This window comes from Noviherbaspirillum autotrophicum, assembly GCF_000818395.1.
GTDB classification, from domain to species: Bacteria; Pseudomonadota; Gammaproteobacteria; order Burkholderiales; family Burkholderiaceae_D; genus Noviherbaspirillum; species Noviherbaspirillum autotrophicum.
Genome location: NZ_JWJG01000028.1, coordinates 4648923 through 5102700 on the forward strand (window position 1 = coordinate 4648923; position 453778 = coordinate 5102700).

433 protein-coding genes, 3 tRNA genes, 2 other RNA genes and 2 pseudogenes (2 of these 440 only partly in view) are annotated in these 453778 nt (G+C 61.5%); 217 read left to right on the forward strand and 223 right to left on the reverse strand.

Annotated features, from left to right (window positions below; genetic code table 11):
* Positions 1-1673 carry the 5' portion of a hypothetical protein gene (locus TSA66_RS22895; protein WP_040041675.1) on the reverse strand. It extends 676 nt beyond the left edge of the window, so only the first 1673 of its 2349 coding nucleotides appear in the window; the start codon lies at positions 1671-1673; the stop codon falls past the left edge of the window.
* Positions 1674-2371: 698 nt separating this feature from the next.
* Here TSA66_RS22895 and TSA66_RS22900 point away from each other — a divergent pair.
* Entirely contained in the window at positions 2372-2572 is a 201-nt protein-coding gene (locus TSA66_RS22900) for a DUF7706 family protein (protein WP_040041676.1), read from the forward strand.
* Positions 2573-2663: 91 nt separating this feature from the next.
* Here the strand turns inward: TSA66_RS22900 and TSA66_RS22905 are convergent, their stop codons facing one another.
* The 4 genes from TSA66_RS22905 to TSA66_RS22920 all read right to left on the reverse strand — a co-directional run bounded on the left by TSA66_RS22905 (position 2664) and on the right by TSA66_RS22920 (position 11144).
* The gene (locus TSA66_RS22905) at positions 2664-2996 is read right to left on the reverse strand and encodes a hypothetical protein (RefSeq protein ID WP_040041677.1); all 333 of its coding nucleotides are present in this window, start codon (positions 2994-2996) and stop codon (positions 2664-2666) included.
* 359 nt (positions 2997-3355) lie between these two features.
* Positions 3356-3901, reverse strand: a complete 546-nt coding sequence (locus TSA66_RS22910) for a GNAT family N-acetyltransferase (protein WP_040041678.1) — start codon at positions 3899-3901, stop codon at positions 3356-3358.
* A gap of 269 nt (positions 3902-4170) precedes the next feature.
* Complete coding sequence (locus TSA66_RS22915) at positions 4171-8022, reverse strand: hypothetical protein (protein ID WP_040041679.1); 3852 nt, start codon at positions 8020-8022, stop codon at positions 4171-4173.
* The gene (locus tag TSA66_RS22920) at positions 8022-11144 is read right to left on the reverse strand and encodes a hypothetical protein (RefSeq protein ID WP_157691757.1); all 3123 of its coding nucleotides are present in this window, start codon (positions 11142-11144) and stop codon (positions 8022-8024) included. The genes TSA66_RS22915 and TSA66_RS22920 overlap by 1 nt, the downstream gene beginning before the upstream one ends.
* A gap of 188 nt (positions 11145-11332) precedes the next feature.
* On the opposite strand from TSA66_RS22920, the gene TSA66_RS22925 reads away from it, so the two are divergent.
* Positions 11333-11650 (forward strand): helix-turn-helix domain-containing protein, encoded by a 318-nt coding sequence (locus TSA66_RS22925; RefSeq protein WP_040041681.1) that lies wholly within the window; start codon positions 11333-11335, stop codon positions 11648-11650.
* 47 nt (positions 11651-11697) lie between these two features.
* Here TSA66_RS22925 and TSA66_RS22930 read toward each other — a convergent pair whose 3' ends face one another.
* Genes TSA66_RS22930 through TSA66_RS22940 form a run of 3 tightly spaced genes read right to left on the reverse strand, consistent with a single transcriptional unit; the run spans position 11698 to position 15069 of the window.
* A complete protein-coding gene (locus TSA66_RS22930; protein ID WP_040041682.1) occupies positions 11698-13641 on the reverse strand; it encodes a hypothetical protein in 1944 nt (647 codons plus the stop codon).
* A 13-nt stretch (positions 13642-13654) separates the two neighbouring features.
* Entirely contained in the window at positions 13655-14425 is a 771-nt protein-coding gene (locus tag TSA66_RS22935) for a PP2C family serine/threonine-protein phosphatase (protein WP_232429592.1), read from the reverse strand.
* Positions 14410-15069, reverse strand: coding sequence for a vWA domain-containing protein (locus TSA66_RS22940; protein WP_040041683.1), 660 nt, complete (start codon positions 15067-15069; stop codon positions 14410-14412). The genes TSA66_RS22935 and TSA66_RS22940 overlap by 16 nt, the downstream gene beginning before the upstream one ends.
* 196 nt (positions 15070-15265) lie before the next feature.
* Between TSA66_RS22940 and TSA66_RS22945 the strand changes: the two genes are divergently transcribed.
* Positions 15266-16348 carry a DUF4236 domain-containing protein gene (locus TSA66_RS22945; RefSeq protein WP_040041684.1) on the forward strand — a complete coding sequence of 361 codons (1083 nt, stop codon included), beginning with the start codon at positions 15266-15268 and terminating at the stop codon, positions 16346-16348.
* Positions 16349-16496: 148 nt separating this feature from the next.
* Here the strand turns inward: TSA66_RS22945 and TSA66_RS22950 are convergent, their stop codons facing one another.
* Entirely contained in the window at positions 16497-16682 is a 186-nt protein-coding gene (locus TSA66_RS22950) for a hypothetical protein (RefSeq protein WP_040041685.1), read from the reverse strand.
* Positions 16683-17418: 736 nt separating this feature from the next.
* Here TSA66_RS22950 and hxsB point away from each other — a divergent pair.
* The 4 genes from hxsB (at position 17419) to TSA66_RS22965 (ending at position 21452) form a co-directional block, all read left to right on the forward strand.
* Positions 17419-18855 carry a His-Xaa-Ser system radical SAM maturase HxsB gene (gene hxsB / locus TSA66_RS22955; RefSeq protein ID WP_040041686.1) on the forward strand — a complete coding sequence of 479 codons (1437 nt, stop codon included), beginning with the start codon at positions 17419-17421 and terminating at the stop codon, positions 18853-18855.
* Between the two features lie 5 nt (positions 18856-18860).
* Positions 18861-19982, forward strand: a complete 1122-nt coding sequence (gene hxsC / locus TSA66_RS22960) for a His-Xaa-Ser system radical SAM maturase HxsC (RefSeq protein WP_232429521.1) — start codon at positions 18861-18863, stop codon at positions 19980-19982.
* On the forward strand, positions 19979-20695 hold the full coding sequence (gene hxsA / locus TSA66_RS26435; RefSeq protein ID WP_157691758.1) for a His-Xaa-Ser repeat protein HxsA: 717 nt from the start codon (positions 19979-19981) through the stop codon (positions 20693-20695). Before hxsC ends, hxsA begins: the two co-directional genes overlap by 4 nt.
* A gap of 166 nt (positions 20696-20861) precedes the next feature.
* Entirely contained in the window at positions 20862-21452 is a 591-nt protein-coding gene (locus tag TSA66_RS22965; RefSeq protein WP_040041688.1) for a phospholipase D family nuclease, read from the forward strand.
* A gap of 41 nt (positions 21453-21493) precedes the next feature.
* Here TSA66_RS22965 and TSA66_RS22970 read toward each other — a convergent pair whose 3' ends face one another.
* The 3 genes from TSA66_RS22970 to TSA66_RS22980 form a co-directional block, all read right to left on the reverse strand.
* On the reverse strand, positions 21494-22618 hold the full coding sequence (locus tag TSA66_RS22970; protein ID WP_040041689.1) for a DUF3883 domain-containing protein: 1125 nt from the start codon (positions 22616-22618) through the stop codon (positions 21494-21496).
* Between the two features lie 187 nt (positions 22619-22805).
* The gene (locus TSA66_RS22975; protein ID WP_052452538.1) at positions 22806-23849 is read right to left on the reverse strand and encodes an HNH endonuclease; all 1044 of its coding nucleotides are present in this window, start codon (positions 23847-23849) and stop codon (positions 22806-22808) included.
* Positions 23846-24226, reverse strand: a complete 381-nt coding sequence (locus TSA66_RS22980; protein WP_040041690.1) for an HIT family protein — start codon at positions 24224-24226, stop codon at positions 23846-23848. Before TSA66_RS22980 ends, TSA66_RS22975 begins: the two co-directional genes overlap by 4 nt.
* A 167-nt stretch (positions 24227-24393) precedes the next feature.
* Here TSA66_RS22980 and TSA66_RS26440 point away from each other — a divergent pair, with 167 nt between their 5' ends.
* Positions 24394-24639, forward strand: a complete 246-nt coding sequence (locus TSA66_RS26440) for a hypothetical protein (RefSeq protein ID WP_084200063.1) — start codon at positions 24394-24396, stop codon at positions 24637-24639.
* A 593-nt stretch (positions 24640-25232) separates the two neighbouring features.
* Here TSA66_RS26440 and TSA66_RS26600 read toward each other — a convergent pair.
* The 3 genes from TSA66_RS26600 to TSA66_RS22990 are packed head-to-tail and all read right to left on the reverse strand — an operon-like array spanning position 25233 to position 26628.
* On the reverse strand, positions 25233-25556 hold the full coding sequence (locus TSA66_RS26600) for a hypothetical protein (RefSeq protein ID WP_094299022.1): 324 nt from the start codon (positions 25554-25556) through the stop codon (positions 25233-25235).
* 5 nt (positions 25557-25561) lie between these two features.
* Complete coding sequence (locus TSA66_RS22985; RefSeq protein WP_232429522.1) at positions 25562-26110, reverse strand: RNA 2'-phosphotransferase; 549 nt, start codon at positions 26108-26110, stop codon at positions 25562-25564.
* A 17-nt stretch (positions 26111-26127) separates the two neighbouring features.
* A complete protein-coding gene (locus TSA66_RS22990) occupies positions 26128-26628 on the reverse strand; it encodes an HAD domain-containing protein (RefSeq protein WP_040041692.1) in 501 nt (166 codons plus the stop codon).
* Between the two features lie 638 nt (positions 26629-27266).
* Here TSA66_RS22990 and TSA66_RS26445 point away from each other — a divergent pair.
* Positions 27267-27566 carry a helix-turn-helix domain-containing protein gene (locus TSA66_RS26445; RefSeq protein WP_084199835.1) on the forward strand — a complete coding sequence of 100 codons (300 nt, stop codon included), beginning with the start codon at positions 27267-27269 and terminating at the stop codon, positions 27564-27566.
* A 369-nt stretch (positions 27567-27935) separates the two neighbouring features.
* Here TSA66_RS26445 and TSA66_RS23005 read toward each other — a convergent pair whose 3' ends face one another.
* Positions 27936-28172, reverse strand: coding sequence for a hypothetical protein (locus tag TSA66_RS23005; protein WP_040042906.1), 237 nt, complete (start codon positions 28170-28172; stop codon positions 27936-27938).
* A 208-nt stretch (positions 28173-28380) separates the two neighbouring features.
* On the opposite strand from TSA66_RS23005, the pseudogene TSA66_RS23010 reads away from it, so the two are divergent.
* Positions 28381-28998: pseudogene (locus TSA66_RS23010) on the forward strand (ATP-binding protein); the annotation flags it as partial.
* Between the two features lie 9 nt (positions 28999-29007).
* On the opposite strand, the gene TSA66_RS23015 reads toward TSA66_RS23010, so the two are convergent.
* Positions 29008-30465: an aminotransferase-like domain-containing protein gene (locus TSA66_RS23015; protein WP_040041695.1), complete on the reverse strand. Its 1458-nt coding sequence runs from the start codon at positions 30463-30465 to the stop codon at positions 29008-29010.
* Between the two features lie 178 nt (positions 30466-30643).
* On the opposite strand from TSA66_RS23015, the gene TSA66_RS23020 reads away from it, so the two are divergent.
* From TSA66_RS23020 to TSA66_RS23080, 14 genes are all read left to right on the forward strand, one after another.
* Positions 30644-30997, forward strand: a complete 354-nt coding sequence (locus TSA66_RS23020; RefSeq protein WP_157691759.1) for a hypothetical protein — start codon at positions 30644-30646, stop codon at positions 30995-30997.
* Between the two features lie 78 nt (positions 30998-31075).
* Entirely contained in the window at positions 31076-31918 is an 843-nt protein-coding gene (locus TSA66_RS23025; RefSeq protein ID WP_040041697.1) for an AraC family transcriptional regulator, read from the forward strand.
* A gap of 48 nt (positions 31919-31966) precedes the next feature.
* Positions 31967-32935, forward strand: a complete 969-nt coding sequence (locus TSA66_RS23030; protein WP_040041698.1) for a DMT family transporter — start codon at positions 31967-31969, stop codon at positions 32933-32935.
* Positions 32936-33021: 86 nt separating this feature from the next.
* Complete coding sequence (locus TSA66_RS23035; RefSeq protein WP_040041699.1) at positions 33022-33501, forward strand: hypothetical protein; 480 nt, start codon at positions 33022-33024, stop codon at positions 33499-33501.
* Between the two features lie 145 nt (positions 33502-33646).
* Entirely contained in the window at positions 33647-33991 is a 345-nt protein-coding gene (locus TSA66_RS23040; protein ID WP_040041700.1) for a DUF1840 domain-containing protein, read from the forward strand.
* 318 nt (positions 33992-34309) lie between these two features.
* Entirely contained in the window at positions 34310-35626 is a 1317-nt protein-coding gene (rsmB, locus tag TSA66_RS23045; RefSeq protein ID WP_040041701.1) for a 16S rRNA (cytosine(967)-C(5))-methyltransferase RsmB, read from the forward strand.
* Positions 35627-35869: 243 nt separating this feature from the next.
* Positions 35870-36412, forward strand: a complete 543-nt coding sequence (locus TSA66_RS23050) for a DUF4390 domain-containing protein (protein WP_040041702.1) — start codon at positions 35870-35872, stop codon at positions 36410-36412.
* Positions 36412-38730 carry a sensor histidine kinase gene (locus tag TSA66_RS23055; protein ID WP_040041703.1) on the forward strand — a complete coding sequence of 773 codons (2319 nt, stop codon included), beginning with the start codon at positions 36412-36414 and terminating at the stop codon, positions 38728-38730. Before TSA66_RS23050 ends, TSA66_RS23055 begins: the two co-directional genes overlap by 1 nt.
* Positions 38731-38854: 124 nt before the next feature.
* Positions 38855-39577 (forward strand): response regulator, encoded by a 723-nt coding sequence (locus tag TSA66_RS23060; RefSeq protein WP_040041704.1) that lies wholly within the window; start codon positions 38855-38857, stop codon positions 39575-39577.
* Entirely contained in the window at positions 39574-39924 is a 351-nt protein-coding gene (locus tag TSA66_RS26450) for a GTPase (RefSeq protein ID WP_084199841.1), read from the forward strand. Before TSA66_RS23060 ends, TSA66_RS26450 begins: the two co-directional genes overlap by 4 nt.
* 141 nt (positions 39925-40065) lie before the next feature.
* The gene (locus TSA66_RS23065; protein WP_040041705.1) at positions 40066-40323 is read left to right on the forward strand and encodes a BTH_I0359 family protein; all 258 of its coding nucleotides are present in this window, start codon (positions 40066-40068) and stop codon (positions 40321-40323) included.
* Between the two features lie 365 nt (positions 40324-40688).
* A complete protein-coding gene (gene trmB, locus TSA66_RS23070; protein ID WP_040041706.1) occupies positions 40689-41357 on the forward strand; it encodes a tRNA (guanine(46)-N(7))-methyltransferase TrmB in 669 nt (222 codons plus the stop codon).
* Positions 41358-41763: 406 nt separating this feature from the next.
* A complete protein-coding gene (locus TSA66_RS23075; protein WP_232429523.1) occupies positions 41764-43164 on the forward strand; it encodes a sigma-54 interaction domain-containing protein in 1401 nt (466 codons plus the stop codon).
* Positions 43165-43783: 619 nt separating this feature from the next.
* The gene (locus TSA66_RS23080; protein WP_052452541.1) at positions 43784-44980 is read left to right on the forward strand and encodes a hypothetical protein; all 1197 of its coding nucleotides are present in this window, start codon (positions 43784-43786) and stop codon (positions 44978-44980) included.
* A gap of 77 nt (positions 44981-45057) precedes the next feature.
* Here TSA66_RS23080 and TSA66_RS23085 read toward each other — a convergent pair whose 3' ends face one another.
* The 6 genes from TSA66_RS23085 to TSA66_RS23110 all read right to left on the reverse strand — a co-directional run bounded on the left by TSA66_RS23085 (position 45058) and on the right by TSA66_RS23110 (position 49198).
* Positions 45058-45321, reverse strand: coding sequence for a hypothetical protein (locus TSA66_RS23085; protein ID WP_040041707.1), 264 nt, complete (start codon positions 45319-45321; stop codon positions 45058-45060).
* A gap of 262 nt (positions 45322-45583) precedes the next feature.
* Positions 45584-46051, reverse strand: coding sequence for a hypothetical protein (locus tag TSA66_RS23090; RefSeq protein WP_040041708.1), 468 nt, complete (start codon positions 46049-46051; stop codon positions 45584-45586).
* Positions 46052-46203: 152 nt separating this feature from the next.
* Positions 46204-46455, reverse strand: a complete 252-nt coding sequence (locus TSA66_RS23095) for a hypothetical protein (RefSeq protein WP_040041709.1) — start codon at positions 46453-46455, stop codon at positions 46204-46206.
* 484 nt (positions 46456-46939) lie between these two features.
* Positions 46940-47257 (reverse strand): hypothetical protein, encoded by a 318-nt coding sequence (locus tag TSA66_RS23100; RefSeq protein WP_040041710.1) that lies wholly within the window; start codon positions 47255-47257, stop codon positions 46940-46942.
* 196 nt (positions 47258-47453) lie between these two features.
* Positions 47454-48140 (reverse strand): C39 family peptidase, encoded by a 687-nt coding sequence (locus TSA66_RS23105; protein ID WP_198358871.1) that lies wholly within the window; start codon positions 48138-48140, stop codon positions 47454-47456.
* Between the two features lie 71 nt (positions 48141-48211).
* The gene (locus TSA66_RS23110) at positions 48212-49198 is read right to left on the reverse strand and encodes a LysR family transcriptional regulator (RefSeq protein ID WP_052452542.1); all 987 of its coding nucleotides are present in this window, start codon (positions 49196-49198) and stop codon (positions 48212-48214) included.
* 840 nt (positions 49199-50038) lie between these two features.
* Here TSA66_RS23110 and TSA66_RS23115 point away from each other — a divergent pair.
* From TSA66_RS23115 to TSA66_RS23125, 3 genes are all read left to right on the forward strand, one after another.
* Positions 50039-50962, forward strand: a complete 924-nt coding sequence (locus TSA66_RS23115; RefSeq protein ID WP_040041711.1) for a LysR family transcriptional regulator — start codon at positions 50039-50041, stop codon at positions 50960-50962.
* Positions 50963-51055: 93 nt separating this feature from the next.
* Complete coding sequence (locus TSA66_RS23120) at positions 51056-51823, forward strand: class II glutamine amidotransferase (RefSeq protein ID WP_040041712.1); 768 nt, start codon at positions 51056-51058, stop codon at positions 51821-51823.
* Positions 51824-52120: 297 nt separating this feature from the next.
* Positions 52121-53404, forward strand: coding sequence for an EAL and HDOD domain-containing protein (locus tag TSA66_RS23125; RefSeq protein WP_040041713.1), 1284 nt, complete (start codon positions 52121-52123; stop codon positions 53402-53404).
* Positions 53405-53440: 36 nt separating this feature from the next.
* On the opposite strand, the gene metH is transcribed toward TSA66_RS23125, so the two are convergent.
* The 3 genes from metH to def all read right to left on the reverse strand — a co-directional run bounded on the left by metH (position 53441) and on the right by def (position 59070).
* Positions 53441-57211, reverse strand: a complete 3771-nt coding sequence (gene metH, locus TSA66_RS23130; protein WP_040041714.1) for a methionine synthase — start codon at positions 57209-57211, stop codon at positions 53441-53443.
* A 317-nt stretch (positions 57212-57528) separates the two neighbouring features.
* Complete coding sequence (gene fmt, locus TSA66_RS23135) at positions 57529-58482, reverse strand: methionyl-tRNA formyltransferase (protein ID WP_040041715.1); 954 nt, start codon at positions 58480-58482, stop codon at positions 57529-57531.
* A 45-nt stretch (positions 58483-58527) separates the two neighbouring features.
* Positions 58528-59070, reverse strand: coding sequence for a peptide deformylase (gene def, locus TSA66_RS23140; protein WP_040041716.1), 543 nt, complete (start codon positions 59068-59070; stop codon positions 58528-58530).
* Positions 59071-59249: 179 nt separating this feature from the next.
* Here def and TSA66_RS23145 point away from each other — a divergent pair, with 179 nt between their 5' ends.
* The 5 genes from TSA66_RS23145 (at position 59250) to TSA66_RS23165 (ending at position 65605) form a co-directional block, all read left to right on the forward strand.
* Entirely contained in the window at positions 59250-60380 is a 1131-nt protein-coding gene (locus tag TSA66_RS23145; protein ID WP_040042912.1) for a LysM peptidoglycan-binding domain-containing protein, read from the forward strand.
* A gap of 8 nt (positions 60381-60388) precedes the next feature.
* On the forward strand, positions 60389-61501 hold the full coding sequence (gene dprA, locus TSA66_RS23150) for a DNA-processing protein DprA (protein ID WP_040041717.1): 1113 nt from the start codon (positions 60389-60391) through the stop codon (positions 61499-61501).
* Positions 61502-61711: 210 nt separating this feature from the next.
* Positions 61712-62188 carry a DUF494 family protein gene (locus TSA66_RS23155; RefSeq protein WP_040041718.1) on the forward strand — a complete coding sequence of 159 codons (477 nt, stop codon included), beginning with the start codon at positions 61712-61714 and terminating at the stop codon, positions 62186-62188.
* A 324-nt stretch (positions 62189-62512) separates the two neighbouring features.
* Positions 62513-65125, forward strand: coding sequence for a DNA topoisomerase III (locus TSA66_RS23160; protein WP_040041719.1), 2613 nt, complete (start codon positions 62513-62515; stop codon positions 65123-65125).
* Positions 65126-65389: 264 nt separating this feature from the next.
* Complete coding sequence (locus tag TSA66_RS23165; protein WP_040041720.1) at positions 65390-65605, forward strand: glycine zipper 2TM domain-containing protein; 216 nt, start codon at positions 65390-65392, stop codon at positions 65603-65605.
* A gap of 26 nt (positions 65606-65631) precedes the next feature.
* Here TSA66_RS23165 and TSA66_RS23170 read toward each other — a convergent pair whose 3' ends face one another.
* Positions 65632-66552, reverse strand: coding sequence for a cation diffusion facilitator family transporter (locus TSA66_RS23170; RefSeq protein ID WP_040041721.1), 921 nt, complete (start codon positions 66550-66552; stop codon positions 65632-65634).
* Positions 66553-66837: 285 nt separating this feature from the next.
* Here TSA66_RS23170 and TSA66_RS25840 point away from each other — a divergent pair, with 285 nt between their 5' ends.
* Positions 66838-67287, forward strand: coding sequence for a hypothetical protein (locus TSA66_RS25840; protein WP_157691760.1), 450 nt, complete (start codon positions 66838-66840; stop codon positions 67285-67287).
* 250 nt (positions 67288-67537) lie between these two features.
* Here TSA66_RS25840 and TSA66_RS23185 read toward each other — a convergent pair whose 3' ends face one another.
* From TSA66_RS23185 to TSA66_RS23195, 3 genes are all read right to left on the reverse strand, one after another.
* Complete coding sequence (locus TSA66_RS23185) at positions 67538-68014, reverse strand: methylated-DNA--[protein]-cysteine S-methyltransferase (RefSeq protein ID WP_040042913.1); 477 nt, start codon at positions 68012-68014, stop codon at positions 67538-67540.
* Between the two features lie 2 nt (positions 68015-68016).
* The gene (locus TSA66_RS23190) at positions 68017-69501 is read right to left on the reverse strand and encodes an AlkA N-terminal domain-containing protein (protein WP_052452544.1); all 1485 of its coding nucleotides are present in this window, start codon (positions 69499-69501) and stop codon (positions 68017-68019) included.
* Between the two features lie 91 nt (positions 69502-69592).
* On the reverse strand, positions 69593-69952 hold the full coding sequence (locus TSA66_RS23195; protein ID WP_040041724.1) for a DUF1304 domain-containing protein: 360 nt from the start codon (positions 69950-69952) through the stop codon (positions 69593-69595).
* A gap of 47 nt (positions 69953-69999) precedes the next feature.
* On the opposite strand from TSA66_RS23195, the gene TSA66_RS25845 reads away from it, so the two are divergent.
* From TSA66_RS25845 to TSA66_RS23230, 8 genes are all read left to right on the forward strand, one after another.
* Entirely contained in the window at positions 70000-70680 is a 681-nt protein-coding gene (locus tag TSA66_RS25845; protein WP_084199843.1) for a TetR/AcrR family transcriptional regulator, read from the forward strand.
* 127 nt (positions 70681-70807) lie between these two features.
* A complete protein-coding gene (locus TSA66_RS23205) occupies positions 70808-72028 on the forward strand; it encodes an MFS transporter (RefSeq protein ID WP_040041725.1) in 1221 nt (406 codons plus the stop codon).
* Between the two features lies 1 nt (position 72029).
* Complete coding sequence (locus tag TSA66_RS28090; RefSeq protein ID WP_269748408.1) at positions 72030-72158, forward strand: hypothetical protein; 129 nt, start codon at positions 72030-72032, stop codon at positions 72156-72158.
* Positions 72159-72351: 193 nt separating this feature from the next.
* Positions 72352-73542 carry an acetyl-CoA C-acyltransferase family protein gene (locus TSA66_RS23210; protein WP_040042916.1) on the forward strand — a complete coding sequence of 397 codons (1191 nt, stop codon included), beginning with the start codon at positions 72352-72354 and terminating at the stop codon, positions 73540-73542.
* A gap of 297 nt (positions 73543-73839) precedes the next feature.
* Positions 73840-74055 (forward strand): DUF3717 domain-containing protein, encoded by a 216-nt coding sequence (locus TSA66_RS23215; protein ID WP_040041726.1) that lies wholly within the window; start codon positions 73840-73842, stop codon positions 74053-74055.
* A gap of 109 nt (positions 74056-74164) precedes the next feature.
* Positions 74165-74599 (forward strand): hypothetical protein, encoded by a 435-nt coding sequence (locus TSA66_RS27190; RefSeq protein ID WP_157691761.1) that lies wholly within the window; start codon positions 74165-74167, stop codon positions 74597-74599.
* Positions 74559-75110 (forward strand): hypothetical protein, encoded by a 552-nt coding sequence (locus tag TSA66_RS23225; protein WP_040041727.1) that lies wholly within the window; start codon positions 74559-74561, stop codon positions 75108-75110. The genes TSA66_RS27190 and TSA66_RS23225 overlap by 41 nt, the downstream gene beginning before the upstream one ends.
* A 13-nt stretch (positions 75111-75123) precedes the next feature.
* Complete coding sequence (locus TSA66_RS23230) at positions 75124-76017, forward strand: sigma-70 family RNA polymerase sigma factor (RefSeq protein ID WP_040041728.1); 894 nt, start codon at positions 75124-75126, stop codon at positions 76015-76017.
* Positions 76018-76125: 108 nt separating this feature from the next.
* Here TSA66_RS23230 and TSA66_RS23235 read toward each other — a convergent pair whose 3' ends face one another.
* From TSA66_RS23235 to TSA66_RS23255, 5 genes are all read right to left on the reverse strand, one after another.
* On the reverse strand, positions 76126-76878 hold the full coding sequence (locus tag TSA66_RS23235) for a substrate-binding periplasmic protein (protein ID WP_157691762.1): 753 nt from the start codon (positions 76876-76878) through the stop codon (positions 76126-76128).
* A gap of 358 nt (positions 76879-77236) precedes the next feature.
* Positions 77237-78058, reverse strand: coding sequence for a pseudouridine synthase (locus tag TSA66_RS23240; RefSeq protein WP_084199845.1), 822 nt, complete (start codon positions 78056-78058; stop codon positions 77237-77239).
* A 6-nt stretch (positions 78059-78064) separates the two neighbouring features.
* The gene (locus tag TSA66_RS23245) at positions 78065-79567 is read right to left on the reverse strand and encodes a B12-binding domain-containing radical SAM protein (RefSeq protein ID WP_040041729.1); all 1503 of its coding nucleotides are present in this window, start codon (positions 79565-79567) and stop codon (positions 78065-78067) included.
* 118 nt (positions 79568-79685) lie between these two features.
* Positions 79686-81374 carry a methyl-accepting chemotaxis protein gene (locus TSA66_RS28095; RefSeq protein ID WP_040041730.1) on the reverse strand — a complete coding sequence of 563 codons (1689 nt, stop codon included), beginning with the start codon at positions 81372-81374 and terminating at the stop codon, positions 79686-79688.
* 241 nt (positions 81375-81615) lie between these two features.
* Complete coding sequence (locus TSA66_RS23255; protein ID WP_157691763.1) at positions 81616-82668, reverse strand: AraC family transcriptional regulator; 1053 nt, start codon at positions 82666-82668, stop codon at positions 81616-81618.
* 152 nt (positions 82669-82820) lie between these two features.
* Between TSA66_RS23255 and TSA66_RS23260 the strand changes: the two genes are divergently transcribed.
* From TSA66_RS23260 to TSA66_RS23270, 3 genes are all read left to right on the forward strand, one after another.
* Positions 82821-84011: an alkane 1-monooxygenase gene (locus tag TSA66_RS23260; RefSeq protein WP_040041731.1), complete on the forward strand. Its 1191-nt coding sequence runs from the start codon at positions 82821-82823 to the stop codon at positions 84009-84011.
* Positions 84008-84208: a rubredoxin gene (locus tag TSA66_RS23265; RefSeq protein ID WP_040041732.1), complete on the forward strand. Its 201-nt coding sequence runs from the start codon at positions 84008-84010 to the stop codon at positions 84206-84208. Before TSA66_RS23260 ends, TSA66_RS23265 begins: the two co-directional genes overlap by 4 nt.
* A 336-nt stretch (positions 84209-84544) precedes the next feature.
* Positions 84545-86533 (forward strand): sigma-54-dependent Fis family transcriptional regulator, encoded by a 1989-nt coding sequence (locus TSA66_RS23270; RefSeq protein WP_052452695.1) that lies wholly within the window; start codon positions 84545-84547, stop codon positions 86531-86533.
* Between the two features lie 234 nt (positions 86534-86767).
* Here the strand turns inward: TSA66_RS23270 and TSA66_RS25850 are convergent, their stop codons facing one another.
* Positions 86768-87487: an alpha/beta hydrolase family protein gene (locus tag TSA66_RS25850; RefSeq protein ID WP_052452548.1), complete on the reverse strand. Its 720-nt coding sequence runs from the start codon at positions 87485-87487 to the stop codon at positions 86768-86770.
* 172 nt (positions 87488-87659) lie between these two features.
* Here TSA66_RS25850 and TSA66_RS25855 point away from each other — a divergent pair, with 172 nt between their 5' ends.
* On the forward strand, positions 87660-90497 hold the full coding sequence (locus tag TSA66_RS25855) for a bifunctional diguanylate cyclase/phosphodiesterase (RefSeq protein ID WP_157691764.1): 2838 nt from the start codon (positions 87660-87662) through the stop codon (positions 90495-90497).
* Between the two features lie 90 nt (positions 90498-90587).
* On the opposite strand, the gene TSA66_RS23285 is transcribed toward TSA66_RS25855, so the two are convergent.
* Together TSA66_RS23285 and TSA66_RS23290 are read right to left on the reverse strand one after the other, a co-directional pair.
* Positions 90588-91589 (reverse strand): FAD:protein FMN transferase, encoded by a 1002-nt coding sequence (locus tag TSA66_RS23285; protein WP_040041733.1) that lies wholly within the window; start codon positions 91587-91589, stop codon positions 90588-90590.
* A gap of 18 nt (positions 91590-91607) precedes the next feature.
* Complete coding sequence (locus TSA66_RS23290) at positions 91608-93719, reverse strand: 4Fe-4S binding protein (protein WP_040041734.1); 2112 nt, start codon at positions 93717-93719, stop codon at positions 91608-91610.
* A gap of 126 nt (positions 93720-93845) precedes the next feature.
* On the opposite strand from TSA66_RS23290, the gene TSA66_RS27195 reads away from it, so the two are divergent.
* The 3 genes from TSA66_RS27195 to TSA66_RS23305 all read left to right on the forward strand — a co-directional run bounded on the left by TSA66_RS27195 (position 93846) and on the right by TSA66_RS23305 (position 97693).
* A complete protein-coding gene (locus TSA66_RS27195) occupies positions 93846-94358 on the forward strand; it encodes a hypothetical protein (protein ID WP_157691765.1) in 513 nt (170 codons plus the stop codon).
* An 8-nt stretch (positions 94359-94366) separates the two neighbouring features.
* Entirely contained in the window at positions 94367-95359 is a 993-nt protein-coding gene (locus tag TSA66_RS23300) for a DUF6976 family protein (RefSeq protein ID WP_198358873.1), read from the forward strand.
* Between the two features lie 504 nt (positions 95360-95863).
* A complete protein-coding gene (locus TSA66_RS23305) occupies positions 95864-97693 on the forward strand; it encodes a sigma-54-dependent Fis family transcriptional regulator (RefSeq protein WP_232429524.1) in 1830 nt (609 codons plus the stop codon).
* A 55-nt stretch (positions 97694-97748) separates the two neighbouring features.
* Here the strand turns inward: TSA66_RS23305 and TSA66_RS23310 are convergent, their stop codons facing one another.
* The 3 genes from TSA66_RS23310 to TSA66_RS23320 are packed head-to-tail and all read right to left on the reverse strand — an operon-like array spanning position 97749 to position 101384.
* Positions 97749-98327 (reverse strand): cytochrome b, encoded by a 579-nt coding sequence (locus tag TSA66_RS23310; protein WP_157691766.1) that lies wholly within the window; start codon positions 98325-98327, stop codon positions 97749-97751.
* Entirely contained in the window at positions 98324-99280 is a 957-nt protein-coding gene (locus tag TSA66_RS23315; RefSeq protein ID WP_040041737.1) for a beta-propeller fold lactonase family protein, read from the reverse strand. Before TSA66_RS23315 ends, TSA66_RS23310 begins: the two co-directional genes overlap by 4 nt.
* Before the next feature lie 25 nt (positions 99281-99305).
* Positions 99306-101384, reverse strand: a complete 2079-nt coding sequence (locus TSA66_RS23320; protein WP_084199851.1) for a TonB-dependent receptor family protein — start codon at positions 101382-101384, stop codon at positions 99306-99308.
* A 144-nt stretch (positions 101385-101528) separates the two neighbouring features.
* Here TSA66_RS23320 and TSA66_RS23325 point away from each other — a divergent pair, with 144 nt between their 5' ends.
* From TSA66_RS23325 to TSA66_RS23340, 4 genes are all read left to right on the forward strand, one after another.
* Positions 101529-103868: a TonB-dependent receptor gene (locus TSA66_RS23325; protein WP_052452550.1), complete on the forward strand. Its 2340-nt coding sequence runs from the start codon at positions 101529-101531 to the stop codon at positions 103866-103868.
* Positions 103869-104414: 546 nt separating this feature from the next.
* Positions 104415-104933, forward strand: coding sequence for a DUF4142 domain-containing protein (locus tag TSA66_RS23330; protein WP_040041739.1), 519 nt, complete (start codon positions 104415-104417; stop codon positions 104931-104933).
* A gap of 13 nt (positions 104934-104946) precedes the next feature.
* The gene (locus TSA66_RS23335) at positions 104947-105345 is read left to right on the forward strand and encodes a cupredoxin domain-containing protein (protein ID WP_232429525.1); all 399 of its coding nucleotides are present in this window, start codon (positions 104947-104949) and stop codon (positions 105343-105345) included.
* Positions 105346-105482: 137 nt separating this feature from the next.
* Positions 105483-106484: a catalase family peroxidase gene (locus TSA66_RS23340; protein ID WP_040041741.1), complete on the forward strand. Its 1002-nt coding sequence runs from the start codon at positions 105483-105485 to the stop codon at positions 106482-106484.
* A gap of 345 nt (positions 106485-106829) precedes the next feature.
* Here TSA66_RS23340 and TSA66_RS28265 read toward each other — a convergent pair whose 3' ends face one another.
* Positions 106830-107045, reverse strand: a complete 216-nt coding sequence (locus TSA66_RS28265; RefSeq protein WP_052452551.1) for a phage integrase N-terminal SAM-like domain-containing protein — start codon at positions 107043-107045, stop codon at positions 106830-106832.
* Between the two features lie 666 nt (positions 107046-107711).
* On the opposite strand from TSA66_RS28265, the gene TSA66_RS23350 reads away from it, so the two are divergent.
* The 5 genes from TSA66_RS23350 to TSA66_RS23365 all read left to right on the forward strand — a co-directional run bounded on the left by TSA66_RS23350 (position 107712) and on the right by TSA66_RS23365 (position 110755).
* Positions 107712-108284 (forward strand): dihydrofolate reductase family protein, encoded by a 573-nt coding sequence (locus TSA66_RS23350; RefSeq protein WP_040041742.1) that lies wholly within the window; start codon positions 107712-107714, stop codon positions 108282-108284.
* 31 nt (positions 108285-108315) lie between these two features.
* Positions 108316-108885: a YdeI/OmpD-associated family protein gene (locus TSA66_RS23355; RefSeq protein ID WP_040041743.1), complete on the forward strand. Its 570-nt coding sequence runs from the start codon at positions 108316-108318 to the stop codon at positions 108883-108885.
* A gap of 214 nt (positions 108886-109099) precedes the next feature.
* Positions 109100-109789, forward strand: a complete 690-nt coding sequence (locus tag TSA66_RS23360) for a VIT1/CCC1 transporter family protein (protein ID WP_040041744.1) — start codon at positions 109100-109102, stop codon at positions 109787-109789.
* Positions 109790-109847: 58 nt separating this feature from the next.
* Entirely contained in the window at positions 109848-110228 is a 381-nt protein-coding gene (locus TSA66_RS26455) for a VOC family protein (RefSeq protein WP_084199853.1), read from the forward strand.
* Positions 110229-110320: 92 nt separating this feature from the next.
* Positions 110321-110755 carry a hypothetical protein gene (locus TSA66_RS23365; protein WP_040041745.1) on the forward strand — a complete coding sequence of 145 codons (435 nt, stop codon included), beginning with the start codon at positions 110321-110323 and terminating at the stop codon, positions 110753-110755.
* A gap of 273 nt (positions 110756-111028) precedes the next feature.
* Here the strand turns inward: TSA66_RS23365 and TSA66_RS23370 are convergent, their stop codons facing one another.
* From TSA66_RS23370 to TSA66_RS23390, 5 genes are all read right to left on the reverse strand, one after another.
* Positions 111029-112786 (reverse strand): PQQ-dependent methanol/ethanol family dehydrogenase, encoded by a 1758-nt coding sequence (locus TSA66_RS23370; RefSeq protein WP_040041746.1) that lies wholly within the window; start codon positions 112784-112786, stop codon positions 111029-111031.
* Positions 112787-112817: 31 nt separating this feature from the next.
* Positions 112818-113213, reverse strand: a complete 396-nt coding sequence (locus tag TSA66_RS23375; RefSeq protein WP_040041747.1) for a DUF779 domain-containing protein — start codon at positions 113211-113213, stop codon at positions 112818-112820.
* 383 nt (positions 113214-113596) lie between these two features.
* Complete coding sequence (locus tag TSA66_RS23380) at positions 113597-114424, reverse strand: substrate-binding periplasmic protein (RefSeq protein WP_040041748.1); 828 nt, start codon at positions 114422-114424, stop codon at positions 113597-113599.
* 191 nt (positions 114425-114615) lie between these two features.
* Complete coding sequence (pedF, locus tag TSA66_RS23385; protein ID WP_040041749.1) at positions 114616-115089, reverse strand: cytochrome c-550 PedF; 474 nt, start codon at positions 115087-115089, stop codon at positions 114616-114618.
* Positions 115090-115312: 223 nt separating this feature from the next.
* Positions 115313-116971 (reverse strand): long-chain fatty acid--CoA ligase, encoded by a 1659-nt coding sequence (locus TSA66_RS23390; RefSeq protein ID WP_040041750.1) that lies wholly within the window; start codon positions 116969-116971, stop codon positions 115313-115315.
* Positions 116972-117196: 225 nt separating this feature from the next.
* On the opposite strand from TSA66_RS23390, the gene TSA66_RS23395 reads away from it, so the two are divergent.
* Positions 117197-118351 carry a patatin-like phospholipase family protein gene (locus TSA66_RS23395; RefSeq protein ID WP_040041751.1) on the forward strand — a complete coding sequence of 385 codons (1155 nt, stop codon included), beginning with the start codon at positions 117197-117199 and terminating at the stop codon, positions 118349-118351.
* Between the two features lie 10 nt (positions 118352-118361).
* Here TSA66_RS23395 and TSA66_RS23400 read toward each other — a convergent pair whose 3' ends face one another.
* Positions 118362-119354 carry a DUF6976 family protein gene (locus TSA66_RS23400; RefSeq protein WP_052452552.1) on the reverse strand — a complete coding sequence of 331 codons (993 nt, stop codon included), beginning with the start codon at positions 119352-119354 and terminating at the stop codon, positions 118362-118364.
* Entirely contained in the window at positions 119351-119713 is a 363-nt protein-coding gene (locus TSA66_RS23405; protein WP_040041752.1) for a hypothetical protein, read from the reverse strand. Before TSA66_RS23405 ends, TSA66_RS23400 begins: the two co-directional genes overlap by 4 nt.
* 292 nt (positions 119714-120005) lie before the next feature.
* Between TSA66_RS23405 and TSA66_RS23410 the strand changes: the two genes are divergently transcribed.
* Positions 120006-120458 carry a septal ring lytic transglycosylase RlpA family protein gene (locus tag TSA66_RS23410; RefSeq protein WP_232429526.1) on the forward strand — a complete coding sequence of 151 codons (453 nt, stop codon included), beginning with the start codon at positions 120006-120008 and terminating at the stop codon, positions 120456-120458.
* Positions 120459-120496: 38 nt separating this feature from the next.
* On the opposite strand, the gene TSA66_RS23415 is transcribed toward TSA66_RS23410, so the two are convergent.
* The 5 genes from TSA66_RS23415 to TSA66_RS23435 all read right to left on the reverse strand — a co-directional run bounded on the left by TSA66_RS23415 (position 120497) and on the right by TSA66_RS23435 (position 124080).
* A complete protein-coding gene (locus TSA66_RS23415) occupies positions 120497-121000 on the reverse strand; it encodes a hypothetical protein (RefSeq protein ID WP_040041753.1) in 504 nt (167 codons plus the stop codon).
* Positions 121001-121042: 42 nt separating this feature from the next.
* Positions 121043-121621, reverse strand: a complete 579-nt coding sequence (locus TSA66_RS23420; RefSeq protein ID WP_040041754.1) for a transglutaminase-like domain-containing protein — start codon at positions 121619-121621, stop codon at positions 121043-121045.
* Between the two features lie 56 nt (positions 121622-121677).
* Positions 121678-122070 carry a hypothetical protein gene (locus TSA66_RS23425; protein ID WP_040041755.1) on the reverse strand — a complete coding sequence of 131 codons (393 nt, stop codon included), beginning with the start codon at positions 122068-122070 and terminating at the stop codon, positions 121678-121680.
* A gap of 291 nt (positions 122071-122361) precedes the next feature.
* Complete coding sequence (locus TSA66_RS23430; protein ID WP_052452553.1) at positions 122362-123465, reverse strand: NAD(P)-dependent alcohol dehydrogenase; 1104 nt, start codon at positions 123463-123465, stop codon at positions 122362-122364.
* Positions 123466-123714: 249 nt separating this feature from the next.
* Complete coding sequence (locus TSA66_RS23435) at positions 123715-124080, reverse strand: DUF488 domain-containing protein (protein ID WP_040041756.1); 366 nt, start codon at positions 124078-124080, stop codon at positions 123715-123717.
* 380 nt (positions 124081-124460) lie between these two features.
* On the opposite strand from TSA66_RS23435, the gene TSA66_RS23440 reads away from it, so the two are divergent.
* On the forward strand, positions 124461-124991 hold the full coding sequence (locus TSA66_RS23440) for a hypothetical protein (RefSeq protein ID WP_040041757.1): 531 nt from the start codon (positions 124461-124463) through the stop codon (positions 124989-124991).
* Positions 124992-125045: 54 nt separating this feature from the next.
* On the opposite strand, the gene TSA66_RS23445 is transcribed toward TSA66_RS23440, so the two are convergent.
* Complete coding sequence (locus TSA66_RS23445) at positions 125046-125849, reverse strand: shikimate dehydrogenase family protein (RefSeq protein WP_040042929.1); 804 nt, start codon at positions 125847-125849, stop codon at positions 125046-125048.
* Between the two features lie 77 nt (positions 125850-125926).
* On the reverse strand, positions 125927-128146 hold the full coding sequence (locus TSA66_RS23450) for a molybdopterin-dependent oxidoreductase (RefSeq protein WP_040041758.1): 2220 nt from the start codon (positions 128144-128146) through the stop codon (positions 125927-125929).
* A gap of 155 nt (positions 128147-128301) precedes the next feature.
* On the opposite strand from TSA66_RS23450, the gene TSA66_RS23455 reads away from it, so the two are divergent.
* Positions 128302-128490, forward strand: coding sequence for a hypothetical protein (locus TSA66_RS23455; protein ID WP_040041759.1), 189 nt, complete (start codon positions 128302-128304; stop codon positions 128488-128490).
* Positions 128491-128628: 138 nt separating this feature from the next.
* Positions 128629-128919, forward strand: a complete 291-nt coding sequence (locus tag TSA66_RS23460) for a GNAT family N-acetyltransferase (RefSeq protein ID WP_040042930.1) — start codon at positions 128629-128631, stop codon at positions 128917-128919.
* A gap of 77 nt (positions 128920-128996) precedes the next feature.
* On the opposite strand, the gene TSA66_RS23465 is transcribed toward TSA66_RS23460, so the two are convergent.
* Together TSA66_RS23465 and TSA66_RS23470 are read right to left on the reverse strand one after the other, a co-directional pair.
* A complete protein-coding gene (locus tag TSA66_RS23465) occupies positions 128997-129422 on the reverse strand; it encodes an OsmC family protein (protein WP_040041760.1) in 426 nt (141 codons plus the stop codon).
* Positions 129423-129444: 22 nt separating this feature from the next.
* Positions 129445-129645 carry a hypothetical protein gene (locus TSA66_RS23470; protein ID WP_040041761.1) on the reverse strand — a complete coding sequence of 67 codons (201 nt, stop codon included), beginning with the start codon at positions 129643-129645 and terminating at the stop codon, positions 129445-129447.
* A 274-nt stretch (positions 129646-129919) separates the two neighbouring features.
* On the opposite strand from TSA66_RS23470, the gene TSA66_RS23475 reads away from it, so the two are divergent.
* Positions 129920-131950: an NADPH-dependent 2,4-dienoyl-CoA reductase gene (locus tag TSA66_RS23475; protein WP_040041762.1), complete on the forward strand. Its 2031-nt coding sequence runs from the start codon at positions 129920-129922 to the stop codon at positions 131948-131950.
* Between the two features lie 44 nt (positions 131951-131994).
* Here TSA66_RS23475 and TSA66_RS23480 read toward each other — a convergent pair whose 3' ends face one another.
* Positions 131995-132189 carry an oxidoreductase-like domain-containing protein gene (locus TSA66_RS23480; protein WP_232429527.1) on the reverse strand — a complete coding sequence of 65 codons (195 nt, stop codon included), beginning with the start codon at positions 132187-132189 and terminating at the stop codon, positions 131995-131997.
* Positions 132190-132304: 115 nt separating this feature from the next.
* On the opposite strand from TSA66_RS23480, the gene otnI reads away from it, so the two are divergent.
* The 3 genes from otnI (at position 132305) to TSA66_RS23495 (ending at position 134137) form a co-directional block, all read left to right on the forward strand.
* On the forward strand, positions 132305-133078 hold the full coding sequence (otnI, locus tag TSA66_RS23485) for a 2-oxo-tetronate isomerase (protein ID WP_040042932.1): 774 nt from the start codon (positions 132305-132307) through the stop codon (positions 133076-133078).
* Between the two features lie 68 nt (positions 133079-133146).
* Positions 133147-133452: a YciI-like protein gene (locus TSA66_RS23490; protein WP_040042933.1), complete on the forward strand. Its 306-nt coding sequence runs from the start codon at positions 133147-133149 to the stop codon at positions 133450-133452.
* Positions 133453-133483: 31 nt separating this feature from the next.
* Entirely contained in the window at positions 133484-134137 is a 654-nt protein-coding gene (locus TSA66_RS23495; RefSeq protein WP_040041763.1) for a glutathione S-transferase family protein, read from the forward strand.
* A gap of 37 nt (positions 134138-134174) precedes the next feature.
* On the opposite strand, the gene TSA66_RS23500 is transcribed toward TSA66_RS23495, so the two are convergent.
* On the reverse strand, positions 134175-135110 hold the full coding sequence (locus tag TSA66_RS23500) for a MerR family transcriptional regulator (RefSeq protein ID WP_040041764.1): 936 nt from the start codon (positions 135108-135110) through the stop codon (positions 134175-134177).
* Between the two features lie 224 nt (positions 135111-135334).
* Here TSA66_RS23500 and TSA66_RS23505 point away from each other — a divergent pair, with 224 nt between their 5' ends.
* From TSA66_RS23505 to TSA66_RS23515, 3 genes are all read left to right on the forward strand, one after another.
* On the forward strand, positions 135335-135613 hold the full coding sequence (locus tag TSA66_RS23505; RefSeq protein WP_198358875.1) for a DUF378 domain-containing protein: 279 nt from the start codon (positions 135335-135337) through the stop codon (positions 135611-135613).
* A 221-nt stretch (positions 135614-135834) separates the two neighbouring features.
* Positions 135835-136812: a fasciclin domain-containing protein gene (locus tag TSA66_RS23510; RefSeq protein ID WP_040041766.1), complete on the forward strand. Its 978-nt coding sequence runs from the start codon at positions 135835-135837 to the stop codon at positions 136810-136812.
* Between the two features lie 353 nt (positions 136813-137165).
* On the forward strand, positions 137166-138446 hold the full coding sequence (locus TSA66_RS23515) for an HD-GYP domain-containing protein (protein ID WP_232429528.1): 1281 nt from the start codon (positions 137166-137168) through the stop codon (positions 138444-138446).
* Positions 138447-138546: 100 nt separating this feature from the next.
* On the opposite strand, the gene TSA66_RS23520 is transcribed toward TSA66_RS23515, so the two are convergent.
* On the reverse strand, positions 138547-138834 hold the full coding sequence (locus tag TSA66_RS23520) for an HU family DNA-binding protein (protein ID WP_040041768.1): 288 nt from the start codon (positions 138832-138834) through the stop codon (positions 138547-138549).
* Between the two features lie 233 nt (positions 138835-139067).
* On the opposite strand from TSA66_RS23520, the gene TSA66_RS23525 reads away from it, so the two are divergent.
* Together TSA66_RS23525 and TSA66_RS23530 are read left to right on the forward strand one after the other, a co-directional pair.
* Positions 139068-139796, forward strand: a complete 729-nt coding sequence (locus TSA66_RS23525) for an SDR family oxidoreductase (protein WP_040041769.1) — start codon at positions 139068-139070, stop codon at positions 139794-139796.
* Positions 139797-139804: 8 nt separating this feature from the next.
* Positions 139805-140017, forward strand: coding sequence for a DUF3820 family protein (locus TSA66_RS23530; RefSeq protein ID WP_040041770.1), 213 nt, complete (start codon positions 139805-139807; stop codon positions 140015-140017).
* Between the two features lie 15 nt (positions 140018-140032).
* Here the strand turns inward: TSA66_RS23530 and TSA66_RS23535 are convergent, their stop codons facing one another.
* Complete coding sequence (locus tag TSA66_RS23535) at positions 140033-141253, reverse strand: MFS transporter (RefSeq protein WP_084199855.1); 1221 nt, start codon at positions 141251-141253, stop codon at positions 140033-140035.
* A gap of 105 nt (positions 141254-141358) precedes the next feature.
* Here TSA66_RS23535 and TSA66_RS23540 point away from each other — a divergent pair, with 105 nt between their 5' ends.
* The 3 genes from TSA66_RS23540 (at position 141359) to TSA66_RS23550 (ending at position 143115) form a co-directional block, all read left to right on the forward strand.
* Positions 141359-142252: a LysR substrate-binding domain-containing protein gene (locus TSA66_RS23540; RefSeq protein ID WP_040041771.1), complete on the forward strand. Its 894-nt coding sequence runs from the start codon at positions 141359-141361 to the stop codon at positions 142250-142252.
* Positions 142253-142394: 142 nt separating this feature from the next.
* A complete protein-coding gene (locus TSA66_RS23545; protein ID WP_040041772.1) occupies positions 142395-142676 on the forward strand; it encodes a hypothetical protein in 282 nt (93 codons plus the stop codon).
* Positions 142677-142695: 19 nt separating this feature from the next.
* On the forward strand, positions 142696-143115 hold the full coding sequence (locus TSA66_RS23550) for a DUF1810 domain-containing protein (RefSeq protein ID WP_040041773.1): 420 nt from the start codon (positions 142696-142698) through the stop codon (positions 143113-143115).
* Here TSA66_RS23550 and TSA66_RS23555 read toward each other — a convergent pair whose 3' ends face one another.
* Entirely contained in the window at positions 143116-143544 is a 429-nt protein-coding gene (locus TSA66_RS23555) for a hotdog fold thioesterase (RefSeq protein ID WP_040041774.1), read from the reverse strand. It lies immediately after the preceding gene.
* A gap of 108 nt (positions 143545-143652) precedes the next feature.
* Between TSA66_RS23555 and TSA66_RS27200 the strand changes: the two genes are divergently transcribed.
* Positions 143653-143901 carry a hypothetical protein gene (locus tag TSA66_RS27200; protein ID WP_157691768.1) on the forward strand — a complete coding sequence of 83 codons (249 nt, stop codon included), beginning with the start codon at positions 143653-143655 and terminating at the stop codon, positions 143899-143901.
* A 244-nt stretch (positions 143902-144145) separates the two neighbouring features.
* Here the strand turns inward: TSA66_RS27200 and TSA66_RS23560 are convergent, their stop codons facing one another.
* The 10 genes from TSA66_RS23560 to TSA66_RS23605 all read right to left on the reverse strand — a co-directional run bounded on the left by TSA66_RS23560 (position 144146) and on the right by TSA66_RS23605 (position 153222).
* On the reverse strand, positions 144146-144370 hold the full coding sequence (locus tag TSA66_RS23560; RefSeq protein WP_040041775.1) for a hypothetical protein: 225 nt from the start codon (positions 144368-144370) through the stop codon (positions 144146-144148).
* A 94-nt stretch (positions 144371-144464) separates the two neighbouring features.
* Positions 144465-145478 carry a TonB family protein gene (locus TSA66_RS27470; protein ID WP_198358877.1) on the reverse strand — a complete coding sequence of 338 codons (1014 nt, stop codon included), beginning with the start codon at positions 145476-145478 and terminating at the stop codon, positions 144465-144467.
* Between the two features lie 145 nt (positions 145479-145623).
* Positions 145624-147753 carry an Ig-like domain-containing protein gene (locus TSA66_RS23570; RefSeq protein WP_040041776.1) on the reverse strand — a complete coding sequence of 710 codons (2130 nt, stop codon included), beginning with the start codon at positions 147751-147753 and terminating at the stop codon, positions 145624-145626.
* A 208-nt stretch (positions 147754-147961) separates the two neighbouring features.
* The gene (locus TSA66_RS23575; RefSeq protein WP_040041777.1) at positions 147962-148294 is read right to left on the reverse strand and encodes a thioredoxin family protein; all 333 of its coding nucleotides are present in this window, start codon (positions 148292-148294) and stop codon (positions 147962-147964) included.
* 42 nt (positions 148295-148336) lie between these two features.
* On the reverse strand, positions 148337-149011 hold the full coding sequence (locus tag TSA66_RS23580; RefSeq protein ID WP_040041778.1) for a tRNA-uridine aminocarboxypropyltransferase: 675 nt from the start codon (positions 149009-149011) through the stop codon (positions 148337-148339).
* A complete protein-coding gene (locus TSA66_RS23585) occupies positions 149008-149865 on the reverse strand; it encodes a DMT family transporter (protein WP_198358879.1) in 858 nt (285 codons plus the stop codon). The genes TSA66_RS23580 and TSA66_RS23585 overlap by 4 nt, the downstream gene beginning before the upstream one ends.
* Entirely contained in the window at positions 149847-150269 is a 423-nt protein-coding gene (locus TSA66_RS23590) for a VOC family protein (RefSeq protein ID WP_040042936.1), read from the reverse strand. The genes TSA66_RS23585 and TSA66_RS23590 overlap by 19 nt, the downstream gene beginning before the upstream one ends.
* Before the next feature lie 206 nt (positions 150270-150475).
* A complete protein-coding gene (locus tag TSA66_RS23595) occupies positions 150476-151255 on the reverse strand; it encodes a class I SAM-dependent methyltransferase (RefSeq protein WP_157691770.1) in 780 nt (259 codons plus the stop codon).
* A 210-nt stretch (positions 151256-151465) separates the two neighbouring features.
* A complete protein-coding gene (locus tag TSA66_RS23600) occupies positions 151466-152578 on the reverse strand; it encodes an alkene reductase (RefSeq protein ID WP_052452555.1) in 1113 nt (370 codons plus the stop codon).
* 44 nt (positions 152579-152622) lie between these two features.
* Positions 152623-153222 (reverse strand): TetR/AcrR family transcriptional regulator, encoded by a 600-nt coding sequence (locus tag TSA66_RS23605; protein WP_040041781.1) that lies wholly within the window; start codon positions 153220-153222, stop codon positions 152623-152625.
* 69 nt (positions 153223-153291) lie between these two features.
* On the opposite strand from TSA66_RS23605, the gene TSA66_RS23610 reads away from it, so the two are divergent.
* From TSA66_RS23610 to TSA66_RS23620, 3 genes are all read left to right on the forward strand, one after another.
* The gene (locus tag TSA66_RS23610; protein ID WP_157691771.1) at positions 153292-153783 is read left to right on the forward strand and encodes a chemotaxis protein; all 492 of its coding nucleotides are present in this window, start codon (positions 153292-153294) and stop codon (positions 153781-153783) included.
* Positions 153784-153902: 119 nt separating this feature from the next.
* Complete coding sequence (locus tag TSA66_RS23615) at positions 153903-154358, forward strand: thioesterase family protein (RefSeq protein WP_040041783.1); 456 nt, start codon at positions 153903-153905, stop codon at positions 154356-154358.
* Positions 154359-154418: 60 nt separating this feature from the next.
* Positions 154419-155888: a cryptochrome/photolyase family protein gene (locus TSA66_RS23620; protein ID WP_040041784.1), complete on the forward strand. Its 1470-nt coding sequence runs from the start codon at positions 154419-154421 to the stop codon at positions 155886-155888.
* 102 nt (positions 155889-155990) lie between these two features.
* On the opposite strand, the gene TSA66_RS23625 is transcribed toward TSA66_RS23620, so the two are convergent.
* Both TSA66_RS23625 and TSA66_RS23630 read right to left on the reverse strand, forming a co-directional pair.
* Complete coding sequence (locus TSA66_RS23625) at positions 155991-156782, reverse strand: PEP-CTERM sorting domain-containing protein (RefSeq protein WP_040041785.1); 792 nt, start codon at positions 156780-156782, stop codon at positions 155991-155993.
* A gap of 202 nt (positions 156783-156984) precedes the next feature.
* A complete protein-coding gene (locus TSA66_RS23630) occupies positions 156985-158121 on the reverse strand; it encodes a type IV pilus twitching motility protein PilT (RefSeq protein WP_040041786.1) in 1137 nt (378 codons plus the stop codon).
* A gap of 209 nt (positions 158122-158330) precedes the next feature.
* Between TSA66_RS23630 and TSA66_RS23635 the strand changes: the two genes are divergently transcribed.
* Positions 158331-158903 carry an SRPBCC family protein gene (locus tag TSA66_RS23635; protein ID WP_084199857.1) on the forward strand — a complete coding sequence of 191 codons (573 nt, stop codon included), beginning with the start codon at positions 158331-158333 and terminating at the stop codon, positions 158901-158903.
* 10 nt (positions 158904-158913) lie between these two features.
* Here TSA66_RS23635 and TSA66_RS23640 read toward each other — a convergent pair whose 3' ends face one another.
* The 4 genes from TSA66_RS23640 to TSA66_RS23655 all read right to left on the reverse strand — a co-directional run bounded on the left by TSA66_RS23640 (position 158914) and on the right by TSA66_RS23655 (position 161572).
* Entirely contained in the window at positions 158914-159828 is a 915-nt protein-coding gene (locus TSA66_RS23640; protein WP_040041787.1) for a pirin family protein, read from the reverse strand.
* A 6-nt stretch (positions 159829-159834) separates the two neighbouring features.
* The gene (gene wrbA, locus TSA66_RS23645) at positions 159835-160461 is read right to left on the reverse strand and encodes an NAD(P)H:quinone oxidoreductase (RefSeq protein WP_040041788.1); all 627 of its coding nucleotides are present in this window, start codon (positions 160459-160461) and stop codon (positions 159835-159837) included.
* Between the two features lie 125 nt (positions 160462-160586).
* Complete coding sequence (gene gstA / locus TSA66_RS23650; protein ID WP_040041789.1) at positions 160587-161195, reverse strand: glutathione transferase GstA; 609 nt, start codon at positions 161193-161195, stop codon at positions 160587-160589.
* A gap of 125 nt (positions 161196-161320) precedes the next feature.
* Complete coding sequence (locus TSA66_RS23655) at positions 161321-161572, reverse strand: MbcA/ParS/Xre antitoxin family protein (RefSeq protein ID WP_232429530.1); 252 nt, start codon at positions 161570-161572, stop codon at positions 161321-161323.
* Between the two features lie 231 nt (positions 161573-161803).
* On the opposite strand from TSA66_RS23655, the gene TSA66_RS23660 reads away from it, so the two are divergent.
* Positions 161804-162058 (forward strand): GlsB/YeaQ/YmgE family stress response membrane protein, encoded by a 255-nt coding sequence (locus TSA66_RS23660; RefSeq protein ID WP_040041790.1) that lies wholly within the window; start codon positions 161804-161806, stop codon positions 162056-162058.
* 65 nt (positions 162059-162123) lie between these two features.
* Here the strand turns inward: TSA66_RS23660 and TSA66_RS23665 are convergent, their stop codons facing one another.
* Positions 162124-163491, reverse strand: coding sequence for a sodium-dependent transporter (locus tag TSA66_RS23665; protein ID WP_040041791.1), 1368 nt, complete (start codon positions 163489-163491; stop codon positions 162124-162126).
* Between the two features lie 289 nt (positions 163492-163780).
* Positions 163781-164224, reverse strand: coding sequence for a PaaI family thioesterase (locus TSA66_RS23670; RefSeq protein ID WP_040041792.1), 444 nt, complete (start codon positions 164222-164224; stop codon positions 163781-163783).
* A gap of 194 nt (positions 164225-164418) precedes the next feature.
* On the opposite strand from TSA66_RS23670, the gene TSA66_RS23675 reads away from it, so the two are divergent.
* From TSA66_RS23675 to TSA66_RS23685, 3 genes are read left to right on the forward strand one after another with little or no spacing between them, the layout of a single operon-like run.
* On the forward strand, positions 164419-165321 hold the full coding sequence (locus tag TSA66_RS23675; protein WP_040041793.1) for a DMT family transporter: 903 nt from the start codon (positions 164419-164421) through the stop codon (positions 165319-165321).
* Positions 165322-165375: 54 nt separating this feature from the next.
* On the forward strand, positions 165376-165990 hold the full coding sequence (locus tag TSA66_RS23680; protein ID WP_040041794.1) for a hypothetical protein: 615 nt from the start codon (positions 165376-165378) through the stop codon (positions 165988-165990).
* On the forward strand, positions 165983-167110 hold the full coding sequence (locus TSA66_RS23685; RefSeq protein WP_052452556.1) for a DUF2817 domain-containing protein: 1128 nt from the start codon (positions 165983-165985) through the stop codon (positions 167108-167110). Before TSA66_RS23680 ends, TSA66_RS23685 begins: the two co-directional genes overlap by 8 nt.
* Before the next feature lie 11 nt (positions 167111-167121).
* Here TSA66_RS23685 and fabI read toward each other — a convergent pair whose 3' ends face one another.
* From fabI to TSA66_RS23700, 3 genes are all read right to left on the reverse strand, one after another.
* Positions 167122-167886: an enoyl-ACP reductase FabI gene (gene fabI / locus TSA66_RS23690; protein WP_040041795.1), complete on the reverse strand. Its 765-nt coding sequence runs from the start codon at positions 167884-167886 to the stop codon at positions 167122-167124.
* 164 nt (positions 167887-168050) lie between these two features.
* Complete coding sequence (locus TSA66_RS23695) at positions 168051-168992, reverse strand: MYG1 family protein (RefSeq protein ID WP_040041796.1); 942 nt, start codon at positions 168990-168992, stop codon at positions 168051-168053.
* Between the two features lie 33 nt (positions 168993-169025).
* On the reverse strand, positions 169026-169421 hold the full coding sequence (locus TSA66_RS23700; RefSeq protein ID WP_040041797.1) for a DUF2237 family protein: 396 nt from the start codon (positions 169419-169421) through the stop codon (positions 169026-169028).
* Positions 169422-169613: 192 nt separating this feature from the next.
* On the opposite strand from TSA66_RS23700, the gene TSA66_RS23705 reads away from it, so the two are divergent.
* From TSA66_RS23705 to TSA66_RS23715, 3 genes are all read left to right on the forward strand, one after another.
* On the forward strand, positions 169614-169883 hold the full coding sequence (locus TSA66_RS23705; RefSeq protein WP_040041798.1) for a hypothetical protein: 270 nt from the start codon (positions 169614-169616) through the stop codon (positions 169881-169883).
* 391 nt (positions 169884-170274) lie between these two features.
* Positions 170275-172431: an energy transducer TonB family protein gene (locus TSA66_RS25860; RefSeq protein ID WP_052452557.1), complete on the forward strand. Its 2157-nt coding sequence runs from the start codon at positions 170275-170277 to the stop codon at positions 172429-172431.
* A gap of 156 nt (positions 172432-172587) precedes the next feature.
* On the forward strand, positions 172588-173160 hold the full coding sequence (locus tag TSA66_RS23715) for a DUF2242 domain-containing protein (RefSeq protein ID WP_052452558.1): 573 nt from the start codon (positions 172588-172590) through the stop codon (positions 173158-173160).
* Between the two features lie 6 nt (positions 173161-173166).
* On the opposite strand, the gene TSA66_RS23720 is transcribed toward TSA66_RS23715, so the two are convergent.
* From TSA66_RS23720 to TSA66_RS23755, 8 genes are all read right to left on the reverse strand, one after another.
* A complete protein-coding gene (locus TSA66_RS23720) occupies positions 173167-173373 on the reverse strand; it encodes a DUF3565 domain-containing protein (RefSeq protein WP_040041799.1) in 207 nt (68 codons plus the stop codon).
* Positions 173370-173810, reverse strand: a complete 441-nt coding sequence (locus TSA66_RS23725; RefSeq protein ID WP_040042943.1) for an HAD domain-containing protein — start codon at positions 173808-173810, stop codon at positions 173370-173372. The genes TSA66_RS23720 and TSA66_RS23725 overlap by 4 nt, the downstream gene beginning before the upstream one ends.
* A 45-nt stretch (positions 173811-173855) precedes the next feature.
* Positions 173856-174740, reverse strand: a complete 885-nt coding sequence (locus TSA66_RS23730) for a phosphoribulokinase (RefSeq protein ID WP_040041800.1) — start codon at positions 174738-174740, stop codon at positions 173856-173858.
* Positions 174741-174752: 12 nt separating this feature from the next.
* Positions 174753-175796 (reverse strand): class 1 fructose-bisphosphatase, encoded by a 1044-nt coding sequence (locus TSA66_RS23735; protein ID WP_040041801.1) that lies wholly within the window; start codon positions 175794-175796, stop codon positions 174753-174755.
* Between the two features lie 68 nt (positions 175797-175864).
* A complete protein-coding gene (locus tag TSA66_RS23740; protein ID WP_040042944.1) occupies positions 175865-176629 on the reverse strand; it encodes an HAD family hydrolase in 765 nt (254 codons plus the stop codon).
* A complete protein-coding gene (gene cbbX, locus TSA66_RS23745; RefSeq protein WP_052452559.1) occupies positions 176617-177534 on the reverse strand; it encodes a CbbX protein in 918 nt (305 codons plus the stop codon). The genes TSA66_RS23740 and cbbX overlap by 13 nt, the downstream gene beginning before the upstream one ends.
* Before the next feature lie 65 nt (positions 177535-177599).
* On the reverse strand, positions 177600-178019 hold the full coding sequence (locus TSA66_RS23750; protein WP_040041802.1) for a ribulose bisphosphate carboxylase small subunit: 420 nt from the start codon (positions 178017-178019) through the stop codon (positions 177600-177602).
* Between the two features lie 19 nt (positions 178020-178038).
* Positions 178039-179511, reverse strand: coding sequence for a form I ribulose bisphosphate carboxylase large subunit (locus TSA66_RS23755; RefSeq protein ID WP_198358888.1), 1473 nt, complete (start codon positions 179509-179511; stop codon positions 178039-178041).
* A gap of 131 nt (positions 179512-179642) precedes the next feature.
* On the opposite strand from TSA66_RS23755, the gene TSA66_RS23760 reads away from it, so the two are divergent.
* Positions 179643-180554, forward strand: coding sequence for a LysR family transcriptional regulator (locus TSA66_RS23760; protein ID WP_040041803.1), 912 nt, complete (start codon positions 179643-179645; stop codon positions 180552-180554).
* A 54-nt stretch (positions 180555-180608) separates the two neighbouring features.
* Here the strand turns inward: TSA66_RS23760 and TSA66_RS23765 are convergent, their stop codons facing one another.
* The 3 genes from TSA66_RS23765 to TSA66_RS27210 all read right to left on the reverse strand — a co-directional run bounded on the left by TSA66_RS23765 (position 180609) and on the right by TSA66_RS27210 (position 183115).
* Positions 180609-182276, reverse strand: a complete 1668-nt coding sequence (locus TSA66_RS23765) for a tetratricopeptide repeat-containing response regulator (RefSeq protein ID WP_198358889.1) — start codon at positions 182274-182276, stop codon at positions 180609-180611.
* A 129-nt stretch (positions 182277-182405) separates the two neighbouring features.
* Complete coding sequence (locus TSA66_RS23770) at positions 182406-182960, reverse strand: hypothetical protein (RefSeq protein ID WP_040041804.1); 555 nt, start codon at positions 182958-182960, stop codon at positions 182406-182408.
* On the reverse strand, positions 182960-183115 hold the full coding sequence (locus TSA66_RS27210; protein WP_157691772.1) for a hypothetical protein: 156 nt from the start codon (positions 183113-183115) through the stop codon (positions 182960-182962). The genes TSA66_RS23770 and TSA66_RS27210 overlap by 1 nt, the downstream gene beginning before the upstream one ends.
* A 138-nt stretch (positions 183116-183253) precedes the next feature.
* Between TSA66_RS27210 and TSA66_RS23775 the strand changes: the two genes are divergently transcribed.
* Entirely contained in the window at positions 183254-185596 is a 2343-nt protein-coding gene (locus tag TSA66_RS23775) for a PAS domain-containing hybrid sensor histidine kinase/response regulator (RefSeq protein ID WP_052452561.1), read from the forward strand.
* Between the two features lie 60 nt (positions 185597-185656).
* Here the strand turns inward: TSA66_RS23775 and TSA66_RS23780 are convergent, their stop codons facing one another.
* The 5 genes from TSA66_RS23780 to TSA66_RS23800 all read right to left on the reverse strand — a co-directional run bounded on the left by TSA66_RS23780 (position 185657) and on the right by TSA66_RS23800 (position 189435).
* On the reverse strand, positions 185657-187093 hold the full coding sequence (locus TSA66_RS23780) for a dihydrolipoyl dehydrogenase (protein WP_040041805.1): 1437 nt from the start codon (positions 187091-187093) through the stop codon (positions 185657-185659).
* A 100-nt stretch (positions 187094-187193) separates the two neighbouring features.
* Complete coding sequence (locus tag TSA66_RS23785; protein WP_040041806.1) at positions 187194-187646, reverse strand: pyridoxamine 5'-phosphate oxidase family protein; 453 nt, start codon at positions 187644-187646, stop codon at positions 187194-187196.
* Positions 187647-187732: 86 nt separating this feature from the next.
* Positions 187733-188431 (reverse strand): hypothetical protein, encoded by a 699-nt coding sequence (locus TSA66_RS23790; RefSeq protein WP_040041807.1) that lies wholly within the window; start codon positions 188429-188431, stop codon positions 187733-187735.
* 194 nt (positions 188432-188625) lie between these two features.
* Positions 188626-189195: a GTP cyclohydrolase I FolE gene (gene folE / locus TSA66_RS23795; protein ID WP_040041808.1), complete on the reverse strand. Its 570-nt coding sequence runs from the start codon at positions 189193-189195 to the stop codon at positions 188626-188628.
* A gap of 24 nt (positions 189196-189219) precedes the next feature.
* A complete protein-coding gene (locus tag TSA66_RS23800; RefSeq protein WP_040042949.1) occupies positions 189220-189435 on the reverse strand; it encodes a hypothetical protein in 216 nt (71 codons plus the stop codon).
* Positions 189436-189805: 370 nt separating this feature from the next.
* On the opposite strand from TSA66_RS23800, the gene rpoD reads away from it, so the two are divergent.
* Both rpoD and TSA66_RS23810 read left to right on the forward strand, forming a co-directional pair.
* Positions 189806-192310, forward strand: coding sequence for an RNA polymerase sigma factor RpoD (gene rpoD / locus TSA66_RS23805; protein WP_084200065.1), 2505 nt, complete (start codon positions 189806-189808; stop codon positions 192308-192310).
* Positions 192311-192489: 179 nt separating this feature from the next.
* Entirely contained in the window at positions 192490-192957 is a 468-nt protein-coding gene (locus TSA66_RS23810) for a hypothetical protein (protein ID WP_040041809.1), read from the forward strand.
* On the opposite strand, the gene TSA66_RS23815 is transcribed toward TSA66_RS23810, so the two are convergent.
* Positions 192958-194043 carry a serine hydrolase family protein gene (locus TSA66_RS23815; RefSeq protein ID WP_157691773.1) on the reverse strand — a complete coding sequence of 362 codons (1086 nt, stop codon included), beginning with the start codon at positions 194041-194043 and terminating at the stop codon, positions 192958-192960.
* 126 nt (positions 194044-194169) lie between these two features.
* Here TSA66_RS23815 and TSA66_RS23820 point away from each other — a divergent pair, with 126 nt between their 5' ends.
* The 3 genes from TSA66_RS23820 to TSA66_RS23835 all read left to right on the forward strand — a co-directional run bounded on the left by TSA66_RS23820 (position 194170) and on the right by TSA66_RS23835 (position 197507).
* Positions 194170-194847 (forward strand): response regulator transcription factor, encoded by a 678-nt coding sequence (locus tag TSA66_RS23820; protein WP_040042952.1) that lies wholly within the window; start codon positions 194170-194172, stop codon positions 194845-194847.
* Positions 194844-196253 (forward strand): HAMP domain-containing sensor histidine kinase, encoded by a 1410-nt coding sequence (locus TSA66_RS23825; protein ID WP_052452563.1) that lies wholly within the window; start codon positions 194844-194846, stop codon positions 196251-196253. Before TSA66_RS23820 ends, TSA66_RS23825 begins: the two co-directional genes overlap by 4 nt.
* A 483-nt stretch (positions 196254-196736) precedes the next feature.
* On the forward strand, positions 196737-197507 hold the full coding sequence (locus TSA66_RS23835) for a ferredoxin--NADP reductase (RefSeq protein ID WP_040041811.1): 771 nt from the start codon (positions 196737-196739) through the stop codon (positions 197505-197507).
* 67 nt (positions 197508-197574) lie between these two features.
* On the opposite strand, the gene TSA66_RS27930 is transcribed toward TSA66_RS23835, so the two are convergent.
* The gene (locus TSA66_RS27930; RefSeq protein ID WP_232429533.1) at positions 197575-197919 is read right to left on the reverse strand and encodes a hypothetical protein; all 345 of its coding nucleotides are present in this window, start codon (positions 197917-197919) and stop codon (positions 197575-197577) included.
* A gap of 133 nt (positions 197920-198052) precedes the next feature.
* Here TSA66_RS27930 and TSA66_RS23845 point away from each other — a divergent pair, with 133 nt between their 5' ends.
* Positions 198053-198472, forward strand: coding sequence for a ProQ/FINO family protein (locus TSA66_RS23845; RefSeq protein WP_040041812.1), 420 nt, complete (start codon positions 198053-198055; stop codon positions 198470-198472).
* Positions 198473-198516: 44 nt separating this feature from the next.
* On the opposite strand, the gene TSA66_RS23850 is transcribed toward TSA66_RS23845, so the two are convergent.
* The 6 genes from TSA66_RS23850 to TSA66_RS23875 all read right to left on the reverse strand — a co-directional run bounded on the left by TSA66_RS23850 (position 198517) and on the right by TSA66_RS23875 (position 205259).
* Positions 198517-198924, reverse strand: a complete 408-nt coding sequence (locus tag TSA66_RS23850) for a heme-binding protein (RefSeq protein ID WP_040041813.1) — start codon at positions 198922-198924, stop codon at positions 198517-198519.
* A gap of 278 nt (positions 198925-199202) precedes the next feature.
* On the reverse strand, positions 199203-199664 hold the full coding sequence (locus tag TSA66_RS23855; protein WP_040041814.1) for a hypothetical protein: 462 nt from the start codon (positions 199662-199664) through the stop codon (positions 199203-199205).
* A 73-nt stretch (positions 199665-199737) separates the two neighbouring features.
* Positions 199738-202311, reverse strand: a complete 2574-nt coding sequence (mdoH, locus tag TSA66_RS23860; protein WP_040041815.1) for a glucans biosynthesis glucosyltransferase MdoH — start codon at positions 202309-202311, stop codon at positions 199738-199740.
* Positions 202284-203792, reverse strand: coding sequence for a glucan biosynthesis protein G (locus TSA66_RS23865; protein WP_052452702.1), 1509 nt, complete (start codon positions 203790-203792; stop codon positions 202284-202286). Before TSA66_RS23865 ends, mdoH begins: the two co-directional genes overlap by 28 nt.
* A gap of 154 nt (positions 203793-203946) precedes the next feature.
* Positions 203947-204504: a hypothetical protein gene (locus tag TSA66_RS23870; RefSeq protein WP_157691774.1), complete on the reverse strand. Its 558-nt coding sequence runs from the start codon at positions 204502-204504 to the stop codon at positions 203947-203949.
* 221 nt (positions 204505-204725) lie between these two features.
* Complete coding sequence (locus TSA66_RS23875) at positions 204726-205259, reverse strand: phasin family protein (RefSeq protein WP_040041818.1); 534 nt, start codon at positions 205257-205259, stop codon at positions 204726-204728.
* 387 nt (positions 205260-205646) lie between these two features.
* Between TSA66_RS23875 and TSA66_RS23880 the strand changes: the two genes are divergently transcribed.
* Positions 205647-206354, forward strand: a complete 708-nt coding sequence (locus TSA66_RS23880; RefSeq protein WP_052452564.1) for a hypothetical protein — start codon at positions 205647-205649, stop codon at positions 206352-206354.
* 124 nt (positions 206355-206478) lie between these two features.
* Here TSA66_RS23880 and TSA66_RS23885 read toward each other — a convergent pair whose 3' ends face one another.
* The 3 genes from TSA66_RS23885 to TSA66_RS23895 all read right to left on the reverse strand — a co-directional run bounded on the left by TSA66_RS23885 (position 206479) and on the right by TSA66_RS23895 (position 210976).
* On the reverse strand, positions 206479-207993 hold the full coding sequence (locus TSA66_RS23885; RefSeq protein ID WP_052452565.1) for a WS/DGAT/MGAT family O-acyltransferase: 1515 nt from the start codon (positions 207991-207993) through the stop codon (positions 206479-206481).
* Between the two features lie 83 nt (positions 207994-208076).
* The gene (locus tag TSA66_RS23890) at positions 208077-210065 is read right to left on the reverse strand and encodes an SDR family oxidoreductase (RefSeq protein WP_040041819.1); all 1989 of its coding nucleotides are present in this window, start codon (positions 210063-210065) and stop codon (positions 208077-208079) included.
* A 251-nt stretch (positions 210066-210316) separates the two neighbouring features.
* Positions 210317-210976, reverse strand: coding sequence for a class I SAM-dependent methyltransferase (locus TSA66_RS23895; RefSeq protein ID WP_040041820.1), 660 nt, complete (start codon positions 210974-210976; stop codon positions 210317-210319).
* A gap of 369 nt (positions 210977-211345) precedes the next feature.
* Here TSA66_RS23895 and TSA66_RS23900 point away from each other — a divergent pair, with 369 nt between their 5' ends.
* Complete coding sequence (locus TSA66_RS23900) at positions 211346-213622, forward strand: two-component system response regulator (protein WP_040041821.1); 2277 nt, start codon at positions 211346-211348, stop codon at positions 213620-213622.
* A 253-nt stretch (positions 213623-213875) separates the two neighbouring features.
* Positions 213876-214367, forward strand: a complete 492-nt coding sequence (locus tag TSA66_RS23905) for a bacteriohemerythrin (protein WP_040041822.1) — start codon at positions 213876-213878, stop codon at positions 214365-214367.
* 27 nt (positions 214368-214394) lie between these two features.
* Here TSA66_RS23905 and cysE read toward each other — a convergent pair whose 3' ends face one another.
* Entirely contained in the window at positions 214395-215276 is an 882-nt protein-coding gene (cysE, locus tag TSA66_RS23910) for a serine O-acetyltransferase (RefSeq protein ID WP_084199861.1), read from the reverse strand.
* A 258-nt stretch (positions 215277-215534) separates the two neighbouring features.
* Here cysE and TSA66_RS23915 point away from each other — a divergent pair, with 258 nt between their 5' ends.
* The 3 genes from TSA66_RS23915 (at position 215535) to TSA66_RS23925 (ending at position 217769) form a co-directional block, all read left to right on the forward strand.
* Positions 215535-215999, forward strand: coding sequence for a metallophosphoesterase family protein (locus tag TSA66_RS23915; protein ID WP_040041823.1), 465 nt, complete (start codon positions 215535-215537; stop codon positions 215997-215999).
* 170 nt (positions 216000-216169) lie between these two features.
* Positions 216170-216817, forward strand: coding sequence for a DJ-1/PfpI family protein (locus TSA66_RS23920; RefSeq protein WP_040041824.1), 648 nt, complete (start codon positions 216170-216172; stop codon positions 216815-216817).
* Positions 216771-217769 carry a GlxA family transcriptional regulator gene (locus TSA66_RS23925; protein WP_040041825.1) on the forward strand — a complete coding sequence of 333 codons (999 nt, stop codon included), beginning with the start codon at positions 216771-216773 and terminating at the stop codon, positions 217767-217769. Before TSA66_RS23920 ends, TSA66_RS23925 begins: the two co-directional genes overlap by 47 nt.
* Before the next feature lie 6 nt (positions 217770-217775).
* Here the strand turns inward: TSA66_RS23925 and TSA66_RS23930 are convergent, their stop codons facing one another.
* From TSA66_RS23930 to TSA66_RS23960, 7 genes are all read right to left on the reverse strand, one after another.
* On the reverse strand, positions 217776-219452 hold the full coding sequence (locus TSA66_RS23930; RefSeq protein WP_040041826.1) for an NAD(P)/FAD-dependent oxidoreductase: 1677 nt from the start codon (positions 219450-219452) through the stop codon (positions 217776-217778).
* A 118-nt stretch (positions 219453-219570) separates the two neighbouring features.
* Positions 219571-220020, reverse strand: a complete 450-nt coding sequence (locus TSA66_RS23935) for a PA2169 family four-helix-bundle protein (protein WP_040041827.1) — start codon at positions 220018-220020, stop codon at positions 219571-219573.
* Between the two features lie 33 nt (positions 220021-220053).
* Positions 220054-220848 (reverse strand): DUF4142 domain-containing protein, encoded by a 795-nt coding sequence (locus TSA66_RS23940; protein ID WP_232429534.1) that lies wholly within the window; start codon positions 220846-220848, stop codon positions 220054-220056.
* A 489-nt stretch (positions 220849-221337) separates the two neighbouring features.
* Complete coding sequence (locus TSA66_RS23945; protein WP_084199863.1) at positions 221338-222918, reverse strand: SpoVR family protein; 1581 nt, start codon at positions 222916-222918, stop codon at positions 221338-221340.
* Complete coding sequence (locus TSA66_RS23950) at positions 222915-224180, reverse strand: YeaH/YhbH family protein (protein ID WP_040041828.1); 1266 nt, start codon at positions 224178-224180, stop codon at positions 222915-222917. The genes TSA66_RS23945 and TSA66_RS23950 overlap by 4 nt, the downstream gene beginning before the upstream one ends.
* Before the next feature lie 70 nt (positions 224181-224250).
* Entirely contained in the window at positions 224251-226173 is a 1923-nt protein-coding gene (locus tag TSA66_RS23955; RefSeq protein WP_040041829.1) for a PrkA family serine protein kinase, read from the reverse strand.
* Between the two features lie 532 nt (positions 226174-226705).
* A complete protein-coding gene (locus tag TSA66_RS23960) occupies positions 226706-229096 on the reverse strand; it encodes an AsmA family protein (RefSeq protein WP_040041830.1) in 2391 nt (796 codons plus the stop codon).
* A gap of 168 nt (positions 229097-229264) precedes the next feature.
* Between TSA66_RS23960 and TSA66_RS23965 the strand changes: the two genes are divergently transcribed.
* A complete protein-coding gene (locus TSA66_RS23965; RefSeq protein ID WP_408639496.1) occupies positions 229265-229777 on the forward strand; it encodes an SET domain-containing protein in 513 nt (170 codons plus the stop codon).
* A gap of 25 nt (positions 229778-229802) precedes the next feature.
* Here TSA66_RS23965 and TSA66_RS23970 read toward each other — a convergent pair whose 3' ends face one another.
* Complete coding sequence (locus TSA66_RS23970; RefSeq protein ID WP_040041831.1) at positions 229803-230126, reverse strand: AzlD domain-containing protein; 324 nt, start codon at positions 230124-230126, stop codon at positions 229803-229805.
* Positions 230123-230863 (reverse strand): AzlC family ABC transporter permease, encoded by a 741-nt coding sequence (locus TSA66_RS23975; RefSeq protein WP_040041832.1) that lies wholly within the window; start codon positions 230861-230863, stop codon positions 230123-230125. Before TSA66_RS23975 ends, TSA66_RS23970 begins: the two co-directional genes overlap by 4 nt.
* 139 nt (positions 230864-231002) lie before the next feature.
* On the opposite strand from TSA66_RS23975, the gene TSA66_RS23980 reads away from it, so the two are divergent.
* On the forward strand, positions 231003-231890 hold the full coding sequence (locus TSA66_RS23980; protein WP_040041833.1) for a DMT family transporter: 888 nt from the start codon (positions 231003-231005) through the stop codon (positions 231888-231890).
* Positions 231891-231956: 66 nt separating this feature from the next.
* Positions 231957-232445 (forward strand): L,D-transpeptidase, encoded by a 489-nt coding sequence (locus TSA66_RS23985; protein WP_040041834.1) that lies wholly within the window; start codon positions 231957-231959, stop codon positions 232443-232445.
* Here TSA66_RS23985 and TSA66_RS23990 read toward each other — a convergent pair.
* The 8 genes from TSA66_RS23990 to TSA66_RS24025 all read right to left on the reverse strand — a co-directional run bounded on the left by TSA66_RS23990 (position 232429) and on the right by TSA66_RS24025 (position 239744).
* Positions 232429-233166 (reverse strand): YoaK family protein, encoded by a 738-nt coding sequence (locus TSA66_RS23990; protein ID WP_040041835.1) that lies wholly within the window; start codon positions 233164-233166, stop codon positions 232429-232431. The genes TSA66_RS23985 and TSA66_RS23990 overlap by 17 nt on opposite strands.
* 126 nt (positions 233167-233292) lie before the next feature.
* A complete protein-coding gene (locus TSA66_RS23995; protein WP_040041836.1) occupies positions 233293-234960 on the reverse strand; it encodes a methyl-accepting chemotaxis protein in 1668 nt (555 codons plus the stop codon).
* Positions 234961-235012: 52 nt separating this feature from the next.
* Positions 235013-236173 carry a GGDEF domain-containing protein gene (locus TSA66_RS24000; protein ID WP_198358890.1) on the reverse strand — a complete coding sequence of 387 codons (1161 nt, stop codon included), beginning with the start codon at positions 236171-236173 and terminating at the stop codon, positions 235013-235015.
* 275 nt (positions 236174-236448) lie between these two features.
* Positions 236449-237078: a DUF924 family protein gene (locus tag TSA66_RS24005; RefSeq protein WP_232429535.1), complete on the reverse strand. Its 630-nt coding sequence runs from the start codon at positions 237076-237078 to the stop codon at positions 236449-236451.
* Complete coding sequence (locus TSA66_RS24010; protein WP_040041838.1) at positions 237053-237502, reverse strand: hypothetical protein; 450 nt, start codon at positions 237500-237502, stop codon at positions 237053-237055. Before TSA66_RS24010 ends, TSA66_RS24005 begins: the two co-directional genes overlap by 26 nt.
* 79 nt (positions 237503-237581) lie before the next feature.
* A complete protein-coding gene (locus TSA66_RS24015; RefSeq protein ID WP_040041839.1) occupies positions 237582-238151 on the reverse strand; it encodes a DNA-3-methyladenine glycosylase I in 570 nt (189 codons plus the stop codon).
* A gap of 58 nt (positions 238152-238209) precedes the next feature.
* Complete coding sequence (locus TSA66_RS24020) at positions 238210-238446, reverse strand: hypothetical protein (protein ID WP_040041840.1); 237 nt, start codon at positions 238444-238446, stop codon at positions 238210-238212.
* 53 nt (positions 238447-238499) lie between these two features.
* Positions 238500-239744: a dienelactone hydrolase family protein gene (locus TSA66_RS24025; RefSeq protein ID WP_232429536.1), complete on the reverse strand. Its 1245-nt coding sequence runs from the start codon at positions 239742-239744 to the stop codon at positions 238500-238502.
* Positions 239745-240229: 485 nt separating this feature from the next.
* Here TSA66_RS24025 and TSA66_RS24030 point away from each other — a divergent pair, with 485 nt between their 5' ends.
* Positions 240230-240481: a DUF6139 family protein gene (locus TSA66_RS24030; RefSeq protein WP_040041841.1), complete on the forward strand. Its 252-nt coding sequence runs from the start codon at positions 240230-240232 to the stop codon at positions 240479-240481.
* Between the two features lie 57 nt (positions 240482-240538).
* Here TSA66_RS24030 and TSA66_RS24035 read toward each other — a convergent pair whose 3' ends face one another.
* Positions 240539-241360 carry a DUF429 domain-containing protein gene (locus tag TSA66_RS24035; protein ID WP_040041842.1) on the reverse strand — a complete coding sequence of 274 codons (822 nt, stop codon included), beginning with the start codon at positions 241358-241360 and terminating at the stop codon, positions 240539-240541.
* Between the two features lie 76 nt (positions 241361-241436).
* Here TSA66_RS24035 and TSA66_RS24040 point away from each other — a divergent pair, with 76 nt between their 5' ends.
* The 3 genes from TSA66_RS24040 to TSA66_RS24050 all read left to right on the forward strand — a co-directional run bounded on the left by TSA66_RS24040 (position 241437) and on the right by TSA66_RS24050 (position 245218).
* Positions 241437-242861, forward strand: coding sequence for a phospholipase D-like domain-containing protein (locus TSA66_RS24040; RefSeq protein WP_052452566.1), 1425 nt, complete (start codon positions 241437-241439; stop codon positions 242859-242861).
* Between the two features lie 189 nt (positions 242862-243050).
* Entirely contained in the window at positions 243051-244475 is a 1425-nt protein-coding gene (locus TSA66_RS24045) for a PQQ-dependent sugar dehydrogenase (protein WP_094299026.1), read from the forward strand.
* A gap of 209 nt (positions 244476-244684) precedes the next feature.
* Positions 244685-245218: a DUF2243 domain-containing protein gene (locus TSA66_RS24050; RefSeq protein ID WP_157691775.1), complete on the forward strand. Its 534-nt coding sequence runs from the start codon at positions 244685-244687 to the stop codon at positions 245216-245218.
* Here the strand turns inward: TSA66_RS24050 and TSA66_RS24055 are convergent, their stop codons facing one another.
* From TSA66_RS24055 to TSA66_RS24065, 3 genes are all read right to left on the reverse strand, one after another.
* On the reverse strand, positions 245219-245815 hold the full coding sequence (locus tag TSA66_RS24055) for a CHRD domain-containing protein (RefSeq protein WP_040041843.1): 597 nt from the start codon (positions 245813-245815) through the stop codon (positions 245219-245221).
* 69 nt (positions 245816-245884) lie between these two features.
* Entirely contained in the window at positions 245885-246280 is a 396-nt protein-coding gene (gene pcaC / locus TSA66_RS24060; protein ID WP_052452568.1) for a 4-carboxymuconolactone decarboxylase, read from the reverse strand.
* Between the two features lie 31 nt (positions 246281-246311).
* Positions 246312-247514, reverse strand: a complete 1203-nt coding sequence (locus TSA66_RS24065) for an MFS transporter (RefSeq protein WP_040042967.1) — start codon at positions 247512-247514, stop codon at positions 246312-246314.
* A 214-nt stretch (positions 247515-247728) separates the two neighbouring features.
* Here TSA66_RS24065 and TSA66_RS24070 point away from each other — a divergent pair, with 214 nt between their 5' ends.
* From TSA66_RS24070 to TSA66_RS24080, 3 genes are read left to right on the forward strand one after another with little or no spacing between them, the layout of a single operon-like run.
* On the forward strand, positions 247729-248781 hold the full coding sequence (locus TSA66_RS24070; protein ID WP_157691776.1) for an HlyD family secretion protein: 1053 nt from the start codon (positions 247729-247731) through the stop codon (positions 248779-248781).
* A gap of 4 nt (positions 248782-248785) precedes the next feature.
* Positions 248786-249226: a universal stress protein gene (locus TSA66_RS24075; RefSeq protein WP_052452570.1), complete on the forward strand. Its 441-nt coding sequence runs from the start codon at positions 248786-248788 to the stop codon at positions 249224-249226.
* Positions 249227-249228: 2 nt separating this feature from the next.
* Positions 249229-250755 carry a DHA2 family efflux MFS transporter permease subunit gene (locus tag TSA66_RS24080; RefSeq protein ID WP_040041844.1) on the forward strand — a complete coding sequence of 509 codons (1527 nt, stop codon included), beginning with the start codon at positions 249229-249231 and terminating at the stop codon, positions 250753-250755.
* A 27-nt stretch (positions 250756-250782) separates the two neighbouring features.
* Here the strand turns inward: TSA66_RS24080 and TSA66_RS24085 are convergent, their stop codons facing one another.
* Genes TSA66_RS24085 through TSA66_RS24115 form a run of 7 tightly spaced genes read right to left on the reverse strand, consistent with a single transcriptional unit; the run spans position 250783 to position 256920 of the window.
* Entirely contained in the window at positions 250783-251124 is a 342-nt protein-coding gene (locus tag TSA66_RS24085; protein ID WP_232429537.1) for an iron-sulfur cluster assembly protein, read from the reverse strand.
* A gap of 16 nt (positions 251125-251140) precedes the next feature.
* On the reverse strand, positions 251141-251587 hold the full coding sequence (gene sufU / locus TSA66_RS24090) for a Fe-S cluster assembly sulfur transfer protein SufU (RefSeq protein ID WP_040041846.1): 447 nt from the start codon (positions 251585-251587) through the stop codon (positions 251141-251143).
* The gene (locus TSA66_RS24095) at positions 251584-252840 is read right to left on the reverse strand and encodes a cysteine desulfurase (protein ID WP_040041847.1); all 1257 of its coding nucleotides are present in this window, start codon (positions 252838-252840) and stop codon (positions 251584-251586) included. Before TSA66_RS24095 ends, sufU begins: the two co-directional genes overlap by 4 nt.
* Entirely contained in the window at positions 252840-254186 is a 1347-nt protein-coding gene (gene sufD, locus TSA66_RS24100; RefSeq protein ID WP_040041848.1) for a Fe-S cluster assembly protein SufD, read from the reverse strand. The genes TSA66_RS24095 and sufD overlap by 1 nt, the downstream gene beginning before the upstream one ends.
* A gap of 2 nt (positions 254187-254188) precedes the next feature.
* On the reverse strand, positions 254189-254980 hold the full coding sequence (gene sufC / locus TSA66_RS24105; protein ID WP_040041849.1) for a Fe-S cluster assembly ATPase SufC: 792 nt from the start codon (positions 254978-254980) through the stop codon (positions 254189-254191).
* 15 nt (positions 254981-254995) lie between these two features.
* Positions 254996-256444 (reverse strand): Fe-S cluster assembly protein SufB, encoded by a 1449-nt coding sequence (gene sufB / locus TSA66_RS24110; protein WP_040041850.1) that lies wholly within the window; start codon positions 256442-256444, stop codon positions 254996-254998.
* Entirely contained in the window at positions 256441-256920 is a 480-nt protein-coding gene (locus tag TSA66_RS24115) for an SUF system Fe-S cluster assembly regulator (protein ID WP_040041851.1), read from the reverse strand. Before TSA66_RS24115 ends, sufB begins: the two co-directional genes overlap by 4 nt.
* A 171-nt stretch (positions 256921-257091) precedes the next feature.
* On the opposite strand from TSA66_RS24115, the gene sdhC reads away from it, so the two are divergent.
* Genes sdhC through TSA66_RS24130 form a run of 3 tightly spaced genes read left to right on the forward strand, consistent with a single transcriptional unit; the run spans position 257092 to position 258524 of the window.
* Complete coding sequence (gene sdhC, locus TSA66_RS24120) at positions 257092-257466, forward strand: succinate dehydrogenase, cytochrome b556 subunit (RefSeq protein ID WP_040042969.1); 375 nt, start codon at positions 257092-257094, stop codon at positions 257464-257466.
* Entirely contained in the window at positions 257463-257801 is a 339-nt protein-coding gene (gene sdhD / locus TSA66_RS24125; RefSeq protein WP_040041852.1) for a succinate dehydrogenase, hydrophobic membrane anchor protein, read from the forward strand. Before sdhC ends, sdhD begins: the two co-directional genes overlap by 4 nt.
* A gap of 27 nt (positions 257802-257828) precedes the next feature.
* On the forward strand, positions 257829-258524 hold the full coding sequence (locus TSA66_RS24130) for a succinate dehydrogenase iron-sulfur subunit (RefSeq protein ID WP_040041853.1): 696 nt from the start codon (positions 257829-257831) through the stop codon (positions 258522-258524).
* On the opposite strand, the gene nhaR is transcribed toward TSA66_RS24130, so the two are convergent.
* A complete protein-coding gene (nhaR, locus tag TSA66_RS24135; protein WP_040041854.1) occupies positions 258521-259429 on the reverse strand; it encodes a transcriptional activator NhaR in 909 nt (302 codons plus the stop codon). The two genes, TSA66_RS24130 and nhaR, sit on opposite strands and share 4 nt — an antisense overlap.
* Positions 259430-259594: 165 nt before the next feature.
* Between nhaR and TSA66_RS24140 the strand changes: the two genes are divergently transcribed.
* From TSA66_RS24140 to TSA66_RS24155, 4 genes are all read left to right on the forward strand, one after another.
* Positions 259595-260284 carry a Bax inhibitor-1/YccA family protein gene (locus TSA66_RS24140; protein ID WP_040041855.1) on the forward strand — a complete coding sequence of 230 codons (690 nt, stop codon included), beginning with the start codon at positions 259595-259597 and terminating at the stop codon, positions 260282-260284.
* Positions 260285-260367: 83 nt separating this feature from the next.
* Complete coding sequence (locus TSA66_RS24145) at positions 260368-261123, forward strand: TerC family protein (protein ID WP_052452571.1); 756 nt, start codon at positions 260368-260370, stop codon at positions 261121-261123.
* An 88-nt stretch (positions 261124-261211) separates the two neighbouring features.
* Entirely contained in the window at positions 261212-262417 is a 1206-nt protein-coding gene (locus TSA66_RS24150) for an MFS transporter (RefSeq protein ID WP_040041856.1), read from the forward strand.
* A 93-nt stretch (positions 262418-262510) separates the two neighbouring features.
* Entirely contained in the window at positions 262511-263314 is an 804-nt protein-coding gene (locus TSA66_RS24155; RefSeq protein ID WP_040041857.1) for a helix-turn-helix domain-containing protein, read from the forward strand.
* 24 nt (positions 263315-263338) lie between these two features.
* Here TSA66_RS24155 and TSA66_RS24160 read toward each other — a convergent pair whose 3' ends face one another.
* The gene (locus TSA66_RS24160) at positions 263339-264406 is read right to left on the reverse strand and encodes a cation transporter (protein WP_052452706.1); all 1068 of its coding nucleotides are present in this window, start codon (positions 264404-264406) and stop codon (positions 263339-263341) included.
* A gap of 319 nt (positions 264407-264725) precedes the next feature.
* Between TSA66_RS24160 and TSA66_RS24165 the strand changes: the two genes are divergently transcribed.
* Positions 264726-265451: a Crp/Fnr family transcriptional regulator gene (locus TSA66_RS24165; RefSeq protein ID WP_040041858.1), complete on the forward strand. Its 726-nt coding sequence runs from the start codon at positions 264726-264728 to the stop codon at positions 265449-265451.
* A gap of 68 nt (positions 265452-265519) precedes the next feature.
* Positions 265520-265864: a hypothetical protein gene (locus tag TSA66_RS25865; protein WP_052452572.1), complete on the forward strand. Its 345-nt coding sequence runs from the start codon at positions 265520-265522 to the stop codon at positions 265862-265864.
* Between the two features lie 22 nt (positions 265865-265886).
* On the opposite strand, the gene TSA66_RS24175 is transcribed toward TSA66_RS25865, so the two are convergent.
* From TSA66_RS24175 to TSA66_RS24235, 13 genes are all read right to left on the reverse strand, one after another.
* Positions 265887-266189 carry a putative quinol monooxygenase gene (locus TSA66_RS24175; RefSeq protein ID WP_040041859.1) on the reverse strand — a complete coding sequence of 101 codons (303 nt, stop codon included), beginning with the start codon at positions 266187-266189 and terminating at the stop codon, positions 265887-265889.
* Positions 266190-266227: 38 nt separating this feature from the next.
* Complete coding sequence (locus TSA66_RS24180) at positions 266228-267070, reverse strand: AraC family transcriptional regulator (RefSeq protein WP_052452573.1); 843 nt, start codon at positions 267068-267070, stop codon at positions 266228-266230.
* A 19-nt stretch (positions 267071-267089) separates the two neighbouring features.
* Complete coding sequence (gene sugE, locus TSA66_RS24185; RefSeq protein ID WP_040042974.1) at positions 267090-267410, reverse strand: quaternary ammonium compound efflux SMR transporter SugE; 321 nt, start codon at positions 267408-267410, stop codon at positions 267090-267092.
* Positions 267411-267549: 139 nt separating this feature from the next.
* On the reverse strand, positions 267550-267753 hold the full coding sequence (locus tag TSA66_RS24190) for a hypothetical protein (protein ID WP_040041860.1): 204 nt from the start codon (positions 267751-267753) through the stop codon (positions 267550-267552).
* A 128-nt stretch (positions 267754-267881) separates the two neighbouring features.
* Complete coding sequence (locus TSA66_RS24195) at positions 267882-270425, reverse strand: EAL domain-containing protein (RefSeq protein WP_198358891.1); 2544 nt, start codon at positions 270423-270425, stop codon at positions 267882-267884.
* A 17-nt stretch (positions 270426-270442) separates the two neighbouring features.
* Entirely contained in the window at positions 270443-271081 is a 639-nt protein-coding gene (locus TSA66_RS24200) for a SpoIIE family protein phosphatase (RefSeq protein ID WP_040041861.1), read from the reverse strand.
* Positions 271082-271495: an anti-sigma regulatory factor gene (locus TSA66_RS24205; protein ID WP_232429538.1), complete on the reverse strand. Its 414-nt coding sequence runs from the start codon at positions 271493-271495 to the stop codon at positions 271082-271084.
* Positions 271473-271853, reverse strand: a complete 381-nt coding sequence (locus TSA66_RS24210; protein ID WP_040041862.1) for an STAS domain-containing protein — start codon at positions 271851-271853, stop codon at positions 271473-271475. The genes TSA66_RS24205 and TSA66_RS24210 overlap by 23 nt, the downstream gene beginning before the upstream one ends.
* 7 nt (positions 271854-271860) lie before the next feature.
* A complete protein-coding gene (locus TSA66_RS24215) occupies positions 271861-272835 on the reverse strand; it encodes a protoglobin domain-containing protein (protein ID WP_052452575.1) in 975 nt (324 codons plus the stop codon).
* 296 nt (positions 272836-273131) lie between these two features.
* Positions 273132-273782 (reverse strand): response regulator, encoded by a 651-nt coding sequence (locus TSA66_RS24220; protein ID WP_040041863.1) that lies wholly within the window; start codon positions 273780-273782, stop codon positions 273132-273134.
* A 23-nt stretch (positions 273783-273805) separates the two neighbouring features.
* The gene (locus TSA66_RS24225; RefSeq protein ID WP_040041864.1) at positions 273806-275653 is read right to left on the reverse strand and encodes a sensor histidine kinase; all 1848 of its coding nucleotides are present in this window, start codon (positions 275651-275653) and stop codon (positions 273806-273808) included.
* A gap of 211 nt (positions 275654-275864) precedes the next feature.
* The gene (locus TSA66_RS24230; RefSeq protein ID WP_040041865.1) at positions 275865-276227 is read right to left on the reverse strand and encodes a hypothetical protein; all 363 of its coding nucleotides are present in this window, start codon (positions 276225-276227) and stop codon (positions 275865-275867) included.
* 22 nt (positions 276228-276249) lie between these two features.
* On the reverse strand, positions 276250-276870 hold the full coding sequence (locus TSA66_RS24235) for a 3'-5' exonuclease (RefSeq protein WP_040041866.1): 621 nt from the start codon (positions 276868-276870) through the stop codon (positions 276250-276252).
* Positions 276871-277113: 243 nt separating this feature from the next.
* On the opposite strand from TSA66_RS24235, the gene TSA66_RS24240 reads away from it, so the two are divergent.
* Positions 277114-278187, forward strand: a complete 1074-nt coding sequence (locus TSA66_RS24240; RefSeq protein WP_040041867.1) for a 3-deoxy-7-phosphoheptulonate synthase — start codon at positions 277114-277116, stop codon at positions 278185-278187.
* A 71-nt stretch (positions 278188-278258) separates the two neighbouring features.
* Here the strand turns inward: TSA66_RS24240 and TSA66_RS24245 are convergent, their stop codons facing one another.
* Positions 278259-278570, reverse strand: a complete 312-nt coding sequence (locus tag TSA66_RS24245; protein ID WP_040041868.1) for a hypothetical protein — start codon at positions 278568-278570, stop codon at positions 278259-278261.
* A 183-nt stretch (positions 278571-278753) separates the two neighbouring features.
* Here TSA66_RS24245 and TSA66_RS24250 point away from each other — a divergent pair, with 183 nt between their 5' ends.
* The 5 genes from TSA66_RS24250 to TSA66_RS24270 all read left to right on the forward strand — a co-directional run bounded on the left by TSA66_RS24250 (position 278754) and on the right by TSA66_RS24270 (position 285674).
* On the forward strand, positions 278754-279485 hold the full coding sequence (locus TSA66_RS24250) for a c-type cytochrome (RefSeq protein WP_052452576.1): 732 nt from the start codon (positions 278754-278756) through the stop codon (positions 279483-279485).
* Between the two features lie 3 nt (positions 279486-279488).
* Complete coding sequence (locus tag TSA66_RS24255; RefSeq protein ID WP_040041869.1) at positions 279489-280751, forward strand: c-type cytochrome; 1263 nt, start codon at positions 279489-279491, stop codon at positions 280749-280751.
* An 84-nt stretch (positions 280752-280835) separates the two neighbouring features.
* Entirely contained in the window at positions 280836-283862 is a 3027-nt protein-coding gene (locus TSA66_RS24260) for a type VI secretion system Vgr family protein (protein WP_052452577.1), read from the forward strand.
* Positions 283859-285163, forward strand: coding sequence for a LysM peptidoglycan-binding domain-containing protein (locus tag TSA66_RS24265; protein WP_040041870.1), 1305 nt, complete (start codon positions 283859-283861; stop codon positions 285161-285163). Before TSA66_RS24260 ends, TSA66_RS24265 begins: the two co-directional genes overlap by 4 nt.
* 10 nt (positions 285164-285173) lie before the next feature.
* Positions 285174-285674: a hypothetical protein gene (locus TSA66_RS24270; RefSeq protein WP_040041871.1), complete on the forward strand. Its 501-nt coding sequence runs from the start codon at positions 285174-285176 to the stop codon at positions 285672-285674.
* 90 nt (positions 285675-285764) lie between these two features.
* On the opposite strand, the gene TSA66_RS25870 is transcribed toward TSA66_RS24270, so the two are convergent.
* A complete protein-coding gene (locus TSA66_RS25870; RefSeq protein WP_052452578.1) occupies positions 285765-289115 on the reverse strand; it encodes an EAL domain-containing protein in 3351 nt (1116 codons plus the stop codon).
* Positions 289116-289358: 243 nt separating this feature from the next.
* On the opposite strand from TSA66_RS25870, the gene TSA66_RS24280 reads away from it, so the two are divergent.
* Genes TSA66_RS24280 through TSA66_RS24290 form a run of 3 tightly spaced genes read left to right on the forward strand, consistent with a single transcriptional unit; the run spans position 289359 to position 292722 of the window.
* Positions 289359-290102 carry a gluconate 2-dehydrogenase subunit 3 family protein gene (locus TSA66_RS24280; protein WP_040041872.1) on the forward strand — a complete coding sequence of 248 codons (744 nt, stop codon included), beginning with the start codon at positions 289359-289361 and terminating at the stop codon, positions 290100-290102.
* Positions 290103-290104: 2 nt separating this feature from the next.
* On the forward strand, positions 290105-291874 hold the full coding sequence (locus TSA66_RS24285) for a GMC family oxidoreductase (RefSeq protein ID WP_040041873.1): 1770 nt from the start codon (positions 290105-290107) through the stop codon (positions 291872-291874).
* Positions 291871-292722 carry a c-type cytochrome gene (locus TSA66_RS24290; protein WP_052452579.1) on the forward strand — a complete coding sequence of 284 codons (852 nt, stop codon included), beginning with the start codon at positions 291871-291873 and terminating at the stop codon, positions 292720-292722. Before TSA66_RS24285 ends, TSA66_RS24290 begins: the two co-directional genes overlap by 4 nt.
* 66 nt (positions 292723-292788) lie before the next feature.
* On the opposite strand, the gene TSA66_RS24295 is transcribed toward TSA66_RS24290, so the two are convergent.
* Entirely contained in the window at positions 292789-293721 is a 933-nt protein-coding gene (locus TSA66_RS24295) for a Tim44 domain-containing protein (RefSeq protein WP_040041874.1), read from the reverse strand.
* Between the two features lie 141 nt (positions 293722-293862).
* The gene (locus tag TSA66_RS24300; protein WP_040041875.1) at positions 293863-294876 is read right to left on the reverse strand and encodes an AI-2E family transporter; all 1014 of its coding nucleotides are present in this window, start codon (positions 294874-294876) and stop codon (positions 293863-293865) included.
* Between the two features lie 86 nt (positions 294877-294962).
* Between TSA66_RS24300 and TSA66_RS24305 the strand changes: the two genes are divergently transcribed.
* The gene (locus tag TSA66_RS24305) at positions 294963-296075 is read left to right on the forward strand and encodes an NADH:flavin oxidoreductase/NADH oxidase (protein WP_040041876.1); all 1113 of its coding nucleotides are present in this window, start codon (positions 294963-294965) and stop codon (positions 296073-296075) included.
* Between the two features lie 10 nt (positions 296076-296085).
* On the opposite strand, the gene TSA66_RS24310 is transcribed toward TSA66_RS24305, so the two are convergent.
* Positions 296086-297213 carry a metallophosphoesterase gene (locus tag TSA66_RS24310; protein WP_040041877.1) on the reverse strand — a complete coding sequence of 376 codons (1128 nt, stop codon included), beginning with the start codon at positions 297211-297213 and terminating at the stop codon, positions 296086-296088.
* Positions 297214-297409: 196 nt separating this feature from the next.
* Here TSA66_RS24310 and TSA66_RS24315 point away from each other — a divergent pair, with 196 nt between their 5' ends.
* Positions 297410-297613, forward strand: a complete 204-nt coding sequence (locus tag TSA66_RS24315; protein WP_040041878.1) for a hypothetical protein — start codon at positions 297410-297412, stop codon at positions 297611-297613.
* A 26-nt stretch (positions 297614-297639) separates the two neighbouring features.
* Here TSA66_RS24315 and TSA66_RS24320 read toward each other — a convergent pair whose 3' ends face one another.
* Complete coding sequence (locus TSA66_RS24320; protein ID WP_157691778.1) at positions 297640-298029, reverse strand: hypothetical protein; 390 nt, start codon at positions 298027-298029, stop codon at positions 297640-297642.
* A gap of 186 nt (positions 298030-298215) precedes the next feature.
* Here TSA66_RS24320 and TSA66_RS24325 point away from each other — a divergent pair, with 186 nt between their 5' ends.
* The gene (locus TSA66_RS24325; protein ID WP_040041880.1) at positions 298216-299364 is read left to right on the forward strand and encodes an SMP-30/gluconolactonase/LRE family protein; all 1149 of its coding nucleotides are present in this window, start codon (positions 298216-298218) and stop codon (positions 299362-299364) included.
* Positions 299365-299490: 126 nt separating this feature from the next.
* A complete protein-coding gene (locus TSA66_RS24330) occupies positions 299491-300714 on the forward strand; it encodes an EAL domain-containing protein (RefSeq protein ID WP_040041881.1) in 1224 nt (407 codons plus the stop codon).
* A gap of 50 nt (positions 300715-300764) precedes the next feature.
* Here the strand turns inward: TSA66_RS24330 and TSA66_RS24335 are convergent, their stop codons facing one another.
* Together TSA66_RS24335 and TSA66_RS24340 are read right to left on the reverse strand one after the other, a co-directional pair.
* Entirely contained in the window at positions 300765-301448 is a 684-nt protein-coding gene (locus TSA66_RS24335; protein WP_040041882.1) for a TetR/AcrR family transcriptional regulator, read from the reverse strand.
* Between the two features lie 72 nt (positions 301449-301520).
* Positions 301521-302405 (reverse strand): BKACE family enzyme, encoded by an 885-nt coding sequence (locus TSA66_RS24340; RefSeq protein ID WP_040041883.1) that lies wholly within the window; start codon positions 302403-302405, stop codon positions 301521-301523.
* Positions 302406-302704: 299 nt separating this feature from the next.
* On the opposite strand from TSA66_RS24340, the gene TSA66_RS24345 reads away from it, so the two are divergent.
* From TSA66_RS24345 to TSA66_RS24370, 6 genes are all read left to right on the forward strand, one after another.
* Positions 302705-303472, forward strand: a complete 768-nt coding sequence (locus tag TSA66_RS24345; RefSeq protein WP_040041884.1) for an enoyl-CoA hydratase/isomerase family protein — start codon at positions 302705-302707, stop codon at positions 303470-303472.
* Between the two features lie 30 nt (positions 303473-303502).
* Entirely contained in the window at positions 303503-304657 is a 1155-nt protein-coding gene (locus TSA66_RS24350) for an acyl-CoA dehydrogenase family protein (RefSeq protein ID WP_040041885.1), read from the forward strand.
* Between the two features lie 23 nt (positions 304658-304680).
* A complete protein-coding gene (locus TSA66_RS24355) occupies positions 304681-305553 on the forward strand; it encodes an SDR family oxidoreductase (protein ID WP_040041886.1) in 873 nt (290 codons plus the stop codon).
* Positions 305553-307172 (forward strand): acyl-CoA carboxylase subunit beta, encoded by a 1620-nt coding sequence (locus TSA66_RS24360; RefSeq protein WP_040041887.1) that lies wholly within the window; start codon positions 305553-305555, stop codon positions 307170-307172. The genes TSA66_RS24355 and TSA66_RS24360 overlap by 1 nt, the downstream gene beginning before the upstream one ends.
* 20 nt (positions 307173-307192) lie before the next feature.
* Entirely contained in the window at positions 307193-308359 is a 1167-nt protein-coding gene (locus tag TSA66_RS24365) for an acyl-CoA dehydrogenase family protein (RefSeq protein WP_040041888.1), read from the forward strand.
* Between the two features lie 63 nt (positions 308360-308422).
* Positions 308423-310417 carry an acetyl/propionyl/methylcrotonyl-CoA carboxylase subunit alpha gene (locus tag TSA66_RS24370; RefSeq protein WP_040041889.1) on the forward strand — a complete coding sequence of 665 codons (1995 nt, stop codon included), beginning with the start codon at positions 308423-308425 and terminating at the stop codon, positions 310415-310417.
* Between the two features lie 72 nt (positions 310418-310489).
* Here the strand turns inward: TSA66_RS24370 and TSA66_RS24375 are convergent, their stop codons facing one another.
* The gene (locus TSA66_RS24375; protein WP_040041890.1) at positions 310490-310807 is read right to left on the reverse strand and encodes an SCP2 sterol-binding domain-containing protein; all 318 of its coding nucleotides are present in this window, start codon (positions 310805-310807) and stop codon (positions 310490-310492) included.
* Between the two features lie 95 nt (positions 310808-310902).
* Positions 310903-312567 (reverse strand): AMP-binding protein, encoded by a 1665-nt coding sequence (locus tag TSA66_RS24380; RefSeq protein ID WP_040041891.1) that lies wholly within the window; start codon positions 312565-312567, stop codon positions 310903-310905.
* Between the two features lie 61 nt (positions 312568-312628).
* Between TSA66_RS24380 and TSA66_RS27215 the strand changes: the two genes are divergently transcribed.
* The 3 genes from TSA66_RS27215 to TSA66_RS24390 all read left to right on the forward strand — a co-directional run bounded on the left by TSA66_RS27215 (position 312629) and on the right by TSA66_RS24390 (position 314235).
* Positions 312629-312820 (forward strand): hypothetical protein, encoded by a 192-nt coding sequence (locus tag TSA66_RS27215; RefSeq protein ID WP_157691779.1) that lies wholly within the window; start codon positions 312629-312631, stop codon positions 312818-312820.
* A 236-nt stretch (positions 312821-313056) separates the two neighbouring features.
* Complete coding sequence (locus TSA66_RS24385) at positions 313057-313455, forward strand: hypothetical protein (RefSeq protein WP_157691780.1); 399 nt, start codon at positions 313057-313059, stop codon at positions 313453-313455.
* Positions 313456-313464: 9 nt separating this feature from the next.
* Complete coding sequence (locus TSA66_RS24390; protein ID WP_040041893.1) at positions 313465-314235, forward strand: glycoside hydrolase family 16 protein; 771 nt, start codon at positions 313465-313467, stop codon at positions 314233-314235.
* A 73-nt stretch (positions 314236-314308) separates the two neighbouring features.
* On the opposite strand, the gene TSA66_RS24395 is transcribed toward TSA66_RS24390, so the two are convergent.
* Together TSA66_RS24395 and TSA66_RS24400 are read right to left on the reverse strand one after the other, a co-directional pair.
* Positions 314309-315745, reverse strand: coding sequence for an aldehyde dehydrogenase family protein (locus TSA66_RS24395; RefSeq protein WP_040041894.1), 1437 nt, complete (start codon positions 315743-315745; stop codon positions 314309-314311).
* A gap of 261 nt (positions 315746-316006) precedes the next feature.
* The gene (locus TSA66_RS24400; protein ID WP_040041895.1) at positions 316007-316444 is read right to left on the reverse strand and encodes a universal stress protein; all 438 of its coding nucleotides are present in this window, start codon (positions 316442-316444) and stop codon (positions 316007-316009) included.
* Positions 316445-316715: 271 nt separating this feature from the next.
* Between TSA66_RS24400 and TSA66_RS24405 the strand changes: the two genes are divergently transcribed.
* Positions 316716-317156 (forward strand): ANTAR domain-containing response regulator, encoded by a 441-nt coding sequence (locus tag TSA66_RS24405; RefSeq protein WP_040041896.1) that lies wholly within the window; start codon positions 316716-316718, stop codon positions 317154-317156.
* A gap of 2 nt (positions 317157-317158) precedes the next feature.
* Here TSA66_RS24405 and TSA66_RS24410 read toward each other — a convergent pair whose 3' ends face one another.
* Together TSA66_RS24410 and TSA66_RS27220 are read right to left on the reverse strand one after the other, a co-directional pair.
* Positions 317159-319423: a putative bifunctional diguanylate cyclase/phosphodiesterase gene (locus TSA66_RS24410; RefSeq protein WP_040041897.1), complete on the reverse strand. Its 2265-nt coding sequence runs from the start codon at positions 319421-319423 to the stop codon at positions 317159-317161.
* Positions 319420-319626 (reverse strand): hypothetical protein, encoded by a 207-nt coding sequence (locus tag TSA66_RS27220; protein WP_157691781.1) that lies wholly within the window; start codon positions 319624-319626, stop codon positions 319420-319422. The genes TSA66_RS24410 and TSA66_RS27220 overlap by 4 nt, the downstream gene beginning before the upstream one ends.
* 95 nt (positions 319627-319721) lie before the next feature.
* Between TSA66_RS27220 and TSA66_RS24415 the strand changes: the two genes are divergently transcribed.
* From TSA66_RS24415 to TSA66_RS24430, 4 genes are all read left to right on the forward strand, one after another.
* Positions 319722-320741 carry a hypothetical protein gene (locus TSA66_RS24415; RefSeq protein WP_157691782.1) on the forward strand — a complete coding sequence of 340 codons (1020 nt, stop codon included), beginning with the start codon at positions 319722-319724 and terminating at the stop codon, positions 320739-320741.
* Positions 320742-321059: 318 nt separating this feature from the next.
* Positions 321060-321434: a DUF4148 domain-containing protein gene (locus tag TSA66_RS24420; RefSeq protein ID WP_052452580.1), complete on the forward strand. Its 375-nt coding sequence runs from the start codon at positions 321060-321062 to the stop codon at positions 321432-321434.
* A gap of 300 nt (positions 321435-321734) precedes the next feature.
* Positions 321735-322760, forward strand: coding sequence for a glycosyltransferase family 4 protein (locus TSA66_RS24425; protein ID WP_040041899.1), 1026 nt, complete (start codon positions 321735-321737; stop codon positions 322758-322760).
* 45 nt (positions 322761-322805) lie between these two features.
* Positions 322806-324977, forward strand: coding sequence for an amylo-alpha-1,6-glucosidase (locus tag TSA66_RS24430; protein WP_040041900.1), 2172 nt, complete (start codon positions 322806-322808; stop codon positions 324975-324977).
* Between the two features lie 6 nt (positions 324978-324983).
* Here the strand turns inward: TSA66_RS24430 and TSA66_RS24435 are convergent, their stop codons facing one another.
* Complete coding sequence (locus tag TSA66_RS24435; RefSeq protein ID WP_040041901.1) at positions 324984-326669, reverse strand: methyl-accepting chemotaxis protein; 1686 nt, start codon at positions 326667-326669, stop codon at positions 324984-324986.
* Between the two features lie 243 nt (positions 326670-326912).
* A complete protein-coding gene (locus TSA66_RS24440) occupies positions 326913-327644 on the reverse strand; it encodes a glutathione S-transferase (protein WP_040041902.1) in 732 nt (243 codons plus the stop codon).
* Positions 327645-327837: 193 nt separating this feature from the next.
* On the opposite strand from TSA66_RS24440, the gene TSA66_RS25875 reads away from it, so the two are divergent.
* The 8 genes from TSA66_RS25875 (at position 327838) to TSA66_RS24475 (ending at position 336916) form a co-directional block, all read left to right on the forward strand.
* Positions 327838-330396 (forward strand): sensor domain-containing protein, encoded by a 2559-nt coding sequence (locus TSA66_RS25875; protein ID WP_052452581.1) that lies wholly within the window; start codon positions 327838-327840, stop codon positions 330394-330396.
* Between the two features lie 147 nt (positions 330397-330543).
* Entirely contained in the window at positions 330544-331704 is a 1161-nt protein-coding gene (locus TSA66_RS24450) for a hypothetical protein (RefSeq protein WP_040041903.1), read from the forward strand.
* 289 nt (positions 331705-331993) lie between these two features.
* A complete protein-coding gene (locus TSA66_RS24455; protein WP_040041904.1) occupies positions 331994-332767 on the forward strand; it encodes an ABC transporter ATP-binding protein in 774 nt (257 codons plus the stop codon).
* Positions 332764-333759: an ABC transporter substrate-binding protein gene (locus TSA66_RS24460; protein WP_040041905.1), complete on the forward strand. Its 996-nt coding sequence runs from the start codon at positions 332764-332766 to the stop codon at positions 333757-333759. Before TSA66_RS24455 ends, TSA66_RS24460 begins: the two co-directional genes overlap by 4 nt.
* Positions 333760-333847: 88 nt before the next feature.
* Positions 333848-334621 (forward strand): ABC transporter permease, encoded by a 774-nt coding sequence (locus TSA66_RS24465; RefSeq protein ID WP_040041906.1) that lies wholly within the window; start codon positions 333848-333850, stop codon positions 334619-334621.
* Complete coding sequence (locus tag TSA66_RS24470; RefSeq protein WP_232429539.1) at positions 334618-335421, forward strand: type 2 periplasmic-binding domain-containing protein; 804 nt, start codon at positions 334618-334620, stop codon at positions 335419-335421. The genes TSA66_RS24465 and TSA66_RS24470 overlap by 4 nt, the downstream gene beginning before the upstream one ends.
* Before the next feature lie 83 nt (positions 335422-335504).
* Positions 335505-335881: a transfer-messenger RNA gene (ssrA, locus tag TSA66_RS26460) on the forward strand.
* 162 nt (positions 335882-336043) lie between these two features.
* On the forward strand, positions 336044-336916 hold the full coding sequence (locus tag TSA66_RS24475; RefSeq protein ID WP_052452582.1) for a tyrosine-type recombinase/integrase: 873 nt from the start codon (positions 336044-336046) through the stop codon (positions 336914-336916).
* Between the two features lie 60 nt (positions 336917-336976).
* On the opposite strand, the pseudogene TSA66_RS26465 reads toward TSA66_RS24475, so the two are convergent.
* Together TSA66_RS26465 and TSA66_RS24490 are read right to left on the reverse strand one after the other, a co-directional pair.
* Positions 336977-337527, reverse strand: a pseudogene (locus TSA66_RS26465) (DUF3387 domain-containing protein); the annotation flags it as partial.
* A 344-nt stretch (positions 337528-337871) separates the two neighbouring features.
* Positions 337872-338501 carry a hypothetical protein gene (locus tag TSA66_RS24490; protein WP_040041909.1) on the reverse strand — a complete coding sequence of 210 codons (630 nt, stop codon included), beginning with the start codon at positions 338499-338501 and terminating at the stop codon, positions 337872-337874.
* 775 nt (positions 338502-339276) lie between these two features.
* Here TSA66_RS24490 and TSA66_RS24495 point away from each other — a divergent pair.
* Complete coding sequence (locus TSA66_RS24495) at positions 339277-340539, forward strand: PEP-CTERM sorting domain-containing protein (RefSeq protein WP_198358892.1); 1263 nt, start codon at positions 339277-339279, stop codon at positions 340537-340539.
* Positions 340540-340986: 447 nt separating this feature from the next.
* Here TSA66_RS24495 and TSA66_RS28270 read toward each other — a convergent pair whose 3' ends face one another.
* The gene (locus tag TSA66_RS28270; RefSeq protein ID WP_084200077.1) at positions 340987-341064 is read right to left on the reverse strand and encodes a DUF4113 domain-containing protein; all 78 of its coding nucleotides are present in this window, start codon (positions 341062-341064) and stop codon (positions 340987-340989) included.
* Between the two features lie 134 nt (positions 341065-341198).
* On the reverse strand, positions 341199-341975 hold the full coding sequence (locus TSA66_RS25880; protein ID WP_456299444.1) for a DinB/UmuC family translesion DNA polymerase: 777 nt from the start codon (positions 341973-341975) through the stop codon (positions 341199-341201).
* Positions 341976-342510: 535 nt separating this feature from the next.
* Between TSA66_RS25880 and TSA66_RS24505 the strand changes: the two genes are divergently transcribed.
* Positions 342511-343047 (forward strand): hypothetical protein, encoded by a 537-nt coding sequence (locus tag TSA66_RS24505; protein ID WP_040041910.1) that lies wholly within the window; start codon positions 342511-342513, stop codon positions 343045-343047.
* A gap of 195 nt (positions 343048-343242) precedes the next feature.
* Here TSA66_RS24505 and TSA66_RS24510 read toward each other — a convergent pair whose 3' ends face one another.
* The 3 genes from TSA66_RS24510 to TSA66_RS24520 all read right to left on the reverse strand — a co-directional run bounded on the left by TSA66_RS24510 (position 343243) and on the right by TSA66_RS24520 (position 344433).
* Entirely contained in the window at positions 343243-343440 is a 198-nt protein-coding gene (locus TSA66_RS24510; protein WP_157691783.1) for a hypothetical protein, read from the reverse strand.
* A 163-nt stretch (positions 343441-343603) separates the two neighbouring features.
* Positions 343604-344128 carry a hypothetical protein gene (locus tag TSA66_RS24515; protein ID WP_040041912.1) on the reverse strand — a complete coding sequence of 175 codons (525 nt, stop codon included), beginning with the start codon at positions 344126-344128 and terminating at the stop codon, positions 343604-343606.
* An 8-nt stretch (positions 344129-344136) separates the two neighbouring features.
* Positions 344137-344433: a hypothetical protein gene (locus TSA66_RS24520; RefSeq protein WP_040041913.1), complete on the reverse strand. Its 297-nt coding sequence runs from the start codon at positions 344431-344433 to the stop codon at positions 344137-344139.
* A gap of 155 nt (positions 344434-344588) precedes the next feature.
* Between TSA66_RS24520 and TSA66_RS24525 the strand changes: the two genes are divergently transcribed.
* A complete protein-coding gene (locus tag TSA66_RS24525) occupies positions 344589-345275 on the forward strand; it encodes a M48 family metallopeptidase (protein ID WP_040041914.1) in 687 nt (228 codons plus the stop codon).
* A gap of 735 nt (positions 345276-346010) precedes the next feature.
* Here the strand turns inward: TSA66_RS24525 and TSA66_RS24535 are convergent.
* The gene (locus TSA66_RS24535; RefSeq protein WP_040041916.1) at positions 346011-348881 is read right to left on the reverse strand and encodes a hypothetical protein; all 2871 of its coding nucleotides are present in this window, start codon (positions 348879-348881) and stop codon (positions 346011-346013) included.
* Positions 348882-349139: 258 nt separating this feature from the next.
* Between TSA66_RS24535 and TSA66_RS24540 the strand changes: the two genes are divergently transcribed.
* The 6 genes from TSA66_RS24540 to TSA66_RS24565 all read left to right on the forward strand — a co-directional run bounded on the left by TSA66_RS24540 (position 349140) and on the right by TSA66_RS24565 (position 352111).
* On the forward strand, positions 349140-349538 hold the full coding sequence (locus tag TSA66_RS24540; RefSeq protein WP_040041917.1) for a hypothetical protein: 399 nt from the start codon (positions 349140-349142) through the stop codon (positions 349536-349538).
* Positions 349535-349906: a hypothetical protein gene (locus TSA66_RS24545; protein WP_040041918.1), complete on the forward strand. Its 372-nt coding sequence runs from the start codon at positions 349535-349537 to the stop codon at positions 349904-349906. The genes TSA66_RS24540 and TSA66_RS24545 overlap by 4 nt, the downstream gene beginning before the upstream one ends.
* Positions 349896-350210, forward strand: a complete 315-nt coding sequence (locus TSA66_RS24550; RefSeq protein WP_040041919.1) for a hypothetical protein — start codon at positions 349896-349898, stop codon at positions 350208-350210. Before TSA66_RS24545 ends, TSA66_RS24550 begins: the two co-directional genes overlap by 11 nt.
* Positions 350211-350340: 130 nt before the next feature.
* Entirely contained in the window at positions 350341-350706 is a 366-nt protein-coding gene (locus TSA66_RS24555; RefSeq protein ID WP_157691784.1) for a hypothetical protein, read from the forward strand.
* Positions 350707-350809: 103 nt separating this feature from the next.
* Positions 350810-351190, forward strand: coding sequence for a hypothetical protein (locus TSA66_RS24560; RefSeq protein WP_157691785.1), 381 nt, complete (start codon positions 350810-350812; stop codon positions 351188-351190).
* 108 nt (positions 351191-351298) lie between these two features.
* A complete protein-coding gene (locus tag TSA66_RS24565; protein ID WP_040041922.1) occupies positions 351299-352111 on the forward strand; it encodes an SIR2 family NAD-dependent protein deacylase in 813 nt (270 codons plus the stop codon).
* A 41-nt stretch (positions 352112-352152) separates the two neighbouring features.
* On the opposite strand, the gene TSA66_RS24570 is transcribed toward TSA66_RS24565, so the two are convergent.
* Entirely contained in the window at positions 352153-353202 is a 1050-nt protein-coding gene (locus TSA66_RS24570) for a helix-turn-helix transcriptional regulator (RefSeq protein ID WP_198358893.1), read from the reverse strand.
* 421 nt (positions 353203-353623) lie between these two features.
* Between TSA66_RS24570 and TSA66_RS24575 the strand changes: the two genes are divergently transcribed.
* From TSA66_RS24575 to TSA66_RS24645, 14 genes are all read left to right on the forward strand, one after another.
* Positions 353624-354310 carry a hypothetical protein gene (locus TSA66_RS24575; RefSeq protein WP_040041924.1) on the forward strand — a complete coding sequence of 229 codons (687 nt, stop codon included), beginning with the start codon at positions 353624-353626 and terminating at the stop codon, positions 354308-354310.
* A gap of 105 nt (positions 354311-354415) precedes the next feature.
* The gene (locus tag TSA66_RS24580) at positions 354416-354976 is read left to right on the forward strand and encodes a hypothetical protein (protein ID WP_157691786.1); all 561 of its coding nucleotides are present in this window, start codon (positions 354416-354418) and stop codon (positions 354974-354976) included.
* Positions 354957-355373 (forward strand): hypothetical protein, encoded by a 417-nt coding sequence (locus tag TSA66_RS24585; protein WP_040041926.1) that lies wholly within the window; start codon positions 354957-354959, stop codon positions 355371-355373. Before TSA66_RS24580 ends, TSA66_RS24585 begins: the two co-directional genes overlap by 20 nt.
* 77 nt (positions 355374-355450) lie before the next feature.
* Positions 355451-356101, forward strand: a complete 651-nt coding sequence (locus TSA66_RS24590) for a hypothetical protein (protein ID WP_040041927.1) — start codon at positions 355451-355453, stop codon at positions 356099-356101.
* A 350-nt stretch (positions 356102-356451) separates the two neighbouring features.
* Positions 356452-357123 (forward strand): hypothetical protein, encoded by a 672-nt coding sequence (locus TSA66_RS24600; protein ID WP_040041929.1) that lies wholly within the window; start codon positions 356452-356454, stop codon positions 357121-357123.
* A gap of 1041 nt (positions 357124-358164) precedes the next feature.
* Entirely contained in the window at positions 358165-358707 is a 543-nt protein-coding gene (locus TSA66_RS24610; protein WP_052452585.1) for a C40 family peptidase, read from the forward strand.
* 785 nt (positions 358708-359492) lie between these two features.
* The gene (locus TSA66_RS24615) at positions 359493-360176 is read left to right on the forward strand and encodes a hypothetical protein (protein WP_040041931.1); all 684 of its coding nucleotides are present in this window, start codon (positions 359493-359495) and stop codon (positions 360174-360176) included.
* 327 nt (positions 360177-360503) lie between these two features.
* On the forward strand, positions 360504-360842 hold the full coding sequence (locus TSA66_RS24620; RefSeq protein ID WP_052452586.1) for a hypothetical protein: 339 nt from the start codon (positions 360504-360506) through the stop codon (positions 360840-360842).
* Positions 360843-360940: 98 nt separating this feature from the next.
* Complete coding sequence (locus TSA66_RS27225; RefSeq protein ID WP_157691787.1) at positions 360941-361471, forward strand: hypothetical protein; 531 nt, start codon at positions 360941-360943, stop codon at positions 361469-361471.
* A gap of 391 nt (positions 361472-361862) precedes the next feature.
* Complete coding sequence (locus TSA66_RS24625; RefSeq protein WP_040041932.1) at positions 361863-362783, forward strand: hypothetical protein; 921 nt, start codon at positions 361863-361865, stop codon at positions 362781-362783.
* 352 nt (positions 362784-363135) lie between these two features.
* The gene (locus TSA66_RS24630; RefSeq protein ID WP_040041933.1) at positions 363136-363759 is read left to right on the forward strand and encodes a hypothetical protein; all 624 of its coding nucleotides are present in this window, start codon (positions 363136-363138) and stop codon (positions 363757-363759) included.
* Between the two features lie 127 nt (positions 363760-363886).
* A complete protein-coding gene (locus tag TSA66_RS24635; protein WP_040041934.1) occupies positions 363887-364147 on the forward strand; it encodes a hypothetical protein in 261 nt (86 codons plus the stop codon).
* A gap of 567 nt (positions 364148-364714) precedes the next feature.
* Entirely contained in the window at positions 364715-365173 is a 459-nt protein-coding gene (locus TSA66_RS24640) for a hypothetical protein (RefSeq protein WP_198358894.1), read from the forward strand.
* 234 nt (positions 365174-365407) lie between these two features.
* Positions 365408-366106 carry a hypothetical protein gene (locus TSA66_RS24645; protein ID WP_040041936.1) on the forward strand — a complete coding sequence of 233 codons (699 nt, stop codon included), beginning with the start codon at positions 365408-365410 and terminating at the stop codon, positions 366104-366106.
* A gap of 186 nt (positions 366107-366292) precedes the next feature.
* Here the strand turns inward: TSA66_RS24645 and TSA66_RS24650 are convergent, their stop codons facing one another.
* Positions 366293-367330 carry an SEL1-like repeat protein gene (locus TSA66_RS24650; protein ID WP_084199883.1) on the reverse strand — a complete coding sequence of 346 codons (1038 nt, stop codon included), beginning with the start codon at positions 367328-367330 and terminating at the stop codon, positions 366293-366295.
* A gap of 140 nt (positions 367331-367470) precedes the next feature.
* Here TSA66_RS24650 and TSA66_RS26475 point away from each other — a divergent pair.
* Positions 367471-368257, forward strand: a protein-coding gene (locus TSA66_RS26475) for an IS5 family transposase (protein WP_408639505.1) whose coding sequence is annotated in 2 segments (ribosomal slippage) — positions 367471-367799 and positions 367798-368257 — 789 coding nt in all. Because the reading frame shifts where the segments join, the coding sequence is not laid out codon by codon here.
* A gap of 4 nt (positions 368258-368261) precedes the next feature.
* Here the strand turns inward: TSA66_RS26475 and TSA66_RS24665 are convergent.
* The 4 genes from TSA66_RS24665 to TSA66_RS24680 all read right to left on the reverse strand — a co-directional run bounded on the left by TSA66_RS24665 (position 368262) and on the right by TSA66_RS24680 (position 370441).
* Complete coding sequence (locus TSA66_RS24665) at positions 368262-368543, reverse strand: hypothetical protein (protein WP_040041937.1); 282 nt, start codon at positions 368541-368543, stop codon at positions 368262-368264.
* Between the two features lie 54 nt (positions 368544-368597).
* Positions 368598-368888 (reverse strand): hypothetical protein, encoded by a 291-nt coding sequence (locus TSA66_RS24670; protein WP_040041938.1) that lies wholly within the window; start codon positions 368886-368888, stop codon positions 368598-368600.
* A gap of 40 nt (positions 368889-368928) precedes the next feature.
* Positions 368929-369234 carry a hypothetical protein gene (locus TSA66_RS24675; protein ID WP_040041939.1) on the reverse strand — a complete coding sequence of 102 codons (306 nt, stop codon included), beginning with the start codon at positions 369232-369234 and terminating at the stop codon, positions 368929-368931.
* Between the two features lie 1131 nt (positions 369235-370365).
* Positions 370366-370441: transfer RNA gene (locus TSA66_RS24680), tRNA-Ala, on the reverse strand.
* Between the two features lie 133 nt (positions 370442-370574).
* Between TSA66_RS24680 and TSA66_RS24685 the strand changes: the two genes are divergently transcribed.
* The 5 genes from TSA66_RS24685 to TSA66_RS24700 all read left to right on the forward strand — a co-directional run bounded on the left by TSA66_RS24685 (position 370575) and on the right by TSA66_RS24700 (position 372735).
* Positions 370575-370790, forward strand: a complete 216-nt coding sequence (locus tag TSA66_RS24685; RefSeq protein WP_040041940.1) for a hypothetical protein — start codon at positions 370575-370577, stop codon at positions 370788-370790.
* On the forward strand, positions 370787-371098 hold the full coding sequence (locus TSA66_RS24690) for a cell division protein ZapA (RefSeq protein WP_040041941.1): 312 nt from the start codon (positions 370787-370789) through the stop codon (positions 371096-371098). The genes TSA66_RS24685 and TSA66_RS24690 overlap by 4 nt, the downstream gene beginning before the upstream one ends.
* Positions 371099-371163: 65 nt before the next feature.
* Positions 371164-371345: non-coding RNA, 6S RNA (gene ssrS / locus TSA66_RS26480), on the forward strand.
* A gap of 125 nt (positions 371346-371470) precedes the next feature.
* Entirely contained in the window at positions 371471-371914 is a 444-nt protein-coding gene (locus TSA66_RS24695; protein ID WP_040042990.1) for an EVE domain-containing protein, read from the forward strand.
* 17 nt (positions 371915-371931) lie between these two features.
* Positions 371932-372735: a sulfite exporter TauE/SafE family protein gene (locus TSA66_RS24700; RefSeq protein WP_040041942.1), complete on the forward strand. Its 804-nt coding sequence runs from the start codon at positions 371932-371934 to the stop codon at positions 372733-372735.
* A 6-nt stretch (positions 372736-372741) separates the two neighbouring features.
* On the opposite strand, the gene TSA66_RS24705 is transcribed toward TSA66_RS24700, so the two are convergent.
* Genes TSA66_RS24705 through TSA66_RS24720 form a run of 4 tightly spaced genes read right to left on the reverse strand, consistent with a single transcriptional unit; the run spans position 372742 to position 376736 of the window.
* The gene (locus TSA66_RS24705) at positions 372742-374244 is read right to left on the reverse strand and encodes a malonate--CoA ligase (RefSeq protein ID WP_040041943.1); all 1503 of its coding nucleotides are present in this window, start codon (positions 374242-374244) and stop codon (positions 372742-372744) included.
* Between the two features lie 2 nt (positions 374245-374246).
* On the reverse strand, positions 374247-375020 hold the full coding sequence (locus TSA66_RS24710; protein ID WP_040041944.1) for an enoyl-CoA hydratase/isomerase family protein: 774 nt from the start codon (positions 375018-375020) through the stop codon (positions 374247-374249).
* 6 nt (positions 375021-375026) lie between these two features.
* Entirely contained in the window at positions 375027-375839 is an 813-nt protein-coding gene (lgt, locus tag TSA66_RS24715; protein WP_040041945.1) for a prolipoprotein diacylglyceryl transferase, read from the reverse strand.
* A complete protein-coding gene (locus TSA66_RS24720) occupies positions 375840-376736 on the reverse strand; it encodes a LysR substrate-binding domain-containing protein (protein ID WP_040041946.1) in 897 nt (298 codons plus the stop codon).
* Between the two features lie 141 nt (positions 376737-376877).
* On the opposite strand from TSA66_RS24720, the gene ilvD reads away from it, so the two are divergent.
* Positions 376878-378752 carry a dihydroxy-acid dehydratase gene (gene ilvD / locus TSA66_RS24725; protein ID WP_040041947.1) on the forward strand — a complete coding sequence of 625 codons (1875 nt, stop codon included), beginning with the start codon at positions 376878-376880 and terminating at the stop codon, positions 378750-378752.
* A 45-nt stretch (positions 378753-378797) separates the two neighbouring features.
* Here ilvD and TSA66_RS24730 read toward each other — a convergent pair whose 3' ends face one another.
* Positions 378798-379016 (reverse strand): TIGR04438 family Trp-rich protein, encoded by a 219-nt coding sequence (locus TSA66_RS24730; protein WP_040042991.1) that lies wholly within the window; start codon positions 379014-379016, stop codon positions 378798-378800.
* A 132-nt stretch (positions 379017-379148) separates the two neighbouring features.
* On the opposite strand from TSA66_RS24730, the gene TSA66_RS24735 reads away from it, so the two are divergent.
* Positions 379149-379457, forward strand: a complete 309-nt coding sequence (locus tag TSA66_RS24735; protein WP_040041948.1) for a c-type cytochrome — start codon at positions 379149-379151, stop codon at positions 379455-379457.
* 118 nt (positions 379458-379575) lie between these two features.
* Here TSA66_RS24735 and TSA66_RS24740 read toward each other — a convergent pair whose 3' ends face one another.
* Positions 379576-380724: a branched-chain amino acid ABC transporter substrate-binding protein gene (locus tag TSA66_RS24740; RefSeq protein WP_040041949.1), complete on the reverse strand. Its 1149-nt coding sequence runs from the start codon at positions 380722-380724 to the stop codon at positions 379576-379578.
* A gap of 159 nt (positions 380725-380883) precedes the next feature.
* Here TSA66_RS24740 and TSA66_RS24745 point away from each other — a divergent pair, with 159 nt between their 5' ends.
* Positions 380884-381393 carry an Lrp/AsnC family transcriptional regulator gene (locus tag TSA66_RS24745; RefSeq protein ID WP_040041950.1) on the forward strand — a complete coding sequence of 170 codons (510 nt, stop codon included), beginning with the start codon at positions 380884-380886 and terminating at the stop codon, positions 381391-381393.
* 20 nt (positions 381394-381413) lie between these two features.
* Here TSA66_RS24745 and TSA66_RS24750 read toward each other — a convergent pair whose 3' ends face one another.
* Genes TSA66_RS24750 through folD form a run of 6 tightly spaced genes read right to left on the reverse strand, consistent with a single transcriptional unit; the run spans position 381414 to position 387148 of the window.
* A complete protein-coding gene (locus TSA66_RS24750) occupies positions 381414-382730 on the reverse strand; it encodes a D-amino acid dehydrogenase (protein WP_040041951.1) in 1317 nt (438 codons plus the stop codon).
* Between the two features lie 3 nt (positions 382731-382733).
* A complete protein-coding gene (locus tag TSA66_RS24755; protein WP_040041952.1) occupies positions 382734-383129 on the reverse strand; it encodes a hypothetical protein in 396 nt (131 codons plus the stop codon).
* On the reverse strand, positions 383126-383551 hold the full coding sequence (locus TSA66_RS24760) for a DNA polymerase III subunit chi (RefSeq protein ID WP_040041953.1): 426 nt from the start codon (positions 383549-383551) through the stop codon (positions 383126-383128). The genes TSA66_RS24755 and TSA66_RS24760 overlap by 4 nt, the downstream gene beginning before the upstream one ends.
* A gap of 10 nt (positions 383552-383561) precedes the next feature.
* Positions 383562-384194, reverse strand: coding sequence for a glutaredoxin family protein (locus tag TSA66_RS24765; RefSeq protein ID WP_040041954.1), 633 nt, complete (start codon positions 384192-384194; stop codon positions 383562-383564).
* Positions 384195-384213: 19 nt separating this feature from the next.
* Positions 384214-386298 carry a M3 family metallopeptidase gene (locus tag TSA66_RS24770; protein WP_040041955.1) on the reverse strand — a complete coding sequence of 695 codons (2085 nt, stop codon included), beginning with the start codon at positions 386296-386298 and terminating at the stop codon, positions 384214-384216.
* A 4-nt stretch (positions 386299-386302) separates the two neighbouring features.
* A complete protein-coding gene (folD, locus tag TSA66_RS24775) occupies positions 386303-387148 on the reverse strand; it encodes a bifunctional methylenetetrahydrofolate dehydrogenase/methenyltetrahydrofolate cyclohydrolase FolD (protein WP_040041956.1) in 846 nt (281 codons plus the stop codon).
* 265 nt (positions 387149-387413) lie between these two features.
* Between folD and aceE the strand changes: the two genes are divergently transcribed.
* The 6 genes from aceE to TSA66_RS24805 all read left to right on the forward strand — a co-directional run bounded on the left by aceE (position 387414) and on the right by TSA66_RS24805 (position 396132).
* On the forward strand, positions 387414-390110 hold the full coding sequence (aceE, locus tag TSA66_RS24780) for a pyruvate dehydrogenase (acetyl-transferring), homodimeric type (RefSeq protein ID WP_040041957.1): 2697 nt from the start codon (positions 387414-387416) through the stop codon (positions 390108-390110).
* Between the two features lie 141 nt (positions 390111-390251).
* Entirely contained in the window at positions 390252-391586 is a 1335-nt protein-coding gene (gene aceF / locus TSA66_RS24785; protein ID WP_084199885.1) for a dihydrolipoyllysine-residue acetyltransferase, read from the forward strand.
* A 96-nt stretch (positions 391587-391682) separates the two neighbouring features.
* Positions 391683-392255, forward strand: coding sequence for an Ntn hydrolase family protein (locus TSA66_RS24790; protein WP_040041958.1), 573 nt, complete (start codon positions 391683-391685; stop codon positions 392253-392255).
* Positions 392256-392308: 53 nt separating this feature from the next.
* A complete protein-coding gene (lpdA, locus tag TSA66_RS24795; RefSeq protein ID WP_040041959.1) occupies positions 392309-394087 on the forward strand; it encodes a dihydrolipoyl dehydrogenase in 1779 nt (592 codons plus the stop codon).
* Between the two features lie 300 nt (positions 394088-394387).
* On the forward strand, positions 394388-395245 hold the full coding sequence (locus TSA66_RS24800; RefSeq protein WP_040041960.1) for a metal-dependent hydrolase: 858 nt from the start codon (positions 394388-394390) through the stop codon (positions 395243-395245).
* Entirely contained in the window at positions 395245-396132 is an 888-nt protein-coding gene (locus TSA66_RS24805; protein ID WP_052452589.1) for a DUF1571 domain-containing protein, read from the forward strand. Before TSA66_RS24800 ends, TSA66_RS24805 begins: the two co-directional genes overlap by 1 nt.
* Before the next feature lie 142 nt (positions 396133-396274).
* On the opposite strand, the gene TSA66_RS24810 is transcribed toward TSA66_RS24805, so the two are convergent.
* Positions 396275-397477 (reverse strand): acetylornithine transaminase, encoded by a 1203-nt coding sequence (locus TSA66_RS24810; RefSeq protein ID WP_040041961.1) that lies wholly within the window; start codon positions 397475-397477, stop codon positions 396275-396277.
* Between the two features lie 200 nt (positions 397478-397677).
* On the reverse strand, positions 397678-398706 hold the full coding sequence (locus TSA66_RS24815) for a CDP-6-deoxy-delta-3,4-glucoseen reductase (RefSeq protein WP_040041962.1): 1029 nt from the start codon (positions 398704-398706) through the stop codon (positions 397678-397680).
* Between the two features lie 30 nt (positions 398707-398736).
* On the opposite strand from TSA66_RS24815, the gene TSA66_RS24820 reads away from it, so the two are divergent.
* From TSA66_RS24820 to cueR, 3 genes are all read left to right on the forward strand, one after another.
* The gene (locus TSA66_RS24820; RefSeq protein WP_040041963.1) at positions 398737-399639 is read left to right on the forward strand and encodes an SDR family oxidoreductase; all 903 of its coding nucleotides are present in this window, start codon (positions 398737-398739) and stop codon (positions 399637-399639) included.
* 102 nt (positions 399640-399741) lie between these two features.
* Positions 399742-402174: a heavy metal translocating P-type ATPase gene (locus tag TSA66_RS24825; protein WP_040041964.1), complete on the forward strand. Its 2433-nt coding sequence runs from the start codon at positions 399742-399744 to the stop codon at positions 402172-402174.
* A 13-nt stretch (positions 402175-402187) separates the two neighbouring features.
* Positions 402188-402667 (forward strand): Cu(I)-responsive transcriptional regulator, encoded by a 480-nt coding sequence (gene cueR / locus TSA66_RS24830; protein WP_052452590.1) that lies wholly within the window; start codon positions 402188-402190, stop codon positions 402665-402667.
* Here cueR and TSA66_RS24835 read toward each other — a convergent pair.
* Both TSA66_RS24835 and TSA66_RS24840 read right to left on the reverse strand, forming a co-directional pair.
* Complete coding sequence (locus tag TSA66_RS24835) at positions 402637-402843, reverse strand: heavy-metal-associated domain-containing protein (protein WP_040041965.1); 207 nt, start codon at positions 402841-402843, stop codon at positions 402637-402639. The genes cueR and TSA66_RS24835 overlap by 31 nt on opposite strands.
* Before the next feature lie 114 nt (positions 402844-402957).
* Positions 402958-404019, reverse strand: a complete 1062-nt coding sequence (locus TSA66_RS24840) for a hypothetical protein (protein WP_040041966.1) — start codon at positions 404017-404019, stop codon at positions 402958-402960.
* Between the two features lie 288 nt (positions 404020-404307).
* On the opposite strand from TSA66_RS24840, the gene TSA66_RS24845 reads away from it, so the two are divergent.
* From TSA66_RS24845 to arfB, 4 genes are all read left to right on the forward strand, one after another.
* Entirely contained in the window at positions 404308-405006 is a 699-nt protein-coding gene (locus TSA66_RS24845; protein WP_040041967.1) for a type 1 glutamine amidotransferase domain-containing protein, read from the forward strand.
* A gap of 546 nt (positions 405007-405552) precedes the next feature.
* Positions 405553-408060 carry an NHL domain-containing protein gene (locus tag TSA66_RS24850; RefSeq protein WP_052452591.1) on the forward strand — a complete coding sequence of 836 codons (2508 nt, stop codon included), beginning with the start codon at positions 405553-405555 and terminating at the stop codon, positions 408058-408060.
* A gap of 129 nt (positions 408061-408189) precedes the next feature.
* On the forward strand, positions 408190-408417 hold the full coding sequence (locus tag TSA66_RS24855) for a hypothetical protein (protein ID WP_040041968.1): 228 nt from the start codon (positions 408190-408192) through the stop codon (positions 408415-408417).
* Between the two features lie 53 nt (positions 408418-408470).
* Positions 408471-408872 carry an alternative ribosome rescue aminoacyl-tRNA hydrolase ArfB gene (arfB, locus tag TSA66_RS24860; protein ID WP_040041969.1) on the forward strand — a complete coding sequence of 134 codons (402 nt, stop codon included), beginning with the start codon at positions 408471-408473 and terminating at the stop codon, positions 408870-408872.
* Positions 408873-408975: 103 nt separating this feature from the next.
* Here the strand turns inward: arfB and TSA66_RS24865 are convergent, their stop codons facing one another.
* The 9 genes from TSA66_RS24865 to TSA66_RS24905 form a co-directional block, all read right to left on the reverse strand.
* Complete coding sequence (locus tag TSA66_RS24865) at positions 408976-409575, reverse strand: DVUA0089 family protein (RefSeq protein ID WP_040041970.1); 600 nt, start codon at positions 409573-409575, stop codon at positions 408976-408978.
* Between the two features lie 240 nt (positions 409576-409815).
* Positions 409816-409890 (reverse strand) — tRNA-Thr (locus TSA66_RS24870).
* 114 nt (positions 409891-410004) lie between these two features.
* A tRNA-Lys gene (locus TSA66_RS24875) sits at positions 410005-410080 on the reverse strand.
* Positions 410081-410182: 102 nt separating this feature from the next.
* Positions 410183-411964, reverse strand: coding sequence for a GspE/PulE family protein (locus tag TSA66_RS24880; protein ID WP_040041971.1), 1782 nt, complete (start codon positions 411962-411964; stop codon positions 410183-410185).
* Complete coding sequence (locus TSA66_RS24885) at positions 411961-412794, reverse strand: spermine/spermidine synthase domain-containing protein (RefSeq protein ID WP_040041972.1); 834 nt, start codon at positions 412792-412794, stop codon at positions 411961-411963. The genes TSA66_RS24880 and TSA66_RS24885 overlap by 4 nt, the downstream gene beginning before the upstream one ends.
* Positions 412795-412950: 156 nt before the next feature.
* Positions 412951-414840, reverse strand: coding sequence for a sensor histidine kinase (locus tag TSA66_RS24890; RefSeq protein WP_040041973.1), 1890 nt, complete (start codon positions 414838-414840; stop codon positions 412951-412953).
* The gene (locus TSA66_RS24895; protein ID WP_040041974.1) at positions 414806-415483 is read right to left on the reverse strand and encodes a response regulator; all 678 of its coding nucleotides are present in this window, start codon (positions 415481-415483) and stop codon (positions 414806-414808) included. The genes TSA66_RS24890 and TSA66_RS24895 overlap by 35 nt, the downstream gene beginning before the upstream one ends.
* A gap of 54 nt (positions 415484-415537) precedes the next feature.
* Positions 415538-416041 (reverse strand): DNA-deoxyinosine glycosylase, encoded by a 504-nt coding sequence (locus TSA66_RS24900; protein ID WP_040041975.1) that lies wholly within the window; start codon positions 416039-416041, stop codon positions 415538-415540.
* Positions 416042-416172: 131 nt separating this feature from the next.
* Positions 416173-416757 (reverse strand): TetR/AcrR family transcriptional regulator, encoded by a 585-nt coding sequence (locus TSA66_RS24905; protein WP_040041976.1) that lies wholly within the window; start codon positions 416755-416757, stop codon positions 416173-416175.
* A 145-nt stretch (positions 416758-416902) separates the two neighbouring features.
* Between TSA66_RS24905 and TSA66_RS24910 the strand changes: the two genes are divergently transcribed.
* Genes TSA66_RS24910 through TSA66_RS24920 form a run of 3 tightly spaced genes read left to right on the forward strand, consistent with a single transcriptional unit; the run spans position 416903 to position 418654 of the window.
* Entirely contained in the window at positions 416903-417337 is a 435-nt protein-coding gene (locus TSA66_RS24910) for a hotdog fold domain-containing protein (RefSeq protein ID WP_040041977.1), read from the forward strand.
* Positions 417338-417361: 24 nt separating this feature from the next.
* On the forward strand, positions 417362-417688 hold the full coding sequence (locus tag TSA66_RS24915) for a DUF1330 domain-containing protein (RefSeq protein WP_040041978.1): 327 nt from the start codon (positions 417362-417364) through the stop codon (positions 417686-417688).
* Positions 417689-417739: 51 nt separating this feature from the next.
* Positions 417740-418654, forward strand: a complete 915-nt coding sequence (locus TSA66_RS24920; protein WP_040041979.1) for an alpha/beta hydrolase family protein — start codon at positions 417740-417742, stop codon at positions 418652-418654.
* A gap of 170 nt (positions 418655-418824) precedes the next feature.
* Here the strand turns inward: TSA66_RS24920 and htpG are convergent, their stop codons facing one another.
* Positions 418825-420738, reverse strand: a complete 1914-nt coding sequence (gene htpG / locus TSA66_RS24925; RefSeq protein WP_040041980.1) for a molecular chaperone HtpG — start codon at positions 420736-420738, stop codon at positions 418825-418827.
* A 296-nt stretch (positions 420739-421034) separates the two neighbouring features.
* On the opposite strand from htpG, the gene TSA66_RS24930 reads away from it, so the two are divergent.
* The 4 genes from TSA66_RS24930 to TSA66_RS24945 are packed head-to-tail and all read left to right on the forward strand — an operon-like array spanning position 421035 to position 430083.
* A complete protein-coding gene (locus tag TSA66_RS24930; protein ID WP_040041981.1) occupies positions 421035-422321 on the forward strand; it encodes an efflux RND transporter periplasmic adaptor subunit in 1287 nt (428 codons plus the stop codon).
* 37 nt (positions 422322-422358) lie between these two features.
* Positions 422359-425445 carry an efflux RND transporter permease subunit gene (locus TSA66_RS24935; RefSeq protein WP_040041982.1) on the forward strand — a complete coding sequence of 1029 codons (3087 nt, stop codon included), beginning with the start codon at positions 422359-422361 and terminating at the stop codon, positions 425443-425445.
* Positions 425442-428687 carry an efflux RND transporter permease subunit gene (locus tag TSA66_RS24940; RefSeq protein ID WP_040041983.1) on the forward strand — a complete coding sequence of 1082 codons (3246 nt, stop codon included), beginning with the start codon at positions 425442-425444 and terminating at the stop codon, positions 428685-428687. The genes TSA66_RS24935 and TSA66_RS24940 overlap by 4 nt, the downstream gene beginning before the upstream one ends.
* 1 nt (position 428688) lies before the next feature.
* Complete coding sequence (locus TSA66_RS24945; protein WP_040041984.1) at positions 428689-430083, forward strand: efflux transporter outer membrane subunit; 1395 nt, start codon at positions 428689-428691, stop codon at positions 430081-430083.
* Between the two features lie 9 nt (positions 430084-430092).
* On the opposite strand, the gene TSA66_RS24950 is transcribed toward TSA66_RS24945, so the two are convergent.
* Positions 430093-431559, reverse strand: a complete 1467-nt coding sequence (locus TSA66_RS24950; RefSeq protein WP_040041985.1) for an aminotransferase-like domain-containing protein — start codon at positions 431557-431559, stop codon at positions 430093-430095.
* Between the two features lie 149 nt (positions 431560-431708).
* On the opposite strand from TSA66_RS24950, the gene TSA66_RS24955 reads away from it, so the two are divergent.
* The 4 genes from TSA66_RS24955 (at position 431709) to TSA66_RS24970 (ending at position 435072) form a co-directional block, all read left to right on the forward strand.
* Positions 431709-432299, forward strand: a complete 591-nt coding sequence (locus TSA66_RS24955) for a LysE family translocator (protein WP_040041986.1) — start codon at positions 431709-431711, stop codon at positions 432297-432299.
* A gap of 9 nt (positions 432300-432308) precedes the next feature.
* Positions 432309-433220, forward strand: a complete 912-nt coding sequence (locus TSA66_RS24960; RefSeq protein ID WP_040041987.1) for a DMT family transporter — start codon at positions 432309-432311, stop codon at positions 433218-433220.
* Between the two features lie 79 nt (positions 433221-433299).
* Positions 433300-433758: a RidA family protein gene (locus tag TSA66_RS24965; RefSeq protein ID WP_040042996.1), complete on the forward strand. Its 459-nt coding sequence runs from the start codon at positions 433300-433302 to the stop codon at positions 433756-433758.
* A gap of 120 nt (positions 433759-433878) precedes the next feature.
* Positions 433879-435072: an aminotransferase-like domain-containing protein gene (locus TSA66_RS24970; RefSeq protein WP_040041988.1), complete on the forward strand. Its 1194-nt coding sequence runs from the start codon at positions 433879-433881 to the stop codon at positions 435070-435072.
* A gap of 47 nt (positions 435073-435119) precedes the next feature.
* On the opposite strand, the gene TSA66_RS24975 is transcribed toward TSA66_RS24970, so the two are convergent.
* The 4 genes from TSA66_RS24975 to TSA66_RS24990 are packed head-to-tail and all read right to left on the reverse strand — an operon-like array spanning position 435120 to position 440661.
* Complete coding sequence (locus tag TSA66_RS24975) at positions 435120-435581, reverse strand: HIT domain-containing protein (protein WP_040041989.1); 462 nt, start codon at positions 435579-435581, stop codon at positions 435120-435122.
* A 9-nt stretch (positions 435582-435590) separates the two neighbouring features.
* Positions 435591-437900 carry a DNA topoisomerase IV subunit A gene (gene parC, locus TSA66_RS24980; RefSeq protein WP_040041990.1) on the reverse strand — a complete coding sequence of 770 codons (2310 nt, stop codon included), beginning with the start codon at positions 437898-437900 and terminating at the stop codon, positions 435591-435593.
* A 14-nt stretch (positions 437901-437914) separates the two neighbouring features.
* Complete coding sequence (locus TSA66_RS24985; protein WP_040041991.1) at positions 437915-438679, reverse strand: lytic transglycosylase domain-containing protein; 765 nt, start codon at positions 438677-438679, stop codon at positions 437915-437917.
* Positions 438679-440661: a DNA topoisomerase IV subunit B gene (locus TSA66_RS24990; protein ID WP_040041992.1), complete on the reverse strand. Its 1983-nt coding sequence runs from the start codon at positions 440659-440661 to the stop codon at positions 438679-438681. Before TSA66_RS24990 ends, TSA66_RS24985 begins: the two co-directional genes overlap by 1 nt.
* Before the next feature lie 342 nt (positions 440662-441003).
* On the opposite strand from TSA66_RS24990, the gene TSA66_RS24995 reads away from it, so the two are divergent.
* Positions 441004-441834, forward strand: a complete 831-nt coding sequence (locus TSA66_RS24995; RefSeq protein ID WP_040041993.1) for a response regulator — start codon at positions 441004-441006, stop codon at positions 441832-441834.
* Positions 441835-441837: 3 nt separating this feature from the next.
* On the opposite strand, the gene TSA66_RS25000 is transcribed toward TSA66_RS24995, so the two are convergent.
* From TSA66_RS25000 to TSA66_RS25010, 3 genes are read right to left on the reverse strand one after another with little or no spacing between them, the layout of a single operon-like run.
* Positions 441838-443007, reverse strand: coding sequence for a vWA domain-containing protein (locus TSA66_RS25000; protein WP_040041994.1), 1170 nt, complete (start codon positions 443005-443007; stop codon positions 441838-441840).
* A gap of 58 nt (positions 443008-443065) precedes the next feature.
* On the reverse strand, positions 443066-443659 hold the full coding sequence (locus TSA66_RS25005) for a GNAT family N-acetyltransferase (RefSeq protein ID WP_040041995.1): 594 nt from the start codon (positions 443657-443659) through the stop codon (positions 443066-443068).
* Between the two features lie 5 nt (positions 443660-443664).
* Positions 443665-444519, reverse strand: coding sequence for an AAA family ATPase (locus tag TSA66_RS25010; protein ID WP_040041996.1), 855 nt, complete (start codon positions 444517-444519; stop codon positions 443665-443667).
* Between the two features lie 107 nt (positions 444520-444626).
* Here TSA66_RS25010 and TSA66_RS25015 point away from each other — a divergent pair, with 107 nt between their 5' ends.
* From TSA66_RS25015 to TSA66_RS25025, 3 genes are all read left to right on the forward strand, one after another.
* Positions 444627-446783, forward strand: a complete 2157-nt coding sequence (locus TSA66_RS25015; RefSeq protein WP_084199893.1) for a preprotein translocase subunit TatB — start codon at positions 444627-444629, stop codon at positions 446781-446783.
* A gap of 178 nt (positions 446784-446961) precedes the next feature.
* On the forward strand, positions 446962-447282 hold the full coding sequence (locus TSA66_RS25020; RefSeq protein WP_040041997.1) for a c-type cytochrome: 321 nt from the start codon (positions 446962-446964) through the stop codon (positions 447280-447282).
* A gap of 9 nt (positions 447283-447291) precedes the next feature.
* Positions 447292-447633 carry a c-type cytochrome gene (locus TSA66_RS25025; RefSeq protein WP_040041998.1) on the forward strand — a complete coding sequence of 114 codons (342 nt, stop codon included), beginning with the start codon at positions 447292-447294 and terminating at the stop codon, positions 447631-447633.
* Between the two features lie 55 nt (positions 447634-447688).
* Here TSA66_RS25025 and TSA66_RS25030 read toward each other — a convergent pair whose 3' ends face one another.
* Positions 447689-448111, reverse strand: a complete 423-nt coding sequence (locus TSA66_RS25030; RefSeq protein ID WP_040041999.1) for a DUF1841 family protein — start codon at positions 448109-448111, stop codon at positions 447689-447691.
* A gap of 148 nt (positions 448112-448259) precedes the next feature.
* On the opposite strand from TSA66_RS25030, the gene TSA66_RS25035 reads away from it, so the two are divergent.
* Complete coding sequence (locus TSA66_RS25035; RefSeq protein WP_040042998.1) at positions 448260-448844, forward strand: malonic semialdehyde reductase; 585 nt, start codon at positions 448260-448262, stop codon at positions 448842-448844.
* Here TSA66_RS25035 and nth read toward each other — a convergent pair.
* From nth to TSA66_RS25050, 3 genes are all read right to left on the reverse strand, one after another.
* A complete protein-coding gene (gene nth / locus TSA66_RS25040) occupies positions 448841-449491 on the reverse strand; it encodes an endonuclease III (protein ID WP_040042000.1) in 651 nt (216 codons plus the stop codon). The genes TSA66_RS25035 and nth overlap by 4 nt on opposite strands.
* The gene (gene rsxB / locus TSA66_RS25045) at positions 449488-450249 is read right to left on the reverse strand and encodes an electron transport complex subunit RsxB (RefSeq protein WP_052452592.1); all 762 of its coding nucleotides are present in this window, start codon (positions 450247-450249) and stop codon (positions 449488-449490) included. Before rsxB ends, nth begins: the two co-directional genes overlap by 4 nt.
* Before the next feature lie 146 nt (positions 450250-450395).
* Positions 450396-451631: a polyhydroxyalkanoate depolymerase gene (locus TSA66_RS25050; protein WP_040042001.1), complete on the reverse strand. Its 1236-nt coding sequence runs from the start codon at positions 451629-451631 to the stop codon at positions 450396-450398.
* A gap of 695 nt (positions 451632-452326) precedes the next feature.
* Here TSA66_RS25050 and TSA66_RS26485 point away from each other — a divergent pair.
* Complete coding sequence (locus TSA66_RS26485; protein ID WP_084199895.1) at positions 452327-452722, forward strand: DUF2946 domain-containing protein; 396 nt, start codon at positions 452327-452329, stop codon at positions 452720-452722.
* A gap of 149 nt (positions 452723-452871) precedes the next feature.
* On the forward strand, positions 452872-453778 hold the start of the coding sequence (locus tag TSA66_RS25055) for a TonB-dependent receptor (protein WP_040042002.1). Its footprint extends 1316 nt past the window's final position; 907 of the gene's 2223 nt are visible here — the first part of the coding sequence; the start codon lies at positions 452872-452874; its stop codon lies off the right edge, out of view.

The window sequence follows — 453778 nt, forward strand, 5'->3', positions numbered from 1 at the left end:
AGCACTTCGGTAGGGTAAGCAAATCCTTTTCCACAATGCAGAAAGACACGTCTCCATAGCGGATTCCCTTGTTCTTTAAGGTATTTTCGTAGCGGTTGGGTTAGCGCTACAACCTGTTCCAAGACTTCTTTTGCACGGTCTGAGAGCGAGAATGTCTGCTGAGCCGTCGATGGTCCCTTACGAAGTTTGACACCGTCGATTATCCAGCTCCCACCGAAGTCGGTAATGCCAGAAAGACGCGCATTCTTGTCGTACATCTCAAGATTCGTGAGAAAGCTCCCGGTAATTTTTGGATGCTCAATAACCAGAATTGCCATATGAGGCAGCAAGGATATTGACGTAGGTAGCGCCAGAAGTTCCGCAATACCTGTTAGCCCTTCGTAAAGCTGGTCTATCTTTTTTTCTGAGTCACTGGATGGATAGAATCCGTGGTGCTTGAATGTAGCGGCCACGTTTTCTCTCCAGTTAGGGTTCGTTCGCTTAGTAATGGCAGTATGCCGGTTCTCTCCTGGCTGGCCTATTTCCCTGACCGCTCCTGCGACAGCCAGTCTTCTCCATTCCTCGAACCTGTGCCAGATATTCTTTACGTGAAACTCCGCCCATTGAACAACGACGTCTAAGTCGACATGGATTTTTTCAAGCACTAACTGAATCGCTTCCTGGTCAGATACTTTAATTGGAATGTCCGTAATGAGCTTGCATATCCATTTATTTCCGTTCGCATCGGTACGGATGTTAGTTCGCCTATTCGCTCCTCCGGCATTTGGAAATGGAGGAAGCGAATATGACCTTGCGAATAGATTTGCTGCGAATGCAACCTCCAGAAACTCCAAAAATTTATTCCATTTCCGAACAATATATGTGTAGTCTTGGGTTTCGCCATCTGTCTTAACCAAGTGCAAAGCAAATCCTGCAAAGAGCTTTGTCGTGGAAGCGCGGCTTGTGAAATGACCTGCATTCCATTTCTCGGAAGAGATTTCGAGGTAGCGGATAAACTCCTTCACCCCAAGCGCGTGTTGCGTCCTACGCCCCGAGTAATACGTTTGGATTGCGTTATGAAACGATGCAGCGAAACGCGCTCCATAGCACAAATGCAGTTCACGAAGGTTGTACCATCTCAATCCAAATGTACCGAGTGCCGGCCAACCTCTGCACAGCGTTACCTGCTCAGAATCCAAAACTAGCTTCTCAAATTCTCGTCGCTTTTCACACCAAAAATTCGTCACGCCCTTTGTGCTGATTTGGGGAAACTTGTCTTTGGAGATTATCTGAAGCCTGTCGCATACTATGATTAATGCGTACACGAGCATGTAACGCGATTTATGGTTTCCTTCGATGAATCGACCTGACCACAATGCGCCGGCGAATTGAAGTGCAACCTCAGGTTGTATGTGGCACTTGTCACGCAGCAGTGCACCTTGACCGGTTACAAGGAGGAAGCAATCAAGCGCTCTTGCGACCTTCCTAACGTGAGAACCCATTGGTTTCTTGAGGGCCGCCGCCAGATTCTCAAACGAGCTAGCGATTTGAGGAGATAACGCAAAATACGGGAGCTCGGTGTACGTCGCCATGTCTCGAATGATTGCCTCGGAGCGAAATTTACGCTCGGCGTCATATCCTGGGCCAATCTCGCTATTTTCCTTTTCGAGGATAACTAACTTAGGTCTCGTCATGGCTACTCCTTTTTCGCATTAGAGGATGCCATTTTTGTTACTGCATCCAATTCCTTTTCGGAGGAATTTTGCGGCGCCGCCACTTGGCCCATATCTATTGGTGATTTATGGCTATCAGAGAACGTAAAGAAAGTAACTCCGTCCGGACTTCGCGCGAACGACGTCTTAATCAAAGCAAAAGTGCAGTAGGTTATGTAGGCATGACGCCAAGCTGACACGCTTGGTATCTTCAAGAGCGGGAAATGGTTTGGTGCCGGTAGACGCTTTGACTTAACAGATTTTTTAACCATTACGAATCCTCCGAAAAAAACGGATATGGATTCGTCCGGTCTGTTTGGTCCGCTCGGAGTCGAATTGCGAGCAGCAAGTTGGACGACTGGCGCTCAGAATGCTTTCTAACAGTTTCACCATGCCCAGTATGGGCTCGACCGGTCGGGACTGTGGCCCGTATCATTCTGCGCGACTACAGCTTATATCAAGATGACCGATAGAAGGCTATCGCCCCTATGGCTTACTCAGTATTTTCGTCAACACTGCCAGTTCTTATTGCGTAGAACAACTTGTTGCGGTTGGAAAATGTGCTCGTATGAACGCACATCTGACGGCCACGAGCCCCTTTCTCAACATCTGTTTCCTCAGGTATGCTCATACCTGATACTTCATACCGAGATGTTGCATGCCTTAACGTTGGAGACACAATGAACGAAACTACCAGGACTGTCCGGTTTGAAGTACAACTTACTGAAGATGAGGCACGAGAGTATGCTTTATTTCTCAAGAAGGCCACATTTGCGGATTATCGCGAACTAGCGACATCAGAGCAAAATGCGTATCTCATGATAATGGCCGGCGAGAGAATAAGGGAGGAATTACGTAAGGCTGGATATGCTCCTCGCTAGGAGGTAAAAATTGTGCCTTAACTGGACAGGATGTGTCAGATTCCGAACTTCCTAGTTCGTCCTATTCTGGATGTCCGTACGTGCGTCGTGCTTAGCGTATCGCCGCGACATCCTTGTCAGGGGCGCCAAGTTTTCCGGTTTTCCCGCATAACGTGCACTTCACTCCAACCCAAGGACCTTGATTGCACTTTGTGAGTTTTCCATCCCGGATACAACCGTCAGCCTTCTTGGGTAATTCTTTTCCAAGACGTTCAACAAAATCGCTTCGTTCCTGGTGCAACTGGTGCTTCTCTATCGCCGTTGCTACGGCAGCCTCCCACTCAGGCGTGCCTTGCTGAAGATTGTCAGCTTTATGCCGTCTCTTGAAATCATCTATGGCTTCGTCAATTTTGCTGTATTTGGAGTCAGGAGGAAGATTGGACATAGTCGCAATAAAATTTGCAGGAATAACATGCTATCAAATTTATTGCGAGCTAGGCGACGCTACAACTGTCAATTGTGACGTAGCTTTGCCAACCTCCCGACTACCGTTATTGGCGGAACTCAGCAGCTCGACGAGATTCAAGATGCGATGAAATCTAACACTTCGTGGCAGTCCAAATTTGGCTTACTACAGGTAAGAGGTAAAGATTTGATGTCAGCGTTATGAAATGCTGTCGGCCAGATTACGCTGACAACTGCTACTCCTCCTCGCAGAAAGCATTCCATCCGAATGTTTATGCCTGACAGTAGACTCAGTGCCGCGAGCAACCGTCGTGTGTAGTCGAAATTTGTTCACACCTATTATTCGTCTGCGGGAGGCTTCCATCCTCGCGGAATCTGAAACACCGGTCGCGCTCCATCCATTCTCGGGAACGGTCTGTCGTAGTCAATTCTGTGGTCTTCTGGCACAACTTTAGTCATACAAATTTCATCTGGTGCCGCATCCGCAAACCGAGGCTGGCAACGCAGCAGCTCTGGATACTGAACACGGTCCAATCGATGGTATCCGCGCCCTTCAAAATAGCCAGCTGTAGCCTTGCTCATTACAAAGAGCTGCTTAATTCCTTCAGTTCGCGCCCGGTCTTCCATCATGCTAAGTAACTGAGTTACCCAATCCTCGGCCACTGCATTCATGGCGACTGCCAAATGCTTGACTACACCAAGCGTTCCATGACGCTCCATCCCAATGCAGGCGATAATCTTTTCATCAAACCCCTCGCGAACGATGAGGTAATCCCTTAGATTGGTCGAGGTGACTGCTTCGCTTGGTATGTTGCATGCGCTAAGCATGGTTTGAAGCGGCCGCAGTTCATCAGGCTGCGGAGCACGGATGTCGTATGCAGGCATGGTTCTCTGTGCACATAATTATTTCTCATTAGAAAGAATAGCACTTGGCCACTTCTGCGGCCTCCCATGTTCATGGGGGTAGTAGGCTCCCTAATTCAAGGGTACTTCAAACACCAGCCCCATAGAAATGGGAGGAAATTACATGGAATGGCAATTCACAAAGAGCACTTTAGAAAGTCGAAATTTCTTCAGTACCTACTTCTCCTTATCAACCAAAAAGCTAATATTTCAGTACTTCCGACCAAAATTGCAATGAGCATTTATCGTTATTACTCATCTCTTTCAGACAAAAGAAGTGTGTTGAGCAAGTTCAGTTCGTTCGAGGCCATGAAATACCTGTCATCGAACACCAAGTCCAGCCGAAGCGGATTAACTTGCCCAACACCCGCGGCCCACGGTGCACCTTCATAGCGAGGAATAGCCGGCATCTCAGCTCCGCCAGGCAAACCTCGTCCAAGACAGTCGCGCCACAAATCAGAGTCTGCAACTGAGACGAGTTCGTCGTCACGCCCATCGCTGCGCCTCTTCAAAAACTGCGTGTAGGCCGCAGGTAAAACAACCCAAGTATTCGGGGAATTCAGTCCCTTGATGGTATTGAATTCTGTCGCAGCCTCTGGGCTTTCGCGTGCAAGCACGCGTAACAGGTTCGAAGCTGGAATTCGCAGAGAAGCTGGGAATGCCGAATTTTTGTCGACATCCTTCAGCTGAAAATACAACTCCTTTGTAAGGCGCTGTTCCTGTACTGAATGGCCCTCGAATGAAAATACTTCGCGTTTGTCGAAGTGCGCCCAGTTTTCAAGCAAGAGCGGCCCAGAAAAGAAAACATGCTCAGGAATCTGAGGCCGCCCACCGTGTTCTGGAAGAAGTGGTGCGATAGCGCCACAAGCCTTTTGCATGTAGTCACTGGCATCACCTTGCCGTACGAAGGAAAAACCATCGGCTACTGAGCGCGCCGTTGCGTTCAGGCGGAAGCGAGAGAATAGTTCAAATGCATTACTCCTGGCATTCGACACCAATCCAACCAACTCTCGTTCTCCGCCGCCTTTGACATACGCATCTGCCTCACTGATGAATTCAACAACATAGCTAGACATGAGACTCTTGAGTTCCTCAAGGCCGACGGCCCCTACCGGTACCAATGCCAGCTTCTGCTTCAGACCAGCGTCGCCGGTAATACGCGTATAAATCGTCGAGCGTAGCATCACGAGCAGTGTCAGCAAGTCGATGGACTGGCGCAGCCACTGCCGTATATCCATCTCTTCTTCATGCACAAGAAAGTCGTCGACGAGCATTACTAATTTACGCGGCACATTGTCGCCTGATACGACTTCGCCTGATTCGTTTCGGTACATGCCACGGCCGCGGTAAATCAGCTGGGCAATCTCCATCAATGCCGCTTCAATGCTGAAGCGCGGGACAGACGCAATAATCCAGTCGGTCTTCGGGAAGGACACGCCCCGGGCGCCGGAGGATGTCATCAGGAACACCTTCACGGTGTCGCGCTTGTCTTCTCCGAGCAGTTGCTTACGCTTCCATCCGGGTACGGATGAATCCAGAATTTCCACACTGCCATCAGTCAGGCCGAGTTCGGATTCCGCGCGCAGATAAGCCCGCAAGTCTCGCAGAAACAATTTGTCCTGTGCGAAGAAGACGATTTGGGCGGCGCCGGCATCCAAAGCCTTCATGATTTCCCGTCCAGCGTTTTCCAGCAGCCGCTCGTCGGCCACGCGTCGAATGGCACGACGCGGCGTCTCCATCAATCCAGGCTGCACTTCCTGAATGCGGACGGCAGAAAGATTGACGCGATAGCGGATACTCAGCTCACTAGCCGGGTAGCTGTTAGTCATGACATGCAGGACGTCACGCTTTGCACCACCTAGTCGAACTTTCGTTGCGACTAGCCGGAACGGACGTTCGCCTTCTGACCGGGACACCAGCACCTTATCCGGAGTGCGGTCACCGGCGTTTAAATAGCGGTCGAGCACAACCTCGTTACCCAGCGAGGCGTCCGATACGACAAGCACTACCGTGAAGGGCGAACCTTGGTCACCAAACGGCTCGATAAATTCCTCTTCCAGCCATCGTGCGACGGTATGCACAAACGGGGACCCGGCACCGTCGCCGGCGAGTTCGTCGACCATCACAACAATGACCGGCATGCGCTTGGCGAAGGCCCGACGCTCCTCTACGCCGGCCTTTCGGTCAGCGGGATTCTTAAATAGCTGCGACAGTGCCTGGATAGTATTTTTACCACCACCTTTCTCTCGGAAGCCCTGCAGCGCTGCGGTCAGAACGGCGCGATTCACAGAAGGATTGAGCTCCAGCAGCTCGCGTGTTGTGGCGGACATGCAGCTGAGGACGCCCATCAGGGAGCGCTCTTGAACAATGTCCTCGTTCTCGGAGAGTGTCGTTTTCGACAGGCGCGAGCCAGCGTGTGCCGCTTCGATTTCACGCTCCTGTTCGGGGTCCAGCACCAACACGCTATGCTGAGGCTTGACCAACCCATCGACCCCATCGGCGACGACCGCGCCATCGATATGGCGGCGCGTATCCTTTCCCGCTTCGACTTGGCTGATGTGCCAGCGTTCTGCTGAAGCAATCAGTTGAGCGTTCGTCGTCACAGTTAGGATGCCGCTTGCCTCGCCATCGCGGCGAGCCAGCTTTTCGGTCACGTCGCGATTAATGACAACGCGAGGACTGACGTACAGGTAGAGGTACCCCGTACTTTGCTTTGCGAGGTAGCGAGTTACCGCCGTTGTCTTGCCAATGCCAGGATTTCCTTCCAGCCCGAGCACGTGGACCCGGCCGGGGCGGGCGGAATTCAATCCTGCCACGACAGCGGCGGCATGGGCGTCCCGCAATGGAATCTCGGCCTTTTCGGGAGCGATTTCGTCCAGTGCCGCAGAGACTGCGGCTTTGGCTGACTGACCGAAAAACTCCTGCAGCGCCTCCGACTCGTCGACCATCTGCAGAACCTCGATGCGACTGAACAGCTGCATCGGATTGGAGAACTTCGGGACCTTTTCTTCGAACTCCAACACGTAGTCTTCGCCGGGTTTCGGCGCCGACCGTAGTCCCTTTGCGCCTTTCATTAGCGCGCCGGGCAGGCGACGATAAATGCCGTTGAAAACCGCTTCCACCGCAGCACGTAATCCCGCATCGTCGCCATCCGCGAGCTTGCGCACCTTGCGGTAGGCTGCGCCCAGCTGCTCCATCAGGTCGAACCGAGAATCCTTCGTTTCACCGGGGACGAACCGAGCGGCAAGACTCTCCAGTCCGTTTGGTGTGATGGCCAGCGCACGGGTAATGCACGGCTTGGCGAGGATGCCTTTCTTGGCCAGCAGCTTCACCGTGGATTCCGCGTAGCCAGATGCCTGGCACAGCTTGTAGAACGGCTTGTTGTCCGCCGTGAGCGCGCCCAGGTACATCTTGATGTCATTGGAAAGCTCGAATTGCTCTTCGTCGACCTCTGCGGTAACACGGGCAAACACGCCACGCGAGTCAACTAGACGACGGTAGCGCGACAGTTCTTCCAAGTGGGCGTCTTCCTCGCGAAAATCCCCGAGCTGCGACGGCATGTCGTATGAATACTCCTGCACGAGCAGGTAGTCCTCGGCATGCGGCCCGGCCAGCCACAAGATGAAGTCCGCATTGCCGGGCATGCCCTTGCCGACCAAATCGAGGTCCGGTTCCCCGGGAAGACCGAACCGCTCATGAATCGCACGCTGCGCTTGCGAAAGCTCAGCCTCCACATCGCGGGGCCCCGGAAGCGTCAACGGACACCAGAGCGCTCGCACTTGCAGGGTCTTCCGCTGCAACGGCCGTTCAATCTTTTTCAGGTACTCCCGCATGGCGGTGTAGCCAAGGCCATACGCGACGATGGCCATATGCTGAGTTGCGGCTCTGACTTGCTCGATGATTGTCTCATCGATAATTTCGAGATGCTTGGTCATCGCCCCATACAGGTGGCTAAGCTTGGCCTGCTTCCATTCAGCAAGCTCCGGGCGGTCATACGAGACCAGCTCCTTATCCACCAAACAGGCCAGCACACCACGCTTGACCAGCACCTCGAATGCCTGCCCCCAAAGCACGGCTTGTTGTTGGAAAGTAAGCTCGCCCATCACACTGCATCCTTATGCAGCACCTTGGTTACATGCGCCAACAATGCAGGGAACGATAGCTGCACGCTGCCTTTGCCACGGCGCTTCATCACCTCCAGCTCGCCGGCGGTAGCGGTCCTTACCGGGGACGCCCAATCAAACGGGTCGAGTACCGGTAGCACCTGCTGCTTGGCGGCAGATTTCTCGCTCTCGAGGTAATGCAGCGTACGCAACATACCAATAATGGAATCTCGCACGGGTTTGCCCGTGCCAACTCCAAGAATGTTCTGACGCACTGTTTCCGCCCACTCGACGCTTGTCAGGCGCTGCTCGCTGTCGAAAAAGTACGTGCAGAAACCTGACTGCGGTCGACCGGCTTCGCCCACAACGGACAGTGTGGCAAATGTGTAAATCGGCATGAGGCTGCGCAGCAGATTCTGGGTCTGGGCGTCATACATTGCCTGATGGTCGTTGAACGACAACACCTCAAACCCGCTTTCCGACGCTAAGCGTTTATGCAGGCGAGTTGCCGGAAAGACATCACGGCGCAGCGGGTAGAGATAAACATCCGGGAAACGCTTGGATGCATCCTCAAGGAATTCGAATGTTCCGTGTGGTGAATGGCGTTCCGCAGCGCGCCCGATATGGCGATTGCCGAAATGGTGCGAAAGCAGGATGACGTGGTGATAGCCTTCGGCGCGCAAGCGCGCAATCTCTTCCAGCACCAACTGCGGTTCACGGAACGACTTGCGGGTGTCGACCAACCGGGATTGCATGCAATCAGCGTAGACCCTGAACTGGTCGCCGTCACGGTCGGCACGGTAGGTACGAGAGACGAACAGGAAACCGTCCGCATCCGGATACATCGGGTGCGCATCGCACGGGCGAGTGACGTACGTCATCATCGCAATCTTGTCGAGGTTGCCGCCAATGTCGGTCACCATCGGTGCGCCGCCCTGGAGCGCCTGCAGCGAGCCGGAACGGCGATACCGCTCCGTATGTGAGGTGCCCTTGGTATGGAAGCCCTGCATCTTGACTGGCAGCTCCCGCATCAAGGCTCGCTCAATAGCTTGGGCCGCAGCGTAAATCGCTGCATTGCCGTCCGTGGATTCGACTTCCTTGCTACCGGGCTGCAGGCGGAAGATATACATGGTCAGTTTCTCGAGACCCTCAGTGGCCTTGAGCCGGCGTGCCATCTCGTAAAGAACCAAATAGGTGACCAAGGCAAACGCTGCACAACTGGCCGTACGCAATTGCTCTTGTGTCGCCTTGTCGCCCGTCTGTTTGGTGGCAGACAGCGGTCGAATTTCATACTCGAGGTCGATACCGACACCCGCGTCAAACGTCGACACGGAGATATCCTCCGGCGTCCACATCTGTTCAGGGGCATCGGCCTTGTTGTACCTGTACGAGACAAAGCGTACCGGAACGGCCGGCTGTTCGAGATTGCGTGCCATGCGCACTGTTGATGCACTGTCGGTTGGCACCAAGGAGCGCTCAATAATGTCGGTCTCAACCCAATACGATGCCAGCGAAGTGGGCACCGATGTCGGGTCATCCGTGATTTCGATATGGTTGAACCAGGCGACGTTATCGTGGCCATTATCGTTCTTGACCAGCACTTCAGTGCTGTTTGACGACATCGATAAGGCAGCATTCCAGTCCACAATGCCGCGCTTGACCGCGATGTAGAACTTATCGGCGGTCCGATTCGCAGCGTCGACCAGCTTGGTGGATTTGCGCTGGAGAACAGCAATCAGCTCATCCGCCAGCTCTTCCATCACCGATTCCCGCGCCCGCAGCGAGTCCATGAGTTTTTGCAACGTCTTCACTGGGTCCTGCTTCAGGGCAGCCACAATGGCGCTGGCCTTGGCTTGCAGGTCCTCTGGGGTGGGCTGGGACACGGAGTCAGGCGTAACCAGACGCAGGAAAACCAGTTCTGCAATAGCGCGCTGGCCGTTGACGTCTTGGCTCGGCTCATCGAGCAGTCGCTCCTGGATGCGGTCGAGACGGCTGGCGAAGGCGGACTTGCCGGTTTCAGGATTGTTACCGTTCACGCGGAATCGATACGAGACTTCGCGCTTAGTGGCAAATCCCTGTTCAGGCTCGACCCGGGCCTCGAACAGCTGGACCGACCATTCCGACCAAACCGGAAGCGCCCCGTAGAACAAAGCCTTGCGTAGGTGTTCTGCCAAGTCGCTGCAGTTGCGTTGCCCGTACACTGTGCTCACGTCGAGCGGCAACGCTTCACCAGCGGCGCCCCCAAACAGTTCGAAGCACTTTCGCACGCGCTCCACGTACGCCTTGAAACCGGGCTGCGTGCTTTGGGCTGCAACAGCCTCCATCAGGCGGAAGGTCACCTGCAGGCGCAGGCGGGCAAGGGCTTCGTCATCGAGGAAGTCAAGAAAACGACGAATCTGGCTCCCCGGCTGCTGGCGTTGCATTTGCATGGTCTCGATAATGCCGTCGATTTCCTCTTCTGGCACATCATCCTTCTGGAACTTGCGTCGCACGCCCGACAGCATCTTGTCGAGCCATTCCCGGCCTTCCACCGTCTCGATGGCGGTCAGCACACGGGCAACGTCCTTTTCACGCTCCGCCGCTTTGCGGTCCGGATTGGCGAAGCCAATTGGCACCAGGCTGGCCGACGGTGGTGCATCTGCTGGTTTGACGCCTAGGTTCTTGGCCAAAGCCGCCAGTGCCTGCGAAGAAGTCGATGAAGTCAGCGCACGGAGGTCGATATGGACGAGTGCCTTGTCCAGCTCCGTTGAAATCGCCTCCCGCAGTTTTTCGATGCCGGCAGTCGTCTTGGCATCGCTCTCAGGAAGCAACTTGCCGCCCATCTTGGCGCTGGTACCACGCGGCGGAAATTCCAGGTCGCAGATGAAGCCAGTCGCTTCGCCGGCGGCGAAGTCCTGCTTGAAGGTCGGTTGCGAGAACAGGCGTTGGAGTACGCCACGCAAGTTCACGCGCAGGCGTTTGCCGTTATCGGAGACAGTCGCAAGCGGAAAACCGGAGGCGGCACCATCGCCAGTTCGCGGCGAAATCGACGCCGCAACCAACTCAGTGAGGCGGGCGAGATTGATGGAGGGAGTACGGGCACGTGCAGAAATACTCGCGCCACCTGCGCGGGGTGCGTTCATGGGGTCAGCTCCTTTCTGGCGGCTACGCCACTTCACCCACCAGGAGACCAGCCCGAGGGGTGGATTAACGAATTTGATACTTCCAGTATATGGCCCCTTTTATATCTTGGTAGCAAGAGCTTTAAGGTTTTAATGACTTACCCACAACATTGGTGCCATAATTGGCACTTTGTTTCACTAATGCAAATATGGCGCTTCCTGGATTCCACGAAGTTATTAGTGATTCGGCCGGTGAGTTGCGGCGGAGAATTGCCGACCGCGTGCGGGTCGAGCGCCGGCGACTAGAACTGAGTCAGAAAGAGTTTGCTGACCGGTGCGGTATTCCGTTACGAACCTTTAAACGGTTCGAACAGGGACAATGCGATTCATTGGAGGTTTTCCTGAACATTGTGGTCAGGTTTGAACGCGTGGTGGCCCTGGAATTGCTGTTTCCACCCAAACCCGCAGTCGTTGTTCAGCGGCGCACCCTCATCACTGCACTGGAGCGAATGAAGCAGCGCCGATAAATCCCGGAAGTGATTTCTCAATTCACCAACGTAGTGTGACGTTTTGCTCAATCCAGGAGAGCCAAGTCGGCTTTGGCCTGAGCTAATGCGTTCGCAGCCGCATGAAGCTGCGGCTGAATTGCCGTGATTTTTCCGTTTGCCTCCTGCCTCATTCGCTGCAGTTCTGCAGGAGCAGCCGACAATGCGGCTTCGATAACCTTTTTTCTTGCGAGTATCTTGCCCCTTACGGCGTTACGGTCGGTTTCCGTTACTGCCTGCGAAGGATTAAATACAAACTTCCGTTCACAAGCTTTCCGCCAGTCGACAACTGCGCGGGTAAGTACATCACCAAAACCTTTTACTGCTCGTACTTTGTGCCAGTCCACATCTGCTGCCGTTTCGATGCCAAATGAACGCAATGCAGCTTTTTTGGCGGGACCAACACCTGGAATTGTGGCGGCGTCAATGAAATGTCGGTCGAGGAATTTCTGCTTTTGACGTTGTTCAGCTGTTTGATGAAGCATGTCCAGCTCAGCTTTCTCCCGTGCGGGGAGGCCTTGGTATTCATTTCGTAAATCAGAAAGCTGCTTCTTCCGTTGATTGAATCCTTCTGGTCCGGCCTCTTTACGAAGCCTGTCAGCCAGCGTCTGATATGCCCGTTCCGCGGCCATAAGGGTATTGTTTCGTTTGTTCTTTTCCGCAATTCGTTCCGGTGAATTAGAAGAACCAACTGCGTTCCAAAGAATTACTGCTGCAATCCCCCAAAGTAACCATGCCTTGGGCATGGCAAGAAAAAGAACAAAGGCAATTACGAGGACGGATACCTTAATTGCCGTGATTTTCTCCTCGCTCGAAATTCCAGCTGGTAGCGGATTCGGAGTTACGGACGAACTGTCGATGTTGGGCAAGCTAATCGGTGGCGGAGGGGGCACAGCTTCAATTAGCGCCCATACCTTTGCCAGTACAAATCCAGAAGCTGTTGCAGTAACAGCTGTGCCAAGGTCCACAAAGTAGACGATGCCTTGCTGTTCCAATGCACACCAAGGGCATTGGGCAAGATGGTCAGGGTATACATGGATTGGCGCCGTGCTACATTTTTTTAACCTCGTTCGCAAGACGTCTAGGGCGGCAACCCATTGTTGGGCCGAGGGTCTAGCTCCAGCGGCTCCTCTCTCGGTAAAGGCCTGCTCGAACATCGCTTGCATTGAATCTGGGACGAGACCCATTGAGATGGCTTTAGGTGGTGGCAACATCCCGCGGGTCTGAGCATCCCGCGCGTAGGCGTAACGAAATGCTTTGATGTCCGATTCTAGGGCCTCGCCCGCTTCCTTCGTCTGCGGCACGCCGGAAAAAGGGTGTCGCCCACCAAACAGGAGGTGGAAGATAAGCAGAGCCAATCCGAAATTGTCGTGGTTCGCTGACCTTTTGACACCGTGAAAAGATGGTAGTCCTTGAAGCTCCGGAGGCGTGAAGTGAGAGACGCCGACTTCACATAAGTGCAATGCACCATTCGCGTTAATCTGGAAGGAATCGCAGTCGATGAGTATGACTTTACTATCGGAGCCGACCATTACATTGCCTTGGTTGACATCCCCCAAGACGTGCCCATGCGCGTGAAGCGTTTCGAAGGCCGCGGCGGTATTTCGTGCAATGTATAACAGAAAGTCCCACGCCGCGTTCGGGCGGTCTTGCCGACGATGGGCGGGGCTGTATAGCATGTGTATTGGGTCGCGCCCAGTCACTTTGGGCATGAGGAACCCAACAACAGGCCCGTTCACAACAGGGTGCAACGTGTCCTGCGGCCATGCAGTGTATTGCAACAATGCTTGGTCGCCGTGTGTCGCCATAAAGCGAAGCTTTTCTTGCTTCGGACGCTCCAAGCTCTTGTGATAAAGCTTGGCCACTTGATTTGGCAGGGATGGAACTTCGAATACAGAGCCTTCTCCACCTTTTCCGAGTTCACGTCCGATTTGAATTGGTGCGCCCGAGGCAGTGACGAGGCGTTTCGTCATATCGATTCCGCCATCAAGTGAGAACAGCGAGAGCGAGCGTTTTATCGTCGTCAGTCCGTTCGTTCACCGCATCGCTATTCAAAAAGCGCAGTAGAGCTTGCTGAAGTTGGTCTTCTTGCTCAGCAGTCGCTGTCGAAAGAACTTTGAAGAACGGAGCAAAGAAAGGCTCATGCGCAGTATTCGTGGCTAATTGGATTGCGAGTCGCTGGACTCCGTCGGAAAAGGCCGCTGCCTTGACTGCGGGCTTATTGAAAACTTTTGATATCAGCCGGTCGATTGCGTCCTCGTCAGTCACGAAGTGAGTCATGTTTGCGTACTCCCCGGACATTGGAGCAATTGGGACCTCCAAGCCATCACCGACATCAATGACAATACCGCCGTCTCCGATTTGCATTACTAGCGTACCGAGTTCTGACGAAACGATTCCCAGGAAGGTGCAAGCAAAATCCCGTGCCTTGAGGCTCGCTTTATCGGCCTCAGAAAACAGCGCAGCGCGTATGTCCATAACGCACTCTACGGCGAAGTCGTCACCGAGGCCAAATTCCGTCAATGCGAGTTGCTTTTGCATGAACTCTGCCGCGGTTTTGATGGCCAGCTCTGCGCCATCTCCACCGCGAAGCGCGCTTCCGGCGCCATCAGCGACGAAAATGGACAAGATGGGACTGCGGCCGGGCGTCGTGTCTACTTGAGCCCAACAGCTATCCTGGCAACCTAGGCCGGCAGCAACGTGTGAAGTACCGACGACCGACCCGGCAACTACCCTCCAAGTCACACCGAGGCCCATCCCGTCGGTGCATCCAGCTTTACTTCCGTCCCTGGAGTTGATTGCGATACGCGCTGCAACGAGCTGGAAAGCCACGTGAACAGCTCCCTGAATTTAAGGCCATCCAATGACATTGGTGCGCGTACGCTGATTTGAGCCAATGTTTCCATATTGGCGCCTTTCACCCCGACGGCAAAAAATGCGAACTTCTTCGAGGCCTCGCCTTCACGCACAGCGGCGGCTGCAGACTTCCACTCATCAGTTGGGCCGCCATCGGTAATGAGGAAAATCCATGGTCGGTAATACGAGATGCCGTTGCTCCGGTACTCCTGCTTTCTGCTCTCTACCAGCTGAATGGCCTGACGAATGGCTTCACCCATTGGCGTGTCGCCTTGTGCTGACAACGTAGGCGGATAGAAGGTCGCGGCGGATTGAAACGGAGCCTCTACGCGAACTGGGCCAAAAGTGACGAGCGCAACTTCGACGCGTTTCATAGCAAGGGAGTCAGCCGCGAGTTCGTCTTTGAACACAGATAAGCCCGCATTCAGTTCCGCGATGGGTTGCCCGGCCATGGACCCGGAAACATCTAACAGCAGAACACATGGGCAACGCGGTTCTGGATTAATTGCAAAGTCGGTAGTTTCAAACGAAATCTGGTCTGACATGAAATCTCCATCAAGTTGATGAAAGGAAACTTATCGATTATAGCCAAGGAGTTGACAGTCTTTCTATGCTCAACTCGATGAAATCTGCGCAATAGGAAGAAGCCGTAACCTGTTGTACGGCCGACGAGTGTAACCAATTTTCCATGCCTTGAAGCAACTTGGTTATACTTTTATCAAACTTTTCCCAAGGAGTGTCATGGGCTTCTATCTTCGAAAGAGCGTAAGCGTCGGGCCGTTTCGCTTTAATTTCTCTAAGTCAGGAGTAGGCGTCTCGACAGGATTCAAGGGCTTTCGTGTCGGAACAGGCCCCCGGGGCAACTATATTTCTGTCGGTCGAGGTGGTTTGTACTATCGTGCGACTCTACCGGCGTCATCTTCCCAACCCAGCGTCCCCTCGACGCCACGCTATCAGCCGCCAATGCCAGAAGCACAGCCAGGTGTTGGGCCGATGGTGGCTATCGAGAGCGCACCTGTCTCCGCTATGCAGGACACTTCTTCCGCTGATTTGTTGAACGAATTGAATGGCAAGGCAAAACGCCCGAATTACTGGAAATGGACGGCGGGTGCCAGCTTGGTTGCACTTTGGCTTATCCCTTCGACGGCACCAAGTTGGCTGACCCCGTTTGCTGCAATTTTGCTCACTGGGCTGACGGCATATATTGGTGTACGAGATACCGTCGCGAAGACAGCGGTACTGTGCTACGAGCTTGACCAAGCTAACGAACAGGCCTTCGAAAAATTGCATGAAGCCTTCCGCGCCCTAAGCTCATGTCGGAAGACGTGGCGCGTCGATGCCCGGGCAGCTGTCCATGACAGCAAGTACCATGCTGGTGCAGGTGCTTTGGTTCAGCGGAAGGATGCGCAGTTCGGAAAAGGTTTGCCGCCCAAGGTGAAGTCGAACCTGGAGGTGCCGTTCGTGAAGGCCGGTCCAATGTCGCTCTATTTTATGCCCGACCGAGTTCTCGTCTATTCTTCTTCAGGCGTAGGTACCGTCACATATAAGGATTTGCGGTTCGAAGGCATGTCCCGACAGTTCATTGAGAGCGAGTCAGTGCCAAGCGATGCAACGGTCGTGGGCCATACTTGGAAGTACGTCAACAAGAAAGGCGGCCCGGACAAACGCTTCAAAGATAATAAGCAGTTGCCGATTGCCCTTTATGAAGAAATATCATTCAAAAGTGCATCTGGATTAAACGAGGTGTATCAACTCTCAAAGCACTCGCTCATTGATGCAGTCAAAGATAGCCTCAAAACCATGGAGCGTGTTCTTCCTGCTTAATGTTCGTCAGATGAGTACCCAAAAGAATAGTGGTCGGTGATGCCGGACTGACACGGTTGCTCGCTTCTACATTGGCGCCACTCGTTGTCTCCTATTGAATCCAGTATCGGTCAACGTCAGTTCAATGCGAGATGCGGCAGAACTTCAGCTACGAACGTGCGGCTTTCTGAATCGCCAAGAGAATTTTCACAGCACGCTCAATGACCTCTGCCTGACTTGCCGCACCCATCGATTCTTTCAGCTCGTGCAGCCCCGCGCGAGTGGCGCGCGTAACCGGAACGTTTATGAACCCATCTTGCTCAGAGAGCTGCGACATTGGAGTTTTCTTTGGCATGCATTTTCCTCTTGAATTGTCGAAAAATGTATCGTATCAGAAACAACATCATCCGGACGGCAGCATCGCGTCTACATACGGAGGGCTAGTCGTTCTACCGATTGGGCCTGCATCGGCCTTTAAAGGACTTAGAAAACGAGAAATCAACGCAGCTCAATTGTAAGTATGAAGGGCATTGCTGGTGACTTGTGCTTTAGGAGGAACGGTAAATCCCATAAATATGGGGGTCACACAATATTCTGCAAAAATCCATACTCCTCATGGCAACGAATAGACATCGTAAGGGAGTCTCGGATACATTTGTCAGTCTTTCTCTCAATGAATTCGCAATACTGCCCAAACCTCCCCAATGAGCACAGACAAGGTTGCAATCGATGGCGCAAACATGCGGGCCCTTGAAGCTGAAGAACAGATGAGTATCGACCAGGTGCATTAATGTTAGCTCACAGATTATTGCCGTTTCAGTGGCGCCTAGGCTGTAGTTCGATTGCACCAACGGACGAAGAACTTCTTCTTGCGAGTAAGCTGTTAAAGCGTCAATTGAGAAGGTCGGAGCAAACGCCTGCGAGATGGGAAGCGCTGTGCGAATCAGAAAATGATTTATTTGAGTTACAAGCACTCGTTTTGGCGATTGTCCGTAACGTTCGTGAGCGGCGAAGAATCGATACCATCTACGAGGAACGCATAGCCACTTTAGTTAGTGAAATCATCGGCCAAGCTGTCGGGAGTAAAAGCCATGTATGAGCCGGCCGCACTACCATACAGCCTACGCAAACTGCCGGATGGCCAGATTCTAGGAATAAGCGAATCTGGTGACCACGCTTTCCTGACCTCGGACGAAGTAGTCCACCTAGAGAACGCGCCTGCGAAGCTGCCGATTGAGCGACAAGCAGAGTTAAAGGCACGCTTTTTTTTAACTAGTTCTGGGAAGTCTATCGGAACGCGCCGCCTACTTGTTTCAAGAAAAGCAGCAAAGCGCGAAACTGTGCAAGTGGGGCCCGCCCTGCACGCCATTGTTCCCACTCTACTTTGTGAACACTCCTGTCGTTATTGCCAGGTTAGCCGTTCACTGGAGGAAATTGGGCACACTATATCGGTCTCGGACCTCGATGCCGCGAGCGATGCAGTCTTCGAGAGTCGCGCGCCTACCCTGACAGTGGAGTACCAAGGCGGTGACCCTCTGTTAAGGTTCGACCTCGTTCGTCGGTCTATAGAGCGGATTGCTGCCAAGAATTCAACGGAAAAACGTAGTATTCGCTTTGTAGTTGCCTCGACGCTGCATCAGCTGACACCTGAGATGTGTGAGTTCTTCCGCCAACATAGAGTATTCCTCTCAACAAGCATCGACGGCCCCTCAGACCTGCACAACAAAAACCGGCCGACGCCGGCGCGTGATGCATACGAACGAACGATTGCGGGCATTGAGCTTGCCCGCTCCTTGCTAGGTGCCGGAAGTGTTTCGGCTCTGATGACTACAACAAAGGAATCACTTCGGCGGCCAGAAGAAATCGTTGATGAGTACGTACGCTTGGGATTTCACGATATTTTCTTGCGCCCACTTAGCGCATACGGCTTCGCAAAACGTAATCAAGCAGTGCTGGGCTACCAGCAGGCTGAATTCCAGCAGTTCTACCTCAAGGCGCTTGAGCGCGTCATCCACTGGAATCGACAGGGAATACCTTTACGGGAGGTCTATGCATCCATCATTCTCAATAAGGTGCTTTCTACATTTGATAGCGGTTATGTCGATTTGCAGAGCCCTTCTGGCGCTGGCCTAAGTGCATTGGTCTACAACTACGACGGATATGTGTATCCAGCCGATGAGGCACGAATGTTGGCAGAGACTGGAGATAAATCTCTTCGTCTTGGAAGAATTGGGGCTTCACTGAAAGCGTTGCTCGAATCCGAGACACAGCGGCAACTCGTACGCGCTAGTCTTACAGACTACACTCCTGGCTGTCGGGAGTGCCCATATCGTCTGTTCTGCGCGCCGAATCCGGTAGATGCAAAGGCGCAATTTGGCGATATGCGGGCACCAGTTTTGATGACAGAGCACTGCCAGCGTCATATGTGGCTATTCGACACCTTCTTTATGAAAATAAAGGCTGCCGAGCCATGGCTGCTCGATGTGTTCTATGAGTGGGCTGCGCCCCCAGAATGCGAGGCGCAATGAGGAAGATGCCTGCTCTGTACGGGCTTCCTACGGCCCGACAAATTTACCGTGTTACAAACATTGAGGACGTCGCCGCCGAATGGGCCCCTGGTCTTCGCTTTTTAGTAAAAATCGCCACGGAAGATGATGTCGGCACGGTTGCCCGCTTAATCAAGTCCGGATTGACCGGCTTGAGCGCGGCTCAAGCCGCGGGATTGGAAATCGGGGATATAGTCCTGCCAATACCGGACAAGGACGAAGTCATTGTCCTTTATCGGGAGAGCGACCTACACCATTCACTGTTCCTCACGAACAGGTGTAACAGCTATTGCCTTATGTGCTCCCAGCCACCTACTAAGCAAGATGACTCTTGGCTAGTAGAAGAGGCGATTGATATCGTGCGCCACATTCGGGTATCGCCATCTGTCCTTGGCATCAGCGGGGGCGAGCCTCTACTTCTTGGGGCAGGACTACGTAAGGTGCTCGATTGCATAGAAAAATTCCATCCGGAGACGCATATCGAGGTGCTAACCAATGGACGCCTTTTCTGTAATCCGAGGACCGTCGAAGTCGTATTGTCCAATCTTACTGCACAGGCAACCTGGCTAGTGCCGTTGTATGGTCATGCTGACTTCGTCCACGACTTCGTTGTCCAGACGCCGGGGGCTTTTGAGGAAACTCTGGCTGGACTTCTTGCCCTGCGAGAGGCCCGGAAGTCGGTTCAGCTACGGGTCGTTCTCATTGAGCCCACACTACGCGTGCTGCCAGAGCTATGTGGGTTTGTCGGGCGGAATTTGCCATTCGTACGGGAAGTAGCGCTAATGGGCTGTGAACCCATCGGCTTTGCATTGGCCAACCGTGAGCAATGTGAAGTTGACCTTGCTGAATGGACCGGAATGATTGACCAGGCCGGAAAATTGCTACGGCGGCTTCGCGTACCTTTCGTCCTGATGAATGTACCGCTGTGCGCACTACCTAAGGCACTATGGAAGCATGCACACAGAAGCATTTCGGACTGGAAGAACGTTTATGCAAACGAATGTTCTAGCTGCGAGGTGAAGGACAAATGCGCAGGACTGTTCGCATGGCACGAACGTGGCTGGAAGCCAGCTACAATTCGACCAATAACGGAGGGAGCTGTGTTATGAGTAAATTTATTAAAAATATTTCGATATTTATGGCAGGCCTGCCGCTGTTATCAGGTAAAAGTGCTAACGCTTCAGCTCCATTGTTGGACCAGGCGCTGGACGCCTTAAATGTCTTAAATGAGCCAAAAGCGGCGCCGCTACGTCCGTTGAATGCGGACATGGATAATCTCTTTGCCGGGCATCGCTCACACTCAAGTCATCGTTCGCATTCAAGCCACTCCTCACATTATTCAGGTTCGAGTGGCAGTTATTATTCATCGCCTTCGTACACTGATTCAACATCCTCGCCAAGCACATCATCGCCCAGCTATACACCATCAAGTAACTTTATGTCGTCGACGAACTCGCGTTCCTCGGCGGGTGCCACGTCAGGAGTTCCCTATACCTCCCCAACCAGCACGTCGACCTCGCAATCAGTCCAGCAGGCGGGCGCCAGTGATGCAAACCCTGGCGCGCGAGTGGCCACGCCTTCGGTCAACAGTCGTAGCCATGATGAAGTGAATCTATCCAGGGAGGAAAAGCTTCGACTGCAAATTATGCGCGTGCAAATCAAGTTAACCACCTTAGGACTGTATGACGGGTCAATAGACGGTGTTCGTAACAAAAAAACCATCGAAGCCTTGCAGCACTTTCAAGCGCTCAAGTCGCTGCCGCAGGATGGTTTAATGACAACAGCAACACTGAATGCTTTAGGTGTTCCGGCCGTTCGCTAGATTAAGAGGAAATGCAAAGGGGTTCCACGGGCGCTACGATTTAAGGCATTTTTCAAATGATTTCGGCAAACAGAGCGAAGGTATGCCAATTTATTTGTTTCAATTTAATACCTAATTTTTGCGCGTGATAGCTCGGCATATCCCGGCCTGCCGATAAAATTTCAACATGAAAAAAACACTTCTCGCTCTGTCGCTTCTTGCGTCAATGGTGGCTTACGCAAAGCAACCAAAGCCGACGCTCATAGACGAACTGTCCCAAGCGTTCCAAGCACATACTGCTAAAGCTCCTTCAACCGGCCTCATCGAAACTGCCTTCTCTCCCGATGCAGGGAGTGAAGAGCTTGTTCTGAAGGTCATCAATGCCTCTGAACACAGCATCAGGCTGGCTGCCTATTCGTTCACTTCTCCCTCGGTCGTCAAAGCTCTACTGGCGGCAAAGAAGCGCGGCGTTGATGTGCGCGTTGTCGTCGATGAGAAGGGAAACAAATCGAAATCGAGCACCGCTGCGCTCAACTTGCTCGTGAATGCCGGCATTCCAACGCGGACGATTGCAACATACGCGATTCATCACGACAAATACATCGTGTCTGACGAGAAACACGTCCAGAACGGGAGCTTCAACTACAGCCAGGCTGCAGTGAAATCGAACAGCGAGAATGTGGTGGTGATGTGGAACAACCCAGATGTGGCGGCCGCGTTTCTGAAGCATTGGCAGAGCCGATGGGACCAAGGCGAAGATTTCAGGTCAACATACTGAGGGAATTTTAAACTCACCAAATCAAATGAGTTTTGAGCGATTCAGAGAGCGACCGATTTCAGCCTCGCACGATAGTCCATCGCGTCGAGCGTTAAGCTCGCCGAGAGTGAGCCACGCAAAATAAATAACTTTGGAGCGTTGCTAAAGTCAAAGAGGCGATACAAACAAAAACGTTCGCCGATTTCCTCCGAAAATTCCAGCTCATTTCGGCTAACGACGAAGGGCGTAAGAGAACCTCCGTTCGTTGTTTTTACTTCGATATAGCGTTCGGTATCGTTGGATTCAAACGAGAGAATGTCGTAGCCCGCGCCATCCCCAAGACGTTTCGAAACCCAATCAATTTTTGAGACCAAATCCGGGCGCATTTCCTGTATTACGCGACATTCTTCGTATCCCACTACCCAGGACTCTCCACTATTTCCGAGCATGCGGTTACTTTCATCACGCGCAGCGAAATCAAATTTCCTCGGAAGTCGGAGTGTTTTTCGTGCAGCAGCCAATCTTTCGACTTGTGGCACATCAACTAGAGCACCGAGATATTGTTTATTGCCGGCATCCGTTTGCTCTTCGAAACCATCTACAACCTTAATAAGGGAATCGCTGCGTTTGCCTATATATTCGAGGACGGTATTGCGTAGTAATTCCTGCAAGTTCGTGCGAGGTTTGTACCCTTGGATATACGGGAGACCAAGTTGGTCGAGAACAGCAGAAATGTTTTGGTGCTTCAGCTCGATGGATGCTTTGCTGCGTGTTTTTAACCGGCGTCGCAGATGCTCGTTATGCTCACTCTTGCTATAGCCGAGCCCTTTTGATTCCTTCTGCAGCATCTCAAAATAATCAGCCACTGCAAGTGCCACTTCATCAGGAGACCAGTCTTGTCCGACCCGAACGACCTCGAATCCCAGTTCTGTAAGTTTGCGTTCGACCGTGGCTTCGCCACCAGAGAAATCTTCTGCCCTCAACGGCCCGCTTTCTGGGAACGCATATCCGTAGGCAGCACCTACAATCGCCTTTGAGTCGTAAAGATTCCCTGTGGCCGGGTCACGTAGCATGTACTCCCGTGACTTGCCGAAGCCGTATTTAGTAAGGAATGCTGTGCGTCCGAGGTTGTCGAATTCGCGAAGTGCGGCAACGACATGTTGAGAATTAATGTCGCCAAATGACATATCGATTTGGAAAGGTTATTTTTTGCCAGGTTAAGCGATTTGGCGAAAAAAGTCTTCCAATCGAAGAAATCCGAACATCGGGCGCCAAACGACCGGCAAACCAAAGTATTTATTAAGGATTCGGTTCACTGATTCCTCCGTCGCACCCCAAAAGAACTGTGAACGAGGAATAGAAATCTTTCGCTGATTACGAAAGAATGTCTCGGAATTCAGGTGTCAGCGGGATGACCTGCTTCGGTGCAAACCACGATTGAGCACCTGTAGCATACGCCTGGCTATACGACCATTGTGCGACACGAAGCATCGTTGTTTCATCACACACGAAATGGTCGCCAAGCTCATTCTTTAGTACCGCCGAGTTTTTGACGTTCCGGTCACGCCAGTTCGCTAGATGGGGAACAGCTGCCAGCAAATCCCGTTTGTCGCCATTACATGACTTATGCGCGAGCACGAAATTCTGTCCCAAGTCACGAGGGTACCGGGCCCAAGGAATGAAATGGTCAACCTCACCGGTATTTCTCAGCGCTCCTTGGCAGTAGAAACAGGTGTCGGACTGAATCTCGCGCAGCACAGGACGTGCCGCTAAAAGGCTTGAACGGTCGGAGCCAAACAGTACCTGCTCCAGGTCTGACGCCTCGCCGATAATTGGCGTGTTTTTTGGATTTTCTCGGATATGTCCCGCCCAAGCCGCTCGGACCAATTGCTGCAATAACCCGCTGAAGCGACGCAAGTTGTACATCACTCCAGGTAAGAGCCGAATACTGGCGTTTGGGCCGGCCTCATAAAGAAACTCTACCTTCTGGCGGCGTAGGATTTGCAGACGCCATAGCGGCATTACCTGTAATAACGAGACTGTTCTTCCAACGGCCGAGCGCCAGTCTTTCGATGCGCGTGCCTTTGGAAGCGTGCCGAATTTATTGCGAATACCCTGTAGTAAGGTGACTACGGCCGCTTGCTTCCCCGTCGACTGCACTAATATGCCTGATTCCACTCCTCCCTTGTATGGCATCACTTGAGGCCAGTAGAGCTCAAGGAATTTGTCCGCAATGGCGTCGAGCGGGAGTTCGAGCGCGTCAGAGGAATCTGTGCCGCGTTCAACAGCGAGCTCGGTAATTGCTAACAGCAGGGCGAACTTGTAGGTTGCGACGAACTCACCTTCCTCGAAAAGCCGCTGAACGTGGTCAAGAAAGGACAGTTGCTCTTCTGCGGATGGAAGGGAGATGGCCGTCACCGCTTGCTCCAGTAATCCGCCTTATCTGGGATAACCCAACGAACGCCCCCGCGTGGGTCGGACAAATCTCCTTCATACCGCGGGATGAGATGCATATGAAGGTGCATTACGGTTTGCCCCGCCGCCAGGCCATCGTTTATTCCGATGTTGTACCCGTGTGGGTGAAGTTCCTTGCCCAATTCCGCTTTCGAACTTTCGAGGAGGGCGAGCATAGCTGACCGTTCATCATCCGTCGTTTCGAAGAATGACGCGACGTGGCGACGCGGAATAATCAGTGTATGCCCCGGGCTTACAGGAAACCCATCTCGGATAACAATTGCGAGGTCATTTTGGGCAATGACGCGTTCTGGTGGTAACGAGCAAAAGACGCAAGACATATGAGTTGTTTTGGAAGCCCCATCGAGCAATGGTTTAAGGGATTTTATCCGGCATGTGTATAGTTGCAACAATTTGTAAGTGTGTCATCGCCGAGCATGATGGTCTCGTTACTGGAAGCAACAAGGGAAATTTCTCCCTTGCGCTGACAAAGAAAGAGAGACTTTCCATGAAAAAAATCGCCCTTATCGCTGCTCTGTTTGCTTTTGCTGGTGTAGCCAGCGCTCAAAACGCTGCTCCGGCTTCCGCGGCTGCTTCCGCTCCGGCTGCGTCGACTCAAGCATCTGCGCCGGCCACTGCTCCAGCCAAGAAAGTCCACGCAAAGAAAGTCAAGGCTAAGAAGCATGCTGCTAAGAAGGTCGCAGCTGCTGACGCTCCCGCAGCTTCGAACGCCGCATCGACCCCAGCAAAATAACGCGCCCGCATGATTGAGGTAAAGGCCCGCTTCGTGTGGGCCTTTAACTTTTTACCGGGTGTTATTCCGCCGATGGCTAAAAACCATAAAAGTCAGCAGATTAAGCCACATTTTCTGCAACGCAGCGCAAGAATTAGCAGTCGCGTAAGCTGATGTCGCCCCACCAGCTTGTACAGAAATCCCATCGACTATCGTCTAAGTAGTCGGTATTAAATGGTATTAACTGATTTAGTAAGTGCTGAAATTTATAGCAGAATACCTGGTAGAACCTGCAGGAAATGCATGAGTGCGCCCCCCGTTCAGAATCTATTCTTCAAGCGTTTTCGGTAAATATGTGTGAAAGCTCAATTTATACCGAAATCACTTATGAATTAAGGACTTAGATTCTAGCGTTTGGCCCGCCAATACTGTTAAGCCACCTCTTGGCAGCAATGAATTGCCGTAGCAATTGGTACTACGTTTTACCAATTAATTTAGTAAAGAGGGAGAGGCTCAGTTTGAGTCCGGAGCGTACCTTCAAGGTAAGGACAGGTGATTCCAAGTCCCTCTACGGAGCAATTTGGGTAACTCAGGTATGAAGCATAAAGCCGTGGTCATTTGACGAGATATTTCCGAGCTTCACGGACAATCCATTTCCACTCTATTTCAGAAACATCTCCATGCATCGCATTTTGCTCCTGCGTGTCGGTCCCTGGTTCTTCACTTGTTAAGTGATACCTGCCGGCCAATTCGAGTGCCAAGCCATCACAAAAATCTATGCGGTCATCATTCGGCGATGGATACAGAAAATCATTAATCATGTAGTCAAGTGCTAACGTATCCCAAGCACATCCTTGCGCTTCGCAACTTGCAATGTATTCACGAATTTCGGCGTCTTGTTCCGGCGTGATTGGTAGATTGCGGAAGGTTCTCGTCATGGTCGCTACACGTCCGGAAACCGCAGGTACTTCACTGGTACCTTCGAGATAAGCCAAACTCCATTGTCGGCGCATCTGAACTGAAAACCGTCTCGTAGCAGCGAGTAAGTCTCGACACTGATTACCACCGGTGAGCCGCGGCGAGCGCCGACAGCCAAAGCCGTTTCCATATTCGCGGAAAGGTGTACATCATGCCGAGAGCCAGGGAACAGGCCTTGCTTTCGAATCGAGGGCAAAAACTTCACAACTGTCCCGTGATAAAGCACAGGGGGTGGGGTGCAAACAGGCAGCTGTAGGTCGACTTTGACTGAATGACCCTGTGCCGCGCGGATTTGACTCCGGTCTGCATTGAACGTAAAGCGTCGCTTGTCGTTTTCAACAACGATACGGTCCAGCTCTTCGCGCGAGACTTGCATCCCATGAGAGGCGGCTTTTTCCAAGAGCTCGCTCACCTCAGTCCAGCCTTGCTTATCAAGCGTAATGCCAATGCTGTCGGGCCGATGTCGTAGGACTCGACTCAGGAACCGACTCTTCTTTACCAGTTGTTCGTTCACCTGTTCTCGTTGGAGCATCACATTTGTTCCAGCATCACTTTGATGGCTTGCTGCACTGCCGGGTCGCTGATTCCCGAGCTACTATCTGTACTTATCAGCTTGTCCCGACACCAGTCCGGCCAGCCGGCGTATTCGTCATCGAGTGCAAACCACTTTCCCGGGTTGCGCCGACGGACATCCGCTGCAATTTGCACGCCTCGGGGGAGGGCAGCAAAGTCAGCCTCTCGCATCCAACGGCGGTGATAGGTTGCACCAATCACTCTTTCCTGCAGCGCTGGGCATAGGTGCCTTTTCGCCTTTTGGAAAGACATCACACGGACCCAGGAAGTCGCAAGGACGATGCCTACATCTGGGTGCGGTGCTAACAAGTCCTCGAGGATTGGTGCCCACTCGAACAAAGTTCTGCCGGGAGTCTTAATATAAATGCCCCGGCGAGGATGAAAATAGACTTCGTCGTCGTGTAAGACGCCGTCGAAGTCGAGATACAGGACCTTCGTCGCTTTGTGAAGTTGGTTCATCGTGTTGCTCTCCCAAATACGACTAGCCGCATTCAGTCGCAGCGATATATTTCTCGAACTTTCTCGAATCTCTGTTTAGCTTCTTTATCTTCACAGTTGTCTTGCAAACTCAACCCAGACCGCAGGCAAACCATTCGTTCACCGTCTGGCAGAGCGAAGATTTTCTGAACGGGCTCTAGAACAAATCCGTTAAATGCATGTAAAGGCAGTCGTGAATACATGCGTAGTTCCGTTTGGACGTAACGCTTCATGTTGTTCGCCAGAGCTATAGCCCGGTCCAAGTCAGTTGTAATGTAAGTCGTGCGGGCGTGTGGCTCGCCGCCCTCGTTATATGTCTCGATTTGATACCACGTGTCGCCTTGCACCTCGAGCACGGACCACTGACGAACTCCGCGCTCGGGGCTTTCGAGTTCATCACGCACACGGGTAATAGCGGCAGCGGGAGGTTTGGGCATTGTGAGACCTAAAAAGCGGGTGTTTCGGCGTAAGTGGTTCAGGCAACCCGTACTGGAGTCACTGGCAGAAAACTCAGCATTAATACGTAACGCAAACAGTGTAATACTAAACAGTGTAATCGTAAACAATGTCTTTTATGGCAGTGTAGACATAAATCATGTAGTGTCTGATGCTACGCTGCTATGACAGAATCTAAAGAGAAACAGAAACCATCTGTTTTGCGCGCACGCTTTGCTCACAACGTGAGAATTCTTCGGGTGAGAAAAGGAATATCTCAGGAAAACCTGGCCGATATTTGTGGACTCCACCGCACTTTTGTAAGCGATGTTGAACGAGAAGTGCGGAACGTATCCCTTGACAACGCCCAGCGCATAGCAGACGCGCTGGGTATTGACCCAGTAGAACTGTTTAGGCCAATCGATGAGGCTGATGCGGGCCTGCCAAAGTCCCTGCCTAAAGGGCCAAGGGGTAGCGGGCGGTAGGCCTTTTCTTCCTCGTAGTTCTTGCCTTTAAATTTCTAAAATCCGTCTGAAATATCGCTGATTGCTATACCGTGGTGCGGCAACAGCAACTCATGTGATATCAGCCGCGCGGGAGCGGATGATGACGGAATATTTTGACATTTGGGAATTGGGCGAAAGACTCGATAAGAACCCTAGTGCAATAAAAAAGCTGCTAAGGAACCGTCCATGGGAACTACCCCCTCGGTTATACATCCCGGGGAGCAGCCTCCTTCGCTGGCGGCGAAAGGACGTCGAGGTTTGGATTCAGGAGCAGGAAGCGTTATATGGCGATTCCACCTATCAACAACGAGGAAAAGACCTGTTCAATACTGAACACACACTTTAGACCTATTTTTCCTTGAGCATTTGTTTAATCACTGCAATCCGCTGTTTCGCCGTATCGCGGGGCGTCTGCATCATTTCATCCGGCGGAGTTAAGCCAAGGATTTTTGCAATATTGGAAACATAAGGCTTTCTCGCTCCAGCGAGCTTTGTGCAGGCGCCTTCGACCACAGACTCCCCAACTTGGGCAACCAGCCAATCGAGTGTTCGCTGGTCACGGTCTGACTTCACAATCACATCCATAAGCCTCTCCATTTTCCGAAGACTGACCTTCGGCTGCTGCCTCCGGTCAGCGTTATCCAATCGTGCTCGATTGGATAACAATGCCGGCTCGCCTGCTGGCTCGCCTCTTGTGAAGAAAGGTATCCGCAAAAATCCACTTGGGCAAACAGAGAATTGGGGAGGTCATGCAAAAAGTGACATAACCCATACTCGGATGAACAACTTTTTCAAGATTTTTGTGGCTCATCGCGAAATGCCGGAATTCGACCGGCGTGTGCTGGAGGTGCTGCGCGAGCCGCTCGAGTCGGGCCAGATCACGATTTCGCGCGCCGCCCACCAGTCCGACTTCCCGGCACGCTTCCAGCTGGTGGCGGCAATGAATCCCTGCCCTTGCGGCTATCTCGGCCACAGCTCGGGCAAGTGCCGCTGTACGCCGGACGCGGTCGCGCGCTATCAGGGGAAAATTTCGGGTCCCTTGCTCGACCGGATCGACCTGCAGATCCAGGTCGGCGCCTTGCCGCACGAGGAACTGCTCAGACAGGCCGACGGCGAACGGTCAGCCGCGATTGCCGCGCGCGTGGAACTGGCATTCGACCGCCAGCTGCGGCGCCAAGGCAAGAGCAACCAAGGCCTGAGCACCGCCGAAATCGATGCGTACTGCAGGCCAGACGCCTCCGGCGAACAATTGCTGCGTACGGCGATGACGCGGCTGAACTGGTCGGCGCGCGCCTATCACCGGGTCTTGAAGGTGGCGCGCACGATTGCGGACCTGGCAGGAGCGCGTGGCGTGGAGCCCCCCCACGTGGCAGAGGCGATTCAATACCGGCGAGCGCTGCGGGAGCAATGACGCCGGCGCTTAGGCTGCCTTTGCCGCCTGCGTCGCCAGATCGGCCACGATGCGTCCCAGGCAGCGCAGTGCACGGTCGATATCGTCGCAATACGGCAGGCCACAGTTGATCCGCAGAAAATGGTCAAAGCGATTCGAGTTTGAAAACATCGCGCCGGGCGCCACCAGGATGCCTTGCGCGAGCGCCGCATCAAATACCTGCGCCGCCGGCAGCCTGTGCGGCAGTTCCAGCCACAAGGTCATGCCGCCAGCAGGCATCGTCAGCCGTGTGCCGAGCGGGAAGTAGGCGGCGATAGCCTGCGCCATGGCGATGCGCTGTCGCCGCAACGCCACGCGCAGACGTCGCAGATGACGGTCGTAGGCGCTCGATGCCATGAATTCGGCGGCCGCGATCTGCGACCACTCTTCATTGTCGCGTGTCTGCGCATACTTGAGCATCGCCACCCTGGCTTGCCAGCGCCCCGCGGTCATCCAGCCCAGCCGCATGCCGGGCGCGAGCGTCTTGTGCAGCGACGCGCAATGAATCACATTGCCAGTGCGGTCCCACGCCTTCAGAGCCGTAAGCGGTGCATCGCATTCGGCCAGTTCACTGTAGGTGTCGTCCTCGATCAGCGCTATCGCATGCCGCTCGCATAGCTGCACCAGCCGCTGCTTGTGCGCATCCGGCATGATGCACGCCAGGGGATTCTGGAAATGCGGCACGACCACTGCCGCCTTGATATTACCGTACGTTTGGATCGCCAATTCCAGCGCCTCGATCGAGATGCCGGTGCTGGCGCTGGTCGGGATCTCGAGCGCGCGCAGCCCCAGGCTTTCCAGGATTTGCAACAGGCCGTAGAACGTCGGCGATTCGACCGCGACCGTGTCACCGGGCTGGGCGACGGCGCGCAGCGCAAGGTTGAGCGCCTCGATGCAGCCGTGCGTGACAATCACCTCGTCCGGCGACAACACCATGCCGGCGGCGACCGCGCGCTTGGCCAGCACGCTGCGGAAATGCGCATTGCCGCCGGCCGGGGTGGCGCGCACCAGCATGTCGGGGTAACGGCGCAGCGCGCGGGCGGCGGCAACCCTGAGCTGTTCTGCCGGATACCATTGCGGCGCGGCACGCGCGCCCGACAGATTGATCTTGATGGGATGCCTGCGCCCTTGCGCGATGAATTCGGACACGCGCGCATGCACCCCGACATACTGCGCCGGATCGGGCGGGCGCAGCAGGTTCGGCTCATCCAGCGGCAGCAGTGCGGCATGCCGGGGCTGGCGCACGAAATAGCCGGAACGCGGACGCGCCTCGATCCAGCCCTCGCGCTCGAGATGCCGGCAAGCCTGCAACGCCGTCGACAGGCTCACGCCGTGCGTGCGCATCATCGAGCGCACCGAGGGCATGCGCTCGCCCTGCCCCAGCGATCCCGCCTTGATCGCGCCGAGATAGTGGTCCGCCAGTTTTCTATACAGAGGTTGCGAGTCCATATCGCATGATCGCCGATTCGCCATATCCAGAACAGATATAGATTCCTGAAAAATGCACGATAACAGATGCCAACCGGGCTTTCTGTTGCGCTGCAGTTTGCGGCTTCCTGTGCCTGTTTCATTTCATCCCGCGTCTCTAGCATGACGTCATGTCCACCGCTACGCAGGGAAGGAAAGCATGATGGCACAGCAATGCACGACAACGACCAGACTTGCCCAAGGACAGTGCCTGCGCCGGCACGCATGTCGCGGCACGATTGTGGTGGCGGCACGCGGCAGGCTTCACATTGCCGACGCGCCCGCCTGGATGGGAGAGCACGGGTTGCCGGAAACGGCCGGCCTGCACGAAGGGGAAGCCTATATGGTCGCACAGGCCGGCTGGATTGCCATCCATGCCTTGAGCGACGCCGAAATCGTGTGCGTGACGCACGAGGCAGGATTGTGGCCGATGCTGTCGCGCTGGTGCCGTGCGACGGCTGACGGTCTGCGCCGCGGCTGGCGGATCGTTGCCCGGCGTGCCTGGAGTAGCTAGCCGGCACTGCGCAGGCGGAGCGAGAAAGAATTATCATGGACCGTTTCGACGTCCCGTCTGCATTTTTCGGCGCAGTCCATGTTCCAGCATCCATCCGAATTCGTCACGTTCAAGGCCAGCGCGCATTTGCCGGGCGTGGAGCTGTACTCGGCGAGACTGGTCGAGCATGCCTTCGCACCGCATGTGCACGACGGGTATTCGATCGGCGCGATCGAAGCGGGCGCGGAGCGCTTCCGCTACCAGGGACAGGAGCATGTCGCGCCCGCCGGCACGCTGGTCCTGCTCAATCCGGACGAACTGCATACCGGCGAGGCCGAAGTCGAGGCCGGCTGGACGTATCAGATGCTGTACATCGAGCCGCACACCTTGCGCGAAATGACTGGCAGCGAAGCATTCTTTCCGCAAGCGCTGGCCCATGACCGCATGTTCGCCGCAGCATACCGGCACACGTTTCACCGCATGTGGGAAGCGCCCGACGACATCGCCTTCCTGTCCGATTTCACCCGCCTGATCGACGCCATCGTCGCGCGCTACGGCAAGAACGCGAAGGTGCAGTCTGCGCCGCGCCATCCGCGCCGCATGGCCTCGATGCGGCGCGTGCTCGACTGCATCGAAGCGCACCTCGACGAACCGCTGGGCATCGACACCCTGGCGGCACAAGCCGGGCTGTCCGTATTTCACTTCGTGCGCACCTTTTCCGCGATGTTCCATGCAACGCCGCACCAGTACCTGCAGGCGCGCCGCGCCGCGCGCGCCAAGTCGCTGCTGGCGCAGCGCGCAACGCCGGCGCAGGCAGCTGCCGCGGCGGGCCTGACCGACCAGAGCCACCTGAACCGCTGGTTCAAGCGTGCCTACGGCGTCACGCCAGCGCAATACCAACAGCAAATCGGTACAAGACCGCAGCCGGCCAAGCGCGCATAATCCGTCCGCATCGATCGCGCGTCAGCGTCGCCAACTTCCGCATACCAAATGCTTACCGGATTTCTCTGCGCCCTGGGCGCCGGCCTCATGTGGGGCATCGTCTTCGTCACGCCACTCATCCTCGGCGACTATCCCGGCGTGGTGCTGTCGTTCGGCCGTTATGTCGGATTCGGCCTGATCGCGTTGGTGCCGGCCTGGTTCGATCGACGCCAGATCGCTGCATTGTCGAAAGCGGACTGGCGCGCCGCCCTCAAGCTTTCACTGGTCGGCAATATCCTGTACTACGCGGCGCTGGCCAGCGCGATCCAGTTGGCCGACGCGCCACTGCCGGCCATGCTGATCGGTACGCTTCCGGTCATTATCTCGATCTGCTCGAACTGGGCGCCCGGTCATTCCTCGGAATCCATCGCCTGGCGCAGGCTGGCGCCGTCGCTCGTCATCATCCTGGCCGGCCTGATGCTGGTCAATGCCAGCGAGCTGGGCCGGCTCGACGGCCGGCGCTCGCTGGCCGACTATGCGCTCGGTTGCCTGGCAGCGCTCGCCGCGCTGGCGGCATGGACGTGGTATCCGATCATGAATGCGCGGCACATGAAACGGCATCCGCATATCCGCTCCTCGACCTGGTCCACCGCGCAGGGGCTGGCCACCCTGCCGCTAGCGCTGCTCGGCTTTATCGGATTCGGCGCCTATACGGCTGCAGGACAGGGCAACTATGCGTTTCCGCTCGGCCCGCGCCCGGCACTGTTCGTCGCCATGATGCTGCTGCTGGGGCTATGCGCCTCGTGGCTGGGCACGATGTTGTGGAACAAGGCCAGCCAGCGGCTGCCGACCTCGCTGGCCGGACAGCTGATCGTGTTCGAAACGCTGTCGGCGCTGCTATATGCCTTCATCTGGCGCGGCGTCGTGCCATCGGCATCGGTCATGGCAGGCGTCGTATTGCTGTGCGCCGGCGTGGCCATGGGCGTGGGCGCATTTCATCGCGCGCAGCGCAAGGAAGCGCTCGCTGGCGGCACGTGAAGCGGGCAATCGCTGTTACCATGCGACCCATGACGAGATTTTTCCACAGACTTCCATTCTTTTTGGCATCTATTTCCTGCGCGTTGATGCTGAACGCCTGCAGCCCCAAGTTTGACTGGCGCGAAGCGCACGGCACTGGCATTCCATTCAGCATTTTATTGCCAGCCAAGCCGACATCGTCCACGCGTCAGCTCAACCTCGACGGCCTGCCGGTCACCATGACGATGACCGCCGCCGATGTCGGTGACGTGCTGTTTGCGGTCGGCGCGGCCGAAACGCCTGATCCGGCCGCCGCCGTGCGTGCGCTGGCCGCGATGAAGACGGCGCTGGTACGCAACATCGGCGGCAGTATTCGCCGCGAAACGGCCTCTGCCCCAGCCGCACTGCCCGCAACCATCGACGTCGAGGCACTCGGCGCACCGGCCGGCGGCGACCAGTCGCGCCTGTTGATCGCACGCTTTATCGCCGTGGACAAACGCGTGTATCAGCTTGTTGTCGTCGGCAAAGAAAAAACCGTGCCCCGCGAAGCGGTCGACACCTTCCTGACCTCCTTCAAGCCCGCGTAATACCCAGACGGCCAGCGCCGAGGAATTACGCCGTCGATTCACCGTCACATGGCACATCCAGCCATGACAATGTCCGTTGTGACTCATAGCAAATTCCTGAAGTCATGCTATGGTTTAATCATGAGCATAACCCTGTGGAGGCATCATGTTGGTTATATTCAAATCGAAAGCCGCCGCCGAAGTGATGATGTATGAGGATCACGCCAAGCGCATCCTTGATTTGCTGCACAAGGATGTCAAGCAGGGCATCATTACTGCCAGCGAGATGCCGCGTGCCGTCGCCACGCTGGAAGAGGAGATCGCCGAAAGCCGGCGCCATCCGGCCTCCGAAGAAGTGCAGCGCGACGTGCTCGCGCATCATGGCGACGAGGTGGAAGACAACGAGCATGAACCGGTCGAATTTGTCAGCTTTGCAACGCGCGCCTATCCTTTGCTGGAAATGCTGCGCGCGGCACGGCGCGAAAACAACGACGTCGTGTGGGGCGTCTGAAAGTAGCGATCCAGCGCGCTTCAGCTCGGCGCAGCAGGCCACGGCCAGCGAACGTGTCGCCGGCATGCTGGAAGCTGCGCGCTGAGGCAAAGGATGACGTACACAACATTGGTTTTATTCGACGAATTTCTCGCCCAAGACACTCGCGGCATTTAAGGGCGCCGGTCCGGTCCGCTACCGGCTAAAATGGCGGCTTCGCCCGAAACGGGTCACGGCCGGCGATTCGCGCTGTCGCTGGAATGAGCCGCCGGCACGACGCCCGGCGCTCGGCAACCGTTCACTTTTCCTGGAATTGCGCGCTCCGCCGCGCAGGTTGATGTGTCTAAACTTCATTTAAAACCCGATTCGCTCGCCTTCAGCCTGCTGGCCGCGGCGCGCGCCATTGCCCAAGTCAAGTCCGGGACGGCGTTGCCGCAGGCGCTAGGCGCCGTGCTAGCGCCTCTGAACGCGTCGCCCCAGATGCGCGGCGCGACACAGGACATTTCATACCGCACCCTGCGGCAGCTTGCCTGCGTTGAAGCGCTGGTCCGGCAGCTGACGAACAAGCCGCCTGCGCCGGCCGAGCTGCACGGCCTGTTGTGCTGTGCCCTGGCCCTGATCTGCGCTGGCATCGACGAACCCGGCGCAGCCCCGTACGAAGCCTTTACCATCGTCGATCAGGCGGTGACCGCAGCATCCGCATCCTCCACTCTCGCCCCGGCGAAAGGAATGGTCAATGCGGTACTGAGGCGCTTCCTGCGCGAACAAAATACGCTGCTGGGCCAAGTGCGCCAGGACGAGTCCGTGCGCTGCAACTATCCCGCTTGGTGGATTGCTGCCGTCAAATCGGCCTACCCGCGCGACTGGGAGGCAATTCTTCACTCAGGCAACAACGCACCTCCCTTGACCTTGCGCGTCAACCGGCGTCGCACCACCGTGGACGCGTATCTGCAAACCTTGAGCGACAGCGGCATGGCCGCCAGCCGCATCGGCAGCGATGCAGTGCGCCTACTGCGTCCGGTGCCGGTGGCGCAGATTCCGGGCTTTGCTTTAGGCATGGTGTCGGTACAAGATGCCGCAGCTCAACTTGCCGCGCCCTTGCTCGACTTGCAACCCGGCATGCGCGTACTCGACGCCTGCGCGGCACCGGGCGGCAAAACCGGCCACATCTTGGAATGCGCAGATGTCGACCTGCTCGCCCTCGACAGCGATGCGCAGCGGCTGGCGCGCATTGACGAAAACCTGCAGCGCCTGCAATTGCGCGCAACGCTGAAAACGGGCGACGCCAGCAGCGACCACTGGTGGGATAGCCAGCCCTTCGACCGCATCCTGGCCGATGTGCCATGCACGGCATCGGGCATCGTGCGGCGCCATCCCGATATTCGCTGGCTGCGCCGTAAGGACGATGCGGCTCAGCTTGCAACACTTTCGGCGCGAATTCTCGACAATCTGTGGCGGATGCTGCGCCCCGATGGTAAATTGCTATTCGTTACATGTTCCATCTGGCCGCGCGAGTCGGAAATGCAGGCCGCCGCTTTTGCCGTGCGAAACCATGCTGTCAGATTAGCCGCTCCGGGCCAGTTACTACCTACTGCGAATGCGGAACAGGATCACGACGGCTTGTTTTACGCGCTATTCCAAAAGACGGCGGTCTGATAGTATTTTTCAATTGTCTTCATCTGGAAGAGCGCATGAAACTTATTTACCGCTGTTTATGCTTCCATCGCATGGCCAACGAAATGCTGCCTTCTATGCCGGGGAAAAACACGACCGTCGCCCGGCCTTCCGCCGCCCTTCCAACCCAGCTGTAGACGATTATACGGATGCCGTGAAGCAAACTGTCACGACGCCGTTTCAACCCGAGTGACGCGCCGATTCCTACATTTACTGGCAAATTGTTTGCTAGCAACAATGTTGCTGGCATTGGCATTTGGCGCTCCGGCTGCCAAAGCGGAAGGCGTGGACATCACGCGCGCCAGCCTGGAGAGCTCGGACGAAGGCTACCGGCTGGCGATTGCCTTTTCCTTTGACCTTAACCGCAGTCTGGAAGATGCGATCCAGCGCGGAATTCCGTTGTACTTCACCACCGAGATCGAACTGTCGCGCCCGCGCTGGTACTGGTTCAACGAAAAAACCCTGTCGGCTTCGCAAACCGTCCGCATTTCCTACAATGCGTTGACGCGCCAATATCAGGCGGCCATCGGCGGCCAGCTGCAAGCCAGTTTCAGCACCCTGGACGAGGCATTGTCTCTGGTGCGGCGCCCCGGCCGCTGGGTGGTGGCCGACAAGGGCACGCTTAAGCCCGGCGAAGTCTATAACGTCGAAGTCCGCATGTTCCTTGACGTGGCCCGCCTGCCCAAGCCGTTCCAGGTCAACGCGCTCAACAACAGCGACTGGCGCTTCTCGTCCGACTGGAAGCAGTTCACCTTCAGGGCGGAATAGTGCCAAGACTGCTGCGTTACTTGCTGGTGATCGGCGGCGGGGTAGTCAGCATCCTGCTGTTCTTGCTCGCATCCGCCTCGGAAAATTCCGTCTTTTTTGACCAGCACTATTCCTGGCTGCTGGGATTGAACGCGCTGATGACCGTCGCCCTGCTGGGGCTGGTGTCGCTCCTGCTGCGGCGCCTCTACAAGCGCTACAAGCGGCGCGAGTTCGGCTCCAAGCTGATGGCGCGGCTGGTGCTGCTGTTTGCGCTGATCGGCATCTTGCCCGGCACCGTGATCTATATCGTCTCGGTGCAGTTCGTGTCGCGCTCGATCGAATCCTGGTTCGACGTGCGCGTCGAATCCGCACTGGAGTCCGGCCTGACGCTGGGCCGTACCGTACTCGATGCGTCGCTGGCCGATCTCACCGCCAAGGCGCGCAACGTCGCGCTGGAAATGTCGGAGTTGCCGGAATCGGCGCAAGTCACACAACTGTCCCGCCTGCGCGACCAGGAGCAGATGCAGGAAGCAACTATCGTCAATGCAAACGGTCAAATTATCGCTACCGTCGGCGGACGCCTCGGCGCTCTGGTACCGGACCTGCCGACCAATGCAATGCTGCGCCAGGCGCGCCTGACGCGCGGTTTCTCGGCCATCGAGGGGGGAGTCGAAGCGCACGATGAGCAGGCCACCGAGAGCACCGGAGCACCTTCCGCACCAGGATCGAATCTGCAGGAATCGCCCGGCGGTTTGCGCCTGCGCGTGGTGGTGGCGATACCGGCGGCGAGCAATGCAATGTCGCTGCAAAACGAAGCGCGCTTCCTGCAATTGCTGCAACCGGTGCCGCAGCATCTGGCTGCCGACGCGGAAGCATTGCGCGCGGCATACAGCGAATATCAGGAACGCTCGCTGGCCCGCTCGGGCTTGCGCAAGATTTATATCGTGACCTTGACCTTGACCTTGCTGCTGGCGATTTTCGGCGCGATCGCGGCGGCCTTCCTGATCGCCGGCGACTTGGCCAAGCCATTGCTGGTACTGGCCGAGGGCACCAAGGCCGTGGCTGAGGGCAATCTGTCGCCGCGGCCGATCGTCCCCACCAAGGACGAGCTGGGCACGCTCACGCAATCATTCAACACCATGACGCGCCAATTGTCGGAAGCGCGCGCCGCGGCCGAGCGCAACCGCTTCGAGCTGGAAAATGCGAAAGCCTATCTGGAGTCGGTCCTGGCCAACATGTCGGCCGGCGTGATGGTCCTCGATAGCCATTTCCGACTGGTGACTTGCAACGAATCGGTCGAGCGCATCCTGCAGCACAACTTCGATCAGCACATCGGTAAGCCGCTGGCCCGGATCGACGGCCTGCAGCCACTGTCCGATGCCGTAACCAAGGCGTTTTCCGAACAGAGCGCGCAATCGGCGGTCGATGAAAGCGGCGTGCCGGGCAGCGGCGAGCTGCACTGGCAAAAACAGATCGAGATCCCGCGCCTGCCGTTGGCCGGCGAAGCAGACGGCGAGCAAAGCGTTACGCTCCTGGCACGCGGTTCCCACCTGCCGGTGGCCGGCAGTACCGGCTACGTGGTGGTGTTCGACGATATTTCGGACGTGATCTCGGCGCAGCGCTCGATCGCCTGGGGCGAGGTCGCGCGCCGCCTGGCGCATGAAATCAAAAATCCGCTCACGCCCATCCAGCTGTCGGCCGAACGCCTACAGATGAAGTTGGAAGACAAGCTCGCGCCGCAAGACGCAACGATGCTTACCAAGAGCACCAGTACAATCGTCAACCAGGTCTCCGCCATGAAGCGCATGGTCGACGACTTCCGCGACTACGCAAAAACGCCGCCCGCCGTGCTGACCCCGCTCGACCTGAATGCGCTGGTCGAAGAAATCCTGCACCTGTACATCGGCGGCGACGAACTCCATATCATCCACCCGGTGCTGGCGCCGGCATTACCGCAAGTGATGGGCGATGCGACACAGTTGCGGCAAGTCATTCACAACCTGCTGCAAAACGCGCAAGATGCGGTAGAAGAGCGGCCCGATCCGGCACATCCGCCGCGCATCGACGTGGTAACGGAAGCCATCCATTATCAAGATTCGGATGGCAGCAAGCGCACCGCAGTACGGCTCACCATTACCGATAACGGACCGGGGTTTTCTTCAAAGATACTTTCGCGTGCATTCGAGCCCTATGTCACCTCCAAGCAGCGCGGCACGGGGCTGGGCCTGGCGATGGTGAAGAAAATTATCGACGAACATGGCGGTCGAATCGATATCAAGAACCGATCCAGTACGAGCGGTGCAAAAGTCGCGATTTTGCTGTTAAAGTTAGCGCAGTAGCAGGAGTTGCCCCTGACACTCTGGGGCAAGCTTACAGATTGAAACAATCTTCATCCCTTATCTTGGCTTCGCGCTGCATCAAACAATAGAAATCAGGCGACAATGGAGGCACATAGGTACACGTATGGCAAATATCCTCGTAGTCGATGACGAAATGGGCATCCGGGAATTACTCTCGGAAATTCTGGGCGATGAAGGTCACGTCGTGACCGCTGCCGAGAATGCGCAGCAGGCGCGCGAGTTCCGCGCGCAAAGCACTCCCGACCTGGTCCTGCTCGATATCTGGATGCCGGATACCGACGGCGTTACGCTGCTCAAGGAATGGCAGCGTGACGGCTTGCTCAACATGCCCGTGATCATGATGTCCGGCCACGCAACCATCGATACCGCCGTCGAAGCAACGCGTATCGGCGCCCTCAATTTCCTGGAAAAGCCGATCGCATTGCAAAAACTGCTGAAAGCCGTGCAGCAAGGCTTGTCGCGCACACAAGAGCCACCCCGTCCCACCGCCCCGCTCTATCATGCGCGCCCGGCGGCAAGTCCGAGCACCAGCGATCAAGCGGCGGTGGCAGCGACCACCGCGTATGCACCAGGCTTGCAAACCGGAATCGCCCCGCCGGCTCCGATAGCGCCAGCATCCGATTCGCATCTGTTCGGCCTGTCATTCGACCTGCCGCTGCGCGAGGCGCGCGACGCATTCGAGCGCGCCTATTTCGAGCATCATCTGGTGCGCGAAGGAGGCAGCATGACGCGCGTTGCCGAGAAGACTGGTCTTGAACGCACTCACCTCTACCGCAAGCTTAAGCAACTGGGTGTCGAACCCAGCAAGCTATCGAAAAAAGGGTGACGCTCACCACATTAGTCCTTGGCGCCACAGCGCTGCAGCGCGAGGCCGCCATCGCGAGTGCATTTGATCCAACGCTAACGACGGCGCTGATCCTTGAAGGCATCGCCAGCGACCATTCTCCGCTCGATACCATGAACGGGCCGCGCATTTCACGTATTGCACCGGGTTGCCTTTGCTGCTCCGGTAACATGACGATGCGAGTAACCTTGAACCGCATCCTGCGTCATCCTCCGCAGCGCCTTTATATCAGTCTTGCAAATTCCGCACACCTGGATGGCATTCGTCGCTTCCTTAGCGACACTCCTTATGATGAGTTGCTGCAACTCACTCAAGCTATCCACGCGTGAAGCCGTTGTTTCCTTTGAAAAGACGTTTTTTCATCTCGCGCCATCAGCTCCAACTTGAAACTGGTCGACTTGGCCCCATTTTTGCATTAACTGAAGGGATCAGGGCAAACCTGCAATCATTCGTAGCACAAGGAGCGCAACATGAACTTAATCTACAACAGCGATCAGTACAGCGTCGTGGAGTTTGGGGCAGACGACGGCCGCGAGGCCTTGCGCTTTGGCGGATACGAGATCATGGACAAATCCGGCAAGCGTGAAATCTTCATCGGCGGCGCGCTAGCCAAGTCCTTCCGCGAAGAAGTCGAGAACTTGATCGCCACTGAACCGAGCATCGAAGAAATCGATGACTTCCTCGGCAAATACGACGCCTTGATGCGTCAACCGGTCACCCTGCACTAGGCGTCATTTTTACAAAAACCGCCACAGGATACATGGACTGATCCTCCCTTTTCTGTGGCCTTTTCCACTGAGATACGAAGCAATACTACTGGCTGAAACTGGGCATTGTCGCGATGTGCTCTAAGTGTGGTCATATGGCATGATGTCGGGCACTTATTTTCAGCCCGTTCCCACAGCGCATGCAGCCGCCCGTTGCCTGCGCAGCGGGCTCTCGTCAAGATCAGCAAATGAACCATCTCAGCGCAGTCAATATATTCTGCCGCGTCGTGAAAACGCGCCGCCGTTCCACAGCGTCGGTTGCACCCAGGATTCACGTCTATATCGACTCCAATTCCGGCATCGACTGCCCTTGGAGCCGTGCATAAATGTACGCAAACTCACGCTTCATCAGCAGTGCCCAAGCCGGCATTCATGAACAGCTGTATGGATTGGTCGGAAAACACGCAACCACGGAATTCCGGAAACCCTTCATGCCGTACAACCGTACGGCATTTGATGCGAGCATCGCTGCCTGGCAGGCGCATGGCGCCAAGCCGCTGATCCTCGACGCCGGCTGCGGTGTCGGCCTATCGACGCTCAACCTCGCTGCACAATTCCCCGACCACTTCGTCATTGGTGTCGACCAGTCCGCCGACCGCTTGGCGCGCAATACCGTGTGGCGCGGCGAGATGCCGGCCAATTTCATCAAGGTGCGCGCCGACTTGGTGGATTACTGGCGCCTCATGCTGATAGCGGGTATACGGCCGTCGCGGCACTACCTGCTGTATCCCAATCCGTGGCCGAAAATTGGCCAACTGCAGCGGCGCTGGCAGGGCCATCCAGTGTTCCCAACGATTGTCGCCCTGGGCGGTGAATTCGAATGCCGCAGCAACTGGCGCGTGTATATTGATGAATGTGCCAGCGCGATCAGCCAGTTATGCAGCGTGCAGGTCCAGTGCGAAGCATTCGCGACGGACATGCCCATCACGCCGTTCGAGCAGAAATATTTGGATTCCGGCCATGCATTGTGGCGTTGCCGGGCTAGCCTTCGGTAGCCATTCGCAGCCATAGGCGGGAAAATTGCTGCACAGCACAACCGCTATCGTCGTCAAGGAAACATGCGGCTTTCCAAAGGAAATCATCCGCAATCCCGCATGGATACTAGGTTTCAAAGAAGAAATCACGGTTTGACCGAGCACAAACGCCACATTGATTGCTTCGGCATCCCCTATTTATGGCATTGTTCGGGTGAGTAAAAGACGGTAAGCTCGGCGCTTGAATTTGAACCGACCCAGTCGAGAATTCTGCGACAGTCAGTCGGTTGACGAGAACATGCAAACGTATCGGCCAGACGATGCGAACAATGCATTCCCCCATCCGGATTCTCGACGAGCATCTCCATAATAAGGGTATTGCGAAATGCTTTACGTCTCCAACTCAGCACCGTCGAATCAAACGGTCATGGTCCTGCGCCTGACCAGCCGCACCGGACAACCGTGCTCCTATACACAAACACTGAAGGAATACGGTCTCAATCTGATCGAGTGCTTTACACTGGAAGCCGCCCATAATGCCGTCAACGACGGTTGCCGCGTGGGGCTGCTGATTGTCACGCAGGAAGCCGAACTGGCACACCTCGACAAATGCGAGCCCTTCATCAGCAACAATAAAATTTCGTGGGTCGGATTGATCGCACAGGAATTGATCTCGACGCCCCGCATGCGCGAATTCATCGGGGAACATCTGTTTAATTTCATCACGCTGCCCGCCGATCTGGATCATATCGCCCTGACGCTGCGTCACGCCTGGGGCATGGCATTCATGCGCGATGTGCAGCACACCGCCTGTGCCGCCCCGCTCGCGGAAGATGAAGATTTCGTCATGGTGGGACAGACACCCGAAATGCAGCGCCTGTTCAGCCAGATCCAGAAAGTCGCGCGCACCGATGCAACAGTGCTGATCACAGGCCCTTCCGGCACCGGCAAGGAGGTTGCCGCGCTGTCGATTCACCGGCAATCGGCGCGTCGTAACGCGCCTTTCGTGGCAGTCAATTGCGGCGCTATTGCGCCGCAATTGTTTCAGTCGGAGCTGTTCGGCTACGAGAAAGGCGCATTCACGGGCGCCAACCAGCGCAAGATCGGCCGCATTGAAGCTGCACAAGGCGGAACCCTGTTTCTTGATGAAATCGGCGACATGCCGATCGATATGCAAGTAAACCTGCTGCGCTTCCTGCAAGAGAAGACCATCGAGCGTGTCGGCGGCAATGACTCGGTTGAAATCGATGTGCGCGTGATCGCGGCGACCCATGTCGACCTGGCTGAAGCAGTATTGCAGGGGCGCTTTCGCGAAGACCTGTATTACCGCATCAACGTGGTTTGCATGAGCATGCCGCCCTTGGCCGACCGTGGGCAGGATATCGAAGATATTGCGAAGTACTATTTCGCCAAGTTTGCCAGCGTACATAACCGCAGCCTGCGCGGCTTTTCCAAAGCCGCGATGAATGCGATGCTTAGTCACAGCTGGCCCGGCAACGTGCGTGAACTGGTCAACCGCGTGCAACGCGCAACGGTGATGGCGGAAGGACGCTTCATCCAACCCGAAGATCTCGGCTTCGAGCGCAACGATCCGCACAACCAGATGATGTCGCTAGAGGATGCACGCGCAGCCGCCGAAAGCATGATGATCCGGCGTGCATTGTCGCAGTCGCGCAATCAGATCTCACGCGCAGCATCCCTGCTAGGCGTGTCACGTGTGACCCTGTACCGCCTGATCGAAAAGTACAATATCCGGCCCGACATCGTGGCAAGCGCAAGGACACCGTTTCTTGGTAACGCCAAGCACGACTTGGGAGCACATAAATAACAGTCGCTGTCGGCATGAAACGCGTGAGTCATCCAACAGCATGCACGACCGATTCAGAACAACATACGCTTTATCGCGTGGTGGCAGAGCAGCAGTGCTGCCCACACGTGTTCCTAAAATAATGATCCATCCGGAGCCTCCGCTGGATGACGAGCTTGCATCGAAGCAGGGTTGCCGAGGCCGTAGCCACGCGGCCTAATGATGCAGCCTTGATGCAGGCAAGGGCGGGGATTGACCGATGGGCTGGGCAGGCATGACGGGGCTTTTCGTGGGTGAGGATAACGAACCCGCGGCAGTCGCAGACAGTAATGCGGTGGATTCAGGCAGTCTGACAATCGTTGCGGTTCCGCGCGGGACACCCTGCGGGCACACAGCGTATATCCGCACGCAGTCACCTAGCGCTTCAGGCGAAAACACCGCGCGGCCTTCCGGTTTCATGTCCGGAGCCGCCGCCTTCCCGGCCGGGTACTGTCTTGCCGACTTGACGTCAGTCCCGTGCAGGCGGACCAACACCGCCACGGGTAGCGTCCTGGCCGCGTGGCTCAGGTTGTCGCCGTTTCGATAGCCGCCATTCACCCACACCAATTTCGGATAGTCGACAACGAAAGGTGGTGTAAGGATGAAATCGAAAACCGTACGCGTAACGCAAATCGTACCGATCGCACTTGCCGGCATGCTGGCTACCGCCTATGCACAGGCGGCCGAAGCGCCAGTGCAGCCGCAGGAACAGGAGCTGCTTCAGCCGCACACCAAGAGTGGCTCCCACACAGGTGAGCTGCAGGAAAACCTGGTGCGAGCAGAGCAGCGCGGACCAACGACTGACCATGCATCGCTGCAACCCGAAGCAGCGCTCCCCCACCCCGGCATCCAACTTGCACAAGCAGCATCTGCTCCTGCCGCGCCGCGATCAACGGCAACCGAGAGCGCCCGATCCGGTTCGCGTACCGGGCCAGGAACCTTCGAAGTGGACGAAGAGGCGGCACAACGTGCGCTCGAGCGCACTCTGACCCAGAGCGGCGCACTGCTACTTCCGCAACGCACAGTCGAGGTCACACCAAGCTATACCTACCGGCGCAGCGAGCAAAGCGTGGCGGTGCTCGCCAACATCATTAATCCGGTGACCTCGGTATCGACGCAGGCGGTCATTAATCAAAGAAGCCGGCAGAACGAAAACACGTTGCGTGTCGATGTCAGAGCCGGCCTCCCCTACAGTAGCCAGCTGGAATTCAGTCTGCCTTACAGCATCATGCGCACGTCGCAAGTGACCGACTTCGGAACAGGCACGTCAGCCAACGGCAAGGGTATTGGCGATGTGGCGCTCGGCATTGCGAAAACGCTCACGCGCGAAAGCGGCGCACGGCCTGATCTGGTCGGGCGTTTCACCTATAACTTCGGAAATGGCAAGCGGCAAGATGATGGCGTTCCCCTCAACGGCGGCTATCGCCAGATGACGGCCGAACTGATCGCCCTCAAACGCCAGGACCCGCTGGCATTCGTTGCCAGCGCGTTCTATAGCAAGACTTTCGAAAAGGATGGAATCAGGCCGGGAGATACTGCCGGCATCTCCTTATCCGCAAACCTGGCTGCAAGTCCGGCCACATCGCTGCAGTTCGGCTTCTCGCAGGTCTACCGTAAGAAGCAGGAAAATAACGGCATTACCCTGGAAGGGACGGATCAGACTTATGGCATCGCGACCATTGGCGCTTCATCTGTACTGTCACGCGATCTGACGCTAGTGACGCAGCTCGGAATCGGCATGGGTAACGATGCGCCCAAATACAGCTTTACCATCTCTCTGCCGATTCTCTTTAGATAAGGTGCAACAAGAACAAGCTTCATGCCGGTTCTTGTTGTGGCCCGGCCCTTAACCAAGGGCCGGCACCGGCCAGCTATTTAATTGCGTTGAAGGATGCCGCCGACGTTGATAACGTGAGGAATGGCAATGGCATTGCCGAAGACCGACACTGCGATAGCGGGTGCTACGACAATCTGATTGAGGAATGCGAGATTAAAGTCCAGCAGGCCCGCGGTGACGCCGTCCATTTGCGCGGCGCTCAGCTGTACCGGTTCCGTAGCAGCCGGCTCCGCTGCCATAGCCATCGGTGACAGGGATAGCAGCGATGCGGAGACCAGGGAAGCGATCAGTGCTTTTTTCATTTTTCATTTCTCCTAAACCAAAAGTTGAAAAATAACGAAACGCCAACACGGTTTGTGCCGCGATTCCCTATCACTTTAGCCAGCGCCCTCCGAAAAATAAGTATGAAATTTAGATGGAGCCCCGTTCGATTTTTAGGCTTTGATCCAGTTTTTGAATTCGTTTCGCTGCATAAGGACTCGGCACTGCGCAGCGACGGCAAAGGACGGCGCGACTACTTGTAGTATCGAGAGCGGCCCGGACAGGCCGCATGCGGAAGGAGCATCAAAGATGCTGCTGCGAGACGGTGACGGAGGAATTGCCGGTGCTGTAGATATACAGATAATTGGTGCCATTGGCTCCAACCTGTTGAATCTTGAGCGCCTCTCCCGGTTGCAACACATGGGTGGTCATCGCATCATCTGACTGCGATAACGACGACGCTGGCGTTTCCGCCCAATGGACGGCGACAAGGCCGCTCGACGCCAACCGCATCAGCCACGCTAGTTGGTCTCCCGTCAGCCCAAGATCGGCACGCATTCCCTGCAGTACGTCGATGGCATTCGCAAACCGTGCCAACACCGGTTGGGCACCGGCCGTGACGCGATCCATGTCCTGTGTACTGAGCACGACCGGCTCTGTAGCCAGCGCTGAAGCGGAGCACGCCAGTAGCGGCAATATTGCTAGCCTATGTTTCAAGTCGAATTTCATTTCATTTTCCTCTTTGCCGCCGTAGTCAGCGGCAGAAGCCATGCGAAATGCAGATTTACCCTTATTGATGGAAACCTCGGAGCGGCTCTGTGCGCATGCAGCCGATTCTCTTGCTAATGCAAAAACAAAAAAACGGGTTCATCACCCGTTTGATCATGTACTGCCGGCCCTCATGGAGGGCCGGCCCACACTAATTAATTGCGCTGAATGATAAAAGCGTTGTTGCTGTTGCGAGAAACCGCAACAGTGCGACCGGAGATCAGGCCGATCGCAGCAACCGGTGCGTTAATGCCCTGAGTCAGCTGCACGATATTAAAGTTCAGCAAACCGGCAGTGACACCATCCATTTGCGCAGTAGTCAGCTGCACCGGCTCCGCTGCAAACGCCATCGACGACAGCGACAGCAGTGATGCGGATACCAGGGAAGTGATCAGCGATTTTTTCATTTTGCATTTCTCCTAGACATAAGCGTTGAAAAGTAACGAAACGCAAACACGGTTTGTGCCGCGATTCCCTATCACTTTAGCCAGTGCCACTCGAAAAATAAGTATGAAATTTAGATGATGCCTCGCGCGCTTTCTCGGTGTTTGATCCAGTTTTTTAATCGATCGGGGGTGCTGCTTCCCGCGCTGTTTACCAGGTGCAGCAGCGGATGAAATGCACCATCTGCCAAGGCGCCATAGCGCCGTCAGGATCGCTTAGCGAGAAGAATCTGGCTGTCGCAGCCATGTCGCAGTTAACCGAATAGGAGATAAGCTGGGAGAGTTGAAAGAGACGTCGTTAGATGTACTTCGACGTAGCCAGCAAGCGATGCCAACGGTTGCATCTTATGCCGGCCAAGGGGGGCCAGACTATAGATAAGTTTGTACGAGGTGGTCAACGCGTGCTTTGAGCAGACGGCCATCCCTCCGCTCAAAGCACTCGTTCACACTACCGCTGCCACACCGATGCGAAGTTGGTGGGGATGCTATAGACAAGCGCAGTGTTGTTGCTGCCGATCTGGACGACGGTTACCGGGGCATAAATGATTTGAATAATCGAAGCGAAATTCATATTGCCGAAGGCTTGCGCGAAGCCTGATGGAAGCGCATTTTGCCGCGCATGCCGCCCTCCGGCAGTCACGCTATCCATATCATGCGCGGACAACAGCATTGGCTCGTTAGGGGAAACTTCGGTCGCGGCAAACGCCATCGACGACAGGGTCAGCAAAGGCAAGGCGATGAGACTGGTTACCAGTGATTTTTTCATTCATTTCTCCTTAACCGGCTCGAAAAAGTATGTTGAGTACGGGACATGAATTGCTTCATGTCCCTCCATACTTTATCCAGTACTTGATCGAATGATAAGTACGAAATTTCGATCATCAGCAGGAGAAGAAGGCGCTTTCCTTCGAATTTTTCAATGTGTACGACGCCGTCAAACTTTGGTATCGCGCTGGAATGACTTAACGCAAAGTTAGGAAATCATTTTCCTTCGGCGCCAGCTGATTCGGCGGCATGACGCCATCGCGTCGCTGCACCGTGAAGCCGATGCGGCCGAGCGAGGGGTATTCGATCCAATGCCCCATGAATTCATCGACCGTCATGGTGCGGTTGCCCCAGGCAGGATCGGCGAGCAGCGCGCGATCGCGATACATGCCGCGGAAGACGACGAAGTGGTTATAGCCGTGTGTCTGAATCGGCACGATCAGCGGCGCCTTCGCAACCAGGTCCTTGAGCTGCAGCTTACCGTAGCCGCTGCCCAGATACCCTCGCGCATCGACATGACGCTTCAGGTCCAGAAGCGAAAAGCCTTCCCGGCTCTGGATCAGCTGCGGGTTTTTGATGTACTCCTCCCGCTTCATCAGTGACAGCGCCACTTCCTTCTCGGTGACCGGATCGCCGTGCTGATACTTCAGCAAGGTTGCCAGCGCCGCTGCGCCGCAGCTCAGGTCCCACTGCTGTATCACCACGTTCTCATGGCGCATTTCAAGCAGCGACTTCACAACACGCTCTCCGGCGAAAGCCTGAGCGGCCAACAACAGGTAAAACAATGCACAGCATCCGGCGCACAGCAGGTTAAAGGCGAGGCGCCGCCAGAGAGCCACTGCGGCCGTTTGTTCTGCAGCATAAGGCTGATCCGTTCTTTTCATGCGATGTCTCCGTATGGGCGTGGCGGCTAAATGGTGGGATGTGGTCATACTTTGATAGTGCGCATCGAGCGCTATTGCTCGATGCGCTGCGTAACAAGACTGCGCAGCACTTCGGCAAATCGGCTCGCCGCAGGCGTTGTCGACCAGGGGCGTCCATGGATCAGATACAGCACTGTCTTGTATCCAGCCTTTTCGCTTACCGGCAAGCGCGCCAGCAAGCCTTGCTCCAGCCATTGCTCCACCCGGTGCTGCGGTAGCCAGGCATAGCCAAGCCCTTCGCGCACCGCTGCCACCACCGTGTCAAAACTGTTGAGCAGCCAGCAGCGCGCCTGGGCCGAGCCGGCGGCGTCCGGGCGGTCGGCGTCGCTGCTGGGCGCAAGCCCGATCTGGACGTGCTGCGCGAGATCGGCGGCCGTCACTTCGCGGCCCAGCTTGAACAATGGATGATCCGGATGCGCCACGGGAATGTGCGCGACTTCCACCAGCGGCTCGCCCAACAGCCCGAGCGGCACATGCTCGCTGATGGCGAGGTCGACGCTCAGGTCATGCAGCACTTCTTCCGTTTGCGACACCGGCACCTCGCGCAGCTTGACCTGCGCGGCGCCCTGTCCGCTGAGCGTAAACTCGCGCAATGCCTGCATCAGCAATGGCGTCGGAAAGTTTTGATCAACGACCAGCCGCACTTCGCCGCCACAGCCCTGCCCTAGGTTCTTGGCGAAAGTCTCGAGCTCGACGGCTTCTTTCAGCACGTGGCGCGAGCGGTCCAGCAGGGCGCGCCCCTCGCTCGTCAAAATCGCCTTGCGTCCGTCGATCTTCAGCAAGGGCACGCCGAGTTGCTCCTGCAACTTGGATATGGTGTAACTGATGGTGGACTGGCTGAGGTGAAGCGATTTCGCTGCTTCGGCATACCCGCCGCAGTCGATGACGGCATGCAAAATGCGCCATTGCTTGAGGCTGACATAGATGTTCTGCACATCGTGCGGCCTGGAATATAACCGCGAACGGATGCCATTCGGACGTAGCGATTGCTCCGAACGTTCTTTTCTTGATTGCGTCATTTTTCATCCTTTACAGTTGTGCCAACCGCGAGGTGGTGTAACGGATTACAAAATTTCGTGCATGGAAACCCATGCGTTTCTGGGCCCACACCTAAAGCAAAACCTACACCCATCACACAAGGCCCTGATTTGTTTTGGCTTTTTTTATGGAAACTAGAGGTTCAGGTCCAAGGCTGTATCAGCCGCGTCACACACATTCGTGACCAGGATGAAACCCATAGTCGGAACATGCAGACAGCCATGGCATGACGGCAACGCCGGCTGCCCGCTAACCCTTATGCGACCGTCCCCGCCCCTCCAACCGCCATGGCGGCGAGCAATGTCAAAAAACGTAACGCGAATGAAGCACCTGCATTGCTCACGGATGGCGGAAATGCCCGCCGCGTGCCGGGCATTGCACGCATAAGCGACGTCATAAAAAAACCCCGCCATGCCTGTGTATGCAGATCATGACGGGGAACCGGAGATGAATCCCTGATAGTGCAAAACAGCGCGGCGCAACGGGAATGCCCCCCGTCCGCTGCATGGCTTCGAGGGAGAGGCGGAGATGCATTCGCATCCAAAGAAGGCGATTTCACCCGGATGCGCTTCCGCGCCACGCCGTCATCCCTGCGCCCCCCTATTTGGCAAGAGCTATGCCCGAATGGATAAGCTGTTGATTCGGTTGATATATCGCGCAGCACTCGAAGCCAGCGGTTGAGGATCTGTCACAAGCTGTATCGATTGCGTGCTGGACCGTGCTTTATCGTACATAGCCGTACTTGGATTGCGCATTCGCAAAAAACGCAGAATAATCGCATCCACTATTTCCGCCCCTGAAACAATAAGGAAGCTACAGGCATGGACAGATTGCAATCGATGCGCGTGTTCGCGAAGGTGGTTGAGCAAGGCAGCTTCGCGCGCGCCGCGCAGATGCTCGACATCTCCAATGCCGTGGTCACCCGCCACGTCGCTGATCTGGAAGAGCACCTTGGCACGCGCTTGCTCAATCGCACCACGCGCCGCCTGTCGCTGACGGAAACCGGGCATGCCTATCTGGAGCGCGTGCTGCAAATCCTGCAGGAGGTCGAAGATGCGGAGGCGATTGCGTCGGCACATTCGAAGAAACCCACGGGCACGCTGCGCATTTACTCGCAAATCGGATTCGGGCAACTCCATCTTGCGCGGTTGCTGCGCGAATACGCGAAGCTCTGTCCTGACGTTGTGCTGGATGTGACGCTGTCGGATCGCAATGTCGATCTGGTCGAGGATGGCTTCGATGTGGGCATTTTCATCGATTTCCAGAAATTCGATGCCAGCATGATTGCGCGTCAGCTCGGTGTCACCGAAGTCGTGCTGTGCGCGTCGCCGGAATATGTAAAGCAGCACGGCATGCCGACCGAGCTGGAGGACATATCCCGTCATATCTGCCTGAATTTTTCCATCGAGCAGGTACGCCATCACTGGCCGGTCAAACAGGCCGATGGCACCACGATCCAGATTCCGATCAACTGCAAGGTAGTGTCCAACAATGGCGACTTGCTGCGCCAGTGCGCGCTGGAAGGGATGGGAGTCGTGCTGCGGCCATCGTTTGCCCTGCGCGACGACCTGGCTGCCGGCCGGCTGGTGCGGCTGCTGCCGGACCAGCATCTCCAGAGCCTGTCGGTAGTGATGGTCTATCCGAGCCGGCGCCTGCTGTCGGCCAAGGTGCGCAGCTTTGTCGATTTCATGTCGCACCAATTTCCCCGCCCGGAAAGCGATCCCTGGCTCGCCCCCGAAACTTGACACGGGCGCGGCCCGCCATCCAGTTGCACCAATCCGTCCCCCGTTATGCGACGGACGTGGTACCGTATTGAATCATCGTTTGCGCTCACTACCATGTGCCAATTGCTCGGCATGAATTGCAACGTCCCGACGGACATCGTGTTCAGCTTTACCGGCTTTGCCACGCGCGGCGGCCGCACCGACGTGCATGCCGACGGCTGGGGGATCGCGTTTTTCGAGGGCAAGGGAGTGCGCCATTTCGTCGATTACGAAGCCGCGGTCGCCTCGCCGATCGCCGACCTCATCAAGCGCTACCCGATCAAATCCAGGAACGTCATCGCGCATATTCGCAAGGCGACGCAAGGCCGCATCGCGCTGGAAAACTGCCATCCTTTCGTGCGCGAGCTATGGGGTCATTACTGGGTGTTTGCGCATAACGGCGACCTGAAGGATTTTGCGCCGCCGCTCAATGGCGCATTCCGGCGCGTGGGCACCACCGACAGCGAATGGGCCTTCTGCTACCTGCTGCAGGAATTGCGGCGGCGCTTCGGCGACTCGCCTCCGGCACAGCCCGCATTGACGGCAGCGCTGCGCGAGCTGTGCCGCGACATCGCCGCACACGGCACCTTCAACATGATGCTATCGGACGGCTCGGCGCTGTTTGCCCACTGCTCGACGGATCTGCACTACATCGTGCGCCAGCACCCGTTTTCCACCGCCAAGCTGTCGGATGAAGACATGAGCGTCGACTTTTCCACGGTCACCACGCCGAACGACCGGGTAGCCATCATTGTCACCGCGCCGCTGACCACGAACGAGGACTGGACGCGCTTTACTGCCGGTGAGCTGAAGGTTTTCGTGGATGGAATGCCGGTGGCATAGAACAATAAGCGCAGGCTAATGCGCCGCACAATAAAAAATTGTCACCAGGAAACAAAAATGCGTTAAATTATAGGCAAAGAAGCATCGGAAGTTTTGCATCTGCCTGCAGCGACGAAGTGCGCACAGGCCGTATGTGTTGCAGGAACTGCTGGCGAACGTGGCGCCTGTTGCCCACTCTGCCGCACAGTCCGCGCTCATACGACCTGTGCGCACTTGGCTACATCCGAAAGGCTGGAAGGCCTTGACTGGATAGCCGCGCTCCGCACACTTGATTACGGCAATAACAATAATGTCGAAATGAATGCCACTTCCACGACCGGCAACGCTTCGCCCCGCCCATTACGGGTACGGGATTTTTTCCTTGCGCGCCAGCCCATTCTCGACCGCGGTCAATCGCTGGTCGCGTACGAGCTACTGTTTCGCAACGCCGACACCAATGCCGCCAATGTCACCAGTGATTTATCGGCAACGGCAGCCGTAATCGCGCATACCTCGCAGCTGGGAATCGAAAAGGTGATCGGCGAGTCGCTCGGCTACCTGAACGTGGATGCCGCGGTCCTGATGAGCGACATCTTCCAGTTCCTGCCCAAGGAAAAAGTGGTGCTGGAAATCGTCGAGACGACGAAGGCGACGCCGGAAATCATCGAGCGCATCCAGTTCCTGGTGAAGCAAGGCTTTCGCTTTGCGCTGGACGATGTCATCACCGATAACGAGGATGTGCAGAAGCTGCTGCCGCTGGCCGACATCGTCAAGATCGACCTGCGCGACATGCCGCTGTCGGCGCTGCTAAAGCTGACGCCGAAGTTCCGTCTCGCAAAGAAAAAGCTGCTGGCCGAAAAAGTCGAGAATCGGGAACAGTTCGACACCTGCCTCGAACTCGGCTTCGATTATTTCCAGGGCTATTACTTCGCCAAGCCAGCCATCCTCTCCGGCAAAAAACTGTCGCCGTCGCAGCTGGCCATCATGAAGCTGATGACGCAGGTCACGTCGGATGCGGACAACAGTGAAATCGAACACAGCATCAAGCAGGATGTCTCGCTGTGCTTTAATTTGCTGCGCCTGGTGAATGCACCCGCCATCGGCGTGCGGCACCGCATCGATTCGGTCAGCCAAGCGTTGCTGGTGCTGGGCCGCCACCAGTTGCAGCGCTGGCTGCAAATCATGCTGTATGCCGAACCCTGCAAGAAGGGGCAAAGCATGACGCCGCTGCTGACGCTGGCGGCAACCCGCGGCAAGCTGCTGGAATTGATTGCGCACCGGATCGAGCCGCACCAGCGTCACATCGGCGACACGGCGTTCACCGTCGGCATCATGTCGCTGATGGACACCCTGTTCAGCATGCCGATGCAGGAAATCCTGGAACAGGTCGCCGTGGTCGATGCGGTCAGCGACGCGCTGCTGCACCGCACGGGCCGTTACGGCGACATGCTGCGGCTGGCCGAACACATGGAGCGCATCGAAGAGGCGGGATCGATGCTGGAAGATCTGGTCGGCAAACTCGGGCTTTCCAGCAACGACTTGAATGATCTGCAGTTAAGCGCCTTCGAATGGGGCGACATCGTGGCGCGCAACGCGGCATAGCCGGAGAGCGTACCGCTCCCGCGGCTTGCCTTTCATTTACAAGTTTGGCGCCAGCCAGCGCTCCACATCTTCCTTCGGCACACCGCGCCGCGCTGCCATGTCGGCCACCTGGTCCGCGCCGATCTTGCCGACCACGAAGTACTTCGACGCCGGATGCGCGAAGTAAAAGCCGGACACCGACGCGCCGGGGAACATCGCGAACGATTCAGTCACCTGCATGCCGATCTCGTCGCAGTGCAGCAGCTTGAACATGTCGGCCTTCACGGTATGCTCCGGGCAGGCCGGATAACCCGGCGCCGGGCGGATGCCGCGATACGCCTCCCCGATCAGGGCTGCGCTGTCGAGCGCCTCGTCCGGCGCATAGCCCCACAATTCCCTGCGCACGCGCTCATGCAGATGCTCGGCAAATGCCTCGGCCAGGCGGTCGGCAAGCGACTTCAGCATGATGCTGCTGTAGTCGTCATAGGCATCCAGGAAGCGCTTCTCATGCTTCTCGATACCGAGGCCGGCGGTGACCGCGAACAGGCCGATGTAGTCGGCAATGCCCGATGATTTCGGCGCGATGAAATCGGACAGGCACTGGTTGGGGCGCTGCACGCCGTCGATCACCGGCTTGGCCGTCTGCTGGCGCGTGCCGTAGTAAGTGAATGCCACTTGCGTGCGTGTGTCGTCGGTATAAATCTCGATGTCGTCGTCGTTGACCGTGTTGGCCGGCAACAGCGCGATGACGCCGTTGGCGGTGAGCCAGCGCCCCTCGATCACCTTCTTGAGCATCGCCTGCCCTTCCTCGTACACCTTGCTCGCCGCTTCGCCGACCACTTCGTCCTTCAGGATCGCCGGGAATGCGCCCGCCAGGTCCCAGGTCTGGAAGAAGGGGCCCCAGTCGATGTAATTGGCAAGGGTGGCGAGATCGACGTTCTTGAACACGCGGCGGCCAATGAACTTCGGCTTCACCGGTGCGGCGTCTCCGGTAAACGCCAGCTTGGCCTTGTTCGCGCGCGCCTCGGACAGCGAAATCAGCGGCACCGTCTTCTTGTTCGCATGCTGCTCGCGGATGCGCGCGTAATCGGTCTTGATCTCTTCGATGTACTGGTCGCGCTGCTCCTGCGTCAAGAGCGACTGCGCCACCGACACCGAGCGCGACGCATCCGGCACATATACCACCGGGCCTTCGTAGTTCGGCGCGATCTTGACCGCGGTATGCGCGCGGCTGGTAGTGGCGCCGCCGATCAGCAACGGAATTTTGAGCATGCGGAAGTGTGGGTCGCGCTGCATTTCCTTCGCCACATGAGCCATCTCTTCCAACGACGGTGTGATTAGGCCGGACAGCCCGACGATGTCGGCGTTTTCCGCCTTCGCCTTGGCCAGAATCTCGGAGCACGGCACCATCACGCCCATGTTCACCACTTCGAAGTTATTGCACTGCAGGACCACCGACACGATATTCTTGCCGATGTCGTGCACGTCGCCCTTGACGGTGGCGATCACGATCTTACCCTTCGGCTTGGCGACGATGCCGGTCCTGGCTTCTTCCAGGCGCTTTTCTTCCTCGATGAACGGGATCAGGTGCGCCACCGCCTGCTTCATTACGCGCGCCGACTTGACCACCTGCGGCAGGAACATCTTCCCTTGTCCGAACAGGTCGCCGACGATGTTCATGCCGTCCATCAGCGGGCCCTCAATCACGTTGATCGGGCGGCCGCCGGATTCGAGCACCTTGACGCGCATTTCCTCGGTATCTTCAACGATCCATTGCGTGATGCCGTGTACCAGCGCGTGCGCCAGACGCTTCTCGACCGGATCGGCGCGCCATTCGAGGTTCTGTTCTTCCTTCTTGCCGCCGGCTTTCAAGGTCGCGGCGAATTCGATCATGCGCTCGGTTGCATCCGGACGGCGGTTCAGCACCACGTCTTCCACGCGCTCGCGCAACTCGGGCGCGAGCTCGTCGTACACGCCGACCATGCCGGCGTTGACGATGCCCATGGTCAGGCCGGCCTTGATCGCGTGGTACAGGAACACGGTGTGAATCGCCTCGCGCGCCGGATCGTTGCCACGGAAGGAGAAGGAGACATTCGACACGCCGCCGCTGATCTTCGCGTGCGGCAGGTTTTCACGGATCCAGCGCGTGGCGTTGATGAAATCGACCGCGTAGTTGTTGTGTTCCTCGATGCCGGTGGCGATCGCGAAAATGTTCGGATCGAAAATGATGTCTTCCGGCGGGAACCCGACCTTCTCGGTCAGCAGCTTGTAGGCGCGTGCGCAGATTTCAGTCTTGCGCTCGAAAGTGTCGGCCTGCCCGGTTTCATCGAACGCCATCACGATCACGGCGGCGCCGTAGCGGCGGCACAGCTTGGCCTGGCGCAGGAATTCCTCCTCGCCTTCCTTCATCGAGATCGAGTTGACCACCGCCTTGCCCTGCACGCACTTCAGGCCGGCTTCGATCACCGACCATTTCGACGAGTCGATCATGATCGGCACGCGCGCGATATCCGGCTCGGAAGCGATGAGATTGAGGAAGCGCGTCATCGCCGCGACCGAGTCGAGCATCGCCTCGTCCATGTTGATGTCGATGATCTGCGCGCCGTTTTCAACCTGCTGGCGCGCCACCGACAGCGCCTCATCGTACTGCTCGTTCAAGATCATGCGCGCAAACGCCTTGGAACCGGTCACGTTGGTGCGCTCGCCGACGTTTACGAACAGCGAATTCTCGTCGACGACAAACGGCTCCAGCCCCGACAGCTTCATCGACGGCGCAAGCTCGGGCACCTTGCGCGGCGCAATCTTGCCGACCACCTCGGCGATGGCCCTGATGTGATCGGGCGTGGTGCCGCAGCAGCCGCCGGCGATATTCACGAACCCGCTCTCGGCGAAATCCTTCAGCAGGGAGGAAGTCACATCGGGCGTCTCATCGAAGCCGGTGTCGGACATCGGATTGGGCAGGCCGGCGTTCGGATAGACGCAGACGAAGGTGTCGGCAATCTTCGACAACTCTTCCGCGTAGGGGCGCATCAGCGCAGCGCCCAAGGCGCAGTTCAGACCGATCGTGAGCGGCTTCGCGTGACGCACCGAATGCCAGAATGCCTGCACGGTCTGGCCGGACAGGATGCGGCCGGAGGCATCGGTGACCGTGCCGGAAATCATGATTGGCAGGTGCTTGCCGGATTCTTCGAAGAAGGTATCGATGGCGAACAATGCCGCCTTGCAGTTCAAGGTATCGAAAATGGTTTCCACCAGCAGCACGTCGGCGCCGCCTTCGACCAGCGCACGGGTCTGTTCCAAGTAGGCGGCCACAAGCTGGTCGAACGTGACGTTGCGCGCCGCCGGGTCGTTCACATCAGGAGAAATCGACGCGGTCTTCGGCGTCGGCCCGAGCGCGCCGGCAACGAAGCGCGGCTTGTCCGGCGTCGAATACTTGTCACAGGCGGCGCGCGCGAGTTTCGCAGCCTGCACGTTCATCTCGTACACGAGGTGCGCCATGTGGTAATCGTCCTGCGCCACGCTGGTCGCACCGAAGGTATTCGTTTCGATCAGGTCGGCACCGGCGGCGAGGTACTTTTCATGGATTTCGCTGATGATCTGTGGCTGGGTCAGCGTCAGCAATTCGTTATTACCCTTGACGAACAACTCCTTGCCCGTTCCCGGGGCGCCGTCCGCCGCGAAATCCTTAAAGCGCGCGCCGCGGTAATCCTCTTCCGTCAGCTTGTATTGCTGAATCATGGTGCCCATCGCGCCATCGAGAATCAGGATGCGTTGGGCCAGCAAATCGCGCAAGAGCGCTTCGGTAGAGGAAATGGCGTCGCGTTTCATTATGTATCTCAAGAAAACAAAAAACCCGGACGGCAACAAAGCGGGTCCGGGTTCATAAGCGTTCCGCTTTAGCTGTATTTGTGTGGGAGGACTGCCTCCCGGCGCCCGCAAGCTGGGTTTGACTTTTCAATCAAATCGGCGCTGTGAAAATTATACGGGAGATCAATGTCTTGCGTCAGCAGATATCGCGTTCACCCCGATTTTTGCAAAGCACCCGGCGCTGGATTAGCGCGCGCCGGTGGCGACGCCGTATCCCCAAAGAAATTAATTGCTATTGTTTTAACAAGTAAAGACCTTACATCGACACCTTTGCGAATTCAATCGAAGCGCTGGCCTTCCATGGGGAATCCCTTGAGGAATTCAGCGACGGGCAAACGCTTGCCCCCTGGCTTTTGCAATTCGGTCAGACGCAGCGCCTCTTCGCCGCACGCAACGACGACGCCGTCCTGCGCGGTGGCGGCCAGTACTTGACCAGGCGCCTTTCCTGGCGCTCCCGGAACAACCTCGGTGCGCCACAGCTTGATTGGCACGCCATTAAATGCAGCAGATGCGCCCGGGAAGGGATTGAATGCGCGGATCTTGCGCGCCAGCACCTGCGCCGGTTGAGCAAAGTCCAGCGCCGCCTCTTCCTTGCTGATCTTGGCGGCATAATTGGCGCCGGCGTCGTGCTGCGGCGTTGACGGCAATTCGCCGCGCTCTAGCTTGTGCAGTGCGTCGACAATCAATTTGCCCCCCAATTCGGCCAACTTGTCGTGCAAGGTGCCGGTAGTGTCGTCGGCTGCAATCGGCACGCGCCCGATCAGGCGCATCGACCCGGTGTCGAGCCCCTCTTCCATCTGCATGATGGTCACGCCGGTTTCCGTGTCGCCAGCCTCGATGGCGCGGTGAATCGGCGCTGCGCCGCGCCAGCGCGGCAGCAGCGATGCATGAATATTGATGCAGCCGTACCTGGGTATGTCGAGCACGCTGTGCGGCAGGATCAGGCCATAGGCGGCGACGACCATCACATCGTGCGGCGTCGCCTGCAGCAAGGCATGCGCCTGCTGTGCGACTTCCGGATATTTGCCATCGAGCCGCAATGACACCGGCTGCGCCACGGGAATGTCGTGCGCCAATGCGAACTGCTTGACGGGGGAAGCCTGCAACTGCATGCCGCGGCCGGCCGGGCGGTCGGGCTGGGTCAGGACGAGGGGGATTTCAAAGCCTGCTTCATGCAGCGCGTGGAGCGCAACTGCGGCAAATTCGGGGGTACCGGCGAAGATGATTTTCATGGGGGTGGATTGTACCCCCATCGATGCGGCGTCGTTAGCGCACCGTCAACGGGTGGCGACCTCGGCGGTGCGCTTGCGGTCGCGGCTCATTTCCCGTTCTTCCTTCAGGAGCTTGGTCTTGATCCGGTTGCGCTTCAGGGGCGACAGGTATTCGACGAACACCTTGCCTTTCAGGTGATCCATTTCGTGCTGAATGCACACCGCCAGCAAGCCGTCGGCTTCCAGCTCGAACGCCTTGCCGTCAAGGCCGAGCGCCCGCACCCTGACCCGCGCCGGCCGCTCCACGCCATCATAAATGCCGGGCACCGACAGGCAGCCTTCGTCATACACCTGCTTTTCTTCGCTGGCCCAGACGATTTCCGGGTTAATAAATACCCGCAGATCGTCATGCGTTTCCGACGTATCGATCACCACCAGTTGTTCATGCACATCCACCTGCGTTGCGGCCAGGCCGACGCCCGGGGCGTCGTACATGGTCTCGGCCATGTCGGCTGCCAGCTTCTTCAAACGCTCGTCGAATACTGTGACCGGCTTGGCCACTTTATGCAAACGCGGATCGGGATAACGCAGGATATTTAATAAAGACATACGGCTTTTGTACAACAATGCGACAGGATAAGAGTGTCGTTTCTCTTGCTAGTTCAAAGATTTATGTGCAGAATTTGATTCACTTTGACAAGTTTTTGCTGTCAACTCTTTGCACACTGACAATACGCTGCGGCGCCAAGAATCATTTGAATACCAGCCGCACGCTCACTGGACAGATCATGAAAAAGTTTAGCACAGCCGCTCTCATTCTCGCTCTCGCCTCCGCCCACGGTTTGGCGGCCACCAACGACGAAGCGGCGAATGGATCGCGCTGCGCCTTTTTGCCCAACGCGCCGGACCAGCATGTGGTGGTGCGTGGCGATACGCTGTGGGACATTTCCGGCAAGTTCCTCAAGCACGCATGGTGCTGGCCTCAGGTCTGGGGCATGAATAAGGAGGATATCCGCAATCCCCACTGGATCTATCCCGGCCAGATCGTCTATTTCGACCGTAAAACCGGGCGCCTGAGCCTGAACAAGCCCGGGGCCGGCGACACGAATACCGGCGGCGGCATTCCAACCTTGCGCCTGGAACCGCAAGTCCGCACCGAAGGATTGGGAAAGCTGGCCGTGCCATCGATTCCATCGGGCGTCATCGAACCGTTCCTGTCGCAACCGCTCGTTGTCGAAGAAAAGGGATTGAGCGAAACGCCGCGCATCATGGCGACCCAAGAAGGCCGCGTCATCCTCGGCAAGAACGACACCGCTTATGTGCGCGGCGACCTGAAAGGCGGCACCTCGTTCCAGGTATTTCGCCCCGGCACACCGCTCAAAGACCCCGTGACCAACGCAGTCATTGCTTATGAAGCTGCCTATCTCGGCACGGTGAAACTTGAGCGCCCGGCGAAAACTCCAGACGAAGCGCACGGCTTCCGGGTGGTCAGCGTCAAGCAGGAAATGGGTGTCGGCGACCGCCTGCTGCCGGTGCCGCCCACGCCGATTCTCAATTACGTGCCGCACCCGCCCGAAAGAGCGCTCGACGCCCGCATCGTATCGATCTATGGCGGCGTGTCGCAAGCCGGCCAGAACCAGATCGTCAGCATCAACCGCGGCCAAAAGGATGGCGTCGACCTGGGCACCGTGCTCGAACTGTACCGGCTGGGCCGCGTCGTGACGGACAAGACCGACAACAGTTCGTGGTCCATCGGTTCCCTCGGCAAGAAGCAAGTCAAGCTCCCGGACACGCAGTACGGCACCCTGTTCGTGTTCCGCGTATTCGAAAACATTTCTTACGGCCTGGTCATGCAAGTAGCCGACAGCGTGCAGATCGGCGACATCGCAAAGTCTCCGGATCCGGATGCCGCCGACTAAGCAGCAGGATGACGCCAGCCGATTGGGCCGATGACTTCGCACACTGGCTGCGCCTGGAACGCACACCGGGCGTAGGCAGCGCGACCGCGCGCAAGCTGCTCGCCGCCTTCGGCCTGCCGCAGAACATTTTCACAGCCAGCCATGCCGCATTGCGGGAAGTGGTTTCCGAGCGCGTGGCCGAGGCCTTGCTCGCGCCGCTTGCGGACGAAACCAGAGCGCTGACAGACCGAACGCTGGACTGGGCCGCTCAACCCGGCAACCGGGTGTTGACCCTGGCCGATACCGACTACCCGAAAGCCTTGCTCGATATCGCCGACCCGCCGTGCATCCTGTACGTCAAGGGAAGAATCGAATTGCTGTCGAGCCCGGCGCTAGCCGTGGTCGGCAGCCGCAATGCCACCGCGCAGGGCATCAGCAATGCAGAAAAATTTTCCGAAACACTGAGCCAGGCGGGCCTTACCATCATCTCCGGCATGGCGCTCGGCATTGATGCAGCGGCGCATCAAGGCGGACTGCGCGGTTGCGGTTCGACAGTCGCGGTCATCGGCACCGGCGCGAACATCATCTATCCGAACCGCAACCGCGCACTGGCGCACATGATCGCCGAAGGCGGCTGCATCGTCAGCGAGTATGCGCTCGGCACGCCGGTCATGTCAGCCAACTTCCCGCGCCGCAATCGCATCATTTCCGGACTGGCGCAAGGCGTCCTCGTGGTCGAGGCGGCCGCGCAATCCGGCTCGCTGATCACCGCGCGCATGGCTGCCGAACAAGGGCGCGACGTGTTTGCGATTCCGGGCTCGATCCACTCGCCCTTGTCCAAGGGCTGTCACCTGCTCATTAAGCAAGGCGCCAAGCTGGTCGAGTCGGCGCAAGACGTGCTCGAAGAACTCAAGCACCACGGGCCGGCGCAATGCCCGCCTGCTGCGGCGGCGCCTGCCGCAGCAGGCATGGCTTCCCGCACGCTGGATGCGATGGGCTACGATCCTATCGATCTCGACACGCTCGCTGCGCGTTGCGAGCTGGACATCGCCGCATTGCATGCCGAATTGCTCACGCTGGAACTGGACGGCTACGTCGAAGTACTGCCGGGCGGGCTGCTCAGACGCCTCACTACATCCTGATACATTTCACATTGTGCGTATCTTTGGTTTTGAGATATGCTTCTACATAAGGCTTCATCCCATTTTGTACTGTCGCTGGGCTTGGCACATCTTTTCCTGATTAAACTCGTGTTGATTGACAAGAAAAGATACATCACGAGAGTGTCAGTTATTCGCAACCCGGTCGTCGCGCAGCTTGTTTGAAGGCGGCCTTAACGCTACAGTAGAATCATGTTTGACGTTCTCGTTTATCTCTACGAAACCTATTACCGGCCTGAAGCCTGTCCGGATTCGGAGGCTCTGGTAAAAAAATTATCAGCCGTCGGTTTTGAGGAAGAAGAGATCTCCAAGGCGCTGGGTTGGTTGACCGACCTGGCTGAAGCCACCAACGAATATTCCGACCGTTTCCCGCAGCAAGCCGCGTTTTCCTCTGGCACGCGCATCTATGCGCAGCAGGAATTCGATGTGCTCGGCACCGAAGGCGTCGGCTTTTTGCAATTCCTGGAATCGGCCAAGGTCATCAACCCGATCCAGCGCGAAATCGTGATCGAACGCGCCCTCGCCATCAGCGAGAGCCAAGTTTCGCTCGACAAGCTGAAAGTCATCGTACTGCTGGTCCTGTGGAGCCAGGGTAAGGAACCGGACGGCCTGATCTTCGACGAACTGTTTTCAGACGACGAAGACGCGGAACCGCGCCTGCTGCACTAATCCCGCAACCTGCCTGGCTGTTGTCGAACAGCCAAGCATTCCCTGCCTGCCAGTTTTCCCCCTCGCTTGCGGATTCCGTCGCAACACGCTTATCATTGGCCGCTAAACCGAAGTCATCCGACAAATGTTGGTGAACTTGCAGCAAACTTGGCCGTCGCATGATGTTGCGGCCTTACGCTAGCTTGCCGCCTCATCGTTGATATTTGAAAGATGGGTTCCAGATACTTGCTATATTAGCGAGGCTTGTAATTGAGCAATTTCATGCCTTGCTCGGTTGCATACTTTATATTGCGCGCCTGTTTGCCCCCATTTGAGAACACCGTTATGACTAAGACCCTCATCATCGCAGAGAAGCCCTCTGTCGCGAACGATATCGCGAAGGCGCTCGGCGGCTTTACCAAGCACGATGAGTATTTCGAATCCGACGAGTACGTGCTGTCCTCCGCCGTCGGCCACCTGGTCGAAATCGCCGTGCCGGAAGAATACGACGTCAAACGCGGCAAATGGACTTTCACGCATTTGCCCATGATCCCGCCGCACTTTGCGCTGAACCCGATCGCAAAAACGGAATCGCGCCTGAAGGTGCTGACCAAGCTGTTAAAGCGCAAGGACGTTACCGCTCTCATCAACGCATGCGACGCGGGCCGCGAGGGTGAACTGATTTTCCGCCTGATCGTGCAATATGCGAAAGCCAAGCAACCGATCAAGCGCTTGTGGCTGCAGTCGATGACGCCCGGTGCGATCCGTGACGGCTTTGCACGCCTGCGCGAAGACCGCGACATGCTGCCGCTGGCCGACGCCGCCCGCTGCCGCAGCGAAGCGGACTGGCTAATCGGCATCAACGGCACGCGGGCCATGACGGCGTTTAACTCGAAGGAAGGCGGCTTTTACCTCACCACCGTCGGCCGGGTGCAGACGCCGACGCTGTCGATCGTGGTCGAGCGCGAGGAAAAGATCAAGAACTTCGTGTCGCGCGACTACTGGGAAGTGCGTGCCGAATTCGTGTGCGCGGCCGGCATCTATGAAGGACGCTGGCTCGACACCAAGTTCAAAAAGGACGAGACCGATCCGGAGAAAAGGGCTGAACGCCTGTGGAGCAAGGCCGCCGCCGAATCGATCGTCGCCGCTTGCCGCGGCAAGATGGGGACCGTCACGGAAGAATCGAAGCCGGCCACACAACTGGCGCCGGCACTGTTCGATTTGACCAGCCTGCAGCGCGAAGCCAACGCGCGCTTCGGCTTCTCGGCAAAAAACACGCTGGCGCTGGCGCAGGCGCTGTACGAAAAGCACAAGGTGCTTACCTATCCGCGTACCGATTCGCGTCATCTGCCGGAAGACTATCTGCATACGGTCAAGCAGACGCTAGACGTCATCGCGGAAAACAACAACTATCACCAGTTCGCCAAGCAGATCCTGAAGAACGACTGGGTCAAGCCGAACAAGCGCATCTTCGACAACAAGAAGATCAGCGACCACTTCGCCATCATCCCGACCGGGCAACTGCCGAAAAGCCTGTCCGAGCCGGAGCAGAAGCTGTACGACATGGTCACGCGCCGCTTCATGGCCGTGTTCTTCCCCGCCGCGGAATACCTGGTCACCACGCGCTTTACGGACGTGTCGGGCCACTCCTTCAAGACCGAAGGCAAGGTGATGACCAATCCGGGCTGGCTGGCCATCTACGGCAAGGAAGCGGCGAACGACGAAGACAAGGAAAACGCCGGCACGCTGGTGCCCGTCGCCAAGGGCGAACAGGTCAAGACCGACAAGGTCACGGCCAATGGCCTGGTGACGAAACCGCCGGCACGCTATACGGAAGCGACGCTGCTGTCGGCCATGGAAGGCGCCGGCAAGCTGGTCGACGACGAAGACCTGCGCGAGGCGATGGCGGGCAAGGGCCTGGGTACGCCAGCCACGCGCGCGGCAATCATCGAAGGCTTGTTGAACGAAAAATACCTGCTGCGCGAAGGCCGCGAACTGATTCCGACCGCAAAGGCGTTCCAGCTGATGACCTTGCTGCGCGGCCTGGGTGTCGATGAACTGACCTTGCCGGAATTGACCGGCGAGTGGGAATACAAGCTGTCGCAGATGGAGCGCGGCAAGATCAGCCGCGAGGAATTCATGCGCGAAATCGCGCAGATGACGCAGATTATCGTCAAGCGCGCCAAGGAATATAACAACGACACCATCCCCGGCGATTATGCGACGCTGAAGACGCCGTGCCCCAATTGCGGCGGCGTGGTGAAGGAAAACTACCGGCGATTTGCCTGCACCAAGTGCGAATTTTCGATGACGAAGGTGCCCGGCGGGCGCCAGTTCGAGATCGCGGAAGTCGAAGAGCTTCTGGCCAAGCGCGAGATCGGCCCGCTGCAGGGCTTCCGCTCCAAGATGGGCCGGCCGTTCGCGGCGATCCTGAAAATCGTGCGCGACGAAGAGAACAACAACTGCAAGCTGGAATTCGACTTCGGCCAGAATCAGGACGAAGGCGAGGAAGGCGAAGGCGTCGATTTTTCCGAACATACGCCGCTCGGCCCGTGCCCGAAATGCGGCAGCAACGTGTACGAGATGGGCCTGGCCTACGTCTGTGAAAAGACGGTCGCCAAGCCGAAGGCATGCGACTTCCGCAGCGGCCGCATCATCCTGCAGCAGGAGATCGTGCCGGAGCAGATGGCCAAGCTGCTCAACGAAGGCAAGACCGACCTGCTGCCCGGGTTCATTTCACAGCGCACCCGGCGCCCGTTCAAGGCGTTCCTGGTGAAGGACAAGAACGGCAAGGTCGGCTTCGAGTTCGAGGAGCGCAAGGCCAAAGCACCGGCCAAGGGCAAGGCGGCGGCCAAGGAAGATGAAGCCGCGCCGGCAAAGACGGAAAAGAAGGCGGCGGAAAAGCCTGCCGTGAAGAAGGCGGCGGCGAAAAAATCCGTCGCGAAAAAAGCGGCGTAACAGCCCCTTCCCAATCCAGCCCCGGCTCCTGCCGGGGCTTGTCATTTCAGGCGCGCTGACGCGCCCCTTTCCTCGCGTTAAGGCATGGCCTTGGCGCGGTCTTCGTTGTGCGCCCTGGTGGCTTCCAAAGCGCTTGTACATCCTGTCCGACAAATATCCCCGAGGAACTTCATGCTGTAACAGTCAGTCAAATGACAACAATCCACATCGTGAAACGTGCGCCAACCGGCGCGCGTCGTCATTTCTCACTGATCCGGAGGGAATATGTTTTCACGTCGCTTGATATCCATCGCAAGCATGGCCGCATTCGCCGTTTCACTGACAGCCTGTGGCACCCCGAGCCGTCAGACCCTGGGCACTGCCGGCGGTGCCGTACTGGGAGGCGCCGCCGGTAACGCCGTCACCAACGGCAGCACTGCCGGCACGATCGGAGGCGCTGCCCTCGGCGGCGTGATCGGCAACCAGGTGACCAAGCCCTAATCGTCACACGCACGGCACGCGGCGCGTCAGTCCCTGCCCGCTTCGATATCCGGCTCGAAAAAGCACCATTTCGCTTGCGGCCAGCGCGCCTGCAGGCTTTCCTCGACCGCGTTGATCGCATCAACGAGCGCACGGTCGGACTGCTGCGGCCGCATCTTCGCCTGCACGGCGATCATCAGCTGCTCCCCCCATTGCAGCGTGATCAGGTTCATCACGCGCTCGACTTCAGGACGCGCTTCGATATGCGCCTGGATGGCCGCATGCACTTCGGGCGCAGCGGACTCGCCGGTGATCATCGCCTTCACTTCGCGCGTGATGAATACCGCCACCACCATCAGCAGCAGGCCCACGCCGATCGACCCCAAGGCATCCCATACCGGGTTGCCCGTGACCACCGCGAGCGTCACGGCGACAAATGCGAGTGCCAGACCGCACAGTGCGGCGATGTCTTCGCCGGCGACCACCATCAGCTCGGACTGGCGCGTCTCGCGGAACCACTGCATGAATGGCTTGCCGCGCGCAATCTTGCGGATTTCCTTCATTGCCCCATACAGCGAAAACGATTCCAGCACGACCGATACGCCAAGGATCAGGAGCGCCACGGCCGGACTGCTGATCGGCTCCGGATGCCTAAAATGGCTGATCCCTTCGATCACAGAAAACGCGCCGCCCAGGAAGAACAGCAGCAGCGCCACCATCATCGCCCAGAAGTACACGACGCGGCCGTAGCCCATCGGGTGGAATTCATTGGCCGGCTTTTTCGACTCCTTCAAGCCGATCAGCAGGAAGACCTGGTTGGTGCAGTCGGACAGCGAGTGGATCGCCTCGGCCAGCATGGCGCCGGAGCCGGTGTAGAGCGCGGCGCCGAACTTGGCGACCGCAATGCCGCCATTGGCGCCGAGTGCGTAAAAAATCGCTTTGGTGGAACCTTCGGAGTGAGATGACATAAGGTTTGTTATTCAGGGTAAAAGTTGCGCGACCGCTCTCGCGGAATTCCTCTCGTCCTTTGACAGCGCATGCATGTCGGCATCGTGGCTGCAGAGCGATGCGGGAATGTCCATGACGCATTTCCGGATTTCGTCGCCGACGCTGAGGCAGATCACCCGATGATAGCAACTTGCATATGCTCCGGAACTTTCGCTTATTGACAGATTCTACAGAATCGCATGCATGCAACTATGGCATGAAGGGTTTTTCATGCTTTATCGAATTAATTTTTCCAGGAGAAACATATGATGAAATGGACTATCCCTTTGGCATGCGCATTGGTACTGACGGCATGCGGCACTACCGGCGGCGGATCGGGCTCCAGTATGGGCAGTTCGGGCGGCTACGGCACGTCGGGTGCTTCGGGTACTTCTGGCGCTTCGGGCACCTCCGGTTCCTCCGACACCTCCGGCGCGTCCCACTCTTCTTCCGGTTCTTCCAGCGCCTACCCGAGCGGCTCTGGTTCTTCCGGCACTTATCCGAGCGGCTCCGGCTCGTCGAGCACTTCTCCGGGCAGCTCCGGTTCATCAAGCACTTATCCGAGCGGGTCCGGCACGACCGCACCGAGCGATTCGAGCTCGGGCACATCGGGCAGCATGCCGGGTTCGAGCGGATCGTCGACCACCAGCCCCGGCATGACCAATCCCGGCACCGAATCGAGCCCGGCACGCGGCGGCGACAGCGGCTCGAAATAATTAATCAGGCTGGCAGTGGGCCGTGGAACGCATTGGCTAAAACAGTCTTCGCATGCGGCATGGCAGCTTGCCGATCACGCAGGCTGTTTTTCCGACCGCACGGCGCGCCGCCAAGCCTTTCCGCCCCGATTCTGACGTTCGCGCCTTGGCGCATTTCCCATCCGGCCAGCAGCAGGCTTGCAGTCATCTCCTCAACTCGATGACGGCCGCCCTTTCTTCCATCACGCTCGCCCCGTCTTTACCTGCCACGTCAGGCGGCACGTTCGTGGGCTAGCAGGTACTGCTTGCGCGACAAGCCGCCGGCGTAGCCGGACAAGGCGCCGGAACGGCCGAGCACGCGGTGGCATGGCACGATGATCGATACCGGGTTGCGGCCGATGGCGGTGCCGGCAGCACGTATCGCGTTCGGCCTGGCAATGCGCTGCGCAATCGACTGATAGCTGGCGGTGGCGCCGAACGGCAGCGCTTGCAGCGCCTCCCACACGGCGCGCTGGAATGGCGTGCCATCGAGGTCCAGCGCAATGTGGAATGCATGGCGCTGGCCGGCAAAATACTCGTCGAGCTGGCGCGCGGCCTCGCGCAAGCGGGGATGCGCGGCATCCTTGCGCCAGCCCTGCGGGCCATTGAAGTACTTGTGCTGCTCGAAATAAATGCCGCATAAGCCGCGCTCAGTCGTCGCCAGCAGGAGCGGTCCGAGCGGGCTGCAATGTTCGGTGTAGCAGATCATGATCATCCCATCCATAAGGCCAGCGCTGCGTAACCGCGCCACGGCGACCAGGCGGCGGCGCGCGCTGTCAGCTGTTTTTCAGTGAGGCGCTCGCCGCCCTCGGCTGCGGCTTTTTGCAAGCCAAGGTCGCCCGCCGGGAACGCGTCGGGAAAGCGTAGGGCGCGCAGCGCCACATAATGCGCGGTCCAGTCGCCGATACCGCGCACCGATTTCAGGCGCTCGACGGCTTCATCGAGGCCGATGCCAGGGCGCAGCTGCAAGCCGCCCTGCGCGGCGAACCGGGCCAGCGCTGCAATCGTCTGCGCACGCGTGCGCGGCAGTCCGATGGCAGCGATTCCTTCCTCAGCCGCAGCCAGCGCGTCAGCGAGCGGAAAGTGTCGCGCCACTTGCGCAAACGGCGTGACAACCGGCTCCCCGAAGCGGGCAACCAAGCGGCCCGACAAGGTGGTGGCGCCGGCCACGCTGACTTGCTGGCCGAGTACGGCACGCACGGCGAGTTCGAACGCATCGAAAGCGCCGGGTACGCGCAGGCCGGGCCAGTGCGCGATGCGATCGGCCAGCAGCGGATCGCCACACAGGTGCGCATCGATCACGCCGGGGTTGGCATCGAGGTCGAATTGCGCGCGCACCCGCGCCAGCAACGGCATGAGCACCGGCGTCAATGCCGCTGCCACCTCAACCTCAAGTTGTGCGCGCTGCGCGCGATGCGTCACGCGCAGCCATCCTTGCGTTTCGCCGATGCGTATGCTGCGCACGTACGCCTCTTGCCCGTTCTCCGTCAGCACGGCCTCGACGCCGGGAATGGCGCGGCCGGCGAGATAGGCGACGATGCGCTGCCATTGATACGGCGGCCGATAGGCTAGCCGCAACGTCAGCGCCGCGCTTTCGGCGGCAGCGGCCGGCACGGTGGCGCGGCGAATCGTTGTTGGCGCGATGCCGTAACGCTGCGAAAACGAGGCGTTAAAGCGGCGCACGCTGCCAAATCCCGCGGCGTACGCGATCTCGGCCATCGGCAAGGACGTTTCCTGCAACAGCTTTTTCGCAAACAGTAAGCGCTGCGTCTGCGCCAGTTCGATCGGCGTGACGCCGAAGTGCTGCAGCAGCACGCGCCGCAACTGCCGCGAAGACAAGCCGACTTCCCGCGCGAGCCGCTCGACGTCGCCGTCGTTCAGCGCGCCGCCGGCAATGCGCTGCCACACGGCGTGCGCGAGATTCTGCTGCAGCGCGTACGGCGCCAGTTCGGGGCGGCAGCGCAGGCAGGGGCGAAAACCCGCCGCCTCGGCCGCCGCCGCCGAACCGAAGAACTGGCAGGATGATTCGCGCGGCGTCTTCACTGCGCACACCGGGCGGCAGTAAATGCCGGTCGTCTTCACGCCGGTGAAGAACACGCCGTCGAAGCGCGCGTCTTTCGCCGCAAGAGCGCGGTAGCAGGCGGCGCGGTCGAGCGGGAGTGCCCTAGCGGCCGAATTGTCCGTGACGTTTTCCATGGCTTCGTTATACGCGCCACACAAGTCACCGTCTAGCCGTTTTCGGACATCAGTCGCGGCGCCCGGCGCGGCCGCGATCGGCGGGCAACGGTTACGCCAGAAACAGCGCGCCCAGGGCAAGCGCGGCCGGCACGGTCTGCACGTACAGGATGCGCATTTGCACCGTCAGTGCGCCCCAGATGCCGGCGACGGCCACGCATGCCAATCCGAACACGGTAAACGCGTGCCCGACGGCAGCATCGGGATGCAGGAAACCGACGGCAAGCGCGGCAGCCAGGAAACCGTTGTAGCACCCCTGGTTCGACATGGCCGGCGCAAGCGTGGCGACTTGCTCTTTGCGTAAGCCGAAGACCTTGCGTCCTCGCGTCTTGAACAGCACGGTTTCCAGCAGCACGATGTAGACGTGGATCGCCAGCACGAGGCCAGCAAGAATTTTGGCAACCAATAACATTAATTCCCCCGGTTAAAATAGCGAAAAATACAATACATAATGACGTTATGTTAGTCAAAAAAGATAGTAGAAAGAACCTTCCAGAAATGGAACTGCTGGCTGGCCGGCCAGCAGAAAAGCGCGACGGGCGAAAAGAAAACGCCGCCGTCACGCAAGCCGCTCTGCGCGCAGCGGGCAAGGACTTGTTTGCCCGTCTCGGCTACGAAGGCACGTCCGTCGGTGCGCTGTGCACCCAGGCCGGCGTGACCAGCGGCGCGCTGTACCATCATTACGGCGACAAGAAGGGAGTGTTTGCCGCCGTCGCCGTGGAACTCGAATGCAACCTGGTGGAACGGGCGGTGCGCACCCGGCAATCAGTGCTGGCGCGTGGCGGCAGCAGCTGGGAAGGCTTCCTCGCGGCGATCGATGCCTTGCTTGCCGCGGGCATCGATCCCGGCTTGCGCCGCATCGGGTTGGTCGAGGCACCCGCCGTGCTCGGCGCCGACGGCTGGCAGGCGATTCGCGAGCAGCATGGGCATGGCGCCATGACGCGCGTCATCGACGACTTGCAGCGCACGGGCGTGCTCCGTCCCGGCGATCCGCGGCGCGTGGCGTGGCTGGTACTGGGCTTGATTTACAGCGCGATACAGACGCTGCCGAATGAAACCACTGCGGTCGATGCAGCGCTGGCGGATGCACGTCAGATGATGCACGCGATGTTGAACGGTCTGCGCGCCGAGTCGCGATAACGCCCGCGCGGCATCGCCGCCGGGAAAGACATCACGGTGCCGCTGGCCCGGTCAAACCGGCAGGCCACACGCTTTTTCGCTTTACGCTACACTCGATTCCTCTTTTTTTGACCTGCGAGGTTCCGCCATGCTGACCGCATCCCGCGCGCCGCAACTGAAAACCGTCCTGATCGCCAGCGGGCTGGTGCTGACACTGGCAATGGGCGTGCGGCACGGCTTCGGTTTCTGGCTGCAGCCGATCTCGCAGGCGCACGGCTGGACGCGCGAAACCTTTTCGCTGGCCATGGCGCTGCAAAACCTGTTGTGGGGCGCGTTCGGCCCGTTTGCCGGCATGGCCGCCGACCGTTTCGGCACCGCGCGCGTGGTAATCATAGGGGTGCTGTTCTATGTCGGCGGCCTGCTGTGGATGGCGCTGGTGAGCGAACCGACCGCCTTCGTGGTCGGCTCCGGCGTGCTGATCGGCGCGGCGCTGTCCTGCACCGCGTTCGGCGCCGTTTCCGGCATCATCGGCCGCACCGCGCCGGAAGTGAAGCGCTCGTGGGCGTTCGGCATTTCCTCGGCGGCCAGCTCGCTCGGCCAGTTCGTGATGATGCCCGTCGAGCAGCAACTCATTACGTCGACCGGCTGGCAGACCGCCTTCTACATCCTCGGCGCGCTGGTGGCGCTGGTGATGCTGCCGATGGCATTCGGCCTGCGCGAGCAGCCGCTGGAAAAGGCTAGCGGGCCGCAGCAAAGCATGGCCGACGCCATCAAGGAAGCATTCTCTCACCGCCCTTTCCTGCTGCTGGTGGCTGGCTATTTCGTCTGCGGCTTCCAACTGGTGTTCATCGGCGTGCACATGCCGTCCTACCTGAAGGACAAGGGCATCCTGGACCCGAGCGTGGCAGTCATGGCGCTGGCGCTGATCGGACTGTTCAATATTTTCGGTTCCTATTACGCTGGCAAGCTGGGCGGCTTTTTGCCGAAGCGCTATCTGCTGTCGAGCATTTACCTCAGCCGCACCATCGTGATTGCGCTGTTCTTGCTGGCTCCGCTCACGTCCTGGTCGGTGTACGTATTCGCCTGTGCCATGGGCTTGTTGTGGCTGTCGACGGTTCCGCTCACCAACGGCGTCATCGCCGGGATTTTCGGCGTGAAGTATCTGTCGATGCTGTCGGGCTTCGTGTTTTTCTCGCACCAGGTCGGCAGCTTCCTCGGGGTGTGGCTCGGCGGGTACCTGTTCACCAAGCAGGGCAACTACAACACCGTATGGGGCATCACGATTGCGCTTGGCATGTTTGCCGCGCTGGTGAACCTGCCGATCAACGAACGCGCGATCAAGCGCCAGCCGGTCGGCATGGCGGCCTGACATGGGCGAACGGCTCAAGCGCCTGCTGCTCGGCGCCGCGGTGATCGCCGTGCTGGCGCTGGCGTTTGCGGCCTACCTGCGTCCGGCGTTCGTGTTCGACCTGGCGAACCGGATCGTGCTGTGCTTCTGACGCTGCCTGCCGGAGCAGAATAGAACGACCGTCCTAATCGGAGTATCATCTCTCCTCGATACACCCGCTGCGCGTCTTATTGACCGACAAACTGCGTTCGTCGATATCTCGCTATGCTCGTCACGAAATCCGCTTCCCCGATGCCATCGGCTCGCAAGCAAACATTTCAATCAATCAAGACAGAGGACACAAAATGGCAAATACGAAAGACGTCGTCATCGTTGGCGCGGCGCGTACCGCAATCGGCACGTTCGGCGGCGCGCTGAAGGATTTCTCCGCGGGCGACCTGGGCGCCATCGCAGTCAAGGAAGCGTTCGCACGCGCCAAGGTCGATCCGGCGCAGGCTGGGCAAATCGTGTTCGGCAACGTGATTCATTGCGAGCCGCGCGACATGTACGTGTCGCGCGTGGTCGGCATCAATGCCGGCATGGCCAAGGAGTCCGCCGCGCTGACGCTGAACCGCCTGTGCGGCTCCGGCCTGCAGGCGATCGTCACGGCCGCTAACGCCATCCAGCTGGGCGACACCGACATCGCCATCGGCGGCGGCGTGGAAACCATGAGCCGCGCGCCGTACTCGACGTCGGTGGCGCGCTGGGGCCAGCGCATGGGCGACTTCAAGATGATCGACATGATGGTGGGCGCGCTGTCGGATCCGTTCGGCGCTGGCCACATGGGCATCACCGCCGAGAACGTGGCTGAAAAGTACGGCATCTCGCGCGAAGAGCAGGATGCGTTTGCGCTGGAAAGCCAGAAAAAAGCCGTGGCAGCAATCGCCGCTGGCCACTTCAAGTCGCAGATCGTGCCGGTCGAAGTCAAGGGCCGCAAGGGCGTGACGCTGTTCGACACCGATGAGCATCCGAAGGCCGACACCACGCTGGAATCGCTGGCCAAGCTGAAGCCGGCATTCAAGAAGGAAGGCGGCACGGTTACGGCAGGCAATGCCTCCGGCCTGAACGACGGCGCCGCCGCCTGCGTGCTGATGGAAGCCGGTGCAGCCGCAAAGGCAGGCCTGCAGCCGCTGGCACGCCTGGTGTCGTATGCGGTGGCGGGCGTGGAGCCATCGATCATGGGCACCGGTCCGATTCCGGCGGTGCAGCTGGCATTGAAGCGCGCCGGCCTGTCGTTGAACGACATGGACGTGATCGAATCAAATGAAGCGTTCGCCGCGCAGTCGCTCGGCGTGTGCAAGGGTCTCGATCTCGATCCGGCGCGCACCAACCCGAACGGCGGCGCAATTGCGCTGGGCCATCCGCTGGGCGCGAGCGGCGCGATCATCACCGTCAAGTGCCTGTACGAGCTGATCCGCACCAACAAGCGCTACGGCCTGATCACGATGTGCATCGGCGGCGGCCAGGGCATTGCCGCGATCATCGAGCGGATCTGATGCTTTAGCGGTGCTGCGTTCAATGGCGCAGCACCTTTCGCGTTTAGCCGCCGCGACGGCTAAACGCCCCTCTCCGGCCTGTCTCGCGCGACCGAACGCGTAATACCATCTTCCCCCGGCAAGTTCTGCCCAGCAATAAAATCCGCATCCCTCAATAGCCGGAAATCTTTCGCCCTGGCCCGCATTGCCACGCTCGTATGAAACAGGTTCCGAGCCAGGCGGGCCGGATATGCCGTCAATGTCAAAGGTGCTGCACGCGGCCCCGATTCCGGCCGTCGGCGGAAGTACAATGAGCCGATGGACATCACCCTGGCCGAACTGGAACAAGCGATCAACTACTGGCGCACACTTCGCCCGTCGCGCGGCGAGGAATGCGCGCTGTCGCCCGAAGTCAATGCGCTCGCCACAGTGTACGCGCTGATGATCTATCACCATGCGCCATCCATCCCGATCGCATCGCTCGACCCGCCCGCCCAGCAGCTGTTGGATGCATGGCGTCGCCGGGCAGTCTGAAAATTCCCTCAAGGAATTTCTGCGATGCGCATAAAACGCAACGCCTGCATGTCACATTTTGCTCGGCTGGCTCGTCTTGTATGCAGAACCGACCATCGACGAGGACCATATGCCCGCTCTTTCCATCGCCCGTTTGCTGCTGGGCTTGATTCTGTCAGCCAATGGCTTCGCCATGTTGGCTGCACCCGAGACATGGTATGCGACGGTGCCGGGAGTGGCCGACACCGGGCCGCTCAATCTGCACTTCGTGCGCGATATCGGTTGCGCGTATCTGGTCAGCGGCGGCGCGTTCCTGTGGCTGCTGCGCACTGCATCCGCATGGCCGGCGGCGTTGGCGGGCAGCGTCTTCCTGCTGCTGCATGGCTGCGTGCATTTGGGCGAGGCTGCGGCAGGGCGGGCTGAATGGCACCACTTGCTGCGCGATTTTCCCGGTGTGTTCCTGATACCGATTCTTGCACTGTGGCTCACCTGGCCGCGTGCGCTTTCAAGGAAGGAGAAACACGATGTTACGATGGATAGCGCGGCGCCGGCTCGCCGCCTTTGAGCGCGCCTTCGGTTACGACACCGCTTATATGCGTGAAATGCTCGATGCCAGCTGGACCGGTTTCATGCGCTTTGCGGCAGTCGCGAAAATGGCGCAGCACCGCGAAGGCGTGCCGCTCGACGCCTGGTATGCGGCCAAGCTGAGCGCGACGGTGGCCGAGGATTGCGGCCCCTGCACGCAGCTGGTCGTCAAGATGGCCGAGGCGGACGGCGTCAGCGCCACCGTCCTGCGCGGCATTCTGGAGGGCGATGACCGCGCAATGGGACCCGACGCCGCGCTGGCGCAACGTTTCACCCGCGCGACGCTGGCGCACCATCTGGAAGCAGCTACGCTGCGCGCGCAAATCATCGCGCGCTGGGGTGAGCGCGGCGTGGTGTCGCTGGCGCTCGTCATCGCCGCGTCACGTGTCTTCCCGACAGTGAAATACGCGCTGGGGCACGGCAAGACCTGCAGCCGTATCCGCATCGGCAACATCGAGACCCGGCCGGCGTTGGCGCCCGTCGCGGTATGAAAGGAGTGAGTGCATGAAGGCAGCGGACCGCACCGCGGACGAGTTCGAGGCGCACCGGCGCCACCTGAGGGCGATCGCCTACCGCATGCTCGGCTCGCGTGCCGAGGCGGAGGATGCGGTGCAGGATGCGTGGCTGCGCTGGCATGCGGCCGACCGCGCACAGGTGGAGAATGCGCAAGCCTTCCTGTCCACCACCGTGACACGGCTGTGCCTGGACCGGCTGAAATCGGCGCAGGCGCAGCGCGAAGTCTATGTCGGCGCCTGGCTGCCGGAGCCGGTGGTCGATGACGACACCCAGTACCAACCGGGACCGGAAACGCTGCACGAGCTGGCGCACGATTTGTCGTTCGCCTTCATGCTCACGCTCGAACGCCTGTCGCCGCTGGAGCGCGCCGCCTTTCTGCTGCACGACGTGTTCGACATGAGCTTCGGCGAGGTCGCGAGCGCACTGGGCCGCAGCGCGGCCGCATGCCGCCAGCTCGCCGCCCGTGCGCGCAGCAATGTGCATGCGAACCGTCCTGCCGTAAAAGTCGCGCCAGACGAGGAAACCCGGCTGGCACAGGCATTTGTCGGCGCCATCCGCGACGGCGACGTCAATGCGCTGGCGCGCGTGCTGGCGGAAGATGCGACCTTCATTTCCGACGGCGGAGGGCGTGTCACGGCCGTGCCGCAGCCGCTGTTCGGGCGCGAGCGGATTGCCACGGTGCTGATCGGATTTGCGCGCCACTACCACCCTGAAAAACACCGGATGCGCCCCGCCCGCATCAACGGGCTCGCGGGCTGCGTGATTTCCACAGTGGACGGCGAATTGATTCAGACAATGGCGCTAGAGGCGGACGGCTGCGGCCGGATCAGGGCAATTTATGTGATGCGCAATCCGGATAAGTTGCGGATGGTGCAGCCATGAACGGCATGGCGTGACACGTTACTTTCCGGCGCCGACACTTTTTCTTTTCGAAAGCGGCAGCGCCGATTCTGGGGCCAGCGGCAGGCGACACGGCCGCCGGCCCGTGCCTCAGTCGCTTACATACTTCTTGATGATTTGCTGGTATTGGCCGCTGCTCTTTAACTGCTTGAGCCCGGCATTGAAATCATCCCGCACCTGCTTATCAAGGAACACGGCGTCGCGCGTCACATCGGTATTGATGGGGAAGACTTTGTGGTACACCACCTCTTGAGTGGTATCCACATCGTTCTTTACGGTATTGCGGTAATACTTGAAGATGTTCACGTCGCCGGTGTAGACCTGCGCGCTGTTAGCGTAAAGCATTTGCAGCTTGCGGCGCTCATTGCTGCTTTCTTGGTAGTGTGGATTTCCCTTTACTGCTGCGGCAAAATCCGGCCCGAGAAATTGAGTCGCGCCCTGGAAGCTGACGATGGATTTGCCGTGCAAATCGGCGAGGCTGTCGATTTTCAGATTGTTCTTTTTTAGCGTAATCGCATTGTCTTGATAGACGACGGTCGGTTCGCTGGCGTAGTAAAAACCTTCCCCTTCCTTGAGGTCGGGATTGCCGCGCTGCGCGGCATCTGCCTGCTTTTCCTTCAGCATTTTTGGCACCACCAAAAACGAGGCATAAGTCGGTTTGAGCGTATGGCCTTTCACTGCCAGTGCGGCGCGAATGATATCGATCTCAAAGCCGCTATTACTCTCCTGGATGACGTACGGCGGAAGGGCCAAGCCGAAGATCATGGTGATTTCTCTTGCTTGAACAGTGGCCGCTGCACTCAGGGCGATCGCTACAGATAAGGTTTTAATAGTTTTTTTCACGTTTTCCTCCGCTTTATTCCAATAGCAATTGGGATGACGACGAACTCACCGTGCAACACTTCCTCTCCAGCACAAAATTCAGGAAGTGAAATTACTATATGGAAATAGTCCAAATGTGTAAATCATGCGAACACCCGCAAGACAAATCTTTTTGGATTGAAAATTGAGTTGGATCAACCACTTCGGAATTTGAGGCAGGAGATGGTTTGTCGAAATTGGCCGAGCCCCGAAAAAACGGTTCTCATCGTGTTTTGACGAAATAGGGATCGTTGACCTTACCCACGGACGGTGAACGCTCGCGCTCGCTTGCGGTTGATCCGTCAAGAGACAGCGAAACCGCCTATCGGCGAGGAGAAAATCACGGGGCGCGCAGCGATGCCGGCAAGGCATCACCGAAGATGGACAGCACTTGCAGAAAACTCGCTTCCGGTTCCGCATGCAACTGCAACGGCACGTCGGTGACCGGGTGGCGAAAGGACATGCCGGTGGCTGCCAGCATTAACCGCCCTTGCCCGAACCGTTCCGCGAAATAGCGGTTGTGGCGCCCGCGCCCGTGGTAGGCATCGCCGATGATCGGGTGGCTGATGTGCTTCATGTGCCGCCGCAATTGATGTCTGCGCCCCGTTTCGGGAAACAACGCGACCAGGCTGTAGCGGCTGGTCGCATGGCCTTCGATCTGCACCGGGATCTCCGTGGTCGCTACACGGCGGTATCGGGTGCGGGCGTCGCGCACCGGCTGCGGCGCGTCCTTGCGCCGCTTGTCCTCGGGCTCGTCCCGCAACGGATGATCGATGAACCCCTGTTCCGGGGTCCAGCCCCGCACCATCGCCAGGTAGGTTTTTTTCACCTCCCCCGCCATCATCGCCTTGCCCATTGCGCTCGCCGTTTGCGCATCCCGCGCGAACACCAGCAGCCCCGAGGTGGGGCGATCCAGCCTATGCACCGCATAGACATGCTCGCCGCCATTCATCGCGCGCGCATATTGCAGCGCAAACTCGGTTTCATGATGGTCAATGGGACTGCGATGCACCAGCAGCCCGGCCGGCTTGTGCACAATCAGCAGCCAGGGATCGCAATAAATCCGGGTCAGCGGATTCTCCGCCGGAACAGGCTGGGAAGCGAGCTGATGGCTGTCTGACGTTCGTGCACCGTCATTTCCCGGCTGCCGGCAGTTCTCCATTCCAGATCACGCAGCCTGATGCCGCGCCTGCCGCTGCACCGCCGCATCGGCCTTGCCGGCGGCCTGCGCCTTCATGCGCAGGTGGCGCTTGCTCATCTGACCCGCGTAGTCGCTGTCGAGCGTGGCCTCGACCATGACCGCATCCATGCCGCGCGCAGCCAGCCACTCGGCAATCAGCGCAACCAGGCGCTCCAGCGCGATGCGGTGCGTGGCATCCGTTTTTTCGTACAGCCAGTCGGACAGCTGCATGAAATTGGCGAACGGCGCGTCGGCCAGGATCAGCGGCAGGGTGTTCGCGAAGCGGCCGGAGTTGGCGACCATGTCCCAGTAGCGCGAAAACCGCACCAGCCGCTGCATCGTCGCAAAGTCGATGCGGTCGTTGGCGAGGATCGAATACGGCGGGTACGGATCGAACACCATCTTGTAGGCGTCGGTGTGGCGGATGATCGGCGTGCCGCGCAGGCGTTTCAGGATGCCGAACTGGATTTCATGCGGGCCGAGGGCGACCAGCTTGTCGAAGCCGCGCGCGAAGCTGTCGAGGTCTTCGCCCGGCAGCCCGGCGATCAGGTCGACGTGCAGGTGGGCGTGCGAATGGCTGGCCAGCCAGCGGATGTTGGCGGCGGCCTTCTCGTCGTCCTGGCGGCGGCTGACCAGCGTCTGTACTTCCGGATTGAAGCTCTGGATGCCGATCTCGAACTGCAGCGTCCCGGGCGGGAACTGCACGATCGCGTCCTTCAGGGCATCGGGCAGGTGATCCGGCACCAGCTCGAAATGCGCGTACACTGGATCTTCGGGCGCGGCGGCCAGCTTGTCGAGGAAGAACTGCATGATCTTCAGGCTGGTCTTGATGTTCAGGTTGAAGGTGCGGTCGACGAACTTGAACAGGCGCGCGCCGCGCGCGTGCAGCGCCTCCATCTCGGCCAGGAAGGCATCGAGCTCGAACGGCCAGGCGGTCTTGTCGAGCGACGACAGGCAGAACTCGCACTTGAACGGGCAGCCGCGCGAGGCTTCCACGTACAGCGTGCGGTGCGCGATGTCGGCGTCGGTGTAGAGCGCATACGGCAGTTTGATCTCCGACAGCGGGGGCTGCGCGCCGGCGTGGATCTTCATCAGCGGCTTGGGGCCGTCGAGGATCTGCCGGCACAGCGACGCGAACGTGATGTCGCCCCAGCCCGTGATGACGTAGTCGGCCAGCTGCGTGATGTGGCGCTCGGCGGTTTCGTGCGAAATCTCCGGGCCGCCGAGCACGACGACGACCTCGGGCGCGACGCGCTTGAGCAGCGCGACGATGCGCTCGGTTTCTTCCACGTTCCAGATGTAGATACCGAAGCCGACGATGCGCGGCCGGTAGGCGAGCACACGCTCGACCACCTCGGCGGGCTTGGTGCCGAGCACGAATTCATGCAGCTGCGTGGCTTGCTGCAAGTCGCCCATGTTGGCGAGCAGGTAGCGCAGGCCGAGCGAGGCATGGGAATAGCGGGCGTTGAGGGTGGCGAGCAGGATGGTCATGGGGCGGGAGGCAAAAGGCAGCGAGCCGTCATTTTACGCGCGCTGCACCTGCCGTGTGAGGTAGGCCGGCAATTCCCTGGGTGAAATGCCGGCCGGGCGCCGCGTCGGGCGCCCTTGCTCAGAACTCTTCCCAGTCGTCGCCGCCTTTGATCGGTGCCCGGCGTGCCATGGTTGCTGCCGAAGCCAGCCTGGCTGGCTGCGGCCGTGCTGCCGGCTTCGGCGTGCGCGCCTTGGGTACGGCCCCCGCATGCGTGCCGGATATCTTGAATGCCCCTACCACCTGCACCAGATGGCCGGCCTGCTCCTGCATCGCTTCCGATGCGGCGGCGGCCTGCTCCACCAGCGAAGCATTCTGCTGGGTGACTTCGTCCATCTGTGCGATGGCCTGGTTGATCTGTTCGATGCCGGCGGTTTGTTCGTGGCTGGCGGCGCTGATCTCGCCCATGATGTCGGTCACGCGCCGCACGCTCTCGACGATCTCCTGCATGGTGGCGCCGGCCTGGTCGACCAGGCGCGCGCCGCTGTCGACCTTGTCGACCGAATCGTTGATCAAGGCCTTGATTTCCTTTGCCGCCGACGCGGAACGCTGCGCCAGGTTGCGCACTTCCGATGCCACCACGGCAAAGCCGCGCCCCTGCTCGCCGGCACGCGCCGCTTCCACCGCGGCATTCAAGGCCAGGATGTTGGTCTGGAATGCAATGCCGTCGATCACGCCGATGATGTCGACGATCTTCCTGGCCGAGTCGTTGATCGCGCCCATCGTGTCCACCACTTCCGCCACGACGGCGCCCCCCTTTTGCGCGATGTCGGATGCCGAGCTGGCCAGCGTGTTGGCCTGACGCGCATTGTCGGCGTTCTGCTTGACTGTCGTGGTCAGCTCTTCCATCGAGGACGCGGTTTCCTCGAGCGAGCTGGCCTGCTGCTCCGTGCGCGAAGACAGGTCGAGGTTGCCGGCGGCGATTTCGCCGGAAGCATTGGCAATCGTATCGGTGCCCGAACGCACTTGCGCCACGATGGAAGCGAGGTTGTCGCGCATCTTGTGCATGGCAAACAGCATGCTGCGCTGGTCGCCCGGACGCAGTGCGATGTCGACCGTCAGGTCGCCGTCGGCGATGCGTCCGGCGATCGCCGCCGCGTAATCCGGCTCGCCGCCGAGCTGGCGCAGCAAGCCGCGCGTAATCGCAAAGCCGATCAGCGCAGCCAGCATCACCGTGGCCAGCCCCAGCACCACCATCAGCATGCGCGCGCTGGCATGTGCCTCGTCCGCCTCCCGTCCGGCGATTTCGATCAGTTCGACCTGGAACCGGATCAGGTTGCTGAGCGCATCCTTGTAGTTTTTCAGTAGCGGGCGCAGTTCATTGCTCAGGTAGGTTCTTGCTTCTGCCGCCTGCTCCTGGTTGATCAGCGCCATCAGCTTGTCCTGCCCGGCGATGTAGGCGGCGCGTGAATCCTTCACCTTCTGGAACAATTCCTTGCCTTTCGGCAGGACGAGCATCTTGTCCAGCTTGTCGATGTCGACGGCGATCGCCGTGCGCGCGTCGGCGATGTCTTGCGCCTGTTTTTGGCGGTCATCCTTGCTATCGGTGAGCATCATGTTGCGCAGCGCGACCGCGATGCGATCGGTTTGCGCCTGGATGTCGCTGGCCCTTTCGATCTTGGGCCAGCGCTCGTTGATGATGCCCGACGTGGCCGCATTCAGATCGCGCAGCTTGACGAGTCCGATGGCGATAATCACCAGTAACAGGATACAAACGCTGCCAAAGCTGAGTGCAAGGCGCGTGCCGACTTTCATGCTGGTGTTATTCATGTGTCATTCGTGAAAGAACTGTTGCCGTGTACAAGAAGAACGCGCAGCGCTAAATGGCGGCGTTCTCTGTCTCCAGGCAAGGTGGATGTAAAAAATTGATACAAATCAATATTGCTACCACTACGGAAAGCCGTGCAAGCGGTATTTCCATTTCACCCGCGAACGATGCGAAATACCAACGTTCCTTCTTATCGCGTGCTGCAATGATGACAACATCGCCGTTTGTGACGGGTAAGCGGGATCAGTCCTGCGGGTTGCCGCTGCGCGGACTTGCCTGCGCAGCCACGCGGAACTCCTTCGGCGAAACGCCGAACCAGCGGCGGAAGGTGCGGCCGAAATTGGACGTATCGAGATAGCCGAGCCGCTCGGCGATCGTCTCGACCGGCAAGCCCGTGTGCTGCAGGAACCATTGCGCGCGCTCCTGGCGCACTTCGTCGAGCAACGCCTGGTAGCTGGTGCCGCGCTGCTTGAGCTTGCGCATCAGGGTGCGCGCCGACATGTGCAGCTCGTGCGCCATCGCGTCGCATCCGGGATAGTCGCCTTCGCGCGCCGCCAGCCGCGCCCGCACCTGCTGCACCAGGTCGCCGCCCGGGCCAAGCTGCGCGAGCGCCTGCTCGCAGTCGCGCCGCGCCGCGGCATAGGCCAGCGGATCGGCGGTCAGGCAGGGCGCCGCCAGCAGCGCGCTGGGAAAGCGGATTTCCATGCAGGCGGCGTCGAACACGATGGTCCCGGCAAAGCGGGCTGCATAGGCGGCATGCCAGGGAGCGGCCGGATACGGCACGCGGTATTCCAGCTGGCCCAGCGCATCGCCGACCAGCGCTTCGAGCACCTGGACCAGCAGCACCGACGTCGCTTCGAGGATCGGAATGCGCACGTCGCCCAGATCGAAGCGCTCGCGTATCTGCACGCTCGACACCTGCTCGCCGGTGACTAGGCGCATGTCGAGCAGGTTGGCGCGCAGCGCCGAAAAGCGCACGATCACGTCCAGCGCCTGCGCCACATCCTTGCTGGCCATCGCCGCATAGCCCACTTGGCCGTGCGCCGACACCGGCAGCGACGCCCCGATCTCCAGGCCGAGCAGCGGCGAGCCGCTCAACTCGAGCGCCGACAGAATCAGGCGCCGCATCTGCAAAAAGCTCAGGGCGCGGCTGGCGTCGACCAGTTGCGCCCAGGTCAGGCCGGTGCCCGCCAGCAGGCGCGACAGTTCCACGCCACGCCGGCGCATAAGCATGCAGAGCAGCCGCGCGTAGGACGGGTGGACGGCGGGCTGGGCCCACTGTGCTGGAACGGTCATTTTTTCCTGTTTGAAATTGATCAATTGCGCCCGGCCGCATGTGTGCCGTTTTTTTATGCTGTCACATTTTGACGAAAAATTGCCAGTTCTTGCGGTGTCCGGCTGCGCTACATCAGGAGATGCTGTGTCCTCACCATTATAAAAAGGACATCATGGAGACGCTCTCACCACCAGCCGGCGCGGCCGGCTATCGCGATTCGAAACGCTACGCCTGGCTGCTGTCGCTCTTGATGCCGGCACTGAATGGCGCCGGCCCCCTGCTCTACTACCTGCTGCGCGACCCGATCGTGCTGTGGGCGCCGGTCGTGCTCAGTTACGTGCTGCTGCCGGTAGTCGACCTGGCGCTCGGCCGCGACCGCAGCAACCCGCCCGAGGCCATGGTGCCGACGCTGGAAGCGGACGTCTACTACCGCTATGTCACGTATGCGCTGGTACCGCTGCTGTGGGGCGGATTCATTTTCGGCATCTGGTTTTTCACCACGCACGACTTGCCGTGGCATGCGCAGCTGGCGGGCATCATCGCCACCGGCGGCATCGGCGGCTACGGCATCAACCTTGGCCACGAACTGGGGCACAAGCGCGCCGACACCGAGCGCTGGCTGGCCAAGGTGGTGCTGGCGATGACCGGCTACGGGCATTTCTACATCGAGCATAACCGCGGCCATCACCGCGACGTCGCCACGCCGGAAGATCCGGCTTCGTCGCGCATGGGCGAGTCGATTTACCGCTTCGTGCTGCGCGAAATGCCGGGCGCGCTGCGGCGCGCATGGCTCCTGGAAAAAGACCGCCTGCAGCGCTGCGGAAAGCCGGTGTGGTCGCTGCACAACGACATCCTGCAGCCGCTGCTGCTCACGCTCTTGTTCTTTGCGCTGATGATCGCCTGGCTTGGCTGGCATGCACTGCCGTTCATGCTGCTGGCTTCCTTCTGGAGCAACTTTCAGCTGACTTCGGCCAACTACATCGAACACTACGGCTTGCTGCGCCGCAAACTGCCCAATGGCCGCTACGAGCCGTGCCAGCCGCACCACTCCTGGAACAGCAATCAGCTGTTTTCGAACTGGGCCACGTTCCACCTGCAGCGCCATTCCGACCATCATGCGCATCCGGTGCGGCGCTACCAGTCGCTGCGTCATTTCGACGATGTGCCGCAACTGCCGAACGGCTACTTTGGCATGTTCGTCGTGGCCTATCTTCCGCCGCTCTGGTTCCACCTCATGGACCGGCGGCTGCTGGAGGCGGTCGGCCACGATCCGGCTCGGATCAACTTCGATCCGAAGCGGCGCGCGCAGCTGATGGCCCGTTATGGCCTGACTGCACGGCATGCCAGCCAGGAGGCGTCATGACCAGCTATTCCTGCCCCGTATGCAACTACGTCTACGACGAACAGGCTGGCGAGCCGCGCGAGGGCTACCCGCCCGGCACACCGTGGAGCGCCATTCCCGATGATTTCGCCTGCCCGGACTGCGCGGTGCGCTGGAAAGGGGAATTCGTGGCCACCGATATGGACAAACTGGCCAGCCCGCGCTCGCCGTCCAATTAATTTCCAGTCAGTAATTTCAACACCCTCTTCCGCTGCCAGGCCGCCCCGCCTGGCAGAAGGAACGACTCTTGCACAGAGATCAGGGCCGACGCAAAATGTGACGGATCGGGAAGCAGGCATCCCGGCCATATCCGCTGCTGGCAACGGCCAAAAATCACAAATATGTATAGCAAATGCGCGTATGATCGATTCATGCGCAATACAAAATAATTGCAATCAAGGCACCAACGAAAAGCATCGTGTCCTGTTTCATGATGACGCAGTGTTTCAAATTGGAGCAACTTGGCAAGCAATAACGCGGCTTCGCATGCCGCAAAGGAGACGGAGTTGGAACAGATGAAAGCGGGCACGCCGGCCACGTTCGGCGAAGCATTTGCACAAGCGACACCGACAGGCGCCGCGGCAAGCATCACGCGCATTGGTACGACCGCCGCGGACGAACGCGATGCCATCGTCGAAAAATCCCATCAGCGCTCCGCCGCCTACGGCCTGGGCAGCGCCGACAGCCCGGATTTTGCGCCCTTGAACAATAGCGACCTGTCGCTCGTCATCGAGCACAATCGCGCGCTGTACAAGTATGCGCTGCCGGTGATGGAGACGCTGTACGAGCAGATCATCAACACCCACAACATGGTGATCCTGACCGACGCGCAGGGCGTGATCATGCACACCCTGGGCGACGACGACTTCCTGGAAAAAGCCAACCGCGTCGCGCTCACCGCCGGCGTAGCCTGGTCGGAACAGAAGCGAGGCACCAACGCGATCGGCACGGCCATTGCGGAAGGCATCCCGACCCTGGTGCATGCCGATGAACACTATCTGCGCGCCAACCATATCCTGACTTGCTCGGCCGCACCCATCTTCGATCCGCGCGGCGCGGTGATCGGCGTGCTGGATGTAACCGGCGACCGCCAGAGCTTCCATCGCCATACCATGGCGCTGGTGCGCATGTCGGCGCAGATGATCGAGAACCAATTGTTTACCGCCGCCTACCAGGACGGCATCACGCTGCATTTCCATACCCAGCCGGAATTCATCGGCACACTCATGGAAGGCATCGTGTCGTTTACACCCGGCGGGCGCTTCGTGTCCGCCAACCGCAGCGCGATGTTCAATCTCGGCCTGTCGCCGCAGGCGCTGTCGGTGCACACGCTCAATTCCCTGTTCGGCCTGGGCGTGTCGGCGCTGCTCGATCATTACCGCACCGCCGCCCCCGAACTGCTGCAAATGTGCCTGCCCAGCGGCGTGCGCGTGTATGCGAAGGCGTCGGTGCGGCTGTCCAACAGCACCATCTGCGGCGCCGACCTGGTGCGCGCACCGGCAGCCAGCGCGCCGCAGCCCCGGCGCGCCGAGCCGCAGCAGGAAGACAACGGGCGCCGCCTGTCCAGCCTGCGCTACCTGAACACGGGAGACCCGCAGGTCGCGGCCATCATCACCAAGCTCACCAAGGTCAACGGCCGCGACATCCCGATCCTGATCAACGGCGAAACCGGCACCGGCAAGGAATTGCTGGCGCAGGCGATCCACAACGATTCGCCGCGCGCGAACGGCCCTTTCGTGGCGGTCAACTGCGCGTCGATCCCGGAGACGCTGATCGAATCGGAACTGTTCGGCTACGAGGACGGCGCTTTCACCGGCGCGCGCAAGAAAGGCTCGATCGGCCGCATCCTGCAAGCCAACGGCGGCACGCTGTTCCTCGACGAGATCGGCGACATGCCGCTGAACCTGCAGGCGCGCCTGCTGCGCGTGCTGCAGGAACGCATGGTCACGCCGCTGGGCAGCGCCAAGTCGATCCCGGTGAACGTGGCATTGATCTGCGCCACGCACCGCAACCTGCGCGACATGATCGCCAAGGGCGAATTCCGCGAAGACTTGTACTACCGCCTCAACGGCCTCGTGGTGAAGCTGCCGCCGGTACGCGAGCGCAGCGACTTCGAACTCGTGGTCAACAAGCTGCTCGCCTGCGAATCCAACGGCCGCCGCTACAGCGTCGCGCCCGACGTGATGCAGCTGTTCAAGCAGCATAACTGGCCGGGCAACTTCCGCCAGCTCACCAACCTGCTGCGCACCGCCATGGTGATGACCGGGGACGATGGCGAAATCCGGCTCGAACACTTGCCGGACGACTTCCTCGAAGATGTGCAGAGCATGAAAAAAGATGGCGCCTCGCACATGGATACCGACACCATTCCGGCCAACACCACGCTGGGCGATGTCGAACTGTCGGTGATCCAGAAAGCGCTACAGGCGCATGGCGGCAATGTCTCGGCCACCGCGCGCGCGCTCGGCATTTCGCGCAACACGATTTATCGCAAGTTGTGCTGATGGCGCGCAAGTGATGATTCCGGTGCACGTCACCGCGACGGAGCGCTAGCCGCAACATCGTTCAGCCACGCCAGAGGTCATGTGACTGCATGAGGCGCATAAGAATTCAAAAGGGCCAACGAATACCGTCGCCCTTTTCTTTTCGCCCTGGCACGGGTGAGCGTTTCTTGAGAATCCGGTTTCCCTTGGCAAATGGCCGTTGCCGGCAGCATCGCCGTCCTCTGCGTTTACCGCTCAATTTCCACGTCTGAGCCAGTCGGCCAGTGGTTTCATCCAAATAGGGTCCGGCGCATAAAACAGGCTGTGTCCCATTCCCGCCGCCATGCCGCTTTCAATAGCCGCCTCCTGCAGTTCTATTTTGGGGTTAGCGCCCTGCAGTTCGCCGCACGATCCCATCCAGGCGTCTGTTGTGTCATAGAGCGAAAGAAAACGTCCTGCCAGCTGGCCCTGCGGCTCTGCCACGAGCGCCTCATAGGTGGCTCTCGCATCCACACCAGCAATGTTGTGCGTGGCTGGCAACGTACATCCGGCAAGGACCGCATAGGAGATATCCGGGGCAGCCAGTTTCGTTGCCGCCGCTATCGTGATGTACCCGCCTTTGGAATGGCCGACCAGGGCAATGCTCTTTGTGGGGACGCCTGCTGCCAGCAGTTGCTGAACCTGAGCAACAATCTTGTTTGCATAGGCTTGAACTCTCGTTCCTTTCGGACGCGCCTCGGTGAGCACGACATACCCAAGGGAGGCCAAGGCTTTGGCAACAGCCGTGCTTTGATTCACCTTTTTGAATTCCCTGCTGTAGGCATCCGGACCTTGCTGCTCGACCGAAAGGCCGTGCAGGAAAAAGAGGTATTTCTTGGCCGGGTCAATCGTTTCAGGTGGTTGCGACAAAATCTCTTGTGCAAAGCAAATGTTCGCAGCAAAAGAGAGCAAGCAGGCGACGAGGATGGGGCGCATGAGATGAGCTTCCTTGTATTGACGGAAGTAAACATCTTAGAGGTTTCTAACGTTATTTGATACGCCGGCAGTGGACGGGGTCAGAACCATGACGCGGGGCGACTTGAATGATAAATATCGGAATTTTTTGAGTGAAGAAGGGTCGAAATGGAAAGCTTGAAACCCGGCATTCGTGAACTCTTCCTATAAAGCAGCGCTGACCAGCATATTGCCGCGTTCCACGTCCCCCGTATCGCAATGGCCTGTCCGCACCTTCCTGATGTGGCTCGTTCTCGCCTGCCTGATGCCGGGGATCCTCGGCGCTAGCGGTCTGTTCATTTACCAATACCAATTGGCTCGCACCCAGCAGGAAAAGGATACGGTCCGGACCGCACGCGCCCTGGTGCAAGCAGTGGACAACCATTTGCTCAGGGCGCGCGCCGTCGTACAAGTCCTTTCCGTGTCCGATGCGCTCGTCACGCGGGATTTCGCCCGTTTTCACCAGCAGGCGCGGCAAGCCGTCTCACTATCGGGTTTGGGCACCAACATTGTCCTCAGAAACGAAGGCGGGCAGCAACTTCTCAATACCGCGGTGGAATACGGCACTCCCTTGCATGCCCAGCCTGCGCCGCAGCAGGTCAAAGAGGTTTTTGCCACCGGCGAGTCCGTGATTTCACCGGTCTTTATCGGTCCAGTCCTCAAGCGACCGGTCATGAGCGTGGACGTGCCCGTAATCATCGGTGGCAAGGTAGCCTATGACTTGGGCGTCGGCATCTTGCCGGCGCATTTCAACTCGCTCCTGAAAGAGCAGGGCTTGCCATCCGGCTGGATCGCCGCCGTTTTCGACAAGACTGGAACGATAGCCGGACGGACCCACTCGCCCGACCAGTTTATCGGGCGCAAGGCCAACACGCCGTTGCTCCAGTCGATGGCGAAGTCGCGTGAAGGATCGCTCGAGACGACGACGCTGGACGGACTTGAAGTCCTGTCGTTCTACAGCCGCTCGCCCGTCACGAACTGGCGCGTTGCCATCGGCATTCCGCGCCAGGCGGTTCAAGGCACGCTTTTGCACACCCTTTCGCTGCTTGCCTTGGGTGTGGCAACCCTGTTCGGCATCAGTCTGGTCCTGGCGCGGTTCATGAGCCAGAGAATCGCGCACTCGGTCAGCGCGCTGACGGCTCCGGCCGTTGCGCTGGGCAATGGCGGTTCGGCCCCGATCCCCAAAGTGCATATCAAGGAAGCTGCCAAAGTTGCCTTCGCAATCGGCCGTGCTGCGAAGTTGTTGCAGGAACGTGCTCTGGAACTGGCGGAAGCGCACCGCCTTGCCAAGTTCGGGACGTGGTATTGGGACTTGACGACCGGAGCGGTACGAACCTCGGATTCGCTGCGTGAAATCTATGGGCGCGAGATCCCTTCTTTCTCAGACATGCGCGGCACCATTTTGCCCGTGGAATCGTGGGAGCAGATCGATGCCGCCACGCAGCGCACGATCCGGACGGGAAAGGGGTACGACCTCGAATTTCAAGTCAATCATGGCCGTGGACATACCATTTGGGTCCATGCCAGAGGCGAGGCAGTCCGCAATGAAAAGGGAGAGGTGATCGCCCTGCGCGGCATGACTCAGGACATCACGGAACGCAAGCACGCCGAGATGCAATTGCGGGCATCCGAGGAAAAACTGCGGAACGCCGCCCTGCATGACCCCTTGACCGGATTGCCGAACCGGGCGCTGATAATGGACTATTGCGAGCGATTGCTTGCGGCGGCACAACGCGGTCATGCGGGAGGTGCGCTGCTGTTCATCGATCTCGACCGCTTCAAGCCGATCAATGATCTTTACGGACACGAGACCGGGGACCGGGTGCTGCAGGAAGTCGGCAGGCGGCTCCTCGCATGCACCCGGCAGGAGGACCTGGTCGGGCGGCTGGGAGGGGACGAGTTTGTCATCGTCCTCCCGCACATGAGCGGCGGCGTGTACCACCGTGCAGCGGTGGTTGCCCGGCATGTGGTCGCCAGCATCAGCGAACCCATTCACATCAATGCACTGGAGGTGTCGGTATCGCCTTCCATCGGCATCAGCTACTTCCCGGAGCACGCCGCCAATGTGAGCACCCTGATTCACACCGCCGATCTGGCCATGTATCAGGCCAAGCAATCGGGGCGGGCCAGCTATCAGTTTTATACGCCCGAACTCGACCGGCGGGCCGAAGAGGCGCTTTCGGTGGAAACGAGGCTGAGAAACGCGCTGAAGCATGGCGGCCTGACCCTGTACTACCAGCCGGTCATCGATCTCAAGAATGGCAAGTTGATCGGCGCCGAAGCGCTGCTGTGCTTGACGGACGATGGCGAAGTCATCGGCCCCGACCGGTTCATCCCGATTGCGGAGTCGGCCGGGCTGATCGGGCAACTGGGCGAATGGGTAGCGGTCGAAGCGTGCCGCCAGCATGCGGCGTGGCTGCGCCAGGGATTGCGGATCGTTATCGCCATCAATGTGTCACCGCTGCAATTCAGGCAGCGCACATTCGCCGAAACGCTGGGCAGCATTATTACGGAATCGGGAATGGACCCGACATGCCTGGAGATCGAGGTGACCGAGAGCGCGGTGATGGAGAACATCGATGAAGCGGTCGAGATACTGAACAGGATCAAGTCGCTCGGGGTGCGCGTGGCGCTGGACGATTTCGGCACCGGCTATTCGAGCCTGAGCAGCCTGACCAGCCTGCCGCTGGACAAGCTCAAGGTGGACCAGTCGTTCGTACGACGGATCGAGCGCGATCAGGCGAGCCGCACCGTCACCGAGGCCATCATTGGCCTGGGGCGCAGCCTGCGGCTTAGCGTCCATGGCGAAGGCATCGAATCGGAAGATGCCATGCTGTTTTTGGAAGCACACGGGTGCAATCAGGCGCAGGGCTACTGGTTCAGCCGGCCGCTACCGCCGGCGGAGTTTGTGCACTGGCACCACCACCAATGGGGGCGGGATACCAACATGGACGGATGGGAGCGCGTGCGACAGATCTGGGCACCGAAATAAGAATGCCGCCAGCGGAACATGCGGGCTCCAAAGACTCAGCGCGAAGGAGTGGCGAGTATCAAAAGCAATCGCCGCACGTCGGCTGTTTTTTCATGTCGCAGTCCAATGGAATCCGGCAGACTGCTTTCGAGCGCCGGCCTTGTCGACAAACAGCGCGTCGACGCCCGGCATCTCGCGCAGCAGCCGCATACCCGGTTCCGTGCCGAGCACCATTAGCGCCGTCGACAAGCCGTCCGCCAGCATGGCGCTGGGGGCGGCGACCGTCACGCTGGCCAGTTCGGGCGGTGACTCCCCGCTGGCCGGGTCGACGATATGGTGGCGCGAAAAATCGGCGCTGAAGGTCGTTTCGTAATCGCCCGACGTCGCGAGGCTGCGCGCCTCGAGCGGCATCACGCCGAGCAGCCGGTCCTTGTGGCGCGGGTCCTGAATGCCGACGTGCCAGGGCTGCTGCGGTGAACGCCGGCCTATGCCGGAAAATTCGCCGATGTCGACCAACGCGTCGCGAATGCCGCGCGCGCGCAGCGCATCGAGCGCCAGATCGGTCGCATAGCCTTGCGCAATGCCGTTGAGCGTGATTGCCATGCCGGCGCGCGGCAGGCGCACCTGATGCCGGTCGAACTGCAGGCGGCCGCCGACCAGCGCCAGCGCTGAGCGCCGGTCGAGGCCGGCCGCCGCCGCAAGCCAAAGCGGCTGCACCGTGACGTCGAACGCGCCGCCGCTCAGCTGCGACAGGCGGCGCGACTCCGCAAGCACGTTGAGCAGGTGCGGATCGGGCCGCAGCAGGCGGCCCGTGCGGTTCAGTTCGTAGACCTGGCTGCCGGGGCGGTAGATGCTGAGCAGCCGGTCGATGTTGTGCGCCGCGCGGAATGCATCCTCGATGGCCAGGCGCGCGTCGCGTTCGCTGTCATGCACCAGCTGGATCGTGACCGTGGTCCCGAACGCCAGGTCCGCGCCACGGAACAGCCGGCGCCCCGGCGCCAGCTCGGGGCCGGGCTCGAAGGCGCCGGGCGCGCTTGCCTGTCCGAAGCAGAAAGCGCCGGCGCCAGCGGCCAGCGCCCCGAATCCGGCCGACAGAAATTTTCGACGCTGCATATCGATTCCTTTTCCTGTTCACACCTGCCGTATCGGGATGACCGCGCCGCGCTTTTTTTCCAGCATCAGCGGCGCGCACTTGTCATCGTCGTGATAAATCGCCACGCAATCCATGCACTGAAAGCATTCGTCATAGCGGATCGTGCCGTCGGGCCGGATCGCCTGATAGGCGCAGCGATGGCGGCAGGTCTGGCACGGCTTGCCGCACTGGGGACGACGCGCGAGCCACGACAGCAGCCGCACCCGCCCGAGCAGCGCGAGGCCGGCGCCGAACGGGCACAGATAGCGGCAGAAAAACTTGTAGCAAAAGGCGCTCGCCAGAAGCAGCCCGGCCGCGTACAGCACGAACGGCCAAGAGCGCACGAACAGCAGCGTGATGGCGGTCTTGAACGGCTCGAACTCGACCAGCCGGTCGGTGGCCGCGGGCGCCACGAAGACGCTGCCGACCACGCCAGCCAGCACGACGTACTTGAGCAACTTGAGCTTGGCATCGGCAGCGGTATGCAGGCGCAGCTGCGGCAGGTGCAGCCATTTGCCCAGCTTCGCGGAAAACTCCTGCAGCGCGCCGAACGGACACAGCCAGCCGCAAAACGTGCCGCGCCCCCAGATCACGAGCGACACCAGCACGGCGCCCCACAGCACGACCGAAATCGGGTCGTACAGCAGGAAGCCAAGGCCGCGCCCTTCCTTCATGGCCTGCAGAACGCCCGTGACATTGACGATCGAAAGCTGACCCTGCGCATGCCAGCCGATGAACAGCAGCGTGAAGGCCAGGTAAAAGTTCCTGAACAGCGCAAGGCGGCGGGCGTTCGCGCTCAGCACGGCCTGCCTTGACAGGGCGATGAACAGCACGGCAAGCGCGACGGCAAGCAGCGCAATGTCGATCCAGCGCTGCTTCCAGAGCGGCAGCCACGACTTGCTGTCGCCTTCCGGCACACTGTAAAAGCGCTGCGGCAGGCGGTAGCTGAGCACGAAATCCTGGCCGATACGCTCCGGATAAATCATGCCTTTCAATCGGGTGACGCGCAGCGAAAAATCGAGCGGTTGTGCCGGATCGAGTCCGGCCTGGCTGATCACGCGAAACACCTTCATCGATGCGGGCGCGCCTTCCTTGCGGCGCAACGACAAGTCGAGGTCCATGTCGCGCATCTCGATCGGCAGACCGCCCTGCGCCAGGATCAGGCGATCCGGCACGGCGCCGGCGACGAAGTCGTCCGACACCGGCCCGTAGCGTCCGCGCCACTGCACCAGCAAGGCGTGGTCGCCCGGCTCCAGCCGCTCCGACAGGCGGGCCCAGCTGGCGTCGTCGAGCAGGCTGCGCCCGACCGACGGCACCGACACATAGGCAAAGCGCATGTCTGCAAACAATTCACCGGGATGCGCCGCTGCCTGTTCGTCCAGGCCGGCACCGGCCGTTCCCGCAAAGGCCTTTTCCACGTCGGCGTTGCGCAGCACGAGCGGCTTGAACAGGCCTTCGGCTGCCAGGGCCTTGGCGTCGAGCGTTTCATGCACGTCCTGCCGCACGCGAGCGATCTGATCGGGGTCGCGCAGGCCGGAAAAGCCGAGCTTCTTGCGCGCCACCTTCAGCGCCGCCGACAGCACGCTCTGGTTGATGATGCGCACCGAGGCGGTGGCTTTCGTCACGCCGTCGATGTGGACGTTGCCGCCATCCTGCGCGGCGCGATCGCGCCGCGCCGTGTCGATTGCGATATTCTGCTTGAGCGACAGGCCGCGATACTGGCTGACGAACTTGTGCAGCGGTGCCTCGCCCAGGCCGTCGAGGAACACCGGCTCGTGTTGCGAGATCACCTGCACGTCGATAAACCTGCCGCCAGCGTCGAGCGCCACCAGCAGATTGAGCGGTACGCCGGAAAATCCGGGAATTGCGGCGAAGTCGATCGACTCGAACAGATAGCCGACCAGTTCGGTCACGGTGCCGTTCTGCCGGAACACCGGCCACACCGGAAGCGCGTCATCCTTCTGGGCGATCATCAGCGGCGATGGGAATTTCTTTTCCAGTACGTCGCGCGTCATGACGCCGGCCCACGACGCAGCACATGCCAGCGCGCCGAGCAGCACGCCGGCCAGCAGCATCCGCAGTACATGGATGAAGCAGCCGCGGCGTTTCATCGCCCACCTTCACGCCGGCCGCACTGGCGCTGCCCACGGCACGTCCGCAGTAAAACGGACAGAGAGCTTTTCATGTTGTCTCCTCGCTTATTTTTATGATCGCGATGTGCCATCAAGGCAAGTAGCGTGCCACTGGCGCGCCATCGCTTGCCGCCGCATTGCGCGTGCAACTGCGCGCCCGACGGCCATGCGGCCGCCGCCGCGGGCGCGCATTTTGCCTATGCCACATGGCGTGTCGCAAGGGACCGCGACTGCAACAACAGGTTGATCCGATATGGAACAAGTCTGTTGAATGCTGACGCAATCTGCGCAGTGCAGGGGCAGCGGCATAAACACCAGATCGATTGCACAAATCGACACTTTTCATTATTGGCAAAACGCTTGCCTTTATTAATGCCTTATAGGGAGAGCACGATGATTCCACCCAAGAGCAGTGGCAAATGGAGGGACCTGGTCACCGGGAAGCGCCAGCTGCCCACCGATCACCTGGGACTCCAACTTTTTTTGAAGCGGGTCTCGACCAAGCTGAAACCGACCTCGCCGGCACAGGAAATCGAAGACGCCATTGGTGAGCTGCATGCCTTTTTCGTGAAGTACGAAAGGATCTTGCAAAAAGAGTTAGTCCAAATTTCGAAATAGCGAGGCCAATGATGAAACCCGTATTGCTCACCGTAGAACAAACCGCTGAAAAAATCGCTTCCGGCATGGTCTTGTCACTGGCCGCCGATGAAGCGCTGCTGGCCAGGCTACCGAAGGGGAACTGGATCGCCGGCACGATCCCCTATTTTCTCGGCGAAGACGGCGGCGTCGAAACCAAGGACAAAATCTTCGTGACCGAGCTGAGCGCCGCGAATGCCTCCAACGTGGCGATCTGCACCTACACGCTCGACACCATAAAAGATGTCGCCAGGGATGCGCCGGAAAATGGTTTCACCGTCCTGATCGTCCCGGCCATGACGCCGATCCATGAGGAATTCGCCAATCATGGGCGGGACTATGAAGACATGTTCATGAAGCCCATCATCGGCTGGATCTCGGGCGTGCATTTGTCCGACCTCGACAAGGTCAAGCCGAAAGTGATGAATGGCGTGACCGGCAGGCTGGCCGATGCCGACGCGGTTGCGCTGCATGTCACTCTCCCGGCCGGCAAGGTCGCCGTCGTGCAGATCCTGAATCTGTTCAAGCAGGGCACAGGCGACGTGATCACGTTTCCCAAGACCGGATTCAACCAGACCACCTGCATGGTGAACGGCGCAGAGAGGGTATTCGCCGACTACATCGCCGAGAACCAGCTCGATCTGAAGCTGCCGCTCGTGGCCGACTATCATGGGGCGCAAATCAATACGTCGTTCCAGGGCGTGGATGCCGCGACACGCCAGGTCAACTTCTACGCGCCTGTCTTCCCCGGCATCGAATACCGCCATGCCGCGCCCATCGGCGACTACGCGCGCGAGTTCGAGAAGCTCGCCAAGGAAGCGCACGTGGACGTGCAGTTTTCATGCAACTGCATCTTGAACTACCTGTACGGCGAGCTGAACGGACGGAAAATAGGCGGCGTCGGCGGCCCGTTCACCTTCGGCGAAATCGCCTACCAGTTGCTCAACCAAACCATGGTGTATCTGGAAGTGCAATCGGAATAACCAGTCTCGCGCAAACGCTGCCTGCCGTGGTCATCCTTTCATCGCCTCGGCAGGCAGCGCCAGTCGTGCGCCCATTCACCTGCATTCATCTTCCGGCTTGCTGCTGGCCTTGGCAAGCGCATCACACTGGCATGCTGCCCCGCACAAAAACGTCCCGCAACCCGCTGCGGCACTGACGTCTGCGCATGATTTATTTCACTCAGGGAACCTAATCGCCCGGACATTCTCTATATCTCTCGGTGGCAAAAGCTACGCGACTGCTGCGAAGCGCAGCGTCGCACGCAGAACAGCAATTAGACAATGCACCTTGCCCTGTTGGAGAAGACGTTGGGTTATCAAGAAGTAGATAGACCATCTGCAGTCCTTGGCGCGTTCGCGCACGGATCGCAGAGGGAGAACGGAATCAATCCGATCCGATTTGGCATATTGGCCTCCGAGGAGCGCGAAGCTGCCATCAAACGAGCCCACGGGCGATCTGCGGGATACGGCCTCGATGCCGCCGGAGTGCCGGATGTCTCCCGGTTAAGCACATCGGCCCTGGGATCCGTCATCGCGCAAAGCCAGGCCCTGCACAAGTACGCGCTGCCGGTCGTGGAACTGCTTTACGAGCAGATCGCCGGCACCCGCAACATGGTCATTCTGAGCGATGCGCAGGGAGTCGTCACCTATACGCTCAGTGACGACGACTTCGCCGAGCAAGCCGAACGCGTTGCGCTCGCGCTCGGCACCATCTGGTCGGAACAACGGCGCGGCACCAATGGCATCGGCACGGCGATCGCGGAAGGCGTCCCGATCCTGGTGCATGGCGACGATCATTATCTCCACGCCAATCGCATCCTGAGCTGTTCGGCCGCGCCGATCTTCAATACCGATGGCGCGGTGGGCGGCGTACTCGCCGTGGCTGGCGACTGCCAATGGCTGCAGCGCCATACGATGGCGCTGGTACGCATCTCGGCGCAAAAGATCGAAAACCAGCTTTGCTGCGCCCATTGCCAGACCGGGATCACGCTGCATTTCCACCGCCGTCCGGAATTCATCGGTTCGCTGGTGGAAGGAATCATCTGCTTCACGCCGGAGGGGCGTTTCCTGTCCGCCAGCCGCTGCGCCCAGGCGCTGATCGGCCTGTCGTCGCACGCGCTCGGCGTGCATACGATGAGTTCGCTGTTCGACATCGCCCCCTCGTTCCTGCTCGATCATTACCGCACGGCGGCGCCCGGCCTGTTGCAGCTGCGGCTGCCGGACGGCGTGCCTTTGTATGCGAGCGCGTCGGTGCGGCTTGGCCGCAGCACGTTCGACAACGCTACTGTAGCGCCGGGGGAAAGCCTCACGCAGCGGAAAACGGCCGCGCACAGCACGCCGCCGCGCCCCAATGCGGAGGCGTCGCGCCAGCTCTCCAGCCTGCGCTACCTGAACACCGGCGACCCGCAGATGAGCGCCATCATCGCCAAGCTCACCAAGATCAAGCACAGCGACATCCCGATCCTGATTGCCGGGGAGACCGGAACCGGCAAGGAGTTGCTGGCGCAAGCCATCCACAAGGATTCGCCACGCGCCGGCGCCCCCTTCGTCGCGGTCAATTGCGCGTCCCTTCCCGAAACGCTGATCGAATCCGAATTGTTCGGTTATGAAGACGGCGCTTTCACGGGCGCGCGCAAGAACGGCAACATCGGGCGCATCCGTCAAGCCAACGGCGGCACGCTGTTTCTCGATGAAATCGGCGACATGCCGCTGAACCTGCAGGCGCGCCTGCTGCGCGTGCTGCAGGAACGCACGGTCATGCCGCTGGGCGGCGGCAAGCCGGTCCCGGTAAACGTGGCATTGATCTGCGCCACGCACCGCAACCTGCGCGACATGATCGCCAAGGGCGCGTTTCGCGAAGATCTCTACTATCGCCTCAACGGCCTGGTGGTCAAGCTGCCGCCGCTGCGCGAGCGCACCGACCTCGACGTCGTCATCAAGAAAATGCTGTACGCCGAAGAGCAGTCGCGCCGCTATTCCGTCGCATCGTGCGTCATGCAGCAATTCAAGCAATACAACTGGCCGGGCAACTTCCGCCAGTTGACCAACCTGCTGCGCACGGCCATGGCGATGACTGCGGAAGACGGCGAAATCCGGCTGGAGCATCTGCCGGACGATTTTCTCGACGATGTGCGGAACATGAAAAAGGCCAGCGCCGCGCCTGCCGTCGCCGCAGCGCTGCCGGCCAATGCGACCTTGGGAGATGTCGAGCTGTCCGTCATACAGAAAGCGCTGGAGGCGCATGGCCATAACGTCTCGGCCGCTGCGCGCGCCCTGGGCATTTCACGCAACACCATCTACCGCAAGCTCGGCTGAAGCAGGCGCCCTTCTCTTTGCATGGAGAAGGGCGCCTCGATTGCAACGCCGACGCCTACCGCCAGAGTCGCGGCAGCATGCGCTGCAGGATCAAGCCGCCGGAATTCAGCAGATGGCGTCCCACCGCGAACACATGCACCGCGATCAGGCCGCACAGCAGCCACGCGAGCGACGCGTGCGACAGCCGGAAGAAGCTCTGCAGCAGCGGGCTGTCCCAGCCGAGCTGCGGTAGCACATAGCCGAAGAAGCGCACCGGGTGCTTGCCGAAATTCGAGGCCAAAAACCCGAACAGCGGAATCAACAGCATGCACGCATACAGCAGGCGATGCGACACTTGCGCAGCCTTTTCCTCCAGTGCCGACGCGTGCAGACCCAGGCTGCGCGGCGGCGGCGAGCGAAAGCGCCACCACAGGCGAATTACCGCCAGCATGAGCGCCACCAGCCCGAATGACTTGTGGAGGTTGTAGAAGTAGGCGACCGCCGGCGTGCGCTTGGGCAGGTCGACCATGTACAGCCCGATGGCGATCTGCCAGAACAGCAGCGCCGCCATCAGCCAGTGCAGCGCGATGGCGGGAAGGCTGTAGCGCGCCGCGTCCGCGCCCTGCGCGCGCATAGCTCCTACGGTGGCGCTCATTGTATGACCACGCCCCATGGCAATTCTCCCACGCTGATTTCCCTGACCACCTGACGCGCCGCCGTATCGATCACCGACACCGAGCCGGAGCGGCCGTTGGCGACATAGAGCTTCTTGCCGTCCGGCGTAATCGCCATGTTCCATGGCCGCTTGCCGACGGGAATGGTCGCGCTGACCTTGTTGTCCGCAGTGTCGATCACGCTGACCGTACCGTCCTTGCCGTTCGATACGTACACGGTTTTGCCGTCCGGATGAACCGTCACGCCGTTGCTGTAATTGCCGGACGCGATGCGGGCGGTGACCTGCTGCGATTGCGTGTCGATCGCGTACACGGTGCCGGCGATCTCGGCCGCCACGTAGGCGCGGCTGCTGTCGGGCAAAAATCCGATGCCGCGCGGGCGCTGGCCGACCGTGATGGAGTTTACCTGCGCGCGCTTGTCGACATCGATCACGTCCACGCTGTCGGCTTCCTCGGCACTCACGTACAGCCATTTGCCGTCCGGGCTGAAATCGGCATGCTCGGGATTCTTGCCCCTGGTCGGGACGCTGAACGCCAGCTTGCGCGTGTCGGGAGAAACGAAGCCGACGCTGTTGCTGATCTCGCTTGCCACCACGATCCATTTCCCGTCGGGCGAGACGCCGACGCCTTCGGGCGACTCCTGCAGCGCGATGCGGTCCGTCACCTCGCGCTTGTCGAGATCGACCACCAGCAGCGAATTGCTGCTCTGGTCGCTCACATATAACTCCTTGCCGCCGCGCCCGACGGCCATCCCGCGCGGGCGGCCCCCGGTCTTGACTGTGGCGACGACGCTGTCGCTATCGGTATCGATCACCGAGACGGTGCCGGATTTTTCATTCGGCACGTAGGCAAACGGCGCGGCGCAGGCGCTGCCGGCATGCAGCATCATGCCGAGCACCGCCGCCGGCAGCATGCTGCGGGCGAGTGTGTTCATGTTGCCTCCTTTTTTATGAGCGGTATTACAGCGCTGCGCGCAGCCCGACGAACAGGCGCCGTCCCGCGGCCGGCTCGAAGAAGCGCCGGTTGCTGTCGTTGACGATCACCGAGCCCGCGTAATTGCGGTCGAACAGGTTGTCGATGCGGCCGTACAGATACCAGTTCGCCGCACCGGCGCGGAACTCCTTGCCGGCACGCAGGTTGAACACGGCATAGCCGGGCGCGGCGTCGCTGTTGACGTCGTCGACATAGGTCTTGCTCTCGACCCGCATCTCGACCGCCGTGCTCAGTTTGGGCGCGGGACGGTATTCGAGCTGGGCGAACAGGCTGTGCAGCGGCGCGCCGGGCAGGCGGTTGCCGGCCGCGACGGTGCCGTTCTGGGTGCTCGTGTAGCTTTCGCGGAAGCGCGCATCGAGCAGCGTGTACGCCAGCTGCGTGCTGATGCGGCCGGCGTCGGCGCGCCAGCTCGCTTCCAGCCCCCTGCGCTCGACCTTGTCGACGTTCTGGTAGATCGAGCGACCGTTGTCGGTGGTCAGCGGCACGATTTCATCCTCGCTTTGCGCGTTGAACAGCGCGAAGTCCAGGCTGTGCACGCCAAAACGCCACTTGACGCCGACCTCGCCCTGCGTGCTGCGCGACGGGCGCAACGCGAGGTTGGGGCCGGTGGCGCCCGCGCGGTACGCGATCTCCGTCAGGGTCGGGGTCTCGAAGCCGCGCCCGAGGTTGCCGTACACGTTGACGCTGTCGCTGGCAAACCAGACCAGGCCCAGCACCGGGCTGGTGTTGCGGTATTCCACGCTGCCGCTGTCGTTAGGGCTGGCGTTGGTGACATAGCGGTCGTCGACCGACAGTCGCACGCGGCTGCTACGCACGCCGGCGCTGGCCTTCCATTGCGGCGCGAAGGTCCAGTCGGCCTGGCCGAACAGGTCGACGTTGCTGGCGCCGTCGAGCTCGTCGCGCCGCAGCGCGCCGGCCACGCCATTGTTGTTGACGAAGCCGCGCCGCGTCTGGTCGAGGTCGTCGGCTTCCACGCCGACGGTCCAGTTCAGCGGCAGGTTGTTGACGCGGGTGGCGTGCGTCCATGACAGGCCGGCGCCGCGATAGCTGTTGTCGAGATCAACCACGCCGCCGGCCGAGGTGGGCGCACCGCCGCTGAAGGACAGCGTCTGCATGACCTGGCGCGTGCCGCCGTACACCCGCGCATTGACACTGTTGTCCGCATCGAGCTTGTGCGCGACCACGATGCCGGCGTGCTGCTGCTCGATCGTCTTGCGCGTGTCGAAGGTTTGCGCCACCGCTGCCACCTGGCGCGGATTGCTCTCGAACTGCTGGTGCGTGAGCCCGAGCGGGTCCTGTGCCAGCGGCTGGCGGAAGACGTTGGCGATGCCGGTCACCGTGGTCGATGCCGACGGGCGCCACAGGATCTTGGCGTTGGCCTGGGTGCGCTCGGCGGCGCTGTGGTCGCGGTAGCCGTCTGTCTCGTAATGGGACACGTCGACGAGCGCGCCGAGCTCGGCGCCGCCGCCGCCCAGCGTGACGTCCTGCTGCCGCTGCCCGTAACTGCCTGCGCCCAGCGAGGCGCGCGCGAACGGCGCGGCCGGCGCCAGCGGCGGGTCCTCGGTAAAGACTTGCACTACGCCGCCGGCGGCATTGCCATACAACTGGGCCACCGGGCCGCGCAGCACCTCGATGCGGCGCGTCGACGTCAGCGTGGCCGTCGCCGCCTGCCCCTGCCCGTCCGGCATGGTGGCGGGGATGCCGTCGACCAGGATGCGCACGCCGCGCACACCGAAGGTGGAACGGGTGCCGAAGCCGCGCACCGACAGCTGCAGGTCCTGCGCATAGTTTTGCCGCTCGCGGATCTGGATGCCGGGCGTGGCCGACAGCAGTTCCGACATGTTGACCAGCGGCGTGGGCGCGGCCAGCGGATCGACCTGCACCGCGTCGATCGATGCGGCCGCGTCGAACCGCGTCTGCTCGGTGCGGCTGGCCGATACCACGATCGGTTCGAGCTGCTTGTCCTGCTGCGCCTGGGCTTGTGCGCCCGGCAGCAGGAGCGCGCCGGCGGAAAGGGCCGCGCTTCCCAATATCAGTTTGTTCATGTTCGCCTTCTTAGTCAGGTCTGGTGTTCGATGTCTCCGCTTTCAGCTCAGCAAGTTGCGTGCCACTAGGCCGGCGCAGGGCCGGAACGAAACTTGCGAATGTCGACGGCGCATCGATCATCAAACAACAAGGGGAGACACTTCATGAACCAGCGCAAACACGTTCGCGGCGCGACCGGTTTCGCATGCTGCCTGCTCGCTGCGATGGCGGCGGCGCCCTCCGCCCGCGGTGACACGACGCTGCCGGCGCTGGTCGTCAGCGCTGCGGCCATCCCGCCCGGGCTGGGCATCGAAACCGAACGCCTGCCGTACAGCGTACAGCGCATTTCCGGCGCCGACCGGCGCGAGGCCGGCGGCGACATCACCGACGTCATGGCGAGCCGCCTGACGGGCGTAAACACCAACGAAATCGCCGGCAACGCCTTCCTCAACGATGTCAGCTTCCACGGCTTTCGCGCCTCGCCGACGCTGGGCACCGCGCAGGGCATGTCGGTGTACCTGGACGGCATACGCATCAACGAAGCGTTCGGCGACGTTGTCAACTGGGACATGCTGCCGCAGGCGGCGCTCGACGACACACTGCTGGTGGCGGGCTCCAATCCCCTGTACGGCCTCAACACGCTCGGCGGCACGCTCGCCTTCACCACCAAGTCGGGCCGCACCCACCCCGGCCTGTCGGCCGAACTGAGCGTCGCCAGCCACGGCCGCAGGCAGCTCGATCTGACGCATGGTGCGCAGCACGACAACGGCCTGCACAGCTTCATCGCCGCCACCTTGTTCGACGAAGCCGGCTGGCGCGACCATTCCGGCGGCAGCCTCGCCAACCTGTTCGCCAAGCTCGGCGGCAGGCAGGGCATGACGTCCTGGGAGCTGTCGCTGCTGCACGGCAGAAGCCGCCTGCACGGCAACGGCCTGCTGCCGAGCTATCGCTGGCAGGACGGCGCGCAGCAAAACGGCCTGTACGAAGACAGCCGCTCGGCCGCCTACACCTACCCGGACCGCACGCAAAACCGCCTGACGCAAGTCGGCTTCAACCTGCGCCACGCCCCCGACGACGCCACGGAGCTGGCGCTCACCGCCTACCTGCGCCACAGCCGGCGCGACAGCGTCAACGGCGACGTCAGCGCCGCCTACGGCGACTATGTCGAAAGCTGCGCGGCCGGCTTCAATGCCGACGGCAGCGCGCGCCAGCCGCAGTCGTGTCCCTACGACCGCGACAGCGCCGGCGCCCTGCATCCGGCTTCGCTGAACATGGCCGCCACGCGCCAGCGCAGCGCCGGCGCCAGCCTGAATTTGACGCGCTACCTGGAGCGGCACCAGCTGCTGCTGGGCGCCGCCGTCGACGCCAGCCTGATGCGCTACAGCCAGACGCAGCAGGACGGCTGGTTCGGCAACGACCGCGGCGTCATCGCCGACCCGCAGGCCGACGTCGAACAGGAGGCAGCCGTGACGGGCCGCTCCACGGCGCTGGGCCTGTATGCGAGCGACACCTGGCAGGCCGCCAAGCAGACCGCGCTGACCGGCTCGGCCCGCCTGAACCGGGTGGAAGTGAGCAACACCATCGCCGGCCAGGCGCAGGAACGCTTCATCTACACCAAGCTCAATCCCGCGCTGGGCGCGGTACATTCCCTCAACAACGCGGTCGCGCTGTTCGCCAACCTCGGCCAGAGCAACCGCGTGCCGACCGTCATCGAGCTCGGTTGCGCCGATCCGCAGCATCCCTGCCGCCTGCCGGTCGGCCTGCAGTCCGACCCGTACCTGAAACAGGTCGTGTCGCGCACCGCCGAAGCCGGCGTGCGCCTGCGCACGTCCGAGCGCGGCACACTGACGCTGTCGGCCTACCGCAGCGTCAACCGCGACGACATCCTGTTCCTCACCAGCGGCACGCAAGGCTATTTCGCCAACTTCGAGCGCACGCTGCGCCAGGGCGTCGACATCTCGGCCACCGCGCGTTTTGACAGTATCGACGCGTTTGCCGGCTACAGCTTCCTGGACGCGACCTACGATGCGAGCGGTGTGCTGTTCTACGGCGAGCGCAACGTGCAAATCGCGCCGGGCACGCGCATGGCTGGCTTGCCGCGCCATACCTTCAAGGCCGGCGCCAGCTGGCATGCCACGCCGCGCCTGATGCTGGGCGGCAGCATGCTGGCGCTGTCGAGCGTGGTATCGCAGGGCAACGAGGACGGACTGCTCGGCGACCCGGCGGCGGGAGAAACACCACAGCGCGCCGACTGGCGCGTGCGCGGCTACGCCATTTTCAATGCCAGCATCAGCTACAAGAGTGAAGGCAGATGGGAGCTTTTCGGCGGCATCAGCAACCTGTTCGACCGCCGCTATGAAACCTACGGCGCGCTGGCGGTCGACATGTTCCCCGGCGGCCGTCTGGCGCAGCCGCATGCGGGCACGGACGGCGCCGACATCGCCCGCTTCGTGGCGCCGGGCGCGCCGCGCACCATTTCCATCGGCGTGCGCTACCGGATGTAGGGCGGGAGCGTCAGGAATCGGGGGGCTGTTGCGTCTCGTGACAGTCGCTGTCACTTTTTGGAACGGTGGGCACGTAGCGGCATGTTTGGCACGGCGCGCATCGCCCCTGGAAGGCACAGGGCCAGAGCATTGACATGATGAAAAGCGGCAGGAACCCATTGCTTTGTGAAACGCAGCCCACATCCACTCCTAGGTTTCGGTTAAGACGAGGGAATTTTCCGCTCTGCATTTTCCAGATATTTGCTCCGGGCAATTATCTTTTTGATCAGATATCGGAACGTGGCACAGCTCGTCTCATCTAATGGCATGAAGCCAAAGCAAGGGGACAGTAATGCGTACGCATTCACGTTCTTGCTCCCCGGTGCGCCCATGCGGCCGCGATTTTGTCTGCGAACGCATGCTGCGCGCATCGTTATCGCAGGGCATCGACCTTGTATCCAACGTGGCGTTCGAATTTGACGGAGATTATTGCGGGAGAGTCGTTATCGTCGTGCTCGCGCATCTTTCAGGCAGGTGGGTAATTAACTCTTTATGAAAGGACATAGTATGAAGAAGGCACTGATTACTTTCACAATAGGTTTGTCCGCACTGATGAGCGTTGCCGCATTCGCGCAGACGCCGAACGACGCACAAATTGCCGGCATCGTTGTCGCTGCCAACACGGTCGATATCGACGCGGGAAAGCTCGCCAAGTCGAAGGCGACGAACAAGGACGTCAAGCGCTTCGCCGAACATATGATCACCGACCATACCGGCTCCAACAAGAAGGCGACAGCGCTGGTGAAGAAGCTCAAGGTAAAACCGGAAGAGAGCGACACCAGCAAGAAGCTCAAGGATGACGGCGCGGCGAATGTGAGCAAGCTCAAAGGACTCAAGGGCGCAGAATTCGACAAGGCTTACATTGAGAATGAAGTGACGTATCACCAGACCGTGCTCGACGCGATAGACAAGACCCTGCTCCCCAGCGCGAAAAATAGCGAGCTGAAGGATCTTTTGGAAAAGACGCGCCCGGTAATCAATGACCACTTGCAGATGGCTAAGAAGGTGCAAGCTGAAATGAAGTAAGGTGATGCGGGGCATGTTGATGAACCTTGAACACCGGCCGCGGATGTTGCGGCCGGTGGTCGCGGCTTCTCACCTTCTAAAAAGACGCCGGACAGACTCTTATGCCGCAGCGGCGCTCTTGCTGACTGTGGCGAGCGGCTACGCCTACGCTGCGCCGCCAACGGCGTCGCATACCGTGATCATCGAAGCCTTGCGTTATTCGCCGCCCACCATCGAAGTCAACAAGGGCGACACCATCGTTTGGCGCAACAAGGATCCCTTTCCGCATACCGTCACCACGCAAAATCGTGCGTTTGATTCCGGCCAGATCGCCGAAGGGAAATCCTGGAAATTCAAGGCGAAGCAAAGCGGAGAGTTCACCTACATCTGTACGCTGCATCCGACGATGAAGGGAACACTGATTGTCAAATAAAAATCACCGACTGGACTAGGGGGACGTGCGTTGCCTGCGGCTTGCCGTTGGTGCGATGGCGCGCGATCAGGATTGCAACGCAACTGGCGGAATGATCTGCGGGAAAACCTTTGTCATCACAAGGTAGAGGGCTCGTCATGCACAGCAAGAACACCATTCTCGTAGCAGCCATCGTTTCACTGGGCCAGGGAGCATCGCTTGCGGCTTTTGCTGACGCTCCAGTGAGCGCCAGCCAGGTCGTGCAGGCGCTCGAAGACACGTTTGGTGTCCATCCCGGCCAACGGCGCAACCATGTCAAAGGCACCTGTGCTCTTGGCGAATTCATCGGGAACCCGGAAATTGCCCGCTACAGTCGTTCGGCGCTGTTCACCGGCAAACCGGTTCCGGTGGTTGCGCGGTTCTCGGTAGCAGGCGGAAATCCTAACGCACCCGATACGGCAAAATCAGCGAGGGGCATGGCATTGGAGTTCCAGCTTCCGCAAGGACATTTGCAACATATGACGATGATTAACACTCCCGTTTTCGGCGCGGCCTCGCCGAAAACATTCTTCGACCTGACTGTCGCTACGCGCCCCGATCCCAAGACCGGCAAGCCGGACCCGGAAAAAATCAAGGCTTTTAAGGCGAGCCACCCGGATAACAGTGAACAGGCAAAATTCCTGGAAACGCACAATCCGCCCATGAGCTACGCGAACAGCGCTTACTTTGGAATCCACACATTCAAATTTATCAGCCAGGACAACAAGACGACCCTGGTACGCTGGCAGTTCGTTCCCCAGGATGGCGAAAAAAGGCTATCCGACGAGGAGTTGAAGTCGGCAGCCCCGAACTTCCTGGAGCCGGCATTGATCCGCCGGACACAGCGCGGTCCAGTTCGGTGGGACATGGTCGTCACCATTGGCGAGCCGGGAGACTCGGAGGATAACCCCACGCTCGCCTGGCCCCAGGAACGTCGACAGATCAAGGCTGGCGTTTTGACGATAAGCGCCGCCATGTCGCAAAAAGGCGCCAAGTGCGAGCCGATTAACTATGATCCTTTAGTGATGTCCGATGGCATTGCGCCGACCAACGATCCGATATTGCTCTTTCGGTCCCCATCCTATGCAGTCTCTGCGGGAAAACGCCTTTCTGGTCAATGACGTCGCTCGGTGAAAATCACGAAGGAAAGGTGTCTTGGGTGTCTGCGAGACAGCGATGTGAGTGACCGTTTAGAATCGTGTGCGCCATTTTCTTCGATCAGGGCGATCGTGCGGGAAGCTACCGATAGCTGCCGGCATGACGAATATGCAGAAAGACTCGTTGCGCCCACTTACACATATTCACCTCGCACTGGACGCCCCCGAAATCGGCCATTCCTTGCAAGCTCGTTCACATCACGCTATCCATCGGCGAGAGAATGCCGCTGTCACTCTAGTTCAGTACGTGCGGATAGATCAAGAAAGTGTCTTCGAACGATCCCGGTTCGCGGGCCGGTCGATTCGTGATCAGACGATCTGCCGGTCATTATTCAGGTACGAGAGGAAAGCACGTATCTCGTTTTCCCCCATATCTACGGGATGGTGCAAGCCATGGACGCGCATGTACCATTTCATCCAATATACATAAGTGCGCTCGGTGCTGAGGGTGTCATGCTTGTCCCGGATGCATCGGCACAATTGATCGAGGAACTGCGGCTGTCTTTCTGCTATCGTCTCAGACATGCCTTGTTTCACGTTTATTTAATACTGCGTGGATGCACAGCTGTCGTGCCAAGGCAAGGCGCCATGCCGCTTGCGGGCGATCAAATGAGCTTGCATAACGGCTCGCCACCTTGCATAACGGCGCGAGCTGTTCTGTTAAATGAGCAGTTATGTCTATTAAGTGGCCACACCTAATTTTCCTGACAGAGGCCTGTTTGATCTTTGGATCCGGATGCGCCATGTCTGAACAGGATTGGAGAACACGTGATTCGCGGTTTGATAATTACCATACCGTCTTCGTAATGCCTAACGGGAAAGTGCGGTTGAATGGTTCGAGGCAGGCAGGAGATCGAACAATGTACCGCTTTAATTTTGTTCGTAAGGATTTGAATTCAATCAGTAATGATCGTGAAACCGCGATTCGAACATACCTTGAGGTACACAATGCTCTGCCTAGTGAATGCAAATCAGGATACCGTGTAGTGGATCATGGCGATAATGAAGGATGGTCTTCTTGGGCAGTAATTGAATGCATAAATCAACCATGATGGAAGCCATAAGTCGCCAGACGAATCAGCGGACAGGGCCGGACATAACTCACAATTCGACACCGACGCGCAAGCGCGCTGGTCAATACAATCGTTAGACGACACAACCTACTCAGGTATTGAGCCGAAGGAGAAAATAATGGCAACGCAGTACTACACTGCATCGAGCATCGACGGCTTTATCGCTACCGAAGACGATTCGCTAGAGTGGCTGTTTCCGCTAGCAGACTTGGAAAAAACAAGTTACCCCACTTTTATTTCGGAGGTTGGTGCCATTGCAATGGGCTCGTCGACCTACGAATGGTTGCTGAGGCACGCTGTCAAACTCGGTGCTGTGGACGAGGGCAAGTGGCCTTATTCACAGCCCGCATGGATCTTCTCCAGCCGTAAACTTGATGCCCCTGCGGGGGCGGACATCCGATTCGTTCAAGGTGATGTCCGGTCTGTCCATACTCAAATGAAGAGGGTCGCCAACACCAAAAATATTTGGGTCATGGGCGGAGGCGATCTCGCTGGGCAGTTTTTTGACGCCGGCCTTTTAGATGAGCTTATCGTCCAGATAGGTTCGGTTTCTCTTGGTCACGGTAAGTCCGTTTTTCCGCGCCGAGTTTTCAGTCCTGTGCTTCAGCTGGTGTCCGTAGATCGCGTTAACGAGGGCATGGCCGAGCTTCGGTATAAAATCGGCAAAGCGAACCAAGCAGAAGACGCCTAACCTAGTGTTAGGCGTCATCAATAGGAATGCTATGACCGATCCGAGACTTACTTTTGCAAGCCAGGAAGAGTGGGAAACTTGGCTGGAGCGTAACGGAAGCGCCTCATCCGGCGCGTGGCTTCGTCTGGCGAAGAAATCGGCCGATCAGGCTACCGTCTCATATGCTCAAGCACTTGAAAGTGCGCTCTGCTACGGATGGATTGACGGCCAGAAGCAAGCTGAAAGCGAGCACTATTGGCTTCAACGCTTCACGCCTCGAACTGCCAAGAGTATCTGGTCAAAGATCAATAAAGAAAAAGCAGAAGCACTAGTCGCATCCGGACGAATACGTCCGGCCGGCATGCTGGAGATCAATCGCGCCAAACAGGATGGCCGCTGGGATGCCGCCTATGCGTCGGCAAGCAATTCGACCGTCCCTGACGACTTGCAACACGCTCTTGATGCCAATCCCAAGGCAAAGAAATTCTTTGCAACGCTCAACAGCAAAAACCGATACGCCATCCTTTTCAGAGTACAAAACGCAAAGAAGCCAGAAACTCGCGCGCGGAAAATCGTGCAATTTATTGAAATGTTAAGCAATGGCGAAACGTTCTATCCTTAATCTCATTGGCCTAACATTTGGCACACGAACGTTCATGCTGCGCATGCCCGCCAGTGAACTCGACGTTGAGGCTATAGAAAAAGTCCAAAACCGAGACTCTTGCTAACTTTCAAGCCAAGGAAATCAATGGCTTACATTGCTCAAAAATCCGCACAACGACTTTTTCTGCAGCCTCGTTAGGCGTTGCAACCAAACCCATGGCAGGACACTCCCTATGAGGCACAGCGAAAGACACAGGACGCACCGCACAGGCTGGCTACGTGCCGCCGTTCTTGGCGCAAATGATGGCATCGTTTCTACTGCCAGTCTTGTCTTGGGCATAGCGGCCACAGGTGCCGGTACCAAGGCCATTCTTGTCACAGGTGTTGCGAGTCTCGTTGCCGGAGCCATGTCGATGGCTGCGGGCGAGTATGTCTCGGTCAGTTCACAAGCCGATACCGAAAGCGCAGATCTGACTCGCGAGAAGGCAGAGCTGGCTGAAAATCCCAGGCAAGAGCACGCCGAGCTCATGGCTATCTACGTCAAGCGTGGCCTCGATGAGACATTGGCATCGACGGTCGCCGCCAAATTGATGGCACATGACGCGCTCACGGCGCACGCGCGGGACGAACTTGGAATATCGGATACATTGGCCGCCAAACCAGTGCAGGCTGCGCTCGCCTCCGCCGGCACGTTTGCCGCTGGCGCACTTCTCCCGCTGCTGATGGTTCTCTTGCTCCCGGCCTCTGCGCTCATGTGGGGCCTCGCGGGCAGCTCGCTCTTCTTTCTCGCACTGCTGGGTCTGATTGCTGCACGCGCCGGGGGCGCACCGTTGCTCGTGTCCGCCACGCGTGTGACCTTCTGGGGCGCGTTGGCGATGGGACTGACCGCTGGCGTTGGAGCCCTCTTTGGAGTGGCAGCTTGAGATACGAGCTTGCACGGAAAGCGCCCCCTGCCCCTCATATCAAACGTCAAGAGGATTTATGATCGATCACACCGGTGTAGTCGTCAGCGATTTTGATAAGAGTAAGCAGTTTTACTTGGCGGCGCTTGCGCCGATAGGGTTCAGCCTGCTCGCCGAGTTTCCCGCTTCGGTTACGGGACATACTGACGTTGCCGGATTTGGTGAGCCGCCGAAGCCGGAATTTTGGATAAGCCGAGGCACTCCGAATCATCCACCTGTACACGTGGCATTTCGCGTTTCAAGCAGAAGTCTTGTCGACGCCTTTTACAGGGCTGCGATTGATGCAGGCGGAACTGATAATGGTCCGCCGGGAATTCGTGCGCATTATCACCCGAACTATTACGGTGCCTTCGTCCTTGATCCTGACGGGCACAATATCGAAGCAGTTTGTCATGGGTAAGCTCCGAAATCGCCTCTTAACAAAATGCGGCGGAGGGAGACAAACAAATTTCTGCACCCCTGAACAGCGTCATTAGGCACAGGAGCAAGTTCATGCGCGTCCTGAAAGCCGGCTTGATCTACTTCCTGATCGTCTTCGGCACCGGGTTTGCTCTCGCCTTCGTCCGGATTCCGTTCCTCGTTCCCCGGTTCGGCGTCTGCATGGCCGAGCTCCTCGAAATGCCCGTAATGCTCGCTGTCATTGTCTGGGCCTCTCGGCGCCTGGTCCGCCGCCATCCAGAGTTGAGCCGCTCTTCGCGGCTGATCGCGGGCATCGTGGCGTTTGCGCTACTGGTCAGTGCCGAGCTTGCAGTCGCGTACTTTATGAGCAACCGCACGCCGGGCCAGTACGTCGCCTCCCGGGACCCGGTCTCAGGAGGTGTGTATCTGGCGTCACTGCTCATCTTCGCTGTGGCGCCAGCCTTGTGGAACCGTAGGTCCGTGCCTGACAATTCGTCCACATTGACGCTGCGTCGCGACGCGGTTTAGCTGAGGTGGAATGTCTGCTTTCGGGAAAGACGTCTGACTGCTTGGGGCCGCTTTCGCCAATTAAAGAACTCGTTTTATAGGTCCGATTTTGGCTCAAAGCAGTCATTAAAGTAAGCACAGCAAGCCGCAAGGCACGCGCGTGCGGCAACATCCTGATCGCAAATAAAAAAAGCCGGCGGTTTGCACCGCCGGCCCAAAAAATCTCAACGAAAGCAGTGGAAGACGATCCGCGTTCCGTGAGATGGAGGGGGAGACAAAGCCCCTGAAACTTGATTAAATCGACGACAGCTTGAACACCCAGACCGAACCACCCTGCTCCAGGAAGTTCACGCGCTTGGCGACTTCGCCGCCCCACAGCGGCACCGCGCCGCCCCAGCCGGAAACCACCGCCACGTATTGCGTGCCGTTTTCCTGCCAGGTGATCGGAGGCGCAACCACGCCGGAGCCGGTCTGGAACTTCCACAACTCCTTGCCGGTCTTGGCATCGAGCGCTTTCAGGAAGCCTTCCGGCGTGCCGTAGAACACCAGGTCGCCGGCGGTGGTCATCACACCGCCCCACAGCGGCGCGTTGTTCTTCGCTTCCCACACGATCTTGCCGCTCTTCGGATCGATCGCCCGCAGCGCGCCGATGTAGTCGTCATGCAGCGGCTTGATGGTGAAGCCGGCGCCGAGGTAGGCCGCGCCCTTCTTGTAGCTGATCGGCTCGTTCCAGATTTCCATGCCCCACTCGTTGGCCGGCACGTAGAACATCTGCGTCTTCGGGCTGTACGCCATCGGCATCTGGTTCTTGCCGCCGAGGAAGGACGGCGCGTTGAACACCGATTCGCCCTTCTTGCCGTCGGCGCCCTTGGTCGGGTCGCCCGGGCGGCTGTTCTGCACGTAGTTCGGGCGGCCGGTCTTGAGATCGATGCTGGTGGCCCAGGTGATCTTGCGCACGAACGGGAAGGCGTTTTCGAGCTTGCCGTTCTTCGCATCGACCACGTAGAAGAAGCCGTTGCGGTCGGCCTTGCCGCCCATGCGCTTGCCGTTCATGTCGAACGTGACGAATTCATTGACGCCGTCGAAGTCCCAGCCGTCATGCGGCGTGGTCTGGTAATGCCACTTGATCTGGCCGGTCTCGACGTCGAGCGCCACGGTCGACGAGGAATACAGGTTGTCGCCGGGGCGCAGGTGGCTGTTCCACGGTGCGGGGTTGCCGGTGCCGAAGTAGGCCAGGCCGGTGGTCGGATCGTAGGTGCCGCCCAGCCAGGTAGCCGCGCCGCCGGTCTTCCACAGCTCGCCCGGCCAGGTCTTGTTGGTGGTGCCGGTGATGCCGTTCTCGATCTGCTTGCCGTCCTTGTCGTACTTGTAGCCCATGTGGCCTTCCACCATCGGGCGCATCCAGACCAGCTCGCCGGTGCGCGGATTGCGCGCCTCGACGCGGCCGACGATGCCGAATTCGCCGCCGGATACGCCGGTCAGCAACAGGCCCTTGGCGATGAGCGGCGCTGCCGTGTTCGAATAGCCCGCCTTGTAGTCGTCGATCTTTTCCTTCCACACCACCTCGCCCGTCTTCTGGTCGAGCGCAACGAGCTGCGCGTCGAGCGTGGCGAAGATGACGAGGTTGTCGTACAGTGCCGCGCCGCGGTTGACCACGTCGCAGCAGGGCATGATCGCTTCCGGCAGGCGGTGCTCGTACTTCCACAGCTTCTGGCCGGTCTTGACGTCGAGCGCATAGATGCGCGAGTAAGACGCGGTGACGAACATGCGGCCGTCATGGATCAGCGGCTGCGATTCCTGGCCGCGCTGCTTTTCGCCGCCGAACGAGAACGACCAGGCCGGCACCAGGCGCGAGACAGTCTTCGCGTTAATCTGGGTCAGCGGCGAAAAGCGCTGCCCCTGCTGTCCCATGCCCCAGCTCAGCACGTCGTTGACGCTCTTGACGTCGCCCTCGATCATGGCATCGGTGACGCCGACCGCCTGCGCACCGCCGGCCGCTGCCAGCGCCGCCAGCAGGGACCATCGAATCAGATTGGATTTGTTCGTTTTCATTGCTCCTCCTTGTTGTATTGAAAAAATACTCTTACTGGCGCACGCACTCGCGCGCTGCCTGCCGCGCCAGTCGTTCGCACTCTTCATCGGAAAATGGCCGGGCCCGGGTGAAAAACCGTTTCCCGGTTCCGTTCTCCAACGAAAACATGCTGCCGGCGCCATCGATGACGTCGACAATCAGCTGCGTATGCAGCCAATACTCGGCATCGTCGCGTCCGACATAGAACGCCGATCCGTGCAACACGCCCAGGCAGACATCGGTCTGGCCGATGCTGAATTCGCCGGCCGGGTAACACATCGGCGAGCCCCCTTCGGTGCAGTCCTCAGGCTGGAAAAAAATCAGCGGCCCGTAGACCCGCATCAGGGTATCGATCAGTTGTGCAGCGGCCTCGGTAGCCACCACTCTGGACGGTGTTGTGTGTGTCATATCTGTTCCGGTGCGCTCTATGTCAGCGCGCTATGGTCATCGTTCTGCTGCCGCTTGTACTGCCCTGTGCGTATGTCATGTCAGCCTCCGATGGTCCAGTAGGGGATGTGGGTGATCCGTGCATTGCCGGAATAGCTTGTTCTTCGCAATTGGCGTGCCATGTCGGCTCCAGCCACACCCGGCAGCGCGCAACCCCCGTGCGCAAGCCGTTTGCCGCGCCCATGCGGGCCGCAGCGCGCGCGCCGCGCGCATCCTGCTGCCGACGGCTGTCTTGTTTTTGCGCAGTTCCACGAACGCTGCTCCAAACTGCAGCAGCGCGACGCACAAAACAAAAGGCCTGCCGGGCAACGCGCCGGGCAGGCCTTGCGTCATGCGAGGCTGGATCAGGGCTTTACCTGCGTCACGCCATACTTGGCGAAAATCTGCGCCAGCTCGCCGGAGGCTTCCATTTCATTGACTGCGGCCTGCAGCGCGCGCGCCAGTTCGACGTCGTCCTGCCGCACCGCCATCCCGACCACCCATCCCTGCCGCGGCAGACGCGCAAAGAATAGGTCCGACAGCGGAAAACCGGCATCGCCATGCACGACCGACTCGATCTCCGACTGGTTGGCCAGCACCGCGTCGAGCTCGCCGGCCTTCAGCGCGGCCAGCGCGGCGGCGGCGGTATCGTAGATCTTCACGCTGTCGCGCACCTTGCCGCCCTGCTCGCCCAGCAGCACCATGGCCGCGATCGACACTTTCTCGGCGCCGACCCGCTTGCCGACCAGGCAGTCGACCGATTCGCAGTCGGGGATCGCGCGCGCGTTGCGCACTAGGCGCACGCGGTCGCGGTAATACGGCGCGAAGATCGACACCTTCTTGTTTTCCGCCATCAGGCGCCGGTCGACCGGCACGTGCATCATCACGTCGGCCGGCCCATAGCCGAGGTAGTGGCCCTTCCACACCATGTTGCGCAGATCGTCGTCCAGATTTTCGCCGGCATCGAACGGCAGCAGGTTCACGCGCAGCCCGAGCTTCTTGCCCAGCGCATTGGCGAAGTCCACGTCGATGCCGCCGCTCTTGCCCGAGAACGGTTGCATGTCGTTGTAAACGGCCACCTTGAGCACGCCGGTGTGGCGCAGCTGGTCGAGATCGGCGAAGGCAGACTGCGCGAACAGGCTCATGGCGCAGCAAAGGGAAAGCAGAAGCGAACGCTTGGAAAAGGGTTTCATGTTTGTCTCCGGTATTATTGATTTGTCCATGCAAGGTGACGGCGCATGGTAGCCGGCGGGTGCTGGAGGAAGGCCCTTAGCTCTTCTGGCCCTGTCCGCCCTCCCCGCGCAGGCGGGCATGACGGGAAATGAAGAAGGCAAGCATGTCCGCCCGCCTGCGGACACCGCTTGCAACGCGCCTGCGCAAGGCCTTACTTCGTCTCGCGCCGCGTTTCCAGATAAGCCTTGATCGACCACATCGCTTCCTGGCTCAGCGTGCCTTCGAACGGCGGCATGTAGACCGCGCCGTTGCGCACCTTGCCGTGCCGGGCCGACGTCAGGAAGTACTGGTCGATCTCCTTGAAGCAGTCCTGCCGCTTGGTTTCGTTCTTCTGGCCCATGCAGTCGCGGTCGAGCTTGCGCAGGTCCGGCGCGATGCCGCCGGAGATCGCCTCGATGCCGTGACAGCGCGCGCAGTTCTGGTTGAATGCGGAGCTGCCGATGCGAATGGCTTCCTTGTTGCCGCGGAATGGATTCTCGTCGCGCCAACCGTCGCCCAGCTGCGGCAGGGACTTGGTATCGACCGGCTGCGGGGTGACGTCGCCATGCGCAGCGGCCGGCGGTGCATGCATCACGACCGCGATCATCGCGGCAGCCAGCGAGCACAGGGTGAGAGAGATTTTCATGTTGCCTCCTTAACGTGTTTTAGTGAATTGGGTCACCACGTTGAGGCAAGGAGCGTGCCACTGGATTTCACGCCGTGCGCGCGACATGTGCACAGCTGCCGGCGCGACGTGCTGATGCAATATGGGACAGCGGTGTTAAAAGCTGACACAGTGACGCGCACGCAAAAAAAACGCAGGACGCCGCACTGCGCGCCCTGCGTTTTGGGTGCCGGGATCGGTCTGGCTATTTCGACAATTCCTTCTCCTGCAGGGCGCGCCACATCACCTTGCCGGTGGCCGACTTCGGCAGCGCATCGACGAACTCCACCTGCTTGGGCACCTTGTAGGCGGCCATCTTTTCATGCGCCCATTGCATGATCTCGGCCTCGGAGGCGTCGACGCCGGGGCGCCTGACGATCACCGCCTTCACGGTTTCGCCGCGATACGCGTCGCGCGCGGCGATGATGCAGCATTCCTGCACCGCCGGATGCTGGTACATCATCGATTCCACCTCGGCCGGCCACACCTTGAAGCCGGAGGCGTTGATCATGCGCTTCAAGCGGTCGGTGAAGAAGAAGAAACCGTCCGCATCCATGTAGCCCAGGTCGCCGGAGCGGAAGAAGCGCTTGCCGTCGAGTTCGGCGAAGGCGTCGGCGGTCTTCTGCGGATCGTTCCAGTAGCCCTGAAACACCTGCGGGCCGTGAATCCAGATTTCGCCCACCTCGCCGGACGGCAGTTCCTGGAACGTGACCGGATCGACGATGCGCGAATCGACGTTCAGCTCCGGGATGCCCAGGCATTGCTGCTTCATGCGCTGCGGTGGATTGATGTGGGTCGCCGCCATCGTTTCCGACAAGCCGTAGCCTTCCATGTAGGTCTGCCCGGTCAGATCCAGCATCTTCTGTGCTATCGCCGCCGGCATCGCCGCACCGCCTCCGGAGACGCGCCGCAGCCCCGAGATGTCGTACTCCGGCAGGCGCGGATTGGACAGGAAGTCGATCATCATGGTCGGGATCAGGGTCCAGGTGGTGACCTTGTAGCGTGTGATCAGCTGGCCGGCTGCGTCGCGGTCCCAGCGCGGCAGCACGACGATGGCGCCGCCGCAGTAGATCATCGCGTTCATCACCGACTGCATGCCGGTGACATGAAAGAACGGCAGCACCGCCAGCGTGACGTTGTCCGGCACGACAGGTCCCGACCAGACCGGGCTGGCGACGGCGTTGATCATCACCGAGCGATGGGTATGCACGCAGCCTTTCGGCTTGCCGGTGGTGCCGGAGGTATACGGCATGCAGGCCAGGTCGTCGGGTCCCGCCTCGTGTGCGCGCGGCGCGTGCTTCTGGCCAAGCGCCTCCTGCCACGCCACCACGCCGGGCATGGCCGGCACGTCGCGCGGGGCGCGCACGAAATCGGGCATGGTCAGGTCGGTCGGCGCCGTGGCGTAGTCGGAATAGGTCGCCACGATCGCGTGTGCCAGCCCGGTGGTGCCGACCAGCGGCGCGGTGCGCGCAAAGATTTCCTGCGACACGATCGCCACCTTGGCACCGCTGTCGTCGAGGTAATGGCGCAGCTCGTCGGTCATCAGCATCGGATTGACCGGCACCACCATCGCATCGGCGCGCAGGATGGCGTAATACGCGATGATGAACTGCGGGCTGTTCTGCATGTTGAGCAGCACGCGGTCGCCGCGCCGCACCCCGCACACGTTCTGCAGATAACCGGCCAGCGCCAGCACGTCCGCATGCGCCTGCGCGTAACTCAACACGGTATCGTAAAAAATGATCGCGGGCCGGTGCGGATAACGGCGCGCGGAAATGTCCAGGTTCGCGTACACGCTGGTATCCGGCGTGCTGATGGCGTGCGGCAGCCCGGCGGGCCAATGGGAAAAGTGCGTGGTGTTCATTGTCTCTGCTGTTTTTATAGGTGAAATTTGATTATAGGTGCGCGCCAGAAATATGCTGTACTGCGGCGCAATACCATTGTGCGCCCGGCATCGCCGCCGTGAATGTCAAATCCTTGACAATGCGCGCGGCATCGCCGCCTGGCAATTGCAGCGCGCACGCCAACGGCCGGGGAACCAATGGCGGCTGCACTTGCCTACCTCACAAACATGAGTAATGGCGAACCAATGAATGCGAAATCGACGTTGACGGTCACACCGCGCCCGCGCGTGGCGCTGGTGCTGCAGGGAGGCGGCGCGCTCGGCGCCTATCAGGCGGGCGTGTATCAAGCCATGCACGAGCACGGGCTGACGCCGGACTGGGTGGTGGGCACCTCGATCGGCGCGATCAATGGCGCCATCATCGCGGGCAACGAACGCGACAAGCGCCTGCCGCGCCTGAAGGAATTCTGGGACACGATCGCGCACAGCGACCTGCTCGACATGCGGCAGGTGCCGGATGTGGCGCGGCGCTTCAACACCTGGCTGACCACGATCGATTCGGTGGCGCGCGGCGTGCCGGGCTTCTATGCCCTGCGGTGGATGAATCCGTTTGCCGCCGGCCTGCCGGTGTCGCCGGAAGACGCCAGCTTTTACGACACGGCGGCGCTCGAAGCAACGCTCACGCGCCTGGTCGACCTGGAGTGCCTGAACCGGACGAGCGGCGTGCGGCTGACCGTCAACGCGATCCGCGTCACCTGCGGGCGCCTCGAGAATTTCGACACCGCGCAGCATCCGATCGACATCCGGCACGTCATGGCCAGCGGCGCCCTGCCGCCCGGCTTTCCGCCGGTGCGCATCGACGGCGAGCTGTACTGGGATGGCGGCCTGTATTCGAACACGCCGCTGGAATCGGTGCTGGCCGACGAGCCGCACGTCGACACGGTCTGCTTCATGGTCGACCTGTGGAGCGCGGAAGGGCCGGAGCCGTCGAGCATCGAACAGGTGCATACCCGTCAGAAGGACGTGCTGTACGCGTCGCGTTCGCGACGGCATATCGACGCCTACCTGCGCGGCCACAGGCTGCGCCGGATGGTGCGCATGCTGCGCGCGAAGATTCCCGACGATCAGCTGAGCGCGGAAGAGCGCGCGGATCTCGACAAGGTCGGCGTCGACACCACCATGCACATCGTGCGCCTGACCTATGCCGGGCGCGACTGGCAGATGGCATCGAAAGACCTGAACTTCTCGAAGGGCTCGATCCAGTGGCGCTGGGATCAGGGCTACCAGGATGCTTGCCGTGCCATCGAAGCCGCTGCATGGCGCAACGCCGCCCCGGAAGGCGCGGGCGTGCTGGTGCATGAGATCGGCCCCAAGGGGCGGGAAGAACGGTTGACGGCGTGAATGCCCGGGCCTACCGGTCGACGATGCGCACCCACACCAGGGTCTGGTTCAGCAGCTGCCACGCGATTTCGCCGAACGTCATCGGCCCGGTCAGGCTGCCGGTCTTCTTTCCCTCCAGGCCGGCGTACAGATAGTTGAGGATGCAGTTGCAGGAAAAGACCGATTCGATGTTGCGGTCGCTCATGGCCTGATCGAAGCTGGCGACGTAATCGGCAACCGGCTTGGCGAAGAAATATTCGACGCCGGCGAACACTGGCGCGTAAAAGCGCGTGTTGCCGCTTTCCGCGTCCACGCTCTGGATGCTGACGTTGACGTAAAAGCCGTTATAGTCCGCCACCAGCGGCATGCGTGTATCGATCGCATGTTCAGCGATGAAGCGTGCGAGATTGGCCTGCTTGCCGTCGATCATGCAATCGCCGGCGGAAAAGCCGTCCGCATCGAACACCAGCGTATGCGCGTCGAGCGGCTGGAACAAGTTAAGCAGCTCCACTTTCGCCTGCTTGTCGGCCGCAAGCTCGATATGCAGCCCCACCGCCTGGCCGTCCGATTTTTCACCGGTCGCGCCGTTATACACTTTCGGCGTCACGCGCCCGAGGTCGCGCAGGTCGACGCCCGCCACCCACCCGACGAGGGGTTTCATGAACATGTCCTCGAAATCGGGCGCGTGTTTGGCATAGTGCTCGTGAACAGCACTACCGGCAGGCAGGATGCATACCGTCAGGCCGTTGACCGGCCCGTCGGCGGCGATGTCGCCGATGGTTTCGGTGTCGTACCAGCCGACATAGCCACCCTTGGCGCCATGGATCACCGATACGTGCAGCATCTCCTTGCTCTGGAGCCCGCCTTGATCCCCCATGAAATACGGAATCGTTCCCCCGATCCAGTTTCCACGCGGCACCTGGTCGAGCAATGCCTCGTCTCCGGCAAGCAGGATAGGACGTCCGCTGGCAACCAGCTCCGCCACTTCGGCTAGGGAAAACATCCCCTTCGTTTCATTCATCATGTCCGTTTCCCTTCGAGGCGGCCCAGCGTGCCGATTTCAGTGGCGAGCATCGGCCGGTTCTTGATAAAAAAATTGCGCGTAATGCGTATGCGTTCGGCGATGGCCTCTTCCGAGCCGCTGGCGCGCTTTACATAGCGCACATTGTTCTTGAGGAGAAACCGCAGCGAGATGTCCTCCGTGGTGATTTCCGTCTCGCCTAAAATGAGCCGCCGCCAGCAGGGCGCAGACAATTCCGGCAGCCCGTCCACATCCGTATGCGGAGCATGGCGTGCGGGGACAGGGTTGTCCTGCAGGGGAAATTCGCCTCCGTGCTTATCCTTTTGCTGCCCGAAAAGTAATCGAATGAAGTTTCCAAGCACTGTGTCCTCCCTTGTTGGTGTTATGAAATTTAATTTCCATAAAAGCAACTAACATGCCACCAGTAAATGTGGTGAGGAGCAGCGGCAAAAGTGCGCACGATGTCAGAATTTGCAACATCCACGCGTAACAGTGCGCAAAATCAGAACGGGCGGCGACACTGCTGTTAATAACGAAACTTTCCCCGCCCATGCGTATCAAAAAGACATGCCGGGGAGGCGCGGTACGTCTTTTTTGTGCTGAATAACAATTCCCGGTAGGACCACTTGCATCTGAACGTCGAAGAATACAAACATGTCGATGCGACACTTTCTCCCATTGGCGCTGATAGGCGCCTGCTGCATCAGCGCTACTGCTTCTGCCGGCGGCACACCTGCTGAAGCGCCGCAAAAGCAGCAAGCGAAAAAAGCCGCCAAGCCGGCCATGGACCGCTCGGGCAAGGCGCGCAAGGGCAAGGCTTCCTATTACAGCCACAAGTTTGCAGGCAAGAAAATGGCGGACGGCACGCCGATGAATCCGAACGCCAACGTTGCCGCAAGCAAGACACTGCCATTAGGAACCAAGGCCAAGGTCACCAACCTCGAAAACGGCAAAAGCGCGCATGTCGAGATCCGGGATCGCGGCCCTTATGTGGATGGCCGCATCGTCGATGTCTCGCCCAAGGTCGCCAGGCAGCTCGATATCGAAGAACAGGGCGTCGCCCCGGTCGAAGTCAAGCCGATCGAGCTGCCGCCGACGCAGGAATAGGAACCAGCGGAACTGGCATTGAGCCGCGCGTTACCGCTTTACGTCCCGCCATCGATGGAGACGCGGCCTTCGCTTCGTTGCAGCATGACTTTCCCGTTTCTGCGGACTAAAGTGTCCGTGCTGCGCGAGCGCATGTTCATCAGGGAACCGGCCACGTCCAGCGAACTGCTGACATCCACGGTGGCACTCTTCCGGTCGGACGAGATGGCGATATGATGAATCGTGTAGTGTGAATCAAGCTGCAGAATTCCTCCCATCTTCTCGCCCAGCTTGTCCCAGCTGTCGTAGAGATCACGCCAGGCTGCGCAGGTCTGTTCCTTGTCCTGCGCGTCCGCGCGAACCTCGCGGCCGGCAGCCATGACTGCCGCAGACTGGAAGTCGTCGGCGAGCAAAGCGCACAGATCCCCAGGCTTGCGCTGCAGTGTCGCGACCTGATAGTCCCGGTAAAAATTGTTGACGTCGTCTTCTGAGAGCTTGTGTCCGGCGGATCGGTACCACCAGACACCGATGGCAATGACTGCGAGGAGAAGAAGCTTTTTCATTTACTGATGAGAGTAGGGGCAGTGGTGCATATGGGATCGCCCTCAAGGAAGAAGTTCTATGTCAGGAAGGTTCCGGAGCACTGCGTCATAGGTTTTATAGGAACGGAGCGCCAGAATCACTGAGGGCAGCGGTTCGCTCCAAATCTCGGGAAGATCTCGTTCCTCTGGCGGCCGAACGGAAAACGCCAGAGCTTCGACGGGCGGGCAAAACTGAGCGTTTATGCCGGGTTTATTGCCGCGAGCATCGATGCGAAACCAGCCGACCCCGCGCAAGAAAACCGCGTTAAGCCCGTGTAAGCAATACGGAGGGCCACTGTCGCCAACCGATAGGCGCTGATAGCAAAGGCCTGCAGCTATGGAGTTGCAGCGAAGCAGGGCCGCCAGAAGATGGCTCTTCGCATAGCAATAGCCGGTGCCATGTATCAGTACGTCAGATGCCTTGGATGTGACAGGATTGAGCTTGAAGTCAGCGCTGTGCTTCATTTCATTGCGCACGAACTCGAAGCAGCGTTTGATGACTTCATTTTCGCTGCCTGCGCCTTTGGCCAATTCACACGCTTTCGCTGCAACAGCCGGGTGCTCGAAGTCGATGAATTCGCTAGGTGAAAGGAACTGTTCCATCTACAAAAGCCTAACGCCGAGATAACCGGCGCGCAGCGTCGGTGTCGAACTTTGAGTTAAAACACATTTTCGCTTCTCCTCGCCAAAAGTCGTTCATAGATCCATGCTCCCACGATGCCGCCACCACTGAAAATAGAAATCCACATGAGCGTAGACAGTGCGGAGAACTCTTCATGCATCAGACCAATCGTAATACCGGCAATCACGGAAACTAGTAGCGCATGAATGTACGTCTTCTGTTTGGCAAGACGCGCAGCCAAATATCCGCCGACAACCGGGCAAATGACGTAAGACGTCACCAAGAGAAATGACAGCCATGTAGCGCTATATGAGCCGCTATCACTTCCAGAAGCGCCGATGCCCCCGAGTGCAAACAACGCAACCATTGGGACGACGTAGGCAAAGAAAAATGCCACAACAATGGCAATTGACTGGATTGGATTAACCATGACATTTAACAGGACAACTCGCGCCGCTATGCACGGCCGCGAGCCGTTATGCAAATCCGATTGATAACCCGCACGCCACGCGGGGCTTTGCCTTGGCAACAATGCTGCCTATCTCTACAACGTTGAATAAATGCAAAACAAGGCCTAGCTGAAACGATACCAGAAAGGCAATGTCGATTGCCCGGTGAAGTGGGTTTGGCCGTGTGACGTGCGATCCCACCCGCTTTACTTATAAAAAAACGCCCTCGGCGTGAGGGCGTTTTTCGAGAGGCCGAGCGCGGCTCTGCCTGATCACGCCGGCTTGATGGCCACTTTCAGTACGCCGTCGCGCTGGTGAGAAAACAGATCGTATGCCGCAACGATATCGTCGAGCTTGTAGTGGTGCGTGACCAGCACGCCCAAATCCACGCGGCCCGATTCCACCACCGCCAGCAACCTGCGCATGCGCTCTTTCCCTCCGGGGCAAAGCGCCGTGTTGATCCTGTGGTCGCCGAGCCCCGCCGCGAAGGCTGATACCGGTATCGTCAAGTCGGTGGAGTAGACACCGAGGCTGGAGAGGGTGCCGCCCGGCTTGAGGACGCGCAATGCCGACTCAAACGTGGCCTGGGTGCCCAAGGCTTCGATGGCCGAATCAGCCCCACGTCCGCCGGTCAGCCGCATGACTTCGTCGACCACGTCGCAGGTTTTGAAGTTGAGCGTGATATCCGCGCCCATCTTTTTCGAAATGCCCAGCCGGTGGTCGTTGCCATCGACGGCAATCACCGTGGTCGCGCCCAGCATCCGTGCGCCGGCGGTAGCGCACAGGCCGATCGGCCCCTGCGCAAAGACGACCACCGTGTCGCCGATCTTGATGTTGGCATTTTCCGCGCCCTTAAAGCCGGTCGACATGATGTCCGGACACATCAGTACCTGTTCGTCGGTCAAGCCATCCGGGACAGGGGCGAGATTTGCCTGCGCATCGGGCACGAGCACATACTCGGCCTGGGTACCGTCGATCATGTTGCCGAAGCGCCAGCCGGCCGTGGCTTTGTAGCCATGGCAGCCACAGCGTCCGCTCGGCACCAGATAGCTGCCATCCTGCGAGGGATTGCCATCCTGCGCAGCGTAGGAATTGAAATTGGGGCAAATGGCGCCGGCGATGACGCGCTGGCCTTCCTCGTAGCCGGTCACCGCGCTGCCGAGCTTCTCGATGACGCCGACCGGCTCATGGCCGATGGTCAGCCCTCTGGCGACCGGGTATTCGCCCTTGAGGATATGCACGTCGGTGCCGCAAATGGTGGTGGTCGTGATACGCACCAGGGCGTCGTTCGGTCCGACGTCCGGGATCGGTTTATCGGTCAGTTCAATACGCCCCGGTTCAACGAATACTGCCGCTTTCATCATTCTGGCTGCCATAATTTGCTCCTAAATAGAGGTATTAGAGATATAAATTACAGGGTTGCGGTCCGTACAGCATATGACTATGCGCCTCGCGCAAAGCCAACGCCATCCTTGAGGCTGAATCTCTTATCACCAATCAAGAGCCTCCTTCCATGCCCGCAGCGCTTGAAAAGCGAAGGCTGCCTTCAAGAGCTTGATGATGAAGAGGAAAAATGGCGGGCGCCTGCGATCAATCGTTAGCAGGCTGTGGAGCTTGAGGGGCCGCTAGGCGCGTTTTTTCGCGTGCTCGAGATAGGACTTGAGCACGACCGCATCGTTGTGCTCCATATCCTTCGCGCCATAGACGAGCGTGATGGCGCCCTTGCGTGCCAGCCCAAGCAGTTGTGCGACGGGCTCGGGGTTATGCGCGAGTTCGTCGCGGTAACGCTCCTGGAATTCGTCCCATTTCGCCGGATCGTGGCCGAACCACTTGCGCAGCGCGGTGCTGGGCGCGACTTCCTTGAGCCAGAGATCGATATGCGCCTCGGCCTTGGCGACGCCCCTCGGCCACAGCCGGTCCACGAGAATCCGCATGCCGTCGCCGGGGGCGGGAGCGTCATAGGCGCGCTTCAGATGAATGGTCATTGTCATGGCGTGCTCGCACTTCACCAGGGAGCATCTACCGCCGCCGGCAGGAGCCGTTATCGCGAGCGACGGTGATGGAAAATTGTACTCCCGCAGCCCCGCCCGATACACGCCCGTTGCCGGGTTTGTCCGCGCTGGTTTTGCATCCCGGTCATTTTGCGGCATCGATCCCTTGCGCGAGTTCCCGGAGGAATTCGATGTAGCGCAAGACTACGCATGCATTCCTGCGCTAGCGGGATTTCTTGCCATTGACCGCCGGTCCAATCGATGGCCACGCATCTGGCGCGGCCGCAGTCCCTACGCACCTTCCTCCGGCGGATTCGCCAACTCAGGGAGCCAATAGCGACGTTAGAGCGCAGACATGATTCTTCACCGATGGAGACATTATGGGATGGCTAAAACAATGCTATAAGAAGTCGCCGTACCGTCTGCAGGCGGCACTGATCGCCGGCAGCCTGCTGACCCCATTGTTCATTTACGCGCCGGCAGCCGCAGCGCCGGCCCACGCATGGCAAGACGTGTTTCGCCGCATGACCGATCCGGAGCTGTCGCAGGTCTCGGCGCAGGGTTTAACCATGCCGCAGATGGCGTCGGATCGCCTGTTCGACCACGAGTCCAAGTTTTCGGCAGGCGGCAATGCCGTGTCGATGCTCGGCGACATGGCAACCCTGCTCAATCCGCCGCTGTCGCCCCTGCTGGCGCTGCTGGAGATGCAGATCAGGTACACCAGCATGATCTTCAATCCGGCCAATCCGGGCATCATCAGCGACATCAATGGCGTGACCATCATCCGCATACCGCACGAGAACGTCAACCGCAGCGTGACGATACGGGATTCGACCGGCGTCACCTACGGGAACGTAGATATCCGCGGCATTGACCGGGGCGGCACCGTGCTGGTCGTCTCGCGACACTGAGCATCGGGGAATGGGCCGGCGCCGGCGCTGGACGGCGCATCCGATGCCCTCGTCTCACTCGACGCCCATGAACTCCAGCATCATGTCCATCTGCGCGGCCAGCATCGGCGCCCCGGTCTGGATCGCGCAGCCGTGGCCTTTGGCCGTTTCCAGCAGCCGCGTCATTTCCGGCGCGATCACGCAGTCGGCCACGACCGAAGCGCGGGACACGACCGCTTCCGGGATCGGCAGCGGATCGTTCGCATCCATGCCCAGCGGAGTGCCGTTGATCGCCAGGTCGAACTCGCCTTCGGTCGCCTCGCCAGACTGGACCTGCACCTGCGGGAAGAAATGGCGGATACGCGAAGCGAGACAGATGGCCTTAGCGGCGGTGCGATTGACGATGCGCAGCGAGGCGCACCCGTATTTGGCGAGCCCGAAGGCGATCGCCGACGCCGCGCCGCCGGCGCCCACCAGCAGGCAGGACGCGCCTTCGATGCGGTGCCCGCTGCGCATGAGCCCGCCGACAAAACCTTCGCCATCGAGGACGGTGCCGGTCAGCCAGCCGCCTTCCGATTTCCGTATGACATTTACCGCGCCGACCTGCTGCGCTTGCGGCGTGATTTCATCGAGCAGCGGAACGATGTGGACCTTGTGCGGCATCGACACGATCGCGCCGGCAAAGTCGCGAATCTGGCGCAAGCCGCCCAGGACATCGGCCAGCGCCGCATACGACACTTGCATCGGCAGCAGTACGAATGGCCCGAACTGCTCACGCTGGTGCAGCAAGCCGTTGGCCAGGCCGGGAGCGCGCGCCTGTGCCACCGGGTCGGCGATCAGCGCGAGGACTTTTGTCCCGCCAAAAATTCGTTCTGGCATCGGGGATTCCTTTTTGTTGTATATCCCATTGATCGCCAATCAACGATTGGTTCCCGGCGGCGGGGCAATTTCCAGCTTCAGTTGATCGCCTGTATCTCCACCGGAATGCCGCTCAGCACCGCGTTGCCTGACAGGGGATCGCGCAAAGTTTCGTCCAGCAACACGTTCAGGTTCGCCCCCGGCCGTTCGGCAGCCACCGTCATGCGCGTTCCCGCCTTGTCGTGCCCCCAGCCATGCGGCAGGCTCACCACGCCCGGCATCATTTCATCGCTGATCTGCACCCGCACTTCCAGCGCGCGGCTGCCGCTGGCAATGCGCGCCGCGCCTCCCTCCTGCAATCCGGCCCGCTGCGCATCGGCCGGGTGGACCAGCGCCGTGCAGCGGAACGGTCCCTTGGCAAGGATAGTCAGGTTGTGCATCCAGCTGTTGCAGGAGCGCACCTGGCGGCGCCCGATGACGACCAGTGCCGGTGCCGGCTGCTCCAGGTCCGACGCAGCGCGCTGCAAGTCGTCCAGCAATGCCGCCGGCGCCAGCTCGATCTTACCCGATGGCGTGCGCAGCGCTTCCGGAATGCGCGGCTTCAACGGCCCCAGGTCGATGCCGCCGGACGCTGCCTTCAGCTTCGCCAGATTGAGGCCGTCCGGCTTCTGCCCGAACAGGTCGCCATACGGCCCCAGCCGCAGCGCATAGTCGAGCTGGCGTTCCGGCCCTTTCAGGTGCGCCAGCGCCGCCAGGATCGCCTCGGCGTGCTCGCCGGTGGCGCGCCGCACGTCATCGGCAAACAGGGCGTCGTCGAGCGCCAGCACATCGGCCTGTGCACCCTGGCCCTGCGCGATGGCGGCCAGCCGCAGCAGGATCTGCCACTCGGGCGGCTGCCCCGGCTCGCGTGCGAGCACCGCCCGGCTGTAGCGCGCATGATTGCGGTAAGAAAACTGCGGAAAGGCCGTGTCGTAATGCGCATCCTCCAGCGGCGACGAGCCGGGCAGGATCACGTCGGCGTGGCGCGTGGTTTCATTCAGATAGATGTCGACGCTGACCATGAAATCGAGCGCTTCGAGCGCTGCGGAAAGGCGCTCGCCGTTGGGCGCCGACAGCACCGGATTGCCGGCGATCGAGATGAGCGCCCTCACCTGCCCCGCGCCGGGCGTTTCGATTTCTTCGGCCAGGCATCCCATCGGCAATTCCCCCAGCACTTCCGGCGCGCCCGACACGCGGCTCTTGCGCCGCCCGGTGGCGATGCCGCGCCCGCTGCCGGGCTTGCCCGCCGTGTTGGCCGCGAATGCCGCCGCCTTGGGAAACATCGCGCCGCCTTCCCGGTCGAGATTGCCGGTCAATACATTGAGCACGTCGACCAGCCAGCTGCACAGGGTGCCGTATTGCTGGGTGCAAGTGCCGATGCGCCCGTACACCGCCGCCCGCGGCGCGGCGGCCAGCTCGCGTGCCAGCCGGCGGATGGTGGCCGCCTCAAAGCCGCAGCGCGCCGCCACGTGTTCCGGCGTGAACGCCCGCACCGCGTCGCGCAGCGGGTCGAGCCCGTTGACATGCTCCGCCAGCCGCCCCGGGCGCACCAGTTGTTCATCGAACAGTGCATGCACCAGCCCGAGCAGCAGGAACACATCGGCACCGGGGCGGATGAAATGGTGTTCGTCGGCCGCTGCCGCCGTTTCGCTGCGGCGCGGATCGATCACCACGATGCGTCCGCCGCGCGCGCGCATCGCCTTGGCCTTGCCGCGGAAATCCGGCACCGTCCACAGGCTGCCGTTGGACACCATCGGATTGGCGCCGAGCATGAGCAGGTAATCGCAGCGCTCGATATCCGGCACCGGAATGGACAGCCAGTGGCCGAACATCAAGCCGGCCGACAGTTGCTTGGGCATCTGGTCGAGCGTCGATGCCGAAAAGATGTTGCGCGTACCGAGCGCCCTGGCCAAGCGCGGCACATAATTGATCAGGCCGATCTTGTGCACCGCCGGATTGCCGATCACTACCGCAGCGGCGTCGCTGCCGTGCTCCTGCACGATCGGCGGCAGGCGGCGCGCGATTTCGGCAAACGCCTCGTCCCAGCTGGCTTCGACGAAGCGGCCGTCGCGCTTGATGAGCGGCGTGCGCAGGCGGTCCGGGTCCTCGTGCAAGTCTTTCAGCGCCGCGCCCTTGGGGCAGATATAGCCGCGACTGAACACGTCGGCGTCGTGGCCGCGAATGCTCACGACCTTGTTGTCGCTGATCTTCAGTTCCAGGCCGCAGCAGGCTTCGCACAGCGGGCAGATACGGTAGGCGGTGGTTTCGGTATGTGGCATGCAACGTCTCCTCGGAATGTTTGTTTTATCGCTCCATGTTATCCGAAGAATGCGCGGGAACCATTACCTGGCAGGTGATGGACTTGCCGTAGGTCAGAGCCGGTGACGCTGCCCGGCGTAAGGTTTGCTGACCGCCCCCTGCAAGGAGAACGACCATGCCCACGAACCGGACTGACGACAAATGCGCGCTGCCGAGCTGCACCTGCTCCGTTCCCGCCGGCCAGCGCTATTGTTCGGAAGAATGCAAGCGCGCCCATGCGCATCCCGACGAGCAGAGCGAGCAATGCCCATGCGAGCATGCGGAATGCACCTCGGCCGGGCCGAGCGGCGGCGTGACCGTGTGAGGCAGTGCGTGAGCAGACGATGACGGAAAGCGCCGCCGGCTCGGTGAGGCATTAATCGCTACAATGACGCTGGGCCTGGCTGCAAGGCTGCGGCCCGGCAACTTGTTTCCATCCCGTCAAATCCGCTCCAGAAAAATCATGAATCAAGCCACCCTCAGGAACAACCCCGACAAGCAGCGCTACGAACTGGTCGATGCAGGCCAAGTCGTCGCTTTTGCCGAATACCGGCAGGAGGGCGGTGCCCTCGCCCTGGTCCACACCGAAGTGAGCCCCGAGCACGGCGGTAAAGGCTATGGCTCGGCCCTGGCCAAACAGGCGCTCGGCGACATCCGGGCCCAGCACAAGAAGGTGATCCCGTTGTGCGAATTCATTGCCGGCTATATCGGCAAGCACCCGGAATACAGCGATCTGGTCAAGACGGCGGAATAAGGCGCCGCGCATTCAGGGCGGACACGGGAAGAAGCGGGACCGCGCCCGCCTGCCTGGGGGGATCGTCGCCAGCCGGCTTAGCTTTCCAGTTTGGCGTCGAGCGTGATCTGCGCGTTAAGGAGCTTGGATACCGGACAGCCCGTCTTCGCCTTGTCGACCGCCGTGTCGAACGCCTGGCGGTCTGCGCCAGGAATTTTCGCAACCAGAGCCAGATGAATCGCCGTAATCGAAAATCCATCGTCTTTCTTCTCCAAAGTCACCGCTGCTTCCGTCTTCAGGCGCTCCGCCACCATGCCCGCCTCGCCCAGCTGCGCCGATAGCGCCATGGTGAAGCAGCCGGCGTGCGCTGCGGCGATCAATTCCTCCGGGTTGGTCCCCGGTTCGTCCTCGAAGCGCATGCGAAAGCCGTAAGGGGTGTCCTTGAGCACGCCGCTCTGGCTGGAGAGGCTGCCCTTGCCGTCCTTGAGGCCGCCGGTCCAGACGGCTGATGCTGTGCGTTTCATCGTGATTTCTCCTGTAAGCTGGTTAGCGCGCCTTGCGCTTCTTCCGTTTCGCCGGAGCCGGTGTCAGCGCCGCAGTCCACAACGCCGTCGCCTGCTTGACACCTTTCGCCGTCTGCCGCCGGCTCTCGGCGATTGCGTGGCCGCGCGCGCTGCCGGCCACCGCATTGGCGCTGCTGAGCCACATGCTCAGCAGCGGATTTTTCTTGGTCCAGGGATTTTTCATCTCTTTGCTCTTGAGATAGTTGGCCGCCGAATACCGGTACGCATTTCGGCATGGCCCCAGTTAGACCAAGCGCCGGCCAAACAATGCAATAGCGATACCGAAAACACGCGCATCTCTGTGGCCGATCAAATAGAGGCCATCGCCGGGGGCATCCCGCGTTCATGCATGATTGGCAATGATTAGTGGATTGTCACTACTGAAGCAAATGCAACATCCGGTAGACTGAGCCGACCCTGGCGCCGCGCGCCGCTCATTACCGACAACACGGAGACCCATGACTACCTCGCCCTATCCGCACCTGCTTGCGCCGCTCGATCTCGGTTTTACCACCCTGAAGAACCGCGTCATCATGGGATCGATGCATACCGGCCTGGAAGACCGTTTCTACAACTACCCGAAGCTGGCCGCCTACTTCCGCGAGCGCGCCAAGGGCGGCGTCGGCCTGATCGTCACCGGCGGCATCTCGCCCAACCGCCAGGGCTGGCTCTTGCCGCTCGGCGGCACAGTGAGCAATATTTTCGATACCTTCAATCATCGCCTCGTCACCGACGCGGTGCACCAGGAAGGCGGCAAGATCGTCATGCAAATCCTGCACGCGGGCCGCTACGGCTATCAGCCATTCGTGGTCTCGGCCTCGGCGGTCAAGTCGCCAATCTCCAAGTTCAAGCCGAAAGAGCTCGACGAGGGCGGCATCGAACAGACCATCAAAGACTATGCGCGCTGCGCGAAGCTGGCGAAACAGGCCGGCTACGACGGCATCGAAATCATGGGCAGCGAAGGCTACCTGCTCAACCAGTTCCTGTGCGCGCGCACCAACCAGCGCACCGACCGCTGGGGCGGCTCGATCGAGAACCGCATGCGCCTGCCGGTCGAGATCGTCAAGCGGGTGCGCGCCGAAGTCGGCACCGACTTCATCATCATGTACCGCCATTCATTGCTGGACCTGGTCGAAGGCGGCAACACCTGGGACGACGTGGTGGCGGTGGCCAAGGCGCTGGAACAGGCCGGCGTCAACATCATCAACACCGGCATCGGCTGGCATGAAGCACGCGTGCCGACCATCGTCACCTCGGTGCCGCGCGCGGCATTCCGCAGCCTGGCCGGCCGCCTGCGCCGCGAAATCGCCATTCCGGTGGTGGCATCGAACCGCATCAACATGCCGGCCGAGGCGGAAGACATCATCGCCTCCGGCGACGCCGACATGGTATCGATGGCGCGCCCCTTCCTGGCCGATCCGGAATTCGTCAACAAGGCCGCCGCCGGCCGCGCCGACGAGATCAACACCTGCATCGCCTGCAACCAGGCCTGCCTCGACCACACCTTCTCCAACAAGCGCGCTTCCTGCCTCGTCAATCCGCGCGCCGGCCACGAAACCGAGCTGGTATTCGTCAAGGCCGCGCAGCGCCGCCGCATCGCCGTGGTCGGCGCGGGACCGGCCGGCCTGTCGGCGGCGACGGTCGTCGCCGAGCGCGGTCATCGCGTCACGCTGTTCGAGGCGAGCGAGCGCATCGGCGGGCAGTTCAATTTTGCGATGCGCATACCGGGCAAGGAAGAATTCGCCGAGACGCTGCGCTATTTCAAGCGTCGCCTGGAAATCACCGGCGTCGAACTGGTACTGGGCAAGAAGGTCACGCGCGAAGAACTGCTGGAGCAAGGCTTCGACGAAGTGATCGTGGCCACCGGCATCGTGCCGCGCACGCCGAAGATCGCCGGGGTCGACCATCCGATGGTGCTGTCGTATCTCGACGTCTTGCAGCGCAATGCGCCCGTGGGAAAACGCGTGGCGGTGATCGGCGCCGGCGGCATCGGCTTCGACATCGGCGAATTCCTGCTGCACGACCCGCACGTGCCGCTGCCGGTGCCGCTCAATCACTGGCTGGGCGAATGGGGCGTGGATCTGAATGCGACCACCGGCGGCGGGCTGGTCGAGCCGACGCCGGAACAGCCGGTGCGCGAGGTCTACCTGTTGCAGCGCAAGGTCGGCAAGCTGGGCGCGGGCCTGGGCAAGACATCCGGCTGGGTGCACCGCGCCACGCTGCAGCGCAAGGGCGTCAAAATGATCGGCGGCGTGGAATACCGCAAGATCGACGATGCCGGGCTGCACATCACCGTCAACGGCGAGCCGCGCTTGCTGGAGGTCGACAACGTGGTGATCTGCGCGGGGCAGGAATCGCTGACCGAGCTGATGCCGAAGGAACAAGGCACCGGTCCGCGCTTCCACCTGATCGGCGGCGCCGCGCTGGCGGCGGAACTCGACGCCAAGCGCGCGATCCGCGAAGGCGCCGAACTGGCGGCGAAGCTGTAACGTCCGTCGGCAGCCGCGCGGGCGGCCAGAAGATTCTCGGCAGGCTAGGCGCCGGCGGCCGCCTTGCCGCCGGCATGGCGCGCTTCCCACGCCTGCAAGTCGGCGCGGTACCGCTCCATCTCCTGCGCATACCAATCGAAGATGCAGGGATCACACCCGCTGCGGCAGCACTCGTCATCGCCGGGCATTTCCGGCGGCATCGGGCGCGGATCGTTGTCAATCGGATTGTCAATCGGCATAGCAGGCATGGCAAAATAAAACGTGTTCAACACTGAATGTACGGTGGCGGATCGCTCCACCATGTTCAAGAGTACCTCAGCCGCGCAAAACACGTTTACCAGCAAAGGAAACACCGTGCCGAAGTTTGCCGCCAACCTGACGATGATGTTCAATGAAGTGCCGTTCCTGCAGCGCTTTCGCGCCGCCGCGCAAGCCGGCTTCGAGGCAGTCGAATTCCTCTTTCCCTACGACCATGCGCCGGAAGAAATCGCCGCGCAGCTGCAAGCCAACCGGCTGCAGAACGTGCTGTTCAACCTGCCGCCCGGCGACTGGGCGGCAGGCGAGCGCGGGTTGGCCTCGCTTCCGGGCCGCGAGCAGGAATTCCGCGCTGGCGTCGCCAAAGCGCTCACGTACGCACAGGCGCTCGGCACGCCGCGCCTGCATGCGATGGCGGGCCTGCTGCCGCAAGGCGCCGACGCCGCCCGGCACCGCGCCACCTTCATCGATAACCTGCGCCACGCCTGCGCCGAAGCGGCCCGTCACGGCATCACCGTGCTGATCGAGCCGATCAACCCGCGCGACATGCCTGGTTATTTCCTCAACACCCAGGCCGACGCGCATGCGATCCGAGAGGAAGTGGGCGCCACCAACCTGAAAGTGCAGATGGACTTCTACCATGTGCAGATCGTCGAGGGCGATATCGCAATGAAGGTGCGGCGCTACCTGCCGCATATCGGCCACATCCAGATCGCCGGCGTGCCCGAGCGCAACGAGCCCGACACCGGCGAAGTCAATTACCCTTATCTGTTCGGCTTGCTCGACGAACTCGGCTACGACGGCTGGCTCGGCTGCGAATATCGCCCGGCGAAGGGAACAGTGGAAGGACTGGGCTGGCTGAAAAAAGTGTGATTCTCGCCGGCACAAAAGGCCGGGCGACCGATGAAAATCGCCTTGCGCTCCAACAACGAAAGGAACCCATGAAGCACTTCCTGCTGTTCTATGATCTCGCTCCCGACTACCTGGAGCGCCGCCCGCAATTCCGCACCGAGCATCTGGCGCTGGCCTGGCAGGCGCAGCAGCGCGGCGAACTGGTGCTGGCCGGCGCGCTGGCCGATCCGGTGGATGGCGCCATGCTGCTGTTCCAGGGCGATTCGCCGGCTGCGGCCGAAGCGTTCGCCGCGGCCGACCCGTACGTCAAGCATGGCTTGGTGATGCAATGGCGCGTACGTCCCTGGAATACGGTCGTGGGAGACGGTGCAGCCAACCCGGTGCGCGTCGATTGAGTTTTTGATCCCCCTATTATCAGGAGAACGCATGCAACTGATCGGAATGCTCGATTCCCCTTATGTCCGCCGCGTCGCGGTGTCGCTGCAATTGCTCGGCATTGCGTTCGAGCACCGCTCGCTGTCGGTATTCCGCACCTTTGAACAGTTCAGGCAGATCAATCCGGTGGTCAAGGCACCGACCCTGATCTGCGACGACGGCACAGTGCTGATGGACTCCACCCTGATCCTCGATTATGCGGAAGCGCTGGCCGCGCCGCGCAAGTCGCTCATGCCGCCGGACCTGAACGAGCGCTGTCATGCGCTGCGCATCATCGGCCTGGCACTGGCCGTGTGCGAAAAGAGCGTGCAGATCGTGTACGAGCACAGCCTGCGCCCGGCCGAAAAACTGCATGAGCCATGGCTGCTCAGGGTGCAGGGCCAGCTGCGTGCCGCCTGCGGCGCGCTCGAAGAAGAACTGCGCCGGCAGCCGCTGGCCTCGGGCGAGGCCATCACCCAAGCCGGCATTACCACGGCCGTCGCCTGGCACTTCACGCAAATGACGATGCCGGAACGCATCCATGCGACCGACTATCCGGCGTTGCAGTCATTTTCCGAGCAGGCGGAGCAATTGCCCGCCTTCCGCGCCGCGCCTTACGGCGACAGCACCATGGACGGCAGCGCTGCGAACGGAAAGGGTCGCTGATCAACCGGCGCGGCAGCCCGCATTCCCGGTTTCCCGGTCATGCCATGCGGCGCCTGCGCCACTGGGTCAGCGCGCCGGGAATTTCATGTAGCTCCAGGACCTCGATGGCGGCAGGCGGCTTGCGCGCGAGCACCGGGCAACGCCCGCCGCCCCAGATCTCGACGGCTGGCGGCAACTGCGCACGCAGGTCGGTCAGAGCCTGAATCACCTGGGCCGGCCGGGCCGAGGCGGAGAACGACAAGGCGATGATGTCGGCGGCTTGCGCGGCCGCCGCCTGCGCAATTTCCGAAATGGGCGTTTGCACGCCGAGCGAGATGCAGTGCGCCCCTTCGAGGGCGAAAATCGCCTCGCACATCAGCAGGCCCAGTCCATGCGGCTCGTGCGGAATGGTGGTCAGCACGATGCGGGGACGTGCTGGCGCGCCGCTGTCGGCTGTCGGTATGGCGCCGATCGCGTTGCGCATGACCGACTGCACCGCTTCGGTGTAAAGATGCTCCTCGAAGACGGCAAGATGGCCGCTGGCCCAGCGCTCCCCGATCAGGACGGTGAGCGGAGCGAGTACGTCGATGGCGAAACGGTATATCCCCGTGCGCAACAGGCACTGCGTCAATTCGCGCTGCAGCGCCTGCATGCGGTGTTCCTTGCATAGCGCGACATAGTGCAACAAGTCTTGGCGCTCTTCCTGCATGCCGGCATGCGTGGCCTCTCCGCCCGGCTGCTGGCGCGCCATGTCGCGCAACGCCGTCATGTCGGCGGCCACCAGCTTGCCGGGCCGGTGACCATGGTCCATCAGCTTCTTGATGAGCCGTAATTTGTCGACTTGCTCGGGAGGATAGATCCGCTCGCCAGACTCGTCGCGTCCCGGCGCAGGGAAGTTGTATCGCCGCTCCCACATGCGCAATGTGTCTTTCGACAATCCCGTCTCGCGCTCGACGGCGCTAATGCTCAAATCGTTTGGCGAGGAAGTAGGCATTTCCTTAGGCTAGCAGGTGTGGACGATTACCAGGACACATTGAGACAGGACATTGCCCAAAATCATAGTCCATTTTTGTCTATGACAAAAATCTCATTTTAGTCGAACATTCTTGGCTTGCCGCTGTCTGTACCTGTTACCTGCGCACTGTGGATGAGCGCCTTTTCCAGGCAAAGGGCACCTCGCCACGGACACAGCTTTTGTAACGGCACAAGGAGGCAATCATGGCAGCAACGGTAGGCAGTCACATTCCCGAACGGCGGCACATGCCGGAACGACGGGCCACTTCGCGCGGCGCAAGCCGTCTCAATGCGGTCGACTGGATCGCAATGGTTTTGCTCTTTGTCGGCGGCATCAACTGGGGTTTGGTCGGATTGTTCGGCATCGACCTGGTGGCAATGTTGTTTGGCGAAATGAGCGCACTCTCGCGCGTCGTCTATGCACTGGTCGGCGCCAGCGCGCTCTACACGATTTACAGCGGCAACAAGTTATTCCGCTCCTGACAAACAACAACTGGCACGACCAACGCCCGGCGCATGCAGCGCCGGGCGTTTTTGTTTGCTCTCGCGCTCCGCATCGCGCACTCCTGTTTTTGTCTTAGACAAAGTGAAGTCAAGCTTGAGAGATATCAAACGAAGCCGGACGCCGGCTCCTATGCTTCTTTAGCCGGCGGCCTTTTCCATCACCTTCATCGGCTGCCATATCTGTTTCCAAGGAGACTGTCATGAAACTGATGAAATATTTCTTTGCATTGCTCACCGCCACCCTCGTTGCCGGCTGCGGCGGCAGTAACGACGAGCCCATCTCGACGGTATCGCAAGCGGGCGCCACGCCGGCAGCGGGCGCTCCCCTCACCCTCGACAAGGTGGCCGGTACCGGCGGCTTCAATGCCTTGCTGGCAGCGGCCGCCAAGGCGGACTTGGGCGGCGCGCTGGCCGATCCCAACGCCCGCTTGACGGTACTCGCCCCGACCGACGACGCATTCAACCGGTTCGCCGCGCAGCTTGGCTTTGCCAGCGCCTCGGCGATGGTGGAAGCGCTGCCTGCTGCAACCTTGAAGAGCATCCTGACCTACCATGTCCTTCCGGAGCGCAAGCAGGCATCCGACCTTCGCGCCACGCCGGTCGAGCCGACGCTGTTTGCGTTCGAAGGGAACCCGTCTGCCCTCGCATTCGACAGCAGCCAATCGGGCGTGACGATTAGCGACGCCGCGATGACCAGCGCCAAAGTAACGGCAACGGATATTGCTGCCAGCAATGGCGTCATTCATGTGATCGACAAGGTGCTGGTGCCGCCGGGCGTCTTGAACCTGGTGCAAATGGCGCAAGTCAACCCACAGCTCTCCTCGCTGGTCGATGCCGTCGTCGCCGCGGATTTGCAGGGAGTGTTGTCCGGCCCCGGCCCGTTCACGGTCTTTGCGCCAACCAATGAGGCCTTCTCCCAGGCTCCGGCCGGCCTGAGCAAGCAGCAACTGGCCACCGTCCTGACGTATCACGCGCTCGACAAGCAAGTTCTTGCGTCACAAATTCCGTTCGGCACCCCAGTCAAGACGCTTGCCTCGCAAACGATTGCCATCAATGCCGGAAATCCGCCCACGATCAGCGATACGACTGCCGCTGCGGCCCGCATTGTCGCGACCGATATCAGGGCAAGCAATGGTGTGGCGCACGTGATCGACAAGGTGCTGATCCCGGCCCTGTAATCCGCAGCCTGTGCGACGAGCTCGGCTACGACGGCGGGCTCGGCTAGCAGTACTGCCCGGCGCGGGAAGCCACGCGCCGGGCGTCTCGGTGAATGCCTTGTTTTGCCCATCTGCAGGAAAATGTATGCACCGCAGCGGGATGCGCGCCCCCTTGCGTTCTCCGGGCCGTATCGCGACAGCACCATGGCTGTCAGCGCCTGAAATACGCGTTACCAATTAGCTACATCATTCCACCATCGTCCGCCGATGCTGCCACGGACAGGGATGGCAGAGCCCGCAGAACCCGGGGCGATACGCGACGCTCAAAAATCCATGCTGAGGTGCGCCGCCAGAGCACCGCACGCAGCGTTATCATGCTATCCATACCTGCCGGGACCAGCATGAATTCCTTCAACAAGCGCACTGCCGTCCGGATCGCCATCGTCAGCATGCTGCTGGCGGCCGTGGCCAGCCCGCTGGCGTGGGTTGTCGCGCATAAAACCGCGGAGGAAGACACGGTCTCGCTGGCGATGGAAGAGTCGGGCCGGCTGCTGCACCACTTTGGCGCGATCAGACTCGGCGACGCGGATGCCGGCACGCGCGCTAGCCAGGCGGCCAATACCCTTGCTGGCGGTTTGTTCGACATTGCTGAAATCTACAACCGGCGTGGAAACAAGCTGGCGCTGGCGATGACGGGAGAAGGCCAGGCAGTCGAAGCGCAACTTCCCCAGCACACCCGCCCCAATTACAACAAGCCCTCTTATCAGAGCCTGACGCTCAACGATGGGCGCTGGGTACTGCGCGTTTTTGTGCCGCTGCAGGAAGCGGCTGGCAACGGCGAGATCACCGGATACTTCGAGGGCGTGCGGGTCATCCCGGCATGGCAGCGCAAGCAGATGCTGGCCAATGCGCTGCGCGCGGCGCTGATGGTCTGCCTCGCATCGCTGCTGTGCGGCGCGGCCATCTACCCGGTCGTGGTGCGCCTGTCAGCCGACAATGCGCGCAAGGCGCGTGAAATCCTTGACTCGCACATTGCGATGATGGAGGCGCTCGGCCGCGCGATTGCCAAGCGCGACTCCGAGACTGGCGCGCACAATTTCAGGGTTGCATGGATTGCGGCGCGCATTGCCGAACGCCTCGGTTTGCCGGAGCAGGCGATGCAATCCTTGATCGTGGGAAGCTTTCTGCATGACGTGGGCAAGATCAGCATTCCCGACGCGATTTTGCGCAAACCGGGCGGGCTCGACGCCGCCGAACTGGAGCGCATGCAGACGCACGTGACACAAGGCGAGGAAATCGTCGGCGGCATCGGCTGGCTGCAGGATGCGCGCGCCGTTGTCGCGGCTCATCACGAAAAGTGGGATGGCTCCGGCTATCCGCGCGGGCTGGCGGGCGAGGTCATACCGCTTGCCGCGCGCATCTTCGCGGTTGCCGACGTGTTCGACGCACTGTGCTCGCGGCGTCCCTACAAGGAACCGATGACGTTCGACCAGGCGATGGCGATTCTGGATAAGGGTACCGGGAGCCACTTCGACCCGGACGTCATGACCGCCTTTCGGCCGATTGCCGCCGAAGTGTTCGATCGTCTGGATCAATGCAGCGAGGAAGATGCCCGGCGCTTGCTGGAAGAGCGCATCCGCCGCTATTTCGGTTAGGGATTGTCGTCCGCAACAGACGCAGGGGAGGCAGATCCGCGCATGACGCGCCAAACTGCGGGGGAATCGGGAACGGCGAGCGCCGCTCCCGGTCATGCACTTACTTGATCTTCACTTTCGCGACCAGATCTTTCAGGGCCGGCGCTGCCTTGAAACGCACGTTCTTGGACGCCTTGATCTTGATGGTTTCGCCGGTGGCCGGGTTGCGACCGGAGCGTGCTGCGCGCTGAGCGACGGTGAACGTGCCCAGCCCAGGGAAAGCGAAGCGGCCTTCCTTCTTCAGATCCGCACCGACAAAGCCGAATACCTGCTCCACGATTTCCTTGGCTTTCACCTTGCTGACTTCGTGGTCTGCGGCGATTTTGTCGATCATTTCTGCCTTGTTCATTACATCTCCTTTAAAAAGCGTATTTGGCAACTGTTGCCAGATGCCAAGTATATAGCGTTCCGCTCACATTTCGAGCAATCAACACTTTCATTCGCGCAAAATTCCAACAAAGTCGTGCGCAAATGCCCCCGTGCTTATTGGCCGGACTGCGATTTGCTGTCAAAAAGCGCCAGCTTTCCCGAATGCGGGACGTACAATTCCGGCGATACGATGCACAACCCTGACGAGGTTTGATGATGAAAGCCATTCTCACCGGACATACCCGCGGGCTGGGCGCGGCCATCGCGGCGCAGCTTCTTTGCCGCGATATCCCCGTGCTGGGCCTGTCGCGCAGCAGAAACCACGAACTGGAAAACCGCTTCAAGACGGCGCTGCAGCAAGTCGAGCTCGACCTTGCCGATGCCGGCGCCGTTGCGCACTGGCTGGCCGGCGGCGCGTTGCGCGCCTTCGTTGCGGACTGCGACACCGTCCTGCTCATCAACAATGCCGGCACGGTGCAGCCGGTCGGCCCGCTGGCGATGCAGGATCCGGCGGCCATTGCGCGCGCCATCGCCCTGAACGTGGCCACGCCCCTGATGCTCGCCGCCGCCCTGGCGCAAGCCGCAAGCACCGCGCGCGAGCGGCGCATCCTGCATGTATCGAGCGGCGCCGGCCGCAATGCCTACCCCGGCTGGAGCGTGTATTGCGCCACCAAGGCGGCGCTGGACCAGCATGCGCGTGCGGCGGTGCTGGACAATAGCGACGGGCTGAGCATCTGCAGCCTCGCGCCGGGCGTGATCGATACCGGCATGCAAGCCGAGATCCGTGCGAGTTCGCTGGAACAATTCCCGCTGCGCGAGCGGTTCGACGCGCTCAAGCGCGACGGCGCACTCACCCGCCCGGAAGACGGCGCCGCGCGCCTGGTCGATTACCTGCTGAGCGACAGATTCGGCCGCGATCCGGCAGCCGACTTGCGCAGCTGAGAGCCCTTATGACACCCGAATACCTGGAATTGCTGGTCACGCGGGAAATGCCGTTCGGGAAGTACAAGGGTCGCCTGCTGGCCGACTTGCCCGGGCATTATCTCGGCTGGTTCGCGCGGGAAGGCTTTCCACACGGCGAGCTGGGCAAGCTGCTGGAGCTGATGTACGAGCTGGACCACAACGCGCTGCGCCACCTGCTCGATCCGCTGCGGCAGCGGTAAGGCGCCGCCCTGCCTTCACGCCCGCGCAGGCAGGCGTCGCAGGCTCAGGGCAAGCAGCAGGCAAAAGCCGACGCACACCGACAGGACGATGACGATGCCGGTCCAGCCATCGACTTCCCACAACGCGCCGCCGAGCGGCCCGATCAGGCTGCCGCCGAGGTAATAGCAGAACAGGTAGATGGCCGAGGCGAGCGAACGGTATTCCGTGGCGCGCCGGCCGACCCAGCTGCTGGCGATGGAATGCGTGCCGAAAAAGCCGAACGTAAACAACGCGAGGCCGGGGATGATCACCAGCAGGCTGTCGGCCAGCGTCAGCAGCAGGCCCGCCAACGTCGTTGCCACCGCCATCCACAGCACCTGCCGCCGCCCGAAACGGTCAGCCAGTTTCCCCATCGCCACCGAACTGAACATGCCGACCACGTACAGCGTGAAGATGAAGCTCAAGACCGTCTGGCTGAGTCCGAAGCGCGGATCGAGCAGGCGAAAACCAAGATAGTTGTAGACGCTGATGAACGCGCCCATCATCAGAAAGGCGATCATGAACAGCTTGGGCAGGCCCGCATCCTGCAAGTGCCGCACGGCGGCCGCGGCGGCGCCGGGAATGTCGATGTCGCGCGGGCGGAAGTTGCGCGAAGGCGGCAACCTGCGCCGGAATTCGAATGCCATCAGCAGCGCGGCCACGCCGATGACGGCCATTGCCGTGCGCCAGGAAAAATGGTCGGCCATGACGGACGCGGCCACCCGGCCCAGCATCCCGCCCAGCGCCGCACCCGCGATGTACTGCCCCATGGCCAAGCCGAGCGCCTTGGCCTCGATTTCCTCGGTCAGGTACGCCATGGCCACGGCAGGAAGGCCGGCTAGGGCGACGCCGAGGACGCCGCGCAGCACCAGCAGCTGCCCGAAACCGCCGACGGCGGCGCAGGCGATGGTGGTGACAGCGGACACGAACAGGGCGACGGTCATGGTCGCGGTGCGGCCCAGACGGTCGGACATGACGCTCGACAGCAGCAGGCATACCGCGAGGGCGATCGTGGAGACCGACATCGCCCAGCTGCTTTGCATCGGAGACACGTGGAATTCAGCCGTGAACAAGGGCAGCAACGGCTGCACGCAGTTCAGCATCGCAAAGGTGGCGAACCCGCCGAGAAAAACGGCGCGGTTGGCGTTCCTGAGGTGGTCCTTCATTTCTTGCGCGGCAGACAGTGCGGCCACGGCTGCGGGTGAACAGGTCGACATGGTGGGGAGGCCCGGTGAGATGCTGACCCCATGGTAGGCTTGCGCACTTATTCAGTCCAATATATCTTTAGCGATGTTTTTATATCGAAACGAGATAACAGAAAAATGGAATTGCGCCGCCTGCGCTACTTCGTCGCCGTCGCCGAGGAGCTGCATTTCAGCCGTGCCGCCGAGCGCCTGCACATCGGGCAGCCGCCCTTGAGCCAGCAGATCCAGCTGCTCGAGGAAGAGCTGGGCGTGCAACTGCTGGAGCGCACCCGGCGCTGGGTGAAACTGACGGAAGCCGGCCGCCTGTTCCTGGAAGATGCGCGACGCATCCTGGCGCTGTCGGAACAGGCGGTGGAGACGGCGCGGCGCGCCGAGCGCGGCGAAGTCGGCGAACTGCGCATCGGCTTCACCTCGTCGACGCCGCTGACGGAAGCCTTCAACAAGGCTGTCAATGCATATCGCAAGGCGTTCCCGCGCGTGACGCTGTCGCTGTCGGAAATGCCGACGCTGCGCCAGGTGGAGGCGATCCGGGAGCAGCGCATCGACCTCGGCTTTCTGCGCCCGCCGGAAGCGTCGCTGTCGCGCGAGGTGGCGCTGACGCCATTGCGGCGCGATCCGCTGATGCTGGTGGCGCCCAGCAGCCATGCGCTGATGCGGCGCGCCTCGGTCGCCATCAAGGAGCTGTCCGACCAGCCGTTCGTGATGTTTTCCGCCGACGCCGGCACCGGCGTGCAGTCGCTGGTGCTGCGCCTGTGCCGCGAGGCTGGATTCGAGCCGAAGACCGCGCTGCAGGCGCGCGAGGGATCGACCATCATCGGCCTGGTCGCGGCCGGCTGCGGCATTGCCATCCTGCCCGAGTCGTTCAATGCCATCCGCATCAAGGGCGTGGGCTACCTGCCGCTAGCGGACCGCGCCGCGAAAACGCAGCTCATGCTCGCCCGGCATACCACCCACCGCTCCGCCCTGGCCGATTCCTTCGTCGAACTCGCCCTGCGCGCGGTCGCCAAATAGCAAACACTCCAGGCCGCCGCTGCGCGGCCAGCGGCGGGCGACTGGAAAGAGTGTTAATCAGCACGTCCCCGACCGGGCGGGAACCATTTCCCCGCCGGGCCAGCTCCAAGTAACATCGCGCTCTTGAGCACGAAAGCTTACGATGGAAAAATTTCTAATTCAAAACGAGTTCGGCCAGCCGCAGGAATTGCTAGGCGAAGAAATTGTCGTGCCCGGCTTCGAAGAACTACAGTTCATCCTGCATGCATGGCTGTACGACAAGCGCGGCGGCTGGGCAGTGACGGAACGCTCTTCCGGCAAGCGAATCACCAGCGGCCCGCAGGGCACCGAGCATCTGGCCCAAGAACAGCTGGAGCGGCAACTGCGCCTGCATGGCAAGGACGCGCTGATGCGCGTGCTGGGCAAGGGACCGCTGTCGAGCTAAGCGCCTGTTTGAAAACGTCATGCACGACCAATACCACCTGCAACGCTTCGTCGACGCGCAGCAACCGGTCTATGCAACCGTCTGCGCGGAATTGCGCGCGGGCCGCAAGCGCAGCCACTGGATGTGGTTCATCTTCCCGCAGATCGCGGGCCTGGGACATAGCGCCATGGCGCAGCGCTTTGCGCTGTCGTCGCTGGAGGAAGCGCGCGCCTATCTGGCGCATCCGCTGCTCGGCGCCCGGCTGCGCGAATGCAGCGGCATCGTCGCGTCGCTGGAGGAGCGCTCGGCGGAGGACATCTTCGGCTATCCCGACGACCTGAAATTCCGTTCGTCGATGACGCTGTTCGCGCAGGCCGACGACGGCGCTTCCGTCTTCGATGCCTGCCTGCGCAAGTACTTCGGCGGCGAGCCGGATCGCGCCACGCTCGACCGGCTCTGATCAGCGCTGGCGATCGACGACCGCCATGGTCAGCCGCGAGATGCAGACCAGCTGGCCGGCATCGTCCACGATGCGGATCTCCCACACCTGGGTGGTGCGTCCCAAGTGAAACGGGCGAGCGGTCGCGCTCACCCATCCGGCCCGCGCGCCGCGCACATGGTTGGCGTTGATGTCGAGGCCGACGCAATACGACCGCTCTTCATCCACGCACAGATTGGCGGCGCAACTGCCCACCGTTTCCGCCAGCAGGACCGACGCGCCGCCATGCAGGATGCCGAACGGCTGCACGGTGCGCGCGTCGACCGGCATGCGCGCCGACAGCCAGTCGTCGCCGATGCCGGTGAATTCGATGCCGAGCCGCTCGGCGGCGGTATTCCTGTTCCAGTTCTGCAGGTCTTCCAGGCTTTTTTCTTTTTTCCAGATTGGCATAAGGTTTGATGTGAATCGAGCAGGCAGGATCGCCTTTTTGTTGTAGCGACAATTTTACGGCGTTACTCCAAATCATGCCGTGGGACAAAGCGATGCGCGGCTTTTTTCATGCCCGCACCGTTAGCGAGACAAGAAGCACAAGCCGCCTCCTGGCCAGTTGCCGCCACTGATGATGCCTTGATGCACTTCGATCACTCGCCGGACGTTTCCGGTATCAGCGACGCAGGTGCATTTGCCAGATCAACTGGAAAGCCGCGTAAATTTCACTCCCCATCTCTCATGGACTTTCTTCTTGAAAATCCAACCGATTTTGGTGCCCCGGCGGCCTTCAACGATGATATCTTTAGCCGGTGTTAACTGAATAAAAACGTTAACGACTGTGCACTGGAGCACACATTCTCTCCTCCACCCTCAAGTTTCCGTTCCAAGTGCCACTTACCTTCACTGCAATTCAATGCAACTTCCATAGGCAGCTTGACACTCATTGGCTCCATCGTCCGGTCGATATCTTCTCCGACAGCATCAACTGTAATGATGTCTCCTTGCTCATGTTGCCGTACCAAGACTCGCTCTGGATGGACGATTTGATTCATTCCAACTATTAAGGCGAACCTGTCAAATCGAGATATTGGATTTGCGGCGCGATATTCGGCGTCAACTCTGGCGTCACCACCTTCTCTTCATAATGTATCCATTCTCCGTAAAATTCATACTGCCCTGAGAGATTAGGGCAGCTACTGGCCCTCTGATTTAATTCCTCAACGACAGCATTTTGCGATAATGCCAAGAAAGTAATCACCACAATCAGCGATTTAATTTGCGGCATCACACATTCTCAGAATGTCAACCATGAAATATGAACCTGAATTAAATCGGCAAATATTTCGAGTCACGATTCTTCTTTTTATTTATTGATACGCTTATTCTAATTTCCAAACAACAGGCACTCTTACCCAAGCCTTGACGACGCTACCGTCTTTGCTGGCCGGATGAAATTTACAGGACCACATGGCTGCTTGAGCGGCATTATCTAGCTTTGCGTACCCACTTGAGTTCAGAACAATTGCGCTTGCGACCTGCCCATCTGTGTCAATCAAGAGCGCCAGTAACGTAGCACCTTGTTCACCCTTTCGCCGGGATGGGGCAGGATAATCTGGCATGTCGCAAGGTTTCAAATAGGCGGCCGATTCGTTGCCCGCTTTGGACGTATTCGGCAGAGGCGCATTCTTCCTATCCGCTTCATATGTGGCCAATTCTTTTCTGATCAGATCAAGCTCCATCCTACGATGTTCAATTTGAGCCAATGCAGAGTTGTACAAAGGGCGCAATTCCTCGCTCTTCGCACGATCCGCAGTATTCTTAAATGTCGCGAGCGTTTCTTGCTTGTTCTCACTACATTCGTACGCGATGACAAGCGCCGATATGGCGTCTCTCCGTTTTCCTTGGTTCGCAAGTGAGAGCGCCAGTGCTGTCCATGTTGTCGACGTCAGTGGAACAAGCCGCAGCGATGACTTGAAGATAGTTTCTGCTTCCTTATTGCGCCCAGCGAAAAGCAAAGATTTGCCGAGCAAATACAACATCTCTTCGGATTGCGGCGCGAGGTTTGTCGCCTCGGTGAGAGGAGGAATCGCTCCGGCAAAATCTTCCTCTTCCATTTTGCGAATTCCGTCTGCTATCAAATGGTGGGAGCTTGAAGGTGGGCGCGACATCCCATATCTCACCAATGCGACCGGCGGTTTCATAATGCGCATCATTGCTTGATATACCAGCTTGGCATTGAACGGATTACCGGCGGACAGAACTACGCTGATCTCGTCATCGGTGGGCTTTTCAAACTGATCCAGAATATCCTGCGCAACATGCGCGAAACATAATTGGCATGCAAAAGATGTTGCGCAGGCGGCCTTGAGTCGTCTCAGATTTTTTCGATTCATTCAATAAGACTCAATAAAGCAATCACTTGCCTGGAATGTCTGATGCTCAGTACGCAGCGAGTTTGACCCTGGTGTCTTTTCCCTTACGTCGCTCTATGAAAAAAGGGTACGTCCCAAACGTACCCTTTTTCATTGCATTCGCCGATTACGGCAGATAGCTCAGCGTTTCCGGCAGCGGCGGATTGACCGGCACTTCGAAGAAGGGACCGGCGCCGTCCGGATCGATTACCGTGGCACCATGGGTCGCGAAGAACACCGCCATCTGCTGCTGCGCGCCCACCGCATACGGCGCTGCCGCGGCGATGCCGATGTTGGTCAGGAAGGTGTGCGGATTCTTCGGCACGCCCGGATTGGCGGCATGGGCCAGGTCGTTGCGGAACAGCGTGGCATTGCCAGCCAGCCCGCCTGCGCGCAGGATCGCCGTGGTGGTCGGATTAGGCACGGTGCCGTCGCCCTTGGCGAACTGGAACAGCACCGGCTTGGCCGCGCTGCCCGGCAGCGGCTGCAGGCGGATGAATGGCGCGTATGCTACCGGGTTGCCGGCCTGCTGCACCCACTCATTGCGATCCAGTAACTGCGCAATCGCCATTGCACCAGGCACGTTGTTGACGACCGGCGCCTGGTCGCGCAACGGGATGTTTTCATTGAAGGCGATGCCGCTTGCGTCGTTGACGTTGATCAGCGACGGCACGCGCGTGGCCAACGCAAAGCCGGTCAGCGGGCGGAATGCGCCCAGCCGCGCCACTTCGGCAATCGAGCCGCCCGCCACGTTCGGCACGCCGGCCTTGATGTTGGGCTCGACGCCGAGCAGGATGGTGCCGTAGATGCCGCCGAACGACTGCCCCGCATAGTAGATGCGCTGCGCATTGAGGTCGGCCGTGCCGTCGCCGTCGAGGTCCATGCCGGTTTCGACTTCGCGCACGAGTTGCATCAGGTCGATCACAGTCTGGCGCAGGCCGTCGCGGTTGCTGATGATGGTGCGCGGCGGCGCGGCGTTGACGCCTTCGGTCGAATCGATGGTGCCGTTGCCATCCTGGTCGATGCCGCGCCCGCCGGCGCTGATCGTGACCGGCTCGCCGGCGGTGCGTTGCACGGTAAGCGTGCCGAGCGCGCCGCCGCCATGGCCGACGACGTTGATCGACAGCGTGGCGATGCCGCGCGAGGCGAGCACCGAAGCCACCGCCCATGGTGCGCCGTACATGCTGTCGGTGAAGCCGTGGCCGAAGATCGCCACCGGCCAGCCGCCGGCCGGCTTAGTTCCGGCGGGCACGAACAGCTGGAACATCAATGCGTTGCTGCCCTGCGGCTGCGGCTGGCCGGTCAGGGTGCCGGTGGCGGGGATGAATTTGCCTGCCGTCTGGTAATCGGGCGAGTTGAACCTGCCGTAGGCGATCTGCCCGACCGCGCCCGGGACAACGTGCAGCGCCGCCAGCGGCAATGCCGACGGCGTGAAGGCGGGCGCGCTGCCGGTCTGGCGGTTGAACTGGATGCCGGTGAGGCCGGCCAGCGGGAACACGGCGCGCACCGTATTGCCGGCACTGCTGCCGACCATGAAGCTGGCCGGCGCCGGCGTGCTCTGCTTGATGCGGCGCATGATCTTATACAGGTCGGCGCTGATGCTCTGGGTGGTAAACAGGCTGGCCGCCACCAGCTTGTGCTTACCGAAATGGCGCTGCCGCGCCGCGTCGCGCAACTCGCGCAGGTACTCGCTGCTGTCACGGACCTGCCCGGCGCCGAACATGTCGCCCAAGCCATCCGACTTGAGCGGCTTGCCGCTCGCATCGCGCACGCCGTCGGTGATGACCAGCAAATAGCGCGAATGCTCGTTGAGCAAGGCATCCGACTCGACGGCCAGCGTCCTGGTTTCCGGGTCCCACAACACTTGATTGATGCCGACTTTCTGCCCGGCGCCCGCCATGGTCAGGGTATCGCCCAGGTTCAGCAGGAAGACCGTGTCGCTGTTGACGCTGCTTACGTCGATATCACCGGTAAACGGAATCGTGATGCGCGGCTGGGTGGAAAAGCCGTCGAGCGTGTTGATGACGTCAATATCGGCGCAGTCGCTGGGGCGCACCGCGCAATTCGGCTTGGGCAGGTTGACGCGGCGGTACGTGTTTTGCGACCAGTCCGCCACCGTGAAGCGGTTCGATGGAAAGGGGCCGGCGGCCGGGTCGGACAGGTCGAACTTCACGCTGACGCCATCGGCCAGCGCCGCCAGCGGCAGGCACGACAATACCAGGGCAGCCGCCAGCCGGCGGCCAGATGAACGGTACATGCTTGTCTCCTCTTTTTGGATTGTTCTGGGTGCGGGGATTAAGCCGGCTGGAATGGAAGGCAGTTGCAGGCTTAACTCTTGTCACAGTAGCGAGGTCTCAAGCAGGAAATCTTGTTGGTTATCAAGTTTGTGCTTGTGACATCGTCACTGGCGCTGCAAGGTCAAGCCCGGCTTGTCGCGGCCGGAAAGAGGAGACAGGGCGCGGCGCTCAGCTAGCGCGGTCGATTTGCGCGAGCGCATCGCGAATGGCGCGCGCATCGCCCGGACGCACCAGACGGGCGACTTCCTTGCCGTTGTCGAGGAAGATCAGCGTCGGCCACAGCTTGACCCGGTACGAGCGCCCGAGCGGCCGGCCTCTGCCGTCCTCGACCTTGATGTGCCGCACCTGCGGATGGGCGGCGAAGGCGTCCGCCAGCAGGGGTTGCGCGGCCCGGCAGAAGCCGCACCAGGGCGCGCCGAATTCGAGCACGGCCGGGCCGTCGAGCGAATCGATTTGCGCACGCTCCGGTTCGGTCGCGGCATAGACGTCGTTCATCGCCATGTTGGCCCCTCGCTGTCACGGAAAATTCTGTCGCCTTTTAGCTTAGCAGCTCTGTCCGGCCGGCGCTTGCTGCGGGCGGAAAGCCAGCTGCTGCGCCACGAAGCCGTTGAACGCCTGGAGCAGGGGCCGGTATTTCGCCTCATCCTGTTCGAGGTGCATCAGCGCGTAACAGGCCGCTTCCAGCGTGGACAACTGGTGCGCGCCATGGGCCTTGCGGATCAGGTATTGCGAAGCGGGCGGCTCCCGCAGGGCCAGGCGCGGCAACGCTTGCAGCAGAGGGTTGGCATAGAGCATTTTCCGGCTCTTGCGCCAGGTGCCATCCAGCACCACGAGCCGCAGCCGGCCGGGGTCGTCCAGCGGCACACCGGCCAGCGGCGGTACTGGCGCGGTGCCCGCCGGCGTGTCGGGATACAGCAGGATGGCATGCCGGGGCGGCGCCTGCGATTTGCTGGCTTGCGTGCATGGCGCGAATGGCTCGTGCAGAAGCGCCGACAACTCCTGTTCGGCGAACGCTTCGCCGACGGCCAGCCGGCTGTGCGGCAGGCACAGGTGCAGCAGCCGCGCGCTGCCCTTGGCGTGGCCGACTTCCAGCGGATGCTGCAACACGAGCACCTCGACCGCATGTGCGACCGGTATCACCCACTGGCAGATGCAGGCCGACTGCGCGCGCTGGCAGCGGGCGCAGACAGGGCGGCGTGCGGAAGAACTCGAGGTCATCGGTGCCGGTTCAGGATGACAAGCGCGATTCCGCCAAGAATCGCCACCGCGGCCAGCACGATGCGCAGCGTGACAGGTTCGCCGAGGAACAAGATGCCGCCCAGGGCGGCAATGACCGGAACGCTGAGCTGCAAGGTCGATGCCGTCGTCGCCCTCAGCGCCGGCAGCACCGTGTACCACAACGCATAACCGATGCCCGAAGTGAGGGCTCCGGAGGCGACCGCATAGCCGACGCCTGCCGCATCAAGCCGGGCGCTGCCTGCCATGATGAGGCTGAGCATGGCGGCAAACAGCGTGGCGCGGCAAAAATTGCCGGCCGTAACAGCGGTCGGATCGCCCGCCCCTTTGCCGCGCAGCGAATAGATGCCCCACGCGGCGCCGGCAGCCAGCATCAGGACGGCGCCCTGCAGCGGCGGCGCCGACAGCCCCGGCAGCAAGAGGCCGGCCAATCCCCCCAGCGCCAGCAGCAGCCCCAGCAGTTGCATGGCGCGCAGGCGCTCGCCGCTCCAGATGCCATAGCCGACCATGGTGGCCTGGACCGCGCCGAACAGCAGCAGCGCGCCGGTGCCGGCGGGCAGGCTGGTGTAGGCATAGGAAAAGCCGCCGGCATACGCAAACAGCGCGAATGCCGACAGCCAGCTGCCGCGCCCGTCCAGGCGCGCGCCGCGCTGGCGCACCAGTAGCCAGAGCACGAGCGCGCCGGATGCAATGCGGATCGTGGTGAAGCTGGCCGCATCGATGCCGGTGTGCTTGAGCGCGGCGCGGCACAGCAAGGAGTTGCCGGCGAACGCGATCATCGTAACCGCGACCAGCGCGGCCAGGGCAAGCGGCCGCCTCACAGCGGAGCTGTCCATTGCGGATTCCATACCACCTCCCATAAATGCCCGTCTGGGTCCTGGAAGTATCCGGCATAGCCGCCCCAGAACGTGTCGTGCGCCGGCTTGATGATGGCGGCACCGGCGCGCTGCGCCTGCTGCATCACGCTGTCGACTTCGTCCCTGGACGCTACGTTGTGGCCCAGGGTCATGTCGGTGGCGCCGGGCGGCGACTGCGCTAGGTCCGTGTCGTGCGCAATGCTGTCGCGCGGCCAGAGCGCGAGCTTCAAGCCAGCCTGCAAATCGAAAAAGGCAACGGCGCCATGGGCGAATTGCTGGCCGACGATGCCTTGCGTGGCCAGGCCTAAGCCGTCGCGATAGAAGCGCAGCGCGCGTTCGAGGTCGTCGACGCCGAGGGTAATGACGGTAATGCGCGGTTTCATCTGGATGGACTCCATCGGTACGTCGCCAGCGGCGAGGACGCGGCCGGCAACTGCCAGCGCATCCGGGACAAGCCGGGCGTGGGTCACATCGTACACCGGGAGCGTGGGAAGTACGAAAAGCGCGTAAAGGGTTGGCGCGCGGCCCGGCCGCCCCGGCGGCGATTGATGACGGCGGGATGGAAGGCGTGACGCCGGGGCCAGCGCCCTTACTGCTTGGTGGCGGCGATGACTTGAAAATTTCCGAAGAAATACGTGGTGCGTTCGCAGCGCCAGTTGCCGGTGTTTTCCAGGTGACGAACGGGGTCGTGGCTATCCCACAGCGCCAGGCCCAGCGGCTCGAACACCTTGAAGTAGGCCCAGCTCAGGGTGCGCAACAGGCGCACGCTGGGGCGGTGGAATTCGGCGACGAAGAGTTTGCCGCCCGGTTCGAGCAGGCGCCCCGCCTCGTTGAGCGTCTGCCCTTTCAGATGGTGCGGCAGTTCGTGCAGCAGAAAGAAAATGACGTTGGCGGCGGCGATGCCATCTTCCTGCTGCATGCAGGTAGCGTTTTCCTCGACATATTCCACCTGGTCGGCAAAGGCGGCGAGCTTGCCCCTGGCATGATCGAGCTCGTTGGCAATGAGGTCGGCGACGATGACGCGCTCGGCACCGCTTTGCAGCGCCGCCTTCACGATGCGCGGCATGACGTTGCCGAAGGCGCAGGACGTGATCAGCAGCTTCTTGTTCGTCAAGTCCATCTGCCGGATGTCGGCAACGATCTTCGAGACAAGACGGCGGTACTGGAACAGCAGGATGGCCGAGATAACCGGCTGGAAGTCGACAGCCCTGATGAGCCGCATGTTCGAATAGACCGGGTAGACATGCGCGCTTGCGGTTTTCCCTGCGGACGTCATGGCGCGCACCATCAGCGCGCCGCGGGTCACGACAAAGAAAAACAGGGCGGTCAGGGCCAATAGGGCGAACACGCCGACCGCTGCGTTCGTCATCCACGCATTCATTACATTTCCTCGACAGAAAAGGCCAATGCCCTTCGGGTTGAGGGCCGGTTGATGTTTATGGGGAGTAAAAGCAATGCCATACAGCTATTGTTACACGGGGCGTGGAGTGACCGGGCAAAGAAAAAGCCGTGTGCGTGCACACGGCTTTGCTTGACCGGCTTGCCGCAGGAGCGCATTGCACGCTCCCGCGACGGCCGTTCAGTCCGGCAGAGCCGGATAGTCGATGTAGCCGTGCGGGCCGACTCCGCCATACAGCGGCGCGTCCTCGAACAGCGGGTTGAGCGGCGCATTCTCGCGGAAGCGGCGCACCAGGTCGGGGTTGCTGATGAACGGGCGGCCGAAGGACACCAGGTCGGCGCGGCCGCTGGTGATGGCCTCGATCGCCATTTCCTTGGTGTAGCCATTGTTGACCATCCAGATGCCGGAGTACAGGCGATGCAGCGCTTCGTAATCGAACGGCGCATTGTCGCGCGGACCGCCCGTGTGGCCTTCCACCACGTGGATGAAGACCGGGTGCAGCTTTTCGAGCTCGCGCACGACATACTCGAACAGCGGCTGCGGCGCGCTCTCGGACGAATCGTTGACTGGAGACACGGGCGAAATGCGGACGCCGGTGCGCTCGGCGCCGATTTCGCCGACCACGGCCTGCATCACTTCGAGCAGGAAGCGGGCGCGGTTCTCGATGCTGCCGCCGTAGCGGTCGACGCGCTTGTTCGAGCCGTCGCGCAGGAAGGCGTCGATCAGGTAGCCGTGGGCGCCGTGGATTTCGACGCCGTCGAAACCGGCCTTGATGGCATTGGCGGCGGCGGTGCGGAAGTCATCGACCACGCCGGCGATCTCGTCGGTTTCGAGCGCGCGCGGCACGGACGTATCGGCATAGCCGATGCCGGGGATATAGGTCTTGGCGTTGGCGGCGATGGCCGACGGCGCCACCGGCGCCTGTTCGTTCGGCTGGAACGCCACATGCGACATGCGGCCGGTATGCCACAGCTGCACGAAAATGCGGCCGCCGCGGCGGTGCACTTCGTCGGTCACTTTCTTCCATTCCGCGATCTGCTCGGGCGTATGCAGGCCCGGCGTGCTGGCGTAGCCTTGCGCGGTGTCGGACACCTGGGTCGCTTCGGCGATGATCAGCCCGACGGATGCGCGCTGCGCGTAATACTCGATGGTCATTTCGGCCGGCACGTTGCCCTTGTCGGCGCGATTGCGCGTCATCGGGGCCATGACGATGCGGTTCTTCAGTTCCAGCGGGCCCAATTTGATCGGCTGGAACAAGGCGTCTGCGAGGAATGGTTCCGTTTGTTTGCTCATGTTGTTGTCTGACTCACGGTTGAAGTGAAGGAAAAGGCCGGCAGTCACGCCGGGCGAAGGAATTGGTTCAGCATGAGGCCGACGCTGTCGCGCAGGGACGACACCGACTGCTCGATCTTCATGCGCAGCAGCGCGCCTTCCCAGACGTCCCACATGAGGGCGGCCAGCGCGGCGGCATCCATGTCGCTGCGCACTTCCCCTGCCGCCTGCGCGGCGCGCATGAGGTTGGCCAGGTTGGCGCGCCAGCCTTCCATAGCTGCGGCAAGGCGGCGGCGGCACAGGTCGCTGGACTCGGCCATCTCGGCGGCGAAGTTTCCGATCAGGCACCCCTTCCAGCAGGTGGCGCGCTCATGATGGGCGATCATCTGTTCGAAGGCATGGGAAATCGCCGCCAGCGGCTGCGGCGGCGCCGCGCTCATCATGAGCTCCCAGGTTTGCTGCAGCTGCTCGGCGTACTGGTCGATGATGGCGGCGGCGAACGCTTCCTTGCTGTCGAAATGGTTATAGAACGATCCTTTCGGCACGCCCGCCAAATCGGTGATTTGCTGGATGCCCGTGGCGTTATAGCCATGCAGCGAAAACAGCTCGCGACCGGCGGCGATGAGCTGGGTGGGGATCGTGGTTTTTCCAGAAATACGTGCCATGGAAAAATTATATGACCAGTCGTCTTAAAATGCAAATACTCAGTTGCCTCCCCTAACGGCAAGCCATCGATGAGCGGCATGGCTTCCATCCGACGGGGAGCCTGCTATGATTCAATGCTTGCCATATGGCAAATACAAGGCAACTCATTCTCACCCTGCATCGCCCCAGCCGAAGGCGACGCACGCAACTGTCATATCGAGGGCAACATGAATCTGGAAGATGCATTGGCAAAAGAAGGAGAAGTCAGGCCGAAACTCCTCGCTGCAATCGCTGGCCAATATCAACTCGACGTCAAGGGCGTCGCCAGGATCGACGCTTGCGTTCTTGGCAACTGGCTGCACGGCGAGGCGGAAAGCAAGTTCCCTCTGGTGAAGAGCTATACGCCATGCGTCGAAGCGCACGACGCCTTTCATGCGGAACTGGAAAAGGTCGTACGGCAAATAAACCTTGGCGAGTATGAACAGGCAAAAGCAATGCTCGGCAACGGCACGCCTTGCACCAAGGCATTCGTCGCAATGGTGGCGGCGACAAGGCAATTCAAAAAGGACGCGCGGCTGTAAGTTGCCGCCCTGCCCTGCGCGCGGTGTGCATTCGCCCTTGATTCGCCTCGCGTGCGCCGCAGGCGGCGGGTACAATCCTGCACGCCGCGCTGCGCGGCGCTTACCTCACGAAATTCACCATGGCCCGCCTGACACTTGAATTCCCCGAAGACCAGTACCTCTATTCCACTCAACTCACCGTGCGCGTGACCGATATCAACGGCGCGAACCACCTTGGCAACGATTCGATGATTTCGATGATTTCGGAAGCGCGGGCGCGATTCCTGTTCGAGTTCGGCATCGAGGAAACGCAGGGCGACGGCACCGGCATCATCGTCACCGACCTGGCCACCACCTACAAGACCGAGGCGCATGCGCGCGACCAGTTGCTGTTCGAAGTCGGCGTCATGGACTTCAACAAGTACGGCGGCGACATCACCTTCCGCATCACCCGCCCGCGCGACGGCGCACTCGTGGCGATGGCGAAGTCCGGCTTTGTCTTCTTCAACTACCGCAGCAAGAAAGTCGTGCCGATGCCGGAACTCTTCCATCGCAAGTTCGCAAAAGTGAACTGGATCGACAACAAGAGTAACTAGCGCTGCCCGTTTCATCCAGCCTTGGTTTGGCCGGAAGCGCGCGAACAACGGAGCGACTCCATGCCCCAATACGACAAGTCCTTAGTCTGGTTTCGCCGCGATCTGCGCGTGCTCGACCATGCGGCCCTGTATCAAGCGCTGGCAGGTAGCCGCCAGGTCTTCTGTGTCTTTGTTTTTGACAAGGACATTCTCAATCTTCTGCCGCGCCAGGACCGGCGTGTCGAATTCATTCACGCATGCGCCACAGAGCTCGATGTCGAGTTAAGAAAATTCGGCGGCGGGCTCATCGTCCGCCACGCCTCGGCGGCACAGGAAATTCCCGCACTGGCTGCGGCTCTTGGAGTAAACGCTGTCTTCGCGAATCGCGATTACGAGCCGCAAGCCATCGAACGCGACTTAGCCGTCGCCACGCGCCTGAAGGCCGATGGCAGAGCGTTCGTCGACTTCAAAGACCAAGTCATTTTCGAGAAAGATGAAGTCACATCCCAGTCCGGCAAGCCATACTCGGTTTTCACGCCGTATAAAAACGCCTGGCTAAAGAAACTGGCGCTGTTGGCGGACAGTGGCAGTGACAGCCCGCTCCATTCCTATTTCATTGACTCATTTGGCGCACGCCTCGCCCCTTGCGGAGCAGCGGCCATGCCGTCGCTATCCGAGCTTGGCTTTGAAAAAACGAATCTGGAAAGCCTGCACATCCCCACCGGGATATCCGGAGCACGGAAATTGCTGGATGACTTCCTGTCCCGTATCGACGCTTACGATGTCACGCGCGACTATCCCTCATTGAAAGGGCCTTCCTATCTGTCGACGCATCTGCGCTTTGGGACGATATCGATTCGCTATCTCGTCAAATTTGCGTATGACATCGTGCGCATGAAAAATAGTCCTGGCGCTTCCGTTTGGCTGTCTGAATTGATTTGGCGGGATTTCTATTTCATGATCCTGCACGCCCATCCCTATGTGGCCGAGCGTGCCTTCAAACCGGCCTATGACCAGATTTGCTGGGAATCCGGTGCGGCAGCAGAAAAACTGTTTGCAGCCTGGTGCGAGGGAAAGACCGGCTACCCTCTGGTCGATGCCGCGATGGCACAGCTGAACACGACGGGATACATGCACAACCGTTTGCGCATGATCGCCGCATGCTTCCTGATCAAAGACTTGGGGATCGACTGGCGCTGGGGCGAGCGTTATTTTTCCGAGAAGCTGAACGACTTTGACATGGCAGCCAATAACGGCGGATGGCAATGGGCCGCCTCATCCGGTTGCGACGCGCAGCCCTACTTCCGCATTTTCAATCCGGTAACGCAGTCAATAAAATTTGACCCGGAAGGCAAATTCATCAGACGCTACCTGCCCCAACTCGGCAAGCTATCCAATAAGACGATTCATGCGCCATGGCTTGCCCCGTCTTCGGAATTGCGCGCAGCAGGCATTGAACTGGGAAACGACTACCCCGCGCCGCTCGTGCTGCATGAGGCAGCGCGCGAGCGCACGTTGGCGCGATATGCTGTCGTCAAGGCAGCAAGCTAGAGGGACTGAGCTGGAGAGTACGGCGCGCCGTGGCGGGCCGTACTTCCGGGCTATGGCAAGCAGAGCTCTTGCCAGAAGGAAGCGTCGCGTCGCGGCGCGTGTTTACGCCTGCTTGCGCCTGCGCACCGCGCCCAGGCCAGCAAGGCCGAGGCCCATCAACGCCAGCGTGCCGGGCAGCGGCACGCTGCCCGACGGCGGCAATACGGCACCGAAACCGTCCAGATAGGCATAGCCGGTATGACCGGTCCACTCGCAATCCGCTGCCAGCAGCGACAGCGTGAAGTCATGGCCGGAGAGCGCGGAATCGATGTTCAGCTGCTCGATCTGCCATTGAGGTGTATAGAAAAATTCACCAAATGACGAGAACCGGGTATCCACGCCGCCGCCGGTCCCGCCGGCATCATAGCTTCGGCTGATAAGCACGTTTCCAGTGGTATCGTCGCGCAGCACGACCTTGAACAGCGCCGATTCGCTTTCAGCATGGCCGCCATTTTCAAGCACGGCCTTCCAGGCGAAAAAGATGCTGCTATCGGTGTAGTTCTGTACATGCTGGCTGATGGCGGATGCATACCCGCCAGAATAAGTGTCTTCGATGCGATACGAATAATTGCCGCTGTAGACCGTGCTGCCCAGGCGCGTGCCGAGAATCGGGTCGAGGCTGCCGGCGCCGATCACCGCCGAGCGGGATGATGCCCCCGCGTACAGCGAGCCGCCGGGAAGCACATTTTCCGGGCTGAGCGATCCGTTATCTATGTAGCCGCGATCGCCACCGCCGGTCACCCAGCCATTCGTATTGCCGTCTTCGAAACCGCCGTTGATGAACGGCGCAGCCAAGGCACTGCCAGACAGACCCAGCGCGAACGCGCCCAGTCCCAGTAATGTGGTGATCTTCATTTTTCCTCGTTGTGTATTCTTTTGATGTTGGCAATCGCAGATTTTCACTGCATTGCTTTTAAAGCATTTTGAATGCCAGCACCTTTCATTTTTTATAACTTATTGAATACAAACAATTTCCTGGAAAATATCCGAAGGCAGGCGGCAAGCACTGTAAAAATTTCCGACACGCTACAGAATGCCTAAGCCGCCTTTCCACTCGTCACGAGCCAAATATCTCCGCAAACTTTAGGCGGTCGGTCGTCGCCCGTCGCGCATCGTCGATGCTTACCTTCTTGGCGCGCATCAGCGCCTGCAGCTCGTCGTTCATGGTGTGGCAGCCGGACGCCGCATCCTTGCCCAGCTTTTCCAGCAAAGGCCGGATGGCGCCGACGTTGCGCGTCTCGATCAGGCGCGCCACCTCAGGATTGACGGTCAGGCATTCGCTCGCCAGGTGGTAGGCGTTATCCTTTTGCGAAGGAAGCAGCGCCTGGCAGATCACGCCGCGCAGGCAGTTCGACAATGCCTGCGCCTGCGCGTCCGAATTGCCCAGCAGGCGCAGCAGCTTTTGCAAGCCGAGCTCGGTGGAGCGCGCATGCAGCGTGGCGAACACCAGCGGCCCGGATTCGGCCAGCGCCAGCGTTTCCTGCGCCGTTTCGGCGTCGCGGATCTCGCCGATCAGGATCACGTCGGGCCGCTCGCGCAAGGCATCGAGCGCGCCCAGGTAATAGCTTTCCACATCGCCGTCGATGCCGACCTCGCGCTGCGTGATGATGCATTTGCGCTGCGGGATGAGCGTTTCGACCGGATCTTCGATGGTGATGATGTGGCCGGAGCGGTTCTTGTTGATCTGGTCCAGCAGCGACGCGATGGTGGTCGACTTGCCTTGGCAGGTGTCGCCGATCAGCAGCACCAGGCCGTTGTCGAGCCGGGCGAAATCCTGTGCGCAGGGGCGCAGGCCGATCCGGTCGAGCGCGATCGGCTCGGTGGGGAAGCGGCGGATCACGCAGCCGAGGCGCTTGTTGCCCTGGAATGAAAAACAGTTGGCGCGGATGCGCGCGCTATGCAAGTCCTTGGAGCGGTCGAATGCGCGGTCGCGGATTTTGTCGGACCAGTCGGGCTCGATCACATCGAAAAATTCTTCCAGCTCTTCGCGCGTGATCGGCGTGTCCGACACTGCCACCAGGCGCTTTGGCTGGCGCAGCATGATCGGGCTGTTCTGGTGGATGATAATGTCGGAAAAGACGGTGCTGGAATTGAGCAGGTGAACGATTTGCTCGATCAGCGTGCCGGTAACCGGCAGGCCGCCGGCCTCGACGAAGGTGAGCGTTTCGATCTGGGAGTATTTTTCGTATTCCATGCGATGGCCCCTTGCGCCGTGACAGGATTGTTTCAAAAATGTATTCCAACAATGTTACCGGAAAGCAACAGTAATCCAACGTATAAACTGAGCCGTTATTTCCGCGTAATTGTTGCTTTCTTCCTCGTCATGACGCTGCCAAGGCACGCAACGATTTTCCCGATGGGAAGTCCAAAGCGACTCAGCAATTTGTTCCACATGAATACGACATGACAAAATTTCATCACTGGCTACTCGCGGGCGCGCTCTTGTTCAGTTCCTTTCGCACCATGGCAATGACTGCCGAAGACGACGATATCGCAGTCGATGTGAGGAAAAGCAACGGGATCGTGATGGTCGACGTGAGCATGTCGGTCAAGGCACCTCAGAAGGATGCCTGGGACGTGCTGACCGACTATGACCACATGGCGCAATTCTTCCCCAACCTGGTCTCCAGCAAAATTGTCGACAGAAGCGGCGACCGCTTGCGTATCGAACAGAAAGGGAATGTGGCGTATGGCCCGCTGACGTTTGCGTTCGAATCGGTACGCGACATCGAACTCATGCAGGAAAAGGAAATCCGTTCGCACGCCGTGGCCGGCACGTTGAAGGCGGGCGACGCCACCACCCGGCTGATGGCCGACGGCAGCGGCACGCGCATCCTCTATCACAGCGAATCGGTGCCGGCGGTCTGGGTGCCGCCCGCCATCGGCCCGCAAGTCATCGCCAGCCAGACGCGCGCGCAATTCGAGAGCTTGCGCAACGAAATCCTGAAGAGAAGGAAGGGCGACAGGCGCTCCTGAACCCGTGCGCCTACGGATACCGCACCGGCTTGCCCGGCAGGTCCGGCAAGGGGATGAACTCGGACTCCCCCGGCACCATCGTGAAGCGCTGCTGCCGCCAGTCGTCCTTGGCTTGCTCGATGCGGTCGGGCGAACTCGACACGAAATTCCAGGTGAGGTAGCGCGGGCCGTCCATCGGCTCGCCGCCCACCACGACCACGCGCGCAGCCGCCACAGCCTTCAGGGTCACGCCGGCGCCGGGATTGAGCACCAGCAGGCGGCCTGCCTCGAACACGCCGTCGGCGCCGCATTCGACCTGCCCCTGCACCACATACACTGCCTGCTCGTCATACTCGGGCGGCACTGCCACCGTGGCGCCGGGCTGCAGCGTGATGTCGGCAAACACCAGGTCCGACAGCACCGGCACCGGCGAGCGGCGCCCGAAGAAGCTGCCGGCGACGATGCGCGCAACGACACCCTCACCGGCCTCCACCGGCAGCTGCTGCGCGCCCGCATGCACGAAGCCGGGATCGGTCTCTTCCTGCGCGCGCGGCAGCGCCACCCAGCACTGCAGGCCGAACAGCGACGAATCCTGCTGCCGCCTCTGCGGCGCGGTGCGCTCCGAATGCACGATGCCGCGCCCGGCCGTCATCCAGTTCACTTCGCCGGGGCGGATCGGCTGCACGCTGCCGAGGCTGTCGCGATGCAGGATTTCGCCATCGAACAGATAGGTGAGCGTGGCCAGCCCGATGTGCGGATGCGGGCGCACGTCCAGGCCGCTGCCTGCGGTAAAGACGTGCGGTCCCATCTGGTCGAGAAACACGAAGGGGCCGACCATGCGGCGCTGCGTACTGGGCAAGGCGCGCCGCACTTCGAAGCCGTCGCCCAAGTCATGCGTGCGCGGCACGACCAGCACATCGAGCGCAGTATTGTCTGACAGGGCCATGGCAGGCTACCGCGACGCCATCGCCAGCTTCTTGGCGATCTGCGTGACGTGGCGTCCCTGGAAGCGCGCGATCGCCAGCTCGTTCTCGCTCGGCTGACGCGCGCCGTCGCCGCCTACGATAGTGGTGGCGCCGTACGGCGTGCCGCCGCTGATGGTTTCCATGTTGAGCAGGCGCTGTTCGGAATACGGTGCGCCGACGACGATCATGCCCTGGTGCAGCAGCGTGGTATGAAAACTCGTGATGGTGGTTTCCTGCCCGCCATGCTGACTGGCGGTGCTGGCAAAGACGCTGCCGACCTTGCCGATCAGGCTGCCATTCATCCACAGCGCCCCAGTCTGGTCGAGGAAATTACGCATTTGCGCCGCCATGTTGCCGAAGCGGGTGGGCGTGCCGAAGATGATGGCGTCGGCCTCCATCAGCTGTTCCGGCTTAATGAACGGCACATGGGCAAAGGCAGCGCGCGCCGCCTTCGCCCCGCTCTTTTCCAGCACCTCATCCGGCACGAGCTCCGGCACCTGGTAGAGCTGGACGTCGACATCCGTCACTTCGCTGGCGCCGGCCGCCACGGCCTCCGCCATCTTGTAGATATGCCCGTACATGCTGTAGAAAACGACTTGCACTTTGGTCGCCATATGACCTCCGTTCGACACGCGTTGTATGACATAAGTATCATCGCGCCGCAAAAGGTTCCTGCGCGCGGAAAATCCATGGCACCCCGTGCAGGCGACGGGGCGCAAGAAGCCGGAACGGGGAGCAACTAGGCGGGCAAGCCCTCTTCGCGCATGGCTTGCTTGACCTTTTCCCGGATGCCGACGCGTGCCATATATCCTGGAATGTTTTGCCACTGGCTGACGTCGATTTTGTGGAAATACGTCCAGTTCAAGACCGTGATGAGGTAGGCATCGGCGACCGTAAAGCGCTCCCCCATCATGAAGGAGCGGCCATCCAGCATCTGGTCCAGCGTTTTCAACCTGCGGTTGATGATTGCCGTCTGCACCACTCTCATGTCGGCGGTGAGCGCGGGATTAAACAGCGCGCCGATTTGCTTATGCACTTCCGTTGCCACGAAATTGAGGGTGGACATCAGCTGATAACGCTCCATCGTCCCGAAGGCCGCGGCAAGCCCGCTTGCCGGTGCTTGATCGGCAAGATACTGACAGATCACCGCCACTTCGGTGATGAGCTCGCCATTGTCCAGCACCAGCGCAGGCACGTAACCCTTTGGATTGATTTTCCAAAAGTCATCCCCGCTTTCCGTCTTCTTGTTGGGGATGTCGACTTTCACCAGCTCCAAGTTCACTCCCGCTTCCAACGCGACAATGTGCGGAGCCATGGAGCATGCGCCGGGGGAATAATACAGTTTCATCAAATGCCTTTCCGTTTCAACAAGTAATTCAAATCGTCTTATTTCTTGGCCCTATCGCGCGGTGGCCAGCCGATGCCACTGCGCCCGAGAGGGGGCAATGCATATCACGGAGTTTCGCCAGACGATCAAGGCGTCAGTGAGTCAAGGTAGCCAAGCACCTCTTCCTCACGGCCGTCGCTGACCAGCTGCGCCGGAGTCTTTCCCTCCAATGCAGGTAATGGTTCATTCATCCAGGCACTGGCAGCGTCGTCGCCCCCAACCACGCCTCGAATCCTGTGCATGATCGTGTAATAAGCTTGCGCCTTGCGCGACTGCTCCTGAAACCGCATGCGGAGCGCTTCCATTCCCTGTGGAGAAAGGCGTTCGTCGTTAGTCATGATTTATCTCGCTCAAAGCAGAATTCCGCGTCTGTATTTTTTACCATCATACCCACATTCCTGAGCCTGCTGCCGGCGGCCTCGTCCAAGTGGCCGCTTCCCGATTGAGATCAGAAAATGGATTGACATCTGCGCGAGCTCAATTGCGGCACGGATCGGCGCGGACTACCGAACCAGTTCACTGGAAAGTTTGTCAAACAACAATCGCAACTTTTTAAGTTTGGAGGTCCTATGAGTCTGCTGTGGTTTTTGTTCATCGGATTGATCGCTGGCTGGTTGGCAAGCATGATTGTTGGCGGGCCATTCGGTTTACTGGGCGATCTGATCGTCGGCGTCATTGGCTCCTACATTGGCGGTTGGCTATTTGGCCGAATGGGTTGGAGCATGGGCGGCGGCACCCTGGGCAGCATCATTACAGCAACCATCGGCGCGATCGTGCTGCTGTTGATCTTGCGGCTCTTCAATAGCGCCCGCTGGCGCAGTTGAACCTGCTCGCCATCATGAACAGCCCACATCTGCGGGCTGTTCATTTTCAGCGTCCGACAGTCCCGTCAGAACAGATGCAAACCCTTCAGCATCACAATCAGAATCAGCAGCGGCGATATGTAGCGCAACAAAAAGAACACGACGCGCGCAAGGCCTTCGTTTTGTAACTGTTCATGATTCGAGAGCACCGACCGGAACTTGTCGAAACCCCATACCCAGCCGACAAACAAGGCCACGAAAATTCCCCCGGCCGGAAGAATCACGTTCGAGGACAGAAAATCAAACAGATCGAACATGTTCAGACCGAACACTTTAAAGTCGGCCAAGGTACTGTTTGTTAACGCGCAGGTCGACCCCGTGACTGCCAACAGCACGAGGGTCAACATCACTGCCTTGGGGCGCGCCAGACGGAAGCGCTCGTGCAGGATCAGCACCGGCACTTCCATTAAGGAAAGCATCGCACCGGTAGCCGCGACGGCTGCCAGGACGAAAAATACCACCATCAGTGCCTGCCCCATCGGAATCTGGGAAAACACCGCAGGAATCGTGATGAACACCAGCGCCGGTCCGGCCGCAGGCGCGAAGTCGAAAGTAAATACCGCAGGAAAAATCGCCACGCCCGCGAGCAGCGAAACGCACAGGTCGGCACTCATGACCCGGAACGTCGTCACCGGGATGTTCTGATCGTCCCGGAAATAGCTCCCGTAGGTCATCATCGTGCCCATGCCGATCGACAGCTTGAAGAAAGCCAGTCCGAGCGCCGTCAGGACCACAGTACCGGTCACCTTGCCGAAGTCCGGGTTGAACAGGAAGGCCAATCCATCTGCCGCCTTATCCAGCGACAGGCTGACGGCGCACAGCAGCAACAGGAGCAGGAACAGCAGCGGCATCAGCTTCTTGGTCAAGGCCTCGATGCCCTTGGATACGCCCAGCAGCAGAATGCCGCCCATGCCAATGAGGACGAGCCATTGCCACAGCAAGGATTGCAGCGGATCGCTGATGAGCGCGCCGAACGCAGCTTCCGTGACCTTGCGGTCGCTGCTCAGGATGGAGCCGCCTATCGCCTTGAAGACGTAGGCAAAGACCCAGGCCACGACTTCGGAATAGAAAGACATGATCAGGAAAGATGCCACCATGCCCGCCGCGCCGATCAGCCACCATGGCTGCCTGGCCGGCGAAAGGGCGATCAATGCCGTCACTGGATTCGCCTTGACATGCCGGCCCAGCGTAATTTCCGCGATCATCACGGGCAAGCCGACCACCAGCGTCGCCAGGATATACACCATCAAAAAGCCGGCCCCGCCGTTAGCGCCCGTGAGATAGGGAAATTTCCAGATATTGCCGAGTCCAACGGCGGACCCCAGAGTCGCGGCGAGAACGCCGAAACTGGATGTGAAACCGTCGCGGCTTGGCTTGTGCGTGGATTGGCTCATGGTATGTGCAGGTAGATTCGAAAAATGGCACGCCGTCCCGGCGGTCGAGGACAGTGTCTTTAAACGGGGAACAGTAGCGGGTCGAGCAGCTTCGCGAGGATTGAGTCGTCCGAACCGGGCATCAGGCAAGTGCATGCCGCTTGCGGAACAGCAGGTGATAAAAACAGCGCGCGACTTTACCACGCACTTTCCAGAACGTAAATTGATTTGACGCATGGATAGTGAAAGCAATGACGGATGGCGCCCAGATTGTCGTGGCACCGGCGCATTTCATATCCCTAAGCGGGCGCTACTTTTCTGCCTTTCCATGCATGACCATGATGGTCTGCTGCATGATGGCACAAAGAATTTCCTTGCCATCTCTGACAGCGAAGACCTCCGCCTTGGTCACAATCAGCGTCCTGCCGGGGCGAACAACCCCGCCGCGGGCAATGAGCTTCTCGCCGTCTGCCGGTGCCACGAGGTTCATCTTGTATTCGACGGTTAATACCGAAGCTCCGGCAGGAACCATGGTCATGGCCGCATAACCGGCGGCCGAATCGGCAATCATGCCAACCACTCCTCCATGCACGAAGCCATGCTGCTGCTCGATGCCATCCCAGTGGGGCACATGAATTTCCGTGCGACCGTGTTCGACGACCGGCATCTCGGCCCGAATCAGATGCATCGCGTTTTGCCGGTCGAAACTGGTAGCGACATGCTCGGCAAAATCGGGGTTGGCAATATGGGGCATCACGCCTCTTGACTGATCCATTGGGATGACGTCAAACATTGTGCCATAGGGCATTTAACAGCTTGCACAAGGCCCTCCTTGAAGTTGCGCGCACTAAGTCGCCGAGGCGGCTGAACACATGCATCGTAGAAATTATGTATCCTCTTAATCTCTCTTGAACCATTGCCCGCGCGACGGCATCCCGCTATTCATCCATGGCCCGCAAACTCACGTTCTCCACCGCAGCGATGCTCGTCATCCCCCCCCTGCTCTGGGCGGGCAATGCCGTCGTCGGCCGCATGGTGCATACGCTGGTGCCGCCGATTACCCTGAACTTCCTGCGCTGGGCCATCGCCTTCCTGATCCTGTTGCCGCTGGCCGGCTCCATCTTCCGCCCCGGCAGCGGCTTGTGGGCTTATCGCCGCCGCTTTGCGCTGCTGGGGTTGCTCGGCATCGGCCTGTATAACGCGCTGCAATACCTGGCCCTGCAAAGCTCGACGCCGATTAACGTGACCCTGGTGGCGGCCAGCATGCCGGTATGGATGCTAGCGATCGGGCGCCTGTTCTTTGGCGCGTCCGTGTCGCGCACGCAGGTCGCCGGCGCCGCGCTGTCGATCGCCGGCGTGCTGCTGGTGCTGTCGCGCGGCGACTGGCAGCAATTGCTGGCGCTGCGCCTGGTACCGGGCGATCTGTTCATGATCCTTGCAACGATCGCCTGGTCGGTCTACAGCTGGCTGCTGGCGCTGCCCGACAAGGACCCGGCGGCGCTGCGCGCCAACTGGGCGGCATTCCTGCTGGCGCAGGTCGCCTTCGGCGTGCTGTGGTCGGGCGCATTCGCGGCCGGCGAGTGGGCCATGAGCGCGGCGCAGATCCACTGGAGCTGGACGCTGGCCGCCGCGCTGCTGTATGTGGCGGCCGGGCCGGCCGTGATCGCCTTTCGCTGCTGGGGCGCCGGCGTGCAGCGCGTCGGCCCCAACATCGCCGCCTTCTTCAGCAACCTGACGCCGCTGTTCGCGGCGCTGCTGTCGTCGGCATTCCTCGGGGAATTGCCGCATGCCTATCATGTGGCGGCATTTGCGCTGATCGTGGGCGGCATCATCCTTTCATCGCGGCGATGAACGTTTTGCCATTGCAAGCGCCAAAGCAGTTTTAAGCTGGCTCAGGCGCACATCATGATTCCTCACGACCCCGACGAAATCAACCGGCTGATCGGCGCATTTACCGATTTGCAAGAACATTGGGAAAACGACCCGGATGCCTTCGACTGGTCCCGGCTGGAGGCATTGGCCAGGGCAGGCGCGCACGCCTACAACGAATGCTGCGGCCCCTCCTTCCATGCGCTGGCCCTCGATGGCATACAGCACGGCGAATTCCATGAGCGCTTTCTCGCGTATTCGCTGAACGCCGACTTCGATCCATTCAAGCTGTCCAAGGCGGGCAATACCGCCGAAGAAATTCCGGTCATCGACCATGCCAGCCTGGCCGATAGCGCGCTGTGGAACCCGAGCTCGGCGCGCATGCACGCCTCGCTGATGGAACTGGCACGCCAGCGCTTCGCGCCCCTGGCCGACGAAATCCGGCGCAGCAATCCGCCGTCGTCGCACCCGCTCTTCATGACGGTGGAAGCCTGCGCCGAGTCGCTGCCCGTCGACCTGCTGGAGCGCATTTCGCCGGAACTGGCGCGCGAACATCACGGAGAAGCCCGGAAACAGTCGGTCGATCCGATCGAGGGCTATCTGTCGGCGGCCGAAGTCGTCGTCGAAAGCAATACCAAGCCCTATGGCTGAAGAGGGCGGGCCGTGCCCCGATCCGGCCCCACCGCCCTCCCCCGCGCTGGCGCTGCCCGGCAGCTACCTGGAGTCGCGCGACCGGTTCCGGGAACTGGGCGCGCGCGCCGGGGCCAAGCAACAGTGCTTCTTTCACGATGCCGATGACGATACCGCCTCGCCCCGGCTTTCCACCGACACCGCCTATCTCGGCCCGGCCGATGCGCAGACGCTGGTTGTCATCGCCAGCGGCACGCATGGCGTGGAAGGCTACGCGGGCGCGGCCTGCCAATTCCGTTTCATGCAAGGCTATGCTGCGCGCCATGCCAGCGACGGACTGGCTTACCTGCTGGTGCACGCGGTCAATCCGTGGGGGTTTTTTCACGACCGGCGCGTCACGCCCGAAGGCATCGACCTGAATCGCAATTTCGTCGACTTTCCCGTCACTCACGATGCCGGTTACGCCGCCTACCACGAGCTGCTGGTCACCCGGTTCCGGCCGCTGCCGCGCGGCTGGTGGAATGAAGCCCGCCTGCTGTCGCATGCGCTCACGCGCGCGCGCCGCCAAGCGCTGCAAGCCGCCATCACGAGCGGACAGTACGCGTATCCGGACGGCTTGTTCTTCGGCGGCGCGGCGCCGGCGCGCAGTCGCCTGGTGTGGGAAGACATCGTGCACCGGTTCGCCTGCGGCCGGCGGCGCGCCATGTTGCTCGATCTGCATACCGGGCTGGGCAAACGCGGCACGGGCGAACTGATCAGTTACCTGCCCTCTGGCGCGGCCGCATTCGTGCAGATGGCGCGCTGGTTCGGCGGCGACCTCAAGTCGATGGCCGGCGGCGACTCGGTCAGCGCGGCCGTGGAAGGCACGCTGACTGCGGCATTCGAGCGCGCCGTCGCCGGGCAGAGTTATGCCATCGGGCTGGAGTTCGGCACCTGCGCGCCGCTGCCCGTGCTCAATGCCCTGCGCACCGACCACTGGTATCACAACAACGCGAACCGCCTGCCGCCGTCGGAGCGCGAGCGCGCGCGCCGCAAGATGAAGGCGGCCTTTGCCGCCGCCGACGACGCATGGTGCCGCCAGGTCGCGGCGCGCTTCGATCAAGTCATGGCGCAACTGGTGCGCGGACTGAGCGCCGGCTGAAGGCAGCCGCCTCACCCCATGATGTGATAGCCGCCGTCGATATATTCGACATTGCCGGTCAACAGGCGGGCGCCATCGCTGACCAGGAAGGCCGCGACATTGCCGACATCATCGATGCCGGCGAGCATGCGCTCCGGCGCGCGCGTGCGCGCATTGTCGAGCAATTCATCGAAGCGCCCGATGCCCGAGGCGGCGCGCGTCTTCAGCGGCCCCGGCGACAGCGCATGCACGCGGATGCCCTGATTGCCCAGCTCCGCCGCCATGTAGCGCACGCTGCTTTCGAGCGCGGCCTTGACCGGCCCCATCAGGTTGTAGTTTTCCACCACCTTCTCGGAGCCGTAGAACGTGACGGTCAACAGGCAGCCGCCGTTCTTCATCAAGGGTTCCGCCATGCGCGCCATGCGGATGAAGGAATGGCAGGACACGTCCATCGCCAGTGCGAAGCCTTCCTGCGAACTCTCCACCAGGCGCCGGTGCAAGTCTTCGGTCGGCGCATACGCGATCGAATGCAGCAGGAAATCGAGCTGGCCCCAGTCGCTGGCGATCCGCTCGAACACGGCTTCCAACTGCCCCGGTTCGCGCACGTCGCACGGCAGCAACAGCGCACTTTTCAGCTGGTCGGCCAGCGGCTGCACATAGCGCAGCGCCTTCTCATTCAAATAGGTGAGCGCCAGTTCGGCGCCGGCATCCCGGAATGCCTTCGCACAGCCGTAAGCAATGCTTTGGTCGTTGGCAATGCCGACGACCAGTCCACGCTTTCCTTCCAGTGTCTTCATGGTAATCCTCCGCGAAACCGGGATGCGGCAGGCACGCCGCGACAGCACCTCTTGCCCGGAGTGTCTCTGACACTGGGGGCAAGAGGCGGTTTCATCAGGGGGATGGGCGGTGCGCGGGGAGCGGCGTTTTCCGCTCAATGCGGCGGCAACATTGCAGTCAAGGATCAGGCCTGGTCCGCGAGTGCCAGCCTTGCCATCGTCAGCGCGCCTGCAAACGATTTCGCGGCCGCGATGAAGCGGCCGTTATGGCAAAAGCCGGCATCCGGCACGCCGGTGACGGCAGCCAGATCCGCGCCTGCCAAGCCGGCCCAGGACGCCGGCAAGTCCTTGCGTGCATCGAAGCTGTCGGCGGTTGCGGGCACGGTGTGCACCATGTAGCGGTCTTCCGCGATGTTATAGCTGAGCACGAACAGCACTTTCGGCATCTCGTTGCGCACTACCGACGACCACGGCAGCGAAGCATTCTTCAGGAACAGCACCTGGCCGTCCTCCAGCAACTCCGATTGCCGCACCTGCTGCACGGCGAGCAAGCCGCCGACGCGGAATTTGACGGCATTGACGAGGATGTCTGCCATGAACGCCATGGCGCGGCGAAACTGACTTAGTCGCATGGCCTCGGCAGCGTCCACGCTGCCTGCCTGCTGCTCGTCGAGCCAAGTCGGATTGAAGCCGGAAATCAGCGCCGACAAGCCGTAGCCGCCCGGCGCGCTTTTAGCCGCGCCGGTATCCGCCATGTCCATGTACTGCACCAGATCGGCATCGATGGCATAGGCAATCTGTTGGGCAGTGTCGGCAGACAGCGCCTGTCCGGTCTGTTGTTGCGCGACCAGGGTGACGCAGCGCGCACCGTGGGTCTTCCACACCAGCCCGGCGCTGGCGTAGACGACGCCCGATTCGCGCGCGCCGGCAAAGCCTTTCTGGTGATGGTCGAAGCGCCCGCTTTGCGGGTCCCAGATGCCACCGACGTCGACGGCGAAATCGGCTTGCCGGATTTTTTCCGGGTCGCGCGTGCGGATCAGTGTGCATCCGGGAAAGACAATGTCCAGCACGGTGACTGCCCATACGTCATCCGCATGAAACTTTCCGGAGTGGGTTGCAATTATCATCAGAGAGAAAAGAGGTGGTAGGCTGCGCCCGGCTTATCCGGCATTGCGCTTCCTGTGATCGAAACGCAGCAAGGCTTCCAGCGGCAGGCTGTCCAGCGCGCTGTAATTCGTGCTTTCCAAAACGACATCGGGCGCCACGCCCGCGAGATAGGCCTCGCTCCAGCGTGCCACGCACAGGCACCATTGATCGCCCGGCTTTAGCCCGGGAAATCCCAGCTCCGGCACTGGCGTGCTCAAATCGTTGCCCTGGCTGCGGCTAAAGTCGAGAAACTCCTCGGTCATGATGGCGCAAATCACATGCGTGCCAACATCGTCGGTATTGGTCTTGCAACATCCGTCACGAAAAAACCCGGTCAACGGATCGAAGGAACATGGTACCAATGGTTCGCCGAGAATGTTGCGCGCGGGAGGTGCTGATAGATTTTTCATTGTTTTAGTGTACGTCCTTGAATCTTATTAGCAAGCGCGCAATGATATGCCGACAACGGTGTTGTATGGCCCTGACGTTTTCTGCATTGTTGCGAGCAATCATTGAATGCACCTAGGCGACGGAGTAAAGTTTATGCCCAGACGCAATGAGTCTGTGAGCGTTGAATTTTATCTATGTAGTTAGGAAATACCATGCAACCGAAGTTTGAACACCGGGACGAGTCGGCCTGGGAACTGGGCGATCAGGCATATGAATTGGACGACTCGATCGAAGCGGGGGTAGTGAAGGCGGCGCAACTCGGTATCCGCCCTGGATCAGATGGATACGCGGCATTTATTACTGCTTTTTCAAGAAGAGTACGCAGCAAACAACTCTCCCCAAAAAAAATGTTGTCCAGTGAAGCCATCCCGCCGGGATCGGCCAAAGTGCTGACGCCGGATTTCTTGCGCGCCGCATCCTGATGCAATGCCGGAATTCTTTCCGGCCCCACCTCTCCACTCAGCAATTCATCGCTGAAATGCACGGTACTTGAGCTGCATTTCGCCTCAAGTACCGCAATCGACCGCCCCCCTTGCCGGCACCATCCCTGCCTGCTGCTGCACGGCGCGGCCCGTTCGCGTTGACGCCAGTTTGCGCATTCACAATGAAGCGCCCCAACCGGTACGGTAGCTTGATCCGGCCAGTCGCACGCCGCACCTGTGCGTCGCACGGGCGTCCTATCGTTCCACGGAGCTGACATGGGGAAAGCCGCATCTCGATTCGCCGCTGCAGAATTTCATCCGCACCAACCGTGCAACAGCGCATCGGGCGCCGCAGTGATGGCATGAGTGCCGGCCTGCACACGAATTGCCGATGACGCCGCACGATGCATTCCTGGATATCCGCGCAAGCGCGTCGCCTGCCGATCCGCGCCGGGCACGTCTCACGCTGGCGCTGGGCCTTTCCCTTCTTTTTCATGCATTCATCCTGTCGCTGCGCTTCGGGATTCCCGGCCTGGGGCTGCCCGGCCTGGAACTGCCGTGGGATGAGCGGCGGGCGCAAGCGCCACCGCTGCAGGTCCGGCTCGCCAACGTCGATCGTCGCCCTCAGGTACAGCCTCCTGCGCCGCCTGCCCCCGCTCCGGTAACCGAGGCGCAACCCGCCCCTGCTCCGCCGGTCGCAGACACGCCCGCACTTGGGGCACCTGCAGCTCCAGTCGCGGCAACCCGCACCGAACCGCCAGCGGGCGGCATGCCGGTCCTGAAACTCCTGCCGCCACCGGCGCCGCAAGGGGCGTCCCCGCCACAGCCCGCGCCGCCAAGCCGCACGAGCGCAAAACCGAAACACGCCGACGTGAAAGTCGCCCACCGGCGCCGCCACCGCCGCAAGCTCGCCCATGCCCGGCCCAAGCCGCCAGTCATTGCCCGAGCGCTGCCGCAGCAAGAGGCATTCGCCGTGCCGCCGCCGCTCCCCGACGAACACGAAGCCACCCAGCCAAGCGAACCGATCGCACGCGAGGACGCCTCCTCGCAACCGCAAGCCGAATCCCCCGGTCTGGCCGAACAGCAGCAGGAAGACGCACGGCGGCAGGCACAACAGGACGCCATGCGCGAAGCGCAGCTATTGGCAGCGCAACAGCAGGCGGAAGACATGGCGCGGCGCCTGGCCATAGAACAGGAGGCCAGCAGGCAAGCCGAAGAACGCGCACTCCAGCAAGCGGCACAGCAGCAGGAAGCAGAAGCAGCGCTGCAGGCACGGCAATGGGAAGAAGCAAAGCTGGCGGAAGAAAACGCGCAACGGCAAGCCGATGCATTGGCGCAGGCGCAACGACAGCAGGAAGAAGAGCACCAGCATGCGCAGCAAGCGCGACAGGAAGAAGCTGCGCAGCGCCTGGCCCTGGAACAGGAAGCGCGCCGCCAAGCCGAAGCCCAGGAACGCCAGCAGGCCATGCAGCGACAACAAGAGGAAGAAGCGCTGCGTGCGCAGCAACTGGAAGCCCAACGCCAGGACGAGGAAGCGAGGCGGCAGCTGGCCATGGAGGAGCAAGCGCGCAGGCAGGAACAGGAAGCGCTGCGTCACGTACAACAACTAGAAGCGCAACAGCGGGAAGACGCCGCACGGCGCCTGGCGCTGGAACAGGAAGAGCGCCGTCGGGCCGAAGCGCTGGCACGGCAACAGGCAGCGCAGCGCCAGCAGGAAGAAGCGCTGCGGCGCGAGCAACAGCTGGCGGCGGAAGAAAACGCAAATCGCATCCGTCAGCAGGAAACCCAGCGGCAGCAAGCCGCCGAGGCCGCACGCAGCGCCCAGGAACAGGACGCACGCCGGCAAGCAGAGGAAGCGGCACGACAAGCCGCCGCACAGCGCCCGCAGGCGGGACAAGCGGCTCAGGCTGCCGCCGACGGTGCGGGCACGGCGGCAGCGCGTCCGCGTTCCGAGCCAGTCACGACTACCGCAGCGGCGCCACCCGGGCAGAATCCGGGCAATCATGCGCCACCGCCGGACACGACGTCATCGGGTGATGGCGGCGCGCCGGAGGAAGCCGACAACGGCCCCCTGCTGCTGTCTGATGAAACCATGGCTGCCATGCAAGTCCAGCAAGTCAGGAAAGTCGACTTGACCCGCCTCGACACCCACGATGCGCGTGAATTGGCCGACACCCCGCAGCAGGCGCGCCGGCGCTCCATCTTCGGCAGCGCCGCCGACGATATCGTGCTGAAAATGTACATCGACAGCTGGCGCCGGGCCGTCGAGCGCGACGGCAATCGCGACGACGAGGCGTTCGCGCCGGGCCGGCTGCGCGGCGAGTCGGTCGTCACTGTCGCAATCCGCAGCGACGGCAGCGTCGAAAACATATCGATCAATCGAGCCAGCGGCGTGCCGGAACTCGATGCCGCGGTGCGCCAGATCATTCAGGCTTCCGCGCGGCGCGACGCTTTTCCGCCCGATCTCCGGCGCCGGTACGACGTAATCGAAATCCGGCGCGTCTGGCGCTTTGACGGCCGGCTGCGCCTGATCGAGGACGCGCCCTGAGCCTGGTGCCGCTTCCTTTCATGCCTTGACGGTAGAACGGTTTGCGCGCCTGAGGTATCCTTGCATTTGATCTACTGCAACTTCAGCCATCGCTGTGGTCCAATACCATCGTGCTGCCACGGCACGCATTCCCGGAAAACCTTCTCAAAAAACAAGATGCGGCAGTTCCTTCTCCGTTCGTCCACCCTGTGCCTGGCGCTCGCAGGCTTGCTGACCGCCTGCGCCACGTCGAAACCGTCCGTGTACCAGCATGAAGAGTTCGACACGGTCGGCACGTTTTCGCGCGATTACCATGCCTCGGCCGCCGCCACCTGCGAAGCGGCGCGGCGCACCCTGCTTAGCCAGGGCTACGTGATCAGCAAGCACCAGCCGGAACAGGTGGAAGGCTACAAGAACTTCCAGCCCAATATGGACGTGCACGTGGTCATCGAGTTTCACGTGGTGTGCGCACCCGACGGGGCAGACGGCGCGACTGCGTTCGTCAACGCGGTGCAAGACAAGTACGTGGTCAAGAAACAGTCCAATTCGGCCACCCTCGGCGTGAGCGCGCTGGGTTCGGTGTCGCTGCCCTTCGGCGCGAGCGAGGATTCGCTGGCCAAGGTCGGCAGCGAAACGATTCCAACCGTGCAGTTCTATGACCGCTTCTTCGCGCTGGTCGACCACTATCTGGAGGAGGCCGCTGCCAGTGCACCGGGCGACGGCGGTGCGGGAAAGGAACCGGCGCAATAAGCCAGACTAGTTCCAGTCGCGCGGCGCGCCGGCGTCGCACTTCTTGCAGTTCAATTCCATGCCCAGCGTCTTGGCGCGCCCCTCGGGCGTGATCACCCAGGGCCGATTGGTCCAGGGCGGGTTATGCCGCACATGCTGGTTGTGTCCGCATTCGAGTTCGGCGACCCAATGCTGTTCATCGTCCAGATGAAAGCCGACGATTCGTTTCTTCATGTATCCGGGAATGGGTGGGAAGTCAGCCGCTCCCGCAAGGCCCGCTCGGTGGCGGCGTTAAAGCCGAGTGCGGGATCGACCAGGATGAGATTGGCACATCCGGGCGAGAAAAACAATGCGCAGTCGTCGATCGCCACCCACGGTTCGGCGCCGCGGCCTGAGTCGCTGCGCCATGCCTCGATTTCGGCTTCGCGCAGCGCCGGCTGTCCGGCAAGCGGTAATACCGGCGTCACGTCCACGATACGCGCGGCAATATCGTCCGAGAAAAACGCGCGCAATTCTTCCAGGCTGCAGCCCTCGCGCCAGGAACTGGAAATGACGATGTCGACCTGCGGATAGTCGCGCATCACGCGCTCGAATACCGGAACCAGCACCAGCGCGCCTTGCGGCCGGTGAAATGGATGCAATACCCCGTCGAAATCGAGAAACAGAATCACTGCCGCCTCCATCGCCATTAGGGTGAAGCGGCGGCGGCGAGTTTCCTAGTAAGCGCTGATTGCCCGTTTCTTTCGTTCCATCATGCGCCAGATGAACGGTGTAAAGATCAGCTGCATGGCGAGTTCCATCTTCCCGCCCGGTACAACGATGGTGTTGGCGCGCGACATGAAGGAATCGTTAATCATGTTCAACAGATACGGAAAATCGATCCCCTTCGGATTGGCGAAACGGATCACGACGAAGCTTTCATCGGGCGCCGGAATGTCACGCGCAATGAAGGGATTGGAGGTATCGACGCAGGGCACGCGCTGGAAATTGACGTGGGTGTGCGTGAATTGCGGGCAGATATAGTTCACATAGTCCGGCATGCGGCGCAGGATGGTGTCGGTCACCGCCTCGGTCGAATAGCCGCGCTTGGCCTTGTCGCGCCACAGCTTCTGTATCCATTCCAGGTTAATCACCGGCACCACGCCGATCAGCAGGTCCGGGTACTGCGCGATATTGATCTCGCCATGCACCACTGCGCCGTGCAAGCCTTCGTAAAACAGCAGGTCGGTTTCCTTCGGCAAGTCTTCCCATGGCGTGAAGGTGCCCGGGTCCTGGTCGTAGGGCGCGGCTTCCTCGGTATCGTGCAGGTACTTCCGGCAGCGGCCGCTGCCGCTTTCCGCGTAGCTGCGAAACAGCGCTTCCAGCTCGTGGAACAAGTTGTTGTCGGGGCCGAAGTGGCTGAAATTCTTGTTGCCATCCTTTTCCGCCTCGGCCTGGCGCAGTTTCATTTCCTGCCGGTCGTAGCGGTGGAAGCTGTCGCCTTCGATGATGGCGGCCGTCACCTTTTCGCGGCGGAAGATGTTTTCGAAGGTGTGGGTCACCGACGTGGTGCCGGCGCCGGAGGAGCCGGTGATGGCGATGATCGGATAGCGCTCGGACATGGGGTTTCCTCGTTATACGGGGGCACGGAACAGGCTGCGCTCCTGGAACAGCGGATTGGGCAGGTCGTCCGCCGCCGTATGGTGATAGCGCTCGATCCGCTCCACCTCGTTGCGCGAGCCGAACACCAGTCCGGTGCGCTGGTCCAGCGCACCGGGGCGCACCGTCATCACCGGCTGGCGGCCGGTGGAGGCGCGCCCGCCGGCCTGCTCGACCAGGAAGGCGATCGGGTTGGCTTCGTACAGCAGGCGCACCCGCCCCGGCATGGCTGCATCCTTGGTGTCGCGCGGGTACAGGAAGACGCCGCCGCGCATCAGGATGCGGTGCGCTTCGGCCACCATCGAAGCGATCCAGCGCATGTTGAAATCGCGGCCGCGGCGCCCGGTCTTGCCGGCCATGCACTCGTTGACATAGCGTTTGACCGGCTCTTCCCAGAAACGGCTGTTGGAAGCATTGATCGCGAACTCGTGCGTGTCCGGGGGAATGGACAGGTCCGGATGGGTAAGCATGAATTCGCCCATCTGCGGGCACAGCGTGAAGCCGTGCACGCCGGCGCCCACCGACAGCACCAGCATCGTGGCCGGGCCATAAATGGCGTAGCCGGCTGCGACCTGCTGCACGCCCGGCTGCAGGAAATCGTGCTCGCTCACGGCGCGCGCCGCGTCGGGTGCGCGCAGCACCGAAAAAATGCTGCCGACCGACAGGTTGACGTCGATATTGGACGAACCGTCGAGCGGGTCGAACACCAGCAGGTAGCGCCCGCGCGGATGACAGTGCGGGATCTGGTAAGGCACCGCCAGCTCTTCCGATGCCATGCCCGCCAGGTTGCCGCCCCAGTTGTTCCCCTCGATGAACATGTCGTTGCTGACCGCGTCGAGCTTCTTGCGCGTTTCGCCCGGCGCGCCGTGCAAGGCGCCGGCGGCCACCTTGCGCGCAATGCGCTTGCAGACCAGCGCGACGTTGAGCAGCAGGCTGTTGAATTCGCCGGTGGCGTGCGGATAGTGCCTGCGCGCCTCAATCAGGAACTGGGTCAGCGTGACCCGTATCTCGGAAGTCATGGTGTCGTCTCCATCGATTTTGTTGTTTTGTCTTCATCACCCTGCATCCGCTGGCCTAGAGGTGGCCCTCAGCTCACCTCGAACAGCACGCCCTCGTGCCAGCGCCGCAACGCCGGCAGGTCGACCCAGCGCTGGTCGGTGCCCGCCAGGCGCTGCACCATCGGCTGGTCGGGATCGCCCAGGTGCGGCAGCACCAGCAGCGCGCCGTCGAAAGACTGCATCGCGGTGTAGGCGGTGGGCGTAACCAAGGTCGGCACGCCGGCCGCCATGGCGGCGCGCAAGCCGTTCTCGGAATCCTCGAACGCCAGGCAGTCGGCGGCGGGCACGCCGAGCGCTGCAAGCACTGCGAAATAGACGTCCGGCGCCGGCTTCTTGTTCGGCACCACGCCGGCGTCGCAGACCGCGACGAAGTACTTGCGCCAGTCGGCTCCGAGCGGCGTGCGCAGCAAGGCGTCGATGTTGACCGGCGTGGTGGTGCTGGCAATCGCCATCGGCACGCCGGCGGCATACGCCTCGTCGATCAGGCGCTCCATGCCCGGGCGCAGCGGCAGCTTGCCGCCTTCCACGCGCGCTTCGTAATGCTTCGTCTTGATGGCGTGCACCGCGTCCAGGGTGGTCCTGACCCGGCTGTTGAGCTCGGCGCCCGGATTGCATGTCCGCCAGTAGTGCGCGATGCGTTCCTTGCCGCCGGCCACCTGCAGCAGCCGGGTGTACGTGTCTTCGTCCCAGTGCCAGTCCAGGCCGGCTTCCTCGAACGCGGCATTGAAGGCGCGGCGGTGCGCGTCCTCGGTATCGGCAAGCGTGCCGTCGACATCGAAAATCAGGGCTCGCAACATGCTTCCTCCTGTTTCAGGGGTTGGTCGGTTGAGGGATGAAACACCCGGCTGGCAAGCAGGTCGGCGGCGGTGATCGTGATCAGCGCGGTGTCATCGACCGCGCCCTGCTCGCCCAGCAGGCGCGACGCGTGGCGCAGGCGCGCGCGGTCAAGGGCATTGCGCACGCTGCGCGCATTGGCGAAATGCGGCAGCCGCATGCGCCGTTCCAGGTAATCGGCAAACACTTCGGCGGCGGCGTCATCGAAGCGGTACTGCACCGATGCCAGCATCAGTTCGGCGATTCTTTCGAGCTCGTCGCGCTGGTAGTCCGGGAAATCGATGTGGTGCGCGATGCGCGACGACATGCCGGGATTGGATTCGAAGAAGCGGTCCATGCGGTCCTTGTATCCGGCCAGGATCACGACCAGGTCTTCACGGTTGTTTTCCATCACCTGCAGCAGGATCTCGATCGCTTCCTGCCCGTAGTCGCGCTCGTTCTCGGGCCGGTACAGGTAATAGGCTTCGTCGATGAACAGCACGCCGCCCATCGCCTTCTTCAGCACTTCCTTGGTCTTGGGGGCGGTGTGGCCGATGTACTGCCCGACCAGGTCATCGCGCGTGACCGCGACCAGCTGGCCCTTGCGCACGTAACCCAGGCGGTGCAGGATTTCCGCCATGCGCATGGCTACCGTCGTCTTGCCGGTGCCGGGATTGCCCGTGAAGCACATGTGCAGGCTGGGGGCGCCTGCCGCATATCCGCGCTCGGCGCGCAGCTTGTCGACCAGCAAGAGCGCCGCGATATCGCGGATGCGCGCCTTGACCGGGGCCAGGCCGATGAGCTCGCGGTCCAGCTGCGCCAGCAGCTCGCTGATGCCGGAACTGGCGAGGCGGTCGGCGACGGGGTTGGTGAGACTGGATGACATGTGTTCGACTCCATTCGGCTCAACGGTGACGCTTCCGGCTCCCGCAGGCGGGACGCGAAAGCCGCTCAATAGCGCGCCCCTTCCGGGCCCTTACTCACTGCATAACTCTCGGTGCTGTAGCGCAGCGTGCGCCCCGGCGCCTCCTGCCGCACCAGCCTGAAGCCCGGCTCGTCCTGCGGGCGGTGGACGATGAACGACAGCACCACCGATTCCACCGTATGCGTGGCATCGAATGCGGCGACGCGGATGTAATGGTTGGGGAAAGTCTGGCGGCAGTTCCTGATCTCCATCAGGATCCCGGCGGCGTCGCGCAAGTCGAACATCGGATTGCCGAACATTTCCCAGTACGTATTGCGCGGATGTGGATCGTCGGTGTATTCGATGCCGACCGCCCACCCCTTTCCCAGGCAATAGTCGAGCTGCTTCGTGATTTGCTCGTCGCTCAGGTCGGGCAGGAAGGAAAAAGTGCCTTGTGTAATGCGCATGGTGTCCTCTTGTAATGGCTCAGGCAACGGATGGCGTCGGCACGAAGTCCGACGTATCGGTCGACGTGTAGTTGAACGTGACCTCGCCCCAGGTATCGAGCGCGGCCTGCAGCGGACTGCACCACTTGGCGGCGTCGCGCAGGATCTGCGGCCCCTCGCTCTTGATGTCGCGCCCTTCGTTACGCGCCAGCACCATCGCTTCCAGCGCGACGCGGTTGGCGGTGGCGCCGGCCTGGATGCCCTGCGGATGGCCGATGGTGCCGCCGCCGAACTGCAGCACCACGTCGTCGCCGAACAGGTCGAGCAACTGGTGCATCTGGCCGGCATGGATGCCGCCGGACGCCACCGGCATCACCTTGCGCAGCGCCGCCCAGTCCTGGTCGAAGTAGATGCCGCGCGTCAGGTCCACCGTAGTCCGCGCATCGCGGCAGACGTTGTAATAGCCCTGCACCGTCAGCGGGTCGCCTTCCAGCTTGCCGACTGCGGTGCCGGCGTGGATATGGTCGACGCCGGCCAGCCGCATCCATTTCGCGATCACGCGAAACGACACGCCGTGCGTCTTCTGGCGGGTGTAGGTGCTGTGCCCGGCGCGATGCAGGTGCAGGATCATGTCGTTCTGGCGGCACCAGTGCGACATCGACTGGATCGCGGTGTAGCCGACCACCAGGTCGATCATGACGATGACGGAGCCGAGCTCCTTGGCGAACTCGGCGCGCCGGTACATCTCTTCCATGGTGCCGGCAGTCACGTTCAGGTAGCTGCCCTTGACTTCGCCGGTGGCGGCCGACGCCTTGTTGACCGCATCCATGACGAACAGGAAGCGGTCGCGCCAGTGCATGAACGGCTGCGAGTTGATGTTCTCGTCATCCTTCATGAAGTCGAGGCCGCCCTTCAGGCCCTCGTACACCACGCGCCCGTAGTTGCGCCCGGACAGTCCGAGCTTGGGCTTGGTGGTCGCGCCCAGCAGGGGACGGCCGAACTTGTCGAGCCGCTCGCGCTCGACGATGATGCCGGTCGGCGGGCCGGCGAAGGTCTTCACGTAGGCGACCGGGAAGCGCATGTCTTCGAGGCGCAGCGCCTTCAGCGGCTTGAATCCGAATACGTTGCCGATGATCGACGCCGCCACGTTCGTGATCGAGCCCTCCTCGAACAGCGACAGGTCATAGGCGATGTAGGCGAAGTACTGGCCGGGATTGTTCGGCACCGGCTCGACCCGGTACGCCTTGGCGCGGTACATGTCGCAGGCGGTCAGGCGATCGGTCCAGACCACGGTCCAGGTAGCAGTGGAGGATTCGCCCGCCACGGCGGCGGCCGCTTCGATCGGCTCCACGCCATCTTGCGGCGTGATGCGGAACACCGCCAGGATGTCCGTTTCCTTCGGGGCATAGTCGCCGTCCCAATAGCCCATCTGGGCGTACTTCAGCACGCCCGCCGCGTAGCGTTTCCTGGAATCGGTGACCTGTGCCAGTTCATTCATGTCGTTGCGCCCCATCCCGTTCTCCTGGTTCCGGACTATGCCGATTGTTAATCATTTGATAATCTGTGCGTTTCACTATATCGACGGCCGACCATCAGGTCCAATCAGGATTCGTTTTACTTTCATCAGTCACGGCTTATACGTTGATGCGCAGATACACCCTTCGCCAACTGGACATTTTCCTGACGCTCGCACGCGAGCAGTCGGTGTCGCGCGCCGCCGAAAAGCTGCATGTGACGCAGCCGGCCGTATCGATGCAGCTGCGGCTGCTGGAAGAAGCGGTCGGCGTGCCGCTGTTCGAGCAGGTCGGCCGACAGATCCGGCTCACCGATGCCGGCGAGGATTTCCGCCGCTATGCGGGCGCGGCGATGGCGCAGTTCAAGGAACTCGACGATGCGATGGCGCAGCGGGTCGGCATGAAGCAGGGCCGCATCGAACTGGCGGTTGTCAGCACCGCGAAATACTTCGTGCCCATGCTATTGGTGAAATTCCGCAAGCGCTTTCCCGGCATCGACATCGCGCTGCACGTTCACAACCGCGACATCATCACCGGCATGCTCGCGCGTAACGAAGTCGACCTCGTCGTGATGGGGCGCGCGCCCGCCAGCCTCGAATGCTGCGCGACGGCCTTCGCCACCAATCCGCTCGGCGTGGTGAGCGCGCCGGAACATCCGCTGTCGCGCAGGCGGCGCGCGCCGCTGTCCATCCTGGCCGATCAGGAGTTCGTGGTGCGCGAAAAGGGCTCGGGCACGCGCCACAGCATGGAAGGCTTGTTCAAGGAGCACGGCATCGAGCCGCCGGTTGTGATGGAAATGCCAAGCAATGAAACCATCAAGCAGGCGGTGATGGCGGGCATGGGGCTGGGCTTTCTTTCGCTGCGCACGGTGCGCCACGAGCTGGCGGCCGGCCACCTGACGCTGCTCGATCTGGAGGGCTTGCCGCTGATGCGCCACTGGCATGTGACGCACCTGCAGTCCAAGCGGCTGTCGCCGGCGGCGCAGGCATTCAAGACATTCCTGATCGAGGAAGCGGGGCCGCTGGTGAACTTGTGGGCGTGATCGAGGGAAGTGACGAGGGGAGTTGCGCCGCCGTGCGCGAGGGCGGCATGGCCTTCACTGGGAAAAACCGCTCCAGGCGCGCACGTGCGATTTCGCGCTCATGTGTTCAAACGGGATGCTGTACTTCTTCAGCGTCGCCCGGTACCGGTCCGACAGCTCGCCCAGGCGCGCATGGCCAGGAGCCAGGCGGCGCGCATTTTCGATATGCCGGTGCGCCTGCGCGCCCAGCTCGTCATCCCACCCGGCATGGTCGATGCAGGCGAGCACGGCAGCCGCCGCATTGAGCGCCACTTCCGGATTGTCCGCCATCTTCTGCGCGGCCCGCGTCATGAGTTCCACCGCGCCCTGATAATCGTCCTGCGCGATCTTCGCCTCGCAGGACGCGGCCAGCTCGGCCGCCTGCTGGCGGCTCTGTTCGGCCAGGCTCTGGCTCAGGTCCTGGCGGCCGGCGCGCTCGAGCGTGGCTGCGGCGCGCGCCATGGAAAGATCGTCGGCGGCATTGTTCATCACGTCGAGCATGAGCATGGCCGCGTTTTCCTCCATGCCGTTGTTCAGGCAGCTCTGCGCCAGCACCATTTTCACCTCGTTCGACAAGCCGGCATTGTCCTGGTACGCCGCAATCGCGGCTTCCAGCCGTTCCAGCGCGCGCTCGGTTTCGCTGTTGTGCTCATGGATCAGCGCGGAGGAAATGGCGCCGCACGCCTCGGTCTTTTTGAAGTCGCTCAACGATTTTCCGAGCTCGTGCACGATCGCGCCGGCTTCCTGCACGCGGCCCTTGCCGAGCAGGGCCTGCACCAGATGCACATAGTCTTCCGGATCGCGGAAGCGGGAGTGGCGGATCTTGCCGGCCACCTCCTGGAATGCCGCGAGCGCCGTGTCGACATCGCCGATCTCCAGCGCCAGCCGGCCGAGCTTGCGCAACCGGCGCACCGTGTGCGGCGCCAGCGCCACCGCCTCCGCCAGCACCTGCTTTGCCTGCGCCAGGCGGCCGCTGGCCTCGTGCACCCGGGCCAGGCAGTCATAGGCTTCCCACAGCTTGCCGTTTTCCTGCAGCAGCGCGGTCAATATCTCTTCGGCTTCGCCGAGGCGCCGCTGCATGTGCAATGCCTTGGCCAGGCCGAGCCGCGCCCACTCGGCCGCCTTGGTCTGGACCAGCTGCCCGTACAGCAATTCCGCCTGCACCGGCTGACCTTGCTGCAGGTACAGGCCGGCGCGCATGAAGCGAAAGTCGAGCGCATAGCGCCGCGACCTGGCCTCGCCCTGCTCGCAGCGGGCGATCGCCTGCAGCAAGTCGCCGTGTTCCATGGCGCGGTATACCGGCATGAAGAGCGCACGCTTTTCCAGCGCGCGCCCGACCCGCTCGAGCAGCGACTGGGCGGTAAACGGCTTCAGGAGATATTCGTTCGGCGCCAGCTCCAGGGTGCTGATCACCTTGCCCTGCCCGCGCTCGGCAGTCACCATCATGAACAAGGTCGTCAGCGGCAGCAGGCGGTGCCGGCGCAAGTCTTCCAGCAGCTGCTGGCCGTCCTGCCCCTCGCTCAAGTCGAATTCGCACAGGATGATGTCGTACGACCTCTTCTGCAGCATGCCAATGGCGGTGCTGGCACGCATCACATGTTCGATGTGCGTGATCCCGCATTGCGTGAAGATGTTGTGCAGACTGGTCCGCACGTTGGTGCTGGGCTCGATGAACATAACCGTCAGCGCGCTAATTTCGTCCATGATCCCGACAATGAAACAAGCAATAACAGGAAAACAAGGCGCCGGCGCCATGCGCCGGCGGGTTCATCGAAATCTTACTGCGTAGCGATGAGTATTGCCATGTGAAAATTCGCCGCGACAGTCCGGCGGCTACTTCCGACCGTCGTAATAAAACGAGCCCCCGTCCCAGACGATGATGTCGCGCCCGCCGGTGTGCTTAGGATCGAGACCGACCTTCCACTGCCGGTTCTCGACGGTGTCGATCAGGACGATCGGATAGCCGGCATCGTCGCTGCGCGTCCAGCGCCCCGCCTTGCCGCCGTAGGAAGCCCACACATAGGTGCCGTTCGGCTTGATGATGAGGTCGCCGGCCGACACGCCGGCGCTCACATGCAGCCAGTCATAGCCGCGGTAGCCGCTGGGCGAAGTCCAGACCGCGCCCGGGGCGCGGGTGCGCCAGACGCCGAAGTAGTCGTCGAGGCTGGCGGGCGCCATCTCCGCCGCGCGCTGCCGCTGGTCGTTGCGCGCCGCCGTCGCGGCCGGCGGCACGTACGGCTTGACCTCGTCGGCGACGAACATCGGCATATCCCCGTTGGGGCAGGTGCGCACATTGTCGGCCACGCGCTGCTTGCCGCACAGTTGTCCTGCCGTCGCCTGCAGCGACAGCAGGGCGCCGCAGATGCCCAGTACCAATTTGGCTTTCATTATTCTCCCTCCCATGATTGACGTTGAAAAACGGCGGTCACATTTTCCAATGCCGCATGCCTGGCCGCAACCTTGGCGCTGACCGGCATGGTCAAGCGACGCATCGTTTTACGGAAAGAACGCCAAAACAATGAACAAAATGACATCAATGCCAATACGCTTTCCTCCGCATGTCGCCGTAACGTGCATCTTGCGCGCACGTTCCAAACAAGGCCGCGAAAAACCGGTTAACATGACATCTTGTTGTCCTTTGGAGAATACGCCGGAGGAACAATTGATGATTCGCCCTGCCCATGACCAACGCCAACCTCACCGCCGCCCAACTGAATGGCATTCTCAGCATCGCTGACGACGCCATCATTTGCGTCGACGGCAAGCAGAGAATCATCCTGTTCAATCAGGGTGCGGAGCGGGTATTCGGCTGGAGCGAACAGGAAGCGATCGGGCAACACCTGCATATGCTGCTGCCGCCGCGCTACCACGCGGACCACGGCAGGCACATCGAGAGCTTCGACCGTTCCGGGCAATACGCGCGCAAGATGGCCGAGCGCCGCTCCATCTTCGCCATCCGCAAGGACGGCACCGAGTTTCCGGCGGAAGCATCAATCTCCAAGCTCAATGTCGACGACGGCGTGATCCACACCGTGATCCTGCGCGACATCTCGGCGCGCAAGGCGTACGAGCGCGAACTGCACGATGCCAAGGAAAAGGCGGAAGCCGCGATGCAGGCCAAGAGCATGTTCCTGGCCAACATGAGCCATGAAATCCGCACGCCGCTCAATGCCGTCATCGGCATGACCAGTCTCTTGCTCAACACGCACATCGACGAAGAGCAGCGCGATTACGCGGAAACCATCCGCGCATCGAGCGAGGTGCTGCTGACCATCATCAACGACATCCTCGACTACTCCAAGATCGAAATCGGCAAGCTCGACATCGAGCGCCAGCCATTCGACCTGCGCCGCTGCGTGGAAGAGTCGCTCGATCTGCTGGCCTCGAACGCCTCCGAGAAAAACATCAACCTCGCCTACTTCATCGACGACAGCGTGCCGGCGGCGCTGGTGGGCGACGTGACCCGGCTGCGCCAGATCCTGGTCAACCTGCTGTCCAACGCGATCAAGTTCACCCATCACGGCGAAGTCGTGGTGTCGGTGTCCGCTTCCCGGCTTATCGAGCCGCGCCACGAAATCCAGTTTTCGGTGCGCGACACCGGCATCGGCATTCCGCAGGAACGGCTGTCCGAGCTGTTCCAGGTGTTTACCCAAGTCGACGCGTCGACCACTCGCAAGTATGGCGGCACCGGACTGGGGCTGGCGATTTCCAAGCGGCTGGCCGAGGTCATGGGCGGCACCATGTGGGTCGAAAGCACCGTCGGCAGCGGCTCGACCTTCTACTTCACGATCCAGGCCGACGCCTCCGGTTCGCAATGGGCGCACAGCTTCCTGCAGGAGCGCTCGTCGGCGCTGGCCGGCAAGCGCGTGCTGATCGTCGACGACAACAGCACCAACCGCCGCATCCTGGTCAAGCAGGCGCTCTTGTGGGGCATGGTTCCGTCGGCCGCGGCATCGGCAATCGAAGCGATGGATTTCGTGCGCCACGGCCATGCGTTCGACGTCGCCATCCTCGACATGAGCATGCCGGAAATGGACGGCCTCGGGCTGGCGCTGGAAATCCGCAAGTACCGCGATCCGCAGGCGCTGCCGCTGATCATGCTGACCTCGGTGTCAACCCGGCCGCGCGACGTGCAGATGACGAAGATTCAGTTTTCCGCCTACCTGAACAAGCCGATCAAGCCGACCGCGCTGTTCGATGCGCTGCTGCATGCCATGCAGATCGAGCCGCGCCAGTCGCAATCGACGCGCACGCCTTCCGGCAAGCTGGCCGAGACCCTGCCGCTCAACATCCTGGTCGCGGAAGACAACACCGTCAACCAGAAGGTGGTGCAGCAGCTGCTGGCGCACCTGGGCTACCGCGCCGACGTGGTGGCCAGCGGCGTCGAGGTGCTCGACGCGCTCGAGCGGCAGAATTACGACGTGGTGCTGATGGATGTGCAGATGCCGGAAATGGATGGCTTGGAAGCCACGCGCCGCCTGCGTGCGCGCTTCGGCGACGGCCCGCCGCGGGTGATCGCGATGACCGCCAATGCGATGCCGGGCGACCGCGAAAAATGCCTGGCCGCCGGCATGAATGCCTACATCTCCAAGCCGGTGGAACTGGACGACATCCGCAACGTCCTCACCTCTGTGGCCGGCGCGGCAGCGAGCGAGGAAAGCGGGGAACACGACGTCATCATCGACCGCCGCCGCATCGACCAGCTGGCGGAGCTGCAGGACGAAAACAACCCGACGCTGCTGTCGGACATCGTGCGGCTGTTCATCAACGACTCGCCCAAGCACCTGGACAACATCGCCAACGCGCTGGCGGCCGACAGCGCCGAAGAACTGGTATCGGCCGCCCACCGTTTCCTGTCGAGCATCGAAAACCTGGGCGCGCAACGCATGCGCAAGCATTGCATGGAGCTCGAGCGGCTCGGACGCGAAGGCACGCTAGCCGGCGCGGGGGCGATTCTCGACGGCCTGCGGCGCGAGTTCGACGTGGCGCGCCAGCACCTGGTCGGACTGATCACGTCCGCCTGACGAGACTGACGAGACTGACGAGTGGCGCGGCGGCGACGGCCGCCCCACCGCATTCGGGGATTACATGCCGGGCGTGCAGTCGGTGCAATGTTCGATCTCCGGCTCCCCCTTCAGCAGCTTGTCCTGCGCATCGTGCAGCGCGCTGCGCAATCCCTCCTCGATGACCGGGTGGTAGAACGGCATTTGCAGCATCTGCTCGACCGTCATGCCGCTGTGGCAAGCCCAAGCCAGCAGATGCGCCAGGTGTTCGGCGCGCGGCCCGGCCATTTCGGCCCCCAACAGGCGGCCCGAGCCATGCTCGGCATACAGCCGCAGCAATCCGCGATTCTGCAGCATCACCCGGCTGCGCCCCTGATTGTCGAACGACACCGCCCCCACCGCGAAGCTGCCCGGCCGCAGGCTGCGCCAGCCTTGCCCGACGCTGGCGAGCTGTGGATCGGTAAATACCACGGCAAGCGGTGTGCGCCGCAGCCCGGGTCGCACATCCGGATACCGCCCCGCGTTGTCGCCGGCGATGCGCCCCTGGTCGATCGCCTCATGCAGCAGCGGCCTCTCGTGGTCGGCGTCGCCGGCGATGAAAATAGAGCTGTCGCCGCACTGCATGGTATGCGGATCGAACAGCGGCAGCCCGCGCGTGTCGAGCGCAATGCCGGTACGCTCGAGGCAAAGCGCTTGCAGATTGGGCACGCGCCCGGCCGCCGCCAGCAGGAATGAAAACGACTCGCTGCGCTCGCTGCCGTCGGCGCCGCGCGAGCGGATCCGCACCTGCGCCCCATCGCGCCGCACGTCGAGCAATTCCGTGTTCAGGCGCAGGTCGAGCTCTTGCCGGAATGCCCCGGTGGCGACGTCAAGCACGGCCGGGTCGGACAGCTGCGCGACGTTGCCGCCGCGCCCGAACAACGCCACCCGCACGCCCAGCCGCTGCAGCGCCTGCCCGATTTCGAGCCCGATGATGCCGGTGCCGACCACCGCGACCGACTCGGGCAGATCCTCCCACGCGAAGACGTCGTCGTTGACCACCAGCCGCTCGCCGGCTGCGGCCAGCTGGGGCAGTATGTAAGGGCTGGAGCCGGTCGCGACGACTACGCTGCGCGCCTGCACGATGGTGTGCTCGCCGACTTGCAGGCGGGCGGCGTCGAGAAAACGCGCGCAACCGCGCAACAGGTCGCCCGGGTCGATGCGGTCGACGCCGGCGACGACATACCCGACGAAGCGGTCGCGTTCTGAACGCACCCGCGCCATCACGGCGCGGCCGTCGATGCGCGCCGCGCCGGGGTGCACGCCGAACTCCGGCGCCGTGGCCATGCCATGCGCCGCCTCCGCCGCTGCGATCAGCAGCTTGCTGGGCATGCAGCCCACTCGCGCGCAGGTGGTGCCGTAGGGCCCGCCCTCGATCAGGACCACGCGCTTGCCGTGATGCGAGCGCGCCGCCTTGTAGGCGGTCAGGCCGGCGCTGCCGGCGCCGATGACGGCGACATCCACAGTCATCTGGTCCATGTGCGCCTTCTTGCGACGAAGCTGCCGAACGGCGCTGCGCTATCCGCCGGGCCGGGCAACGCCTCGCGCAGCGCGCAGCGTCTTACCCCGGGTGAGCGCTTCACGGTGCCGTCACCAGATCGGTATGGCCGAACCCTTTTTCATAATTGAGCACCGAAATCACCTGCGGCGTGATCTTCAACAGGACGATATTGGTGGCGAGGTCGGACTGCGCCCATTCCGAGATTTGCGGGTACCGCTTGAGCATGCACTCGGTCGCACGCTTGATTTCTTCGGAATCGGCCAGGATCTCGGCAGTCGCGCCCATCGACACGCCCTTGATCTGGTTCCAGTCCTTGTAGTCTTCATTAATCGTGAGCGACACCTTGTTGCAATGGCGGATGTTGTTCGCCTTTTGGCTGTCCTTGCCGATGCCGACGTAAATAGTCAGTCCGTCGTTGGCATAACTGACGGTGGTGGCCTGCGGGTAGCCATCCGGCCGGATGGTTGCCAGGGTCAAATCCCTGGCATGTTCGATGATGCGCTGTACGAAATCCCTCGTTGCCTGATCCATGGCCACCTCCTTCGCAATCCGAGCCTGCGTCCAATGAGGCTCTTATTGTGCGATCGCGAAAGGGGCGCGGTTTGACTTCGGTCTAGCTATCTAAAGGACTTGTGCGCCGCGACCGTCAGCGTGGTGCCGGTGAGATCGATTGCCTTGATGGAAATGCTGCCGAAACTTGCGCCGGAAGCGTCGCCCTTGACACGGATATTGTCGAAATTGATTTCGCCGATCGAACTGGGCATGGACAGCGTGATCGAGCCGTCCGGATTGACCTTCGACTTGGCGCGCGCCGGGTCGTACACTACATCCTTGATCGTGGTGTCCGCTTCCAGGAAATCGAGCACCGGATTCATCGCGCTCACCAGCTTGCCGAGCGTCTTGACGCCCGCGTCTTTCGACCTGACCTGATGCAGCAGGCTGTCGTCGAGCCCCTGGGCCGCGATTTCACCGAGGTCTTCCTCGCTCAGCGCCAGCAAGCCGCTGCGGCCCTCCTGGCCGGTCGTTTGCACACTGATCGGCGCCGCGGGCGCAGGCGCGACCGCCAGCGCCTCGAGCGGCGCGAACAAGGCGGCGGCGAGCGCGGCGGCCAGGCGCAGCTGGCGCTGCTTGCGCAATGCGCGCTCGATATGGTGCTGAGTAAGAAGATTCCACTCGGCGAGAATGTCGCCCAAGCGCTGGCCCGTCTTGCGCTGCTGCGCAATCGCCTGCGCCAGTTGTTCTTCGGAGATCAGCTTTTGCCTGACCAGAAGCTGGCCCAGCAGCGATTTTTCGTGGCTTTGCGAAAACCAGCCCATGTTGCCCGCCTTTCAATGGAAGCGAATGGCGCGCTGCGGCGCCTAGGATTTGCGGCAACTGCCGCATGCATGATTCATCTTAATTGATGGAAACCATGCCTCCAAGCAACAAGGTCTGCGATGTCAACAAGTAGTAAAGCGGCCGCCTTCCAAGTAATTAAAGAGGCCGATTAAAGAAGTCGGTGGCAAGGCGCTTAATCTTTCTCTCTTGCCAATGCGAGGAATTCGGTCCGCAGCGGGAAGTTGGTCTGCATTTCGCCCAGCAATGCCGACGTCACCGTTTCCTGGCCGGGCGTGCGAATGCCGCGGCTTTCCATGCACATGTGGCGGCAGCGGATCACCACGCCAACCGACAAGGGCTGCAAATGCGTCATCAGCGCCTCGGCGATCTGGATCGTGAGCCGTTCCTGCACCTGCAGCCGTTTGGAAAAGCATTCCACCAGGCGGGTCAACTTGGACAGGCCGACGATGCGTCCGTTCGGCGTGTAACCGACGGTGGCGCTGCCGAAGAATGGCGCGAGATGATGCTCGCAATGGCTGTAGACGGGAATGCCGCGCACCACGATCAGTTCATTGTATTTTTCGGCGCCATCCTCGAACACTTTCAGGATATCGGCCGGGTCCTGGCCATAGCCGGACGTCCAGTGCTTCCAGGCGCGGTCGACGCGCTCCGGCGTATCCTGCAATCCCTGGCGCTGCGGATCCTCGCCGATATGGCGCAAAAGGCGCCGCCAGTCATCCGCTGAAAAATTATTGTCATCCATGTTGAACTCCCTGGCACAGGGCCGTTAATGGTGGTGCGCCCAGTTGCCATCGGCCGAGGCAAGGTAGGATTCGACGGCATCCTTCTGGCCGGTCGCATGGCGCATCACTTCGCCACAGGTGCAGATGCCCTGGTACGGCTGGATATGGGAACAGGCGGAGACTTTTTGCAGAAATACCGTCACCGGCTTCGAACATTTCGTGCACTTGAATGTCAGTGTACGTGATGGCTTTTTGCTCATACCTTCCTTCATTGATTGAACGTGACAACACAGCATTCGCCATTATCGCCTGAAGACGTTTCGGCTGCCTGTGGCTGGACGGCTGTTGTAAAGCAGGACATTGATGTAGCGCGTAAGTCTTTTTGCAAAGAGCAATATATAATACGCACCCCCTGCTCTACTGGCCGCAATGGACATGGATACAGGAAGGCTGCCTTCGGATGGTTTCATCTTGTGGCAGCAAAACGATTTGCCTCGAAATTGATCAACATTATTATCCCCAGCAAGTAAGACCGACGCACCAGAAACAGCATGGCGCCCGTTGCGCCGCTGAATTCGCATGGCTGTCATGACCCCATGCAGTGCGCCGCATCTTGCATTGATTGAAGCAATGACCAAACCCGTTAAAAAGCTGACATTAACTGCTAAGACTGCCAAGCCGGACGCGACGCCGGCCGACGTCGGCATGGCGCGCACCATCGAACACGCTGCAGACGCGCTGCAACCGCCGACCAAGGTGACCGTCGTAACCAAGCGTTCGCGCCTGCTGTCGGCCGCCAAGGAAACGGTCGCGCCCGATGTGGCTGCGTCCGACGTTCCGGCTGCCGGCAACGCGCCGGCGCCAAGCGCCGAGCCAGCCGCGTCCGAAGCAGCCAAGCCGAAAGTCGTCGTGGTGCGCAAAGCCGCGTCCAGGGCCATGGCCAAGCCGGCGCCCGAGCGCAGTGCGCCGCCTGTCGCGACCGCCACTCCCGCCGCCCCTGCTGTCACGGCGGCGCCGTCGGCACCAGTGACGAAGGCCGCACCGCGCCAGGAAAAGCCGGTGGCCGAGCCGACTGTGCCATTGGCCGAGATCGACACTTCCGGCTACACGCTGCCGGCGGTGAAGGTGCCGGGCCGACGCGGCCGACGCCCGTCCGAATACCAGCCGGAGCACGACGAACTGGCCGCGGTCAACGCGGTGGAACGCGCCGAAATGACGGCGGCGTCGCGCGCGCGCAAGAACGCCAGCACCGGCATGAGCGCGGAAGACATGGAAGTGCGGCGCAAGCAGATCACGGCGCTGGTCAAGGCCGGCAAGGAACGCGGCTTCCTGACCCATGCCGAGATCCACGACCATCTGCCCGACGATTCGACCAACCAGGATACGCTCGACAGCGTGATCTCCACGCTGACCGACATGGGCATCGCCGTGTACGAACAGGCGCCCGACGCCGAGACGCTGCTGTTGTCGGATAACGTCGTGTCGGTCACGGACGACGACGCGGAAGCGGCGGTCACCACCGCCCTGTCCAGCGTCGACGCCGACTTCGGCCGCACCACCGACCCGGTGCGCATGTACATGCGCGAGATGGCGACGGTGCCGCTGTTGACGCGGCAGGGCGAAATCGAGATCGCGCAGCGCATCGAAGCCGGCTTTACCGACATGATGCAGGCGGTGTCCGCCTGCCCGGCCGCGATCGCCGAAATCCTGGCCCAGGTGGAACGCATCAGGAAGGAAGAAATCCGCATCGACGATGTGGTCGATGGGCTGGTCGACCCGAACGTGTCGGACGAGGCCGTCACGGCGGTCAGCACTGCGGCCGACGAGGAAGACGACGAGGAACTCGATGACGACGCCGCCGATGACGAGGAAGACAGCAGCAGCGGCAGCGGCGCGGCCAGCCTGTCGGAAGAACAGCTGGCGCAGCTGCAAAAGACCGCCCTGGAGCGGTTCGCGCTGATCGCGGCGCATTTCGACAAGATGCGCGCGGCGGCCGAACAGGAAGGCAGCCAGTCCGCCGCCTACCGCGAAGCGCAGCAGGCAATCACCGCCGATCTGCTCGGCATGCGCTTCACCGCCAAGGTGGTGGAAAAGCTGTGCGACATGCTGCGCTCGCAGGTCGAGGAAGTGCGCCGTCTGGAACGGCAGATCCTCGACATCGTGGTCAACAAGTGCGGCATGCCGCGCGAGCATTTCATCAAGGTTTTCCCGGGCAACGAAACCAACCTGGCCTGGGTCGATGCCGAAGCCGACAGCGGCAAGGCTTACGCCGTCACGCTGCGCCGCCACATTCCGGCGGTGAAGGAATACCAGCAGCGGCTGGTCGACTTGCAGGCGCGCGTGTCGCTGCCGCTGGCGGAACTGCGCAAGATCAACAAGCAGATGACGACCGGCGAGATGAAGGCGCGCAACGCCAAGCGCGAAATGGTGGAAGCCAACCTGCGCCTGGTGATTTCGATCGCGAAGAAATACGTGAACCGCGGCCTGCAATTCCTCGACCTGATCCAGGAAGGCAATATCGGCTTGCTCAAAGCGGTGGACAAGTTCGAATACCGCCGCGGCTACAAGTTCTCGACTTACGCGACCTGGTGGATCCGCCAGGCGATCACGCGCGCGATTGCCGACCAGGCGCGCACGATCCGCGTCCCAGTGCACATGATCGAAACCATCAACAAGATGAACCGTATCTCGCGCCAGATCCTGATGGAGACCGGCTCCGAGCCGGATGCCGCGACGCTGGCAAAGAAGATGGACATGCCGGAAAAGAAGGTGCGCGAAATCCTGAAGATCGCCAAGGAGCCGGTATCGATGGACACGCCGATGGGCGACGACGGCGATTCGCAGCTGGGCGACTTCATCGAAGACGGCTCCACGCTGTCGCCGGCCGACGCCGCGATGCATACATCGATGCGCAACGTGATCCGCGACGTGCTCGATTCGCTGCCGGCGCGCGAAGCGAAGGTGCTGCGCATGCGTTACGGGATCGACATGGCGGGCGACGCCACGCTCGAAGAAGTCGGCAAGCAGTTCGACGTCACGCGCGAGCGCATCCGCCAGATCGAGTCGAAGGCGATGAACAAGCTGCGCCACGCCTCGCGTGCGGACCGGCTCAGGACTTTCCTGGAAAGTAATTAAGGCCGGCTCTGCCAGTGCTGAAACGAAGGCCGTCTGCCGTCAAGGCAGGCGGCCTTTTTTATTGCAAGACAAATCCTCAGGTCACTCGCCCCATAGCCAGGCGGCGCCGCGAGCCGATAAAATGACGGCCAACGACATTGCCGCGTAACGATGCGGTGCACCGAAGGCGGGAGGAAACCATGCATGCCATTCTTAAAGTCGCGTCCGCCGCTGCGCTGGCGCTGTTGTCCCAGGCCAGCGCCCATGCATTCGACCTGATCACCGAGGCCGAATATCGCCAGGAAATGGCGGCGCAGGCGAACGGCGTGCGCGAGATAAGGCGGCGCGCCTTGCCGGCGCCGGGCGCGCCCCGCATCGAAGTGCTGGCGCCGAACACGCAGGGCAGCGTCGCGCCGCCGTTCGACATCCGCGTGAAATTTGTCCCGGAGAATGGCGCGCAGATCGTCGCCGATTCCTTCAAGGTGTTATATGGCATGTTCGCCATCGACATCACGCAGCGCGTGATGCAGGCCGCCCGCTTCGAAAACAACGTGCTGCGCATCGAGAAGGCCAACATCCCGGCCGGGAAACACCGGCTGACGCTGAAGATCATGGATAACCAGCAGCGCGAGGCGCAACAGGAGCTGTCGGTCGTGGTGGCGAACTAATCACGCCCCGCCCGCCAGCGCCGCCAGGAATGCCTTCCTGATCTGCCGTCCGCACTTGACCGACACGCCGTAGGCGACCGGCTGCGTGTCATGCCGCGACAGGATGCCGTAGTACTTGCGGTCCGGCGTAATCCACGGATAGAAGCCGAACTTGCCCGGACTGGAATAGGCATCGACGCTGCCGTTGCCATGTTCCGATTCCACCCAGTAGTTGTACGCATACGACCACGGTTCGCCCAGCGCCTGGATGGGCGAATACGCGACCTGCGAGGCACAGGTCAGCGGATCGGCGCAGACCGCATCCTCGCCCAGATGCGCGCCGATGACCAGCTGCAGGTTCATCAGCTTGCGCAGGAATTGGGCATAATCTGCCGCGCTCGCCTGCAGCCCGCCGGCAATGAGCGGATCGAGCGGCGCCATGTTGAAGCCGCGGCCCAAGCCCAGCGTCGCCTGATACTCCTGGTCCAGCTGCTTCGAGGTGAAATTGGCCATGCCCAGGTCGACCGTCGCCAGCTTCTGGTCGTGGCCGCCGTCGTAGTCGAAGCGCCCGACCGTATTCGGGTCGGGCGCGCTGATGTTGCCGGCGGCATTGCAGGCGCCGACCGTGGTCTTGCCGATGCAGGCATCGTCGTTGAACCCGGTATAGCCGGACAAAAAGCGCAAACCGTCGCGCAGTGTCGGGTCGGCGCGCACCTGGTCGATGCCCTTCTTTTGCAGCACGTAGGCACCGAACACCCATTTCGATGCCGATGCAATGCCGAAGTGCGACGTCGCGGTGACCGAGCCACCGCCCTCGGAATGGGAGACCAGGGGGGTGGCACTGGTGGCGTCGCCAATTTCCCAATAAAAATCCCCCAGCGCCGACGTCGCGCATAAAGGGTCGGTCGCTGCCGCCTGTTTTGCAGCAGCGACTGCCTTGTCCATGGCCGGCGCCGACGTCGACGTGCCCGGCTGCGTCGTCAGCGCGGCATTGTCGGCCGGCGCGGGTTCGGTCCCCGAGCCGCCCCCGCCGCATGCGGCAAGCGCTAGCGCCGCGGTTAGGGATGAGACGGCGCCGGCATGTGACAAGCGTGATAAACCTCGCATTTCCTGCTCCATAAGATATGGTTCGATGCGCTCACTCTAGCCAGCAATCCTGTAATTTTTATGGAAACCGCCGTGGCGCCGATTGAGCGTGGCACAATGCCGCGAAGATTCTCCGTCACCATTCCCATGAACCGACCCTACCAGGTGCTGCTGGTCGAAGACGATCCGCTGATTGCCAAGACGCTGGCGATGAGCCTGCGCTACGAAGGCTTCGAGCTGTCGCTCGCGGCCACCGTGCGCGAGGCGTTCGACGCCCTGGCGGAGCGGCGCTTCGACATGGCAATGCTCGACGTCGGCCTGCCCGACGGCAGCGGCATCGACTTGTGCCGCGATCTGCGCGCGCGCGACGCCGGCCTGCCGATCCTGATGCTGTCGGCGCGCACCGACGAAGCCACCGCCGTGGCGGGCATCGAGGGCGGCGCCGACGACTATATCCGCAAGCCCTATGGCTTGAAGGAACTGACGGCGCGCATGCTACGCCTGCTGCCGCGGCAGCGCCAAGAAAGGCAGACGGCGGCCTTCGGCCCGGTGCGCATCGATCCGCAGCGGCGCGAGGCCCACGCGGGCGACGTCGTGCTGCAGCTCGGGAAAAAGGAATTCGACATCCTGCTGCTTCTGGTGCGTGCGCAGGGCGACGCCGTCACGCGCGAGCAGATCCTGGACATGTTCGACGACAGCAGCGCGATCTACGACCGCACCATCGACTCGCACCTGAGCCATTTGCGCAAGAAGCTCAAGGACGCCGGCGCGGCGGTTCGCATCTCGGCGATTTACGGCGTCGGCTACCGGATGGAGGCGCCATGAGCCGCGCGCTGTGGCTGCGCTTTCTCGGCGCCAGCGTGTTCTTTGCGCTGGTCCTCAGCGCGCTCGACCTGTTTCTGGCCAAGGAAGTCGCCGGCAGCGCGAGCGACGACGTGCAGCACAGCGTCTATCTGTTCGTCGCCCGCATCGTCGAGGAACAGCCGTACGCGCAATCGGTGCGGCGCGTGGCCAGCCTGGGCGCCGAATCCCCGGCGATGCCGCTGCAGCTGTGGGTGGTATCGGCGTCGGGCCAGGTGATCGCCGCCAGCGCCGCGTACGACCCGCCCGCACGCTTGCGCGCGCTCGCGCGCCCGGCGCAGGTGCATGAGATCGTCAGCTACGGGCGCTTCTTTTCAGGGGGGCCGGCCGGCGCGGTGGTGCGCCTGAATGCCCCTGCACCGACCTACCTGCTGGTCCACAATCCGGGCGTGCCGGGGCGGCACACCTTCCGCACGCTGGGTCTTTTGTTCATTGCCACGGTCGCCGGCGCCATCCTGCTCGGCCTGGCGCTGGTGCTGCTGTACCTGCGCGGCCGCTCGGCGCAGGCGCGGCAAGTGATTGCGCAGATGGAGTCGGGCAACCTGTCGGCGCGCTTTGCCGGCGACCGGCTCGACGCGATCGGCCACCTGATGACGGACTTCAACCGGATGGCCGATGAGATCGAGCGCCTGGTGACACGCCTGCAAACGACCGAAAGCGCACGGCGCGAACTGCTGCAAGAGCTCGGCCATGACTTGCGCACGCCGCTGACCAGCCTGCGCACGGCGATCGAGACGCTGACTGTGCACGGCGAAGCAATGAGCCCCGCCGAGCGGGCGGAATTCTTCAAAGTCGTGAACGGCGAACTGGAATATTTCGGGAAGCTGATCGACGACTTGTTTTTCATCGCCGACATCGACGAGCCGCGCTACCGCAAAATGGCCGAGCGCATCGACATCGAAGCCTTGGTAGCGGCAGAAATCCAGGCAGCACAAGGCAAGGCGGGCGCGCGCGGCATTCGCTTCGAGCTGGACTGCGGTCCGGCCCGGCCGATGGTCAGCGGCGACGCCTACCTGATCGCGCGGCTGTTTCGCAACGTATTCGACAATGCCACGAGATTTGCCACCTCGCGCGTGCGCGTGGCAATCCGCGTGCATTCCGGCGCGGTCGCCGGCGTAGTCGAAATCGCAGTCGAGGATGACGGCCCCGGCATGGCGCCGGAGGCCATCGCCGCATTCGGGCAGCGGCGCAGCCGCCGCGTGCCGGCGGGCGCCGGGCAACCCCATGTGTCGCTCGGCCTGGGGTCCGTCATCATCAAGGCCATCGCCGCGCTGCATGACGGCCAGCTCCAAATCGAGAGCCATGCAACCGATGCCGCCATCGCGGGTACACGCCTGACGATCACCCTGCCCTGCGCTTCCTGCGAATAGCGGCCTCGGATTCGGCGCCGCGCCCCTGCGATCGGCTATTAGCATATCGCCAAAATATCTATATGCAGCACCGGGGGCCGCATGGAGTTCGGAAAGTACTCTGCTATAGTTCAGGGTTTGAGCCGCCCCGCCATACCGGCCTCCCGGCATGGCCGCCGGAGTTCACGCTGCATCAGGCTTTCCGCCTGCTCGACCCGGTCCCGACCCGCCGCTGCGCCGCTTGCGCAAGCCGGCAACCGAGAATGATGTCGAGCGATCCCGCATTGAACCGATCAGCAAAATGAGCCAGCCGCTCCAAGCCAGCGGCGGCCGCCGGCGCGGCATTAAGCCGTGGACGCGCCGGCATCGGCGCGCATTCGGACGGAATTAATGCTTTGATAATGGACGTGATGCTGTGCAGCACTTTGTCCGCGACGCACTGCTCCGAAGGCTTTAAAATAATCATCTATTTGAAATATTCTTTTAGCTTCTGAAAGGCGAACCATGAGTAATATGTTTGAAGCCAAGGTGTTGACGGTGCATCACTGGACCGACCGCCTGTTTTCCTTCACAACGACGCGCGACACCAGCTTCCGCTATCAAAGCGGCCAGTTCGCCATGATCGGCCTGCAAGTCGACGGCAAGCCGCTGATGCGCGCGTACAGCATGGTAAGCCCTCACTACGAAGAAAACCTCGAATTCCTGAGCATCAAGGTGCAGGACGGTCCGCTGACCTCGCGCCTGCAAAACATCCAGCCGGGCGACACCATCCTGGTCGGCCGCAAGGCATCGGGCACCCTGCTCACGCAAAACCTGCTGCCGGCCAAGCGCCTGTACCTGCTCGGCACCGGCACGGGTCTCGCGCCGTTCATGAGCATCATCCAGGACCCGGACGTGTATGAAAAATTCGAAAAGGTCGTGCTGGTGCACGGCTGCCGCCAGATCCACGAACTGGCGTACCAGGAGCGCATCACCGATTTGCCGAACAATGAATTCTTCGGCGAGATGGTGTCGGACAAGCTGGCCTATTTCCCAACCGTGACGCGCGAGCCATTCAAGAACCAAGGCCGCATCCCGACCCTGATCGAAAGCCGCAAACTGTTCGAGGAACTCGGCCTGCCGGAACCGGACCTGGAAAACGACCGCTTCATGTTGTGCGGCAGCCCGGCGATGCTGAAGGATACCGTCGCTGTGCTGGAAAGCTTCGGCTTCAAGGAAGGCAACATGAGCCATCCGGGCCACTACGTGATCGAGCGCGCGTTCGTCGAGAAGTAACCATACCGACCGCGCCCGGCACCAGGGCGCACCCGGGGCGGAAAGGCGCAACGTCTTTCCGCCGCAGTCAGCTGCCGGGCAACCCCGGCCTTGCGCAGCGCGCGTCCTTGAATGGGCCGCCCGCCTTTTCCCATTCTCCCTGCATGACCTGGGCGCACACGACTGTGCCGTTGAGCTTGCTGCGCCACTTGTACCAGGCAGCAGGCGCCGCGGCGGCAGAAACAACCGCCATCGCGCCAAGCGCAAACGTCCAGTATTTCCTCATCATGATTCCCCTGTCGGCACAAAGCGCAAGCCCTATTTGGCGGCGCAGTGTATTTTGTACGCACTGCCGCACCGCAAGCAAGCGCTTGGGCCGAGCCGCCTTTTGCAGGGCGTTGACCGGCGACGCCGGCACCACGTCGTTTTTCATCGGAAATCGATCTGACGGCCTGCCGGCGCCCTGGCATTAGGGCTGGTCATAGCGCAGTGAGGTCAGGAAGGACTGGCGGGCGTCATCGTGGTATTCTCTCGCCCCTACGAGCTTTATCTTCCAATCATTGTCGATGACTATGCCTGCCTCCGCTTCCAACGCAGTCAATGCCGCGCGCGCATTGCTGAAACAGATTCAAGAGAATTTTCCGGTCTTCCACGAGAATAAGCCGCTTGCCATCGGGATTGACAAGCAGCTTTTTGCGCAAATGCCGGAAGTGGACAAGAAGACCTTGCGGATCGCGCTCGGCCTTCATACCGGCTCAACGCGGTATCTGAAATCGATGGAAAAAGCCGTGTCCAGATTTAACCTAGATGGCAGCTCCGCCGGCGACGTCGACGACGCCCATCGCGCACATGCGGCCGAAACGCTGCGTGCGCGATTCAAGAAAGCGGCGGAACTGAAAAAGGCGCAGCAGGAAGCGCTCAAGGCCGAGCGCCAGCATGCGGAGAAATTGCGCCAGCTGGCCGAGAAATTCTCCCCGCGCCACTGACGCCTAGGATGATGCGATGGCGCAGGATGCACCTGCGCGCATCCTCACAGCCCCAGTGCCGCGATCCCCGCTCTGGCGACTTGCGCATCTTCAGCCGCCTTGACGCCGGAAACGCCGACGGCGCCCAGGCATGAACCTTCCTGCAGGATCGGCACGCCGCCTTCCAGAAGGCCCTCCACATCCGGCGCCGTGACAAATGCAAAGCGGCCATTGTTAATCATGTCTTCATGAAACTTGGTTTCGCGCCGAGCCAGTGCGGCGGTGCGCGCCTTGGCTGCGGCAATGCCGACGGAAATCGGCGCGGCATTCTCGAGCCGTTGCAGCGAAAGCAGATGGCCGCCGTCGTCCACCACCGCGATTGTCACTGCCCAGCCGTTTCGCTTCGCCTCGGCTTCCGCTGCCGCGACAACTGCCTTCACATCTTCCAGCGTTAGAATTTGCTTCGATTGCATCACTTTTCCTTTTCGTTGTCTTGTCCAGCCCGATCAATATCGAGCCGGCTCACGTTCTTGCCATATCACTGCGCAATCGGGGCTGCCGCTCCCGAATAGCTGGGTTGGCCGCTCGCTCGCCATTGCCATGCGGGCGGAGCGCTTGCGCGGCGTCTTCGATTTTGCCCCGCCGATGTCGGCAACGTGCGTGAATAGTTTTCATGCATTGCTGCAGCGATTGACATTGACGCTCGGGCGTCGATTCGCTAGTTCGGCGAATACGATTCACCATTGCTTCCTTAGCCTTTCGCCGGGCGGGCACGCTTGCCAGCTCGCGAAAACGCCCCCTGCCACCGGTGCAACGCCAGGAAGGCAGCACTTCCGAGCAGGCCGAAGAACAGGTCGGAGATGGTGTCGGCCAGCCCCAGCTGCATCGCTGTACCAAGGAAATAATCGCAAAGAAACTCATAAAATTCCCAGAAGACGGCGGCCGAACTGACGCACGAAAACACGAGCACCATGCGGATCGGGTGCGGGATAGGGCCGACGACATCATCCGCACTGTCGAACAGGTCAAGCAGGAAGTACGACAGCGCCGCCCCGCCGCTGAAGTGCGTCACGCTGTCGAGCCACCAGTACAAGGAATAGGCATCGAAGACGAGCGAAGCAAGCAGGTAACAGCCAAACAGCGTGGCGGACGCCCACCCGCTCCGGCTGATTGCCGCCAGTAGCCATCTGGCCAGCATCTGTCTGTTTTTCATCGACGATTCCTTCCTTCACGCCGAATCAATATCGCAAGGAGCGTGCCTGGAATCGAATGCGTCTTTTCAAGGTTCAACTTTTTTCTCGTGCAATGCGATAACTCTCGTGGGCATGGGCGCAGGTCCACACGTCGAAGTGCAGCTGCGACAACAGCAACGGATCATCCAGCAGCGTCGCTCTTTGCTTTTCATCGAGCGCAGCCGGCCCGGCGCGCAGCGCAGTCTGCGCCAGCGCATCGCGCGCGGCGCTGCTCGCCGGCGGCAGGCCAATGCGCGCCGTGGCCGCCGCGCAGGCCAGGGCGTTGACGACCGGATCGACCACCGCATCGATGAAGCCGGGCTGCTCGCCACTTGCGCGCTGATGCGCGTCGCACGCCTGCAACTCGGGCGGCGGCGCGCACTCTTCCGGGATCACGAACAAGCCGGCACGGCGCAGGCGTCGCCCCAGCGACACCCGGCTCGACCAGACCGACAGCGGTGCCGACAGCGCCAGCGCGCCGGCGATCGGCAACAGCCACGGAAGAAACGACGGATTGAGCCAGTACACCGTGCCACCCCATGCCAGGCCGAGCAGCGTGTGCAGGCCGTGCTTGCCGAATGCCTCGCGCCAGCTGGTTTCCGAATCCGCACGCGGCGGCGATTTCCAGTGCAGGGCCCAGCCGAGAAAGGCGGCGGCCACAAAGCGCGTATGAAACAGCATGCGCACCGGCGCCATCAGCATCGACACGAGCATTTCAAGCAAAGCACTCGCCATCACGCGCGACCATCCCCCGAACTCACGCGCGCCGCCACGGCATGCCAGCAGCACGCTCAGGATCTTGGGCAGGAACAGGAGCGTGGCGGTGGCGGAAAACAGCGCCAACGCCTTTTCCGGATGCCATTGCGGCCAGATCGGGAACAGCTGGCGCGGTTCGACGAAATACTGCGGTTCGACCAGCGTGTGCAGCGCCAACAAGCCGGTCGACAGTGCGAGAAACAGGAACCACAAGGGTGCCGACAGGTACGCCATCACGCCGGTGACGAAGACGGCGCGATGCACCGGATGCATGCCGCGCGCGGCGAACAGCCGGAAATTCATCAGGTTGCCGTGGCACCAGCGCCGGTCGCGTTTCAATTCGTCGAGCAGGTTCGGCGGCATTTCCTCGTAGCTGCCGTCGAGGTCGTAGGCGATCCATACGCCCCAGCCGGCGCGCCGCATCAGCGCCGCCTCGACGAAGTCATGCGACAGGATGTCGCCGGCCAAGGCGCCGCGCCCCGGCAGCGGCGCCAGCGCGCAGTGGCGCATGAAGGGCGCGACGCGGATGATCGCGTTATGCCCCCAGTAGTGCGATTCGCCCAGCTGCCAATAATGCAGCCCGGCGGTAAAAAGTGGCCCGTACAGGCGCGTGGCGAACTGCTGGATGCGCGCATACAGGGTGTCGCGCCCGGCGGCGCGCGGCGCGGTCTGGATGATGCCTGCGCCCGGATTGGCTTCCATCAGCCGCACCAGCGTGGTCAGGCAGGCACCGCTCATGACGCTGTCGGCGTCGAGCACGATCATGTAGCGGTAGTTCCTTCCCCAGCGCCGGCAAAAGTCGTCGATGTTGCCGCTCTTGCGTTTGACGCGGCGCTTGCGGTGCCGGTAAAAGATGCGGCCGAAGCCGTCCACGGCGCGGCACAGGCTGGCCCATGCGGCAAGTTCGGCGGCGCGGATATCGCTGTTGCCGCTGTCGCTGAGCACGAAGAAGTCGAAATGCGGCAGCGCGCCGCTGCGCTGCAGCGATTCATAGGTGGCGCGCAATCCAGCCATCACCCGACCCACATCCTCGTTACAGATCGGCATCACGATTGCGGTACGCGCACGCGAATCGATCGGCGCCCGCTCATCGCGCATGCGCGAAATGAGATGCCGGTCGCTGCCGCGCACGAGCACCATAAATCCCGCCAGCGCGGTCCAGAAGCCGGCGGATACCCAGCAGAACAGCAGCGCAAAGAGTGCCAGCATGGACGCCTCGGCCAGCGTTGTTCCCTGGTAGGGCAGCACCTCGCGCATGAAGTAGGCGGCAATGCCGGTTTGTGCAAGCATCAGCGACAGCAGCACGCCACGCCGGATATTGCCGCGGTGCTGCCAGACGCCCTGCGGGTCGGGGGCATCGACGCCCTCGGCAGCGCCATCGGCGCGCGGTGGCTGCGACAGCGCCGCGCCATCACCCTGGGATGTGCGGCGCGCATGGCGCCTTTGCACGACAGCCTGCAGCCAGCGCGCGAGCGGATTGAGCGCGCCCCAAGGCTGCGGCACCATCGACGCCCGGTTGACGGGCGGCGCAAACGGCAACGGCATGCGTCGGCCCTGCCCGCCAGCCGCCCACTCGAGCGTGTCGGGCTGTAAAGCAGTGTGCGGCGGGCGATACGCCAACTGCAGGCGCGCTTCCACCGATGCGTGGGCAACATGGGCGTGCATGGCGCGCGGGGCCGGCCTGCCGGCAAGCGCGCAGTGCAGCGCGGTAAAAGCGGCGTGCGGCGCCCCATGCGCGACGCGCCAGGCGAATGCGCTGCGTTCATGCGGCGAGAGCGGCAAGCGGTCCAGGTAACGTTCGCACAGCGCCTCGGCGGCGTCTTGCTCCCCGTCCGGCGCGCGCCTCACTCGGGGGGCAGGATGTAGCTCCACGTTTCTGAAAGTGTCGTGTTGGCACTGCGTAGATAACCGCGCAATTCGACCGGCTTCTTGTCATCGCTGCGCGCCAGCCTGGCGGTCATGCGCCAGCCGCCGCTGGCGGCATTACGGTAGGCATTCACTTCGATCAGCCGCGCGTTGGCATCGGTGCTGACGACCGCCTCGACCTGCGCATCGCCGGCCAGCTTTTTGAGCGCCGGCCCCTCGAAGTCGACCGACAGCGCGATACTGTCGTCGGCCTTGCGCAGCCAGCCGTGGCCGCGCCGCGTCTGCACCGCCCAAGCCAGCGGCGGACGGCGGTCGGCATCCTTCTGCCACAGCAGCCGGTATTCGACATCATAGGGCTGCCCCGGCCTGGGCGGGGTGTCCGGGACCCAGAACGCGACGACGTTGTCATTGGTTTCGTCGGGCGTCGGAATCTGGATCAGCTCGACCCGGCCCGCGCCCCAGTCGCCCTTGGGCTCGACCCATGCGCTGGGGCGCGACTCGTAATGCGCCTCCAGGTCTTCATAGCTGCCGAAGCGGCGGTCGCGCTGCATCAGCCCGAAGCCGAGCGGATTGTTCAGCGCAAACGAGGTCACCAGCAGGCGCCGCGGGTTCACCAGCGGGCGCCAGATCCATTCTCCGGTGCCGGACTGGATCGACAAGCCGTCCGAGTCGTGCACTTCCGGCCGATAATCCTCGACCTGCGCGCGCTGGTTTTCGCCAAAAAAATACATGCTGGTGAGCGGCGCGATGCCGAGCTTGGCAACGTTCTCGCGCAGGAAGAGCCGCGCCTTCACCTCCATGGCGGTGTCGGTGCCGGGCCGGAGCACGAAGCGGTAGGCGCCAGCGACACGACGCGAATTGAGCAGCGCATAGACTGTCAATTCCTTGGCCGCCGCACCGGGCCGCTCGATCCAGAATTCGACGAATTGCGGAAACTCTTCGCCAGAATTGAGCGCGGTATCGATCGCCAGCCCGCGCGCCGACAGGCCGTAGGCCTGGCCCTTGCCGATGGCGCGGAAATAGCTCGCGCCTAAAAACACCAGCACCTCATCCTTGTATTTCGGCGTGTTGACCGGGTAGTGCACGCGGAAACCGGCAAAGCCCAGCCCGGCGAGGTCCTTCGCATGGATGTCGTTGGCGCCGTAGTGGAAGGATTTCGGATCGAACCGGATCTCGCGCACGTTCTTGCCGGCGACCTCGTGGATCTTGACCGGGCTGTCGAAGGCCATGCCCTGATGGAAAAACGCCAGCTCGAACGGCAGCTGCGCGTTGCGCCAGTATGTCTTGTCGCGCTCGAAACGGATATCGCGGTACTGGTCGTAGCTGAGACTGGCCAGCGTCTTCGAGATATTTTTCGGCGGCGCCTTGTAGGATGATGCGGCCAGCTGCCTCGCCTTGGCTGCGACGTCGTCGAAGCCGAAAGCGAATGCTGCTGCCGGCAGCAGCGCCAGCGTCGCGCAGGCGGCGGCGCGCTGGCGCACTATCATGAATTTGATTGCGGTTCCAAACATTGCAGCCCATTGCACATTCACATACGAGCCATCTTGCCGTCTCGTATCGCCGATGGTTTGAGGGTGTGCAATAGGCGCTTACTTATGGATGCGCATTTGGTTCAAATACAACAGAGTGGCCGGCAATTCCCTATTCCGGCACGAAGGTGCCGATCAGGGCCAGGACCGTGAAGCTGCCGCCCAGCGCGACGACCAGCCAGTTCCATGCACTCAGGCGCGCGTTGCGCTGATGCCCTGGGCAAGCGATGGCATTGAGGCGATTGGCCTGCGCCTGCGCCGGCAGAAGGAAGACCACTGCCAGCGACGACGCCCACCAATACGGGTCGGGCAGCTTCCACAGCATGGTCGTGACAGTCCATCCAGCCGCCAGCAACGCAGCCGGTACACGCATCGGCATGCCGGTTTCCTTGCCATAGTCGCGGATTCTGGCGAAGCATGAGTAACAAAAGAAAAGCGAGAAAAACGCGCGCCAGAACGGCATGATGTGGCTGCCTTCACGCTGCCGGATCCGCTGCCAGTTGCGGTAGTACCAGTACAGTTCATAAAAGCCGGCGGTGCACACGGACATGACGGTCAGCTTTACGAGGGATACGGCGAAAAACGGCGGCTCGCCCGCGTGGGCTGCCACGTGCATGGCTGTGTCTGCGGGAATGCTGGCCCGCTGCGGTGTGTCTAGATCGATGCTCACGAATTCTCCCCTGGCGCAAGCGTGTCATTTTACGCCGGGGAGTGCGGCCGGGCCGAATTGAGGAGCGGTGCCCTTGCCGGGCACCGCTGCTTCGCGCGAGTGAAACGGAAGACAAAGAGCCGCCCGGTTTTCATCGAAGCGGCCAGCCAGGAGCGGCGGCGCTGTCTATGGAAACGCGCCGGTGACAAGCCCGCGCGTTGCTCGCCATGTGCGTGCACTTCTCACGCGCGGGCTGCCGCCACCCTCGCCTGTTTTTTCAGCATCGGTGAATTGCGCGCACCTGACGCCGCGCGCGCGCCGGTCTTGGCCCCTGCTTTTTCCTTGCCTTTGGCAGGCGCTTTCCGTGCATGTGCGCCGGCACCGGACAAGGCTTTGACGGTCTTGTGCAAGTCCTCGATTTCGTCCGTGAGCGCCTTCAAGTCATCCTGCGTCGGCACGCCAAAGTTGCGCAGCGTGCGCGTGAAGCGCTCCTCGAACACTTCTTCCATTTTCACCAGCGGCGCGGTGGTTTGCCTGCCGATGGTTTCGCCCATCCTGGTGATCGCATCCGAAATTTTTTGGCCTGCCAGTTGCTGCGTGCGTGTCTGCAGGCTCGCGCCTTCCTTCATCAACCGGGCAAGCAACTCACTGCCTTCCTCGCGCACCGTGGTAAATGCGCCGAGCCCGGCCTGCCAGATGTGTTGCGCAGAATTGCGTACCGCGTCCTTCAATTGCATCTCGTGAGGTTGTTGCATGTCGTGCAGCTTTCTCGTCATAGTCCTTTTCCAATCGGTTGGTCGATGTCGAATACACGGTTCGTATCGAGGCGTCGGCGTCGCTGTTTCTTCTGACGAGACAATGCGCCGGGCCGGCTGATTTTGCATTGCGGTTCATCAGATGGCTTCGCCTTATCAAGGCCGCCCCAGCGCGATCCGCGCTGATCTTGTATAGCCATAAAGCATGTCGCATCACAGATGCGCTGATTCCATCGCGGGTGATATGGATCAAAGATTTTAGCGACGCAGAAGACGAGAGTAATACCGCGCCGGGTCGTTCGACGGCGCGCATCACTCCGCTTCTCCGCCGCCAATCAAGCCGAGTACGCAATGCCATGCGCACTCGGCTGCTGGCGCATTTCCACCTAACGACATGAAGGAATCGACATGACGACCAAACATACTAGGGAAAGCAGTGAGCACGCGAATGAGGCAGCAACGAAAGTGCCGGCAGTATCCGGCAAGGAACAGGCCGCTTCGGAGGGATACACGATGCAGACCCTCCAGGAAGGCATTGCGGGACGCCTGGCGGGACTCAACAGCATCGAGGCCGATATCGTGACGCTCGTCAAAAACACGGTCTCCGATACGCTCAAGACGGGCGGCGGCGCCGCAACTCAGTTGACCAAGGTGATACACGATGTGGTCGAAGGTGCGATCGGCGCCACCGAGCAGGTCGGCACTGGCTTGACCATGAGCACCAAGAGCGTAGCCAAGGGCATCGTGATGGGTGTACATGAAGTCAATGGCGACGTCATCGGGGCCGGCTCGGAGACGCTGCGTTCGGTGATTCATCATGCCGCCGCAATCGGCGCCGACGTGGGGCTGGTGGCAAAACGCGCGATGAATGGCATTATCGAAGGCGTGTCAGAAACCGGCGGCAATGTCGGGCAGGCAGCATCACGCGCGACCGAAGGCGCGATCGAGGAAGCAGGCCGGATCGGCAACATGGCTGTAAAAACGGTCAAGGATGTACTGATCGGTATCGGCGACGGCGTGGGCGAGGTGCTCGGCAAGATGCTGCCGCATGCGCCGAGCCACCCTGCCGCACAACACCATGCAGCCTCGGCACCCGGCAAGGCCATGCATAGCTGACGGGTGATTCAAACCGATTCAAGCATGTGGGAGCCGCGCGTCATGCGGCGCGGCTCCGCGTACCAGTTTGGCCCGTGCGGCACGCGCGACGGCAGCGCGGCGCGGTCCAGCGCCGCTTCGGGATTCAGGCATGCGGATGCGCGCCGTGCTGGCTGCCATGCGCATGCGCTGCGCCAGGGCGCCGCGGCCACGGCATCAGCAAGGCGCCGGTCAGCAGCGCCTCGAACTCGGCGGCAAAGCTGGTGACGATCAGCTCCGGATCGGGCACGCGGCGCACGTCGCTCATCACGCCGAAATCGACCTTGCCGTCGTAGCTCAGAATGCTGATGCCCATGCCGATGCCGCCCGACTGAGGCACCCAGAACACCTGGCGCACGATGCGCTTGCCGGCGAAGAAGCGCGCCTCGGACGTGCCGCGCACATTGGTGATGACGGCGCTGGCGTTGGCTGCGAGCGCTTCGAGCGTCTTTTCCCGGATAGCGTCCGGCACCATGCCCATGCTCATCAGAATGCCCAGTGCCACGGTCGGCTGCTGCGAATGCTTGAGTTCGTCCATGCGACGCTTCACCGCCAGTACGCGCTCGGCCCTGTCCTCGACGCCGAGCGGCAGGTCCAGGAACACCATGCCGAAGTGATTGCCCAGGTCCGTGATGGGTCCCGGCGGGCGCATGTTGACCGGCACCAGCGCGCGCATGTCCAGGCCATCGACCGCGTCGCCGCGCGCCAGCAGGTAGCTGCGCAACGCGCCGGTCACGCACGCCAGCAGCACGTCATTGACCGAGCAGGCGAACGCTTCGGCGATCGCCTTGACCTCGAACAGCGAGAGCGGCTGCGCCCATGCCGCCCGCTTCATCACGCCAAGCGGCCCCTTGAAGCGCGTATGCGAATCCGGCTTCATGGTGGCGATATAGGCCGCCTCGCGCGCCAGATCGACGCCAGTGCGGGCATAGCCGGCAACCTGCAGCGGGTTGGCCAGCAACTGCTGGCCAATGCCGAACAGCGACTGGGCCGAGCGCAGCGCGTCGCCCATCGTTTCCGAGACCGGGCCAAAAATACGTTCCCACGCCGCGCGCTGAACGCCATTGCCGTTGTCCCCGACATCGCCGGCTGTTTCATGCGTAAGCGTGGGGGCGGTGTCGGTCATGCAGGAAAGCACATGGATCAATGCGAATCCGTCCGCATAGCAATGGTGAATGCGCAGTACCAGCGCGCTGCCTCCGCGCTGGTCGTCGATCAGATGGAACTGCCACATCGGCCTGCCGCGGTCGAGCGGAGTGCTGACCAGATCGCTGACCGCGTCTTCAAGCGCGTGCGCAGTGTGCGGCACGGCGATATGACGCACATGCCAGGACAGATCGAATTCGGGATCGTTTTCCCAGAAGGGGTTGCCGCCCTGCTCGACGATGCGCTGGCGGAAGCGGTGAAAGCACAGCATACGCGTGGCGACAACCTCTTTGACGCGGGCCAGGTCGAGCCGGTCCTCGAAGGTCAGCATGCCGCAGATCATCATCAGATTGGTCGGCCGGTCCATGCGCAGCCACGCGGTATCAACGTACGACAAGGATTCCCGCACGCCTGCCATTGTGCTCATCGTCGTATTCCACAGTGGTGTCGTGATCGGATTCAGGGTGATTTGCATGGTATTCCGGAGTGGGCTGTGGACATGACGGGAAGCAGCTGGGTGCGGGCGGTCCGATGCGTGGTTTTGCTCATGCCGGGCGCCTAAAAATGCATGCCGCGCAGCAGCTGCTGCATGGCGCGCTGTTCGGGCGATAGTGCGGGCGCTTCCTTGCCGCCCGCCTTATCTGTCGGCTCCATGTCCGCGAACAGGCGAAACGCGGTGTTCAGGATGATTTGCGCCCCGTGCGGCATCACCGTGTGCAGCCCCTGCCCGGCCAGCCCGATCGGGGTCGCAATGCGCACCGGCTTGCTGACGATGGCACGCGCCACGAGGTCGGCGGCCTCTTGCGGCGACAGCGTCGGCATGTCCCGATAAATGCGGGTGGGCGCGATCATGGGCGTGCGCACCAGCGGCATGTTGATGGTGGTGAACTTGATGCCGGCGTCGGCCAGTTCCGAGGCAGCGCACAGCGTCCAGGCGTCGAGCGCGGCCTTCGACGCGACATAGGCCGAAAAGCGCGGCGCGTTGGTCAAGACGCCGATCGACGAGATATTGATCACCTGTCCGGTGCGCCGCTCAATCATCTTCGGCAGCAGCCCCATCGTCAGCCGCAGCGCGCCGAAATAGTTCAGCTGCATGGTGCGCTCGAAGTCGTGCAGCCGGTCGAAACTTTCCTCGATTGGCCTGCGAATCGAACGGCCGGCATTGTTGACCAGAATGTCGACGCCATCGTGGCGCGCCAGGAGCATCTGCACGAATCGCTCGCAATCGGCCGCGTCGGCCAGGTTTGCCTGATAGGTGATGACGTCGAAGCCGCGCGCCTGGATCGCCTCCCTGGCTGCCGCAAGCTTGGCCGCGTCGCGCCCGCAGATGAGCGTGGTCGCGCCGGCTTCGGCCAGCTTGTGCGCGGTGGCCAGGCCGATGCCGGAAGAGCCGCCCGTCACCAGCACCGTCTTGCCCTGAACCTGCCCGCGCAGGCTGCGGTCAACGAACAGGTCCGGGTCGAGATGGCGCTCCCAGTAGTCCCAGAGGCGGTCCGCGTACCGATCCAGCCGAGGGCAGGCAATGCCGCTGCCTGCCAGCGCCTCGGCCGCACGGCGGTTGTCGAAGCGTGTCGGGTAGTTCACGAACTGCAGCACGCCATCCGGCAGGCCAAGGTCCCTCATGAGCGCCTCCTTCAGGCGCAGTACCGGTTTCAAGGCCATCACGGTCTTCGTGACCACCTCGGGGACGAAGCCGAACAGCGCGGCATTGATGCGCAGGCTGAGCGCGGGCGCATGCGCCGCGCGCGCGAAAATATTGAGCACCTCGCCCACGCGCATCGGTGCCGGGTCGGTCAGGTGAAAGCATTCGCCGCCGGCGCGCTGCTGGTGCGCGATATGGCACATCGCGTCGACCACATAATCGACCGGCACGATGTTGATGCGCCCGCCCTCGATGCCGATGGCCGGCATCCACGGCGGCAACACGCGGCGCAGGCGCTGTATCGGCTTGAAGAAATAATAGGGGCCGTCGACCTTGTCCATCTCGCCGCTGCGGGAGTCGCCCACCACCATGCCGGGCCGGTACACTGTCCAGGGCACCGGGCAGGACGTGCGCACGATTTTCTCGGATACGTGCTTGGTGGAGAAATACGGATGGTCGAGGTGCTCCGCCTCGTCGAACATGTCTTCGCGAAACGTGCCCTCGTAGAGGCCGGCGGCGGCAATCGAGCTGACGTGATGAAAATGCTTTGCCCGCAACGCACCGGCCAGCGCTACCGCATTGCGCGTTCCGCCGATATTGGTAGCGACCTGCGGCTCGGGGTCGGCCTTCAGGTCATAGATGGCGGCCAGATGAAAGAAGTGGTCGATCGTGTCCGTGAGCGCGGCCGCTGCACGCGCATCGATGCCGAGACCGGCCGCGCGCACGTCGCCGTGCACCGGGATCGCGCTCGAGCGCTGCGGGTTCCAGTACGCCAGCAGGGAAGGCAGCTTGTCCGCACTGGCTTCGCGCATCAGGAAATACACTTCGCTTCCCTCGCGCTCCAGCAGTTTCTTGACGAGCCGCCTGCCGATGAAGCCAGTCGCTCCGGTAATGAAATACCGCATTGCGTCTCCTTGCCTTCGAATCTGCCGCCGGATGGATGGGTCTTGCAACACGGACGTGCCAGCCATCTTCCAGCAGGGCCGCCGGCAGCCGATGCAATTCATTATCTGGCCATGCCTGCGACAAATCATTGAACGAGGTCAAACACGCCAGAGTGCGCAGGCATGCGCCGGCAATACACATACGTCGAGGAAATTTTACGGAGCTAAACCGGCATTGGCGGCCCCAAGATCAGGCGCTGCGGCACGCGCGTTCAGCGCTTGCGCGCCAGCGTCAAGCCATCGGCGACCGGCACCAGCGACAGATCGACGCGCTCGTCGGCATGCAGCTTGCGGTTGAACGCCTGGAGCGCCGCCGTGTCGGCATCCTGCGCCGGGCGCGCCACGGCGCCGCCCCACAGGACATTGTCGACGACAAGCAGTCCGCCTTGGCGCAGCAGCGTCAGGCAGCGCTCGTAATAGGTGTCGTAGCTGCTCTTGTCGGCATCGACGAAGGCGAAGTCGAAGCTGCCGGCATCGCCATGCGCGATCAGCTCGTCAAGCGTCTGGGTCGCCGGCGCAATGCGCAGGTCGATCTTGTGCGCCACGCCCGCCTTTTCCCAGAAGCCGCGCGCTACATCGGTGAATTCGCGGCTGATGTCGCAGCCGATCAGGCAGCCGTCCGGCGGCAGCGCAAGCGCGGTCGCCAGGGCGCTGTAGCCGGTGAAGACGCCGACCTCGATGGTGCGGCGCGCGCCGATCAGCTTGACCAGCAGCGCCATGAACTGGCCCTGCTCGGGCGAGATCTGCATCGAGGCGTTCGGATGGGTGCGGTTCAGTTCGCGCAGGGCAGCCAGCGCCGGATGCTCGCGCAGCGACACATCGAGCAGGTAGCGGTACAGCGTGTCATCCAGATTCAGCGAGCGGGTGGACATCGCGTTCTCCTCATCGCAAGGACGGATGGCCCTATCGTAGCGGGTGGCGCACCACCTGCCTGCTGTTTGCGCAAACCCTGCGCGTGCCGGAGGCGATGCCCGCAATAAAGGTTGTAATTTGAACTCAGCCACGACCCTCGCGTCTAACCCGGAACGGCTTGGAATCGAGAAAATTTCAGCCTGTCATGTTCACTCACGCTTCTTCCACCGGGAATCGACGCATCGTGTTGCCTGAAAAAACTGCACGAAGCGCATTCCGCATTACCGCTGCTGTTCGGCAGCGCCTGTGCGGATGGCCGCGCTCGCCCCTCACCCCCGCATCCTCGTACCGCCGCCGCTGCCGCTCGGCGGGCGCGTGAGGCGCCTGCCATGACTCCTCGCCCGGCATCGGCCCTGCAAGGCCAGACCATCCTGATGGTGGACGACACCCCGGCCAACCTGGGCGTGCTGGCCCACGTGCTGGAAGAGCATGGCTTGACGGTGGTGGTCGCCCAGGATGGCGAGGAAGCGATCGCGCGCGCCGAACGGGTGCGGCCGAACCTGATCCTGCTGGATGTCATGATGCCCGGCATCGACGGCTTCGAGACTTGCCGCCAGCTCAAGGCGCATCCCGGATTGCATGGCATCCCGGTGATCTTCATGACCGCGATGGCGGAAAACAGCGACAAGCTGCGCGGCTTCGAAGTCGGCGGCGTCGATTACGTGACCAAGCCGTTCCAGATCGAGGAAGTGCTGGCGCGCATCAATACCCACCTGATGCTGTGCCAGGTGCAGACCCGCCTGTCCGAACAGAACGACAAGCTGCAAAAGGAAGTCGCGCTGCGCCGGCAGATCGAAACCCACCTGCAGACGGCCTACGAGCAGCTCGAAGAGCGGGTGGCGCAGCGCACCGACGAGCTGGCACGCGCCAATGCGCAGCTGACGGCGGAAATCAACGAGCGCATGCGCGTCGAGCATTCCCTGCGCAAGAGCGAGGCGCGCATCCGCCGCTTGGTCGACTCCAACATCATCGGTATTTTTTTCTGGACGCCCGACGGCGCCCTGACCGAAGCGAACGACGCCTTCCTGCAGCTGCTCGGCTACACGCAGCAGGACCTGCGCGACGGCGGGGTGCGCTTCGAGCAGATCTCGCCGCCCGAATATACGGCCCTGCTCAAGCAGGAAGAGGAAGAGATCAGGCGCACCGGCAGCCTGCAGCCGTTCGAGAAGGAGTACGTGCACCGGGACGGGCACCGCGTGCCGGTGCTGGTCGGCGCCGTCTTCATCAACGGCGGCCAGGACGAGGGCGTGGCCTTCGTGCTCGACCTGAGCCAGCACAAGGAAGCCGAGGAGCGCATCCGCTACATGGCCGATCACGACACCCTCACCGGCCTGCCCAACCGCGCGCTGCTGCAGGACCGGCTGCAGCAGGCGCTGGCGCACGCGCACCGCACCCAAACCGAGGTCGCGGTGCTGTTCATCGATCTCGATTACTTCAAGCACATCAACGATTCGCTCGGCCATCAGGTCGGCGACAGCCTGCTGCGCATCGTGGCCGACCGCCTCAAGCATTGCGTGCGCGAGGGCGACAGCGTGGCGCGCCTGGGCGGCGATGAATTCGTGCTGACGCTGCCGCTGATCACCGACAGCGCCGACGTGGCGCTGGTGGCGCAAAAGGCGCTCGAGGCGCTGGACGCGCCGTTCCACTGCGAAGGCCATGAATTGCACGTCAGCGCCAGCATCGGCATCAGCATGTATCCCGACGATGGCACCGATGTCGAATCCCTGATGCGCACGGCCGACACGGCCATGTACCATGCCAAGGAAAAAGGGCGCGGCAATTACCAGTTCTTTACCTCGTCGCTGAACCGGGCGGCGCAGCGGCGTCTGGCGATGAGCAATTCGCTGCGCCATGCGCTGGCGCGCAACGAATTCACGCTGTTCTACCAGCCCCAGGTGGAGCTCGAAAGCGGCACGATCTTTTCTGCCGAAGCCCTGCTGCGCTGGCGCCAGCCGGGCAAGGTGCCGGTCACCTGCAATGAATTCGTGACGCTGGCCGAGGAAACCGGCCTGATCCTGCCGATCGGCGAATGGGTCTTGCGCGAAGCCTGCATGCAACTGAAGCGCTGGCACGAGCTCGGCTACACCAACCTCGTCATCGCGGTGAACCTGTCGGCGCGCCAGTTCTTCCAGCCGAATTTCCTGGGCACGATCAGGCAGGCCCTCGACGACAGCGGCATTCCCGCTTCCTGCCTCGATCTCGAAATCACCGAAAGCATGCTCATGCAGCGCAGCGAAGACAATGTCGCCATGCTCAAGCGCCTCTCCGGCATGGGGGTGAAACTGTCGATCGACGATTTCGGCACCGGCTATTCGAGCCTGGCTTACCTGCAGCGCTTCCCGGTCGACGCGCTCAAGATCGACCGCTCCTTCATCAGCGGCATCGGGCAGGATTCCAACGACACGGCGCTCGTCACCGCCATCATTTCCATGGCACACAGCCTGCGCCTGAAAGTGCTGGCCGAAGGGGTCGAGACGCCGGAGCAGATCAGCTTCCTGCGCTCGCACGGCTGCCTGTCGGCGCAAGGTTATTTCTACAGCGAAGCAGTATCTTCCGACGAATTCACCAAGCTATTGCTGCGGCAGCAACGCACGGTCGATGCGTGAAGCACACCGGCGCCACGCACGCCGTTATCAGCCGCAGCGCGACGCGTTTTCCCGCACTCTGTCGCGGCAAATGCCGCTCCCTTCTCCCTGTCTGGCTCGATTGATTCAGATCAAAGTTGTCAAAATACATCTGCATTTACACTGATTTCAAGCAACGCATGTCTTTTGGCAATATAGCCGGCGCGCAATCCGGTCACCGCCCGGCGTTGCCATGTGTTCGCTCGGTGCTCACTGACTGGCAAAGAGAAAAGATATGTCTCAAGAAGAAAACGGCAAGCATGCCCCATTCGTCATCGAGTGGAGAAAAGGGTTTCAGGTCAATATCGAACAAGTCGACACGGAACATCAGCACCTGTTCGCCCTGGTCAAGGCGCTAAATCTCGCTTCGGTTGAAAAGACGGTGGAGGAATTGCTCGATTACGTGGTCGTGCACTTTTCCAACGAGCAGGATTTGATGGAAAAAAGCGGCTATCCGGGCTTCGAACAGCACTTGAAGCTGCACGAGGATTTCGCCACCCACGTCGCGGATTTCCTGGGCAATGGCGAAGCGTGGACAGAAGAACGCGTGCAGGAACTGCGCCGCTTCCTGAACAAATGGCTCGTCGGCCACATCATGACCCACGATCTGCGCTTCGGCCGCTGGTACACGGAACACCACCCGGCGCCAGCAGTCGTTGCCGCGCCCGTGGTTGCCGCACCGAAGGCGCACCGCGGATTCCTGTCCGCCTTGTTCGGGTTGAAGTAACGCCCCCGGCCGGCGCCGCGATTGCGGTCAGATCGTCTGGTCCATCTCGGTCGACGGGCAGCTGTCGAGGTGCTGGCGCACCACCCGCGCCGGCACGCCGGCCACCGTGCAATGCGGCGGCACCGGTTTCAACACGACGCTGCCGGCGGCCACCTTGCTCATCGTCCCGACTTCGATATTGCCCAGGATCTTGGCACCGGCACCGATCATCACGCCGCTGCGGATTTTCGGATGACGGTCACCATGCTCCTTGCCGGTGCCGCCCAAGGTGACGTTTTGCAATAACGATACATTGTCTTCGATGACGGTGGTTTCGCCGATCACGATGCCGGTGCCGTGATCGAACATGACGCCGGCGCCGATGCGCGCGGCCGGATGGATATCCACCGCAAACACCAGCGATGCCCGGTTAGCCAGCGCAAAGGCCAGCTCGCTGCGCCCTTCCCGCCACAAGGCGTGCGTGGCACGGTACGTCTGCAGCGCATGAAAGCCTTTCAGGTTCATCAGCACATGCAAATGGTCGGGGCAGGCGGGATCGCGTTCCTTGACGGCGGCAAGATCGGCCGCCGCCTGTTGCAGCGCCGTCTCTTCCTGCGTAAAAAGTTGCCGCAGCAAAGCAAACAGCGGCGGCTCCGGCAAGTCGCCGCAGCTCAGGCGCTGCGCCAATACCGCAGCCAGCGCCGGCGCCAGCCCGTCATGCCGCAGCACTTGCTGCTGCATGCGCAATTGCAGCAAGGGCTCGCGCGCGCAGACAGCGTCGGCGGCGGCCCGTATGCCTTGCCACAGCAGCGCCGCCTCGTCATGCCGTACCGGCAGCGATGCGATGCGCAGGCGCCGTTCGACCATGCCGGCGTCTTCCGCCGGAGGCACTTCTTTGCGTGCCGCAATACCTTGCTCTATCCTGTTCATGGCTGCTCTCCATGGCCGCGCCGCCGTGGGCACGGTGCAAAAAACAAAAATGGCTGCAGGTCTTGCAACGCTGCAGCCATCGGAATCTGTCGAAAACGCATGCGCTAATCGGCCAGCCCCTCCGGCTGTGCGCGACAACATGCCACAATAATCAGGTTGGAAACGTCCGGCCGGTTCATTGGTCCAAAATTTCGCATATCGTTATAACGATCCTATTTAAGCACATTTCAGACGACCGGGCTTGCCCGGTCCCGCTCCATGACGACAATTGGCCTCATTTCCGACACCCACGGCTTGCTGCGTCCGGAAGCGCGCGTGGCGCTGCGCAATGTGGACCGCATCATCCACGCCGGCGACATTTGCAATGCCGAAGTGCTGGCGGCGCTGGCGGACATCGCCCCGCTGACGGCGGTGCGCGGCAACAACGACCGTGGCGCTTGGGCACAGGCGGTGCCGGAACGCGCGCTGATCGAGATCGACGGCATGAAGCTGTACGTGCTGCATGACTTGCACGAACTCGATATCGACCCGAAAGCTGCAGGCGTGAAGGCGGTCATTACCGGCCATTCGCACCGTCCGCTGTCAAAGATGGAAAACGGCGTACTGTACGTCAATCCAGGCAGCGCCGGGCCGCGGCGCTTTCGCCTGCCGATTTCGCTCGGCTTCCTGGAAATCGAGGGCGGGCAACTCCGGGCGCGCCTGCAGACGCTGGACGTGGACTGAGCAGCCGTCGTCTGAGGGACGGGGCAGACCTGCGCCACGGAAACGGCAGCTGCAGAGATGGCCGGTTTTGTCCGCTTCTTGTCTTACGCGTGCATTTCGGTGCACGTCTGCTCTGCGTAACATCATTTGCACGCCGAGACTGATCTCGGCATTCACCGGCAAAGGAGCTGATGATGTTAAGCGTAGGCATACTGGTGTTCGACAAGGTCGAAATCCTGGATTTCGCCGGTCCGTATGAAGTGTTTTCGGCTGCGTCGCGTGTCCATGCGCGCAATATGCCCTTGCAGATGGCGGCGTCAGCCCTGTTTCGCTGCCATCTGGTGGCGGAAGAAATGCGGCCGGTCCATGCGCGCGGAGGCATGAAGGTGCTGCCGGATTGCGTGCTGCCGCCCCCGGGCGACATCGATGTGCTGATCGTGCCGGGAGGCGACGTATCGGCGGTGCTGGAACGCCCGCGCGTGATCGACTGGATCCGCGCGCAGGATACGCGCATTACCGCGTCGGTGTGCACCGGCGCCTTCCTGCTGGCGAAGGCCGGTCTGCTCAATCGCCTGCCGGTGACCACGCACTGGGAAGACCAGGCCGAGCTGCAGGCGCGTTATCCTTCGCTCGTGGTGTTGCAGGACAGGCCGTGGGTGGACTGCGGTAAAGTAGTGACCTCCGGCGGCATCTCGGCCGGCATCGACATGAGCCTGCATCTGGTCGAGCGGCTCGCAGGCAAGCAGCTGGCGCACGCCACCGCCAGGCAAATGGAATACAGATGGAATACCCATGGAACAGACAGCCCTGCCGATCCCGGTTTATTTCGTGCTGCGTGAGCGCACGCTGGCGCTGGACCTGATCGGCCCGGCCGAAGTGCTGCGCTACGCCAACCGGCAGGCGGAAAAGGAAGGGCGGCCGGCGCCATTCGCGTCGCACTACGTCAGCGCCGAGACGCGCATCGACACTTCGGTCGGGCTCGACGTGACCGGCTTTGCCGCCCTGCCCGAGCGTCTGCCCGACGATGCCATCGTAATCCTGGTGGCGTGCGCCGGCAGCGACAATGATTTCAGCAGCCCCGCGGCGCAAGCCACGGTCGCCTGGCTGCGCCGGCACGTCACGCCGCGGCACCGGCTGCTGTGCATCTGCACCGGCGCGCTGCTGGCCGGATTTGCCGGCTTGCTCGACGGCCGCCAGTGCACCACCCACCACAGCCACTGCGACGACTTGCGCAGGATCGCGCCGCGCGCGCACGTGCTGGAAGACCGGATTTTCGTCGAAGACGGATATATCTATACCAGCGCCGGCGTCACCGCCTGCATCGACCTGACGCTGCATCTGGTGGCGCAGATCGCCGGCCATCAGTTCGCCGCGGCGATTGCGCGCAACATGGTGATCTACCTGCGGCGCGCCGGCAGCGACCCGCAATTGTCGCCATGGCTGGCGTTTCGCAACCACCTGCATCCGGCCGTACACCGGGTGCAGGACGCGATCATCGGCAATCCGGCCAACGACTGGAACATCGCTCAGCTGGCGCAGATCGCCTGCGCCAGCGAGCGCCACCTGACGCGCCTGTTCCGTGAACACACCGGCACCGGCATCGTCGATTACATCCAGCGCATCCGCGTGGCGCTGGCACGCGAGCTGCTGGCGCAGTCACCGCTCAACATGGAGCGCGTGGCGGAAAAGGCGGGATTCAATTCATCGCGCCAGCTGCGGCGCGTCTGGAACAAGTTCGAGGCTGCGCCGCCCAGCCGCTATCGGGCGGGCATGGAGGGCGCGCTGCAGTAAAGCGGGTCAGTAGATTTGCGCGCCGCCGACCGTGCCACCGTGGATGTCGGTGCTGCCGACCATGGAAAGCGCCACCGCTTCGGCCACCTTGATGCCATCCACGGCAGCCGAAAGAATGCCGCCGGCGTAACCGGCGCCTTCGCCGGCCGGGAACAGACCCTTGGTGTTGAGGCTCTGGAAGTTGTCGAGCCGCTTGATGCGCACCGGCGACGAGGTGCGCGTCTCCACCCCGGTCAGCACCGCGTCGCGCATCGCATAGCCCTTGATCTGGCGGTCGAATGCCGGGATCGCTTCGCGCATCGCCTCGATCGCATAGGCAGGCAATGCGGGCGCAAGGTCGGTCAAGTGCACGCCTGGCTTATAGGAAGGCAATACCGAACCGAATTCCTTGGACGGCTTACCAGCGAGGAAATCGCCGACCAGCTGGCCCGGCGCATCATAGTTGCTGCCGCCCATGACGAATGCGCGCGATTCGAGTTCGCGCTGGAATTCGATGCCTGCCAGCGGATGCTTGTCGCCGCCAAAATCCTTGGGATCGATGCCGACCACGAAGCCGCTGTTGGCGTTGCGCTCGTTGCGCGAATACTGGCTCATGCCATTGGTGACCACGCGCCCCGGCTCGGACGTCGCCGCCACCACGGTGCCGCCGGGGCACATGCAGAAACTGTAAACCGCGCGGCCATTCTTGCAGTGATGCACGAGCTTGTAATCGGCCGCGCCCAACAGCGGATGGCCGGCGAACTTGCCGAAGCGTGCGCGGTCGATCAGCGACTGCGGATGCTCGATGCGAAAGCCGATCGAGAACGGTTTCGCTTCGATGTACACGCCGCGATCAAACAGCATCTGGAAGGTGTCGCGCGCACTATGGCCGACGGCCAGCACGACATGCTCGGTGGCGATATGCTCGCCGTTTTCCAGCACCACGCCGCGAATTTGCTTCCCTCCTTGCGCATCGTCGATGTCAAGGTCGGTCACCTTGGCCTGGAAGCGGAATTCGCCGCCCAGCGCTTCGATCGTTTCGCGCATGGCTTCCACCATCTTCACCAGGCGGAAGGTGCCGATGTGCGGCTTGCTCACATACAGGATTTCTTCCGGCGCATAGTGCTTCACGAATTCGGTGAGCACCTTGCGGCTGTAATGCTTCGGGTCCTTGATCCCGCTGTGCAGCTTGCCGTCGGAAAAAGTGCCGGCCCCGCCTTCGCCGAACTGCACGTTCGACTCCGGGTTCAGGTCGCGCTTGCGCCACAGGCCCCAGGTATCCTTGGTGCGTTCGCGCACCACCTTGCCGCGCTCCAGGATGATGGGCTTGAAACCCATCTGCGCCAGGATCAGCGCGGCGAAAATGCCGCACGGGCCGAAACCGATGATCACCGGGCGGGCCGCGTCGGGACGCGCCGCAATGCTGGCCGTGGCCCGGGCGACGAACTTGTATTCCATGTCGGGCGTGATGCCGATATGCGGCACGCCCTGCAGGCGCGTCAGCACCGCCGCCTCGTCCCGCACCGTCACGTCAAGCGTGTACACCAGCATGATGGCGTTCTTCCTGCGCGCGTCGTAACCGCGCCGGAAAACGGTATAGCCGACCAGTTCGCCGGCATCGATCTTCAGGCGCGCCAGGATGGCGGCCGGCAGGTCGGAATCGGGATGGTCGAGCGGGAGGTGTACGTCAGTCAATCGCAGCATGCGCGTGTTGGAGGTGGGCGATGAGAAGGGCGCTATTTTACCCCACCCCATGCGGCGACCGGCGCATCGAAAGACCGCTGCGCCGGCCGCTTTCCTGCCCGTTTTCAGGCGGACGAGCTTACCCGCTGCGGTACTGGTCGCGCAGGCTTCTCACCTGGTCGTGGTTCTTCAGCACGCCCTGGTACTGCCGCTCCACCACGGTGCGCAGCTCTGCCGGCAAGGCCTTTTCGATCGCATTGCGGTAGCGCGACACCGCCACATCCTCGCCGCGCTCGCACTCCTTGAGCACGGCGCGGTCGTCGTGGCCCATGATGGCGGACTTGACGTCGACCCAGCGCCGGTGCAGCGCACCACCCAGGCTGCTGCCGCGTTCCGGGTCGCCGCCGTAGGCACGCACCAGGTCCTGCAATTCCAGCGCGGCCGCCGCACAGGTCTGCGCCCGATTGGAAAAGAAGGACTTGAGCGTGGTGTCACCCACGTCCTGCGCGCAGGTCAGAAAGCCCTCTTCGCCATCCTTGCAGGTTTCGATCAGGTCGTTCAGCGTGGAAATCACTTCGTCGTTGTCCATCCGAGCTCCGTCAGGTTGTGCATGAAAGCCGTCTTACTTGCTGGTCCCGGAGCCCGGCGTGGACATGTCGGAGCTGCCCGATTCGCCGCTCTTCTTGCCCGACGAAGACTTCGACGAGCCTGAGGCCGACGATCCCTTGGTGCCGGACGAGCCGGTGGTCGTGGCGGCGCTTCCGCTCCTGGCTTGCTTGGCCATGTCCCAGTGCTCGTTAATCTTCGGCATCAGGTTCGAGGCAAGCGTCTTCAGGTCGGAATCCTTGGCCTGCTTTTCTATGCGGCCCAGCAAATCATGCGTTTGGCGGTGGTCTGCCACGCCGCCTTTCGACATATAGGTCTTGTCGAACTTGTCGCCGGACAGGGCGCTCAGCTTCTTGATTTCCGCCTTGTGCTTGGCATCGAGGTCTTGCGGCAGCTGCGCGCCCTTGGCTTGCGCCAGGTCTTTCAGCTGCGACTGCGCAGCGGTATGGTCGTCGACCATCTTCTGCGCGAAGCTGCGCACCTGTTCATCCTTGGATTTGTTTAACGCGATCTTGGCAGCCTCGATCTCGGCCATATTGGAGACGGCCAATTGCTTCATCATGGCCGTGTCGGATCTGCTCAGCTTGTCGGCGCTGCTGGCACTGGTGGACGACTCCGATGCGCCGCTAGTCGCCGGCTTGGTGCTGCTGGTTTCATTTTGCCCGGTCGGGCTCATGCGGCCTTCCTTGTTGGCCTGGGTCTGCCCGGTGGCATCCTTGGCGGACTCCTGTGCGTACACGGAACCTGCGCCGAACATGATCGCCAGCATGGCGACCCCGATCACTTGAGTCAGTTGTTTACGCTGTGCCATTCTTGGTCTCCTTGGAAAAAGTAATAGCTATCCCCAACCGATCGCACAAAGCGGGCTGGAGGCGATAACAATTAGGCAATGTGCATGCCAGAGGTGCGCCGCTGCGGCGGCGACGAGGCGGGACGCGCGAAACCGGGGAAATCAGCCGGGTGAATGGAAGAGACTACAGAGAAGTGGAAAAAATTACAGCACCAAAAACCTGATGCTTCGCGCCTATGCACTCGGCATAGATGACGAAATCTTGCGCGCAGTACAACGCTTAAGGCGGCGCAGACAAAAAAATGCCAAAGCAAAATGAATTTGCTTTGGCAAATGCCCGTCGGGTCGCTCCGACAGGCGCCCATGAAAGAGAGGCGCTACCGATCGCATCTATGCGAATTGCGTGCCACCCCAGGGCGATGGTTTGCGAAAGCGCGCAGTGCAACGACGCACTCCCCTTTCGATGCGCGCTGCTTCGCAAACCGGAGTTACATGACGATGGCTACCTCGCTACGGTCGCTGGCGCTTCTCGCACTTGACCTCCACCGTGTCGAGCACATTGCCGTCGGGGTCGACGGTTTCCAGCATCACGTCGAAACCCCACAGCCGCGCGACGTGCTTTAACACTTCGTCGGCCTGGTTGTTCAGCGGGCGCCGCAGGTACTGGTTATGCCGCAGCGTGAGCGAACGATGGCCGCGCGTGTCGACCGACCACACCTGGATGTTCGGCTCGCGGTTGTGCAGGTTGTACTGGGAAGCCAGCTGCTCGCGAATGTAGCGGTAACCTTCCTCGTCGTGGATCGCGGAAATCGCCAGCTTGTCCTTCTTGTCGTCGTCCAGCACCGAGAAGAAGTGGAAATCGCGGATCAGCTTGGGCGACAGGTATTGCGCGATGAAGCTCTCGTCCTTGAAGTTGCGCATCGCAAAATCGAGCGTCTTCTTCCAGTCGCTGCCGGCGATATCCGGAAACCACTGCCGGTCTTCGTCGGTCGGGTCTTCGCAGATGCGGCGGATGTCGCGCATCATCGCAAAGCCGAGCGCATACGGATTGATGCCGTTGTAATACTTGCTGGTGACCGGCGGCTGGTACACGACATTGGTATGGCTTTGCAGAAACTCCATCATGAAGCCGTCGCCGACGATGCCTTCGTCATACAACTGGTTCAGGATCGTGTAATGCCAGAACGTGGCCCAGCCCTCGTTCATCACCTGGGTCTGGCGCTGCGGATAGAAATACTGCGAAATCTTGCGCACGATGCGCACGACTTCGCGCTGCCACGGCTCCAGCAGCGGCGCATACTTCTCGATGAAGTACAGCAGGTTTTCCTGCGGCTCGGCCGGGAAGCGGTGCGGCGCCTGCTCGGCGACTACCGCTTCCTTCTTCGGCACGGTGCGCCACAAGTCATTCACCTGCGACTGCAGGTAGCGCTCGCGCTCTTCCTGCCGCTCGCGCTCTTTCGCGAGAGACAATTTGGCCGGGCGCTTGTAGCGGTCCACGCCATGGTTTTGCAGCGCGTGGCAGGAGTCGAGCAATTCTTCCACCGCATCGATGCCGTAGCGCTGCTCGCACGCGGCGATGTACTTCTTCGCGAACACCATGTAGTCGACGATCGCTTCCGCGTCGGTCCAGGTGCGGAACAGGTAATTGCCCTTGAAGAAGGAGTTGTGGCCGTAGGACGCATGCGCGATCACCAGCGCCTGCATCATCAGGCTGTTCTCTTCCATCAGGTAGGCGATGCACGGACTGGAGTTGATCACGATCTCGTACGCCAGTCCCATGTAGCCGCGCTTGTAACTCTTTTCGGTCGACAGGAAGTGCTTGCCGAACGACCAGTGCGAATACGACACCGGCATGCCGACCGAGGCATAGGCATCCATCATCTGCTCGGCGGTGATGATTTCGAGCTGGTTCGGATAGGTGTCGAGGCCGAAGCCTTCCGCCACGCGCCGGATCTCTTCATGAATCTGCTCGATCAGCTCGAACGTCCATTCCGACTGCTCGGGCAGGCGAAACGGCTTCGCAGCCTTCTTGCGCCCCGACGTCTTGGCGGCCGCTTTCCTTGCTGGTTTCTTGATCGCTGTTGTCGTCATTTCGTTTGCTTCTTGAACAGTTCACGGAACACCGGATAGATATCGGCCGGCGACTCGATTTTCTGCATCGCGAAATTCGAATGATGGTCGGCGATCTGCAGGTACTCGTACCACAGGTTCTGCGGCTCGCCATCGGTAATCTCGACATACGCGTAGTACTGCACCAGCGGCATGATCTTATTGATCAGCAGCTCGCGGCAGGTGATCGAGTCGTTGTCCCAGTTGTCGCCGTCGGACGCCTGCGCCACGTACACATTCCAGTCGCTGTTGGAATAGCGCTCGGTGATCACCTTGTTCAGCAGGTGCAGCGCCGACGACACGACGGTGCCGCCCGACTCGCGCGAATTGAAGAACTCGTGCTCGTCGACTTCGGTCGCCTGCGTATGGTGGCGGATGAACACCACTTCGATCTTTTCGTAGGCGCGCTCCAGGAACAGGTAGAGCAGGATGAAGAAGCGCTTGGCCGCATCCTTCTTGGCCTGGTCCATCGAGCCCGACACGTCCATCACGCAGAACATCACCGCCTGCGACGTCGGCTTCGGCACCTTGATGCGGTTCGCATAGCGCAGGTCGATCGGGTCGAGGAATGGGATTGCGTGCAGCTTGGTGCGCAGGTGATGGATTTCCTTCTTCAGCGCCAGGATGCGGTGGTCGTCTTCGAACGCGGTCTTCTGCAGCTCTTCGAGTTCGGCTTCCGCTTCCCTTAAGCGCTTGCGCGAGTTGCCGCCCACCGCGATGCGGCGGCCGATCGCGCCGCGCATCGAGCGCAGCACGTGGATATTGGTCGGCGTGCCGGAGATGGTGTAGCCGGCGCGCTGCTGCTTGAATTCGACCAGCGAGGTCAGCTGGGTCTTGACCAGGTTGGGCAGTTCGAGGTCTTCGAAGAAGTAATTCATGAACTCTTCGCGCGTGAGCTCGAACGCGAAGTCGTCCTCGGAGGTTTCCTCGCTGTTGCTGGCCTTGCCCTTGCCCGGGCCGTTGCCGCCTTTCGGCCGCTGCAGCTGGTCGCCTTTTTGATACTCCTTATTGCCGGGGCGGACAGTCTCCCACACGCCGCCATGGGCATGGCCGAACGTGGGTTCGCCGATGTCCTTGACCGGAATGGATACTTTTTCGCCTTTTTCGATATCCGTGATCGAGCGGCCCTTGATGGCGCGCGCCACGGCTTCCTTGATCTGTCCCTTGTAACGCCGCAAAAAGCGTTCGCGGTTGCCAGCAGACTTGTTCTTGCCCTGCAGACGCCGGTCGATGAGGTGAGCCAAAATGCCTCCTGAAACTTTTTGGTTCCCTTCTCCCGCAGACGGGAGAAGGGCCACTACATGCGAGCCGCGATTACGACGACTTGCGCACGCGCAGATACCACTCGCACAGCAGGCGCACTTGCTTGGCGGTGTAACCCTTCGCCACCATGCGCGACACGAACTCCTGATGCTTGTTCGCATCGTCGGCGCTGGCCTTGGCGTTGAAGGAAATCACCGGCAGCAAGTCTTCGGTATTCGAGAACATCTTCTTCTCGATCACCGTGCGCAGCTTCTCATAGCTGGTCCACACCGGGTTCTTGCCATTGTTGTGGGCCCGCGCGCGCAGCACGAAGTTGACGATCTCGTTGCGGAAGTCCTTCGGATTCGAAATCCCGGCCGGCTTCTCGATCTTCTCGAGCTCGCTGTTCAACGACTCGCGGTCGAAGCTTTCGCCGGTATCCGGATCGCGGAATTCCTGGTCCTGGATCCAGAAGTCTGCGAACGTCACATAACGGTCGAAGATATTCTGGCCATACTCGGAATAGCTCTCCAGGTAGGCGGTCTGGATTTCCTTGCCGATGAACTCGACGTAACGCTGCGCCAGGTACTCCTTGATGTACGACATGTAGCGCTGCTCGGTCTCGGGCGGGAACTGCTCGCGCTCGACCTGCTGCTCCAGCACGTACAGCAAGTGCACCGGATTGGCCGCCACTTCGGTATTGTCGAAGTTGAACACGCGCGACAGGATCTTGTACGCGAAGCGCGTCGACAAGCCGTTCATGCCTTCATCGACGCCGGCGTAGTCGGCGTATTCCTGGCGCGACTTGGCCTTCGGATCGGTATCCTTCAGGTTCTCGCCGTCATACACCTGCATCTTGGAGAAGATGCTGGAGTTTTCCGGATCCTTGATACGCGACAGCACTGCGAACTGCGCCATCATCTTCAGCGTGCCGGGCGCGCATGGCGCTTGCGACAGCGACGAGCCTTTGATCAGCTTGTCGTAAATCTTGATCTCTTCCGATACGCGCAGGCAGTACGGCACCTTCACGATATAAATACGGTCGAGGAACGCTTCGTTGTTCTTGTTGTTGCGGAATGCCTTCCACTCGGATTCATTCGAGTGGGCCAGCACCACGCCGTCGAACGGAATCGCGCCGAAACCTTCGGTCCCCTTGTAGTTGCCTTCCTGCGTCGCAGTCAAGAGCGGGTGCAGCACCTTGATCGGCGCCTTGAACATTTCGACGAATTCCATCAGGCCCTGATTCGACAGGCACAGGCCGCCGGAGTAGCTGTATGCATCCGGGTCATCCTGCGAATAGTCTTCCAGCTTGCGGATATCGACCTTGCCGACCAGGGAAGAGATGTCCTGGTTGTTTTCATCGCCCGGCTCGGTCTTGGAGATCGCAACCTGCTTCAGGATGGACGGATAGCGCTTGACCACACGGAACTGGTTGATATCGCCGTTGAACTCGTGCAGGCGCTTGACGGCCCACGGGCTGGGGATGGTTTTCAGATAACGGCGCGGGATGCCATAATCTTCTTCGAGGATCGCGCCGTCTTCCTCTTCCGAGAACAGGCCGAGCGGCGATTCATTGACGGGCGAGCCCTTGATGGCATAAAACGGGACTTGCTCCATCAGGGACTTGAGCTTTTCGGCGATCGACGATTTGCCGCCGCCGACAGGGCCCAGCAGGTACAGCACTTGTTTGCGTTCTTCCAGGCCTTGGGCGGCATGACGGAAGTAGGATACGACCTGCTCGATGACTTCCTCCATCCCGTAGAACTCACGGAACGCAGGATAAATTTTGATAACCTTGTTGGCGAAGATACGCGACAGCCGCGGATCGTGGCGCGTATCGATCAGCTCCGGCTCACCGATCGCTTCCAGCATGCGTTCGGCGGCGGTGGCGTAGGCGAGTCGGTCGCGCTTGCACAATTCCAGATATTCTTGCAGGGAGTATTCCTCTTCCCGAGTCCGCTCATACCGTGCTGCGTAGTTGTCAAAGATTTTCATGGGCTTCCTTTGAGTTAGATCTACCGGTCATTTCGAGCGCCTAACAAAATCCCGTTCGCTGCATGCACGTTGTGTTTTTTGTCTTGTTGTTGTGTCTCTTCTTGTTGTTAGTCTTCTTGTTGTATGACTTGTATGTCACATCAGCGCGCTTTGCGATCGGCACTTTGTTAGGCGCTCTTGGGGTGTCGGAATCAGTTACGAATTTCCACTCCGCAATTTAATAATACGCGCTCTTTTTTCTAGTCGGTAGGAAAATTTCGCTCTTTTTTTGCGCGCATAAATTGTTGCGAAATACCCTTTTCACTTCGTATTTTCAAAGCGCTATTTATCGCGTCTTTATTTGTGTTTACGGCTCGATTGCGTAAAACTTTTTAGCGCAAAAGTTGTCGTGCCACAGGTTTTGCACAGGGGAGAGTGTGTTGAAATGAGACAGACGATATCGCGTCGATCACCTGGTTCGTCATCCACGCGATATCGTCATTGCAGACAGTGATTGATTAAATGGAAGTTGGGTCTATATTAAAAAGATAAGCTATCTTCCGAACAAGCCCTTCAGCTGGTCCTTGAGCTGATCCTGCACTTTTGCTTTTTCTTCTTCCAGCGCCTTTTGCGCTTTCGATTTCACTTCTTCCTTTTTCTCGTCGATGCGCTGCCGGGCCAGTTCGCTGGCCATGCCGGCGAAATCGATACGCCAGCCGATCGCCGTAAACGGCCCGGACAGGCGCACCGGCACCGTCACGCCCTTCAACGCCTGCAGCTCCGGCCCGCCCTGCCCTTGCAAGCTTTGCACCACCGTCGCGCGCGCCAGGTAATCGAGCCGCTCCGCGCCGAGATCGATATCGCCGGAGCCGCCGATGCGCATCAGGGGTGACTTGATGCTGAGGTCGTCGTTGTGCGCCACACCATTGGCGATGCGGAAGCTGCCGGACAGTTCACTAAAGTCGGTCTTCTCGGCAGTCGAGCCCTGCCCGCTTTGCGCCGACGGTTGGCCAGCCCCCGTGTCGCCGCGGATTTCGCCGATCTTCGCCTTGGCGCTGCGCACCGTCTGCGCAATATTCACGCCGCGCACCGCGCCGTCGCGCAATTCCATCCGTGCGGTACCGTTCAATCCCTTCATCATTTGTGTGAAGGTGCCGCCGGCCGTGGTGACGTCGAGCTGCACATTGCCCCAGCCCTCCAGCGTGTCCTTGTTGATTGCGTCCTTCAGCAGCGGGCCGACGTTGACGCCGGTGAGGCTTTGTCGCACCGCAAAACGCGCAGGCACGCTCGCGGTGGCCGACAATGCGCCGGCCACGCTGCCGCCATAGAGATTGGCGGCGAGCGGGCGGATGTCGAGCTTGCCGCCACCGGCGTGCAGATCGAAGCGCACATTCGAGGTCCGGATGTTTTTGACTTTCAAGGCACCGACCCGCACGCTGCCGTCGGCGCGCAAGTCGCGCAGCGCGGACAGGTCGATCGGCTTTTCCGGCGCACTCGCCTTGGGCACGGCCGCAGCGGTTGCGGGCGGCTTGGCCTGGTAGCGGTCAAGGTCGATGCGGTCGACGCCGATATCGAAGGTGTAGGCGGCCGGGGAGAATTTCGTCAGGCCGAGTTTCGCATCGAATGCGCTTTCGTCGAGGCTGCCCTTCAGCGCGGCCGACACCGACTCCTTGCCGAGATTGACGTGCGCGCTGCCGCCGGCTTTCAGCTTGAGCGTGCCGCCGCCCGGATTGGGCAAGGTGAAATTGGCAAGCAGGCTGGACAAATCGATCAGACCGGCGCCGAGATTGGCGGACAGCGGCGTGGTGAGCGTGCCGTCGACGGCGCTGCCCTCCTGCTTGCCTGACAGCGACAGCGCCAGTTGCGGCGAAGTAAACAGCAGCTTGTCGATGTCGCCAGCAATGGCGCCGCTGATCTTCGCCTTCACGTCGCGCTTGGCGTCCTTCAGGGCGGCGTCCACCGTCAGCGCGGGCAGCTTGAACGCCTGCGGCGAGCCCTCGAACGACGGCGCGCCGAAACTGGCGCTGATGGCGCTGCCGGCCTGCGTGAGGCTGGCCGTGCCGCTAAGCTTGCCGCCAGTTACCTGGGTGTCGGTGATCGCCAGCTTCGGCAGGTCGAGCTTGACTTCCAGCGGTTGGCCGGCGCGCTTGCCGGCCGCGCTGAACTTGATGGCGTCCAGCGCAAAGCGCTTGGCGGCCGGCTTCAGGTCGGCATTGCCGGCCAGCGTGAGCACGAGATCCCGGAAGTCGAGCGCCGCGCCGGTGAGCTTCCCGTCCAGCCCCTTGAACACATAGCGCCCCTGTTCCAGGTCCATGGTGAAGCCGGTGTCGAGCGCCAGCCGGGCGTCGAGCGCCGGCTTGCTGCTCTTGATGCCGCTGGTCAATTTCAGCTTGCTCGGTACGCCGCTGGCGATCTTGCCGGTTTCCAGGTTCAGGTCCGACAGCTCCATCCTGCGCCCCGCCTTCTGGTCTTCGTACAGGATCTGCGCATGGCGGATGTCGACGCCGTCGATATCGAATGCCACCTGCTGGCCCGAGTCCTCGTTCTTCGACAGCAGGTCGTCGTAGTTGGCGCTGCCATCCGCATGCCGCCGGATCGTTGCGCGCAGGCCGTCGATTTTCACCCGGTCGACCACCAGTTGCTTGTGCAATAGCGGAATCAGGGCGAGCGAAACCTTGGCGCTGTCCACCGACGCGAATTCGGCCTGGCTGTTGTGCTCGGAGATGCTGAGCTTGCCAAGATCGGCGCCCAGCCTGGGAAAGAAGCTGAGCTTGATTTCACCGGGAATGGACAAGGTGCGCTGCTTCTTTTCCTGCACCAGCCGGATGATCAGCGGCTTGTAATCGTTCGGATCGAAGGTGGCAGCAATGAAGCCGGCGGCGATCAGCAGCAGGCCGATCAGGGCGGCGAACGCGATGAGCAGATATTTGACGAGCTTGGGCATGGTTCAGTCCGGGAAAATGGCAAGCGATGAAACGCGCGGCCGAAATACATGGCCGGCGCGGCCCTTGTTCGATCTTCAAGCTGATGTAAAAAATCCATTGTATAAGACTGCATATTGCGATAATGACGGTTTTACGTTTTGTATAAGGCTCTCGCCGGAGCCCGCACCATGACCGCAATGACCGAACCCGCACAAACCTCCCGCGCCACTGCGCGGCGCGACACACCCGCTTTCGCCGTGCGCAATTCCACCATCCACGGCAAGGGCGTATTTGCCACGCGCAAGATCCCCGCCGGCAGCCAGATCGTCGAATACGAGGGTGAGCGCATCAGCTGGAAGGAGGCGGTGCGGCGCGAAAACAAGAAGGCGCCCGGCGACTTCCATACGTTTTTCTTCAGCCTGGAAAGCGGCAAGATCATCGACGGCGGCAGCCAGGGCAACGATGCGCGCTGGATCAACCATTCATGCGAGCCGAACTGCGAGGCGCGCGAAGAAGACGGCCGCGTCTTCATCTACGCGCTGCGCGATATCCGGCGCGGCGAGGAACTGAATTACGACTACGGACTGCTGCTGGAACAGCGCCACACGCCGGCCTTGAAGCGCGCTTACGCCTGCCTGTGCGGCGCGCCGAACTGCCGCCATACGCTTCTGGCGCCGAAACGGAAAAGGAAGGCGGCGTAAGAAGGCAGCCGGCGCGGCGCCGATATCAGGTGAATCCGCCGAACTGCCAGGCAAAGAAGATAGCCAGCGCGGCCACGATGGTGACCAGCTGGCGCCGCGTGGCCAGGCACACCAGCACCGCGACAATCGAGGCGACCAGTTGCGGATTGTGCAAGGACAGTTCCATGCCGCCGCCGTGCGGCGCCAGCACCATTGGCACGACGATCGCCGTCAGTACCGTCACCGGCACGAAACCCAGTGCCTGCTGCAGCAGCGGCGGAAACACCGCGCGGCTGCCGAGCACGAAGATCGCCGCCTTGATGAAGACCGTGACGGCGGCCATACCAAGAATCATCACCGTGTAATTCATGCCGCGTCCGTCCTTTTCAGTTGCGCCTGCGGCCGCAGGCGCAGCAATGCCATGCCGACGGCCACGCCGATCAGCACGGCGGACATCAATCCGAGCTTGTACGGCAGGTCGCGCAGCAGAAAGGCGAAGATGCCGGCGGCGAGCGCGGCGCCGAAATGCGGCATGCGGTTCAGCTGCGGCACCACGATCGCGATGAAGGTCGCGACCATCGCGAAATCGAGGCCGAGCGACTGCAATTGCGGAAACGCCGCGCCGAACAGCAGGCCGGCCAGCGTCCAAAATTGCCAGTTGGCGTACATGGCGAGCCCGGAGCCGAGGAAATACCAGTGCCCGAGCTTGGTGTCGGCGCGCGTGCTGTAATAGCCGTTCATCACCGCGAAGGTTTCGTCTGTCATCAGAAAGCCGAGCATCCAACGCCAGCGCGCCGGCAGGTGCGCCACGCGCGGCAGCAGCGTGGCCGCATACAGCATGTGGCGCAGGTTGACGATGAAGGTAGTGAGCCAGATCACGAGCAGCCCGGCGTGACCGGCCACCAGGCCGACTGCGATGAACTGGCTGGAGCCGGCGAAAACCCCCATCGACATCAACTGCCCCTGCCAGGCGGCGAGCGGGCCGGAGGCGACCAGGGCGCCGAAGATCACGCCGAACGGCGCGGCGCCGACCATCATCGGCAGCGTATCGCGCGCACCGGCGGCCAGGCTGGAAACACGCGTGGAATGCGGGGTGGGATGCGGCATGACAAAATCCTTTCAGGCGAAATGGTAAAGCAGCCGCAACCCGAATGCTTGGATATTCTTGCGCGTCGCGCGTGCTCGGCAGAATGTGCGCGCACCACTTACAATCTTGTCTTCATTCCCTGCGCTCGACCGACCATCCATGTCCAATTCCAATCTTGCCAGACTGTTCCTGCTCGGCGCCATCTGGGGCACGAGCTTTCTGCTCATGCGCATCGCCGCCCCGGCGCTCGGGCCGCTGCTGACGACCTTCGTGCGCGCGCTGCTGGGCGGCGCGGCGCTGTTTGCCGTGGCGTGCATGCGCGGCGTCGATTTCGCCTGGCGCCGTAATGCGAAGGCTTACCTGGTGATCGGCCTGTTCAATACCGCGATCCCGTTTTCCCTGTTCGCATGGTCGGCGCTGTACATCCCGTCGGCCTACATGGCGACCATGAATTCGCTGGCGCCGGTGTTTACCGCCCTGTTCGGCTTTTTGCTGCTGGGCGAGCGGCTGACGTTCATGCGCCTGGCCGCCTTCGTGCTCGGGCTGGCCGGCGTGGGCGTGCTGGTGGGCGTGGGGCCGACCGCGGTGACGCTGCATGTGGCGCTCGGCGTGCTGGCGGCGATCGGCGCGGCGGTCTGCTACGGCTATGCCGCCACCTATACCCGCATGAAGGCCGGCGGCATTCCGTCGCTGGCAGCCGCCGCCGGCAGCCAGCTGGCAGCCTCGGTGGCGCTGCTGCCGTTCGCGCTGACCGACGTGCCGCATGCGATGGCGGCATGGACGCCGACGGCGGCAGTCGCCGTCACGGTGCTCGGCCTGGTCTGCACCGGCGTGGCCTACGCGATTTTCTTCCACCTGATTTCCGCCGAAGGCGCGAGCAAGGCGATCACCGTCACCTTCCTGGTGCCGGCCACCGCGTCGATCTGGGCTTGGCTGCTGCTGGACGAGCCGATCACGGCGGGCACGGTGGCGGGTATTTCAGTCGTGCTGTGCGCAACGGCGATGGCGCTCGGCCTCGTCGAAAAATGGAAGAGCCTGCGGGCATAAAACCGTGCGTGATGCGCCCTGGGCTGCTATCGTAATGGCTTTCGTACCGCACTGCCCGTCCACGCCATGCCGCGCATTCTCATCAGCATCCCGCAGCAATCGCTAGAACTGTTCGACGACGACGGCCATCTGCTGCGGCGTTATTCGGTATCGACCGCCAGCAACGGCCCCGGCGAACAACGCGGCAGCAACTGCACGCCGCGCGGGCGCCACATCGTGCGCGCCCGCATAGGCGCCGGCATGCCGAGCGGCACGGTGTTCGTGGCGCGCCGGCCGACCGGCGAAATCCATACGCCGGAACTGGCCGCAGCCCATCCGGGACGCGACTGGATCCTGTCGCGCATCCTGTGGCTGTCCGGCTGCGAACCCGGCGCCAACCGGCTCGGCGACGTGGACACGATGCGGCGCTACATCTACATCCACGGCAGCGCCGACAGCGCGCCCATGGGCGAGCCGCTCTCGCACGGCTGCGTACGCATGCGCAACGCCGACATCATCGAGCTGTTCGAGCTGGTGCCGGCCGGGACGCCGGTCGACATCAGCGATCGGGTTTAAACATCGGCGCCGATGACAGGACCACCATTCCTATCGCCAGCGGAATGGTGGCGGAAAAGCCGACGTACTTGAAGCCGAACGCGCCGAGCACACCGCCGCCAAAGAAGGAGGCGACCAGCAGCAGATGCACCTTCAGTTTGCGGCGGTTGGCCGCCACAAACAGATCCCGGCTGTCGGCCGACTCGCGGTTCCAGTAGAACAGCTTGCCCAGCTCGATGCCGATGTCGGTCACCATGCCGGTCACGTGGGTGGTGCGGATTTCCGCGTTCGATATCTTGGTCACCAGCGCGTTCTGCAGCCCCATCACATAGCACAGCAGCACGGCGGTGAGCGACATGTCGATCAGCTCGTGCTTGCGCAGGTTGGCGCCCATCAGTCCAAAGATCAGCAGCAGCACCGCTTCCAGCAACAGTGGCGGCGTGTACGGATTGCGGTCGCTGTTGCGCTTCGAATAATTGATCATGATCGCGCTCGACGCCGCGCCGCACACGAACGACAGGATCGACAGGAAGGCGGTCGCGACCAGCGGAAAGTCGCCGAGGATCAGGTTGTCGGCGGCCAACGAGACCATGCCACTCATGTGCGAGGTGTACTGGCCGATGGCGAGAAAGCCGCCGGCATTGAGGGCGCCGGCATTGAACGCGAGCGACGCGCCCAGGTGCATGTTGGCGCGCGCGGTGCGGTCGGCGGACGTGAGGGAAGCAAGATAACTGATGGGCATGGAATAACGCCTTGGAATGCGCGAATAATTACATGACCTCAATGATACGACCAAGCCCCGTCAATTGCAGAAATGCGCGGCGAATTCGCCACGAAGCGTTGCATCTGCCGCACCGCTCCCGCAGGTTCAGAACTGCTCCCACTCGTCTCCCGCCGCCGCTGGCGATTTGACAATACTAAGCTGTCGCGGCATACCCACCGTCTGGCGGGATGGCGGCACAGCCGACTGCGCCACCGACACGACAGGCGCCCGCGCGTCGAGCTTGAACACGCTGACCGCTTGCGCCAGGCTCGCCGCCTGGTCCTGCATGGCTTGCGATGCCGCCGCCGCTTCCTCGACCAGTGCCGCGTTCTGCTGCGTGACCTGGTCCATCTGCGCCACCGCCTGGTTGATTTGCTCGATGCCCGACGTCTGCTCTTCGCTGGCGGCGGTGATCTCTCCCATGATGTCGGTCACGCGCCGGATGCTGTCGACCACTTCCTGCATGGTGGCGCCGGCCTGGTCGACCAGCTGGCTGCCGACCTCGACCTTTTCCACCGAGTCGCCGATCAGGGTCTTGATTTCCTTGGCGGCGGACGCCGAGCGCTGCGCCAGGTTGCGCACTTCGGCCGCCACCACGGCAAAGCCGCGTCCCTGCTCGCCGGCGCGCGCCGCTTCCACCGCGGCATTGAGCGCGAGGATATTGGTCTGGAAGGCGATGCCGTCGATGACGCTGATGATGTCGACGATCTTCTTCGACGAGGCGTTGATCGAACCCATCGTGTCGACCACCTGCGACACGACCGCGCCACCCCTGCTGGCCACGTCGGAGGCCGATCGGGCCAGGCTGTTGGCTTGGCGGGCGTTGTCGGCGTTCTGCTTGACGGTGGAGGTCAGCTCTTCCATCGAGGATGCGGTTTCCTCCAGCGAGCTGGCCTGCTGTTCGGTGCGGGAGGATAAATCCATATTGCCGGAGGCAATCTGGCCGGACGCGGTGACGATGGCATCGGTGCCCGAGCGCACCTGGCTGACGATGCCGCTCAGGCTCTCGCTCATGTTCTTCAATGCCCGCATGAGATGGCCGATCTCATCCCCCGAATTCACCTCGATGCGCTGCGTCAGGTCGCCGGCGGCCACTTCATCGGCGAGCTTGGCCGCCGCATCGAGCGGTTGCGAAATGGCGCGCACGAGCCAGGCGCCGACGATGGCTGCCAGCAGCAGGCCGAATATCACGCTGGCGATGCCGGCTGCACGCACGGTCTGGTAGAGTTGTTGCGACTTGTCATACTCGCTCTTGGCGACATCGAGCTGCAGCTTGACGAGGGCGTTGATCGCGTCGCGCACCGGCACGAAGGAGGTCGTCATCGGCCCCTGCACGATGTCGGTGGCGGTCTTGATGTCCTGCGCGCGCAGCGCCGCGACGGCGGGTTGCAGACCCGTTTCGACGAACTTCTTGCGGCTTTCCGCAAACTGGTCGGCCAGTTTCTTTTCTTCCGGGGTCAGGTAGGTGGATATGTACTGGTTCCACACCTGCGTGATGCGCTGGATGTTGCTATCCACCTCGTCCATCTTCTGCCCGATCTTGGCCGGATCGGCGGTCAGTGCCTCAGCGGTGAGCAGCCGGTTCAGGCTGAGCAGCCGGACCACCTGATCCAGCTGCCCCATGGCGACCAGCCTGTCGTCATAAATCGTCTTGGTGGCATCGTTGGCAAGACCCAGGCTGACGATGCCGATGAGGGCGCTCAAAACGAGCAGAAGGCCCAGGAAGCTGATCACGAAGATCAGGCGGAACTTGATGGAGAGATTTCTTAGCATTGGTATACCCCCGTCCTGAAATGGCCGCGCCCCTGCGCGGAGAAAAATCCGCTTACGTCTGTTCTGCACACCCCACGCAACAATCCTTGCCAGCCACCTTGGCCTGGTACATCCGCTGATCGGCGATTTCAAGCAGCTTGCGCCAGTTGTCGGCGCGATCGGCGCAGCGCTCAGCCAAGCCGAAACTGGCCGTCATGCGCGTGCCGTCCGGCCGCGTACCCAATCCGCGTTCGCGCAGGCGCGCCACGGTGGTCGCCGCGGTGGCGCCGGAGGCGCCGGGAAGGATGATGACGAATTCCTCCCCGCCCCAGCGCGCCAGGATGTCGCCGGCGCGCAGGTTGGAGCGCAGCGCGTCGGCCGCCGCCTGCAGCACGCGGTCGCCGCTGTCGTGCCCAAACCGGTCGTTGATGCGCTTGAAATCGTCCAGGTCGACGAACACCACGGCCAGCGGCGCGCCGCTGCGCGAGGAAATGTGGAACTGGATGTCCAGCATCTCTTCGCCGGAGGCGCGCGAAAAACAGCCGGTCAGCGTGTCGTGGCTGGCCTGCTTCACCAGCGAAATCATGAAGCTGAGCTGGCTCATGCCCGCCAGCGACGCGACCGCCGCGATCAGCAGCAGCAGCCAGAATGCCCCGAGGTGCGAACTCCAGCTCAACAGGTTGAGCTGCATGAGCGCCACCAGCGCTTCGGCGGCCAGCACCGGCAGCGCAAACAATACGCCTTCGGCCGCCGTCAGCGGAAATACGGCCAGCCCCGCTACCATCACGAACGGCAGGAACGCATAGCCGGCCGAAATGGCCGCGGCCGGCCCGTCCATATGGAAGTGCGACAGCAGCGGGTGCGAGTAGATGAAAAACAGGGTCGGGATCGCGAACATGAACGCCAGCGCGCGGTAGGCGTCGGCCATCTTGGTCGACTTGCGATAGGCGCGCGCGAGCATGCCGAAGGCGATGCTGGTGATGAGGCGGCCGACGACGAGCATGATGGTGAGCGGCCAGGTGAACACCAGCACGTCGACGATCATCCACAGCGGCGTGAGCAAGGCGAACAGTCCGGCCACCATGCGCATGCGCGAAATGATCAGTTCGGCGCGGCGGCGCTCCAGCAGCGACGCATGGCCAAACGGCAGCAGCAGTTCGCGCAGCAGGCCGCGCGGCAGCGCGCTGAAGATCGACTCGGCCATAAAAGGGAACAACAACTTCAGGGTTTGCACGAGGTATTCCTTCACGCCCCCGCTTCGGAGGGTTTTCAACGGTCCTGCGACAACGCGCAAGGCTGGCCAGCCCGGCAACCGATGGTGCAGGAAAGACAGCCCAATATCTGGATGGACAAGGGAAATAGAGAAATCTTCCCGCAAGCGCGCTTAACCAGCACGTTTTACCGAATTGCCATTGGGAAAACTTTGATTCAAATCAATTAGCGCCGGAAGCCATGGCACATTCCGAAATTCCGCAACGCGCTAGTCACCGTCTGACGCCGGGAACCTCGTCAGAACGACGATCCCGGCTGCTGCAGGAAGGCCAGCTCGTCCGCGCTCGACTGGCGTGCCAGTATCCGGTTGCGGTGCGGGAAACGGCCGAAGCGGGTGATCACGTCGCGGTGCCGGCGCGCGTAATCCAGAAAGCCCTCGAACACTGCTTGCCGCGCAGCGCCGGCCTGCTGCACCAATTCCTCGAACAGCGCCACCGCCTGCGCCTGATCGTCGGCCGCTTCCGAGTGCTCCAGCGGAAGATAGAAAAAAACGCGCTCGATCGGCCGCAGCGCAGCGTGGGCGCCGGCAGCCAGCCCCTGCTTGCACCACGCCAGCGCATGGTGATCGTAGGCGAAGGATTGCGGCGTGCCGCGATAGATATTGCGCGGGAATTGATCGGTCAGCAGGATCAGCGCCAGGCGCCCGCGCGGAGATGCCGCCCAGCCGTCGAGCGCGCCGTCGGCGGCCTTGTCCACGCAGGCGGCGAAGCGCCGTGCGATCTCGCGGTCGGTTTGCGCATCCTTGGCCCACCACAGCCGCGCGCGCTCCTGCGCCACCAGCGCATCGTCAGTCTCGGTGCCGAACCAGAAGGCGTGGATGCTGGCGGGCGTTTCCATCTTGTCAGTGGTTGTTTTTGCCACGACCATGACCGTGTCCCTTGCCATGGTCGGCGGGAGACGCCTCGCCGCCAGCCGAGGCCAGCCGGAAGTCGCCGCGCTTGAGCGCATGGAACTCGGGCGAGCCGGGCTTGATCCCGAGGTCCTTGGCGATCGCGCCCCAGCCCTTGCCATGTCCGGAGCGATACACCTGCAATACGCGCTCGACCGGCTGGTGCGTCATGGCGCCGAGCTGGAAGATCATGAAGGCGTCGGCCGGCTGCCCGACCGAGCCGAGCACCGCGCGCACCTGCACGTCGTTGACGCCGAACTGGCTGCTCAGGCTCACCGAGAACCCGGCCATGTCGGCTCTGGCCTGGACGTTCGTATTGCGCAGGAAATCGTCCAGCCCGTCCCCGGCGAAGGCAGCACAGCAAAGAATGGACATGGCGGCGGCGACAAGCATTTTTTTCATGAGATGGCTCCCTTGGAAGAGTGACGACGTGCCCTGCATCATACCGCGGCCGGCGGGCGCGCACAGGCGGCGCGCGGCCTCAGCTTAGCCGGGCGTGGCAAAAGCAGTCGACCCGGTGGTCGTTGACCATGCCGATGGCTTGCATGTAGGCGTAGATGATGGTCGAGCCGACGAACTTGAAACCGCGCTTGGCCAGGTCCTTGGACAGGCGGTCCGACAGCGGGGTGGTGGCCGGAGCGGGCTGCTGCAGCGTCCAGGCATTCTGCAGCGGCTTGCCGTCCACATACGCCCACAGGAATGGCGCGAGTCCGCCGGCGGCGTCGCGCAGCCGCAGGTAGGCCTGGGCATTGGTGATGGCAGCGGCGATCTTGAGGCGGTTGCGGATGATGCCGGGGTTGGCCAGCAGCTGCGCCACCTTGGCAGCGTCGTAGCGCGCAATCTTTTGCGCATCCCACTGGTCGAATGCGACGCGGTAGTTTTCCCGCTTGTTGAGCACGGTTTCCCAACTCAGGCCGGCCTGTGCGCCCTCCAGGTTGAGCATTTCGAACAGGCGCGTCTCGTCGCGGCAGGGCACGCCCCACTCGTGGTCATGATAGGCGAGGTACAGCGGGTTGGCCGGATTGGCCCAGGCGCAGCGGGTCGGTGTCATGAAGCGATCGCGTCGGAAGGACAGGCGTCGATTCTACCGGTTTTGCGCAGCGCGACCGTTACTTCGAGCCTTGCCTGAGCCTGGACCAGCGCAGCAGACCGATCACGAGCGCGATACCGGCCAAATCGGCCAGCGCGGTCTGCCGGTTGACGGTGAAGCCGAGCAATCCCTTGATGCCGGTGACGATCATCCACGCGCTCACGGCCGACAGTGCGACATGCGTGAGCGGGCCGGAATAGGCCTTGCCGAAGGTGGCGAGAAGATTCTGCTTCTTGTCGTCGGGTTGCTTGTTCATGCCGATTTATCCATTCCATGCGCGGGCGGCTCGGCCCGCGCCGTATCTGCTGTTCAGGGCCCGGTCAATGCCTGCGTGGCCTTGCTGGGTGCGGCCGCCATCGCGGTGCCGGTGGCCGGCTGGTCGTCGACCCAGACCACGTTGTTGTCGACCGCATACAGCTTGCACGGCTGCGAGCTGTGCTTCTGGCAGTCGGCCAGCACCTGTTCTGCCGGATCGTCGCCGTCCTCGGCCCAGCTCCAGGCGCCCGACGGAGAAACCGCAAAGGCGCGCGGGTAAGACTTGGTCAGGAATTCGCGGTAATGCTCGCGCGCGTCGCCCTTCAGGTAAGGCACGGCATTGATGTTGTCGACGGTGGCGTACTCGGTCTTCGGAATCTTGATTTCGTCGGACAGCGCGACCACCGGCTCGGTGGGCATGCCGAGCTCCTTCAAGAACTTCTCGGTCTCGGGCCACCAGATCTTCACGCCGTCGCGGCTGCCGCTCATGCCGTGCGCATCCTTCTTGAATGCGCCGTAGGCCACCAGCCTGGCATGGCCGCCGGCCTGCACATACGCGTCATACATGCGGCTGGCCAGGTCCGGGCCGAAATGCTGGTCGTTGGCGCCGTAGAACCAGATGCTGGGCAGCTCGGTCTTGCCGCCGTAGCTCGAAAACGCCTGCACCAGCGAATCCTGCCAGTGGCAGTCGCCGCCGTGCATCTTCAGCCCGCCGGCAAAATTGATCAGGCCGCGCACGCCGGGGAAGCGGCGGGTGCCGAACGCGAGCGTGGCCAGGCCGCCATACGACTGGCCGGCGACGATGATGCGGCCCTTGTCGACCCATTCCTGCTGGTCGAGGTATTCCAGCGTGCCTTGCAGGTCGTCCGCCTGCGACTGGCCCTGCGCGGTCATGTTGCAACCCTGGTCGACATAATCGCCGGTGGACTTGGAAAAGCCCTTGCGCATCGGGATCACGACGGCATAGCCGCGCTTGACGAATTCGCGGCTCAGCACCACGAAGCGGTCGCGCCCCTGCGAATGCGGATTGCCGAGCGCCTTGCCGTGATTCATGATCACCAGCGGGAACGGGCCGGTGCCGGGCGGCTTGAAGATGGTGGTTTCCAGCTGCACCGGGGCGCCGCCGCCGGACGTCACCGGGATCATCACGACTTGTTCATTGAGGGCGGCGTCGAGCGTGACGGCCGGCGCCTGCGAGGGATGGGTCATCAAGCTCAAGGCGAATGCGGCCAAGCCGACGAAGGTCGAAAAAGTCCAGCGTTTGTTGCCGCTCCGATTCTGTACAAGTGCTTCTGCCATTGATCTGATCCACGTCGAGTGAGAAAACAAACCGGCTTGCATCGCAAGCCGCCGCGTGGCTTCGCCTACTCATTACTTTTCGGAATGCGCGAAATGCGCGATCCGCAGAAATGCCGTAACGCGGAGCTATGACTGCGCGCAATTTCAAAGGAGAAACTTGTATTGACGCAGTTCAACGTTGCCCATTCTAAATACCGATTTTCCGCGGTTCAATACTCAATCATGCAACTCGTAAAGATTTGTTTCAGAGAATTTGTGCATTCAACAAGAGCGCACCGGAAATGCTTGAAAGCACGACAAGAAGTGTTGTCGCTCATGCAGCAAGGAAGGGATAAAGAGGGATGCAACGGTGTTGTCCTCTCGCAAGGACAAGCACTACAGGAGGGGGAAAATCCGGAAGGTGGAACTGCGATTTCGCTAGCGCCCGCAACCTTTAAGATAATGAACGGTCAATAGCAGACGCTGAACTTGATGAGGATGGAAACATGAAAGTTGACGTGTACAAGCGCCCGGAACAGGCTGGTATGTATTCCTACCTGGCGGTTCCGGAAGGCCGGCCGATTCCGCAGGAAGCGACCAACATCGACTGGGAAACGGCTGAACACAATGTCGATCTGGACCAGGACAACGAGCCGCTGCTCGGCCTGACGGCGGACGACGCGCTGCAGCAGATCAGCGACAAGGGGTATGCGATCTCCAGCGTGCACAACAAGATTCGGATCGGACCGAGCGTCTAACTGCCTTTCCTGCCTGGGGCTGGCCTCGCGACCGAGGTCAGTTGTCTGCGCTTATCTTCACATTTCCAATTCACTATGCGGCGCGGCGGCGGTCCAGCCTTCGACCGGATCGAGTGTGCGCGGCAAGCCGAAATGCGGGCGCTGCCCCGCCCATGTCGCCGCCACTGCACATAACACGGCGTCGAGCCAGTCGGCGCTACCGTCGTCCACCAGCTGGCGGCGCAGCGCGGGCTTGAGCTGCAGCCGGATGCCAAGCGGATGGCTGCCGCTTTCCAGCGCCTGCACGATGCGGACGCGGGCGGCACGCCGCTCGGGCGTCTGCTTCGCGCGCTCGTCGCTCTTGTAGGATGCGCGCGTAACGGCCCGCGCCACCAATCCCGGATACCCCTCCAGCGCGATGCGGTGCGGGTCGCCCTCGTGCAAGCCGAATACCGTCACACCGGCGTGCAGCAGGCGCTGCGTACCTTCATGAAACATATAAGCTACTGGCGGATTCACCCACTTCATCGAAGGGCTGGAACCGGCAGGCCGGTCAGTGGCGCGATGGGCAAACTTGTTGCCCACCGGCCGCGCATCGCAGAAGGCCTTGAACGTCTCGCGCAATTGCGCGCGTGGCAATGCCGCGCAATGCCGTACCAGCGCCGCCCAAGTTTGCGGCCAGCCGAGATGCTCGACCAGTTCGCGCGACAGCCCGAATGGAAAATCAAAGGCGCCCAGCCATGGCCCGGGTTGCGCCAGCCATGCTTCATATGATGCCCAGTCGGAATACTCGACCACGCCCTCGATGCGCAGCAGCGCGCCATCGGCCTCGCCGTGCGCGACCGTGATGGGCTTGGCGCGCCGCGGCGCGGAAGTGAAATCGACTCCGACAATGTGCATGAAATCAAATTAACGGAATTAAAAGACGGCAAAACGATTCAAACAGGCAGCAGCTTCTTCGCATAAAGGATGCCAGATGAACATGCCGGTGCGCCCCCCTCTTGCTTCTCATCGCCTTACCTGGTGCATCATTGCAATTATTGCAGGCATTGTCGTCTCCTGCGCCAGCCTGCCCGACGTCAGCTACCTGCAAGCACACGAAGCGGCGCCGACGTCGCCGCCGACCATCGTCAATACGCATGGTGAACTGACGGACAGCAGGACGCAGGCGGTACTGACGACCCTGAAGGAAAAGGCCGGCGCTTCCGACATCCTCACCAAGCATGTTGCGGCGGAAGAAGCGATCAGCGGCACGCCGCTGGTAGCCGGCAACAAGGTCAGGCTGCTCGATGACGGACCGATGACGATGCGCGCCATGATGAGCGCGATTCGCGCCGCGCGCGATCACATCAACCTGGAAACCTACATCTTCGAGGATGACGAAGTCGGACGCGCGCTGGCCGATTTACTGATCGAAAAGCAGGCGGCAGGCGTGCGGGTCAACCTGATCTACGACAGCGTGGGCACCATCGACACCCCGCGTGAATTTTTCGCTCGCCTGCGCGCCGCCGGCATCGGTACGCTCGAATTCAATCCCGCCAATCCGCTGCATGCGTCGGGCGACTGGGAACTGAACCAGCGCGACCACCGCAAGCTCCTCGTGGTGGACGGGCGCATCGCCTTCACCGGCGGCGTCAACATCAGCAAGGTGTACGGCAAGAGCTCCTTCCTCAAGAGCAAGCGGCAGGCGCCGCCCAAGGATGCGAAGGAAGCCGCGTGGCGCGACACCCACATGCAGATTGAAGGCCCGGTCGTCGCCGAGTTCCAGAAGCTGTTCCTCGAAACATGGCAGCGCAAGACCGGCAGCAGGCCCGGCGACGCCCGCTATTTCCCGCCGCTGACGGCACAGGGCACGGCGCTGGTGCGCGCCCTCGGCAGCACGCCCGAGCATGCCGACTACACGATCTACAAGACGTATATCTCGGCGCTGGCCAACGCCGACAAGAGCGCCCACCTGACCACGGCTTACTTCGTGCCGGACCGGCAAATCATGCAGGCGATGCTGGATGCGGCGCGGCGCGGCGTCGATGTGACCATCGTGTTTCCCAGCTTTACCGACGTCGGCATGATCCTATACGCCGGGCGCGCCTATTACGACCGGCTGCTGGAGGCGGGCATCAAGATTTATGAGCGCAAGGATGCCATGCTCCATGCAAAGACGGCGGTGATCGACGGCGTCTGGTCGACCATCGGCTCCACCAACCTCGACATGCGCAGCTTCCTGCATAACGATGAAATCAATGCCGTCGTGCTCGATGCCGAATTCGCCGACCGCATGGAAGCCCTGTTCCAGCGCGACTTGAAGGAATCCGTGGAAATCACCCGGCAACAATGGAGCAGGCGCGGACCGGTGGAACGCATCAAGGAATGGGCGGTGCAATTATTTGCGTACTGGCTGTGACGCCAGACGGCGCGTCGCCGGCCTGCCGCGCGCGTCGGAATTTGCGAAGGAGCATGAACTGACGCGTGCAACATTGATGTTTCCCGACGCGACGTTGCGCAAACCTTGGGCAACGTCAAGTTTGAACCAAAATGACATTTCGACATCACATCGTGACTGCATGTGCAGTGATACTGCAAGACAACAACGATGAATATGCTCGCGACGGCAGCGCGCCGATTGGCCAAACATCCCCTGTTGATTCTGACAGCCCTTGGCCTGTCCGGCCTGATGCTGGCTTGCAGCGGCGGGGGCGGCGGCAGTAGCAGCAGCGGCGAGGCCGCGAGCGCGCCTACGCCGCCCGCCAACAGTGTGGCGGCCCCCCCTGCGGCAGGCGCTTCTGTTGCCGCCACGTTGCAGGTGTCGGACGCGCTGGCGTCGCCGCCCTTCAACACGCCGCGCAGCCTGCAGGTGCCGCCGGGGTTTGCCATCCGGGTATGGGCACGCGTGGCCGGGGCACGTTTCATGGCGCTCGCGCCCAACGGCGACGTGCTGGTGTCGGTGCCTTCGGAAGGCAAGATCGTGCTGCTGCGCGAGCGCACCGGCGACGTGCCGCAAATGGCCGACTTCGCCACCGGCTTGCACAATCCGCATGACATGGTGTTCCACACCATCGCAGATCAGACGTATCTGTATGTCGCGGAATCGAACCGCGTCAGCCGCTCCGTCTACCGCAATGGCGATATGCAACGCGGCAACAGCGAAGTCGTGGTCGATGGCTTGCCCGACGATTCCACGCCGGAATTGCGCGGCCGCTATGGACATCAGTTGAAAAACATCGCGCTCGGCCCGGACCACAAGCTGTATGTCTCGATTGCCTCGACCTGCAATGCCTGCGTCGAAGACACCACCAGCGACCCGGTGCGTGGCGCAATCTACCAGTACAGCGCCGACGGCAAGGAGCGTCGGCTGTTCGCCACCGGCATACGCAATGCGGAAGGTCTCGACTTCATTCCGGGCACCAATACGCTGTGGATGACAGTGAATGGCCGCGATGAAATCCGCGTTCCGCAGGATGTCGATGTTGATGGCGACGGCAGCAGCGACCTGGGCAAGATCATTGATCGCTATGTCGACGAGCATCCGGCGGAAATGCTTACGGCAGTTCGCGACGGCGGCAAGTACGGCTGGCCATTCTGCGACCAGACACTGAACGCCAGCATGTCGGACCTTGGCGCCATTGCCGACTTCGAATTCAACCGCGACGGCGCGAGCTTCAATTGCGCCGACGTGACGCGCGCCTCCAAGGGCATCCGCGCGCATGCCGCGCCGCTCGGCTTCAGCTTCCTGCAGGGCAGCAACGTGCCGGCGTCCTACCGCAAGGGCGCGGCGGTCGCGCTGCATGGCTGCTGGAACTGCACCAGCCTGCGCGCCGGCTACAAGGTCGTGTTTTTCCCGTTCGACGATGCCGGCAATGCGGGCGCCGAACTCGATCTGGTTACCGGCTTCGTCACCGACCCCGACGCGCGCGCGCTGTGGGGCCGCCCAGTCGACGTGATTGCCGATACCCGTGGCAACCTGCTGATTTCCGACGATTTCGCCGGCGCGGTATACCAGCTCTACCCGTCGCCGTAGCGCAGTTTTACAGCAGCACGGTAAGGCTTACAGCCGGCCGCCGGCGCGCGTGCCTGTTCGGACGAAAAGAAGCCTTGGCGATGCCCGTTGCGTCACTGGCATGCATGCTGCATCTGGCAAGCCACGCAGGCGTTTCGCCGTCTGCGTGGCTTGTGTCGTTTTTCTCCCTGTTCAATCAACCTGAATTGCCTGTCCGGCCCGCGCGCACCATGGGAAACCGCATCGCCTTCCTGCCGCCGCAGAAGCGGCGCTTCAACTGGGCCGGCTACCTGATCGGCTTTGCACTGGGTGGCTTCTTCGACGGCATCCTGCTGCACCAGATCCTGCAGTGGCATCATTTACTGAGCGGAATCACGCGCGCGCCATTTGACCAGGCCCGTGTCCAGCTCATGGCCGACGGCGTGTTTCAAGTCGTGATGGGTGCGGTGGCGGCGCTCGGCGTGCGCAAGCTGCTGCAGGCGCGCTATGTGCTGATCGAGCGCGCCTTCGACCGCGTGCTGGCGGGCGATGTCTTGATCGGTTTCGGTGCCTGGCATGTGACGGACGAGATACTGGCGCATTGGCTGCTGGACCTGCACCATGTGCGCGTGGACGTGGCGGATCCGTCGTGGTGGGACTTGCTGTGGTTCCTGCTGTTCGGCGTGCTGTTTGTCGCCGCCGGCATTGCCTTGCGCGTCAGGCGCGCGCCGCCCTCGGTGGACGACCAGGAAAAGCCTCCCAAGCCGCGCTCGACGCCGGCGTAATCAGAATCCGATGGTCAAGCCGATGCCGACGCCGGAGCGCGGGAAATGCCGCGCATCCTCGATCTGCTGGATTTGCCGCATTTGCTGCTCGATCAGCACCGACTGCCCGCGCACCTGTTCCAGCAGCTGCCATTGCTGGGGCGACGGCAGTTGCTCGAACAATTGCCCGCGCAACTCGCCGGCCGGGTGCGCGATGGTCCCCACGTTGAAGTAATAGCGGCCATCGCGCAAGGCACGCAGCTGGGCATCGCTGATTTCGGCGTACAAGGTCCAGGCTCCGCTGGCGGCTTCCTTGTCGAGTGAGAAGACCACCGGCCCGTTCACGCCGGTAAAACCATCCTGAATCCAGGCATGGGTGTCGCCCACGCCGGTCACCACGACGCTGGCGCGCAGGGTGCCGTTCACCGGATCGACGGTCACCACGCCCGCGCCGGTGCCGGCGCTGGCCACGGGCGGCACCTGTTCCGCGCTGGTCAATGTGGTGCTGAAGGCGAACGGCACATCGTCATGGCCGCCGCCGCAAGACGCGAGCAGCGCCACCAGTGCCAAGGGCGCCAGCCAGCGGCGCGCAAGCAAGCGAACAGCGAAAGAGTGCATGGCAAGTCCTCCTCGAACCTGTCTTCATGCTACGCGAATTCGCGCGCCCCGGCCATGCGCTGTGCGTCGTTAGCCACGCGCTGCGGCATCGGCCATCACTTCCTGCGCGGTCCGAAACGCGTCGACGGCCAACGGCGCGCCGCAGTACACGGCGGCGTGCAGCAGCACTTCGCGGATTTCCTCGGGCGTGGCGCCGTTGTTGAGCGCGCCGCGCAAATGCCCCTTCAGCTCATGCGCGCGGCCCAGCGCCGTGAGCATCGACACCGTGATCAGGCTGCGGGTCTTCAGGTCGAGGCCGTCGCGGCACCACACCGTGCCCCAGGCATTGCGGGTGATGAAATCCTGCAGCGGCATCGTGAAGTCGGTCGCGTTGGCGAACGCCTTGTCGACGAAGTCCTCGCCCATGACCTTCTTGCGCATCTGCAAGCCGTCCTGATACTGCTGGTCCTTGTTGTGCTGGTCCATGCTTCACCTCATTGAATGGAAAGAGGTGATTCTAATTCAGCGCCAGGTCGATGGCGCCGCGCCGGGCCTTCACGGCGGCCAGAAAGCAGCCGAGCGAGACCAGCGAAACGGCCAGCAGGATGAAAAGCATCCAGCGCGGCGCCGGATTGAATTCGACAAAGGCGGCCATCGCCAGCGGGCCAGCCGCCTTGGCCAGCAGGGACGGGCCGGCCAGCGCGCCGGAAATGGCGCCATAGTTTTCGCGGCCGAACAGGCTTTGCGGCACGGTGCCGCGCACGATGGTCAGGATGCCGTTGCCCAGGCCGTACAACATGCAGAATCCAGCCACGGCGAACTGGCTTTCTCCAAAGAACAGCAACGCCAGCAGCGCCGCCGGCAGGCAGGCAAATGTCAACCGGCCCACCGTTTGCGGCAGCACGCGGTGGGCCAGGGCCATTTCACCGAGGCGCCCGGCCACCTGCATCGGCCCGATCAGCGACGCCACCAGCACGGCGGTGGCGGCCGGGTGGCCGAAGCGCTGCAGCAGCGGGATCAGGTGCACCGACAGCGCCGAAAAGATGAACATGTTGGAGGCAAAGGCGAATGCCAGCTTCCAGAATGCCGGGTCGCGCACGGCCTCATGCAGGGTATGGTCGCGCGCGGCTGAGCCATGCTGCGCAAGGCGGCGCGCTCCGCCGGCGCCCAGCAAGACATGCAGCGGCGCGCACAGCGCCAGATGCAGCACGCCGTAGGTCAGGAAGGTGTGGCGCCAGCCGAGGGCGGCGTTGAGCTGCAGCGTCAGCGGCCAGAACACGGTGCTGGCCAAGCCGCCGAACAGCGTCAGCACCGAGATTGCCTTGCGCGAATGCAGCAGGAATTCGCGGTTAATGGTGGCAAACGCCGCCTCGTACAGCACCATCGCCATCGCCACGCCGACCATGCTCCAGGCGACGAAGTACAGGGCGACCGAATGAGCCATGGCAAGCGCAATCATGCCGCTGCCGGCCAAGACCGAGCCGCAGCTCATCACGGCCCGGCCGCCGAAGCGGTCGATCAGCATGCCGACCGGCGTGGCAGCCAGGCCGGCCGCCAGCAAGCTCCAGGAATAGGCGCCGAACACCACGCCGGTGGACCAACCGGACTCGCGCTGGATGTCGTGCGCGACGATGGCGAAGGCATAGTAAAGCGAACCCCACGCCACGATTTGCGTGACGGCCAGAAGACGGACCAGGCGCCAGGGTTCTTTGTTGTTCATGCGAATCTTTTCCATGGGAGACGCGTTGTAGTGTAACGCATGGCTATCCAAATATTTTTTACCCATAGCGGGCCCGGATTTACCACTTGAAGCCCGCCCCGCATCGATTATCTGGCGTGATCGGCCACGGATTGCGCGCACGTTTTTTGCATGGATGGCCGGCAGCCAATACATCGAACATCACTCGCACCACCGCCGGACAACCAGGCATGTCATGGACGCAACAGCGCAACCTGAAAAACCGTTGATACGCAAGGAAAGACTATCCAGGAAAAAGCTCATCAAGTGGCTCGCGATCGCCGCGCTGCTGATCCTTGCCGCCCTCTTCGGCTATCGCTACTGGCGCCATGGTCAGCTGTATGCCAGCACCGACAATGCCTACATCAATGCCAACACGGTCGAAATCGCGCCGCAGGTCAGCGGCAAGGTGACGCAAGTCTTCGTTCGCGACAACCAGAAGGTGAAAGCCGGCGATGCGCTGTTCGAAATCGATCCCGAGCCCTACCGTATCGCCCTGGAAAAGGCGCAGGCGCAGTTGCAGCTGGCCGGGCAGGCGGTCGGGCAGCAAAGCGCGGCGGTCGCTGCCGCCGAGGCGCAGGTCAACCAGCGCAAGGCGGAATTGCAGAATGCGCAATCGAACAACCGACGCGAGCAACAGCTGGTGCGGCAAGGCTTCCTGTCGAAACAGGGTGCCGAAGCCGCCCGTACCCAGGTTGCCACGGCCGAAGCGGCGCTGCGCGCGGCGCAAGCCAACCTGGAGCAGGCGCGCAGCACGCTGGGCGCCACCGGCACACACAACGCGACCGTGCAGGCGGCGCAGGCCGCCGTCGACCAGGCCCGGCTCGACCTCGAACATACCCATGTGACGGCGCCGGCCGACGGCAGCATCGCCAACCTGTCTCTGCGCCCGGGCAATACCGTGCAATCGGGCGCGCCCCTGTTCGCGCTCATCAGCAGCCAGGAATACTGGGCCGATGCCAATTTCAAGGAAACCGAGCTGGAGCGCATCCGTCCCGGCGAGGCGGCCACGGTCACCGTCGACATGTATCCGGACCATCCGTTTCACGGCGTGGTGGAAAGCGTCAGCGGCGGCGCTGGCACCGCGTTTTCGCTGCTGCCGCCGCAGAACGCGACCGGCAACTGGGTCAAGGTCACGCAGCGCGTGCCGGTGCGCGTGCGCATCACCGATGCCGACCCGGCGCATCCGCTGCGCATCGGCACCACGGCGACGGTCGAAGTGGCGCTTCGCGACAACCACAGGGGATGACCGCATGTACCGCAAGATCCTGCTCTGCTACGACGGCTCAGTCGAGGGCCGCAACGCGTTGAAGGACGGCGCCGACGTCGCGCTGTGCATGCAGGCGGAAACGCATCTGCTCGCCATCATCCGCACCCTGGCCGGCCGCACCATTCCGGAAGGCGTGAGCGAGACGATGATCCGCCAGGAAAACGAGGAGGCGACGCGCATCCTGAAGGAAGGCGTCGCGTGGCTCAAGGAAAGGGGGCTCGACGCGCACGGCTACATCGCCTTCGGCGACCCGATCGGGCAGATCGATAGCGCCGCGCGCGCGCTGGGCGTCGACCTGATCGTGCTGGGGCACCGCCATCGCAGCCGGCTGGCGCGCTGGTGGAGCGATGCGGAGGATGCGACGCTGCTGGAGCGCGCGCCGTGCAGCATCCTGGTGGCTGTCGCGCCGCCCGCCTCCGGATAACCATGGCACAGGAACCGGACAAGGCGTCGCGCCTGATGATCACGCTGGCGGTGATGTCCGCCACGCTGATTCAGGTGCTCGACACCACCATCGTCAACGTCGCGCTGCCGCACATGCAGGGCGAACTGGGCGCGACCACCGACCAGATCAGCTGGGTGCTCACCAGCTACCTGGTGACCGCCGCCATCTTCATGCCGCTCACCGGCTACTTCTCCGACATCCTCGGACGCAAGCGCTACCTCCTCATCTGTATCGCCGGCTTCGTCGGCGCGTCGGCATTGTGCGGCATCGCCGGGAACGTGGTTCAGATCGTGCTTTTTCGCATGTTGCAGGGCATGTTCGGCGCCGCGCTGGTGCCGCTGTCGCAGGCGATCATGAGCGACGCCTATCCGCCGGAGGAGCGCGGCAAGGCGATGGCGCTGTGGGGCCTGGGAGTGATGGTCGGGCCGGTGCTGGGCCCCACCATGGGCGGCTGGCTGACCGAAGTGGCAAGCTGGCGCTGGACGTTTTACATCAATGTGCCGGTCGGCGCGCTGTCGTGGTTCCTGGCGTCGCAATTCGTGCCGGAGACGCAAAAGAAGGCGCGCAAGATGGACTGGCCGGGGCTGGTGCTGCTGGCCGCCGGCGTGGCCGGCTCGCAGTACGCGCTCGACCGCGGCAACCAGCAGGACTGGCTGGCGGCCGCCGACATCCGCATCGCCGCCGTGCTCGGCGTGGTCGGCATCGCGGGCTTTTCCTGGTACAGCCTGCGCGCGAAACAGCGCGCGCTGTTTGACATCCGCATCTTCACCGACCGCAACTTCGCCACTGCCTGCCTGGTCATTGCGCTGCTCGGCCTGGGCATGTTCGGCACCATCGTGGTTCAGCCGATCCTGCTGGAGCGGCTGCTGAACTATCCGATCCTGACCACCGGCATGATCATGGCGCCGCGCGGCATTGCCACCGCCGTCAGCATGCTGCTCGTCGGCCGCCTGGTCGGCCGCACCGACGCGCGCGTGCTGGTCGGCGCCGGGATGCTGATCAGCGCGGTCGGCTCGCACTTCATGACGCATTATTCGCTCGACATCAACGCCTTTTGGATCGTCTGGCCGGCCATGCTGCAGGGCCTCGGCATGGGCCTGATCTTCGTGCCGCTGTCGACCATCGCCTACGCCACGCTGCCGCGCGCGCGCATGGCCGAAGCCGCCGGCCTGTACAGCCTGGTGCGTACGATGGGCTCGGCCATCGGCATTTCGATCGTCACCACGCTGCTGTCGCGCCAGGGACAGGTGCTGTGGAACGAACTCGGCGGCCACCTGACCCGCTTCAATCCGGCGGTGCAGCACTATCTGCGGGGATTGCACCTGCCGCCGGACAGCCCGAAGGCGGCGGCCCTGATCGCCGAACAGGTGGCGCGGCAGGCCGAGATGCTGGCGATGATCGACGTATTCCAGCTCATTACCTGGAGTTTCGTGGCGATGCTGCCGCTGGTGTTTTTGCTGAAGAAGAAGCAGGCGGGCGGCGGGCCGATTCCGGTTACGGCGGAATAAGCCACGCCGCCATGCCCCCCGGCATTCCTATAGAAGGCCGAGTTCGAGCCGGGTTTCTTCCGACATCGAATCGATGCTCCATGGCGGCTCCCAGACCAGCTCGACGTGCACGGACTGCACGCCCGGCACTTCGGCGACGCGGGCCTCGACCACCGACGGGAAGGTGCCGGCCACCGGGCAGGCCGGCGCGGTCAGCGTCATTTCAATTTCGACATTGCCCTGCGGGTCGATATCGAGCACGTAGATCAGGCCCAGGTCGAGGATGTTGACGTGGATTTCAGGATCGTAGATCGTGCGCAGCACCGTGACGATATCCTGCCGCAGTTCGTCCTCGGCGCCGTGCGCTTCAGTGGGCAGTTGTTCTTGCATGTTCATTCTCCATCTTTCATTCGGTCGACACCGGCGCGGCGCGATCCTTCAACGCTGCCTGCAGCGTGTGCCAGGCCAGCGTCGCGCACTTGATCCGCGCCGGGAACTCGCGCACGCCGGCCAGCACTTCCAGCTTGCCCAGCGCGGGGTCCGGTTCGGCATCGTCCTGCGTGACCATCTCGTGGAATTGCCGGAACAGGCGTTCGGCCTCGTCGAGCGTTTTGCCCTTCAAGGCGTCGGTCATCAGCGACGCCGACGCGGTCGAGATCGCGCACCCGGCTCCTTCGAAGCTGACATCCTCGATCACGTCGCCGGCCACCTTCAGGTAGACCGTGAGCTGGTCGCCGCACAGCCGGTTGTGGCCGTGCGCGACATGGTTAGCCGCGGCCAGCGCATGGAAGTTGCGTGGCTTCCGGTAGTGGTCGAAGATCACTTCCTGGTAGAGATCGCGCAAGTCGCTCATCGCTGAAACATCTCCTGCACGCGCGCCAGTGCCGCCACCAGCGCATCGACTTCGGCGCGCGTGTTGTACAGCGCAAACGAGGCGCGCGCGGTGCCGGCGATGCCGAAGCGCTGCATCACCGGCATGGCGCAGTGATGGCCGGCGCGGATCGCCACGCCGTCATGGTCGAGGATGGTGCCAATGTCGTGCGGATGCACGCCATCGAGCGTGAAGGACAGGATGCTGGCCTTGTCGCGCGCGGTGCCGACGATCTTCAGGCCGGAAATCGCACCAGCCTGCGCGGTGGCGTACTCCAGCAGCGCATGCTCGTGCGCGGCGATGGCGTCCAGACCCAGCGCCGCGACGTAGTCGAGCGCTTCGCCCAGCGCGATAGCGCCGGCGATGTTGGGCGTGCCGGCCTCGAACTTGTAGGGCAGCTCGTTGTACTCGGTCTGGCCGAAGGTAACCGAGCGGATCATGTCGCCGCCGACCTGATAGGGCGGCATCGCTTCCAGCAGCACCGCCTTACCGTACAGCACGCCGATGCCGGTCGGGCCGTAGATCTTGTGTCCCGAAAACGCGTAGAAATCGGCATCGAGCGCGCGCACGTCCACACCCAGGTGCGCGATCGCCTGCGCGCCGTCGAGCAGCACCGGCACGTGATGCGCGTGGGCGATCTCGATGATGCGCTTGACCGGCGCGATCGTGCCGAGCGCGTTGGACAGGTGGGTGACGGCGACCAGCTTGGTGCCCGGCCCGATCAGCCGCTCGACCATGTCGAGATCGAGTTCGCCGGCGTCGTTGATCGGCACCACCCGTAGCTCCGCACCGGTCTGCGCGCATGCCATCTGCCACGGCACGATGTTCGAATGGTGCTCCATCGCGCTGATGACCACGTTGTCGTCCGGCCCCAGGCGCACCCGCGCATAGCTCTGCGCGACCAGGTTGATCGCCTCGGTGGTGCCGCGCACGAACACGATTTCCTGCACGGACGCGGCGTTGATGAACTGTCGCACCTTCTCGCGCGCCGCCTCGTAGCGGTCGGTGGCGCGCTGGCTCAATGCATGCACGCCGCGGTGCACGTTGGAATTGTCATGGCGGTAGAACGCCGCCTCGGCCTCGATCACCGCCTGCGGCTTGTGGGTGGTGGCGGCGTTGTCGAGATACACCAGCGGCTTGCCGTGCACGCTCTCGCGCAGCAGCGGAAAGTCGGCGCGCCAGCGCGCGACGGCGTCGTCCTGGGGCGCTCGCAGCACTTCCGATTCCATTTTCATCATAGTCCTCCGATACGTTCTTGCTGGGGCAGGCGCGCCAGCAGCAATTGCTCGAGCCGCGCGCGCAGCGACGCGACCCGGATGCGCTCGATGACGTCATGCGCGAACGCGTGCACCAGCAGGCTGCGTGCCGCCGCCTCGGCGATGCCGCGCGAGCGCAGGTAGAACAGCTGCGTCTCGTCGAGCTGGCCGACGGTCGCGCCGTGGTTGCACTTGACGTCGTCGGCGAAGATTTCCAGCTGCGGCTTGGTGTCGACTTCGGCGTCGCGCGACAGCAGCAGGTTGTGGTTGGCCTGGTAGGCATTAGTTTTTTGCGCGCCGGGGTGCACGATCACCTTGCCGTTGAAGACCGCGTGCGCGTGCCCGTCGAGCACGCCGCGATAGTGCTCGCTGCTGGTGCCGTTGGGCTGGCGGTGATCGATTCGGGTATGGGTATCGACATGCTGGCTGCCGCCCACCAGGTACAGGCCGTTGAGCGTGGCCTCGCATCCGGGCGCGTCGAACACGGTGCTGATGTCGTTGCGCGTCAGGGCGCCGCCCAGCGTGAAGGCGTGCGAGGCGATGCGGCTGTCGCGCTGCTGGCGCGCGTGGATGCCGGCGATATGGAACGCCTCGGCGCCGTCCTGCTGCAGCTTGTGGTGCTCGACGCCGGCGCCGGGCGCGGCGTAGATGCGGGTGACGACGTTGTTGAAGTAGCGCGCGCCGTCGGCGCCGACATAGTGCTCTATTACTGTCGCCTGCGCGCCCTCATCCGCCACAATCAGGTTGCGCAGGTGATGCGCGGCGCCTTCCTCGGTGGCGATGAAAAGCAGGTGCAAGGGCGCTTCCAGCACGGTGCCGCGCGACAGGCGCAGCCAGGCGCCGTCAGCCATGAAGGCGGCATTGAGCGCATCGAACGCGGCCTGCGGCTCGCCATCGTCGCCGCCAGCCAGATACGGTTGCAGCGCATCGGGATCGGTGTCGAGCATGTGCGCAATGCTGTCCAGCTGGACGCCGGCCGGCAGCCTCCCGAGCGCAGACAGCGCCGGCAGGTAGCGGCCGTTGTGGAATACCAGCAGGTGGCTGCCGTCCTGCGGCAGCGCCAGGCAAGACAGGATCGCGGCCGCCGAGGGCGTGTCGTCCGCCACATGGTCAGCCGCGCCGCAGCTCGCCACGAACGGCTGCTGCAGCAGCGCGGCCACGCTGGTGTATTTCCAGTCCTCGTCGCGCTTGCCGGGAAAGCCGCGCTGCGCGAACAGGTCGAGCGCGCCGGCGCGCTGACGCGCCAGCCACGGCAGGCCAGCGCCGGGCAGCGCGGCAGCCACGCGGGCGTAGTCGGAAAGGTAATGATCGCGGGCGTCGTTCATCGTCATGCTCCCGCGGTGCGTGCAGCGCGCACCGGTTTTGCCTGGCGCGCCGGCGCTTCCTCGAGCCAGCCGTAGCCGCGCTCTTCCAGCTCCAGCGCCAGCTCCTTGCCGCCGGTCTTGACGATGCGCCCCTGTGACAGCACGTGCACGAAATCCGGCACCACGTAGTCGAGCAGCCGCTGGTAGTGCGTGACCATGATCATGGCGCGCTCCGGGCTGCGCAGCGCGTTGATGCCCTGCGCGACGAGCTGCAGCGCGTCGATGTCGAGGCCGGAGTCGGTTTCGTCGAGGATCGCCAGCTTCGGTTCCAAGAGCGCCATCTGCAGCACTTCGTTGCGCTTTTTCTCGCCGCCGGAAAAACCTTCGTTCACCGAGCGGTACAGCAGCTCGTCGCTCATCTGCATTTGCTTCATCTTTTGCTTGATGAGCTTCAAAAACTCCATCGCGTCGAGCTCCGGCAGCCCGCGGTGCTTGCGCACGTTGTTGACCGCCGCCTTGAGCAGGTAGACGTTGCTCACGCCGGGGATCTCGACCGGATACTGAAAGGCGAGGAACACGCCTTCGCGCGCGCGCTCCTCGGGTGCCAGCGGCAGCAGGTCGCGCCCCTGGTACAGCACTTCGCCCGCGGTGACGTGATAGTTGTCGCGCCCGGCCAGCACCTGCGCCAGCGTGCTCTTGCCGGAGCCGTTCGGCCCCATGATGGCGTGCACTTCGCCGGCATTTACGGTGAGGTTCAGGCCGCGCAGGATCTCGTTGCCGTCGACCGATGCATGGAGATTAGTGATTTTCAACATGTTTGCTTTTCCTTGTTAACCAACGCTGCCTTCCAGGCTCACGCTCAGCAGTTTTTGTGCTTCCACCGCAAATTCCATCGGCAATTCCTTGAACACTTCCTTGCAAAAGCCGTTGACGATCATCGACACCGCGTCTTCCGCCGACAGCCCGCGCTGGCGGCAGTAGAACAGCTGGTCCTCGCCGATGCGCGAGGTCGACGCCTCGTGCTCGACGCTGGCCGTCGGGTTCCTGACCTCGATGTACGGGAAGGTGTGCGCACCGCACAGCTCGCCCAGCAGCAGCGAATCGCACTGGGTGTAGTTGCGCGCGCCGTCGGCGTTCTTCATCACCTTCACCAGCCCGCGATAGGCGTTTTGCCCGTGCCCGGCGGAGATGCCCTTCGATACGATGGTGCTGCTCGTGTTGCGCCCGAGGTGGATCATCTTGGTGCCGGTGTCGGCCTGCTGGTAGTTGTTGGTCAGCGCGACCGAATAGAACTCGCCGGTCGAATGGTCGCCGCGCAGCAGCACACTCGGATACTTCCAGGTGATGGCCGAGCCGGTCTCGACCTGGGTCCACGAGATATGCGAGTGCGCGCCGCGGCAGTCGCCGCGCTTGGTGACGAAGTTGTAGATGCCGCCCAGCCCATTCTTGTCGCCGGGGTACCAGTTCTGCACGGTCGAGTACTTGATCTTCGCGTTGTCCAGCGCCACCAGCTCCACCACCGCCGCATGCAGCTGGTTTTCGTCGCGCATCGGCGCGGTGCAGCCTTCGAGATAGCTGACGTACGCGCCTTCGTCGGCGATGATCAGGGTGCGCTCGAACTGGCCAGTGTCCTTGGCATTGATGCGGAAATAGGTGGACAGCTCCATCGGGCAGCGCACGCCGGGCGGGATGTAGCAGAACGAGCCGTCCGAGAACACCGCCGAATTGAGCGTGGCGAAGAAGTTGTCGGAATACGGCACCACCGAGCCTAGGTATTGCTGCACCAGCTCCGGGTGTTCCTGCACCGCTTCCGAAAACGAGCAGAAGATGATGCCCAGTTCGGCCAGCTTGTCCTTGTAGGTGGTACCGACCGATACGCTGTCGAACACCGCATCGACGGCGACGCCGGCCAGCCGCTCGCGCTCGTGCAGCGGCACGCCGAGCTTTTCATAGGTGCGCAGCAGTTCCGGGTCGACTTCGTCGAGGCTCTTGGGCCGGTCCTTGAGCGATTTCGGCGCCGAGTAATAGATGATGTCCTGGTAGTCGATCTTCGGATAATGGACCGCCGCCCAGTCCGGCTCCTTCATCGTCAGCCAGTGGCGGAATGCCTTCAGCCGCCATTCCAGCATGAAGGCGGGCTCGTTCTTGCGCGCCGAGATCAGGCGGACGGTGTCCTCGCTCAGGCCGCGCGGCACCGTGTCGGTTTCCAGATCGGTGACGAAGCCGTGCCGGTATTCGCCGCCGATGACGTCGTCGAGTGCAGTGGTCGCGTTGCTCATGATGTCGTTTCCTGTGTCCTGTTCGTTGCGGATGTGCGCTTGCGGGTCAGCGCGCTGGCGTCGACCGGCTGCGGCACCGGCGCGATCATTTGGTCGAGCGTGATCTCGCGCAGCACGCCGAGCACCGCGCGGTTGATGCGCTGCCAGTTGGCGCGCACCGCGCACGCCGCTTCCTGGGTGCACAGGCCGGGCGTGACGCTGCATTCGGTCATGCCGATCGGCCCGTCCATCGCATGGATGATGTCGGCCAGCGTGATCTCGGCAGCCGGCCGCGCCAGCAGGTAGCCGCCACGCGCGCCGCGCAGCGACGCGACCAGGCCGCCGCGCCCCAGGATCTTGAGGATCTTGCTAACGGTAGGCACCGGCACATGGATCGCGGCGGCGATTTCGGCGGCGCTGCGGCTGCGCTCCGGCTCGCCGATCATCGCGGTCAGCACCACCGTGCCGTAGTCGGCCATCTTGCTCAGTCTTAGCATCGTCGTTGCGGGTAATTTTTAAACAGTACCAATTTAGTCCTATTAAACCGATTTTGCAAGTCCCCCGGTAATGCGGCCGATGGCGGAACTTCTCCGATATAAAAAAGTCATCCATTGCGGAACATGCCGATCGGTTCCGATTCCGGCAGTTTTTCTTGCACGGCGGACAACATGAAAGCCTCGCGGCCGACGTTCTTCAACCTGACGCAGATCCAGCTGCCGGTCGGCGCCTGCACCTCGATCGCGCACCGCATCAGCGGCGTACTGCTGGCGCTTGGCACGCCGTTCGGCATCTACCTGCTGGACCTGTCGCTGCGCGGGCCGCAAGGCTATGCGCAGGCGGCCGCGCTGCTCGAGCGCACGGGCATCAAGCTGCTGCTGGTGCTGTTCGTCTGGGCGCTGACGCACCATCTGCTGGCGGGCCTGCGCCACCTGCTCAGCGACATCGACATCGGGTCCGAGCTGCGCCCTGCGCGCGCCAGTGCATGGGCGGTCAACTGCGGCGCGGCCTTCATCGCGCTCTTGAGCATCGGAGCAGTGTTTTGAAAAAGGCGCTGTCCGGACTGCGCGCCTGGCTGGTGCAGCGCGTCACCGCCGTCTACATGCTGCTGTTCTGCATCATCGCGCTGTTGCGCCTTGCCGCAGGCCGGCCGCATTCCTACGACGAATGGCGCGCCTGGCTCGCCGCGCCGCTGACGCGCACCGCGATCGCGCTGTTTTTCGCCGCGCTGCTGCTGCATGCCTGGGTCGGATTGCGCGATGTGATGATGGACTACGTGCAGCCGCTGGCGCTGCGCGTGGCATTGCTGGCGCTGCTGGCATTCGCGCTGGGCGGCATGGCCTTGTGGGTGGCCCGCATCCTGCTGCTGGCGCCAGCCTGATGGCGGATTCACCGAGATGGGGCGCGCATGAAATTTTCCATTTACCGCTATGACCCGGACGCCGATGCGCGCCCCTACATGCAGGATTACGACATCGCGCTAGCGCCGACCGACCACATGCTGCTCGATGCGATCCTGCGCATCAAGATGGAAGACGACTCGCTCAGCATCCGGCGCTCCTGCCGCGAAGGCGTGTGCGGCTCCGACGCGATCAACATCAATGGCCGCAATGGCCTGGCCTGCATCACGCCGGTCAGGAGCCTGCGGGAGCCGGTCGAATTGCGCCCGCTGCCGAGCTTTCCGGTGATCCGCGACCTGGTGGTCGACATGACACAGTTTTTCAGGCAGTACCATTCGGTCAAGCCGTACCTGATCAACCACGACACGCCGCCCGAGAAGGAGCGGCTGCAGTCGCCGCAGCAGCGCGACGAGCTCGACGGCCTGTACGAATGCATCCTGTGCGCCTGCTGCTCCAGCCAGTGCCCGTCGTTCTGGTGGAACCCCGACAAGTTCGTCGGGCCGGCCGGCCTGCTGCAAGCGTGCCGCTTCATCGTCGACAGCCGCGATCAGGCCACGCAGGAGCGGCTCGACGATTTGAACGACGCCTACCGGCTGTTTCGCTGCCGCACCATCATGAATTGTTCGGAAGTCTGTCCGAAAGGCCTGCGGCCGTCGCGCGCGATCGAGAAAATCCGGCTGCGCATGGTCAGGGAATCGTTCTAGCGCATGAATTCCTTGCCGTGGATCGCCGACAGGATCGCCTCGACCGCCGGATGCTTGATCTTGCGCTCGTTCGAAATCGCGTAGAACTGTTCGCGCACCTGAGCCAGCTCGCCCACCGGCACTGCGCCGAACTGCTCGCGCACATCCTTGGCCAGCGCCGACGGCGCGGGGAACAGGCCGACGCCGTTGCGCCCGAAGGTGTTCAGCAGCGCATTGTCGTCGAACTCGCCGACCACGTCCGGGCGCACGTCATGGTTCTCGAACCAGTGGTCGAGCCGGCCGCGAATGGCGTTGCCGCGCGTGGGCAGCAGCAGCGGCGCGCCATTGAGGCTGGCCGGGAATTTCGGGCGGTAGCGCTTGGCCATTTCGGGCAAGCCGAACAGCGAAATTTCGCTTTCCCCCAGCAAATGACTAAACACGCGCAAAGTCGTTCCAGAAGGCACCGGCCGGTCGGTCAAGACCACGTCGAGCTTGTGCACCGACAAGTTGCCGAGCAGCGATTCGAAATCGTCTTCGTAGCAAATCAGCTTGATCTTTTGCGGCAGTTTCAATGCCGCATCGAGCAGGCGCGATGCAATCAGTTTCGGCAAGGAATCGGAAATCCCGACCGCCAGGCGCATGGTGCGGCCCACGTCGGTTTCAGCCAGGACTTCCTGCATTTGCTCGCCCAGCAGGAAAATCTGATCGGCGTAACCGAGTGCCACGCGTCCGGCCTCGGTCAGCACCAGGCGGCGGCCCTGCGGCGCAAGCAAGGCCTTGCCGATGGCCTGCTCCAGCAGAGCAAGTTGCGCACTGATCGTCTGGACCGCCACGTCGAGCCGCTCGGCGGCCCGCGTCACGCTCCCTTCCTTGGCAACAACCCAGAAATAATAGAGATGGCGATAGTTCAGCGCGGCATTTTTCATTCTTCGGTTTTTACGAAACAAAGCTTCTATTATCTTCGCTTTTTAATGCGATGCAAGCGTTATAACATAGCCTCTGTCGACGTTGATGGGAGTGTCCGATGTAGCCATGCATCGCATACCAATCTTACTGCCTGACTGTCTGTATTTTTCCGAAAGGGATGAATTATGAATGACCGCTATACTTCGCTGCGCGCCGGTTCACTGCGCAGCCGCTCGGCCACCACCGTGATCGACGCTTCGGCGCATCGCGTGCTGCGCAATACCTATATGCTGCTGTCGCTCACGCTGGCCTTTTCCGCCGTGACTGCCGGCGCGTCCGCCGCGCTCGGCTTGCCGCGCCCGGGCATGCTGCTGACGCTGGCCGGCTATTTCGGCCTGCTGTTTTTGGTCAACAAGTTCCGCGACCGCGGCCTGGGCGTGGCCTTCGTGTTCGCGCTGACCGGCTTCATGGGTTACACGCTGGGGCCGATCATCAGCCATTACCTGCACATGCCCAACGGCGCGCAGATCGTAATGACCGCCATGGGCGGCACCGCCGCGATCTTCCTTGGCTTGTCGGCGTATGCGCTGGTGTCCAAGCGCGACTTCACGTTCATGGGCGGCTTTTTGTTCGTCGGCGTACTGGTGGCCTTCCTGGCGGGCATCGCGGCGATCCTGTTCCAGATTCCGGCGCTGTCGCTGGCCGTGTCCGCGATCTTCGTGCTGCTCATGTCCGGCATGATCCTGTTTGAAACCAGCAATATCGTGCGCGGCGGCGAAACCAACTACGTGATGGCGACGGTAAGCCTGTATGTGACGATCTTCAACCTGTTCACCAGCCTGCTGCATTTGCTGGGCTTTGCAAGCAACGATTAAACCTGCTTGTCCCATGTACCTGTGAAGTGTTTAAGGGCGTCGTATCCGGCGCCCTTTTTTTGTAAAACCAACCAAGTCACGCCATGCTCGAACTGCTGCTCGACCCGCAAGCCTGGATTGCCCTGCTCACCCTGACCTCGCTGGAACTGGTGCTGGGCATCGACAACATCATTTTCATCTCGATCCTGGTCGCCAAGCTGCCGCGCGCGCAGCAAGAGCTGGCGCGCCGCCTCGGCCTGTTCCTCGCGATGTTCATGCGCATCGCCCTGCTGCTGGTGCTGTCGTGGATCGTCGGCTTGACCGCGCCGCTGTTTGCCGTTGGCCAGTGGGAGTTCTCCGGACGCGACCTGGTGCTGGTTGGCGGCGGCCTGTTCCTGCTGTGGAAGAGCGTCGGCGAAATCCACGACACCTTCGAAGGCGCGGAAGGCGCCGTGACCGCCGCCAAAAAGCTCAGCTTCGCCTCCGCCATCGTGCAGATCATGCTGATCGATCTGGTGTTCTCGCTCGACTCCATCATCACCGCCGTCGGCATGGTCGACCAGTTACCGGTGATGATCGCCGCCGTGATCGCCTCGGTCGGCCTGATGATGTTCTTCGCCCGCCCGATCGGCCTTTTCGTCGCGGAGCATCCGACCATCAAGATGCTGGCCCTGTCGTTCCTGGTGGTGGTCGCGGTCGTGCTGATCGCCGAAGGATTCGGCAATCATGTGCCGAAGGGATATATCTACAGCGCGATGGCCTTCTCGGTCGTGGTGGAAATGCTCAATATCCGCCTGCGCAGGCGCACCCGCACTGGCCATACGGCGCAGCCGGAGCAGGTACGCCAGGAAGGACATTGATCCTTCCTGAAGTTTCCGGCGCCATCTGCTAATCTCGGGCATTCCGGCACACATCGCATAGGCGGTGTGTGCGCCTGCCTGTGACGCAATGACCAATCCGCTGCGCGAATACCGCTCTTTCCGCCATTTCTTCCTCAGTCGCATCGCGACGACCATGGCCAACCAGATGATGATGGTCGTCATTGGCTGGCAAATGTATGACCTCACCCATAGCGCCTACGACCTCGGCATGGTCGGCCTGGCGCAATTCCTGCCGTCGCTGGCGCTGACGCTGGTGGTCGGCCAGGTGGCCGACCGCTTCGACCGGCGCCGCGTGCTCGCCTGGTGCCTGGGCGGCCAGCTGCTGGTCGCCGCGCTGCTGGTCGCCGGCACCTGGGGCGGCTGGCTGAACAAGCAGGCGATCCTGTCCGCCGCCGTCGCACTGGGCGCGGCCAAGGCGTTCCAGATGCCGACGCAGCAGTCGCTCGGCCCGCTGCTGGTGCCGCCGCCGGTGCTGCCGCGGGCGATTTCGATCAGCGCCGCCGGCTCGCAGTTCGCCATCATCGTCGGCCCGGCCGTGGGCGGCTTCCTGTACGTGGCCGGGCCGCAGGTAGTCTATGCGACCAGCGCGGTACTGTTTTCGGTCGCCATCGGCATGGCGCTGGCGGTCCGCCTCGATCATGCGCCCTTGAAGCGCGAAGCGGTCAGCCTGCAAAGCCTGTTTGCCGGGATTGCCTTCATCTGGCACCGCAAGGAAGTGCTCGGCGCGATTTCACTCGACCTGTTCGCGGTGCTGCTGGGTGGCGCCACCGCCTTGCTGCCGATTTTCACGCGCGACATCCTGCATGTCGGCCCTTGGGGGCTGGGGCTGCTGCGCTCGGCGCCGGCCGTCGGCGCGCTGGCCGTGTCGCTCGTGCTGACGCGGCATCCGATCCAGCGCCGCGCAGGGAAAATCATGTTCGGCTCGGTGGCGCTGTACGGGCTTGCCACCCTGGTGTTCGCCTTGTCCGGCACGTTCCTGCTGTCGCTGGTCGCGCTGGCCGCCAGCGGCGCATTCGACATGGTATCGGTGGTGATCCGGCAGTCGCTGGTGCAGCTCGACACGCCCAATGACATGCGCGGGCGCGTCAGCGCGGTCAACTCGATCTTCATCGGCGCATCCAACCAGCTTGGCGAATTCGAGTCGGGGCTGACCGCTGCCTGGTTCGGTACGGTGCCGTCGGTGGTCATCGGGGCTGCCGGCACGCTGCTGGTGGTGGCGGCATGGATGAAACTGTTTCCGGCGCTGGCGCGGCGGGAAAGGCTGGGCAGTTAGGGAGCAGCCGGGACCTGCGCGGACGCCTTCCGGCGCGAACCGATGACGTCGCAGGTAATGGGCATGTACAGTTGCCTTAGGTATGATTGGAACATGACGAACACGATCCGCCCCGTTGGAGAGTACCTGCGCCAGTGGCGCCAGCGGCGCCGCCTGAGCCAGCTCGACCTGGCGCTGGAAGCCGAGATTTCGACGCGCCACCTGAGTTTCATGGAAACCGGGCGCGCCCTGCCGAGCCGCGAGATGGTGCTGCGCCTGGCGGAGCGGCTCGACATTCCGCTGCGCGAACGCAATGCGCTGCTGCTCGCCGCCGGCTACGCGCCGATGTTCCTGCAACGAAAGCTGGACGATCCGGCGCTGCAGGCCGTGCGCAAGGCGATGGAACTGGTGCTGGCCGGGCATGAACCGTATCCGGCGCTGGCGATCGACCGCCACTGGAACCTGGTCGCAGCCAACAAGGCGCTGCCGCCGCTGCTGGACGGGGTCGATCCCGCCCTCCTGCAGCCGCCGGTCAATGTGCTGCGGCTAAGCCTGCATCCGCAAGGCATGGCGCCGCGCATCGCCAATTACTGGGAATGGCGCGCCCACCTGTTCGAGCGGCTGCGCCGCCAGATCGATCTCTCGGCCGACCCGGTGCTGACGGAGCTACTGCATGAGTTGAGCGGCTATCCGGCGCCGGACGGGCTGGCACCGCAGGCAAGCGGCAGCAGCCAGGCCTACGCGGGCGTCGTGGTGCCGCTGCAACTGGCGAGCCCCGCCGGCACGCTGTCGTTCATCAGCACCACCACCCTGTTCGGCACGCCGCTCGACGTGACGCTGTCAGAACTGGCGCTGGAATCGTTCTTTCCGGCCGACGAGCGGACGGCGCAGGCCTTGCAGCGTCACGCCGCCTTGTAGGGCGTGATCGCCCCGCGGCTTGGCTCACTTGAGCTGCAGGATGCGTCGCGCGCCGTTCAGTACGATGAAGCCGATGATGGTGCCGATGACCAGGTCGGGATAGGGCGACCCCGTCCATGCCACCAGTGCGCCGGCGACGATGACGCCGGCGTTGGCAATGACGTCATTCGCAGAAAAGATGTAGCTGGCTTTCATGTGCGCGCCCCCATCCCGCTTGAGCGAAATCAGGATCAGGCAGGTCGCGTTTGCCGCCAGCGCGAGCAGCCCGATGTACATCATCAAGCCCGACTCCGGCTCGCTGCCGTCAATAAAGCGGCGCGCCACCTCGATCAGCGCGCCTATGGCGAGCGCCATCTGCAGCCACCCGGCAAAGTGCGCGGCGCGGACCTTCATGCTGGCGGCGCGACCGACGGCATATAGCGCGAGGCCATACACCGCGGCGTCGGCGAACATGTCCAGGGAATCGGCGATCAGGCCGGTTGATTGCGCGAGCAATCCCACCACGAGTTCCAGGATGAACATGACTGCATTGATCGCCAGGAGAAGGCGCAGCGTGCGCGCCTCGGAAGCGTCCTCATGCCGACGGGCTGCGTCGTGCGTCGCAATTGAGGCCGGCGCCGAATCGCGCAGGGCCGCTTCCAGATGGAGCGGTTCAAGCCGTTCCAGGATCGCTGCCGGTGGGCCGAGATGAATGACCTCCAGCACGCGGTTGGCAAGGTCGAACCGCAGCGCCCCAATGCCGGGCAGCTCCGCGAGCGCCATGCGGATCATGCTTTCTTCCGACGGACAGTCCATTTTCGGAACAGAAAAAGAGCTGCGGAAATACGCGCCCGTCTCCTGCGGTGACGCGACCGGCGTCGACCGCAGAAGCGCTGCGCCAAGGTTTAGGGGACGCAGGCGGTCCAGCACTGGCTGCGGGGAGCCGCGATGGCGGACACGCAATTCCCGGCCGGCCAGATCGAACGCCAGGCTTTGCACCTCGCTTAAGCCGTCTAACGCCAGGCGAATCAGGTTTTCCTCGGACGGGCAATCCATCTTGGGAATCGCGAATGCGCTTTCGGTTGCGGCGGGTTCAACTAGGTTGTCTGTCATGGCCATCGTTCCGGGGATTCCTATAAATAAAGTGCGCACGCCCCTGCAACAGGCCTTGCATGCCGCCACCGAAATGACTATTAAATTAACACGGTGGTATTAATTGAGAAAAATAGTCCGTTTCTCGCTGCGGCCATAGATGGGCGAACCATCCGGCCCAGCGCCGCTAATGGCCTAGCAATAGATACGCGGACCTTCGGCCTTGCAACATGTAACAGTTCATAACATACGCCAAACTTCGCCATTCGTTGCATGTCCAACAAGATCAGCAAGGCGATGCCGATGAGGTATCGCGCGTCATTTTCAGGAAGGACTTGCAATGACTGCCATTGCACAATCGGATCGGGGATGCAAGAACACCCTGCTGGCGCGGCTGCCGGAAGAAGACTATCAGGCGCTCGCGCCCCACCTGCAACTGGTGCCGACGCCGTTCAACACCGTCCTGTTCGAGCGCGACAAGCCGATCGAGTATGTGTACTTTCCCTGCAGCGGTGCCCATTCGGTGCTGGCGGTGATGCAGGACGGCGCCATGGTGGAGGTCGGCACGGTGGGCAACGAGGGATTGTCGACCGTCGAGATCCTGATCGGCGGCGACGTGGCGAGCGAGCGGGTCGTGTGCCAGGTCCCGGGCGAAAGCCTGCGCATGCCGGCGGCACGCTTCCGGGAAGCGGTGACCGGGGATACGGCGCTGCGCCGCATCGCGCACCGCTACCTGCAGGCCTACATCAGCCAGGTGTCGCAGTCGGTGGCCTGCAACCGGCTGCATTCGATCGAGGAGCGCTTCGCGCGCTGGGTGCTGATGAGCCATGACCGCGTTCCCGGCGACGAGCTGCAGCTGACGCAGGAATATCTCGCCTGCATGCTGGGCGTGCACCGGCCCAGCGTGAGCCTGGTGGCTCGGACCTTCCAGCAGGCCGGCATCATCAAGTACAGCCGAGGCATAATCACCATCCTCGACCGACCGGCGCTGGAAGAAGCCTGTTGCGAATGCTATTTCGTGGTGCGCAGACAGTTCGAGCGCATACTCGGCGTCTGGTCTTCCTGATGCGGCGCCCCGCGTTGCTCCCGCGTATGTCAGGAATCGTACAGAACAAGCTCTTCCCGAATGCGAGAATGCAGCGCATTTTCATCAGAGCCGATTCCATGAACAACACGCCGAAAGACGGCCCGCTCTCGTCGCTGCCTTTCCTGGTCGGAGAGCCTTCCGGTCCGGGATGGCAGGAACCGGTGGATGTCGATGCGGGACGCTTGCTGGATCGCCTGCTTGTCAGGCTGCAGCTGGCGGATGACGTCGCGCTGGCCCAACGGCTGCAGGTGACGCCGCCCATCATCAAGATGATCCGGGAAGAAAAACTGGCGGTCAGTCCGCTGGTCATGCTGCGCTGGGCGCACACCACGACAGGGATCGCGCTCGACGAATTGCGCGAGCTGGCGCAGGGACGGCAGGACGGCGCCTGAGGCGCCGCCGGCTCAGCCTGGTTCAGCCCACGCCGGCCGCGGCCACGGTATCGCAAAACACGATGCGTGGCGGCGCGGCCAGCAAATGCTCGAACCGCTTCAACGCCTGCTGCACCGGCGTCGAGGCCAGGTGTTCGTTGCACGCCGCACGGTCCCGGTACAGCTCGTACAGCACGAAGGCGGTAGCGCTTTCCTGCTGCCGGTGCACCGCATACGCGAGATTGCCGGACTCGCTGCGCGCGACCTCGACCAGTCCCTTCAATATATTTTCAACTTCGCGTGTCGCGGACGGCGCGGCATTTAGTTCTGCAAGCAGCAGGAACATGGCTTTTCCTTTTCGTTGACAGGAGCAGCCATGTTCGCTCAGGCGCGCCACGGGGTATTGTAAAAATGCGTCCTGGTGCGGGCGTCGTCGAAATGGCGCTGCGGCGTCGACTGCGCCATTTCCCGGAAGTCGCGGATGAAATGCGCCTGATCGTAGTAGCCGTGCGCCAGCGCTGCATCGAGATAGTGGATGCCGGGGTTGAGCATCACTGATCGCACCGTCTTCTGGAAACGGGCGAGGCGCCGCACCTCGGCTGGCGTCTGGCCGGTCGCCAGCTTGAAGCGGCGCTCCAGCTGACGCCTGCCGATTTCCAGGTACGTGGCCAGGCGCTCGACCGACAAGGCGGTGCACTCGCGATAAATGCCGGCCACCGCCTGTTCGACCAAAGCGTCGCCCAGGCCGCCATCCAGGCGCGCCAGCAGGAAGGATTGAATCAGCCTGGCCTTGCCGGAAAACGTAGCCGCACCGGCGATGCGTTCGGTCAGCTCCCTGGCCGCGCGCCCCCACAGGTCGTCCACAGCACAAGCCTGGTCCATCAGCTCGGGCATCGGAATGCGCACAAACCGGGGCAGCATCCCGGCGCGAAAGCGCACGGCGACAAAGCCGACCTGGTCGGACGGCTGCAGCACGATCGGCGCGCGGCGCACGCACACCAGATGCGCCGGCGGCAGCAGGTCCATGCCGGCCTGCGCGCTGCTGCGGCAAAACGGCGTGCGATAGTGAAAATAAACCTCGGCTCCGGTGCCCGGCAACAGGGTCGGCAGCGCGATGCGATGCCCCTTGGCGCTTTCCCAGCCCCAGATGCGGTCAATGTAGGGGCGCAAGACGGCATGCGGCAGGAGCTGGAATGCGTTCACGCCTGTTGTGCCGCCGCTCGTCATCGCTGCCTCCCGCCCGCCGTCATTGCGGCGACGCCAGCTTGAGCCCGACGATGCCGGCGACGATCAGCGCCACGCTGATCAGGCGCGCGGCAGCGGCCGATTCGCCGAACAGGACGATGCCGAGAATAACGGTGCCCACTGCTCCCACGCCGACCCAAACCGCATAGGCCGTGCCGACCGGGAGCGACTTCATCGCAATGCCCAGGAGCCCGACGCTGGCGAGCATGGCAAGAACGGTTCCGATGCTCGGCCACAGGCGGGTAAAGCCCTCGGTGTATTTCAGGCCGATAGCCCAGACGACTTCGAGCAGGCCGGCCACAATCAACAGGATCCAATGCATGACGATCTCAATCAGGATGACGTTCAACCCGTTCCCGCTCCGCGATCCCGGCATAGCGCTGCCAACAGGAATGGTGAAGCTTGCCATGATATCGGGTTGCCATCCGCCTTGCATGCCCCCGTCGCCGCTGCAGGAAGAATCAGGGCCGGATCACGCTCTGGATGCCGGCCAGCAGCCAGGCCAGAAACGCAGCCCATGCGGCCAGCCGCAACCGGGCCGATTGCGCCTGCCGCAGGCGTTGCCGTGCGCGGACCTGCTGCAGGAACGCGCCATGATGGCTGGCGGAAGACTGCCGGCTCTGCTGTTCGATGAGTGTTACCTGCCACGCATTCCTGAGATCCATTGCGCCCTCGTTAAAAGAAGCGTTAATTTGCCTGTCGCGCCATGGATGGAATTGCGCTTCAACAAAATTGAGGCGCGGCGGCCTGCATCCAGATCAAGGGATTTGCCCGCGACGCGGCACATGCTGCCTTAGGCCGCCAGCAGCGCCTCGATCTCGTGGCAGGGCAGCGGCACGCTGCACAGATAGCCCTGCAGCTGGTCGCAATTGAGCAGCTTTAACAGCTTTTCCTGCTCCCTGTCGTCGACGCCCTCGGCGACGACCTGCAGCTGCAGCGAATGCGCCAGTGAAATGACGGAGCTGACGATCGCCAAGCCGGAGGCGCTTTGGTTCATGCCGAGCACGAAGGAGCGGTCGATCTTGAGCAGATCGATCGGCAGCCGGGTCAGGTAGCTGAGCGACGAGTAGCCGGTGCCGAAGTCGTCCATCGCGATCTTCATCCCCATTTCCTTGGCCGCCTGCAGCTTGGGGATGTTTTGATCGACATCTTCCATCATGATGCTTTCGGTAATTTCGAGATCGAGGACATGGGTGTTGTCCGGGATCTTGTCGCGGATGCTCTTGAGCGCGTTGACGAAGTTGCGGTGCCGGAGCTGGATCACCGACACGTTGATCGCAATCGGCGGCGGCGCCAGCCCCAGCCCGGCCCAGCGCAGGAAGTCCGACACCGCCTTTTCCATGACCCACTGCCCGACCTGCAGAATCATGCCCGTCTCTTCCAGGATCGGAATGAACGACGCCGGCAGCACCAGCCCCGACTCCGGCTCGTTCCAGCGCAGCAGCGACTCCATGCCCACCATCCTGCCGCTGGCGGTGTGGATCTTCGGCTGGTAGTACAGCGTAAATTCCTCCCGCTCCAGCGCGCGGTACAGGCGGTTTTCCAGCGTCAGCCGCCTGGCTACGCTGGCATTCATTTCAGGCCGGTAGAACAGGTAGGCCTCATCGCTGCGCTTGGCCTTCCTGAGCGCGACTTCGGCGTTCTTGTAGATCAGGTCGTGCTCGTCGCCGTCGCTGGGGAACATGGCAATGCCGGCCTTCACCGACACGTACAATTCATTGCCGCCGACCTGGAAGGCGCTGTTGAAGCACTCATGCACCAGTTTTTCCAGCAGATGGGCGGTGCCGGCCGCGCCAACATTGGTGAGCAGCAACGCAAAGCGGTCGCCGCCAATGTGCGCCAGCGTGTCGTGCGAAGACACCTGGCGCTTTAAGCGGGAAGCCGCTTCCCGCAGCACCGCGTCGCCCACGTGGCGCCCGTAGGTGTCGTTGATGTTGGAAAAGCGCTCGCAATCGAGGACGATGACGGCCATGCGCTGCCGCTCGCGCCGCGCCGATTCGACATGCAGCTGCAAGCGGTCGAAAAACAAGGCGCGGTTGGGAAGGTCGGTCAGCGAATCGTAATACGCGAGATAGTTGCTGCGCTCTTCCTTTGCCAAGTGGTCGAGCGCATACGAAATGTCTTCCGCCATTTCGCACAGCAGCTTCATTTCGTCACGGTCGAAGAATCGGGCCTCGCCCGCGTAGATGGATAACAGACCGGCCGTCTTGTCCAGCGCCGACAGCGGGAACACCACGAGCGAGCGATAGCCGCGCCGCAAGTGCTCTTCCTTGCGCGCGATGCGCCGGTCGACGGCGATGTCGTTGCAGACGATCGCCTTGCCTTCCTTGAGCGCGCGCTCCAGCAATGCCGGCTCTTCGATCACCTCGGCGCTGCTCTTGCCGCCGCCATCCTCGGCCGTCGTCACGTTCAGCCGGCCGGCCGTTCCCAGCCCGATCCAGGCCATGTTGAACTTACCGTATTCGACCAGGATGCGGCACACCTCGCGCACCAGCGCGCCGCGCTCGCCGATGCGGACGATGGCCGCATTGATCGCGCTCATGATCTCGCGGATGCGGGTCAGGCGGGCGATCTTTCTTTCCTGATTCTTGCGCTCGGTGATCACCTCGGAAAAGATGATGATGCCGCCGATTTCCTGGTGCTCGTCATACCATGGATGGATTTCCCAGCGCACGTAATCGATCGTGCCGTCGGCGCGCACGAACATGTCGTCGTCACTCTTTTCGGTGGCGCCGGCCAGGCAGCGCCGGTGCGCGTCGCGCCAGCGCTGCGGCGTTTCGGGAAACACATCGTAATGGGACAGGCCGTTCAGGTCGGCCTCTTCCAGCCGGTAGTCGAGCAGCCAGCGCGGGCTGTAGAGCACGTAGCACAGATCCTTGTCGAGCATGGCGATGGCCGCCGGGTTGTGCTTGATGAAAAAGCGCATGCGCTCTTCGCTGCGCCGCAGCGCCTCGCTCTTCTGCCCCAGCGCGGCATTGAGCGTGCGCAGCTGCGCAATGGTTTCGGCGTAGCCGCGGTACATCATGTCGAACGGCGCCAGCACCTGGCCGAAGAACTCCGCGCCCTTGGCGATGACGACAGCCGCGTCCTTGCCGGGCAGCGGGCGTATCTCGGTGTCGGCGGCCAGCATGGCCGACTGGTGGATCTCGCCCAGATCCAGGATGCTCATCTGCTGTGCCACGCCGCGTCGTCCCAGGTCGTAGGCATGCAGCAGCGCATCTTCGTCGGGCAAGCCCCTCAGGTAATCGAGCAGCGCCGCGCGGTAGGCATGGCGGAAGTCGCCCTGCCCGGCCTGCGTGTCCGTTTCCGCATGCACGAACTTGAGAGTCTGATGCACGGGGGCCGCAGCCGCCTTCAGCCGCCTGCGCCCTCCGGCGTCATTTCGCCGTTTGTCCATCTTCCCCCCAGCAGCAACGCATCATCCGTGCTTCTGTTATGTTCCATGAAAACTTGATACACCAATTCATGTGGATGTTCCGTAAATTGGATGTCGCGCAAAAACGCGCTTTGAATGCCATCCGTCGCAAAAAACAGCAGGTCGCCGCGGTGCAACGGCAGGGTGGCCGGCAGCAAGGTCGGCAGCCGGTCGCCGACGATGCCGCCGCGCAGCAGCAGGCTGGCGCGCCTGCCGGCGGCGGGCGCATCGGCACGCACCAGCATGCCTTCGACATTGCCGATGCCCAGCCAGGTCAGGCTGTTATCGGCCGCATTGCAGGAAGCAATGCTCATGACCACGCCGCGCGTGCGTTTCAAGGCGTGATGGCAGCGCTGCGCCAACGCCACGACCGGCTCGCCCGCATGCGTTGCCAGCGTGGCCAGCGCGGCGCGGGCCGCGCTGGCGGCATCGGCGCCGTGCCCGAGTCCATCCACCACGGCAATCAGCACGCCGCCGTCAAACGGGGCCACCAGAAACTGGTCGCCCGATTCGGATTGTCCCGGTATCGGCCGCGTGGCGACCCAGTAGTCGAACAGCGGCGTGGAGCCGGCAGTCATCTATCGTTCCCATTTCTTCATGATGATGGTGGTTCCCTTGCCGACTTCCGATGCGATTTCGAATTCATCCATGAGCCGCTTGGCGCCGGGCAAGCCGATGCCAAGGCCGCGCGATGTGGTGTAACCGTCCTGCATCGCCAGCGACAGGTCGGTGATGCCGGGGCCGCCATCTTCGGCGATCACCAGCAACCCGCGCCTGTTGCCCTTCTGGATCACGCGTAATTCCATCCAGCCATCCTTGGCATACAGCACCGTATTGCGGGCGATTTCGGAAATCGCGGTGGCAATAATGGTCAATTCACTGGTGGAAAAGCGCAGCGAAGCAGCCAACTCCTTGCCGCACTGACGCGCCTTGAGCACGTCAATGTCGGAGCTGAGCGGCATGGCGGTGTCATGGCTGATGGCCGACATCATTCTCTCTTGCTCCGCGCGTCCGCAGCAGCGCCAGGCCGTCCTCCAGGTCCATCGCGATCATGGCGTGGTCCAGGGTGAGGCCAAGCTGCACCATCGACATGGCCACTTCCGGCTGTATCCCGGCAATCACCGTTTGCGCGCCGAGCAGCTTGGTCATTTGCGCAATGCTGCGCAGGGTACGCGCGGCAAATGAATCCATGATGTCGAGCACCGTCACGTCGATCACCACGCCACGCGAGCGGTGCTGCCGCACTTGCGCCACCAGCTGGTCGCGCAGCAGCAGCAATTCGGCGTCGCTGAGTTCGCCCTGGATGGATGCAATCAGGCAATGCTCCTGTTTCAAAATGGGAACGAGCATGGGGCCCTCACCAGCTCCGTTCGTCTTGTGGATCTTCCTTGTCGATCTTGACCATGCGGTAACCGCTCAACTGCTCGGCGCGTTCGATTCCGCTTTGCATATCGCCCACCGTCTCGACGCGCCCGAGATCGGCGCCGATGGCCACCATGGTTAGCGCGATTTCCGGCGACACGCCGGAAATGATCGCCTTGGCTCCCATCAGACGGGCCGCCTCCACCGTCTGCACCAGGTGGCTGGCCACGCGCGAATCGACATAGGGCACGCCGGTGATATCGACGACCACGTATTTGGCACGGTTGTCGCGAATGGCGCGCAGCAATTGTTCCGTAAGCTGGCTGGCGCGGTAGGAATCGATCAGGCCGACGATCGGCAGGATCAGGATGCCAGGACGAAACGGCAGCACCGGCGTAGACAATTCACGGATCGCTTCCTGCTGGTCGCCGATGGTATGTTCGCGCGAACTGACATAGGTATCGATGGCCAGGCCCATGTCGAGGAACGTCAGCTTCATGAGCGAAAGGAAGATGTCGAGCGCCCGCCCCGGATCATGCTTGTAGGCATCGAACACGCGACCGGCCACCGCGCGCAGGTAGAAGTTGTACATGCCGAGATACGACTTGATCGGCAGCGAGATGCGCTCGTGCGCGGCACCGATTTTCAAGCGGTTCTCGACATATTCGGCGTCGTAATTACCCTTTGTCAGGCGCAGGAAATACCTCTTTTGGGCATTCTTCACCCGTTCGAGCAATTGCGGATCGCTGAAGAACGAACGGGTTTCATCGAAGGACATCAAGTGTGTGTAAAAGTCGTCGATGACCACATCGGCATACTGCTCCGCCAGCTCGTTAATGCTGGTCAGGCGTGTCTCATCGGCGTCATCAAACTGCAGAAACTGCTTGCGGTGGCGAATCTCCTGCTCGTCGATCTCGTATCCTTGCGACAAAGAAATACGGTCCTTGCGCAATGTCGCTTTCACATCCATTGAGACGGCCTCCGGTAGGAACGTGTGATTTTTTCGTAGGCGGCAACCTGATTCCGCTCATTCATATTTTTTGACAATAAGAAATCAAAAGAGTTTTCACAGCGGTGAGATATCGCGATGCCACCGCAGGCTTGGCCTGCAAGGCGATCCCGAAGCATTTGGCCTTGCACGCACGCAAGAAAACAGGCGGGATGGGCATGGCCACACGCGCTTTCTTCACTCTAGCGAGCGTGGATACGGATTGCTATCGGGGTAATACCTGAGTTTTCTATTGGAAATTTTGAGCGGACGACCGCTCACTCGGCGTCGACCACCAGGCCGGTGCGCACCGCGAAGCGGATCAGCCCTGCCAAGTCGTGAATGCCGAGGCGCTCCATGAGCTGCGCGCGGTGCGTCTCGACCGTCTTCGGGCTGAGGTCGAGCTGGCGGGCGATCTGCTTGGTGCTGGCGCCGTCGGCAATGAGCACCAGGATCTCGCGCTGGCGCGGCGTGAGCATGTCCGGCGACGGGCTGCCGCTGCCGGTGCGCCGCATGTAGGCCTCGACGATCTGCCTGGAAATCGGCGGCGACAGATAGACTTCGCCGCGTGCCACCGACTCCAGCGCCAGCGGCAGTTCGCCGGTGGCGGCATCCTTCAACAGGTAGCCGGACGCGCCGGCGCGCAGGGCCTGCATCACATGCTCCTCGCTGGAAAACATGGACAGGATGGCGACCTGCACCTTGGGGAATTCGGCCTTGATGCGGGCGGTCGCCTCCAGCCCGCCCATGCCCTTCATGCCGATGTCCATCAGTACGATGTCCGGGGCGCGCTGCGCAACGATCTCGAGCGCCTGCGCGCCGGAACCGGCTTCGCACACCGACTCGACCTGCGGCACGCGCTCCAGCAGGCTGCGGATGCCGGCGCGCACCAGGGTATGGTCGTCGACCAGTAGGACACGCAATGCCATGATGGTTTCCTTACTTGCTCACCTTATTTTTCGCCCGCCAGCGGAATTTCCGCCCACACCATCGTACCCTTGCCGGGTTCGGAGCGCACATCGAAACGCCCGCCCAGAAGCGTGATGCGCTCCTCCATGCCGGACAATCCCATGCATTCGCCGCGTGCCTGCAGCGGCCTGCCGGCTGCCACGTCGAATCCGCGCCCGTCGTCGCGCACCTTGATCTGCAGCGCGCCACGGTACGCTTCCAGCTTGACCGAGACATGGCGCGCCTCGGCGTGGCGCACGGCATTGGTCAAGGCTTCCTGGATCACGCGGAAAATCGCGGTTTCCAGGCCGGGCGCCAGGCGCGGCAAGTCGTCGGCATGGAAGTAGGCGTCGAAGCCGGCTTCGCGCGCCTGCTGGTCGAGATGCCAGCGCACGGCGGCGACCAGCCCGAGGTCGTCGAGCTGCGGCGGGCGCAGGCCGAGAAACAGCCCCTTGACCCGCGCCAGCGTATCGTCGCACATGGCCACGCTGTGCCTGATGGGCGTGCGGCACTCCGGCCCGGAACAGTTATCCAGCGACTCCAGCTTGAGCTTCACGGCCGTCAGCGCCTGGCCGATTTCGTCATGCAGCTCGCGCGCGATATGGCGCCGCTCATTTTCCTGCACGTCGAGCATGCGCTCGGACAGGCGGTGCAGCCGGCTGTTGGCTTCCTTCAGGCGCTCCAGCGTGAGGTTGCGCTCGCGCAGATCGGCATACAGGTGGAGCGAGCCGCGGCTACCGTCCTTGCCGCCCTGGTAGGGCGCGGCCCACAAGGCGACCTCGACCAGGCCGCCGTCTTTGCGCCGGCGCGTCAGCTCGATGCCGTTGCGCCGCGCGCCGCGCAATTCATCCGCCAGCATTTTCCGGAATTGCGCCATGTCCTGTTCCGGCGTGATGGGCGGCACCCGCCCCTGCACTTCATCGCGCCGCCAGCCGAACAGCCGCTCGGCCGCCGGGTTCCATAGCATCACCCGCCCCGCTTCATCGAGCAGCAGGATGGCCAGCGGCGACACGTCGACCAGCATCTGCAACTCATCCTTAGCGCGCAGCAACTCCGACTCCAGCAGGCGCCGCTCGGTGATGTCGCGCACCACCTTGCCGTAACCGCGCAGGTGCCCCGCCTCGTCGCGCAGCGCCGTGATCGACGACATGGCGAGAAACGGCTGGCCGTCGCGGCGCACCAGCCAGCCCTCCACTTCCAGACTGCCGTCGCGCTCGGCGGCGGCGAACAGCTGCTGCGGCAGCCGCATTTCCCGATCTTCCGGCCGGAAGAAGCTGGCGCATTCCCTGCCGATCGCGTCGGCCGCCGTATAGCCGGTCATGCGCTCGGCACCTTCATTCCAGCTGGTGATGCACCCGCGGGTATCGAGGGTGACGATGGCGTATTCCTTCACGCTGCGCACCAGCAGGCGAAAGCGCTCTTCGGTATCGAGCAGGGCGGCGCGCTGCTCGGTGACGTCGATGCAGCAGCCGACGTAGCCGGTGCATGTGCCGCGCGCGTCATGGCAGGGCGCCGAGCGCGACTGCACCCAGCGGTAGGCGCTGTCGGCGCGCCGCAGGCGGTAGGACAGCGTCACGGGCTGCCGCTGCCGCATCGCGTCCCGCAACAGGGCAAGGCAGCCGCGCAGGTCATCCGGATGAACGCCCTCCTGCCAGCCGTCGCCCTGCTCCTGTTCCAGCGTCCTGCCGGTGAACTGCAGCCACGACGGGCTCACGTAAGTGCATTGTGCGTTGGCGTCGCACATCCACATCATCGCCGGATTGAAATGCGCCAGCGCATGCAGGCATGCACGATAGTCGTCGTGGCCCTCGGCGCTGGCGAAGTCATCGGTATCGGCGGTCGGGCTTGACATGGGTGTAGGCATCGTCCGGTTGGAACATGCGCCGCCAAATTCTTGTCGGCTTTACCAAGGAAGAGTGGCAACTATTCCCCTTAGTTCCGTTGTCCTGGGAAAATTCATAGACCGTGCAAGACCACGTTTCGCCATCGGCGAAATTGCATGAAGGGAATTTTGTGACAGGCAACCGTCAGAGCTTCATCCCGGGCAAAACAGCTGAACCGGTTCAGAAGCATTGCATCGAGGTGCCGTTGCGCTGACAAAGCTTGCCGCTCCCGTTCAGGAAAGTGCCGTTGGCGCCGCCGTTGTAGCGGTTCCCGCCAGTATCCCAGCATCCGCCCGGATCGCACACGCCCACCGTCGGCGCCGGCGCCGTCGCACCATGCGGCGGCACGATGACGGGCGCGGACGTGGCCGACGTCACTGACTGCGCGCCGGGGCGTTCGGGGCTGCGCGCCACCGCGCGCCGTGGCGCCGCAGCCGGGTTCGCGCACTGCGCCTCGGCCTGCGCCGTGCACTTGCCGGGATGGTGAGCAGCGCAAGCGGCAAGCGGCAGCAGCAGGCCGATCCAGACGTACATCGTTTTCATGGGCAGCCTCCGGAGGCGATGGCTATTGCGCGAATGCGCTGTGCAGGAAAGCCGGCACCTTGGCGGCGCTCAAGCCGTTGACGCGCGCCAGCAACTGCGGTTCGATGTGCGGCACGCCATAGCTGCGCGCCAAGTGTTCGCCGATGTGGATCAGCACCTTTGCGCTGACCTCGGCATCGGCCTCGGCCCGGTGCGCGCTGCCGGAAAAACGGATGCCCAGCGCAGCTGACAGCGCCGACAGCTTGTAGCTCGGCAGTCCCGGGAACAGGCGGCGCGCCAGCTTGAGTGAACAGACCATGCGTTCGTACTGCGGCGCAAGCCCGAGGCTGCGGCTTTCCGCCGTCAGGAACTTTTCGTCGAAACTGGCATTGTGGGCCGACAGCGTATCGCTGCCGATGAAGCGCAGCAGCGCCGGCACCACTTCCGACACGCACGGCGCGGCATCGACCATCGCCTGCGTGATGCCGGTCAGCTGGGTGATATAGAACGGCACCCGGACGCCGCAATTGACCAGGGACACGAAGCGCTCGACGATGCGCCCGTCTGCGATGCGCAGCGCGGCGACTTCGGTGATGCGGTCGCCCGCCGCCGGACTCAGGCCGGTGGTTTCGAAGTCGAGCATCACGATGGGTTGGTTGAACATGGAACGGCGGGCCCGAGGCCGGTATTGCGGAATTGACAGGAAGAGTGCGGCGATGCCGGGAAGCCCCCCGGCAGACGCGCACGCCCCCGATTCTACGCCAGCGCTGGGGCGCTGTCGCGCCCGCGTCCTGGCGCCGCCGCTCCCTGTGGCGGTTCCAACCGGCTACACTATTGTTTTTTCGCCGCCAAGATGCCCCTTGCCGGGCCCTCTGGCGCTCCACTTCACCGAGATAGCCGCCCGATCATGACCACCTTTAATGTCGAAAACGTCAACGTCACTTCCTTCGATGCCATGCCCACGCCGCAAGAGCTGCATGCGCGCCTGCCGCTGTCGGAGCGGGCCGGCAGCGTGGTCACGCACAGCCGGGAGGTGCTGCGCAACATCCTCGACCGCCGCGACCCACGCCTGTTCGTGGTGGTCGGCCCGTGCTCGATCCACGATCCGGTCGCCGGGCTCGACTATGCGCACCGCCTGCGCGCCTTGCAGGATGAAGTCAAGGACACGCTGCTGCTGGTGATGCGGGTGTATTTCGAAAAGCCGCGCACCACCACCGGCTGGAAGGGCTACATCAACGACCCCGACATGGACGACTCTTTCCACATCGAGCGCGGCATGGCCAATGCGCGCCAGTTTTTGCTCGACGTGTGCGAGCTCGGCCTGCCGACGGCGACCGAGGCGCTCGACCCGATCTCGCCGCAATACCTGGGCGACCTGATTGCGTGGACCGCGATCGGCGCGCGCACCACCGAATCGCAGACGCATCGCGAAATGGCGTCCGGCCTGTCGACGCCGGTCGGCTTCAAGAACGGCACCGACGGCGATATCAGCATCGCCATTAACGCGATCCTGTCGGCCTCGCACCCGCACTCGTTCCTCGGCATGAACGACCAGGGCCGCACGGCGATCGTGCGCACCCGCGGCAACCGCTACGGCCACGTGGTGCTGCGCGGCGGTGACGGCCGCCCGAACTACGATACGGTATCGGTTGCAATGGCCGAGCAGGCGCTGGCCAAGGCCAAGCTGCCGGCCAACATCGTGGTCGACTGCTCGCATGCGAACAGCTTCAAGAATCCGGAATTGCAGCCGCTGGTGATGGCCGATGTCGTCAACCAGATCCGCTTCGGCAACAAGTCGCTGGTCGGCGTGATGATCGAATCAAATATTGCCGCCGGCAAGCAGTCGATTCCGGCAGACCTGTCGCAACTGAAGTATGGCTGTTCGGTGACCGACGGCTGCGTCGGCTGGGAGACGACGGAAAAGATGCTGCGCGAAGCGGATGCGAGGTTGCGCGACGTGCTGGCTGCGCGCATGAAGTAACAGGCGCATGCGGCCGGGCCGGGCGGAAAGCGCCCGGCCCGGCCATTCATGGAATTGATGGGGCAGCAGGATCAGCGGCGCGCGGCGGCCGCATCATCTCTTTCTTTTTGCGCCTTCACTTTTTCCAGCGCTTCCTCGAAAGTCGGGATCGAAACCGGGTCGCTGGCCGGGAAGGTTTCTTCGATCGCTTCATCCAACAATGCCTGCGCGCGCTCTTCCAGATCGTCGGAGTGCAGCTTGTGCTCCTTGATGTCGCGCGAGGACGCATCCTCCGGCGCCACATCGCTCGGCGTCACCGACGAGGATTGGATTCCCTGCGAACTGGTGGGCTCTACCCGTTGCCCCTTGTTATGTTTCTCGCTGCTTCTATTCAGGATCGGCATGATCTTGCTCCATGTCACATTCACTCGAAGGGAGGGGAAAATCGACCTTCCCCTCTTTCTTATCCGATAGTTCGACGCACGATAAGTTTCCTCAAAAAGTAGCGTTTTATGCATGCGGCGGCGCAGGCGCGAGGACGGCGGGCGACTTACAATGCCGTTACATCGTCGCCAACAAGAACAAGCATGCCGCCGCTCATTCATCGCTTCCTGCCAATCCTGGCTGGCCGCTTCCTGGCCAGCCTTGTTCTTGCCAGCGGCGCGGCAGCAGCGCAGCAGGCGGCCGATCCGACCGCCATCGGCAAGCGCGTCGCGCCATGCATGGCGTGCCATGGGAAGGAAGGCCGCGCCGCGCGCGACGGCTATTACCCGCGCATTGCCGGCAAGCCGGCCGGCTACCTGCATCACCAGCTGCTCAACTTCCGCGACGGCCGGCGGCGGCAATATCCGTTGATGGCATACATGGTGCAGCACCTGTCGGACGCCTATCTGGAGGAAATGGCGAATTACTTCGCCGCGCAGGAAGTCCCCTATCCGCCTCCGCCGACGCTGGACGTGTCGCCCACCGTTCTGGAAAAAGGGCGCGCGCTGGCGATGTCGGGCGACGCCTCCCGCAAGATTCCGGCCTGCGTTGCCTGCCACGGCAAGGCATTGACCGGCGTTGCGCCGTTCATTCCCGGCCTGCTCGGCATCCCGCGCGATTACATCAATGCCCAGTTCGGCGCCTGGCGCAGCGGCGCGCGGCGCGCCATGGCGCCCGACTGCATGGGCCAGATCGCCCGCCAGCTGAGCCCGGAAGACATCAGCGCCGTCTCGGCCTGGCTGGCCACGCGCCAGGTGCCGGCCAAGGCGGCGCCGGCACTGGCCCTTCCCGCTCCGCTGCCTGTGGCATGCGGCAGTGTGCCGGAGGCGAGGTAACCGATGAAGCGCGCCGCCATTGCCGTCCTGACCGTGCTGTTCATCGCCATCGTCGTCACGCTGTATTACGGCTTGCGGGAAGACGCCGGGCCGCCGGCTTCGGCCGTCGCCGACCGGGCCGGGCAGCTCGCCAGGGGCGCCTATCTGGCGCGCGCCGGCGACTGCCTGGCCTGCCATACGGCGCGCGGCGGGGTAGCCTACGCCGGCGGCCGGGCCATCAGGACGCCGTTTGGCACCGTCTACGCGCCCAACCTCACGCCGGACCGGGACACCGGCCTCGGCAGCTGGAGCGCCGACGATTTCTGGCGCGCGCTCCATAACGGCAAATCGAAGGGCGGCAAGCTGCTCTATCCGGCCTTTCCCTACCCAAACTACACCAAGGTCACGCGCGCCGACTCCGATGCGCTGTTCGCCTATCTCCAGTCGCTGCCGGCGGCGCACCAGCCCAATCGCGAGGCGGACATGCGTTTCCCGTTCAACCTGCGCGCGCTGCTGATCGGCTGGCGCGCACTGTATTTCCGGCCCGGCGTGTACCAGCCGCAGGGCTATCAGAATGCAGAATGGAACCGCGGCGCCTACCTCGTGCAGGGACTCGGCCACTGCAATGCCTGCCATACCCCGCGCAATTTCCTGGGCGCTACGCAGGACGGCGGCGAGTTGCGCGGTGCGATGATCCCGCTGCTCGACTGGTACGCCTCGTCGCTGACCGGCGAAGCCGATACCGGCTTGGGCAGCTGGGACATCCCGCAGATCGCGCGCCTGCTCAAGACCGGGGTGTCGGACCGGGGTGCGGTGTCCGGGCCGATGGCCGAAGTGGTGCGCGAAAGCCTGCAATACCTGAGCGACGACGACATCCGCGCCATGGCGCTGTACCTGAAGCGGCTGCCGCGCGCCGGCGACGAAAGGCCACTCGCGCCGGAAGACGAAAAGACGCTCAAGCTCGGCGCATTGCTGTACGAAAGGCATTGCGCCGACTGCCACAAGGCGTCCGGCGAAGGCGTGCCGCCCGACTATCCGCCGCTGGCCGGCAACCGTGCCGTGGTGCTCGATGCGCCGGTCAATCCGATCCATGCGGTGCTGCATGGCGGCTACCCGCCGAGTACGCAAGGTAACCCGCGCCCCTATGGCATGCCGCCGTTCGCCAATGTGTTCAGCGACGAGGAAGCCGCCGCCGTAGTGTCTTACATCCGCAATGCTTGGGGCAACCAAGCGTCGATGGTTTCATCTCAGCAAATAAACCGTTACCGGGCCGTGCCGTTGGAATAATCCCACCCAGAAACATATTGTCATAAATGCAATTACGTGATGAAATATTGTTAGCTTAATGTTAACTATTTCACAAGGAAGTGCATGTTTGACACCACCCAAGATGCCGTCGGCGACGCCGCGCATTTTGCTCCGCCGCTCTCCCCGCAGCTGCCTGGTCTCACGCAAGACACCCGCCTGCTTCGCCTGACAACTGCACTCGGCTCCGACAAGCTGCTGGTGGAACGCATCGATGGCCATGAAGGATTGAGCGAAGGCTTCTGCTTCGACATCGTTGCCTTGTCGAGCGACGACCGTATTGACTTGAATGCACTGCTCGGGCAGCCGGCGCTGCTGCAGCTGCTCACGCAACACAGCCGCCGCGACCTTCGTCCGATCCACGGCCATGTCACCGCGTTCGAGCGCATGAGCGCAGACGGCGGCCTGGCGCGCTACCGTCTCCGGCTGGAACCCTGGCTGGCGCTGCTGCGTCACCGTCGCGACAGCTATGTGTGGCAGGGCAAGAACGTGCTCGACATCGTGCAGGAGATCTTTGGCGACTACCGCGGCAAGGGCAAGCTCGCCCCGTCCTGGCGGCTGGCGCTGGCCGGCCCGAACCAGTACCTGCCGCGCGACGTCTGCACCCAGTACGAGGAAAGCGACCTTGCGTTCATCGAGCGCCTGCTGGCAGAAGAAGGTCTGTTCTACTGGTTCGAGCACCAGGCCGATGTTGCGAGCGCCAGCTTCGGCAGCCACACGCTGGTGATCGCCGACCATAATGGCGCCTTTGCACCGAACGCGCAAAATCCGATCCGCTACCACCGTGCCGCCGCCACCGAAAAGAGCGACAGCATCACCGCGTGGCATGCGCAGCGCCGTCTCGGCACCAATGCCATTGCCATCGCCAGCTGGAACGACGCGCAAGCAAGCATCATCGGCGCCGAACTGCACACCACGCATGACAACGGCGACGTGCCGGACCTGGCCAGCATCGACTATCCGGGCGAGCGCCATTTCGCCGGCCTGACCGAGGCCGAGCGCCATGCCCGCCTGCGCCTGGAGGCATTCGAAGCGCGCAACAAGACCTATAGCGGCGCCGGCACCGTGCGCACGCTCTCGCCGGGCAGCACCTTCGTGCTGACCGGCCATGCCGTTCATGACACCGATCGCGTGGCAGCCGGCGACAATGCGGCCACCTTCGCCGTCATCCGCGTCGAGCATCACGCCCGCAATAACCTGACGTCTGCAGCGCGCGTGCTGGCCGAGGGCCTGTTCGCCAACAGCGTTTCCAGCGCTCAGCAAAAGCAGGAAGAGGCGCTCTACAGCAACCGCCTCAGCGCGCTGCGCGCCGATATCCCGTGGCGACCGATGAGCGAGGACGGGCATGGCGCACTGCTGCATCCGAAGCCCACCGCCACCGGCATCCAGACCGCCATCGTGGTCGGCGTTGCGGGCCACGACATCAGCACCGAGCGCGACCACCGCATCAAGCTGCAAATGCACTGGCAGCGCGGCGCGCAAAGCCAGAGCCGGCGCCCGCATCCCCAGGAAAACGACAATGCGCCCGGCAATGATGCCGCATCCATCTGGGTGCGCGTGGCGGAAGCGGCGGCCGGCGCCAACTGGGGCGGCAGCTTCATCCCGCGCATCGGCCAGGAAGTGGTCGTCGACTTCATCGAAGGCGACATCGACCGCCCGGTCGTCACCGGCAGCCTGTACAACGGCAAGGGAGCGCCGGACGGGCAAGGCAACCAGGTCGCGCAAGGCGCCGGTCCCGCGGTCGGCAATGCGCCCGCCTGGTTTGCAGGCGCAAGCGGCCATCACGCGCACAATGCCGTGCTCTCCGGTTTCAAGACGCAGGAGATCGGCCACAGCCAGCACGGCAACGGCGGCTACAACGCGCTGGTGTTCGACGACAGCACCAACCAGCTCGGCGTGCGGTTGCAAACTACCCAGCACCGCACGCAACTGAACCTCGGCCACATCAAGCGGCAGCACGACAACGAAAGAAGGCAAAGCCACGGCCACGGCGTCGAACTTACGACCGACGCCCATGGCGCACTCCGCGCTGGACAAGGCTTGCTGATTTCCGCCGATGCCCGGCCGGACGCCGGCGCCGCACAGATGGATGCAAAGGAAGCGCGCGCGCAATTGCAGCAAGCGCATGACCTGCAAAAGAGCCTGGCCGGCGCCGCGCAACAGCACAACGCCTTTGCCGGCACAACATTCGACAAGGACAGGCACGAGCGGCCCGAAAATGTTCTGGCGCAATCCATCGAATCGCTCGCACACAGCGTAGAGGGAATCAGCACGGCAGACAGCGGCGGCGCGGGCTCGGCCCCGTCCTTCAGCCGCCCCGACCTCGTCGTCAGCGCACCGGCAGGCATCGCCCTGCTGACGCCGCAGGACATGCATGCCTGCGCAAGCACGGTCACCATCACCGGCGGCGCCGACGTGAGCGCAACCATCGGCCGCAGCCTGGCCCTGGCGGTCAAGGATGGCATCAGCCTGTTCACCTATGGTGACGCCAAGGCAGGTCGCAAGGACCATGGCGACAAGGGCATCAAGCTGCATGCCGCGCACGGCAAGGTCGACGTGCAGGCGCAAAGCGGTGAACTGAAAGCCGCCGCGGACAAGGATGTGAACGTCGCCAGCACGCATGCGAAGGTGGAAGTGGCGGCCAAGGAGCACGTGCTGCTGACTGCCGGCGGCGCATACGTGAAGATCGGCAGCGGCAGTATCGAGATTCACGCGCCGGGTAGCGTGCAATTCAAGGCGGCGATGAAGGAGTTGGGCGGGCCGGCGAGCGCGACCGTCGAACTCGTCTCTCTGGCCAAAGGTGAACTAAAACTTGATCCAAATGCATCATTGTTCAGCCAGCAAATCGATTTTTCGCATTTGGCAATGAACGAAGAGCCAGGGTTCAACAGCGCCGGCAAATCCTACCGGGTCGTCAAGGAAGACGGCACATTCATTACTAGCGGCATTACCAGCAATGACGGCCTCACGGAAAGGATTTTTGCAAACCAAGGTGGGCGCATTAAGGTGGCTATTGAAGCTGGCGATTGGCAAGTGGAGGAGTATTTCGAAGTCGATGATGACGACCAGTTCGCCGAGGAGCAATCGACATGAGAGACTTTCACATCGTTCAGGAACATGAGACGCTAAGCAAGATCGCCATGCGCCACGGCACAACGGTCGCAACCCTTATCAAGTTGAACAACCTGCCCAATCCGAACCGGTTGAAAGCAGGACAAAAAATCGCATTGCGCAAAGAAGCCGTTTGCGGCTTCGAAACCCTGTTTCTCGATGCCGACCGCAATCCGATCAGCAATCTCGAATACATCCTCGAGTATTGCGGCAAGAGCGTCAAAGGCTCGACCATACACGATGGCAAGAGTCAGAAAATCATGACGGACTGGCCCACTGACGCGATACGCATCCTGGTCAAGCGATTCGATGGAACATTTAAGAGAGTCACCGCAGTTATGTCTGGCTATGGAAACAAGCTGTGCACGCTTGTTAGTCCGCTAGTCGTAATTAATGCAGAGCTGCATCCACATCCACAGGAACTGAAAGAGCAACCTGTACCTTATAACCCAGTCAAGCCAGTGTACGGCACGCATAACCCTCCAAAACCTAAAGCTGACACGAGGGATCCTGGTATACAAACTAAGGCTGCCAAAACAGCCAATGGACAACCTCTTACGGTAGCCGAAGGCGACATTCCCAGGTTAGAGGAGTTTCTGGATGAATACATCGGAGGAGATGTAACGCAGAGTGATATTGAGGACGCAGCCAAGGAATTGCAGTGTCAGCCGGGACTAATCTATGCACTTGCCAAGCAAGAATCTTCCTCGTCATCCTTCTTTAAACTTGGAAATAGAATGGTTCCGAAAATTCTCTACGAACGCCATCAATTCAAAAACCGAACAAGTCCGAAGAAAAAGCTGCCAAGCCCATATGAAAACAAATACCCGGACATTTGTGGCCCGGCGTACTCACGAGCGAAAAAGAATAAGAGGGGTGAATGGATCGAGCTAAAATCCGGCGCTATTTTAATGGAGAGCGACGTCTACGGTCCGAGTGGAATCTTTCAATACAAGCGCCTTAGTAAGGCATATCAACTCGACCCTTTTGCAGCACTAGAAGCCTGCTCGTGGGGAAAGTTCCAAATTATGGGTTTTAACTATAAGAGGGCGGGGTTTAATGATGTGAAGGCATTTACTAAAGCTATGAGCCGGAGTGATGTGGAACATATCAAGGCATTTCTGAAATTTGCGAAATCGAACAAAGTCCTCTTAAACGGCCTGAGGATGAAAAATTTTGAAAAAATTGCTGAGGGCCACAATGGTGAAAATTGGCGCAATATCAATCCAGAATATGCGTCCAATTTAGAAAAATTCTACATAGAATATAACTCTAAAAAATAGAAAGACACTCATGCTAAAAAAAGCCTTCTTGGTTTACTGGCTGATCTTTTCGACATTCCCGCTACATGCCCAAACTCTGTGTACGGAATACGAAAAAATAATTTTTTCGTTCCAGGAAAAAAAATCAAAAAAATTGATGTCCATTTGTAGAGGCGAAAATCCGCCATACCTTGTATATAGATTTGGAAAGTACCAAAACGTCGAGCTGCAATTTCCAGAACCACTGAACGAAAGCTCATGGAAAAATTTTGAGTTTTCGGGAATGAGGCGTGGAGGCGGAAAAGCAAACGCTGGCTTCGGAGATTATTCTCTGTCGTTCGCAAAAGGTAATGCCGAATATTCTGTTTTTCAGGAATGGAGCGACGAAGACGGCACCTACTCCATTGGAATTAATGTTCAGGCAAACGGGAAGTCTGTCATTATCCCTGGTGACAGAAAAACACAACAAGGCTCTCTGGTACTTCTGGATGAGGAAAACAAGTACATAAAAAATGCGGCAAATCCATACTAATGGAGAAAATTTATCTCCATTTAAAGAGCTAGATCGTATCGATCTGGTAATGATTGCCACATTTTCGCAAACACTCAAAGTCGGGACTATCTACCTCACGACACCCGCAAACTCGACAAACTCCCCCGCCGGCAACGCCCGCGCAATCAAATACCCCTGCGCCTGATCGCACCCATATCCGCGCAAGAAAGCCAGCTGATCTTGGGTCTCCACACCTTCTGCGATAACGGTCAGTTGCAGTGAATGCCCGAGCTGGATGACGGCCTTGACGATGGCGGCGTCGTCGGCGTCGTCGGCCAGGTCGCGTACGAAGGACTGGTCGATCTTGAGTTTGTCGACCGCCAGCCGCTTGAGGTAGGACAGGCTGGAGTAGCCAGTGCCGAAATCGTCGATCGACAGGCGCACGCCGAGCTTCTTCAAATGGTGCAGCGTTTCCATCACTTCACCGGTTTCCTGCAGCAGGATGGATTCGGTCAGTTCCAGTTCCAGCAAGTCGGCAGGCAAGCCGGATTGTTCCAGCGCGCGGGCGACAGTGGCGACGATGTCGCCGCGCTTGAACTGCTGCGCCGAGAGGTTGACGGCAATCATCAGCGGCGCCATGCCGGCGTCCATCCACGTCTTCGCCTGTCGGCATGCCTCGTTCAGTACCCATTCGCCGATCTGCACGATCAGGCCGGTTTCTTCCGCCAGCGGAATGAACCTTCCCGGCGCGACCAGCCCTTCGTCGGGCCGCTGCCAGCGCACCAGCGCTTCTGCACCGACGATGCGTCCGCTGGCAATGTCGATCTGCGGCTGGTAGTGCAGCAGGAACTCTCCGTTCTTCACCGCCTTGCGCAGATTGCTGTGCAGTTGCATGCGCGCCAGCGCATCGACATTCATGGTATTGGCGAAGAAGTGATAGGTGTCGCGACCGCTGTCCTTGGAATGGTAGAGCGCGACATCGGCGTGCTTGAGCAGGGTGTCGAAGTCGCCGCCGTCGCTCGGGTACAGGCTGATGCCTATGCTAAAAGAGGTGGAGATCGTGTGCTCGCCGATTTCGAACGGTTCGGCCGCGGCGTCGAGAATCGATTGCGCGGTGCGACTGACCACCGCGGGGTCACTCACGTCGCCAAGCAGGATCACGAATTCGTCACCGCCGTGTCGGCTGATGGTGTCGCTGTCGCCGATGCAAGTCTGCAGCCGGGCGACCATACGCAGCAACAACTCATCGCCGACGGCGTGACCGAGGCTGTCGTTGACGCGCTTGAAGTTGTCGAGATCGAGAAACAGCATGGCTACGCTGCTCTGGCTGCGTGCCGCGCTCGCCACCGCGCGGTCGAAGCGGTCGCGCAGCAGCACGCGGTTCGGCAGGTGGGTCAATGGGTCGTGGTGCGACAGGAAGGCCAGCTTTTCTTCGGCGGCTTGGCGCTGAATGCGCATGCGCAGCATCGAAATGCCGAAGGCCAAATCGGTGGCAAGCTCCTCCAGCAGGCGCACTTCGTCTTCGGCGAACGTATCGGAGTCCGCCGAATAGATGGTTATCGCACCAAATACCCGTCGTTCGGCAACCAGTGGCAGGGAAATGGTTGCCTGGTATCCGCGCCTGCGCGCGGCATCGCGCCAGAGCGCCATGCCGGGATTGCTATCGAAATTCATGATCTGGGTTTTGCCGCTGCGGATGGCGGTTCCGGTCACGCCGTGACCGTTCTGGTTGTCCGCCCACGACACGTGCACGCTATCAACGTAGCCGTCGTCGTATCCGAACCGGCTCATCGGCCGCACGGACTTGTCCGGATCGTCTTCGGCATAGCCGACCCAGGCCATGCGGTAGCCGCCCTTGGTGACGACCAGGCGGCAGATTTCATCGAGCAGGCTCTGCTCGCGTTCCGCATGCACCAGCGCCATGTTGCATTCGCTGAGCAGGCGCAGCGCGCGGTTGAGCTTTTTTTGCGTTTGCTCGGATCGCTTGCGCTCCGAAATATCGCGCACGAACATCAGCACGCCGGCCTCGTCGTCCAGCCGGAACGGCACCGCCGACAGCTCCACATCCACCGCGCTGTTGTCGAGACGCAGATAGCGCGCTTCCCGCGACGCAGTTCCGGCATGCCCGTCGTCGAGCTTGCGCAGCATGTCTTCGCAGTCACGCCGGTGATCCGGATGCATTCGGTCGCTGACGTCCCGGCCCACCAGTTGCGCTTTGTCCTGGGCGCCGAACAGGCGCACTGCGGCGCTGTTGACGTAGGTGAAGCGGCCTCGGGACTGCAGGAAAATCGCTTCGGGCGCGCTTTCGACCACCTCGCGCAGGCGGCGCTCGCTGGCGCGCAGCGCCGCTTCATAACGATGGCGGTCCTCGACCAGCAGGTTGAAGTTGCCGATCAACTGGCCGACTTCGTCGTCGTGCGCCACCGGCAGCGGAACCAGCGGCGCTTGCCCGCCAATCATGGCGCGCATCGCTTTGCCGGCGGCGTCCAGCGGCGCCAGGACGCCGCGCGCGATCCAGCGGATCAGCAGGAAGGCGAGCAGCGTCATGACGGCGGCGGCGGCATACACGTATTGCTGCATCAGCTTGAGCGGCTTGTATGCGATGTCGGTGGGAAGCGACAGCATCACGATCCAGCCCGACGACGGCACACGCTTGCCGGAAAAGAGCTTGGTGATGCCGCGCGAACTTGGCGCTATGCCGGACCCCTCGAAGCCGTCGACGAAACGGTCGTACATGCGATTGCTGCCGCGCTGTGCGACCGCGGTCAACGCGCGACCGGGCTCGCTGGCGGCAATAATCAGATGGTCGCGCGGCGAAACGACAAACAAGTCGCCCTTGCCGGCCGCCGCAGGCTGCGCAATCACGCCAAGGAAATTGGGCGCAGTCAAATCGGTTATCCCCGTCATCACCGCGCGCACCTTGCCTGCACCGTCGAGCACGGGCACGGCAATCGTCAGTATCGGGCGCTTCAGCACGCGCCCCACGATCGGCTTGTCGATGTAAGGACGCAGCGTGGCCACAGGGTTGCGGAAATAGTCGCGGTCGCCGAAATACATGCCGCGCCGTCCTGGCGCCACTGGATAGTCGGCGATGGCCTTGCCATCCAGTCCGATCACCGCAATCCCGCCGCGGAAGTTGACATGCAGGGCACCCAGTTGCGACAGGTAAGCGTCCAGCGACGGCGCGCTCAAGTCGGCAGGAATCTTGGCGGCGACTTGCGTCAAGCCTTCGACGCGTTCATTGAGTTTGCTATCGAGCTCTGCGGCAATACGCTGAGCCGCGGCAAACTGCTGGTCGAACAATACCTGTTCGAACTGGGTTTTCAGCACGGTTACCGACACATAGACGAGCACCCAGATGAATACCGCGAACAAGAAAATGATGAGGGCGCTCAGCTTTGTCTTGAGCGACAAAGACTGAAAGTACGTACACGGCCGCGACAGGAGCGATGGGTTGGCGGACATTTTTTTGTTAGGCATTCATTTCCGTTGCCTGATGCGGAACTGGCCACAGTCAGTACGATATCTTGCCACAGATCAATTTCAGCGACGGGCGGAAAGATGAGTTTTTTTCCTTTTTCCCAACTCAAATCGTCGATACCTACTAGCGTTCATTGCCCGATGGAAACATCTATCGTCGACCGTGCAGCCCAAAGGACAAAGGTACGCAACTTGCATCTTTGCGCCGGCCCCTGACAATCAGCGCTCATACGGGAGTGATGCATGGAAAAGATATCCCGCCGTTCCTTCTTCAAGGTCGCCGGCGCCGCCGTCGCATCGACGGCCGCCGAGGTGCATGCAGCCAAAACGGGCGGCACAGTACCGCCGCCTGTACACGCCGCCCCTTATACTTTTTTCAAACCCGAGGAAGCAAATTTTATCGAGGCGGCTGTGGCGCGCCTGATTCCAGCCGACGAACTCGGGCCCGGCGCGGTGGAGGCGGGCGTGCCGTCGTACCTGGATAAGCAGCTCGGCGGCGCGTGGGGCGCCGGTGAACGGCTCTATCGCAGCGGACCGTGGCGGGAAGGTGCGCCGACCCAGGGCTATCAGCTGCCATTCACGCCAGCCGAATTGTTCCACAACGCATTGCGCGGCATCCGAGACGATTTGGCCAAACGCGGCAAACCCGCTTTCGCCAAGTTGAGCGCGCAAGAACAGGATACCTATCTGAAATCGCTGCAGGACGGCACGATCGACTTGAATGGCGTGCCGTCCAACGTGTTTTTCGAGTCGCTGCTGGAGCTGACGATCGAAGGCTATTTCAGCGACCCGGTCTACGGCGGCAACAAGGACATGGTGGCGTGGAAGATGATCGGTTTTCCCGGCGCCTATGCCACGTATTACACGCTGGTCGATCAATACGGCCTGCAATACACCCGCGCGCCGATGAGCCTGGCGGAAAATAGCCGCGGCGTCATTCATATCCATCCGGACATCCCGGCCAGCCTGCATCGCGAAAGGAAATGAGCATGGCCACACGACTGCCTGAAGTGGATGCGGTGCTGCTCGGCGTCGGCCTGGTCGGCACCCTCCTGGGACGCGAACTGACCCGTGCCGGCCTGAAAGTGGTGGGGCTGGAACGCGGCGAGCCGCGCTTTACGGTGCCGGATTTCCAAGGACCGCAGATGCATGACGAACTGCGCTACGCGGTGCGCAAGGCGCTCATGCAAGACAACACCAAGGAGACCTACACGTTTCGCAACAACATCAAGCAGACGGCGCTGCCGATCCGGCGCTGGGCCAGCTTTTTGCCCGGCAGCGGGCTGGGCGGCGCCGCCGTGCACTGGAACGGCCAGACCTACCGCTTCCAGGATTCCGACTTCCGGATGCGCTCGCGCACCATCGAACGCTACGGCAAGAACTTCCTGCCCGACGATGTCACGATCCAGGACTGGGGCGTGACGGCGGCCGAACTGGAACCGCATTTCGACCGCTTCGAGTACCTGCTCGGCACCAGCGGCAAGGCCGGCAACGTCAAGGGCCAAAAGGTCGCCGGCGGCAATCCGTTCGAAGATCCGCGCTCGCGCGACTACCCGACGCCGCCGATGAAAGAGCCTTACGGGTCGGCCCTGTTTCGCAAGGCGGCGGCCAGCCTTGGCTATCACCCGTATCCGCAGCCATCGTCCAACCTCAGCCAGCCGTATACCAACCCGGAAGGCTTGACGCTCAATACCTGCATGTTCTGCGGCTATTGCGAGCGCTTCGGCTGCGAGCATTTCGCGAAATCGTCGCCGCAGACCATCCTGCTGCCGGTGCTGTTGAAGGACAAGAACTTCACGCTGAAGACGCAGGCGCAGGTATTGCGCATCAACCTCGACAGCGCGAAAAAGCAGGCGACCGGCGTGATCTATGTCGACGCCAGCGGGCGCGAATTCGAGCAGCCGGCCAAGCTCGTGATCGTCGGCACCTTCGCCACCAACAACGTGCGCATGCTGCTGTTGTCCGGCATCGGCACCCCGTACGATCCGCAATCCGGGCGCGGCACGGTGGGACGCAACTATGCCTACCAGACCACGAGCGCGGTACAGGTATTCTTCGACCAGAAAATCAACATCAATCCATTCATGCGTTCCGGCGCCAACGGCACCGTGATCTCGAACTTCGTCAGCGACAACTTCGACCACGGCCCGCTCGGCTTCGTCGGCGGCGCCTATATCGGCGAAATCATGTCGCATGGGCGCCCGATCGAATTCCATCCGACCCCCAAGGGCACGCCGGCCTGGGGCGCGCAATGGAAACAGGCGGTGGTCAAGCACTACAACCACACCTCGTCGCTCAACGTCCACGGCAGCTCGGTCGCCACCCGCCACAACTACCTGGACCTCGATCCGACCTACAAGGATGCCTGGGGCCAGCCGCTGTTGCGCATGACCTTCGATTTTCCGGAAAACGACTTGAAGATGTCGGCCTACGTCACCGGCAAGGCGCTGGAAATCGGCAAGGCGATGGGCGGACAGCTGGTCGAGGGCGACCCGCGCAAGGGTCCGTACACCATCACGCAATACCAGACCACGCACAACACCGGCGGCACGGTGATGGGGACCGATCCGTCGACCAGCGTGGTCAACCGCTACCTGCAGAGCTGGGATGTACCGAACGTGTTCGTGATCGGCGCGTCGAACTTCCCGCAGAACGCCTCCTACAACCCGACCGACACCCTTGGCGCCCTTGCCTTCTGGGCGGCCGACGCGATCGTGACGAAATTCCTGAAATCCCCCGGCCCGCTGGTGCACGTATGAGAACCGTCATTTCCGCCATTGCGCTGCTGTCGGGCGCCCTCCTTTCCGCCACCGGACTCGCGCAGGATGCGCGCGGCAATGCCGGCATGCAGATCGCCAACAGCGGCGCACCACAAAACGGCGTGCCGGCCTGCGCCAGCTGCCATGGCGCCAAGGGCGAAGGCAACGCCGCCAGCGGCTTCCCGCGCATTGCCGGCCAGCCGAAAACCTATCTGGCCCACCAGCTCGCCGCCTACGCCGGCGGCAGCCGCAACAATGCCGTGATGGCGCCGGTCGCGAAGGCACTGACGCAGCAACAGATCGACGCCGTCGCCACCTACTACGCGACGCTGCCTCCAGCAGCGCCGGCGGCAAGCGCACAGGCGTCCGGCCAGGACGACAAGGGCGATAAGGGGGACAAACGCGGCCAGATGCTGGCCGCCGTCGGCGACGAGAAGCTCGGCGTGCAGGGCTGCGTCAATTGCCATGGCCCGGGCGGCGCCGGCGAAGCGCCGACCTATCCCTACCTGGCCGGGCAGCACAAGTCCTACCTGGCCGCGGCCATGGGCGAGTGGAAAAGCGGCGCGCGCAACACCGACCCGAGCATGCAGATGAATATGATCGCCAAGCGGCTCAGCGACAGCGACATCGCAGCGCTCGCCGCCTATTTCTCGTCGCAGCCGCCGTCGCAGCTCGATCGCGGCAATACGCCGGCTGCGGCCGTGCCTAGCGCGCAAGGTACGCAGGCCGGCACGGCTCCCGTGCGCGGCACCGGTTCCGAACAGGGCGCGGCCACGTCCGGTGGCAGCCAGGGCCCGGGCGGCGGCGGCGCGGCATCCGGCAGCGGGCCTTCCGGCACGCCGAAATAAATTCACTGGACGAAAAAAAACCGTGCACGGTTTCCCGTGCACGGTCCAAAGAGCTACAAATGCTGATCAGGACAGCTGCTGAATCCCCGCCAGCACCCAGCCGCCCTGGCCCGATATCGACTTCGACAGGTTCCACACCTCGGCGAATGCTTCCGCCGGCGCCTGCTCGGATTCCTTGATCATGCCCGTGAACTTGACGCTGGCCAGATACTCGTTGTTGATCGTTTCGATGCCCAGCAGTTCGGCATCGAGCGTCACCACGTCGGTATGATTCGCAGACGCGCCGCGCTCCTGCAACTGCAGCCGCAGCTCGGCGAACAGTTCCGGCGAGGTGAATTCGCGCAGGTCATTGATGTCGGCCTTGTCCCATACCGCCTGCAGGCGGATGAAATAGGTCTTGGACTGGCGCAGGAAGGCAGCCGCATCGAAGTCTGCGGGCACGCCCCACGGCGCAGCGCTGGCCGGATTGTGTGCGGCACCGGCGCCGGTCACCTGCTCGTCGGCATGCGGCGCGGCGCGTTGTGTCGGCTCGATGCGCGAACCGATTTCAGGCGTATAGCCCGCCGTCGGGCCGCCGGCGTAGGCGCTGCGCATCGCGCCGGCGTCGCTGCTCTTGCGGCGCAGCATGCGATAGATGAACAAGCCCGCCATCGCCAGCAAGGCGATCATCAGCACGCTGCCCAGCATGCCGCCGAGGGCGCCGCCCAGGCCGAAATGCGACAGCAGGGCACCCAGGCCGAGACCGAGCAGCGCGCCACCGAGCATGCTCTTCCACGGGCTCGACGGCTTGGGCGGCACGCCCGGCTGGGCGCTGGCCGGCGCGGCGGGCTTGGGAGCGACGGCGGACTGATTCTGTGCCGGTGCGTGCGCCTGGCGGCTGACGCTTTGCGATTGACGCCCGAACGAGCCGCCGCCGCCCATGCGTTTGGCCTGCGCCTCCGAGACGGCGACCGACAACGCGCTGACCGCGATCATCAAACCGATAAACAGCTTTTTCATGCATCCTCCAGAATGAATTCAGGTGATGCGAAAGCCGCCGCTTGCGTCTTTCGCAACAACGCCATCATAGGCGCGCGGCCGCTTTTGAAAAAGCGAAGATTACAGAAGAATCACTTCGAAAAAACAAGAAGAAGCAGCTCGTCACACCAGGCCGCCATCGCTCAGCTCCTTCTTCACGTAGGCGTAGAACACCGGCGCGGCCACCAGGCCGGGCAGCCCGAACATCGCCTCCATGGTCAGCATGGCGGCGAGCAACTCCCAGGCGCGGGCATTGATGTGCGAGCCGATGATCTTCGCATTCAGGAAATATTCCAGCTTGTGGATGACGACCAAAAACAGCAGCGAAGACACCGCGATGGCCAGTGAATGGGACAGGCTGACGATCACGATCACGCTGTTGGAGATCAGGTTGCCGATCACCGGCAGCAGGCCGGCAAAGAAGGTTACGGCGATCATGCTCTTGGTCAGCGGCAGATGGATGCCGGCCAGCGGCAGCAAGACCGCGAGATAGACCGCAGTCAGCACCGCGTTGATGCCGGCGATGCGCACCTGTGCGAACACGATGCGCCGGAACGCGTCGTTGAGGTTGACCACGCGCGCATGCAGCGCAGCGGCCAGCGGCTTGTGGTCGTGCCGCGTGGTGGTGTCGTACAGGGCCGCCATGGCGCCGATGGCCATGCCCATCAGCAGGTGCGCGATGGTGCGCCCCGCTTCCTGGCCGATGGTCTGCGCATGCGCGGCATGCGCGCGCAGCCAGGCGGTGATCATCTCGCGGATGGCTTCCGCGCTTTCCGGAATGTGCTCCTTCAGCCATGCCGGCATCTGCGGCCGCGACGCCTCGACGATGTCGGCCAGCTTCTGCATCAGTACCTGCACGCTGCCGGCATCGCTCTGGAAAAACGACACCGCGCCCCAGATCGCCAGCGACAGCAACAAGACGATGATCGCCGCCAGCAGCGCGACGGCGATCATGCGCGCGCGCTGGTCGCTGATGTTCTTGCCCAACAATGGCGTGGGCAGATGCACCAGCGAATACACCAGCAGCCCGGAAAACAGCGATGCCAGCAAGCCGTGGCGCAACACGATCGCGAGCGCGGCGGCGGCCAGCAGATAAGACGCAACAATGCTTAAATTGGACTTGTTTTGGTCGGACATGTCGGCTGTTGTCGTTGGCGGAAAAGGCGAAGCATACGACATATTGTGTCCCCCCTACCAGTTCCACCCGCAAAGGAAATATTCTGATGAGCAAACTTTTCTCGCCGATTTCCCTCGGCCCGCTGCAACTGAAGAACCGCATTGCGATCGCGCCGATGTGCCAGTATTCGGCCCGCGAAGGCGCGGCAACCGACTGGCACACGATTCATCTGGGGCATCTTGCGCTGTCGGGCGCGGGCCTGCTGTTCCTCGAAGCGACCGCGGTGGAGCCGGAAGGCCGCATCTCGCCGGACGACCTGGGCCTGTGGTCGGACGCGACCGAGCGCGCGCTGGGCGAGGTGCTGGGCGCGGTGCGCCGTCATTCGGCCATGCCGATCGCGATCCAGCTCGCGCATGCCGGCCGCAAGGCGTCGACCCGCGTGCCGTGGGAAGGCGGCCAGTCGATTCCGTCGACACAGCCGCGCGGCTGGAAGACGGTGGCGCCCTCGGCACTGCCGTATGCCGCGCATGACGAGACGCCGCAGGCGCTCGAGCGCGCCGGCATGGAGCGCATCCGCGATGCCTTTGCAGCGGCGGCAAGGCGTGCCGACCGGCTCGGCATCGATGCCATCGAAGTGCATGCGGCCCATGGCTATCTGCTGCACCAGTTCCTGTCGCCGCTATCGAACCGGCGCGACGACGAATACGGCGGCGCGCTGCCGAACCGCCTGCGCTTTCCGCTGGAAGTGTTCGATGCGGTGCGCGCTGCCTTCGACGCCGGCAAGCCGGTCGGGGTGCGCGTGTCGGCCACCGACTGGGTCGAGGGCGGCTGGGATGTCGAACAGACGACGGCCTTCGCCCGGGAACTGAAACAGCGCGGCTGCGACTTCATCGACGTATCGAGCGGCGGCTTGTCGCCATTGCAGAAGATCGCGCTGGGCCCCGCCTACCAGGTGCCGTTCGCGGCAAGGATCAAGGCTGATGCCGGCATGCCGACCATCGCGGTCGGGCTCATCACCGAGGCGCAGCAGGCGCAAGACATCATCGCGTCGGGCCAAGCCGACATGGTGGCGCTGGCGCGCGGCATCCTGTACGACCCGCGCTGGCCGTGGCATGCGGCCGCGCAGCTGGGCGCGCAGGTCGATGCGCCGCCGCAGTATTGGCGCTCGCAGCCGCACGAATTGAAGAATCTGTTTTCCGGCAATACGATGGTGCGCTAGGCGCCGACGCTCACGCGGGTACCAGCCGCACCCGCGTGATTTCCGACGGTGCGCCGAAGCGTTTCGGCGGCCCCCAGTAGCCGGTGCCGCGGCTGGTGTAGACCCACATCTGGCGCAGGCGGTTCAGGCCGGCGATGTACGGCTGCTGCATCGGCACGAAGAAGTTCCAGGGCAGGAACTGGCCGCCGTGCGTGTGGCCGGACAGCTGCAGGTCGAAGCCGGCGTCGGCGGCGGCCGGCGCGCTGCGCGGCTGGTGCGCGAGCAGCACCTTGACCGCCACCTGCGGGGCGCCGGCCAGCGCCGCATGCGGGTCGCTCTTGTGCGCCGGGTCGAAATGGTGCGCGGTAAAGTCGGTCACGCCCGCCACCAGCAGCGCCTCGCCCCGGTGGCTGAGCACCACGTGCTCGTTCATCAGCACCTTCAGGCCGAGGCGGCTCACTTCGGCGATCCAGTCGTGCGCGTTCGAATAGTACTCATGGTTGCCGGTCACGAAATACGCGCCATGGCGGGCTTGAAGGCGCGCCAGCGGCGCGGTGTGCGGCGCGAGATGGCGCACGCTGCCGTCGACCAGGTCGCCGGTGACGGCCACCAGATCGGCTTCCAGGGCATTGACCCTGTCGACGATTTTGTCCAGGTAGCCGCGCTTGATGGTCGGCCCGACATGGATGTCGCTGATCTGCGCGATGGTAAAGCCATGCAGTTGCTGCGGCAGGCCGTCGATCGGGATGTCGACATCGACCACGCGCGCCAGGCGCCGGGCATTGATGAAACCGACCAGGGTCACGACGGCGGCCAGCACCGGCACCGCCAGCGCCGAGCGCGCCAGCAGCGCGTTCCCATAGCCGCCGACAAGGACAGCGCCCAGGAGCACGAGCTCGCGCAGCAGCGTCAGCACCAGCAGCGACGAAAACACGCCAAGCGCGAACAGCCCGGCCCAGGCTACACGGTCCGCCAGCGGCTGACGCCGGATCGCATGCGACAACAGGCCGGCGGGAATCAGCAGCACCGAGGCGGCCAGCAAGGCGGCACCGACGGCCTTGAGCAGGATGGGAACCGGCATGGCCGGCAGCAGGCGCGCGCCGATGTAGATGTGCAACAGGGCCAGCAGCCCGACTACGGTAAAGGTGCGCAATCGCATAAACGGTATTAATTGAAAGGGAAAATGTCGGCAGGACAGGCAACTGCCTGTTATGTCGGGATGAAATGCCGACGTTCAATACCTGCTTGCCCGAACTTGCCTTGGCCGCCGCAGTCGAAAGAACAATGTTGCTGTCCTGTCATTCCTGCGCGCAGTTGGTATGTCGTGCGACAGCGCGAGGCTCACGAGGAAAATCATGCATGCGTATATCGTGAAGACCGGGGATGGATACCTGTATCCATTCGCCGACGATGTATCCCTGACCGACCATGAAGACCAGGCCGGGCATTTCCTGAGCATGGACGAGGCACACCGCGTGGCGCAGGGGCGCGGCTACCGCGAGGGAAGCTATGACGTCCTGGCGGTCGATGTGGACGTGCACAAGCTGATCCGGCAGTAGCGCCTCTGGCGCCTCCGTCAGGCCCATCAACTCCTGCCGCGCGGCGGCAGGCCGCCGGCATCGGCGGCGTAGCGCTCCATGATGTCCGATGCCAGGCTGCGCTGGCGTTCGTCATCCGCATCGACCGTCAGGACGAACGTGCCGCGCCATACCGGATCGGCGTTATTGTAGGCGTCGGTGCGCACTTCGCGGCTCATGATGAAGGGTCCGGGCTTGCTGCCCGGCCCCCTTCCCATGTCCTTGGTATCGATCACGCCGTTACCCTCGACCGGCCCGGCTTCGTCCATGATCGAGTCAAGGTGCACGCTGTCGGGCGCAAACCCGGAACCCAGGAGCGCCTCGCGTGCCCCCTGCGCATCCGTGAAATGGTCATAAGCGCGTACCAGTGTCTGTCCCATCATCATTCTCCGTTGCATGATCGCTGAAGCGAGCGCCACCGCGCCACGGCCCGATCGCCTCTTCTGTCCTGTCTGACCCGGCTCACTGCGGTTAGTGCCATCAAGATCACTGCACTGCAATGTTGCCAACCATGCACCATGTGCCTACACTGGTCAGCAAAGATGAAAATATAACAACTTCAATCACAATAAAAAGGAGACGCCATGCTGCGCAAAGCGCTTACCGCCCTGCTTTTCCTCGTCCTGTCGCTGCTGGCCTACCTCGGGCTGGCGCCGGTGCCGATCGAGCCCGTTGCCTGGAGCGCGCCCAAGGATGCCGGCTACGTCGGCGCGTATGGCGTCAATCAGCGGCTGACCGGCATGCAGCACATCTCGATCGGCGACGAGACCGGCCCCGAACATGTGGCCATCGGCCCGGACGGCAAGCTGTATGCGGCGGTAGCCGGCGGCAAGATTCTCCGCATGAATGCCGACGGCACGGCACGCGAAGTCTGGGCGCGCACTGGCGGGCGCGTGCTTGGCTTTGATTTCGACGCGCTCGGCCGCCTGATCGCTGTCGATGCGGTGCGCGGCTTGCTGGCTATCGATGCCGCTCCGCAGCGCCGCATCGCGGTGCTGGCCGATCACGTCGACGTGGACGGCCACACCGATCCGATTCGCTACGCCGATGCGGTCGTGGTGGCCCAGGATGGCAAGATCTATTTCACCGATGCGTCACGCCGCTTCGGCCCGGCGCAATGGGGCGGCACCTTCCATGCCAGCGTGCTCGACATCATCGAGCATTTGTCGACTGGTCGCGTGCTGGCCTACGATCCGTCCAGTGGCAAGACCGAGGTGGTGATGAACGACTTGTCGTTTGCCAACGGCATTGCCTTGTCCAGCGACGGGCGCTCGCTGTTCGTGGCAGAAACGGGGGAATACCGGATCTGGAAGATTTCCACACAGGCACGCAATGTAAGCGCGAAGCAAATCGCAGAAGCGGGTGGCGATGCACAGGCCCGCATTCTGCTCGCCAACCTGCCCGGCTATCCGGACAACCTGATGCGCGGCATGAATGGCCGGATCTGGGCTGGTTTTGCCAAGCCGCGCGGCGCGGCGGCCGACGATTTGGCAGGCAAGCCGTTCATGCGCAAGGTGGCATTGCGGCTGCCTCAGGCTTTGTGGCCGGTGCCGCCCGCGTACGGACATGTGATCGCGTTTAACGAAGCGGGAGAGATCGTCGCCGATTTGCAAGACCCGAGCGGGCGCTACCCGGAAACGACGGGCGTCACCGAAACGGCGGAACGCTTGTATATCCAGAGCCTGCACGCGCCGGTGCTGGGCTGGCTGCCGAAGGAAGCGGCCAAACTGTAATAGCGCCGCAAGACGCAACGATATGTCCGAAAACAGGAACTGCCGGGATTGCGATAGGGTCAACCTCAATTGACCCAGCGACGCCCATACGTCTTCGCAATCACCGGCTCAAAAATCAGAACGGCCATGACTTTACCCAATCTGATGCTCGTGCAACCGCTTGGCTCGACGAATACCGCGGGCAACACTTCCTTGCCCGACATCATTCATCTGCTGCGTCAACATCTCGGCATGGATGTCGCGTTCTTGTCGGAGTTCGCGCATGGGCGGCGCGAGTTCCGCTACGTCGATACCGACGAGAGCGACTGCCCGGTATGTTGCGACAAGGGCGATGCGCTGGAAGCATCCTATTGCCAGCGCATTATTGATGGCCGCTTGCCTGAGCTAATTCCGGACGTGGACGACTTCCCTATGGCGAAGGCATTGCCGGTAACGCAGGAACTCGATATCAAATCCTATATCGCCGCGCCGATACGCTTGGCCGATGGCTCGGTGTACGGCACATTCTGCTGCTACAGCCATATGCCGGACCGCTCCCTGAACGAACGCGATCTGGCCCTGATGCATGTGTGCGCAGAAATGGCTGCCAAGCAAATCGACCGCGAGCGCCTGGAAGCGCAACAACAGCGCGAAATCGAGGAACGCATCCGCATCGCCTTGACGCAGAATGGCGTGTCGATGGTATTCCAGCCGATTTATACCCTGGCCAATCGCAAGGTGGTCGGCTTCGAGGCGCTGTCCCGTTTTACCGACATGCACAACAGGCCGCCGGATGTCTTCTTCCACGAAGCCCATGCGGTCGGGCTCGGCATTGCGCTCGAAGCCAAGACGATCGGGCTCGGCTTGCGCGGCTTGCAAGAGTTCACACCGGAAGTTTATGTCTCGGTCAACATTTCTCCTGAAACCATCCTGAGCCCGGCGTTTCCGGATATTTTCCGGGACATCCCGCTGGAACGGGTCACGCTGGAAATCACCGAACATGCCGCCGTCGACCGCTACCAGGAAATCGCCGACGTGCTGCGCCCGATCCGGGCGCACGGGTTGCAGCTGGCCGTCGACGACGCCGGCGCCGGTTACGCGAGCTTTCGCCATATCCTGCAACTGGAGCCGGACCGCATCAAACTCGATTGCAGCCTGACCAAGAACATCGACAGCGATCCGGCGCGGCGCGCCTTGATCGCGGCCTTCGTGCGCTTTTCCGAAGATACCGGTGCGTCCTTGATTGCCGAAGGGGTGGAAACGGAAAAGGAGCTGGACGCGCTGCGGCAACTGGGGGTCGCCAAGGCACAGGGGCACTTCCTCGGCCACCCGATGCCGATCGGGAAAGCCGTGGCGCTGCTGCGCGGCTGACACCCGCGATGGCGCGCACCTCCCGGCGGCCCTCCCGCTCAGGACCCTCGCTATTTGCCGCGCTTTTTGGGCGCGCTGCGCAGGATGAACGTGATCGCCTGCTCCGCCAGCTCCTCGATCGAGATGCCGGCGCCCAGCCGGTACCACTGCGCCGTCCAGTTCAGCGCCCCAAACAGCAGCAGGCGGTCGAGCTTGGTCGGCATGGTCCAGTCGCCGGAACGGTGCAGCGCATCGATGGCCTCGTCCCAGATTGCCTCGTAGCGGCCCATCAGCGCCGTGATCTTCCCGTACGCGGACTTGTCGAGCGAACGGGATTCGTACAGCAGCACCGCGATGAAGTGGTTGTTCGGCCCGAGCAGCGTCTTCAGGTGCGTCGTCACCAGCTGGCGGAACGCCTCGCGCGGCGGCAGCGACTGCGCCGCGATCGCCTCGATATCCTGCAGCGAGCGCGTCAGGCCCTGCTCCATCACCGCCACCAGGATGTCATGCTTGGTCTTGAAGTGATAGAACCAGCTGCCGGCCTGCATGCCGGCAGCCGCGGCGATATCGCGCACGGTGGTCTTTTCATAGCCTTTTTCACGGAACAGCTTGGCCGATTTCGCGATCAGCTCGTTGCGACGGCTGTCGTCTTCGCTCGCGGAAGCTTCGGCGCGCCGCCCGCGCGGCGTCTTCGCCGGTTCCATGCCTGTCTGGGGCGCCTTGGCCCGCGCAGGCGTCGTCTTCGTGCTGGTCATTGTTCTTTGCACTCTCATGGCGAAAGGAAGTGTCGGATCCGCATATTGTAAAGCGCGAATAGTTTGCGCTGCCTATGCAATCGCCGTTTCGGCCGACGCAAGGCCCAGCATGCGCCGCGCCTCGTCGACATTCGCGACTTCCCGCCCGGCGTTGCGCGCGCATTGCACCAGCGCTTCGACCAGTTGCGCATTCGAACTCGCCTTGCTGCCATCGGGCAGATAGAACGTGTCTTCCAGGCCGGTGCGCAAGTGCCCGCCCAGGTCGGCGGCGCGCTGGTGCAGCGGCCAGATATTGGCACGCCCGATGGCCGTCACCTGCCAGGCGCCGTCGCGCGGAATCAGGCCGGTCAGCACCGGCAGCAGCACGGGATCGGCCGGCATGCCCGACTCCACGCCCATGACGAAGTTGTAGTGCGCCGGTCCCGGATACATGCCGGTTTTCACGTACATGTCGACGCAGCGCACGATACCCACATCAAAACATTCGAATTCGGGCAAGGTGCCGGTGTCGCGCATCGCCGCCAGGAAGGCATCGATTTTCTTGACCGGATTATCGAACAGCATCGGCGGCCAGGCCCACGTCCCGGCGGAAGTGACCTTCAGATAGTTCAGCGAGCCCGCGTTGCAGGCCGCGATCTCGGGACGGATGGCGCGCATGCAGGCCAGCGGCCCCTCGATGTCGGGGCCGACCACCCCGGTGGACTGGTTGAAGATCACGCCCGGGCAGGCTTCGCGGATCGCCTGCGCGATATCGCTGGCGACCTGCGGCTCCCACGACGGCAGGCGGCCCATGCCCGGCTGCTGGCTGCGGAAATGCACATGCATGACGGTGGCGCCGGCGTCGAAGGCCGCCTTCGCTTCGCGCGCCAACTGTTCCGGCGTGACCGGCACCGGATGCTGGGCAGGGTCGGTCAGCACGCCGGTCAGCGCGCAGGTGATGATCGCTTTCTGGTTCATGTCGTTCCTTTCTGAAGACTGCGGGCACGCTGCCCGGCCTGCGCCCATATTAATTCAATCGCTTGCTTGAATACTAATCGCTTCATCAATTCGCTGCAATGATTGTTTTTCCTCAATGTCGGGACAGGCGGCAAGGGTTGACGTACATCACAAGTCGTCGATTGCCTTGAAAATTTTTTCATCCGCGCCTTTATTCAATCAAGCGATTGATTTATTATCCGTTCATCGCCCGGCTGTCGTACCGATGTTTGACCGGCGCCGGCGAAGCTCGATCGAAACCACATCGCACGGAGGAATGCATGAGCGACGACTTGTTGGTGGAAGTACGCGGGAGCGTGATGTGGCTGACCATCCACCGCCCGGAGCGGCGCAATGCCATTAATGCCGCCGTGCTTTCCGGCATCCGGCAGGCGCTGGAAGATGCCGGCCGCAACAGGCAGCTGCGCGCCATCGTCCTCACCGGCGCCGGCGAGAACGCGTTCTGTTCCGGCGCCGACCTGCGCGAGCCGTCTTTCCGCTTCGACTATGCGCAACCCTATCAGTGGCTGGCCGACTTGCTGCGCGCCGCGCGCCGCTGCGTGACCCCGATCATCGCCCGCGTCAACGGCGCCTGCCTGGCCGGCGGCATGGGCTTGCTGGCGATGTGCGACATGGCCGTGGCCAGCCGCGCGGCCGTGTTCGGGCTGCCGGAAGTGAAGGTGGGGGTGTTTCCAGCGCAGGTGCTGTCGGTGCTGCAGCACCAGCTGCCGCGCCGCGTGCTGACCGAGATGTGCATCACCGGCGCGACCATCGATGCCGAACAGGCGCTGGCATACGGGCTGGTGAACCACCTGGCCGACGGCGACCTCGATGCGAAGCTCGACTGGCTGCTGGGGCGCCTGCTGGACAAGTCGCCGTCGGCGATCCGCCGCGCGCTGTACACGATGAAGCAGATCGAGGCGCTTCCGTTCGAGGCCTCGATCGCATTTACCGAAAGCCAGATCGGACTGGCGGCGCTGACCGAGGATTGCCGCGAGGGGCTGTCCGCGTTCATCGAAAAGCGCCAGCCGAACTGGACCGGACAATAGAACGGCCGCCACCAGGCCAGGGAGGAACGCATGTATCAAGCCTTGCCGCCGTCGCGGCACTTCAATGAAGAGCACCAGGCGCTGCGCGAAACGGTGCGCCGCTTCGTCGACCGGGAGCTGCTGCCGCATGTCGATGCCTGGGAAGAGGCGGGCGAATTCCCGCGCGCCTTGTACGGCCGCGCCGCCGAGCTGGGCCTGCTCGGCCTCGGATTTCCGGAGCAGTTCGGCGGCACGCCGGGCACGCTGTTTCATGCGATGGCGGTGGTCGACGAACTGACGCGCACCGCCTGCGGCGGCCTGCTGGCATCGCTGTTCAGCCACACCATCGGCGCGCCGCCCATCGTCGCCGGCGGCTCGTCTGCGCTGAAAGCGCGCGTGCTGCCGCAGATTTTGTCGGGCAAGAAGATCAGCGCGCTGGCCGTGACCGAGCCCGGCGGCGGCTCGGACGTGGCGAACCTCGCATTGCGCGCCGAGCGCGACGGCGAATACTACGTCCTCAACGGCAGCAAGACCTTCATCACCTCCGGCATGCGCGCCGATTACCTCACCGTCGCGGCGCGCACCGGCGGGCCGGGCGCCGCCGGCGTGTCGGCCTTGCTGGTCGAAGGCGACACGCCGGGCCTGACCCGCACGCCGCTGAAAAAGATGGGCTGGTGGTGCTCCGACACCGCGCAACTGCACTTCGACAATTGCCGGGTGCCGGTCGCCAACCTGCTGGGCCAGGAAAACGCCGCCTTTCCGCTGCTGATGCTGAACTTTAACCGCGAACGGCTTTCGCTCGCGTGGCAAGCCTATGGGTTCGCGCGGGTCTGCCTAGACGAGGCATCGGACTGGGCCGGCGCGCGCACCACCTTCGGCAAGCGCCTGGTCGGGCATCAGGTGGTGCGGCACAAGCTGGTGGAGATGGCCACGCGCATCGAAGCCACGCGCGCCCTGATCGAGGACATGACGCACCGTATCGAATGCAACGAGGCGCCGATTGCGCAAATCTGCATGCTCAAGAACTTCGCCGCGCAAACCATGCAGTTCTGCGCCGACAACGCGGTGCAGCTGCTCGGCGGCATGGGTTTCATGCGCGGCACCAAATCCGAGCGCATCTACCGCGAAGTAAAGGTCAACATGATCGGCGGCGGCGCCGAGGACGTGCTCAACGAGCTGGCCGCGCGCCAGCTCGGATGGGCCTGAAAACCAGCACAAGGAGAGGCACCATGTATCGCTCGATTTTTCGCCCCGGCCTGTTTGCCGAAAAGGTCGTGATCGTCACCGGCGGCGGCAGCGGCATCGGACGCTGCACCGCGCACGAGCTGGCGGCTCTGGGCGCCACCGTCGCCCTGGTCGGGCGCACGCCGGAAAAGCTCGCCGCAGTCGCTGCCGAAATCGCCGACAGCGGCGGCCTCGCCCAGGCCTATCCCTGCAATATCCGCGAAGAAGAAGCGGTACAGTCGCTCATCGCGCAGATCGTCTCGGCCCACGGCAGGATCGATGCGCTCGTCAACAACGCCGGCGGCCAGTTCCCGGCGCTCCTGAAGGATATCTCGCGCAAGGGCTGGGAAGCGGTGGTGCAGACCAACCTGACCGGCGGCTTCCTGATGGCGCGCGAATGCCTGAACCAGTCGATGCAAAAGCGCGGCGGCGCCATCGTCAACATGGTCGCCGACATGTGGGGCGGCATGCCCGGCATGGGCCATTCGGGCGCGGCGCGCGCCGGCATGATCAATTTCACCGAAACGGCCGCCTTCGAGTGGGCGAGGTACGGCGTGCGCGTCAACGCGGTCGCGCCCGGCTACGTCGCCTCTTCCGGGCTGGACGCCTATCCCCCGCAGATGCGCGAGATCATCCTGCAAGCTGGCAAGCAGGTGCCGCTGCAGCGCATGGCAACGGAATCGGAAATCTCGGCGGCCATCGTCTTCCTGCTGTCCGAAGCGGCATCCTTCGTCACCGGCGCCGTGCTGCGCGTGGATGGCGGCCGCCCCAATGTGCGGCTCGGCTTTCCGCTCGAATCCGAGCGCTCCACGCCTGCCTTCAGCGGTTTTCACCTGGCGCGCCAGCCGAAGGTGCTTGCCGAACGGGAGCCGGAATAATGCCCGCCATCGCCTCGCGCATCGTCCCGCAAAGCGAGACATTCCAGAAAAACCGCGCCGCGTTGCTGGAGCAGGTGGAACAGCTGCGCGCGCTGGAACGCCGCACGCGCGACAAGTCGGCGGCCTCACGCGAACGCTTTGAAAAGAAGGGAAAGCTGCTGCCGCGCGACCGGCTCGGCCGCCTGCTCGACCCCGGCGCGCCCTTTCTCGAACTGTCGACGCTGGCCGGCTTCTGCCTCGACAAGACCGATCCCGCGAAATCGATCCCCGGCGGCGGCGTGGTCATCGGCATCGGCTATGTGAGCGGCGTGCGCGCCATGATCGCGGTGGATGACGCCGGCATCGATGCCGGCGCGGTGCAGCCGATGGGCGTGGAAAAATTTCAGCGCGCGCAGCAGATCGCGCTGAGCCAGAAGCTGCCCTTCATCCATCTGGTGGAAAGCGCCGGGGCCAACCTGCTCAACTACAAGGTGGAAACCTTCGTGCTGGGCGGCAGCGGCTTTTACTGGCTGGCGCGCCTGTCGGCGGCCGGCTTGCCAGTGCTGACCGTGGTGCACGGCCCGAGCACCGCCGGCGGCGCCTACATGCCGGGCCTGTCCGACTATGTGATCATGGTGCGCAACCAGGGCCGCGCCTTCCTGGCCGGTCCGCCCTTGCTGATGGCCGCCACCGGCGAAGTGGCGACCGAGGAAGAATTGGGTGGCGCCGAGATGCACGCCGCCACCTCGGGCCTGGCCGAATACCTGGCCGAAGACGACGCCGATGCCTTGCGCATCGCGCGCGAGCTGATGGCGTCGCTCGACTGGAACCGCGACCTGCCGCCGCACGTTCGCGATTACGCGCCGCCGCGCCACGACGCCGAGGAATTGCTCGGCATCGCCTCGACCGACCACAAGAAGCCGCTCGACATGCGCGAAGTCATCGCGCGCATCGTCGACGATTCGGACTTCCTTGAATTCAAGCCGGACTACGGTCCCGCAACGCTCACCGGCCATGCGGCGATCTGTGGCATGCGGGTCGGCATCATCAGCAACAACGGCCCGCTCGACCCGGCCGGCGCCAACAAGGTCACCCACTTCATCCAGGCTTGCTGCCAGTCGGGCACGCCGCTGCTTTACCTGCAAAACACCACCGGCTTCATCGTCGGCAAGGCGTCCGAACAGGCCGGCATGATCAAGCATGGCTCGAAGATGATCCAGGCCATGTCCAATGCCGGCGTGCCGCGCATTACCGTGCACTGCGGCGCATCCTTCGGCGCCGGCAATTTCGGCATGTGCGGGCGCGGCTTCTTCCCCGACTTTTGCTTCACCTGGCCGAATGCGCGCACCGCGGTGATGGGCCCGGAACAGGCGGCCAACACGATGGCGATCGTGATGGAAGGCAGCATGCGCCGCAAGGGGCTCGAGGTGGACAAGAACTCGATCGACGCCATGCGCATGATGGTGATCGACACCTTCGAGAAGCAGACCAGCGCGTCGCATATCTCGGCGCGCCTGCTGGACGACGGCGTGATCGACCCGCGCGACACGCGCCGCGTGCTGGCGGTGGCGCTGTCGGTATGCGAAGAAAGCCGCAAACGCGCACTGTGCCCGGTGCAGTTCGGCGTGGCGCGACCATAAATCGATAACAGGAGACGGCAATGCAATTCACCCACGAACACAATGAACTGAAGCGCAACCTGAAACGCTTCATCGACAACGAGATCAACCCGTTTGTCGACGAATGGGAGGAAGCCGAAATCTTCCCGGCCAAGGAGCTTTTCCGCAAGATGGGCCAGCAGGGCTTTCTCGGCGTGTCCAAGCCGGCCGAGTATGGCGGCCTGGCGCTCGACTATTCGTATTCCGTTGCCATGGCAGAAACGCTCGGCCACATCAAGTGTGGCGGCGTGCCGATGGCCATCGGCGTGCAGACCGACATGGCCACGCCGGCGCTGGCGCGCTTCGGCTCGGATGCGCTGCGCGCGGAATTTCTGGCGCCGGCCATTCAAGGCGAGATGGTGGCCTGCGTCGGCGTATCGGAGCCGGGTGCCGGCTCCGACGTGGCGTCGATTCGCACGACCGCGCGCAAGGATGGCGACGACTACGTCATCAACGGCAGCAAGATGTGGATCACCAACAGCCTGCAGGCCGACTGGATCTGCCTGCTGGCAAACACCTCCGACGGTGGGCGCTATTCCAACAAGTCGCTCATCGTCGTGCCGCTCAAGACGCGCGGCATTTCGGTGGCGAAGAAGATCAAGAAGATCGGCATGAATTCGTCCGACACCGGCTTGCTGTACTTCGACGAGGTGCGCGTGCCGCAGCGCTACCGCATCGGCGAGGAGGGACAGGGCTTCATCTACCAGATGCTGCAGTTCCAGGAAGAGCGCATGTGGGGCGCGGCCAATGCGACGCAGGCGATGTTCAACTGCATCGACATGACGATCGAGTATGCGCGCGAACGCAAGGTATTCGACATGCCGCTGATCGATAACCAGTGGGTGCATTTCAAGCTGGCCGAGCTGAAGACCGAGGTCGAATCCTTGCGCGCGCTGGTGTACCGCGCCTGCGAGCTGTACATCGGCGGGCAGGACGTGACCGAGCTGGCGTCGATGGCGAAACTGAAGGCCGGGCGCCTGGCGCGCACCGTGCCCGATGCCTGCCTGCAGTTCTGGGGCGGCATGGGCTACACCTGGGAAAACCCGGTGTCGCGCTTCTATCGCGACGGCCGCCTGACGTCGATCGGCGGCGGCGCGGACGAGATCATGCTCGGCATCATCTCCAAATACATGGGGATTTTGCCGGGAAAGAAAAAGTCAGCGCAATAACTGCATTAAGCGCATTCAGCGCCGCTCCCGCCGCTGCCCGTCGAAACCATTCGCGCACCTCCCATGACTGACAAACGCATTCATTTGATGTTGATCGCCAACCGCGGCGAAATCGCGCTGCGCATCATGCGCACCGCGCACCGCCTCGGCGTGCGCACGCTCGCCGTGTATTCCGATGCCGACCGTGGCGCGCCGCATGTGCGGGCAGCCGATCTCGCGCTGCCCATCGGCGCGGCGCAACCGGCGGCATCCTACCTGAACATCGCGGCGCTGGTTGAGGCGGCCCGGCGCGCGGGCGCCGATGCGGTCCATCCCGGCTACGGCTTTCTTGCCGAGAACGCCGATTTTGTGCGCGCCTGCACGGCTGCCGGCCTGGCCTTCGTCGGCCCTTCCGCCGACGCCATCGATGCGATGGGCAACAAGGCCGGCGCCAAGCGCCTGATGACGGACGCCGGCGTGCCGTGCGTGCCGGGCTACCAGGGCGCGGACCAGTCCGAGGCGCGCATGCAGGAAGAGGCGGCGCGCATCGGCTACCCGGTGATGATCAAGGCGGCCGCCGGCGGCGGCGGGCGCGGCATGCGCCGCGTCGGGCACGCCGACGATTTCCTCGCAGCGCTGCGCTCGGCCCGCTCGGAAGCGGCGAACGCCTTCGGCAGCGACGAACTGATCCTGGAAAAAGCGATCATCGAGCCACGCCACATCGAAATCCAGGTATTTGCCGACATGCACGGCAATGTTGTCCACTTGGGCGAACGCGACTGCTCGGTGCAGCGCCGCCATCAAAAGGTGATCGAAGAGTCGCCGTCGCCGGCGGTGAATCCGCAGTTGCGCGCGCGCATGGGCGAGGTGGCCGTCGCGGCGGCCAGGGCCATTGGCTACGTCGGCGCGGGCACCCTGGAATTCCTGCTCGACCGCGAAGGCAATTTCTATTTCATGGAAATGAATACGCGGCTGCAGGTCGAGCACGCGGTAACGGAAGCGATCGCCGGAGTCGACCTGGTCGAGTGGCAGCTGCTGGTCGCGCAGGGCAGACCACTGCCGCTGACGCAGCACGACATCGACCTGCGGCTGGCCGCCGGCGGCCACGCCATCGAGGTGCGGCTGTGCGCGGAAGACCCCGACGACAATTTTCTGCCGCAGAGCGGCACCGTCGCCTACTGGCGCGCGCCCTCGTCGCTGCGCTGCGACCATGCGCTGGAAAGCGGGCTGACGATCTCGCCCTATTACGACTCGATGGTGGCCAAGCTGGTGGCGCACGGCAGCGACCGCGACGATGCGCTGCGCCGGCTCGCGTACGGATTGAACGAATGCGCGCTGCTCGGCGTGAAAAGCAACCGCCAGTTCCTGGCGCGCTGCATCGCGCATCCGGCGTTTGCCGCCGGGTGTGCCACCACTGCCTTCATCGAAACGCATTTCCCGCCGCAACAGTACGCCGCTGCGCCCGCAGATCCGGCGACCCGACGCATTGCGGCAGCGGCGCTGGCGCTGCATCGCCGTGGTACCGGCGCGGCGCGCTATCCGGGCGAGCTGCATGGCTGGTCCAGCAGCTGGCGCTATCCGCAGCTATGCCGCTTGCTGCTCGACGGCGAGGCGGTGGAACTGCATGTGACCACGCTGGAAAATCAGCGCTGGCACGTTGCCGATGGCAGCGGCAGCAGCGAGATCGGCGTATCCGATGCGACCGCCAACGAAGCGACGTTTCATTTCGACGGCCAAACCTATCGGGTCTGCCATGCGGGGGCGGGGGAAGACCTGTTCTTCGTGCTCGACGGCGTGGAGCATCGCGTCACCGACAACACCTATGCGCCTGCAAGGCGCGAGAGTGCCAGTGTCGCCAGCGGGCGCATCGGCGCGCCAATGAATGGGCAGGTGGTGTCGGTGCAGGTGCAGGAGGGCGAGGCGGTGAAGATCGGCCAGACGCTGCTTGTGATCGAGGCGATGAAGATGGAACATAGCGTCGTGGCGCCCCTCGACGGCACTGTGGCAGGCGTCTATGTCCAGGTCAGCGACCAGGTTGCGCCAGGGCGGATCTTGATCGAGCTTGCGGCGAATGCGTGACGGCATAGCCTGACGGGCTTGCAAACCCGTCATGGCTCCCCGCCGCCACTGTAGCGGGGAGCGGAATGGCGTCTATGCCAGCTTGCTGGTGTCAAACATGGTCTGCATGCGTTGCGCCAGCATCATGTCGCCTTCCACCTTCAGCTTGCCGCTCATGAAGGCGGAAATGCCGTTGAGCTCGCCTTTGAGCATGGCCATCAGATTATCGTCGGTCATCGTCAGCGCCACGTCGGGCGAAGGCGCCATGCCTTCGTGCGCGCTGCACTTGCCATCGTCGATGACGAGATACATCGGGTTCGATATCTTGTACTGGATGGTCGATTGCATGCCGTTCGCGGCGTTCGGATTGAGCGCTTGCGGCATCTTCTTGATCAGGTCGTTGACTGTCATGGGGGTCTCCGTGAAGGTTGATGTAGGCCTTGTCGAACTGCCATGGACATGCGTGCAAGGCCTGTCACGCAAAGGCAAGAAATCAGTCGGCGCCCTTACCCGCCGCGCAGTTCGCGCCGCAGGATCTTGCCGATCGGGGTCTTGGGCAGCTCGGCGCGGAATTCGATCTGGCGCGGAATCTTGTAGCCGGTGAGATTGGCGCGGCAGTAGGCGAGCAGCTCGTGCTCGCTCAGCTGCGGGTCCTTCCTCACCACGAACAGCTTGACGGCCTCGCCGGAGTGCGCGTCGGCGCTGCCGACGGCGGCCGCTTCCAGCACGCCGGGATGGGCCGCCACCACCGCCTCGATCTCGGCGGGATAGACGTTGAAGCCGGAGACGATGATCATGTCCTTCTTGCGGTCGGTGATGCTGACCCAACCATCGGCATCCATGGTGCCGATATCGCCGGTCCTGAGCCAGCCCTCGGGGGACAGCGCGTCGGCCGTTTCCGCCGGTCGGTTCCAGTAGCCCCGCATTACCTGCGGCCCGCGCACCTCGATTTCGCCCGCTTCGTCCGGCGCACAGATGCTGCCGTCGTCGCGCCGGATCCGCACTTCGGTCGACGGGATCGGAATGCCGACCGCGCCCAGGCGCGGTCGGTGCGGCGGATTGATGCAGACGCCGGCGGTCGCTTCGCTCAGCCCGTAGCCCTCGATCATGGTTCCCTTGACAAGCGAGGTCCAGCGCTCCATCACCGGGCGCAGCATGGCCGCGCCGGCGCCGATCGACAGTTTCGCCGAGCGCGCGCAGTCCGGGCCGAAGCCGGGCGTGTTGGCCAGCGCGTTGTAGAGCGTGTTCACCCCGGTCATGACGGTCCATGGATAGGCCCGCATCGTCTTGACGAAGGCTGGCAAGTCCTTGGGATTGGTAATCAGCACGTTGAGGCCGCCGATGGTCATGAAGGTGAGGCAATTGGCCACCAGCGAAAACACGTGATACAGGGGCAGCGGTGTGAGCACGATTTCTTCGCGCTCGCGCAGGGTGCCGCCTATCCATGCGCGGCATTGCAGCACGTTGGCAACGACATTGGCGTGACTGAGGATGACACCTTTGGATACGCCGGTGGTGCCGCCCGTGTACTGCAGGAAGGCGATGTCGTCCCGGCCCACCCCGATCGCAGGCGGCGTCATCGTCGCGCCGGCCCGCAGCGCGTGACGCCAGGAGACGGCGCCGGCAATGCTCCACGGCGGCACCATCTTCCTGACGTGGCGCACGGCGAAATTGACCAGGAGCCGCCGCGGCAGGCCGAGCATGTCGCCCGCGCCAGTGACGATCACGTGGCGCAGTGCGGTTGCCGCCAGCACCTTTTGCACCTTGCTGGCGAAGTTTTCCAGCACGACGATGGCGCAGGCGCCGCAATCCTTCAACTGGTGTTCCAGCTCGCGCTCGGTGTAGAGCGGGTTGACGTTGACCACGATCAGGCCGGCCCGCAGCGCGCCGAAGATGGCGACCGGATACTGCAGTAAGTTGGGCATCATCAGCGCGATGCGCGCGCCCTTCTCCATGCCGGGCAGTGACTGCAGGAAGGCGGCAAAGGCGCGCGACAGCCGCTCCAGGTCGGCGTACGTCAGGGTGTGCCCCATGTTCGTAAAGGCCGGTAAGTCCGCGTATTGACGGCAAGCCGTCTCGAACATCTGGTTGACGCAGCAGCAATCCGCCAGCTCAATCTCGGCCGGGACACCCGGCGGGTAATCGGTCAACCAAGGTCTGCTTGTCTCCATCTCATTTCCCCTAGAGGCTTTTTGAAGACATCCTACCGCGCGCAATGATTAAAGCAAGCGATTGATTTATTCATTTACCAAAACCTTACCGGATATTGATTTTGGTCTAATGCGGCTTGCCGGTTGCACTGTGCATGCGCGCGGCGGACCGAGCGTTCGCTCCCTGCTCATTTCCGGCGATAACCAAGCGGCTTTGCGCTTGCACAAGGAAAAAATTGCGGCGCTATATGCAGATCAAGCGGAAAGAAAATAGCGATCGCCACTGCGGACCGCGCCATGCATTTGCACTTACGATGCTGGCTGCCGACCCTGCCGCTGCTGCCCGCAGCAGGGCATCGCCAGCACGGCCGGCATGTCATCGCAATCACAAACGCCGCTGTATCCACAAACCTTCGGCATAGGCGATATCGCGTTGTCCCTCCGGATGATGGTGTCGTACCGGTGCGGTGACGCTGGCTGTCGCCTCCGCCATTGATGGAGGAGTATGACTTGAAGATCCAGTCTCTTTTTCACACCGTTGTTGCCACCCTCTTTTGCGGCCTTGCCATGGCCGCGCTGGCCCAGGAAGATCCGCCGGAGCAAAGCCCGTTTGCTGCCGCGCCCTTCCTCGACCCGCAACCGCTGCAGGAGCTGATCGCGCTCGATGACGGCGAATTCCTGCGCCGCCTGTTCGATGCCCGGCAAGGCAGCCGGCTCGTCGACCGCCTGTTTCCGGCCGATCCGGCGATCTTCCCCATGTCGCACGGCTTTGCCGGCGCCCGGGATGCCTGCCTGCGCCTGCGCACGCCACAGGCTTGCCGGCTCTATCTGCATGACCTGGTCATGATCAACGAGGACAAGCTGCAGCAAAACCGCGTGCTGTCCAATCCATTCGCGCCCGCCCGCTAAGGAGAACGCATGAAACGCATCCTCGTGATCTTCGCTGCCGTGCTGGGACTGTTTGCCTGGCACGCTCCGCTGCTGGCCCAGACGGTTTCGCCATATGGTCAGTCGGCGTACCTGTACACGCTGACGTTTGCCGAAGAGTTCGGCAACGGCCTCAATCCCGGCATCTGGAATAACCATATCTGGTACGAGAGCGCCAACCCGACCGTCAACTATGCGGTGGAAAACGGCGTGCTGAAAATCTGGCCGCAACGCGACGCCAGCGGCAATTTCTTCAACAGGACGATCGACACCGACGGCCACTTTTACCAGACCTACGGCTTCTTTGAAATCGAGGCCAAGCTCCCGGTGGGAAAAGGCGTCTGGCCCGCCTTCTGGATCTTCAACCATATCGGCACGCGCCGGCCGGAAATCGACATCATGGAAGCCTATCCCGGCGGCGGCCCGGCAAGCGGCTGGTCGGATGCCAACCTGCATCCGACCGCCTACGGCGTGACGGTATGGAAGGATGCCACCGCGCTGGCCGGCTCCAAAATGATCCAGACCACCGACCTGTCCGCCGGCTTCCATAAATACGGGCTGAAATGGGAAAGCAGCCGGATGACGTTCTATTTCGACGGCAAGCCCGCCTACGTGCTCAACGTGCGCATGCGCGATCCGATGTACATCCTGCTCAGCCTGTGGTTCGGCAGCGCCAGCGGCACGCCCGACAGCACCACGCCGACCGGCAGCGGCAACGCCTTCGAGATCAGCTATGTGCGAGCGTGGAAGTTCAGGTTTTAACTAGCATCAGCGCTTGCAATGGCCTGCGCCGGCTGCGGCCGGCGCGCCACGGTCCTGCAGGTGATTGCCGGGCTTACGCCGTGGCCGGCACTGGATACTGCAGCGATTTGTACTGCAGGAATTCCTCGATGCCGTACCGGCCCAGCTCGCGCCCGTTTCCGGATTGCTTGCAGCCGCCGAACGGCGCCATGATGTTGAAGTGTCCGCCGTTGATGTCGACCTGCCCGGTGCGCATGCGCAGCGCAACCCGCCGCGCGTGCGCCACGTCGCGCGACCAGACGCCGCCGGACAGCCCATAGGCCGATTCGTTGGCGATGCGGATGGCATCCTGCTCGTCGCGGTAGGAAAGAATCGCCAGCACCGGGCCGAACACCTCCTCCTGCTCGATCAGCATGCCCTGCTGCACGCCGCCGAAGACGGTCGGCTGCACGAAATAGCCTTGCTCCAGCCCGGGCGGCGGATGGGGGCCGCCGGCCAGCAGCGCGGCGCCTTCCTCGATGCCGGCGCGGATGAAGTGGCGCACGCGTTCGCGCTGGCGCTCCGACACCAGCGGCCCGAGCTCGGTGCGCTCGTCGAACGGATCGCCCACCCGCATTTCATTGGCGAGGTGCGCGGCCATCGCCGCGACTTGCTCGTAGCGCGTCTCCGGCACCAGCATGCGGGTATGCGCCGAACACGTCTGGCCGGCATTGAGGAAGCAGGCGCGCATCGCGCCCGGCACGGCCTGCACGTAATCGGCATCGTCGAGCAGGATCGCGGCCGACTTGCCACCCAGCTCGAGCGTGACGCGCTTGAACGTCTGCGCCGCCAGCATGGCCACGCGCTTGCCGGTCCGGGTCGAGCCGGTAAACGAAATCATGTCGACCTGCGGATGGCAGGCCAGCGCCTCTCCCACTGTCTCGCCGGTGCCGCTGACCAGGTTGAATACGCCGGCAGGAAAGCCGAGTTCGTCGATGATGTCGGCGAACAGGAATGCATTGAGCGGCGCCACCTCGGAGGGCTTCAAGACCACGGTGCAGCCGGCGGCAAGCGCGGGGGCGAGCTTGGCGGCGATCTGGTGCAGCGGGTAATTCCACGGCGTGATGCAGGCCACCACGCCGGCCGGCTCGCGCAGCACCTCCGAATTGCCGACCTGCTCGGCAAAGTGGAAGTCGCGCAGCAGATCGGCATGGATGCCGAATGTGGCAGCCGGCAAGCTAGCCTGCACCTGGCGCGAAAACCGCAGCGGCGAACCGACTTCCTGCGAAATCAGTGCGGCGATCTGTTCGCTGCGCTCGCGCAGCGCGCCATGGATTTTGCGCAGCCAGTCGGCCCGCTCGGCAGGCGGCGTCGCTGACCAGCTGTCGAGCGCATCGCGCGCGGCATAAGCGGCGTCGCCCGCATCCTGTTCATTGCCGAGACAGATGCGACCGATGACTTGTTCGGTCGCGCTATGGGTGACATCGGCACTCATCTTGCCATGCGGCTTGACCCATTTCCCGCCGATGTACAGGTGCTGGTGAATTTTCATTGTTTCCTCGCGAAAGAAATGCGGCGTCGGAAAAATGAAGCGGGCGCCTCTACGGCCGTGGTGACCGTGGCATTATGGTACCCAGTGTGTGCGGGGGAGGTTAGGCGAAGGTGCGTTTATTTGTGCTCGCACAAACGTCGTGGCGTTGCTCAGGCCATGCATGCCTGGCGACAGGAGCGGCCGCCGCGTTCCATCAAGCATCCTCGATGCTGCAGAAAAAATCATGCCGCGCCGGCATTTGCCTGCGCGGACAGCTTCCCGCTATGCCGCCACCATCACCGCGCAATGCACCTTTTCCACCAGCACGGCATCCATCGCGCCGCGCCACCAGCGCATCGCAAAGCTCTTGTGGCGGGAGTGGCCGACAATCACCAGCTCGATGCCGAGTTTTTGGACCATGCCGGCGATGATATTGGCCGGCTCGCCCACCTCCAGATGAGGAATCACCTTGAGGCCGGCGTCGGCCAGCATCAGGCGCCCCGATTCGAGCACCTGCTTCATGGTGCGCTGCTCGGCCTCTTCTTCCTCGATGGTGGGGACGGCGGCGGCGAATTCCGCCGCGATCACGATCGGCATCGGCGTGACCACTGCCAGCAAATGAATCTCGGTCGCGGGGCCGGGTTCCAGCCGTATGCATTCCTGCAGTGCGCCGCGGCTCTCTGGCGTGCCATTGTAGGCGACAAGGATCTTGCGGTACATGCGTCCCTCCTTGATCAAAACGGAGCAGCGGTTACGCTGCCGCCCGAAATTCCATCATACATCGCGCGCTGCCGTGCCGATTCATTTTTCTCAATGCGCAATGGGCCTGTTTCATTGTAGACGCGGCGCTCTTGCAGTTTGATAAGATGTCGCAAAAAAAGTAACTGCCGGCCCCGTCACCATCTCCCAGTAGCCGGCCCGCCGTTACTTACGCATAATGAGCATTGTTCGCCGGAGTACAGTTGCCGGCCTTGGAATAGGGTTTTCGTTCATGTTGAAAGTGGTCGTCATCGACGGCAATGCAATCTCGCGCAATCTGCTGACTTCGGTGCTGCTGAATGGTGGCTTTGACGTGGTCGGCGATTCCAATCCCTCGCCGGCCGGTATTGCCGGCATGATCAAGCTGAAGCCGCAAATCGTGTGCATCGACATCGGAGCGGCCGACGACGAGGGCCTGGCGCGCATCGATACCCTGCGCCACGCGCTGCCGAAAACGCTGCTGTTCCTGGTCTCCGGCCAATTCGACCCGCTTACCGTGCAAACGGCGGCCGGACGCGGCGTGCACGGCTTCATCGTCAAGCCGTTCAAGCCCGAAACGGTGCTCAAGACCATCCGCAACGCCGTCATCAAGCTGGCCAGGCAGCACCGGCAAGCCGCCGCCCAGGACGGCGCGGCGCCGGATGACGCGGCATCGGTGTCGGACGACTCCTGACTTCAGTGCGCCGCGACAGCCTTGCGCACTTCCATCTCGATATATTGACGCGCGATTTCTGAGGCGGGCATCGGGCGCCCCAGCAGGAAGCCCTGTGCGATGTCGCAGCCGGCGCGGCGCAGGAATTCCGCCTGCTCGCTGTTTTCCACCCCTTCGGCCACCACCTGCAATCCCATCTTGTGCGCGATCGCAATGATCGCTTCCGTGATCGCGACGTCGTCGGCATCCTGCGGAATGCCGGTGACGAAGCTGCGGTCGATTTTGAGGCTGTCGAGCGGATACTGCTTCAGGCTCGCCAGCGAAGAATAGCCGGTGCCGAAGTCGTCGATCGACAGCGCCACGCCCATGTCGCGGATACGCCCCAGCAGCGTGATCGATTCCTGCGGGTTGTGCATGATGGTGCTCTCGGTGATCTCAAACTCCAGCATGCGCGGTGGCAATCCGCTTTGGTCGAGCGCACCGCGTATGGTGTCGAGCAAGTCGCCGGATGAAAACTGGCGCGCCGACAGATTGACCGCGATATGGCCGAAATCCCAGCCGGCATCGAGCCAGGCACGGCCCTGGCGGCAGGCTTCGCGCATCACCCAAGCGCCGATCGGCACGATCAAGCCGTTCTGCTCGGCCAGCGTGATGAAGGTGGCCGGCAGCACCAGGCCCAGCTCCGGATGGCGCCAGCGGATCAGCGCTTCCACGCCGGCCAGCTTGCCGGTGGCGGTCGCCACCTGTGGCTGGTAGTGCAGCTCGAACTCGCCGCGCTCCAGCGCGCGGCGCAGGCTGTTTTCCAGCAGCATCTGCTCGAAGGTTTCGGCATTCATGTCGCTGGTAAAGAACTGGAAGTTGTTCTTGCCGCGCTCCTTGGCGCGGTACATCGCCACGTCCGCGTTCTTCAGCAGCGTGTTGGCGTCGGTGCCGTCGGCCGGGTAGCAGGCGATGCCGATGCTGGCGGTGACGAACATTTCCTGGCCGTCGATGACGAACGGCTGCGACATGCTGGTGATCAGGCGTTCGGCCAGGCGTGCCGCCGCGCCCGAGGAGGGCGGGTCTTCCAGCAGCACGGTGAATTCGTCGCCGCCCAGGCGCGCGGCGATATTGCTGTGCCTGAGCTCATGGCGCATGCGTTCGGACGCTGCCACCAGCAGCTGGTCGCCGGCCACATGCCCGAGCGTGTCGTTGACAGTCTTGAAGCGGTCGAGATCGATGAACAGCAGCGCCAGCTGCCGGCTGGCGACGGCGGCGCGTTCGATTTCGGCGGCAAAGCGCACCATCAGGCCGCTGCGGTTCAGCATGCCAGTCAGGCTGTCGTGGCTGGCCAGGTACTGCAGGCGGCTCTCGGCTTCCTTGCGCGCGGTATTGTCAGTAAAGACGCCGACGTAATTGGTGATGTTGCGGTCGGCATCGCGCACCGTCGATATCGACAGCCAGGCCGGATACCATTCGCCGCTCTTGCGACGGTCGCGCATTTCACCCTGCCAGTGGCCGTCGCGCGCCAGGTGCGACAGCATGTCGCGGTTGACCTTGGCCTTGGCGCCTTCGCCGGTCATCATGCGCGACAGTTTGCCCCGGGCTTCCTCGGCGGTATAGCCGGTGATGCGGGTGAAGGCCGGATTGACCGCCTCGATGCGGCACTCGGCATCGGTCATCACGATGCCTTCGCTGGCCGACTCGAAAACCCGGTTGGCCAGACGCGACTGGTGCTCGAAGTCGACTTGCTGGCTGACGTCAAGCGCCACCCCCATGATCGCCGGACGGCCTTCGTACTCGCACAGGCTGCCGTGCACGTCGACCCAGCGGATGCCGCCGTCGCGGCGAAGCGCGCGGTACGTGTAGCGCACGCTGCTGATTTCGCCGGACAGGCGGCGGCGATGGTTTTCCTGCAGCAGGCGGGTGTCGTCCGGGTGGGTCAGATCGGCGACTGGCACGCCAATCAATTGTTCCGGGCTGTCGTAAGCCAGCAAGTCGGCGGTTTTGGTATTGGCATAGGCAATCTTGCCATCCTGCACCACATACAGCCCCACCAGCGACTGCTCGACGAAAGTACGGAATTTATGTTCGGATTCGCGCAATGCCTGATCGGCCTGGATCAGCGGCGTCGCCGCCGCCAGCCAGGCCAGGCAGCCAAGTCCGAGCGCCAGCAGCAGCACCAGCCAATACGGCAGCGGCAGCGCGGAAGCAGCCAGAATGGCAACAGCGACCGCCCCGCCCAGCGCCGGACTGGACCAATGGCGCGGCAAGTGAGTCTGCTGCAGAAGTCGGGACAACCAGTTCATGATATTTTAATTTTGCGTCCGGCCAGTACGCCCGGAACGTCTCCCCATCCCGCTGGATATTCTCCATAGTAGCGGCCTAGTTGGAGCCAAGCAACTAAATTGCAGGGATTTACATTACCTTGCAGATCTCCAATAGGCGCTCCGGTTTGTGCAGTGAAGATTTGTTGTTTTAATCTCAATAAAATCCCCATAAATTCGCGCATTACAATTTATTTAATTTACAAATTTACAATATTTGCGTAAGCTTGCCTGTTGTCATTGTTGCTAATTAAATAACACCGTAGCGATAAAATGCATCATGGATGAGACATCAACAATCCACTTCGAGGTGCCGGACCACATGGTGGCCGACGTTGGTCTGGATTTTGGCACTGCCGGGTGTGACAGTCCCTGGCTCCAGACGTATGGCAAGCGCCGCAAGCTGGTTTTAGACGAGGTCAAAGACATTCTGCGCCAAGAGCCAGTCCTCTTTGCGCACTTAATGAACGGCACCTCACCGTTCGGCAATGATTTCCCGCTGGCGTCTGGCTGGAGTCAGGATGGAGATCGACTGGCACGGCACATCATGCATGGTCTTAACGCACTGCAGGAGGACGAAAACGGCCTTACTCTGGTTATCGCGTGTGCCGGGGCGTACCAGCAAGGCAACATGGACCACTTGATGATCTGGAACATTTCGGTTGCTGGCCGCGTCGCCAGGCTACAGACTGGCAACCAGGAAAACATTGGCGGCAAGCACTATCCAACCAGGCTGGTGGATACTGTCGCGCTTTGGCAACAGTATGATCCAAGCGGCGCAAAAAACAGCAATGCGCCCGGCGTGCCAGTCGATACCTTTGTGAAAACGCCGGTCGGCATATCGGTGGCACATCATGGGCTATTCATCAACCTGTTCCCGTCCTCCGCGTCGCAGGATTTCGAGGCCGCGCTCGACCGCTTGAGCCGGGAAGAGGCGGGGCATCGCTTTGGTTTCTTCGACGGGCAGAAGAGCTGCTTTACCACGGCGCGCGACTTGCTCGGCGCCATTCGCACCAAGGGGCCGCACGGTACAGACGTCGACTGGGGCGCGCGGCAGCCGCAACCGGTAGTGCCCGAGATCTTCAACAAGTTGAGCCTGCTGACCAATTACGATCGCCCGATCGGCATCGAAACGATGTGCGGCAAGGCATGGGACCTGCACGACAAGGAAACGCGCCGCAAGGTCAGCCGCGACAAGACTATGTTCGCGGCGCTCTCCGCCCGGCTGGGCAGCTGGATCAGCAAGAAGCCCGGCGCCTACCGGATCCACATCCGTCCCGCCTTGCCCCCTCTGTTGTAACACGTCCGCCTGCCGTCATTCCTCCGCTGGCAAGGCGCAGTCATTCACGGCAACGCTGACAAGTGCTGCGAATGACTGCGCCTGGAATGCATCGCCAGGCCTCCATTATTGTCACTCCATTAAGTCTCCAGCCAGAATTATTCGCAAAACAGAAATAATGTATTGCCACTTTTGCGGTTTTTCTGGGCTCGTGTGATCGGTAGACTGTGCTTCATCGATGAGCACACAAGCAGTGCGACTCACGACGGCAGGACCCGACGGGCAGTTTGCCTGGACCGCCGAGCCCGGAGTCACCCACCTGAATAATGGAGAATGAAAATGAATGCGAAACAACTGATGATTGCTGCCGCCGTCTTTGCCGCTGCCGGTTCCGCTATGGCCGACCAGACTTTCCCGTATGTCGAGTTCAGCAACGTTCCTTCTGCCAAGACTCGTGCGGAAGTGGCCGCTGACGTCGCCAAGCCGGCTGTTGCGCAAACTGAATACGTCGAATTCAACAAAGTACCGCGCGGAAAGACCCGTGCCGAAGTGCGCGCCGAATTGCAGCAAGCCTATGCGAGCGGCGAACTGGCTGCCACCCGCAACACTGAATTCGTGGAATTCACCAACGTAGCATCGACCAAGACCCGCGAAGAAGTGCGCAATGAAGCGATCCAGGCTGCGAAGGCCAAGAACGTGCGTTCCGGCAGCTAATACAACATCTGCCCGATAGTTTTTCAGGCGGTGGCCGCGAGGTCGCCGTCCTTTTTACAGCGTCTCCTCCACTCCCTCCAAGAGTTGGATTTTGCCCGCAACCATAAGGTTGGCGGGCTTTTTTGTTGTTAACGTCCCCTGTGCTGCAACTAGCGCGCTGCGCTGCACAACAGATTCTCTATTGCATTCGATTCGTGCAGGGCACAAAACCGGAAATGATGTGTCTCATTCAAGTGGTCTGCCTGCGTGCCGTGCACGCTACCCTTGAAAACGAGTTCCTCTCGGGGGCTCGCACACTGCATGAAAATTGCTCAAGTTTCCCCCCTTTTCGAAAGTGTGCCACCGAAACACTATGGAGGCACCGAGCGCGTCATTTCCTACCTTACCGAAGAACTGGTTCACCAAGGGCATGAGGTCACCCTCTTTGCTTCCGGCGACTCGACAACCGAGGCACGCCTGATCGCGCCCTGTGCCCAGAGCCTGCGTCCCGAGATGCTGCGCTACCCTTGGCTGGCGTATCACACGATCCAGATGGACATGGTGGCTGAAATGGCGTCGGAATTCGACGTGCTCCACTTTCATACTGATTACCTGCACTTTCCGATAGCAAAGAGGCTGGGCACCGCGCATGTCACGACCTTGCACGGGCGCCTGGATTTGCCGGAACTGGAGCCGCTGTACAAGCGCTTCCCGCATATACCGGTGGTGTCCATTTCCAATAGCCAGCGCGCGCCGCTGCCTTGGGGCGACTGGCATGCGACGGTGTATCACGGCTTGCCCGACAACTTGTATTCCTTCGTGCCGGAAGCCGGCAACTATTTTGTGTTCATCGGTCGCATTTCGCCGGAAAAGCGGCTCGACCGCGCCATCGATATTGCCCTGCAATGCGACATGCCGCTGTATATCGGCGCCAAGATCGACAAGGCCGACGAAGCGTATTTCGAGGAACAGATCAAGCCGCTGCTGCGCCATCCGAAGTTGCAATTCCTCGGTGAAATCGGCGAGCGCGAAAAGCGCGAATTGCTCGGCCATGCGACCGCGCTGCTGTTCCCCATCGACTGGCCCGAACCATTCGGGCTGGTCATGATCGAAGCCTTTTCATGCGGAACGCCGGTGATCGCGTACCCGCATGGCTCCGTTCCCGAAATCATGGAGGACGGCGTCACCGGCTATACCGTCACCAGCCAGGAAGAGGCCGTGCGAGCGGCCCGCAACATCCATTTGATCGACAGGAAGGGCTGCCGCGAGGCATTCGAACGCCGATTCACTGCAACCCATATGGCGGAAAACTATCTACGCGTCTATCAGCAACTGCTGTCCGGATGAGTGGGATGCGCCCTTTCCTTGCCGGACATTAAGACGGAGAAAGCCATGGTTGAAAAAAAAATCCAATTCGGCGAGCAATGGTACATCCTCGCCACCTCATCGCCCGCCGACGAACGCCGGCGCGTGCTCAAGCATAACGATATCTTCGCCCTGTTCGACCGCTTCGGCGACATCCAGTCGATCGGCATGGGCGAAGAAGGCATTTATCACGGCGATACCTGCTTTCTTTCGCACCTCGAATTACTGGTCGAAGGTTTCCGGCCAATGTACCTCAATTCGACCGTAAAGGATGACAACGGTCTGTTCATCATCGAGCTGATGAACCCCGATCTCTACCCGGAAGGCAAGAAACATATTCCCAAGGGCGTGCTGCACATCTTCCGCGCCAAGCTGTTGTGGAATAACGCCTGCTACGAACACGTGCGCGTGGTGAACTTCGGGCTGGACCCGGTGGAAGCGACACTGTCGCTGGAAGTCGGCGCCGACTACAAGGATATCTTCGAGGTGCGCGGCTTCGACCGTTCCGACCGCGGCGAGTACATGCAGCCGCGCGTGTCCGAACGCGAGCTGGTGCTCGGCTACAAGGGTCTGGACGACCTGATCCGCAAGACCCGCATTACCTTCGATCCATCACCGGTCAAGCTCAACGACCGCCGCGCCGACTTCGAGGTGCTGCTGCCGCCCAAGGGCGAAGCCCACTTCTATGCGACGATTGCCTGCGAGCGCGACGAAGAGCCGGCGGCGCGGGTGACGGACTACTTTACGGCGTTCAATAACTTCACGCAGGAGACCAGCGCGCGCGTGGAGCAATCCTGCACGGTGGTGAGTACCGATCCGCTGTTCAACCGCTGGCTCGACCGTTCCACCGCCGACCTACTGATGCTGACCACGGCCATGCCGGACGGCGGCTATCCGTATGCCGGCCTGCCATGGTATTCCACCACCTTCGGGCGCGACGGCATCCTGACCGCGCGCGAATACCTGTGGGTCGACCCTGGCATGGCGCGCGGCGTGCTGTCGTTTCTGGCCGCGACCCAAGCCACCGAATTCGATGCCGAACGCGACGCCGAGCCCGGCAAGATCCTGCACGAGGCGCGCCAGGGGGAGCTGGCCAACCTGAAGGAAATCCCGTTCGGGCGCTACTACGGCACGGTCGACGCCACGCCGCTCTTCGTCGGCCTGGCCGGCGCCTACTACGAGCGTACCGGCGACCTCGCCTTCATCCGCACCATCTGGCCCAACATCCGCAACGCACTGCACTGGATCGACAAGTACGGCGACCGCGACGGCGACGGCTTCGTCGAATATGCACGCTACACCGAGCAGGGCCTGGCGCAGCAGGGCTGGAAGGATTCCTACGACTCGGTATTCCACAGTGACGGCCGGCTGGCCGATGCCCCCATTGCCCTGGTCGAGGTGCAGGCCTATGTATACGAAGCCAAGCTGCGCGCATCCGAACTGGCGCACTTACTGGGTGAGGGGGGATTGGCGCTGGAGCTGGAGGAAAGCGCGCGCCAGCTCAAGGAGCGCTTCAACCAGGTCTTCTGGTGCGAAGAGATCGGCACCTACGCGCTGGCGCTGGACGGCGCCAAGCAGCAGTGCAAGGTGGCGTCTTCCAATGCCGGCCATGCGCTGTGGACCGGCATCGCCACGCCCGACTATGCCTTGCGCGTGGCGGACCAGTTGTTAAGCGATGACTTCTTCTGCGGCTGGGGCATCCGCACCATTCCGATCAACGCAGCACGCTACAACCCGATGGCTTACCACAACGGGTCGGTGTGGCCGCACGACAACGCGATCATCGCCGAGGGCATGGCGCGCTACGGCTTTACCGACAAGGCGATGACTGTGTTTTCGGCGCTGCGCGAAGCCAGCCTGTACATGGACCAGACGCGCATGCCGGAACTGTTCTGCGGTTTCGAGAAACGCCCCGACGAAGGCCCGACGCTGTATCCAGTGGCGTGCTCGCCGCAGGCGTGGGCCGCGGCTTGCGTGTTTTCGCTGCTGCAGGCATGCCTCGGGCTGAGCTTCAACCCGAGGCAATCGGAAATCCGCTTCCGCCATCCGCAGCTGCCGTCGTTCCTGGAATCGGTGGAAATCCGCAACCTGCAGATCAACGGCGCCACCGTCGACTTGCTGCTGGAGCGCTACCCGAACAACGTCGGCGTCAACGTGCTGCGCAAGGATGGCAACGCGGAGGTGGTAGCTGTCGCTTGAGCGGTCCTAGAACTGCTCCCATTCATCCCCGGCCGTTGCGAGTACTTTCGTGGCTGCCCTTGGTTTGGGCAAGGCGGTTTTCAGCGGCGGCCGGACGGTCGCAAGCGCGGTGCTGCCTCTGTCGGATGGCAGCGCCGCCATGGCCGGCTCGCTGCCGACCTTGAACACGCTGACGGCCTGCGCCAGCATGCCGGATTGTTCACGCAGTAATTCCGCAGTCGCCGCAGCTTCTTCCACCAGCGCCGCGTTTTGCTGCGTGACCTGATCCATCTGCCCGATCGCCAGGTTGATTTGCTCGATGCCGGATGTCTGCTCCAGGCTGGCCGCCGAAATCTCGCTCATGATGTCGGCCACGCGCTGCACGCTGGTGACGACTTCGTGCATGGTTGCGCCGGCCTGGTCGACCAGCTTGCTGCCGGTGTCGACCTTGCCGGCCGAATCGTCGATCAGCGCCTTGATTTCCTTGGCCGCTGCCGCCGAGCGCTGCGCCAGCGTGCGCACTTCGGTCGCCACGACTGCAAAGCCGCGGCCCTGTTCGCCGGCGCGCGCGGCTTCCACCGCCGCGTTGAGCGCCAGGATATTGGTCTGGAAGGCGATGCCGTCGATGACGCCGATGATGTCGACGATCTTGCGCGACGAGGCATTGATCGCGCCCATGGTATCGACCACCTGGGCCACCACGCTGCCGCCCTTGACTGCGATTTCAGCCGCGGATTGCACCAGGCTGTTGGCTTGCTGCGCATTGTCGGCATTTTGCTTGACGGTCGCGGTCAGCTCCTCCATCGAGCTTGCGGTTTCTTCCAGGTTCGATGCCTGCTGCTCGGTGCGGGAGGACAGGTTCTGGTTGCCCTCGGCGATCTGGCCGGTGGCAAGCCCGATGGCCGTGCTGCCCTCGCGCACATGGAGGACCGTCTCGGCCAGGCTTTTCTGCATCTTGCCAAGGCCCTGCATCAGCTGCCCCATTTCATCCTGCGAGGTCGCGCGAATCGGCGTGGTCAGGTCGCCGGCGGCAATCGCGTCGAAATGGCCGAGCATGGCGCGCAGCGGGCCGGTGATGGCGCGCACCAGCAAGACAGCGGAGACGGCGACAATCAGCAATCCCAGCAGCAGGCCGGCCACGGCCGCGATGCGGATGATGCCGAACATCGACTGGCTGTCGCGGTAGCCTTGCGCCGCCACCTTCATTTGCAGCGCGGCTAGCTCGTCGGCGCGGCTGCTGAATGCGGCAAACAGCGGCTGCACCTTCTCGGCCATCACGCGCTCGGCGTCGATGCGCTGGCCGGCGCCGATGGCGGCGATCAGCGCCTGCGCGCCGTCACGCAAATACTGCGCGCGCTTGGCCGTCACCTCCTCGGACAGCTTTTTTTCTTCGCTGTCGCTGGGAAGCGCGGCATACCGTTGCCATTCCTGCTCCGCTTGCGCGTGGAAGTCCTCGGCGCGCTTGACCATGCCCTTGACGTCATCGGTGTCCATGCTCATGACCGCCTGGTCGAGCGTGGTTCTTGCCTGCAGCATGCGGTTTTGCACATTGCCGATGGCCATGGCTGCAGCCATCTGGTTGGAATACACTTCTTTCAATACGGTGTTGGTTCGCTGCAACCCGGCGATGCCCATAACGCCGCCAATAAACAGCATGATCCCCATCAGCGCCATGGTGCCGACGAGTCGGGCCTTGATTGACAAGCCTTTCATTATTTCTTTCCGTAATACGTCAGACGGGAGCGCGGCTCCCGGTCAGGTTGAACCGATGCAGAATGACAGCCTTGAGGAGTCAAGCGAGGAGAGAAGCTGGGAGAAGAGCGCATGTACTCGCTGGGAATACACGGTTGCCTAATTTGCATTGTGAATACCACTTAACAGACAGGCGGATTGTACCCCCGAATATTTCCATGCGGCAACCAATCATCGCTGCAAGTGCAACAGGAGAAAGTATCCTTATCCGGCGTCAAGCTCCTTGTAGTGCCGGAAAATGCCATCGTTGTTGAACGGCTCGCGCCGCTTCGACGCCAGATATGCCTTGATGTGCTTGCGCGCCGCCACCCGGTCGTGCAGCGCCGCCAAGCGCGGATAATCCGATGTGAACCGCTTCATGGTGCGTGGAAACGCATAGCGCAGGCCAGCGATCACCTGGAACATCGACAGGTCCGCATAAGTCAGCGCATCTCCGGCCAGCCAGCGATCGCCATGCGGATTGCGCTCGAGCACGGCCTCGAAATATCCCAGGAAGCGCGGCAGGCGCATCCCCGTAAAATCAGCGGCGCGCCGCAGCGCTTCGTCTTTCTGTTCCTCGTAATACAGGCTGGCTGCGATCGGATGATGCGTGTCATGCACCTCCGACACCAGATCGGCGATGGTCAGCTGCAGCTGGTGCACCCACAGGCGTGCCGCTTCCTCCTGCGGCGCTAGTCCGTGCCTGGATCCGAGAAACAGCAGGATGTTGGCAGTCTGGCCGATCACTTGATCGCCGGCTTTCAAGAAGGGCGGCGCAAACGGCGGGCAAGCAAGGTCCGAGTTTTCCAGCAACGCCATCATTGCCGGCATGCCCATACCGTGATGTTCCGGCTGATGGGCGACATCGATATACTCGGCGCCCGCCTCTTCCAGGGCCAGCCGGATGAATTCGCCGCGGCCTTGTATGCCCGGCCAGTAATAAAGCTCGTAACGCATGCTGCCCTGCTCCCGACGGTTAGCGAGTTCTCAGTTTGGCAGGGCCAAAACGGAACGCAAGGCGGATGCGCCGTCCTTGTGAAATCGCGCAGGCCATACTGTTGCAACACCCTCAAGCATTCTCCTGTGCATGGCATATGCCGTAATGCAATAATCCATTCTGGAGGCAAGTTTGCCCGGATCTCTCGCATGAATGGGTAATCATAATGACAAGACGCTTTTGGGCGGCGTTGGTGCTGTGCGCCGGGAGGGTATCGTGAGCCCCGTGCGCGCAACCGAACCGACGGCGGTAGACGAAGCGCTGCGCGCCAGCGAAGAGAAATACCGTGAAATCCTCGAAACCATCGAGGATGTGTATTACGAAGTCGATTTGAGAGGCAAATTCGTGCTGTACAACAGCGCGTTTTGCCGCATGCTCGGCTATACGGCCGATGAACTGAGGGAACGCAGCAACCGTGATCTGCAAACCCCGGACATGGCGGCGCACACCTATCGGATCTTCAATGAAGTCTATCGCACCGGAATTCCGGCCAAGCGGTGCGACTGGGAATTGATACGCAAGGACGGCAATCCACTGATCGTCGAAAGTTCGGTGCAGCTCGTGCGTAACCGCAATGGTGACGCGACCGGATTTCGCGGCATGATGCGCGACGTGACTGCGCTGCGGAAAACGGAGCAGGCGCTGCGCGAAAGCGAAGCGAAATACCGCAGCATCATCGAGACCGTCGAAGACCCGTATTACGAAGTCGACCTGCACGGCGTGCTGGTGCTGGTCAACTCCGCGTTCTGCCGCATGCTCGGTTACACCGAAAGTGAACTGATCGGCCACAACTACCGCGACTTCCAGGGGCCGGAAGTGGCCACGCGCGTGTACACGGCCTTCAACCAGGCGTTCCGCGCCGGGATGCCGGCCAACAGTCTCGACTGGGAAATGCTGCGCAAGGATGGCTCAACCGTTACCGGCGAAGGCTCGGTGCAACTGGTGCGCGACCTCAACGGCGAAGTCACCGGATTTCGCGGCATCCTGCGCGACGTCACCGAGCGGCGCAAGATGGAACAAGCCTTGCGCGAGAGCGAGGCGCGCTTCCGGGCGCTGACCAACCTGTCGTCCGACTGGTACTGGGAACAGGATGCGGAGTTCCGGTACACGCGCATGGACAGCCGCAACGAGAAGACCGACTCGGCGCAGCACGCGCTGCTCGGCAAGCGGCCGTGGGATGCCGGGCTGCAGCTCGACGGCTACGGCGGCTGGGAGGCGCATCGCGCACTGCTGGAAGCGCATGCGCCATTCCGCGACGTGGTCATGCACCGCCGTCTCGACGACGGCAGGCCGCACTACATCAGTGTCAGCGGCGAGGCGGTGTTCGATGCCGAGGGACGCTTCGCCGGCTACCGCGGCGTATCGCGCGAAATCACCGACCAGAAGATCGCAGAAGAACGCATCCAGCACCTGGCCACGCACGACGCGCTGACCGGGCTGCCCAACCGCGCCATGTTCAGCCACCTGCTCGGCCTGGCGATCCCGGCGGCGCAGCGCTACCAGCGCAGCTTCGCGGTGCTGTTCATCGACCTCGACCGCTTCAAGTTCATCAACGACACGCTCGGCCACGAAGCCGGCGACAAGCTGCTCATGGAAGTGTCGGCACGCCTGCGCGAAACGCTGCGCGCCGACGACGTCGTGGCGCGGCTGGGCGGCGACGAATTCGTGGTGCTGCTACGCGAAATCGGCGACATCGAGCAGATCGCATCGGTGGCGCGCAAGCTGCTGTCGGCCGCCATCAAGCCGGTCGAGCTGCTCGGGCGCGAGTGCCGGGTGACGGCCAGCATCGGCATCGCCATGTATCCGCAGGACGGCGAGGACGAACAGGCGCTGATGAAAAATGCCGACATCGCCATGTACTTCGCCAAGGAAGAAGGCAAGAACAATTTCCAGTTCTACTCGAAAGACATCAAGTCGCAGTCGCTCGAGCGCCTGCTGCTGGAAAACCATCTGCGGCGCGCCATCGACCGCGGCGAATTGTCACTGCATTATCAGGGCAAGCGCGACCTGGTCAGCGGCGCCATTACCGGCGTCGAGGCGCTGCTGCGCTGGAACAACCCGGAGCTGGGCGCAGTGTCGCCGGCGCAGTTCATCCCGGTAGCCGAAGAAACCGGCATGATCGTCCCGATCGGCAAATGGGTGCTGGAACAGGCTTGCCGGCAAAACATGGCGTGGCAGCGCGGCGGCTTGCCGCCGATTTGCATGGCGGTGAACTTGTCGCCGCGCCAGTTCGCCGACGAACAGCTGCTGCCGGACATTGCCGCCATCCTCGAAGAGACGGGCATGCCGGCGCACCTGCTGGAGCTGGAAATCACCGAAAGCATGGTCATCCACCATCCCGGCACGGCGCTCAAGCTGCTGCAGGCGATCAAGCAAATGGGCGTGCGCCTGGCGATCGACGACTTCGGTACCGGCTACTCGTCGCTCGGCCAGCTGAAGAACTTCCCGATCGACACGCTCAAGGTCGACCGCTCCTTCATCCGCGACCTTGCCACCAATGCCGAGGACAAGGCGATCACGGAAGCCATCATTGCCATGGGCAAGACGCTGTCGCTGACGGTGGTGGCCGAAGGCGTGGAAACGATGGAGCAGGAAGCCTTCCTGCGCACCCATGCGTGCGACGAAATGCAGGGGTATTACTTCAGCAAGCCGGTGCCGCCGGACGAGTTTGCGCAACTGTTAAGCACGCACACCGATACGGCCCAGCCTTAACCGCGGCCTGCAGCGCGGCGCAAGCGAAGGCAATGTGCAAGAAAATTGCCTTCGCTCCTCCCCCTTCGCATTCCTAAAAACAATTTCTTTTCGGAACTATAGTTCTTAAAAGCATGTCTGAGCGCAGCACAACCACGCCGCCCTCAGATGAAATTAACCGAACACCAACGCGCCCTCCTCCCCCTGATCGGCCTGCAAGGCGCCGTCGGCAGCCTGGGCGGCTTCATCGGCTTTTTCGTGATGGGGTCGAACGACTTGCACGCGATCCTGCGCTATACGGCGATCATGATGACGGCGGCGCTGGCGGTGATCTTTCTCACCTATTACGCCGGGCCGCGCTTTCACCTGAACGGCAGGCGCTTGATGCGCCTGGGCTTCGCCATCCCGGGATTGCTGTTCCTGTTTTGCTCCGGCAGCGTTGCCATGATGGCCATTGCATTCGGCACGTACGTCGGTATGAGCGCCGGCGCGCGACACGCGCTGGAAATGGTCCTGTTGCACGACGCCGAGCGCGACATTTATGCTGCGCGCAGCGGAACGCTGACGGTCGTGTGCAGCGTCGCGGCCACCCTGCTGGCGACGCTATTGCTGAGCAGCCTGGCCGAACAGAGCCATTACGTGTTCTGGCTGTATGGCGCAATGAGCATCGGTGGCGCCTGGCTCTTGGGCAAGGCACTGCCCGACACGCCGCCGGTGGCGCTCAAGGCGCCGCTGGCCATCCTCAGACACCCGCAGTTCATCGCCTGCTTCCCCATGTTTTTCCTCGAATCAGGCCTGTTCGGCATCAACCAGGCGATGGCGTCGGCCGGTGCGGTGAAAGCCCTGGGCAGCGCCAGCCACTTCGGCTGGGTCGCCACTGCGGCAGGACTGGCCGGCGGGATCGCACTGTACTTCACGCGCCAGAACCGCCATGTCCATAACCGCACTCACTGGCTGGGCGGCGCTTGCCTGGTCGTCAGCCTGTCCTTCGTGCTCCTGGGCGCGAGCGTGTGGCTGCCGGTGCTGTATGTCGGTCACTCGATCCTGAAGGCGGCCGGCACGCCATTCCTGTCGGCCAGTCAGCAAGTGCTCACGCAGCGCGCACTCGATATCCACGGCGAACTGCCGGACCGCATCTTTGCGCGCGAATTGGCGCTGTGGGTGTTGCGCATGATGTCACTGGTACTGTTCTGGCCGCTGGCCAAGGTGCTGTCGCCGATGCATCTGCTGGTTGCCGGATCGGCGTTGCTGGCAGCGGCCACTGCATTGCAGTATGTCATCGGCAAGGCGTTTTTCTGGCAAGGCAGCAGTGAGCAGCAAGCCGCTTGAAGCGGCCGGCACGATAAGTTGCCATTCATCCAATACCGCCGCACGTACTAGCCACAATGCAAGAGAAACGCGGGGCGCGGTATCATGTCATATTCGATTTCCATATAAGCATAAGCGGTAAAAATTGTTGTGCCTGCCTCTGCCGGCCGCTACAGTTTGATATATCGAAAAGTAATTAAACATCACAGTTGTATTACTCCTTAGCGCAATAGGCATCCGGTCGCATCCCGGTGCGGCGATTCCACCGTTTTTCTCCCGCGTCCGCCGCTGGCGGCAAGAATAGAGTTGAATGAAGCTGTCTTTTAAACACACTGCGAAAAGCTTTGGCGGCCTGCAGGTCATCGAGGATTTCAGCCGCGACTTTGAAGAAGGCGAACTGGTCGCGCTGGTCGGTCCTTCCGGCTGCGGCAAGTCGACCCTGCTGCACATCGCCGCCGGCCTGGAAAAGCCGAGCGCCGGCAGCGTGCTGGCCGACGGCAAGGCGGTGGCCGGCCCGCATCCGGAACGCATGCTGATGTTCCAGGAAAACGCGCTCTACCCGTGGCTGACGCTGGCACAGAATGTCGCCATGGCGCTCGAACTGCAAAAGGTCGACAAGCTCCAGGCGCGCAAGCAAGCCGTCGAGTGGTTGGCCAAGGTCAAGCTGAAAGGTTTCGAGGATTACTATCCGCACCAGGTCTCGGGCGGCATGCGGCAGCGCGCGGCGCTGGCGCGCGCCTTCATCTCGCATCCGAAAGTGCTGCTGCTGGACGAGCCGTTCGGCGCGCTCGACGCATTGACGCGCATGACGCTGCAGGATGCGCTGCGCGAACTGATCCGCGAAGCGCGCCCGACCGTGCTCTTGGTGACGCACGATGTGGACGAGGCCTTGTTCCTGGCCGACCGCATCCTGGTATTCAGCGCGCGCCCGGCGACGGTTTTGCAGGAATTCAATCTCGCGCATCTGGAAAAGACACACGACTTGTCGGACTTCGCCGAAGTACGGCGCGAAATCCTGGGCTTGCTCGGCATTCACGCCGAGCACGAAGACAATATTGCAATCATTGAAGGAGCTGGAATATGAAACTGTCGAAGCTACTCATCCCGGCGCTGGCCGCCTTCGCCGTCGCAGCACAGGCCGACGCCAACGAAAAGTTCAAGGTCGGCTACCTGCGCGTGATGGACGATGCGCAGGCGATCGTGGCACAGGAAGCCGGCTACTACAAGAAGCACGGCCTGGACGTGGAGCTGGTCGAGTTCAAGTCCGGCACCGACCTGATCAAAGCCATCGTCGGCGGCCAGCTCGATTCCGGCGTGCTGGGCTTCACCAATGCAGTCGCCTGGGCATCCAAGGGTGCCGACCTGAAGGTGGTTGGCGGCGCGCAGCAGGGCTACCACGCAGTCGTGGCGCGCGACGATGCCGGCATTAACAAGGTATCCGACTTGAAGGGCAAGACGCTCGCCTCGCAAGCCGAAGGCAGCACCGCCGACACCGTGCTCAAAGGCGTGGTGCTCAAGCAGGCCGGCTTGAAACCCGACGACGTCAACATCATGGGCGTGAGTCCGCAGGTCGCGGTGCAATCGCTGGTCGGCAAGCGGGTCGACGCCGCCTTCCTGTTCGAGCCGCAGGCATCGATCGCCAAGCTGATCGCGCCGGTCAAACAAGTGTATGAAATCGGCGAAGTGTGGCCCTTCCCCTGCATGGTCGTGATCACGTCCGGCGACACCCTGAAAAAGCGCAAGGATGCGGTGTGGAAGTCGCTCGACGCGCAGCGCGACGCCATCGACCTGCTGCAGAAGAAGCCAGCCGATGCATCGAAACTGATCGCCGGCTACTTCATTTCCGAGCCAACCCTGAAGACGCTGAAGAAGGGCGACATTCCGCGCGAAACCGTGATCACCGAAGCGATCAAGAGCCAGACCTTCACTCCGGCCGTCACGCCCAAGGAGCAGGCGCGCATGCAGGAAATCGCGAATATCCTGCAGGAGCAGGGTTCGCTCAAGACGCGCGACGGCAAGCCGTTCGACGTCAAGGACGTGCTGGACCTGAGCTGGCAGAAGGAACGCAAGCTGTAATAATTCTTCCCGCTCCCGGGAGCGGCAGAAGGACATCAACACCAGAAACAAAATGGCCGGCCTCGCCGGCCATCTCTTTTAAAACAACATGAGCTCCAAGACCCGCATCACCGGCAACCGCAAACGCCTCGCCTTCATCCTCGCCGTCGCTGTCATCCTGTTCGGCTGGCAGCTCGCCGCCTGGTCCCTGCCCGCATTCCTGATGCCGGACGTGCCGACGGTGATCGCGCGCCTGGGGCAGGAACTGCAGTCCGAGGGCTTTCGCGCGGCGCTGGCCGGCAGCCTCGGCCGGCTCGGCGCAGGCTACGGTTTTGCGATGGTGCTGGGCGTGGGCTTCGGTCTGATCGGCGCGGTGCTGTTCTTCTTCCGGGAAGTGCTCAAGTCGGCAATCATCATCCTGCAATCGATCCCCTCGATCGCCTGGGTGCCGCTGCTGCTGATCGTGATGGGCTTCGGCAGCACGCCGATCATCGTGGTGGTCGCCATCGCCGCCTTTTTCCCGGCGGCGCTGTCGGTGATGAATGCCACCGAAAGCGTGCAGCATGTGCACGTGTCGGCCGCGCGCGTCATGGGCGCGTCGCGCTGGGAGCTGCTCAAGCGCGTCTACCTGCCGGCCGTCATGCCCGAGCTGATCACCGGCGCGCAACTCGCGTTCGGCAACGCGTGGCGCGCGCTGATCTCCGCCGAAATGCTGGTCGGCTTTGGCAAGGGGCTGGGCCGCTCGCTGTCCTACGCCGGCGAAACCGCCGACATGGTGGGCGTGATGACCAACATTCTCGCCATCGCGATCCTCGCGCCGCTGATCGACCAGGTCTTGCTGGAGCGCCTGAAGCACCGCGTGCTGCGCTACCAGTACGTATGACTATGAGGAACGCCACGGCCCCGCTGCCCGTTCTTGCGCACCTGCTGGTCGCGGCGGCGCTGGCGTCTGCCTGCGCGGGCGCCCTCGGGGCCGATGCCCTGGCGCGCGCCAAACAGCGCGGCAAACTGGTGGCGGGCATCCATTACGTCGTGCCCGAATACAAGGCCGGCGCCAAGTTCCGCACGCCGGAAGCGCTTGACACGGCGCTGCTGGAAGATGCCGCCCGGCGCCTGCAGCTGCCGCTCGCCACGGTCCGTGCCCCATCCGGCAAGGCCGATATCACGCTGGCGGCGTTCACCGAAAACGCGCCGCGACGCGACGGCAGCACGCTGATCCCCACCGGCTACGCCGCCGGCCCGATGGCCATCATGCGTACCGACACCGGGATCAAGGCGTGGGAACACTTAAAGAGCCGCAAAGTCTGCTTGTCGGCGGGCGGACGCTACGTCGGCATGATGGAAGCGAAATACGGCGCGATCGAACTGGTCTACGCGGCGCCGGCCGACGCCCTCATTGCGCTGCGCACCGGGCTGTGCGACGCGGCCGTGCACGACAACACGCTACTGGAAGAAATCGTCAAGCTGCCGGAATGGAAAAAGTTTTCGGCAAGTCTGCCTACCGGCCCGCGCAGCATGCTCGCCTTCGTGATGCCGGCGTCGGACACCAAGACCGCGGCTTTCCTCACCCAGCTCGCCAGCGACTGGAAGGCCGATGGCTATCCGGACCAGCTGGCGAAGAAGGCGGCACGCAATATCGCGTTCGAGGTCTATCTCGATCAGGACGTGCCGGATTGCCATTAACTGCCGTTAAACGCCGCCGCCATCAAAAATACCTCTTGAAATACCTCCCGTCGGTCCCATCTTGGGAGTACAGTACTGCTTTTGGGGGCGACCTGGTTTCGACAGGGGTTGCAAAGCAGCGCAGGGCATACCGAGGACTGGCTACCTCGTTAATCCAACCGGAAATGCTTAAATGCAAACGATGAATCTTACGCTCTCGCAGCGTAAACCACTAGAAACCTAAGAACTTTCTAGCTCTACACCATCTCTTCCCTGGGGTGGGCTGGCAACAGCAGTAGAGTCATATACAGGGAATCGCGTTGCGTCGGGTTACTTGGCGTAACGTTAAATTTAGGTGGCTCGCCTAGACGAAGCGTGTGCGTCCGCGTCGGCTGGGTTAAAACCAATTGGCAGCACTAAGTATGTAGAACTGTCTGTAGAGTGCTTCTGGACGCGGGTTCGATTCCCGCCGCCTCCACCAAATTTCCGTACCATGCCGTACCATGGCATACCGAAAGCCGCATTCCTTCTAGGTTTGCGGCTTTTTTGTTGTACCATGACATATCATCAAGTGCCACCACATACCGCCATATTTGGCGGTATGTGTGGCGGTATGTAGGACATACCCAAGTGAGATACCGTCATGCCACTCCGCGACATGGACGTTCGCAATGCCAAAGCCAGTGACAAGCCACGTAAGTTAGCCGATGAGCGTGGTCTATACCTGTTGATCAATAGTGCCGGGAAGTACTGGCGTTTTGACTACCGCTTCAATGGGAAGCGAAAAACTTTGGCTCTTGGCACTTATCCAGATGTGTCACTCGCATTGGCGCGAGAGAAACGAGACAAGGCACGCGCTGCCCTAACCCGCGACATTGATCCCAGTGAAGAACGCAAGGCTCAAAAAGCTGCAAAGGCAGGTTTTGTCACAAATAGTTTCGAGGCCGTCGCGCGAGAATGGCTTGTGAAATTTTCCCCAAACTGGGTCGCCAGTCATGCGAGCAAAATTCAGTTACGCCTTGAAAACGATGTATTTCCTTGGCTCGGCACCCGACAAATTGGCGAAATTTCGGCGCCGGATGTCCTGAGCTGCTTACGGAGAATTGAACAGCGCGGCGCGGTAGAGACAGCTCATCGGGTGCTGCAGAATTGTGGGCAAATTTTCCGCTATGCCGTCGCCACAGGTCGCTACCTTTTTCCTGGCGCACGTTCAAGTGAACGTCCTATGAGCGAGAACACGGTGAATGCCGCGTTGCGCCGCTTGGACTATGGCTCCGATGAACTGACCGGCCACGGCTTTCGGAGCATGGCATCAACATTACTTAATGAGCAAGGATGGCATCATGACGCAATCGAACGCCAACTCGCTCATAGCGAGCGGAATTCCGTACGTGCCGCGTACAACTATGCAGAGCATTTGCCTGAGCGGCGACGCATGATGCAGGCATGGGCTGATTACCTGGACGCGCTGGCCAAAAATAACGCTTCAACTCCGCTAAAAGCGGCAGCCGCTTAGTAAAATTGACCGGAATCAGTGCTAAGGCCGCCCCGCTTCATCGCGCGCCTCAACATTGAATCACGCCCATTCGGCACTCAACGTCTCCGCCTGTTCCAGCACCAGTTGCACCGCCTCCTCCTGCTTTACGGGCGGGTACTTGTACTTGCGCAGGATGCACCTGACCATCAGCCGCAGCTTCGCGCGCACGCTTTCTCGCACCGACCAGTCCACGCTGACGTTTTTCCGCAGGTTTTCAGCCAGCTCATGCGCTATCTTTTTCAGCGTTTCTCGCCCAGCTCGCGCACCGATTCCTCGTTGTTTGCCAGCGTGTCAGAGAAAGCCAGCTCGTCGGTATTAAGTCCCAGGTGCTCGCCACGATCGGTGGCTTCCTTAAACTTTTTGGCCATCTCGATCAATTCCTCGATGACCTGCGCCGTCACGATCGAGCGGTTCTTATACCGCTTGATCACCTTCTATAGCAGCTCGGAGAATCTCTGGTTCTGAACGACGTTGCCGGCAAAGCTGCTCTTGATTTCGCCTTCCAGCAGCCGTTCCAGCAGTTCGGCCAGAAATTCATCGTCGAGGATGCCAATATTCGGCTTGTCCAGGCCAGCTGCCTCAAATACATTGCGTATTCGATTCTTAGTCCGCAGCACGTCCTGCTCCGTACGCATCCGGTCTGGTGGTGATAAGTACCGTCAGCGACACGGCCAAAGCGGAAATTGCCAAAATTCAACAGATGGGATCAACCCGCCCCATTGTTGCCAGTCATGCAGGATTCTGGAACGTCTGCAACGCAGCGAAAGAAGCCATTCTTTCATTTTTCAGGTTGGAAGCTAATCTGGGGACGCTGATAGATTGGGGCAGGTTGTCAATACCTTTGGATACCTACTTGCCACACTTAGGTTTACTCTTTGAAGGGCTAATACTGTGCCCTTCAAAGATCTAACCGTTAAAATCGTAGATAGCGAGATTAACGCGAGCCAACCAGAAGTGCTCCATCGGTCCGCGCACTGTTCGTGCCGGCGATAATAAGCTCGCGCTTACCTGACGAGAGAGGATATTCGAGAGCAATGCCATTTGCCGTTTGACCGGGTGTTTCACATGGCGCGGCTCCAAACGTGAGCGAAACGTTGAATACATTCTTGCCGGACGCACGCGGCGTAAGGGTACCAGTTGCGGTGCAGCCGCCTCCCGAAGCTGTAAACGAACCGTTGCTTGCGATCGACAGAGCGACTGAAGTCCCGGACACCTCCGTCATGTTCCAGTTGCCCACAATATTCGCTAAGGTGGGCGCGGTGTTGTAGTTATAGGTTGAGTTCGGCATCGGTGCGCCGGTGAAAGTCAGGCTTTGGTTGCCCGATGAGACAGTACCGTTAAAGCTGGCGCCGGCTACGTAGGTTGCGCTCATCGTGCCACTTGTTACAGAACCGTTCGCGGCGAAATCCTTTAGGTTGGAAGACGAAAAGCTGCCATTGCTTGCCTGACCGGTACCATTGATGAAACCGTAGACATAGAAGGTGCCGCTCACGGTATTGCCATAGATCGTGTAAATCTCGTTATTTTCGAGAATGAGCGTGTTATGTTCCCGGCCATTCGACACCGTACCTGCATACACGCCCTGAACTGGCGATGACTGAACTACCGCGCTGTCGTTGCTAGTGCTTACTACTGCTGCCGCCACCACCACAAGCCGAAAGGACCGTGGTCGCGCATACCGCTGCTAAAAGTCGTTTGTTCATATCGAATTACTCCCCGTTGTTGAAAAAAATTTACCGATGGTAACTTTTTCCATTGCTTTGGGGCACCCCATATTTGTGGGGTACACGACAAGGTCTCTAGGTTCCGGGGCCACAAAAAAGAGTGCCGGCAAAAACCTGTTAATTTCCATTACAGGTCGGCCCAAGATACTCAAATCTTTGCACTTTGGCGTAACTTAAAAATACGCAGGTTTAGTCAAACTGCTGTATATGAAATCGTCGGCAATTGGCCGAAGGGAGTCTTTCACAATTTTCGATTGCGGGTGCGCAACGCTCAATGCCGATAAATCTTGCCGCGTGTGTCTCTCATCTTTTGCGCTGTCAGCATCACCGACTTCAATTCATATCAAGCCTGCGCCTGCAGCAGTAATTTGCAGACAGCTTTTACCTGTATCAGTGGGGGTACGCGCTAGCTGCGCGTCGCTTTGCGTGTAGCAGTGGCACTGATCTCGGTACGGTGACGCGCTCTGTCTGAAGATGCCTTTCAAGTACCCAAGCGTGCACCTGTTCGGTGTCGAAATTCCTTACAAATTGCAGCCAGCCTTTTTCAAAAGCTTATAAAAATTAGTCACTTGCATGAATGGTCTTGAACTTGCTTTGGCTAGCACGGCACGATGTTTGGATTTCGTAGACCATCTCGATGTAGAGGGTGCGTTCCCGGTGATGCAGTTCTTCATGGCAGTCTGGAGGGGAGAAAAACATGCATTGACGCAGGGGGTAAAGAGAAGAATTCATGAAAGGCACACGATGCTAAAAAATCTCACCGGAAAATTTGCTTGGCTGTTGTACTGTAATGTACTGCTAGCGTCGGGAACGGCTCAGGCCGCACCTTTCTATACCATTACCGATCTCGGTACATTGGGCGGCGTATTTAGCTATGGGGCTAAAATTAATAACGCAGGGCAGGTGACAGGCTCTTCAACAACCAGCACAGGCACGACACATGCCTTCATCTACAGCAACGGGGCCATGACCGATTTAGGCACCTTGGGTGGCTCGTATAGCTATGGATATGACATCAATAACGCGGGGCAGGTAACGGGATATGCGTATAACAGCAATAACACCGCAAATGCTTTCATCTACAGCAACGGCACCATGACCTTTCTCGGTTCGTTGGTTGGCTCAACCGCAAATAGCACCGGGTCGGGCATCAACGATGCCGGGCAGGTAGCAGGAACTTCATCATCTTCCAGTGATAACTATAATCATGCCGTTATCTACAGCAATGGGTCTATCACCGATCTTGGCTCAAACAGCCTTGGTATTGCCATCAACAATGCTGGGCAAACACTGATTTATTCAGGAGCCCATGCCGTCATCTACAAAAACGGCATCATGACCGATCTCGGTACATTAGCCGGCGTAATGAGCTTTGGGGCTGACATCAATAATGCGGAGCAGGTGACGGGATATTCCACTTTTTCAACGACGAACTATAGTTCGTACCATGCCTTCCTCTACAGTAACGGGTCCATGATCGATCTGGGTACTTTGGGGGGCGCATCTAGCTATGGGTGGGGCATCAATGATGCCGGAGATGTCGTCGGCTATTCCCTCACCAATATTGGACAGCATCATGCGTTCAAATATACGGCAGGGCAAATGATGGACCTCAATTCAATTGTCGAGGTTCAGGATAATGGCTGGGAACTTTATGAAGCAATGGGGATTAACGATGCTGGCCAAATTACTGGATATGGAACGATTAATGGACAAACACATGCCTTTCTATTGTCGCCAAGATTGCATCCGGTAACCCCTGTTCCCGAACCTGCGTCTTTGACGTTGTTTGGGCTTGGTTTGGTCAGCCTATGGAACAGGCGACGACGTACAATGCGAAAATACCGCGCTGCCGAACTGGCGCACGACAAAACATAACGCGCTCTAGGTTAGGGCAAATAGCCGGCGCTTTTTCGCAACGGAGCGCCGGCCTCCTTAGGAAAAATCTAGCTTTCCAGTCAGCATCTTCTTGTCAGTGACACCACTTTCTGATTTTGGCCGCTTCTGCCTGGTGGCAAGCTTGCAGGAACGGCAGCTTGTTTACGGGTGTTCGAACTCAGGGGTCACAGACGAAAGGCTGCAACCGCGTGTAGCCGCTGGTACTGCAAGATCGCCGACCAAGCACATCCGGCCATAAGCAGCCGAAGAAAGCCAAACATTATATTTCGACCGTTGCGTTCGCCCCCTCAGCAGGATATGCCATCAATTCGCTTATTCATTCCGAAAATTCGCTAGCTATGGTGACAGCGGAATATACGCCGTAGTTTGCACCCGCAATCAGCACTGCAGCATGAGTGTTACCTATTGTCGCTGACGAAGTCTGCTCTAAAGAGGCAATGCCAGCGCCACTGGGATCTCGCCCCAGCGAGTCGTATAGCACGGCGTCTTGCGCTCGCGACGCATTCCCTACGATGGACGCAGGCCTACCGAGCCAACGCAGACGGCATCGGGACCATACCGTTGGTTGAGGAAGTTCAGCGCCGCCATGAGCTTGTCCGATTTTTTCAATTGCGGGCACCGCAAAAAATGTTCCCTTCTTAATGGAAGCATTGGACAGATCGATCAAGATCACACTGGCCTGTTTGTACAAAATTGTCCAGCCGATAAATCCGCTCCAAGCCAAACAGCGTCGTCCCGATCAGCCGCCGCGTATCAGCAGATGGCGCGGTTAGCGGGACAGTGATGGCGTTGCTGTACTGTCGGTCCTGCGGTCGAAACGAGTTAGTCTGCACAAACACCTGCACAGCCCCGCACACCGATCCCTGCTGCCGGAGTTTTTCCGCTGCTCGCGTCATGTAGGTCGATACTGCTTCGCGCAGGTCGTCCACGGCCACCACCATCTGCCCGAACGACTTCGATGAAATGATCTGCTTCTTTGCCGGCGCGACCTCTTCCAGCGCGAGGCACGACAGCCCACGCAGCTCGACGGCAGTCCGTTCCATCACGATGCCGAAGTGCGCCCGCAACCAGCTCGGCGGCATGTCGCGCAACGCCTTGACCGTGTCGATCCCCACCGCCTGCAATTGCGCTGCAATGCGCGCCCCGACACCCCAGACCTCACCAACATCGATGTCTGCCAGCAGCACCTCCTGCTCGCCGGGCGGCATAGCCCTGAAGTCGCATACCCCGTTGAATTGCGGTCGCTTCTTCGCGATATGGTTCGCCAGCTTGGCCAAGGTCTTGGTTGGAGCGATGCCGACGCAAACGGGTAACCCAGTCCATTGACGCACCTTCTGGCGGATTGCCTGCCCCAAGGCCCCTGGAGAGGCCCACAGACCCTCCAGACCGGCTAGGCTGAGGAAACATTCGTCGATCGAAAAATTTCAACTTGGGGACTGTAATCACGAAGGAGCGACATGACGCGGTTGCTCATGTCGCCGTAAAGCGCGTAGTTGGACGACAACGCGATGATGTCGTGCCGCGCCGCCAGTTCCTTCATCTAAAACCACGGCGCGCCCATCTTTACGCCCGGCGTCTCGACCTCATTGGAGCGCGTGACGGCGCATCCATTATTCAGCCATCTCAAAATTTTTCAGTCCATCGCTCGACTAACAAAGTACCGGACGGAGCCTTTAATGTGACAAGCGCTACGTCGTCTTTTCCTTGTGAGGCTTGCAGCGACTGAATAAGTTGGATCACAACGCTTATTACCAAACGTCAAATGACCTCTTTCCTAAATCGATACTCTTTTTTAGTTGGATACATACTTTAGGCAACAAAAAAAATTTCTCAAACAAGTGTTCTGATTCGCGCCAGTGGACTGGGCCATTTCGACTTTCACCTTATTGGAAAAAATGTCAGCCTAGTTTCGCTGAGTTTAATTAAATTCTTTCCTGGAACAAAAAGGATATGGAAGAGATGAAAGGTATCGCAAATGGAAATATCGACGGCACAGATATTCGAAATTTTATGGCTTACCGGGGTGCCATAGTAGCAAAAGAATTTCGGTCCATAGGATCATGCCAATGTGAATTTCACACCTCAATGGATATTGAGACCATCATTCTTACGATTGTAAAGGGCGAAAGAAGAGAAATTAAATTTGGGGTCAAGGTACTCCATAAATTCGACAACGGTAGAGATGAAGTCTCCGTATGCTTGGATTTTGATGAAATTGAAGAGCTTATACAGGCTCTCCATTTCATTGCAAAAACTGCAGCAGAAATAATTAGTACCGAGCGCGATTACACTGAAGTAGTCTATGCGACCAAGGACAACGCAACTTTTGGCTTCTATCAAGATGCTAACAAACAAACTGCATTCTTCTGTTTGTCGCCGAGAAAAACAGGATTTCTATCTTTTGATACGCTTGGGGAAGTGAGCAAAATTCTCCATGCGGCACGAACACATTTAGTAAATCACGGCGCCCAAGTTAGTTATAAGTGAAAAACACTTTTGTTGAAAAGTAGAAAAAATATCGCTCTTTGAATACGAAAAAATTTTTTGACGGTCGAATCTATAGAAGTTGCTGGGTCCCGTACCCCCGTTCGACCGCCCCCCTGGTCCTCGACTTCGCGCCTTCTTACCGAACCATACAGTAGCCAGCATCTGCCAGCTAATTGCCGCGCGATTCGGCTGGAGTTAATTTGCTCCCCACTTGGCTCTGAATTTGCGCCCAACCCGCGCAACACGCCCCATGGCATGTAAAGCATTGAGCGCATCGATTGTTGTCTTGTAGGGAATCTTCAGCACGACTGCAATGTCGCGTGCCGAAGCAAAATCCGAGATGCTGCCGAGATAATCAACGATGGCCTGGCGATGGCGGAGCTGGGTCGGCATGATGGGCTGCATGGGAGCTTAGCTGCACACACCATATGCTCCTCGAATCAATTCGACGTAATCACGGGCGGCATCAGAGCTATCGAAGCCGAGGGCAGCCTTCCAATAAACCGCCCGACGATCGCGCCCCATATAGTTCGTTTTAACGACCGCCGGGCGGACATTAATCTCTGTTGGAGTGTCCAGCCGACAGCCGACCAAAAGCCGCCTCCCGTGCAGTAACGAGCTGATGCAAATGACGCAGGTAAGTACGGCGCCACATGCCGACCGGCCTCGCTGGCACCTCATATCCGGCAAGACCACCCAAGCGCGCCAGTATCTTTTGCGCTTTGATCATGGCGCGTTCCGGTGCGTGGCCGCGCTGGCATTCGTAAATCAATCCGGCGCAGCGCCGGCACTTCAAGTGGGCCCCATCGACAAATAGCGAAAAGCACTTTCTCCCGCACGCGAGGCATTGGATATGGGCCAGATATCGATCTTTACGGAACTCCCGGCGGCTGATTGGAGCTTGGTAGACACTGCCACCAACGAGGATGGTCACGGTGTGATCGGCCAGCATGACGATGCCCACAACCACCGATCCGCCGCAAACCCATTCGATTTTCATACAGCCGGAAGGGGTCGATCGTGCGGCCTTGCTGATCTTGAGAATATTGACTTGCAAGGCATTTTCGACGGTCTTAGCCATAGCTATGCCTAAATTCCAAAGGAATCGGAACGCGAACGGCAGTGACAGCACACGCCCGCCCTAGCCAATTCGTAATCACGGACAATATTGAAGCGCACGTTTGTCAGGAGGCCCAGCTCGAAACCATTAAATTCCTCTTCGATCCCGACATGCGCATGAAGCTGGTCTTCCATTTCCTCGAAAGTCATTTCGTCCAAGCCTTTGCCGGTTGCATGTGCAGACATATTCGGGTGCCAGTACCAGGCCATATTGTTTTCAACCAACATGTCTTGTGCTTCAGAATACGAAATTGTGAACGTAAACATCGTTATTACCTCCTAAGAATTAACTCAGCAGCAATGAACAAAAAATAGAAGCACTCCGGGATCGGGGGCGGCAGAGGCGACAGCGCAGTGTGCTCACTGGCCTTACATAGCCTTGACTGGCAATTCAACAGCCCCTTCAGATATCTCAAGGTCTCATGGTTCTCCTTCATGGCGTTATTGACCTGCTCAATCACCTGAGCGTGCTGCCGCCAGCGGGCAAAGTGCGTGTGGCCGCCCCTCAAAGTATGCCGCTCGACACCATTCGCCTGTTTGTCATCTCGAAGCTGGCCTGGATCCGCGCGCAGCAGCGCAAGCTGCAGGCGCAAGAACGTGAAACACCGCGCGAGTTCCTGAACAAGGAAAGCCACTACCTGTGGGGCAAGCGCTATCTGCTAGAGCTCAGCTTTGCGGACGCGGCGCCAACCGTGAGCCTCACGCCGCGCAAGCTGAAGCTGCAAGTGCGCCCAAGCGCCGACCCGGTGCGATGCGAAGAGGTCCTCGATGGCTGGTACCGGCAACAGGTGCGGGACGCACTACCGGCGCTGCTGGCGAAGTGGGAATCGCTGCTCGGCGTGAAGGCATCTCGGGTCTTCGTTCAGCGCATGAAGACCAAGTGGGGAAGCTGCACGCCCGAATCAGGCTACATCCGGCTCAACACCGACCTGGCCAAGAAGCCACCGGAGTGCCTAGAGTACATTGTGGTCCATGAGCTGGTGCACCTGCTTGAACCATCACACAACGAGCGGTTCTCGGCGCTGATGGATTTGTATTTGCCGCATTGGCAGCACCTGAGGAAACAACTGAACAAGTTGCCGATCAGGCATGAAGACTGGCACTACTAGCCGGCTCTACTACTCGCCGCGCCAAAAATTTATTTAGTCCGGGGGCTCGTTTGAAACACCTAGCTGCGACACTATCATGGAAAGTGACTTATTCACGAACATTGCTTGTTCGGCACATAAGCGCTCGAAGGTTCGCTGTCGCATCCACTTCGTTCTCTCACCCTCGCCGTTAAACAAGTCCAGGTCCCAGCCAAGTCGTGCCCGGATTTTTTCGGCCCGCCGCAAGGCCCGGTCATAATCCGCTACCCGCTGGCTGCGATAGGCCAATCGACAGCAGCGCCGGCATGCGAAACCGCCACCGAAAAACAGAATCGCCGCGCGGCGCCCGCACCCCTTGGACGGACACCGAAACCATGCGCGATGACCGCCATAAGTACATGGCATCCAATCCAGCTGGACCGAACACTCTGCATCTTCCCAATCCGCCCCCTTGTTGCGGCAACGGTAGGCCAAGGTTACCCGATCGACTTCCGAGTGCACGTCGATCGACGCCGTTTGCACGCCATCCCGCATCCATCCCCAGCTAAAGGTTTTCCCTGGCGTCAGATAACCTTCTCGTTGCCACCGCCGCACGTCAAGCTGGAGACATTCATCGGTGCATGCTTTTGCGTCAGGATGCCAACGTCTCCCACTAGTCGGTCCGCCCATTCACCCCCCTGGATTTTGCCGAAATCATCAGGCTAACTCGCCTCCGCGCGCCATTTGGCTACGGTTGCACCACGAGACGAAGGAACGCTAAGTCGCCGAAGCGCTAGGCGCGATCAGCGCAGCCGCCGTCGCGTCTGGTTTCACTAACTTGACCAGATCGGTCGCGGCAGTGCCGGCATACGGCAGGTAGCGCTTCACCCATGCCACACGTTCCGGCCCGGCAAGGATCTGCGGCGACTGCTGCAGCGCCGCGATCGCGACACGCAGATACCCCAACGGGCAACTACGCAGCAGGTTCGCCAGGCCGCCGATCTCGGGCGGGTCGTCTGCCTGCAACAACTGCACCGCGCTCCCGGGCGCCCAGAGCCACAATAGCCGGGCTGCTTCCCCTCCTGCGGAACTAGACAGAAACAGCGGAAAATCCTCCACCACATCCGGACCGAAGTGCTCGAATAGCAACCAGCTCGGAAGCGGGCCCGCCGCGGCTTTCAGGTTCGGGTAGTCATCGTCCGGGCGCGCAGCCAGCCAGGCAAGCAGCGCACGCTTGATTGACGCCGGCAGTTCCTTGGGACACTTCACGAGAAAAATGCACTGTTCCGTCGTAAGATCGTCGACAGCGCGTGCAGCCGTGTGCTTCACTTCCTGCGCTACCCAATCGAGCAGCTCCGACCGACCTTCGGCGACGTAATTCCACCGCCGTTGCCCATACCGACTCAGCGCGCCGTGCTTGTCGCCCTGCTGGTGCGCCACCAGCTTTGGCCACCAGCGACACGCTACCTCTCGCCGCATCTCGGGGCTCAGCGCCGGCGACCGCACCGATGCTAAAACAGCATGTTCCTGCCAGCGTTTACCGACGATGCTCGCCCAATGTCTGGCACTATCACGTACCTCTCCCTCGACGGGTGCACGAAGCCACGCGGCGCTATAGGTCAGCATCGTCGGATTGTCAGGCGGGAGTTCCTTGCTGGCTGCCAGGCAAAGATCCAGCACGCTGACGAAGTCGCGCCAGACAGGCGCGGCTTGCCCGGTGTATTGCCGCTCATTCTCTGCCAGACAGTCAACCAGCCACTGTGGTGTCGCCGACGGCTGCAGAGTGCATATTGGCCGGTCCAGGTCAGATGTGGCCTCCTTGCGAGGCAGGCCACTCCACCACGGGAAAAGTCCGGTGGCAGGCACCGCAGGTCTGGCGGGCGTCAAACTCCACGCCCAGCAGGCGGAAATCCATTCCAAGCGCGTCGCCGGTGTATCGACCGCGCGTGTCCACGGCCATGCCGGTTGTCGCGGATTGGTGTGATCTAGATGTGCCAGCACGACATCGACGACGCCCTTCCACTGGACGGCCAACGCTTCGCCTGCTCCGTCCCGAAGCGCCTTGTTGGGATCGATGCGGCGCCGTGCAATCTGGCGCCCAACCGCAACAAACAGTGCCTCGGCTGCCGCCAACGTCAGGGTTTGATCGGCATCGGCGCGGATTCCCGCTGTAACGCGTTGCGCTACGGTGGTGAGCTCTTCGATGCTGAGCTGCTCTAGCGCGTTGTCGAGCAGCGCGCGCCGTTGTGCGTCGAAAGCGCCTTGCGCCCACTCCGCCAGCGGTCCCGCAACGAGCATCTTGCGCAGTTCGACGCGGAAGAGCAATTTGGCGATGAGAGGATGGCGAAAGTCGTCGCGGGTGAGGTCCGCCGCTGCCGCTCCCTTCGAATCCGGACCATCCTCCAAGTCATCTTCATCGACAGCGATCGGCACGCATTCCTGGGCGGCGGGCCACTCCCAGGGGGTATCGAAGTCAGCCCAGCGCGCGACCAGAACGCGCCGCATTCTTTCGCGCTGCGCGGCCGCGAGGTCCGGCCCGCCGTCAATATCCCTGTTACACGCCGCATCCGCCCTGAGCAGGTCCCACGGTATTCCGTTGCCGACGTGCATCACATGACACAACTCCAGCACGTCGCTTGTCTGTGTGAAAATGCTCTCGCCAGGATCGATCTCGTTCAAGCGCGTCTTAATTGCATGCGCGGTCACCGGCCTGCTGCCCTTCACTCTCGCAAGCGCCCAGTCGATCACCTGATTCCGCCAGTCGGCTTCCAGCCGCCAGATCCAGTACCGGATCTGGCCCAACACGCCAGCGATACGGGCCATTTCCGCCAGCCACGCCTCACTCTCGGCGGCAAGCTCGCCCCCTACCGGATCCTGGCCGGCGAGCGAGCCTGGCGCGCCTGAGTTCCGCCCTTCCCGCGGGTCGGGCAACGGGTGGCGCGCCACCACCAACAGCGGTGCATGGCCTCGTGATGAGAAGAGCTGGTCGACGTCGAATGCGGTGGCTGGCGCCGACAGCTCGATAATCAGCGGCGCCGGATCCTGCAGAAGCGCCTGGTCGTCCCGCATTCCCTTGGCTACCGATGCCCAGCGCAGCGGTGGCTGCCGCCAAGCGGAGGCCAGCCGATTCAGTATCAGCTTAAACTCCAGCACGTCCGGCACATGCAGCCAGTCCATCGGCCGGTCGTCAAAGGCGCGCGAACGGGCGGCCATCCAGCAATCGAGAGTCTGCCGTACACCGTAGCGCGTCAGTTGCTCGCCCGCGCCCGGGCCTTGTACATGCTGCGCCGTGCCGATGGCCCAGGGCGCGTCTCCCGCGGCAAAGTTAACTGGAGGCAGCGCGGGGAATGCGGGAAACAAAAAGGTGGCCGGATCCTTGCGGTGAATGCCAAGCGCCGCCAAGTCCGGCAGGCCAAGGAAACCCCGCAGTGTCTCGGCCGCCGCGAGGTGAGCATCCCACCAGTCTGGCTTGCCGCGATCCAGGTCGCTCAAGTAGGCTGCGAGCGAATCGGTCTTCAGCAACCCTTCGCCTCTGCGCTGTTTTAGGAACGCATCCGGATTTAATTCTTTCAACTTGTCCGCGAGCTCTGGATAACCATGCTCGCATGAACTTCTGAATTTGGCGTTATCGGCAATCGGTTTGCCCATGCCGCTCCCCTCCTGATTGTGGGTGATACCTGCGATCGAGCGCCGGTACCGGCGCGAGCATGCCATCCAAGTCTACGCCAATTGGCACAAACTGGCACGATATTCCCGACGTAACGGACGGCGTGTACAGTGAATACAAAGCAGTGCCATACGGAATGTGGCGCTTCGCTCGCCGCCTGCGCGCGTTGTCGGTCTTGCCATAACTGAACCGGTTTGGGCGCCGCCAGCCGTCGCGCCCCGACAGACAGGAGAACAATTATGCTTCGTCACCATCCAGCCCTCACCGCCGCGCAAGCCACCCGCCTGGCACGCGGCTGTTACTGTCAAATTCGTTTGCGCTGCGCGCTGCTCGGCTTTTTGCTCTGCTTGACGGTGGCGCTGGCATTTCTGGACTCGGTCCACCTCGCGTTTGCCTTTGCTGCCGCTGCCGGCTTGCCGCTCGGCGTTGCCGTGCTCGTCCCCGCTCTCGGCATGCTGACCCTAAAACTGCTCGAGTCGGGCTACGGCTGCGACATTGCCCGCCGCGCACGGCAATGGGCGCGCGATGCCGCCGCCGGCGATGTGTTCGACCTGGCAGCCATCCAGCGCGAATCCGCTGCCGACCTCCTGCAGGCGATCCGTCCGCGCGGCTCCATCCCGCAGGGAGAAAACCGATGAAGTTCCGCTTCGAGCACCGTAACTGGATTGAGTACCGGGCCCTGCCTGGCCTGGTCGAGGTGGACTACCATTTTGCCCCGCACGACTCGTTCGGCGCGTTCCACGAGAACGTTCGACATGGACGCGAGCGCACGCTCGCCGCGCTCGCGAACGCGCAGCGCGCCGGCGCGCGCTACGTGCTTTTCACTCACGGACGCTCGACCTCCGGACCGGGGCGCACGTCGATGCGTTCGGTCGTGCGCGGTGTCATGCGCAGCAAGGAGGCGACGCCATTCATTGTGCGCGCGGATTGCATCCAACACCCTTTCGTTTTTTTGGCGGCCATCCACCCCTTGCCACCGTCCAATGGAGACACCCATGAAAGTTGACTTATACGACAGCGACAAACGCCCAGACTTTTATCTGCTGGTGCGCCATGGTGCTCCGACTGCGCCGTTGATCGACGACGTCCGCACCGGCGTCGCGCTCATGGCGCCGCTCGAACTTCGCGTCAGCGGTATCTCGCTCGACGCGCTGGTGGACTTGGAGCTTGCCGGCCGGCTTGGCCGCATGATCGCCGCGTACGGGGGCGCGTTGCTGCGAAAAATTAAATTACTGGAATCCGTACCGGAAGGGCGACGGATGGATGAGGTCCGGCCGCCCACCCACCGCCCGCCCGCAGACAACCACTGAACAGCGGCAAGTCATCATGTTGCGCTTGGCCCGAGGGCCGGCGCGCCGCATCAAAGACCATTTTGCCGCGCTCCGGCGTCACGGCGCGGCGTTTCTGTGATCAACGACGCAGCTTTTTATGGAGTCCGATATGTTTTTCCTTAACGAAACCCGCAACCAGCGTTTTGACGGCCATATCAACGTGACCGTCGGCGATCAGATGCATACCTTGGAGGCCGACCGGTTCGAGCTGGTCGAAGGCGACACCCGCCACATCGGCGATGGCGACCAGCTGTATTCGGAGTTGTGGAAAGCCACGCCCGAGGAGCCTGAAGAACCCGGTACCAGCGCCGCATTCGACAGCGTCCATGTGACGATTACCCGCCTCAACGACGGCCCCTATGAGTTTGCCGGTCCGGCCGAAGTCATCGGCGCTCCCGCGCGCGAGGTCGAAGTCGCGGACGAACTGGAACTGCTGCCGCCCGACGAGCAAGGACCGGGCGTGGACCCGTACTAGCGACAAGCACGGACGTTGGCCGCGCTGCAGCGTCGCCAGGCAACGGCCTGGTGAGCGGCCCGGGCGCGGTAGAATGTTGGCCCCGGTCCCCGCTGGCATTGTCATGTCACCCGAAAAAACGCAGCATCTCTTCGACAGCTTCCCACGCCTGTATCGCGGCAGGGAGCTGTCCGCGAGCGCATCGTTGATGGCGCAGGGCTTCGAATGCGAGGACGGATGGTTTGCACTGATCTGCACGCTCAGTTCACGTCTGGAAGACATCGCGCACGCGGAGGGGCGACAGCCCCAATCCGACGACTGGCCGGAAGCACTGCAGGTGAAGGAGAAATTGGGCCGCCTGCGTTTTTACACGCGCCACACCTCGCCGACAATGCACGCGGCGATCGCCGACACTCAGGCCTTGTCCGAAACAACATGCGAGGTCTGCGGTCAATCTAACGCCCGCCAGGTCGGCAACCGCACCCGCTGCGGCCGCCATGCCTGACCAACATCAACACGCTACGCGCGGCGCGGCGCCCTTCGGTTCGGCGACATATATTGACGCCGTCACCCGCGATACTCGGGGCTTTCCTACCGATCAAGGAGCTCGCCAATGAACGACATCCAAAAAGCCGCCTGGCTGATTGAACAGGCGGACAGCTTGCTGATTACCGCGGGCGCAGGCATGGGTGTCGATTCCGGGCTGCCCGATTTCCGGGGCAATCGCGGTTTCTGGCGCGCCTATCCGGCACTCGGCCGCCAGGGACTGAGCTTCGAATCGATGGCCAATCCCGCCACGTTCACCGCAAACCCTCGCCTTGCATGGGGGTTTTACGGACACCGCCTGCAGCTGTACCGGGATACGGTGCCTCACGCGGGGTTCCGGATGCTGCTCGGCCTGGCCGGACGGCTCCCGCACGGCGCATTTGTCTATACCAGCAACGTGGATGGGCAGTTTCAGAAAGCCGGTTTCGACGCCGCCCGCGTGGTCGAATGCCACGGCTCGATCCATTACCTGCAGTGCCTGCATACCTGCTCCACGCAGGTATGGCCGGCGGACAAGCTCGTCATCGACGTGGACGAAACCGACTGCCTGTTACGCTCTCCGCTGCCGCTTTGCGCGCGCTGCCGGCGCCTGGCGCGGCCGAATATCCTGATGTTCAACGACTGGGCATGGCTTTCATCGCGCGCCGATGCCCAACAGTTTCGGTTTGATCTGTGGCACAAACAGGTCCAGCGCATGATTGTCATCGAACTCGGCGCCGGCATCGACCTGCCTACCATTCGCCGCAAGGGACAAGCGATGCGGGTGCCAATGATCCGTATCAATCCGACCGACGCGACAGTGCATGGCGCCGACAGCGTCGGCCTGGAAATGGGTGCGCTCGAAGCGCTGACGAAAATCACAAACGAGCTGCACTGGTAGCGAATGCGCGCCGCGTTCTCCGATGCCGCCTGGCCGTTTCGCTAGCGCCTGTTGCGGCGCAGTGCGACGGCCTGGTCGAGAAATCCGTCAAGCTTCTCCCGGAGCGCAGGCGGCTCGATCACGTCCACATAGTGCGCGACGCTCTGCAGTAAATTTAGCAACAAGCGGCTGTTGCGCACCGTTGCGGCGACGTCAAACGACCCATCCGGTCGGTCGCTGATGGTTTGGTCGGCCGCCAGCGGCGCTTCGGTGAAGCGATTGCGGATCCACCGGGTTTCCTCGCCATGGCGGACATGGAGTTTTAAGGCGAGCATCTCGCCGTCGGACACTTCGCTGACGCCCCGCGCGATCGCGTCGTCCAGTGCGGGTAGCAGCGGCGACACCGGGTCGTGCCGGCGGCGCGCGATCGTATCGATGCGGTCGACCCGAAAAGTCTGCACCGGTTGCGGATCGCACGCGACAAGCTCGTCTTTTACCGCCACCAGGTAGTAGAACATGCCCTGGCGCAGCAAACCTATCGGATGCAGCCGATAGGTGCGGACCGTGTCGTTCTTCGCGGCCCGATAGACCATGTCGACCTGTTCTTCGTGGAACAGCGCATCGCTGATCTCGTGAATATGTGCAAGATCGATTTCCGGCGGAATGCGGCGCGGCCCCTCGGGAATGACGCGGATGCGATCCTTGAAGCGTGTCGATCCCCGGCGGCCCGGACGAGACAACACGTCCCTGGCCCGGTCGAGGTAATGCAGGAAGGATTGCGCGGCCGACGGCGGCAACAGATGCTTGAGCTCCTGGTCAAGCAGCGCCAGCATCGAGGCGTCCTCTTCCGACATCGCGTGAAACAGCAGCGCTTTGCTTTTCGGCGCGTGATACCACAGTGTTAGCCGGCCGTCTTCATCGTCGGCGTACGCGACCAGCGCGATGCCGAGGTCTTTCCAGATGCGCTCATCCGAGGACATTGCCGCCAGGTCGCGCTCGATGGTCCGGGTGCTCGCCGCGTAGTCGCTGGCGGCGAGCAAGTCGCGCAGCTCGGCCGCGCTCACCCCTTTGCGGCCGCGTTTTTCAACCGGCAGCAGGCTGAGGAGCTTCATGCGGCGTCCGAGCGTTTTTTCACTGTCCTTTTTTCCCGCGCGCTTCGGCGCGACGCCGTCGCTGCCCCGTTCTGGTTGACCTTTTGCCATGATTTACACGTCGTATATTGTCGTCAACCGACTATACCATTACCGTACAGTAAAACCTTAACGCGAATCGTGCGCGGATACGCTACCGTCCAAATCGCCCATCCGTCGGCAGTCCTGTTCGGTCCACCGTCGGCTTGTTAAGATGCAGAGCTTATTGCTTCTTGACAACCGTTACTCTTGCCGCCGGACTGACCGGACGGAAGGACGCGGCACTGGATCAGCGCGTGCGCCCGGGCATTGCCGGGCAATTTGGATGTTCGCTGTGCCCCGAGCCGGCGACACAACGTGTGGTCGGGCGCCCGGAAATCACAACAATCAACAGGAACGCATCATGATGCTGGAAAACGCCCTATTCGACTTTTGTAAAGCGAAGCTTGCCACCGGAACCGGTTGGTACGACTGGAAGATTAATTGGGACAAGGTTCCGGCCGGCATAGCAAAAACCCACGGCAACGACTACGAGCAAAACGTGGCGCTTAAGAACGCGCTGAGCGCTGACTGGCAGGCCGGCGACGCCAGCCGGCGCCGCGATCTGGAACACTATTACATTGCCGTGTGGGGCGGCGTGCGTACCAATAGCCCGGACAAGCTACAGATGTATTTTGGTAACACGGACGCCGAGAACATCGCGCTTGGAAAGAGCGGTATCGCCAGCTGGTCGAAGGCGCTGACCGTCCGGGATCCGCGCAAGCACGCTATCTACGATGCACGCGTCGGCGCCGCACTCAGCGCGCTGCAGATCCGCGACCGCGTCGCACACCCGGTGCGCTTCCCGTTATTGCTTAGTCGGAATACGCTGATCGCCAGCAGAAACCCGATGCTCAAACAGTGGGCGGACGAACACCACTGGCCGGCCATCTCGCCGTCCTTCTACAGCGACTACCTCGACCTTTGCCGCAAAACGACGACCCGCCTGCGCGCGGAAGTACGCGACATCGACGTGCAGATTTACACGGTCGAAATGGTGTTGTTCGCCCATGCCGAAGCGCTGGTCTGGGCGGCGCTCCCCACCGCCTGACAGCGCCGAGCGGCCGGTCAGGGGGGCACATTCATGTCGGAGGTGCGCACGAGGCTTGTCCGGCGCCTGCCGCGGCGTCGTATTCAACGCGCTTTCCTGCAATGGATGCGCGAATACAACGCGACACTGCCCTTCCCGCTGGTGGTCGTGCGCCGCACGAACAGCACGATCACCTGCCGGTTAAAGAGCATCACGACCGCCATTGGTATCACTGTCACCCGCGACTTGTGCGTGCAGGTGCAACGTAACGCCGAGCTCTGGGATGTGCTCCTGTGGCTTGACTGCGTGCCTCGACGCCAGGCCAACCACTATGTATGCCCGTTCTGCCCGGAAGACGAACGTAACCGTTACGCGAGCCGGGAGTCACTCTGGCGAGCACAGCTGTTCGATCCGCTGGCACAATGGATGAACCGCCTGGCTGCAGCGAAATGGCTGCTGCTATGCGAGTCCGCCCACGGTGGTTCGACCTGGGCGCGGCTGTCAGCCGATCCGACGCCACCGCTGCGGCCGGATGCGGTTCAGATCCTGCCTGTCCATACCGTCGACGGCGCACGCGACAAGCGCGAGCTCGGCAGACTGCCCAGACCGTATCCGCATCCGAACCCGACAACGAGCTTTATTCCCCCTGATGCGAAAGGAGAACCCGATGAAGACCCCAACGCATAGCGCCGACAAGGCCGTCTCATGCGCCGATTCCTGTGCGAATGCAGGCGGCCGTATTGACCGCAAGCGGCGACAGGCCGTCCTGGCGAGCGCGATCGCGTGCACGTTGCCGATGTTGGCTACTCCTTGCACCTCCGCGCCTGAGCTCGTGCTGGCGGCCGACGCATCCGGCGCCGGTGCAGTGCGTGTGCGCGAGGCCATTGCGTTTATCCAGCGGCGGTACGAGCAGAAGATCCCCGTGGTGTACAAGCCTGTGTCACTGCTGCAGCGCCAGTTCTGCCTCGGGTATAGCGCAGCACTCGCGCTGGCCGGCGAACTGGAGCGACTGCAGTTCTGGCAAATTCGCGTGCAACCGTCCGGTCGCCTGGCAATGCTGAATCAGGGATACCTCGACACTTAACTTCGCGTCATGAATTGACGCCAATCGCCCGTATCCTCCCCTCGTTGTCCACAATGACTTTCGAGGGAGGAACGACCATGCATGACGACAAGCGCGACGACCTGCACCCGCTGGCATGGCTTTTTCGCATTTGGCGCTTTTATTTCACGCTGTTCCAGATTGCCGCCACGTTCGTGTGCATTCTGCTTGTGTTCTGGGGCGTGTATGCGAACCGGAAAAAAGCAATCGAAAACAAGAACACGATTCAGGGGCCGTTCTGGTATATCCGCTTTCTCTCCTGTTGCGTCGGTGCCTACGCCATCATTTTCGGCGTGCTGCTGTTCATTCACGCGCATGTTGTCCCCCTGCCGATACTGGACTACTGGCCGCTCACGACCATGCTCTGGGCCGACGACAGCTGGTATGGCCAGCGCGGCCACGCCAACGCGATCTGGGGCGAACCGTTGACCCTCGCGGTGCTGGCCGGGCTGATCCGTCTGTCATCGCGCATCTACGGCACTTACGACGACCAGCTTGGCATCTTCAGCGCCAGTGAGTTTGCAATCCGGCGGCGGCTGGACCGTGAGATTCTGCGCCTGCAGATGCTGCACCCGGAAAACAACGGACGCTTTTGGGAACTACCCGATGCGGAACGCAAACGGCAGCGTCAGGAATGGAAGAACAAGTATGGCCAGGAATACGAGCTGCTGCTTCGCAGCCGCCATTGCCATTTCGGCGACGGACAATAGCCACAGCCCAGAAGCGTCTAGCCGCACCGGATGCGCGCCAGCGCACGCCCCTCCCAATGACAGGAGCATGATGATGTCAAACGTAGAAAATTGTTTCACCGCCAAACATGGCGACGTGCCTGACGCACTGGAATGCACGGAGAACGCCGAAGTGATTTCTCCGGGCAGTGTCATGCTTGGACCGTGCACGCCATTGCACATGGATGACGCACAGCTCGAGGCCGAGTTTGCCTACATCGTGAAGTGTTACGCGGCGCGAGAGAAAACAGCCGCGCCGTAAACAATGCCGCGCGCGCAGCTTATCCCGCGCCCGCGCATGCCAGACGCACCCGTTCCTGAAAGGATTTTTTGTGAACACATCCACGTCGCCCGCACAACTGTTTCGCGAAGTATTGGATATCCAGGCGCTCATGCGCGACATCTTTGCCGCCCCGGACGTCGTGGTGAAGCATTGGCCTACGTACTACCGGCTCTATCTGCAGACCGACGACCTGATCGCGCTTATCAGAGAGGCGGCACAGTGGCTGTCGGGCGGCTTTGCGCACGACAGGCGCGATGTGCGCAATCGACAGATCGAGTCTGCGAACACTTGTTTCAAGCACCTCACCACGTGCCTGAAGGCTGTCGTCGACCTCCTACGGCATATGCAAAGCTTCGCACTCGTGTCGGTTGCGGACAGACGGGTCATGCATTGCTTCCGTGCGCATTTCCAAGCCAAAAGCGCGTGGTATCTCGAATTTCATGAACGCTACTGCGCCGGCAGAATCTCACCCGACGGCACCGGCCTTGAACGAACCGCGTTGCTCATGGATGCGCATCCGACCGACCGGCTGCCAGACCTTGATGAGAAAGAGTTGGTGCAGCTTCAAATCTTTGATTTAACGAACGCAACAATAAGAACGGAGATGGCCGCGGCGACCAACAGCGTAGCCGATCGGCTCGTCGAAGCCTACCGCATACTGGGCGCGCATTTCGTGAAGCAATGCACGATCGAGGATCTGCTTCATCCGTCGTCGTATTAGCGCGGCCAGGTCGCGCCAAGATATTGGCCATCCAAGGCCGCCAAATACCAACCGGAACCAGTCAGGACGGGCCGAGGCACTCAAGGAGTGTTGGTCGGAAGATGGATCAAACGGTAGAAGCAGCCAAGCGGCATCTAGCTTCCTTGCCAAACCAACACTTGCATGGCATACAATCCCCGTAACCAACGCCAGAGATCGCGGTTCAGTCCAACGGCGTTTATCTGTCGCCTCGACTGCGCCGCTTGGCTTGCGCTACTGGGGCGACAGATAATTTCTATTCGTTAGGTGTCAGGATGGGTACGGACGTCAAATCACTTTTGAGCATAATGAAAGTGCGCCGGTCCATGCAAGAGGACGGGATTACAAGGCCGTCCCCCACAGTGGTTCAGGCGACAAGAAAGCTCGTCGAACGATTAGCCACCTTGTCGCCTGACGAGCAAATCGAGATTGAATACACGAATCCTCCATTGTATGTCCGGTACATCAGACACAGCACAGGCGAGATCCTTGCGGAGATTCGACAGCATGATGCCGCGTAGCTCGCAATTGAACAGGGACGAAACCGTACGCCCATTAAGCGGACGTTGAACGACCGCTTTTTGACTTGCCGAAAGACAGCCTTGGGTCGGGCCCGGTAGTTCACATCCGAAATTCGAACGACAGAAAGTGAACTTCAAGCTGTCATTCGGGAAGACGGAGTATTCGTTCGGGCGAGGCCAATAGCGGAATGTTCCTCAGTAAACTGATGAACCGCCTTTCAAAAGAAAGAAATGCCCTGAGCTTGGCGCAGGTCGGAATCCCCGGTTGGGGCCGCGCCGCGCCGCGCAACACCAGCCGACGAGGGAATGGGTGAATGCCTAACGCATCGAACCGACATCGACGAACGTTGGCCGTCAGACCCGGTCAGTTTCTGCCGTACGTCGGCCGTTTCATGCATGGAAACAAATCCTTACTTTATTGGTTTTGACGCAATAACTCGGTTTCCACTACGCTCCAATACTTCCAAGATTTACGAACCATCAGAGCATCCCGGGAATACCCATGCGTTGCGTCACTTTTCTCCTTGTCTGCTGTCTGGTCGGCAGCGCGCACAGTGCCGATCTGTCCTCCTCCGAGGCCGGCACTGACCAACCTGCCGCTGACATGAGCGGGCCGACGTATGAGGTCACGGCGCGCGCTCTCGCGCTAGTTGGAAGCAAATACCGCTTCGGAGGCATGTCTCCGCGGCGTGGCTTTGACTGCAGCGGCTTGGTGGACTACGTCTTCCACGACACGGCAGCACAGGAGCTGCCGCGCACCGCGGCCGGGATCAGTCAGGTGGGAAAGAAAGTTGACATCGACCAGCTGCAACCGGGCGACCTGGTGTTCTTCAACACATTGCGGCGTGCATTCTCCCACGTCGGTATCTACTTGGGCGGCAACAAGTTCATCCATGCACCCCGATCGGGCGCGAAGGTGCGCGTGGAGGCGTTGGACCTGGCTTACTGGAAGAACCGATTCAACGGTGCGCGCAGGATACTGAGCTTTAAGCCGCCAACGCAGCTCGCCAATGTCGATGATCGGGTGACGATGTATCTTTTTTAGCGTGCCTCGCCGTGGCGTCACCAGCGTGGTGGCGACGCTTCCCTTGATAAAGATGGAAGAGATACCGCAGGCGTGGAACCGGCAGCTGCAGGTGCCGCGCATGCCAGATGATCGGCAGGGCGCCAGGGCTCAATGGTTGAGGTTCGCCACGTAGTCAGGGGACACCAAGTACTTTGGTCTGAAATTTGCCGCAAATCAGACACTTGAGACGAGAGAGAAACCGTCTGGGCCCGGCCAATTTCCAGACGTTTCCCCCTCCACATATTCGGTATTACTCCGACAACTTGTTAATAGCCGAGAGCTAAGTTTGGGTGTCATGTTCTCTGCTGTATTTCCCATTTATTAACGTCTTTAAATCTGGTGATTGTTCCAATTCGTCGATTTGGTGCTGTATCGAGCCTAGTCAGTGGCTGCGCATAACGAGCTACTTGCCCTACGCCGGCCTCCACGCGATTGAGTTAATGAAGCTGCCAACGCACGACGCCGAGCCAGCAGTGTTTTCCCTAGCAGCTCCCGCTGCTGGGCGTTGAGTTGGCGCGCTTGTAGGCGCCTGTGGCAACCGCAGGCCTGCACTGACTCGCTGCCGGCGAGGTGCAGCGCCGGGAGCGATCCGAGTAGGGCATGACCTCTGCTGTATCGGGAGATACGTCGCGCGTAGTACCGGGCTCGTCGGTCAAAACCCGGTGTTGGTCAGATCCCGGTAGAAAGGCCCGTCGGGAATGCCGAGAATGCCTTCGTCGACGCGCATTAAGCGTCGCCTTCGACAAACCACCGGAGATACCGTCATGAACGCACCGAAGACCGCCATTTCCCTTACCGCCGCACTCCTGCTTGGTACGCCCCTGTCGGGCTGCAGCTCGCTCACGCCGAGCTTTGAAACCCAGGAAGCCTATGTCGTGATCGACGGTGCCGGCCCCACCAATCCGGCTGCGATGGAAAAAGTGCTCGCTGAAGTCACCAAGGCCGTGAAGACGCAGGTGAGCTCGGTGCGCGCTTCCCGCGTAGCGCCGCCGACACCACTGCCGAAGGAGCCCGGCAGTTTTTCCGTCAGCGACATGGGAGGCGGGTCCGGCTTTGGCGCCATGATGCAATCCCGCGGGATGGCGATACGCACCCCGCGCTGCGAAAACGCGACGCTCAACCTCAGTTCGAGCGACACGGGACTCGCCGGATACGGCCAGCAGACCCAGTATTTTGTCTGCGTGATGCCGTATGCGGCCGGATACCGCACGGCGGTATATGCCTCCTATAGCAAGGCCAGCGGCCTGCTGTCACCGGCGACGCTTGGCGCCGACCTGGCCAGCTTGCTCGTTGGCGAAGGCAGCCAGTTCATTCCACGCCTGATGGCGGGAGTGAAGACCGCGATGGAAGCGAACCTCCACAACGTGAAGGTCGTGCAGAGCTATATCCCGGACAGCATGGATGGCCCGATGATCAAGCAGCGCGACAAGCTGACCAGCGCGCAGTGACATGCCGTGTTAGTGGGTAGGCGCCGGGCGAGTTGACGCCATGCGGCGCGTCGGCTGTCGCGTCGCCCCGAGGGCCGAGCTGCGTGTCAAGCAGAAGGCCTTTTGCCTGGTCGACCACAATACCCCATAAATGCGGGATAGACTCCGACGGGACGAACAGGTCTAATTGCTGCCCCTCGGAAACTACGCTGATAGCCGAGACAACAACGGTCGCGCCATTACCCCAATCTCCTCGCGCTCGCCCCTGCCTTGTCATCGCAGGTGCGTTCGTCATGGCGAGGGCCAGTTCAGCGTGCCGGACGAGGTGACTTTAATGGGAAAACAACAATGATCATCAAAAAGATATTTGCATTAGCCGGACTCACGCTGCTCGTGTCTTCCTGCGCGAAAAACGAAGTGCCTGGCCAAAGCGTGGAAAACGGGACGTTATGCGAAGTCAGCTCCTGGCGGCACGACGATGTGGCGGCCAAGTGCAAGCCCGGGCAGAAGGTAGGGTATTTCCCGGAGACATTCGGCAATGAACAGATCCCCGTCATCTTCGCCGCCGTCAACTGCGACCTGCGCTACACGGTGGCACTGACGAACGGTGCGGTGACCTGCATTTATGGCCCGATCACCCCGAGCAAAGCCGATAGTGCCGACGGTGCTTCCGCTGACAAACACTAATTTCCACGAAATTGGTACTGCCGCTCCCTCTTAGTCCGAGAGACACAGTCGCCGGCTCGAACATCCGGAGTTAAGCAGGACAACCCAGAATCTGTCGTATGAAATACAACGCCAGGAAATTTTATTCACCACTTCAATCCGCTCATAAGAGATACACACAAATGAAATTTAGTAAAAAAGTCGTCATTGGCCTCATGCTCGCAGCGTTGTCTCAATTGGCAACCGCCGCTGACAAAGTCGCGGTTACAGTCCGGGTACTTACTATTAACGGGGCAGAGCCTAATTCTCGTCTGACTGTAAGCAGAATAAAAAAGGTGGCCGCCGACGCGTTGGCCAGATCAGGATACGAGGCGGTAGATTCGATAAATAAAGCAACTGCCGGTATGAATCTCGTCATCAATGTTCATTCTGGCATTCACAATCAGCCGTCCCTGACGGTAAGTTCATATACTGTATCTACCTCCCTCTGGTCTGCGGGTAAAAGCGAGATCTCGGATACGAAACAAGTTGCCATGAGTACAGCTGCCTCTACGGGACTTTACTCCGGCAGTGCAGAACGCGTCTTGTCAGCATCGACGACGAACGCTGAAAAGGCAGTCGTCGATTACATCGCCTCAACATTTAAATGATGCCCGCTCATAAAGCGTAACTACACCGCAATCTTCCATTGCTCTGATTCTCGGCCAGCCTTTACAGGCCAGAGCAGAGAAAGTTGTTATGCACCACGCTGCCCTTCTCGAAGCCTGCCTGCCGACCCGCCGTGCATCTCGCTGATGTCGAAGCACGCAGGCACAACAACCAGGGTATGCCTGACTAGACATCACTGAAACGCCCGGCTCAATAAGCGACGACCGAACTGTAGCCGGGAGTGGCGGCCTTTACGCGGACGAACCAGCCGAATCCGGATTACCCGCTTGCTAACCAGGCATCGTCGCACAGTCCCGGTGCGCGTCCCATGGCAGACCGGATCATCAAGGTTCGTTTTGTACCATTGCGCGCGATCGAATAGAAAAAGTCCCAATGACCATGAATGCAATTCGACAAAAGAACTTCAATGAGTTCACTCGATTCGCACTGAGCAATGCCCCGGCGCTGCGCAAAGGCGTGGAGATTGCGTCCGGGCGCCTGGTAGCATTTTTCCGACGGGGCGAAACGACGCTGAACGAGAACGAAATCGCGTGGGTCCGTGAAAGCGTCCAGTCGCACGTTGACAGACTTGGTTTAGCGGAGGCGCCAAAGCCGCTGTGCACCGGAGACCTGATCGAGGTTCTCGGCCGGCTGCCATGGAACACACCGGTGCTGTATCAGCGCCTGGACGACCGGTTTGTCGACGAACTGGGCTGGGAGATCGAGTCCCTGGCGTGGGATGGCGGAGAAATGTATCTCCACTACTTCCCCGCATTCGGCTACCACATCGCGCATGACGCCGAAGGCAATGTCGCCTTCTGCATCGACTTGATGAGCCCGAGTGCGGCGCGGGCGATCGTGCGGCAACCGCTTGCCGCGTTGAGCCGCTCCGGCTACCCGCGCACCAGGGCCTTCGCGTCTCAGTATCGGGACCTGCTCGCACGGTTTGAAGGACACCCCGTAGCGCACAGCGATGCGTGCAGGTCCGGCGAAGCATTCTTTGACGGGTCGGGGGTGGCGAGCGGCTCCGACACTGCGCTGGCGCTGGCGGCATGCCACAACCGGGTCTTCTGGCCTGATTCAGATACGCGTGCGCTGACGACCAGCGTCCTGCTCCGCAGCTGCCAGGGGTTGGCGCCCGACACCGCCGTGTATTGCCAGCGTGAAGCGGATCAAAGAATCGACGAGGGACACTGGCCGACGTTCACCTTGTCATGGGAAGACGGTCAGGGGCAATTTCTGGACGCCTATGACTGCCAGATGCCGAAGAACTCGGTTGGAAAGACGGTCCTCAGCATCAATAGCGTATGGTAGCGGACAGAATTGCCTGCCCACCGCGACTTCTCTCCTTTTGGCTTCTGTCGGCCTGCCACCGGCGGCGCGCGGTGGCCGGTAAATCCAGGCAAGCCCCGTCCGTCTTCGGCTAATGCAATGACAGCGTGCAGCTGACCTTTCCTGGCGCGCTGCGTTTCCTCGATTGATGCAGCTGCATTGAAGCTGCTGAGTCCGTTTTACTGCGCATACGTCGGCTTCCTTCCCGGGTTTATCCCGCCTATGCCGGGACTCGTCGCAAAGCGGTCGCTCCCTGAACAATGGACGAACACAATGCTCATGTCGATGCCACGCAGGCACGGCAGATACCAACGACGATGAAGGGAGCACGAAGATGAAAACACGGTTCACGATGAAGACGATGACGGCGCCCCTGGTGGCGCTGCTTACGATGAACAGCACCGCGTCGGCGGCTTCCACCGGAGATACGCCGGTCGATGCCCCGACACGCATTGTGGTGAACTCGGGCTATCACGAGCTGGTGCAGGTTGTGCTGCAAAACGCTGCCGATAACGCGGGCAAGAATGGGGAGTCGGAGGCCTTCGTGGGCTGCATCAAAAACGTTCAAGCCGCCCATTTCGTTCCCTTGATGGCCAAACTAGTGGCCGAGCAGATGGAGCCTGCCGAAATCGACGAGGCGGACCGCTTTTTCACGGTACCGGCGGCGCAAACGGCCAGCGCCAAGGTGGCCCGCTACCTCATCGCAGACTACCAGGAAAAAAAGGGCATGGCGCCGCACAGGCCGGCACAGGAGCTCACGCAAGATGAGCAGCAGGTCATGGACCGATTTCTCCAGACAAATGCCGGCGCAAAAATCTATGCCAAAGGGGTGTTTTTTTCGTCATCCGCGGCATTGGATGCGCTGGCACGCGAAATCCGGCAAATCTCCGCAGACTGTCGCCGCTTATCCGGCACGCAAAGGGCGATGCCTGGCCGGCCCTTTCGCTGGCCCTTGTGAGCAGACGTGCTCCGACGTCATGGGACGACAGGATAAATGACATTGCGCATGGCGGATGCTGCATCGGTAAAACCACCGCGACGACCTTGCGCGTCGTATTACAAATCATTGAAGAGGAGTTAAACAAATGGTGAACATTTTAGAATTGGCGTTTACGGCATTTATGCTGGCGCAGATTTTGCAGGTTGTTGCCGCCGTGCGTGAACACCGCATTGCCAAAGCAATGCCGACCTTGTCGGAGTACATCGCATCCCATCCGCAAAGTCAGACGGAGCGCGGCATCCGGTGCCATCACTGTAAGTCGGGATCCATCCACGTTTTCCACGTGAGCGGTATCGCCATACACCGGTGTAACCACTGCAATAACAAGCTCTATCGAAGCAATTAGAACGTTGCATCGGCTTCGAGCACGGGGCGCGGCGCTATCGCCCGCCTTGCTTGCGCATCCGCTGAAGCAGTTTGCGCATCGCCACTGGATGCACAACACTGCTGGGATATCCGGTCAGCTCGACGCACTATGCGCCAGCGTGGGGCCGCCCTGGCCGCATAGCCAGAAAGCCGTTGACCTGATCACGTCAGCGGCGCTCGGTACGATCTATTCTCGTTTCAGTGGGGGAGCTTGCCCTCTTGAGTATAACGCAGCCCTATGAGGTGACTGACAATAGTAATTGCCTCAAAGTAACGACAGTACATATAATCCGCTTGACCACCTGAGATCGCTGCGATTCATGCCAGTGCGGCACCGATCACCTGTTTCGGAGAGCGTGATCTTTCATTACTTACACCTCGCCTCCTCGAACTCGTCAGGATAATCATGCGTGTTCTTTTCCACTTAACGCTCCTCCTCGCCTGTTGCCGCGTATTGGCGGGGGACCTGCCGGCAACAACTAGCCGGTGCCCTGACTTGTCGGGCAGTTACGCGTTTTGGGGGACATGGGCACAGCTCCACGTTGATATGGGCGATGCCGAATCCGACAAGGCATTTGAGCGCCAAAACCGTGACCCTCGACTCGATTTCCACGCCTTGTCCATTGGAGCCAACCAGGTGGTCAATCCGCAGCGATTCGTGCTCCAACACGATCCCGCTACCGGCCAGCTGACCGCAGATATTCCCGATAGCCCTGTCGATCGACGGATAATGATGGCCAGCATCAAACTTCCAGTGACCATGCAGCTTCGTTGCGGGGAAAACGGATGGGTAAGAGAAGACCAGATTGACAACCGCTCCGGACTACTGAAGTCCACTACCAACGTTCACATCGATATCCGGAAAGAGGTGTCAGGAGATCTGATCGCGAGCGGGAAACACGAGGCACTGGCCGAATGGCTTCCTAAGGGGAAGGCGCTGATCCAATGGACTGCGCGCTTCCGGGACCTGGATCGTCCACGCAATGCACCTAATACCTCTCGGTAAATGCCTGGAATGAACGTCGTGCCCAGTCCCATCCGCTGTGTCGTTGCCCGGTATCGGTAACGCAAGTCATCGAAGCCGTCTACTGACATGAAAACGGGATCAGGTGAGGCCGCAAACCGCGTGGCGAATCTGATGGCCTTGCGCACAGGCTGGCCTGCCAAAAGGACGCATCCCTTCCAAGTAGTGGCACAAGAAAATGACATCGCGCTATGAATCCAACAGTAGGGACCTTCCATGATAAAACGCCTTCACCTTGCCATTCTTGGCTGCGCCGCTGCGGCGCTGCTGCAGACTTCCCTCGCATTCGCACAACAACCCTTTCAGCTCTCGTCTAAATTCCTTGAGGCGACTTTTTACGGGAACAAGGTGTGGGACGGCCAGCACCATTTCGCAAAGGTCCTTTGCCTGACGTTTCCCCGGCCTGGCGATGCACAAGCCTTTGCCGAAGCCCTCTACAACAACAATGCGATCTACTACAGCCGTGCTGCCTACAACGACCTGACCGCGCTGTACGTGGTCTCGTCGACGATTCCTGCCGGACGTTCCTCGGAGGAAGAGATCAGCAATCTCGAGGCGCAACATAAAAAAGCGATCGACGCCTATCCGCGCACTTTCAGCCAAAGTAAGGCGACTGGCGAGCTCGGTCCGTCGTTGTCGCTCACGGTACGTAACGCGAAGGAGGGGAGCAAGGAAGTACCGTTCCCGCTCACCAGGACCATTGACAGGCGCCCGGACGCGCCGCTGACATCGCTCTCGGTACACCGGTTATTCGTGCATGGCCATGACCGCATTGAGGTTGCCGGACTGCGGTATTTCAAGATACCGGTGGAACCGGAACAAGAAGCAGCAGCGACGGCTGACCTGTCGGCGCTCGTCGAGCAGGCCTCCCAGTCGCTGCAGTCATGTACGGCCAAGCTGCCGCCCCGAATGTAAGAAGTCGCGAGCCCGCCGGTCAACTCCACCTACATTCGCCAACTCCTACTCGGCAAGAGGCGACTAATGTAACAACCATCGCGCAAATACTCCACATGGGACGTAATACGGGCCGTTCACTTTCCATTGTCGCGAACGTCGTTATACATTCCAGTGCTAAAGGTCAGAGTGGGCTTGCGAACTACATTAATCGCACCGCGTTACATATGAATCGCCCATTTGTGGTGCGCCCATTGTTTCGGTACCGATACCGATCCCCGATCCTTGCACGGTAATATTGCGGCAAGTTTTTTGCCCTGAACTAGCACCACTGCCCGCTGAATCGAGCTGGTAGTAAGTGTCCCATTCTAACTCCCTCTGTCTCGAACTCTCCTCTAATTTCAGGTATCCGAGGTTATAAAGGTAATTAGATGCAGCGCGATCTCCGGCCTGCGCAGCTTTTCGAAGCCAGTCCTCGGCGCGGTCCAGATCCCGAGTAACACCCCACCCTTTGGAGTAAAGAACCCCAAGATTCCTTTGGCACGCTGAAAATTTTTTCTCAGCGCATCGCTGATACCATTCTGCCGCATGTACATAATCGCTCTTTCCATCTCCTGCCCAAATGCCCTCTTGGTAAAAAGCGCCCATGAGTAGTTCGCCGAATTGATCGCCCTTATCTACTAGTTCACGAATCAAGCGTTTGGCTTCCTTCACATCTTTCGCAACGCCGCCTTCCCCCTTCCAATAACTGAAGGCCAAATACCCCATCGATTTCTGGTCCCCCTGCGCCGCTGCCTTTTTAAACCAACCGATGGCCACGGCATAGTCCTGTTTCACACCCTCGCCGTGTGAATACATCCACCCAAGGCGATGTTGCGAAAGCACCCACCCTTTGTTGGCACTACTGGTGAACAAAGCTAGAGCTTGGTCTAAATCTTGCCTCACAACACGTCCTGATGCATAGAAATTACCGAGATAATATTGCGCGACAGCATCCCCTTGGGCTGCAGCGAGTTGGAACCACTTTACTGCTTGTGCATCATCTTTTTGTATCTGGTAGCCGTACTGGTAGCAAAACCCGAGTTTAGTTTGCGCCATTGCATACCCTTGTTCTGCTGCTTGCCGGTACCAATACACTGCCTGTGATAGATTCCGATTGACTCCACGTCCATCCATGTACAAGTCGCCCAGTGCTGTTTGTACATCCGGATGTCCTGCTTCCGCCAAGGGACGCCATTCCTTCATAGCCGTCGCATAATCGCCCTTACAGCGTATTTCGATAGGTCGACAAAAAAGAAATAATGGCCGCAGAGCTGGTCGAAGGCGAATGAGTTCGACCGAGGGATGCTGTCATGAATCAATGCAAGCATGACGACGGTTTTCGCATGAGCGATACGCTCTGGGAACAAATGGAACCGTTGTTGCCAGCAGCGAAATCGCATCCGCTGGGATGCCACCGGCCGCGCGTACCCAATCGTGCGGCGATGGACGCGATCCTGCTGGTGCTACGCACAGGTATGCAGTGGAACGCCCTCGATAGCACTGGGATCTGCACCTGTTCGTCGGCGTACCGGCGATTCCGGGAATGGATTGATGCCGGGGTGTTTGCGAAGTTCTGGCGCCTGGGGTTGCTGGAATATGACGAGTTGCAGGGCATCGACTGGAGTTGGCTGGCAATGGACGGCGCGCTGACGAAGGCGCCACTGGGCGGAAAAAAAAACAGGACCGAATCCCTGCGACCGCGCCAAAGGCGGCGTCAAACGCAGCATGCTCACTGAAGCTGCTGGCGTTCCGTTGGCTGTCGAGGTGGCACCCGCGAACCGACATGACATGAAGCTGGTTGCTGCCACGCTGGCGGGAATGATGTGCGCTCGGCCGGTGAATGGCCGCAAGAGCGAGTTGTGTCTAGATCTGGGCTATGACTACGACGAGGTGCGACGCATCGTCAGCATGGCCGGGTTCGAACCGATCATTCTTGGCCGGCGCGATGAACGGGAGAACAAGAAGCAATGTGGTGTACGTGCCCGGCGCTGGGTGGTCGAGCGTACCCATAGCTGGCTCAACCGGTTTCGCCGGCTGCTCGTGCGATGGGAAAAGCGCGAGGATACCTATCTCGCCATGCTGCAGTTCGCGTGCGGTCTCATTGCTTGGCGCTCCGCCCTATCGAAATAGGCTCTTAGACGACGGCTGAGGCGTTTGCAAATTGTGCCGGACTAATTTTGAGGTCCGGCGGGATGAACCCGGCGCCGATCGACCCAACGTTATTGAGCACGTTAACCCCGATGTTCTGTAACTGCGTGATGTTCTGAGTCACGCCAACATTGACGTTGGCAACCGGCCCCAATCCCGCCAGCCAGGAATTGCCGGCTGGTGCGGCCGCACCACCGCGAACGGCCGACATCGCCTTGCCGTCTAGATCCTCGCTCTTGGCAAGGTCGTGAATCATGATTTTCGACATAGTTATTCTCCTTAAGTCCGGTGGAGGCAGTTGGGCCTCCGCCCGGATGATGTATTAGCCAAAGTTGATGGTGTTGGTGCCGTGTTGGGTCGGGTTCACGTTGGCGGTGATTCCAGACGCAAAGGCGACGTTGTTGCCATTGTTGACTTCGGTGTTCTGGCTCTGCGAAAGCAACTGCGTTGCGTCGAAGTTAAACTCGTTCTTCGGGAAGCTGAGCTTCGGATCGTAAGGCGAGCTATAGCCTTGCATCGTATAGCTTTTGCCGATACCGCCGCGTACTGCGGTCATCGCTTTGCGGCCGAGTTCTGCAGTCACTGCCAGGTCTTTGATGATCAGGGTAGTCATGTCAATTCTCCTAAAAGTGGTCAGTAGATAAAGTCGTTAATTAGCCAAAGTTGATGTTGTTGCTGCCATGCTGAGGCGGGCTCACGTTCGCGGTGATGCCGGACGCAAAAGCTACGTTGTTACCGTTATTGACGACAGTGTTCTGGCTCTGTCCGAGCGACTGCGATGCATTGAAGTTGAAGTCGTTCTTCGGCAGGTCATACACGGGTCCCCACGAGGACGGCATGCCGGGATACGACGATGGTGGGCAATAGAGGCCGGAGCCCTGTCCACCACGTACGGCAGCCATCTCTTTGCGGTCGATTTCTTCGGTAACAGTCAGGTCTTTGATCATCAGTGTTTGCATTTCAGGTTCTCCTAAGAGTGAGCAGAGCGATTGCGTTGGTGATGAGCGTTTTGTTGCACTCGACAGGGATACTGCAGGGAGCGTGCCAGTCGTGGTACGGAACCACGATGAGCTTCGTAAGGCGTTGAAACTCAACGGGAAATTCAAAGGCGCTTCGGTGTTTTACAGTCTTGGCTTCAACTGGGCGTAAATACGAAGTGATGGGGGCGATCCAACACAATGTGAGCAGCCGTTCGTCGGACCGCAACTCACATTGTTAAGTGTGGATAGATTGTGAGGGGCACTCGTTATTCGACGAGGTGGAGCCGCTGAACGATCAAGGCGTAGATAAACTCTACGTACGATATGGCCTTGTCAAATTCAATACGATGCGGATTTTCCTGATCATCTTGCTGCCAAGTGCCCGATTAATTGGGGCCAACCACTGAAGGGGAAGCAATAACGTGTCGCAATTATTCTCGACGAAGGTCTTGGTGCTGAGCAAGTTGCCGACAGCCACGGCCACCGGTTGTCTGAGCCAAGACTGAGCGAGCTCGCCCGCGATTGCAAGACTGCACGTGCCGACTAAACGTTCAGTGTCTGCTTTCGGGAAAAACACACTTCCGCTTTGGGTCGTATTAAGCCCGACGGCTGAATTTGGTCTTCGGCTGCTTTGACGCACCTAACTGCCGGTGATGATAAGCACTGGGCTGACTGCATTCGGCTCCGGACGTGCTGCTACTTAGCATCGGAATGTACTGGAGCGATGGTATTCGAACCCACGACGACAAGACGCAGGAAAGGGATAAATACACGGGTTTACAGCTTAGGCGCTGTAAACCCGTGTATTTCTTGGTAGCCGGCGCACAAACCACCGACACAAGAATTTCCAGTCTTTTGGGAGAGTTATCGAGAGACGTGGGGCATCTGCAGAAAAGCAGGGGGGAGCATTAGATGAGATCGACACGTCTCAATCCCCTGAATGGGTGAAACTGACGTCAGCAAACATTGGCTTGCCATAGGAGCATGATTGTTCGCGCCGCAGGCGGACAGGCATGCATTTCTTTGCACTTTGTCAGGGATGCATATCGTTGCACTTCATGCAAAAATATGTGTCCTGTTTCACAACTCGGAATTTGCTGGACTTGTTGGTGGTGGAGCGGAGGAGGATCGAACTCCCGACCTTCGCATTGCGAACGCGACGCTCTCCCAGCTGAGCTACCGCCCCATACCGAAGAATTTTATTGACTACTGGGCTCCGATGCAAGTGATTAAGAACAAGATAATACTTGTCTTCAAAAAGCTGCCTTAACCCATTGAATCTGTTGACGCAAATTCGGTTGCCCTACTATAGTGGCGGGATGCTTTCCGAATTTCATCAACTCTCCGAAAAAGTCGACCAGTTGGCCGAACTGGCGCAGTCGTTGCGCCGCGAAAACGCCGATCTGCGCTTGACACTGGCTTCGCTTACAACTGAGAACGCGGATTTATCCCGCCGTATTCAGGAGGCGTATCAGCGCGTTGCCGCGCTGCTGGAAAAAATCCCGGCGTCGCATGAAAGCGAGGAGGCGGTATGATCCAGCTTGATGTATCGATCATGGGGCAGGCTTACAAGCTTGCATGCAGGGAAGGCGAGGAGTCGGCGTTGCGCGAAGCCGTCGCTTATCTCGACGAGAAAATGTGCGCGATCCGCGATGCCGGGAAAATCAAGGGCAACGATCGGATCGCAGTGATGGCAGCACTGGGTATTGCGGCCGAACTGCTGGCGACCAAATCCACGGAAGGCCCCTTCGCCGATATGACACTGGCCGAAGTCAATCAAAAAATTGCAGCAATGCATGCTGTGATTGACGTTGCACTGGCGCCGCAGGAAAACCTTTTTTAAGCCAAAAAAGTTTTGTCGAAAAGTGCTCAAAGCCTTTGACACAAGGCCTGATTCAGGTACACTAAAACCTCCTGCCGTGTTCGCGATTGTCATATATTCCTTGAACCATTTATGTGCATAGGTTGCGGGATTTTGTTCGATGGGCGCGCTTCGTCGCTAGTCCGATGAACCCGAAATTGAACTAACTGTGACCACCTTGAACCGTAAGGTTCGGGATGCCGGCAAAGACGGCACAGGCGGGACTAATTCACAAGCGGCTGCATTCGTGCAGCCGCTTTTTTGTGCGCGTTGCGTTTGTCGGCGGTTTGTCAGATCCGCTGACTGTCATTCTTCGTACTCATTCAATATTCTTGAAACATGCAGTACTGGCTGATGAAATCCGAACCGGATGACGTAAGTATCGACGATGCCCTCGCCGCGCCAGGCCAAACAGTGGCGTGGATCGGAGTGCGCAACTACCAAGCGCGCAATTTCATGCGCGATGCGATGCGCATGGGCGACGGCCTGCTGTTCTATCACTCCAGCTGCGCCGAGCCCGGCATTGCGGGACTGGCCGAGGTGGCTAGCGCGCCTTATCCGGACGACACTCAGTTCGACCCCGCGAGCAAATATTTCGATCCCAAAGCCACCCGCGAGAATCCGCGCTGGATGCTGGTCGACGTGCGCGCTACGAAGAAGACGCGGCTGCTGACGCTGCCAGAATTGCGCGCCAATCCCGCGCTGGCGGACATGCAAGTCCTCAGGCGCGGCAACCGCCTTTCAATCACACCGGTTACGCCCGATGAATGGCGTTGTATCATCGGCCAACTTGGTTGATCTGAGAAAACTTTTACATGGATATTTCACTCGTGGCTGGGCTGCTCGCCTTGGGCGCCGCGGTCGGATTCGCCGCTGGCATGCTGGGCATTGGCGGCGGCATGCTGCTGGTGCCGTTCATGACGATGCTCTTTACGGCGAAGCATTTCCCGCAGGAGCATATCGTGCACATGGCGATTGCAACCTCGCTGGCAACTATCATGTTCACGTCGATTTCCTCGGTGCGTGCGCATCATGCCCGCCGCGCTGTGTTGTGGCGGGTGGTGAAGCTGCTGGCGCCGGGTATCCTGATCGGATCGTGGGTCGGGCCGTGGATTGGCGCGCAGTTGAATTCGTCGACGCTGGCCTTGGCATTTGCGGTATTTGTCGCGTTTTCCGGAACGCAGATGCTGCTCGATAAAAAGCCGGCTGCCGCGCGCGAATTGCCGCCTGCGCCGGGCATGTTCGCGGCGGGCGGCGTGATCGGTGTGCTGGCGGGATTGGTAGGCGCCGGCGGCGGCTTCGTCTCGGTGCCGTTCATGACCTGGTGTAACGTGAAAATTCACAATGCGGTAGCGACCAGTGCGGCGCTCGGCTTTCCGATTGCGCTGGCCGGCACGCTGTCGAACATCTACTTCGGCATGAAGGTGCCGGATTTGCCGGCCTCGTCGCTCGGCTTCATTTACCTGCCCGCGCTGCTGGTGATTTCGCTGGCGAGCGTCAGCACCGCGCCGCTGGGCGCCAGGACGGCGCACAGTCTGCCGGTGAAGACCCTGAAAAAGGTGTTTGCGCTTTTGCTGTATTCGCTGGCATCGTACATGCTGTATAAGGCGTTCGGATAAGGCGCGTCAGCCGCCCGCGAACTGTTCGCGCAACACATTCTTTTGTACCTTGCCCATCGCATTGCGCGGCAGGTCCGGCACGAAGTGCACGCGCTTGGGCACCTTGAAATTGGCAATGCGCTCCTTCAGGTAGGCAAGCATGTCGGCTTCGGACAAGGTCGAATCGGGCTGCACGACCACGACGGCCGTGACCGCTTCGCCGAAGTCCGGGTGCGGCACGCCGACCACCGCCGATTCGACCACGCTGTCGATGTCGTCGATGACCGCTTCGATTTCCTTCGGATAGACGTTGTAGCCGCCGGTGATGATCAGGTCCTTGCTGCGCCCGACGATGCTCAGATAGCCCTGGACGTCGAACTTGCCCACGTCGCCGGTCTTGAAATAGCCGTCCTGCGTGAATTCCTCGGCAGTCTTTTCCGGCATGTCCCAGTAACCCTTGAACACGTTCGGTCCCTTGACCTGGATGTCGCCGATTTCCTCCGGCGCGCACAATGCGCCGCCGCTTTTGACCACGCGCACCGACACGCCCGGCAAAGGCAGGCCGACGGTACCGCCGATGCGTTCGCCGTCGTATGGATTGGACGTCAGCATCGTCGTTTCGCTCATGCCATAGCGCTCGAGTATCGTGTGCCCGGTGCGCTGCGCGAACTCGCTGAAGGTGTCGGTCAACAGCGGCGCCGAACCCGAAACGAACAGCCGCATGCCGGCGCAGGCATCGCGACCGAATTGCGGCTCGGCCAGCAGTCGCACATAGTAGGTCGGCACGCCCATGAACACGGTCGCGCGCGGCAGCAGGCGGATCACATCGGCGCTGTCGAACTTCGGCAGGAAGATCATCTTGCTGCCGTTGAGAAGCGCGCCGTGTGATGCGACGAACAGGCCATGCACATGAAACAGCGGCAGCGCATGCAGCAGGACATCGCCCGCCTGCCAGCGCCACGCGTCGTGCAGTACCTCGGCGTTCGAGGCCAGGTTGCGGTGCGTGAGCATGGCGCCCTTGCTGCGCCCGGTGGTGCCGGAGGTGTAGAGAATGGCGGCGAGGTCGTCCGGATCCTTGTCAACGGTGGCGAAGCTGTTCGACTGGTGGGTTGCGCGCACCAGCAGCGAGCCGCTGCGGTCGTCGCCGAGCGTAAATACGTGCCTGGCGCCGCCGGCGAATGCGATCTGGGACACCCAGCCGAAGTTTTGCGGCGCGCACACCACGACGGACGGCTTGGCATCGTCGATGAAGTAGCGCATCTCGGCCGCGCGGTAGGCGGTATTGAGCGGCAGGTAGACGAAGCCGGCGCGGATGGTCGCCAGATAGAGCATCAGCGCTTCCGGCGACTTGTCGACCTGGGCGGCGATGCGCGCGCCCGGCGGCAGGTCCAGTCCGGCCAGCAGGTTGGCGATCTTTGCGGTCGCGCGGTCGAGGTCGTTCCAGGAGTAGTACAGGCCGTCGTGCGTTTCGATGCTGCATGCGGTCCGGTCCTGCGGAAAGCGCACTTCGAACAGGGTGTACAGGTTCATTGCTATTTTCCCGAGAAAACAGGTTTGCGCTTGCTGAGAAAAGTCTGCACGCCTTCGCGGTAATCCTGCGACGCAAGGAAGGCGAATGCTTCCTGCAGTTCCTGTTCGGTCAACGGCTCGGACACCGGGGCCAGGCGCCGTATCAACTGCTTGTTCATGCGCGCGGCCAGCGGCGCACCCTGCGCAATGCGTTGCGCGGTCCTGCGCGCTTCCGCAGGAACATCGTCCACTATACGGTTGAGCAGCCCCTTGTCCTTTGCCTCGGCCGCATCGAATACCCGGCCTTCGAGCAGGATTTCCAGCGCCACCGCCTTGCCGACCAGTTGCAGCAGGTATTGCAGTTCGCCCGGCGCCAGCGGAAACCCCAGGCGGTTGATCGGAATGCCGAAGCGTGCGCCGGGCGCAGCAATGCGGATGTCGCACGCACTGGCGATTTCGAGCCCGCCGCCGACGCATACGCCTTCGATGGCGGCGATGGTCGGATGCCGGCATTGCGAAATCGCTGCCAGTGCCTGCGCAATGGTTTCGGTGTGATAACGCATGCCTTGCGCCATCGTATTGCGCACGGAGGAGAATTCCTCGACGTCGGCGCCTGCCGCGAAGTTATGCTCGTCGCCGCACACGATCACGCAGCGCAGCGATTCATCCTCTGACAGCGCGGTGAAAATACGCGTCAGCGCATTCCACATCGCCACGTTGATTGCGTTGAGCTTGCGCGGATTGGACAGCGTGACCGTGGCGACGACGTCCTTCTTTTCCAGTCGAATTTCTGCCATGGGAACCTACGCGCGGGTGGCGGAATTGCGGTGCATCCTGTAGGTGACGAACAGCGCTGCGGCGCCGAAGACGATCATCGGCAGCGACAGCATCTGGCCGGCCGAGATCGTGATCCCGGCAAACGTCACTTCATAGTCGGGAGTGCGGAAATACTCGGTGAAGAAGCGCGCCATCCCGTACAGCATCACGAACATCGCGCCGACCGCGAGCGGCGGGCGCGGCTTGCGCGCATAAATCCATAGGATGACGAACAACAGGACGCCGTCGACCAGGGCCTGGTAAATCGGCGACGGATGGCGCGGCAGGTTGTCGACGTTGGGCCAGATCATTGCCCATGGCAGCGACGGGTCGGCCACGCGGCCCGGCAGCTCGGCATTGATGAAATTGCCGATGCGCCCGGCCGCATACCCGAGCGGCACCATCGGGGCAATGAAATCGTACACATCGACCAGGCGCCGTCCCGCCTTGCGCGCCCACAACCACATCGCTAGCATCACACCGAGGAAGCCGCCATGGAAGGACATGCCGCCTTTCCAGACCGCGAAGATTTCCAGCGGATTGGAGAAATAATAGGCCGGGTTGTAGAACAGGACTTCGCCCAGTCGCCCGCCGATCACCACGCCAAGCACGCCATAGAACAGCATGTCGTCCAGATGTTCGGCCTTCCATCCGGCCGCCGCCATATGCGGCTGGCGCGCCCGCACACGCCCCAGCAATAGGAACTGGATGAACGCCACCAGGTACATCAGGCCGTACCAGTGCACCTTGATCGGGCCGAGCGTGATCGCAATCGGGTTCGGTAAGGGATGAACTAACATCTATTTTTTCTTTCGCATAAGTTCGAGAAAGCTGCGCAATACCGGCGATATGTTATCGCGGCGCCAGGCCAGGCCGGTTTCGACGTGCAGCGTCTTGTCCGCAAGCGCCTTGTATTCGACGCCGGGGCGTTTTAAATTCGACACCGATTGTGGCACAAGTGCGACGCCCATACCCGCCGACACCAGACCGACGATAGTTTGCATCTGGATCGCTTCCTGTCCGATGCGGGGTGTCAAGCCTGCATCGCGAAAGCAGCCGAGAATCGCGTCATGGAATGCGGGCGCGATACGGCGCGGAAAAATGATCAGCGGCATATCGGCAACCGCTTTCAGCGTCGCGCTGCTTTTGCCGCGCAATGCCCGGGTTCCTTGTGGCGCGGCCAGCACCAGCGCTTCCGACAGCACCGTCATGTAGTCCAGTTCGGCGCGCGCCTTGTCATGCAGCGGCGGGATCAGCAAGCCGGCATCGATTCTGCCCTGCATCAAGTCGTCAATTTGCACATCGGTCGTCGCTTCGCGCAGCTCGATCTGGACTTTCGGATAATGCTCGCGGAACTCGCGCAGCAGTGGCGGCAGCACGCTGTAGTCGGCAGTCGACACGAAGGACAGCGACAGCATTCCCGACTCGCCCGATGCCGCGCGCCGCGCCAGATCGGGCAGGGCACCCGCCTGTTGCAGGATACGGCGCGCTTCCGGCAATAAGGCCGCACCGGCCGGCGTGAGCGTGACGCTGCGCTTGGTGCGACTGAAAAGCGGCGTGCCAAGCGTGGCTTCCAGCGCCTGGATCGTCTGTGACAGGGGGGGTTGGGTCATGTGCAGGCGCGCGGCAGCGCGGCCGAAATGATTCTCTTCGGCCACGGCGACGAAATAGCGCAATTGCCGCAATTCAATACTCATATGCAAATCGACTTAATAGGGAATGAATCATATATTTGACACGCGGCTAGGTGCAAGGCACTCTAGGCGTTTTTGCCCCCTTCGGGGCGAATTTCGCCCATTCGTAGCGCCGCTTCAATCAACAGTTCGGAGACCCACCTCATGCCGCAATACCGTTCCTATACCACCACCCATGGCCGCAATATGGCCGGCGCGCGCGCGCTCTGGCGCGCTACCGGCATGAAAGACGGCGACTTCAACAAGCCGATCATTGCGGTGGTCAATTCCTTCACCCAGTTCGTGCCGGGCCATGTGCACCTGAAGGATATGGGGCAGCTGGTGGCGCGCGAGATCGAGGCGGCCGGCGGCGTGGCGAAGGAATTCAACACGATCGCAGTCGACGACGGGATCGCCATGGGCCACGGCGGCATGCTGTATTCGCTGCCGTCGCGCGAGCTGATCGCCGACTCGGTCGAATACATGGTCAATGCGCACTGCGCCGACGCGATGGTGTGCATCTCCAACTGCGACAAGATCACCCCCGGCATGCTGATGGCCGCGATGCGCCTGAACATCCCGGCCGTATTTGTGTCCGGCGGCCCGATGGAAGCGGGCAAGGTAATCGAGGCGCTGCACGGCAAGCAGGAAGGTTCGCAAAAGATCATCAAGGTCGACTTGATCGACGCGATGATCCAGGCGGGCGACCCGACTGTCTCTGACGAACAGGTGGCAAACATCGAACGTTCCGCCTGCCCGACCTGCGGCTCATGCTCCGGCATGTTCACCGCCAACTCGATGAACTGCCTGACCGAGGCGCTCGGCTTGTCGTTGCCGGGCAACGGCACGATCGTTGCGACCCACGCCGACCGCAAGCAGCTGTTCCTGCGCGCCGGCCGCCTGGTGGTGGAGATTGCCAAGCGCTATTACGAGCAGGACGACGCTTCCGTCCTGCCGCGCAATATCGCGACCAAGGCCGCATTTGAAAACGCGATGGCGCTGGACGTATCGATGGGCGGCTCAACCAACACGGTGCTGCACCTCTTGGCCGCCGCGCAGGAAGCGGGCGTGTCGTTCACGATGGCAGACATCGACCGTATTTCGCGCAAGGTGCCGTGCCTGTGCAAGGTCGCGCCGGCGACCCAGGATTACCACATCGAAGACGTGCACCGCGCCGGTGGCATCGTCGGCATCCTGGGCGAGCTGGACCGCGCCGGCCTGCTCGACACCAGCGTGCCGACCGTCCACAGCAAGACGCTGGGCGACGCGATTGCCGCCAACGACATCATGCGCACCGAGGACCCGGCAGTGCGCCAGCGCTTCCTGGCAGCGCCGGGAGGCGTGCCGACGCAGACGGCGTTCTCGCAGGACAAACGCTTCGACAAGCTCGACAACGACCGCGCACACGGCTGCATCCGCGACAAGGAGCATGCGTATTCCAAGGACGGCGGCCTGGCGGTCCTGTACGGCAATCTGGCGGAAAACGGTTGCATCGTGAAGACCGCTGGCGTCGATGAAAGCATTCTCAAGTTCACCGGCACCGCGCGCGTGTTCGAGAGCCAGGACGATGCGGTGGATGCGATCCTGGGTGACGTCGTGAAAGAAGGCGACGTGATTATCATTCGCTACGAAGGTCCGAAGGGTGGCCCGGGCATGCAGGAAATGCTGTACCCGACCTCGTACATCAAGTCCAAGGGCCTGGGCAAGAGCTGCGCGCTGTTTACCGACGGCCGCTTCTCGGGTGGCTCGTCCGGGCTCGTGATCGGTCACGCTTCGCCGGAAGCAGCGGAAGGCGGCACCATCGGCCTGGTGGAAGACGGCGACACGATCGAGATCGACATCCCCGAGCGCCGCATGCACCTGAAGGTGAGCGATGAGGAACTGGCGCGGCGCCGCGCGGCGATGGAAGCCAAGGGCGACAAGGCATGGAAGCCGGCGAACCGGCAACGCGTGGTGTCGCAGGCGCTGCAGGCCTATGCTGCCCTGGCCACATCCGCCGATCGCGGCGCGGTGCGCGACCTGTCGCAGCTGAAGCGATAAGCGGCAGCGATGAAAGAAAAAGGGCGGTGAATCCACCGCCCTTTTTTATTTCTCGAAAGTCTTCTTTACCCGTTCCTGCCGGGCTTTCTCCAGCTGCTCGTGCGCCTTGCGCTTGTCCAGCCCGAAGGCCCGTTCGATGAATTCGAACCAGACGAACGCGGCGCCGAACAAGCCGACGATCCACCACCATGATAAATCGGCGAATGGTCCGACCTCGAAGTAGCGCAGGGCGGATAGTGCAATTATGATAATGATGAGTGGCATGTCGGCGTTGTTTTCTACAAGTTCCCGAAAAAGATTGTACCCCCCAATCGACATCGTCAACCAGTCGTGCTAGCGTAGCGTTTCTGCAAAATAATAGGAATCGTGGCGCAAGCCATATTTATGGAGAAAGTAATGAAACGTTCTTTGTTGGTATTCCTGGCTGCGGGTGCTCTCGTGTCCAATGCCGCAATGGCAAACGCCGATCTGGCGAAGGCGAAGAATTGCATGGCTTGCCACGCGGTTGCGAACAAAGTGGTTGGCCCGGCATTCAAGGATGTTGCCGCCAAATACGCAGGCCAGAAGGATGCAGAAGACAAGCTGACCCAGAAAGTGCTCAAGGGCGGCAGCGGCGTCTGGGGCCCGGTCCCGATGCCCGCCAATACCCAAGTCAACGAGGCTGAAGCACGTACCCTCGTGAAGTGGGTGCTGAGCCAGAAGTAATCGCCCGCTGCAGGCGACACGAAAAGCGCCCGTCGGGCGCTTTTTCATTTTGGCTTGGTGCCGAACGAAAAAAAGCCCTGGTCAATGACCAGGGCTTTTTGCTTGTCGCGGCGGTGAATTACTTCACGACGGCGATTTGCTCGCGCTTGCCACCCTTGTAGGTGTACAGCGTCAGGGTGCCGTTCTTCATGTCGCCCTTGGCGTCGAAGGCGATCGTGCCGGTTACGCCCTTGTAGTTGGCCTTGGCCAGCTGCGGCAGGTACTTGGCCGGGTCGGCCGAGTCGGCCTTCTTCATGGAATCGGCCATGACCATCACAGCGTCATACACGTACGGCGCGTAGAGCTGGACGTCGATGCCGAACTTCTTCTTGTACGCTGCGCGGAAATCGTCCATGCTCTTCTTCTGCGCTTCTTCCACGCCGCCGGCTTCGGCGCACACGATCTTGCCCGGCTCGCCGATAGCGTCGCCCGCGAGATTGACGAGATTCTCGGTGCAGATGCCATCGCCGCCCATGAACTTGGCGTTGATGCCCAGTGCCTTCATCTGGCGCAGCATCGGGCCGGCCACGGCATCCATGCCGCCGAAGAACACGACGTCCGGATTCTTAGCCTTGATGGCGGTCAGAATTGCGTTGAAGTCGGTCGCCTTGTCGTTGGTGTACTGCTGCGCCACCACTTGCACGCCCTTGGCCTTGGCGCCCTTGACGAATTCTTCGGCCACACCCTGACCGTAAGCGGTGCGGTCGTCGATCACGGCAACCTTCTTCGCCTTCATCTGGTCTGCCGCATAGCGCCCCAGCGTGCCGCCCAGCTGGCCGTCGTTGGCCACCACGCGGAATGCAGTCTTGAAGCCTTGCTGGGTATACTTCGGGTTGGTCGCGGACGGGGAAATCTGCGGGATGCCGGCGTCGTGGTAGATCTTGGATGCCGGGATGGTGGTGCCGGAGTTCAGGTGGCCGATCACGCCGTTGACATGGGCGTCGACCAGCTTCTGGGCGGCTGAGGTCGCCTGCTTCGGATCGGCACCGTCGTCTTCGGCCAGCAGTTCGAACTTGACCTTCTTGCCGCCGAGGGTCACGCCCTTTGCGTTCAATTCGTCGATGGCCATGCGCGCGCCGTTTTCATTATCCTTGCCCAGATGGGCGATCGCGCCGGAGATCGGGCCGACATGGCCGATCTTGACCACTTGTTCCTGTGCCGATGCAGCGCCTGCGAATACAAAGGCGATCGCGCCAGCCAACGGAATCATTTTTGTCTTGAACTGCATAGAATAATTTCTCCTCAGGATTGAAAAGTTACAGGGTTGCTGCAACACTCTTTGAGATCTCTAACCTATTCAGATTTCTGAACAGCATGACGGTACAACAGAAAAAAAAGTTCGAAAAGGGCTTTCTAGTCGATTTTTGTAAATTTCTTCATTTTTCATATGCCTAAACTCCATGCACTCGACAAGGTCGACCGCAAGCTGCTCAATCTGCTGCAGAAGGATAACCAGATCCCGACCCGAACCCTGGCGGAGAAAGTGCATATCTCGCAGCCGACCTGCCTGCGCCGCATGCGCGAGTTGCGCGAAGCGGGCATCATCAGTGCCGATGTGGCGCTGGTGGACCCGTTCGCGCTGGGCTACGGCATGCTGGCCTTCCTCGAGGTGTCGCTCAACAACCAGTCCGACGAGCATATGCAGGAATTCGAGGCGCGCATGGCAAAGGAGACCGAGGTCATGCAGTGCTACTTCGTGTCCGGCGAATACGATTACTTCCTCGTAGTGCATGTGATCGACATGGACGCCTACTACCAGTTTGTGCGGCGCGTCATTTCGGGGTCGGGCAATGTGCGCCACTTCCAGTCGCGCTTCCCGATGAAGCGGGCCAAGTTCGCCACCCGCATCGCCTTCGACGAAAAACTGCCCGAGCTGAACGTGCGCGTGTCGAAGTGACGGCGTCTTTTGCCGCGGCCTTATATGCGGGCCGTACGGGACGCGGCAGCATGGCTGACTCGCGTGCGCGCCATGCCGGTGAACGCGAAGTCGACCTCGGGCGTGCGTCCGGAAACGATGTCGGCGATGGCGCGGCCGGAGCCGCAGCCCATGGTCCAGCCGAGCGTGCCGTGGCCGGTATTGAGGAACAGGTTGGCGTAGCGCGTTTTGCCGATGTAGGGCACGTTGGACGGCGTCAGCGGCCGCAGGCCGGTCCAGTAGGCCGGATTGTCGTAGTCGCAGGCATCCGGAAACAGTTCGCGCGTGCGGCGCGTGATCGCCTCGCAGCGCACGCTGTTGAGGTCGCGCCCGTAGCCGTTCAGCTCGCAGGTGCCGGCCACCCGCAGGCGGTCGCCCAGGCGCGAGAACACCAGCTTGTAGCCGTCGTCGGTGAGCGACACGGCGGGCGCGGCGTCACTCCTGACCACGGGATAGGTGGCGGAATACCCTTTGCCGGGATAGACCAGCAGTTCGATGCCAAGCGGCTGCAGCAGCGGTACCGAGAAACTGCCCAGCGCCACCACGAAGGCGTCGGCGCGCAGCACCTGGTGGCGTCCCTGCCCATCGATGACTTCGACGCCGCTGACCGTGGCGGTCGCGCCGGTGCCTTGCGTGAGCAGGCGGGTGATTGAAGTGTTGAAGCGGAACTGTGCGCCGGCTTGCTGCGCCTTGTGCGCCAGGCCCGTGGTGAACTTGTAGATGTCGCCCGACTCGTCGGTCGCCGTGTAGTCACCGCCAACGATCTTGTCGCGGATCTTCGCCAGTGCCGGTTCGATCCTCACCACTTCGTCGGCGCCGATCGACTGGCGCGGGCAACCGAGCTCGCGCATCAGTTTTGCCGCCGGCAGCGATGCTTCGAAATCCCTGGGATCGGTGTAGAAATGCAGGATGCCGCGCGTCAGATGGTCGTACTGAATGCCGGTTTCGGCGCGCACCGTCTGCAAGACTTGGCGGCTGTATTCGGCGATGGCGATGATCTGGCGGATATTGTAGGCGGTGCGGCCTGGCGTGCAATTGCGCAGGAAACTCAATCCCCATTTCCATTGCAGCCATTCGGGGCGCAGGCGAAACAGCAGGGGGGCGTCTTCCTTGCCGAGCCACTTCAGGATCTTGAAGGGCGCGTGCGGATTGGCCCAGGGCTCGGCGTGCGACACGGAGATCTGGCAGCCGTTGGCGAAACTGGTTTCCTGCGCCGGACCGGGCTGTCGTTCCAGCACGGTCACTTCATGGCCATCCTTGGCAAGAAACCAGGCCGAGGCAGTGCCGATGATGCCCGAGCCTAAGACGATGACTTTCATTTCTTATTTTTTGGTCGATTGCAGTTTCGAGATTTCCTGGGTGACGGCGCGCGTGACGACATCCTTCACGGTGTGGTGCAGGCCGCTCCTGATCTCGGCAGCGAGGTTTTCGACCGCCAGTTGCAGCACGTCGGCCAAGCTGTCACGCACCCGCTGTTCCAGCACGAAATCGATGCGCTCCAGCACCTGGTGCAACACGCGTTCGCGGACTTCACGCTCCAGGCGCGTCCAGCGCTCTTCGTCCCACTCGGCCGCTGCTTGTTGCTGCGGTTGCTCCGCCTGCACCGTTTCCGATGACGCGGAATCCTCTGCGGGCGCTTGCGGGGCGGGAGCCGCCTGGGGCGGCGCGATGACTTCTGTCAGGACGGGAATGCCTGATTCACGGGTAGGGTTGTTCATGCCTTGTCGGCGACATAATGGGTTAATGGATAGCCGCGCTGCTGGTAAAAGCGGTAGCGTTCGCGCCCGGCCATCGTGTCGTCGTCGGCCGACGAGATGATTTCGAACATACGCTCGAAGCGGGCAAAATGCGCTGGCGTGCGCGCCGACAGATTGATCAGGATGTGATAGTGCGGCAGGTCGGCGTCGTCGCTGTCGGTCAGGATGACCGGCGTGCTGGCGGCCAGCGGATCGCCGGCGGTCACATGTGGCAGGAAATCCAGCTCGGAAAAGGTCCATAACTGCTGGTCCAGCGTCGCCAGGTCCGCCGTGTCCTGCGTCAGCACCACGATCCGGCAGTTTGCGGCGCGCGCCTTGCGCACCAGACGGCAGGCGTAGCCTAGCTTGTCCGGGACGTTGCTGTGAAAATCGATGCGAGTCATTGAGTGAAATTTAAAACCGAAATCCCGGCGGCGCGTTGCCGATTGCCGGCGGCAGCTCTGTCGGGCGCGGCGGTTCCGCCTGCTTGGCGGCGCTTGCCGTTCTGGCCTTGGTGGCGGGCTCGGGCGCCGGCGCGGCTGCCTGTGCTTGCGGTGCGCGGTAGCTCTTGGGCAGCATGTTGGTTTCGGGATAACCGGCTGTGCCAAGCGCGCTGTTCCAGGCGCTGGCGGAGAATCCGCGTTCCCTGGCCCGGCCAACCGTCAGGAACGGCAAGTCCTTGCCTTCGCCGCCCGCCTTGTGGAATTGTTCCAGGTCTTCGCCAGTGTTGACGGTCTTTTCGGTGAACGGGATGCCGCGCGTGCGCAGGTGCGCGCGTCCCTCGTCGCAGGGCGCGCAATTCTTTGTCGTATATAGGGTCACCGGGCTGGCTTTTACCGCCTGCGCCAATTCATAGGGAAAGTTGGCAGTATCGACGTTGCTGCTGGAAATATTTTTGGTTTCCACTTGTTTGGCCGACGTCGGTGGCGGCGTATCGCTGTAAGTTACCTTGCCATCCGGTCCGACCCATTTATAAAGCTGCGCCTGCGCGCCGGCGGCACAAAACACCAGCGTCGCGGCTGCCAGTCTCACTTTCCGTGGTGTCATTATTGCTCCCTTTAATGCTTCAAGACGTCATGCCGCTATGCCGCAATAGCGCATCGATCGTCGGCTCGCGTCCGCGGAATGCCTTGAACGATTCGAGTGCGGGACGCGACCCACCCATGCCCAGAATTTCGCGCTGGAACTTGCGACCGGTCTCGACCGACAGGATATTGCCGCCGGTGGCGCCGACTTCCTCGAAAGCGCCATAGGCGTCCGCCGACAGGACTTCCGCCCACTTGTAGCTGTAGTAGCCGGCCGCATAGCCGCCGGCAAAGATATGGCCGAAGGAATTCTGGAAGCGGTTGAATGGCGGCGGAATCATCACCGCGACGCGGTGCCGCACATCGTTGAGGACATCCTGCGCGGTCCTGCTGCCGTGCGGATCGAAGTCGTAGTGCAGGTGCATGTCGAACAGCGCAAATTCGACCTGGCGCAACGTCTGCAAGCCGGACTGGAAATTCTTGGCGGCCGTCATCTTGTCAAACAGTGCGCGCGGCAGCGGTGCGCCGGTATCGACATGCGCGGTCATGTGCTGCAGCACATCCCATTCCCAGCAAAAGTTTTCCATGAACTGCGACGGCAGTTCGACCGCGTCCCATTCGACGCCGGCGATGCCGGATACGCCAAGTTCTTCCACCTCGGTCAGCATATGATGCAGGCCGTGGCCGAATTCATGGAACAGCGTGATGACTTCGTCATGGGTGAACAATGCCGGCCTGGTCTTGCCGTCGACGGTAGACGGTTCGCTGAAATTGCAGGTCAGGTAGGCCACCGGGGTCTGCACGCCGTTCTTGGTCAGGCGGCGTCCGCGCGCGTCATCCATCCAGGCGCCGCCGCGCTTGCCGTTGCGCGCGTACAGGTCGAGATAGAACTGGCCGAGCAGACGGCCATCCTTCTCGATGCGGAAGAATTTCACATCCTTGTGCCAGGCGGGGGCGGTATCGGGCTTGATGTCGACCGCAAACAGGGTCTGCACCACGCGGAACAAGCCTTCGATGACTTTCGGCTCCGGGAAATACTGCTTCACTTCCGGTTCCGAAAACGCATAGCGCTTTTCGCGCAGCTTTTCAGACGCATAGGTGACGTCCCAGGCTTGGAGTTGGTCGAGCCCCAGCTCGTTCTTCGCGAAGCTGCGCAATTCGGCCAGGTCGTTTTCCGCAAACGGGCGCGCGCGCTTGGCAAGGTCTTCGAGGAAGCCGATCACCTGTTGCGGCGATTCCGCCATCTTTGGCACCAGCGACACTTCGGCGTAATTCGGGAAACCGAGCAGCTTGGCTTCCTCGTCACGCAGCTTCAGGATGTCGGCGATGTTTTGCGTGTTGTCCCATTCTGCGCATTTTGAAAAAGCGGCACCGAGTTCCGACGCCTTGGTCACGTTGGCGCGGTAGATCGCTTCGCGCAATTCGCGCTTGTCGGCGTATTGCAGGATCGGGAAGTAGGACGGGAAATGCAAGGTGAACTTGAAGCCGCTCTTGCCATCCTTTTGTGCGGCGGCACGGGCCACCTGCCTGATGTCGTCGGGCAGACCGGCGAGTTCGGCTTCGTCGTCGACATACAGCGCGTAGTCGTTGGTTGCGTCGAGCACGTTTTCCGAGAATTTGGTTGACAGCGCGGCTTGCTGTTCCTGGATTTCGGCGAAGCGTGTCTTCTTGTCGTCTGGCAGCTCCGCGCCGCCCAAGCGGAAGTCGCGCAGCGCATTTTCGATGATTTTCTGGCGCGCCGGCGACAGCGTCATGTATTCGCCGCCGGCCTTGATCGCCTTGTACTTGTCGAACAGCGCGAGATTCTGGCCCAGTTCGGTCCAGAACTCGGTGACCTTGGGCAGGTTCTCGTTGTAGGCCGCGCGCAGTTCGGGCGTATCGACGACCGCGTTCAAGTGACCGACGATGCCCCAGGCGCGCCCGAGTTTTTCCGTCGTATTGTCGAGCGGTTCGACAAAGTTGTCCCAGGTTACCTTGGCGTCGGCGCCGCCTGGCACTGGCGCCTCCAGCTGAGCAACCAGAGCGCGGTTCTCCTCCAGCAAGGCGGAAATGGCCGGCGTGACATGCTCCGGTCGGATGGCGTCGAAACGCGGCAGATCGGAAAAATCGAGCAGGGGATTAGTCATCAGGTCAGCTTCTTTCTGCGGCCTCAATAGTATTAACGAGAAGCATGGTAATTGTCATCGGCCCGACACCGCCTGGTACCGGCGTGATGTAGCCGGCGACTTCCTTGGCATTGGCGAAGTCGACGTCGCCGCACAGCTTGCCATTGTCGTCGCGGTTCATGCCGACGTCGATGACGACTGCGCCCGGCTTGATCATGTCGGCGGTGACAATATTACGCTTGCCTGTCGCAACCACCAGGATGTCGGCTTGCCGCGTGTGATGGCCGAGGTCCCTGGTCTTCGAATTACAGATGGTGACGGTTGCGCCCGCTTGCAAGAGCAGCATGGCTTGCGGCTTGCCGACGATGTTGGAGGCACCGACCACGACCGCGTTCGCGCCGCGCACCGGATAGTCGATCGATTCCAGCATCTTCATCACGCCGTACGGGGTACAAGGGCGGAACAGCGGCTGGCCGGTCATCAAGAGGCCGGCATTGCTGATGTGGAAGCCGTCGACATCCTTTTCCGGTGCAATCGCTTCGATCACCTTATGCGAATTGATGTGGGCCGGCAAGGGAAGTTGCACCAGGATGCCGTTAATTTTCGGGTCCTTGTTCAGCGCATCGATGCGCGCCAGCAGCGCCGCTTCGGTCATGTCTGCATCATATTTTTCCATCACCGAATAAATGCCGTTGTCTTCGCAGGCTTTCACCTTGTTGCGCACATAGACTTGCGACGCCGGATTGTCGCCGACCAGGATTACGGCCAGTCCGGGCTGCTTGCCTTGCGCGGCCAGCGCGGCGGCGCGTTTGGCGACGTCGGCGCGCAATTGTTGGGAAAGTTCGGTTCCGTTAATGATTTGTGCAGACATGGTTGTTGTTGAGGTGGGTACGGTTTAAAACAAGATTATAAGTCGCCGCTTGCCTCATGCTGCAAAACGATGGCGCATGGAATGCAACAGGTGGAAAAGCATGGTGCGGCGCACTACGTATTTTCCGCATTATGGAAAGCTATCCCGTAATTTGAAAAGTTGCAAGAGTGCTGTTAGAATCTTTTCACCGCGCACGATCCCGGAAAAATCTTGTCAAAACAGCCCGGTCCTCATCAAGGCCGGGGCCCTAACCAGGAGACACACCATGTCCGCCCAGCTCGACCAAGTTCTGGCGCAAGCCGCCAACGATCCCGATGTAATGGAAACCCAGGAGTGGCTTGACGCGCTCGAAGCCGTGATTGAATCAGAAGGCCCGGAGCGCGCCCATTACCTGATGGAGCGCATGGTCGACCTGGCGCGCCGCCGCGGCGCCCACATCCCGTTTTCCGCCAATACCGCTTACGTCAACACCATTCCCGCCCATCTCGGCGAGCATTGCCCCGGCAACCTGGAATATGAAGAGCGCCTGCGCTCCTGGATGCGCTGGAATGCGATGGCGATGGTGGTGAAGGCCAATCGCGCCGATGGCGACCTCGGCGGCCATATTTCCAGCTTTGCATCGCTGGCCAACATGCTGGGCATCGGCTTCAACCATTTCTGGCACGCGCCGACCGAAAACCACGGTGGCGACCTGCTGTATATCCAGGGCCATTCCGCGCCCGGCATTTATGCCCGCGCCTTCCTCGAAGGCCGCATTACCGAAGAACAATTGCTTAACTTCCGTCGCGAAGTCGACGGCAAGGGCCTGTCGTCCTATCCGCACCCGAAGCTGATGCCGGATTTCTGGCAATTCCCGACCGTGTCGATGGGCCTGGGCCCGCTGATGGCGATTTACCAGGCGCGTTTCCTGAAATACCTCCATGCACGCCAGATCGCCGATACCGCCAACCGCAAGGTGTGGGCCTTCTGCGGCGACGGCGAGATGGACGAGCCGGAATCGATGGGCGCCATCGGCATGGCCGGCCGCGAACACCTCGACAACCTGGTGTTTGTCGTCAACTGCAACCTGCAGCGCCTGGACGGCCCGGTGCGCGGCAACGGCAAGATCATCCAGGAACTGGAAGCTGATTTCCGCGGCGCCGGCTGGAACGTCATCAAGGTCATCTGGGGCAGCTACTGGGATGAGCTGCTGGCACGCGACAAGGACGGCATCTTGCAGCGCGTGATGATGGAAACCGTCGACGGCGAATACCAGAATTACAAGGCCAAGGATGGCGCCTACGTGCGCAAGCACTTCTTCGGCAAGCATCCGAAGCTCCTGGAAATGGTGGCGAAAATGTCGGACGACGACATCTGGCGCCTGAACCGCGGCGGCCACGACCCGCACAAGATTTACGCCGCCTTCAAACAGGCGCAGGAGCACAAGGGCCAGCCGACCGTGTTGCTGGTCAAGACCATCAAGGGCTTCGGCATGGGCAAGTCGGGCGAGGCGCGCAATACTGCCCACCAGACCAAGAAGCTCGACGACGAAGCCGTGCGCGAAATGCGCGACCGCTTCGGCATTCCGGTGTCGGACGAACAGCTGCCGGATATCCCGTTCTTCAAGCCGGCCGACGATACGCCGGAAATCCAATACCTGCACGAGCGCCGCAAGGCGCTGGGCGGCTACCTGCCGCAGCGCCGCATGAAGGCCGACGAAACGCTGCCGGTGCCGGAACTGTCGGCGTTCAAGGCAGTGCTCGACGCGACTGCCGAGGGCCGCGAAATCTCCACCACGCAGGCCTTCGTGCGCATCATCACGACCCTGTTGCGTGACCCCAACCTCGGCAAGCGCGTGGTACCGATCCTGGTCGATGAAACCCGCACCTTCGGCATGGAAGGCTTGTTCCGCCAGATCGGCATTTTCAATCAGCAAGGACAGTTGTACGAGCCGGTCGACCGCGACCAGGTGATGTACTACCGCGAAGACAAGTCCGGCCAGATCCTGCAGGAAGGCATCAACGAGGCGGGCGGTATGAGTTCGTGGATTGCTGCGGCCACGTCGTACTCGACCAGCAACCGCGTCATGCTGCCGTTCTACATCTATTACTCGATGTTCGGCTTCCAGCGTTTCGGCGACCTGGCATGGGCAGCCGGCGACATGCGCGCCCGCGGTTTCATCCTGGGGGGAACGGCGGGGCGCACCACGCTCAACGGCGAGGGCTTGCAGCACGAAGACGGCCACAGCCACATCCTGGCCTCGACCATCCCGAACTGCCTGCCGTACGACCCGACCTTCGCGCACGAGCTGGCAGTCATCATGCACGACGGCTTGAAGCGCATGGTCGAAAAGCAGGAGGACGTGTTCTACTACATCACCGTGATGAACGAGAACTACAGCCATCCCGGCCTGAAGGCGGGCACCGAAGAGGACATCCTGAAGGGCATGTACCTGCTGCAGGAAGGCGATAAGGCTGCCAAGCAGCGCGTGCAGCTGATGGGCTCCGGCACCATCCTGCGCGAAGTGATCGAAGCCGCCGCGCTGCTGCAGAACGACTGGGGCATTGCCGCCGACGTCTGGTCCGCGCCGTCGTTCACGCTCCTGGCGCGTGACGGCCAGGACGTGGAGCGCTGGAACCTGCTGCACCCGACCGAAACGCCGCGCGTGGCGCACATCACGAAGCAGTTGCAGGGCACGACCGGCCCGGTCATCGCATCGAGCGACTACATGCGCACTTTCGCCGAGCAGGTCCGCGCCTTCATGCCGCGGGGCCGCACCTACAAGGTGCTGGGCACAGACGGCTTTGGCCGCTCCGACACGCGCGCCAAGCTGCGCGAGTTCTTCGAGGTCGATCGGCATTATGTGACGGTCGCCGCGCTCAAGGCGCTGGCCGAAGACGGAACGATCAAGCCGGACGTCGTGGCGCAGGCGATTGCCAAGTACGGCATCAATCCGAACAAGCCGAATCCGGTGACGCTGTAACGCTGGAATAACACTAACAATTCGGGGGGAGGGGTAGGTGGCGTTGTGCGGCCAAAGAAATGAGCGCGCTGCCAGAGCCTCGCTACCCTCATCCCCGGCCCTCCCTCCGCAAAGGGGAAGGGAATAAACGGAGCTAACACTATGAGCTTGCAGGAAGTCAAAGTCCCGGATATCGGCGATTTCAAGGAAGTCGAAGTCATTGAACTGATGGTGAAGCCGGGCGACACGATCCAGGTCGATCAATCGCTGATCACGGTGGAGTCGGACAAGGCCAGCATGGAAATCCCGTCCAGCCATGCCGGCGTGGTGAAGGAACTGAAGGTCAAGGTCGGCGACAAGGTGTCCGAAGGTTCGCTGCTCTTGCTGATCGAAACCGAGGGCGCGGCAGCCGCTCCTGCGCCCGCGCCCGCGCCCGCAGCGCCGGCCCCCGCGCCTGCGGCACCGGCAACTGCTGCGGCAGCGCCTGCTGCTGCGGTGCCTGCCCCGGCACCGGCCCAACCGAAGTCGGTGCCGACCGCCGCGCTGGAGCCGCACGAAGGCAACGGCATCAAGCCGCATGCGTCGCCGTCGGTGCGCAAGTTCGCGCGCGAGCTCGGCGTCGACCTGGCGCGCCTTACCGGCACCGGACCGAAGGGCCGCATCCTGCATGAAGATGTACAGAATTTCGTGAAGTCGGTGATGGCAGGCGGTCCTGCAGTTTCCGCAGCGCCGGCCGGCAAGGGCGGCACCGGAGTTGGCCTCGACCTGCTGCCATGGCCGTCGCTCGACTTTTCCAAGTTCGGCGCGACCGAGTTGCAGCCGCTGTCGCGCATCAAGAAGATCAGCGGCCCGAACCTGCACCGCAACTGGGTAATGATCCCGCATGTCACGCAGTTCGACGAAGCCGACGTGACCGACCTGGAAGAGTTTCGCAAGGATTCCAACGCTGCGATGGCGAAGTCCGGCGTCAAGCTCACCATGCTGGCGTTCGTGATCAAGGCTTGCGTTGCGGCGCTCAAGAAATTCCCGGCCTTCAATGCCTCGCTGGACGAGAAGGGCGAGAACCTGATTCTCAAACAGTACTACAACATCGGCTTTGCCGCCGATACGCCGAACGGCCTCGTGGTTCCGGTCATCAAGGATACCGACAAGAAGGGCATCTCGCAAATTGCCCAGGAAATGGGCGATCTGTCCGCGCAGGCGCGCGACGGCAAGCTGAAACCGGCTGACATGCAGGGCGCGAGCTTCACCATTTCCTCGCTCGGCGGCATTGGCGGCACGGCGTTCACGCCGATCATCAACGCGCCGGAAGTCGCCATCCTCGGCCTGTCGAAGTCGGCCATCAAGCCGGTGTGGGACGGCAAGCAGTTCGCGCCGCGTCTGATGCTGCCGCTGTCGCTGTCGTACGACCACCGCGTGATCGACGGCGCCATGGGCGCGCGCTTTACGGTCTATCTCGCCGAAGTACTGGGCGACATGCGCAAGACCTTGCTGTGATCCGGGCTTAAGGAGCGGCATCGGGCTCATTGGAAAATGAGAAAATTCGTCTCTTTTCATCGGGCCTGAGCGCCTCCTTGTTTGCGGAGATCAACAATGACCACTTGCGTAGTCGTCAAGAAGAACAACGAAATCGCGATTGCATCGGATTCCCTGGTCACGTTCGGCGACACCCGCCTGTCGCATGCGTATGAAGTGAACGAAAAGGTTTTCCCGGTCGGGGAGTCCTATGTGACCCTGGCCGGCACCGCAGCGCACTTTCCGGTCATGCGCAAGCTGCTGACCGGCATGGGCGAGGAATGCCGGCTGAACAACCGCGATGAAGTGTTCGAGACGTTTTCCAAGGTGCACGAAATACTGAAAGAAAAGTATTTCCTGAACACGAAGGAAGACGAGGACGATCCGTACGAGTCGTCGCAGATTACTGCGCTGATCGCCAATCCGAACGGTATTTTCGGCGTGTACTCGTACCGCGAGGTATTCAGTTTCGACCGCTTCTGGGGTATCGGCAGCGGGCGCAATTTTGCATTGGGCGCGATGTACGCGGTCTATGACAACGAGGCGTACGACGCGCGGAAAATCGCGGAAATCGGCGTGCAGTCCGGAGCCGAGTTCGACAAGAGCACATCGGGACCGTTTCGGATATTCAGTTTTCCGATGAAGGAATAACACCAATATTTCCTCCCTCGACGAGAGGGCAGGGAGCCAACGGAGCAAAAGTTATGAGCATGATTGAAGTCAAGGTCCCCGACATTGGCGACTTCAAGGAAGTCGAAGTCATTGAATTGCTGGTCAAGCCGGGCGACACGATCCAGGTCGATCAGTCGCTGGTGACGGTCGAGTCGGACAAGGCCAGCATGGAAATCCCGTCCAGCCACGCCGGCGTGGTAAAGGAACTGAAGGTCAAGATCGGCGACAAGGTCTCCGAAGGCACCTTGCTGCTCATGCTGGAAGCCGCCGAAGGCGCCGCCACGGCAACCCCGGCGCCAGCGCCGGTTGCCGCCGCTCCGGCCTCGGCCCCGGCTGTGGCAGCCCCGGTCGCGTCGGCGCCGGCTGCTGCCAGCTATGCCGGCAAGGTCGATGTCGAATGCGACATGCTGGTGCTGGGCGCCGGCCCCGGCGGTTATTCCGCCGCATTCCGTTCCGCCGACCTCGGCATGTCGACCGTGCTGGTCGAAAAGTATGCAACGCTGGGCGGCGTCTGCCTGAACGTCGGCTGCATCCCGTCCAAGGCCCTGCTGCATGTGGCCGCCGTGATCGACGAGACTGCCGCGATGGCAGCGCACGGCGTGACCTTCGGCAAGCCGCAGATCGATATCGACAAGCTGCGCGAATACAAGGAAAAGGTCATCAAGAAGATGACCACGGGCCTGGCCGGCATGGCTAAGTCGCGCAAGGTGAACGTGGTGCAGGGCGTCGGCCAGTTCGTCAGCCCGAACCATATCGAAGTGACGGCAGCCGACGGCAGCAAGAAGACGGTGCAGTTCAAGCAGGCGATCATTGCCGCCGGCTCCTCGGTGGTGAAGCTGCCGTTCGTGCCGGAAGATCCGCGCATTGTGGACTCCACCGGCGCGCTGGAATTGCGTTCCGTTCCGAAGCGCATGCTGGTCATCGGCGGCGGCATCATCGGGTTGGAAATGGCAACCGTCTATTCGACGCTCGGCGCGCGCATCGACGTGGTCGAAATGATGGATGGCCTGATGCAGGGCGCCGACCGCGACATGGTCAAGGTCTGGCAGAAGTTCAACGACAAGCGTTTCGACAAGGTGATGACCAAGACCAAGACGGTCGCGGTCGAAGCGCTGGCCGAAGGCATCAAGGTTACCTTCGAAGCGGCTGATGCATCGGTCACCGCGCCGGAGCCGCAACTGTACGACATGGTGCTGGTCGCCGTCGGCCGCAGCCCGAACGGCAAGAAGATCGCCGCCGACAAGGCCGGCGTTGCCGTCACCGATCGCGGCTTCATCAATGTCGATTCGCAGATGCGCACCAACGTGCCGCATATCTTCGCCATCGGCGACATCATCGGCCAGCCGATGCTCGCGCACAAGGCAGTGCACGAGGCGCATGTCGCGGCTGAAGCCGCTGCAGGCCAGAAGTCGTTCTTCGATGCGCGCGTGATCCCGTCAGTCGCCTACACCGATCCGGAAGTGGCATGGGTTGGCATCACCGAGGACGAAGCCAAGGCCAAGGGCATCAAGCTGGAAAAGGGCCTGTTCCCGTGGGCCGCGAGCGGACGCGCGACTGCCAACGGCCGTGACGAAGGCTTCACCAAGCTGCTGTTCGACGCCGAGACGCACCGCATCGTCGGCGGCGGCATCGTCGGCACCCATGCCGGCGACATGATCGGCGAAATTGCGCTGGCCATCGAAATGGGCGCCGATGCAGTCGATATCGGCAAGACCATCCATCCGCACCCGACTTTGGGCGAGTCGATCGGCATGGCGGCCGAGGCGTTCGAAGGCGTGTGCACGGACTTGCCGCCGGCGCGAAAGAAGTGAAGTTTTCGAACCTCGCTTGAAAAGGAAAGCGGCGCAGATTGCGCCGCTTTTTTTTTGCCCGTCGCATGGTCGAAGGGACCGCTGACTTCGTGGACATGCCGGGTACGCGCAGCATCGTAATAATTCTTACCATGGATCGCACTTTTCCCACGCCCGCCTACGAATAGATCAAGCTTGATTTATGTTGATATTTAGTTATCGAAAATAACTATATTCACTTTGCATATTGTGAGAAACAGACGAGGGGGAGATGTCAACAAACAGGTTCATGATGCGGGGCGCGCGGCGCGGAGAACATGCATGAAGCGCGACCATGGCGCACCACCGCAGCTGCAGCCGCGCAGGTTGGGACAGGAATGGCCGGCAGACTTGCCGCGCTACTGGAATCGCGGCGAGGTGTTTCGCACCCATTACATGAATGCGCTCAGCACCTTGTTCCCCGATGGCGAGAAGCATTTCATCGATTCGGTGCGGGCATTCCGCTGCCGCAACGACGATCCCGGCCTGGAGCGCGACATCCGCGGCTTCATCGGCCAGGAAGGATGGCATCGTCACGAGCACGGGCGGTATAACCGCTGGCTGGACGCCATCGGCTTGCCCGCCGGCCGGCTGGAAGCACGCATCGGTCGCAACCTGGCCCAGGTGAAAAAGTTGGCGCCGGAAATCGACTGGCTGGCGCAGACGGTGTGCCTCGAACACTTCACCGCCATCATGGCGCAGGCGCTCGTGCGGCACCCGCAATGGCTGGCCGACATGCACCCGCATTTCCGCCGCATCTGGCTCTGGCACGCAGTGGAAGAAATGGAGCACAAGGCGGTCGCCTTCGATCTGTACGTCAAGGTTGGCGGCGGCTATCTGCGACGGATGTGGATGATGTTGCTGATGTCTGTATTTTTTCCGTTCGATACCATCTGGAACCTGGTCGTCTTTCTCTATCGCGACAAGCAACTGTTCAAGCCGCGCGTCTGGTGGCAGGGTATGCGGTTTTTCTTCGGCACCGATCCGGGGCTGTTCTGGAAAATTCTCCCGGCCTACCTGCGGTTTTTCAGGCCGGGCTTCCATCCGTGGGATGATGATGACCGCCCGCTGATCCGGCAAGGGCTGGCATGGCTGAAAGAATTGGGGGGTACACCCCATGTCATGGAGGAGAGCTCGTAATGAAATTACTCAAACCGAAGCTGGCTGCGGGATTGGCAGCCATGCTGCTTGGCGCGTCGGCCGCAATTGCCGCCGACGATGCGGCCTTGGGCGCGGCCGACGAGTTGCGCGACCGTCTGTCAGCCATGCCGGCGAATGCGCAGTGCGACTGGTTCGTGCAGCGCATGAGCGGGCAGCAGCTGGCCAGGGCGACGGATACGCAATTGCTGGCCATCCTGCAGTCGCTCGAATCGTCCGCGCTTTTTTGCCCGATCAAGCGCATGGTTGCTCAGACCCCCGAATACGAATTCCTCATGCTGCGCCGCGAACGGGTAAGGGAAAGCGACGCATTGCCCGACACGCCGGAGCGCATGTTCGTACGGTTGCGTCATGCGCCCCTGACCATTTACGCCCGCTGGGAAAAGGATGGCGCGCGGGCCGGGCAGGAGGTGCTGTACGACGCAGGCAAGGACGGCAGGAAAATGCTCGCGCACGTGGGCGGCATGTTTGGCGTGGTATCGATGAATGTCCCCATTGACGGGGCAATCGCGCGTGCGCAGTCGCGCCATACGGTGCGCGACCTCGGCATGGGTTTCATCGTGGCGCAGCTGGAGGCCGACCTGGAACGCTCCCAGGCGAGCAACTTGCCCACGCGGCCGGCAAGCGTCAAGGTGGTTCGCGATGGCATCAGCCGCTATGCCGAACTGGTGTATGAGCATCCGGGCATGCCGCCTTACTATGCAAAGCGGACCCGTTTCTGGCTCGACTTGCGCGAGCCGATGATACGCATGGTGGAAAGCCGCGACAATCAGGGCGAGGTGTTCGAGCACATCGTATTCGAATCGCTGCAGCGAAAGCCGCTTGCCCCGAATGCCTTCGATGCCAAGAATCCCGAGTATCGGTTCTGAATGCCGGAGGCTTGCCGGAGTGCCGCCGTGCCAGCAGGAAGCGGAAGGGCTTGCCCCAGATAGCGCAAGCCCTTCCGCTTTGTGAAAATGTGCATGTCGAAACAGCTCGCACCGGAATGCGAGCGATGCAAACCTGACTGGATCAGTGCCCGAGCTTGGTCAGCACTTCCGACAGCATCGCGATCATGTGATCGATTTCTTCGGTCGTCACGTTCAACGCCGGCATGAAGCGCAGCAGGTCGGGGCGTGGCGAATTGACCAGCAGGCCGATCGGATTCAGGTCGCGCGCCGCCTCGACGATCTTCGGTCCGATGTCCTTGCCCAGCTTGAGCGCGCGCAGCAAGCCTTCGCCGCGCTCCCCATCCAGCCCGTGCTTGACGCACAGCTTGCGCAGCTGGGCCGCCATGTAGTCGCCCTTGTCCTTGACTTCCTGCAGGAAGCCCGGCTTGAGCAGCTCGGTCAGTACGGCGATGCCGGCAGCGGTCATCACGGGGTTACCGTTGTAGGTGCCGCCCTGTTCGCCCGGTTCGAAGCAGGCGACTTCTTCGCGGCACAGCAATGCCGACAACGGTACGCCGCCACCGATGCCCTTGCCCAATGTCATGATGTCCGGCTCGATGTTCGACAACTGATAGGCGAACAGTTCGCCGGTGCGGCCCATGCCGGCCTGCACTTCGTCGACGATCAGGAGCAGGTTGTGCTGCTTGGTCAGCGCGCGCAGTTGCTGCATGAATTCGCGGGTAGCCGGGATCACGCCGCTTTCACCCTGCACCGGCTCCAGCATCACCGCGACCGTCTTGTCGGTGATGAGCTTTTCGACGCTGGCGATGTCGTTCAGCTCGGCCTTGAAAAAGCCCGGCACCTGCGGCGCGAACATGGTGTCCCAGCCGGCCTTGCCGGAAGCCGACATGGTGGCCAGCGTGCGGCCGTGGAAGCCATGGTTGAAGGTGATGATTTCGTAGCGGTTTTCGCCGGCGGCGTTCTTGTTGACCTTGCCCCATTTACGCGAAAGCTTGATCGCGCCCTCGTTGGCTTCCGCTCCGCTGTTGGCAAAGAACACGCGGTCGAAGCAGGAATGCTTGGTCAGCATCGAGGCTAGCACGATGGAGGGCTCGTTGTAGAAGGCAGGCGATGGGTTGATCAGCTTGCCGACTTGGGCGCTGACGGCATCGACGACGCACTGTGGCGAATGGCCGAGGCAATTGACTGCCCAGCCTTGCAGGTAGTCGAGATAGCGCTTGCCGTTATTGTCCGTCAGCCACATGCCGCGCCCTTCGGTAAACACCAGCGAGGGCCGGTTGGTGATGTGCATGAGGGCATTAACGTCGTACTGGCTGAATTCCATCTCGGGGCTCCTGGACAAAATAAATGGGGTATCAAAAAAAAAGCCACAGGGCGGGCCTGTGGCTTGTTGAGCAGCAAACTCTTACGCGCACGGCATCCCAGGCTGGGGCAGCGGGGAACGGCGTCGCAGGAGTTTGGCTGTTGCATTCATAAAATCAATAGTATGACTTTTTGCGCAGTGCGTCAAAAACTTTTGTGGCATCAGGCCTTCGCCAGATCCGCTTCAGTCGTGAACGCATCGGCGTAGAACTCGTCTTCAGGCAGCTTGCACTGCGCGACAAAATCGCGCTTGGCCGCGTCGACCATCACTGGCGCGCCGCAAGCGTACACCTGGTAGCCCGACAGGTCGGGCAGATCCTCGACTGCGGCACGATGCACGAAGCCGGACCGGCCGCTCCAGCAATCTTCCGGCAGCGCATCCGAGACGACCGGCACGTACCTGAAGTTCGGCAGCGTGCGCGCCCATTCCTCGCACAGCGCGTGCATGTATAAATCCTTGGGACGGCGCCCGCCCCAGTACAGCACCATCGGGCGCTCGGTCTTGCTGTGAATCGCGTGCTCGATGATTGCTTTGATCGGCGCGAAGCCGGTGCCGGACGCGAGCAGCAGCATCGGCTTGGTGGAGTCTTCCCGCAGGAAGAAGGTACCGAGCGGCCCCTCGAAGCGCAGGATGTCGCGCTCCTTCAGGTTGTTGAACACGTGGTCAGTGAAGACGCCGCCGGGCAGGTGGCGGATATGCAGCGTCAGGAAATCGTCCTGGTGCGGCGCATTGGCCATGCTGTAGCTGCGGCGCTTGCCGTCCCTCAGGATAAATTCGATGTACTGGCCGGCGCGGTACTGGAGGCGCTCGTTGGCCGGCAACTGCAGCGACACGACTGCCACATCGTCGGCCACGCGGTCGATCTTCGCCACGCGGGTCGGCAGCTTCTTGATCGGGAATTCGCCGACGCCGAGCACTTCGCGCGCTTCGATCACGATGTCGGATTGCGGTGTGGCGCAGCAGAATAGCGAATAGCCCTTGGCTTCATCGGCCGCCGGCAGCGCCTTTTCCTGATGGGTGCGGTGGGTGACCGTGCCTTCGAGCAGCTTGCCCTTGCAGCTGCCGCAGGCGCCGTTCTTGCAGCCATAGGGCAGGCCCACGCCGGCGCGAATGGCGGCGGCCAACACTGTTTCGTCGTCTTCGCAGCTGAATTGCCGGCCGCTTGGCTGAACTGTTACTTGGAAAGTCATACAATCCCGATGATGAAAATGAATAAACCTATGAGCAAATTGGCCCGGCCGCGTCTCCTGATCCTCGGCTGCGGCGACGTCGGTATGCGCATGCTGCCGCTGTTGCGCGGACGCTTTCGCATCTTCGCTGTCACCAGCCAGGCCGCGCGCAGTGATGAATTGCGCGCGGCTGGTGCCGTGCCCATCGTGGCCGACCTGGATCAGCCGGCCACACTGGCGCGGCTGGCACGCCTGGCGCGCTACATCGTGCACCTGGCGCCGCCCCAGCCGGACGGCCTGCGCGACTGCCGGACCCGGAATTTGACCGCCATTTTACCCGACGCGACCACCCTCGTTTACGTCAGCACCACCGGAGTGTACGGCGACTGCGGCGGCGCCCTGATCGATGAAACCCGGCGGCCCAACCCGCGCAATGCGCGCGCCCTGCGCCGCGTCGATGCGGAGGCGACGTTGCGCGCCTGGGCCAGGCGCAGCGGATCGCGCCTGAGCATTCTGCGCGTACCCGGAATTTACGCCGCCGACCGGCTGCCGGTCGAGCGCCTGCAGAAGGGCACGCCCGCCTTGGCGCCGCAAGACGATGTCTATACCAACCATATCCATGCGGACGATCTGGCGCGCATCATCGTGGCGGCGCTGTACCGGGGAAGCCCGTGCCGCGCCTATCATGCGGTCGACGATTCGCACATGAAAATGGGCGAGTACTTCGACGCCGTCGCGGATGCGTTCGGCCTGCCGCATCCGTCGCGCCTGCCGCGCGGCGAACTCGAACAAACGGTTTCGCCGGTGCTGCTGTCCTTCATGTCGGAATCCAGGCGGCTCAGCAATACGCGCCTCAAGACCGAGCTCGGCGTGCGCCTGCGCTATGCGCAGGTGGACGACGCGCTGGCGCAGGTGGGGCAGATCGCGCGAGCAGGGAATTTTGTGCCGGATTAAGTTTTGTAAAAAAGCCAAGCGGAGCACGCGCGGCACTTGACTCTCCCATCATGGGAAGGTTCATACTTCGCTCATCGTCGAAGATTCTTGAACAGGCAATCCATGGGCAACGCAGCTTCTCTTCCGGTTCCGTCCGGCCAACAACACGAATTTTCCTTTGGTATCGAAGGGATGACTTGCGCATCCTGCGTGGCGCGCGTCGAAAAGGCGCTGCGCACGGTGCCCGGCGTCGAACGGGTCAATGTCAACCTCGGTACCGAGCGGGTGGCGGTTATGGCCGAGCCGTCGGCCGATTTCGGCGCAATGCAGCGCGCGGTGGAAAAGGCCGGGTACGCCATCGCGCAGGAGGAGCTCGACCTCGACATCGAGGGCATGAGCTGCGCCTCTTGCGTGGGACGGGTGGAAAAGGCCTTGCGCAAGGTGGGCGGCGTGCTGGACGCCGGGGTCAATCTTGCCACCGAGAGCGCGCACGTGCGCTTTGCCGCCGGCGTTGCGCCCGATGCGCTGGTCACGGCCGTGGAGAAGGCCGGCTATCACGCGCGCCTGCATCACAGCGGGAATGCGCCTGCCGCGCAAGAGGGCGCTCCGGCGGTGGCTCGCGACAAAGATTTTCTGAAAGTTATCGTTGCTGGCGCGCTGTCGCTGCCGCTGGTGGTGCCGATGCTGCTGGAGCTGTTCGGCATGCATGTCATGCTGCCCGACTGGCTACAGCTTGCGCTGGCCACGCCGGTCCAGTTCTGGCTCGGTGCGCGCTTTTACCGTGCCGGCTGGAAGGCGGTCAAGGCGGGCGCTGGCAACATGGACTTGCTGGTGGCGCTGGGGACCAGCGCCGCCTACGGCCTGAGCGTGTACCAGCTGTTTTCACACGGCGGCGGCATGGCGCATCTGTATTTCGAGGCGTCGGCCGTGGTGATCACGCTGGTCTTGCTCGGCAAATGGCTGGAAGCGCGCGCCAAGCGCCAGACCGCGGCGGCAATCCGCGCGCTGCAGGTATTGCGGCCCGAGATCGCCCGCGTGCGGCGGGATGGCACGGACGTCGACATGCCGATCGACCAGGTGCGGCGCGGCGACGTGGTGGTGGTGCGTCCGGGCGAGCGGGTGGCGGTGGACGGCGTCGTGCTGGAGGGGCTCTCCCATATCGATGAGTCATTGATCACCGGCGAAAGCCTGCCGGTGGCCAGGCAGCCCGGCGACAAGGTCACCGGCGGCGCAATCAATGCCGAAGGCTTGCTGCTGGTGCGCACCGAGGCGGTCGGCGCCGAGAGCACGCTGGCGCGCATCATCCGGCTGGTGGAAAGCGCGCAATCGGCCAAGGCGCCGATCCAGCACCTGGTCGACAAGGTGAGTGCGGTATTCGTGCCGGTCGTGCTGGTGATCGCGGCGGTGACTTTTGCGGCATGGTGGTTCCACAGCGGCGATGCCGAACACGCGATCATTAATGCGGTGGCGGTGCTGGTGATCGCCTGCCCGTGCGCGCTGGGTCTGGCGACGCCGGCGGCGATCATGGCCGGCACCGGCGTCGGGGCGCGCCACGGCATCCTGATCAAGGATGCGGAAGCGCTCGAAATCGCGCATTCGGTGACGACTGTCGTGTTCGACAAGACCGGCACCTTAACCGTCGGGAAGCCGGCGCTGACCGAAGCGGCGCCAAACGGAATCGGCCAGGACCTGCTGCTGCAACTGGGCGCATCGATCCAGCAGGGCAGCGAGCATCCGCTGGCGCGCGCAGTGGTCGATGCCGCGCAGGCGCAAGGCGTGGCTATGCTGCCTGCAAGCAATGTCGTGGCGCTGCCGGGCAGGGGGCTGTCCGCGCAGGTCAATGGCCTCGACCTGCGGCTGGGCAGCACGCGGCTGATGCAGGAGCTGGGCGTCGATCTGGCGCCGCTGGCCGGGAGCGCGGCAGAATTGCAGGGCAAGGGCAATACGGTATCGTGGATCGCGGCGATGGACGCGTCGAACCACCTGCTGGGGTTGCTTGCCTTCGGCGACCAGATCAAGCCGAGCGCGCAGGCTGCGGTGCGCAACCTGCAGGCACTGGGCGTCAAGACGGTGCTGCTGACCGGCGACAACCAGGGCAGCGCGGCGGCAGTCGGTGGCGCGCTCGGCATCGACCGCGTCGTCGCAGAAGTCCTGCCGGCGGATAAAGCGGAGAAAGTGGCGAGCCTGAAGTCCGGCGGCGACATTGTCGCGATGGTCGGCGACGGCATCAACGATGCGCCCGCGCTGGCGGCAGCCGATGTCGGCGTGGCCATGGCGACCGGCACCGATGTCGCCATGCACGCTGCCGGCGTGACCCTGATGCGCGGCGACCCGGCCCTGGTAGCGGATGCGATCGACCTTTCGCGCCGCACCTACGGCAAGATCCGGCAGAACCTGTTCTGGGCCTTCATCTACAACCTGGTCGGCATCCCGCTGGCGGCCTTCGGCTTGCTCAACCCGGTGGTGGCGGGTGCGGCAATGGCATTCAGTTCGGTGAGCGTGATCAGCAACGCCTTGCTGCTGCGTCGCTGGGCGCCGCGCAAGCCGGCGGCATGAAAGGAGATACGCGATGAATATCGGACAGGCGGCAACGGCATCCGGCGTCACGGCCAAGATGATCCGCTACTACGAAAGCATTGGCCTGATCCGCGCAAGCCGGCGCACGGAGGCTGGCTACCGCGTGTATGGCGACAATGACGTGCACACGCTGCGCTTCATCAAGCGGGCGCGCACGCTCGGATTTTCGCTGGAACAGATCGGCGACCTGTTATCGCTGTGGGAAGATCCCAGGCGCGCCAGCGCCGAAGTGAGGGCGATTGCGCAGGAACATGTGGGCGAGCTGAACCAGCGCATCCGCGAACTGACGGAAATGCGTGATGCGCTCGCCCACTTGGTGCATGCCTGCGCCGGCGACAACCGGCCGGAATGCCCGATCCTGCAAAGCCTGGAAGCGCCGGAAATGCCGGACGCGCCGACGCACGGTTGCGCAACCGGACACCATCGCGCCAACCGTGGCGGTCAGGATGCCGAGCTGGAGAGAACCGGATAACCGGCTTCCGAGACTGCGGACTGGATCGCCGCCAGGCTGGCCGACGAGGCGACCCGCACGGTTTGCTGCGACAGGTCGATATCGACCTTGGCGGCGGCGTCGACTTCCTGCACCGAGCGGGTGACGGCATTGACGCAGTGGTTGCAGCTCATTCCTTCGACTTTCAATTCGTACATGGCAGTTTCCCTCCGTAGAAAAGCATTACTGTAGGCTATCCCACGGTGGGAGGGTCAAGGCTTGCTGCAAAAAATGGCGTGGCGGCGCGCTTCCGTGCCTTCGCCGTCACGTTCTTATCGCGCCGTCAGCGCTGCCGTCTTCGCCTCGGCAATCGCGGCTTCCACCAACTGGAGCAGCGATGTGGCCGCCGCCGACAGGCTGGCGTTGTTGCCGACGGAGGATTTCAACAGTGCCGCCTCCTGCCGTACCGCGTCGATTACCGTGGTATCGGATTGCGTCGCTCTGGTCAGCGAGTCGGAGTTGACGGAGGTCGCCAGTGACTGTGCCTGGGTAGCGATGGCCGGCGCTACCAGGGCGGCGACATTGGCCTTGCTGAACGTGTCGAGGGCCGCTTTCGCTTCGGTCAGCCTGACGTCGGCGCTGGCCTCGACATTGGCCAGCGCCTGCTGCGCGATGGCGTTGACCGTCGCCGGATCGACCGTGCCGCCGGAACTAACCAGCGTCGTGGAACTGCTTGTCTGCAGCACATTGCCGGCAGCCGTCGCCGTTTCAACGTAGATCGCCTGAGCCTGCGCCGGCGTGCTGTTCGGAAGCAGGGCCGCAATTGCATCGGCGATCTGTTGCACCACCTGCTGCAGAGCCAGGGTTCGCTGCAGCAGCGTCGCATTCACCAGTGCACCGCCGGTGCCGATGGCAGCCGGATCGAGCCCCGTGATATTGGTGCCGGCGGGCAGGCCGAGCGCGGCGACCAATCTGTCGCGCGCCAGCGAGGTATTGGCCAGCAGGGAAGTCCCGGCGGTGACGACGGTGCTGCCGGCCGGTGCTTTCAGGATGCTGCGCAGTGGCAGGCCGGTGGCCGTATCGGTGCCGCCGCTGGCAACAATGGTGCTGGAGCATGCGGTAGTGAAAGTGAAGGAGCCCTGGGCATCGGTGAGCACCGTCTGTTCGCCAGCATCGCGCACGCCATTGTTGTTGGTATCGCAAAAGACCTCGGCATTCACGATGTAACCGTCGACCACCTTGCCGGACGTGGTCGACGTCGTCGTTGTGCCGTTGCCGCCAAAGGCGGCTGGCGACACCGGTGCCGATGCGCTGTCGCTGCTGCCGCCGCCCCCGCAGGATGCAACGAGCAGAGTCGCACTCAGCGCAATCATTGAATTCTTGTGTTTCAACATGAATTTCCTCCTTCAATGTGAATAAGCAACTGGCAGGCAAGCAAGGCTTAGCGCCGGCGTGCACTGCCGAGGAAGACCCAATATACGGATGAGACACCTGCCACGATTGCGAAGTCTCAACCGAGGCCCGGGCATTTTTGTCTTCGTTTGCGCAGTCGCAAGCGAAGTCATTGATCGGCTGTAATACATGCGAATCAGAATGAGGTGATGCAATTCGGCACGGCCAGAACTTTCGAACCGGCGCCCCGGTCTATCTTGACCGAGCAACAACATCCCGAGGGCCGAGCGATGCATATCCTGATGGTGCTGACCTCCCACGATCAGTTGGGCAATACTGGAAAAAAGACTGGATTCTGGCTGGAAGAGTGTGCCGCGCCTTACTACGTGTTCAAGGATGCGGGCGCGAAAATCACGCTGGCTTCACCCAAGGGGGGACAGCCGCCGCTCGACCCGAAAAGCGACGACCCTTCCGCGCAGACGGAGAGCACCCGGCGCTTCAGGCAGGACCGGGACGCGCAGCAGGCGCTGGCAAACACGGTGCTGCTGTCGAGTGTGACGCAGCAGGAAACCGATGCGGTGTTCTATCCGGGAGGCCATGGGCCGCTGTGGGATCTGGCCGAAGATAGCGCTTCGATCCTGCTTATCGAGAGCATGTTTGCGGCCGGCAAGCCGGTTGCCGCCATTTGCCATGGCCCCGGCGCGCTGCGACATGCGAAGCGCCATGATGGCCGCCCGCTGGTCGAAGGCAAGCATGTGACCGGGTTCGCCAACTCGGAGGAAGAGGCGGTACAGCTGACCAAGATCGTGCCTTTCCTGGTCGAGGACATGCTCAAGCAATGCGGCGGCATCTATTCCAAGGGCCCCGACTGGACCAGCCATGTCCAAGTCGACGGCCACCTCGTCACCGGGCAGAATCCGGCGTCATCGGAAGAGGCTGCGCGCATTGTGCTCAAGCTGCTGGACGAACTGGGAACGCAGAAGGGATGACTGTCCCTTTTCAATGCGCATGGCTAGCGATTGGAAATGTCGGTCCAATACAGGCCGTGGCAAGATTGACATCGAGGAAAACGCAATGACGTTACTCAATGTAACAAGCACCTGACCGGGCGACTACTGCCTGTAGTATTGCCCCCCATGCAGTCGTCGGAGTGAGACATCGTTTTCAAAAGAATAGGTTGCATCCACCGGAGCTGGCGGTCGGAGTGAATACCAGCACCAGATTTCAAGCCCTCCCATGTGGAGGGCTTTTTGTTGCTCGGTCCTCAGCTGTGAGATTCAGTTCGGAAAGTGGCTTGATCGTTATCAGTAAATCTGCAAACCCCAAGAAAGAAAATCGCGCCTTGTTGTCTTTCCTCCGAACCTGAGCGCCTTTCTTCCGCTTATCGATCCCCCCTTGCTCCCTGCCGCCATGCTGTCGGACGCGGGCACAAGCACAAGAACCAGCCTCAGAAGCCGAGCGAATGACGCGCACATCTGAGCCGTAACGGGCTTACATGATGTCCGGCGTCATTCCAGCCTATGTCCGGAGGAATCATGACGCGTGCCACTGTCCGCCTGCCTGCAGCAAACCCGGTCCACTCCTGGATCGGTTATCTGATGACCCTGATGCTGGTTGCCGTACTTGCTGCCTGCGGCGGCGGAGGCGGTGGCGGCGGCGACAGTTCCGGCAGCGGTACGCCCGGCGCGACCAATACCGGAAACAACAATACCGGCAGCGGAGCGACGCCCGAAACGCCCGCCGGCACGGGCGGTTCCTCGACGCCGACAGCCAGCGGGCTGAGCATCGAATCGGACCGCGACCAGACTGCACCCGGCGGCCCCAACATCACGCTCACGGCTAACGCGACGAGCAACGCGACACAGACGCAGTGGACGCTGGCGCCCGGCAGCCCCGGGAAACTCAGCGGCACCACCGGCGGCAGCGTGCAGTACATCCCGCCGACAACAGTCAATGTCGACGTCAATAACGTCGTCAATATCATCGCTTCCAACGGCAACGTCACTAACAATATCTTCATCCTCCTCGTGGCCGGTGATGTGAATGTCAACAATGGGACACCGGGTGCCGGCACCATCACGCCGCCAGCAGGCGGAACGACGCCGCCCGCCACCGCCGGCGTATTCCTCGTCGCCGGAAACGATTTCGGCGCCGGCGACGCGAACGGCGTGGGCACGTCCGCCCGCTTCGACACGCCGGCCGGCATCGCCAGGGATGCGCAGGGCAACCTGTACGTGGCAGACCATGGCAATAGCGTGATCCGCAAGATCAGCGCGAACGGAACGGTCACCACGCTAGCCGGCACGCCGGGAGAAATCGGCAATGCCGACGGCCAGGGCGCCGCCGCACGCTTCTCGGCGCCATCGGGCATCGCGGTCGACAGCGCTGGCACTATCTATGTCGCCGACCCCGGCAACTCGAACATCCGCAAGATCACGGCCACGGGCGTGGTCAGCACCCTGGCTGGCAAGACCGGCGTGAGCGGCAGTACTGACGGTACGGGGGCCGAGGCGCTGTTCAGCGGCAGCCCGATGGGCATCGCGGTCGATGCCAGCGGCGCGATCTTCGTCACTGACGCCCGCACCGTGCGCAGGATCACGCAGTCAGGGCAAGTCAGCACGATTGCCGGTCAGGCCAACAAGACCGGCGCGCAGGACGGCCCCGCCAGCACCGCGACATTCACCCAGCTCAACGGCATCGCGATCGATAACGCGGGCAATCTATACGTCACCGACGGCGGCTTCGTGCCCGGCCCGATCATGTCTGACACGTTCGACATCAGCGCATCGGTGCGCAAGATCGCGCCGGACGGCACCGTGTCGACGCTGGCAGGAACCGGTGGCAGCAGCTCGTTCGACACCGTGCTCGGCTTTGCCGATGGCGCGGGCGCGCAGGCGCGCTTCCGCTACCCGCAAGGCATCACCATCGACCTGGCCGGCAATCTCTATGTGGCCGACCGGGGCAACCACGCGATCCGCCGCATTGCGCCCAACGGCACGGTGAGCACTGTTGCCGGCACGCCGGCAGAACCGGGAAGCGCCGACGGGACGATTGCGAACGCGCGCTTCATGGCACCAACCGGCATCATTGCCGACGCGGACGGCAACCTGTACGTGACCGACCAGGTCCATCACACCATCCGCAAGGTTGTGCCCGGCAATAGCGTTACCACGCTGGCTGGCGCCGCGCCGCGCACCGGCAGTGCCGACGGCACCGGTTCGGCGGCATTGTTCAACGAGCCGCTCGGAATCGCCCGCGACGGCAGCGGCAACCTGTATGTGGCCGATTCGCGCAACCACACGATACGGCGCATTGCACCGAACGGCGCGGTGACCACCCTGGCCGGCGCGGCGGGCGAGACGGGCAACGCCGACGGTACCGGTTCCGCCGCGCGCTTCAACCTGCCGCGCGATGTGGCGACCGACCCGACCGGTAACGTCTTCATCAGCGACGATTTCAACAACAACCTGATCCGTCGCATGACGCCGGTCGGCGCGGTCACCACCTTTGCCTCGCAGCTCGTCGAGCCGCAGGGCGTGGCGGTGGACCGCAACGGCAACGTGTACGTGGCCGACCGCGGCGCGGATCTGATACGCAAGATCACGCCGCAGGGCGCCATGTCGATTCTCGCCGGCGGCGGGGATGTGCGCATCGGATTGCCGCAGGACGTGGCCGTCGACGTCGCAGGCAACGTATATGTCATCGAAAGCAGCACCGTGATCCGCAAGATCACCCCGGACGGCGTCATCACCACGCTTGCCGGCGCCCCGTTCGAATTTGGCACGCAAGACGGTACCGGCACCAGCGCACGCTTCAATTCGCCGCGCAGCCTGGCAGTGGATGACGATGGCAACGTGTACGTGGCCGACAGCCGCGCGATACGGCGCGTTACGCCGCTGGGTGTGGTGACGACGGTGGCCGGCCCGTCGGTGACAGAACAAGCCTTGCGCAACATTCACCGTCCGTCGGGATTGACGATCACGGGCACGAAGACCTTAGCCTTCACGGCCGGAGATGGCGTGTTTGAACTGAGGCTGCCGTAAGTCGGGAAAAAGCTGATGCGGTGTCCGGAAGCCAGCCCGGACACCGCGACGCCATGTTGCCCCGCAGACGATGTGTAGAAAACGTCAAGTTCGGCGATAATACGGCCTTTTTCGGCACGTGGAGGACGCATGGACGTTGGCGGAATATCTTCTGTTTCAAACTACCTGCAACAGATCGTCGAAATCCGCAAGCAGCAAAGCGAGGTGGATGCCCAAGTCGCGGAGTCCATGCGTCGCGTGCGGCAGCAGGTGGTGGACCAGGGCTTGCAAGACGGTAACAAGCAGGCGGAACGCATCAACGAAATCAAGCGCACGGGGCTTCAGCCGCACGGCGGCAGCATTGACGTCTGGGCATGAGGTCTTGACCGGGCGCATTTGCAACGGCGGGCAAAGCGGTCTAGGCTGATCGTATGCACACCCCGCTCCTGTCCGAGAACGAAGTCGAATTCACCGCCATTCGCGCGCAAGGCGCTGGCGGGCAGAACGTCAACAAGGTCTCGAGCGCAATTCACCTGCGCTTCGACATCCACGCCTCAAGCCTGCCGGAACCGCTCAAGGAGCGCTTGCTCGCCCTGAACGACCAGCGTATCACCAGAGAAGGCGTGGTGATCATCAAGGCGCAAGCCCACCGCAGCCGGGAAAAGAACAAGGAAGAAGCCTTGCAGCGCCTGCGCGAACTGGTGGCAAGCATTGCCGTGCCCCCGCGCCGGCGGCGACCCACGAAACCGACCTTCGGCTCGCAGAAAGAGCGTCTTGAAAGGAAAAAGCTGCATGGCCGGACCAAACTCTTGCGCGGCAAGATACAGGAGTGATCTTTCAAGCGCGCTCGGGCGGCGTCATGCCGATGCGAGCCTTCAAAAAACAAGCGGCCCCGAAGAACGGGGCCGTTTGCGCATCTATTGACGCAATCAGGAATTAAGCCGAGGGCTTTTGCTTGCGCAGCCTTGCCAGGCCGGCCAGGCCAATGCCGAGCAAGGCCAGGCTTGCCGGTTCGGGAACCTGGCTGGGGCTATTCGGATTGCTGGCGCTCGACACGCCGTCCAGCCTGACGCTCCACGCGGTGCCCATATTGCAGTGGCTATACGGCTGGCACCAATCGCTCATCGGGATCGGTGTCTGACTGTCATAGGCAAAGCCGTTGGCAATGTTGCCACCCAAGGCGAAATTGCGATACGTGGCGACCGTGAAAAAGTAGGTGCCGGCATCAAGCGACGCAATGTTAAAGCCGGAGTCGTAATAGGTTTGCGTGGCTGGGTCGACGCTGGGATTGTCGTCGTTCTGACTGATCAGTGCGCCCGTCGTTGCGTTCCACAACGCGGTGATCGGATCGAAGTTGGTGCCACCCATGAAGGAATCCGTCCATACACGAATGTTCGTGGCAGCGGAGTCGAGGGTGAACGTCGTCGTGACGACGTCATTATGGTTGGCGATATTGCCAGTGAAATGGAAGGTGGCGGCGCTGGCGGCAGTGGAAACGGTGGCCAGGGCGGCAACCAGGATTTTTTTACTAAGCATAAATGAGCTCCCTGTTGTAAATAAATTAACGGAGCGACATTAAAGCAAACGGTGGGCCAGGAAACTATTTTTCTTTGACATCAATAACTTAGGCTCGCAAAGCTATCTTGCCGGACGCGATTTGTAAGATTTGTCGACGTGAAATTTAATAGAGGGAAACTACATTCAGCCATGACTGCGAGAGTAACTTGTTGTCATGTACGAAGGCGGCTGCAAGGGGAAAAGCGCTTGTATGGCTGGTGGTGCCCATGGGCAGGATTGAACTGCCGACCTCTCCCTTACCAAGGAAGTGCTCTGCCACTGAGCTACATGGGCCGAATCTGCCTGCATCCGCTTTCCAGGTCGGGCGCGCGATGGTGTCAGGTGTGCGGGAAAATACGTGCAACAAAAAGCCCGGTTATATGAACCGGGCTCGATGCTGGAATTCGTTGGTGGGTCGTGAGTGGCTCGAACACTCGACCTACGGATTAAGAGTCCGCTGCTCTACCAACTGAGCTAACGACCCAACGAGGCCGTGATTATATCAACTTTGCGCTCAACATGTGAGGGGTCTTTGGAAAAAAATCACGATTTTTCCCTATGAGGCGGCAGAGAAGATTATGTCGCGTTACGTCAGCGCCGACGTCACCTTCAAGACTTCATCGGCCGTCGTCATGCCCTCCACGATTTTAAGCGCCCCGGCCACGTGCAGCGGCTTCATGCCGTCGGCCACGCTTTGCTGCTTCAACGCATGGATATCGGATTCCTGCTTGATCAGCTTGGAAAAGGTTTGCGACACGCTCAGCAATTCATACAGGCCAGTGCGGCCGCGGTAGCCAGTGTGGCGGCATTCCGGGCAGCCGACCGGGCGGTAGACGACGGCGGGCTTCGGAATCGGCCAGCCTTCGGTCAGGCTGTTCCAGACATCATCGTTAAGTTCACCGCCGGGCTTCTTGCAATCCGGGCAAAGCGTGCGTACCAGGCGCTGCGCCATAATGCCGATCAGCGTTGCTTCCAGCAGGTAGTAGGGTACGCCGAGTTCAAGTAGGCGCATCACCGCCGAAGGTGCGTCGTTGGTGTGCAGGGTGGAAAACACGAGATGGCCGGTCAAGGCAGCCTGGATCGCCATCTCGGCCGTTTCCAGGTCGCGGATTTCGCCCACCATGATGATGTCCGGGTCCTGCCGCATCAGTGAGCGCACGCCGTCGGCGAACGACAGGTCGATACCGTGCTGCACCTGCATCTGGTTGAACGACGCTTCCACCATTTCGATCGGGTCTTCGACCGTGCAGACATTGACTTCCGGTGTCGCAAGCGCCTTTAAGGTGGTGTACAGCGTGGTGGTCTTGCCCGAGCCGGTGGGGCCGGTGACGAGGATGATGCCGTGCGGGCGCGCGGTCAGTTCATCCCAGCGCCGGGCGTCATCGGGCGGAAAGCCCAGTTCCGGCAAGGTCTTGACCACGACGTCCGGGTCGAAAATGCGCATCACCAGCTTTTCGCCGAAGGCGGTCGGCAGCGTCGACAGGCGCAGCTCGATTTCCTGGCCGCCGGCAGTGCGTGTCTTGATGCGGCCATCCTGCGGGCGCCGCCGCTCGATCACATCCATGCGGCCGAGCAGCTTGATGCGGGCTGTCATGGCGATCATGACCGTGGCTGGCACCTGGTATACCTGATGCAGGATGCCGTCGATGCGGAATCGAATGAGCCCAAGCTCGCGTTTCGGTTCCAGGTGGATGTCGGAAGCGCGCTGCTCGAACGCGTACTGCCACAGCCAGTCGACGATGTTGATGATGTGCTGGTCGTTGGCGTCGAGCTGCTTGTCGCTCTTGCCCAGTTCCACCAGCTGCTCGAAGTTGTTGCGCAGGGACAGGTCGTGGCTGCCCGATTTGTTGGCGCCCTTGATCGACTTGGCCAGCGTGAAGAACTGAGACGTGTATTGCGCGATATCGAGCGGGTTGGCCATGACCAGCTTCACGCTGCGGCGCGTGATCTTGGCGATTTCCGCTTCCCATTCGGTAATGAACGGCTCGGCGGTCGCGACCACGACTTCGGTCAGCGTCAGTTCCACCGGCAGGATGTTGAAGCGCGCCGCGTAGGTGGCGGACATCACGTCGGCCACGCGCGTGAAGTCGATTCTGAGCGGATCGATGCGGAAGAACGGCAGGTGCGCCTTGCCGGCCACCCATTCCGACAGCCAGTCGAGCGTGAGCGGCTTGTGCGGCGCCAGCGCCGACTGCAGCTTGCACTGGGCAACGGCGGTAAGCGGGTGGGTGGCGATGCCGGCGTTCTTGAGCAGCGCCTGCGCCTGGTTGTACGCCGCCTTGGCATTGGCCTTGTCGATCACGCCGTCGGCCATCAGCCAAGTAAAGATTTGCTGCAGGTCGAGCGGTTTGGAAGCGGCTTTTGTCATGACGATTGTCCCAGGTGCCAGGCTTTCAGGCCATTGACCCAGGACTTGGCCGGCAGCTTGGTGGTTGCGGTAATCTCGGCGGCGCGCTCGTACAGGAACTGGAAATCAAGCGGGAGCGCGTTCCTGGATGCGATCGCGATGACGTTTCCCTGATGGACTTCCGGCAGGCACAGCACCTGGCCGAATGCGTAGCGCATCGCCTTCAGGTTCTTGGCATAGCTCGGATGGTCGCCGAACAGGTTGACCGTCATGATGCCGTGCTCGGACAGGCAGGCCGCGCAGGCCGCGTAGAATTCCGGCGTGTCGAGCACCGGGCCACGCGCGGTGGCGTCGTACAGGTCGACTTGCAGCGCGTCGATGGTGCCGCAGTGCGCGTCGTCGGTGACGAAGTCCATCGCATCCATTTCCAGCACCGACAGGCGGTCGTCGTCCGGCGGCAGCTTGAACATGCTGCGGCCGATCGCGATGACGGACGGATTCAATTCGACGGCGGTCACGCGCGCCTGCTCGAAGCGGCGATAGCAGAATTTGGTCAGCGCACCGGTACCGAGACCGAGCTGCACGATATGGCGCGGCTGGTCGTTGAACAGCATCCAGCTCATCATTTGTTGCGCATACTCCAGTTCGATCCAGTCGGGCTTGCGGATACGCATCGCGCCCTGGATCCATTCGGTACCAAAGTGCAGGTAGCGCACGCCGTCTTCTTCGGATAGCGTGACCGGCGCGTATTTCGGCTTGCGCGGGGGCTTGGGCGCATCCGCATTGGGGTGCTTGCCGGGGCCTGCTTTCCGGTTGGCTTGTGCTTCGATGGATTTGCGTTTGATGAGCATGGAACGAGGGATTCAGTCGCAGTGGTGCGGCAATTTTACCGAATGATGTTGTTCCGTACGGCTAAATTTTCCTGGGGTATCGCGCCTGGGCGTGCCATGTTTGCAATATCCGCGCATCCCTCAGCTCGTGGCAGCGGCGTTTGCGGCACGATGCGCTCATGCCGCGAGCGGGGACGCGCTGACGTCACATAGCGGAAGATCGAGCCGGATTGCCGTTCCTGGCGACAGATGCGCGATATCGAGTGTCGCGCCGATTTTTTGCGCGCGCGACTGCATGTTTCTCAAGCCGCGCCCGCTGTGCGCGCCGGAGTCGGTAAAGCCGACGCCGTCGTCCGCGATCCTGATGCGCAGCGCATCGGCCGAAAAATCAAGGGCGACGTCGACATTCCTGGCCTGCGCATGCTTGAGCACGTTGGTCAGGGCTTCCTGCAGAATCCGCAGAATCTGCAGTCCGGCGTGCGGGGCGATTTCGAATGTATCCGGCAAATCACGGTTGCGCCATGTCAGGTTCAGGCCGAGCGCCTTGAATCTCGCTTCCATGCGGAACCGCAGGCTGCCCAATGCCGGTAATAAATCGGGATCGTCGGGCGACAAGGAATCGATTGCCAGCCGCATGTCGTCCAGGCATTCCTGCAGCAGCGCGATCATGTCGTCTTGCGTTGCTGCGCCACGCTGCGCCATGACCAGTGTCGATAACAACTGCGATCCGACACCGTCATGCATGTCTTGCATGATCCGTTGCCGTTCCTCGGCCGCCGCATGGTTGCGCTCTAGATTGCGCAGCTGTTCGTAGCTGGCGGCCAGCGCCGTTTCCCGTTCGGCCACGCGCAGGGCCAGCTGTTCCTGGATAGACTCGGCCTGCTTCAGCGAGGCGATGAAGCGCTCCAGCAGGACGCAGCCCATTACCAGTAGAAAGGCCGGAATTCCCAGGTGCAGCATGTAATACTCCGGCAAGTGGAACAATCCGAGCTGCACCGCATAATCATGCAGCGACAGCGCCAGAGCGATCAAGATCGCAAAAACCATCGCCACGCCCGATGGCGTCGGTCGCCGGGCAGTGAAGATCACCAGGCGCGCGATCGCGTAGGTCGTGAAGGGCAGGAAGCCGGCCGTCCAGTATGTGTCCATGATCATCCGGATGGGTGTGCCGACCAGCAGGAACAGGAGCGACCCGCCAATCCAGTACGCCAGCAGGAACTGCGTGAGGCGAGGTTTTCCGGAGCGGCTGAATTTCAGCAGGAAGAGGGTAATGCAGACGATGAACCCGGACGTCGTCAGATAATAGAAGAAGCGCCACAGCACCCAGTACTCCATCGGCACCACGGGAAGACGGAAGATGAACGTGCGCAGCCCCCAGAACAGAACGCATACGCCGAATTTCCCGTAAAGCACTTCCTGTCGCCGGCGCAGCCAGACCACGAGAATGAAGGCGCCGCAAAGCAGGCAGACGATGGCGGAGATTTCGGTGCTCGTATTTTCCCAGAACAGGCTCTGATCGTACGATTCGCGCAATGGCCGCTCCGGGCCGATCTCGAATTCGCCGAAACTGGTCAGGGGCTCGCGAATCGCAAACCGCACCGCGATTTCATTGTCGCCGTCGCGCAGCGATAGCGGCGGGATGAAAAACAGGTGCGGGCGAAACCAGCGCACTTGATAGGACGGATCGGCGCTTCGGATCTCGCCGATCTGAACGCCATTGACGTAAATGGCGCCGCCGCTGCGCAGCTTGGGGAAGTACAGCCAGAGCGGCTGCGTGGCATCGGCGGGCGTGAAGGCTGCCTTGTACCAGTAGCCCACCAGGTCACGGTCGACCGGCTTCGGCACGCGGTGGGGCAGCGCCGCGGCTTGCCAGCCGGCGTCGGCGGCCGGCAGGACAGCGGCGTCCGAGACGATGAACTGGGCTTGCCGGACGTGGATCACTTCCTGGCGGTTGGCGGCGTGGGCCATGACCGAATGCAGCCCAAGCAAGACCAGCAGCGTGCGCAGGAAAAAGGCGGCGAAGCGGCAGGCGCTACAGTTGAATAAGGCCCAGCTTGGTCGCTTCATAGACTGCTTCTCCCCGTGAATGCACTGCCAGCTTGCGATAGATGTTTTTGACGTGGCCGGCAACTGTATGGGCGGAGATGAAGTGGGCTTCCCCGATTTCCCGCAGGCTCAGCCCCTTGGCAAGCGCCCGCAGGACTTCGAGTTCGCGCTCGGTCATGGCTGTATCGGCCTCGTCCGTATGCGCGCGTGCCGGCTGCGCGCCATGCGCGGCGCCGGTGTGTTTTCGCTGAAACCGCTGCAGGATCTTGCGCGCGATGACCGGGCTGATCGGCGCGCCGCCGTTGCGCAATTCATGGATACAGGCGGTGATTTCGGCCGGCGAGCTGTCTTTCAGCACATATCCGGTGGCGCCGGCTTCGATGCTGGACAGGACATGTGCGTCGTCGCCGAACACGGTGACGACCATGACGTCGCAATCGGGATGCGTTTTCAGCGCATGCTTGATGACCTCGATTCCGCTCATGTCCGGCAAGCCGAGGTCGATCAGATAGACATCGGCGCGCTGGCGATCGATCAGCGCCAGGCCTTCGGCACCATTGACGGCGGCGCCGGCCAGCTCACACTCGGCATCGGACTGGATAATTTCGCAAAAGCGCGCCAGGAATTCCGGGTTGTCCTCGACGACTGCGACGGTGGTTGCCATACTCGATCTACTCTGGTTCCGATGGAAAACGGCGTGCGCCGCATTCCGGTAATTTTAGTTCTGACACGCCACAAATTCCCGTAACGCTTGCCAGGCCCGTAGTTTATCCGCATAGGCCAGCGTATAGGCAGGACTGCTCGATGGCAGCTTGATGATCCGGTATCGAGTTGCCTCCTCTTTCAGCGCCTTCAATCCGATACGAGCCGCAGTGCCACCATTGAAGGCGATGGCGGCCAGCCGCGGCAGTCGGCCAATCAAACCGACGAGATCGTTATGCGCATGATCGCGGATCTTGCTGTCGAGGCTGCCCTCGCGATGCGCCTCGGCCACGACATCCCACAGGCCGATGCCATTGGCAAGCAGGACCTGCAGCCGGGCTGGATAGGGCAATGCCGACAAATCCGCGCCGACGGCGGACGACACCAGCTGCCAGAACCGGTTGTGCGGATTGGCATAGTATTGGCCGTGCAGCAGCGACACTTCGCCCGGCAGGCTGCCCAGGATCAGGATGCGCGTGTTGTCGTCGACAACAGGATCGAAACTGCGCTTGCGAGTCATTTTCCGTGTCAGGGCTTTCCGTTCAAGGACATGTAAGGCATGACGCCTGTTCTCGTCGAACGGCCGCCAGGCACGCTATTGTAATCTTGCCGAAGCCCGGGGAGCGGCCGACGGACGGCGTGCCGTTCCGGTTACGGCTTCACCGCGTTCCAAGCAGCTTCCGCGAAGATTTCCCGAAATGCCTTGATGTCGGTCCTGGCGCGCCCGGACAGCCACAGCCGCGCATAGTCGTGGGCCGGGCCGATGATCAGCGACGAAAAGCACTCGCCCGGCAGCTTTTTGAGCTGGCCGTTTTCCAGGTGCGGCTGGAACCAGCGCCGCACTTCGGCCAGCTTCACCCTGGTCTGGCTTTCCAGTTCTTCCGCCATATTGCTTTTCACCAGCGCGCCGCGGCTGTACAGGACGAAGCGCGCCTTGTCCGGATTGGCCGATATCCAGTCGCTGTACGCATAGACCAGCGCCTTTACGCCTTCCTCCGCGCTGTTGGCCGCGCTCAATAACGACTGCTGGTAGGCGTTGTGTTCGGCCAGCGCATCGGCATACAGCGTGGCGGCGATGCTCTCCTTGCTGCCGAAATGATGGTACATGCTGCCCACGCTCGCTTGTGAGCGCTCCCGGATCATGTCGATCGTGGTGGCTTCGATGCCGTTTTCGTTGAAGCAGGCGAGCGCCGCATCGAGGATTTCCTGCTTCCTGCTTTTCTTGATGGCTGTCATGGCAAGATAGTCGTTTGACTAGAATTATATTCTAGAATAATATTCTGATCAGCTTTGCTGGCAAAGCGGCACCTTAGCGCAGGAAATGCGCCGAGGTAAAGGAGCATCGGGCGGCAGCCTGTTTTCACCACACAAGGAGGGCAGCATGAATCAGGTATTGGGGATGTTTCAGCACATGGGCAACCAGGCGTTCAGCAAGGCGGTCACAGGCTTTGCGCCGTATTTTTCAACCATCGAGCCGACATTTACGGAACTGCGGCCAGGCTATGCGGAGGTCACTTTCGCCAACCGTCGCGAAGTCCATAACCACCTCGGCACGGTGCATGCGATTGCGCTGTGCAATGCCGCCGAGCTGGCGGCGGGCACCATGACGACGGTCTCGATCCCGGAAGGGCGGCAATGGATCCCGGTTGGCATGACGGTGCAATACCTGGCCAAGGCCAGGACCGACATGCGCGTGGTCGCCAACGGCGAAAGCGTGCAGTGGGACCGGACCGGCAATGTCGAGGTGCCGGTCGACGCATTCGACACGGAAGGCAAGCGCGTCTTCACCGCCGCCATTACGATGAATCTCAAGTAGTCGCTCTCGCCATCGGAGGCCCTCATGCATCAGACGAAGTACTACGCTGTCGCCGAAATCGATATCGTCGATGCCGGCTGGATTCCGGATTACGTGCGGGAGGTAACGAGGCTGGTTGAACAGCATGGCGGGCGTTATCTCGCCCGCACGGCGGATATCGAGAAAGTGGAAGGCGAGCGCAGCGCGCCCGGTATCTTCCTCATCATCGAATGGCCGTCGCGCGACGCGGCGATGACGTTCTACGAAAGCGATGCATACCGGCCGTACCGCGAGAGCCGCTGGCAGGGGGCGCGAAGCGAATTCGCGCTCGTCGCCGGCGAAGATGCGGGCAAGGCAGCACGGATGGGCTAGGCGCCATCCACAGTTTGCCGGTCACCGATCAATTTTTATCTGGAGCTGACGATGGAAGCGATCACCATCAACACCAAGGATGGCTACACGCTTGCCGCCAACAGGATTGCGCCGGCGGCTGCCGCCAAGGCAGTCATCGTGCTGCCGCCCGCCATGGGCGTGAAGCAGGATTTCTATTTTCCCTTCGCCCGCTTTCTCGCGCAGCAGGGCTTCGCAGTGCTGACCTTCGACTATCGCGGCATGGGCGCGTCGAGGCCGGCGCATCACTCGCGTTCGCTGCGCGGCTTTAAGGCTGATCTGTTCGACTGGGCCGAACGCGACTACAACGCCGCACTGCGGTTCGCCAAGGCATGGCAGGGCGAGGCGCCGCTGCTGGTGGTCGGCCACTCGCTCGGCGGCCAGTTGCCGGGGCTGGTGCCGGACAACCATCTGATCGACGGCATCGTCACCGTCGCCTGCGGCAGCGGCTACTGGCGCGACAACGCGCTGCCGACAAAACGCGTCGTTTGGATCATGTGGCATTTCGCGGTGCCGCTATTTACCCGCCTGTGCGGCTATTTCCCGGGCAAGAAGCTGAGAATGGTCGGCGACTTGCCCAAGGGCGTGATTTATCAATGGTCGCGCTGGTGCCAGAGCGCGCACTATGTGATCGACGACGCGGGCAAGCCGATCCGCTCCGGCTACGAGCGGATCCGCGTGCCGATGCTCGCGCTGAGTTTTACCGACGATGAAATGATGAGCCGGCGCAGCATCGACAGTCTGCTTAATTTCTACCGGAATGCGGGCGTCGAGCATCGCCGTATCGCGCCGCGGGACGTGAATGCGAAACGTATCGGCCACTTCGGGTTCTTCCGCCCGCAATTCCAGCCGACGCTGTGGAGTCAGGCAATGAATTGGATGGAGCAATGCATACAGCAGCGGGCGGCGCAGCCTCCGGCGCGGACTGTGGCAAACGGTAACGCATAGACAGGGAACTGCCTCTGTAGCCCGGGGCAGCGTAACGACTTCACGCACGCCAGCGCTGTCAGCAATGCGCCGGAAATAAGCCTTCGCCTCGCGCCCTTCCCCTTGCAATTGGCAATAAAAAACCGCTGCGCACCATCAGCGCGCAGCGGTTTCTTTCCGGAGCAATCGGCTTACTTGCTCACCATCCCCAGTAGCATGTCGTTGAGGCGCTTGACGAACCCGGCCGGGTCGGCCAGCGCGCCGCCTTCGGCCAGCATTGCCTGGTCGAACAGGATATTCGCCCAGTCGTCGAACTTCGCTTCTTCGTACTTCAGGCGCTGTACCAGCGGATGATCCGGGTTGATTTCGAGGATAGGCTTGGATTCCGGCGCATTCTGGCCGGCTGCCTTCAGCATGCGGACCAGGTTGCCAGACAGTTCGTTCTCGTCCGCCACCAGGCAGGCCGGCGAATCGGTCAGGCGGAAGGTGACGCGCACTTCCTTGGCCTTGGGCTCCAGCGCCTTCTTCATCTTCTCGACCAGATCTTTGTACTGGCTCTCGGTTTCTTCATGCTGCTTCTTCTCGGATTCGTCTTCCAGCTTGCCGAGGTCGAGATCGCCTTTGGCCACCGACACCAGTTCCTTGCCTTCGACTTCCTGCAGGAAGGACAGCATCCATTCGTCGACGCGGTCCGTCATCAACAGCACTTCGACGCCTTTCTTGCGGAAGATTTCCAGGTGCGGGCTGTTCTTCGCGGCCGCGTAGGAGTCGGCCGTGATGTAGTAAATCTTGTCCTGGCCTTCCTTCATGCGGCCGATGTAGTCGTCGAACGACACGGTTTGCGCGTCACTGTCGTTGATGGTGGAAGCGAAGCGCAGCAGCTTGGCGATGCGGTCCTTGTTGGCCTGGTCTTCGCCGATGCCTTCCTTGAGCACCTGGCCGAATTCGGTCCAGAAGGTGGCGTACTTGTCCTTCTGTTCCTGCTCCTCGCCGTTTGCCAGTTCTTCCAGGAGGCCCAGCACGCGCTTGGTCGAGCCTTCGCGGATCACGCGGATATCGCGCGACTCCTGCAGGATTTCGCGGGAAACGTTGAGTGGCAGGTCGGACGAGTCGATCACGCCCTTCACGAAGCGCAGGTAGACCGGCATCAGCTGCTCGGCGTCGTCCATGATGAACACGCGCTTGACGTACAGCTTGATGCCGCCGCGCTTGTTGCGGTCCCACAGGTCGAACGGCGCGCGCGCCGGAATGTACAGCAGCTGGATGTATTCGCTGCGGCCTTCCACCCGGTTGTGGGTGTGCGCCAGCGGTGCTTCGAAATCGTGCGAGACGTGCTTGTAAAACTCGGTGTACTGCTCCGGTGTGATGTCGGACTTGTTGCGGGTCCACAACGCGCTGGCCTGGTTGATCGTTTCGAACTCGTCCTTGATGACGGTTTCCTTCTTCTCGTCGTCCCATTCCTCCTTTTGCATCAGGATCGGCAGCGAGATGTGGTCGGAATACTTGCGGATGGTCGACTTCAACTTCCAGTTCGACAGGAATTCGTCTTCGCCCTCGCGCAGGTGCAGGATGATGTCGGTGCCGCGCGTGCCTTTCTCGATCTGCTCGACGGAAAAGTCGCCTTCGCCCGCCGATTCCCAGCGCACGCCCTGATCTGCCGGCAGGCCGGCGCGGCGGCTCTCAACCGTGATCCGGTCGGCGACGATGAAGGCAGAGTAGAAGCCGACGCCGAACTGGCCGATCAGCGCCGCATCCTTTTGCTGGTCGCCCGACAGTTTCGAGAAGAATTCCTTAGTGCCGGACTTGGCGATGGTGCCGAGGTGCTCGATCGCTTCCTCGCGGCTCATGCCGATGCCGTTGTCGGAAATGGTGATGGTGCGCGCTTGCTTGTCGAAGGTGACGCGGATCTTCAGCTCCGGGTCATTTTCGAACAGGGCGGCGTTGTTGATCGCTTCGAAGCGCAGCTTGTCGGCGGCGTCGGAGGCGTTGGAAATCAACTCGCGCAGGAAAATTTCCTTGTTCGAGTACAAGGAGTGAATCATCAAGTGCAGCAGTTGCTTGACTTCTGCCTGAAAACCCAGGGTTTGCTTTTCGGATGCAGCCATTTTTACCTCAAGAGTCGATGAACATAACGTTTTTGCCATATTGGGGAGGTGTTGAAGGATTTCAAGGCCCCGTTTCCCCACCTTTTCGGTATTCCTCCAACACTTCGATACAAATCTCCCGTCCGCTGACAATTTCGGGATACAAAAAACCGCGAACATTGTGCGCAGGCCAACAATCAAACGAACAGCCTCTATTCTCCACGGTAACTCCCGGGCGGAAGGGCAACCCGGCTCCGCAACGACCACACGGGACCGACCGCGGTCCTGCCAACGGCCGGCGCAAGGAATAATAATTAATGAAATTGCAATCGGAAACGTCTCGCGAAGGTATGTTGCCTAAAGGCAGAAGTCACAAATCCCTGATCGGCGTGATTGTCGCGCTGCTGGCACTGGCGGCGCTGGGTGGGCTGGCCTGGTACCTGACGCATCGCCCGGCCGACGGCCCGGCAGGGCCAGGCCCAGGCGCGGGCCGCCGCGGCGGGCCGCCGGCCAGCACGGTCGGCGTGGCGGCAGCCGAACGCGCCGGCCTGCCGGTGATCGTCGAGGCGCTCGGCACGGTGACCGCGACCGCCAACGCGATTGTGCGCGCCAAGGTGTCCGGCGAGCTCAAGCAGATTCATTTCCACGAAGGGCAGATGGTGAAGGCCGGCGAGCTGCTGGCGACCATCGATCCGCGCCAGTTCGAGATGGCGCTGATGCAGGCCAGCGGGCAGCTCCGGCGCGACCAGGCGCAGCTCGAGAATGCGAAACAGACGCTGGCGCGCTACCGCACCTTGCTGGCGCAGGATTCGATCGCGCGCCAGGACGTGGATGTGCAGGCGGCGCTGGTCAGGCAGCTGGAAGGCACGGTGATGACCGACCACGCCGCCGAAGGCACGGCGCGCCTGAATCTCGGCTATACCCGCGTGACCGCGCCGATTGCGGGGCGCATCGGCCTGCGCAGCGCGGACCTCGGCAACGTCGTCGGCCCGAGCGACGCCAACGGCATTGCCGCCATTACCCAGACCGAGCCGATCGATGTCGAATTCGCGGTGCCGCAGGACCGCATCGTCGAACTGCGGCGCCGCATCAACGAGGGCGCCACGCTGCCGGTGAGCGCACTCGACCGCACCCGCACCGAAGTGCTCGATACCGGCAGCTTCCTGGCGATGGACAACCAGGTGGACGTCCAGACCGGCACGGTGAAGGCCAAGGCGCGCTTTGCCAACAGCCAGCATGTGTTGTTTCCCAGCCAGTTCGTCAACGTGCGCCTGCTGCTGCGCACCGTGGAAGACGCCATCGTGGTGCCGGTAGCCGCCGTGCGCCACGGCAGCAGCGGCGATTTCGTCTACGTGTTGAATCCGGCGCAGCACACCGTGGTGCTGCGGCCGGTCACGCGGGGCTTGCTGGCGGGCGACAAGGTGCAGATCGCCTCGGGCCTGGCCGCCGGCGAGCAGGTGATCACAGAAGGCGCCGACCGCTTGAAGGACGGGGCGCGCGTGAACCTGCCGGGCGAGCGGCGCCAGAGCGGGCGCGCGCAGGACGGATCAGGGCAGACGCCGGCGAACGAACGCCGCCGCCGTCGCGAAGCGGCCGGGCAATGAACGGCTTTCTGCGCCGCCCGTATTCATTCAGGAAATCATGAGCCCGTCCCGTCCTTTCATCCTGCGGCCGGTGGCAACCTCGCTGCTGATGCTGGCAATCGTCCTGGCCGGCATCATCGGCTTCAAGTTCCTGCCGCTGTCGGCGCTGCCGCAAGTCGATTTTCCGACCATCCAGGTGCAGACGCTGTACCCGGGCGGCAGCCCGGAAGTCATGAGCCGCACCGTCACCGCGCCGCTGGAACGCCAGTTCGGCCAGATGTCCGGGCTGCAGCGCATGAGTTCCGCCAGCGCCGCCGGCGTCTCCATCGTCACGCTGCAGTTCGGCCTCGGCCAGACGCTGGACGTGGCGGAGCAGGAAGTGCAGGCCGCCATCAATGCCGCCGCCACCCTGATGCCGGCCGACCTGCCGGCGCCGCCCGTGTATGCCAAGGTCAATCCGGCCGACGCGCCGGTGCTGACGCTGGCGATCACGTCCGACACGCTGCCGCTGACCGAGGTGCAAAACATCGTCAACACCCGGCTCGCGCTGAAGATCAGCCAGGTGCCCGGCGTCGGGCTGGTCACGCTGTCCGGCGGCCAGCGCCCGGCGGTGCGCATCCAGGCCGATACCCAATTGCTCGGTTCGTACGGGCTCGGCCTGGACACGCTGCGCACGGCGATTGCGGCAGCCAATACCAACAGCGCCAAGGGCAGCATCGACGGCCCGACGCGCTCCTTTTCCATCAATGCCAACGACCAGCTGCTCACCGCCGAGGATTACAAGAACCTGATTGTCGCCTACCGCAACGGCGCGCCGGTAAGGCTGTCGAACGTGGCGCAAGTGGTCGACAGCGCGGAAAACGTGCGGCTTGCGGCCTGGTCCGGGCTGAAGCCGGCGATCATCCTGAACGTGCAGCGCCAGCCGGGCGCGAACGTGATTGCGACGGTCGACGCGATCAAGGCGCGCCTGCCGGAATTGCAGGCCGCTCTGCCGGGGGCGCTGCATGTCGACGTGCTCAGCGACCGCACCGCCGGCATCCGCGCCTCGGTCGAGCATGTTGAGATCGAGCTGGTGCTGGCGGTGCTGCTGGTGGTGCTGGTGATCTTCGCCTTCCTGCACGATTTGCGCGCCACGGTGATCGCCAGTCTCGCGGTGCCGATCTCGCTGATCGGCGCCTGCGGCGTGATGTACTTGCTCGGTTACAGCCTGAACAACCTGAGCCTGATGGCGCTGACGATCGCGACCGGCTTCGTGGTCGACGATGCGATCGTGATGATCGAAAACATCTCGCGCTACATCGAGCAGGGAGAGCGGCCGATGGAAGCGGCACTGAAGGGCGCGGCCCAGATCGGCTTCACCATCATTTCGCTCACGGTGTCGCTGATCGCGGTCTTGATTCCCCTCCTGTTCATGGGCGACGTGGTGGGGCGGCTGTTCCGCGAGTTTGCGGTGACGCTCGCGATCACCATCCTGATTTCCGCCGTGGTGTCGCTGACGCTGGTGCCGATGATGTCGGCGCGCTGGCATTCCGCGCCGCAAGGCGGGCGGTACGGCTTCGGCGCGCGCATGCAGAGCGCGTTCGACCGCGTGATCCATCGCTACGACCTCGCGCTGCAATGGGTGCTGGAGCGCCAGCCGCTCACGCTGCTGGTGGCGGTCGCGACGCTGGCGCTCACCGTTCTGCTGTACATCCTGATCCCGAAGGGCCTGTTTCCGGTGCAGGACACAGGCCAGCTGCAGGCGCGGGTGGAAGCGGCCGAATCGGTGTCGTTCGAGCGCATGGCGCAGCTGCAGCAGCAAGCCGCCGGCGCGATCCTGGAAGACCCGGATGTCGCCTCGCTCAGTTCGCTGGTCGGCGTCGATGCCGCCAGCAACGCCATGCTGCATACCGGCAGCATGCTGATCAACCTGAAGCCGGGCAGAAGCAACAGCCAGCAGCAAACCATGGAGCGCCTGCGCGAGCGCGTCGCGCAGGTGGCCGGCCTCAAGCTGTACCTGCAGCCGACGCAGGACCTGACGATCGACGCCGAAACTGGCCCGACGCAGTACCGCGTCTCGCTCGAAGGCGCCGACAATGCCACCGTGGTGCAGTGGGCCACGCGCCTGGCGCAGCGCATGCAGGCGTCGGGCGAACTGCGCAACGTGGTGTCGGACGCGGGAGCGGCCGGCGTGGCCGCCTTCGTCAACATCGACCGCGACACCGCCGCGCGCCTGTCGGTGTCGGCGGCGTCGATCGACGACGCTCTCTACAGCGCCTTCGGCCAGCGCATCATCTCGACCATCTTCACCCAGACCAACCAGTACCGCGTGATCCTGGAAGCGCGGCCCGACATGGCCACGCCCGATGCGCTCGGCCTGCTGCCGCTGCGTACCGGTTCCGGCAAGACCACGCCGCTATCGGCTCTTGCCAATATCCGGGAGCAGCCGGCGCCCTTGCAGATCACCCATGTGGCGCAATACCCGGCTACCACCATCGGTTTCGATCCCGCTTCCGGCGTGGCGCTGGGCAATGCGGTCGACGCCATCCGCCAGGCGGCGAAAGACGTCGGCCTGCCGCCGGCGGTCAGCCTGACCTTCCTCGGCGCGGCCGGCGCCTACCAGGCGTCGCTGTCCAACCAGCTGTGGCTGATCCTGGCCGCGGTGGTGTGCGTGTACATCGTGCTCGGCGTGCTGTACGAGAGCTACATCCACCCGCTCACGATCCTGTCGACGCTGCCGTCGGCCGGCGTGGGCGCGCTGCTGGCGCTAATGATCAGCGGGCACGACCTGGGCGTGATCGGCATCATCGGCATCATCCTCCTTATCGGCATCGTGAAGAAGAACGCGATCATGATGATCGACTTCGCCATCGACGCCGAGCGCAACGAGGGCAAGCCGCCGCGCGAGGCGATCCGTCAGGCTGCGCTGCTGCGTTTCAGGCCGATCCTGATGACGACGCTGGCCGCGCTGTTCGCCGCCTTGCCATTAATGTTCGGCTGGGGCGAGGGGGCGGAGCTGCGCCGTCCGCTCGGCCTGGCGATCTTCGGCGGCCTGATCGTGAGCCAGCTGCTCACGCTGTTCACCACGCCGGTGATCTATCTCGCATTCGACCGGCTCGGCCAGCGCTGGTCAGGCCGGCGCGCCGCCGCCGGGAGCGCGCAATGAACCTGTCCGCGCCCTTCGTGCGGCGGCCGGTCGCCACCGTGCTGCTGACCATCGGCCTGGCGCTTGCCGGCATCGCGGCCTTTTTCGTGCTGCCGGTGTCGCCGCTGCCGCAAGTCGATTTCCCGGCCATCTCGGTCAGCGCCAACGTTCCCGGCGCCAGCCCGGAGACCATGGCCACCAGCGTCGCCACGCCGCTGGAGCGGCGGCTCGGGATCATCGCCGGCGTCAATGAAATGACGTCTTCCAGCGGCAACGGCTCGACCCGCATCAACCTGCAGTTCGACCTCAGCCGCAAGATCGACTCCGCCGCGCGCGAAGTGCAGGCCGCCATCAACGCGGCACGCGCCGACCTGCCTGCCACGCTGCGCGGCAATCCGACCTACCGCAAGATCAATCCGTCGGACGCGCCGGTGCTGATCCTGGCGCTGACATCGCCGACCCGTTCCCCCGGCCAGGTCTATGAGGAAGTGGCGAACCTGGTGCAGCAGAAGCTGGCCCAGGTGCAGGGCGTCGGGGATGTGGAACTGGGCGGCGGCTCGCTGCCGGCGGTGCGGGTCGAGCTGCTGCCGTTCGCGCTCAGCCGCAACGGCATCAGCATGGAAGACGTGCGCGCGGCGATCCAGGCAGCCAGCGCCGACCGGCCCAAGGGCGCGGTCGAAGGCGAGGGACGGCGCCTGCAGATTTACACCAAGGCCGGCGCCGGCCGCAGCCGGCCCACGGCGGCCGATTACCGCAACCTGGTGGTGGCCTGGCGCAACGGCGCCGGAGTGCGGCTGGGCGATGTCGCGCAAGTCGTCGACAGCGTCGAGGACACGCACACGCTCGGCCTGTTCAACGGCCAGCCGGCGGTGATCGTGCTGATCACCCGCCAGCCGGGCGCCAACGTGATCGAGACCGTGGACCGCGTGCGCGCGCTGCTGCCCGCGCTGCAGGCGCAGCTGCCGGCCGACGTGCGGCTGCAGGTGGCGTCGGACCGCACCAATTCGATCCGCGCGTCGCTCCACGAAATCGAGCTCACGCTGGTGATCGCGCTGGCGCTGGTGGTGCTGGTCGTGAGTGCCTTCCTGCGCAGCGCGCGCGCCACGCTCATTCCGGCGGTGGCGACCGTGGTCTCGCTGCTCGGCACCTTCGGCATCATGTACCTGCTGGGGTTCAGCCTGAACAACCTGAGCCTGATGGCGCTGACGGTGGCCACCGGCTTCGTGGTGGACGACGCGATCGTGGTGCTGGAGAACACCAGCCGGCACATCGAAGCCGGCATGGACCGCTTCCGCGCGGCGCTGCTGGGCGCGCGCGAGGTCGGCTTCACCGTGCTGTCGATCAGCCTGTCGCTGGTGGCGGTGTTCATCCCGCTCTTGTTCATGGGCGGCCAGGTGGGGCGGCTGTTTCGCGAATTCGCGGTGACGCTGTCGGCCGCGGTCATGATTTCGATGGTCATTTCGCTGACCACCACGCCGATGATGTGCGCGTGGCTGCTCAAGCCCGGCGCGAATGCGCGTGCGCCGGGCAGGGTGGCGCGCTTCTTCGAGCGCGGCTTTGACCATATGCTGCGCACGTACGGGCGCAGCCTGGACTGGGCGCTGCGCCACCGCTGGCTGATCATGCTGATCCTGGCTGCGGTGGTCGGCCTCAACGTCTACCTGTTCATCGCCGCGCCCAAGGGCTTCTTCCCGCAGCAGGATACCGGCCAGCTCAACGGCGGCCTGCGCGCCGACGAGAGCATTTCCTTCCAGGCGATGCAGGGCAAGCTGCGCCAGCTGGTCGATGTCATCCGGCGCGATCCGGCCGTCGAGACGGTGGTCGGATTTACGGGCGGTGCGCGCGCCGGCGGCGGCTTCGTGTTCGTCAACCTCAAACCCGTGTCCGAGCGCAAGGACAGCGGACAGGCGGTGATCTCGCGGCTGCGCCCGCAACTGGCGCGCATCAGCGGCGTGAGCCTGTTCCTGAACCCGGTGCAGGACGTGCGCATGGGCGGCCGACAGAGCACGGCAACCTACCAGTACACGCTCAAGAGCGACAACAGCGCCGATCTCAAGCGCTGGGCGGCGCGCCTGGCCGACGCCATGAAGCGCCAGCCGGCCCTGACCGATGTCGACACCGACCAGCAGGAAAACGGCGTCGAGACGTTCGTCGACGTCGACCGCGACAGCGCCGCGCGGCTTGGCGTCACCATGCGCGATGTCGACAATGCGCTGTACAACGGATTCGGCCAGCGCCAGGTGGCGACCATCTATGACGAGCTGAACCAGTACCACGTGATCATGGAAATTGATCAGGAATACGCGCGCAGCACGCAGGCGCTGAGCGATATCTACGTTCCGGCCAGCGGCAATGCGCAAAGCGCGACGGCCAGTACCAGCGGAACCAGTGGTGCCGCGGCCGGTGCCACGCAGGTCATCAACCCCGCGCTGCGCGACCAGGCAAGCGGCCAGGCGATCAGCACGGTGCCGGCCACCATGGTGCCGTTGGCCGCGTTCGCCCGCTTCGCCGAACGGGCCACGCCTGCCTCGGTCAGCCACCAGGATGCCGAACTGGCGACCACCGTGTCCTTTAATCTGGCTGATGGGCGCAACTTGGGCGATGCGCAGGCGTCGATCGCCCAGGCCGAGGCCGACATCGGCATGCCGGCCAACGTGCGCGGCAGCTTCCAGGGCACCGCCCGCAGCTACCAGGAGTCGCAGTCGCAGCAGCCGCTGCTGATCGCGGCGGCGCTGGTGGTGATCTACATCGTGCTCGGCATCCTGTACGAAAGCCTGGTGCATCCGGTGACGGTGCTGTCGACGCTGCCGTCGGCCGGCGTGGGAGCGGTGCTGGCGCTGCTGATGTTCAGGATGGAGTTTTCCATCATCGCGCTGATCGGCGTGTTCCTGCTGATCGGGATCGTGAAGAAGAACGCGATCCTGATCATCGACTTCGCCCTCGATGCCGAACGCGCGCGCGGACTGTCGCCGCTGGAGGCGGTGCGCCAGGCCTGCCTGCTGCGCTTCCGGCCGATCCTGATGACGACGCTGGCCGCCGCGCTGGGCGCGCTGCCGCTGGCGATCGGCTTCGGCGAAGGCGCCGAACTGCGCCGCCCGCTCGGCGTGGCGATCATCGGCGGGCTGGTCGCTTCCCAGCTGCTCACGCTGCTGACCACCCCGGTCGTCTACCTGCTGCTCGACAAGCTGCGGCGACGCGGCACCTCCGAACGCCATCTGGCCCACATCGAGGTCGAGCGTGCGCCGGGTACGGAACCCATCTGACATGAAGACATCCATGCGTCATTTATCTCTTTCACTGCTGGCCCTGTTCCTGGGCGGCTGCGCCCTGAGTCCGGTGTACGAGCGCCCGGCCACGCCGCAGCCGGCGGCATTCAAGGAAGCGCAGGGCTGGGTGCCGGCCGTGCCGGCCGACGCGCTCGAGCGCGGCCCATGGTGGGGCCTGTTCGACGATCCCGTGCTGAACCGGCTGGAAGCTGCCGTCGAAGTATCGAACCAGAATATCGCCGTCGCCACCGCCGCCTACGCGCAGGCGCGCGCGCTGGTGCAGCAGCAGCGCGCTTCCCTGTTCCCGGTGGTGTCGCTCGACGGCAGCGCGAAACGTTCCGGGGGCGGCACGACGACCGGTGCCAGCCGCAACAGCGTGCAGCTGAACATAGGCGCGAGCTGGGAGCCCGACGTCTGGGGCCGGCTGCGCGGCGCCGTCGACAGCGCCGGCGCCAGTGCCCAGGCCAGCGCCGCCGACCTGGCTTCGGCCACCTTGGCGGCGCAGGGCGAGCTGGCGGCGAACTATTTTTCATTGCGCCAGGCCGACGCGCAGGCGGCGCTGCTGCGCGACACGATCGCCGGCTACGACCGCGCTCTGCAGATCGCCCGCAATCGCTACGCGGTCGGCGTCGCCACCAAGACCGACGTGCTGCAGGCCGAAACGCAGCTGGCCAACGCGCGCGCCGATGAAGCGGGGCTGGCGCGCCAGCGCGCGCAGCTCGAACATGCGATTGCGGTCCTGCTCGGCAAGGCGCCGGCGGAATTCGCGCTCGCCCCCGCGCCCTGGTCGGCGACCGTGCCGCAGGTTCCGGTCGGCGTGCCGTCGACGCTGCTGCAGCGGCGGCCCGACATCGCCGCGGCCGAGCGGCGCGTGGCTGCCGCTAACGAGCAGATCGGCATTGCGCGCGCGGCTTATTTCCCCAGTCTCGGATTGAATGCGGCCTACGGCTCGTCCGGCACGCGCGTGGCGGACCTGTTCGGCGCGGCCGGCAGCCTGTGGTCGCTCGGCCTGTCGGCCACGCAGACGCTGTTCAACGCCGGTGCCACCGGCGCGCGGGTGGACCAGGCGCGCGCCGCGCGCGAGCAGGCGGTGGCGCGTTACCGGCAGACGGTGCTGACCGCGTTCCAGGATGTCGAGGACCAGCTGGCGGCAGCGCAGGTTTTGGCGCGCCAGCAAGCATTGCGACAGCAGGCGTCACAGGCAGCCGACGAGGCCGAGGCGCTGATGCTCAACCGCTACCGGGCAGGGCAGGTGAGTTTTTCCGAGGTCGTCAGCGCACAGGCAAGCGCGCTCAGCGCGCGGCGCGCCCTGGTGCAGGCGCAGGCCGACCGGCAGACGGCGGCGATTGCGCTGATCCAGGCGCTCGGAGGCGGGTGGCACGAGCGCCCGTGACGTAGTGCTTCAGGATGCCGTGCCGATGTGCTTCTCCAGAAAGCGCAGCATCCCTGCATCCCCCATGTTCGCCACATTCACCCGCATGCGCGTCGACGGCAGCTGGCTGGGCGAGAACAGGCTGCCCGGCGCCAGCAGGTAACCTTCCTGCATCGCCTTCTCGGTCAGCACGTTGGTGTCGCAGCCGGCATCGGCCCACACGAACATGCCGGCCGGCGTGGCGATATCGACGGCCAGGCCGACGCGCTCCATCTGCTTGACGGTCTTGTCGCGCACGCCGTCGAGCTTGCCGCGCAGGCGGTCGACGTGCTTGCGGTAGTGTCCTTCGGACAGGATCTTGTAGACCACCCGCTCGCCGATGTCGGACGTGGTCAGCGTGCTGAGCATCTTGCGGTCCGACAGCCTAATCGCCATCTCGGGCGAGGTGGCGATGAAGCCCACGCGCAGGTTGGCCGCCAGCGTCTTGGAAAAGCCGCCGAGGTAGATCACGCGATTCAACTGATCGAGCGCGGCGATGCGCGTGGCCGGCTGCACGGCGCTGCCTGGATGCAGGTCGCAGTAGATATCGTCTTCCACGATCGTGAAGTCGTGCTGCTCGGCGATCTTGAGGATCTGGAACGCCTTGGCCGCCGACAGCGAGGTCGAAGTCGGATTGTGCAGCACCGAGTTGATGACATAGAACTTCGGCCGGTGCAGCGCGGCCAGTTCGGCCAGCTTCGCAATGTCGGGGCCATCCGGCAGGCGCGGAATGCCGACCACTTTCGCGCCGTGCGCGGCGAACGAGCCGAACATCAGGAACCACGCGGGATCGTCGACGAAGATCGTGTCGCCGGGCGAGGCGAATTGACGCGCGATCAAGTCGAGCGCCTGGGTGACGCCGGACGTGGTCACGATCTGCTCGGGCGTGGCGGCGATCTCCAGCTCGGCCAGCTTCAGCTGCAACTGCTGGCGCAGCGGCAGCCAGCCTTGTGGATTGCCATATTGCAGCAGCAGCGTCTGGCATTGCCGGCTGATTGCGCGCAAGCCGTTCGCCACCATCTCGCCGTCCAGCCACGCATTGGGCAGCAGGCCGGAGCCCGGCGTCTGCTGCGCGGGATACTGGCGGAACATGTTACGCACCAGCCAGACCACATCGAGCTGCTGCGACGCGGCCTCCACCACGCGCGCGCTGCCGGCGGCGGTCATCGGCGAGCGTTCGCGCACATAGAAGCCCGAGCCGCGCCGCGACTCCAGGTAACCCTTGGCGACCAGCCGGTCGTAGGCTTCCACCACGGTAAAGCGCGACACGCGCTGCTGTTCGGCGAATTCGCGGATGGACGGCATGCGCGCGCCGCTGCGCAGCAGCTTGTCGTCGATGCGCGCTTCGATCGAGCGCACGATCTGGTCGACCAGCGATTCGCCGGAGTCGCGCGACAGGACTTGTGGCGCGGCGATGGCGAGCGCGGCGCTTTTGCGAGAGGAAGCTGTATTGGTCATCTTGCCGTAACAGTTATTGGATTTATTTGATGAACTGTACTGGTACTGTACTGGATTCGTCGATTAGGATAGTTCAACCATCCACATTTCGCAATCGACGCCGCAGCGGGAGGGCGCGCCGATTGCCATGCAGAACTAATAGAGAAAACATGGAGACCCTGCTGCCACTGGCGTTATTCGCCTTCGTATCGTCCATCACGCCCGGCCCGAACAACATCATGCTGACGTCGTCCGGCATCCTGTTCGGCTTCGCGCGCTCGCTTCCCCACATGCTGGGCATTACCTTCGGGTTCGGCGTCTTGCTGGCGCTGTGTGCGGCCGGCATCGGCAGCCTGATTCTCGCCGTGCCGGCGATGCATCTGGCACTGAAGGTGCTGGGCTCGGCTTATCTGGTGTATCTGGCGTGGCAGTTGCGCGGCATGGCGTTCACGCAGGACGAGCATAAGGATGCCAGGCCGATGTCCTTTCTCGGCGCCGCGATGTTCCAGTTCGCCAATCCAAAGGCATGGGTCATGGCCGTCACCGGCGCCTCCGCCTTTTTGCCGCTGATACAGCCGGTCTGGCTGGCGATCGCCGTGTTCTGTGCCGTGTTTTGCGTGATTAATTTCCCCTGCATCAGCGTCTGGGCCGGCACCGGCGCCGCGCTCGGCCGTTATTTGGCGCAGGCGCTGTGGCAGCGCGTATTTTGCGCGGTGATGGTGTTGCTGACGTTGTATTCGGCCGCCGCGATCTGGTTGTAGGAGGCGGACATGCGGACTGCATTAACTCAGGAAACGCGCGGCATGTGGCTCGGCGCAATCGGTGTCGCCATTTTCAGCCTGACCTTGCCGTTTACCCGGATGGCGGTGGCCGAACTGAACCCGGTGCTGGTGGCGCTGGGGCGGGCGGTGGTGGCGGCAGGCGCCTCCGTGCTGCTGCTGTGGCGGCTCAAGGCGCCGCGCCCCACGGCGTCTCAGGCGCGCGCGCTTCTGGTCACCGCTCTCGGCGTGGTGATCGGCTTTCCCGTCCTGTCGTCGATCGCCATGCGCGACGTGCCGGCGTCGCACGGCGCCATCGTGATCGGCGTGCTGCCGCTGGCGACCGCGCTGTTCGGCGCATTGCGCTTCGGCGAGCGGCCATCGGCCGGCTTCTGGATCGCGGCCGCCGCCGGCAGCGCGCTCGTCATCGGCTTTGCGCTGTGGCAGGGCGGTGGTGCCGTGCATGCCGCAGATCTGGCGCTGTTTGGGGCGGTGATCGCCGCCGCCATGGGCTATGCAGAAGGTGCCCGGCTGTCGCAGGCAATGGGCGGCCAGCAGGTGATTTCCTGGGCGCTGGTACTGTCGCTGCCGGTGCTGCTACCGGCCACCGTATGGCTCGGCTGGCGCTACGGCATCAGCGCTTCGCCCAAGGCATGGCTGGGGTTCGGCTACGTGTCGTTGTTTTCCATGTTTATCGGATTCTTTTTTTGGTATAAAGGGCTGGCCCTGGGTGGCATCGCGCGGGTAGGGCAGGTGCAGCTGCTGCAGCCATTTCTCACGCTGCTCGGCGCCAGCCTGATCCTGGGGGAAGCGCTGATTGCGGACACCATCGTGTTCGCGCTGGCCGTGCTCGCCGTCGTAGCCGCTGGCCGGCGCATGAGTATCCGGCGGCCGGAGATCAGGCGGCCGGTGAACCCGGGATGAGGGTAAAATCGACGTCTTTTCCCGACTTTTCCCTCTTCGCCACAGAGAAGAAACCGAACAAACCAGATTGGAGCGCACCGTGTCCTGCTACGAAAAACTGAAAGCCCTCAATATCGAATTGCCGGCAGTGGCCTCGCCGGCAGCCGCTTACGTGATGTACGCGCAAACCGGCAATACCGTTTTCCTGTCAGGCCATATCGCCAAGAAGGACGGCAAGCCCTGGGTTGGCCAGCTCGGCAAGAACATGACGACCGACGAGGGCAAACAGGCCGCGCGCGCCGTCGCCATCGACTTGATCGCCACCCTGCAGGCAGCCTGCGGCGGCGACCTCAAGCGCGTGAAACGCATCGTCAAGGTGATGAGCCTGGTTAATTCCACTTCGGATTACACCGAGCAGCACCTCGTGACCAATGGCGCCTCCGAGCTGTTCGGCGATGTGTTCGGCGAGCAGGGCAAACATGCGCGCTCCGCCTTCGGCGTGGCGCAAATCCCGCTGGGCGCGTGCGTGGAAATCGAATTGATCGCCGAGATTGCGTAAGCGCTGCGGCCAGGAATTTCAATATCGGATGGCGCCTATCCGGTGCCGTTCCTGAGCGGCCCGCCACAAGCGGTCCTGACAACAAGGCGCACGACGCCATCAACATACAGTGAGGCAAGCATGAAAATGGAAAACCCGACACCGATTCAATGGCAGTTTTCGCAACGCGCGCAAAAACTTGAAAGTTCCGTCATCCGTGAAATCCTGAAGGTCACGGTACGCCCGGAAGTGATTTCGTTCGCCGGCGGCCTGCCGTCGCCTGCCACCTTCCCGGTGGAGCGCATGCGCGCCGCGTTCGATTCCGTGCTGTCGCGCGAGGGCAAGGTCGCCCTGCAATATGGCCCGTCCGACGGCTACGCCCCGCTGCGTGAATGGATCGCGAATTCACTGTCGGCCGACGGCGCAAAGATCGTGCCGGAACAGGTGCTGATGGTGTCGGGCTCGCAGCAGGGGCTCGATTTGCTGGCCAAAGTGCTGATCGACGAAGGAAGCAAGGTGCTGGTCGAGACACCCAGCTATCTCGGCGCACTGCAGGCGTTTTCCGTGTATCAGCCAGAGTTCGTGTCGGTGCCGACCGACGAACATGGCTTGCTGCCGGATCAGGTGGCAGATATCGGACAAGGTGCGCGCCTGTTGTATGCGCTGCCGAATTTCCAGAACCCGACCGGCCGCACGCTGCCGGTGGAACGTCGCGTCGCGCTGGTGGAAACCTGCGCGCGCCTGGGGCTGCCGCTGATCGAGGACGATCCGTACGGCGCGCTCAGCTACCGCGGTGAGCCGCTGCCGAAAATGATCGGCATGAACCCGAACGGTGTCATTTACATGGGCTCCTTCTCGAAGGTGCTCACGCCCGGCATTCGACTGGGCTACGTGGTGGCGCCGCTGCCGTTGGTGCGCAAGCTGGAGCAGGCCAAGCAGGCCGCTGATCTGCATACCGCGCAGCTGACGCAGATGGTGGTGCATGAAGTCGTGAAGGACGGCTTCCTGGCAGAACACATCCCGACCATCCGCAAGCTTTACGCGGACCAGTGCGCGGCGATGCAGGCGGCGCTCACCGAATACTTCCCGTCATCGGTAACGTGGACGAAGCCGGAAGGCGGCATGTTTATCTGGGTCACGCTGCCCAAGCATATCGACAGCATGAAGCTCCTGGACGAGGCGATTGCACAGAACGTCGCGTTCGTTCCCGGTGCGCCGTTCTATGCGAATGCGCCGCAGCAGAATACGCTGCGCCTGAGCTTCGTGACCGTGCCGCCGGAGAAGATCCGGGAAGGGATTGCGAAGCTGGGCAAGCTGATTGCGGCGAAAATCTAGGCACGCTGCTCTCCCTTTCGCGCGGGCGAAAGGGAGAATCAGGCTCGTTAATTTGCCCGGACGCCGTCCAGCAAATTCCGCACATAGGCCGCATCCCGTGCCATCCGGCGCTTGCGCCCCAGGTAAGACAGCGGGTTGAAGAAGCGCGTAAAAAAACGCCATATCACCCACAGCGAATCGCCGTTCCTGCGCGGCACCACATGCAGATGCACATGCGGCACATGCTGGTTGGCCGCCTTGCCGTTATTGAGCATCAGGTTGGTCGCGGGGATCTCTTTATTCTTGCGCAACGCGGACGAAAACTCGGCGCCGAGCCGGAACAGGTGCGTCACGGTCTGCGCCGGCAGTTCCTCGATATGTTGCGCATGCAGGTGCGGGATCAGCAGCAGGTGGCCGCGCGTGACGGGAAACGCGTCGAGCAGGGCAATGCAGGACTCGTCGCGATAGACGACTTCCGCCGGCAGCCTGCCCGCCAGGATTTCGCAAAACACGCACTTGCCGCTCGCCATGGCGTCTCCTTATATCGCCGTCAGCGCGCCAGGCTTGATCTTCGATTCCAGCGCCTTTCCCTTGCGAGCGCGCTTGCCGATATGCTCGGCCAGCGCCGACGCCGACAGGTTCAGCTGCTGCGCCTTGCCGCCGCGCCCGATGCCGGACACGGTCACCCCTTTCTGGCTGATCGGCTGGGTGGCCACCAGTTTCTCGTTCTTCTCCAGCTCCATCAGGATCACGCCGCGGCCGCCGCCGGATAGCGTCTTGATTTCATCCAGGCCGAACACCAGCAGGCGTCCTTTCTCGGACAGGCAGGCAATCGCGCTGGCATTGTCAGCGACCACGCGCGGCGCCAGCGGCTCGTCGCCTTCATCGAGCGTGATGAAGGCCTTGCCGGCCTTGATGCGGCTGACCATGTCGCCGGCCCTGGCAGTGAAGCCATAACCGGCCGTCGACGCCAGCAGCAATGGCGTGTCGGCCGGCCCCGCGAAGTAGTGCAGCAAGCGCGTGCCGCTGGCCAGTTCCACCAGGGTCGTCACCGGCACGCCGTCGCCGCGCGCGCCCGGCAGGGCCGATACCGCCATTGAATAGATGCGGCCGTTGGAGCCGAACGCGAGCAGGGTGTCGACCGTGCGGCACTCGAAGGTGCCGTACAGGCTGTCGCCGGCCTTGAAGGTAAACTGCGCGGGATCGTGGCCGTGGCCGGTACGCGCGCGCACCCAGCCTTTTTGCGAGATCACCACCGTGACCGGCTCGTCGATCACCTTCTGTTCGATGCTGGCGCGTTCCGCTTCCTCGATCAGCGTGCGGCGCGCGTCGCCGAACTGCTTGGCGTCGCCTTCGATTTCCTTGATCACCAGCTTCTTCATCGACGCCGGGTTGTCGAGCAAGTCGTGCAGCGTTTCCTTTTCCTTGCGCAGCTCGGACAGCTCCTGCTGGATCTTGATTGCTTCCAGTCGTGCCAACTGGCGCAGTCGGATTTCGAGAATGTCTTCGGCCTGCCGGTCGGACAATTTGAACGCCTGCATCAGCGCCGGTTTCGGCTCGTCCGATTCGCGGATGATCTTGATCACCTTGTCGATGTTCAGCAGCACCGCCTCGCGGCCTTCCAGGATGTGGATGCGGTCGTCGACCTTCTGCAGCCTGAATTGCGTGCGGCGCGTGATCGTGACAAAGCGGAAATCGATCCACTCGCGCAGGATCTGGCCCAGGCCCTTCTGGCGCGGGCGGCCGTCGCCGCCGATCATCACCAGGTTGAGCGACGCGCCCGACTCCAGCGAGGTATTCGCCAGCAGGATGTTCATGAACTCGGTCTGATCCTGGTTCTTCGACTTCGGTTCGAGCACCAGGCGCACCGGCGCATCCTTTCCGGATTCGTCGCGCACCGTGTCGAGCACCGACAGGATCATCTGCTTTTGCGCCAGCTGTTCCGGCAGCAGCGACTTCTTGCCAGCCTTGACCTTCGGGTTGGTCAGCTCCTCGATTTCTTCCAGCACCTTTTGCGAGGACGTTCCCGGTGGCAGTTCCGTCACCACCGCTTGCCACTGCCCGCGCGCCAGGTCTTCGATCTTCCAGCGCGCGCGCACCTTCAGCGTGCCGCGCCCGTTTTCATACATTTCGGAAATCGTGGAAGTCGGCGTGATGATCTGCCCGCCGCCCGGGAAGTCCGGGCCGGGAATGTAGGCCATAAGGTCGGCATGCGACAGGTTCGGGTTGCGGATCAGCGCGACCGCCGCCTTTGCCACTTCCGTCAGGTTATGCGACGGGATCTCGGTCGCCAGACCGACCGCGATGCCGGAGGCGCCGTTGAGCAGCACGAACGGCAGACGCGCGGGCAGCAGTTTTGGCTCCTCGGCCGTGCCGTCGTAGTTCGGCTGGAAATCGACGGTGCCCATGTCGATTTCATCGAGCAGCAATCTGGAGATCGGCGTCAGGCGTGCTTCGGTGTAGCGCATCGCCGCCGCACCGTCGCCGTCGCGCGAGCCGAAGTTGCCCTGACCGTCGATCAGCGGATAGCGCAGCGAGAAATCCTGCGCCATGCGCACCAGCGCGTCGTACACCGACTGGTCGCCGTGCGGATGCAGCTTGCCGAGCACGTCGCCCACCACCGCGGCGGATTTGCGCGGCTTGGCGGTCGCGTTCAGGCCGAGCTCATGCATCGCATACAGGATGCGCCGCTGCACCGGCTTCTGGCCGTCGGCCACGTCCGGCAGCGCGCGTCCCTTGACCACCGAGATTGCGTAATCGAGGTAGGCGCGTTCGGCAAAGGTCGCCAGCGTCAGCGATTCGCCGTCGCCCGACGGCATTTCATCAAACAGGGAAGCTTGTTCAGTCATTGTGGTTCAGTGAGTTATTCGAGTGACGGCGCCGGCATGCTGCGGCGACCGGGGAGTGTCATGTGAATCCGGCGCGCACCGGATGCGGCATCGGAGAACGCGGCGACGGCGAGTTTTTCGGCCGCCGGCTTATAGAGCTGGTACAGCTGCTTGACGATCTGCACATAGCCGCGCGTCTCGGGGTAGGGCGGCACCGAGTTGTTGTGCTTCTGCACCGCGCGCTCGCCCGCATTGTAGGACGCGATCACCAGCTCCGGGCGGAACGGGAACAGCTTGTGCAGGTCGCGCAGGTAGCGCGCGGCGAGCCGGATATTGGTTTTCGGATCGGCCAGTTTCTGCTCGATTGTTTTTTTCCTGTCGCCCTGCAGTCCGTAACGCTCGGCGGTGGCCGGCATTACCTGCATCAGGCCGATGGCGCCCTTCGGCGACACCGCGCCCGGATTGAAACCGGACTCGGCCGCCATGACCGCCTTCAGCAATGCCGGATCGAGCGAGAATTCCTGCGCCGCCTCGTTCAGCAGGGGCTCGTATTTCTTCAGGTTCGGATGCCGCGACAGGGTATCGGACAGCGGCGCCTTGCCCGAGTCAGGAGTCGGCTGCGGCAATTGCGACGAATCGAAAGGCGCGCTGCCGCGTACGAACAGCTGGTAGCGCTCGTCGAGCTTTTCGGTCGAAAAATGCGCGGAGCCATCGCTGTCGACATAGCCATAGATATCGGCGCTCGCCACCGAGGAAGCGAGCGTCAGGCACAGCGCGGCGATGGTTCGCATTATCCGCATCAGATATCGGCTTCGGCCTCGTTGCCGTGTTCTTCCAGCCAGGCGCGCCGCGCGGCGGCCTCGCCTTTGCCCATCAACATGTTGAAGCGGTTTTCGGATGCGGCCAGATCGAAGTCGCCCAGCGACACCGGCAGCAGGCGCCGCGTATCCGGATTCATGGTGGTCTCCCACAACTGTTCGGCATTCATTTCGCCCAAGCCTTTGAAGCGCGAGATCGCCCACGAGCCATCCTTCAAGCCATCCTTGCGCAGCTTGTCCTCGATCGCTTCCAGTTCGCCGTCGTCCAGCGCATACAGCTTTTGCGCCTGCTTCTTGCCGCGCGCCGGCGCGTCGATGCGGTACAGCGGCGGACGCGCCACGCAGATGTGGCCGCGCGCGATCAGCTGCGGGAAATGCTTGAAAAACAGGGTCAACAGCAGCACCTGGATGTGCGAGCCGTCGACGTCCGCGTCCGACAGGATGCAGATCTTGCCATAGCGCAGTCCGGACAAGTCCGGCGTGTCGTTCGGCCCATGCGGATCGACGCCGATCGCCACCGCGATGTCGTGGATTTCATTGTTGGCGAACAGCCGGTCGCGCTCGGTTTCCCAGGAATTGAGTACTTTGCCGCGCAACGGCAGGATCGCCTGGAACTCCTTGTCGCGGCCCATCTTGGCCGAGCCGCCTGCCGAGTCGCCCTCGACCAGGAACAATTCGTTGCGCGATACATCGTCCGACTCGCAATCGGTGAGCTTGCCGGGCAAGACCGCCACGCCGGACGATTTCTTCTTCTCGACCTTTTGCGCGGAACGCAGGCGCGATTGCGCCTGCTTGATGACCAGTTCGGCCAGCTTCTTGCCGTAGTCGACATGCTGGTTCAGCCACAATTCCAAGGCCGGGCGAGTAAAGGTTCCCACCAAGCGAACCGCGTCGCGCGAGTTCAGGCGCTCCTTGATCTGGCCCTGGAACTGCGGGTCCAGCACTTTGGCGCTCAACACGAACGAGACGCGCGCAAACACGTCTTCCGGCAGCAGCTTCACGCCCTTGGGCAGCATCGAGTGCATTTCGACGAAGCTCTTCACTGCACCAAACAAGCCTTCGCGCAGGCCGGCTTCATGGGTGCCGCCGGCCGGGGTCGGAATCAGGTTCACGTAGGATTCGCGCACCACGTTGCCTTCCTCGGTCCATGCCACCACCCAGGCCGCGCCTTCGCCCTCGGAAAATCCGTCGGCGTCCGCGCTGGCGTACTGCTCGCCTTCGAACAGCGGGATCAGCGGATCGGCATGCGATGCCTGCGCCAGCGACTCGACCAGATAGCCGCGCAAGCCCTGGTCGTACTGCCAGGTCTGGCTATCGCCGGTTTTCGCATTGGCCAGTGTGACTTTCACGCCGGGCAGCAGCACCGCCTTCGAGCGCAGCAGGCGCTGCAGTTCCGCGTTCGGGATGGCGGACGAGTCGAAGTATTTCGCATTCGGCCATACCGTGACGCGGGTGCCGGACTTCTTGTCTTCTTTCGTGATCGGGCGCGATTTCAGCTTTTGCACCACGTCGCCGTCGGCGAACACGATCTGGTGCACGCCGCCTTCGCGCCACACGGTGATGTCCAGTCGCGACGACAGCGCATTGGTGACGGACACGCCGACCCCGTGCAAGCCGCCGGAGAAGGAATAGGCGCCGCCCGAGCCCTTGTCGAACTTGCCGCCGGCGTGCAGCCGCGTGAACACGATTTCGACGGTCGGCACCTTTTCTTCCGGATGCAGACCAACCGGGATGCCGCGGCCGTCGTCTTCGACGCTGACGCTGCCATCGGCGTTCAGGGTCACGAGAATATTCTTGCAATAGCCGCCGAGCGCTTCGTCGGAGGCGTTATCGATCACTTCCTGGATGATGTGCAGCGGGTTCTCGGTGCGGGTGTACATGCCCGGGCGCTGCTTCACCGGCTCCAGGCCCTTCAGGACCCGTATGGAGGCTTCGCTGTAATCGGAGGATTTTTTAGTTGCCATTAATTGGAGGTGCCAGATGTTCGATTGTTGCTTAAAGGAACGTGCTTAATCAGGGAAGGTATTTAAACACAAATGGAAACCACAGCATTCTAATGAAAAAACGATGCCAGACGGCGGGCACGGGGCGATGGCGAAGAACTATCCAGATATGGGCCGATCCGGATCTTCCAAGACGGGCGCGATATGGCGACATCATGGCATTACTCTCAGGCCCCGGCTGCAAGGCGAGATATTAACGTATTGCTATTCAGTTACAGCCAATGTTGACTGCAGGTAGATGGCTCATGAGGATAAAAAATTAATGTGGTGCAACACGTGCGAATCTTTATAGAATGAAACGTCATGTTGATCCATAATTTTCCATTCGCCGTGCGCGTCATCGGTTTTTCTCCCGAAGAGGAAGACCGTTTCGACGCGGCTTTTTCGGCCCGGGAGGGCAAGGGCTGCGGCTATTTCCGGCTGGCGCAAGACAATTTGCAGGATCCGGACATGTACGTCGCCAACGCGAGTCAATTGCGCGCGCTGGTCACCCTGATCGATCTGCGCCCGAGCGATGTGCGCCCGGCCTTGCTTGTCGGCAGCCCGGAAGTGGACTTGCCCTATCCGCGCATGGAGCGGCCCATTGACTGGCAGCGGCTGGTCGTGGCGCTCGATGAATTGGTGGAAAGGCGCGCCGACGCCCTGTCGCGGCTGGAAGCGTCGGATATCGTCAGCGTACCGGAGCGGCGCCGCCGCGACCGCCTCGACCTTGACCTGACCGATCCGGCCGAATATGAAAAGATGCGCGCCAAGGTGCCTGACAACGGACTGGTGCTGGTGATCGACAAGAATTCCGCGCTGCGCGACTACCTGTCCGACTTGCTGGCGCGGCAGAACGTGAAGGTGGCCTGGGCCGACGACGAAATGAAGGCGGTCGACATCAGCAAGCAGCATCCGGTTGCGGTGGTCATGATCAATACGTCCACTCCCGGCGTCGACCCTTACCGCCTGTGCTGGGCCATCAAGGAAAAGGACTCCCCGGTGCGCATCGCGGTTGTTTTCCTGGTCAGCAAACCGTTTGTCTACGATCTCGAACAGGCGCGCTACGTCGGCGCGGACGGGTTCCTCAACAAGCCGCTGGCAAGCCAGCACCTGGTCAGCGTACTGAAGAAGTTCATGCCCTTGCCGCGCTAGGCGCTATTTGCTCAGCATCCGCATCCCGCGCTCCAGCCCCTCGATGGTGACCGGGAACATGCGGTTGTTCATGATCTGCCGGATCACGGAAATCGACTGCCGGTACTGCCACAGGCTCTCCGGCTCCGGGTTGAGCCAGATGAACTTGGGGAAGGCGCCGGTAAAGCGCTGCAGCCAGACCGCGCCGGCTTCCTCGTTGTTGTATTCGACCGAGCCGCCCGGCGCCAGCACTTCGTACGGGCTCATGGTGGCGTCGCCGACGAAGATCAGCTTGGTATCCGGGGTGTACTTGCGCAGCACGTCCCAGGTCGGGAACTTTTCCGCATGGCGGCGCCGGTTGTTCTTCCACAGGTAGTCGTAGACGCAGTTGTGGAAGTAAAAGAACTCCATGTTCTTGAATTCCGTCTTTGCCGCCGAAAACAATTCCTCGGTGCGCGCGATGTGGTCGTCCATCGTGCCGCCGACATCCAGCAGCATCAGCACCTTGATGTTGTTCCTGCGCTCGGGCTGCATCTTGATGTCGAGGTAGCCGGCGTTGCTGGCGGTGGCGCGGATCGTGTCGTCCAGCGCGAATTCCTCCGCCGCGCCTTCGCGCGCGAAGCGGCGCAGGCGGCGCAGCGCGACCTTGATGTTGCGCGTGCCGAGCTCGCGCTCGTCGTCGTAGTCGCGAAAGGCGCGCGCTTCCCATACTTTCACCGCCGAGCGGTTGCCGCCCTTGCCGCCGATGCGGATGCCTTCCGGGTTGGTGCCGCCGTTGCCGAAGGGGGAGGTGCCGCCGGTGCCAATCCACCGGTTGCCGCCTTCGTGGCGCTCCTTCTGCTCCTCCAGCAGTTCCTTCAGGCGATCCATCAGCTTGTCATAGCCGAATTTCTCGATCGCCGCCTTCTGCTCCGGCGTCAGTTCGCGCTCCAGGCGCTTGGCCAGCCAGTCGAGCGGAATTTCCGGATTCTTCTCGAAGATGGTTTCGATGCCGCGGAAATACAGGCCGAACGCCTTGTCGAACTTGTCGTAATGCGCTTCGTCCTTGACCAGTGTGGTGCGCGCCAGGAAATAGAAGTCGTCCAGCGAAGGGCTGATGACGTTCTTTTGCATCGCTTCCAGCAGGACCAGGAACTCCTTGATCGAGACCGGGATCTTCGCGTCCTTGAGGGTGAAGAAAAAGTCGATTAACACAATAGGGCCTGTTGACGGTTAGTTTGGGAGTGCGAACGGGTCGTATGCGTTGCAGGCCCTAGCCACTCGAATTCAGTTTGTGCTGCAGGTTCGTCTTCACGCCCGGCCATTCATTGCGGATGATGCTGTACACCACCGAGTCGCGCACGCGGCCATCCGGCATGATCATGTGGTTGCGCAGCACGCCGTCGCGCTTGGCGCCGAGGCGCTCGATGGCAGACTGGGAACGCTTGTTGAACCAGTCGGTGCGGAATTCGACTGCGATGCAGCCAAGCGTCTCGAATGCGTGCGCGAGCAGCATCAGCTTGCATTCGGTATTGATGCCGGTGCGCTGCACCCGTTGCGCATACCAGGTGCCGCCGATTTCCAAGCGCCGGTTGGCCGCATCGATATTCAGATAGCGCGTGCCGCCGACGATTTTTCCGCTCGCATTGTCCCGCACCGCAAACGCGAATGCCTGGCCTTGCTCTCGTTGCGCCAAGAGCTGCCCGATATACGCATGCACGGCTTCCGGGCGCGGCACGGTCGTGAACCACAGCTTCCACAGTTCGCCGTCGGCAACGGCGAGCTTGATGTCGTCCTCGTGGCAGAACGCAAGCGGTTCGAGTGTCGCATGCCGTCCCGGCAGCGTGACTGTTTCGACGAAGGCCATGGCAGTCAGCGGTTCGTCCGCGCCATGAACACCAGCCGCTCGAACAGATGCACGTCCTGCTCGTTCTTGAGCAGGGCGCCGTGCAGCGGCGGCACCGCCAGTTTCGCATCCTGGCTGCGCAGCGCTTCCGGCGGGATGTCTTCGGCCAGCAAGAGCTTCAACCAGTCGATCAGCTCCGACGTCGACGGCTTCTTCTTCAATCCGGCGATCTCGCGCACTTCATAGAAAGTCTGCAGGGCTTGCGCCAGCAGCTCCTTTTTCAGGTTCGGAAAGTGGACATCGACGATCTGCTCCATCGTGTCCTTGTCCGGGAACTTGATGTAGTGGAAGAAGCAGCGGCGCAGGAAGGCGTCCGGCAATTCCTTCTCGTTGTTGGACGTGATGATCACCAGCGGGCGGTTCTTTGCCTGCACCATCTCGCGCGTTTCGTAGACATAGAACTCCATGCGGTCGAGCTCGCGCAGCAGATCGTTCGGGAATTCGATGTCGGCCTTGTCGATCTCGTCGATCAGCAGCACCACCTGCTGATCGGAAGTGAACGCTTGCCACAGCACGCCCTTGACGATGTAGTTGTGGATGTCCTTGACGCGTTCATCGCCCAGCTGCGAGTCGCGCAGGCGCGACACTGCATCGTATTCGTACAGGCCCTGCTGCGCCTTGGTGGTGGACTTGATGTGCCACTGCAGAAGCGGCATGCCGAGCGCGGCGGCCACTTCCTCGGCCAGCATGGTCTTGCCGGTGCCCGGCTCGCCCTTGATCAACAACGGGCGCTGCAAGGTCAATGCTGCATTGACGGCGAGTTTCAAATCGTTGGTCGCAACGTAATTCTGGGAACCTTCGAAGCGTGTCTCTTGTCGCATAGCGTTGTATTTTTAAAAAAAGAAAAGAATAACTTTAAGTATAAGCGAGAAAGGAAGCAGGCCGGATGGCGCCATTTCTCGCACAATTGCCCCCAGACAAACATCCCATGAAAATGTCACTCCTGAAGTTGCTGGTCATGTGGCGCCGCTTTCGCCGCGCTTCTCCGCGTCATCTCGAAAACCATCTGCGCATCTTCAATCAGGTCGAGTCGCTCATGCAGCGCGCCAATCCGTTCGCTTCCTGGAGCGAGCGCGCCAACTGGCTGATCGACGTCGCCGAGTGGCTGCGCCACGAGCCACGCATACCGCGCTATACGTCCCGGCTCGACGAGCATGCGTGGCAGAGGGTAAAGCACCAGCGTACGCGTTTTTTGCTCGATTGGCTGGACGAGCACCGCGACGTGCGGCGCGTGGTGCAGGCCACGCTGCAAAAGACCCTGCGCGAAGCGGCTGGCCCTGAACTGTTCTGCGCCACCGGCCTGCCGCGCGAGCCGGCGTTTTTCAACGAGCTGGGCGAACGCATCGTCAAGGCCTTCCTGTCCGGGGCGCCGTCGCAGACTGATCTGTCGATGCTGTTTACCGCGATGTTCCCGGAACCGGCCGACGCCGACTGGTTGCTCGGCCTGGATCACAAGACGCTGCAGCGCATCTGGAAGCTGTGCGCCGACGACGGCATTGCACACAACTACCGGCAGCAGATCGACGAAGCGCTCACCTACCTTGCCAGCACGATCATCGCGGTGGGCATCAGCCCCGACTTCCGCCAGCGGCTGGAGCCCAGAATGCCGCTGCAGGCGACGCCTTTCATGGCGTTGCGGCGCGAGCTGGAAAAATACCTGCTGGCGAGCCCGGACGATGAAACCGCGTTGCGCAGCGTGCGTATGCTGATCGCCGTGTGTCAGGCGCAGACCGACCGCATCTACAGCCATCTGGACGAATACGGCGTGTCGGTGGGGTTGGTGTACCGGGTCGAGCGCATGCGCGCGCAGCTGGCGCGCATGACGCGCCTGGTCGACCTGCGCTCGATGCCGGCCAGCGTGCAGGCAACCGCGCAAGTGCAGGCCTTGCTGATCGACCTGATCGACGCGCATCACCATCGGTCCTCGGTCAAGGGATTGATCAGCAGGAGCTTTTCGCTGTTGGCGCGCAAGATGGTCGAGCGCAATGCCGATCACGGCGAGCAGTTTGCGGCCCGCGACCGCACCGAATATGGCGCGATGCTGAGATCGGCGTGGCGCGGAGGCGCCGTCGTGTCGGTGGCTGTGCTGGCCAAGGGCGCTCTGGCCAGTGGCGGTGCGCGCTTTTTCGAAGGCGTACTGGCTTCGCTGAACTACGCGGCATGCTTCGGCGCGATTGCGGCAACCGGAGGCGCGCTTGCCGCCAGACAGCCGGCACTGACCGCCCCGGCGCTGGCGTCGCGCATGCAGTCGCTCGACACTATCGAAGGCCTGCGCGGGCTGATGTCCGAAGTCGCTGCGCTGGCGCGCGCGCAAGCAGCAGCGGTGTTCGGAAATCTGCTGGCCGTAATCCCGGTCATGCTGCTGATTTCTTCGACGCTGCGGCTGCTGTCCGGCGCGCCGTTGCTGCCGCCGGAGAAGGCGCATGCCGGCATGGCGACGCTGTCGGTCCTGGGGCCGACGCCGCTGTTTGCCGCGCTGACAGGCGTGTTGCTGTGGCTGTCCGGGCTTGCCGCCGGTTTTACCGACAACTGGTTCGCCTTGCGCAAGATGCGCGAAGGGCTGGGCCATCACCGGCGGCTGGTCCACATACTCGGCGCGACGCGCGCGCAACGCTGGGCGAAATGGATCGAGCGCCACATCGCGGGCATCGCGGGCAATGTGTCGCTGGCGCTCCTGCTGGGCATGACGCCGGTGCTGGCACGGTTCTTCGGCATGCCGTTCGACATTAGGCACATCACGCTGGCCGCCGGCGAGTTGACGGTAGTCGCCGGCAGCCTGGGCGTGGATGTTTTCAAGTCGCGCGACTTCTGGCTTGCCATCGCAGGCGTGGGATTTTCCGGCGTGCTCAATGTCGGCGTCGCGCTCGCGTGCGCGCTGATGCTGGCTCTGCGCGCGCGCGACGTGCCGGGGCGAACCCGGCGCCTGGTGTTCCGTTCCGTCGTGCGGCGCATGGTGGCTGCGCCCCGGGTATTTTTGTTTCCCGAAAAGAGAGGGGCGACGATTACCGCGTTTCCCGCGCCGCCGGGGGCAGTGCCGCGTTCACAGGCAAAGCGCGCTAAATCGGGGGAGCGCAAGCTGGGTTGACCTGCGGCATGGAAGGGGCGAGGCGATGTGTACGATTTGATAGTCTTGGGTTAGAATTGGTCGGGTTTAGTGCATGGAGTCAATGCTCTAGATCAACTATTTTGAAAATAGTGCAGGCTATTAACATCGATTGATCCGATTAACCCAGCCGATTTCGCATTAACTGTCCCCAACCATCATGAAAAAAATATTTGCGCTTCTCGCGCTTGCGGGTATCGCCAACCTCGCCGCCGCAGCGGACGTGGTGGGCAACGCCGATGCGGCAAAGAACAAGGTGGCCATGTGTATCGGATGCCACGGCATCCCGGGCTACAAAGCGACGTTCCCCGAGGTTTACCAGGTGCCCATGATCGGCGGCCAGTCGGCCAAGTACATCGAGAGCGCGCTGAACCAGTACAAGAAGGGCGATCGCAAGAATCCGAGCATGCGCGGCATCGCGGCCGGCCTGTCGGACCAGGACATCGCCGACGTGGCGGCGTACTACGCACAGCAGAAATAAGGGGGGGCTATGAAAAAGATTCTCGCATGCGCAGTCATGCTGCTGTCGGCTAATGCTTTTGCCGCAGGCGATGCCGCCGCCGGCAAGGCGGCGACGGAAAAATACAATTGCGCGGCTTGCCACGGCAAGGACTTCAATTCACCGGTCGATCCCAGCTATCCCAAGCTGGCCGGCCAGCACCAGGACTATCTCGAGCACGCGCTGATTGCCTACCAGCGCGGCGTCAACGGCGCCAACGGCCGCGGCAACGCCATCATGGGAGCTCAGGCCAAGCCCCTGTCGAAGCAGGATATCCAGAACATCGCCGCCTACCTGCACAGCCTGCCGGGCTCCCTGGTATTGCGCAAGTAAGCCGGGGCAGCGGCAGATTAAAAAAAGCCACGGCATGCCGTGGCTTTTTTGTGCCTCAGCGCCGTTTCACGCATTCCACGTACGCCGTGCCATCCGGCGGCAAGCCGCTGCGCTGCGAATTCCAAATCATCTCGCCCAGGCATTCCATGATCTGGTGATGCGCTTCATGCTCGGAACCCAGCCGCTGCGCCAGGCCGAGGAAGGCGGCGCGGATGCCGGGTGGCTGGTCGATCGAGATCTGTTCCGCGATCGACAGATGCATCGACAGATGAAGAAAAGGATTGGCCTGGCCGCGCTCGACCGAATAGTCGGCGGCAAGCGCCTCCTCCGCGTCGGACAGTGCGTCCGCATATTCCTGATGCTGCATGATCCAGTCGCGGGTGATGGCTTCCATCGGCGTTAGGATTTCATTGGCGCGCCACTTGCGAAAGGTTTCGCAAAAAAAACGGCGCACGTCGTGCTGGGAAGGAGTAAACATCGGTCAAGGGAATGAAGTGGGGCGCTAAACCGCCCATTTTACAGAGCCCGGCGAGGCCGGGTGGTTTCGTTTAAGATAAGCCCCATTCCTGAATGCCAAAAGCATGAAGGCGCAACAATCAATACCGCCATTACCAATGGATTTCAACATGTTGAACGAAACCGCCCTCCATACCCTGTTCCTCGATGCGCGCACGCATAATGGCTGGCGCGACAAGCCGGTCTCCGACGAGCAGCTGCGGCAAATCTACGATCTGATGAAGTGGGGCCCGACGTCCGCCAACTGCACGCCGGCGCGCATTGTCTTCGTGCAGTCGCCGCAAGCGAAGGAAAAGCTGCTGGCCTGCATGAACCCGGGAAATATCGAAAAAACCAGAACCGCGCCGGTCACGGCAATCATCGGGATGGACCTGGAGTTTTATGAAAAGCTCCCGCGACTGTTTCCGCACAATCCCGACGCCCGTTCCTGGTTCGCCGGCAACCGGCAGGCGATCGATTCGACCGCCATGCGCAACTCGTCCCTGCAGGGCGGCTATTTCATCGTGGCGGCGCGTGCGGTCGGGCTCGATTGCGCGCCAATGTCGGGATTCAATGCGGAAAAGATCAACGAGGCCTTCTTCGACGGCACGCCGGTCCGGGTCAACTTCGTGTGCAGCCTGGGCTATGGCGATACCAGCAAGCTGCATGCGCGCGGCCCGCGCCTTGCCTTCGACGAAGCCTGCAGGATTATTTAAACGCCTTTTTCCGGCAGCGGCGTCTTGTCCCTGTACTCGCACAGGTCGGCGATGATGCAGTTCCAGCATTGTGGCTTGCGCGCGATGCAGGTATAGCGGCCATGCAGGATCAGCCAGTGGTGCGCGTCATGCCGGAACTCGGCCGGCACCACCTTGAGCAGCTTGCGCTCGACTTCGTCGACATTCTTGCCGGGGGCGATGCCGGTGCGGTTGGAGACGCGGAAAATATGCGTGTCGACCGCGATGGTCGCCTCGCCGAACGCGGTGTTGAGCACCACGTTGGCGGTCTTGCGTCCCACGCCCGGCAGCGCCTCCAGCGCCTCGCGCGAGCGCGGCACTTCGCCGGCGTGCCGCTCCATCAGCAGGCGGCAGGTTTCGATCACGTTCTTCGCCTTGGTGCGGTACAGGCCGATGGTGCGAATGTACTCGGTCAGGCTCTCGATGCCCAGCGCATGGATGGCGGCGGGCGTGTTGGCTACTGGGTACAGCTTGCGCGTAGCCTTGTTGACCGAGACGTCGGTCGCCTGCGCCGACAGGATCACTGCGATTAGCAGCTCGAACGGCGTCGTGTATTCCAGTTCGGTGGTCGGGTGCGGATTGGCTTGGCGAAAGCGGCGGAAAATCTCCAGGCGTTTTTCAGCGTTCATGGCTTGTCTTTCGCTTCTCCGGAGAGCTTGTCGATGACTGCGCGCGACACTTCTCCTGCGGCGGGAGCTGCGGTCTGTGCCGCCATTTTTTCCTTCTGCAGGCGCGCGCGCTCCATCGCGGCCTGGATGATGGCTTTCTTGCGCTCCTGCGCCGCCCTTTCTTCCGGCGTCAGCGTCGGTTCGGCTTCGACCGCCTTCAGCTTGGCCGCGGCTTTGGCTGCCAGGCGCGCATCGTTTTCCTCCTTGTCGCGCCGCAGGCGGAAGAGGCGGAACTGATACCGTTCGCGCGCCGCGTCCGCCTGTTCCTGCGACCATGCATCCCAGCCGGTCTGGCCGGCAGTGACGTTGACCATTGCGATGCAGTCGACCGGACAGGGGGCGACGCACAGGTCGCACCCGGTGCACAACTGCGGCAGCACGGTATGCATCTGCTTGGCCGCGCCGGCGATGGCATCCACCGGGCAGGCCTGGATGCACAGCGTGCACCCGATGCAGCGCGTTTCGTCGATTACCGCAACCGGACGCGCTCGCTCAACGCCATTGACGGGATTGAGCGGGATGACTGGCTTGCCGAGCAGGTGCGCGAGCCGAGCCACGCCTTGCGCGCCGCCCGGCGGGCACTGGTTATAGTTCGCTGCGCCGCTGGCGACTGCTTCCGCATAGGGGCGGCATGCAGGGTAGCCGCACTTGGTGCATTGCGTTTGCGGCAGCAGGTCTTCGATCTGATCGGCCAGCGATTTCGGAGCGGTTGGGGACACGGCAGGGCTTGCGGGATAAAAACAGGATTATCCGAGTAAACAGGCTGGCCTTCAAATAAAAATCGAGGGCGCTCAAGGCAAAAAAGCCGTTCTCCCTGGCAGGAGAACGGCTTTCACAGCCTTGGCAGCTCGATGAAGCGGGAATATCAGGAATGGGTCCGGATGAATTCGCCGATCTTCGGGCAGATGATTTCGCGCCAGCGGCGGCCGGAGAAGATGCCGTAGTGGCCGCACTTCTCGGCGACATAGTGCTGCTTGCGCGATTTCGGAATGCCGGAGCACAGGTCCTGCGCCGCCTCGGTCTGGCCGGAGCCGGAAATATCGTCCAGCTCGCCCTCGATGGTCAGGAGCGCGACATTCTTGATGTCCTGCGGGCGCACCAACTTGCCTTCGACTTCCCACGTGCCCAGCGGCAGGCGGAATTCCTGGAACACGGTCTTGATGGTTTCGAGGTAGTACTCGGCCGGCATGTCGAGCACCGCGTTGTACTCGTCATAGAAGTTGCGGTGCGCTTCGGCCGACTCATTGTCGCCCTGGCGCAGGTGCATGTAGAAATCCCAGTGGCTTTGCGCATGGCGTCCCGGATTCATGGCGATGAAGCCGGCATGCTGCAAAAAGCCCGGATATACCTTGCGGCCGAAGCCCGGATAGTTCGGCGGCACGCTGTAGATCACCTTGGTCTCGAACCAGGAGAACGGCCGCTTGGTCGCCAGGTCGTTGACCTCGGTGGGCGACTTGCGCGGGTCGATCGGGCCGCCCATCATCGTCATCGTCTTGGGCAGCTTCGGATCGTTGGCGGTGGCCATCAGCGAAATCGCCGCGAGCACCGGCACGGTCGGCTGGCATACCGAAATCACATGCAGGTCCGGGCCGAGGCGGCGGATGAAGTCCTGCACGTAGTAGATGTAGTCGTGCAGGTGGAATGAGCCTTCGGACACCGGGACCATGCGCGCGTCGGTCCAGTCGGTGATGTAGACGTCATGTTCCGACAGCAGAGCGCGCACGGTGTCGCGCAGCAGCGTGGAATGGTGGCCGGACAGCGGCGCGACCAGCAGCACGGTGGGCTGCTTCAGGTTGGCGAATTTCTTGTCCGATAAATCTTTTTTGAAATGAATCAGGCGGCAGAAGGGTTTCTGCTCCGCGATTTCTTCATAAACGCCCACGGACTTGCCTTCGACCGGGACGGTCTTGATGCCGAACTCGGGCTTTTCGTAATCTTTGCCGAGCCGGTACATTAATTCGTAGCCAGCCGCGATGCGTTGCGCGAATGGCGTGTGTGCGAGTGGCGAGACCGGATTCGTGAACAGCTTGGCGGAAGCTTCCGCCCATTGGATGAGCGGGTTCAGGAAGGTACGGTTCAGCTCGTGAAATTGGTAAAGCATAGTGGCCTCTTTCAAGTGGTACCGGTGTCGCTAGATTCTGCAGATAAACATTTGTTGCTGCAATGCATCATATACAATTTTCGAGAATTTCTGCGAAAAAACATATTCCAGTGATGCAATTTCCCTACGCATTCCCACGTTTCATTCCATCAACGCGGAAAGCTTGTGGAATAAAGTTGCGCCTTGGAAATAATCTGCAAACTCCATCTGTCTGGTCCGATGCGACTCTCCAATTCCAAACTGTTGTTCCGAATACGACATATATAGGGATCAACGGCCGAGATAACAGATTCTTGATCCTCCTGCAGTACTCTTTAGTCGGGCTGTCGCGCCCGACGTTACAGGGATTTTGCAGGAACATGCCTGTGCGCGAAGGGCCAACATTGATGCCTTTGCAGTTCTGACCCGATGCGCTAGGAGCGCCTGTTCTCTGTAGAAATTGCAGCATAAAGCATGCCTGTAACTTGGTGACTTGAGGCGATAGCCTCGCGCTCGCTCAGTCAAAATACCTATGGAAGAGGAATGGGAATCGGAGATAATGTTGCCAATTAGCAGTTTTTTGTGTACGGCAGTGCAGCAAAACGTGTAAGAATTACGCAATGTGACGAAGAATCGGTATGCGCTTGACGAATGTGTCGCCTAACCGATTGTCTTTGTGATCAATAAATTATTGCCTGGCTCCAGACCTTCCCCGCATGGTTTTCAGTCGATACAAACGGTGCATTACTGCATGGATAGCTTGCTTCGCTATCCTTGTGGCTGCGCTCGCGCCATCGATTTCCCATGCGCTGAATGCGCCCGCCAAGGGACGTTTTTCGGCTTCCAGCGAGATTTGTACGGTAGCGGGCGGCAAGGCGCACAAGGCCGGTAGCTCCCACCATCGCTCAGTCCCGGCGCAAGACGGAATGCACTTCGAGCATTGTCCGTTTTGCTTTACGCATGCGGCGGCCTGGGGCTTGCCGCCATCCGGCCAGATAGTTATTCCGCTCGTTACGGCTTCGGACGCTTATCCGAACCTTTTCTTCCATTCTCCCCACCCATTATTTGCATGGGCGTCGGCGCAGCCACGCGCTCCTCCATTCGTTTCTTGAATATTTTCCGGCACCGGCATTGCTGACGTTCAGCATTGCCAACGTTGTTATCTGGCCGGCACCAGCGCGCATCCGGCTTGCCCGGGCTTGCCGCTGGTCGCGCCATTCGCGATGCGACCGGCCGCATTCAAAGAAAACGAAGGAACGAAATGAAGAATTCGATGGGCACAAAGCATGCGCCCCTGATGGCGGCGCTCGCCCTGTTCGGCGCGGATTGCGCACTGGCACAGCAAGCTCAGGAAGAAAGAACGCTGGACGCGGTCGTGGTCTCGGCCAGCCGCAGCCAGGCAAAAGTCGAGGAAATGCCGCTGCATTCGACAATCGTCTCGCAGGAAGACATCAAGAAATCGCCCGCCACCACGCTCGATCAATTGCTGCGCAATGTGCCGGGCATGAACTTTACAGGCGTGCCAGCAGCCTTGTCGGATCCAACCGCACATCAAACCAAGATGCGCGGGCTGGGCAATGCCAAGGTGCTGGTATTGCTGGATGGAATACCGATCCATGACCCGTTCTACCTCACGACCCAATGGTTCAAGGTTCCGCTATCCAATATTGAACGTGTAGAAATCATCCGTGGTGGTAACTCCAGCTTGTGGGGGAACATGGCTGTGGCTGGGGTCGTAAACATCGTCACCAAGCGGGTCAAGGACAATGCAGGCGAGGCATCGGCAAGCATCGGCACGCAGGGCACCATGAATGTCGCATTGAGCAAGAATGTCGCGCTGTCGGATATCCTCAGTTTCAACCTTGCCGCCGACTTTTCCCACACCGACGGCTACCAGACGACACCGGGCGAATTCCTGTATCGCTTTCCGCAAAAGCAGCCGGTGACGAGCGAAAACAAGAGCTTCCGCCTCACGACCTACTTCAAGCCATCGGCCGACCTGAGCGGCTATCTGCGCCTGGGCTACCACGTGCAGGACCAGGACATCAGCTACCAGTTCGGCAACAATTTACAAAAAAGCCCGGACCTCGCGGCCAGCTTCACCAAGACCTTCGACGATCGCGCCAGCCTGCAGGCCAATGCGTGGGCGCAGTACGTGAATTTTCAGA

Bases quoted from the DNA above. Each gene is read 5' to 3' on its own strand.
- TSA66_RS22900 (WP_040041676.1), top strand. From the start codon at position 2,372: ATGAACGAAACTACCAGGACTGTCCGGTTTGAAGTACAACTTACTGAA.
- TSA66_RS22905 (WP_040041677.1), bottom strand. From the start codon at position 2,996: ATGTCCAATCTTCCTCCTGACTCCAAATACAGCAAAATTGACGAAGCC.
- TSA66_RS22910 (WP_040041678.1), bottom strand. From the start codon at position 3,901: ATGCCTGCATACGACATCCGTGCTCCGCAGCCTGATGAACTGCGGCCG.
- TSA66_RS22915 (WP_040041679.1), bottom strand. From the start codon at position 8,022: ATGGGCGAGCTTACTTTCCAACAACAAGCCGTGCTTTGGGGGCAGGCA.
- TSA66_RS22920 (WP_157691757.1), bottom strand. From the start codon at position 11,144: ATGAACGCACCCCGCGCAGGTGGCGCGAGTATTTCTGCACGTGCCCGT.
- TSA66_RS22925 (WP_040041681.1), top strand. From the start codon at position 11,333: ATGGCGCTTCCTGGATTCCACGAAGTTATTAGTGATTCGGCCGGTGAG.
- TSA66_RS22930 (WP_040041682.1), bottom strand. From the start codon at position 13,641: ATGACGAAACGCCTCGTCACTGCCTCGGGCGCACCAATTCAAATCGGA.
- TSA66_RS22935 (WP_232429592.1), bottom strand. From the start codon at position 14,425: ATGGGCCTCGGTGTGACTTGGAGGGTAGTTGCCGGGTCGGTCGTCGGT.
- TSA66_RS22940 (WP_040041683.1), bottom strand. From the start codon at position 15,069: ATGTCAGACCAGATTTCGTTTGAAACTACCGACTTTGCAATTAATCCA.
- TSA66_RS22945 (WP_040041684.1), top strand. From the start codon at position 15,266: ATGGGCTTCTATCTTCGAAAGAGCGTAAGCGTCGGGCCGTTTCGCTTT.
- TSA66_RS22950 (WP_040041685.1), bottom strand. From the start codon at position 16,682: ATGCCAAAGAAAACTCCAATGTCGCAGCTCTCTGAGCAAGATGGGTTC.
- hxsB (WP_040041686.1), top strand. From the start codon at position 17,419: ATGTATGAGCCGGCCGCACTACCATACAGCCTACGCAAACTGCCGGAT.
- hxsC (WP_232429521.1), top strand. From the start codon at position 18,861: ATGCCTGCTCTGTACGGGCTTCCTACGGCCCGACAAATTTACCGTGTT.
- hxsA (WP_157691758.1), top strand. From the start codon at position 19,979: ATGAGTAAATTTATTAAAAATATTTCGATATTTATGGCAGGCCTGCCG.
- TSA66_RS22965 (WP_040041688.1), top strand. From the start codon at position 20,862: ATGAAAAAAACACTTCTCGCTCTGTCGCTTCTTGCGTCAATGGTGGCT.
- TSA66_RS22970 (WP_040041689.1), bottom strand. From the start codon at position 22,618: ATGTCATTTGGCGACATTAATTCTCAACATGTCGTTGCCGCACTTCGC.
- TSA66_RS22980 (WP_040041690.1), bottom strand. From the start codon at position 24,226: ATGTCTTGCGTCTTTTGCTCGTTACCACCAGAACGCGTCATTGCCCAA.
- TSA66_RS26440 (WP_084200063.1), top strand. From the start codon at position 24,394: ATGAAAAAAATCGCCCTTATCGCTGCTCTGTTTGCTTTTGCTGGTGTA.
- TSA66_RS26600 (WP_094299022.1), bottom strand. From the start codon at position 25,556: ATGACGAGAACCTTCCGCAATCTACCAATCACGCCGGAACAAGACGCC.
- TSA66_RS22990 (WP_040041692.1), bottom strand. From the start codon at position 26,628: ATGAACCAACTTCACAAAGCGACGAAGGTCCTGTATCTCGACTTCGAC.
- TSA66_RS26445 (WP_084199835.1), top strand. From the start codon at position 27,267: ATGACAGAATCTAAAGAGAAACAGAAACCATCTGTTTTGCGCGCACGC.
- TSA66_RS23005 (WP_040042906.1), bottom strand. From the start codon at position 28,172: ATGGATGTGATTGTGAAGTCAGACCGTGACCAGCGAACACTCGATTGG.
- TSA66_RS23015 (WP_040041695.1), bottom strand. From the start codon at position 30,465: ATGGACTCGCAACCTCTGTATAGAAAACTGGCGGACCACTATCTCGGC.
- TSA66_RS23020 (WP_157691759.1), top strand. From the start codon at position 30,644: ATGATGGCACAGCAATGCACGACAACGACCAGACTTGCCCAAGGACAG.
- TSA66_RS23025 (WP_040041697.1), top strand. From the start codon at position 31,076: ATGTTCCAGCATCCATCCGAATTCGTCACGTTCAAGGCCAGCGCGCAT.
- TSA66_RS23030 (WP_040041698.1), top strand. From the start codon at position 31,967: ATGCTTACCGGATTTCTCTGCGCCCTGGGCGCCGGCCTCATGTGGGGC.
- TSA66_RS23035 (WP_040041699.1), top strand. From the start codon at position 33,022: ATGCTGAACGCCTGCAGCCCCAAGTTTGACTGGCGCGAAGCGCACGGC.
- TSA66_RS23040 (WP_040041700.1), top strand. From the start codon at position 33,647: ATGTTGGTTATATTCAAATCGAAAGCCGCCGCCGAAGTGATGATGTAT.
- TSA66_RS23060 (WP_040041704.1), top strand. From the start codon at position 38,855: ATGGCAAATATCCTCGTAGTCGATGACGAAATGGGCATCCGGGAATTA.
- TSA66_RS23065 (WP_040041705.1), top strand. From the start codon at position 40,066: ATGAACTTAATCTACAACAGCGATCAGTACAGCGTCGTGGAGTTTGGG.
- trmB (WP_040041706.1), top strand. From the start codon at position 40,689: ATGTACGCAAACTCACGCTTCATCAGCAGTGCCCAAGCCGGCATTCAT.
- TSA66_RS23075 (WP_232429523.1), top strand. From the start codon at position 41,764: ATGGTCCTGCGCCTGACCAGCCGCACCGGACAACCGTGCTCCTATACA.
- TSA66_RS23080 (WP_052452541.1), top strand. From the start codon at position 43,784: ATGAAATCGAAAACCGTACGCGTAACGCAAATCGTACCGATCGCACTT.
- TSA66_RS23085 (WP_040041707.1), bottom strand. From the start codon at position 45,321: ATGAAAAAAGCACTGATCGCTTCCCTGGTCTCCGCATCGCTGCTATCC.
- TSA66_RS23090 (WP_040041708.1), bottom strand. From the start codon at position 46,051: ATGGCTTCTGCCGCTGACTACGGCGGCAAAGAGGAAAATGAAATGAAA.
- TSA66_RS23095 (WP_040041709.1), bottom strand. From the start codon at position 46,455: ATGAAAAAATCGCTGATCACTTCCCTGGTATCCGCATCACTGCTGTCG.
- TSA66_RS23100 (WP_040041710.1), bottom strand. From the start codon at position 47,257: ATGAAAAAATCACTGGTAACCAGTCTCATCGCCTTGCCTTTGCTGACC.
- TSA66_RS23105 (WP_198358871.1), bottom strand. From the start codon at position 48,140: ATGAAAAGAACGGATCAGCCTTATGCTGCAGAACAAACGGCCGCAGTG.
- TSA66_RS23110 (WP_052452542.1), bottom strand. From the start codon at position 49,198: ATGACGCAATCAAGAAAAGAACGTTCGGAGCAATCGCTACGTCCGAAT.
- TSA66_RS23115 (WP_040041711.1), top strand. From the start codon at position 50,039: ATGGACAGATTGCAATCGATGCGCGTGTTCGCGAAGGTGGTTGAGCAA.
- TSA66_RS23120 (WP_040041712.1), top strand. From the start codon at position 51,056: ATGTGCCAATTGCTCGGCATGAATTGCAACGTCCCGACGGACATCGTG.
- TSA66_RS23125 (WP_040041713.1), top strand. From the start codon at position 52,121: ATGAATGCCACTTCCACGACCGGCAACGCTTCGCCCCGCCCATTACGG.
- metH (WP_040041714.1), bottom strand. From the start codon at position 57,211: ATGAAACGCGACGCCATTTCCTCTACCGAAGCGCTCTTGCGCGATTTG.
- fmt (WP_040041715.1), bottom strand. From the start codon at position 58,482: ATGAAAATCATCTTCGCCGGTACCCCCGAATTTGCCGCAGTTGCGCTC.
- def (WP_040041716.1), bottom strand. From the start codon at position 59,070: ATGTCTTTATTAAATATCCTGCGTTATCCCGATCCGCGTTTGCATAAA.
- TSA66_RS23145 (WP_040042912.1), top strand. From the start codon at position 59,250: ATGAAAAAGTTTAGCACAGCCGCTCTCATTCTCGCTCTCGCCTCCGCC.
- dprA (WP_040041717.1), top strand. From the start codon at position 60,389: ATGACGCCAGCCGATTGGGCCGATGACTTCGCACACTGGCTGCGCCTG.
- TSA66_RS23155 (WP_040041718.1), top strand. From the start codon at position 61,712: ATGTTTGACGTTCTCGTTTATCTCTACGAAACCTATTACCGGCCTGAA.
- TSA66_RS23160 (WP_040041719.1), top strand. From the start codon at position 62,513: ATGACTAAGACCCTCATCATCGCAGAGAAGCCCTCTGTCGCGAACGAT.
- TSA66_RS23165 (WP_040041720.1), top strand. From the start codon at position 65,390: ATGTTTTCACGTCGCTTGATATCCATCGCAAGCATGGCCGCATTCGCC.
- TSA66_RS23170 (WP_040041721.1), bottom strand. From the start codon at position 66,552: ATGTCATCTCACTCCGAAGGTTCCACCAAAGCGATTTTTTACGCACTC.
- TSA66_RS25840 (WP_157691760.1), top strand. From the start codon at position 66,838: ATGATGAAATGGACTATCCCTTTGGCATGCGCATTGGTACTGACGGCA.
- TSA66_RS23185 (WP_040042913.1), bottom strand. From the start codon at position 68,014: ATGATCTGCTACACCGAACATTGCAGCCCGCTCGGACCGCTCCTGCTG.
- TSA66_RS23190 (WP_052452544.1), bottom strand. From the start codon at position 69,501: ATGGAAAACGTCACGGACAATTCGGCCGCTAGGGCACTCCCGCTCGAC.
- TSA66_RS23195 (WP_040041724.1), bottom strand. From the start codon at position 69,952: ATGTTATTGGTTGCCAAAATTCTTGCTGGCCTCGTGCTGGCGATCCAC.
- TSA66_RS25845 (WP_084199843.1), top strand. From the start codon at position 70,000: ATGTTAGTCAAAAAAGATAGTAGAAAGAACCTTCCAGAAATGGAACTG.
- TSA66_RS23205 (WP_040041725.1), top strand. From the start codon at position 70,808: ATGCTGACCGCATCCCGCGCGCCGCAACTGAAAACCGTCCTGATCGCC.
- TSA66_RS28090 (WP_269748408.1), top strand. From the start codon at position 72,030: ATGGGCGAACGGCTCAAGCGCCTGCTGCTCGGCGCCGCGGTGATCGCC.
- TSA66_RS23210 (WP_040042916.1), top strand. From the start codon at position 72,352: ATGGCAAATACGAAAGACGTCGTCATCGTTGGCGCGGCGCGTACCGCA.
- TSA66_RS23215 (WP_040041726.1), top strand. From the start codon at position 73,840: ATGGACATCACCCTGGCCGAACTGGAACAAGCGATCAACTACTGGCGC.
- TSA66_RS27190 (WP_157691761.1), top strand. From the start codon at position 74,165: ATGCCCGCTCTTTCCATCGCCCGTTTGCTGCTGGGCTTGATTCTGTCA.
- TSA66_RS23225 (WP_040041727.1), top strand. From the start codon at position 74,559: ATGTTACGATGGATAGCGCGGCGCCGGCTCGCCGCCTTTGAGCGCGCC.
- TSA66_RS23230 (WP_040041728.1), top strand. From the start codon at position 75,124: ATGAAGGCAGCGGACCGCACCGCGGACGAGTTCGAGGCGCACCGGCGC.
- TSA66_RS23240 (WP_084199845.1), bottom strand. From the start codon at position 78,058: ATGGAGAACTGCCGGCAGCCGGGAAATGACGGTGCACGAACGTCAGAC.
- TSA66_RS23245 (WP_040041729.1), bottom strand. From the start codon at position 79,567: ATGACCATCCTGCTCGCCACCCTCAACGCCCGCTATTCCCATGCCTCG.
- TSA66_RS28095 (WP_040041730.1), bottom strand. From the start codon at position 81,374: ATGAATAACACCAGCATGAAAGTCGGCACGCGCCTTGCACTCAGCTTT.
- TSA66_RS23255 (WP_157691763.1), bottom strand. From the start codon at position 82,668: ATGACCGTTCCAGCACAGTGGGCCCAGCCCGCCGTCCACCCGTCCTAC.
- TSA66_RS23260 (WP_040041731.1), top strand. From the start codon at position 82,821: ATGGAGACGCTCTCACCACCAGCCGGCGCGGCCGGCTATCGCGATTCG.
- TSA66_RS23265 (WP_040041732.1), top strand. From the start codon at position 84,008: ATGACCAGCTATTCCTGCCCCGTATGCAACTACGTCTACGACGAACAG.
- TSA66_RS23270 (WP_052452695.1), top strand. From the start codon at position 84,545: ATGAAAGCGGGCACGCCGGCCACGTTCGGCGAAGCATTTGCACAAGCG.
- TSA66_RS25850 (WP_052452548.1), bottom strand. From the start codon at position 87,487: ATGCGCCCCATCCTCGTCGCCTGCTTGCTCTCTTTTGCTGCGAACATT.
- TSA66_RS23285 (WP_040041733.1), bottom strand. From the start codon at position 91,589: ATGCAGCGTCGAAAATTTCTGTCGGCCGGATTCGGGGCGCTGGCCGCT.
- TSA66_RS23290 (WP_040041734.1), bottom strand. From the start codon at position 93,719: ATGAAACGCCGCGGCTGCTTCATCCATGTACTGCGGATGCTGCTGGCC.
- TSA66_RS23300 (WP_198358873.1), top strand. From the start codon at position 94,367: ATGATGAAACCCGTATTGCTCACCGTAGAACAAACCGCTGAAAAAATC.
- TSA66_RS23310 (WP_157691766.1), bottom strand. From the start codon at position 98,327: ATGAGCGCCACCGTAGGAGCTATGCGCGCGCAGGGCGCGGACGCGGCG.
- TSA66_RS23315 (WP_040041737.1), bottom strand. From the start codon at position 99,280: ATGAACACACTCGCCCGCAGCATGCTGCCGGCGGCGGTGCTCGGCATG.
- TSA66_RS23320 (WP_084199851.1), bottom strand. From the start codon at position 101,384: ATGAACAAACTGATATTGGGAAGCGCGGCCCTTTCCGCCGGCGCGCTC.
- TSA66_RS23325 (WP_052452550.1), top strand. From the start codon at position 101,529: ATGAACCAGCGCAAACACGTTCGCGGCGCGACCGGTTTCGCATGCTGC.
- TSA66_RS23330 (WP_040041739.1), top strand. From the start codon at position 104,415: ATGAAGAAGGCACTGATTACTTTCACAATAGGTTTGTCCGCACTGATG.
- TSA66_RS23335 (WP_232429525.1), top strand. From the start codon at position 104,947: ATGTTGATGAACCTTGAACACCGGCCGCGGATGTTGCGGCCGGTGGTC.
- TSA66_RS23340 (WP_040041741.1), top strand. From the start codon at position 105,483: ATGCACAGCAAGAACACCATTCTCGTAGCAGCCATCGTTTCACTGGGC.
- TSA66_RS28265 (WP_052452551.1), bottom strand. From the start codon at position 107,045: ATGTCTGAGACGATAGCAGAAAGACAGCCGCAGTTCCTCGATCAATTG.
- TSA66_RS23350 (WP_040041742.1), top strand. From the start codon at position 107,712: ATGGCAACGCAGTACTACACTGCATCGAGCATCGACGGCTTTATCGCT.
- TSA66_RS23355 (WP_040041743.1), top strand. From the start codon at position 108,316: ATGACCGATCCGAGACTTACTTTTGCAAGCCAGGAAGAGTGGGAAACT.
- TSA66_RS23360 (WP_040041744.1), top strand. From the start codon at position 109,100: ATGAGGCACAGCGAAAGACACAGGACGCACCGCACAGGCTGGCTACGT.
- TSA66_RS26455 (WP_084199853.1), top strand. From the start codon at position 109,848: ATGATCGATCACACCGGTGTAGTCGTCAGCGATTTTGATAAGAGTAAG.
- TSA66_RS23365 (WP_040041745.1), top strand. From the start codon at position 110,321: ATGCGCGTCCTGAAAGCCGGCTTGATCTACTTCCTGATCGTCTTCGGC.
- TSA66_RS23370 (WP_040041746.1), bottom strand. From the start codon at position 112,786: ATGAAAACGAACAAATCCAATCTGATTCGATGGTCCCTGCTGGCGGCG.
- TSA66_RS23375 (WP_040041747.1), bottom strand. From the start codon at position 113,213: ATGACACACACAACACCGTCCAGAGTGGTGGCTACCGAGGCCGCTGCA.
- TSA66_RS23380 (WP_040041748.1), bottom strand. From the start codon at position 114,424: ATGAAACCCTTTTCCAAGCGTTCGCTTCTGCTTTCCCTTTGCTGCGCC.
- pedF (WP_040041749.1), bottom strand. From the start codon at position 115,089: ATGAAAATCTCTCTCACCCTGTGCTCGCTGGCTGCCGCGATGATCGCG.
- TSA66_RS23390 (WP_040041750.1), bottom strand. From the start codon at position 116,971: ATGAACACCACGCACTTTTCCCATTGGCCCGCCGGGCTGCCGCACGCC.
- TSA66_RS23395 (WP_040041751.1), top strand. From the start codon at position 117,197: ATGAATGCGAAATCGACGTTGACGGTCACACCGCGCCCGCGCGTGGCG.
- TSA66_RS23400 (WP_052452552.1), bottom strand. From the start codon at position 119,354: ATGATGAATGAAACGAAGGGGATGTTTTCCCTAGCCGAAGTGGCGGAG.
- TSA66_RS23410 (WP_232429526.1), top strand. From the start codon at position 120,006: ATGTCGATGCGACACTTTCTCCCATTGGCGCTGATAGGCGCCTGCTGC.
- TSA66_RS23415 (WP_040041753.1), bottom strand. From the start codon at position 121,000: ATGAAAAAGCTTCTTCTCCTCGCAGTCATTGCCATCGGTGTCTGGTGG.
- TSA66_RS23420 (WP_040041754.1), bottom strand. From the start codon at position 121,621: ATGGAACAGTTCCTTTCACCTAGCGAATTCATCGACTTCGAGCACCCG.
- TSA66_RS23425 (WP_040041755.1), bottom strand. From the start codon at position 122,070: ATGGTTAATCCAATCCAGTCAATTGCCATTGTTGTGGCATTTTTCTTT.
- TSA66_RS23430 (WP_052452553.1), bottom strand. From the start codon at position 123,465: ATGGCAGCCAGAATGATGAAAGCGGCAGTATTCGTTGAACCGGGGCGT.
- TSA66_RS23435 (WP_040041756.1), bottom strand. From the start codon at position 124,080: ATGACAATGACCATTCATCTGAAGCGCGCCTATGACGCTCCCGCCCCC.
- TSA66_RS23440 (WP_040041757.1), top strand. From the start codon at position 124,461: ATGGGATGGCTAAAACAATGCTATAAGAAGTCGCCGTACCGTCTGCAG.
- TSA66_RS23445 (WP_040042929.1), bottom strand. From the start codon at position 125,849: ATGCCAGAACGAATTTTTGGCGGGACAAAAGTCCTCGCGCTGATCGCC.
- TSA66_RS23450 (WP_040041758.1), bottom strand. From the start codon at position 128,146: ATGCCACATACCGAAACCACCGCCTACCGTATCTGCCCGCTGTGCGAA.
- TSA66_RS23455 (WP_040041759.1), top strand. From the start codon at position 128,302: ATGCCCACGAACCGGACTGACGACAAATGCGCGCTGCCGAGCTGCACC.
- TSA66_RS23460 (WP_040042930.1), top strand. From the start codon at position 128,629: ATGAATCAAGCCACCCTCAGGAACAACCCCGACAAGCAGCGCTACGAA.
- TSA66_RS23465 (WP_040041760.1), bottom strand. From the start codon at position 129,422: ATGAAACGCACAGCATCAGCCGTCTGGACCGGCGGCCTCAAGGACGGC.
- TSA66_RS23470 (WP_040041761.1), bottom strand. From the start codon at position 129,645: ATGAAAAATCCCTGGACCAAGAAAAATCCGCTGCTGAGCATGTGGCTC.
- TSA66_RS23475 (WP_040041762.1), top strand. From the start codon at position 129,920: ATGACTACCTCGCCCTATCCGCACCTGCTTGCGCCGCTCGATCTCGGT.
- TSA66_RS23480 (WP_232429527.1), bottom strand. From the start codon at position 132,189: ATGCCGATTGACAATCCGATTGACAACGATCCGCGCCCGATGCCGCCG.
- TSA66_RS23490 (WP_040042933.1), top strand. From the start codon at position 133,147: ATGAAGCACTTCCTGCTGTTCTATGATCTCGCTCCCGACTACCTGGAG.
- TSA66_RS23495 (WP_040041763.1), top strand. From the start codon at position 133,484: ATGCAACTGATCGGAATGCTCGATTCCCCTTATGTCCGCCGCGTCGCG.
- TSA66_RS23500 (WP_040041764.1), bottom strand. From the start codon at position 135,110: ATGCCTACTTCCTCGCCAAACGATTTGAGCATTAGCGCCGTCGAGCGC.
- TSA66_RS23505 (WP_198358875.1), top strand. From the start codon at position 135,335: ATGGCAGCAACGGTAGGCAGTCACATTCCCGAACGGCGGCACATGCCG.
- TSA66_RS23510 (WP_040041766.1), top strand. From the start codon at position 135,835: ATGAAACTGATGAAATATTTCTTTGCATTGCTCACCGCCACCCTCGTT.
- TSA66_RS23515 (WP_232429528.1), top strand. From the start codon at position 137,166: ATGCTATCCATACCTGCCGGGACCAGCATGAATTCCTTCAACAAGCGC.
- TSA66_RS23520 (WP_040041768.1), bottom strand. From the start codon at position 138,834: ATGAACAAGGCAGAAATGATCGACAAAATCGCCGCAGACCACGAAGTC.
- TSA66_RS23525 (WP_040041769.1), top strand. From the start codon at position 139,068: ATGATGAAAGCCATTCTCACCGGACATACCCGCGGGCTGGGCGCGGCC.
- TSA66_RS23530 (WP_040041770.1), top strand. From the start codon at position 139,805: ATGACACCCGAATACCTGGAATTGCTGGTCACGCGGGAAATGCCGTTC.
- TSA66_RS23535 (WP_084199855.1), bottom strand. From the start codon at position 141,253: ATGTCGACCTGTTCACCCGCAGCCGTGGCCGCACTGTCTGCCGCGCAA.
- TSA66_RS23540 (WP_040041771.1), top strand. From the start codon at position 141,359: ATGGAATTGCGCCGCCTGCGCTACTTCGTCGCCGTCGCCGAGGAGCTG.
- TSA66_RS23545 (WP_040041772.1), top strand. From the start codon at position 142,395: ATGGAAAAATTTCTAATTCAAAACGAGTTCGGCCAGCCGCAGGAATTG.
- TSA66_RS23550 (WP_040041773.1), top strand. From the start codon at position 142,696: ATGCACGACCAATACCACCTGCAACGCTTCGTCGACGCGCAGCAACCG.
- TSA66_RS23555 (WP_040041774.1), bottom strand. From the start codon at position 143,544: ATGCCAATCTGGAAAAAAGAAAAAAGCCTGGAAGACCTGCAGAACTGG.
- TSA66_RS27200 (WP_157691768.1), top strand. From the start codon at position 143,653: ATGCCCGCACCGTTAGCGAGACAAGAAGCACAAGCCGCCTCCTGGCCA.
- TSA66_RS23560 (WP_040041775.1), bottom strand. From the start codon at position 144,370: ATGCCGCAAATTAAATCGCTGATTGTGGTGATTACTTTCTTGGCATTA.
- TSA66_RS27470 (WP_198358877.1), bottom strand. From the start codon at position 145,478: ATGAATCGAAAAAATCTGAGACGACTCAAGGCCGCCTGCGCAACATCT.
- TSA66_RS23570 (WP_040041776.1), bottom strand. From the start codon at position 147,753: ATGTACCGTTCATCTGGCCGCCGGCTGGCGGCTGCCCTGGTATTGTCG.
- TSA66_RS23575 (WP_040041777.1), bottom strand. From the start codon at position 148,294: ATGGCGATGAACGACGTCTATGCCGCGACCGAACCGGAGCGTGCGCAA.
- TSA66_RS23580 (WP_040041778.1), bottom strand. From the start codon at position 149,011: ATGACCTCGAGTTCTTCCGCACGCCGCCCTGTCTGCGCCCGCTGCCAG.
- TSA66_RS23585 (WP_198358879.1), bottom strand. From the start codon at position 149,865: ATGGACAGCTCCGCTGTGAGGCGGCCGCTTGCCCTGGCCGCGCTGGTC.
- TSA66_RS23590 (WP_040042936.1), bottom strand. From the start codon at position 150,269: ATGAAACCGCGCATTACCGTCATTACCCTCGGCGTCGACGACCTCGAA.
- TSA66_RS23595 (WP_157691770.1), bottom strand. From the start codon at position 151,255: ATGACGAACGCAGCGGTCGGCGTGTTCGCCCTATTGGCCCTGACCGCC.
- TSA66_RS23600 (WP_052452555.1), bottom strand. From the start codon at position 152,578: ATGAGCAAACAAACGGAACCATTCCTCGCAGACGCCTTGTTCCAGCCG.
- TSA66_RS23605 (WP_040041781.1), bottom strand. From the start codon at position 153,222: ATGGCACGTATTTCTGGAAAAACCACGATCCCCACCCAGCTCATCGCC.
- TSA66_RS23610 (WP_157691771.1), top strand. From the start codon at position 153,292: ATGAGCGGCATGGCTTCCATCCGACGGGGAGCCTGCTATGATTCAATG.
- TSA66_RS23615 (WP_040041783.1), top strand. From the start codon at position 153,903: ATGGCCCGCCTGACACTTGAATTCCCCGAAGACCAGTACCTCTATTCC.
- TSA66_RS23620 (WP_040041784.1), top strand. From the start codon at position 154,419: ATGCCCCAATACGACAAGTCCTTAGTCTGGTTTCGCCGCGATCTGCGC.
- TSA66_RS23625 (WP_040041785.1), bottom strand. From the start codon at position 156,782: ATGAAGATCACCACATTACTGGGACTGGGCGCGTTCGCGCTGGGTCTG.
- TSA66_RS23630 (WP_040041786.1), bottom strand. From the start codon at position 158,121: ATGGAATACGAAAAATACTCCCAGATCGAAACGCTCACCTTCGTCGAG.
- TSA66_RS23635 (WP_084199857.1), top strand. From the start codon at position 158,331: ATGACAAAATTTCATCACTGGCTACTCGCGGGCGCGCTCTTGTTCAGT.
- TSA66_RS23640 (WP_040041787.1), bottom strand. From the start codon at position 159,828: ATGGCCCTGTCAGACAATACTGCGCTCGATGTGCTGGTCGTGCCGCGC.
- wrbA (WP_040041788.1), bottom strand. From the start codon at position 160,461: ATGGCGACCAAAGTGCAAGTCGTTTTCTACAGCATGTACGGGCATATC.
- gstA (WP_040041789.1), bottom strand. From the start codon at position 161,195: ATGAAACTGTATTATTCCCCCGGCGCATGCTCCATGGCTCCGCACATT.
- TSA66_RS23655 (WP_232429530.1), bottom strand. From the start codon at position 161,572: ATGACTAACGACGAACGCCTTTCTCCACAGGGAATGGAAGCGCTCCGC.
- TSA66_RS23660 (WP_040041790.1), top strand. From the start codon at position 161,804: ATGAGTCTGCTGTGGTTTTTGTTCATCGGATTGATCGCTGGCTGGTTG.
- TSA66_RS23665 (WP_040041791.1), bottom strand. From the start codon at position 163,491: ATGAGCCAATCCACGCACAAGCCAAGCCGCGACGGTTTCACATCCAGT.
- TSA66_RS23670 (WP_040041792.1), bottom strand. From the start codon at position 164,224: ATGCCCCATATTGCCAACCCCGATTTTGCCGAGCATGTCGCTACCAGT.
- TSA66_RS23675 (WP_040041793.1), top strand. From the start codon at position 164,419: ATGGCCCGCAAACTCACGTTCTCCACCGCAGCGATGCTCGTCATCCCC.
- TSA66_RS23680 (WP_040041794.1), top strand. From the start codon at position 165,376: ATGATTCCTCACGACCCCGACGAAATCAACCGGCTGATCGGCGCATTT.
- TSA66_RS23685 (WP_052452556.1), top strand. From the start codon at position 165,983: ATGGCTGAAGAGGGCGGGCCGTGCCCCGATCCGGCCCCACCGCCCTCC.
- fabI (WP_040041795.1), bottom strand. From the start codon at position 167,886: ATGAAGACACTGGAAGGAAAGCGTGGACTGGTCGTCGGCATTGCCAAC.
- TSA66_RS23695 (WP_040041796.1), bottom strand. From the start codon at position 168,992: ATGATAATTGCAACCCACTCCGGAAAGTTTCATGCGGATGACGTATGG.
- TSA66_RS23700 (WP_040041797.1), bottom strand. From the start codon at position 169,421: ATGAAAAATCTATCAGCACCTCCCGCGCGCAACATTCTCGGCGAACCA.
- TSA66_RS23705 (WP_040041798.1), top strand. From the start codon at position 169,614: ATGCAACCGAAGTTTGAACACCGGGACGAGTCGGCCTGGGAACTGGGC.
- TSA66_RS25860 (WP_052452557.1), top strand. From the start codon at position 170,275: ATGACGCCGCACGATGCATTCCTGGATATCCGCGCAAGCGCGTCGCCT.
- TSA66_RS23715 (WP_052452558.1), top strand. From the start codon at position 172,588: ATGCGGCAGTTCCTTCTCCGTTCGTCCACCCTGTGCCTGGCGCTCGCA.
- TSA66_RS23720 (WP_040041799.1), bottom strand. From the start codon at position 173,373: ATGAAGAAACGAATCGTCGGCTTTCATCTGGACGATGAACAGCATTGG.
- TSA66_RS23730 (WP_040041800.1), bottom strand. From the start codon at position 174,740: ATGTCCGAGCGCTATCCGATCATCGCCATCACCGGCTCCTCCGGCGCC.
- TSA66_RS23735 (WP_040041801.1), bottom strand. From the start codon at position 175,796: ATGACTTCCGAGATACGGGTCACGCTGACCCAGTTCCTGATTGAGGCG.
- cbbX (WP_052452559.1), bottom strand. From the start codon at position 177,534: ATGTCATCCAGTCTCACCAACCCCGTCGCCGACCGCCTCGCCAGTTCC.
- TSA66_RS23750 (WP_040041802.1), bottom strand. From the start codon at position 178,019: ATGCGCATTACACAAGGCACTTTTTCCTTCCTGCCCGACCTGAGCGAC.
- TSA66_RS23755 (WP_198358888.1), bottom strand. From the start codon at position 179,511: ATGGGGCGCAACGACATGAATGAACTGGCACAGGTCACCGATTCCAGG.
- TSA66_RS23760 (WP_040041803.1), top strand. From the start codon at position 179,643: ATGCGCAGATACACCCTTCGCCAACTGGACATTTTCCTGACGCTCGCA.
- TSA66_RS23765 (WP_198358889.1), bottom strand. From the start codon at position 182,276: ATGGACGAAATTAGCGCGCTGACGGTTATGTTCATCGAGCCCAGCACC.
- TSA66_RS23770 (WP_040041804.1), bottom strand. From the start codon at position 182,960: ATGAAAGCCAAATTGGTACTGGGCATCTGCGGCGCCCTGCTGTCGCTG.
- TSA66_RS23775 (WP_052452561.1), top strand. From the start codon at position 183,254: ATGACCAACGCCAACCTCACCGCCGCCCAACTGAATGGCATTCTCAGC.
- TSA66_RS23780 (WP_040041805.1), bottom strand. From the start codon at position 187,093: ATGGACCAGATGACTGTGGATGTCGCCGTCATCGGCGCCGGCAGCGCC.
- TSA66_RS23785 (WP_040041806.1), bottom strand. From the start codon at position 187,646: ATGGATCAGGCAACGAGGGATTTCGTACAGCGCATCATCGAACATGCC.
- TSA66_RS23790 (WP_040041807.1), bottom strand. From the start codon at position 188,431: ATGGGCTGGTTTTCGCAAAGCCACGAAAAATCGCTGCTGGGCCAGCTT.
- folE (WP_040041808.1), bottom strand. From the start codon at position 189,195: ATGGATGACAATAATTTTTCAGCGGATGACTGGCGGCGCCTTTTGCGC.
- TSA66_RS23800 (WP_040042949.1), bottom strand. From the start codon at position 189,435: ATGAGCAAAAAGCCATCACGTACACTGACATTCAAGTGCACGAAATGT.
- rpoD (WP_084200065.1), top strand. From the start codon at position 189,806: ATGACCAAACCCGTTAAAAAGCTGACATTAACTGCTAAGACTGCCAAG.
- TSA66_RS23810 (WP_040041809.1), top strand. From the start codon at position 192,490: ATGCATGCCATTCTTAAAGTCGCGTCCGCCGCTGCGCTGGCGCTGTTG.
- TSA66_RS23815 (WP_157691773.1), bottom strand. From the start codon at position 194,043: ATGCGAGGTTTATCACGCTTGTCACATGCCGGCGCCGTCTCATCCCTA.
- TSA66_RS23820 (WP_040042952.1), top strand. From the start codon at position 194,170: ATGAACCGACCCTACCAGGTGCTGCTGGTCGAAGACGATCCGCTGATT.
- TSA66_RS23825 (WP_052452563.1), top strand. From the start codon at position 194,844: ATGAGCCGCGCGCTGTGGCTGCGCTTTCTCGGCGCCAGCGTGTTCTTT.
- TSA66_RS23835 (WP_040041811.1), top strand. From the start codon at position 196,737: ATGAGTAATATGTTTGAAGCCAAGGTGTTGACGGTGCATCACTGGACC.
- TSA66_RS27930 (WP_232429533.1), bottom strand. From the start codon at position 197,919: ATGAAAAACGACGTGGTGCCGGCGTCGCCGGTCAACGCCCTGCAAAAG.
- TSA66_RS23845 (WP_040041812.1), top strand. From the start codon at position 198,053: ATGACTATGCCTGCCTCCGCTTCCAACGCAGTCAATGCCGCGCGCGCA.
- TSA66_RS23850 (WP_040041813.1), bottom strand. From the start codon at position 198,924: ATGCAATCGAAGCAAATTCTAACGCTGGAAGATGTGAAGGCAGTTGTC.
- TSA66_RS23855 (WP_040041814.1), bottom strand. From the start codon at position 199,664: ATGAAAAACAGACAGATGCTGGCCAGATGGCTACTGGCGGCAATCAGC.
- TSA66_RS23865 (WP_052452702.1), bottom strand. From the start codon at position 203,792: ATGATAGTGCGCCAGCGCGCCGCCGCCTGCGCGACGCTGGCGCTGCTG.
- TSA66_RS23875 (WP_040041818.1), bottom strand. From the start codon at position 205,259: ATGACGAGAAAGCTGCACGACATGCAACAACCTCACGAGATGCAATTG.
- TSA66_RS23880 (WP_052452564.1), top strand. From the start codon at position 205,647: ATGACGACCAAACATACTAGGGAAAGCAGTGAGCACGCGAATGAGGCA.
- TSA66_RS23885 (WP_052452565.1), bottom strand. From the start codon at position 207,993: ATGCAAATCACCCTGAATCCGATCACGACACCACTGTGGAATACGACG.
- TSA66_RS23890 (WP_040041819.1), bottom strand. From the start codon at position 210,065: ATGCGGTATTTCATTACCGGAGCGACTGGCTTCATCGGCAGGCGGCTC.
- TSA66_RS23895 (WP_040041820.1), bottom strand. From the start codon at position 210,976: ATGTCCACCCGCTCGCTGAATCTGGATGACACGCTGTACCGCTACCTG.
- TSA66_RS23900 (WP_040041821.1), top strand. From the start codon at position 211,346: ATGACTCCTCGCCCGGCATCGGCCCTGCAAGGCCAGACCATCCTGATG.
- TSA66_RS23905 (WP_040041822.1), top strand. From the start codon at position 213,876: ATGTCTCAAGAAGAAAACGGCAAGCATGCCCCATTCGTCATCGAGTGG.
- cysE (WP_084199861.1), bottom strand. From the start codon at position 215,276: ATGAACAGGATAGAGCAAGGTATTGCGGCACGCAAAGAAGTGCCTCCG.
- TSA66_RS23915 (WP_040041823.1), top strand. From the start codon at position 215,535: ATGACGACAATTGGCCTCATTTCCGACACCCACGGCTTGCTGCGTCCG.
- TSA66_RS23920 (WP_040041824.1), top strand. From the start codon at position 216,170: ATGATGTTAAGCGTAGGCATACTGGTGTTCGACAAGGTCGAAATCCTG.
- TSA66_RS23925 (WP_040041825.1), top strand. From the start codon at position 216,771: ATGGAACAGACAGCCCTGCCGATCCCGGTTTATTTCGTGCTGCGTGAG.
- TSA66_RS23930 (WP_040041826.1), bottom strand. From the start codon at position 219,452: ATGCTGCGATTGACTGACGTACACCTCCCGCTCGACCATCCCGATTCC.
- TSA66_RS23935 (WP_040041827.1), bottom strand. From the start codon at position 220,020: ATGGACAACGACGAAGTGATTTCCACGCTGAACGACCTGATCGAAACC.
- TSA66_RS23940 (WP_232429534.1), bottom strand. From the start codon at position 220,848: ATGGCACAGCGTAAACAACTGACTCAAGTGATCGGGGTCGCCATGCTG.
- TSA66_RS23945 (WP_084199863.1), bottom strand. From the start codon at position 222,918: ATGACGACAACAGCGATCAAGAAACCAGCAAGGAAAGCGGCCGCCAAG.
- TSA66_RS23955 (WP_040041829.1), bottom strand. From the start codon at position 226,173: ATGAAAATCTTTGACAACTACGCAGCACGGTATGAGCGGACTCGGGAA.
- TSA66_RS23960 (WP_040041830.1), bottom strand. From the start codon at position 229,096: ATGCCCAAGCTCGTCAAATATCTGCTCATCGCGTTCGCCGCCCTGATC.
- TSA66_RS23965 (WP_408639496.1), top strand. From the start codon at position 229,265: ATGACCGCAATGACCGAACCCGCACAAACCTCCCGCGCCACTGCGCGG.
- TSA66_RS23970 (WP_040041831.1), bottom strand. From the start codon at position 230,126: ATGAATTACACGGTGATGATTCTTGGTATGGCCGCCGTCACGGTCTTC.
- TSA66_RS23975 (WP_040041832.1), bottom strand. From the start codon at position 230,863: ATGCCGCATCCCACCCCGCATTCCACGCGTGTTTCCAGCCTGGCCGCC.
- TSA66_RS23980 (WP_040041833.1), top strand. From the start codon at position 231,003: ATGTCCAATTCCAATCTTGCCAGACTGTTCCTGCTCGGCGCCATCTGG.
- TSA66_RS23985 (WP_040041834.1), top strand. From the start codon at position 231,957: ATGCCGCGCATTCTCATCAGCATCCCGCAGCAATCGCTAGAACTGTTC.
- TSA66_RS23990 (WP_040041835.1), bottom strand. From the start codon at position 233,166: ATGCCCATCAGTTATCTTGCTTCCCTCACGTCCGCCGACCGCACCGCG.
- TSA66_RS23995 (WP_040041836.1), bottom strand. From the start codon at position 234,960: ATGCTAAGAAATCTCTCCATCAAGTTCCGCCTGATCTTCGTGATCAGC.
- TSA66_RS24005 (WP_232429535.1), bottom strand. From the start codon at position 237,078: ATGGTCGTGGCAAAAACAACCACTGACAAGATGGAAACGCCCGCCAGC.
- TSA66_RS24010 (WP_040041838.1), bottom strand. From the start codon at position 237,502: ATGAAAAAAATGCTTGTCGCCGCCGCCATGTCCATTCTTTGCTGTGCT.
- TSA66_RS24015 (WP_040041839.1), bottom strand. From the start codon at position 238,151: ATGACACCGACCCGCTGCGCCTGGGCCAATCCGGCCAACCCGCTGTAC.
- TSA66_RS24020 (WP_040041840.1), bottom strand. From the start codon at position 238,446: ATGAACAAGCAACCCGACGACAAGAAGCAGAATCTTCTCGCCACCTTC.
- TSA66_RS24025 (WP_232429536.1), bottom strand. From the start codon at position 239,744: ATGGCAGAAGCACTTGTACAGAATCGGAGCGGCAACAAACGCTGGACT.
- TSA66_RS24030 (WP_040041841.1), top strand. From the start codon at position 240,230: ATGAAAGTTGACGTGTACAAGCGCCCGGAACAGGCTGGTATGTATTCC.
- TSA66_RS24035 (WP_040041842.1), bottom strand. From the start codon at position 241,360: ATGCACATTGTCGGAGTCGATTTCACTTCCGCGCCGCGGCGCGCCAAG.
- TSA66_RS24040 (WP_052452566.1), top strand. From the start codon at position 241,437: ATGAACATGCCGGTGCGCCCCCCTCTTGCTTCTCATCGCCTTACCTGG.
- TSA66_RS24045 (WP_094299026.1), top strand. From the start codon at position 243,051: ATGAATATGCTCGCGACGGCAGCGCGCCGATTGGCCAAACATCCCCTG.
- TSA66_RS24050 (WP_157691775.1), top strand. From the start codon at position 244,685: ATGGGAAACCGCATCGCCTTCCTGCCGCCGCAGAAGCGGCGCTTCAAC.
- TSA66_RS24055 (WP_040041843.1), bottom strand. From the start codon at position 245,815: ATGCACTCTTTCGCTGTTCGCTTGCTTGCGCGCCGCTGGCTGGCGCCC.
- pcaC (WP_052452568.1), bottom strand. From the start codon at position 246,280: ATGGACCAGCACAACAAGGACCAGCAGTATCAGGACGGCTTGCAGATG.
- TSA66_RS24065 (WP_040042967.1), bottom strand. From the start codon at position 247,514: ATGAACAACAAAGAACCCTGGCGCCTGGTCCGTCTTCTGGCCGTCACG.
- TSA66_RS24070 (WP_157691776.1), top strand. From the start codon at position 247,729: ATGGACGCAACAGCGCAACCTGAAAAACCGTTGATACGCAAGGAAAGA.
- TSA66_RS24075 (WP_052452570.1), top strand. From the start codon at position 248,786: ATGTACCGCAAGATCCTGCTCTGCTACGACGGCTCAGTCGAGGGCCGC.
- TSA66_RS24080 (WP_040041844.1), top strand. From the start codon at position 249,229: ATGGCACAGGAACCGGACAAGGCGTCGCGCCTGATGATCACGCTGGCG.
- TSA66_RS24085 (WP_232429537.1), bottom strand. From the start codon at position 251,124: ATGCAAGAACAACTGCCCACTGAAGCGCACGGCGCCGAGGACGAACTG.
- sufU (WP_040041846.1), bottom strand. From the start codon at position 251,587: ATGAGCGACTTGCGCGATCTCTACCAGGAAGTGATCTTCGACCACTAC.
- TSA66_RS24095 (WP_040041847.1), bottom strand. From the start codon at position 252,840: ATGAAAATGGAATCGGAAGTGCTGCGAGCGCCCCAGGACGACGCCGTC.
- sufD (WP_040041848.1), bottom strand. From the start codon at position 254,186: ATGAACGACGCCCGCGATCATTACCTTTCCGACTACGCCCGCGTGGCT.
- sufC (WP_040041849.1), bottom strand. From the start codon at position 254,980: ATGTTGAAAATCACTAATCTCCATGCATCGGTCGACGGCAACGAGATC.
- sufB (WP_040041850.1), bottom strand. From the start codon at position 256,444: ATGAGCAACGCGACCACTGCACTCGACGACGTCATCGGCGGCGAATAC.
- TSA66_RS24115 (WP_040041851.1), bottom strand. From the start codon at position 256,920: ATGCTAAGACTGAGCAAGATGGCCGACTACGGCACGGTGGTGCTGACC.
- sdhC (WP_040042969.1), top strand. From the start codon at position 257,092: ATGAAAGCCTCGCGGCCGACGTTCTTCAACCTGACGCAGATCCAGCTG.
- TSA66_RS24130 (WP_040041853.1), top strand. From the start codon at position 257,829: ATGAAATTTTCCATTTACCGCTATGACCCGGACGCCGATGCGCGCCCC.
- nhaR (WP_040041854.1), bottom strand. From the start codon at position 259,429: ATGAAAAATGCCGCGCTGAACTATCGCCATCTCTATTATTTCTGGGTT.
- TSA66_RS24140 (WP_040041855.1), top strand. From the start codon at position 259,595: ATGAATGACCGCTATACTTCGCTGCGCGCCGGTTCACTGCGCAGCCGC.
- TSA66_RS24145 (WP_052452571.1), top strand. From the start codon at position 260,368: ATGCTCGAACTGCTGCTCGACCCGCAAGCCTGGATTGCCCTGCTCACC.
- TSA66_RS24150 (WP_040041856.1), top strand. From the start codon at position 261,212: ATGACCAATCCGCTGCGCGAATACCGCTCTTTCCGCCATTTCTTCCTC.
- TSA66_RS24155 (WP_040041857.1), top strand. From the start codon at position 262,511: ATGACGAACACGATCCGCCCCGTTGGAGAGTACCTGCGCCAGTGGCGC.
- TSA66_RS24160 (WP_052452706.1), bottom strand. From the start codon at position 264,406: ATGACAGACAACCTAGTTGAACCCGCCGCAACCGAAAGCGCATTCGCG.
- TSA66_RS24165 (WP_040041858.1), top strand. From the start codon at position 264,726: ATGACTGCCATTGCACAATCGGATCGGGGATGCAAGAACACCCTGCTG.
- TSA66_RS25865 (WP_052452572.1), top strand. From the start codon at position 265,520: ATGCAGCGCATTTTCATCAGAGCCGATTCCATGAACAACACGCCGAAA.
- TSA66_RS24175 (WP_040041859.1), bottom strand. From the start codon at position 266,189: ATGTTCCTGCTGCTTGCAGAACTAAATGCCGCGCCGTCCGCGACACGC.
- TSA66_RS24180 (WP_052452573.1), bottom strand. From the start codon at position 267,070: ATGACGAGCGGCGGCACAACAGGCGTGAACGCATTCCAGCTCCTGCCG.
- sugE (WP_040042974.1), bottom strand. From the start codon at position 267,410: ATGCATTGGATCCTGTTGATTGTGGCCGGCCTGCTCGAAGTCGTCTGG.
- TSA66_RS24190 (WP_040041860.1), bottom strand. From the start codon at position 267,753: ATGGATCTCAGGAATGCGTGGCAGGTAACACTCATCGAACAGCAGAGC.
- TSA66_RS24200 (WP_040041861.1), bottom strand. From the start codon at position 271,081: ATGACTGCCGGCTCCACGCCGCTGTTCGACTACTGGGTCGCCACGCGG.
- TSA66_RS24205 (WP_232429538.1), bottom strand. From the start codon at position 271,495: ATGATGTCGGCCATCAGCCATGACACCGCCATGCCGCTCAGCTCCGAC.
- TSA66_RS24210 (WP_040041862.1), bottom strand. From the start codon at position 271,853: ATGCTCGTTCCCATTTTGAAACAGGAGCATTGCCTGATTGCATCCATC.
- TSA66_RS24215 (WP_052452575.1), bottom strand. From the start codon at position 272,835: ATGGATGTGAAAGCGACATTGCGCAAGGACCGTATTTCTTTGTCGCAA.
- TSA66_RS24220 (WP_040041863.1), bottom strand. From the start codon at position 273,782: ATGGCATTGCGTGTCCTACTGGTCGACGACCATACCCTGGTGCGCGCC.
- TSA66_RS24225 (WP_040041864.1), bottom strand. From the start codon at position 275,653: ATGTCAAGCCCGACCGCCGATACCGATGACTTCGCCAGCGCCGAGGGC.
- TSA66_RS24230 (WP_040041865.1), bottom strand. From the start codon at position 276,227: ATGAAAACGATGTACGTCTGGATCGGCCTGCTGCTGCCGCTTGCCGCT.
- TSA66_RS24235 (WP_040041866.1), bottom strand. From the start codon at position 276,870: ATGTTCAACCAACCCATCGTGATGCTCGACTTCGAAACCACCGGCCTG.
- TSA66_RS24240 (WP_040041867.1), top strand. From the start codon at position 277,114: ATGACCACCTTTAATGTCGAAAACGTCAACGTCACTTCCTTCGATGCC.
- TSA66_RS24245 (WP_040041868.1), bottom strand. From the start codon at position 278,570: ATGCCGATCCTGAATAGAAGCAGCGAGAAACATAACAAGGGGCAACGG.
- TSA66_RS24250 (WP_052452576.1), top strand. From the start codon at position 278,754: ATGCCGCCGCTCATTCATCGCTTCCTGCCAATCCTGGCTGGCCGCTTC.
- TSA66_RS24255 (WP_040041869.1), top strand. From the start codon at position 279,489: ATGAAGCGCGCCGCCATTGCCGTCCTGACCGTGCTGTTCATCGCCATC.
- TSA66_RS24260 (WP_052452577.1), top strand. From the start codon at position 280,836: ATGTTTGACACCACCCAAGATGCCGTCGGCGACGCCGCGCATTTTGCT.
- TSA66_RS24265 (WP_040041870.1), top strand. From the start codon at position 283,859: ATGAGAGACTTTCACATCGTTCAGGAACATGAGACGCTAAGCAAGATC.
- TSA66_RS24270 (WP_040041871.1), top strand. From the start codon at position 285,174: ATGCTAAAAAAAGCCTTCTTGGTTTACTGGCTGATCTTTTCGACATTC.
- TSA66_RS25870 (WP_052452578.1), bottom strand. From the start codon at position 289,115: ATGCCTAACAAAAAAATGTCCGCCAACCCATCGCTCCTGTCGCGGCCG.
- TSA66_RS24280 (WP_040041872.1), top strand. From the start codon at position 289,359: ATGGAAAAGATATCCCGCCGTTCCTTCTTCAAGGTCGCCGGCGCCGCC.
- TSA66_RS24285 (WP_040041873.1), top strand. From the start codon at position 290,105: ATGGCCACACGACTGCCTGAAGTGGATGCGGTGCTGCTCGGCGTCGGC.
- TSA66_RS24290 (WP_052452579.1), top strand. From the start codon at position 291,871: ATGAGAACCGTCATTTCCGCCATTGCGCTGCTGTCGGGCGCCCTCCTT.
- TSA66_RS24295 (WP_040041874.1), bottom strand. From the start codon at position 293,721: ATGAAAAAGCTGTTTATCGGTTTGATGATCGCGGTCAGCGCGTTGTCG.
- TSA66_RS24300 (WP_040041875.1), bottom strand. From the start codon at position 294,876: ATGTCCGACCAAAACAAGTCCAATTTAAGCATTGTTGCGTCTTATCTG.
- TSA66_RS24305 (WP_040041876.1), top strand. From the start codon at position 294,963: ATGAGCAAACTTTTCTCGCCGATTTCCCTCGGCCCGCTGCAACTGAAG.
- TSA66_RS24310 (WP_040041877.1), bottom strand. From the start codon at position 297,213: ATGCGATTGCGCACCTTTACCGTAGTCGGGCTGCTGGCCCTGTTGCAC.
- TSA66_RS24315 (WP_040041878.1), top strand. From the start codon at position 297,410: ATGCATGCGTATATCGTGAAGACCGGGGATGGATACCTGTATCCATTC.
- TSA66_RS24320 (WP_157691778.1), bottom strand. From the start codon at position 298,029: ATGCAACGGAGAATGATGATGGGACAGACACTGGTACGCGCTTATGAC.
- TSA66_RS24325 (WP_040041880.1), top strand. From the start codon at position 298,216: ATGCTGCGCAAAGCGCTTACCGCCCTGCTTTTCCTCGTCCTGTCGCTG.
- TSA66_RS24330 (WP_040041881.1), top strand. From the start codon at position 299,491: ATGACTTTACCCAATCTGATGCTCGTGCAACCGCTTGGCTCGACGAAT.
- TSA66_RS24335 (WP_040041882.1), bottom strand. From the start codon at position 301,448: ATGACCAGCACGAAGACGACGCCTGCGCGGGCCAAGGCGCCCCAGACA.
- TSA66_RS24340 (WP_040041883.1), bottom strand. From the start codon at position 302,405: ATGAACCAGAAAGCGATCATCACCTGCGCGCTGACCGGCGTGCTGACC.
- TSA66_RS24345 (WP_040041884.1), top strand. From the start codon at position 302,705: ATGAGCGACGACTTGTTGGTGGAAGTACGCGGGAGCGTGATGTGGCTG.
- TSA66_RS24350 (WP_040041885.1), top strand. From the start codon at position 303,503: ATGTATCAAGCCTTGCCGCCGTCGCGGCACTTCAATGAAGAGCACCAG.
- TSA66_RS24355 (WP_040041886.1), top strand. From the start codon at position 304,681: ATGTATCGCTCGATTTTTCGCCCCGGCCTGTTTGCCGAAAAGGTCGTG.
- TSA66_RS24360 (WP_040041887.1), top strand. From the start codon at position 305,553: ATGCCCGCCATCGCCTCGCGCATCGTCCCGCAAAGCGAGACATTCCAG.
- TSA66_RS24365 (WP_040041888.1), top strand. From the start codon at position 307,193: ATGCAATTCACCCACGAACACAATGAACTGAAGCGCAACCTGAAACGC.
- TSA66_RS24370 (WP_040041889.1), top strand. From the start codon at position 308,423: ATGACTGACAAACGCATTCATTTGATGTTGATCGCCAACCGCGGCGAA.
- TSA66_RS24375 (WP_040041890.1), bottom strand. From the start codon at position 310,807: ATGACAGTCAACGACCTGATCAAGAAGATGCCGCAAGCGCTCAATCCG.
- TSA66_RS24380 (WP_040041891.1), bottom strand. From the start codon at position 312,567: ATGGAGACAAGCAGACCTTGGTTGACCGATTACCCGCCGGGTGTCCCG.
- TSA66_RS24390 (WP_040041893.1), top strand. From the start codon at position 313,465: ATGAAACGCATCCTCGTGATCTTCGCTGCCGTGCTGGGACTGTTTGCC.
- TSA66_RS24395 (WP_040041894.1), bottom strand. From the start codon at position 315,745: ATGAAAATTCACCAGCACCTGTACATCGGCGGGAAATGGGTCAAGCCG.
- TSA66_RS24400 (WP_040041895.1), bottom strand. From the start codon at position 316,444: ATGTACCGCAAGATCCTTGTCGCCTACAATGGCACGCCAGAGAGCCGC.
- TSA66_RS24405 (WP_040041896.1), top strand. From the start codon at position 316,716: ATGTTGAAAGTGGTCGTCATCGACGGCAATGCAATCTCGCGCAATCTG.
- TSA66_RS24410 (WP_040041897.1), bottom strand. From the start codon at position 319,423: ATGAACTGGTTGTCCCGACTTCTGCAGCAGACTCACTTGCCGCGCCAT.
- TSA66_RS27220 (WP_157691781.1), bottom strand. From the start codon at position 319,626: ATGCGCGAATTTATGGGGATTTTATTGAGATTAAAACAACAAATCTTC.
- TSA66_RS24415 (WP_157691782.1), top strand. From the start codon at position 319,722: ATGGATGAGACATCAACAATCCACTTCGAGGTGCCGGACCACATGGTG.
- TSA66_RS24420 (WP_052452580.1), top strand. From the start codon at position 321,060: ATGAATGCGAAACAACTGATGATTGCTGCCGCCGTCTTTGCCGCTGCC.
- TSA66_RS24425 (WP_040041899.1), top strand. From the start codon at position 321,735: ATGAAAATTGCTCAAGTTTCCCCCCTTTTCGAAAGTGTGCCACCGAAA.
- TSA66_RS24430 (WP_040041900.1), top strand. From the start codon at position 322,806: ATGGTTGAAAAAAAAATCCAATTCGGCGAGCAATGGTACATCCTCGCC.
- TSA66_RS24435 (WP_040041901.1), bottom strand. From the start codon at position 326,669: ATGAAAGGCTTGTCAATCAAGGCCCGACTCGTCGGCACCATGGCGCTG.
- TSA66_RS24440 (WP_040041902.1), bottom strand. From the start codon at position 327,644: ATGCGTTACGAGCTTTATTACTGGCCGGGCATACAAGGCCGCGGCGAA.
- TSA66_RS25875 (WP_052452581.1), top strand. From the start codon at position 327,838: ATGGGTAATCATAATGACAAGACGCTTTTGGGCGGCGTTGGTGCTGTG.
- TSA66_RS24450 (WP_040041903.1), top strand. From the start codon at position 330,544: ATGAAATTAACCGAACACCAACGCGCCCTCCTCCCCCTGATCGGCCTG.
- TSA66_RS24455 (WP_040041904.1), top strand. From the start codon at position 331,994: ATGAAGCTGTCTTTTAAACACACTGCGAAAAGCTTTGGCGGCCTGCAG.
- TSA66_RS24460 (WP_040041905.1), top strand. From the start codon at position 332,764: ATGAAACTGTCGAAGCTACTCATCCCGGCGCTGGCCGCCTTCGCCGTC.
- TSA66_RS24465 (WP_040041906.1), top strand. From the start codon at position 333,848: ATGAGCTCCAAGACCCGCATCACCGGCAACCGCAAACGCCTCGCCTTC.
- TSA66_RS24470 (WP_232429539.1), top strand. From the start codon at position 334,618: ATGACTATGAGGAACGCCACGGCCCCGCTGCCCGTTCTTGCGCACCTG.
- TSA66_RS24475 (WP_052452582.1), top strand. From the start codon at position 336,044: ATGCCACTCCGCGACATGGACGTTCGCAATGCCAAAGCCAGTGACAAG.
- TSA66_RS28270 (WP_084200077.1), bottom strand. From the start codon at position 341,064: ATGCGTCGCGAGCGCAAGACGCCGTGCTATACGACTCGCTGGGGCGAG.
- TSA66_RS24505 (WP_040041910.1), top strand. From the start codon at position 342,511: ATGGAAGAGATGAAAGGTATCGCAAATGGAAATATCGACGGCACAGAT.
- TSA66_RS24510 (WP_157691783.1), bottom strand. From the start codon at position 343,440: ATGCCGACCCAGCTCCGCCATCGCCAGGCCATCGTTGATTATCTCGGC.
- TSA66_RS24515 (WP_040041912.1), bottom strand. From the start codon at position 344,128: ATGGCTAAGACCGTCGAAAATGCCTTGCAAGTCAATATTCTCAAGATC.
- TSA66_RS24520 (WP_040041913.1), bottom strand. From the start codon at position 344,433: ATGTTTACGTTCACAATTTCGTATTCTGAAGCACAAGACATGTTGGTT.
- TSA66_RS24525 (WP_040041914.1), top strand. From the start codon at position 344,589: ATGGTTCTCCTTCATGGCGTTATTGACCTGCTCAATCACCTGAGCGTG.
- TSA66_RS24535 (WP_040041916.1), bottom strand. From the start codon at position 348,881: ATGGGCAAACCGATTGCCGATAACGCCAAATTCAGAAGTTCATGCGAG.
- TSA66_RS24540 (WP_040041917.1), top strand. From the start codon at position 349,140: ATGCTTCGTCACCATCCAGCCCTCACCGCCGCGCAAGCCACCCGCCTG.
- TSA66_RS24545 (WP_040041918.1), top strand. From the start codon at position 349,535: ATGAAGTTCCGCTTCGAGCACCGTAACTGGATTGAGTACCGGGCCCTG.
- TSA66_RS24550 (WP_040041919.1), top strand. From the start codon at position 349,896: ATGAAAGTTGACTTATACGACAGCGACAAACGCCCAGACTTTTATCTG.
- TSA66_RS24555 (WP_157691784.1), top strand. From the start codon at position 350,341: ATGTTTTTCCTTAACGAAACCCGCAACCAGCGTTTTGACGGCCATATC.
- TSA66_RS24560 (WP_157691785.1), top strand. From the start codon at position 350,810: ATGTCACCCGAAAAAACGCAGCATCTCTTCGACAGCTTCCCACGCCTG.
- TSA66_RS24565 (WP_040041922.1), top strand. From the start codon at position 351,299: ATGAACGACATCCAAAAAGCCGCCTGGCTGATTGAACAGGCGGACAGC.
- TSA66_RS24570 (WP_198358893.1), bottom strand. From the start codon at position 353,202: ATGAAGCTCCTCAGCCTGCTGCCGGTTGAAAAACGCGGCCGCAAAGGG.
- TSA66_RS24575 (WP_040041924.1), top strand. From the start codon at position 353,624: ATGATGCTGGAAAACGCCCTATTCGACTTTTGTAAAGCGAAGCTTGCC.
- TSA66_RS24580 (WP_157691786.1), top strand. From the start codon at position 354,416: ATGCGCGAATACAACGCGACACTGCCCTTCCCGCTGGTGGTCGTGCGC.
- TSA66_RS24585 (WP_040041926.1), top strand. From the start codon at position 354,957: ATGAAGACCCCAACGCATAGCGCCGACAAGGCCGTCTCATGCGCCGAT.
- TSA66_RS24590 (WP_040041927.1), top strand. From the start codon at position 355,451: ATGCATGACGACAAGCGCGACGACCTGCACCCGCTGGCATGGCTTTTT.
- TSA66_RS24610 (WP_052452585.1), top strand. From the start codon at position 358,165: ATGCGTTGCGTCACTTTTCTCCTTGTCTGCTGTCTGGTCGGCAGCGCG.
- TSA66_RS24615 (WP_040041931.1), top strand. From the start codon at position 359,493: ATGAACGCACCGAAGACCGCCATTTCCCTTACCGCCGCACTCCTGCTT.
- TSA66_RS24620 (WP_052452586.1), top strand. From the start codon at position 360,504: ATGATCATCAAAAAGATATTTGCATTAGCCGGACTCACGCTGCTCGTG.
- TSA66_RS27225 (WP_157691787.1), top strand. From the start codon at position 360,941: ATGAAATACAACGCCAGGAAATTTTATTCACCACTTCAATCCGCTCAT.
- TSA66_RS24625 (WP_040041932.1), top strand. From the start codon at position 361,863: ATGACCATGAATGCAATTCGACAAAAGAACTTCAATGAGTTCACTCGA.
- TSA66_RS24630 (WP_040041933.1), top strand. From the start codon at position 363,136: ATGAAAACACGGTTCACGATGAAGACGATGACGGCGCCCCTGGTGGCG.
- TSA66_RS24635 (WP_040041934.1), top strand. From the start codon at position 363,887: ATGGTGAACATTTTAGAATTGGCGTTTACGGCATTTATGCTGGCGCAG.
- TSA66_RS24640 (WP_198358894.1), top strand. From the start codon at position 364,715: ATGGGCGATGCCGAATCCGACAAGGCATTTGAGCGCCAAAACCGTGAC.
- TSA66_RS24645 (WP_040041936.1), top strand. From the start codon at position 365,408: ATGATAAAACGCCTTCACCTTGCCATTCTTGGCTGCGCCGCTGCGGCG.
- TSA66_RS24650 (WP_084199883.1), bottom strand. From the start codon at position 367,330: ATGAAGGAATGGCGTCCCTTGGCGGAAGCAGGACATCCGGATGTACAA.
- TSA66_RS24665 (WP_040041937.1), bottom strand. From the start codon at position 368,543: ATGTCGAAAATCATGATTCACGACCTTGCCAAGAGCGAGGATCTAGAC.
- TSA66_RS24670 (WP_040041938.1), bottom strand. From the start codon at position 368,888: ATGACTACCCTGATCATCAAAGACCTGGCAGTGACTGCAGAACTCGGC.
- TSA66_RS24675 (WP_040041939.1), bottom strand. From the start codon at position 369,234: ATGCAAACACTGATGATCAAAGACCTGACTGTTACCGAAGAAATCGAC.
- TSA66_RS24685 (WP_040041940.1), top strand. From the start codon at position 370,575: ATGCTTTCCGAATTTCATCAACTCTCCGAAAAAGTCGACCAGTTGGCC.
- TSA66_RS24690 (WP_040041941.1), top strand. From the start codon at position 370,787: ATGATCCAGCTTGATGTATCGATCATGGGGCAGGCTTACAAGCTTGCA.
- TSA66_RS24695 (WP_040042990.1), top strand. From the start codon at position 371,471: ATGAAATCCGAACCGGATGACGTAAGTATCGACGATGCCCTCGCCGCG.
- TSA66_RS24700 (WP_040041942.1), top strand. From the start codon at position 371,932: ATGGATATTTCACTCGTGGCTGGGCTGCTCGCCTTGGGCGCCGCGGTC.
- TSA66_RS24705 (WP_040041943.1), bottom strand. From the start codon at position 374,244: ATGAACCTGTACACCCTGTTCGAAGTGCGCTTTCCGCAGGACCGGACC.
- TSA66_RS24710 (WP_040041944.1), bottom strand. From the start codon at position 375,020: ATGGCAGAAATTCGACTGGAAAAGAAGGACGTCGTCGCCACGGTCACG.
- lgt (WP_040041945.1), bottom strand. From the start codon at position 375,839: ATGTTAGTTCATCCCTTACCGAACCCGATTGCGATCACGCTCGGCCCG.
- TSA66_RS24720 (WP_040041946.1), bottom strand. From the start codon at position 376,736: ATGAGTATTGAATTGCGGCAATTGCGCTATTTCGTCGCCGTGGCCGAA.
- ilvD (WP_040041947.1), top strand. From the start codon at position 376,878: ATGCCGCAATACCGTTCCTATACCACCACCCATGGCCGCAATATGGCC.
- TSA66_RS24730 (WP_040042991.1), bottom strand. From the start codon at position 379,016: ATGCCACTCATCATTATCATAATTGCACTATCCGCCCTGCGCTACTTC.
- TSA66_RS24735 (WP_040041948.1), top strand. From the start codon at position 379,149: ATGAAACGTTCTTTGTTGGTATTCCTGGCTGCGGGTGCTCTCGTGTCC.
- TSA66_RS24740 (WP_040041949.1), bottom strand. From the start codon at position 380,724: ATGCAGTTCAAGACAAAAATGATTCCGTTGGCTGGCGCGATCGCCTTT.
- TSA66_RS24745 (WP_040041950.1), top strand. From the start codon at position 380,884: ATGCCTAAACTCCATGCACTCGACAAGGTCGACCGCAAGCTGCTCAAT.
- TSA66_RS24750 (WP_040041951.1), bottom strand. From the start codon at position 382,730: ATGAAAGTCATCGTCTTAGGCTCGGGCATCATCGGCACTGCCTCGGCC.
- TSA66_RS24755 (WP_040041952.1), bottom strand. From the start codon at position 383,129: ATGAACAACCCTACCCGTGAATCAGGCATTCCCGTCCTGACAGAAGTC.
- TSA66_RS24760 (WP_040041953.1), bottom strand. From the start codon at position 383,551: ATGACTCGCATCGATTTTCACAGCAACGTCCCGGACAAGCTAGGCTAC.
- TSA66_RS24765 (WP_040041954.1), bottom strand. From the start codon at position 384,194: ATGACACCACGGAAAGTGAGACTGGCAGCCGCGACGCTGGTGTTTTGT.
- TSA66_RS24770 (WP_040041955.1), bottom strand. From the start codon at position 386,298: ATGACTAATCCCCTGCTCGATTTTTCCGATCTGCCGCGTTTCGACGCC.
- folD (WP_040041956.1), bottom strand. From the start codon at position 387,148: ATGTCTGCACAAATCATTAACGGAACCGAACTTTCCCAACAATTGCGC.
- aceE (WP_040041957.1), top strand. From the start codon at position 387,414: ATGTCCGCCCAGCTCGACCAAGTTCTGGCGCAAGCCGCCAACGATCCC.
- aceF (WP_084199885.1), top strand. From the start codon at position 390,252: ATGAGCTTGCAGGAAGTCAAAGTCCCGGATATCGGCGATTTCAAGGAA.
- TSA66_RS24790 (WP_040041958.1), top strand. From the start codon at position 391,683: ATGACCACTTGCGTAGTCGTCAAGAAGAACAACGAAATCGCGATTGCA.
- lpdA (WP_040041959.1), top strand. From the start codon at position 392,309: ATGAGCATGATTGAAGTCAAGGTCCCCGACATTGGCGACTTCAAGGAA.
- TSA66_RS24800 (WP_040041960.1), top strand. From the start codon at position 394,388: ATGAAGCGCGACCATGGCGCACCACCGCAGCTGCAGCCGCGCAGGTTG.
- TSA66_RS24805 (WP_052452589.1), top strand. From the start codon at position 395,245: ATGAAATTACTCAAACCGAAGCTGGCTGCGGGATTGGCAGCCATGCTG.
- TSA66_RS24810 (WP_040041961.1), bottom strand. From the start codon at position 397,477: ATGGAATTCAGCCAGTACGACGTTAATGCCCTCATGCACATCACCAAC.
- TSA66_RS24815 (WP_040041962.1), bottom strand. From the start codon at position 398,706: ATGACTTTCCAAGTAACAGTTCAGCCAAGCGGCCGGCAATTCAGCTGC.
- TSA66_RS24820 (WP_040041963.1), top strand. From the start codon at position 398,737: ATGAGCAAATTGGCCCGGCCGCGTCTCCTGATCCTCGGCTGCGGCGAC.
- TSA66_RS24825 (WP_040041964.1), top strand. From the start codon at position 399,742: ATGGGCAACGCAGCTTCTCTTCCGGTTCCGTCCGGCCAACAACACGAA.
- cueR (WP_052452590.1), top strand. From the start codon at position 402,188: ATGAATATCGGACAGGCGGCAACGGCATCCGGCGTCACGGCCAAGATG.
- TSA66_RS24835 (WP_040041965.1), bottom strand. From the start codon at position 402,843: ATGTACGAATTGAAAGTCGAAGGAATGAGCTGCAACCACTGCGTCAAT.
- TSA66_RS24840 (WP_040041966.1), bottom strand. From the start codon at position 404,019: ATGTTGAAACACAAGAATTCAATGATTGCGCTGAGTGCGACTCTGCTC.
- TSA66_RS24845 (WP_040041967.1), top strand. From the start codon at position 404,308: ATGCATATCCTGATGGTGCTGACCTCCCACGATCAGTTGGGCAATACT.
- TSA66_RS24850 (WP_052452591.1), top strand. From the start codon at position 405,553: ATGACGCGTGCCACTGTCCGCCTGCCTGCAGCAAACCCGGTCCACTCC.
- TSA66_RS24855 (WP_040041968.1), top strand. From the start codon at position 408,190: ATGGACGTTGGCGGAATATCTTCTGTTTCAAACTACCTGCAACAGATC.
- arfB (WP_040041969.1), top strand. From the start codon at position 408,471: ATGCACACCCCGCTCCTGTCCGAGAACGAAGTCGAATTCACCGCCATT.
- TSA66_RS24865 (WP_040041970.1), bottom strand. From the start codon at position 409,575: ATGCTTAGTAAAAAAATCCTGGTTGCCGCCCTGGCCACCGTTTCCACT.
- TSA66_RS24880 (WP_040041971.1), bottom strand. From the start codon at position 411,964: ATGACAAAAGCCGCTTCCAAACCGCTCGACCTGCAGCAAATCTTTACT.
- TSA66_RS24885 (WP_040041972.1), bottom strand. From the start codon at position 412,794: ATGCTCATCAAACGCAAATCCATCGAAGCACAAGCCAACCGGAAAGCA.
- TSA66_RS24890 (WP_040041973.1), bottom strand. From the start codon at position 414,840: ATGAAGCGACCAAGCTGGGCCTTATTCAACTGTAGCGCCTGCCGCTTC.
- TSA66_RS24895 (WP_040041974.1), bottom strand. From the start codon at position 415,483: ATGGCAACCACCGTCGCAGTCGTCGAGGACAACCCGGAATTCCTGGCG.
- TSA66_RS24900 (WP_040041975.1), bottom strand. From the start codon at position 416,041: ATGACTCGCAAGCGCAGTTTCGATCCTGTTGTCGACGACAACACGCGC.
- TSA66_RS24905 (WP_040041976.1), bottom strand. From the start codon at position 416,757: ATGACAGCCATCAAGAAAAGCAGGAAGCAGGAAATCCTCGATGCGGCG.
- TSA66_RS24910 (WP_040041977.1), top strand. From the start codon at position 416,903: ATGAATCAGGTATTGGGGATGTTTCAGCACATGGGCAACCAGGCGTTC.
- TSA66_RS24915 (WP_040041978.1), top strand. From the start codon at position 417,362: ATGCATCAGACGAAGTACTACGCTGTCGCCGAAATCGATATCGTCGAT.
- TSA66_RS24920 (WP_040041979.1), top strand. From the start codon at position 417,740: ATGGAAGCGATCACCATCAACACCAAGGATGGCTACACGCTTGCCGCC.
- htpG (WP_040041980.1), bottom strand. From the start codon at position 420,738: ATGGCTGCATCCGAAAAGCAAACCCTGGGTTTTCAGGCAGAAGTCAAG.
- TSA66_RS24930 (WP_040041981.1), top strand. From the start codon at position 421,035: ATGAAATTGCAATCGGAAACGTCTCGCGAAGGTATGTTGCCTAAAGGC.
- TSA66_RS24935 (WP_040041982.1), top strand. From the start codon at position 422,359: ATGAGCCCGTCCCGTCCTTTCATCCTGCGGCCGGTGGCAACCTCGCTG.
- TSA66_RS24940 (WP_040041983.1), top strand. From the start codon at position 425,442: ATGAACCTGTCCGCGCCCTTCGTGCGGCGGCCGGTCGCCACCGTGCTG.
- TSA66_RS24945 (WP_040041984.1), top strand. From the start codon at position 428,689: ATGAAGACATCCATGCGTCATTTATCTCTTTCACTGCTGGCCCTGTTC.
- TSA66_RS24950 (WP_040041985.1), bottom strand. From the start codon at position 431,559: ATGACCAATACAGCTTCCTCTCGCAAAAGCGCCGCGCTCGCCATCGCC.
- TSA66_RS24955 (WP_040041986.1), top strand. From the start codon at position 431,709: ATGGAGACCCTGCTGCCACTGGCGTTATTCGCCTTCGTATCGTCCATC.
- TSA66_RS24960 (WP_040041987.1), top strand. From the start codon at position 432,309: ATGCGGACTGCATTAACTCAGGAAACGCGCGGCATGTGGCTCGGCGCA.
- TSA66_RS24970 (WP_040041988.1), top strand. From the start codon at position 433,879: ATGAAAATGGAAAACCCGACACCGATTCAATGGCAGTTTTCGCAACGC.
- TSA66_RS24975 (WP_040041989.1), bottom strand. From the start codon at position 435,581: ATGGCGAGCGGCAAGTGCGTGTTTTGCGAAATCCTGGCGGGCAGGCTG.
- parC (WP_040041990.1), bottom strand. From the start codon at position 437,900: ATGACTGAACAAGCTTCCCTGTTTGATGAAATGCCGTCGGGCGACGGC.
- TSA66_RS24985 (WP_040041991.1), bottom strand. From the start codon at position 438,679: ATGCGGATAATGCGAACCATCGCCGCGCTGTGCCTGACGCTCGCTTCC.
- TSA66_RS24990 (WP_040041992.1), bottom strand. From the start codon at position 440,661: ATGGCAACTAAAAAATCCTCCGATTACAGCGAAGCCTCCATACGGGTC.
- TSA66_RS24995 (WP_040041993.1), top strand. From the start codon at position 441,004: ATGTTGATCCATAATTTTCCATTCGCCGTGCGCGTCATCGGTTTTTCT.
- TSA66_RS25005 (WP_040041995.1), bottom strand. From the start codon at position 443,659: ATGGCCTTCGTCGAAACAGTCACGCTGCCGGGACGGCATGCGACACTC.
- TSA66_RS25010 (WP_040041996.1), bottom strand. From the start codon at position 444,519: ATGCGACAAGAGACACGCTTCGAAGGTTCCCAGAATTACGTTGCGACC.
- TSA66_RS25015 (WP_084199893.1), top strand. From the start codon at position 444,627: ATGAAAATGTCACTCCTGAAGTTGCTGGTCATGTGGCGCCGCTTTCGC.
- TSA66_RS25020 (WP_040041997.1), top strand. From the start codon at position 446,962: ATGAAAAAAATATTTGCGCTTCTCGCGCTTGCGGGTATCGCCAACCTC.
- TSA66_RS25025 (WP_040041998.1), top strand. From the start codon at position 447,292: ATGAAAAAGATTCTCGCATGCGCAGTCATGCTGCTGTCGGCTAATGCT.
- TSA66_RS25030 (WP_040041999.1), bottom strand. From the start codon at position 448,111: ATGTTTACTCCTTCCCAGCACGACGTGCGCCGTTTTTTTTGCGAAACC.
- TSA66_RS25035 (WP_040042998.1), top strand. From the start codon at position 448,260: ATGTTGAACGAAACCGCCCTCCATACCCTGTTCCTCGATGCGCGCACG.
- nth (WP_040042000.1), bottom strand. From the start codon at position 449,491: ATGAACGCTGAAAAACGCCTGGAGATTTTCCGCCGCTTTCGCCAAGCC.
- TSA66_RS25050 (WP_040042001.1), bottom strand. From the start codon at position 451,631: ATGCTTTACCAATTTCACGAGCTGAACCGTACCTTCCTGAACCCGCTC.
- TSA66_RS26485 (WP_084199895.1), top strand. From the start codon at position 452,327: ATGGTTTTCAGTCGATACAAACGGTGCATTACTGCATGGATAGCTTGC.